384 protein-coding genes, 8 tRNA genes, 53 pseudogenes and 1 riboswitch (2 of these 446 cut by a window edge) are annotated in these 461,373 nt (G+C 65.6%); of the genes and pseudogenes, 209 read left to right on the top strand and 236 right to left on the bottom strand.

Features of this window, described 5'->3' with window-relative positions:
* The 4 genes and pseudogenes from MMSP_RS07595 to MMSP_RS07580 all read right to left on the bottom strand — a co-directional run.
* Nucleotides 1–406: the 5' portion of a bifunctional 2-polyprenyl-6-hydroxyphenol methylase/3-demethylubiquinol 3-O-methyltransferase UbiG gene (locus MMSP_RS07595; RefSeq protein ID WP_235065693.1), read on the bottom strand. Its footprint begins 356 nt before the window's first position; only the first 406 of its 762 coding nucleotides appear in the window; its start codon is at nucleotides 404–406; its stop codon lies beyond the left edge, outside the window.
* Between the two features lie 93 nt (nucleotides 407–499).
* Entirely contained in the window at nucleotides 500–1,621 is a 1,122-nt protein-coding gene (locus MMSP_RS07590; protein WP_020786133.1) for a glycosyltransferase family 4 protein, read from the bottom strand.
* On the bottom strand, nucleotides 1,618–3,093 hold the full coding sequence (locus MMSP_RS07585) for an O-antigen ligase (protein WP_020786132.1): 1,476 nt from the start codon (nucleotides 3,091–3,093) through the stop codon (nucleotides 1,618–1,620). The genes MMSP_RS07590 and MMSP_RS07585 overlap by 4 nt, the downstream gene beginning before the upstream one ends.
* Nucleotides 3,090–4,475 (bottom strand): annotated as a pseudogene (locus MMSP_RS07580) (Wzz/FepE/Etk N-terminal domain-containing protein). Before MMSP_RS07580 ends, MMSP_RS07585 begins: the two are co-directional and overlap by 4 nt.
* A gap of 335 nt (nucleotides 4,476–4,810) precedes the next feature.
* Between MMSP_RS07580 and MMSP_RS07575 the strand changes: the two are divergent.
* A complete protein-coding gene (locus MMSP_RS07575; protein ID WP_036426300.1) occupies nucleotides 4,811–5,593 on the top strand; it encodes an FkbM family methyltransferase in 783 nt (260 codons plus the stop codon).
* A gap of 109 nt (nucleotides 5,594–5,702) precedes the next feature.
* On the opposite strand, the gene MMSP_RS07570 is transcribed toward MMSP_RS07575, so the two are convergent.
* From MMSP_RS07570 to MMSP_RS07550, 5 genes are all read right to left on the bottom strand, one after another.
* Nucleotides 5,703–5,775 (bottom strand) — tRNA-Ala (locus MMSP_RS07570).
* A gap of 52 nt (nucleotides 5,776–5,827) precedes the next feature.
* On the bottom strand, nucleotides 5,828–7,006 hold the full coding sequence (glpR, locus tag MMSP_RS07565; RefSeq protein ID WP_020786128.1) for a gephyrin-like molybdotransferase receptor GlpR: 1,179 nt from the start codon (nucleotides 7,004–7,006) through the stop codon (nucleotides 5,828–5,830).
* Nucleotides 7,007–7,212: 206 nt separating this feature from the next.
* Nucleotides 7,213–7,866, bottom strand: a complete 654-nt coding sequence (locus MMSP_RS07560) for a GNAT family N-acetyltransferase (RefSeq protein ID WP_012396071.1) — start codon at nucleotides 7,864–7,866, stop codon at nucleotides 7,213–7,215.
* Nucleotides 7,867–7,888: 22 nt separating this feature from the next.
* Nucleotides 7,889–9,178, bottom strand: a complete 1,290-nt coding sequence (gene glp / locus MMSP_RS07555) for a gephyrin-like molybdotransferase Glp (RefSeq protein WP_015357011.1) — start codon at nucleotides 9,176–9,178, stop codon at nucleotides 7,889–7,891.
* 51 nt (nucleotides 9,179–9,229) lie between these two features.
* Nucleotides 9,230–10,147, bottom strand: a complete 918-nt coding sequence (locus tag MMSP_RS07550) for a UTP--glucose-1-phosphate uridylyltransferase (protein ID WP_020786127.1) — start codon at nucleotides 10,145–10,147, stop codon at nucleotides 9,230–9,232.
* Between the two features lie 77 nt (nucleotides 10,148–10,224).
* On the opposite strand from MMSP_RS07550, the gene MMSP_RS07545 reads away from it, so the two are divergent.
* The 4 genes from MMSP_RS07545 (at nucleotide 10,225) to mscL (ending at nucleotide 12,502) form a co-directional block, all read left to right on the top strand.
* Nucleotides 10,225–10,818, top strand: coding sequence for a 5-formyltetrahydrofolate cyclo-ligase (locus MMSP_RS07545; RefSeq protein WP_015357012.1), 594 nt, complete (start codon nucleotides 10,225–10,227; stop codon nucleotides 10,816–10,818).
* A gap of 74 nt (nucleotides 10,819–10,892) precedes the next feature.
* Nucleotides 10,893–11,228 (top strand): FmdB family zinc ribbon protein, encoded by a 336-nt coding sequence (locus MMSP_RS25730; RefSeq protein WP_084472536.1) that lies wholly within the window; start codon nucleotides 10,893–10,895, stop codon nucleotides 11,226–11,228.
* Nucleotides 11,229–11,295: 67 nt separating this feature from the next.
* A complete protein-coding gene (locus tag MMSP_RS07540; RefSeq protein WP_015357013.1) occupies nucleotides 11,296–11,970 on the top strand; it encodes an SAF domain-containing protein in 675 nt (224 codons plus the stop codon).
* A 76-nt stretch (nucleotides 11,971–12,046) separates the two neighbouring features.
* The gene (gene mscL / locus MMSP_RS07535) at nucleotides 12,047–12,502 is read left to right on the top strand and encodes a large-conductance mechanosensitive channel protein MscL (RefSeq protein WP_011742224.1); all 456 of its coding nucleotides are present in this window, start codon (nucleotides 12,047–12,049) and stop codon (nucleotides 12,500–12,502) included.
* Between the two features lie 19 nt (nucleotides 12,503–12,521).
* On the opposite strand, the gene MMSP_RS07530 is transcribed toward mscL, so the two are convergent.
* The 5 genes from MMSP_RS07530 to rpmF all read right to left on the bottom strand — a co-directional run bounded on the left by MMSP_RS07530 (nucleotide 12,522) and on the right by rpmF (nucleotide 17,277).
* Nucleotides 12,522–13,019 carry a molybdenum cofactor biosynthesis protein B gene (locus MMSP_RS07530; protein ID WP_020786125.1) on the bottom strand — a complete coding sequence of 166 codons (498 nt, stop codon included), beginning with the start codon at nucleotides 13,017–13,019 and terminating at the stop codon, nucleotides 12,522–12,524.
* Between the two features lie 44 nt (nucleotides 13,020–13,063).
* Complete coding sequence (locus tag MMSP_RS07525; RefSeq protein ID WP_084472534.1) at nucleotides 13,064–14,503, bottom strand: S1C family serine protease; 1,440 nt, start codon at nucleotides 14,501–14,503, stop codon at nucleotides 13,064–13,066.
* 100 nt (nucleotides 14,504–14,603) lie between these two features.
* On the bottom strand, nucleotides 14,604–16,139 hold the full coding sequence (locus MMSP_RS07520) for a HAMP domain-containing sensor histidine kinase (RefSeq protein WP_020786123.1): 1,536 nt from the start codon (nucleotides 16,137–16,139) through the stop codon (nucleotides 14,604–14,606).
* A complete protein-coding gene (gene mprA / locus MMSP_RS07515) occupies nucleotides 16,139–16,831 on the bottom strand; it encodes a two-component system response regulator MprA (RefSeq protein ID WP_020726450.1) in 693 nt (230 codons plus the stop codon). Before mprA ends, MMSP_RS07520 begins: the two co-directional genes overlap by 1 nt.
* A 272-nt stretch (nucleotides 16,832–17,103) precedes the next feature.
* Entirely contained in the window at nucleotides 17,104–17,277 is a 174-nt protein-coding gene (gene rpmF / locus MMSP_RS07510; RefSeq protein WP_011742229.1) for a 50S ribosomal protein L32, read from the bottom strand.
* 265 nt (nucleotides 17,278–17,542) lie between these two features.
* On the opposite strand from rpmF, the gene MMSP_RS07505 reads away from it, so the two are divergent.
* From MMSP_RS07505 to MMSP_RS07475, 7 genes and pseudogenes are all read left to right on the top strand, one after another.
* The gene (locus MMSP_RS07505; protein WP_020786120.1) at nucleotides 17,543–19,255 is read left to right on the top strand and encodes an acyclic terpene utilization AtuA family protein; all 1,713 of its coding nucleotides are present in this window, start codon (nucleotides 17,543–17,545) and stop codon (nucleotides 19,253–19,255) included.
* Nucleotides 19,252–20,400, top strand: a complete 1,149-nt coding sequence (locus MMSP_RS07500) for an acyl-CoA dehydrogenase family protein (RefSeq protein ID WP_020786119.1) — start codon at nucleotides 19,252–19,254, stop codon at nucleotides 20,398–20,400. The genes MMSP_RS07505 and MMSP_RS07500 overlap by 4 nt, the downstream gene beginning before the upstream one ends.
* Nucleotides 20,401–20,449: 49 nt before the next feature.
* On the top strand, nucleotides 20,450–22,045 hold the full coding sequence (locus MMSP_RS07495; RefSeq protein ID WP_012396083.1) for an acyl-CoA carboxylase subunit beta: 1,596 nt from the start codon (nucleotides 20,450–20,452) through the stop codon (nucleotides 22,043–22,045).
* Between the two features lie 5 nt (nucleotides 22,046–22,050).
* Nucleotides 22,051–24,033, top strand: a complete 1,983-nt coding sequence (locus MMSP_RS07490) for a biotin carboxylase N-terminal domain-containing protein (RefSeq protein ID WP_020786118.1) — start codon at nucleotides 22,051–22,053, stop codon at nucleotides 24,031–24,033.
* A pseudogene (locus tag MMSP_RS07485) lies at nucleotides 24,033–25,199 on the top strand (acyl-CoA dehydrogenase family protein). The gene MMSP_RS07490 and the pseudogene MMSP_RS07485 overlap by 1 nt, the downstream one beginning before the upstream one ends.
* 10 nt (nucleotides 25,200–25,209) lie before the next feature.
* On the top strand, nucleotides 25,210–25,983 hold the full coding sequence (locus MMSP_RS07480; RefSeq protein WP_020729674.1) for an enoyl-CoA hydratase family protein: 774 nt from the start codon (nucleotides 25,210–25,212) through the stop codon (nucleotides 25,981–25,983).
* A 462-nt stretch (nucleotides 25,984–26,445) separates the two neighbouring features.
* Nucleotides 26,446–27,048 carry a DUF1707 domain-containing protein gene (locus MMSP_RS07475; protein WP_036426299.1) on the top strand — a complete coding sequence of 201 codons (603 nt, stop codon included), beginning with the start codon at nucleotides 26,446–26,448 and terminating at the stop codon, nucleotides 27,046–27,048.
* A 27-nt stretch (nucleotides 27,049–27,075) separates the two neighbouring features.
* Here the strand turns inward: MMSP_RS07475 and MMSP_RS07470 are convergent, their stop codons facing one another.
* From MMSP_RS07470 to MMSP_RS07445, 6 genes are all read right to left on the bottom strand, one after another.
* Nucleotides 27,076–29,073, bottom strand: a complete 1,998-nt coding sequence (locus MMSP_RS07470; protein ID WP_020786115.1) for a VWA domain-containing protein — start codon at nucleotides 29,071–29,073, stop codon at nucleotides 27,076–27,078.
* The gene (locus MMSP_RS07465) at nucleotides 29,066–30,460 is read right to left on the bottom strand and encodes an ATP-binding protein (RefSeq protein ID WP_036426298.1); all 1,395 of its coding nucleotides are present in this window, start codon (nucleotides 30,458–30,460) and stop codon (nucleotides 29,066–29,068) included. Before MMSP_RS07465 ends, MMSP_RS07470 begins: the two co-directional genes overlap by 8 nt.
* 76 nt (nucleotides 30,461–30,536) lie before the next feature.
* Complete coding sequence (gene purH / locus MMSP_RS07460) at nucleotides 30,537–32,108, bottom strand: bifunctional phosphoribosylaminoimidazolecarboxamide formyltransferase/IMP cyclohydrolase (protein WP_015357024.1); 1,572 nt, start codon at nucleotides 32,106–32,108, stop codon at nucleotides 30,537–30,539.
* Nucleotides 32,105–32,752, bottom strand: coding sequence for a phosphoribosylglycinamide formyltransferase (purN, locus tag MMSP_RS07455; RefSeq protein ID WP_015357025.1), 648 nt, complete (start codon nucleotides 32,750–32,752; stop codon nucleotides 32,105–32,107). The genes purH and purN overlap by 4 nt, the downstream gene beginning before the upstream one ends.
* 52 nt (nucleotides 32,753–32,804) lie before the next feature.
* A complete protein-coding gene (locus MMSP_RS07450; protein ID WP_015357026.1) occupies nucleotides 32,805–34,196 on the bottom strand; it encodes a DUF6350 family protein in 1,392 nt (463 codons plus the stop codon).
* Nucleotides 34,197–34,244: 48 nt separating this feature from the next.
* Nucleotides 34,245–35,150 carry a DUF5336 domain-containing protein gene (locus tag MMSP_RS07445; protein ID WP_015357027.1) on the bottom strand — a complete coding sequence of 302 codons (906 nt, stop codon included), beginning with the start codon at nucleotides 35,148–35,150 and terminating at the stop codon, nucleotides 34,245–34,247.
* A gap of 219 nt (nucleotides 35,151–35,369) precedes the next feature.
* Here MMSP_RS07445 and MMSP_RS07440 point away from each other — a divergent pair, with 219 nt between their 5' ends.
* Nucleotides 35,370–36,218 (top strand): LLM class F420-dependent oxidoreductase, encoded by an 849-nt coding sequence (locus MMSP_RS07440; protein ID WP_036426297.1) that lies wholly within the window; start codon nucleotides 35,370–35,372, stop codon nucleotides 36,216–36,218.
* A 7-nt stretch (nucleotides 36,219–36,225) separates the two neighbouring features.
* Here the strand turns inward: MMSP_RS07440 and MMSP_RS07435 are convergent.
* Nucleotides 36,226–37,747 (bottom strand): annotated as a pseudogene (locus MMSP_RS07435) (acetyl-CoA acetyltransferase).
* A 163-nt stretch (nucleotides 37,748–37,910) separates the two neighbouring features.
* Here MMSP_RS07435 and MMSP_RS07430 point away from each other — a divergent pair.
* A pseudogene (locus tag MMSP_RS07430) lies at nucleotides 37,911–38,607 on the top strand (PE family protein); the annotation flags it as partial.
* Nucleotides 38,608–38,706: 99 nt separating this feature from the next.
* Here the strand turns inward: MMSP_RS07430 and sucD are convergent.
* Together sucD and sucC are read right to left on the bottom strand one after the other, a co-directional pair.
* Nucleotides 38,707–39,609: a succinate--CoA ligase subunit alpha gene (sucD, locus tag MMSP_RS07425; protein WP_015357031.1), complete on the bottom strand. Its 903-nt coding sequence runs from the start codon at nucleotides 39,607–39,609 to the stop codon at nucleotides 38,707–38,709.
* 14 nt (nucleotides 39,610–39,623) lie between these two features.
* Nucleotides 39,624–40,787, bottom strand: a complete 1,164-nt coding sequence (gene sucC, locus MMSP_RS07420) for an ADP-forming succinate--CoA ligase subunit beta (RefSeq protein WP_020786108.1) — start codon at nucleotides 40,785–40,787, stop codon at nucleotides 39,624–39,626.
* A 275-nt stretch (nucleotides 40,788–41,062) separates the two neighbouring features.
* On the opposite strand from sucC, the gene MMSP_RS07415 reads away from it, so the two are divergent.
* A complete protein-coding gene (locus MMSP_RS07415; protein WP_020786107.1) occupies nucleotides 41,063–42,130 on the top strand; it encodes a M23 family metallopeptidase in 1,068 nt (355 codons plus the stop codon).
* 3 nt (nucleotides 42,131–42,133) lie between these two features.
* Nucleotides 42,134–42,718, top strand: a complete 585-nt coding sequence (locus MMSP_RS07410) for a hypothetical protein (RefSeq protein ID WP_200861941.1) — start codon at nucleotides 42,134–42,136, stop codon at nucleotides 42,716–42,718.
* A 78-nt stretch (nucleotides 42,719–42,796) separates the two neighbouring features.
* Here MMSP_RS07410 and pcrA read toward each other — a convergent pair whose 3' ends face one another.
* Entirely contained in the window at nucleotides 42,797–45,106 is a 2,310-nt protein-coding gene (pcrA, locus tag MMSP_RS07405; RefSeq protein WP_020786104.1) for a DNA helicase PcrA, read from the bottom strand.
* An 80-nt stretch (nucleotides 45,107–45,186) separates the two neighbouring features.
* Nucleotides 45,187–47,045 (bottom strand): annotated as a pseudogene (locus MMSP_RS25715) (PPE domain-containing protein); the annotation flags it as partial.
* Nucleotides 47,046–47,356: 311 nt separating this feature from the next.
* Between MMSP_RS25715 and MMSP_RS07390 the strand changes: the two are divergent.
* The 3 genes from MMSP_RS07390 to pgi are packed head-to-tail and all read left to right on the top strand — an operon-like array spanning nucleotide 47,357 to nucleotide 50,412.
* Nucleotides 47,357–47,671 carry a chorismate mutase gene (locus tag MMSP_RS07390; RefSeq protein ID WP_083866496.1) on the top strand — a complete coding sequence of 105 codons (315 nt, stop codon included), beginning with the start codon at nucleotides 47,357–47,359 and terminating at the stop codon, nucleotides 47,669–47,671.
* 38 nt (nucleotides 47,672–47,709) lie between these two features.
* Entirely contained in the window at nucleotides 47,710–48,705 is a 996-nt protein-coding gene (locus MMSP_RS07385; protein WP_051153776.1) for an esterase family protein, read from the top strand.
* A gap of 42 nt (nucleotides 48,706–48,747) precedes the next feature.
* Nucleotides 48,748–50,412, top strand: a complete 1,665-nt coding sequence (gene pgi / locus MMSP_RS07380; protein WP_020786100.1) for a glucose-6-phosphate isomerase — start codon at nucleotides 48,748–48,750, stop codon at nucleotides 50,410–50,412.
* Between the two features lie 64 nt (nucleotides 50,413–50,476).
* Here pgi and MMSP_RS07375 read toward each other — a convergent pair whose 3' ends face one another.
* The 7 genes and pseudogenes from MMSP_RS07375 to cobF form a co-directional block, all read right to left on the bottom strand.
* A complete protein-coding gene (locus MMSP_RS07375) occupies nucleotides 50,477–51,226 on the bottom strand; it encodes an SDR family oxidoreductase (RefSeq protein ID WP_012396107.1) in 750 nt (249 codons plus the stop codon).
* A gap of 88 nt (nucleotides 51,227–51,314) precedes the next feature.
* The gene (locus MMSP_RS28165; RefSeq protein WP_180338886.1) at nucleotides 51,315–51,782 is read right to left on the bottom strand and encodes a zinc finger domain-containing protein; all 468 of its coding nucleotides are present in this window, start codon (nucleotides 51,780–51,782) and stop codon (nucleotides 51,315–51,317) included.
* A gap of 153 nt (nucleotides 51,783–51,935) precedes the next feature.
* Nucleotides 51,936–52,178: pseudogene (locus MMSP_RS28160) on the bottom strand (DNA-formamidopyrimidine glycosylase family protein); the annotation flags it as partial.
* Between the two features lie 47 nt (nucleotides 52,179–52,225).
* On the bottom strand, nucleotides 52,226–53,287 hold the full coding sequence (locus MMSP_RS07365) for a PE family protein (protein WP_020786099.1): 1,062 nt from the start codon (nucleotides 53,285–53,287) through the stop codon (nucleotides 52,226–52,228).
* A gap of 118 nt (nucleotides 53,288–53,405) precedes the next feature.
* A complete protein-coding gene (locus tag MMSP_RS07360; protein ID WP_020786098.1) occupies nucleotides 53,406–55,106 on the bottom strand; it encodes a PE family protein in 1,701 nt (566 codons plus the stop codon).
* A 75-nt stretch (nucleotides 55,107–55,181) separates the two neighbouring features.
* Nucleotides 55,182–56,906 (bottom strand): PE family protein, encoded by a 1,725-nt coding sequence (locus MMSP_RS07355; protein ID WP_020786097.1) that lies wholly within the window; start codon nucleotides 56,904–56,906, stop codon nucleotides 55,182–55,184.
* A 210-nt stretch (nucleotides 56,907–57,116) separates the two neighbouring features.
* Nucleotides 57,117–57,860, bottom strand: a complete 744-nt coding sequence (gene cobF / locus MMSP_RS07350; RefSeq protein WP_036426292.1) for a precorrin-6A synthase (deacetylating) — start codon at nucleotides 57,858–57,860, stop codon at nucleotides 57,117–57,119.
* A 155-nt stretch (nucleotides 57,861–58,015) separates the two neighbouring features.
* On the opposite strand from cobF, the pseudogene MMSP_RS07345 reads away from it, so the two are divergent.
* Nucleotides 58,016–58,922, top strand: a pseudogene (locus tag MMSP_RS07345) (diiron oxygenase).
* Nucleotides 58,923–58,968: 46 nt separating this feature from the next.
* Here MMSP_RS07345 and MMSP_RS27185 read toward each other — a convergent pair.
* Nucleotides 58,969–59,151, bottom strand: a complete 183-nt coding sequence (locus MMSP_RS27185) for a hypothetical protein (RefSeq protein ID WP_036426290.1) — start codon at nucleotides 59,149–59,151, stop codon at nucleotides 58,969–58,971.
* Between the two features lie 120 nt (nucleotides 59,152–59,271).
* Here MMSP_RS27185 and MMSP_RS29520 point away from each other — a divergent pair, with 120 nt between their 5' ends.
* The 3 genes from MMSP_RS29520 (at nucleotide 59,272) to MMSP_RS27420 (ending at nucleotide 62,258) form a co-directional block, all read left to right on the top strand.
* Nucleotides 59,272–60,600, top strand: a complete 1,329-nt coding sequence (locus MMSP_RS29520) for a hypothetical protein (protein ID WP_020786094.1) — start codon at nucleotides 59,272–59,274, stop codon at nucleotides 60,598–60,600.
* A gap of 464 nt (nucleotides 60,601–61,064) precedes the next feature.
* Entirely contained in the window at nucleotides 61,065–61,928 is an 864-nt protein-coding gene (locus tag MMSP_RS07330; RefSeq protein ID WP_020786093.1) for a thioesterase family protein, read from the top strand.
* A 177-nt stretch (nucleotides 61,929–62,105) separates the two neighbouring features.
* On the top strand, nucleotides 62,106–62,258 hold the full coding sequence (locus MMSP_RS27420; protein ID WP_011742030.1) for a hypothetical protein: 153 nt from the start codon (nucleotides 62,106–62,108) through the stop codon (nucleotides 62,256–62,258).
* A gap of 84 nt (nucleotides 62,259–62,342) precedes the next feature.
* On the opposite strand, the gene MMSP_RS07325 is transcribed toward MMSP_RS27420, so the two are convergent.
* The 8 genes and pseudogenes from MMSP_RS07325 to MMSP_RS07290 form a co-directional block, all read right to left on the bottom strand.
* Nucleotides 62,343–62,418 (bottom strand) — tRNA-Arg (locus tag MMSP_RS07325).
* A 28-nt stretch (nucleotides 62,419–62,446) separates the two neighbouring features.
* Nucleotides 62,447–63,271: an LLM class F420-dependent oxidoreductase gene (locus tag MMSP_RS07320; RefSeq protein ID WP_172607307.1), complete on the bottom strand. Its 825-nt coding sequence runs from the start codon at nucleotides 63,269–63,271 to the stop codon at nucleotides 62,447–62,449.
* Between the two features lie 21 nt (nucleotides 63,272–63,292).
* Nucleotides 63,293–64,354, bottom strand: a pseudogene (locus MMSP_RS07315) (poly-gamma-glutamate hydrolase family protein).
* A 116-nt stretch (nucleotides 64,355–64,470) separates the two neighbouring features.
* Entirely contained in the window at nucleotides 64,471–64,800 is a 330-nt protein-coding gene (locus MMSP_RS07310; protein WP_020786090.1) for a hypothetical protein, read from the bottom strand.
* 165 nt (nucleotides 64,801–64,965) lie between these two features.
* A complete protein-coding gene (locus MMSP_RS07305) occupies nucleotides 64,966–66,192 on the bottom strand; it encodes an Nramp family divalent metal transporter (protein WP_012396132.1) in 1,227 nt (408 codons plus the stop codon).
* A gap of 79 nt (nucleotides 66,193–66,271) precedes the next feature.
* Complete coding sequence (locus tag MMSP_RS07300) at nucleotides 66,272–67,006, bottom strand: flavodoxin family protein (protein ID WP_015357060.1); 735 nt, start codon at nucleotides 67,004–67,006, stop codon at nucleotides 66,272–66,274.
* 111 nt (nucleotides 67,007–67,117) lie between these two features.
* A pseudogene (locus tag MMSP_RS07295) lies at nucleotides 67,118–68,206 on the bottom strand (diacylglycerol kinase).
* 25 nt (nucleotides 68,207–68,231) lie between these two features.
* Entirely contained in the window at nucleotides 68,232–69,023 is a 792-nt protein-coding gene (locus MMSP_RS07290) for an SDR family oxidoreductase (RefSeq protein ID WP_020786087.1), read from the bottom strand.
* Nucleotides 69,024–69,356: 333 nt separating this feature from the next.
* Here MMSP_RS07290 and pstS (MMSP_RS07285) point away from each other — a divergent pair, with 333 nt between their 5' ends.
* From pstS (MMSP_RS07285) to pstA (MMSP_RS07275), 3 genes are read left to right on the top strand one after another with little or no spacing between them, the layout of a single operon-like run.
* Entirely contained in the window at nucleotides 69,357–70,469 is a 1,113-nt protein-coding gene (pstS, locus tag MMSP_RS07285) for a phosphate ABC transporter substrate-binding protein PstS (protein WP_012396128.1), read from the top strand.
* Nucleotides 70,470–70,481: 12 nt separating this feature from the next.
* The gene (gene pstC, locus MMSP_RS07280) at nucleotides 70,482–71,456 is read left to right on the top strand and encodes a phosphate ABC transporter permease subunit PstC (RefSeq protein WP_015357057.1); all 975 of its coding nucleotides are present in this window, start codon (nucleotides 70,482–70,484) and stop codon (nucleotides 71,454–71,456) included.
* Nucleotides 71,453–72,355: a phosphate ABC transporter permease PstA gene (gene pstA / locus MMSP_RS07275; RefSeq protein ID WP_015357056.1), complete on the top strand. Its 903-nt coding sequence runs from the start codon at nucleotides 71,453–71,455 to the stop codon at nucleotides 72,353–72,355. The genes pstC (MMSP_RS07280) and pstA (MMSP_RS07275) overlap by 4 nt, the downstream gene beginning before the upstream one ends.
* 7 nt (nucleotides 72,356–72,362) lie before the next feature.
* Here the strand turns inward: pstA (MMSP_RS07275) and MMSP_RS07270 are convergent.
* The 4 genes and pseudogenes from MMSP_RS07270 to MMSP_RS07255 form a co-directional block, all read right to left on the bottom strand.
* Nucleotides 72,363–74,464: pseudogene (locus MMSP_RS07270) on the bottom strand (serine/threonine-protein kinase PknD).
* 320 nt (nucleotides 74,465–74,784) lie between these two features.
* Nucleotides 74,785–75,903, bottom strand: coding sequence for a phosphate ABC transporter substrate-binding protein PstS (pstS, locus tag MMSP_RS07265; RefSeq protein ID WP_020786084.1), 1,119 nt, complete (start codon nucleotides 75,901–75,903; stop codon nucleotides 74,785–74,787).
* A 54-nt stretch (nucleotides 75,904–75,957) separates the two neighbouring features.
* Complete coding sequence (locus MMSP_RS07260) at nucleotides 75,958–76,833, bottom strand: Ku protein (RefSeq protein WP_012396123.1); 876 nt, start codon at nucleotides 76,831–76,833, stop codon at nucleotides 75,958–75,960.
* A gap of 171 nt (nucleotides 76,834–77,004) precedes the next feature.
* A complete protein-coding gene (locus MMSP_RS07255; RefSeq protein WP_036426288.1) occupies nucleotides 77,005–77,916 on the bottom strand; it encodes a carbohydrate kinase in 912 nt (303 codons plus the stop codon).
* Between the two features lie 22 nt (nucleotides 77,917–77,938).
* On the opposite strand from MMSP_RS07255, the gene MMSP_RS07250 reads away from it, so the two are divergent.
* Together MMSP_RS07250 and MMSP_RS07245 are read left to right on the top strand one after the other, a co-directional pair.
* A complete protein-coding gene (locus MMSP_RS07250; protein WP_036426286.1) occupies nucleotides 77,939–80,251 on the top strand; it encodes an ATP-dependent DNA ligase in 2,313 nt (770 codons plus the stop codon).
* Nucleotides 80,248–82,179 (top strand): fumarylacetoacetate hydrolase family protein, encoded by a 1,932-nt coding sequence (locus MMSP_RS07245; RefSeq protein WP_020786081.1) that lies wholly within the window; start codon nucleotides 80,248–80,250, stop codon nucleotides 82,177–82,179. The genes MMSP_RS07250 and MMSP_RS07245 overlap by 4 nt, the downstream gene beginning before the upstream one ends.
* Before the next feature lie 7 nt (nucleotides 82,180–82,186).
* Here the strand turns inward: MMSP_RS07245 and MMSP_RS29315 are convergent.
* Together MMSP_RS29315 and MMSP_RS07235 are read right to left on the bottom strand one after the other, a co-directional pair.
* A pseudogene (locus MMSP_RS29315) lies at nucleotides 82,187–83,473 on the bottom strand (PE family protein); the annotation flags it as partial.
* Nucleotides 83,474–83,592: 119 nt separating this feature from the next.
* On the bottom strand, nucleotides 83,593–84,516 hold the full coding sequence (locus MMSP_RS07235; protein WP_020786080.1) for an SAM-dependent methyltransferase: 924 nt from the start codon (nucleotides 84,514–84,516) through the stop codon (nucleotides 83,593–83,595).
* Between the two features lie 80 nt (nucleotides 84,517–84,596).
* Between MMSP_RS07235 and MMSP_RS07230 the strand changes: the two genes are divergently transcribed.
* Nucleotides 84,597–85,403, top strand: coding sequence for an enoyl-CoA hydratase/isomerase family protein (locus MMSP_RS07230; RefSeq protein ID WP_036427146.1), 807 nt, complete (start codon nucleotides 84,597–84,599; stop codon nucleotides 85,401–85,403).
* A 3-nt stretch (nucleotides 85,404–85,406) separates the two neighbouring features.
* On the opposite strand, the gene MMSP_RS07225 is transcribed toward MMSP_RS07230, so the two are convergent.
* The 4 genes and pseudogenes from MMSP_RS07225 to MMSP_RS28140 all read right to left on the bottom strand — a co-directional run bounded on the left by MMSP_RS07225 (nucleotide 85,407) and on the right by MMSP_RS28140 (nucleotide 90,521).
* Nucleotides 85,407–86,276, bottom strand: a complete 870-nt coding sequence (locus tag MMSP_RS07225; protein ID WP_020786079.1) for an LLM class flavin-dependent oxidoreductase — start codon at nucleotides 86,274–86,276, stop codon at nucleotides 85,407–85,409.
* A gap of 144 nt (nucleotides 86,277–86,420) precedes the next feature.
* A pseudogene (locus tag MMSP_RS07220) lies at nucleotides 86,421–87,186 on the bottom strand (STAS domain-containing protein).
* Between the two features lie 556 nt (nucleotides 87,187–87,742).
* On the bottom strand, nucleotides 87,743–88,756 hold the full coding sequence (locus tag MMSP_RS07210; RefSeq protein WP_235065692.1) for a DUF4873 domain-containing protein: 1,014 nt from the start codon (nucleotides 88,754–88,756) through the stop codon (nucleotides 87,743–87,745).
* The gene (locus tag MMSP_RS28140) at nucleotides 88,719–90,521 is read right to left on the bottom strand and encodes a PE family protein (RefSeq protein ID WP_235065857.1); all 1,803 of its coding nucleotides are present in this window, start codon (nucleotides 90,519–90,521) and stop codon (nucleotides 88,719–88,721) included. Before MMSP_RS28140 ends, MMSP_RS07210 begins: the two co-directional genes overlap by 38 nt.
* Nucleotides 90,522–91,136: 615 nt before the next feature.
* Between MMSP_RS28140 and MMSP_RS29765 the strand changes: the two are divergent.
* Nucleotides 91,137–91,391: pseudogene (locus tag MMSP_RS29765) on the top strand (transposase); the annotation flags it as partial.
* Between the two features lie 127 nt (nucleotides 91,392–91,518).
* Here the strand turns inward: MMSP_RS29765 and MMSP_RS28130 are convergent.
* Together MMSP_RS28130 and MMSP_RS07195 are read right to left on the bottom strand one after the other, a co-directional pair.
* Nucleotides 91,519–92,022 carry a hypothetical protein gene (locus MMSP_RS28130; RefSeq protein WP_036426283.1) on the bottom strand — a complete coding sequence of 168 codons (504 nt, stop codon included), beginning with the start codon at nucleotides 92,020–92,022 and terminating at the stop codon, nucleotides 91,519–91,521.
* Nucleotides 92,023–92,289: 267 nt separating this feature from the next.
* On the bottom strand, nucleotides 92,290–93,621 hold the full coding sequence (locus MMSP_RS07195; protein ID WP_020786074.1) for a PPE family protein: 1,332 nt from the start codon (nucleotides 93,619–93,621) through the stop codon (nucleotides 92,290–92,292).
* A gap of 978 nt (nucleotides 93,622–94,599) precedes the next feature.
* Between MMSP_RS07195 and MMSP_RS29515 the strand changes: the two are divergent.
* The 9 genes and pseudogenes from MMSP_RS29515 (at nucleotide 94,600) to MMSP_RS07145 (ending at nucleotide 103,489) form a co-directional block, all read left to right on the top strand.
* Nucleotides 94,600–95,427: pseudogene (locus tag MMSP_RS29515) on the top strand (class I SAM-dependent methyltransferase).
* A 365-nt stretch (nucleotides 95,428–95,792) separates the two neighbouring features.
* Nucleotides 95,793–95,933 (top strand): hypothetical protein, encoded by a 141-nt coding sequence (locus MMSP_RS29760; protein ID WP_369797346.1) that lies wholly within the window; start codon nucleotides 95,793–95,795, stop codon nucleotides 95,931–95,933.
* Nucleotides 95,934–96,222: 289 nt separating this feature from the next.
* The gene (locus MMSP_RS07175) at nucleotides 96,223–96,693 is read left to right on the top strand and encodes a cupin domain-containing protein (protein ID WP_020786069.1); all 471 of its coding nucleotides are present in this window, start codon (nucleotides 96,223–96,225) and stop codon (nucleotides 96,691–96,693) included.
* Between the two features lie 658 nt (nucleotides 96,694–97,351).
* The gene (locus tag MMSP_RS07170; RefSeq protein WP_020786068.1) at nucleotides 97,352–98,155 is read left to right on the top strand and encodes a DUF3298 domain-containing protein; all 804 of its coding nucleotides are present in this window, start codon (nucleotides 97,352–97,354) and stop codon (nucleotides 98,153–98,155) included.
* Nucleotides 98,156–98,468: 313 nt separating this feature from the next.
* Nucleotides 98,469–98,768 (top strand): PE family protein, encoded by a 300-nt coding sequence (locus tag MMSP_RS07165; protein ID WP_011742041.1) that lies wholly within the window; start codon nucleotides 98,469–98,471, stop codon nucleotides 98,766–98,768.
* 8 nt (nucleotides 98,769–98,776) lie between these two features.
* The gene (locus tag MMSP_RS07160; protein ID WP_084472663.1) at nucleotides 98,777–100,045 is read left to right on the top strand and encodes a PPE family protein; all 1,269 of its coding nucleotides are present in this window, start codon (nucleotides 98,777–98,779) and stop codon (nucleotides 100,043–100,045) included.
* A gap of 253 nt (nucleotides 100,046–100,298) precedes the next feature.
* On the top strand, nucleotides 100,299–101,534 hold the full coding sequence (locus tag MMSP_RS07155) for an acetyl-CoA acetyltransferase (protein WP_020786065.1): 1,236 nt from the start codon (nucleotides 100,299–100,301) through the stop codon (nucleotides 101,532–101,534).
* Between the two features lies 1 nt (nucleotide 101,535).
* Nucleotides 101,536–103,056 carry a carotenoid oxygenase family protein gene (locus MMSP_RS07150; RefSeq protein WP_020786064.1) on the top strand — a complete coding sequence of 507 codons (1,521 nt, stop codon included), beginning with the start codon at nucleotides 101,536–101,538 and terminating at the stop codon, nucleotides 103,054–103,056.
* 16 nt (nucleotides 103,057–103,072) lie between these two features.
* Nucleotides 103,073–103,489 carry a VOC family protein gene (locus MMSP_RS07145; RefSeq protein ID WP_020786063.1) on the top strand — a complete coding sequence of 139 codons (417 nt, stop codon included), beginning with the start codon at nucleotides 103,073–103,075 and terminating at the stop codon, nucleotides 103,487–103,489.
* 62 nt (nucleotides 103,490–103,551) lie between these two features.
* Here the strand turns inward: MMSP_RS07145 and MMSP_RS07140 are convergent, their stop codons facing one another.
* On the bottom strand, nucleotides 103,552–103,986 hold the full coding sequence (locus tag MMSP_RS07140) for a hypothetical protein (RefSeq protein ID WP_020786062.1): 435 nt from the start codon (nucleotides 103,984–103,986) through the stop codon (nucleotides 103,552–103,554).
* Nucleotides 103,987–104,056: 70 nt separating this feature from the next.
* A pseudogene (locus MMSP_RS07135) lies at nucleotides 104,057–104,829 on the bottom strand (VOC family protein).
* A 420-nt stretch (nucleotides 104,830–105,249) separates the two neighbouring features.
* Between MMSP_RS07135 and MMSP_RS28110 the strand changes: the two are divergent.
* Nucleotides 105,250–105,723, top strand: coding sequence for an EspA/EspE family type VII secretion system effector (locus MMSP_RS28110; RefSeq protein WP_232022654.1), 474 nt, complete (start codon nucleotides 105,250–105,252; stop codon nucleotides 105,721–105,723).
* Nucleotides 105,724–105,728: 5 nt separating this feature from the next.
* A complete protein-coding gene (locus MMSP_RS28105; protein WP_232022655.1) occupies nucleotides 105,729–106,247 on the top strand; it encodes a hypothetical protein in 519 nt (172 codons plus the stop codon).
* 111 nt (nucleotides 106,248–106,358) lie between these two features.
* On the opposite strand, the gene MMSP_RS07125 is transcribed toward MMSP_RS28105, so the two are convergent.
* The 8 genes and pseudogenes from MMSP_RS07125 to MMSP_RS07090 form a co-directional block, all read right to left on the bottom strand.
* A complete protein-coding gene (locus MMSP_RS07125) occupies nucleotides 106,359–106,805 on the bottom strand; it encodes an SRPBCC family protein (RefSeq protein WP_015357076.1) in 447 nt (148 codons plus the stop codon).
* Nucleotides 106,806–106,809: 4 nt separating this feature from the next.
* Nucleotides 106,810–106,998: an antitoxin gene (locus MMSP_RS07120; protein WP_011738542.1), complete on the bottom strand. Its 189-nt coding sequence runs from the start codon at nucleotides 106,996–106,998 to the stop codon at nucleotides 106,810–106,812.
* Between the two features lie 101 nt (nucleotides 106,999–107,099).
* Nucleotides 107,100–107,681, bottom strand: a complete 582-nt coding sequence (locus MMSP_RS27415; RefSeq protein WP_036426281.1) for a hypothetical protein — start codon at nucleotides 107,679–107,681, stop codon at nucleotides 107,100–107,102.
* Between the two features lie 180 nt (nucleotides 107,682–107,861).
* A pseudogene (locus MMSP_RS29755) lies at nucleotides 107,862–110,437 on the bottom strand (PPE domain-containing protein); the annotation flags it as partial.
* Between the two features lie 355 nt (nucleotides 110,438–110,792).
* The gene (locus MMSP_RS07105) at nucleotides 110,793–113,168 is read right to left on the bottom strand and encodes a cation-translocating P-type ATPase (RefSeq protein ID WP_020786053.1); all 2,376 of its coding nucleotides are present in this window, start codon (nucleotides 113,166–113,168) and stop codon (nucleotides 110,793–110,795) included.
* The gene (locus MMSP_RS07100; RefSeq protein ID WP_020786052.1) at nucleotides 113,165–114,748 is read right to left on the bottom strand and encodes a serine hydrolase; all 1,584 of its coding nucleotides are present in this window, start codon (nucleotides 114,746–114,748) and stop codon (nucleotides 113,165–113,167) included. Before MMSP_RS07100 ends, MMSP_RS07105 begins: the two co-directional genes overlap by 4 nt.
* Nucleotides 114,749–114,986: 238 nt before the next feature.
* The gene (locus MMSP_RS07095; protein ID WP_020786051.1) at nucleotides 114,987–116,042 is read right to left on the bottom strand and encodes an MBL fold metallo-hydrolase; all 1,056 of its coding nucleotides are present in this window, start codon (nucleotides 116,040–116,042) and stop codon (nucleotides 114,987–114,989) included.
* A gap of 69 nt (nucleotides 116,043–116,111) precedes the next feature.
* Nucleotides 116,112–116,843, bottom strand: a complete 732-nt coding sequence (locus MMSP_RS07090) for an enoyl-CoA hydratase (protein ID WP_015357080.1) — start codon at nucleotides 116,841–116,843, stop codon at nucleotides 116,112–116,114.
* Between the two features lie 26 nt (nucleotides 116,844–116,869).
* On the opposite strand from MMSP_RS07090, the gene MMSP_RS07085 reads away from it, so the two are divergent.
* The 6 genes and pseudogenes from MMSP_RS07085 to MMSP_RS07065 all read left to right on the top strand — a co-directional run bounded on the left by MMSP_RS07085 (nucleotide 116,870) and on the right by MMSP_RS07065 (nucleotide 124,487).
* Nucleotides 116,870–118,351 carry a carboxyl transferase domain-containing protein gene (locus tag MMSP_RS07085; protein WP_020786050.1) on the top strand — a complete coding sequence of 494 codons (1,482 nt, stop codon included), beginning with the start codon at nucleotides 116,870–116,872 and terminating at the stop codon, nucleotides 118,349–118,351.
* 1,046 nt (nucleotides 118,352–119,397) lie between these two features.
* Nucleotides 119,398–119,826 (top strand): annotated as a pseudogene (locus tag MMSP_RS28095) (MFS transporter); the annotation flags it as partial.
* A 103-nt stretch (nucleotides 119,827–119,929) separates the two neighbouring features.
* Entirely contained in the window at nucleotides 119,930–120,844 is a 915-nt protein-coding gene (locus MMSP_RS28090) for an MFS transporter (RefSeq protein ID WP_235065689.1), read from the top strand.
* A gap of 74 nt (nucleotides 120,845–120,918) precedes the next feature.
* Nucleotides 120,919–122,181 (top strand): aminotransferase class I/II-fold pyridoxal phosphate-dependent enzyme, encoded by a 1,263-nt coding sequence (locus MMSP_RS07075; RefSeq protein ID WP_020786047.1) that lies wholly within the window; start codon nucleotides 120,919–120,921, stop codon nucleotides 122,179–122,181.
* A gap of 175 nt (nucleotides 122,182–122,356) precedes the next feature.
* Nucleotides 122,357–123,301: a PLP-dependent cysteine synthase family protein gene (locus tag MMSP_RS07070; RefSeq protein WP_020786046.1), complete on the top strand. Its 945-nt coding sequence runs from the start codon at nucleotides 122,357–122,359 to the stop codon at nucleotides 123,299–123,301.
* A gap of 244 nt (nucleotides 123,302–123,545) precedes the next feature.
* Nucleotides 123,546–124,487, top strand: a pseudogene (locus MMSP_RS07065) (sterol desaturase family protein).
* Nucleotides 124,488–124,545: 58 nt separating this feature from the next.
* Here the strand turns inward: MMSP_RS07065 and MMSP_RS07060 are convergent.
* Nucleotides 124,546–125,157, bottom strand: coding sequence for a TetR/AcrR family transcriptional regulator (locus MMSP_RS07060; RefSeq protein ID WP_012396173.1), 612 nt, complete (start codon nucleotides 125,155–125,157; stop codon nucleotides 124,546–124,548).
* A 98-nt stretch (nucleotides 125,158–125,255) separates the two neighbouring features.
* Here MMSP_RS07060 and MMSP_RS07055 point away from each other — a divergent pair, with 98 nt between their 5' ends.
* The 3 genes from MMSP_RS07055 (at nucleotide 125,256) to prrB (ending at nucleotide 129,142) form a co-directional block, all read left to right on the top strand.
* Nucleotides 125,256–126,926: an FAD-binding dehydrogenase gene (locus MMSP_RS07055; RefSeq protein ID WP_020786043.1), complete on the top strand. Its 1,671-nt coding sequence runs from the start codon at nucleotides 125,256–125,258 to the stop codon at nucleotides 126,924–126,926.
* A 150-nt stretch (nucleotides 126,927–127,076) separates the two neighbouring features.
* The gene (gene prrA, locus MMSP_RS07050) at nucleotides 127,077–127,787 is read left to right on the top strand and encodes a two-component system response regulator PrrA (protein ID WP_012396175.1); all 711 of its coding nucleotides are present in this window, start codon (nucleotides 127,077–127,079) and stop codon (nucleotides 127,785–127,787) included.
* Nucleotides 127,788–127,801: 14 nt separating this feature from the next.
* Nucleotides 127,802–129,142, top strand: coding sequence for a two-component system sensor histidine kinase PrrB (gene prrB, locus MMSP_RS07045; RefSeq protein WP_036426280.1), 1,341 nt, complete (start codon nucleotides 127,802–127,804; stop codon nucleotides 129,140–129,142).
* A 19-nt stretch (nucleotides 129,143–129,161) separates the two neighbouring features.
* On the opposite strand, the gene MMSP_RS07040 is transcribed toward prrB, so the two are convergent.
* Genes MMSP_RS07040 through MMSP_RS07030 form a run of 3 tightly spaced genes read right to left on the bottom strand, consistent with a single transcriptional unit; the run spans nucleotide 129,162 to nucleotide 131,026 of the window.
* Nucleotides 129,162–129,800, bottom strand: a complete 639-nt coding sequence (locus tag MMSP_RS07040; protein WP_020726520.1) for an exported or membrane protein — start codon at nucleotides 129,798–129,800, stop codon at nucleotides 129,162–129,164.
* Nucleotides 129,800–130,015, bottom strand: coding sequence for a hypothetical protein (locus tag MMSP_RS29750; RefSeq protein WP_020786042.1), 216 nt, complete (start codon nucleotides 130,013–130,015; stop codon nucleotides 129,800–129,802). Before MMSP_RS29750 ends, MMSP_RS07040 begins: the two co-directional genes overlap by 1 nt.
* 12 nt (nucleotides 130,016–130,027) lie before the next feature.
* The gene (locus MMSP_RS07030; RefSeq protein WP_020729604.1) at nucleotides 130,028–131,026 is read right to left on the bottom strand and encodes an OmpA family protein; all 999 of its coding nucleotides are present in this window, start codon (nucleotides 131,024–131,026) and stop codon (nucleotides 130,028–130,030) included.
* 112 nt (nucleotides 131,027–131,138) lie between these two features.
* Between MMSP_RS07030 and MMSP_RS07025 the strand changes: the two genes are divergently transcribed.
* Nucleotides 131,139–131,402, top strand: coding sequence for a DUF2630 family protein (locus tag MMSP_RS07025; RefSeq protein WP_020786041.1), 264 nt, complete (start codon nucleotides 131,139–131,141; stop codon nucleotides 131,400–131,402).
* Nucleotides 131,403–131,425: 23 nt separating this feature from the next.
* Nucleotides 131,426–133,000: an NAD(P)/FAD-dependent oxidoreductase gene (locus MMSP_RS07020; RefSeq protein ID WP_015357090.1), complete on the top strand. Its 1,575-nt coding sequence runs from the start codon at nucleotides 131,426–131,428 to the stop codon at nucleotides 132,998–133,000.
* Nucleotides 133,001–133,004: 4 nt separating this feature from the next.
* On the opposite strand, the gene MMSP_RS07015 is transcribed toward MMSP_RS07020, so the two are convergent.
* The 3 genes from MMSP_RS07015 to pdxH form a co-directional block, all read right to left on the bottom strand.
* Nucleotides 133,005–134,300 (bottom strand): citrate synthase, encoded by a 1,296-nt coding sequence (locus tag MMSP_RS07015; protein ID WP_020786040.1) that lies wholly within the window; start codon nucleotides 134,298–134,300, stop codon nucleotides 133,005–133,007.
* A gap of 386 nt (nucleotides 134,301–134,686) precedes the next feature.
* Nucleotides 134,687–136,156 (bottom strand): NAD(P)/FAD-dependent oxidoreductase, encoded by a 1,470-nt coding sequence (locus MMSP_RS07010; RefSeq protein ID WP_036426278.1) that lies wholly within the window; start codon nucleotides 136,154–136,156, stop codon nucleotides 134,687–134,689.
* A gap of 263 nt (nucleotides 136,157–136,419) precedes the next feature.
* On the bottom strand, nucleotides 136,420–137,079 hold the full coding sequence (gene pdxH / locus MMSP_RS07005; RefSeq protein ID WP_015357092.1) for a pyridoxamine 5'-phosphate oxidase: 660 nt from the start codon (nucleotides 137,077–137,079) through the stop codon (nucleotides 136,420–136,422).
* A gap of 70 nt (nucleotides 137,080–137,149) precedes the next feature.
* Between pdxH and MMSP_RS07000 the strand changes: the two genes are divergently transcribed.
* Nucleotides 137,150–138,271 (top strand): citrate synthase 2, encoded by a 1,122-nt coding sequence (locus MMSP_RS07000; protein ID WP_036426277.1) that lies wholly within the window; start codon nucleotides 137,150–137,152, stop codon nucleotides 138,269–138,271.
* Between the two features lie 49 nt (nucleotides 138,272–138,320).
* On the opposite strand, the gene MMSP_RS06995 is transcribed toward MMSP_RS07000, so the two are convergent.
* On the bottom strand, nucleotides 138,321–139,871 hold the full coding sequence (locus tag MMSP_RS06995; protein WP_020786037.1) for an Ig-like domain-containing protein: 1,551 nt from the start codon (nucleotides 139,869–139,871) through the stop codon (nucleotides 138,321–138,323).
* A 1,433-nt stretch (nucleotides 139,872–141,304) separates the two neighbouring features.
* Here MMSP_RS06995 and MMSP_RS06990 point away from each other — a divergent pair.
* Entirely contained in the window at nucleotides 141,305–141,763 is a 459-nt protein-coding gene (locus MMSP_RS06990; protein ID WP_015357094.1) for a VOC family protein, read from the top strand.
* Between the two features lie 76 nt (nucleotides 141,764–141,839).
* Here MMSP_RS06990 and MMSP_RS06985 read toward each other — a convergent pair whose 3' ends face one another.
* The gene (locus MMSP_RS06985; protein WP_036426275.1) at nucleotides 141,840–143,525 is read right to left on the bottom strand and encodes an FAD-dependent oxidoreductase; all 1,686 of its coding nucleotides are present in this window, start codon (nucleotides 143,523–143,525) and stop codon (nucleotides 141,840–141,842) included.
* A gap of 18 nt (nucleotides 143,526–143,543) precedes the next feature.
* Nucleotides 143,544–144,569: a diiron oxygenase gene (locus MMSP_RS06980; RefSeq protein WP_012396188.1), complete on the bottom strand. Its 1,026-nt coding sequence runs from the start codon at nucleotides 144,567–144,569 to the stop codon at nucleotides 143,544–143,546.
* A 206-nt stretch (nucleotides 144,570–144,775) separates the two neighbouring features.
* On the opposite strand from MMSP_RS06980, the gene serC reads away from it, so the two are divergent.
* The gene (gene serC / locus MMSP_RS06975) at nucleotides 144,776–145,906 is read left to right on the top strand and encodes a phosphoserine transaminase (RefSeq protein ID WP_020786035.1); all 1,131 of its coding nucleotides are present in this window, start codon (nucleotides 144,776–144,778) and stop codon (nucleotides 145,904–145,906) included.
* A gap of 121 nt (nucleotides 145,907–146,027) precedes the next feature.
* Nucleotides 146,028–146,819, top strand: coding sequence for a septation protein SepH (gene sepH, locus MMSP_RS06970; RefSeq protein WP_020729594.1), 792 nt, complete (start codon nucleotides 146,028–146,030; stop codon nucleotides 146,817–146,819).
* Here the strand turns inward: sepH and MMSP_RS06965 are convergent.
* The 3 genes from MMSP_RS06965 to MMSP_RS06955 are packed head-to-tail and all read right to left on the bottom strand — an operon-like array spanning nucleotide 146,816 to nucleotide 148,367.
* Nucleotides 146,816–147,103 (bottom strand): DUF2537 domain-containing protein, encoded by a 288-nt coding sequence (locus MMSP_RS06965; protein WP_036426274.1) that lies wholly within the window; start codon nucleotides 147,101–147,103, stop codon nucleotides 146,816–146,818. The two genes, sepH and MMSP_RS06965, sit on opposite strands and share 4 nt — an antisense overlap.
* Entirely contained in the window at nucleotides 147,100–147,939 is an 840-nt protein-coding gene (locus tag MMSP_RS06960; protein ID WP_015357100.1) for an RNA methyltransferase, read from the bottom strand. Before MMSP_RS06960 ends, MMSP_RS06965 begins: the two co-directional genes overlap by 4 nt.
* Entirely contained in the window at nucleotides 147,936–148,367 is a 432-nt protein-coding gene (locus MMSP_RS06955) for a MarR family transcriptional regulator (RefSeq protein ID WP_020786033.1), read from the bottom strand. Before MMSP_RS06955 ends, MMSP_RS06960 begins: the two co-directional genes overlap by 4 nt.
* Nucleotides 148,368–148,625: 258 nt before the next feature.
* Here MMSP_RS06955 and MMSP_RS06950 point away from each other — a divergent pair, with 258 nt between their 5' ends.
* Both MMSP_RS06950 and MMSP_RS06945 read left to right on the top strand, forming a co-directional pair.
* Complete coding sequence (locus MMSP_RS06950) at nucleotides 148,626–148,907, top strand: DUF2530 domain-containing protein (protein ID WP_020786032.1); 282 nt, start codon at nucleotides 148,626–148,628, stop codon at nucleotides 148,905–148,907.
* A 23-nt stretch (nucleotides 148,908–148,930) separates the two neighbouring features.
* A complete protein-coding gene (locus tag MMSP_RS06945; RefSeq protein ID WP_011738632.1) occupies nucleotides 148,931–149,386 on the top strand; it encodes an SRPBCC family protein in 456 nt (151 codons plus the stop codon).
* Here MMSP_RS06945 and MMSP_RS06940 read toward each other — a convergent pair.
* Nucleotides 149,383–150,186, bottom strand: a complete 804-nt coding sequence (locus MMSP_RS06940; RefSeq protein ID WP_011738633.1) for a DUF3027 domain-containing protein — start codon at nucleotides 150,184–150,186, stop codon at nucleotides 149,383–149,385. The genes MMSP_RS06945 and MMSP_RS06940 overlap by 4 nt on opposite strands.
* A 138-nt stretch (nucleotides 150,187–150,324) precedes the next feature.
* On the opposite strand from MMSP_RS06940, the gene MMSP_RS06935 reads away from it, so the two are divergent.
* The 3 genes from MMSP_RS06935 to MMSP_RS06925 all read left to right on the top strand — a co-directional run bounded on the left by MMSP_RS06935 (nucleotide 150,325) and on the right by MMSP_RS06925 (nucleotide 153,448).
* Nucleotides 150,325–152,001 carry an MFS transporter gene (locus MMSP_RS06935; RefSeq protein WP_036427138.1) on the top strand — a complete coding sequence of 559 codons (1,677 nt, stop codon included), beginning with the start codon at nucleotides 150,325–150,327 and terminating at the stop codon, nucleotides 151,999–152,001.
* A gap of 8 nt (nucleotides 152,002–152,009) precedes the next feature.
* Nucleotides 152,010–152,486 (top strand): DUF2771 domain-containing protein, encoded by a 477-nt coding sequence (locus MMSP_RS06930; RefSeq protein ID WP_223161725.1) that lies wholly within the window; start codon nucleotides 152,010–152,012, stop codon nucleotides 152,484–152,486.
* 107 nt (nucleotides 152,487–152,593) lie between these two features.
* Nucleotides 152,594–153,448, top strand: a complete 855-nt coding sequence (locus tag MMSP_RS06925) for a hypothetical protein (protein ID WP_015357106.1) — start codon at nucleotides 152,594–152,596, stop codon at nucleotides 153,446–153,448.
* On the opposite strand, the gene MMSP_RS06920 is transcribed toward MMSP_RS06925, so the two are convergent.
* From MMSP_RS06920 to MMSP_RS06910, 3 genes are all read right to left on the bottom strand, one after another.
* Entirely contained in the window at nucleotides 153,445–154,449 is a 1,005-nt protein-coding gene (locus MMSP_RS06920) for a glutathione S-transferase family protein (protein WP_020786029.1), read from the bottom strand. The genes MMSP_RS06925 and MMSP_RS06920 overlap by 4 nt on opposite strands.
* 12 nt (nucleotides 154,450–154,461) lie before the next feature.
* On the bottom strand, nucleotides 154,462–156,414 hold the full coding sequence (locus MMSP_RS06915) for an acyl-CoA dehydrogenase family protein (RefSeq protein ID WP_020786028.1): 1,953 nt from the start codon (nucleotides 156,412–156,414) through the stop codon (nucleotides 154,462–154,464).
* Between the two features lie 186 nt (nucleotides 156,415–156,600).
* The gene (locus tag MMSP_RS06910; protein ID WP_012396202.1) at nucleotides 156,601–157,005 is read right to left on the bottom strand and encodes a cold-shock protein; all 405 of its coding nucleotides are present in this window, start codon (nucleotides 157,003–157,005) and stop codon (nucleotides 156,601–156,603) included.
* A gap of 163 nt (nucleotides 157,006–157,168) precedes the next feature.
* Between MMSP_RS06910 and MMSP_RS06905 the strand changes: the two genes are divergently transcribed.
* The 4 genes from MMSP_RS06905 to MMSP_RS06890 all read left to right on the top strand — a co-directional run bounded on the left by MMSP_RS06905 (nucleotide 157,169) and on the right by MMSP_RS06890 (nucleotide 160,270).
* Entirely contained in the window at nucleotides 157,169–157,579 is a 411-nt protein-coding gene (locus MMSP_RS06905) for a YccF domain-containing protein (RefSeq protein ID WP_036426272.1), read from the top strand.
* The gene (moaA, locus tag MMSP_RS06900) at nucleotides 157,576–158,658 is read left to right on the top strand and encodes a GTP 3',8-cyclase MoaA (RefSeq protein WP_020786026.1); all 1,083 of its coding nucleotides are present in this window, start codon (nucleotides 157,576–157,578) and stop codon (nucleotides 158,656–158,658) included. The genes MMSP_RS06905 and moaA overlap by 4 nt, the downstream gene beginning before the upstream one ends.
* Nucleotides 158,659–158,671: 13 nt before the next feature.
* Nucleotides 158,672–158,941 (top strand): MoaD/ThiS family protein, encoded by a 270-nt coding sequence (locus tag MMSP_RS06895; protein ID WP_012396204.1) that lies wholly within the window; start codon nucleotides 158,672–158,674, stop codon nucleotides 158,939–158,941.
* A gap of 212 nt (nucleotides 158,942–159,153) precedes the next feature.
* Nucleotides 159,154–159,367: riboswitch (cyclic di-AMP (ydaO/yuaA leader) on the top strand.
* Nucleotides 159,368–159,376: 9 nt separating this feature from the next.
* Nucleotides 159,377–160,270 carry a transglycosylase family protein gene (locus MMSP_RS06890; protein ID WP_020786025.1) on the top strand — a complete coding sequence of 298 codons (894 nt, stop codon included), beginning with the start codon at nucleotides 159,377–159,379 and terminating at the stop codon, nucleotides 160,268–160,270.
* 44 nt (nucleotides 160,271–160,314) lie between these two features.
* Here MMSP_RS06890 and MMSP_RS06885 read toward each other — a convergent pair whose 3' ends face one another.
* Genes MMSP_RS06885 through MMSP_RS06870 form a run of 4 tightly spaced genes read right to left on the bottom strand, consistent with a single transcriptional unit; the run spans nucleotide 160,315 to nucleotide 161,964 of the window.
* Nucleotides 160,315–160,740, bottom strand: a complete 426-nt coding sequence (locus tag MMSP_RS06885) for a molybdenum cofactor biosynthesis protein MoaE (protein ID WP_011738644.1) — start codon at nucleotides 160,738–160,740, stop codon at nucleotides 160,315–160,317.
* Nucleotides 160,737–161,222, bottom strand: coding sequence for a molybdenum cofactor biosynthesis protein B (locus MMSP_RS06880; RefSeq protein ID WP_020786023.1), 486 nt, complete (start codon nucleotides 161,220–161,222; stop codon nucleotides 160,737–160,739). The genes MMSP_RS06885 and MMSP_RS06880 overlap by 4 nt, the downstream gene beginning before the upstream one ends.
* Entirely contained in the window at nucleotides 161,219–161,755 is a 537-nt protein-coding gene (gene moaC, locus MMSP_RS06875; protein ID WP_086084976.1) for a cyclic pyranopterin monophosphate synthase MoaC, read from the bottom strand. Before moaC ends, MMSP_RS06880 begins: the two co-directional genes overlap by 4 nt.
* Nucleotides 161,756–161,763: 8 nt before the next feature.
* Nucleotides 161,764–161,964 (bottom strand): hypothetical protein, encoded by a 201-nt coding sequence (locus MMSP_RS06870; protein WP_172607222.1) that lies wholly within the window; start codon nucleotides 161,962–161,964, stop codon nucleotides 161,764–161,766.
* 71 nt (nucleotides 161,965–162,035) lie between these two features.
* Here MMSP_RS06870 and MMSP_RS06865 point away from each other — a divergent pair, with 71 nt between their 5' ends.
* From MMSP_RS06865 to MMSP_RS06850, 3 genes are all read left to right on the top strand, one after another.
* Entirely contained in the window at nucleotides 162,036–164,294 is a 2,259-nt protein-coding gene (locus tag MMSP_RS06865) for a helicase-associated domain-containing protein (protein ID WP_020786022.1), read from the top strand.
* 82 nt (nucleotides 164,295–164,376) lie between these two features.
* Complete coding sequence (locus MMSP_RS06860; RefSeq protein ID WP_012396210.1) at nucleotides 164,377–166,026, top strand: DNA repair helicase XPB; 1,650 nt, start codon at nucleotides 164,377–164,379, stop codon at nucleotides 166,024–166,026.
* Between the two features lie 795 nt (nucleotides 166,027–166,821).
* Nucleotides 166,822–167,142, top strand: a complete 321-nt coding sequence (locus tag MMSP_RS06850) for a hypothetical protein (RefSeq protein WP_015357116.1) — start codon at nucleotides 166,822–166,824, stop codon at nucleotides 167,140–167,142.
* Between the two features lie 27 nt (nucleotides 167,143–167,169).
* Here MMSP_RS06850 and MMSP_RS06845 read toward each other — a convergent pair whose 3' ends face one another.
* Both MMSP_RS06845 and MMSP_RS06840 read right to left on the bottom strand, forming a co-directional pair.
* Nucleotides 167,170–168,153, bottom strand: a complete 984-nt coding sequence (locus MMSP_RS06845; RefSeq protein ID WP_020786020.1) for an LLM class F420-dependent oxidoreductase — start codon at nucleotides 168,151–168,153, stop codon at nucleotides 167,170–167,172.
* A gap of 69 nt (nucleotides 168,154–168,222) precedes the next feature.
* Nucleotides 168,223–168,759, bottom strand: a complete 537-nt coding sequence (locus MMSP_RS06840) for a TetR/AcrR family transcriptional regulator (protein ID WP_036427133.1) — start codon at nucleotides 168,757–168,759, stop codon at nucleotides 168,223–168,225.
* Between the two features lie 79 nt (nucleotides 168,760–168,838).
* Between MMSP_RS06840 and MMSP_RS06835 the strand changes: the two genes are divergently transcribed.
* Nucleotides 168,839–170,050, top strand: coding sequence for an FAD-dependent monooxygenase (locus MMSP_RS06835; protein ID WP_020786018.1), 1,212 nt, complete (start codon nucleotides 168,839–168,841; stop codon nucleotides 170,048–170,050).
* Nucleotides 170,051–170,124: 74 nt separating this feature from the next.
* On the opposite strand, the gene MMSP_RS06830 is transcribed toward MMSP_RS06835, so the two are convergent.
* A complete protein-coding gene (locus MMSP_RS06830) occupies nucleotides 170,125–172,269 on the bottom strand; it encodes a 3-hydroxyacyl-CoA dehydrogenase NAD-binding domain-containing protein (RefSeq protein ID WP_020786017.1) in 2,145 nt (714 codons plus the stop codon).
* A 4-nt stretch (nucleotides 172,270–172,273) separates the two neighbouring features.
* A complete protein-coding gene (locus tag MMSP_RS06825; RefSeq protein WP_036427131.1) occupies nucleotides 172,274–173,485 on the bottom strand; it encodes an acetyl-CoA C-acetyltransferase in 1,212 nt (403 codons plus the stop codon).
* 204 nt (nucleotides 173,486–173,689) lie between these two features.
* On the opposite strand from MMSP_RS06825, the gene MMSP_RS06820 reads away from it, so the two are divergent.
* Nucleotides 173,690–174,886 (top strand): pyridoxal phosphate-dependent aminotransferase, encoded by a 1,197-nt coding sequence (locus MMSP_RS06820; RefSeq protein ID WP_020786015.1) that lies wholly within the window; start codon nucleotides 173,690–173,692, stop codon nucleotides 174,884–174,886.
* Here the strand turns inward: MMSP_RS06820 and MMSP_RS06815 are convergent.
* The 4 genes and pseudogenes from MMSP_RS06815 to MMSP_RS06800 form a co-directional block, all read right to left on the bottom strand.
* Nucleotides 174,883–175,324 (bottom strand): annotated as a pseudogene (locus tag MMSP_RS06815) (SRPBCC family protein). The gene MMSP_RS06820 and the pseudogene MMSP_RS06815 sit on opposite strands and share 4 nt — an antisense overlap.
* 46 nt (nucleotides 175,325–175,370) lie before the next feature.
* On the bottom strand, nucleotides 175,371–175,826 hold the full coding sequence (locus MMSP_RS06810; protein ID WP_081435805.1) for an SRPBCC family protein: 456 nt from the start codon (nucleotides 175,824–175,826) through the stop codon (nucleotides 175,371–175,373).
* 58 nt (nucleotides 175,827–175,884) lie between these two features.
* Nucleotides 175,885–176,964: a CaiB/BaiF CoA-transferase family protein gene (locus tag MMSP_RS06805; protein ID WP_020786013.1), complete on the bottom strand. Its 1,080-nt coding sequence runs from the start codon at nucleotides 176,962–176,964 to the stop codon at nucleotides 175,885–175,887.
* A 9-nt stretch (nucleotides 176,965–176,973) separates the two neighbouring features.
* Nucleotides 176,974–177,414 (bottom strand): SRPBCC family protein, encoded by a 441-nt coding sequence (locus tag MMSP_RS06800; protein ID WP_011738659.1) that lies wholly within the window; start codon nucleotides 177,412–177,414, stop codon nucleotides 176,974–176,976.
* Between the two features lie 63 nt (nucleotides 177,415–177,477).
* Here MMSP_RS06800 and MMSP_RS06795 point away from each other — a divergent pair, with 63 nt between their 5' ends.
* The gene (locus tag MMSP_RS06795) at nucleotides 177,478–179,178 is read left to right on the top strand and encodes an alpha-keto acid decarboxylase family protein (RefSeq protein ID WP_020726557.1); all 1,701 of its coding nucleotides are present in this window, start codon (nucleotides 177,478–177,480) and stop codon (nucleotides 179,176–179,178) included.
* 14 nt (nucleotides 179,179–179,192) lie between these two features.
* On the opposite strand, the gene MMSP_RS06790 is transcribed toward MMSP_RS06795, so the two are convergent.
* The 7 genes from MMSP_RS06790 to MMSP_RS06760 all read right to left on the bottom strand — a co-directional run bounded on the left by MMSP_RS06790 (nucleotide 179,193) and on the right by MMSP_RS06760 (nucleotide 185,040).
* Nucleotides 179,193–179,378 carry a bacterioferritin-associated ferredoxin gene (locus tag MMSP_RS06790; RefSeq protein ID WP_011738661.1) on the bottom strand — a complete coding sequence of 62 codons (186 nt, stop codon included), beginning with the start codon at nucleotides 179,376–179,378 and terminating at the stop codon, nucleotides 179,193–179,195.
* A gap of 13 nt (nucleotides 179,379–179,391) precedes the next feature.
* Entirely contained in the window at nucleotides 179,392–180,021 is a 630-nt protein-coding gene (locus MMSP_RS06785) for a hypothetical protein (protein WP_015357126.1), read from the bottom strand.
* A 51-nt stretch (nucleotides 180,022–180,072) separates the two neighbouring features.
* Nucleotides 180,073–180,654, bottom strand: a complete 582-nt coding sequence (locus MMSP_RS06780; protein WP_020786010.1) for a hypothetical protein — start codon at nucleotides 180,652–180,654, stop codon at nucleotides 180,073–180,075.
* Nucleotides 180,651–181,634, bottom strand: a complete 984-nt coding sequence (locus tag MMSP_RS06775) for a membrane protein (RefSeq protein WP_020786009.1) — start codon at nucleotides 181,632–181,634, stop codon at nucleotides 180,651–180,653. Before MMSP_RS06775 ends, MMSP_RS06780 begins: the two co-directional genes overlap by 4 nt.
* Before the next feature lie 272 nt (nucleotides 181,635–181,906).
* Nucleotides 181,907–183,346, bottom strand: coding sequence for a FadD3 family acyl-CoA ligase (locus MMSP_RS06770; protein WP_020786008.1), 1,440 nt, complete (start codon nucleotides 183,344–183,346; stop codon nucleotides 181,907–181,909).
* A complete protein-coding gene (locus MMSP_RS06765) occupies nucleotides 183,343–184,524 on the bottom strand; it encodes an amidohydrolase family protein (protein WP_020786007.1) in 1,182 nt (393 codons plus the stop codon). Before MMSP_RS06765 ends, MMSP_RS06770 begins: the two co-directional genes overlap by 4 nt.
* A gap of 93 nt (nucleotides 184,525–184,617) precedes the next feature.
* Entirely contained in the window at nucleotides 184,618–185,040 is a 423-nt protein-coding gene (locus MMSP_RS06760) for a lipoprotein LpqH (RefSeq protein WP_020786006.1), read from the bottom strand.
* A gap of 143 nt (nucleotides 185,041–185,183) precedes the next feature.
* On the opposite strand from MMSP_RS06760, the gene MMSP_RS06755 reads away from it, so the two are divergent.
* Nucleotides 185,184–185,948: an enoyl-CoA hydratase/isomerase family protein gene (locus MMSP_RS06755; protein WP_020786005.1), complete on the top strand. Its 765-nt coding sequence runs from the start codon at nucleotides 185,184–185,186 to the stop codon at nucleotides 185,946–185,948.
* Entirely contained in the window at nucleotides 185,945–186,376 is a 432-nt protein-coding gene (locus MMSP_RS06750; RefSeq protein ID WP_020786004.1) for a hypothetical protein, read from the top strand. The genes MMSP_RS06755 and MMSP_RS06750 overlap by 4 nt, the downstream gene beginning before the upstream one ends.
* Nucleotides 186,377–186,378: 2 nt before the next feature.
* On the opposite strand, the gene MMSP_RS06745 is transcribed toward MMSP_RS06750, so the two are convergent.
* On the bottom strand, nucleotides 186,379–186,963 hold the full coding sequence (locus MMSP_RS06745) for a TetR/AcrR family transcriptional regulator (protein ID WP_015357134.1): 585 nt from the start codon (nucleotides 186,961–186,963) through the stop codon (nucleotides 186,379–186,381).
* 162 nt (nucleotides 186,964–187,125) lie between these two features.
* On the opposite strand from MMSP_RS06745, the gene MMSP_RS06740 reads away from it, so the two are divergent.
* Nucleotides 187,126–188,400: a cytochrome P450 gene (locus MMSP_RS06740; RefSeq protein ID WP_020786003.1), complete on the top strand. Its 1,275-nt coding sequence runs from the start codon at nucleotides 187,126–187,128 to the stop codon at nucleotides 188,398–188,400.
* A gap of 24 nt (nucleotides 188,401–188,424) precedes the next feature.
* Here the strand turns inward: MMSP_RS06740 and MMSP_RS25680 are convergent.
* The 4 genes and pseudogenes from MMSP_RS25680 to MMSP_RS06725 all read right to left on the bottom strand — a co-directional run.
* A pseudogene (locus tag MMSP_RS25680) lies at nucleotides 188,425–188,709 on the bottom strand (cytochrome C oxidase subunit IV family protein); the annotation flags it as partial.
* Nucleotides 188,710–188,712: 3 nt separating this feature from the next.
* Nucleotides 188,713–189,318, bottom strand: coding sequence for a cytochrome c oxidase subunit 3 (locus MMSP_RS06735; RefSeq protein ID WP_020786002.1), 606 nt, complete (start codon nucleotides 189,316–189,318; stop codon nucleotides 188,713–188,715).
* A gap of 2 nt (nucleotides 189,319–189,320) precedes the next feature.
* On the bottom strand, nucleotides 189,321–190,142 hold the full coding sequence (locus MMSP_RS06730; RefSeq protein WP_051153620.1) for a hypothetical protein: 822 nt from the start codon (nucleotides 190,140–190,142) through the stop codon (nucleotides 189,321–189,323).
* Nucleotides 190,130–190,879 carry a hypothetical protein gene (locus tag MMSP_RS06725; RefSeq protein WP_020786000.1) on the bottom strand — a complete coding sequence of 250 codons (750 nt, stop codon included), beginning with the start codon at nucleotides 190,877–190,879 and terminating at the stop codon, nucleotides 190,130–190,132. Before MMSP_RS06725 ends, MMSP_RS06730 begins: the two co-directional genes overlap by 13 nt.
* 84 nt (nucleotides 190,880–190,963) lie before the next feature.
* Between MMSP_RS06725 and MMSP_RS06720 the strand changes: the two genes are divergently transcribed.
* Nucleotides 190,964–191,548 (top strand): TetR/AcrR family transcriptional regulator, encoded by a 585-nt coding sequence (locus tag MMSP_RS06720; RefSeq protein ID WP_015357140.1) that lies wholly within the window; start codon nucleotides 190,964–190,966, stop codon nucleotides 191,546–191,548.
* A 199-nt stretch (nucleotides 191,549–191,747) separates the two neighbouring features.
* Entirely contained in the window at nucleotides 191,748–192,038 is a 291-nt protein-coding gene (locus MMSP_RS06715) for a hypothetical protein (protein ID WP_020726573.1), read from the top strand.
* Between the two features lie 26 nt (nucleotides 192,039–192,064).
* Here the strand turns inward: MMSP_RS06715 and MMSP_RS06710 are convergent, their stop codons facing one another.
* Nucleotides 192,065–192,481: a hypothetical protein gene (locus MMSP_RS06710; RefSeq protein ID WP_012396240.1), complete on the bottom strand. Its 417-nt coding sequence runs from the start codon at nucleotides 192,479–192,481 to the stop codon at nucleotides 192,065–192,067.
* A 151-nt stretch (nucleotides 192,482–192,632) separates the two neighbouring features.
* Here MMSP_RS06710 and MMSP_RS06705 point away from each other — a divergent pair, with 151 nt between their 5' ends.
* The 3 genes from MMSP_RS06705 to MMSP_RS06695 all read left to right on the top strand — a co-directional run bounded on the left by MMSP_RS06705 (nucleotide 192,633) and on the right by MMSP_RS06695 (nucleotide 194,499).
* Complete coding sequence (locus MMSP_RS06705; RefSeq protein WP_020785999.1) at nucleotides 192,633–193,367, top strand: hypothetical protein; 735 nt, start codon at nucleotides 192,633–192,635, stop codon at nucleotides 193,365–193,367.
* Nucleotides 193,364–193,894, top strand: a complete 531-nt coding sequence (locus tag MMSP_RS06700) for a hypothetical protein (protein WP_020785998.1) — start codon at nucleotides 193,364–193,366, stop codon at nucleotides 193,892–193,894. Before MMSP_RS06705 ends, MMSP_RS06700 begins: the two co-directional genes overlap by 4 nt.
* Nucleotides 193,895–193,995: 101 nt before the next feature.
* The gene (locus tag MMSP_RS06695; RefSeq protein WP_020785997.1) at nucleotides 193,996–194,499 is read left to right on the top strand and encodes a hypothetical protein; all 504 of its coding nucleotides are present in this window, start codon (nucleotides 193,996–193,998) and stop codon (nucleotides 194,497–194,499) included.
* A gap of 35 nt (nucleotides 194,500–194,534) precedes the next feature.
* On the opposite strand, the pseudogene MMSP_RS06690 reads toward MMSP_RS06695, so the two are convergent.
* From MMSP_RS06690 to MMSP_RS06640, 10 genes and pseudogenes are all read right to left on the bottom strand, one after another.
* A pseudogene (locus tag MMSP_RS06690) lies at nucleotides 194,535–196,166 on the bottom strand (MCE family protein).
* On the bottom strand, nucleotides 196,167–197,483 hold the full coding sequence (locus MMSP_RS06685) for an MCE family protein (protein WP_020785994.1): 1,317 nt from the start codon (nucleotides 197,481–197,483) through the stop codon (nucleotides 196,167–196,169).
* A pseudogene (locus MMSP_RS06680) lies at nucleotides 197,480–198,906 on the bottom strand (MCE family protein). Before MMSP_RS06680 ends, MMSP_RS06685 begins: the two are co-directional and overlap by 4 nt.
* On the bottom strand, nucleotides 198,903–199,985 hold the full coding sequence (locus tag MMSP_RS06675; RefSeq protein WP_036426268.1) for an MCE family protein: 1,083 nt from the start codon (nucleotides 199,983–199,985) through the stop codon (nucleotides 198,903–198,905). The pseudogene MMSP_RS06680 and the gene MMSP_RS06675 overlap by 4 nt, the downstream one beginning before the upstream one ends.
* On the bottom strand, nucleotides 199,978–201,009 hold the full coding sequence (locus MMSP_RS06670) for an MCE family protein (protein WP_020785990.1): 1,032 nt from the start codon (nucleotides 201,007–201,009) through the stop codon (nucleotides 199,978–199,980). Before MMSP_RS06670 ends, MMSP_RS06675 begins: the two co-directional genes overlap by 8 nt.
* On the bottom strand, nucleotides 201,006–202,187 hold the full coding sequence (locus MMSP_RS06665; RefSeq protein ID WP_020785989.1) for an MCE family protein: 1,182 nt from the start codon (nucleotides 202,185–202,187) through the stop codon (nucleotides 201,006–201,008). The genes MMSP_RS06670 and MMSP_RS06665 overlap by 4 nt, the downstream gene beginning before the upstream one ends.
* Nucleotides 202,188–202,206: 19 nt before the next feature.
* Nucleotides 202,207–203,052 (bottom strand): ABC transporter permease, encoded by an 846-nt coding sequence (locus MMSP_RS06660; protein WP_036426266.1) that lies wholly within the window; start codon nucleotides 203,050–203,052, stop codon nucleotides 202,207–202,209.
* Between the two features lie 42 nt (nucleotides 203,053–203,094).
* Nucleotides 203,095–203,901, bottom strand: coding sequence for an ABC transporter permease (locus tag MMSP_RS06655; protein WP_020785987.1), 807 nt, complete (start codon nucleotides 203,899–203,901; stop codon nucleotides 203,095–203,097).
* 317 nt (nucleotides 203,902–204,218) lie between these two features.
* A pseudogene (locus MMSP_RS25260) lies at nucleotides 204,219–205,423 on the bottom strand (CaiB/BaiF CoA transferase family protein).
* On the bottom strand, nucleotides 205,420–206,964 hold the full coding sequence (locus tag MMSP_RS06640) for an aldehyde dehydrogenase family protein (protein ID WP_051153618.1): 1,545 nt from the start codon (nucleotides 206,962–206,964) through the stop codon (nucleotides 205,420–205,422). Before MMSP_RS06640 ends, MMSP_RS25260 begins: the two are co-directional and overlap by 4 nt.
* A 291-nt stretch (nucleotides 206,965–207,255) precedes the next feature.
* On the opposite strand from MMSP_RS06640, the gene MMSP_RS06635 reads away from it, so the two are divergent.
* The 3 genes from MMSP_RS06635 to MMSP_RS06625 all read left to right on the top strand — a co-directional run bounded on the left by MMSP_RS06635 (nucleotide 207,256) and on the right by MMSP_RS06625 (nucleotide 209,645).
* A complete protein-coding gene (locus tag MMSP_RS06635; protein WP_020785983.1) occupies nucleotides 207,256–207,957 on the top strand; it encodes an SDR family NAD(P)-dependent oxidoreductase in 702 nt (233 codons plus the stop codon).
* A gap of 108 nt (nucleotides 207,958–208,065) precedes the next feature.
* Nucleotides 208,066–208,266 carry a ferredoxin gene (locus tag MMSP_RS06630; RefSeq protein ID WP_011738671.1) on the top strand — a complete coding sequence of 67 codons (201 nt, stop codon included), beginning with the start codon at nucleotides 208,066–208,068 and terminating at the stop codon, nucleotides 208,264–208,266.
* A gap of 14 nt (nucleotides 208,267–208,280) precedes the next feature.
* Nucleotides 208,281–209,645, top strand: coding sequence for a cytochrome P450 (locus MMSP_RS06625; protein ID WP_020785982.1), 1,365 nt, complete (start codon nucleotides 208,281–208,283; stop codon nucleotides 209,643–209,645).
* A 100-nt stretch (nucleotides 209,646–209,745) separates the two neighbouring features.
* Here MMSP_RS06625 and MMSP_RS06620 read toward each other — a convergent pair whose 3' ends face one another.
* On the bottom strand, nucleotides 209,746–210,921 hold the full coding sequence (locus tag MMSP_RS06620; protein WP_020785981.1) for an acyl-CoA dehydrogenase family protein: 1,176 nt from the start codon (nucleotides 210,919–210,921) through the stop codon (nucleotides 209,746–209,748).
* On the bottom strand, nucleotides 210,905–211,903 hold the full coding sequence (locus MMSP_RS06615; protein WP_020785980.1) for an acyl-CoA dehydrogenase family protein: 999 nt from the start codon (nucleotides 211,901–211,903) through the stop codon (nucleotides 210,905–210,907). The genes MMSP_RS06620 and MMSP_RS06615 overlap by 17 nt, the downstream gene beginning before the upstream one ends.
* Before the next feature lie 101 nt (nucleotides 211,904–212,004).
* On the opposite strand from MMSP_RS06615, the gene MMSP_RS06610 reads away from it, so the two are divergent.
* Entirely contained in the window at nucleotides 212,005–212,505 is a 501-nt protein-coding gene (locus tag MMSP_RS06610) for a nuclear transport factor 2 family protein (RefSeq protein WP_015357157.1), read from the top strand.
* 3 nt (nucleotides 212,506–212,508) lie between these two features.
* Nucleotides 212,509–212,631 (top strand): annotated as a pseudogene (locus MMSP_RS28080) (NAD-dependent epimerase/dehydratase family protein); the annotation flags it as partial.
* Between the two features lie 46 nt (nucleotides 212,632–212,677).
* Here MMSP_RS28080 and MMSP_RS06605 read toward each other — a convergent pair.
* Nucleotides 212,678–213,292, bottom strand: coding sequence for a nitroreductase family protein (locus MMSP_RS06605; protein WP_051153771.1), 615 nt, complete (start codon nucleotides 213,290–213,292; stop codon nucleotides 212,678–212,680).
* A gap of 311 nt (nucleotides 213,293–213,603) precedes the next feature.
* On the opposite strand from MMSP_RS06605, the pseudogene MMSP_RS06600 reads away from it, so the two are divergent.
* The 6 genes and pseudogenes from MMSP_RS06600 to MMSP_RS06575 all read left to right on the top strand — a co-directional run bounded on the left by MMSP_RS06600 (nucleotide 213,604) and on the right by MMSP_RS06575 (nucleotide 219,569).
* A pseudogene (locus MMSP_RS06600) lies at nucleotides 213,604–215,061 on the top strand (phospholipase C).
* A 342-nt stretch (nucleotides 215,062–215,403) separates the two neighbouring features.
* Entirely contained in the window at nucleotides 215,404–215,703 is a 300-nt protein-coding gene (locus MMSP_RS28075; RefSeq protein ID WP_232022659.1) for a DUF4189 domain-containing protein, read from the top strand.
* Between the two features lie 295 nt (nucleotides 215,704–215,998).
* Nucleotides 215,999–217,099 carry an amidohydrolase family protein gene (locus tag MMSP_RS06590; protein WP_020785974.1) on the top strand — a complete coding sequence of 367 codons (1,101 nt, stop codon included), beginning with the start codon at nucleotides 215,999–216,001 and terminating at the stop codon, nucleotides 217,097–217,099.
* Between the two features lie 47 nt (nucleotides 217,100–217,146).
* Nucleotides 217,147–218,292 carry an amidohydrolase family protein gene (locus MMSP_RS06585; RefSeq protein ID WP_020785973.1) on the top strand — a complete coding sequence of 382 codons (1,146 nt, stop codon included), beginning with the start codon at nucleotides 217,147–217,149 and terminating at the stop codon, nucleotides 218,290–218,292.
* Nucleotides 218,293–218,353: 61 nt separating this feature from the next.
* A pseudogene (locus tag MMSP_RS06580) lies at nucleotides 218,354–218,685 on the top strand (Rieske (2Fe-2S) protein).
* Complete coding sequence (locus MMSP_RS06575; RefSeq protein ID WP_036426264.1) at nucleotides 218,682–219,569, top strand: alpha/beta fold hydrolase; 888 nt, start codon at nucleotides 218,682–218,684, stop codon at nucleotides 219,567–219,569. The pseudogene MMSP_RS06580 and the gene MMSP_RS06575 overlap by 4 nt, the downstream one beginning before the upstream one ends.
* 14 nt (nucleotides 219,570–219,583) lie before the next feature.
* On the opposite strand, the pseudogene MMSP_RS06570 reads toward MMSP_RS06575, so the two are convergent.
* Nucleotides 219,584–220,056: pseudogene (locus tag MMSP_RS06570) on the bottom strand (hypothetical protein).
* A gap of 52 nt (nucleotides 220,057–220,108) precedes the next feature.
* Here MMSP_RS06570 and MMSP_RS06565 point away from each other — a divergent pair.
* From MMSP_RS06565 to MMSP_RS06535, 7 genes and pseudogenes are all read left to right on the top strand, one after another.
* A complete protein-coding gene (locus MMSP_RS06565) occupies nucleotides 220,109–221,446 on the top strand; it encodes an NADH-ubiquinone oxidoreductase-F iron-sulfur binding region domain-containing protein (RefSeq protein WP_020785968.1) in 1,338 nt (445 codons plus the stop codon).
* Nucleotides 221,443–221,739, top strand: coding sequence for a ferredoxin (locus MMSP_RS06560; RefSeq protein ID WP_020785967.1), 297 nt, complete (start codon nucleotides 221,443–221,445; stop codon nucleotides 221,737–221,739). Before MMSP_RS06565 ends, MMSP_RS06560 begins: the two co-directional genes overlap by 4 nt.
* 135 nt (nucleotides 221,740–221,874) lie before the next feature.
* Nucleotides 221,875–223,530, top strand: a complete 1,656-nt coding sequence (locus tag MMSP_RS06555; RefSeq protein WP_020785966.1) for an OB-fold domain-containing protein — start codon at nucleotides 221,875–221,877, stop codon at nucleotides 223,528–223,530.
* Entirely contained in the window at nucleotides 223,527–224,429 is a 903-nt protein-coding gene (locus MMSP_RS06550; RefSeq protein ID WP_020785965.1) for an alpha/beta hydrolase, read from the top strand. The genes MMSP_RS06555 and MMSP_RS06550 overlap by 4 nt, the downstream gene beginning before the upstream one ends.
* Before the next feature lie 127 nt (nucleotides 224,430–224,556).
* Complete coding sequence (locus MMSP_RS06545; protein ID WP_020785964.1) at nucleotides 224,557–225,759, top strand: cytochrome P450; 1,203 nt, start codon at nucleotides 224,557–224,559, stop codon at nucleotides 225,757–225,759.
* 10 nt (nucleotides 225,760–225,769) lie between these two features.
* Complete coding sequence (locus MMSP_RS06540) at nucleotides 225,770–225,961, top strand: ferredoxin (RefSeq protein WP_020785963.1); 192 nt, start codon at nucleotides 225,770–225,772, stop codon at nucleotides 225,959–225,961.
* 206 nt (nucleotides 225,962–226,167) lie between these two features.
* A pseudogene (locus MMSP_RS06535) lies at nucleotides 226,168–227,654 on the top strand (PE family protein).
* Between the two features lie 47 nt (nucleotides 227,655–227,701).
* Here the strand turns inward: MMSP_RS06535 and MMSP_RS06530 are convergent.
* The 7 genes and pseudogenes from MMSP_RS06530 to MMSP_RS06500 form a co-directional block, all read right to left on the bottom strand.
* Complete coding sequence (locus MMSP_RS06530; RefSeq protein ID WP_012396274.1) at nucleotides 227,702–227,890, bottom strand: ferredoxin; 189 nt, start codon at nucleotides 227,888–227,890, stop codon at nucleotides 227,702–227,704.
* A pseudogene (locus MMSP_RS06525) lies at nucleotides 227,887–229,159 on the bottom strand (cytochrome P450). Before MMSP_RS06525 ends, MMSP_RS06530 begins: the two are co-directional and overlap by 4 nt.
* A 108-nt stretch (nucleotides 229,160–229,267) precedes the next feature.
* The gene (locus MMSP_RS06520) at nucleotides 229,268–229,771 is read right to left on the bottom strand and encodes a hypothetical protein (protein ID WP_012396276.1); all 504 of its coding nucleotides are present in this window, start codon (nucleotides 229,769–229,771) and stop codon (nucleotides 229,268–229,270) included.
* Nucleotides 229,768–230,373, bottom strand: coding sequence for a TetR/AcrR family transcriptional regulator (locus MMSP_RS06515; RefSeq protein WP_012396277.1), 606 nt, complete (start codon nucleotides 230,371–230,373; stop codon nucleotides 229,768–229,770). The genes MMSP_RS06520 and MMSP_RS06515 overlap by 4 nt, the downstream gene beginning before the upstream one ends.
* A 103-nt stretch (nucleotides 230,374–230,476) precedes the next feature.
* The gene (locus tag MMSP_RS06510; protein WP_036426262.1) at nucleotides 230,477–231,637 is read right to left on the bottom strand and encodes a thiolase family protein; all 1,161 of its coding nucleotides are present in this window, start codon (nucleotides 231,635–231,637) and stop codon (nucleotides 230,477–230,479) included.
* A 95-nt stretch (nucleotides 231,638–231,732) separates the two neighbouring features.
* Nucleotides 231,733–232,899 carry an acyl-CoA dehydrogenase family protein gene (locus MMSP_RS06505; protein WP_012396279.1) on the bottom strand — a complete coding sequence of 389 codons (1,167 nt, stop codon included), beginning with the start codon at nucleotides 232,897–232,899 and terminating at the stop codon, nucleotides 231,733–231,735.
* A 110-nt stretch (nucleotides 232,900–233,009) separates the two neighbouring features.
* Nucleotides 233,010–234,308, bottom strand: coding sequence for an amidohydrolase family protein (locus MMSP_RS06500; RefSeq protein ID WP_015357173.1), 1,299 nt, complete (start codon nucleotides 234,306–234,308; stop codon nucleotides 233,010–233,012).
* Between the two features lie 328 nt (nucleotides 234,309–234,636).
* On the opposite strand from MMSP_RS06500, the gene MMSP_RS06495 reads away from it, so the two are divergent.
* From MMSP_RS06495 to MMSP_RS06465, 7 genes and pseudogenes are all read left to right on the top strand, one after another.
* Nucleotides 234,637–235,185, top strand: coding sequence for a carboxymuconolactone decarboxylase family protein (locus tag MMSP_RS06495; protein WP_020785958.1), 549 nt, complete (start codon nucleotides 234,637–234,639; stop codon nucleotides 235,183–235,185).
* A 7-nt stretch (nucleotides 235,186–235,192) separates the two neighbouring features.
* Nucleotides 235,193–236,503: an aromatic ring-hydroxylating dioxygenase subunit alpha gene (locus MMSP_RS06490; protein ID WP_036426261.1), complete on the top strand. Its 1,311-nt coding sequence runs from the start codon at nucleotides 235,193–235,195 to the stop codon at nucleotides 236,501–236,503.
* Nucleotides 236,487–236,822: pseudogene (locus tag MMSP_RS06485) on the top strand (hypothetical protein). Before MMSP_RS06490 ends, MMSP_RS06485 begins: the two are co-directional and overlap by 17 nt.
* 3 nt (nucleotides 236,823–236,825) lie before the next feature.
* On the top strand, nucleotides 236,826–238,055 hold the full coding sequence (locus tag MMSP_RS06480) for an amidohydrolase family protein (RefSeq protein WP_020785955.1): 1,230 nt from the start codon (nucleotides 236,826–236,828) through the stop codon (nucleotides 238,053–238,055).
* Entirely contained in the window at nucleotides 238,039–238,458 is a 420-nt protein-coding gene (locus tag MMSP_RS06475; RefSeq protein ID WP_020785954.1) for a nuclear transport factor 2 family protein, read from the top strand. The genes MMSP_RS06480 and MMSP_RS06475 overlap by 17 nt, the downstream gene beginning before the upstream one ends.
* A gap of 56 nt (nucleotides 238,459–238,514) precedes the next feature.
* Entirely contained in the window at nucleotides 238,515–239,564 is a 1,050-nt protein-coding gene (locus MMSP_RS06470) for an acyl-CoA dehydrogenase family protein (protein ID WP_232022661.1), read from the top strand.
* Between the two features lie 20 nt (nucleotides 239,565–239,584).
* Nucleotides 239,585–240,403, top strand: a pseudogene (locus tag MMSP_RS06465) (acyl-CoA dehydrogenase family protein).
* 130 nt (nucleotides 240,404–240,533) lie between these two features.
* Here MMSP_RS06465 and MMSP_RS06460 read toward each other — a convergent pair.
* Together MMSP_RS06460 and MMSP_RS06455 are read right to left on the bottom strand one after the other, a co-directional pair.
* Nucleotides 240,534–242,069, bottom strand: a pseudogene (locus MMSP_RS06460) (SulP family inorganic anion transporter).
* A gap of 300 nt (nucleotides 242,070–242,369) precedes the next feature.
* Nucleotides 242,370–243,587: an acyl-CoA dehydrogenase family protein gene (locus MMSP_RS06455; RefSeq protein ID WP_036426260.1), complete on the bottom strand. Its 1,218-nt coding sequence runs from the start codon at nucleotides 243,585–243,587 to the stop codon at nucleotides 242,370–242,372.
* 190 nt (nucleotides 243,588–243,777) lie between these two features.
* On the opposite strand from MMSP_RS06455, the gene MMSP_RS06450 reads away from it, so the two are divergent.
* From MMSP_RS06450 to MMSP_RS06435, 4 genes are all read left to right on the top strand, one after another.
* A complete protein-coding gene (locus MMSP_RS06450; RefSeq protein WP_020785947.1) occupies nucleotides 243,778–244,431 on the top strand; it encodes a TetR/AcrR family transcriptional regulator in 654 nt (217 codons plus the stop codon).
* Nucleotides 244,432–244,664: 233 nt separating this feature from the next.
* Nucleotides 244,665–245,867, top strand: a complete 1,203-nt coding sequence (locus tag MMSP_RS06445; protein ID WP_020785946.1) for a cytochrome P450 — start codon at nucleotides 244,665–244,667, stop codon at nucleotides 245,865–245,867.
* A 30-nt stretch (nucleotides 245,868–245,897) separates the two neighbouring features.
* Complete coding sequence (locus tag MMSP_RS06440) at nucleotides 245,898–246,749, top strand: mycofactocin-coupled SDR family oxidoreductase (protein WP_020726606.1); 852 nt, start codon at nucleotides 245,898–245,900, stop codon at nucleotides 246,747–246,749.
* Between the two features lie 11 nt (nucleotides 246,750–246,760).
* Complete coding sequence (locus tag MMSP_RS06435; RefSeq protein ID WP_020785945.1) at nucleotides 246,761–247,591, top strand: SDR family NAD(P)-dependent oxidoreductase; 831 nt, start codon at nucleotides 246,761–246,763, stop codon at nucleotides 247,589–247,591.
* On the opposite strand, the gene MMSP_RS06430 is transcribed toward MMSP_RS06435, so the two are convergent.
* From MMSP_RS06430 to MMSP_RS06385, 10 genes and pseudogenes are all read right to left on the bottom strand, one after another.
* A complete protein-coding gene (locus MMSP_RS06430; RefSeq protein ID WP_020785944.1) occupies nucleotides 247,588–248,394 on the bottom strand; it encodes an SDR family NAD(P)-dependent oxidoreductase in 807 nt (268 codons plus the stop codon). The genes MMSP_RS06435 and MMSP_RS06430 overlap by 4 nt on opposite strands.
* A gap of 8 nt (nucleotides 248,395–248,402) precedes the next feature.
* Nucleotides 248,403–250,841, bottom strand: coding sequence for a CoA transferase (locus MMSP_RS06425; RefSeq protein WP_020785943.1), 2,439 nt, complete (start codon nucleotides 250,839–250,841; stop codon nucleotides 248,403–248,405).
* A complete protein-coding gene (locus MMSP_RS06420) occupies nucleotides 250,841–251,833 on the bottom strand; it encodes an enoyl-CoA hydratase/isomerase family protein (protein WP_036426259.1) in 993 nt (330 codons plus the stop codon). The genes MMSP_RS06425 and MMSP_RS06420 overlap by 1 nt, the downstream gene beginning before the upstream one ends.
* Nucleotides 251,834–251,835: 2 nt before the next feature.
* Nucleotides 251,836–252,954, bottom strand: a complete 1,119-nt coding sequence (locus MMSP_RS06415; protein WP_020785941.1) for a Xaa-Pro peptidase family protein — start codon at nucleotides 252,952–252,954, stop codon at nucleotides 251,836–251,838.
* Nucleotides 252,944–254,179 (bottom strand): Xaa-Pro peptidase family protein, encoded by a 1,236-nt coding sequence (locus tag MMSP_RS06410; protein ID WP_036427125.1) that lies wholly within the window; start codon nucleotides 254,177–254,179, stop codon nucleotides 252,944–252,946. The genes MMSP_RS06415 and MMSP_RS06410 overlap by 11 nt, the downstream gene beginning before the upstream one ends.
* A gap of 12 nt (nucleotides 254,180–254,191) precedes the next feature.
* Nucleotides 254,192–255,250, bottom strand: a pseudogene (locus tag MMSP_RS06405) (amidohydrolase family protein); the annotation flags it as partial.
* A gap of 148 nt (nucleotides 255,251–255,398) precedes the next feature.
* Complete coding sequence (locus MMSP_RS06400; RefSeq protein ID WP_223161692.1) at nucleotides 255,399–256,583, bottom strand: cytochrome P450; 1,185 nt, start codon at nucleotides 256,581–256,583, stop codon at nucleotides 255,399–255,401.
* Nucleotides 256,584–256,645: 62 nt separating this feature from the next.
* Nucleotides 256,646–256,840 carry a ferredoxin gene (locus MMSP_RS06395; protein ID WP_011738685.1) on the bottom strand — a complete coding sequence of 65 codons (195 nt, stop codon included), beginning with the start codon at nucleotides 256,838–256,840 and terminating at the stop codon, nucleotides 256,646–256,648.
* A 12-nt stretch (nucleotides 256,841–256,852) separates the two neighbouring features.
* Nucleotides 256,853–257,518: a TetR/AcrR family transcriptional regulator gene (locus MMSP_RS06390; protein ID WP_020785938.1), complete on the bottom strand. Its 666-nt coding sequence runs from the start codon at nucleotides 257,516–257,518 to the stop codon at nucleotides 256,853–256,855.
* Between the two features lie 89 nt (nucleotides 257,519–257,607).
* On the bottom strand, nucleotides 257,608–258,411 hold the full coding sequence (locus MMSP_RS06385) for an SDR family NAD(P)-dependent oxidoreductase (protein ID WP_020785937.1): 804 nt from the start codon (nucleotides 258,409–258,411) through the stop codon (nucleotides 257,608–257,610).
* 195 nt (nucleotides 258,412–258,606) lie between these two features.
* Between MMSP_RS06385 and MMSP_RS06380 the strand changes: the two genes are divergently transcribed.
* Nucleotides 258,607–259,359, top strand: coding sequence for an SDR family oxidoreductase (locus MMSP_RS06380; protein WP_020785936.1), 753 nt, complete (start codon nucleotides 258,607–258,609; stop codon nucleotides 259,357–259,359).
* Between the two features lie 52 nt (nucleotides 259,360–259,411).
* On the opposite strand, the gene MMSP_RS06375 is transcribed toward MMSP_RS06380, so the two are convergent.
* The 3 genes from MMSP_RS06375 to MMSP_RS06365 all read right to left on the bottom strand — a co-directional run bounded on the left by MMSP_RS06375 (nucleotide 259,412) and on the right by MMSP_RS06365 (nucleotide 262,419).
* A complete protein-coding gene (locus MMSP_RS06375; RefSeq protein WP_020785935.1) occupies nucleotides 259,412–260,689 on the bottom strand; it encodes an MFS transporter in 1,278 nt (425 codons plus the stop codon).
* Complete coding sequence (locus MMSP_RS06370) at nucleotides 260,689–261,810, bottom strand: PLP-dependent cysteine synthase family protein (RefSeq protein WP_086085237.1); 1,122 nt, start codon at nucleotides 261,808–261,810, stop codon at nucleotides 260,689–260,691. The genes MMSP_RS06375 and MMSP_RS06370 overlap by 1 nt, the downstream gene beginning before the upstream one ends.
* A 201-nt stretch (nucleotides 261,811–262,011) precedes the next feature.
* Complete coding sequence (locus tag MMSP_RS06365; RefSeq protein WP_223161693.1) at nucleotides 262,012–262,419, bottom strand: hypothetical protein; 408 nt, start codon at nucleotides 262,417–262,419, stop codon at nucleotides 262,012–262,014.
* 129 nt (nucleotides 262,420–262,548) lie between these two features.
* Between MMSP_RS06365 and MMSP_RS29745 the strand changes: the two are divergent.
* Nucleotides 262,549–264,207: pseudogene (locus MMSP_RS29745) on the top strand (multicopper oxidase family protein).
* Nucleotides 264,208–264,237: 30 nt separating this feature from the next.
* Here the strand turns inward: MMSP_RS29745 and MMSP_RS06355 are convergent.
* The 8 genes and pseudogenes from MMSP_RS06355 to MMSP_RS06320 all read right to left on the bottom strand — a co-directional run bounded on the left by MMSP_RS06355 (nucleotide 264,238) and on the right by MMSP_RS06320 (nucleotide 273,398).
* The gene (locus MMSP_RS06355) at nucleotides 264,238–265,056 is read right to left on the bottom strand and encodes an alpha/beta fold hydrolase (RefSeq protein WP_020785931.1); all 819 of its coding nucleotides are present in this window, start codon (nucleotides 265,054–265,056) and stop codon (nucleotides 264,238–264,240) included.
* Nucleotides 265,056–266,045, bottom strand: a complete 990-nt coding sequence (locus tag MMSP_RS06350; RefSeq protein WP_020726620.1) for a cyclase family protein — start codon at nucleotides 266,043–266,045, stop codon at nucleotides 265,056–265,058. Before MMSP_RS06350 ends, MMSP_RS06355 begins: the two co-directional genes overlap by 1 nt.
* Entirely contained in the window at nucleotides 266,045–266,860 is an 816-nt protein-coding gene (locus tag MMSP_RS06345; protein ID WP_020785929.1) for a coniferyl-alcohol dehydrogenase, read from the bottom strand. The genes MMSP_RS06350 and MMSP_RS06345 overlap by 1 nt, the downstream gene beginning before the upstream one ends.
* Before the next feature lie 34 nt (nucleotides 266,861–266,894).
* Nucleotides 266,895–268,196, bottom strand: coding sequence for an LLM class flavin-dependent oxidoreductase (locus MMSP_RS06340; RefSeq protein WP_020785928.1), 1,302 nt, complete (start codon nucleotides 268,194–268,196; stop codon nucleotides 266,895–266,897).
* Nucleotides 268,197–268,198: 2 nt separating this feature from the next.
* Nucleotides 268,199–269,954: pseudogene (locus MMSP_RS06335) on the bottom strand (FAD-binding protein).
* Nucleotides 269,951–270,891 (bottom strand): annotated as a pseudogene (locus MMSP_RS06330) (3-carboxyethylcatechol 2,3-dioxygenase). Before MMSP_RS06330 ends, MMSP_RS06335 begins: the two co-directional pseudogenes overlap by 4 nt.
* Nucleotides 270,818–272,532 (bottom strand): annotated as a pseudogene (locus MMSP_RS06325) (bifunctional 3-(3-hydroxy-phenyl)propionate/3-hydroxycinnamic acid hydroxylase). The pseudogenes MMSP_RS06330 and MMSP_RS06325 overlap by 74 nt, the downstream one beginning before the upstream one ends.
* Nucleotides 272,532–273,398, bottom strand: coding sequence for an alpha/beta fold hydrolase (locus MMSP_RS06320; RefSeq protein WP_020785921.1), 867 nt, complete (start codon nucleotides 273,396–273,398; stop codon nucleotides 272,532–272,534). The pseudogene MMSP_RS06325 and the gene MMSP_RS06320 overlap by 1 nt, the downstream one beginning before the upstream one ends.
* Before the next feature lie 128 nt (nucleotides 273,399–273,526).
* Here MMSP_RS06320 and MMSP_RS06315 point away from each other — a divergent pair, with 128 nt between their 5' ends.
* A complete protein-coding gene (locus tag MMSP_RS06315) occupies nucleotides 273,527–274,204 on the top strand; it encodes an IclR family transcriptional regulator (RefSeq protein WP_015357205.1) in 678 nt (225 codons plus the stop codon).
* 14 nt (nucleotides 274,205–274,218) lie between these two features.
* Entirely contained in the window at nucleotides 274,219–275,832 is a 1,614-nt protein-coding gene (locus tag MMSP_RS06310; protein ID WP_020785920.1) for an FAD-dependent oxidoreductase, read from the top strand.
* A 6-nt stretch (nucleotides 275,833–275,838) separates the two neighbouring features.
* Here MMSP_RS06310 and MMSP_RS06305 read toward each other — a convergent pair whose 3' ends face one another.
* On the bottom strand, nucleotides 275,839–277,059 hold the full coding sequence (locus MMSP_RS06305) for a sensor histidine kinase (protein WP_036426254.1): 1,221 nt from the start codon (nucleotides 277,057–277,059) through the stop codon (nucleotides 275,839–275,841).
* Nucleotides 277,060–277,280: 221 nt separating this feature from the next.
* On the opposite strand from MMSP_RS06305, the gene MMSP_RS06300 reads away from it, so the two are divergent.
* Nucleotides 277,281–277,931, top strand: coding sequence for a response regulator transcription factor (locus MMSP_RS06300; protein WP_015357207.1), 651 nt, complete (start codon nucleotides 277,281–277,283; stop codon nucleotides 277,929–277,931).
* Here the strand turns inward: MMSP_RS06300 and MMSP_RS06295 are convergent.
* The 6 genes and pseudogenes from MMSP_RS06295 to MMSP_RS06270 form a co-directional block, all read right to left on the bottom strand.
* A complete protein-coding gene (locus tag MMSP_RS06295; protein WP_020785918.1) occupies nucleotides 277,876–279,186 on the bottom strand; it encodes a sensor histidine kinase in 1,311 nt (436 codons plus the stop codon). The two genes, MMSP_RS06300 and MMSP_RS06295, sit on opposite strands and share 56 nt — an antisense overlap.
* Nucleotides 279,187–279,400: 214 nt before the next feature.
* The gene (locus MMSP_RS06290) at nucleotides 279,401–280,315 is read right to left on the bottom strand and encodes a thiamine pyrophosphate-dependent enzyme (protein WP_020785917.1); all 915 of its coding nucleotides are present in this window, start codon (nucleotides 280,313–280,315) and stop codon (nucleotides 279,401–279,403) included.
* Between the two features lie 236 nt (nucleotides 280,316–280,551).
* Nucleotides 280,552–282,103 (bottom strand): annotated as a pseudogene (locus MMSP_RS06285) (MFS transporter).
* A gap of 112 nt (nucleotides 282,104–282,215) precedes the next feature.
* Nucleotides 282,216–282,515: a PE family protein gene (locus MMSP_RS06280; protein WP_036426252.1), complete on the bottom strand. Its 300-nt coding sequence runs from the start codon at nucleotides 282,513–282,515 to the stop codon at nucleotides 282,216–282,218.
* Nucleotides 282,516–282,603: 88 nt separating this feature from the next.
* Nucleotides 282,604–283,482 (bottom strand): ArgK/MeaB family GTPase, encoded by an 879-nt coding sequence (locus tag MMSP_RS06275; protein WP_020785914.1) that lies wholly within the window; start codon nucleotides 283,480–283,482, stop codon nucleotides 282,604–282,606.
* 17 nt (nucleotides 283,483–283,499) lie between these two features.
* Nucleotides 283,500–284,651 (bottom strand): annotated as a pseudogene (locus MMSP_RS06270) (acetyl-CoA C-acyltransferase).
* 126 nt (nucleotides 284,652–284,777) lie between these two features.
* Between MMSP_RS06270 and MMSP_RS06265 the strand changes: the two are divergent.
* Nucleotides 284,778–285,632: a proline iminopeptidase-family hydrolase gene (locus MMSP_RS06265; protein WP_200861968.1), complete on the top strand. Its 855-nt coding sequence runs from the start codon at nucleotides 284,778–284,780 to the stop codon at nucleotides 285,630–285,632.
* A 28-nt stretch (nucleotides 285,633–285,660) separates the two neighbouring features.
* Here the strand turns inward: MMSP_RS06265 and MMSP_RS06260 are convergent, their stop codons facing one another.
* From MMSP_RS06260 to MMSP_RS06245, 4 genes are read right to left on the bottom strand one after another with little or no spacing between them, the layout of a single operon-like run.
* Complete coding sequence (locus MMSP_RS06260) at nucleotides 285,661–286,428, bottom strand: enoyl-CoA hydratase/isomerase family protein (RefSeq protein WP_015357213.1); 768 nt, start codon at nucleotides 286,426–286,428, stop codon at nucleotides 285,661–285,663.
* A 1-nt stretch (nucleotide 286,429) separates the two neighbouring features.
* Nucleotides 286,430–287,527, bottom strand: a complete 1,098-nt coding sequence (locus MMSP_RS06255; protein ID WP_015357214.1) for an acyl-CoA dehydrogenase family protein — start codon at nucleotides 287,525–287,527, stop codon at nucleotides 286,430–286,432.
* Complete coding sequence (locus MMSP_RS06250) at nucleotides 287,514–288,419, bottom strand: acyl-CoA dehydrogenase family protein (RefSeq protein ID WP_015357215.1); 906 nt, start codon at nucleotides 288,417–288,419, stop codon at nucleotides 287,514–287,516. The genes MMSP_RS06255 and MMSP_RS06250 overlap by 14 nt, the downstream gene beginning before the upstream one ends.
* Nucleotides 288,397–289,800 carry a class I adenylate-forming enzyme family protein gene (locus MMSP_RS06245; RefSeq protein ID WP_020785910.1) on the bottom strand — a complete coding sequence of 468 codons (1,404 nt, stop codon included), beginning with the start codon at nucleotides 289,798–289,800 and terminating at the stop codon, nucleotides 288,397–288,399. The genes MMSP_RS06250 and MMSP_RS06245 overlap by 23 nt, the downstream gene beginning before the upstream one ends.
* A 115-nt stretch (nucleotides 289,801–289,915) precedes the next feature.
* Between MMSP_RS06245 and MMSP_RS06240 the strand changes: the two genes are divergently transcribed.
* Nucleotides 289,916–290,197 (top strand): 2Fe-2S iron-sulfur cluster-binding protein, encoded by a 282-nt coding sequence (locus tag MMSP_RS06240; protein ID WP_020785909.1) that lies wholly within the window; start codon nucleotides 289,916–289,918, stop codon nucleotides 290,195–290,197.
* Between the two features lie 29 nt (nucleotides 290,198–290,226).
* On the opposite strand, the gene MMSP_RS06235 is transcribed toward MMSP_RS06240, so the two are convergent.
* The 7 genes from MMSP_RS06235 to MMSP_RS28060 form a co-directional block, all read right to left on the bottom strand.
* Entirely contained in the window at nucleotides 290,227–291,216 is a 990-nt protein-coding gene (locus MMSP_RS06235) for a CaiB/BaiF CoA-transferase family protein (protein WP_051153768.1), read from the bottom strand.
* 47 nt (nucleotides 291,217–291,263) lie between these two features.
* Entirely contained in the window at nucleotides 291,264–292,220 is a 957-nt protein-coding gene (locus tag MMSP_RS06230; protein ID WP_020785907.1) for an LLM class F420-dependent oxidoreductase, read from the bottom strand.
* On the bottom strand, nucleotides 292,205–292,642 hold the full coding sequence (locus MMSP_RS06225; RefSeq protein WP_015357218.1) for a cobalamin B12-binding domain-containing protein: 438 nt from the start codon (nucleotides 292,640–292,642) through the stop codon (nucleotides 292,205–292,207). Before MMSP_RS06225 ends, MMSP_RS06230 begins: the two co-directional genes overlap by 16 nt.
* Complete coding sequence (locus MMSP_RS06220) at nucleotides 292,643–294,220, bottom strand: methylmalonyl-CoA mutase family protein (RefSeq protein WP_020785906.1); 1,578 nt, start codon at nucleotides 294,218–294,220, stop codon at nucleotides 292,643–292,645.
* A gap of 125 nt (nucleotides 294,221–294,345) precedes the next feature.
* Nucleotides 294,346–295,158, bottom strand: coding sequence for a class I SAM-dependent methyltransferase (locus tag MMSP_RS06215; RefSeq protein WP_020785905.1), 813 nt, complete (start codon nucleotides 295,156–295,158; stop codon nucleotides 294,346–294,348).
* Between the two features lie 60 nt (nucleotides 295,159–295,218).
* Nucleotides 295,219–295,992 carry a M15 family metallopeptidase gene (locus MMSP_RS06210; protein WP_369797345.1) on the bottom strand — a complete coding sequence of 258 codons (774 nt, stop codon included), beginning with the start codon at nucleotides 295,990–295,992 and terminating at the stop codon, nucleotides 295,219–295,221.
* Nucleotides 295,993–296,099: 107 nt separating this feature from the next.
* Nucleotides 296,100–296,402 (bottom strand): hypothetical protein, encoded by a 303-nt coding sequence (locus tag MMSP_RS28060; RefSeq protein WP_015357221.1) that lies wholly within the window; start codon nucleotides 296,400–296,402, stop codon nucleotides 296,100–296,102.
* 308 nt (nucleotides 296,403–296,710) lie between these two features.
* Here MMSP_RS28060 and MMSP_RS06200 point away from each other — a divergent pair.
* Nucleotides 296,711–297,304: pseudogene (locus MMSP_RS06200) on the top strand (cellulose binding domain-containing protein); the annotation flags it as partial.
* A gap of 7 nt (nucleotides 297,305–297,311) precedes the next feature.
* Entirely contained in the window at nucleotides 297,312–297,596 is a 285-nt protein-coding gene (locus MMSP_RS28055; RefSeq protein WP_235065852.1) for a cellulose binding domain-containing protein, read from the top strand.
* 18 nt (nucleotides 297,597–297,614) lie between these two features.
* On the opposite strand, the gene MMSP_RS06195 is transcribed toward MMSP_RS28055, so the two are convergent.
* Both MMSP_RS06195 and MMSP_RS06190 read right to left on the bottom strand, forming a co-directional pair.
* A complete protein-coding gene (locus MMSP_RS06195) occupies nucleotides 297,615–297,905 on the bottom strand; it encodes a hypothetical protein (protein WP_012396339.1) in 291 nt (96 codons plus the stop codon).
* On the bottom strand, nucleotides 297,902–298,165 hold the full coding sequence (locus MMSP_RS06190) for a hypothetical protein (protein WP_020785902.1): 264 nt from the start codon (nucleotides 298,163–298,165) through the stop codon (nucleotides 297,902–297,904). The genes MMSP_RS06195 and MMSP_RS06190 overlap by 4 nt, the downstream gene beginning before the upstream one ends.
* 452 nt (nucleotides 298,166–298,617) lie before the next feature.
* Between MMSP_RS06190 and MMSP_RS06185 the strand changes: the two are divergent.
* From MMSP_RS06185 to MMSP_RS06150, 7 genes and pseudogenes are all read left to right on the top strand, one after another.
* A pseudogene (locus MMSP_RS06185) lies at nucleotides 298,618–299,772 on the top strand (polyprenyl synthetase family protein).
* A gap of 24 nt (nucleotides 299,773–299,796) precedes the next feature.
* Nucleotides 299,797–301,326 carry a phytoene desaturase family protein gene (gene crtI / locus MMSP_RS06175; protein ID WP_020785899.1) on the top strand — a complete coding sequence of 510 codons (1,530 nt, stop codon included), beginning with the start codon at nucleotides 299,797–299,799 and terminating at the stop codon, nucleotides 301,324–301,326.
* Nucleotides 301,323–302,282 (top strand): phytoene/squalene synthase family protein, encoded by a 960-nt coding sequence (locus MMSP_RS06170; protein ID WP_020785898.1) that lies wholly within the window; start codon nucleotides 301,323–301,325, stop codon nucleotides 302,280–302,282. Before crtI ends, MMSP_RS06170 begins: the two co-directional genes overlap by 4 nt.
* The gene (locus MMSP_RS06165) at nucleotides 302,279–302,602 is read left to right on the top strand and encodes a lycopene cyclase domain-containing protein (RefSeq protein ID WP_020785897.1); all 324 of its coding nucleotides are present in this window, start codon (nucleotides 302,279–302,281) and stop codon (nucleotides 302,600–302,602) included. The genes MMSP_RS06170 and MMSP_RS06165 overlap by 4 nt, the downstream gene beginning before the upstream one ends.
* Nucleotides 302,599–302,973, top strand: a complete 375-nt coding sequence (locus MMSP_RS06160; protein WP_020785896.1) for a lycopene cyclase domain-containing protein — start codon at nucleotides 302,599–302,601, stop codon at nucleotides 302,971–302,973. The genes MMSP_RS06165 and MMSP_RS06160 overlap by 4 nt, the downstream gene beginning before the upstream one ends.
* Nucleotides 302,967–305,276, top strand: a complete 2,310-nt coding sequence (locus MMSP_RS06155; RefSeq protein ID WP_020785895.1) for an MMPL family transporter — start codon at nucleotides 302,967–302,969, stop codon at nucleotides 305,274–305,276. Before MMSP_RS06160 ends, MMSP_RS06155 begins: the two co-directional genes overlap by 7 nt.
* Nucleotides 305,277–305,321: 45 nt before the next feature.
* Nucleotides 305,322–305,873 carry a MarR family winged helix-turn-helix transcriptional regulator gene (locus tag MMSP_RS06150; RefSeq protein ID WP_015357231.1) on the top strand — a complete coding sequence of 184 codons (552 nt, stop codon included), beginning with the start codon at nucleotides 305,322–305,324 and terminating at the stop codon, nucleotides 305,871–305,873.
* Nucleotides 305,874–305,882: 9 nt separating this feature from the next.
* On the opposite strand, the gene fni is transcribed toward MMSP_RS06150, so the two are convergent.
* The 6 genes from fni to MMSP_RS06120 all read right to left on the bottom strand — a co-directional run bounded on the left by fni (nucleotide 305,883) and on the right by MMSP_RS06120 (nucleotide 310,951).
* On the bottom strand, nucleotides 305,883–306,929 hold the full coding sequence (gene fni / locus MMSP_RS06145; protein WP_020785894.1) for a type 2 isopentenyl-diphosphate Delta-isomerase: 1,047 nt from the start codon (nucleotides 306,927–306,929) through the stop codon (nucleotides 305,883–305,885).
* A 116-nt stretch (nucleotides 306,930–307,045) separates the two neighbouring features.
* Nucleotides 307,046–307,753 (bottom strand): RES family NAD+ phosphorylase, encoded by a 708-nt coding sequence (locus MMSP_RS06140; RefSeq protein WP_015357233.1) that lies wholly within the window; start codon nucleotides 307,751–307,753, stop codon nucleotides 307,046–307,048.
* Nucleotides 307,747–308,349 (bottom strand): helix-turn-helix domain-containing protein, encoded by a 603-nt coding sequence (locus MMSP_RS06135; protein WP_012396350.1) that lies wholly within the window; start codon nucleotides 308,347–308,349, stop codon nucleotides 307,747–307,749. Before MMSP_RS06135 ends, MMSP_RS06140 begins: the two co-directional genes overlap by 7 nt.
* A gap of 81 nt (nucleotides 308,350–308,430) precedes the next feature.
* Nucleotides 308,431–309,915 (bottom strand): amino acid permease, encoded by a 1,485-nt coding sequence (locus MMSP_RS06130; RefSeq protein WP_020785893.1) that lies wholly within the window; start codon nucleotides 309,913–309,915, stop codon nucleotides 308,431–308,433.
* A 43-nt stretch (nucleotides 309,916–309,958) separates the two neighbouring features.
* Complete coding sequence (locus tag MMSP_RS06125; protein ID WP_012396352.1) at nucleotides 309,959–310,201, bottom strand: hypothetical protein; 243 nt, start codon at nucleotides 310,199–310,201, stop codon at nucleotides 309,959–309,961.
* A 189-nt stretch (nucleotides 310,202–310,390) separates the two neighbouring features.
* Nucleotides 310,391–310,951 carry an AAA family ATPase gene (locus MMSP_RS06120; RefSeq protein WP_012396353.1) on the bottom strand — a complete coding sequence of 187 codons (561 nt, stop codon included), beginning with the start codon at nucleotides 310,949–310,951 and terminating at the stop codon, nucleotides 310,391–310,393.
* A gap of 187 nt (nucleotides 310,952–311,138) precedes the next feature.
* On the opposite strand from MMSP_RS06120, the pseudogene MMSP_RS06115 reads away from it, so the two are divergent.
* The 5 genes and pseudogenes from MMSP_RS06115 to MMSP_RS06095 all read left to right on the top strand — a co-directional run bounded on the left by MMSP_RS06115 (nucleotide 311,139) and on the right by MMSP_RS06095 (nucleotide 316,122).
* A pseudogene (locus MMSP_RS06115) lies at nucleotides 311,139–312,076 on the top strand (SDR family oxidoreductase).
* A pseudogene (locus MMSP_RS06110) lies at nucleotides 312,073–312,887 on the top strand (acetoacetate decarboxylase family protein). The pseudogenes MMSP_RS06115 and MMSP_RS06110 overlap by 4 nt, the downstream one beginning before the upstream one ends.
* Nucleotides 312,888–312,889: 2 nt before the next feature.
* The gene (locus tag MMSP_RS06105; RefSeq protein WP_012396356.1) at nucleotides 312,890–314,104 is read left to right on the top strand and encodes an amidohydrolase family protein; all 1,215 of its coding nucleotides are present in this window, start codon (nucleotides 312,890–312,892) and stop codon (nucleotides 314,102–314,104) included.
* A gap of 14 nt (nucleotides 314,105–314,118) precedes the next feature.
* Nucleotides 314,119–315,414, top strand: a complete 1,296-nt coding sequence (locus MMSP_RS06100) for an amidohydrolase family protein (RefSeq protein WP_174524134.1) — start codon at nucleotides 314,119–314,121, stop codon at nucleotides 315,412–315,414.
* An 87-nt stretch (nucleotides 315,415–315,501) separates the two neighbouring features.
* Nucleotides 315,502–316,122 carry a hypothetical protein gene (locus tag MMSP_RS06095; protein ID WP_020785887.1) on the top strand — a complete coding sequence of 207 codons (621 nt, stop codon included), beginning with the start codon at nucleotides 315,502–315,504 and terminating at the stop codon, nucleotides 316,120–316,122.
* Nucleotides 316,123–316,390: 268 nt separating this feature from the next.
* On the opposite strand, the gene MMSP_RS06090 is transcribed toward MMSP_RS06095, so the two are convergent.
* The gene (locus MMSP_RS06090) at nucleotides 316,391–316,594 is read right to left on the bottom strand and encodes a cold-shock protein (protein WP_012396359.1); all 204 of its coding nucleotides are present in this window, start codon (nucleotides 316,592–316,594) and stop codon (nucleotides 316,391–316,393) included.
* A gap of 92 nt (nucleotides 316,595–316,686) precedes the next feature.
* The gene (locus MMSP_RS06085) at nucleotides 316,687–318,048 is read right to left on the bottom strand and encodes a DEAD/DEAH box helicase (protein WP_036427119.1); all 1,362 of its coding nucleotides are present in this window, start codon (nucleotides 318,046–318,048) and stop codon (nucleotides 316,687–316,689) included.
* A 30-nt stretch (nucleotides 318,049–318,078) separates the two neighbouring features.
* Between MMSP_RS06085 and MMSP_RS27395 the strand changes: the two genes are divergently transcribed.
* From MMSP_RS27395 to MMSP_RS06065, 5 genes are all read left to right on the top strand, one after another.
* The gene (locus tag MMSP_RS27395; RefSeq protein WP_020730806.1) at nucleotides 318,079–318,255 is read left to right on the top strand and encodes a hypothetical protein; all 177 of its coding nucleotides are present in this window, start codon (nucleotides 318,079–318,081) and stop codon (nucleotides 318,253–318,255) included.
* 221 nt (nucleotides 318,256–318,476) lie between these two features.
* Nucleotides 318,477–318,611: a hypothetical protein gene (locus MMSP_RS29310; RefSeq protein ID WP_012396361.1), complete on the top strand. Its 135-nt coding sequence runs from the start codon at nucleotides 318,477–318,479 to the stop codon at nucleotides 318,609–318,611.
* A gap of 488 nt (nucleotides 318,612–319,099) precedes the next feature.
* Nucleotides 319,100–322,834, top strand: coding sequence for a methionine synthase (metH, locus tag MMSP_RS06075; protein WP_020785883.1), 3,735 nt, complete (start codon nucleotides 319,100–319,102; stop codon nucleotides 322,832–322,834).
* Nucleotides 322,835–323,240: 406 nt separating this feature from the next.
* On the top strand, nucleotides 323,241–323,909 hold the full coding sequence (locus MMSP_RS06070; protein WP_020785882.1) for a nucleotidyltransferase domain-containing protein: 669 nt from the start codon (nucleotides 323,241–323,243) through the stop codon (nucleotides 323,907–323,909).
* Entirely contained in the window at nucleotides 323,909–324,334 is a 426-nt protein-coding gene (locus MMSP_RS06065) for a hypothetical protein (RefSeq protein ID WP_020726655.1), read from the top strand. Before MMSP_RS06070 ends, MMSP_RS06065 begins: the two co-directional genes overlap by 1 nt.
* Nucleotides 324,335–324,575: 241 nt before the next feature.
* Here MMSP_RS06065 and MMSP_RS06060 read toward each other — a convergent pair.
* Nucleotides 324,576–324,640, bottom strand: a tRNA-Phe gene (locus MMSP_RS06060).
* 174 nt (nucleotides 324,641–324,814) lie between these two features.
* Between MMSP_RS06060 and MMSP_RS06055 the strand changes: the two genes are divergently transcribed.
* The gene (locus tag MMSP_RS06055) at nucleotides 324,815–326,329 is read left to right on the top strand and encodes a hypothetical protein (protein WP_020785881.1); all 1,515 of its coding nucleotides are present in this window, start codon (nucleotides 324,815–324,817) and stop codon (nucleotides 326,327–326,329) included.
* Between the two features lie 29 nt (nucleotides 326,330–326,358).
* Here the strand turns inward: MMSP_RS06055 and MMSP_RS06050 are convergent, their stop codons facing one another.
* A complete protein-coding gene (locus MMSP_RS06050; RefSeq protein WP_020785880.1) occupies nucleotides 326,359–327,618 on the bottom strand; it encodes a hypothetical protein in 1,260 nt (419 codons plus the stop codon).
* A gap of 716 nt (nucleotides 327,619–328,334) precedes the next feature.
* On the opposite strand from MMSP_RS06050, the gene MMSP_RS06045 reads away from it, so the two are divergent.
* The 3 genes from MMSP_RS06045 (at nucleotide 328,335) to MMSP_RS06035 (ending at nucleotide 331,205) form a co-directional block, all read left to right on the top strand.
* Nucleotides 328,335–328,838 carry a helix-turn-helix domain-containing protein gene (locus MMSP_RS06045; RefSeq protein WP_020785879.1) on the top strand — a complete coding sequence of 168 codons (504 nt, stop codon included), beginning with the start codon at nucleotides 328,335–328,337 and terminating at the stop codon, nucleotides 328,836–328,838.
* Between the two features lie 30 nt (nucleotides 328,839–328,868).
* A complete protein-coding gene (locus MMSP_RS06040) occupies nucleotides 328,869–329,468 on the top strand; it encodes a PIN domain-containing protein (protein ID WP_020785878.1) in 600 nt (199 codons plus the stop codon).
* Nucleotides 329,469–329,810: 342 nt separating this feature from the next.
* Nucleotides 329,811–331,205, top strand: a complete 1,395-nt coding sequence (locus tag MMSP_RS06035) for a hypothetical protein (protein WP_235065680.1) — start codon at nucleotides 329,811–329,813, stop codon at nucleotides 331,203–331,205.
* A gap of 6 nt (nucleotides 331,206–331,211) precedes the next feature.
* On the opposite strand, the gene MMSP_RS06030 is transcribed toward MMSP_RS06035, so the two are convergent.
* On the bottom strand, nucleotides 331,212–331,865 hold the full coding sequence (locus MMSP_RS06030) for a hypothetical protein (protein ID WP_020785876.1): 654 nt from the start codon (nucleotides 331,863–331,865) through the stop codon (nucleotides 331,212–331,214).
* Between the two features lie 92 nt (nucleotides 331,866–331,957).
* On the opposite strand from MMSP_RS06030, the pseudogene MMSP_RS06025 reads away from it, so the two are divergent.
* The 6 genes and pseudogenes from MMSP_RS06025 to MMSP_RS06000 all read left to right on the top strand — a co-directional run.
* A pseudogene (locus MMSP_RS06025) lies at nucleotides 331,958–332,578 on the top strand (IS30 family transposase); the annotation flags it as partial.
* Between the two features lie 147 nt (nucleotides 332,579–332,725).
* Nucleotides 332,726–334,363 (top strand): hypothetical protein, encoded by a 1,638-nt coding sequence (locus MMSP_RS06020; protein ID WP_020785873.1) that lies wholly within the window; start codon nucleotides 332,726–332,728, stop codon nucleotides 334,361–334,363.
* A 188-nt stretch (nucleotides 334,364–334,551) separates the two neighbouring features.
* Entirely contained in the window at nucleotides 334,552–335,409 is an 858-nt protein-coding gene (locus tag MMSP_RS06015; protein ID WP_036426240.1) for a nucleotidyltransferase, read from the top strand.
* Between the two features lie 12 nt (nucleotides 335,410–335,421).
* A complete protein-coding gene (locus tag MMSP_RS06010; protein WP_020785871.1) occupies nucleotides 335,422–336,339 on the top strand; it encodes an S-4TM family putative pore-forming effector in 918 nt (305 codons plus the stop codon).
* On the top strand, nucleotides 336,309–338,342 hold the full coding sequence (locus tag MMSP_RS06005) for a type ISP restriction/modification enzyme (RefSeq protein WP_084472526.1): 2,034 nt from the start codon (nucleotides 336,309–336,311) through the stop codon (nucleotides 338,340–338,342). Before MMSP_RS06010 ends, MMSP_RS06005 begins: the two co-directional genes overlap by 31 nt.
* Nucleotides 338,343–338,408: 66 nt before the next feature.
* The gene (locus MMSP_RS06000) at nucleotides 338,409–338,612 is read left to right on the top strand and encodes a hypothetical protein (protein ID WP_011738847.1); all 204 of its coding nucleotides are present in this window, start codon (nucleotides 338,409–338,411) and stop codon (nucleotides 338,610–338,612) included.
* Nucleotides 338,613–338,625: 13 nt separating this feature from the next.
* Here MMSP_RS06000 and MMSP_RS05995 read toward each other — a convergent pair whose 3' ends face one another.
* A complete protein-coding gene (locus MMSP_RS05995; protein WP_015357252.1) occupies nucleotides 338,626–339,054 on the bottom strand; it encodes an NUDIX hydrolase in 429 nt (142 codons plus the stop codon).
* A gap of 93 nt (nucleotides 339,055–339,147) precedes the next feature.
* On the opposite strand from MMSP_RS05995, the gene MMSP_RS05990 reads away from it, so the two are divergent.
* The 5 genes and pseudogenes from MMSP_RS05990 to MMSP_RS05970 all read left to right on the top strand — a co-directional run bounded on the left by MMSP_RS05990 (nucleotide 339,148) and on the right by MMSP_RS05970 (nucleotide 343,210).
* Complete coding sequence (locus MMSP_RS05990; RefSeq protein ID WP_015357253.1) at nucleotides 339,148–339,927, top strand: GntR family transcriptional regulator; 780 nt, start codon at nucleotides 339,148–339,150, stop codon at nucleotides 339,925–339,927.
* 99 nt (nucleotides 339,928–340,026) lie between these two features.
* The gene (locus tag MMSP_RS05985; protein WP_015357254.1) at nucleotides 340,027–340,449 is read left to right on the top strand and encodes a hypothetical protein; all 423 of its coding nucleotides are present in this window, start codon (nucleotides 340,027–340,029) and stop codon (nucleotides 340,447–340,449) included.
* Nucleotides 340,446–341,768, top strand: coding sequence for an FtsK/SpoIIIE domain-containing protein (locus MMSP_RS05980; protein WP_020785868.1), 1,323 nt, complete (start codon nucleotides 340,446–340,448; stop codon nucleotides 341,766–341,768). The genes MMSP_RS05985 and MMSP_RS05980 overlap by 4 nt, the downstream gene beginning before the upstream one ends.
* Nucleotides 341,769–341,803: 35 nt before the next feature.
* Nucleotides 341,804–342,040: an AlpA family transcriptional regulator gene (locus tag MMSP_RS05975; protein ID WP_015357256.1), complete on the top strand. Its 237-nt coding sequence runs from the start codon at nucleotides 341,804–341,806 to the stop codon at nucleotides 342,038–342,040.
* Nucleotides 342,040–343,210: pseudogene (locus tag MMSP_RS05970) on the top strand (tyrosine-type recombinase/integrase). Before MMSP_RS05975 ends, MMSP_RS05970 begins: the two are co-directional and overlap by 1 nt.
* Nucleotides 343,211–343,235: 25 nt before the next feature.
* Here MMSP_RS05970 and MMSP_RS05965 read toward each other — a convergent pair.
* From MMSP_RS05965 to MMSP_RS05955, 3 genes are all read right to left on the bottom strand, one after another.
* Nucleotides 343,236–343,309 (bottom strand) — tRNA-Phe (locus MMSP_RS05965).
* Nucleotides 343,310–343,339: 30 nt separating this feature from the next.
* Nucleotides 343,340–343,413 (bottom strand) — tRNA-Asp (locus MMSP_RS05960).
* Nucleotides 343,414–343,450: 37 nt separating this feature from the next.
* Nucleotides 343,451–343,523: transfer RNA gene (locus MMSP_RS05955), tRNA-Glu, on the bottom strand.
* A gap of 123 nt (nucleotides 343,524–343,646) precedes the next feature.
* On the opposite strand from MMSP_RS05955, the gene MMSP_RS05950 reads away from it, so the two are divergent.
* Together MMSP_RS05950 and MMSP_RS05945 are read left to right on the top strand one after the other, a co-directional pair.
* Nucleotides 343,647–343,719: transfer RNA gene (locus MMSP_RS05950), tRNA-Lys, on the top strand.
* A 204-nt stretch (nucleotides 343,720–343,923) separates the two neighbouring features.
* Nucleotides 343,924–344,736 (top strand): TIGR04255 family protein, encoded by an 813-nt coding sequence (locus MMSP_RS05945; RefSeq protein ID WP_012396383.1) that lies wholly within the window; start codon nucleotides 343,924–343,926, stop codon nucleotides 344,734–344,736.
* A gap of 17 nt (nucleotides 344,737–344,753) precedes the next feature.
* On the opposite strand, the gene MMSP_RS05940 is transcribed toward MMSP_RS05945, so the two are convergent.
* On the bottom strand, nucleotides 344,754–345,659 hold the full coding sequence (locus MMSP_RS05940; protein WP_036426239.1) for an SAM-dependent methyltransferase: 906 nt from the start codon (nucleotides 345,657–345,659) through the stop codon (nucleotides 344,754–344,756).
* Nucleotides 345,660–345,752: 93 nt separating this feature from the next.
* On the opposite strand from MMSP_RS05940, the gene MMSP_RS05935 reads away from it, so the two are divergent.
* Genes MMSP_RS05935 through MMSP_RS05925 form a run of 3 tightly spaced genes read left to right on the top strand, consistent with a single transcriptional unit; the run spans nucleotide 345,753 to nucleotide 346,953 of the window.
* Nucleotides 345,753–346,253, top strand: coding sequence for a nucleoside deaminase (locus MMSP_RS05935; RefSeq protein WP_020785864.1), 501 nt, complete (start codon nucleotides 345,753–345,755; stop codon nucleotides 346,251–346,253).
* A 57-nt stretch (nucleotides 346,254–346,310) separates the two neighbouring features.
* Complete coding sequence (locus MMSP_RS05930; RefSeq protein ID WP_051153614.1) at nucleotides 346,311–346,691, top strand: metalloregulator ArsR/SmtB family transcription factor; 381 nt, start codon at nucleotides 346,311–346,313, stop codon at nucleotides 346,689–346,691.
* A 58-nt stretch (nucleotides 346,692–346,749) separates the two neighbouring features.
* Nucleotides 346,750–346,953, top strand: coding sequence for a hypothetical protein (locus MMSP_RS05925; protein ID WP_012396386.1), 204 nt, complete (start codon nucleotides 346,750–346,752; stop codon nucleotides 346,951–346,953).
* Between the two features lie 12 nt (nucleotides 346,954–346,965).
* Here MMSP_RS05925 and MMSP_RS05920 read toward each other — a convergent pair whose 3' ends face one another.
* Entirely contained in the window at nucleotides 346,966–348,024 is a 1,059-nt protein-coding gene (locus tag MMSP_RS05920) for an oxygenase MpaB family protein (RefSeq protein WP_020785862.1), read from the bottom strand.
* A 73-nt stretch (nucleotides 348,025–348,097) separates the two neighbouring features.
* Here MMSP_RS05920 and MMSP_RS05915 point away from each other — a divergent pair, with 73 nt between their 5' ends.
* The 5 genes and pseudogenes from MMSP_RS05915 (at nucleotide 348,098) to phoU (ending at nucleotide 354,182) form a co-directional block, all read left to right on the top strand.
* Nucleotides 348,098–348,739: a TetR/AcrR family transcriptional regulator gene (locus tag MMSP_RS05915; RefSeq protein WP_020785861.1), complete on the top strand. Its 642-nt coding sequence runs from the start codon at nucleotides 348,098–348,100 to the stop codon at nucleotides 348,737–348,739.
* A gap of 167 nt (nucleotides 348,740–348,906) precedes the next feature.
* Nucleotides 348,907–349,923, top strand: coding sequence for an acyl-ACP desaturase (locus tag MMSP_RS05910; protein ID WP_012396389.1), 1,017 nt, complete (start codon nucleotides 348,907–348,909; stop codon nucleotides 349,921–349,923).
* Between the two features lie 8 nt (nucleotides 349,924–349,931).
* Complete coding sequence (gene dusB, locus MMSP_RS05905) at nucleotides 349,932–351,065, top strand: tRNA dihydrouridine synthase DusB (RefSeq protein WP_020785860.1); 1,134 nt, start codon at nucleotides 349,932–349,934, stop codon at nucleotides 351,063–351,065.
* A 266-nt stretch (nucleotides 351,066–351,331) separates the two neighbouring features.
* A pseudogene (locus MMSP_RS05900) lies at nucleotides 351,332–353,456 on the top strand (LCP family protein).
* Between the two features lie 57 nt (nucleotides 353,457–353,513).
* Entirely contained in the window at nucleotides 353,514–354,182 is a 669-nt protein-coding gene (gene phoU / locus MMSP_RS05895; RefSeq protein ID WP_012396392.1) for a phosphate signaling complex protein PhoU, read from the top strand.
* Between the two features lie 34 nt (nucleotides 354,183–354,216).
* Here the strand turns inward: phoU and pstB are convergent, their stop codons facing one another.
* The 6 genes from pstB to MMSP_RS05865 all read right to left on the bottom strand — a co-directional run bounded on the left by pstB (nucleotide 354,217) and on the right by MMSP_RS05865 (nucleotide 359,945).
* Nucleotides 354,217–354,993 (bottom strand): phosphate ABC transporter ATP-binding protein PstB, encoded by a 777-nt coding sequence (pstB, locus tag MMSP_RS05890; RefSeq protein WP_020785856.1) that lies wholly within the window; start codon nucleotides 354,991–354,993, stop codon nucleotides 354,217–354,219.
* A 19-nt stretch (nucleotides 354,994–355,012) separates the two neighbouring features.
* Nucleotides 355,013–355,903, bottom strand: coding sequence for a phosphate ABC transporter permease PstA (pstA, locus tag MMSP_RS05885; protein ID WP_020785855.1), 891 nt, complete (start codon nucleotides 355,901–355,903; stop codon nucleotides 355,013–355,015).
* Nucleotides 355,900–356,919, bottom strand: a complete 1,020-nt coding sequence (gene pstC, locus MMSP_RS05880) for a phosphate ABC transporter permease subunit PstC (protein ID WP_020785854.1) — start codon at nucleotides 356,917–356,919, stop codon at nucleotides 355,900–355,902. Before pstC (MMSP_RS05880) ends, pstA (MMSP_RS05885) begins: the two co-directional genes overlap by 4 nt.
* A gap of 56 nt (nucleotides 356,920–356,975) precedes the next feature.
* A complete protein-coding gene (gene pstS / locus MMSP_RS05875; protein ID WP_020785853.1) occupies nucleotides 356,976–358,082 on the bottom strand; it encodes a phosphate ABC transporter substrate-binding protein PstS in 1,107 nt (368 codons plus the stop codon).
* A 136-nt stretch (nucleotides 358,083–358,218) separates the two neighbouring features.
* Nucleotides 358,219–359,181 (bottom strand): mycothiol synthase, encoded by a 963-nt coding sequence (gene mshD / locus MMSP_RS05870; protein ID WP_036426238.1) that lies wholly within the window; start codon nucleotides 359,179–359,181, stop codon nucleotides 358,219–358,221.
* A complete protein-coding gene (locus MMSP_RS05865; protein ID WP_086085189.1) occupies nucleotides 359,178–359,945 on the bottom strand; it encodes a response regulator transcription factor in 768 nt (255 codons plus the stop codon). The genes mshD and MMSP_RS05865 overlap by 4 nt, the downstream gene beginning before the upstream one ends.
* A gap of 403 nt (nucleotides 359,946–360,348) precedes the next feature.
* Here MMSP_RS05865 and lmeA point away from each other — a divergent pair, with 403 nt between their 5' ends.
* The 7 genes from lmeA to MMSP_RS05830 all read left to right on the top strand — a co-directional run bounded on the left by lmeA (nucleotide 360,349) and on the right by MMSP_RS05830 (nucleotide 366,431).
* A complete protein-coding gene (lmeA, locus tag MMSP_RS05860) occupies nucleotides 360,349–361,161 on the top strand; it encodes a mannan chain length control protein LmeA (RefSeq protein WP_036427113.1) in 813 nt (270 codons plus the stop codon).
* Complete coding sequence (locus MMSP_RS29740; RefSeq protein ID WP_369688737.1) at nucleotides 361,158–361,322, top strand: Ms5788A family Cys-rich leader peptide; 165 nt, start codon at nucleotides 361,158–361,160, stop codon at nucleotides 361,320–361,322. The genes lmeA and MMSP_RS29740 overlap by 4 nt, the downstream gene beginning before the upstream one ends.
* 138 nt (nucleotides 361,323–361,460) lie before the next feature.
* On the top strand, nucleotides 361,461–361,931 hold the full coding sequence (locus MMSP_RS05855) for a DUF4395 domain-containing protein (RefSeq protein ID WP_015357271.1): 471 nt from the start codon (nucleotides 361,461–361,463) through the stop codon (nucleotides 361,929–361,931).
* Nucleotides 361,932–361,968: 37 nt separating this feature from the next.
* A complete protein-coding gene (locus MMSP_RS05850; RefSeq protein WP_020785849.1) occupies nucleotides 361,969–362,811 on the top strand; it encodes a sulfurtransferase in 843 nt (280 codons plus the stop codon).
* Nucleotide 362,812: 1 nt separating this feature from the next.
* On the top strand, nucleotides 362,813–363,115 hold the full coding sequence (locus MMSP_RS05845; RefSeq protein WP_011738766.1) for a DUF1416 domain-containing protein: 303 nt from the start codon (nucleotides 362,813–362,815) through the stop codon (nucleotides 363,113–363,115).
* Nucleotides 363,116–363,266: 151 nt separating this feature from the next.
* Complete coding sequence (locus MMSP_RS05835) at nucleotides 363,267–363,938, top strand: FABP family protein (RefSeq protein ID WP_012396402.1); 672 nt, start codon at nucleotides 363,267–363,269, stop codon at nucleotides 363,936–363,938.
* Between the two features lie 279 nt (nucleotides 363,939–364,217).
* Nucleotides 364,218–366,431, top strand: coding sequence for a RyR domain-containing protein (locus MMSP_RS05830; protein ID WP_235065679.1), 2,214 nt, complete (start codon nucleotides 364,218–364,220; stop codon nucleotides 366,429–366,431).
* A gap of 260 nt (nucleotides 366,432–366,691) precedes the next feature.
* Here MMSP_RS05830 and MMSP_RS05825 read toward each other — a convergent pair whose 3' ends face one another.
* A complete protein-coding gene (locus MMSP_RS05825; RefSeq protein WP_020785847.1) occupies nucleotides 366,692–367,582 on the bottom strand; it encodes an aminodeoxychorismate lyase in 891 nt (296 codons plus the stop codon).
* Between the two features lie 134 nt (nucleotides 367,583–367,716).
* Between MMSP_RS05825 and csoR the strand changes: the two genes are divergently transcribed.
* From csoR to MMSP_RS05795, 6 genes are all read left to right on the top strand, one after another.
* Nucleotides 367,717–368,070, top strand: coding sequence for a copper-sensing transcriptional repressor CsoR (csoR, locus tag MMSP_RS05820; protein WP_015357274.1), 354 nt, complete (start codon nucleotides 367,717–367,719; stop codon nucleotides 368,068–368,070).
* A gap of 101 nt (nucleotides 368,071–368,171) precedes the next feature.
* Nucleotides 368,172–368,480 carry a DUF1490 family protein gene (locus tag MMSP_RS05815; RefSeq protein WP_015357275.1) on the top strand — a complete coding sequence of 103 codons (309 nt, stop codon included), beginning with the start codon at nucleotides 368,172–368,174 and terminating at the stop codon, nucleotides 368,478–368,480.
* 55 nt (nucleotides 368,481–368,535) lie between these two features.
* On the top strand, nucleotides 368,536–370,899 hold the full coding sequence (locus MMSP_RS05810; RefSeq protein WP_152522482.1) for a copper-translocating P-type ATPase: 2,364 nt from the start codon (nucleotides 368,536–368,538) through the stop codon (nucleotides 370,897–370,899).
* Nucleotides 370,900–370,935: 36 nt separating this feature from the next.
* The gene (locus MMSP_RS05805) at nucleotides 370,936–371,511 is read left to right on the top strand and encodes a DUF5134 domain-containing protein (RefSeq protein ID WP_020785845.1); all 576 of its coding nucleotides are present in this window, start codon (nucleotides 370,936–370,938) and stop codon (nucleotides 371,509–371,511) included.
* 21 nt (nucleotides 371,512–371,532) lie between these two features.
* Nucleotides 371,533–372,624: a folate-binding protein YgfZ gene (locus MMSP_RS05800; protein WP_015357279.1), complete on the top strand. Its 1,092-nt coding sequence runs from the start codon at nucleotides 371,533–371,535 to the stop codon at nucleotides 372,622–372,624.
* 158 nt (nucleotides 372,625–372,782) lie between these two features.
* Nucleotides 372,783–372,962 carry a DUF3073 domain-containing protein gene (locus MMSP_RS05795; RefSeq protein WP_011738758.1) on the top strand — a complete coding sequence of 60 codons (180 nt, stop codon included), beginning with the start codon at nucleotides 372,783–372,785 and terminating at the stop codon, nucleotides 372,960–372,962.
* A 93-nt stretch (nucleotides 372,963–373,055) separates the two neighbouring features.
* On the opposite strand, the gene purM is transcribed toward MMSP_RS05795, so the two are convergent.
* The 3 genes from purM to MMSP_RS05780 form a co-directional block, all read right to left on the bottom strand.
* Entirely contained in the window at nucleotides 373,056–374,159 is a 1,104-nt protein-coding gene (gene purM, locus MMSP_RS05790) for a phosphoribosylformylglycinamidine cyclo-ligase (protein WP_036427112.1), read from the bottom strand.
* 63 nt (nucleotides 374,160–374,222) lie between these two features.
* Nucleotides 374,223–375,749: an amidophosphoribosyltransferase gene (gene purF, locus MMSP_RS05785; protein ID WP_015357281.1), complete on the bottom strand. Its 1,527-nt coding sequence runs from the start codon at nucleotides 375,747–375,749 to the stop codon at nucleotides 374,223–374,225.
* Nucleotides 375,750–375,887: 138 nt separating this feature from the next.
* A complete protein-coding gene (locus MMSP_RS05780; protein WP_012396412.1) occupies nucleotides 375,888–376,277 on the bottom strand; it encodes a sterol carrier family protein in 390 nt (129 codons plus the stop codon).
* Between the two features lie 19 nt (nucleotides 376,278–376,296).
* Here MMSP_RS05780 and MMSP_RS05775 point away from each other — a divergent pair, with 19 nt between their 5' ends.
* The 3 genes from MMSP_RS05775 to MMSP_RS05765 all read left to right on the top strand — a co-directional run bounded on the left by MMSP_RS05775 (nucleotide 376,297) and on the right by MMSP_RS05765 (nucleotide 380,634).
* The gene (locus MMSP_RS05775; protein ID WP_020785843.1) at nucleotides 376,297–377,502 is read left to right on the top strand and encodes an MCE family protein; all 1,206 of its coding nucleotides are present in this window, start codon (nucleotides 376,297–376,299) and stop codon (nucleotides 377,500–377,502) included.
* 54 nt (nucleotides 377,503–377,556) lie between these two features.
* Complete coding sequence (locus tag MMSP_RS05770) at nucleotides 377,557–378,813, top strand: HAD family phosphatase (protein ID WP_020785842.1); 1,257 nt, start codon at nucleotides 377,557–377,559, stop codon at nucleotides 378,811–378,813.
* 222 nt (nucleotides 378,814–379,035) lie between these two features.
* Nucleotides 379,036–380,634, top strand: coding sequence for a stealth family protein (locus tag MMSP_RS05765; RefSeq protein WP_020785841.1), 1,599 nt, complete (start codon nucleotides 379,036–379,038; stop codon nucleotides 380,632–380,634).
* Here the strand turns inward: MMSP_RS05765 and MMSP_RS05760 are convergent.
* From MMSP_RS05760 to purL, 3 genes are read right to left on the bottom strand one after another with little or no spacing between them, the layout of a single operon-like run.
* A complete protein-coding gene (locus tag MMSP_RS05760; RefSeq protein WP_036426235.1) occupies nucleotides 380,579–381,535 on the bottom strand; it encodes a phosphodiesterase in 957 nt (318 codons plus the stop codon). The two genes, MMSP_RS05765 and MMSP_RS05760, sit on opposite strands and share 56 nt — an antisense overlap.
* Nucleotides 381,536–381,586: 51 nt before the next feature.
* A complete protein-coding gene (locus MMSP_RS05755; RefSeq protein ID WP_086084720.1) occupies nucleotides 381,587–382,246 on the bottom strand; it encodes a CPBP family intramembrane glutamic endopeptidase in 660 nt (219 codons plus the stop codon).
* Nucleotides 382,234–384,531 (bottom strand): phosphoribosylformylglycinamidine synthase subunit PurL, encoded by a 2,298-nt coding sequence (gene purL / locus MMSP_RS05750; protein WP_020785839.1) that lies wholly within the window; start codon nucleotides 384,529–384,531, stop codon nucleotides 382,234–382,236. The genes MMSP_RS05755 and purL overlap by 13 nt, the downstream gene beginning before the upstream one ends.
* Before the next feature lie 97 nt (nucleotides 384,532–384,628).
* Here purL and MMSP_RS05745 point away from each other — a divergent pair, with 97 nt between their 5' ends.
* Complete coding sequence (locus MMSP_RS05745) at nucleotides 384,629–385,279, top strand: GNAT family N-acetyltransferase (RefSeq protein WP_020785838.1); 651 nt, start codon at nucleotides 384,629–384,631, stop codon at nucleotides 385,277–385,279.
* Between the two features lie 17 nt (nucleotides 385,280–385,296).
* Here the strand turns inward: MMSP_RS05745 and MMSP_RS05740 are convergent, their stop codons facing one another.
* A complete protein-coding gene (locus MMSP_RS05740; protein ID WP_012396420.1) occupies nucleotides 385,297–385,644 on the bottom strand; it encodes a VOC family protein in 348 nt (115 codons plus the stop codon).
* A gap of 24 nt (nucleotides 385,645–385,668) precedes the next feature.
* The gene (locus MMSP_RS05735; protein ID WP_020785837.1) at nucleotides 385,669–386,961 is read right to left on the bottom strand and encodes a M18 family aminopeptidase; all 1,293 of its coding nucleotides are present in this window, start codon (nucleotides 386,959–386,961) and stop codon (nucleotides 385,669–385,671) included.
* A 52-nt stretch (nucleotides 386,962–387,013) separates the two neighbouring features.
* Here MMSP_RS05735 and MMSP_RS05730 point away from each other — a divergent pair, with 52 nt between their 5' ends.
* The 5 genes and pseudogenes from MMSP_RS05730 to MMSP_RS05710 all read left to right on the top strand — a co-directional run bounded on the left by MMSP_RS05730 (nucleotide 387,014) and on the right by MMSP_RS05710 (nucleotide 391,922).
* Nucleotides 387,014–388,021, top strand: coding sequence for a Dyp-type peroxidase (locus MMSP_RS05730; RefSeq protein WP_036426231.1), 1,008 nt, complete (start codon nucleotides 387,014–387,016; stop codon nucleotides 388,019–388,021).
* Entirely contained in the window at nucleotides 388,018–388,824 is an 807-nt protein-coding gene (locus MMSP_RS05725) for a family 1 encapsulin nanocompartment shell protein (RefSeq protein WP_012396423.1), read from the top strand. Before MMSP_RS05730 ends, MMSP_RS05725 begins: the two co-directional genes overlap by 4 nt.
* A 558-nt stretch (nucleotides 388,825–389,382) precedes the next feature.
* Nucleotides 389,383–390,867, top strand: a pseudogene (locus tag MMSP_RS05720) (NAD(P)/FAD-dependent oxidoreductase).
* A gap of 25 nt (nucleotides 390,868–390,892) precedes the next feature.
* Nucleotides 390,893–391,357, top strand: coding sequence for a cupin domain-containing protein (locus MMSP_RS05715; RefSeq protein WP_020785833.1), 465 nt, complete (start codon nucleotides 390,893–390,895; stop codon nucleotides 391,355–391,357).
* A 100-nt stretch (nucleotides 391,358–391,457) separates the two neighbouring features.
* On the top strand, nucleotides 391,458–391,922 hold the full coding sequence (locus MMSP_RS05710) for a hypothetical protein (protein ID WP_020785832.1): 465 nt from the start codon (nucleotides 391,458–391,460) through the stop codon (nucleotides 391,920–391,922).
* A gap of 11 nt (nucleotides 391,923–391,933) precedes the next feature.
* Here the strand turns inward: MMSP_RS05710 and purQ are convergent, their stop codons facing one another.
* Nucleotides 391,934–392,608: a phosphoribosylformylglycinamidine synthase subunit PurQ gene (purQ, locus tag MMSP_RS05705; protein WP_015357290.1), complete on the bottom strand. Its 675-nt coding sequence runs from the start codon at nucleotides 392,606–392,608 to the stop codon at nucleotides 391,934–391,936.
* Nucleotides 392,605–392,844 (bottom strand): phosphoribosylformylglycinamidine synthase subunit PurS, encoded by a 240-nt coding sequence (gene purS, locus MMSP_RS05700; protein WP_015357291.1) that lies wholly within the window; start codon nucleotides 392,842–392,844, stop codon nucleotides 392,605–392,607. Before purS ends, purQ begins: the two co-directional genes overlap by 4 nt.
* A gap of 328 nt (nucleotides 392,845–393,172) precedes the next feature.
* Here purS and MMSP_RS05695 point away from each other — a divergent pair, with 328 nt between their 5' ends.
* Nucleotides 393,173–394,240 carry a PPE family protein gene (locus MMSP_RS05695; protein WP_020785830.1) on the top strand — a complete coding sequence of 356 codons (1,068 nt, stop codon included), beginning with the start codon at nucleotides 393,173–393,175 and terminating at the stop codon, nucleotides 394,238–394,240.
* 26 nt (nucleotides 394,241–394,266) lie between these two features.
* On the opposite strand, the pseudogene MMSP_RS05690 reads toward MMSP_RS05695, so the two are convergent.
* Nucleotides 394,267–394,994 (bottom strand): annotated as a pseudogene (locus MMSP_RS05690) (ATPase).
* Here MMSP_RS05690 and MMSP_RS05685 point away from each other — a divergent pair.
* Nucleotides 394,971–395,609, top strand: a complete 639-nt coding sequence (locus MMSP_RS05685) for an MBL fold metallo-hydrolase (RefSeq protein ID WP_015357294.1) — start codon at nucleotides 394,971–394,973, stop codon at nucleotides 395,607–395,609. The pseudogene MMSP_RS05690 and the gene MMSP_RS05685 sit on opposite strands and share 24 nt — an antisense overlap.
* A gap of 79 nt (nucleotides 395,610–395,688) precedes the next feature.
* Here the strand turns inward: MMSP_RS05685 and MMSP_RS05680 are convergent, their stop codons facing one another.
* Entirely contained in the window at nucleotides 395,689–396,633 is a 945-nt protein-coding gene (locus tag MMSP_RS05680; RefSeq protein WP_188069354.1) for a LysR family transcriptional regulator, read from the bottom strand.
* 144 nt (nucleotides 396,634–396,777) lie between these two features.
* Between MMSP_RS05680 and MMSP_RS05675 the strand changes: the two are divergent.
* A pseudogene (locus MMSP_RS05675) lies at nucleotides 396,778–397,847 on the top strand (DMT family transporter).
* On the opposite strand, the gene MMSP_RS05670 reads toward MMSP_RS05675, so the two are convergent.
* The gene (locus tag MMSP_RS05670) at nucleotides 397,805–398,509 is read right to left on the bottom strand and encodes a DUF2334 domain-containing protein (protein ID WP_012396434.1); all 705 of its coding nucleotides are present in this window, start codon (nucleotides 398,507–398,509) and stop codon (nucleotides 397,805–397,807) included. The pseudogene MMSP_RS05675 and the gene MMSP_RS05670 sit on opposite strands and share 43 nt — an antisense overlap.
* A 168-nt stretch (nucleotides 398,510–398,677) precedes the next feature.
* Here MMSP_RS05670 and MMSP_RS05665 point away from each other — a divergent pair, with 168 nt between their 5' ends.
* Nucleotides 398,678–400,372, top strand: a complete 1,695-nt coding sequence (locus MMSP_RS05665; RefSeq protein ID WP_020785825.1) for a DHA2 family efflux MFS transporter permease subunit — start codon at nucleotides 398,678–398,680, stop codon at nucleotides 400,370–400,372.
* Here MMSP_RS05665 and MMSP_RS05660 read toward each other — a convergent pair.
* On the bottom strand, nucleotides 400,287–400,850 hold the full coding sequence (locus MMSP_RS05660; protein WP_036426229.1) for a TetR/AcrR family transcriptional regulator: 564 nt from the start codon (nucleotides 400,848–400,850) through the stop codon (nucleotides 400,287–400,289). The two genes, MMSP_RS05665 and MMSP_RS05660, sit on opposite strands and share 86 nt — an antisense overlap.
* 94 nt (nucleotides 400,851–400,944) lie before the next feature.
* On the opposite strand from MMSP_RS05660, the gene MMSP_RS05655 reads away from it, so the two are divergent.
* A complete protein-coding gene (locus MMSP_RS05655; protein WP_011738826.1) occupies nucleotides 400,945–401,394 on the top strand; it encodes a DoxX family protein in 450 nt (149 codons plus the stop codon).
* Here MMSP_RS05655 and MMSP_RS05650 read toward each other — a convergent pair.
* A complete protein-coding gene (locus MMSP_RS05650) occupies nucleotides 401,353–403,470 on the bottom strand; it encodes a S9 family peptidase (protein WP_020785824.1) in 2,118 nt (705 codons plus the stop codon). The genes MMSP_RS05655 and MMSP_RS05650 overlap by 42 nt on opposite strands.
* The gene (locus MMSP_RS05645) at nucleotides 403,467–404,360 is read right to left on the bottom strand and encodes a phosphoribosylaminoimidazolesuccinocarboxamide synthase (RefSeq protein WP_015357298.1); all 894 of its coding nucleotides are present in this window, start codon (nucleotides 404,358–404,360) and stop codon (nucleotides 403,467–403,469) included. Before MMSP_RS05645 ends, MMSP_RS05650 begins: the two co-directional genes overlap by 4 nt.
* A 64-nt stretch (nucleotides 404,361–404,424) precedes the next feature.
* Between MMSP_RS05645 and MMSP_RS05640 the strand changes: the two genes are divergently transcribed.
* On the top strand, nucleotides 404,425–405,045 hold the full coding sequence (locus MMSP_RS05640; protein WP_012396440.1) for a hypothetical protein: 621 nt from the start codon (nucleotides 404,425–404,427) through the stop codon (nucleotides 405,043–405,045).
* On the opposite strand, the gene adhP is transcribed toward MMSP_RS05640, so the two are convergent.
* The 7 genes from adhP to purB all read right to left on the bottom strand — a co-directional run bounded on the left by adhP (nucleotide 405,036) and on the right by purB (nucleotide 413,471).
* Nucleotides 405,036–406,097 carry an alcohol dehydrogenase AdhP gene (gene adhP / locus MMSP_RS05635; protein ID WP_020726699.1) on the bottom strand — a complete coding sequence of 354 codons (1,062 nt, stop codon included), beginning with the start codon at nucleotides 406,095–406,097 and terminating at the stop codon, nucleotides 405,036–405,038. The genes MMSP_RS05640 and adhP overlap by 10 nt on opposite strands.
* Nucleotides 406,098–406,148: 51 nt before the next feature.
* Nucleotides 406,149–407,672: an aldehyde dehydrogenase gene (adh, locus tag MMSP_RS05630; RefSeq protein ID WP_020785823.1), complete on the bottom strand. Its 1,524-nt coding sequence runs from the start codon at nucleotides 407,670–407,672 to the stop codon at nucleotides 406,149–406,151.
* A 131-nt stretch (nucleotides 407,673–407,803) separates the two neighbouring features.
* Nucleotides 407,804–409,039: a GAF domain-containing protein gene (locus tag MMSP_RS05625; protein WP_020785822.1), complete on the bottom strand. Its 1,236-nt coding sequence runs from the start codon at nucleotides 409,037–409,039 to the stop codon at nucleotides 407,804–407,806.
* A gap of 257 nt (nucleotides 409,040–409,296) precedes the next feature.
* Nucleotides 409,297–409,746 (bottom strand): hypothetical protein, encoded by a 450-nt coding sequence (locus tag MMSP_RS29735; protein WP_020785821.1) that lies wholly within the window; start codon nucleotides 409,744–409,746, stop codon nucleotides 409,297–409,299.
* Nucleotides 409,747–409,751: 5 nt separating this feature from the next.
* Nucleotides 409,752–410,504: a PPE family protein gene (locus MMSP_RS29730; protein WP_020785820.1), complete on the bottom strand. Its 753-nt coding sequence runs from the start codon at nucleotides 410,502–410,504 to the stop codon at nucleotides 409,752–409,754.
* A 286-nt stretch (nucleotides 410,505–410,790) separates the two neighbouring features.
* Entirely contained in the window at nucleotides 410,791–412,047 is a 1,257-nt protein-coding gene (locus MMSP_RS05610; RefSeq protein WP_020785819.1) for a cytochrome P450, read from the bottom strand.
* Complete coding sequence (gene purB / locus MMSP_RS05605; RefSeq protein WP_020785818.1) at nucleotides 412,044–413,471, bottom strand: adenylosuccinate lyase; 1,428 nt, start codon at nucleotides 413,469–413,471, stop codon at nucleotides 412,044–412,046. The genes MMSP_RS05610 and purB overlap by 4 nt, the downstream gene beginning before the upstream one ends.
* 118 nt (nucleotides 413,472–413,589) lie before the next feature.
* Between purB and MMSP_RS05600 the strand changes: the two genes are divergently transcribed.
* Nucleotides 413,590–414,351: a DUF429 domain-containing protein gene (locus MMSP_RS05600; protein WP_036427103.1), complete on the top strand. Its 762-nt coding sequence runs from the start codon at nucleotides 413,590–413,592 to the stop codon at nucleotides 414,349–414,351.
* On the opposite strand, the gene MMSP_RS05595 is transcribed toward MMSP_RS05600, so the two are convergent.
* Nucleotides 414,348–414,971: a TetR/AcrR family transcriptional regulator gene (locus tag MMSP_RS05595; protein ID WP_085981880.1), complete on the bottom strand. Its 624-nt coding sequence runs from the start codon at nucleotides 414,969–414,971 to the stop codon at nucleotides 414,348–414,350. The genes MMSP_RS05600 and MMSP_RS05595 overlap by 4 nt on opposite strands.
* A 55-nt stretch (nucleotides 414,972–415,026) precedes the next feature.
* Here MMSP_RS05595 and MMSP_RS05590 point away from each other — a divergent pair, with 55 nt between their 5' ends.
* From MMSP_RS05590 to MMSP_RS05580, 3 genes and pseudogenes are all read left to right on the top strand, one after another.
* Nucleotides 415,027–415,938 (top strand): alpha/beta hydrolase-fold protein, encoded by a 912-nt coding sequence (locus MMSP_RS05590; protein WP_036426226.1) that lies wholly within the window; start codon nucleotides 415,027–415,029, stop codon nucleotides 415,936–415,938.
* Between the two features lie 67 nt (nucleotides 415,939–416,005).
* Nucleotides 416,006–417,607 carry a gamma-glutamyltransferase family protein gene (locus MMSP_RS05585; RefSeq protein WP_020785815.1) on the top strand — a complete coding sequence of 534 codons (1,602 nt, stop codon included), beginning with the start codon at nucleotides 416,006–416,008 and terminating at the stop codon, nucleotides 417,605–417,607.
* A 447-nt stretch (nucleotides 417,608–418,054) separates the two neighbouring features.
* Nucleotides 418,055–420,182 (top strand): annotated as a pseudogene (locus MMSP_RS05580) (Rv1355c family protein).
* A gap of 28 nt (nucleotides 420,183–420,210) precedes the next feature.
* Here MMSP_RS05580 and MMSP_RS05575 read toward each other — a convergent pair.
* Nucleotides 420,211–421,125: a universal stress protein gene (locus tag MMSP_RS05575; protein ID WP_036426224.1), complete on the bottom strand. Its 915-nt coding sequence runs from the start codon at nucleotides 421,123–421,125 to the stop codon at nucleotides 420,211–420,213.
* A 328-nt stretch (nucleotides 421,126–421,453) separates the two neighbouring features.
* Here MMSP_RS05575 and MMSP_RS05570 point away from each other — a divergent pair, with 328 nt between their 5' ends.
* Nucleotides 421,454–422,992 (top strand): serine/threonine-protein kinase, encoded by a 1,539-nt coding sequence (locus MMSP_RS05570; RefSeq protein WP_036427100.1) that lies wholly within the window; start codon nucleotides 421,454–421,456, stop codon nucleotides 422,990–422,992.
* 39 nt (nucleotides 422,993–423,031) lie between these two features.
* Here the strand turns inward: MMSP_RS05570 and purD are convergent, their stop codons facing one another.
* Genes purD through MMSP_RS05545 form a run of 5 tightly spaced genes read right to left on the bottom strand, consistent with a single transcriptional unit; the run spans nucleotide 423,032 to nucleotide 427,921 of the window.
* Nucleotides 423,032–424,300 (bottom strand): phosphoribosylamine--glycine ligase, encoded by a 1,269-nt coding sequence (purD, locus tag MMSP_RS05565; protein ID WP_020785811.1) that lies wholly within the window; start codon nucleotides 424,298–424,300, stop codon nucleotides 423,032–423,034.
* Between the two features lie 38 nt (nucleotides 424,301–424,338).
* A complete protein-coding gene (locus MMSP_RS05560) occupies nucleotides 424,339–424,776 on the bottom strand; it encodes a carboxymuconolactone decarboxylase family protein (RefSeq protein ID WP_020785810.1) in 438 nt (145 codons plus the stop codon).
* On the bottom strand, nucleotides 424,776–425,642 hold the full coding sequence (locus MMSP_RS05555) for an NAD(P)-dependent oxidoreductase (RefSeq protein WP_012396456.1): 867 nt from the start codon (nucleotides 425,640–425,642) through the stop codon (nucleotides 424,776–424,778). Before MMSP_RS05555 ends, MMSP_RS05560 begins: the two co-directional genes overlap by 1 nt.
* Before the next feature lie 46 nt (nucleotides 425,643–425,688).
* Complete coding sequence (locus MMSP_RS05550) at nucleotides 425,689–426,441, bottom strand: SDR family oxidoreductase (protein WP_020785809.1); 753 nt, start codon at nucleotides 426,439–426,441, stop codon at nucleotides 425,689–425,691.
* 10 nt (nucleotides 426,442–426,451) lie between these two features.
* Entirely contained in the window at nucleotides 426,452–427,921 is a 1,470-nt protein-coding gene (locus MMSP_RS05545) for an aldehyde dehydrogenase (RefSeq protein WP_020785808.1), read from the bottom strand.
* A gap of 205 nt (nucleotides 427,922–428,126) precedes the next feature.
* Between MMSP_RS05545 and MMSP_RS05540 the strand changes: the two genes are divergently transcribed.
* The 9 genes and pseudogenes from MMSP_RS05540 (at nucleotide 428,127) to MMSP_RS05500 (ending at nucleotide 434,992) form a co-directional block, all read left to right on the top strand.
* Nucleotides 428,127–428,795 carry a TetR/AcrR family transcriptional regulator gene (locus MMSP_RS05540; protein ID WP_012396459.1) on the top strand — a complete coding sequence of 223 codons (669 nt, stop codon included), beginning with the start codon at nucleotides 428,127–428,129 and terminating at the stop codon, nucleotides 428,793–428,795.
* A complete protein-coding gene (locus MMSP_RS05535) occupies nucleotides 428,792–430,012 on the top strand; it encodes a cytochrome P450 (protein ID WP_020785807.1) in 1,221 nt (406 codons plus the stop codon). Before MMSP_RS05540 ends, MMSP_RS05535 begins: the two co-directional genes overlap by 4 nt.
* Nucleotides 430,012–430,836, top strand: a complete 825-nt coding sequence (locus MMSP_RS05530) for an SDR family oxidoreductase (protein ID WP_020785806.1) — start codon at nucleotides 430,012–430,014, stop codon at nucleotides 430,834–430,836. Before MMSP_RS05535 ends, MMSP_RS05530 begins: the two co-directional genes overlap by 1 nt.
* A pseudogene (locus MMSP_RS05525) lies at nucleotides 430,833–432,203 on the top strand (cytochrome P450). Before MMSP_RS05530 ends, MMSP_RS05525 begins: the two are co-directional and overlap by 4 nt.
* A complete protein-coding gene (locus MMSP_RS05520) occupies nucleotides 432,203–432,415 on the top strand; it encodes a ferredoxin (protein WP_020785803.1) in 213 nt (70 codons plus the stop codon). Before MMSP_RS05525 ends, MMSP_RS05520 begins: the two are co-directional and overlap by 1 nt.
* A gap of 5 nt (nucleotides 432,416–432,420) precedes the next feature.
* A complete protein-coding gene (locus tag MMSP_RS05515; RefSeq protein WP_020785802.1) occupies nucleotides 432,421–432,966 on the top strand; it encodes a hypothetical protein in 546 nt (181 codons plus the stop codon).
* Between the two features lie 162 nt (nucleotides 432,967–433,128).
* Entirely contained in the window at nucleotides 433,129–434,256 is a 1,128-nt protein-coding gene (locus MMSP_RS05510; RefSeq protein WP_015357318.1) for an NDMA-dependent alcohol dehydrogenase, read from the top strand.
* A 29-nt stretch (nucleotides 434,257–434,285) separates the two neighbouring features.
* Nucleotides 434,286–434,570, top strand: coding sequence for a hypothetical protein (locus MMSP_RS05505; RefSeq protein ID WP_020785801.1), 285 nt, complete (start codon nucleotides 434,286–434,288; stop codon nucleotides 434,568–434,570).
* A 2-nt stretch (nucleotides 434,571–434,572) separates the two neighbouring features.
* Complete coding sequence (locus MMSP_RS05500) at nucleotides 434,573–434,992, top strand: ketosteroid isomerase family protein (RefSeq protein ID WP_036426221.1); 420 nt, start codon at nucleotides 434,573–434,575, stop codon at nucleotides 434,990–434,992.
* Between the two features lies 1 nt (nucleotide 434,993).
* Here the strand turns inward: MMSP_RS05500 and MMSP_RS05495 are convergent, their stop codons facing one another.
* The gene (locus MMSP_RS05495; protein WP_020785799.1) at nucleotides 434,994–436,436 is read right to left on the bottom strand and encodes a hypothetical protein; all 1,443 of its coding nucleotides are present in this window, start codon (nucleotides 436,434–436,436) and stop codon (nucleotides 434,994–434,996) included.
* A gap of 427 nt (nucleotides 436,437–436,863) precedes the next feature.
* Here MMSP_RS05495 and MMSP_RS05490 point away from each other — a divergent pair.
* Together MMSP_RS05490 and MMSP_RS05485 are read left to right on the top strand one after the other, a co-directional pair.
* A pseudogene (locus MMSP_RS05490) lies at nucleotides 436,864–438,255 on the top strand (PE-PPE domain-containing protein).
* Between the two features lie 4 nt (nucleotides 438,256–438,259).
* On the top strand, nucleotides 438,260–438,664 hold the full coding sequence (locus MMSP_RS05485; RefSeq protein WP_011738794.1) for an HIT family protein: 405 nt from the start codon (nucleotides 438,260–438,262) through the stop codon (nucleotides 438,662–438,664).
* Nucleotides 438,665–438,670: 6 nt separating this feature from the next.
* Here the strand turns inward: MMSP_RS05485 and MMSP_RS05480 are convergent, their stop codons facing one another.
* Together MMSP_RS05480 and phoP are read right to left on the bottom strand one after the other, a co-directional pair.
* Nucleotides 438,671–440,116 (bottom strand): cell wall metabolism sensor histidine kinase WalK, encoded by a 1,446-nt coding sequence (locus MMSP_RS05480; RefSeq protein ID WP_020785796.1) that lies wholly within the window; start codon nucleotides 440,114–440,116, stop codon nucleotides 438,671–438,673.
* 40 nt (nucleotides 440,117–440,156) lie between these two features.
* Nucleotides 440,157–440,879, bottom strand: a complete 723-nt coding sequence (gene phoP / locus MMSP_RS05475; protein ID WP_020785795.1) for a two-component system response regulator PhoP — start codon at nucleotides 440,877–440,879, stop codon at nucleotides 440,157–440,159.
* 161 nt (nucleotides 440,880–441,040) lie between these two features.
* Between phoP and MMSP_RS05470 the strand changes: the two genes are divergently transcribed.
* The 3 genes from MMSP_RS05470 (at nucleotide 441,041) to hpxO (ending at nucleotide 443,239) form a co-directional block, all read left to right on the top strand.
* Nucleotides 441,041–441,769: a hypothetical protein gene (locus tag MMSP_RS05470; RefSeq protein ID WP_020785794.1), complete on the top strand. Its 729-nt coding sequence runs from the start codon at nucleotides 441,041–441,043 to the stop codon at nucleotides 441,767–441,769.
* A 27-nt stretch (nucleotides 441,770–441,796) separates the two neighbouring features.
* Nucleotides 441,797–441,871 (top strand) — tRNA-Thr (locus tag MMSP_RS05465).
* A 201-nt stretch (nucleotides 441,872–442,072) separates the two neighbouring features.
* Complete coding sequence (gene hpxO, locus MMSP_RS05460; protein WP_020785793.1) at nucleotides 442,073–443,239, top strand: FAD-dependent urate hydroxylase HpxO; 1,167 nt, start codon at nucleotides 442,073–442,075, stop codon at nucleotides 443,237–443,239.
* On the opposite strand, the pseudogene MMSP_RS05455 reads toward hpxO, so the two are convergent.
* From MMSP_RS05455 to MMSP_RS05430, 6 genes and pseudogenes are all read right to left on the bottom strand, one after another.
* Nucleotides 443,223–445,927: pseudogene (locus MMSP_RS05455) on the bottom strand (molybdopterin-dependent oxidoreductase). The gene hpxO and the pseudogene MMSP_RS05455 sit on opposite strands and share 17 nt — an antisense overlap.
* A complete protein-coding gene (locus MMSP_RS05450; RefSeq protein WP_020785790.1) occupies nucleotides 445,924–446,748 on the bottom strand; it encodes an FAD binding domain-containing protein in 825 nt (274 codons plus the stop codon). Before MMSP_RS05450 ends, MMSP_RS05455 begins: the two are co-directional and overlap by 4 nt.
* On the bottom strand, nucleotides 446,748–447,068 hold the full coding sequence (uraH, locus tag MMSP_RS05445; protein WP_020785789.1) for a hydroxyisourate hydrolase: 321 nt from the start codon (nucleotides 447,066–447,068) through the stop codon (nucleotides 446,748–446,750). Before uraH ends, MMSP_RS05450 begins: the two co-directional genes overlap by 1 nt.
* 37 nt (nucleotides 447,069–447,105) lie before the next feature.
* Nucleotides 447,106–447,609, bottom strand: a complete 504-nt coding sequence (gene uraD / locus MMSP_RS05440; RefSeq protein WP_036426219.1) for a 2-oxo-4-hydroxy-4-carboxy-5-ureidoimidazoline decarboxylase — start codon at nucleotides 447,607–447,609, stop codon at nucleotides 447,106–447,108.
* Nucleotides 447,610–449,511 (bottom strand): solute carrier family 23 protein, encoded by a 1,902-nt coding sequence (locus tag MMSP_RS05435; protein WP_012396477.1) that lies wholly within the window; start codon nucleotides 449,509–449,511, stop codon nucleotides 447,610–447,612.
* An 80-nt stretch (nucleotides 449,512–449,591) separates the two neighbouring features.
* A complete protein-coding gene (locus MMSP_RS05430; RefSeq protein ID WP_020785787.1) occupies nucleotides 449,592–452,006 on the bottom strand; it encodes an arylsulfatase in 2,415 nt (804 codons plus the stop codon).
* A gap of 155 nt (nucleotides 452,007–452,161) precedes the next feature.
* Between MMSP_RS05430 and MMSP_RS05425 the strand changes: the two genes are divergently transcribed.
* On the top strand, nucleotides 452,162–453,457 hold the full coding sequence (locus MMSP_RS05425; RefSeq protein WP_015357326.1) for a CdaR family transcriptional regulator: 1,296 nt from the start codon (nucleotides 452,162–452,164) through the stop codon (nucleotides 453,455–453,457).
* 10 nt (nucleotides 453,458–453,467) lie between these two features.
* Here the strand turns inward: MMSP_RS05425 and MMSP_RS05420 are convergent, their stop codons facing one another.
* Both MMSP_RS05420 and MMSP_RS05415 read right to left on the bottom strand, forming a co-directional pair.
* Complete coding sequence (locus tag MMSP_RS05420) at nucleotides 453,468–454,274, bottom strand: enoyl-CoA dehydratase (protein ID WP_015357327.1); 807 nt, start codon at nucleotides 454,272–454,274, stop codon at nucleotides 453,468–453,470.
* A gap of 25 nt (nucleotides 454,275–454,299) precedes the next feature.
* Nucleotides 454,300–456,015 carry a PE domain-containing protein gene (locus tag MMSP_RS05415; protein ID WP_036426217.1) on the bottom strand — a complete coding sequence of 572 codons (1,716 nt, stop codon included), beginning with the start codon at nucleotides 456,013–456,015 and terminating at the stop codon, nucleotides 454,300–454,302.
* A 222-nt stretch (nucleotides 456,016–456,237) separates the two neighbouring features.
* Here MMSP_RS05415 and MMSP_RS05410 point away from each other — a divergent pair, with 222 nt between their 5' ends.
* Entirely contained in the window at nucleotides 456,238–457,731 is a 1,494-nt protein-coding gene (locus MMSP_RS05410; protein ID WP_020785783.1) for an amidase, read from the top strand.
* Between the two features lie 20 nt (nucleotides 457,732–457,751).
* On the opposite strand, the gene MMSP_RS05405 is transcribed toward MMSP_RS05410, so the two are convergent.
* Nucleotides 457,752–459,242, bottom strand: coding sequence for a wax ester/triacylglycerol synthase family O-acyltransferase (locus MMSP_RS05405; protein ID WP_020785782.1), 1,491 nt, complete (start codon nucleotides 459,240–459,242; stop codon nucleotides 457,752–457,754).
* Between the two features lie 210 nt (nucleotides 459,243–459,452).
* On the opposite strand from MMSP_RS05405, the gene MMSP_RS05400 reads away from it, so the two are divergent.
* Nucleotides 459,453–461,090: a DHA2 family efflux MFS transporter permease subunit gene (locus MMSP_RS05400; RefSeq protein WP_020785781.1), complete on the top strand. Its 1,638-nt coding sequence runs from the start codon at nucleotides 459,453–459,455 to the stop codon at nucleotides 461,088–461,090.
* A 41-nt stretch (nucleotides 461,091–461,131) separates the two neighbouring features.
* Here MMSP_RS05400 and MMSP_RS05395 read toward each other — a convergent pair whose 3' ends face one another.
* A protein-coding gene (locus tag MMSP_RS05395) for a hypothetical protein (protein ID WP_231389787.1) crosses the window boundary here: on the bottom strand, nucleotides 461,132–461,373 show its 3' portion. It continues 166 nt past the right edge of the window; 242 of the gene's 408 nt are visible here — the last part of the coding sequence; its start codon lies beyond the right edge, outside the window — the gene reads right to left on this strand; the stop codon is at nucleotides 461,132–461,134.

Below are 461,373 nucleotides of genomic sequence, written 5' to 3'. Positions count from 1 at the left end.
GCCGGGTCAACCGTTCGCCGAGGGCCAAAAGCAACGACGCCACGTCGGCAACATGCTCGAAGGTGTCCTTGGAAACGATCACGTCGAACGGTTCGTCCACCGGAAGCGACCGCACATCGACCGCCCGAAACCTCACCCGATCGGCCAGCTCGGGAAATCGCTGCGCCAGGTTGCGATTGGCGAACGCGACGCGCCCTTCATCCAGATCCACGCCGAGCACGCTGGCGCCGGCTTGGGCGATGTCGATCGACAACGCGCCATGGCCGCAGCCGACGTCGAGGACCCGCTTGCCCGCCCAGTCGGGGACAACCCCGAACCGACGCCAATACTCGTTGTTGGACTCCGCCTGCTCATCGAAGTACTGCCGGGCGTACTCTTCGCTCTCGGTCAACGCCACCCGACCCATCCGTGTGTCGGCATGGCATCGCCGCCGGCCACCGTGCCTGTCGTCATCGTCGTACCTTATGAGAACACCGTCGGGGATGGTTGGTTGACATCGTCATCGCCGGGACGGGTGCGGATCGCTGGCCAGGCTTGCCCACAACCGCGTCAGCTGCTGATACCAGCGGTCGAGCCCGAACTCACCGGCCCGCTCTCGGGCGGCCCCGCCCAGGCGGGCGCGCAGGTTCTCATCGGTCACCAGGGCGCCGAGCGCGTGCGCGAGCTGATCGGCGTGGGCGGGCCCAACGAGCAGGCCGTTGACGCCATCGGTGACCACTTCGCCGATGCTGCCCGCCGTTGTCGTCACCGGGGCCAGCCCGTTCGCCATCGCCTCGAGCAACGCCATGGGCAGGCCCTCGTTGCGGCTGGGCAACACGAAAATTATTGCACGGCACAGCAACTCGTCGCGCGCCATCGGATCGAGCCAGCCCACCACGTCGATCGTCGCGCCCAGACCGGCCTTGGCGACCGCCGCACGCACCTGGGCGACGTCGCCGTCCCCGGCGAGCGTGGCCAGCAGCCGGTTGCGCACCGTCTCATCGAGCGCCGCTACCGCGTCGATCAGGTCATAGCTGCCCTTGCGCACGCCCAGCCGCCCCAGGGCCACCGCATGCACCCGCTGGACCCCCAGCTGATTCACCGGGGTGTTCGGAATTCGAACCGCGTTGGGTAGCACGCTGATCCGGTTGGTGGGCAACCGCAGCCGGCTGGCGTACTCCTGGACATGGCGCTCCCCCAGCACCACCCAGTGATCGGCGGCCAGCATCCGGCGCACCGCCGCCCGAGCTGGCGGCGCGAGCTGATCGAACCAGCCGCCGAAGTCGTAGCTGTGGGCATGCACAATCGCCGGTGTACCGGTCAGTCGCGCCGCTAACAGCGGCAGGGCTTTGCGAATCACGCTGCCGCCGTGGGCCAGATGAACATGCAGGACATCGGTGCGCTTGCGCAGCACCAGCCAGGTGGCGCGCAGCATTCCGCGGACACCGAGCATCAGCCGCGGCCATAGCGGGCCGTCGATGAACGTGGGCACCGCCGTGATGTGGATGTGTGGGTCAGGATGGGCCGCCATCAGCGCGATCACCGTGGCCATACCGCCCCGGCTGGTCGCCGCGGCCGGGGCCGGGCCGACCACCAGCACGCGCAGCCGGCCCTGCGGCGTCGGCACCCCGACCGAGTTCACTCGGGCGTGCCCGCCGACGCCAGCGCCGCGTCGGTATCCGCGGCCTGGGCATCGGCGCCGCCGCGTCGCTGCGTGGCAAATCCCATCGTCAACCCCAAGACCAGACCCAAGCCCAGGGCGTCCACCGGCATCTCCGGCAATGGCCAGACGGCGGAGATGGCCAGCAAGCCGATGCTGGTGGCCGCAGCGATCTTGGCGCGGTCCGACCCGCGGCGCAGCGCCCCGAACAGCGGGGTGAGGGCGAAGATCGCAAACACCGCCATGCCCACCGCCCCGGCCTTGGCCAGCCACCAGAGATAGAAGTTGTGCGAGAAGGTCGGGTAGAGCTTCATCGTGAAGTCGTCGGGGTCGTCTCCGTACGGTTGCTGATAGGCGTAGCCCAGGCCGTGGCCGAACACCGGGGCTTCCGCGATCGCGCGGTCGAGGCTGTCGATTTCGCGCAGCCGATCTTGCGTCGATTCGTCGACGGCGAGCGCGCCGCCCGAAAGGCCATGCAGCACACGCTGGTTGAATGCGGTGAACTGATCGGCGAGCCACGCCCCGGCCCTGGACTGCTGCAGCAGAAACAATGAGGTCGGCACCACAAACGCGACAACCGCGGTGCCGACCAGGAAAAGCGTGGCGGTCCGGCGCGGCGCCGGCCAGCTGAAGGTGGCCAGCAACGCGACGACGGCGGCCACCGCCAGCGAGATCAGCACATGGCGGGCGAAGGCCAGCAACACGATGATCAACGCGGGCAGGCCCAGCGCGAAAAAGAAGGCCGGCCTGACCCGCCCGACGATCACCGCGGCGACCAATGCGCTCAGCACGGCGGTGGCCGGTGTTTGCGCGGACAAGATGATCCGCAGGGCCTGGTCGGCTCCCGTCGTCTCGGCAAGGCTTTCCGCCCGGCCGGCCAGCCGGATCGCATGCACCGAACCGACAATGGCCATGCCCGCCGAGAACCACAGCGTCACGACCATCGTGACAATCGCCATCCGCAGGTAATTGCCGTACACCACCAACAGCGCCAAGACGAACCCGCCGGCCATCTCCAACAGGTTTTGCGCCGACCGCATCACCACCCAGTCGGGGTGTCCAAGCACCAGCCCGACCACCGCATACAGCAGCACCGCCACCGCGAAGATGCCGGGCAGCACGAAATCGGAGACCCGCGGTCGCACCAGTGGAATCAGGTAGCAGATCGCCAGCACCAACGCCACCTGATAGGCGTAGATCACGCCCGGGCCGACGACCTTGCCCACGTGCAGGCTTGCCGGCAGCGCCGCGAACGCCAAGAACAACGCGATCCCTACCATCGCTTCGGGTTTCGCCCAATACACGACCAGGCTGAACATCCCGGCGATCAGCATCACACCTTGGCCGGTGTGACGCACCGACAGCACGCCGAAAACGAAACATCCGAACAAGAACGCCGCGAGCAGTGCCGCACCCATCGCCAAGCGATATCGGCGCGGCAGGTAGAGGATCACGACAGCCCGCTTAGCTTTCCGCGGTAGATCCGGGCGGCGGCGCTGGTGTGGCGCGAAATTCGGGCGTCGGTCAATACGGTGCCGACGACGTTCGCCCCGGCCGCGCGCAGCGCCGACAGCGCGTCGTCGACTTCATCGACGGTGGTGCGTCCCGCGCGCACCACCAGCACCGTGGCTTGCACGGCCCCGGCCAGCAAGCCGGTATCGGCGGTGGCCAGCACCGGCGGGCCGTCGATCACCAATCGGGAAAAGCGTGCCGAAAGATCCATCAGCACGCTGTCAATCACTTCCGGCAGGTAAGCGTTGGCCGACGCGGTCTCGCGGCGGACACTTCGCGACGCCAGAATGAACAGCTTCGAGATCCGGGTGGGGTTGACGACTTCCAGCGCGATCTCGGGGTTGGCCAGCGCGTTGGCCAACCCTTCTCGGGATTCCACCTTCAGCAAGCCGGCAATCACGGGCCGACGGGTGTCACCCTCGACCAAAAGTACGTCTTCACCGAGTTCGGCCAAGGACAGTGAGAGATTCAGCGCGGTGGTCGTGGTTCCCTCGCCGGCGAACGGCGCCGCCACCACCAGGCGCCGGGCCTGCGGCCCCATCGCCCGCAGCAGGCGGGTACGCAGGCCGCGCACCGCGTCGTCGATGGCGACGTCGGTACCGAACTGCGGCACGCCGCCGCGCCGGCCGGGAAGCTCGGCCAACGTCGGCAGACCCGAAAGCTGGTCGAGTTGCCGGCGGCTATGCACGGTGCGATCACTGGCCTCACGGGCCAGCGCCACCTCGATCCCGAGCAGCAACCCGGCCGCAAGCCCCATCACCAAGTTGCGCTTGGGCAGCGGCCGGCTGGGACTAACGGGCACCTCGGCCCGCTTGACCACCGTCACCCTGGCCATCGGGGCGGTGGGCGGCGCCTGCTGCTGCGGTTCGGCGCCGAGTGCGCGCGGGGCCGAACCGAGCGTCCCAACCAGCGTGGCGAACGAATCGGCCATGCCCCCGGCGAGCAACGCGGCACGCTTTGGATCGGTGTCGGAAACCGCGATGGTGAACAGCATTGATTTCGGCGTGTATTTCACCTGGGTCTGCTGCACCAGAGCTTCGGGGCTGATCGGCAGCTGCAGCTGACTGATGGCGCGTTGCGCCACCTCACGGCCCTCGGCGATCTCGGCATATGACGACAACAGGTCTTGTGCGGCCTACCCGCCCCAGTACACGTCGTTGACGTCGGTCTGCCCGGATACCGAGATGAAGATGGTGGCCGAGGATTGATAGACCTTGGTCTGAAATGCGGTGACGGCTGTCGCGCCGGCCAGACACGCGAGCAGCGCGCCGACCACAAGTTTCCAGCGCTTGGCGAGGGTCTGAACAAAGGTGCGGAAATCCATCCATTACCCCCTCTGAGCCGGCGCCACACAAAGAGGGCCGATCGCGTTCCCTGGGCACCCGCACTGGGAATTCCTCTGGAATTATGCAGCATTCTCGCCGTCGCGCAGGAGATACGGCGGTCCTTGCCCCCGGACCCGGCACCGACATCCGGACCAGCCCCGACCAGCCCCGACACCGCGCGGTGGCCCCCAAGCGCGCAGCGCTGACCACGCCGGTTCGCGTAGCGTGTCACCGACAAGCCGCGGCGCAAACGCGTTCTAACCCGGCAATGGCTTGGCCGTAGGAGATGCCGATGCGACGCCAGGCTCACGATCGCGAGGGAAGACTGCCGCCGATGACAGCCGCGGCCCGGATCAAACGGTGGCTCGCTCCGGTGGTCCGAACCGTCGCGCCGGGTCTTTTCTGGCAACGCAAGTACCGGGTGCTGCAACGCCTCGGGGAATCCCGCGCCGATGTCCGGCTGGCCGCGTCGCTGTGCGATCCGGATCGCATCTCGGTGGACATCGGGGCCGACGTCGGCGAGTTCACCATCGCGATGCTGGCCTCGTCACGCTCGGTCGTCGCGTTCGAGCCCCGGCCCGCCCAGGCGCGCGAGCTGGCCTCGATGTTCGACGCGGTCGGCGCCGCGGCGCGGGTGGAAGCGGTGGCGCTATCCGACAAGCCCGGTTGCCTGTCCATGCGCGTCGTGGAGTCCGAACCGGGCCGCAGCACGATAGACACCGGCAACGCCCTGGGCGATGTGGCTGGCCGAATCCGAAGCATCGACGTAGCGGTCAAGCGCCTCGACGATCTGCAATTGAGCGACGTCGGCCTGATCAAGGTCGACGTGGAAGGCCACGAACTGGCGGTGTTGCGGGGCGCCACCGACACTCTCATGCGCAACCGGCCGACGATTCTGGTGGAAGCCGAGGAACGCCATCGCCCCAACGCCGTGGCCGAGATCACCACCCTGTTGGGCGGACTCGGGTACCGGGGCTTCTTCGAACTCGGCGACGAGCGGCGCCCGATCGCCGAGTTCGACGTCGCCCGGCATCAGAACCCGGCGAACATCGGCGGCCAGCGGGATGGCTGGGCGCCCCGGGGCGTCTACGTCAACAATTTCGTCTTCGTCCCCTAGACCGGGCCATCACCCGGCAACCGCCGGCCGAACGAAAAAACCCCAGCCAACGGCCGGGGCATCCGCCACGCGACTCAGCGCTCACTTGTGAACCGAGTCTGCGAATCTGTGGAGCTAGGGAGAATCGAACTCCCGACCTACTCGATGCGAACGAGTCGCGCTACCAACTGCGCCATAGCCCCTGAACGCTATGCAGGCTACCAGCCGCGGCCGCAACGGCCGAACCGCCTGCCCCTACTGGCCCACGGCGCGCGGCAAGTCCCGCGGCCAGCCGTAGCCGCGCACCGGGCCGGCGTAGTCCAGATGCTCGAAGATCGGGTCCTCGTCGTCGATCTCGAGCACCACCGCGCCGGGACGCCGCAGCCGCGACGGCACCACGTCGTAGTCGCGGTCGTGGGTGTTTTCCACCCCGAGCCGCGCCCGGGCCTGTCGTTGCATCCGGTGCCGCCGCACCTTGGCCTCAATGCGGGTCTGGCGGCGCAAATACGCCAGGTAGAGCATCGTCACCACGGTGGCTGCCGAGCAGAGCCACCACGCGGCAGCCGTCACTTCGAAGGCGGCAATGGCCGAGCCGACCAGCACCACTGCCATCGCCACCAGCATGCGTTTACGGAACGCGTACTTGCGAGCGCTGACCGCTGCGGCGGTCTTGGTGTCGTATCGGCGCCGCCGCGAGGCACCGGAGGTGTACCTCGGCGTCGGCTCGTAGCCCTCTTCGTCGTCGGCTTGCGCCTCCAAACCGGAAGTGTCGTCCATGTATTCGTAGTCGTCTTCGGCGTGCTCGTGGTTGGCCGCGCGCGCTGCGAAGAGCTCCGCGGTGTCGAGTTCGGAGTCGTCGGCCAATTCCGGCTCATCACCTAGCTGCGACTCGTCAACGGGCTCTTCTTCACCGTCGAGTTCGGCCTCCGGCACCGCCGTGCCGGCCGCCCGCGCCATCGGCTGCTCCTGCGCCGATCGAGCGCCGGGGCCCAGGCAGAGCACACCCGAGTCTTCCTCGACGACATCGACATCGAGGTAGTCGGGCTCGTCGACCGCGGTGTCGCGAGTGGCCGCCACCTTCATGATGACCGCACCCTGGCTGCCCGTGTCCTGGGCTACCTCGTCATCGCCGTGCGCCAACTCCGGGATTTGGTCGGTTTCCGGCTCGGCGTCGTCCTCGGCGTCTTCATCGTCGTGGGCCTCGTGGTCCCACTCTCGCTGGCGTTTCCAGTCGGGGTCGCTGCGATGACCGGCGGCCGGACCGCCGCGCTTGACCAGTCGCGAGCTCGCGCCCCCGTTGAGCACCCTGGTAGCCAAGGCGACGTCGCTGGTGCGACGGACCGCTTCGCGTTTGCTGATCAGCATGGGTACCAGCACAAACAGCCACAGCACCACCAGCGATATCCACAACAACGACTGCGGGATGCTTGGCATAGTGACCTGCTCTCTTCGGTTCCGATCCCCGCGAGGCACATCAGTGGCCAACGCGGCCGGGTCAAAAGCGCCCAAGGGCAATTACACACCTGTAATTTGCCTCCCACAAGCACCACACGCCACACGTGTCGCGATAGCCCCAATTTTCCCTAGGGCTCCCGCCAGCGGGATTTCGCCATTCGCACCGGCCGGTTTGCCGCCGGCGCTCAGAGCCGGCTGGCTTGCCCCGCACGAACCAGCGTCGAGACCACCGACCCTTCGACCTCTTCGACGGTGAGGCCAACCAGCAGGTGATCGCGCCATGCCCGGTCCACCTCGAGGTAGCGGCGCAACAGCCCCTCCTCGCGGAACCCGACCTTCGCCAGCACCGCTCGGCTGGCCGCGTTCTCCGGGCGCACCGTGGCTTCCACCCGGTGCAGCCCCACCGGCCCGAAGCAGTGGTCCAGCCCCAGTGCCACCGCACCGGTGGCGATTCCCCCACCGGTCTGCGAGCTGGCGACCCAATAGCCGATCCAGGCCGAACGCAGCGCCCCGTGCACCACGTTGCCGACGGTCAGCTGGCCACAGAACCTGCCGTCCAGCTCGATCACATACGGCAGCATCCGGCCCTTACGCGCCTCCGAACGCAGCCCCGAACACACCGCCGGCCAGGCCGCGACCGAATGCCGGATGGTCCAGTCGCCCTCCGCGCTGGGCTCCCACGGTTCCAGGTGAGCGCGGTCGGCCAGCCGGGTCCGGCTCCACTGCGCGCCGTCGCGCATTCGAACCGGGCGCAGCCGGATCACGCCGGCACGAACCCGCAGCGGACCGACATCCATCGGCCAACCGGGATGGCGCTGCCCAGCGCGCATGAGGTTCACGAAGATCTTGCCGTGGGTCGCTCTACCCGTGCTGCGCCAGGAAGGCGACGTCAACGATCTCGCCGGTACGGATCTGTTCGGCTCCGGTGGGTACCACAACCAGACAGTTTGCCTCGGCCAGCGTGGCCAGCAAGTGCGAGGATGCCCCCGGAGCCCCGCCCAGCGCCTGAACCAGGTATTCGCCGCTCTCCTGATCCCGCATGAGCTGGCCGCGCAGGTAGCCCTTGCGGCCGGCCACCGAGGTGATCGGCGACAGCGTGCGGGCCTGCACGATCCTGCGCATCGGTTGGCGTTTGCCCAGGGAGAGCCGGATGAGCGGACGAACCATCACCTCGAACACCACCAAGGCGCTGACCGGGTTGGCGGGCAGCAGAAACGTCGGGACCCGATCGCGGCCGAGTTGGCCGAACCCCTGAACGGATCCCGGATGCATCGCGATGCGAACCACTTCCATATCGCCGAGCTCGGAAAGCACCGAGCGGACCGCCTCGGCGGCCGCGCCGCCCACCCCGCCGGCGATCACCACCACCTCAGCCCGGTTGATCTGGCCCTCGACGATCTCGCCGAGTTGCTTGGGGTCGTTGCTGACGATGCCGACCCGGTTCACCTCGGCGCCGGCGTCCCGGCCGGCGGCCGCCAGCGCGTAGGAGTTGACGTCGTACACCTGCCCATTGCCCGGCGTGCGGGAGATGTCCACCAGCTCCCCGCCCACCGCCATGACCGACAGCCGCGGCCGCGGGTGCACCAGCACCCGTTCGCGCCCCACCGCGGCCAGCAGCCCCACCTGGGCGGCCCCGATGATGGTGCCGGAGCGCACCGCGACGTCACCGGGCTGCACATCGTCACCGGCATGGCGCACATAGGCGCCCGACGGCGCCCCGCGCAGCACCCGAACCCGATTCATTCCGCCATCGGTCCACCGCAGCGGCAGGACCGCGTCGGCCAGCGTCGGTAGCGGGGCCCCGGTCTGCACCCGAACCGCCTGCTTGGGCTGCAACCTGGTGGGTGTGCGAGCACCGGCTTCGATGGTGCCCATCACCGGCAGCGTGACCGCATCACGGCTGGTAGCGCTGCCGTCGTCGACAAAGAACTCGGCGGCGCCGGAGGCGAGGTCTTGCCCGACCCCCACCACGTCGACGCTGCGCACCGCATACCCGTCGATGGCGGCCTGATCAAAACCCGGAAGGGGACGTTCGGTGACCACTTCTTCGGCGCACATCAGGCCCTGCGCCTCGGCGATGGCAACACGGATCGGCCTCGGGGCCACCGCGGCGGCCGATATTCGGGCCTGCTGCTCCTCTACAGAACGCACAGCGCGCCTTTCCGTCGAGCCAAGTGGGCGAGCTGGGCCCAACCCGCTCGGCTACTGCTCGGTCAGGCCCAATCGCGCCACCAACCATCGCCGCAAATCCGGGCCGTAGTCGTCACGATCCAATGCAAAGTCAACCGCAGCCTTGAGGTAGCCGCCGGGATTTCCCAAGTCGTGTCGGGATCCGCGGTGCACCACGACATGGACCGGATGCCCCTCGGCGATCAGCAGCGCGATCGCGTCGGTGAGCTGAACTTCACCCCCGGCGCCGCGCTCGATCCGGCGCAGCGCATCGAAGATGGCGCGGTCGAGCACATAGCGCCCCGCGGCCGCGAACATCGACGGCGCGTCTTGGGTCTTGGGCTTTTCGACCATGCCCTTGACCTTGAGAACATCGGGATTTGCCGCCCATTCCCCGCCCGGCACCGGCTCGACATCGAACACGCCGTAGGCGCTGATCTCGTCGGGGGATACCTCGATGGCACACAACACCGTGCCGCCCAGCCGGGCCCGCACCTTCGACATCGTCTCCAGCACGCCGGTCGGCAGCACCAGGTCGTCGGGCAAGAGCACCGATACGGCGTCCTCATCATCGGACAGCGTCGGCTCGACACAGCTGATGGCATGCCCCAGTCCGAGCGGCTCGGCCTGCACCACGGACTCGACCTTGATCAGTGCCGGGGCCCGGCGAACCTTGGCCAGCATGGCCGTCTTGCCGCGGGCCTCCAACGTGCCCTCGAGCACCAAGTCCTCGACAAAGTGCGCGACAACCCCGTCCTTGCCCTCCGAAGTGACGATCACCAGCCGCTCGGCACCGGCGGTGGCCGCCTCGGCGGCCACCAGCTCGATACCGGGCGTGTCGACGACCGGCAGCAGCTCCTTGGGCACCGTCTTAGTCGCAGGTAGGAACCGCGTACCCAGGCCGGCAGCGGGAACGATCGCCGTAAAGGGGATCGCAACTTCTTGTGACATCGTTCAAACGATAACCTCGCCAGGAATCGCCGAGTCGGTCCGGCCGGTAGAAATCGTGACCTGTCATCGTTGAGGCCATGACGTCGGTGAACAAGGCGGCGATGCGGGCGCGGCTGCGGCAGGCCCGGCGCGTGGTCCCCGACGACGTTCACGCCGCCGAAGCCCTGCTCCTCGATGCGCACTTGGCGCAGGTCATCGACGGTGGCGCCACCGTCTGCGGATACGTTCCGGTCGGCACCGAGCCGGGCTCGATCACCATGCTCGACGTGTTGTTGCAGCATGGGGCGCGGGTGCTGCTGCCGGTCGCCCGCACCACCGACGGCGACGGCCCATTGCCGCTGATGTGGGGCGAGTATCGGCCCGGTGAGCTGGTGCGCGGCCGCTGGGGACTGCTGGAACCGCCGGCGCCCTGGCTGCCGGAGTCAGCCGTGGGCCAGGCCAGCCTGGTGCTGCTGCCCGCCCTGGCCGTCGACCTCGAGGGTGTCCGGCTCGGCAAGGGGCTGGGCTTTTACGACCGGTCCCTGACCAACCGCAACCCGCAAGCCCGCTTGCTGGCGATCGTGCGCGACGAGGAGGTGGTCGACCGGTTGCCCTCGGAGCCGCACGACGTGCGGATGACGCACGCGATTACCCCCCAGCGCGGGATCATTTCCTTTCCACACCGGGAATGATCGAGCTCACGTGGCGGCTCTAGCACTTGAAACGGTAGAGTGCTAACCCAGACTGACCAAATCCGGAGGTTTCTGTGCCGACCTACAGCTACGAGTGCACTGAGTGCAGCAACCGCTTCGACGTTGTGCAGTCGTTCACCGACGACTCGCTCACCACGTGCGAGGAATGCTCCGGTCGGCTGCGCAAGCTGTTCCACGCAGTTGGCGTCCTGTTCAAGGGCAGCGGTTTCTACCGCACCGATAGCCGCGACGCGACAAAGAAATCGAAGAGCTCCAGCGGCGGGTCGTCGTCGAGCGAATCTTCCAGCAGCTCCGGGTCGAGCGACGCCAAGACGTCGAGCACGTCGTCGAGCTCCAAGGAGAAGTCGACAAGCAGCGCCACCCCGGCCGCAGCCAGCACCTCGAGCTAGCGGGTCATCCACAGGGAGCCGTCTGACCGGCACCCGGCCGCCCCGCCACCCGCCTACCGTTTGCACCGTGGCGGATCCCTCGCTGAACCCAACCCTGCTCAGCCGCATAGCGGTGTCGGTGCGTCCCGAGTGGACCCGGACCGTCCTGGCCCGCCGCGTTGTCGCGGGCGTTCTGGTCGTGCTGGCCGCCGTCGCCGCCCTGTGGCCCAGCCCTGACACCAACCTCTGCGAGGTGGTGGTTGCCGCGCGTGACCTGTCGCCGGGCACACCGTTGACCATCGCGGACGTCCGCCTGGAAACGCGTTCGGCCGCAACCCTTCCCGACGGATCCCAAACCGATGTGGGCGCATTGGTCGGGGCGACACTGGCCAGCCCCACCCGGCGCGGCGAGGTGCTCACCGACGTCCGAATCCTGGGCAGCCGGCTGGCCGAGTCCACCGCCGGCCCCGGCGCCCGGGTCGTGCCGCTGCATCTGGCCGACAGTGCGCTGATCGATCTGATCCGGGTCGGCGACGTCGTGGACGTCCTGGCCGCGCCGCCCACCGACGCGCCGGCGGCCAATCAGCCCTCCCCACCGGCCGCGAAGGTCGTGGCCACCGACGCCGTCGTCGTGCTGGTGTCGGCCAAGCAGGAGCTACAAACGCACGCTCACCGCGTAGTGTTGGTTGCGCTGCCGGCTCGCCTGGCGAACATGGTGGCGGGCTCTGCGCTTGGGCAGACTCTCACCCTGACCCTGCACTGAGCAGCTCGCCGCCGTTGGACAGGTGATCGACAGCAAACGCGGTCCAGTCTCGGTCCATTCCTGAAGGGACATCCCAATGCTCAAAGGGTTCAAGGAGTTTCTCTCGCGGGGCAATATCGTCGACCTGGCCGTCGCCGTGGTCATCGGTACGGCATTCACGGCGCTGGTCACCAGGTTCACCGACAGCATCATCACGCCGCTGATCAACCGGGTGGGCGTCAACGAGCAGTCCGATCTGGGCATCTTGAAGATCGGCATCGGCCGCGGCCAGAGCATCGACTTGAACGTATTGCTGTCGGCCACCATCAACTTCATCCTGGTCGCCGGGGTGGTCTATTTCCTGGTGGTGGTGCCCTACAACACGTTGCGCAAGAAGGGTGAGGTCGAGCAGGCCGACGACGCCCAAATCGTCCTGCTCACCGAAATCCGCGACTTGCTCGCACAGACGAACTCCAACTCGTCCGGCCGGCACGAGGCCCCGGGGACAGCCGGGACGCCCCCGCCGAACTACGGACCCCGCGCGGACACCTGACCCGTCACCGGGCCCGGGCCTAGATCTCCAGACTCGACAGTTGGCCGATGATGTGGGCGGCCAACGGATTCAGCGTCGCCATCCCATCCCGCACGGCATAGCGGGACCCGGCCAGGTTGATCACCAACGTGCTCCCGGATACCCCGGCCAAGCCACGTGAGAGCCCGGCGTCGGTGATTCCGGCGGACAATCCCGAGGCCCGGATGGCCTCGGCAATACCCAGAATTTCGCGGTCCAGAATCTCGCGGGTGGCCTCCGGGGTGACGTCACGCGGCGTCACACCGGTGCCGCCCACCGATACCACCAGGTCCACCCCGCCAATCACCGCGGTGTTCAACGCGTTTCGGATGTCGACCTCGTCGGCCTCAACCGCAACCACCCCGTCGACGACGAAACCGGCCTCGGTGAGCAGCTCGGTGACCAGCGGCCCGCTGTGATCCTCATCGCCGTGCGCGGTGCGGTCGTCCACGACGACGACGAGTGCCCGGCCGACTACTAACTCCGCACCCTGTTCCATGGGTGCAACGCTATATCCGAGGTCGGACAGCTGTGCATCGGCGTTCACTGTTCCGCCTTGCCGAGGGTGACTTGCACGGTACGAGTACTGCCGTCGGGATCCTGGAAGGTCAGCGACACCTTGTCACCCGGCGCCTTGGACCGCACCGCGGCGACCAGCGCGTCGGCGCTGGTGATCGCCCGGTCATCGACCTTGGTGACGACAACGCCCTTGGGCAACCCGGCGGTCGCGGCCGCACCGCCCTGCACCACCTCGACAACCTTGGCGCCGGGTACCCCCTTGCCGGTGGTCACCTGCACACCCAGCGAGGCGTGTGATGCCTTGCCGGTGCTGATCAACTCGTCGGCGATGCGCTTGGCCTGGTCGACCGGAATCGCGAAGCCCAGGCCGATGGAACCACTTTGGGCATCGCCGGAGTCCGCGCCCAGCGTGGCGATGGCCGAGTTGATGCCCACCAGTTGAGCGTTCATGTTGACCAGCGCGCCACCGGAGTTACCCGGGTTGATCGCGGCGTCGGTCTGGATGGCATCCAGCACGGTGTTCTGGTTACCCGACTCACCGGTGGTGGACACCGGACGGTTGAGGGCGCTGACGATTCCCGTGGTCACGGTGCCGGCCAGGCCCAGCGGGGATCCGATCGCCAGCAACGGCTGGCCGACCCGCAGGTCCGCCGACGATCCCAGCGCAATCGGGGTCAGGCCACTGACCCCGGACACCCGGACGACGGCGATATCGCTGGTGGGGTCGGCCCCGACCACGGTGAACGACGCGGTACGCCCGTCATAGAGCGTGACCGTGGTCTTGGGCTCCGGCGCACCGGCGGGCGGCTTGGCGGCGGCGGCCACCACGTGGTTGTTGGTCATGACCAATCCGTCGGCCGACAAGATGATGCCCGAACCCTCTTCGGACTGGCGGCCCACGTCGGTTTCCAGCATCACGACGCTGGGCAGCACTTTGGCGGCCACCTGCTCCACCGAACCCGGCGGCATGTTTGCTGCGGGGACACTCGGAGCCCCGCTGGCAACCATTTCACGACCGCTGCTCGTTGCCGGCGAGCGGTTGAGTTCGATGATCGATGCGGCCGCACCGCCGATACCGGCGGACACCACCGCGATCACCACCGCACCCATGACCAACATTCCGGCCCGGGGTCGACGTTCGCGAATTACGTTGGGAGGGGGCGCCATCGGTGGCAGCATGCCGGGAATCGGCCCCGGCCCCGTGCCGCCGGGGATCGGGCCCGGCCCGGTGTCGGGCGGGATCGGTCCCGGACCGGTGGCGGGCGGCAGTAGGCCCGGCCCGATACCGCTCACACCCTCGTAGGGCGGGCGCGGCTGCGGGCGGGACTGGTGATAGCGCCAGTCGAACTGCGGGTTGTAATTTTGCTGCGGCCCCTGGGCATAAGCGGGCGGCACTGGCTGGTTAGGCGCGGTACGATATCCCGGCTGCTGCGGCGGTGGCGAATACCTCGGGTGATTCGTCATGTCGCTAAGTCGCTCTTCCTCTGCTCGGGCTTTGTTTGGCCCTCGATTTTCCAGCCATGCGCTGCTTGCATGGGCTTGATGGTCAACAGTAACTGCACAACTACCTTGCGCGCGCGGACTGAGAATCCACTGAGATAACGTTCGCCGAACCCCGAGAGTTCGCGCCATTGGCGCCGCGGGTGTCTACGGGCTCGGTTTTTTTGTCATCGGGGGCCGCCGGGTAGGCCGAATCCGGCATCGGGCGCCCAGGCAACAGCATGCAGATTGCTGTTCCGGGCGGCTGACCGCCCGGGACGGTGTCTTCGATGCGCAGCGATCCCCCGTGATTGAGCACCACCTGCTTGACGATGGCCAGCCCCAGGCCCGAGCCCGGCATCGCCCGCGCCGAAGTGGACCGGTAGAACCTCTCGAAGACCAGACGACGCTCCTGCGGGGAAATGCCCGGCCCGTTGTCGGACACCACCAGCTCCGCGTGCGATGGATCAAGCTGGCGCAGCCGGATGCCCACCCGGCCGCCCGGCGGACTCCATTTGGCGGCGTTATCCATCAAATTCAGTGCCGCCCGCGACAACCCGGCCGCATCGCCGTAGACCTGCCAACCGACGACATCGACGTCGAAGTGGATGTCGTTGCGACGGCGCCGGACTCGCTCCAGGCTGCGGTCGACCACCTCGGCCATGTCGACGGGTTCGTGCACCACGACACCGGCATCGCCACGGGTCAGGTCGACTAGGTCGCCCACCAGAGTGGACAATTCCTCGATCTGGGCGACCACATCCTCGCGCAAGCCAACCATCTCCTGCTCCGGCAGGCGTGGCGCGCCGGGCTCCATCGACGCCATCAGCAGCTCGACATTGGTGCGCAGCGAAGTCAGCGGGGTACGCAACTCGTGGCCGGCGTCGGAGACCAGCCGCGCCTGCCGTTCCCGGGACTCGGCCAGCGCTCGCAGCATCAAGTTGAATGCCTCGGTAAGCCTGGCCAACTCGTCGCTGCCGAAAACCGGGATGGGCCGCAGGTCGTCGGTGCGGGCGACCCGCTCGGCCGCTTCGGTAAGCCGACCCACCGGGCGCAACCCGGCCCTGGTCACCATTCCACCGGCCACGGCGGCGACCGCGACGCCAACGCCACCAACGATCAGCAGCACGGCGCGCAGCTTTGTCATGACCGCTTCGGTCGGTTTCAAACTCTTGGAGATCAGCAGCGAGCTGCCGTTGGGCAGATGGATCGCAAGCACGCGCTGATCGGACACGGTGCGCCGGGACAAGAACAGATCCCCGTGGATCACCGCTTTCTCCGGCGCCCCGACCGGCAGGGTCTGCCCCGGCTGGTTGGCCGTGTAGATCGACCGGCCCGGGTTCACCAGCATCGCGTTCACATCCGAGTAGGCGGTGCCCTCGATGGCTTTGCCCGGATCGGCGGCCAGCGAGCCGCTGGCGATCAACAACTGCGCCCGGCTCTGCAGCTGGTTGTCGATGTCGCTGTAAAGGGCGGCGGAGATCACCGCATAGACGGCGAAGGACATCAGCACCACGACCATCGCCACCATGGACATCGCCAGCAGCATCACCCGCCAGCGCAGCGACAGCGAGCTGGTGGCACGCAGCGGTGCGCGCGGTCCGCGACGGAATCCCGCCATCAGGGTGGCGTTTCGCGTAGCACGTAACCCACCCCGCGCACGGTGTGGATCAGCCGCGGCTCGCCCTCGGCCTCGGTTTTACGCCGCAGGTAGCCCACGTAGACCTCGAGCGCGTTGCCGGACGTGGGAAAGTCGAAGCCCCACACCTCTTCGAGGATGCGGCTGCGGGTCAGCACCCGTCGCGGGTTGGCGATCAGCATCTCCAGCAGGGCGAACTCGGTTCGGGTGAGGCTGATGCGCCGCGCCCCGCGGGTCACCTCCCGGGTCACCGGGTCCAGGCTCAGGTCGGAGAACGTCATGGCTACCGAATCGGCGGCTTCGTCGTCTTCGGGCTTGGTGCGGCGCAGCAACGCGCGCATCCGCGCCAACAGCTCTTCCAGCGCGAACGGCTTCGGCAGGTAGTCATCCGCGCCGGCATCGAGCCCCGCGACCCGTTCGGAGACGGAATCCCGGGCGGTCAGCACGAGAATGGGCAGATCATCACCGGTGCTGCGAAGTTGACGGCATACCTCCAAGCCATCCAGTCGCGGCATCATGACGTCCAGCACCAACGCGTCAGGCCGATCACTGGCAATCATCTCGAGAGCTTCCACACCATCGTGTGCCAGCTCAACCGTGTAGCCATTGAAGGAAAGCGACCTGCGCAGCGACTCGCGCACCGCGCGATCGTCGTCGACGACAAGTATCCGCACGGACATTAGTTTCGTCCTAACGCCTGAGAGCGGCCTGAGAGGCGCGCCGAAATGACGACAGCGTCACAATTTGATCGGGATCAATAACCAACGGTTTGCCAGCGCCGCCAGGCAGCCGGCATCGATGCACCGCGCGGCCGTCATGCCGCGCCGTATCACAACCGCCACATTGGCCCCACTAGGAAGGGGCCGGGTTGCGCCCACTCAGCAGCGACGGCAGTCGCCGCTAAGAGGACAGAGACACCCAGGCGCGATGGCCCAGGGTAATCGGGCTATCGACGGTCGAGATCGATGAGACCGAGCCGGGCCGCCTTGAGCAGCCGGCGAGGCACCTTGTGCTTCTGACCGCCAACGGTGACGCCGACGAGTTCGGCCTTGGTGGCCTTCCACTGCGAGCGCCGGCTTCGAGTATTCGCGCGCGACATCCTGCGCTTTGGTGTGGCCATGGTCGGACCTAACTCCTCGGTCGGGGTTTCGGGTTCAACATGTCGCACGGCATGACCAATCGGCACAGCGGCGACGAATGACGTCAACGATAGTCGGTGACCTGCTGGTTGCCAAAACCGGGCACCGCCGGATCCGCCGTGTTCGCGCACCGAGTGAGGCGGGTATCACACCGTGGCAGGAGTCCCGCTATGCTGACCCACCGGTTGGTTGGTTCACGCACCGGCAAACCCTGCCCACCGGTAACCCCGATGAAGGAGGACGCGGATGGCGTCTCGTTCTGATGCGTCCGGCGCCGTACGCATCGCGAACTGTTCCGGTTTCTACGGGGACCGTCTCTCGGCGATGCGCGAAATGCTCACCGGCGGCGAGGTGGACTACCTCACCGGCGACTACCTGGCCGAACTGACCATGCTGATCCTGGGCCGCGACCGGATGAAGAACCCCGAGCGCGGCTACGCCAAGACCTTCCTGGCCCAGCTCGAAGACTGCCTGGGACTGGCCCACGATCGCGGAGTGCGCATCGTCGCCAACGCCGGCGGCCTCAATCCCGCCGGGCTGGCCGATGCGATCAGGGCCCTAGCCGAGCGCCTGGGCATCGGCGCCCGCATCGCCCACGTGGAAGGCGACGATCTGGCGCCCCGCGCGGCCGAACTCGGCCTGGGCACACCGCTGACAGCCAACGCCTACCTGGGCGCGTGGGGCATCGTCGATTGCCTCAACAGCGGGGCCGACGTCGTGGTCACCGGCCGGGTCACCGACGCCTCGGTGATCGTCGGATCCGCGGCGGCGCACTTCGGCTGGGGCCGCACCGACTACAACCAGCTGGCCGGCGCCGTGGTGGCCGGCCATGTCATCGAATGCGGGGTCCAGGCCACCGGCGGCAACTACGCCTTCTTCACCGAGGTCCCCGATCTGACCTACGCCGGCTTCCCGCTGGCCGAGGTCAGCGCCGACGGCACCTCGGTGATCACCAAACACCCCGGCACCGGTGGGCTGGTCAGCCCAGACACCGTCACCGCACAACTGCTCTACGAGATATCCGGCGCCCGCTACGCCAATCCGGACGTGACGGCCCGGATGGACACCATCCAGCTGTCCAGCGATGGCCCGGATCGGGTGCGCATCGGCGGCGTGATCGGCGAAGCGCCCCCACAGGCCCTGAAGGTGTCGCTGAACAGCATCGGCGGGTTCCGCAACGCCATGACGTTCGTCTTGACGGGTCTGAACATCGAGGCCAAGGCCGAGCTCGTGCAACGCCAGCTCGAGGCCACCCTGACCGTCAAACCCGCCGAACTGGAATGGACCCTGGCCCGCACCGACCACGTCGACGCCGACACCGAGGAAGCCGCCGGCGCCCTGCTGCACTGCGTGGTCCGTGACCCCGACCCCGCCAATGTGGGCCGCAAATTCTCCTCGGCCGCGGTGGAATTGGCGTTGGCCAGCTACCCCGGATTCACCTCGACCGCGCCCCCGGGCGACGGCCAGGTGTATGGGGTGTTCGTGCCCGGCTACGTGGACGCCAAGCTGGTGCCACACATCGCCGTGCACGCCGACGGCACGCGCACCGATATCCCCTGCGCCACCGAGACCCTGGAACTGGAATCGGTCGATCCCCCGGCCTTGCCCGATCCGCTGCCCACCGGCCCGACCCGACGGGTACCGCTGGGCCTGATTGCCGGCGCCCGCAGCGGGGACAAGGGCGGGTCGGCCAACGTCGGACTATGGGTGCGCACCGACGAGCAGTGGCGCTGGCTGGCCAACACGCTGACCGTGGAACTGCTCAAGGAACTGCTGCCCGAGGCGGCCAATCTGCAAGTCACCCGCTACGCGTTGCCCAACCTGCGGGCGCTGAACTTCGTCATCGAGGGGATTCTCGGTCAAGGCGTGGCCTATCAGGCGCGATTCGACCCGCAAGCCAAAGGGCTGGGCGAATGGCTGCGCAGCCGCCACCTCGATATCCCGGAGAGCCTCCTATGAGCATCTGGAACACCCCCGAGCGCGAAGAGTTGCGCAAGTCGGTGCGCTCATTCGCCGAGCCGGAAGTGCTACCGCACATCGACGAATGGGAACGCACCGGCGAGTTGCCCCGTGACCTGCATCGCCGCGCCGGGGCGGCCGGCCTGTTGGGCGCCGGACTGCCCGAATCCGCTGGCGGGGGCGGCGGCGACGGCGCCGACTCGGTGATCATCTGCGAACAGATGCACCAATCGGGTGCCCCGGGTGGGGTTTTCGCATCGCTGTTCACCTGCGGTATCGCGGTGCCGCACATGATTGCCTCGGGCGATGAGCGACTGATCGAGGAGTTCGTTCGGCCCACGCTGGCCGGGAACAAAATCGGCGCGCTTGCCATCACCGAACCCGGCGGCGGCTCGGATGTGAGGCATCTGCGGACCAGCGCGGTGCGCGAAGGTGACCACTTCATCGTCAACGGCGCCAAGACCTACATCACCTCCGGAGTACGCGCCGACTTCGTGGTCACCGCGGTCCGCACCGGAGGCCCCGGAGCCGGTGGGGTTTCGCTGTTGGTCGTGGAAAAGGGCATCCCGGGGTTCGTTGTCAGCCGCAAGCTGGACAAGATGGGCTGGCGCTCCTCGGACACCGCCGAGCTGTCCTACACCGATGCGCGGGTTCCCGCGGCCAACCTCGTCGGCGCCGAGAACAGCGGCTTCGCCCAGATCGCGCAGGCGTTTGTCTCCGAGCGCATCGCGCTTGCCGCACAGGCGTATTCGAGCGCGCAGCGATGCCTGGACATCACCGTGCAATGGTGCCGCGACCGGGAAACATTCGGCCGCCCACTGATCTCGCGCCAATCGGTGCAGAACACGCTGGCCGAGATGGCCCGCCGCATCGACGTCGCCCGGGTCTACTCGCGCAGCGTGGTGGAGCGCCAACTCGCCGGCGAGCACGACCTGATCCCGCAGGTCTGCTTCGCCAAGAACACCGCCGTCGAGGCCGGCGAATGGGTAGCCAATCAAGCCGTTCAGCTGTTCGGCGGCATGGGCTATATGGCCGAATCCGAAATCGAACGCCAATACCGGGACATGCAAATCCTGGGCATTGGCGGTGGCACCACCGAAATCCTGACCGCACTGGCCGCCAAACTCCTGGGGTATCAATCATGATTGCAACACCAGTTCGCCACCGGTTCGCCCGCCACCGCAGGCGGTGCGCGTGACCGTATTGCGCTCCACACTCGACCCGAACGGGGCCGCCTTCAGCGAGGCGGCTTCGGCCGCAACCACGAAGCTCGATGAGATCGACGCCGAACTCGCCAACGCGCTGGCGGGCGGCGGGCCCAAGTACGTTGACCGCCACCATGCCCGCGGCAAGCTGACTCCCCGGGAACGCATCGAGTTGCTCGTCGACCCGGATTCCCCTTTTCTGGAGCTTAGCCCCCTGGCCGCCTGGGGCAGCGCGTTCAAGGTCGGCGCCAGCACCGTTACCGGCATCGGGGTGGTGGCGGGGGTCGAGTGCATGATCGTCGCCAACGACCCGACGGTCAAAGGCGGCACCAGCAATCCGTGGACGTTGAAGAAGATCCTGCGGGCCAACCAGATCGCCTTCGAGAACCGGCTTCCCGTCGTCTCGCTGGTGGAATCCGGCGGGGCGGACCTGCCCACCCAGAAGGAGATCTTCATCCCCGGCGGGCGGATGTTCCGCGATCTGACCCGGCTGTCCGCGGCCGGGATTCCCACGATTGCACTGGTATTCGGAAACTCGACGGCTGGTGGCGCCTACGTGCCCGGGATGTCCGATCACGTGGTGATGATCAAGGAGCGGTCCAAGGTGTTCTTGGCCGGTCCCCCGCTGGTGAAGATGGCCACCGGCGAGGAGTCCGATGATGAGTCGCTCGGTGGCGCCGAAATGCACGCCCGCATATCTGGTTTGGCCGATTACTTTGCCGTCGACGAGCTCGACGCGATCCGCATTGGGCGCCGCATCGTGGCTCGGCTGAACTGGGTCAAACAGGGCCCAGCCCCCGCGCCGGTGACCGAGCCGCTCTTCGATGCCGAGGAGCTGATCGGCATCGTGCCCTCGGATCTGCGCGTCCCCTTCGATCCCCGTGAAGTGATCGCCCGCATCGTCGACGGCTCCGAATTCGACGAATTCAAGCCGCTGTACGGGTCGTCGCTGGTCACCGGCTGGGCCCGGCTGCACGGCTACCCGGTGGGCATCCTGGCCAACGCCCGCGGCGTGCTGTTCAGCGAGGAGTCACAGAAGGCCACCCAGTTCATCCAGCTGGCCAACCGCGCCGACACGCCACTGCTGTTCTTGCACAACACCACCGGCTACATGGTGGGCAAGGACTACGAAGAAGGCGGCATGATCAAGCACGGCTCGATGATGATCAACGCCGTGTCCAACTCGAAGGTCCCGCACATCTCCCTGCTACTCGGCGCCTCCTACGGTGCCGGTCACTACGGCATGTGTGGGCGCGCCTATGACCCGCGCTTCCTGTTCGCCTGGCCCAGTGCCAAATCCGCGGTCATGGGCGGTGCGCAGCTCTCGGGCGTGCTGTCGATCGTGGCGCGAGCGGCCGCGGAGGCTCGCGGCCAGCAGGTCGACGAGGCCGCCGACGCCGCGATGCGCGCGGCCGTCGAGGGCCAGATCGAAGCGGAGTCGCTGCCGCTAGTGCTGTCCGGAATGCTTTATGACGATGGGGTGATCGACCCGCGCGACACCCGCACCGTACTGGGAATGTGTTTGTCCGCCATTGCCAATGGCCCGATCAAGGGGACGTCGAACTTCGGCGTCTTCCGGATGTGATGCCGATGTCTATCACTCGAGTGCTAGTTGCCAACCGCGGCGAGATCGCTCGGCGGATGTTCGCCACCTGCCGCCGGCTCGGCCTGGGCACCGTCGCCGTCTATACCGACCCGGATGCGGCCGCGCCGCATGTCGCCGAGTCCGACGCCCGGGTGCGGCTGGCGCAGACCAACGACTATCTCAACGCCGAGGCCATCATCGCCGCCGCCCGTGCGGCGGGCGCCGACGCGATCCACCCCGGCTACGGATTCCTTTCGGAGAATCCCGAGTTCGCCGCCGCCGTCACCGCGGCGGGCCTGACCTGGATCGGGCCGCCGGTGGACGCGGTGCGCGCGATGGGCTCCAAGATCGAGTCCAAGAAGCTGATGGCCGCCGCCGGTGTGCCGGTGCTCGACGAACTCGACCCCGAGACCGTCACCGCGGCACAGCTGCCGGTGCTCGTCAAGGCTTCAGCCGGCGGCGGTGGTCGCGGCATGCGTGTGGTCCGCGAATTGTCGGCCCTGCCCGCCGAAGTCGAGGCCGCCCGCCGCGAGGCGCAGTCCGCATTCGGTGACCCGACCGTGTTCTGCGAGCGTTACCTACCCACCGGGCACCACATCGAGGTTCAGGTGATGGCCGACACCCACGGCACCGTGTGGGCCGTCGGGGAACGCGAATGCTCCATTCAGCGTCGCCACCAGAAGATCATCGAAGAGGCACCCTCCCCCTTGGTGCAGCGCATCCCGGGGATGCGGGCCAAGCTGTTCGACGCGGCCCGGCTGGCCGCGGAAGCCATCGGCTACACCGGCGCCGGCACCGTGGAGTTCCTCGCCGACGATGCGGGCGAGTTCTACTTCCTGGAGATGAACACCCGACTGCAGGTCGAGCATCCGGTCACCGAGGAGACCACCGGCCTGGATCTGGTTGAACTGCAGCTCGCGGTGGCCGACGGTGGCCGTCTCGAGGCGGAACCTCCGCCCGCCCATGGTCATTCCATCGAGGCCCGCCTCTACGCCGAGGATCCCGCGCAAGGCTGGCAGCCGCAGGCGGGCGCGATGCACACCATCGAGGTGCCGTCGGTCCGAGCCGAATTCGCCACGCTGGGACAGCGCACCGGAATTCGGCTGGATTCCGGGATTGTCGACGGCTCGGTGGTGTCCATCCATTACGACCCCATGCTGGCCAAGGTCATCTCCTACGCCCCCACGCGCCGGCAGTCCGCACTGGTACTCGCCGATGCGCTGGCCCGCGCCCACCTGCATGGGCTGCGCACCAACCGTGAGCTGTTGGTGAACGTGCTGCGGCATCCGGCGTTTCTCGACAGCGCTACTGACACAGCATTCTTCGACACCCACGGGTTGGCCGAACTGGCCGCGCCGCTGGCCGACGCGGACAACATCCGCTTGTCGGCGATCGCCGCGGCCCTCGCCGACGCCGCCCACAACCGGGCAACCGCGACGGTGTTCGGATCCATTCCCAGCGGCTGGCGCAACGTGGCGTCGGGCTATCAGGTCAAGACCTACCGCGACGGCGGTGACGTCGAGTACCGCATCGAATACCGATTCACCAGAACGGGACTCCAGATTGCCGGTGACGACTCGGTGCGGCTGGTATCGGCGACACCCAACGAGGTGGTGCTGGCCGGCGAAAACGGGGTGGCCCGACGCTTCACGGTCGCGAGCTACGGCCAGGACGTCTTCGTCGATTCCCCCAGCGGCCCGGTGCACCTGGTTGCGCTGCCCCGCTTCCCGGAGCCGGGTTCGGCCGTCGAACAAGGATCGCTGGTGGCACCCATGCCGGGCAACGTCATCCGGTTGGGCGCCGATGTTGGCGATACCGTCACCGCCGGTCAGCCACTGATCTGGTTGGAAGCGATGAAGATGGAGCACACCATCAGCGCCCCGACCGATGGCGTACTTACCCAGCTCAACGTCCAAACCGGCCAACAAGTCGACGTCGGCGCCGTCCTAGCCAGAGTGGAAGCGCCTGAAGCAGAAGGAGATTCGTGATGACCGACACCAGCTTCATCGAGAATGAGGACCGCCGGGCGCTACGCAAGGCGGTATCGGAATGGGCGTCCAACTACGGCCACGAGTACTACCTGAAGAAGGCTCGTGCTCACGAGCACACCACCGAGCTGTGGTCGGAAGCCGGCAAACTCGGCTTCATCGGGGTGAACCTGCCCGAGGAGTACGGCGGCGGCGGCGCCGGCATGTACGAGCTGTCGATGGTGATGGAGGAAATGGCCGCGGCCGGCTCCGCCCTGTTGCTGATGGTGGTCTCGCCGGCCATCAACGGCACCATCATCAGCAAGTTCGGCACCGACGAGCAGAAGCAGCGCTGGCTTCCCGGCATCGCGGACGGGACCCTGACGATGGCCTTCGCCATCACCGAGCCCGAAGCCGGATCCAACTCGCACAAGATCACCACCACCGCCCGCCGTGACGGCAGCGACTGGATCATCAAGGGGCAGAAGGTCTAAATCTCCGGTATTGACCAAGCCCAGGCGGTGCTGGTGGTGGGACGCACCGAGGAAGCCAAGACCGGGAAGCTGCGTCCGGCGCTGTTCGTGGTCCCCACCGACACCCCCGGCTTCACCTACACGGCGATCGACATGGAACTGGTCAGCCCCGAACGGCAGTTCCAGGTTTTCCTCGATGATGTGCGGCTGCCCGCCGACGCGCTGGTCGGAGCCCAGGACGCGGCCATCGCCCAGCTTTTCGCCGGGCTGAATCCCGAGCGTATCATGGGTGCGGCCAGCGCGGTCGGCATGGGACGGTTCGCACTGAACCGGGCCGTCGACTACGTCAAGACGCGCCAGGTGTGGTCCACCCCGATCGGCGCCCACCAGGGGTTGGCGCATCCCTTGGCGCAATGCCACATCGAAGTCGAGCTCGCCAAGCTGATGATGCAAAAGGCCGCGACGCTGTATGACCACGGCGATGACGGCGGAGCGGCCGAGGCCGCCAACATGGCCAAGTACGCGGCGGCGGAGGCGTCGGCCCGCTCGGTCGATCAGGCCGTGCAGTCGATGGGCGGCAACGGGCTGACCCAGGAGTACGGCGTCGCGGCCATGCTGACCTCGTCGCGCTTGGCCCGAATTGCCCCGATCAGCCGTGAAATGGTGCTCAACTTCGTCGCGCAGACGTCGCTGGGCCTGCCCCGAAGCTACTGAGGCCCCACCGATGGCTGATCGTCTCGTCGAGTACGCGCGTGACGGCGTGGTTGCCCGTCTGACGCTGAACTCCCCGCACAACCGCAACGCCCTGTCCACCACCCTGGTCACCCAGCTGCATGAGGGGCTGCGGGATGCCGCGGCCGATCCGGGCGTTCGGGTCGTCGTGCTCGGGCACACCGGCGGCACCTTCTGCGCTGGCGCGGATTTGAGCGAGGCCGGCTCCGGCGACCCCTATGACCTGGCTGTCGCGCGGGCCCGGGAAATGACCACGGTGCTGCGCGCCATTGTGGAGTCGCCACGACCGGTGATCGGCGCCATCAACGGGCACGTGCGCGCCGGAGGCTTCGGCCTGGTCGGTGCCTGCGACATCGTGGTCGCCGGCCCGGCGTGCACCTTTGCGCTGACCGAAGCCCGGATCGGGGTCGCCCCGGCAATCATCTCGCTGACATTGCTGCCGAAGCTGTCGGCGCGGGCGGCCGCCCGCTACTACCTGACCGGAGCGAAGTTCGGCGCCGACGAGGCGGCGGAGATGGGTTTGGTCACCATCGCCGCCGACGACATGGAGGCCGCGGTGGCCGCGCTGATCGCCGATGTCGGGCGCGGTTCGCCGCAGGGCCTTGCGGCGTCGAAGGCACTGACCACCGCGGCCGTCCTGGCCGGTTTCGACCGTGATGCGGAACGCCTCACCGAGGAATCGGCGCGGCTGTTCGTCTCGGAGGAAGCCCGCGAAGGCATGCTCGCGTTCTTGCAGAAACGCCAACCCAGCTGGGCCTCCGACTGAACCTCCGGCAGCCGAAGCCGCCGGACAGGCTGCCGCCCCGGGCCCGGGGCTGGTGACGCACAGCGAACTAACATACATTGACCAAACTCCATGTATGCCCGCTCGAATCTCGATAGCCGGAACCCACCGCGACCGACTCGAGCTGGCCCGCGCTGAGCTCGAACCAGCTTTAGCGGCAGCGGCGGCAACGGTGGAGCCGGCGGCACCGGCGCATCCGCCGGAACCGGTGGTACCCCGGGCAACGGCGGCCTACTCTTCGGCGCATCCGCCACACTGGGGTAGCCGGCGTGCCCCGCCGTTGCCATCACAAATCACCATCCCCGCGCGGCCCGGTCGCCGGATCTCAGGCCCCGTAGAAACGCGCACTTCGCACCGGGTCACCAGAGCCCACCGGCCGCGCGAACGTTGCAGTTTAGCCAACACCTCTTGCAGCAAAATCGCGAAGTCGTAGGCTCGTGGGTGATGAGCAATCCAGCCCGACGTGACGCACAGGACACGCGCGACGATTCGTCGCTCGCTGCGGATACCGATCGGATCCAGATCGCACAGCTGCTGGCATACGCAGCCGAGCAGGGACGACTGCAGCTCAACGAGTATGAAGACCGATTGACCAGGGCCTACGCCGCAACCACGTATCAGGAGCTGGACCAGCTGAGCGCCGATCTGCCCGGCGCCGCGGTAAGTCCGCGCCGCGGCGGCAACTGCAACCCGGCACCTTCGACTCTGCTGCTGGCCTTGCTGAGCGGGTTCGAGCGTCGCGGCCGGTGGAACGTGCCCAAGAAGCTGACTACCTTGACCCTGTGGGGCAGCGGAGTATTGGATCTGCGCTACGCCGACTTCACCTCAACCGAAGTCGAAATTCACGCCTACTCGATCATGGGCGTGCAGACCATCCTGTTGCCGCCCGAGATCAACGTCGAGATCGACGGCCGCGGAATCATGGGCAACTTTGACCGGGAAGTCGCGGGCGAGGGCAGTCGCGGGGCCCCCAACGTCAAGATTCAGGGCTTCTCGTTCTGGGGCGGGGTGGGCATCAAACGCAAACCACGCAAGGCGCGCAAGTAGACCCATCAGTCGGTCAAACGCACGGCCCTAGCGCCTGCGCCGAGACCTCAGGTAGTCGCCGACCACGGCCGCACCGAGTCCGTCGAGATCGGGTTCGACGACACGTCCCTCGACCCGACGCGCGACTTGATCAATGAACCGGGCCAGGCCCCGGTCACTGCCCAACCGGAAGATGGTGATTTGGGCGCCCAGCCGCGCCATGTCATCGAACCCGCGCACGGTGTGGGCAATGGTGCGCGGATGCGGCGGGTAGTCGAAGAACACCGCAGAACCCGCTCCCTCGCCGGAAAAGTCCTCGAGATGGGCGGTGGGTTCCCCATCGGTCACCACCAAGACGACCGGCTGCGCGTTCGGGTGGCGTCTGAGATGTCGCCCGGCCAGCGCCAGCGCGTGGTGCAGGTTGGTGCCCTGCTCGTAGACGCCCTCCAAACCGGTCAGCTCCGCGGCCGTCACGGTCCGCGCATAGCGGCCGAACGCGATGATCTGCAGCGCATCCGAGCGGAACCGCGTGCACACGAGGTGGTTGAGCGCCAGCGCCGTGCGCTTCATCGGCAGCCACCGATTCTCCACCACCATCGAAAACGAAGTGTCCACCAGGAGCGCAACCGCGGCCTGAGTTCGGGTCTCAGTCTCGGAGACTTCGACGTCATCGACGGTGATCCGGATCGGGCCGGCGCCGCCGCCAGGAGGCGCCGTACCGGCCTGGCGCAGCACCGCGTTGGTCAGCGTGCGCGAGATGTGCCACGGTTCGGTGTCACCGAACTGCCAGGGCCGGGTCGCGCCGGTCAGCTCACCGGCCGCCCCCGCACGCCGGTGATCCCGCTCACCGCGGCGTCCGGAAAGTTGTTGCACCACATCGCGCAATGCGGTCTCACCCAGCCTGCGCATGGCCTTGGGTGACAGCCGCCATTGGCCGTCGGATCCTCGGTCGAAGAAACCCTGATTCACCAAGGCCCGTTCCAGTTCGGCGAGCGTGCGGGCATCGATGGCGGCCTGGTCGCCGAGTTGACGGGCCAGCGCGTCGAGGTCGACGTCATCCATGGTGGCGCCCGGATAAGCCTGCGAGAGCTGCTCGGCCAGCTGCTCGAGTTCGGCGATGTCGGCCAGCGCCTGGGTGCCTTCACCCATGCCGAACGGGTTGTCGCCGGAGAACTGCTGCTGGCCGGTCCAGTCCTCGCCCGGACGCGCCTCCTGCAGATGGGCGTCGAGGCGGTTGAGTGCCTGCATCAGCGAAGGCGATCTGAAAGCCTGCTGCGCCAACGCATCCAGCTCATCACGCTGCTCCTGGGACAGGCTGTTGCGGAACCGCTGCGCGGCGGCGGCCCGCTTGGCCAGCGAGTCCAGCAGCTCCTCGACATTGCTCGGGTTCTCCGGGAAGAACTCGCCGTGCTTGTCCATGAAGTCTTGGAAGTCTTGCTGGGTGTCCTGTCCCCTGGCGTGCTTGTCCAGCAGGTTGTTGAGGTCGTCGAGCATCTCGTTCACGCGCTGGCGATCCTCGTCGGTGGCGCCTTCCAACGCCTGCTTCATGCCGGCGAAGCGTTGGTCGAGTAGCTCGCGGCCCAGCAGATCCTTGATCTGGTCGTACTTTTCGCGGGCCTCGCCACTGCGCCAGTCGTACTCGGAGAGTTCCTGTACGGCTTTGGCCGGCGACGGCGGCAATGCCTCCAACTGCAATTCGGAGAATCGAGCGTCATCGTCTAGCGCCCGGGCCAATTCTTTGCGCTCGGCCAGCACCGCCTCGTCCAGCAGCTTCTTGATCTCCTGCAGGGTGCCGTCCAAGTTGTTGCGGCGCAGTAGCTCGCGGCGGCGGCGGTTCGCCTCGGACGCCAACCTGTCGGCGCCGGGCATGGACTTGGTGCCGCGCCGCAGCAGCTCGGACAGTGCCCGGCGCGGTGAGGTGCCCGCCATGACGTCCTGACCGATCTGCTCCAGCGCCTCGCGCAGGTCTACCGGCGGAGCCAGCGGATCAGGTCCGCCGGTGTACGCCGAGTACCGCGTCGAGTGCCCCTTCGCCCGGTCAGCCATAAACGGTTTGGCCCTCCCCGGACACTTTGTCGACTCGCTTGGCCAGGTACAGCGCCTCCAGGGCCAGCTCCAGGGCTGCGGCGCGCTCCCCTTCGGATTCGGCGTTGAGTTTGCGTGCGATGGTCTCCACCACCGGCAGTCCCGGAACGGCCGCCAGCACATCCTTGGCCGATACCCGCTCACCGGTCGTCACCGCCGAACCTCCCTCGACGGCTGACACCAGTGTGCCGACGTCGATGCCACCCAGCGCCCGGGACGCGGTATCCGCGGTGGCCCGGCGCAATAGGTGTTCGAGCACCGCCTGCTCGCGCCCCTCCTCACCGGACTCAAACTCGAGCTTGCCGCGCAGCACGTCGATCACGGTGCCCAGATCGACCACCCGGGCGACCGGGTCGGTCTCGCCCAGCACCGCCCCGCGGTGGCGGGCGGCGGCCGCCGCGGTCTCCGCCGCCGCGATGGCGAAGCGCGCCGACACCCCGGAGCGCTGGTCGACCGAACTGGACTCGCGCAGGTAGCGGGCGAACCGCGCGATCACCTGCAACAGATAATCGGGCACCTGAGCGCTCAGATGCGCCTCCTGCGCGATGACACCCATCTCCGCCTCCAGCTCCAGCGGGTAGTGAGTGCGGATCTCGGCGCCGAACCTGTCTTTGAGCGGGGTGATGATGCGCCCCCGGTTGGTGTAGTCCTCGGGGTTGGCACTGGCGACCACCAACACGTCCAGCGGCAGGCGCAGGGTGTAGCCGCGGACCTGGATGTCGCGCTCCTCCATCACATTGAGCATGGACACTTGGATCCGCTCGGCCAGGTCGGGCAGCTCGTTGACGGCCACGATGCCGCGGTGTGCGCGCGGAATCAGCCCGTAGGCGATGGTTTCGGGGTCTCCGAGACTGCGGCCCTCGGCCACCTTGATCGGGTCGATGTCACCGACCAGGTCGGCAACACTGGTGTCGGGGGTGGCCAGTTTTTCGGTGTAACGCTCGCTGCGATGCTTCCATGCCACCGGCAGATCGTCTTTTAGCTGCGCGGCCCGGCGGATCGACTCCGGCGTGATCGGCCGGTAAGGATGCTCGGGAAGTTCGGCACCGGCGATCACCGGTGTCCACTCGTCGAGCAATCCGGTCAGCGCGCGCAGCAGCCGAGTCTTGCCTTGGCCGCGCTCGCCCAGCAGCACAAAGTCGTGGCCCGCGATCAGGGCCCGCTCGAGCTGGGGAATCACGGTGTCGTCGAAGCCCACGATGCCCGGCCAGACGGCCGCGTTATCCGGCCCATCGGCCAGCGCGGTCAACAGATTCTCCCGGATTTCCTGCTTAACCCCCCGCTCGCGATGACCGGAGGCACGCAGCTCGCCGACGGTGCGAGGCAGATTGCTCGGTGAAGTCACCACTCCACGCTACGACGAGTCAGGGACAGGCGCCTGGGAACGGGGCCTAGCCAGGCACAAATGCACCCACACCGGCCCCCTAATGCGCGAAGTGGCGCGAACCGGTGAGGTACAAGGTGATGCCCGCCTTGGCAGCCGCCGCGGTGACTTCCTCGTCGCGCACCGACCCTCCCGGGTGCACGATCGCCTTGACCCCGGCGGCCGTCAACGTCTCGAGGCCGTCGGGGAACGGGAAGAACGCATCGGAGGCAGCGACGGCGCCGTTGACGCGTTCGCCGCCGCGCTCCACCGCCAACCGTGCGGCATCGACGCGGTTGACTTGGCCCATCCCGACGCCGATGGTGGCGCCGTCGGCCACGATGACGATCGCGTTGGACTTGACCGCACGACAGCTGCGCCAAGCGAAGACCAGGTCGGTCAGCGTCGCCGGATCGGCGGGCGAGCCGGTGGCCAGGGTCCAGTTGGCCGGGTTGTCACCGGCGGCATCGAGCTGGTCACGCTGCTGCATGAGCAGTCCCCCGCTGATCGGACGCAGCTCGGCGCCGCCGTCTTGGGGCTCGGATGCCACCAACACCCGAATGTTCTTCTTCTTCGTCAACTGATCAAGGGCGGCGGGAGCGTAGGCCGGTGCGACGATCACCTCGGTGAAGATGGTGCTGACGTACTCCGCCATCTCTGGGCTGACCTCGGTGTTGCAGGCAATCACGCCGCCGTAGGCACTGAGTGGGTCGCAGGCGTGGGCCTTGCGATGCGCGTCGGCGACCGAAACCTCCGAGATGGCAATGCCGCACGGGTTGGCGTGCTTGATGATTGCCACGCATTTCTGCTCGTGGTCAAAGGCGGCCCGCCAGGCCGCGTCGGCATCGGTGAAGTTGTTGTAGGACATCTCTTTTCCGTGCAGCTGCTCGGCCTGAGCCAATCCCGGCCAAGCGCCGGGGTCGGCGTAGAGCGCGGCCTGCTGATGCGGGTTCTCGCCGTAGCGCAGCATCGCCTGACGCCGCCAATTTCTGCCGAACCAGCGCGGAAAGTCGGTTTCGGGCTGCTCGGGCGCCACCGTGGACTGCATCCAGCTCGCGACCGCGATGTCGTATTCGGCGGTGTGCTGAAAGGCCAGCGAGGCCAGCTTCTTGCGTTCGGCGAAGGTGAATCCGCCGCTACGCACCGCGGCCAGCACGCCGTCGTATCCCTGCGGGTCGGTGACCACGGCCACACTGGGATGGTTCTTGGCCGCCGCCCGCACCATGGAGGGGCCGCCGATGTCGATCTGTTCGACGCATTCGTCGACGCTGGCACCGGATTCCACGGTCTGGCTGAACGGGTACAGGTTGACCACGACCAGCTCGAATGCCTCGACTCCGAGCTCGGCCAGCGCCGCCTCGTGCTCGGGGTTTCGCAGATCGGCCAGCAGGCCGGCATGCACGCGCGGATGCAGCGTCTTGACCCGCCCGTCGAGTACCTCGGGGAATCCCGTCAGCTCCTCCACCCGGGTCACCGGAATCCCTTTGCTGGCAATGGTCTTCGCGGTTGATCCGGTCGAGACGATCTCGACACCGGCCGCGGTCAGCCCCTGCGCCAGGTCAACCAGCCCGGTCTTGTCATACACACTGATCAACGCGCGGCGGATCGGCCGTCTTATGTGGTCGGTGCTCATCCTATGGTCGCCTTTCGTCCAATCATCGCTTTTCGTCCGATCACCGTCACGCCGCCGGTGGCAATCCCGGCCACCACGTCCACCAGAAGCTTGCGCTCCACTACCTTGATCCGTTCGTGCAAGGTTGCTTCGTCGTCGCCGTCGAGCACCGCAATGGCTTGCTGCGCCAGTATCGGTCCCGTGTCCATCCCGGCGTCCACCAGGTGCACCGTACAACCGGTGACCTTCACGCCGTAGGCCAGCGCATCTGCTACCCCATGGGCACCGGGAAACGCCGGCAGGAGTGCCGGATGGGTGTTGAGGATCCGTTGGTGGAATTTCGAAAGGAATTGCGGCCCAAGAATTCTCATGAATCCGGCGGATACCACCAGGTCAGGCGAGTGGGCGGCGGTGGCGGCGGTGATGGCGGCGTCCCAAGCATCGCGGCTGGGGTGATCGGAGACGCGGACGGTGAAGGCGGGCACCGACGCCTGCGCGGCGACCTCAGTGGCCCGGCAATCCCGATCGACCCCAACGGCGACGATTCGCGCCGGGTAGTCGGCCACGGCGGCGTCCAGCAATGAGTTCAGCAATGACCCCGTGCCCGACGCGAGCACCACAAGCCGCGCCGGTGCACTCGGGGGTACCCGGACCGGTTCCTGCACACGGCGAGCCTAGTCGGGCTACCCGGCCGCAGCGGCGGGCGGGCATCCGCTGTCAGGTCAAATGTTCGGGCGGATGGCTGGTGTCAGGCCCGTCCTGCCGGTCTGGCCCATCTGACCAATCGACCTCGTCGGGTGCGGCAGGGGGGACGTCGGCGTCGTCGCCACCGGGCGCAACGGGTTCGCGCGAAGTCACATCATCCAGCGGGGCGTCCTGATCGAAAAGTGGGACAAAGGGCTCATCAACGGGCTCATGAATGGGCTCGTCAACGTCTGCTTCAGCGGGTGGGACCGGCCGCGGTTTGGGCCGCCTGGGACGCCGTCTGATTCCACCCGCCATCACCAGCGTGGCGCCCCCGACCACGGCGAACCAGAAGAACACGCCGACCAGCAGTGCTCCCTCGTCGACGCCAACGGCGCCGAAGTTGCCTAGCTTCCCGCTCCCCCCGTAACCGAGCAGCGCCATCGCCAATGCCCCCAACAGGGCCGCGGCCAACAGTTTGCCCATAGCCGGCAGGGGCGGCAGCGGACGGCGCGCACACTGTTGCCCGACCGCCACTCCGGAGGACGCCCCGATGATCAGCAGGGCTACCCACACCGGCCCCAGCGGCGGGGTGGGAGCCGCGGCCAGGATCGGCACAGCGGGGATGTCGCCGCCAAAGACCGTGAACGCACTGAACGTCGCGAAGCCGATGTGCGCACTGGCCCCGACAGCGATCGCCGCGGCGCCAACGACGACGTTAGGCACATAGAGCACCGACAGCACGGTGAGACTGAACTGGCCGAACGCGGAATCGGTGATGCCGTATAGCTCCTGCATCGTCGCCCAGTGCACGACCAGCGACCCCGCGGTCACCAGGCCGGAGAGCCCGAGCAGTGCCAGCACCCCGGCGGCGGCGGCCCGCAGCGAGTCGCCCAGCCAGTTCGGCAGCGGTGAAACCGCCAGAGCCCGTCTGCCCACCCGCGACCAGACCCCCAGGCCCGCACCGATGGCATGAACCGCCAGCACGCTGACAAACGCACGCAACGCACTGGGCGTCTGCAACTCGGTGATGACCGACGACGCATCGTGGATCACCGCCAGGCAGATCGCCGCGATCAGCAGCGGCCCGCCCAACGCCGATGCGATAACCCACCGAACAACCAGCCACGACGAGTACGGCGAGGTCGCCAGCGCCGTCGTGCGGGCCGTGCCCCACACCATCAACATGGCCGGGAACAGGGGCATTACGCCCAGTTCACGGCCACCGATCGAGATCGGCACCTGGTGCACACCCAGCCACATGCTGGCGATCGCACCCAGCGCGCCCGTCATGTCGCTGTTTGCGATCACCAGCTGAATCAGCGTGACCGCCGCGATGATGACCAGCGCCACCACAGCCGGGGCGAACGCGACCTTGACCAGGTCGCGAGCCTGGCGAGCACCCGCTGCTCGACTGTCCTCCACCCGTGTCACTCTCCGCGCACGTGTCCTACTAGGCGCGAGAGCGCCCGGTTAGACCGGCGCCGACCCGGGTGACGAAGATTGCTGGCCCTGGCCGTAGTTCTGCTGCGCACCGCCGGGATTGGCGTAGTTGACCGGAGCCGAACCACCCTGGGATCCCGTCCCGGCACTAACGGACGGCGGCGGGCTGAAGCTGGGGAATCCAGTGGGCGGAGTGGACGGGGTCTGGTGCATCGGCTGGGGGGCCGACTGTGCTTGCGGGGCGCTGAATCCACCGCTGGACGGGTTGGAACCCTGGCTGGAGGTAAAGCCGCCGTACTGCGACCCGTACCCGGACGGCTGCTGCGGCGACTGCTGCGGATTGGGCGCGGACTGCTGTGCACCCGGTTGACCGTAGTACCCGCCCGGCTGGCCGCCGTACTGCCCGTACTGGCCGTACTGGCCATAGGGATCGAATTTCGGCCTCGGCGCCGGCGCCGACACCACGCCGGTCTCCAGCAACAGCGCGCCGACTGCGGCGACAGCCTGAAACACAATGCACACCAGGACAATCCACAGTGCCCAACCGGTCGAAAAGGCGCTCGGCTTGTTGAAGGTCGACGAAATCATCAGGAATACGCCCAGTATCGAGACGACCGCGACGACGGCCCCGTAGCTCTTGACCTTGGGGAGCAGGCTCACTCCGGCAAGCAGCCCGGCCAGCAACGCCATCCCGACGGCCAGCACGGTGTCGCCGGAAGCTTCGCTGCTGCCGCCGCCGAGTTCCGAGCTGATCGTGAACATCGGCCCGAAGCTGGCGAGATATGCGAGAAAACCGAGCACCGCCACCGCAACGTTCAGGTACATCGGGAGCTTGCTCGCCGCGTCGTCGGCTTGAGCGAAAGACGGTGTGGCGCCTCCGTAGGAGCCGCCCGACTGCGCGGGCGGATATCCGGGGCTACCCGGCGTGTAGGTCATGGCTCCTCCTGTTACTTGCGCGCCGTCGCGGCGCCACTGCTGCATTGCGACGCTTGGTCCCTGCGACGCGATTCGACAACCACGCTAGCGCACGTTCCGGTGCTCGCGCCGCGGCGACCTGCCCCGCTCGACCAGCGCCATCACCTCCGTCGATCCCGCCAAGCCGATTGGCGCGGGGGGCGCTTGCCCGGCCGAGGTAGAACACGTTCTAATTCTGTTATGGACTATGGGCTTGTGCTTTTCACCAGCGACCGCGGCATCGCTCCGGCGGCGGCGGCGAGACTCGCTGACGACCACGGCTTTCACACCTTCTATGTGCCTGAGCACACCCATATCCCAATCAAGCGAGAAGCCGCTCATCCAACGACGGGCGATTCCTCGCTTCCCGACGATCGTTATATGCGCACGCTGGACCCCTGGGTGAGTTTGGGCGCGGCATCGGCGGTGACCTCGCGGGTACGGCTGTCGGCTGCGGTGGCGCTGCCCGTCGAGCATGACCCGATCACCCTGGCCAAGAGCATTGCCACGCTGGATCATCTGTCCGGCGGACGGGTCAGCCTCGGCGTGGGGTTCGGTTGGAACACCGACGAACTCGCCGACCATGGCGTTCCACCCGGACGGCGCCGCACGATGTTGCGTGAATACCTCGAGGCGATGCGGGCGCTGTGGACGCAGGAGGAAGCCGCCTACGACGGCGAGTTCGTCAAGTTCGGCCCCAGCTGGGCCTGGCCCAAGCCGGTGCAGTCCCACATTCCGGTGCTCGTGGGCGCCGCTGGCACCGAGAAGAACTTCAAATGGATAGCGCGTAGCGCCGATGGCTGGATCACCACACCGCGTGACTTCGACATCGACGCGCCGGTCAAGTTGTTACAGGACACCTGGGCGGCCGCCGGCCGCGACGGGGCCCCACAGATCGTGGCGCTGGACTTCAAGCCGGTCCCCGAGAAGCTGGCCCGCTGGGCCGAGCTTGGAGTCACCGAGGTGCTGTTCGGACTACCGGATCGCCCCGAGGATGAGATCGCCGCGTACGTAGAGCGGCTGGCCGGCAAGCTGGCCGCCATGGTCTAGGCGCGAGCTAGAGAACGCAGCGGTTGCCGTAGTCGAACGAGCGCACCCGGATCGCTTGCCCCAGCGGGTCGCCGTCGGTCAGCAACCCGATCAGCTCGTCGTCTTCGGTGCTCGCCAGGAAGCGGCGGCCGTCGGCGGCCAGCCGGCCGATGACGATCCCGGTGAGACGCCCACCGTCATGGCGGACCGTGTACGTCTCGATCGTGGCGGGGCCGTCGGCCTGCTCGGTAACTGGTCGGCTGGCCCCGCTGTCGATTTGTGTTTGCAGCTCGGCGCTGCGGTCCGGCTGCCATTGCGCCGGGGCAGTGGAATAGACCCCGACCGAGTACTTGCTCATGATCCCGCCGTTGGCGCCGACGAGCCCGAACCGTCCCGGCTCGCTACGCATTCGGGCTACGGTCTCGGCCACCGCATGCATCGAGTAGTTGTTTCCCGCCCCGCCGAAGAACGGCAGCCCACCGGTGAGCGTCAGACCGCGCGGGTCATCGGTCGCAATCCCCAGACCGTCGCAGATGTTGAACACCGGCACCGGAAAGCAGCTGTACAGGTCGAAGGTGGCGATGTCGTCGACACCGACACCGGCCACCCGGAGCGCCTCGCGCGCCGCCAGCACGGCTGACGGGGCGTGCCCAAGATCGGGGCGCTGCAGCAGGGCCTGCTCTTGCAGGTCGGCATGCCCGCGAAGGTAGACCCACTTTTTCCTCGGGAACCCCGAGCCGGCGTGCGGCCGCAACCGACATCACCAGCGCGGCCGCGCCCTGGTTCACCTGATCGCGCGCGACCAGCAGCCGGGGGTAGGGCTCGGCGATCATCCGATTACGGTCGGTGACCGTGATCAGCTCCTCGACGGTGCGCTCGATTGGCGCCGCGGCAAAAGGATTGCCGGCCGCGATCTTGGTGAACGGCGCGAACAGCTCGCCCATCCGCCGCAGGTAGTCGGCCGGGCCGAGGCCCGTTGCGGCCCGGCGGGCATTCTCCAGCAAGCCGTATTGGGTGGGCGCATCCACCAGGCCGTGAATGATCGTGTAGCGCGTGATCAGGCCGTCGATGCCAGGGCCGCGGTCTTGCAGCTCCCCGTCGACGATTTCGGTGAAGTCCGGTTTGTCGGCACGCCCAGCGAAGTGACGACTGGTCGACGTCGCATCAGAGCCGAACACCATCGCGACTTCGGAGCTGCCTGCCGCGATCGCGCCGGCCAGCTCGGTGATCAGGTGCTGGGGCCCCTGGCCGCCGACGATCTCGAGGATCGCGCGGGCCGGATCCGCCCCGATCCGCTGGGCCACCGAGCGCGGATAGTTGTTGGACCGGCCTAACGGGGCCTTGGGGACGGGCCCGGAGATCTCGAACTGTCGGACGCCCGCGACGGTGTCGATGGCCGCGGCCACGTCGGCCGCACAGTCTTCGAGAGCGGCCTGGGCAGCGGCGGCGGCCAGCTCAACGGCCGACATCCCCTGGTAGTCGGGGTCATCGATGCGTTCGACAGCCTGTCCGACACCGACAATGACCGGCGTACCCGGATCAAGATCCATAGCATCACTATCTACCTAGCCGAATCACACGTCTGCGCCGGGGCGTCGCGGGGGCACATTCACGCCCGAGATATCGCCCGGAACTGGGATAACACCGCCGGTGGGCGCGTACGATTAGCAGTCCGGAATGCATCTGTCATTCCCTGCGCCGTGGAGGTCGCAGATGTCTTTTCTCACCACAGCGCCCGAGTTTGTCAACGCGGCAGCGTCGGATCTGGCGAGCATCGGCACGGCAGTCAGTCAGGCCAACGCGGCCGCCCTTGCCCCGACGACGGGGGTGCTGGCCGCCGGCGCCGACGAGGTGTCGGCCGCCATCACGGCACTGTTCGGGGCACACGCGCAGACCTATCAGGCCCTGAGCGCTCAGGCGGCGACTTTTCATGCCCAGTTCGCACAGCTCATGGCGGCAAGCGCCGGACGGTATGCGACCGCGGAAGCCGCCGCCGCGTCGCCTCTGCAAACCCTGGAGCAGCAGCTTCTCGGTGTGATCAATGCCCCCACCAACGCCCTGCTGGGACGCCCGCTGATCGGCAACGGGGCTGACGGGGCACCCGGGGCAGACGGCCAAGCGGGCGGGCTGCTGATCGGAAATGGCGGCGGGCGCCGGTGGAGACGGCGGCGGTGCCGGCGGGGCCGGCGGTGACGCGGGCTTGTTGATCGGCGACGGCGGGGCCGGCGGCTCGGGAGGACCCAACGGCGGCACTGATCCCGGCGGCAACGGCGGCAACGGCGGGCGTGCCGCGTTGCTCATCGGTTTCGGCGGGAACGGCGGCAACGGCGGGGTGGGGACGGCGACCACCGGCACCGGCGGCCAGGGCGGCGACGGCGGCCAGCTGATTGGCGTGCCAGGCAACCCCGGCCTGCCGTAGCCGCCGAACACGGGGCGCGACAAGTGCCCGAGCAGACGCAAAATGGCACGCTTCCAGACGGAAGCGTGCCATTTTGCGTCTGCTCGGCGTCTAGAGACCCTTCAGGATCTCCCGGGCCAGCACCGCGGTCTCCGACGGGGTCTTGCCGACCTGTACCCCGGCGGCCTCCAGGGCTTCTTTCTTGGCCGCCGCGGTGCCCGAGGAGCCGGACACGATGGCACCCGCGTGCCCCATGGTCTTGCCCTCCGGCGCGGTGAATCCCGCCACGTAACCGACAACCGGCTTGGACACGTTGGCCTTGATGAAGTCGGCCGCTCGCTCCTCGGCGTCCCCACCGATCTCACCGATCATCACGATCAGCTTGGTGTCGGGATCCTTCTCGAACGCCTCGATGGCATCGATGTGGGTGGTGCCGATCACTGGGTCGCCACCGATACCGATCGAGGTGGTGAAACCGAAATCGCGCAGCTCGAACATCATCTGGTAGGTCAGCGTGCCGGACTTGGAGACCAGCCCGACCGGGCCGGCGCCGGTGATGTTGGCCGGGGTGATGCCAACCAGCGCCTGCCCCGGGGTGATGATGCCCGGGCAGTTGGGCCCGATGATGCGGGTCTTGCCGCCCTTGCCCAGGTTGTAGGCCCAGGCATAGGCGGTGTCTTGCACCGGGATCCCCTCGGTGATGACCACCAGCAGCGGAATCTCGGCGTCAATGGCCTCGATGATCGCGTCCTTGGCGAACTTCGGCGGCACGAAGATGATCGAGACGTCGGCGCCGGTCTTTTCCATCGCCTCGGCGACACCGCCGAATACCGGCAGCTTGATTACCCGGCCACCCTTGTCCTCGTGCGTCACGGTGGTGCCCGCCTTGCGCGCGTTCACCCCGCCGACGATTTGGGTGCCGGCCTTGAGCATGCGCGCAGTGTGGACGGTCGCCTCGCTGCCGGTGATGCCCTGGACGATGACCTTGTTGTCCTTGTTCAAGAAGATCGACATTGTTCAAAGTCCTTTCAGGCGCTGGCCAGCTCAGCGGCCTTGTCGGCAGCCTCGTCCATCGTCGGCACCAGCGTCACCAGCGGGTGGTTGGCGTCGGTCAGGATGCGACGGCCCTCTTCCACGTTGTTGCCGTCGAGCCGGACCACCAGCGGCTTGTTCGCCTCGGCACCGAGGATTTCCAGCGCCTTGACGATCCCGGTGGCCACCGCATCGCATGAGGTGATGCCGCCGAACACGTTCACGAACACGCTCTTGACCTGTGAATCGCCCAGCACGACATCCAGGCCGGCGGCCATCACCTCGGCCGAGGCGCCGCCACCGATGTCGAGGAAGTTGGCGGGCTTGACCCCACCGTGCTTCTCACCGGCGTAGGCAACCACGTCCAGGGTCGACATCACCAGGCCAGCACCGTTACCGATGATGCCGACCTGGCCGTCGAGCTTGACGTAGTTGAGGTCGTGTTCCTTGGCCTTGAGTTCCAGCGGATCGGTGGCCGCACGGTCTTCGAACTCGACGTGATCGGGGTGCCGGAAGTCGGCGTTGGCATCCAGGGTGACCTTGCCGTCCAATGCCAGGATCTGGTCGTCGGGGGTACGCACCAGCGGGTTGACCTCAACCAGGGTGGCGTCCTCGCCGACGAACAGGTCCCACAGCTTGGAGATGGTTACCGCGGCAGCGTCGAGCACCTCGGCCGGCAGGTGGCCCTGTTCGGCGATGGAGCGGGCGAATGCCAGGCCAACCCCCTTGGCCGCATCCACCGGGACCTTGGCCAACCGATCGGGCTTGGTGGCGGCCACCTCCTCGATCTCCATGCCGCCCTCTACCGAGCACATCGCCAGGTAGGTGCGGTTGGCACGATCGAGCAAGAACGAGATGTAGTACTCCTCGGCGATGTCGCTAGCCTCAGCGACCAGCAACTTCTTGACCACGTGGCCCTTGATGTCCAAGCCGAGGATGTTGTTGGCGTGTTCGTAGGCGTCGTCGGGCGTGGCAGCGTACTTGACGCCACCGGCTTTGCCGCGACCACCGATCTTGACCTGCGCTTTGACCATTACTGGATGACCGATTTCGGTGGCAATAGCCCGCGCGCCCTCGGCGGTGTCAGTCACCCGCCCCGGCGTAGTAGGTACATTGTGCTTGGCGAACAGTTCCTTCGCTTGATACTCGAATAGATCCATGGGCTCACTGTCTTCGCTCGACTTGCTAGACCAATAGGGAGGCGATACCAAGATTCGGCAACTCGCACGGTTGCAAACTGTATCTAGGCGCCAAATGAGCCCGGCGATCGCATCCACCGGTGTGGCGCAGGTCACCGAAAATCCGCGGATCTAAACGTGATCCAACTCACATTTTGAGGCAGGTTCCCAAACTGAGGTTGCCAGCTACCTCCGAGAGCGGATACCGTCTCAGGGTCCAGATAACGTTATGGTCACAATACGAGGACATTTCAGCATTGTCCCAGCACCGATACGCCCGCACTGCCGTCGTTGGCGACCCTCGCACATCCCGCCATCGTTGGCTCCAGCACCATCGCAACGAAGTCACCGAGATCATCCCACTGGATGGTTTCGACGAGCTTGACGAGCTAGAGCTCGCCGATCTCGACGACTTGGACTTTGGTTATCCCGAGTTCGACACCGGTCGACAGCTCCTTCAAGCGCCCGAGCTTGACGATCTCGACGAGATCGACAATCTGATTCCGGCGTGGTTGGCAACCCCCAGCCCGGTACTGGTCGGCACGACCAGCGAGGCTCTCCCCGAGCCAAGCGCTGCTGTCCCCCGGGCCGCGAACGTCGCCCCTGCACCCCGCCGTGGTGGCCAGCACCGCAAGCAGTCCACCAGCGCGGCAAAGGGTCGACTCCTGATTGGGTCCATGGCCGCCGGTGCAGCCGCCGCCGCAGCGCATACCGTGACCCACCAATCCGACGTCACCAGCATGGACACCGTGCTGACCGCGAACGCATCGGCCCTTATCGGAGGCTCGGACAGCAACGAGGCCCGCGGGGTTCAGGTCATCGCCGCACAACCGGCGACCAATGTCGAGGCACACAAGGCCGAGTTCGCTCGCGGTGTGGCCTTTGCCCAGGAACGCGCCCAGCGCGAGGCTCGACTGCAACAGCCTCTGTACGTCATGCCCACCAAAGGCATTTTCACCTCCAACTTCGGCTACCGCTGGGGTGTGCTGCACGCCGGGATCGACCTCGCCAACTCCATCGGAACCCCGATCTACGCGGTATCGGACGGCCTGGTGATCGACGCGGGCCCCACCGCCGGCTACGGCATGTGGGTGAAAATCCGCCACGCTGACGGCACCGTGACGCTCTACGGGCACGTCAACACCACGCTGGTCAATGTTGGACAGCGGGTGATGGCCGGCGATCAGATCGCGACGATGGGCAACCGGGGCTTCTCCACGGGCCCGCATCTGCACTTCGAAGTGCTCCAGGGCGGCACTGAGCGGATAGACCCGGTGCCCTGGCTCGCCAAGCGCGGCCTGAATGTCGGCAACTACGCCGGCTGACCGTTGACCGCACCGGGCGACCCCGCTGCGAGCGAGACCCCACCCGATCCGTCCCCGTCCGCCGACGAGCCACGGACCCGCATCATTCGGCGCGCGCCGACGGGACCACAACCGGTGACGACGGACTCCGCGACCGCCAAGATTTCGCACCGCCCAACCTCCCTTGACGAGACTGCGCGGGCAGACCGGCTACCGCCGTTGCCCGACGGGCTGCCCGTCGAGCCAAGTTCGCGGACGGCGGTCGCAACCGCGGCCGTCAGCATCGTCAACGGATGGGCCACCTCGGTGGTTGCCACCGACCTGATCACCGGCTGGTGGCGCAGCGACCGCCTGTTCTGCATCGCGGTGGGATTTCTGGCGCTGGTCTTCGCGAGCTCCACCACCGCCGGGGTGATCATGCTGTTGCTACGCCGCCCTTTCGGGCGCTACCTGATCGTGGTGGGCGCCGTGGTTGCGGTATTGACATACGGTGGCGTGTTCATCGCCGGCGCTCTCGTCGCTTGGATCGTGCACGCCTTTCCGGTGTTGCCGATCGCGAGCGCGGTGCTGGCGCCGCATCCCCAGACCAGGCGCTGGCTTTTCGACTAGCCGGCTCCGGCCGAATGTGTTCTCACTGCGACGATTTCGCAACTTTTTCGCAACGAGTTCAGGTTCGGCGAGTAGCCGCTAAAGCTTGGCGACCGGGGCGTGGTTATGCATCAGCTTCACCCGTCCCGAGCTACCGAAGTCGATCAGCGACATCGCCGATTCGCCGACACCGGATACTTCCTCGACGCGGCCCAGACCGTACTTGTCGTGTGTGACGCGATCGCCGGGCTGCAGCACCAACAGCGGCCGCTTGCTCGTGCTCGTGCGGACGGGTGCTGACCGCGCAGTGCCAAACCGGCCGGCTCCACTCACAGGCGCGCTGAACGACGGCTTGGGCGCAAGGCGGCGCCAGTTGAGGAGTTCCTGAGGTATCTCCCGCAGGAACCGGGATTCGGGGTTGAGCATCGGCTGCCCCCAGGAAGACCGGACGATGGCCCTACTCAGGTAGAGCCGTTGCCGGGCCCGGGTGATGCCGACGTAGGCCAGTCGCCGTTCTTCGGAGAGTTCGGTCGGATCATCCAGTGCCCGCATGTGCGGGAACATCCCGTCCTCCCACCCGGTCACGAACACCACCGGGAACTCCAGACCTTTGGCGGTGTGCAGGGTCATCAGGGTGACCACGCCCGCGCCATGCTCGGGAATATCGTCGGTGTCGGCGACCAGCGACACCCGTTCCAGAAAGGCCGCCAGCATGCCGGTGTCCGGCACATCCTCGGCATCCGGTTCGGGCTCGGCGGCATTTGCCAGGTCGGTGCTGAATTCGTGGGCAACGCTGACGAGTTCGTTGAGGTTGTCCAGCCGGGCCAGCTCCTGCGGATCGGTGGAGGACTCCAGTTCGCGGCGGTATCCGGTGCGTTCCAGCACCGCCTCCACCAACTCACCGAGATCCCCCTCGGATGAGTCGAGGCGTCCTCGCAACTCGTCGAGCAACTCGACAAAGCCCGCGATCGCCTTCTCCGCACGGCTATTGAGCATCGGCACCTTGCCCTCGGCGGCGGCCACCAGAGCGTCGGAGAAGCCGGCGCCGGTGTTCTCCGCGTACACCGCCACACAGGCCTCGGCACGATCGCCGATGCCGCGGCGCGGCGTGTTGAGGATGCGCCGCATGCTGACCGCATCGCCGGGGTTGTCCAGCACCCGCAGGTAGGCGACGATGTCACGAATCTCCTTGCGCTCGTAGAAGCGCACGCCGCCGACGACCTTGTAGGGAATGCCGGCGCGGATGAACACCTCTTCCAGCGACCGCGACGAATTGTTGGTGCGATAGAAGACCGCGACGTCGTTGTAGGTGATCTCGTCCCGCTCGGCCAGTGCGTCGATCTCTTCGGCGACGAACCTCGCCTCGTCGTGTTCGTTGTCGGCGACGTAGCCGACGATCAACTCCCCCGCGCCAGCATCGGTCCACAGCCGCTTCTCGCGACGTCCGGAGTTGCGCGAGATCACCGAGTTGGCCGCCGACAGGATGTTCTGTGTCGAGCGGTAATTCTGTTCCAGCAGCATCGTTGTGGCATCGGGATAGTCGCGTTCGAAGTCTTCGATGTTGCGAATGGTGGCGCCGCGAAACGCATAGATCGACTGATCGGCGTCGCCGACTACGCACAACTGCGCCGGGGGCACGTCCCCGGGCTCGTCTTCGCTGCCGCGACCAACCAGTTCCCGCACCAGGACGTATTGCGCGTGGTTGGTGTCTTGGTATTCGTCGACCAGAACGTGCCGAAACCGGCGCCGATAGTGCCCGGCGATGTCGGGAAAAGCTTGCAGAATGCCCACCGTCTCGCCGATGAGATCGTCAAAGTCCAGCGCATTGGCGGCCCGCAGGCGGCGCTGATATTCCGCGTAGACCGATGCGACGGTGCGCGCCAAGTCATCGGAATCCTCCGACAGATCCGACACCGCCCGATCCGGGTCGATCAATTCGTTTTTCAGATTGGAGATGGCATTGGCCAGCAAGCGCGGCGAGTATCGCTTGATGTCCAAGCCCATATCGCGCCCGATCATCTGCAGCAGCCGCCGTGAATCGTCTGCGTCATAGATCGAGAAGTTCGAGTTGAGGCCCTTGATCAGCGCCGCCTGGTTGCGCAGGATGCGCACGCAGGTCGAGTGGAAGGTGGACACCCACATGTACTTGGCCCGGCCGCCGACCAGGCTCACCACCCGCTCCCGCATCTCGGCGGCGGCCTTGTTGGTGAAGGTGATGGCCAGGATCTGACCGGCCCCAACACCGCGGGCCGCGATCAGGTAGGCGATCCGCCTGGTCAGCACCGCCGTCTTGCCCGAGCCCGCGCCCGCGACAATCAGCAGCGGCGAGCCTTCGTGCACCACGGCCTGGCGCTGTTGTGCGTTGAGACCTTCCAGCAGTTGGTCGGCATCGGTCGCTTGAACAGTCATGTCCGCCCAAACTTACCGCCGCCCGCCGACGACTTGGCGCCGACGGGGTCCAACACCCAGGCGAGCGTCTGGATTCGGGGTCAGTTCCCGAAGCCCGATTGCTGGTCACCCTTGTTGAGGCCGCCGGAGCTGCTGGTGCCCGAGTTGGCGAAGCCCGAGTTGGCGGTTCCGGTCTGGATGAAACCGGAGTTGTCCGTGCCGGTGTTCATGACGCCCACGTTTCCGGCCCCGGTGCTATTCCAGAATCCGATGTTGAGGTTGGCCGAATTCCCGACTCCCACATCATTGGTGCCCGTGTTGAAGAAGCCGGTATTGGTGCCGCCGGTGTTCTGGAAACCCGTTTGGTTATTGCCCACATTTCCGAAACCCTCGCTCGAGGTGCCGGTGTTCTGGAAGCCCGAGTTGTCGTTGCCGTCGTTGTTGAACCCCGAGTTTCCGCTGCCGGTATTCCCGAAGCCGGAGTTGGTCGCACCACTGTCGGTTGCGATACCGAAGCCGGTATTGACCTCACCGGAATTGCCGGCGCCGGTGTTCGTGCTGCCCGAGTTGAGGAACCCGGTGTTGTCCGAACCCGAGTTGCCGAAGCCCACATTGGCACCGCCGGCGTTCTCATAGCCGACGTTTCCGGATCCCGCGTTGCCGAAGCCCATGTTGAAGCTGCCGGCGTTGCCGAGCCCGACATTGTCGTGGCCGGCGTTCATGAAGCCGACGTCGCCGGCGCCGGAGTTGCCGACGCCCAAGCAGGTGTTGGCCGAGTTCGCCATGCCGGTGTTGAGCGAGGCGGCGTTGACGAACCCGGTGTTGAAACTGCCGGAGTTGCCAATGCCGGTGTTGGTGTCACCCGAGTTCCCTATGCCCCAGTTTCCGTCACCGGAGTTGAAGAAGCCGACGTTGTTGTTGCCCGAGTTGAACACGCCGATGTTTCCGCTTCCGCCATTGAGTCCGTTGAAGTTGATGCCAACCTGATCGTTGCCGCTCAGCCCGATCCCAAAGTTGTTGTTGCCGGTGTTTCCGAAGCCCACGTTGCCACTGCCAAGGTTTCCGAAGCCCACGTTGTTGGCGCCCAGGTTGCCGAAACCCACGTTGCCGCTATTGGTGTTGCCGAAACCGAAGTTGTTGCTGCCGCGGTTCCCGTCACCAAAGTTGAAGCTCCCGAAATTTCCGCTACCGATGTTGTAGTTTCCGGTGTTACCGAATCCCTTGTTGCCACTGCCACTGTTCCCGCCGCCGATATTTGCGCCGCCGGTGCTTTGGTAGTTCCCGAAGCCGATATTTCCGTTTCCGCGGTTACCGCTGCCGAAGTTGTTCGACCCGATGTTCCCGCCGCCCAGATTGAAAAGCCGTTATTGCCGTTGCCGAAGTTGACGTTGCCGCCCCGGTTTCCGCTGCCGAAGTTGAAGTTTCCGATGTTGCCGCCGCCGAAGTTGAGGTTGCCCGTGTTCCCGTTGCCCAGGTTCGCGATTCCGATGTTGCCGAATCCGAGATTCCCGGCGCCGAGGTTGCCGATTGCCGCCAGCGGGCTCAGGGCAGGGACATTCTGCAGCAGCTGTTCCCACGGTGACAGCGCCGCCGCCACCGCCGACGCCCCGGAGTGGTAGCCGAACATGGCCGCGACGTCCTGCGCCCACATTTCCTCATAGGCGGCTTCGGCGGCCGCAATGGCCGGCGCGTTTTGACCGAAGATGTTCGACATCACCATCTGCACCAACGCATTTCGATTGGCCACCACCGCGGCCGGCAGCACCGTCGCCGCCCGCGCCGCCTCGAACGCGCTCGCCACCATCTTGGCCGCACCGGCCGCACCGACCGCCTGCGCCGCCGCCGCACTCAGCCAACTCGTGTAGGGCGCGACCGCAGCCGCCATTGCCGCCGATGCCGGGCCCTGCCACGCCTGCCCAACCAGCCCGGAGGTCACCGATGCGAACGAGTCCGCCGCCGACAACGCCGGAGCCCTGCTCCTGGATCCGGGATCCGTGCGCTTTCCAGCAACCGGGCCATGATTCACAGGCGGTTCCCAGCGAGCGCGATCGCCGCAAACCGCGTGCGATTCGGCCACCGCCCCGGGCTCACATCCCATACCCCTTTTGCGCAGGTGCGGCCGTTAATGGCACACTCTCCTGGTGCTCAACACGCAGCGTCGATTTTTCTACGGGTACCAGCCAGCGGTACCCGAGGCGTAGCTGCTTTCGCAGAGCCCCGTGGTCCGCTTCGGCGATCGGGGCTCGTCTCTCGCGTGAGGCCTGATGCCGGATGAGATCAGAACCCCCACCTCACGAGAACGCGGAGTTAGAAATGAACACCGAAACTATCGACACTGAAGATCTCCCCAGCATTGACGAGCTGCGCGAAGAGATCGACCGGTTGGACCGCGAGATCCTGGCCGCGGTCAAGCGGCGCGCCGAGGTGTCTCAGGCGATCGGCAAGGCCCGGATGGCCTCCGGCGGCACCCGACTGGTGCACAACCGCGAGATGAAGGTCATCGAGCGCTACAGCGAGCTGGGACCCGAGGGTAAAGACCTGGCAATTCTGCTTTTGCGGTTGGGTAGAGGTCGACTCGGCCACTAAACGGTCACTAACGCGGCTCTTTGCCGCAGATTGCGGCAATGCTGCGGTACATTTCCGCCGAAATGGATGCAGCAAAGCCGGCTGGGATTTCACGGGCGCGCCGTCTGACGTGGATGTCCGCGGCCGCCCTGCTAGTCCTGCTCGTCGCGCTGTCCTCGACTTCGGCAACCTCATCCGCGTGGTCACGCCACGGCCAACCCATCGAGTATCTGACCGTCCCGTCGCCGGCGATGCACCGCCAGGTGAAGGTGGAGTTCCAGCGCGGCGGCCCACACGCGGTGTACTTGCTCGACGGCATGCTCGCCCGCGACGACTACAACGGCTGGGACATCAACACCCCGGTGTTCGACTGGTTCGATCAGTCGGGATTGTCCGTCGTGATGCCCACGGGTGGAATGGCCAGCTTCTACTCCAACTGGTACCGGCCTGCGGTCGGCAACGGCGGCACCTGGACCTACAAGTGGGAAACGTTCCTCACCGAGGAACTGCCCGCCTGGCTGGAGAACAACAAGGGCGTCAGCCAGATGGCCAACGCGGTGGTGGGCGCGTCGATGGCCGGATCCGCGTCGCTGATCCTGGCGGCCCGCCACCCCAGCAACTTCGTCTACGCCTCGTCCATGTCGGGCTTTCTGAACTTGTCCGCGGGCAAGTGGCCGTCGCTGGTCAGTGTCGCGCAACTGGGTGCGGGTGGCTTTCACTCCGATGCCATGTGGGGCCCTGCGGAGGATCCCGCATGGGCGCAAAACGATCCGACGGTCAATGCCGCAAAGCTGGTCGCCAACAACACCCGCATCTGGGTCTATTCCGGCAACGGCACCCCCTCGGCAGAACTGGGCGGGGACAAGCCCGGGGCCAGTCTGCTGGAAAACGCCACCCGAGTGAGCAACAAGGCATTCCAGAGCAAATACAAAGCGGCCGGCGGCTACAACGGCGTATCCAATTTTCCAGACAACGGGCTACACACGTGGCAGTACTGGGGCGCGCAGTTACAGGCCATGCTACCGGATCTACGACGTGTGCTGGGCGCGGGCTAGACGCCCCTACTAGCGCGAATCCGACCGCATTAGGGTCGAACCATGACCTCCGAGCAATCAATCCCTGACATCACCGCCACCCCGGCGTGGGAAGCCCTGCGCAAGCATCACGATCAGATCGGAGAAACCCACCTTCGGCAGATCTTCGCCGACGATCCCAATCGCGGCCACGATCTCACGGTCACCGTCGGCGACCTCTACATCGACTACAGCAAGCACCGGATCACTCGCGACACAATAAGTTTGCTGGTCGATCTGGCGCGTACGGCAAATCTGGAAGCACACCGTGACCAGATGTTCGCGGGTGCCCACATCAACACCTCAGAGGACCGGGCGGTTCTGCACACGGCGCTGCGGCTGCCCCGCGACGCCGAGTTGATCGTGGATGGCCGCAACGTGGTTGAGGACGTGCACGCGGTGCTGGACGCGATGGGCGACTTCACCGACCGGTTGCGCAGTGGGGAGTGGACCGGCGCCACCGGGAAGCGGATCAGCACCGTCGTCAACATCGGCATCGGCGGATCAGATCTGGGCCCGGTCATGGTCTACCAAGCGCTGCGCCACTACGCCGACGCCGGGATTTCAGCCCGTTTCGTCTCCAACGTAGACCCGGCCGACCTCATCGCCACGCTGGCCGACTTGGACCCGGCCACAACACTTTTCATTGTCGCGTCGAAGACGTTTTCCACCCTCGAGACGCTGACCAACGCGACCGCCGCACGGCGTTGGCTAACCGACGCACTCGGCGATGCGGCGGTGTCGCAACACTTCGTTGCGGTCTCCACCAACCGGCGTCTGGTCGACGACTTCGGGATCAACACCGACAATATGTTCGGATTCTGGGACTGGGTCGGTGGACGCTATTCGGTCGACTCCGCGATCGGACTCTCGGTGATGGCCGCGATCGGCCGGGAGGCCTTCGCCGACTTCCTATCCGGATTCCACATCGTCGACGAGCACTTCAGGACCGCTCCGCCGGAGTCCAACGCGCCTGCGCTGCTTGGGCTTATCGGGCTGTGGTACTCCAACTTCCTGGGTGCGCAGTCGCGCGCCGTGTTGCCCTACTCCAATGACCTGGCGCGATTCGCCGCCTATCTGCAGCAGTTGACCATGGAGTCCAACGGAAAATCGACCGGTGCCGACGGTACAGCAGTCACCACCGATACTGGTGAAATCTATTGGGGCGAGCCAGGAACCAACGGTCAACACGCCTTCTACCAGTTGCTGCATCAAGGCACCCGGCTGGCGCCGGCAGACTTCATCGGTTTCAGTCAGCCCATCGATGACCTGCCGACCGTCGAGGGCACCGGCAGCATGCACGACCTGTTGATGAGCAACTTCTTCGCCCAGACCCAGGTGCTGGCGTTCGGCAAGACCGCCGAGGAGATCGCCGCCGAGGGCACCCCCGCCGCGGTGGTGCCGCACAAGGTGATGCCCGGCAACCGGCCGTCGACTTCCATTCTGGCCAAACGGCTTACGCCGTCGGTGTTGGGACAGCTGATCGCCCTCTACGAACATCAGGTGTTCACCGAAGGCGTGGTGTGGGGTATCGACTCGTTCGATCAGTGGGGCGTGGAACTGGGCAAGACTCAGGCAAAGGCGTTGCTTCCGGTGATCACCAGCGATGGCTCACCGCAGCGGCAGTCGGACAGCTCCACCGACGCGTTGGTACGTCGATACCGAACCCAACGCGGACGCACCGGCTAGAGCGGTGGCGCGAGCGTGCGCAATTGTGCACAAGCGAACGGCGTGTCGCGCACAGACACGCACGCTAGGCGAACTTCTTGGCTAGCGGCGGCGGCAGCACCCGCATCAACTGCACCAGCGGCGCCCACGGCCACCAGGGCACCGCGGCCCGGCCAGGTTCGCGTTCAATGGCGGAGACCAGCGCGTTGACACCGGTTTCGTTGTCCACCATCAACATTGTGCTGCCCGATTTCGCCGTCATCTCGGACTCAATGTAGCCCGGTTCCATCACCGAGACGGTGATCGGGCCCTTGTCGTACTCGGCGCGCAAGGACTCGCCCAACGAGCTCAGGCCGGCTTTGCTCGCTGCGTAGGCGGCTTTCACGCCCGGCACTCCCTTGCTGGCGAGCACCGAGGAGATGAGCACCAGGTGGCCAGAACCGCTCTTGTGAAACATCTCCAGCGCCGTTTCGATCTGCACCAGCGCCGCCACCAGGTTGGTCTCGATCGTCGCCTTGTTCGCCCACAGTTTGCCCGAGCCCAACGGTGCACCCTTGCCGATGCCGGCGTTGACGATGACGCGATCGATGCCGCCCAGTTCATCGCGCAACTCGGCAAATACCTTGGGCACTTGGTCGTGGTCGTTGACGTCCAGCTCGGCTATCGCGATCGTGATTTCTGGATGTTTTTGCGCAAGTTCGCTTTTCAATTCTTCGAGACGATCGGTGCGTCGCGCGCACAACGCTAGGTCGCGGCCTCGGGCAGCGAAAGCGCGGGCCATGCCCGCACCCAGCCCGGAACTGGCGCCGGTGATGAGAATTTTCTGGCGGGTCATTCGCGCAGCATATCGGCTGCCCGCCCAGCGTCGAGTTGTCGGGCCGACGGGCGGTTACCCTGCGCAGCGCCGCGATGCTCGAGCGCCACTACTTGAGTAGCCGCGACATGCGCCGGTCGGCCAGCACTTTGCCGCCGGTCTGGCAGGTCGCGCAATATTGAAATGACTTGTCCGCGAACGAAACCTCTCGCACGGTGTCCCCGCACACCCGGCACGGCAGGCCGGTGCGCGCGTGTACCCGCAGGCCGGAACGCTTCTCCCCTTTGAGCGTGGCGGCGCCCTGGCCGACGGAACGGCTGACCGCGTCGGTGAGAACGGAAACCACCGCGTCGTGCAAGGCGGCAAGTTGTTCTTCGGACAGTTTTGCGGCCGTGGCGAACGGCGAGATCTTCGCGACGTGCAGGATTTCGTCGCTGTAGGCGTTGCCGATGCCCGCGATCACCTTCTGATCGGTGATGACCGTCTTGATCCGGCCGGTGTGGGGGCCCAAGACGCCGGCCAGCTCCTCGGGCCCGAGTTCGAGCGCATCCGGTCCGAGCGTGGCGATGCCGGGCACCTGCCGCGGATCCTCGACCAGCCAGACTGCCAGGCGCTTCTGGGTCCCGGCTTCGGTGAGATCGAAGCCGGGTGCCACCCCGGGGGTGCCGAGATGGACGCGCAACGCGATCGGGCCTTTGCCTGGGCGCAATGGGGCCGCCGCCAGCTTGTCCGACCAGCGCAACCAGCCCGCCCGCGAGAGGTGCGCGATCAACCACAGCGGCCCCGCCTGCACCCCCAGGTATTTTCCCCACCGGCCCGCACCGGTCACGGTCTGGCCGTGCAGGGCATTGATCGGCGGGTCGAAGGTTTTCAGCACCGACAGCGCGGCCACATCGACGCGGCCGATGGTGGTCCCGACGGCGTGCCGGCGCAGGTGGTCGACCAGCGCTTCGATCTCCGGGAGTTCGGGCACCTGTTCAGTGTGCCGATGGTCGCAACGGGGTGTCCATCCGCGCCAGGTTACCTACCCGGACCGTCGGCCCCGGCCTTGCCGAACAGCAATCCACCGTTGCCGCCAAAACCAGGGAAGCCGAATGCGGCCGCGGCACCACCGTTGCCCCCGTTGCCGATCAGAAACGCATTCCCGCCATCGCCGCCATCACCCTCGCCCGCGATGCCGAGCGAGCCGAATGACGACTGACCTGCGCCGGGGCTACCGGCGTCGGCACCGTTGCCACCGTCGCCGTAGAAAAATCCTCCGTTGCCGCCGTCACCACCGCTACCGGCGCCGCCGCCGCTCCCGTCACTACCCACGCCATTTCCGCCGTCGCCACCGAGCGCCCCAGCACCGCCGCCGCCGAACAGCCCCGCGGAGCCGCCGGAACCGCCATCGCCCCCGGCCCCGCCGTTGGTGCTCTGACCCGTACCCACCGTGCCGCCGTTGCCGCCCAACCCTCCAGCCGCGCCGTTTCCGGCAACCCCTTGCAGCAAGCCGGCGTTGCCACCGTTACCGCCGTTACCGCCGGCCTGGCCGGGGTGGCCCGGCCCGCCTTGGACACCTTCACCACCGAGGCCTCCGTTACCGCCGTCGCCCCAGAGGCCGGCGGAGCCGCCATTGCCGCCCTTCTGGCCGACGCCGCCGGAACCGCCCCTGCCGCCGCTGCCGATCAACCAGCCGCCGTCGCCGCCGTTCTGCCCGGTTCCCGCCGCGCCGTCGGCGCCGTTGCCGATCAGCGGACGCCCGGTCAGCGCCTGCGACGGCGCATTCACCGCGTCCAGTACCGGTTGCAGCGGGGAAGCATTTGCCGCCTCGGCGCCGGTGTAGGCGCTGGCGCCGGAGTTCAGCAGCTGCACGAACTGTGCGTGAAACAGGTCCGCCTGGGTGCTCAGCGCCTGATATGCCTGAGCGTGTGCGGCGAACATTCCGGCAATGGCCGTAGACACCTCGTCGCTGCCGGCGGCCAGTATCCTCGTCGTCGGCGCGGCCGCGGCAACGCTGGCCGCATTGATCGACGAACCGATACTGGCCAAATCGGTGGCCGCAGCGGCCACGAAATCGGGTGCGGCGTAGAGAAAGGACACTTAAAGACCTCCTGTGAGATCCCGACATATCCGCGGGATTTTTCGCATTGCAGCCCGAGTCAGACGCTGCGGGCTGGGCCCGACATCGGGCTCGGCAAATACTCGTGTGTGTGGCGGGCTATGCGGGCCCCTCCAACCCGGGCAGGCCCAAGAGCAATCCGCCCGTTCCACCGGTGCCGCCGGTGCCACCCTGGTCGCTACCGGCACCGGCACCGCCGTTGCCACCGTTGCCGATCAGGAAGGCGTCGCCGCCGTCACCACCGATACCGTTGAGCGAAGGCGCCATGAAGCCGGCGGGCACATTCCCGGCCGCACCACCGTTGGCGCCGTTGCCCAAGAAGATGCCTCCCTGACCGCCGTCGCCGCCATTGCTGGTCAGGTACACGGTCCCGGTGCCGCCGCCGCTGAGCGTCCCGGGGGCCCCGGTGTTTCCACCGTTGGCGCCGTTGCCGCCGTTGCCGAACAGCAGCGCGTCGCCGCCATGGCCGCCGAACCCGCCGGGACCGGCGTCGCCGTTTTCGGTGCCGCCGCTCCCGCCGGCACCACCGCTGCCGCCGGCTCCCCCGGTGCCGCCGTTGCCGATCAGACCCGCCTGGCCGCCGGCGCCGCCCCAGCCGCCCATGCCGCCGGCACCGTTGACGGCAGATGACGTGCCGGAGTTGTCTCCGCCATTGGCGCCGTTTCCGCCGAAGCCGCCATTGCCGCCGTTGCCGTAGAAGAAGCCCGCCTTGCCACCGTTGCCGCCCTGCGCGCCATCGCCACCTATGCCGCCCTGGCTATCGTCGCCGCTCGCGGCCTGGCCGAGTCCGCCGTTGCCGCCGTTGCCGCCGCTGCCTCCGTTGCCGAACAGCCCGGAATTGCCGCCGTTACCGGCAGAGGCGGCGAAACCACCGCCTTGCGCGCCGCTGAGGACGGAGCCCCCGGCGCTCTCGAAGGTGCCACCGCTACCGCTGTTTCCGCCGTCCCCACCATTGCCGTACAGCCACCCGCTCTGACCGCCATTGCCGCCGTTGCCACCCGAGCCCGCGAGGCCGCCACTGAATGTGGCGGTGCCGCCGGTGGCGTCGCCACCGTCGCCTCCCTGACCACCAACTCCACCGTTGCCGAAGAGCAGTCCGCCCGCGCCGGCCAGGCCGCCGTTACCACCATTGCCGCCGTCGGTGCCGGTTCCGATGGCCGCGCCGCCGTCGCCGCCGTGGCCACCGATCCCGCCATTGCCGCCGAGGCCGTACAGAAATCCTCCCGCGCCCCCGATTCCCCCGTTGCCGCCGGTCAGGCCACTGTCGCCGGCGGCCCCGGACGCACCGGCGCCACCGGCACCGCCGTTGCCCAACAGCCCGGCCGACCCGCCGTTCCCGCCGGCCTGACCCGCCGCGCCGGACCCGCCGTTGCCGCCGTTGCCGAGTAGCCAGCCGCCATCACCGCCGCTTTGCCCCGTCCCGTTGATCCCGTCGGCGCCGTTGCCGATCAGCGGGCGGCCGGTCAGTTGTTGTACCGGCGCATTGACAGCGTCAAGGGCTTGTTGCAGCGGCGACACATTCGCCGCCTCGGCGCCGGTGTAGGCGCTGGCGCCGGAGTTCAGCAGCTGCACGAACTGTGCGTGAAATGTGTCCGCCTGCTGGCTGAGGGCCTGATAGGCCTGCGCGTGTGCGGCGAACATTCCCGCCACGGCTGCAGAAATCTCATCCGCCCCGGCGGCCAGTACCCCCGTCGTCGGTGCCGCCGCGGCAACGCTGGCCGCGTTGATCGACGAACCGATGCCCGCCAAATCCGTTGCTGCAGAAGCAACTAACTCGGGCGCAGCGAAGAGGTAAGACATCGATGGCTCCTCTGACGGCTACCAAGGGTTTCAATCGCGATCCGGATGGGGCGGCACCCGCCTGGCAATCGGCGGCTACGCCGGTCCGGGCGCCCCAGCCGTGCCGAACAGCTTTCCGCCGGAACCGCCCAAGCCACCGATACCGCCCTGGGCGGCGGGGGCACCGGCCCCTGCGTCCCCACCGTTGCCGATAAGCCCGGCGTCACCGCCAGTACCGCCGATGCCGTTCTCGCTGGGAGCCATGAAGCCTGCCGGGATGCTGCCCGCCGCGCCACCCTTGCCTCCGTTACCGAAGAAGAAGCCGCCGTCACCGCCACCACCGCCGTCACTGGTCTGGTAGACGCTGCCGGTACCGGTGCCATCGCTGTAGGTGCCGGGCGTCCCGGTAGCACCGCCATCTCCGCCGGCGCCGCCGTTGCCGAACAGCAGCGCGCTGCCACCTTGGCCGCCGAGCGCGCCCGGACCGGCATCGGCACCATTGCGCGCACCCCCGCCGCCGTCGCCGCCCTTACCGCCGCTGCCACCGTTACCGCCGTTACCGCCGTTACCGAACAGACCGCCTTGGCCGCCGGTACCGCCGAAGCCGCCGAAGCCGCCAGCGCCGGCATACGACTGGAAGTTGTTGGTGCCCGCTCCGCCGGCCGCACCGTCCCCGGCGTCGCCGCCGACGCCCCCGTTGCCCCAGATGAACCCGCCTTTGCCGCCGTTACCGCCGAAGGCGCCGTCACCACCAGCGCCGGCAAAGGTCAGGTCGCCGGCGGCGGCCTGACCTGCCCCACCGTTGCCGCCGTTACCACCGGCGCCGCCCATGCCGAACAGCCCGGAGTCGCCGCCATTACCGCCGGTTACCGCAAAGTTTCCACCTCCGGCACCGGACAAGATGGTGTCGGCGCTGGCCTGGAATGTCCCACCGTTGCCGGTATTGCCGCCGTTACCGCCGTTGCCGTACAACCATCCGCTGTGGCCGCCGTCGCCGCCGTTGCCGGCGGAGCCCGCGGTGCCGCCGGTACCTGATGCGTTGGTGGAGCCGGTGGCGTCGCCACCGTCGCCGCCCTGACCCCCTAGCCCGCCATCACCAAATAAGAATCCGCCGCGCTCGCCCAGGCCGCCGTCGCCGCCGGCGCCACCATTGGTGCCGGCCGTGGTGGCGGCGCCACCGTTGCCGCCAAGGCCACCCAGACCGCCGGTGCCGCCCAGGCCGTACAGCAACCCACCGCTGCCACCCATACCGCCGCTACCACCGGCCTGGCCGGATACCCCCGAGGCACCCGCGGCGCCCGCTCCGCCGGCGCCGCCGTTTCCGCCATTGCCCAACAGCCCGGCCGACCCACCGTTACCACCGGCCTGGCCCGCCGCGCCCGAGCCGCCGTTGCCGCCGTTGCCGTACAGCCAGCCGCCATCACCCCCGGCCGCCCCGGTGCCCGCGGCTCCGTTGGCACCATTGCCGATCAACGGACGCCCGGTCAGACCCAGCACCGGTGCATTTACCAGTTTCTCGACCTGTTGCATCGGCGTCACGTTGGCCGCCCCGGCGGCGGCATACTCCGTGGCACCGCCGCTCATCAGCTGGACGAACTGCTGGTGGAACGACGCAGCCTGCGCACTGAGCGCCTGGTAGGCCTGGGCGTGCGCACCGAACAAGAACGAAATCGCAGCCGACACCTCGTCGGCGCCTGCGGGCAACACCGTGGTGATCGGTGCCAACGCGGCCGCGTTGGCCTGAGCAAGAGTCGAACCGATACCCCCAAGATCGTTGGCCGCTGCTGCCACATACTCGGGCGCTGCGATCACCCACGACATTGAAAAACCTCCCGACCCCACGACAGCGCAACTGCCAAAACGTGACCTTCGACACAAGTTGAGTAGGACGCCGATGCTAGCGCGATCTAGCGCCCGATACTGGCGCTTAAACCCAGGGGCTAATCAACAACGCCGGAGCCCTGCCCTTAAACCAAATCCTTAATTCATCATTGAGCCAGTGCAGTTCAGCGCGCTCGCCTACGCAAGCCCTTAATAAGTTCGAATTAGATAGGTATCCATGATCCAGCCGTGGCGCGCTCGAGCCTCGGCACGCAATGCCGCGATGCGCTCGCCGACTTCGCCGACCGTGCCCGCAACGAGCAGTTCGTCTTCGGTGCCCAGATAGGCGCCCCACCAAATGCGAGTCTGCGGCGGGCAGGCCCGAAACGAGCAATCGGCGTCGAGCATGACTACCGCCGTGCCGGCGACTTGGCGGGCGCGCAATTGCCGGCCCGTGGTGATGACGACGGGCGCGCCCACGTCGTTGAGCGGAATTCGATGCCGGGCCGTTAACGCCTGAACTGCCGTGATGCCCGGGATGACGTCGTAGCTGAAGTCCACCTCGGCGGACACCGCATCCAGGATGCGCAGGGTGCTGTCATAGAGCGAGGGGTCGCCCCAGGCCAGAAAAGCCCCCACCCCACCGGGCCCCAGTTCGGTGCTGATGGCCCTCGCCCAGATCCGCGCCCGCTGCGCGCGCCACTGCGAAACCGCGTCCTCGTAATGGGCATCCACCGCACGCTTGGGGTCGGGCAACTCGACGAAGCGATATCTCGGCTCGCGGATAAATCGTGCGCATATCGCACGGCGCAACTCCACTAGCTCACTTTTGGCCTCGCCTTTGTCCATCGCGAAAAACACTTGCGTGTCATTGAGCGCGTTGATCGCCTGGACGGTCACATAGTCGGGATCACCGGCGCCGATACCGATGACGTGAATATGCCGACTCACCATGGCCTCCTTCCGGGAGGTCGTCGGGGTCTTGCAACACAACGTAATTGAGATCGCGAAATACCTATCCGTTACCAGCGGTACCCAGTACCATGAGTATTGACTATCGAGTGTGATCTCCCTAACGTCTGAAGCACCTGATGAAGGGACGCCAAGCGATGACCACTGCGGTGAAACCAAGTGGGCCGGGTCGTGAAGAGTTCTCCGAACGCCTACTCAGAGGCTCGGTCAAAAAGTCCTACGAACCCATCGTCGACATCGACTGGGATGCCCCGCTGGACCCGGACAAGTTCTACCTGCCCCCCCAGGCTGGTGTCGCTGTACGGCACCGAGATGTGGGACGAAATGACCCGCGAGCAGCAGATCGAGCTGTCCCGCCAAGAGCTGGTCAATACGCTCTCGGCCGGGATCTGGTTCGAGAACATGCTCAACCAATCGCTGTTGCGCACCATCCTGCACGAGGACCCGACCAGCCGCTCGACGCATTACAAGCTGACCGAGCTGGGCGACGAGACCCGCCACATGGTCATGTTCGGCAAAGCCATCGAGCGCATCGGCGCCAAGCCGGTACGCCCACGGCGATTGCATCGGATGGTCATCAACACCCTTCCGCTGGCCTTTCAGCGGGGTTCGATGCTGTGGGTGGCCGCGCTGATCGGCGAGGAGATCTTCGATTCGCTGCAGCGCCAGATGATGGACGATCCGGAACTGCAGCCAATCATCCAGCGGCTCATGCGGATTCACGTGACCGAGGAGGCGCGCCACATCCAATTCGCGCGGGATGGCGCACGCAAGCGGGTGGGCGAGATGCCTCGGGTTAACCGGTGGTTCATGGCCAACATCAACGGGCTCGGCGGGTACTTCTTCAACTATCTGTTCAGCAATCCGATCCCGTACGCACGGGCGGGCCTGGACCCCAAGCGGGCCCGCCGGATCGCGCGCAGCAGCCCACATCGGCGCGAAATACAGATCGCCGGCTTCGCACCGCTGGCCACTTTTCTGACCGAGGTGGGCCTGCTCGAACCGATCGCGCGGCGCGGCTGGAAGCGCAGCAGGTTCTTGTGACCCACACCCCCGGTGTCGCGCGGGCCCCCCGCGACTGCCACGACTGTCACGACGTAGTCATCATCGGGGCGGGGTTCCGTGGCAGGGAACGCCGGAGCCCTGGGGTATTGCGCCCACCGCGGGTGGCCAGGGTGGCCAGGGCGGCCAGGGCGGCCAGGGCGGTCAAGGCGGTCAGGGCGGTGACGGCGGGTCCGGCATCGGCGGGGTCGGCGGTGGCGCCGGCGGCCACGGTGGTACCGGCGGAGCCGGTGGCGCCGGTAGCAACGGCGGCAACAACACCGGTAGCACCGGCGGGGTCGGCGCTGACGGAGGTAAGGGTGGCACGAGTGGCACCGCGGGTGCGGCCGGTGTGGGGGTCGACGGCGGCGCGGCGGGCAGCATCGGCACCGGCGGCGTCGGCGGCCAGGGCGGCGACGGTGGGTCCGGCGGCACCGGCACCCTCGGCGCCGACGGCACCAACCCGACCGGCGATGGCCGAGGCGGCCAGGGCGGTCAAGGCGGTCAGGGCGGTGACGGCGGGTCCGGCATCGGCGGGGTCGGCGGTGGTGCTGGAGGCCACGGCGGCGTCGGCGGATCCGGTGGCACCGGTGGTAGCAATACCGCCAGCACCGGCGGGGTCGGCGCTGACGGAGGTAAGGGTGGCACGGGTGGCACCGCGGGTGCGGCCGGTGTGGGGGTCGATGGTGGCGCGGCGGGCAGTATCGACACCGGCGGGGTTGGCGGCACCGGAGGCGAGGGTGGGTCCGGCGGCACCGGCGTTGCCGGCGCATCCGGGATAACGCCTGCCGTTGGTGGACCAGGCGGCCAGGGTGGTGCGGGCGGCACCGGTGGCGACGGTGGTGCCGGCATTGGTGGGGTCGGTGGTGGTGCCGGCGGCCAGGGCGGCCAGGGTGGTGCTGGCGGCAACGGAGGCATAGGCGGCGCGTACACCGGTACCGGACCCGGGAGCAGCGCGGCCGGTGGCCTCGGCGGTACCGGCGGAGCTGGCGGCGACGGTGGGACACCCGGTGCCGGCAGCACCACGGGTGGCATGGGAGGTAATGGCGGCAAGGGTGGCAACGGCGGCTCCGGCGGCACGAACAGCTCCGGCACCAGCACGTCACCCGGATTCGGCGGTGGCGGTGGGGGTGGTGGTGCCGGGGGCCACGGCGGCAACGGCGTCGGTGGCGGTGCCTCCGGTGGCCAGGGTGGCACCGGAGGCGACGACGGGTTCGGTGGAACCGCGGTAAGTCCCACCACCGGAAGCATTGGCGGTGGCGGCACCGGCGGCGGTGGCGGTGGTGGTGGTGCCGGCGGCGCCGCCGCTAGTTTCGCAGTAGGCGGTGGTGGTGGTGGCGGTGGTGCCGCCGGCGGCCCAGGCGGTACGGCCGGAAACGGCGGGGTTGGCGGTAACGCCTTCGCCGCGGGCTTCAGCGGGACCGGCGGTGCCGCCGGGGTCGGGGCCGGGGCGCCCGGGGGCGTCGGTGGTGGTGGCGGCGGATTTGCACAACCAAATCTCTCGAACGATGGAACTCCCGGTGAAGATGGCTTCAAAGGCGGCCACGGCGGACTCGGCGGCGACTTCGGATTAGGGGCGAACGGCGGCCCAGGCGGCGATGCTGCCGGCGTGGGTGGGCATGGCGCCACTGCCTACGAATTCAGCGCCACCGCACAAGGCGGCCAGGGCCAGTCCGGTTAGCGCCGAGCCACTCCGCGGCTGCGGCTGTGGGGGGCGATATCCACGGAATGGTGGCGCCCACAACGGCAACCGGGTGTCGTGATCACGGCGGTATCGGTGATACCGCGATGCCGGCGGGGAAGCGTCCGGGACGCGCTGGCCATCCGCGACGTAGTTGTGACGCCGGCTGGGCGGAAGCGAAGGCGACACGCTGCGTAGGTGCTGAGGGATCGGGCGGCTTAGTCTGGACGGCGCGGAGGTAACACGGTGAAATTGGAGTCACGATCGGATCGATCTGCTGAACACCCCTACCGCGTGGCCGGTGGTCCTGGCGGCCCAAATCGCCTGCACCAGAAGCTGTCCCGTCGCCAGCCGGCCACCGGTGGATGGCCTTCGTAGGATTCGATACCGCGCAGGAAAACAGATGACCGATCATGCCCGCCAGCACAGACCCACTCACCCAGAATCGGAATGCAGCCGAAACCATGAGCAGTAGCCGACCCTTCACCGACCTCACCACCGCCCATGACCTCGGTGACGGAGCGTATAGCGCCACCATCGATCCCATCTGGACCATCGGCCCCAAGGTGCACGGTGGCTGCATGATGGCGGTCTGCGCAGCGGCCGCGCATCGGACGATCGGCGATGCGGTCGACCTGGCGCCAGTTGCCCTGAGCGCCAACTACATCAGCGCTCCAAACCCGGGCGAGGTGCAGCTCACCACGAAGGTCCGCCGGCGCGGACGGCAGGTATGTCTCGTCGATGTGGAACTGTCGCAGGACAGCCGCACCGCGGTAACCTGCTCGGTCACCCTGGGGTCCGTCGACACAAAGCCGCCACGACACAGCGCACCACTGCCCGTGTCGCAGATGCCGGTCCAGCCCCCTGCTGATGCCATACCCGTCTCAGCCGAACATCCCCTGGCCCAGATCCTCCATGTGAGCCAAGGATGCGAGCTCGCGATGGATTCCGCCACCACCGGCTTCCTCGTCGGGCAACGCGGAGCACCGATCAGCCGGATGTGGGTCCGCCCGTTCGTCTCTGACGAAGCCGACCCCGCCGCCGCAACGCTGTTTGCGATCATGGCCGGCGACATCGCCCCGCGCGTCACCGTGAACTGCGGCATCTTCGGCTGGACCCCCACCGTCCAACTCACCACCTACCTGCGGCGCCGCCCCGCCCCCGGCTGGATGCGCGTCATGGCCAGCTCGACCGTCATCGGTGATAGCTGGTTCGAGCAGGACCACGTCATCCTCGACGCCACCGGTCAGGTCGTGGTCCAAAGCCGCCAACTAGCCATGCTTCCGGAGGCCGCCGGGGCCTCGCGACGAACCGCCGTTGACGGCTGATCACGCCCGAGAGGCGCGGGCCTCCCCGACACGTGCGCCTGATTCAAATCAGCAGTTGCCATGCCACCGTGCGCGTGGCCGTTTGACGTCAACCGGATGCTGGGTGCCAGCGATTCCGCTGCGTCGGCGCCTTGCTGATTCCGCGAGCAAGTTGCTGCGGCGGCAAGCCACCCGCCGATGAAGCGAGCGCAGCAGCTCGCCATCGAGGTGGACATCGCAGCGCGCACCGGCATGATGGGCGCCTACGCAGACCTGCTGCCAGCCCACACAGACCACATCGGTGGTCGCCACCCGACGGCTAGCTCAGCCATGCTCAACTCCCTCGTCTAGGGAGTGCCAAAGATCAACCGAAACACCGTCAGGCATCAACCGGAACAGAAACGTCAGCAATCACCCGACGCAATACAAACCACATGGTGCCCCCGGCAGGATTCGAACCTGCGACACCGGCTTTAGGAGAGCCGTGCTCTATCCCCTGAGCTACGGGGGCGGCTTCGCTGAGCTTACCGGGGGGCGACTCAGCGCAGCTCGGCGATCACCTTTGCGAAGTTATCCAGGTGATTGTCCTGCACGGTGAACGACGTCACCCCATAGATATCGCGGTAGCCGGCCAAGGTGTCGGCAATCTCGCGCGGTGACCCGCCGAGCACCGAGTGCAGCGCCAGTATCTGTTCGTCGGACAGCTCTGGCGCGTACCGGCGGGTCATCGCCAGGTCGGGCGCGGTTTCGCCTTCGTTGGGCAGGGCGGTGATCGCCAGGTTGAGCTCGAGCGCGTCAAACCGGTCTCCGGCGGCCCGGCGGACAAAGTCCACACGTTCGGCCAGCGGATCGTCTGCCCCGTGGACGTTGGACCCGGTCAGCCCGACGATGTTGGCCTGCTGGGCCGCCAACGTCATCACCCGGTTGCCGTTGCCGGCGATCAGGATCGGCACCGTCGGGTGATGCTGCTTCAGGTAGGCCGTCATGTGTTCGAGATAGTCGACGCGGGCTCCGGCGCTGGGGTAGGGCAGCTCGGCGGCATCGAACTCTTCCCGGACGTAGCCGGTGCCCAGGCCGAGCTCGAGACGACCTTCGCTGAGCAGATCCAGGGCCTCGGCGTCGCGGCTCAGCAGGGCCGGCTTGTAGAAGGCGGCGTTGAGCACATACATGCTCAACCGCATCTTCGTGGTGACCATCGCGGCGGCGGTCAGGGTGGGAAACGGCGCCGCGGCACCGAGATGATCGGGCACACAGAGAATGTCGAACCCGAGATCTTCGGCCCGTTTGGCCAGCTCTTGCAGCGCTGCGCGCGATTTGATGAAGCGGACGCTCAACCCGAAGCGAAAATCTTTGGCCACCAACAATCTCCGTTCCACCATCGACACTTACCAAGCACGCGCGGCAGCCACCAGGCCTTGTACCAGGGAGGCGGTGACCGGCGACAAACCGTCGTCGCCGGGCAGGGGGCTGCGGGGGCTGAGCCCTCGCACCCGGATGGACAGTTCCAATTGCGCCCCACCGCCGCGGACCCGGTTGACCGGGTTGTCCGGATGCAGCCCGCGTAGCTCCGCCGGGATGGCGTCCAGATCGGTGACCACCTGGTAACCAGGCAGTTCAAGGAGGCGCGCCAGGTGGTCGGCCAGCTCGCGGTTGCGGCCGCCGGCCAGCAGCTGGGTGCCACGGCCGATGCGGCCGTAGCCGTGCAGTGAGACCGCGACGTCGACGTGGTCGAGGAACTCCGCGAGCCGCCGCGACTCGCCGGGGTCGAACCGCGACGATGGCAGGTGGTGGGGGTAGCGGTCGGGATGTCGCAGCACGTACACCGATGCGCCAGCGGCATCGGCGGCTCGCTCGGCGATGACGTCGGTCATCTTCTCCAGGCCGCCGCCGTGGATGGCGAGGAAGCCGAAGCGCGACCGTAGCTGGCTGATCTCGCTCAGGCCGGGCTCGCTCAACAATGCCGAAAGCGATTGTGGCCCAGCGCCGGAAGCCGCCGCGGATACAGGCTGGAGTCAATGCACCGGATCCCAGCGGTGCAGAAAGTCGATCCAGCGTTGCGGTAGCCCGTGATGCAGCGCGCCGTCGATGACGCGATTGAGGTATTCCGGCCGGGGCGGACCCGGGGTGATCCGGTGGTCGATGTACACCCAGGCCGTCGTCGGTCCGTCGTGGGTGCGCACGCACAGCAGGTCACGCCGATAGCGGACCGGAACCCCCTCGGCGCTGTCCAGCGTGGCCAGGTCCCGATCGGAGATCTGCCAGAGCACACCGTGCACCTGGCCGCCGGTGAGCGGCTCAACGGTGGCCACCCCACGTTCGTTGATCAACCAGTCGTGATCGGACAGGACCGCCGGACGCGGGTCGCTCGCGTCGGGGCATCGCACCGACATCTGCCGTACGCACAGGTTGGAACCGTATGCGAAGTACAGATGCCGGCCGGTGAGCATTTAGCGGGTCACCATCGGCTCGGCAGATTTCGACGCGGTGTTTTTTGACGCAAACCAACTCCCCGCGGGCCAGCACGGACGACGACGCAATCCATCCTGCCGTATCGTCGCCGCGCTCACAGCCCGGGCAGGCACAGCAGCGGGATACAGCCCAGATCCGACGGGGGCGTGTCGCCTTCATAGACAAATCCGCCGCGATTGGCCTGGAATCCGTAGTCCACCCAATACCAGGTGTGGCAGACGTTCATGTCCCAGTTGACACCGCCCGCCGGCACCGGTTCCCCGGGGCACCATTGGTAGGGGCCTCGCGGCGCTTGCGGCACGGGTCCATGGGCTCCGGGCCCGGCGTGTGCGGTGCCCGCGGTCAACCCGAACCCGGCTACCGCGACACCCCCGGACACCAGCGCGGCGGCGATCATCCGCTTCAGGTTTGCGGTGGTGTTCATGGTGAGCTTCCTCTGGTCATGCCCCGCCTGGCCAGGCGTAGTCGCGGCAAGTACACAAGCTCGGATTCGCTACCGATCCCAACCGGGAGGCCGGGCACCGGCGGTTTGCGAGTCCTGGCCCGTCAAGCACCCATTGTTCGCGGTTTGGCGGGTGTCGGGAAGCCGTCAGCCGGTCAGCGTCAGGTAGATCAGCGCCACGTTGAGCACGCTGATCAGCACCGCCACCCCCCAGCCGATCCAGGTGGTCAAGCGATGGTTGGTGTCGCTACCCATCACCTCGGGATTGCTGGTGAGCCTGACCAGCGGAAGTACCGCGAACGGTATGCCGAAGGACAGCACGACCTGTGAGAGCACCAGGGTGCGGGTCGGGTCCAGGCCCAGCGCCAAGATCGCCACGGCGGGGCACAACGTGACCAAACGCCGCACCGCCATGGGGACCGACCAATGCAGCAATCCCTGCATGATCATGGCGCCGGCGTAGGCGCCCACCGACGTCGACGCCAAACCGGAGGCCAGCAATCCGATCGCGAACAGGACCGCGATGGTCGCGCCCAGCGTGTCGTGCACGGCAGCGTAGGCGCCTTCGATCGAGGCGGTGTCCTCTCGGCCCTGCAAGTTGAGGGCGGCAACCAGCAACATCGCGGCGTTGACCCCGCCCGCGACGATCATTGCCAGACCCACGTCCCAGCGGGTGACGCGCAACAGCCTGCGCCGGTATGGCCCGGGCTCGGGATGGCCGTGGCGGTCACGGGCCAGGCCCGAGTGCAGATACACCGCGTGCGGCATCACCGTGGCCCCCAGGATCGCGGCGGCCAGCAGCACGCTTTCGGTGCCCTGAAAGTGCGGCACCAGTCCGGTGAACATCGCATCAGGGGGAGGTGTTGCGACGAAGAAGCTGGCCGTGAAGCCGACGGCAATGATCAGCAGCAGTCCGGTGATGACTCGCTCGAACAGGAGTTGGCCGCGGCGGTCCTGGATGAGCAGCAGCAGCAGCGAAATCACCCCGGTGATGATCCCGCCGATCGGTAGTGGCAGGCCGAACAGGATGCGCAGGGCGATGGCGCCGCCCACGACTTCGGCCACGTCTGTAGCGATTGCGACGATCTCGGCCTGCACCCAATAGGTCAGCCGGGCCGGGCGCCCCATTCGCTTGCCGATTTGTTCCGGCAGCGAATGTCCGGTGACCAGCCCCAGCTTTGCCGAAAGGTACTGCACCAGGCCGGCCATGACATTGGCCACCACGATGACCCACAACAGCAGGTAGCCGAACTGGGCGCCGGAGCTGACATTGGCCGCGACATTGCCGGGATCGACGTAGGCGATCGCCGCTACGAAAGCCGGTCCGAGCAGATACCAACTCGTCTTGAACGAGGTCTGCGTGTCTTGCGCCAATTCACCGGCCTTCGATCAGTACCACCGAACAACAAAGTGAGGCTAGCCGAAACAACTCGGCGCGCCGCCGGCAGGCCGCTTAGCGGTAATCGGGATTGGCGAAGTCCGGGCGGCACCCGGCGTCCCACTCGGTGCGTTGGTTCCCGTATGCCGGGACACCACCGGCGCGCTGCAACATCTGCGCCAGGTGCATCAAGTTGAAGGTCATAAACGTGGTGTTGCGGTTGGTGAAGTCATTTTGCGGCCCGCCCGAACCGGGGTCGAGATACGACGGACCGGGGCCGGCCTCGCCGATCCAGCCCGCATCGGCCTGCGGGGGGATGGTGTAACCCAGATGCTGCAGGCTGTAAAGTACGTTCATCGCGCAGTGCTTGACCCCGTCCTCGTTGCCCGTGAAGAGACAACCGCCCACCCGGCCGTAGTACGCGTACTGTCCGTTCTCGTTGAGCAGGCCTGAGCACGAGTAGAGACGCTCGATCACCAGCTTCATCACCGAACTGTTGTCGCCCAGCCAGATCGGTCCGCACAGCACCAGGATGTTCGCCCGCAGGACCCGCTGATACAGGTCGGGCCACTCGTCGGCCTCCCAGCCGTGTTCGGTCATGTCCGGCCACACGCCGGTCGCGATGTTGTGGTCGATGGCACGGAAGCTGTCCACCTCGACACCGTGCTCGCGCATGATCTGCGAACTACGCGCGATCAGCCCCTCGGTGTGGCTGAGGTCCGGGGAGCGCTTCAGGGTTGTGTTGATGAACAGGGCGCGCAGGCCGTCGAATCGTGGAACCGCAGCACTGTCCTCGGAAGTCGCCGTCATGCCAACCTGCCTATCGTCGTCGTCGCAGTCCGGCGTCGGTTGTCGCCGACGGCCGTGATCGTAGTCCAGGCAGGAGTCGATTCCGCGGCTTGGCGCGTTGGAAAATGCGGGCTAGGCGGCCCCTGCCGGCGGTAGGTACAGGCCCTTGCCGGTAACCAGCGGCAGCTCGAGGGTCGTGCGGATGCCGGGCGGGGCGGCCACCACCGCAGGGATCGCGTTGACCACCCGCATCGCGGTGGCGACCAATCCGGCATGGTTGTGGTCGCCGCGACGGCTGCTCAGGCAGAGGTCCATGGCGTAGGACGGTTCGCCGGTGATCTCGATCCGGTAGGACCCGCCGGGCTGGGCGGGCTGGGGCCAATCGGGGCACAGATCCTCGCGTAGCCGGGTGACGTGTTCGAGCACCACGACAGGAGCTCCGTCGACCAATCCGAGGACTTCGAAGCGCAGCGCGGCGGCGCTGCCCTGGGGAATGTGACCGGAGGCGATGTCGAAGGCGTGCGGGGCGGGTTCGCGCACGTACATCTCCTCGACCACGTCGAGGGAAAGGCCAAGACCCGCCGCAAGCTGGCGGACCACCGAACCCCAGGCCAAACTGAGCACCCCGGGCTGTAGCAGCATGGGGATCTCGTCGAGCGGCTTGCCGAATCCCATGACGTCGAACATGACGACGGCGCTGTCGTAGGTGGCGTAGTCGACGATCTCCATGCAGCGGATCTACTCGATGCTCTGACAGGTACCCGCGAGTACCATCGGAAGCAGGTCGTTGGCGAAGCCCGGATCGATACCGCTGACATAGAGGCTCGAGTTGCCTTTGCGGGCAGCATCTTCGAGCGGCTTGACGAGTTCGTCGGGCAGTACCTGCCACGGATACTGCAGAAAGACCGGGCCGCTGCCGACGATATTGACGCCGGCCGCCAAGACGCGCCGATAGTCATCGAGTGCCTCGGGCAGCCGGTTGTCGGCCATCGCGTTGTAGACGGCGCACTGCGGCCCGCTGGCCAGTACGGCATCCAGATCGGTGCTGGCCTTCACTCCGGTGGATTCGGCGAATCCGGCCAGCTCGGCGGCGTCTTTGCCGGCTTTGGCGTCCGATGACACCCACACTCCGGTGAGCTCGAACTCGGGGTTGGTGATGAGCGCACGCAGCGAGTGAAGGCCGACGTTGCCGGTGCCGAGCTGCACGACGGGTATTGCCATGGTTGGTTCCTTAAGGAGTGCGGATTCACAGGTCGGGGACTGGTATGTCGAGGTTCGGATGGGTGAGGCCGCCGTCGACCTCCAATGTCTTGCCGGTCAGGAAACTGCCCGCCGGGGACGCCAAATACACTGCGGCGGCGGCAATGTCGACGGGATCGCCGAGGCGGCGCAGCGGTGTCGCCTGCTCCATCGGTGCGCGCAGTTCGTCGTTGGCGGCCACCACTTCCAGTGCGGAGGTGAGGATGGATCCGGGAGCGATCGCATTGACCCGGATCCGTGGGCACAAGTCCAGTGCGGCCAGCCGCGTGTAGTGCGCCAGGGCGGCTTTTGCGGTGCCGTAGGCGGCGAACCCTCGTCCCGTCACCCGGCCCATGGTCGAGGTGATGTTGATGATGCCGCCGCCGCCGGAGTGCTCGAGCATCAACGGAACCGCCGCGACGGTCAACGCGTGGGCGGTTGCCACGTTGAAGGTGAATGCGTCCTTGAGGTCCTTCGTCGAGGTGGTCAGCAGCGTATTGGGCATCGTTCCGCCGACGTTGTTGACAACGATGTCTAGTCTTCCGAACGCCTCGACGGCCTGCCCGGCCAGCTCCGCGGTGGCCTCCGGATGGGCCAGATCGGCGGCGACGACGTGCGCGCGACGCCCGATTGAGCGGACCGTGTCGGCGACCTCGTCCAGTTGGGACTGCGTTCGGGAGGCGATCACCACATCCGCACCAGCCTCGGCAAAGGCCAGCGCAATAGCCGCACCGAGGCCGCGGCCACCCCCGGTGATAACGGCAACTTGGTCGTCGAGACGGAACCTGTCGAGGATCACTGCGGCCTCGCTTCAATTGTCGACCGAGACGGCAGCAACCCTCGCCGTTTCGGGTGGGGCAGTTTCTGGAACAGGTTCTAGTTTGGCATAGCGGCGCCGAATTGTAACGACCCCCGCGAAGTGGAACCTCCGCGACAACCTCGCCTACCGCAGCCCCGGCCGTGGCTGAAATCGCGACGAAATGCTGCCTGCCCAGGGGCGAGTGTTCAACGTCCTGTAATCGAAGGTTCCCTGTTGCTAATGTAGCCTGCAGGCTGCGAAGAAAGCTGGTTGACGTGTCGCGCCCGAGGGTTGCGGCGGGAGTGTGTTTCATCTCTACCGTTAGGAACTGAATTGAAACTCAACCGAGTTGGCGCCGCGCTGAGTGTCCTGGCCTCGGGCGCTTTGGTTTTATCAGCGTGCGGTAGCGACAACAACGCAAGCGGGGGAAGTTCGCCGGCCGGCCAATCGAGCAACGTGAGCTGCGGGGGGAAGAAGACCCTCAAGGCCAGCGGATCGACCGCCCAGGCCAATGCCATGACCCGCTTCGTCAAAGCCTTCGAGGAAGCCTGCCCAGGACAGACCCTCAACTACACGGGCAACGGCTCCGGCGCCGGCATTAGCGAATTCAACGGCAACCAAACCGATTTCGGTGGTTCCGATTCACCGCTTAGCAATGATGAGGCGGCGACGGCCGAGCAGCGCTGCGGCGGTTCGCCGGCGTGGAACCTGCCGGTGGTGTTCGGCCCGATCGCCGTCACCTACAACATCAGCGGCGTCAGTTCGCTCAACCTGGACGGCACCACGCTGGCCAAGATCTTCAACGGCACCATCACCACGTGGAACGATCCCGCGGTCGCCGCGCTCAACTCGGGTACCAGCCTGCCCGACACCCCGATTCACGTGGTGTTCCGCAGCGACGAGTCCGGAACCACCGACAACTTCCAGCGTTACCTTGACGCGGCTTCCGACGGCGCCTGGGGCAAGGGCGCCGGCAAGTCGTTCAAGGGCGGTGTCGGCGAGGGCGCGAAGGGCAACGACGGCACGTCGGCGGCGATCAAGAACACCGAGGGGTCGATCACCTACAACGAATGGTCGTTCGCGCAGGCGCAGCACCTGAACATGGCGAAGGTCATCACCTCTGCCGGCCCGGAACCCGTGGCGATCAGCACCGAATCGGTCGGAAAGACGATCGCCGGCGCTGCGATCATGGGCCAGGGCAACGACCTGGTGCTGGACACGGTTTCGTTCTACAAGCCCACCAAGCCCGGTTCCTACCCCATCGTGCTCGCGACCTACGAGATCGTGTGCTCGAAGTATCCCGATTCTCAAGTGGGTACCGCGGTGCGGGCGTTCCTGCAGTCCACCATCGGTGCTGGGCAGAATGGCTTGGCGGACAACGGGTATATCCCGATTCCGGACGAGTTCAAGTCAAGGTTGTCGACCGCAGTCAACGCCATCGCCTGATCTGAGGTCGACGTGGTCCAAGGCCGGCCGGCCAAGCCTGAGCTAGCGGCGGTCGACGCGAGTTCATCGCGACGAGCCGACCGGCTGTTCAAGCTCTTCGCGTCCACGGCGGGGATGACCATCGTCGTCTCCATCGCGCTGATCGCGGTATTCCTGTTGATCCGCGCCATCCCGTCGTTGCGCGCGAATCACGCCAATTTCTTCACCAGTTCGGTGTTCGACACCTCCGACGACGAGAAGTTGGCGTTCGGCATCCGCGATCTATTCATGGTCACGATGCTGAGTTCGATCTGCGCACTGGCACTGGCGGTGCCGATTGCCGTGGGAATCGCGGTGTTTCTCACCCAGTACGCGCCCAAGCGGCTCTCGCGTCCGTTGGGCGCGATCGTGGACCTGCTGGCCGCGGTGCCGTCGATCATTTTCGGCTTGTGGGGCATCTTCGTGCTGGCCCCCAAGCTCGAGCCCATCGCCGAATTCCTCAATCGCAACCTGGGATGGCTGTTCTTGTTCAAGACGGGCAACGTCTCGTTAGCCGGCGGCGGCACGATCTTCACCGCGGGCATCGTGCTCTCGGTGATGATCCTGCCGATCATCACCTCGGTATCGCGCGAGGTGTTCCGCCAGACCCCACAGATTCAGATCGAAGCAGCCCAAGCGCTCGGGGCGACGAAATGGGAAGTGGTGCGGATGACCGTGCTGCCCTTCGGTCGCAGCGGTGTCATTGCGGCGTCGATGCTGGGCCTGGGGCGTGCCCTGGGTGAAACCGTGGCGGTGTTGATCATCCTGCGTTCGGCGGCCAAACCGGGGAACTGGTCACTGTTCGACGGCGGGTACACGTTCGCCTCCAAAATTGCTTCTGCGGCTTCCGAGTTCAGCGAACCGCTGCCGACCGGTGCCTATATTTCCGCGGGGTTCGCGTTGTTCGTCCTGACCTTCGTGGTCAACGCCCTCGCCCGCGCCGTCGCCGGCGGGAAGGTCAACGGATGACCACCAACGCGCTCGATCAACCGGTCAAAGTGGTGGTGTTTCGGCCACTGAGCCTGGTGCGGCGGATCAAGAACAGCGTGGCGACGGTGCTGCTCTTCGCCTCGTTCGCCGTCGCGTTGGTGCCGCTGGTGTGGCTGCTGTGGGTGGTGATCGAACGCGGCTGGTACGCCGTCGTCCAGCCGGACTGGTGGACGCACTCCCTTCGCGGGGTGTTGCCCGAGGAGTTTGCCGGCGGCGTCTATCACGCGTTGTACGGAACATTGGTGCAGGCCGGAATCGCGGCCCTGCTGGCCGTACCGCTGGGCTTGATGACCGCGATCTATCTGGTCGAATACGGCTCGGGACGATTGGCCCGGCTGACCACGTTCATGGTCGACGTGCTCGCCGGGGTGCCCTCCATCGTGGCGGCGCTGTTCATCTTCAGCCTGTGGATCGCCACCCTGGGATTCCAGCAGAGCGCCCTGGCGGTGTCGTTGGCATTGGTTCTGCTGATGCTGCCGGTAGTGGTGCGCTCCACCGAGGAGATGCTCAGGCTGGTGCCCGACGAACTGCGCGAGGCCAGCTTCGCGTTGGGCGTACCCAAGTGGAAGACGATCGTGCGCATCGTCGTCCCGATCGCCATGCCCGGCATCGTGTCCGGTGTGCTGTTGTCGGTGGCGCGTGTCATCGGCGAAACCGCACCGGTGCTGGTGTTGGTCGGCTACAGCCGTTCGATCAACTTCGACGTGTTGCACGGCAACATGGCGTCCTTGCCGCTGCTGATCTACACCGAGCTCACCAACCCCGAGCATGCCGGTTTCTTGCGCGTGTGGGGAGCGGCGCTGACGTTGATCATCATCGTGGCCGCGATCAACCTCATCGCCGGGGGGATCCGGTTCCTGGCCACTCGAAGGCGATAGCCCCCGCTCAGGATCCTTGGGCCAGTTTCAGCACCCTGCCGTTACCGCGATCGGCGACGTAGACGTTGCCCTTCTTGTCCACCGCCACCGACAGGGGGTGTTGAGGCCGGTGAAGGGTAACTCGGTGGAGGTGGTGGCCCCGGCCGCCAGCTTGGCCACCGCATTGTTGTCGTGTTCGGTGACGTAGACATTGCCGGCGCTGTCCACGGTGATTCCCCACGGCGCGGTCAGGTTGGAGAACGGCAACACCGACTGGTTGCTGGTGCCGGCGTCGAGCTGCAGCACCCGGTTGTTGTCGGTGTCGGTGTCGGTGACGTAGACGTTGCCGTCGCTGTCCACTGCCACCCCGTCGGGGTTCTTGAGCCCGTTGAACGGCAGCACGACCTGGCTGGTGGAGCCGGCCGGCATCTTCACCACCCGGTTGTTGCCCCGGTCAGCGACGTACACATTGCCCTGGGCGTCCACGGCGATTCCCTCGGGGTAATTGAGGCCGTTGAACGGCAGCTCAACCTGGTTGTTCGACCCGGCGGCCAGGGCCACCACCCGGTTGTTGAAGTCGGTGACGTAGATCTTGCCGGAGGTGTCCACGGCCACGCCCTGGGGTTCGTAGAGTCCGTTGAACGGCTTCACCGTCGGCGTGCTGGACCCCGCGGGCAAGGCCACCACCCGCCCGTACATGGTCTGGTTGGTGACATACACGGTGCCGTTGGCGTCCACGGCAACCCCGCCGGGGGCGAAGCGGAAGTTGAGACCGGTAAACGGCAGCACTACTTGCCCTCGCGGCTCGGTTGAGCCTTTGGGTTTGGCGAGCACGAATGCGGTGGCGCCGGCGACGACGAGCAGCACCGCCACCACGGCGGCGCCGATTATCCAGTTCTTCCGGCTCTTTTTCGGGCTCGCCGGCGGCGCGGTGGCCGGCTGACTGGCCGGCGGTGTCGCGCTCGGACTGGATCCGGTGCCGACGGCGGGCCGGATCCCGGACTGGCTGGGCCAGCTTGTGCCGGTGATGACGGGCGCGGCCTGCGTGCGCTGGTCGGATACGTCTGGGCGGGAGCGCCATCCGGTGGTGCTTGCCGGCACCGGCCGAGCCACCGTCTCATCGCCCGTCGGATATTGCGGCGGCGGCGCAACGGGCTGCGGCGCCGGTGGCTGGGCGCCCGATCCGCTGTAGTTGGTCCAGCTTCCTCCCGCGCCAGGGTCAACGGCTGGAGTCATGAGGGCCATGTTGTCGCCCTGACGCAGGATGGTTGCTTCCTGGCGCTGCTCGGGGGTGGTGAGCGCCTCGTGCGCGGCGATGGCCAGGTCCCCGGCGCTCATGTAGCGCTCGTCGGGATTCTTGGCCATGCCTTTGGCGATCACCTCATCCAACGCGGCTGGAACCCGTCCGGGACGGAGCTGACTGGGCCGCGGGGGAGGTTCCATCAGGTGCGCGGCAATCAATCGCTCCACGCTGTCTGCGCGATAGGGCGGTGCACCGGTCAAACATTCCCCCAGCACGCACGCCAGCGCATAGATGTCGGCACGGTAGGTGACGTCGTTGCCGGTGAATCGTTTCGGGGCCATGTAGTTGTAGGTCCCCACGGCCATCCCGCCCTGGGTCAGTCCGGGATCGGCGGCGGCCCTGGCGATACCGAAATCCACCAGATACGCGAAGTCATTGTCGGCGACCAGAATGTTCTCCGGCTTCACGTCGCGGTGGGTGACGCCGTTGGAATGCGCGGCGTCCAGCGCCGCGGCGATCTGGCGCACAATGGCCACCGCCCGGGCCGGGGTCAGTGGGCCGAACTGCGTCAGCATGGCGCGCAGCGAGACACCGTCGATCAGTCTCATCTCCACGAAGAACTGGTCGTCGATCTCGCCGTAGTCGTGGATCGGCACGATGTGGGGCTCGGTCAGCCGTCCCGCGGTGTCGGCTTCGCGTTGCATCCGCGCGCAAAACGTGGGATTGCCGGAGTACTGCGTCGAAATCAGCTTGAGCGCCACCACCCGGCGTTTGCGGGTGTCTTCGGCTTCTTAGACCTCGCCCATGCCGCCACGGCCGATCAACCGCACCAACTCGTAGGGCCCAAAGCGCGACCCAACCCGTGAACCCGGCCCGGTCTCGCTCACGGTCAACGCTCCCTTCGCGTGGGCGCCCATTCCACCGGGGCCGACCCTACATATTCACGCTACCGACGCCCGTGGTGCTGGTGCGCCGAAACCGGTGGTTAACACACGGTAAATCGTCGGAGAGTGAGCAGACAACAAAAACCGGTTACTCACAGCGATTTCTGTATCCTGAGACGAAGATGTGAGCGGACCGATTCGTGCGCGAGAGAGCCCCGCAACGGGCCCGAAACGGCCCGAAGGGGGCTGAGCCAGTAGCGCTGAGGCCGGTGAAACTAGATCGGACTCTTGAGGATTCGAATGGTCCGCGGCGCCGGAGACGGTTACGCGATGGCGTTGACCACCGGGATCAATTTCGAGCGAAACGACTCCGGAAGCGGGATGTATCCGTACTCATCCAAACCAACCTGGCCGTCACCAATTGTCGCTTGCATGAAGGCTTTAACGGCGGTGCCGGTCGGCGCGTCCGGGTACTTCGAGCAGACGATCTCGTAGGTCACCAGCACTATCGGATAGGCGCCGTCCTGGGTGGGCCGGTAGAACGACGAGGTGTCCACCACCAGGTCGTTGCCCTTCCCCTTGAAGGTGGCTCCGGCGATCGTCTTGCCCACCGACTCGGCGGTGATGGTCACCGGCTCCGGGCCCGCTGACGTGATGATCTGGGCCATGTTCAATTGATGACCCACCGCGTACGACCATTCGTTGTAGGTGATCGATCCGTCGGTTCGCTTCAGCGCCTGCGACGTGCCGTCATTGCCGGCAGCACCCTCGCCGACGCCACCGTTGAAGGTCTGGCCGGCCCCCTTGCCCCACGCTCCGTCCGACGCCGCGTCGAGATACTGCTGGAAGTTGGCCGTGGTTCCGGACTGGTCGCTGCGAAAGACCACGTGGATGGGCGTCGGCGGCAGGTTGATGCTGGTGTTGAGCGCCTTGATCGCCGGATCGTCCCACTTGGCGATGGTGCCGTTGAAGATCTTGGCCAGCGTCGGGCCGTCCAGGCTGAGTGCGCTCACGCCTTTGAGGTTGTAGGTGACCGCAATCGGACCGAACACGACCGGCAGGTCCCAGGCTTCCGATCCGCAACGCTCGGAGGCCTTCTGGGGCTCGTTCTTCGCCGGGTTCATCGGCGTGTCCGACCCCGCGAAGTCGGTCTGATTCCCCAGGAACAGCTTCATTCCGGCGCCGGATCCATTTGCGTTGTAGTCCAGCGTGTGGCCCGGGCAGGCATGGATATAGGCGTAGACGAACTGTTCCATCGCATTCTTTTGTGCGGTGGAGCCCGCGGCCAGCAGCTTCTTCTTACCGCCGCAATCCACCGGCACCAATGGCGTGCTGGATCCGGTCGACGACGAGGTATTGCTGGAATGGCCTCCGTATGCCGACAACGCCAATGTGCTGGCGAGCAGCAGGCTGAGCACGACGCCAGATCGGTTGGACTTCACGCAAAAACTCCTCTCGGCGGCACGACGAGCATATGTGAACAAGTCGGGCGCTGGTCAGGACTTGGCAGCTTGTTTGGCCCGGGCCTTCTTGGCCGGCGCCTTTTCGGCGGTGCTCTTCTTCGCCGCTGACTTCCCGTCACCCGAACGCGCTTTCACGCTCGCCTCCAGCTTGGCCAGCAGGTCGGAGACATCTTCGGTCTCGTCCAGCTCTGCGGGTTGTTCTTCGGCGGTAAATGCTTCCCCGCCTTCGAGTTTGGCGTCGATCAGCTCCTGCAGTTGCTCCTGATAGGTGTCGCGGTAGCGGTCCGGGTTGAAGTCGTCTGCCATCGACTCCACCACTTGGCCGGCCATCTTGAGCTCCGCGGGTTTGATCTCCACCTCCTTGTCCAGCACCGGGAAATCCGGGTCGCGGATCTCGTCTGGCCACAACAGGGTATGCACCACCATGACCTCGCGCTTGCCGAAGTCCTTGACCCGCAACGCCGCCAGCCGCGTCTTGCTGCGCAGCGTGAAATGCACGATCGCCATCCGCTCCGTCTCGGCGAGCGTCTTGGCCAGCAGCACATACGATTTAGAGGACTTCGAGTCGGGCTCCAGGAAGTAGCTGCGGTCAATCATCATCGGATCGACTTCTTCGGCTGGGACGAATTCCAGCACCTCGATTTCGCGGCTGCGATCTTCGGGCAACGTGGCGAGGTCGTCGTCGTTGATGATCACCATCTGGCCATCGTCGGATTCGAAGGCGCGGGCCAGGTCGGAGTATTCGACCACCTCGCCACAGACCTCGCATACCCGCTTGTACCGGATGCGTCCGTTGTCCTTGGCGTGCACCTGATGGAACTTGATGTCGTGGTCCTGAGTGGCGCTGTACACCTTGACCGGCACATTCACCAGCCCGAAAGCGATTGAACCCTTCCAGATGGAGCGCATGGAGTCAGTATGCCCAGAACCCGGGTCGGTTAACAGTGCGCCGCGGCACCGGAGTCCTGCTGCCTGCCCCAGCCCCGGTCAGCTCGCGAGCGTGCGTGTCGGCACGGCGACACGCCGCATCACGCGGCATTTCGTGCACCCTCGCCGGGCCCGATTGTGGGCGTGCGGTGGTCATCGCGACTGCCGCAGGTCGGCCCGATAGGGCAGGTCGGCGCCGGCACGGGCAACGGTCAACGCCGAGGTCAGGGCCGCGACTTCGAGTGCAGAGGTCAGCGCCGACACCCCGATCTTGCGCAACTCGGTGCGCCGGTCGGCACCTAACAATCCCTGCTCCCACAGCGTGTCGAGCAGACCGGCCATGAACGCGTCTCCGGCGCCGACGGTATCGACCACGCGAACCGGCTGGGCGGGCATACTTGCCGGGCCGGCCGCGCAGAACGCCACTGCGCCCTGATCGCCCAACGTCAGCGCGACAATCGCCGGGCCGCAGGCCAGCCAGGCCCGCGCGGTCTGCTCCGGAGGCTGGGTGGGGTCGATCCAGTGCAAGTCTTCGGCACTGGCCTTGATGATGTCGCTGCGCTCGACGAGGCGTTGGATGCGTTCCCGAGTCAGGTCCGGGTCAGCCCTCAGCGACGGACGCACATTGGGATCGAAGCTCGCCGTGGCCGCGGCCCGATAGGCGTCGAGCAGCGCCGCGACCGCCAAGCATCCTGGTTCCCGCGCGGCGGCGATGGAACCGGTGTGCACGAGAAGCGGCGGCGCCACGGGGGGTGTGTCGGGTATCTGCCATTCCAGGTCGAACGCGTAGGTGGCCGAGCCGTCGGGGCCGATCCTGGCCGTCGCGGTGGGCGTCCGATCAGCCGTCTGGCTTCCCGAAACAAGTTGTACACCTGAGGATTCAATGTACTCGGCGATCCGTCGTCCGCGGGCGTCGCGGCCGATGTGGGTCAGCAGATCGACGTCGCGGCCCAATCTGGCCAGTCCGACCGCGACGTTGAGGGGGCTGCCCCCGACGTACTCGGCCGGGTCCGGCCCATCGACGATGTCGATCAGGGCTTCACCGATCACCAGCCCACGTGCCATGGCGACAGGTTACGTTGGCCATATGGGTTCGACGCAGGCCTGGCCTCCTGGACAGGCGAATGGTCCGCAGGTGACGCTGACCAACGCGGACAAGGTGCTGTACCCGGCTACCGGAACCACCAAGTCTGACGTCTTCGGTTACTACACCGGCATCGCCGAGGTGATGATCCCGCATATCGCCGGGCGCCCGGCGACTCGCAAGCGCTGGTCCAACGGCGTCGATCAGGCGTCCTTTTTCGAAAAGCAGCTAGCGTCGTCGGCGCCGGACTGGCTGCCGCGTGCCAGCGTGGTGCACCGGTCGGGAACGACGACCTATCCGATCATCGACAGCGCCACCGGGCTGGCCTGGATCGCACAACAGGCCGCCCTCGAGGTGCACGTCCCGCAGTGGCGGTTCGTTGCCGAGTGGACGTCCAAAGGCGAAATCCTCACGCCCGGGCCGGCCACCCGATTGGTGTTCGACCTGGACCCGGGCGAGGGCGTGACGATGGCCCAACTCGCGCAGGTGGCGCGGGCGGTGCGCGATCTGCTCGCCGACATCGGCCTGAGTACCCTCCCGCTCACCAGCGGTAGCAAGGGCCTGCACCTCTACACCCCGCTCGACGAGCCGGTGAGCAGCAAGGGCGCCACGGTGTTGGCCAAACGGGTCGCGCAGCAACTGGAAACGGTGATGCCGGCGTTGGTCACCGCGACCATGACCAAGAGTCTGCGGGCCGGGAAAGTGTTCCTGGACTGGAGCCAAAACAGCGGTTCGAAGACCACCATCGCGCCGTATTCGCTGCGTGGGCGCGAACAACCGACAGTCGCCGCACCACGCAGCTGGGAGGAGCTCGACGACCCGGGGCTGCGCCAACTGACCTACGACGAGGTGCTTGCCCGCCTCACCCGCGATGGCGATCTGATTGCGGCGCTGGACGCGGACCTCCCCGGCGACGACCGGCTGCTCAAATATCGCAGCATGCGCAACGCGTCGAAAACGCCGGAGCCGGTGCCCCGAGCCAGACCCGTTGTCGGGAAGGGTAATACCTTCGTGATCCAAGAGCATCACGCGCGCCGTCTGCATTACGACTTCAGGCTGGAGCGTGATGGGGTACTGGTGTCATGGGCGGTGCCGAAAAACCTGCCGGAAACCACGTCGGTGAACCACCTGGCCGTGCACACCGAAGATCATCCGCTGGAATACGCGACGTTCGAGGGCAACATCCCGAAAGGGGAGTACGGCGCCGGCAAGGTGATCATCTGGGATTCCGGCACCTATGACACCGAGAAGTTCCGCGACGACTCGAGAAACGGTGCGGAAAAGGGGGAGGTGATTGTCAACCTGCACGGCAGTCGAATCTCGGGGCGGTACGCGCTGATTCAGACCAACGGGGACCAATGGCTGGCGCATCGCATGAAGGACCAGACGGCCTTCGATTTCGACACCCTCGCGCCCATGCTCACCTCCCACGGTTCGGTGGCAGGTCTCGAGTCGGGTCAGTGGGCGTTCGAAGGCAAGTGGGACGGCTACCGGCTGCTGGTCGAAGCCGACCATGGCGCGCTGCGACTGCGCTCCCGCAGCGGACGTGACGTCACCGCGGAATACCCCCAATTACGTTCATTGGCCGCCGATCTCGCTGATCACCACGTGGTGCTCGACGGTGAATTGGTGGCCCTCGACTCCTCCGGAGTGCCCAGCTTCAACGAGATGCAGAACCGGGTGCGCGCCACCCGCATCGAGTTCTGGGCGTTCGACTTGCTCTTTCTGGACGGTCGCTCGCTACTGCGGGCCAGATACCGCGACCGGCGCAAGCTACTGGAAACCCTGGGCAGTGCGGGCAATCTGATCGTTCCGGAGTTGTTGCCCGGTGACGGCGCCGAGGCGCTGGCCTACTCGCACAAGCGCGGTTGGGAGGGAGTCATTGCCAAGCGCCGCGACTCCGGCTATCAACCCGGGCGGCGCTCGTCGGCGTGGATCAAGGACAAACACTGGAACACCCAGGAAGTCGTCATCGGCGGTTGGCGAGTTGGGGAGGGTGGGCGCAGCAGCGGGATTGGATCGTTGCCCATGGGCATTCCCGGCCCGAGCGGTTTGCACTTCGCCGGCCGTGTTGGAACCGGCTTCACCGAACGTGACCTGGCCAACCTCAAGAAGACGCTGGCGCCGCTGCATACCGACGAATCCCCATTCGACGCTGCGCTTCCGGCGCGCGAGGCCAAGGGTGTTACGTTCGTCGCGCCGACACTGGTCGGGGAGGTGCGCTATAGCGAGTGGACCCCCGATGACCGATTGCGGCAATCCAGCTGGCGTGGGTTGCGCCCGGACAAAAACCCGAGTGAGGTGGTGCGCGAATGAAATGGGTGACGTATCGAAGTGCGGACGGTGAGCGTGTCGGGGTGTTGTCCGACGGTTCGATCTACGCGATGGCGCCGGGAGTCGCCCTGCTCGATCTGATCAAGCGCGGCGCCGACGGATTACGCGAAGCCGGTGAAAACGTCTTGCGCTCACCGAGTGAGGTGGTGGCTCTCGACGAGGTGACGTTGGCGGCGCCGATACCGCGCCCGCCATCGATCCGCGACTCACTGTGCTTCTTGGACCACATGCGCAACTGTCAGGAAACGGTGGGAGGCGGCCGGGTGCTGATGGATACCTGGTATCGCATCCCGGCGTTCTACTTTGCCTGTCCGGCCACCGTGCTCGGGCCCTACGACGACGCGCCCATGGCCCCCGGAAGCGCCTGGCAGGACTTCGAATTGGAGATCGCGGCGGTGATCGGAACCGGCGGCCAGGATCTGTCCGTCGAGCAGGCCGAGCAGTCCATCATCGGCTACACGATCTTCAACGACTGGTCGGCACGTGACTTGCAGCAACTGGAAGGCCAGCTGCGCATCGGGCAGGCCAAGGGCAAAGACAGCGGAGTCACCTTGGGCCCGTATCTGGTTACCGCCGATGAGCTGCAGGCCTATCGCCGCGACGGGAAGCTGAGTCTGCAGGTGAGCGCGCTGGTCAATGACACGGTCATCGGCTCGGGATCCACCGCGACGATGGATTGGACCTTCGGGGAAGTCATCTCCTATGTCTCGCGCGGGGTGATGCTGGCGCCGGGCGATGTGATCGGCTCCGGCACCGTGCCCACCTGCACCCTCGTCGAGCACCTGACCAACCCCGACTCGTTTCCCGGCTGGCTACATGACGGCGACGTCGTCACCCTCGAGGTCGAGGGGTTGGGGCAGACGCGGCAGCGGGTATGTGCGACCCCGCCACCGCAGCCTTTGGCACCTCGCGTTGATCCCAACGCCGCGCCAGAGGCCGCCCGGGTCAACCCGGCGCCGCCGCTGGTGCCCTACACCCGTGGGCTGCACCAGGTCGCCGATCGGGTGTGGGCGTGGACATTGCCGGACGGCGGATTTGGCTGGAGCAACGCCGGGCTGGTCGCCGGAGACGGTGCCTCGCTGTTGGTCGACACGCTGTTCGATCTGGCGCTCACGCGCGAGATGCTGGACGCGATGCGGCCGATCACCGATGCGGCGCCCATCACCGATGCGCTGATCACCCATTCCAACGGTGACCACACCCATGGCAACCAATTGTTGAGCCCTTCGGTGCGCATCATCGCGGCCAAAGGCACCGCCGAGGAGATTGCCGAAGACACCGGTCCCACCTTGCTGACGGCGATGCAGACCATCGACCTCGGGCCGGTCGCGACGAGATTCATGCGGGATCGCTTCGGGCACTTCGATTTCAGCGGAATAAGGCTGCGCAACGCGGATCAGACATTCGACCACGAGCTGACGATCGATGTTGGTGGCAGGCGGGTCGATCTGATCAACCTCGGTCCCGCGCACACCGCCGCGGACTCGGTGGTGCATGTGCCCGATGCCGGCGTGCTGTTCGCCGGGGATCTGCTGTTCATCGGCTGCACGCCGATCGTCTGGAACGGGCCGATCGCGAACTGGATAGCGGCCTGCGACGCGATGATCGCGCTGGACGCGCCCATCGTGGTCCCCGGCCATGGCCCAGTCACCGACCCGGATGGAATCCGGGCCGTCCGCGGCTATTTCGAGCACGTCAACGAACAGGCCGAGGCTGCCTACCGCAAGGGTCTGTCCTTCGCCGAGGCAATCGAGACCGTCGAGCTTGGAGAGTATGCGGCGTGGCTGGACTCCGAGCGGATCGTGGTCAACATCTATCAGCGCTACCGCGAACTCGATCCCCACACCCCGGAGGTAGAGCGATTGGCGCTGCTGGTCATGCAGGCCGAGTGGGCGGCCAAGCGCGTCTAGCGGGCTAGCCGGGTAACCCGAGTGCGCCGAATATCCGGTCGCCGCCCTGTCCGCCATCGCCGCCGTTGCCGGCGATACCGGAAAACAATCCGGCGTTGCCGCCGTTACCGCCGTTGCCTCCCGAGGCGGAATTATCAGAGCCTTGGGTTCCAGGACCACCGCCGGCCCCGCCGGTGCCGCCGTTGCCCCAGAGCCCGGCGGAGCCCCCGTTGCCGCCGTTGCCGCCCGGCCCGCCATTACTGTTGAAACTTGCCGGCCGACCGGCACCGCCGGCTCCGCCATCACCGCCGTCGCCGCGTAGCAGACCGCCCTGCCCGCCGGCGCCCCCGTTTGCGGCCACACCGCCGTCGCCGCCGATACCGCCGTTGCCGATCAATCCGGCGTTTCCGCCACGACCGCCGACCTGGCTGCCTGTGGGTACTGCGGGGTCGTTGAGGTCGCCGCCAGCCCCGCCGTTACCGCCATTGCCGCTCAGCATGCCGCCGTCACCGCCGGCACCGCCGGCCGCGCCATTGGCGCCGTCGCCACCGGCACCGCCATTGCCGATCAGACCCACGCTCCCGCCGTCTCCGCCGGCCCCACCATTGAAAAAGAACTGCTGTCCCGCGCCGCCGGCACCACCCGCGCCGGCATTGCCGAACAGCCCCGCGCTGCCGCCGTTGCCGCCGGCACCGCCGCCGATCACGAACGACGGGCTATCCCCGCCGCCTCCACCGGCGCCGCCGTCGCCGAACAGCATTCCGCCGTGCCCGCCGGCCCCGCCGGCGCCGCCCGGCCCGCCAAGCCCGCCGGCCCCGCCGTTGCCGATCAGCCCGGCGCTTCCGCCGTTACCGCCGGCCACACCCTGGTTCGTGCCGGGCGCGCCGTTGCCGTCGTTGCCGAACAGCAGCCCGCCGTCGTCGCCGCTTTGCCCAGGCGCGGCACCGTCAGCACCGTTACCGATCAGCGGGCGCCCCAGCAAGGCCGTGCTCTGCTGGTTGATCACGTTCAGCAGTTCCTGCAGCGGGGATGCGTTGGCGGCTTCGGCGCTGGAATAGGAGGCCGCCGCACCGCTCAACGATCGCCAGAACTGCTGGTGAAATGCGTTGGCTTCTAAACTGATTGTTCGATAGTCCTGGGCATGGTCGGCAAATAGCGACGCCACCGCGGTCGATATCTCGTCGGTACCCGCGGCCAGGATCTCGCTGGTCGAGGGCAGTGCCAAAGCATTGGCGGTGCTCAGGGCCGAGCCAATTCCTTCCAGGTCAGCCGCCGCGGAAGCCAACAGTTCCGGCACTGCCATCACATACGACATGTTTGTCCCTTGTGTTCTGGTGAGTAGGCGGGAAAGTGCAGCGTATCGCGATACCGAACTGCGTCGTCGTGTTCTGCGAGTATCGTTGTCGGACTTGCTTTCTGGATGCCGTGCTGTTGCTAGTCGGTGGAGCGGACCGCGGTCACGAAGCCGATCGTGCTGGCCGGGCTCTGCCGGTCGGCCGCGGTCAGTTCCGCAAGCCCGGCGGCCAGGACCAGATCGCCATGGTCGGCGGTGGCCGTCTTCCAGCCGTGTGATCGCAGATAGGCCGCGACGTCGGTGTGCTCACCGGGATAGGTCAAACCGGCGATATCCATGTCGAGTCCATGGGCTCGCCATCCCTCGGTCATCTGCTGCGCCAGTTGCTGGGACTCCGCCGATGACCCATTGATGGTTCCGTAGTCGGCGGCTAGCCGGCTGCCGACGGCGCTGAGCTCAATGACATTGTCCAGCAATCGAATTTCGGCCTCCGGAGGAAGGAAACCGATGAGCACCCCTTCGGCCAGCCAGGCGGTCGGGCGGGCGGCGTCGAAACCCGCTGCCCGCAGCGCGGACGGCCAGTCGTCGCGCAGGTCGATGCCCACCGGATGGTGGTCGGCGGTTGGGGATGCACCGAGTCGAGCCAGCGTGGTGGTCTTGAATTCGATCACCTCCGGCTGGTCGATTTCGTACACCCTCATTCCGGTCGGCCAGGGCAGCCGGTAGGGTCGCGCGTCAAGGCCGGAGGCCACGATCACCACCTGGCGCAGTCCCGCGGCGATCGCATCGGCAAAGAACTTGTCGAAAAACAGTGCACGGGCGGCGAACGTGTCCACCATGCGCGCAAATCCGAGACCGGCTGCAACCTCGTCGAGATCAACCTCGCCGGAGGCCGCCCGGGTGAACAAGTCCAGCCCCACGGCGCGGACCAGCGGCTCGGCAAACGGGTCGGCGATGATCGGCCGTGACCGCCGGGTTGCGGCGGCCCGCGCCGCGGCGACCATGGTGGCGGTGGCGCCCACACTGTTGGCCAGGTCCCAGCTATCGCCCTCGGTTCGTGCCATCTTCTTCTCCTTCGACTTGGGCAGGCGTCAATCCACCGTAGGCCGTGTCGGTAAACGGTCACGTCGCCTACCGTTCGGGTATGGCTGCAGTGGAATTGCAAACTCTTCAGCACAACATTGCTTGCGTCACCTTGAACCGGCCGACCCGGTTGAACGCCATCGACGGATCGCTGCTCGACGCGATGGACGACGCCCTCGACGCGCTGAGCGGGGGCGAGTTTCGGGCCGCGATCCTGACCGGCGCCGGGCGCGGGTTTTGTGCCGGAGCGGATTTGAGCGGCACCGGACAGCCTTGGACGAAGGCCACACCCACCACCCCGCCGTTCAAGGCCACCTACGATGCCCAGGTCAGACTGGCCGACCAATTGACCCGGCTCTACGAGCTGCCCATTCCCGTGATCGCGGCGGTCAACGGCGTCGCGGTCGGTGGCGGGCTGGCCTTTGCGCTGCATTGCGATATCCGGATCGCTGCCGAAGACGCCAGGTTCGGATCGGTGTTCATCAAGGCCGGGTTCTCGTCGATGGACATGGGCACCAGTTATCTGCTGCCCAGAATCGTCGGTGCCGGGGTGGCGCGCGAACTCATGCTGACCGGCCGCATCATCGACGCTGTGGAGGCCTATCGGATCAGGCTGGTGCACGAGGTGGTGGTAGCGGACGAATTGTTGACTGCGGCGCAGAAGCTGGCCGGATCGATCGCCGAGAACAATGCGTATGGCGTGTGGCAGACCAAGATTGGGCTCAACGCGGCGCTGGATGCCCCCAGCCTGCGGCATGCCAAGGAAATCGAGAACCGTACCCAGATTATCAGCGGCTTCACCAACAACCCGGCCGAGGCCGCCCGCGCGCATCAGGAGAAGCGTCCGCCGGCATGGGATTCGCTGTAGCGTCTAAACTTTCGAGATAATCTTCTCGGCGAACTTTTCCAGGTGGGCGATCTTGGTCTGTAGCGGCTCGGTGTCGGGACCCTTGATGTAGGGCATCCGGAAGCCCACGATGACGTCGGTGACTCCTTTGTCCTGCAGCCGCTTGATGCCGTCGACGGTGTAGGCATCCATTGAGATCACATGGATTTCGAACGGGCCGGTGTGCCCCTCTTCCTCGCGAAAGTGCTGAAGTTTGCTGATCAGGCGGTCGAGTTCGTCGGGATCGGTGCCGCCGCCATGCATCCAGCCATCCAGGCGCGCCGCGCGCCGAAGTGCGGCATCGGCATGGCCGCCGACCAGGATCGGGATTGGCGCGGTCGGGGCCGGGCTCATCTTCGTCTTGGGAATGTCGTAGAACTCGCCGTGGAACTCGAAGTATTCACCGGTGGTGAGTCCTTTGACGATTTCGATGCATTCGTCAATCCTCTTGCCGCGCTTGGCAAAGGGCACACCCATCAGCTCGTAGTCTTCCGGCCATGGACTGGTGCCCACGCCCAGCCCTACCCGATTGCCGATCAGCGCGGCCAGTGAACCGGCTTGCTTGGCGACCAGGGCGGGGGGCCGGACGGGGAGTTTGAGGACGAAGAAGTTGAACCGCAGTGTCTTGGTGACCGCGCCCAATGCCGCGGTCAGGACGAAGGTTTCAATGATCTCCTTGCCGTCGAGAAACTCGCGATTGCCGTCGGGTGTGTACGGATACTTCGAGTCGGACTCGTAGGGATAGGCGAGGCTGTCGGCGATCGTCATGCTGTGGTAGCCGGCCGCCTCGGCGGCCTGTGCCAGCGGGACATAAAACGACGGGTCGGTCATCGCCTCGGCGTAGCTGAACCGCACGTCATCCCTCCCTTCTGTGAGCGGGCATCCAGATCGATACTAGAACGTGTTCTAGTGCAATCGCGGCGAGTCCGGACAACCGCGGCTACTCGGCCGGCGCCCAGCAAGCACGCGGGATGAGGGCCCGGCTCACACCGTCGCCGGCTAGAGCTGGTTCTCCGGGCCGATGATCGCCCACACCGTTTTGCCGGTCGCGGTGGGAGTGCTGCCCCACGCGCGGCACAGCGCTTCCACGATGGCCAGGCCGGACACGTCGATGCCTTTTGGCGGAGTCTGCAACCGGATAGCCGGGGCATTGCTGCCGTCGGAGACGGCGATGGTGGCCGCGGTGCCGTCGCACTGGACCTTGATCACTGGGTCGCTTCCGGTGTGCTCCAGCACGTTCTCGACGAACACGTTGACGATCACCAAGGCGACCGGTATCAGCCCGGGTTTCGACCACGACGTGAGCCACTCGCGGACCAGCTTGCGGGACTCGCGAAGGCTGCCCAGGTTGGCGGGCAATTGCACCTTGGGCATACCGCACCTTGCGTCGCGCGAGCCGGCCGACGGCCTTGATGGCGCCTTTCTCGGTGGGGTACACCGGCATGAAACGGGTAACTCCGGTTCGGGTGATCAGTTCCCGGCCGGCGCGACTCGCGCACACCAGCAAGATGGGGACATGCTGCGGGGTATCGACCTGCCAGCGTGCGCTGACAAAGATGGACCAGGACGCTTCGTCGGGTACCTGCAGGGCGCTGACGTTGACGACGACGGCGGACGGCTCGTCGAGCGTGGCCTTGATGATGGCATCGCGCAGCGCCGCGCAGTTGGTGGAGTCGATGGCGCCCTCGACCGAAAGGACCACCAGCGAGTCTTCGCTGCGCGTGTCGATGGCCAAGGCGTTGGGAGACTTCGCCGTCGCGTTCACTGGACCCGCTCCCGCTTCCGCGAGCTGATCATCGCCCCGACCGGCGGCCGGTGCCTGGCTAGCCGATCTGCAGACATCCCGAACCGGTATGCCAGCTGCATCCTGTCCTCCGGTTCCATGTCGTGCTCCTCGAACTCCCGCCCGTGAATCGTTAGAGGACACCGACTACATCGGTGGCGCAAACTTCCATTTTCGGCCAACGCGGACGCTTTGGGTACATCGGGTGCCATCTGTCTCGCCCATGGCCAAGAGACGGGAAATTTTGTCGGCTATCGATGGTTCGTACCCGGACCGGGTAGATCGGCGCGGCCGGCAAATCCGTGCAGCATGCCAAGGGCGGGCCGGGCGGATCCTGCCACCGCGCCCGCCCGAACTGCCGACCGCTATCGCAGACCATGCCGTTCTCGCTTGTGTCGTCGTCCGTCACCGCACGAGCCACCCAGGATGGTTACCCACACACGTGCGCGGCCAACCCAAGGCTGGGATGGGTCAAGCCTATCGGGCTTGGATCGGACAAGCGCGACGACTACGCGCCCGACGGCCGACGCAGCGACGCCTACCGGCCGCTGTCCGCATAGGGGGGTGCGCCCAGTCCCGCGACCGAATGGGTGCCCCGCGGCGTTTGCTCGATGACACGTACCGCGGCGCTTCGTTCACCTACGGTCAGGGTGCCCGCCCTGGCCTGCTTGAGCGTGTCCCGCGGAAGCGGATCAAGGACCGTTCCCTGCCAGTGGTAATTGCCGTCGATCGGGTCGAGGTGGCCGGCAAGGCGCACATGCACCGCATGGCGGACGCCGCCAATCTCCAACGTGGCCGCCCCGTCATAAATGTTGGGGATATTGGGAATGCCAGTGTCTTCGGGCGCCCCGGCGGACAGGTCGAACGCCCGAAGCGGCTGGTATGGCTGCACCGGCCTTAGCTGGGCGCGCTCGTTGAACACTTGCTGGCTGCTGCGCAGCACCTCGATGCGGGTGCTGGCGGTGCGTTGCAGCAGGTCCACGCACTCGGCGACGTAGCTGATCTGCGCGGCGACGTCGGGACCGCAGATGAAGAAATAGTTGGGAAACCCGTGCACGGCAACACCCAGGAAGGCCTCCATGCCCGGGTACCAGGCCTGTTGGATGGTCAGTCCGCGCGTGCCCACCAGTGTCGGTTCAACGGTCTGCTCAGGGATGGTGAATCCGGTGCCGTAGATGACGGCGTCGACGGGGTGCTCGATGCCATCGTTGGTCCGGATGCCCGACGGGGTGAGCGCCGCGATGGCTGATGCTGCGATCGTGGGCGCCCGCCGCGGTCGCTTGGCGCCGATGCGGCCGAGTAGCCATCCCTTGGCCTGGGGTGGGTGGCGTGCCAGGTCAGTGACCACGCGCCGTGGTCCCTGGGCGAACACGGTGACCGATGCCGCGGAGTCCGCCCACTCATCGATCCAATGAGCGACGTTGGAGTCGGTGCCCAGCACCGCAATGCGTTTGCCCGCCGGACGGAAAGCCGGGTCGGGTGCGCCCGCGTGAAACGACTCGCCCCGGAAATCGTTACGCCCGGCAAAGTCGGGTGTCCAGCGGACGTACACCGGCGGACAGGCTGCCACGACCACGCGGCCGCACACGGTGGCGCCATCGGCCGTGCGCAGCGCCCAGGTGTCGGTGTCGTCGTCGAAGGCCGCGCCGATGACCCGGCCGGGTCGCAGCTGCGAGTTGGCGGGCAGGCCGGGGGCGTGGTCGAGGATGACGACGTCGCAGACGCCGGCCGCCAGCAGTGCCGCATGCACACTCCGGCCACGGAACCCAGGGCTCCGGCGTTCCCTGCGCAATACCCGAGGTGCCATTGACGTCATTGTCGGCGCCGGCGCCGCCATTGCCGCCCGTGCCGCCAACTCCGCCGGTGCCGATGCTGCCCGCCGCGCCGCCGTCGACCCCCACACCGGCCGCACCCGCGGTGCCACCCGTGCCGCCCTTACCACCGTCGGCACCGGGCACCCCGGTGGTGCTGGGGACCCCGCCGCCCTGAGCGCCGGCGCCGCTGTCTAGCGCACTGGCGATACCGCCCGTGCCGCCCGGACCACCGCCCTGGCCGCCGGTGCCGCCGGCACCGCCCTTGCCGCCGGTGCCACCACCGACCCCGCCGATGCCCGCCCCGCCGTCACCGCCTTTGCCGCCCATACCGCCCTGCCCACCCTGATGACCCGCGGTCGGACTGACCTGGTCGTCGCCGCCGGCACCACCACCGACCCCGCCGATGCCCGCCCCGCCGTCACCGCCCTTGCCGCCCATACCGCCCTGCCCACCCTGATAGCCCGCGGTCGGACTGACCAGGTCGCCGGTGCCCGCAATGCCGGTTCCGCCGGCACCGCCCGTACCACCGACCCCGCCGGTGCCATTGGCCCCGTGCGCGCCGGCATTCCCCAAATGATTGATTGAGCCAGTCACCGCCCCGCCCGCGCCGCCGGCTCCCGCCTGACCGCCGACCCCGCCGGCACCGCCGTCACCGCCGGTCGCGCCCAAGCCTGCACCAGCGCTGCCGGTGCCGCCCAGACCGCCAGCACCGCCGGATCCACCGACCCCGCCTGCCCCACCTGACCACCCGATCAGCGCCCGGTCGACCCCGCCGACCCCGCCGGCACCACCGGCCCCGCCGTCACCGCCGACCCCGCCGGTGGTGCCGGTCGCACCCTCACCGCCGACCCCGCCGGCACCACCGGCGCCGCCGTTACCGCCGCCGAGAAGCCCATTGGCGCCGCCGGTTCCACCGGCACCGCCTGCCCCACCCGGGGTAGCACCGGCCCCACCGGCGCCCCCTGCCCCACCGGCACCCCAGAGGCCCGCCGAGCCGCCAGCCCCACCGTTCGCCCCGGCGCCACCGGCCCCGCCCGCTTGGCCGACGGCACTTGGCGCCCCGTTACCGCCGTTGCCGATTAGCAGCCCGCCCGCCCCGCCAGCCTGCCCGGGCGCAGTGCCGTTGGCGCCATCGCCGATCAACCCGCGTCCGAACAACACCTGTGTCGGTGCATTCACCGCGCCGAGCAGGTCTTGCTCGATGGTCTGCAATGGCGTGACGTTGGCGGCCTCGGCACTCGCATACGACCCGCTGGCACCCGCCAGGGCGTTCATGAACCGATCGTGAAATGCCGCCATCTGTGCGCTGAGTGCCTGATAGCTCTGCGCGTGTTCCGAGAACAATGTCGCGATCGCGGTGGACACCTCGTCACCGGCCGCCGCAACAAGGCTCGTCGTCGAGGGCGCCGCCGCCGCGGTGGCCGCCCGCAGCGCTTCCCCGATCCCCGTCAAATCTCCCGCCGCGGCGGCCAACGCCTCAGGCGCTGCGGTCACGTAAGACAACATCTGGGACCCCTTAACTCGTAAACGATTTCTTCTCGGAGACCAAGCGGGTGCCCGCAGACGCGCCGCGCGGCCGAGCAAGACGCCCGCACAAACTCTTCGTGGAACACCGGCACCCGCGCACTGAGCGCCGGATATTCAGCCCGTAGCTCCCGAAGGTCCCGGTGATCGCCACGTTGCAGCACAACGACTTTCGCGGCTATTGCGGCCTTCGCGTCATGAACGACGCCCCTTGCCCTCGGCGCCTCAGGTCGCCAGTGGCCATAGCGGTGTTGGTCGCCCATCAGCGCCCCAAAGCCCGGCGTTGCGATGAGAAACGACATGCGCTGTCCCCAATTGGCCATCGAATAGCAGACAGCCCGAGCAGCTTGAAGCAGCTCGCGCCGACGGTAGGTAAAGTCTCGTCGCCGAAACTCCTGCTGGGATGAGTCATATGACCTAACCGGTCCGGCGAGCTCGCGCCAGCTCCCCATCTGCACCAACTGGCCGCCGACAGCCACCCACGGCCACGGCGATCATTGCGTTGCTGGCAAATCTGAACGCGATCCAGGAAGCGGCCGCAGCGCGCGGCGCGTGAATCCGATTAGCGCACTGGATGCGGTACTAATCGAAAACATGGCGGTTGGGCAATTGATTGCATCCGTTGAGCTGCGCGAAGTGGTGTCATTTTCTATTCCACTGCGGTGGATCGGGTCACTCGCAGGTGGCGAGAACACCATGGGGCAGGTCTGCGCCGAGCTCGGTACCGAGTTGATCGAGTTCAACGGCGAAGCCGACCACATGCACCCACTCGTCGGCTACCCACCCAACTTGGCGATCTCCACACCGGTCCAGCGAGTCGAGGGCCGCACCGCCGACGCCGTGCGCCGCGAATACACCGAAGCCGATGTGCCCGCCGCTCGGACGCCTCTGGTCGCCGTCCTACTTCGCCGGCTGCTGCGGAGGCGTACCACTGCACACAGCCCAGCCGAACGACGTGTCGCGTTTGCTCCGCTCGTTATCGTGTATCGAATATCTCTGCCGGTGCCGCGTACCGCACGGCCCAATCGCTCCAGGCCAAAGCAGTCGGCCCAATGGCGCTATCGACACGAGTCCAGCGTTGATTGGCATCGCCGCCGCTGGCCTGGAATAGGCCCGCATAGGTATCGGTCTTGAGCCCGTTGGCGGCCGCATCCGCGAATGGGGTAGCGCTGTAGTCCAGTTTGCCCGCATCGCCAGCGACGATCTGGCCATACAGGAACGCCCACGTTCCGGAAGCGTTCAGGCGCCTGACGTTGAGACCGACTGGAATGCCAAGCTGCGTTGAGATGTCCGAAATTGCAAGCTCAACGATTCGGTGCTCTACGGGAGAGGAAATATCCTGCGCTGGAGAGGTGCTGATTGGCTTGGTGGCGTGTTCATGTCGATCGCACGCTGCTGTGCCGATAGCCAGCGACAATGAGACTGCGACGATGAAGCGAGGTATCCACACATTTGCGTCACGCACCTCCTCACCGTACACGCAACTATGGTCGCGGCGGACAAGGGGATCTGGACGAAAGACGCTACAAGGCAACGGGTTCCAGTAGGAACCTTGGCAGGACGGCCGAGCGATGATGGCTACTGGTTGGACCGTGCCCGAGGTTGTGCCACTGGGGAGTCATTACTAGGTCCAGGACAAGTAGGCGGGTGGGTGCTGGATGGGTCGGCGTTGTGGCCGCGCCAGTCACACTGAGACGGTGACGAAGCAGTGGCCGTAGCACGGCCAACAAGCCGCCATCAAAGCCGATCACTTCGACCAACTCAGATCCCACGACGACGGCAACACCGGCACCCGCAGGCCCCCGGACTCAGCACCCAACATCGACAAGCCCGATGGCTCCCCTCTCACTGAACCCGACGTCCCGACAAACCCCCACGACTGCACATCCCCCACACCCACCGATCCTGCCAACCCATGCCTCACAGAATCTTGATCGATACCCGCCACGGCATCATTCGGCCCAGGCACCGACTGAACACCGGCAAGACCTCCCAGTTGCGTTGGAGTGTCAATGTTTTGCGTTTGCGACGACACACTCACACTCCGCAAACCAGCGTCTGCCACGCCCACACCGAGGTCCGATGAACCCCGGACATACGCGTCAATGCCCAACGGCAATGCGATCGGCAATGCGATTGGCACAGCGATCGCGGCGGCAAGTGGCACGGCAACGGCGCTTAGCACCATCGCGGTCACTGCAAAATCCAGCGCGAGCACGCTGGCGAGAGCTAGCGAGATCGCCACGGCCTCGGACACGCTGTGCGCCACGAGAAGCCCAGCCACCGCGTCAGACACAGCTCCATACGCGAAGCCCCCAAAAAAGCCGATGACCCCCGCTATCAAGAAGCCGATGGGGTCACCCAGGTACTCGCCGATATCCATGCCGAGCAATGCTATGGAATCCCAGGCATAAGTGAAGATATCGAAGAAATTGTACACGAATTCTTCCCAAAAATCCGACCAGCTGCCCAGCACGTTTGCAGCCTGTGGCAACACATTCGGGGCGTCGTCGCCAAGGGAGCGGATCGGTCGTGGAGCAGGGGTCGTTTGTGGCGCTCGCGCCGCAAACACGGTTGAGGCCGCGTCATAAGCGGACATGGTAGTTGCGGCTTGGACCCACATGCGCGCGTAGTCGGCCTCGTTGACGGCGATCGGAACGGTATTGATGCCAAAGAAGTTAGTCCCGAGCAACACACCGTGAGTGAGGTGATTCTCGGCCAACTCGCCCATCGTGGGCATCGCCGCCAGCGCTGCACAGTACGCGGCGGCCATCGCCTCATGCTCGGCGGCCATCGCCTCATGCTCGGCGGCCATCGCCTCGGCTTCGGCTCCGTTTCTCATCAACCATGCCACATACGGCTGGTGCGCAGCCGCATAATTCGCGGCACCCATCCCCTCCCACGTCTCGGTTTCACCAACGACCACCACGGCGGTGAGTTCGTCAGCCGCCGAGGAATACGCGGCGCCGAGCGGCGTCCACGCCGACGCCGACACCTGCAACGACGCCGCACCCGGACCCGAACTCAGCAACGCCGAATGCACCTCTGGCGGTGAACCCATCCATACCGGCGATGTCATGATCGATCACCTGAGAGCTGGACGTCGCGGCCACCACGAGGGACGCCGACCGATCGCAGGCGACCACGTAGACCCACCAGCCGCTGACCAGCCACAACGTCGACCGTTACTCGGCTGGATGTGCGCGCGGGTGGCATGTGACGAAAACTGCTACACAACAGACGCTTACCTTTCTCTCAAGGAAGTCGCGGGCGGCCGAGGCGTCCCACTCGGGAGCTTCGGCGGTGCCGCGGGCGACCATGGTCATGGCGTTCGATTCATGGATGTCGACCGCCGACTGAAAAGCCCAGATGACACGGGCACGTCAACCCGGGGTCACCCTTGTCCAAGCCTTGGACAAGCACGGCCTATGCACTACAAGCTATCATCCACCAACACACTTAGGTGTTTCACCATGCCCGGGACTGGCTGTGCGGCAACCATTGTGGGGCGCCTCACAGCCCTCGATCGCAGCCGGGGCCACGCTCGTTGCGGATCCCGAAATCGAACGCCGATCTGCGCTCGGTGCTCGGCGGGTGAACCTGCAAACCGGCATGGTTTCCCGCGGTACCGATTGGCGCATATCTCCGGTTCAGGACCTCATTCGCGACCAATACCAGGTGAGCTTGCAGGCTCCCCCAAAGCCGGTGTCGCAGGGGTGATCTTTGACACTCCTTAGATGAAGGGGGTGGGCATGGCCGCGCGGCGGTATCAGTCCGTTATTGCCAGTGGTTTGTCGATTCGTTCGAGTCGACCTGAAAAGTTCGACCGTCCGATGCCGGGCACGGGCCCGGCCGGAGACGGACATGGCCCGCTTGTCCGCGGGCAGGCTGGCGTTCCGGTCTGCGATACTGTCGCCGATACGGGGCAGGCCACGACAGCAAACCGATCATCCACTGCATCCATGCCTGGCGAGAGGAACTTGCGGCTGGGTGCGAGTCGGGGAGCAGCTTCCGCGCATGCAATCCTGTCGGCATGGATGACGTGTCACAACGTCCGATGGCCGCCAGTTGGCGCAGCCTGAATCTGGCGAATTGGGAGTCGCGCGTGCCGCTGCACACCGGGCCCAATGGATACGACCTCGACAGCTTCGACGATCCCGATTTTCTGTCTGCAGAAGTTCGATATGACCTGCCGAGGCTCGGACGACTCGATGGCCTCGATATCGCCCATCTGCAGTGTCACATTGGCACCGATACGGTCTCGCTGTCTCGGCTGGGGCCACGATCAACGGTGGGCTTGGACTTCTCCCCTGCCGCGCTGCAAGCCGCCCGGGACCTGGCGATGCGCGCCCGGGCCGATGTCGGTTTCGTCGAGGCCGACGTCTATGACGCGGTCCAAGCACTCGGTGGTTAGCGTTTCGATCTCGTCTACACCGGCCTTGGGGCGTTGTGCTGGATTCCTAGCATCAGCCGCTGGGCCGATGTTGTCGCAAGCCTGCTCCGGCCCGGTGGAAGGCTGTTCATGCGCGAGGGCCATCCGTTCTTGTGGTCGCTCAGCGATCCGCGGCCCGACGGGCTTGTCGTCGTTGAATACCCATACTTTGAAACTAGTGGCATCCCGTTCGTCGAGCATGAAACCTATGCCGGTAACGGAACTGTCGCCTCACCCCAGATCATCCATTTCAATCATGGGCTCGGCGAGATCTTCACCGCGCTCACCGCCGCCGGGCTGATGGTTACCGGCCTCGAAGAGCATCGCGAAGTCCCATGGAATCCGTTGGGAGATGCGATGATCCCCAGCCCAGATTACGACGGCGAATTCATCCTCGCCGAAGATCGCGACCGGATTCCGATGACCTACACCGTTCAAGCAATCAAGCGTTAACCACTTCGACGCAAGACCCTCGGCTCCGCGACGACCTGTCTCAACACCTGCACAATGGGTCATGCACTGCTGCCAGCCGGTTCGCCTTGGCGCTATGTCGACGCCCACGACTGTACTCACGCTTCCAGCGTCGGGGTCGTGACCACAACCCGTACTGGTGGAACCCGCGCCGAAACCGCCGCGATCGGTCAAATCACCGCTGGCCCGACTGCGGCCGCTGCCGGGCTGGACGCAACCGACCACGCCGAGAGCACGCGGACTCGCATGCAACGATGACTGGCGTACCCAATCCCAGCCGCGCCAACGACGACCAGGATGCGCGCGGGACGAGGAAACCCCAGTACAGCGCGACGTTCTACGCAGCGATGTCCGGGCTAGCGCTGGTCCTGTTCGTGATCAATGTGTGCAGTCACGGCTCGGCCCTAGGTCTGATCAGTACCGGAGGACTCGCGGTCTTGATGGTCTGCCGAGCCTGGTCCGCCAAGCGCCACAGGAACCACCAATAGGGCCGGCATTGCAGTCTGGCGCCCGCCTTACCCGGCCCGCGCGACCAACGAACCGTCGACACCCACTCGAACAACCCGCTATAGCCCACCCCTTTAGCGCCGCCCCGGCGGACAGCCCAGCGATTCTCCCCCGCGCTCTCATAACGATTTCGACAATGTCTTGGCGCACTGCCTTTTCGGAGTCCGCGACCTCCAGCATGTGATCTAACGCACAGTTCGTGCCCGTTAGTGGCCAGATCAATGCGGCATACCTAACTTCGAAGGCACGAGGAGCCCACAAACCTTCGACATGATTGACGACCGCGACGAATCAACGGCGGTGCAGACACTGCCGGACTGGGCTCGAAGTCTGGACTTATCCCCCCACCCCGAGGGCGGCTGGTTCCGCGAAACTTGGCGTAGTGCACTGACACTCGGCCAGTCCTCGTTGCCAGCCGAATACGACGGCCCACGCAGCGCCGGCACCGCGATCCTGTTCCTGCTGATGCCAAACCAGCACTCCGCTTGGCACCGCGTGACCAGCGCCGAGCTGTGGTTCTTCCATCGCGGCAGCCCACTGGCGGTGGACATGGGAGACGAAAAATCAACTGCGACAAGACATGTAATTGGCCAAGACATCGGAGCCGGACAACGTCCGCAGCTTCTCATTCCACCCGGACATTGGCAACGCGCCTGGCCCCTCGGCGACGAACCTACCCTGGTCAGTTGTGTGGTGGTGCCGGGCTTTGACTTTGCCGACTTCACGCTAGACCCATCGTGATACGCATCAGCCAGTCCGATCACGACCACTAGAGGACGGAGCCACTGCGAGGTCCGGCTCGATGCCCCGCTCCGCCAGGGGCACCTCCAGTAGGTCGATGAGCTGGACCGACTGGCGGTGGAAAATCTTCGGATGCGGTCGGATACAGGCCACGGCGCCCGTCCACGGCGCGGTCCTGCAATGTTGCCGATAGCGAAAATGCCCACCGACAACTGTCATTCATCCCCATCGATGCCGGAGTCGTGCCAGCTGCCGCAAAAGAGCGCTGAGCAGCGTGATCCACATCTAGAAAGGCAGCCTTTCAACAGTACGCGACGCATGCCACGAATTAGGTTGCAAGCCAGTCAAGTTCAGCCATCACGCACTCCATGCGCGCGCAACCTACCCGGACCGTTCTTGCTTCGCGCCCACGGTACCCGGATTGGTTGCGCTTTGCGGACGCAAGATCCGCCACGTCGCGGCGCTGTTGCCGAAGGAGCATCAGAGCAGGAGCTAGCCATCGCGGCCGCGCGGCCCGGCTCGTCACCCGGAGATTTGCTTGGTCGACGGCGTTGTGTACGATCCAGATGTCGAACGCCCATACGCAAGCGATAACGAATCATTGAATCTTTTTGCAGCGCTTCCGATCCCAGCACGCCTTGCATCTCGGGCTGCCCGAATGTCGCAACTGTTGAGCGCCGCAATCACGATCGCGCTGCCCGCTGCGGGCCTGGTTGGGTGTGCCCCCCAGACCGCCTCACCGCCGACGACAGCCGCCTCCTCCTCGACGAGCGAGACGGCGACGACGTCGCCAACCACCGCCGCGGCCGCCGGCGCGAAGTCCGGGGTGTCCAACGGCGAGACCTACGAGGTGACAATGGTCTCGGTTACCGGCGCCACCCCCGACAATCTGGGCCGATGGGATGTGAACATCGGTCAGCTCGCCGGCGGCGATGCCGGCGTCAGAGACGCCTTCAACCAGGCCAGCGACGCGTCGGGGCATCAGCAACTCGATCAGATGCGCGCCGAGACGGGCCCCGATACCCAGTGGGACTTCGAATCACATTCGGCGGTCACATTCCGCCCCGTCGCCATCGCAGAAGTCATCACCGGCGTTCACTCGGCCAAAGAGGCCGCGCACCCGAACAACTACGTCAACACCATCGTTATCGATAGCCGAAGCGCCAAGCCCATCACCCTTGCCGACCTGTTCGCAAACGAACAGGCGGGATTGGAGCGGCTTTCCGAGCAAACAAGGCTGATCTTTCCGAAGGTGTGGGGCGGCGGCCCGAGCCCAATGCTCGACGAGCCCGGCAACAGGCCCATCGCGGAGAACTTCGCCAACTGGATTCCGACATCGCAGGGCATCGAGCTGCATTTCTTCGACTACCAGTTTGGCCACGGGCTTCCGGTGATCACGGTGCCCTGGTCGGCGCTCACCGATGTGCTGGCGCCCGACATGGTGGCACTGGAGCACGACTAGGGGCCCAATCCACCGCCGCGGGGGCTTTGCTGTGGACGCACCTCGCGTGCCCAACCCAGCGTGCGACGACGCCACATCGACCTGTGCCGGACGCACCGAGAGCAGAATTCTTCGAATCCAATAACGATCGAGGCCAAACCCGGGCCCGGCGCGCACCAGAGCAAGTACCCTGCAGCCAGGGAGTTGCTTTGCTGTCCGGGTTCTCAACCATGGAAGATGGCGTGGCTTCAGACCAGCGGCTTTGGCGCTTCTGATGGGACCGGTGGGAACTGGCGGCTGGTCGGAGATGGGCGATGGGAGTTGGGAGGACCTGGTGAGCTTTGTCGTCACCCAACCGGAGCGGCTAGCGGCGGCGGCTGGGAGTTTGCAGGAGGTCGGTTCGGCGGTCAGCGCGCAGAGCGCGGCCGCCGTCGCTCCCACCACCAGCGTGGCGCCAGCGGCGGCCGACCAGGTGTCCGCGTTGACCGCCGCGCGGTTCAGCGCACATGCCCAGCTCTATCAAATGGTGAGCGCCCAGGCCGTGGCGATTCACGACAGGTTTGTCGCCGCGCTGGCCGCCGGCGCCCAGTCCTACGAGGCCGCCGAGGCCGCGAACGTGATTGCGGCTGGCTAAGGAAGGTGTTGGCAACGGACTTCGGGGCTTTACCACCTGAGGTTAACTCGGGCCTGTTGTATGCGGGCCCGGGGGCAGCGCCCATGCTGACCGCGGCCACCGCCTGGGATGGGCTTGCCACGGTATTGAATTCCGCCGCCGCGTCCTATGCCTCGGTGGTCTCGGGACTCACGCTCGAATCGTGGATGGGTCCGGCATCGGCGTCGATGGCGGCCGCGGCCGCACCGTATGCGACCTGGTTAGCCGTTGCCAACGAGCAGGCTCGCCAAACCGCCGCTCAGGCCCGGGCGGCGGCGACGGCATTTGAGACGGCGTTTGCGGTCGTTGTGCCACCGCCGCTGATCGCGGCCAATCGCAGCCAGGTGGCGTCATTGGTGGTTGCCAACGTCCTCGGACAGAACACTCCGGCAATCGAGACGCTGCAGGCCGAGTACGCCGAGATGTGGGCCCAGGACGCCGCGGTCATGTACCAGTACTCGGCGGCATCGGAGGCCGCGTCGACGTTGGCCGCGTTCACCTCCCCCGTACAGTCGACCGACCCAAGCGGCGCGCAGGCGAGCACGGCAGCGGGCGCCGCGGCCGCCGGCACAACCGCGCAAACCACCGCGAGTCAGCCGACGACCGCGGCTACCGATACGGCCCAGGGACTCGCGGCGGAGGTACCCACAATCCCGGCCGGTTCGGACCTGGCGGCACCGGCCGCGATCTCCATCCCCACCCCGGTCGGCGAACTGGACCTGTTGGCCGCCTACATCGCGGTCGCCGCGACAGCCAGCTTGAGCCTTTCCGCCGTGAACACCGCCAGGCCCTGGAGCTACAGCACCAACAATGACCACGCCCAACCGAACGGCGGTGGGGTGGCACCGACACAGGGCAACACCCTGGGTACGGAGCGGCCCGACGCCGAGGTGTTGGTGTCCGCGCCCAACGTCGTGCCCACCTCGGCGTTCGTGGGACATGCGGCATTGGTCGGTGCCCTGTCGGTGCCGCACAGCTGGGCCATGGCCGCCCCCGAGATCAGGTTGGCCGCCGAGTCGCTGCCCAGCGCGGGCGGGCTGAGCGCGCCTGCCGGTCCCGACATGGGCGGCGTGGCTCCGACCGGCCTGCTCAGTGGGATGGCGTTGGCGAGTCTGGCCGGACGCGGCGCGACCGGCGCGGGCAGTCGTAGCCCCAGCGAGTCGGCGACCAACGAAGACGAACAGCCACAGCGCAAGCCGACGGTGGTGGTTATCCAGAAACCGCCGCCGGCCGGGGGGCCACCGGCCGCCCGCCCCTGACCGATCCCAGCCATCGATTCCCCCCAATCCAAGCCGGGTTCGCCGAACATGTTTGTCATCGGCCGCGGATGGCAATGTTTCCCCGAAGGGGGGCGTATCGGCCGGCCTATACGCCTACCTAGGTCCCGTCGGTTCAGCCCGAGAGCCGACGGGACCGACTTTTTCCGGCCTATTCCCGACGCTTTTGCGGTCCTCGACACGGCTCTCGGGATATGAAGGAGCACGCACGCCGACCAGGAGTACCGTGCCGCTTATGGACGGCACAACGGGTGTGTGGATTCTGGGCGGCTATCAAAGCGACTTCGCCCGCAACCTCACCAAGGAAAACCGCGACTTTGCGGACCTAACCGCTGAGGTGGTCCCGAGCACGCTGGCCGCGGCCCAGATTGAGGCCGCCGACATCGGGGTCGTACATGTCGCCAATGCCTTCGGCGAGATGTTTGCTGGGCAGGGCCATCTGGGTGCGATGCCCGCGACGGAGTCCGATGGCCTCTGGGATACCCCGGCCTCCCGTCATGAAGCGGCATGCGCGTCGGGCAGCGTGGCAACGTTGGCCGCGATCGCCGATCTGCGATCGGGTTTCTACAACAGCGCGCTCGTCGTCGGGCTCGAGCTGGAGAAGACGGTGCCCGGCGATACCGCGGCACAGTATCTGGGCGCGGCGGGCTGGACCGGACACGAGGGTGCCGAGGCGCGTTACCTGTGGCCGTCGGTGTTCACGCAGGTTGCCGACGAATATGACCGACGCTACGGCCTGGACGACACGCACCTGCGCAGCATCGCCCAACTCAACTACGCCAACGCGCGCCGCAACCCCAACGCCCAAACTCGGGGATGGACGATCCCGGATCCAATCACCGACGACGATGCCACCAATCCCATCACCGAAGGCCGGCTGCGGCGGTTGGATTGCAGTCAAATGACCGACGGTGGCGCGGGTTTGGTCCTGGTCAACGATGCCTATCTGCGCGACCATCCGGGTGCGCGCCCGATCGGCCGCATCGACGGCTGGGGGCATTGCACCGTGGGGCTGGGTCTGCAACAGAAACTCGACCGCCCGGCCCAAGGTGAGTCGGGTCAATACGTGCTGCCGCATGTGCGGAAAGCGGCGCTCGACGCCTTGCGCCGCGCACACGTGAGGCTCGATGACCTCAACGGGTTCGAGGTGCATGACTGCTTTACCCCCAGCGAGTACCTCGCCATCGACCACATCGGGCTGACCGGCCCGGGGGAATCGTGGAAGGCCATCGAAAACGGTGAGATCGAGATCGGCGGACGTCTGCCAATCAACCCGAGCGGAGGACTGATCGGTGGCGGCCACCCGGTCGGAGCTTCCGGCGTACGAATGCTGCTCGATGCAGCCAAGCAGGTCAGCGGCGCGGCCGGCGACTATCAGGTTGAGAACGCGACCAAGTTCGGCACGCTGAACTTCGGCGGCAGCACCGCCACCACCGTCAGTTTCGTTGTCAGCACAACCAAGGACACATGACATGGATGTCGAGATCGTCGGTAAGTATCTGTCCACTCTTCCCGAAGACGACGACCACCCATATCGCACCGGGCCGTGGCGGCCGCAAACCACCGAATGGAACGCTGACGACCTGACCGTGGTCGAGGGCGAGATCCCCCATGACCTCGACGGCGTCTACCTGCGCAACACCGAGAATCCACTGCATCCGGCATTCAAGACCTATCACCCGTTTGACGGAGACGGCATGCTGCACGTGGTCGGCTTCCGTGACGGAAAGGCCTTCTACCGCAACCGTTTTATCCAGACGGACGGTTTCCGGGCGGAAAACGAGGCCGGCGAACCGCGGTGGCCCGGACTGGCCGAGCCGATACAACTGGCCAAGCGTGACCAGGGCTGGGGTGCTCGCACGCTGATGAAGGACGCGTCCAGTACCGACGTCATCGTGCACCGGGGCATCGCACTAACCAGCTTCTACCAGTGTGGGGACCTCTACCGGGTGGATCCGTCGTCGGCCACCACGCTGGGCAAAGAGACCTGGAGCGGACACTTCCCGTTCGACTGGGGCGTATCCGCGCATCCCAAGGTCGACGGCAAGACCGGCGAGCTGCTTTTCTTCAACTACAGCAAGCAAGAACCGTACATGCGCTACGGCGTTGTCGACCAGGACAACGAGCTGGCGCACTACGTCGACATCCCGCTGCCCGGGCCCAGGCTGCCGCATGACATGGCCTTCACCGAGAACTACGCCATCCTCAACGACTTCCCCCTTTTCTGGGATCCGCAGCTGCTCGAACACAACCTTCATCTGCCGCGCTTCTACCCGGACATGCCGTCGCGCTTCGCGGTGATCCCCCGCCGGGGCAGCACTGCCGACATCCGGTGGTTCGAGGCGGATCCGACCTTCGTCCTGCATTTCACCAACGCTTACGAGGAAGGCGACGCGATCGTGCTCGACGGCTTCTTCGAGGGCGCGCCCCACCCCCTCGAAACCAGCGCCAGCAGCACCAAGTGGGAAAAGCTCTTCCGCTTCCTGGCGCTGGATCGCCTGCAGACCCGATTGCACCGATGGCGGCTCAACCTGGTCACCGGCGCGGTCAAGGAAGAACGGCTGTCCGAGTCCATCACCGAGTTCGGGACCATCAATTCCGACTATGCCGCCCGCCAATATCGCTACGCCTACGCGGCCACCGGCAAACCGGGCTGGTTCCTGTTCGACGGTTTGGTCAAACATGACCTGTTGACCGGCAATCAGGAAGGCATTTCGTTTGGGGAAGGTGTCTATGGCAGTGAGACCCAGATGGCTCCACGGGTGGGCAGTTCGGCCGAAGATGACGGCTACCTGGTAACCCTGACCACCGACATGAACGACGACGCCTCGTATTGCCTGGTCTTCGACGCCGCCCGAATCGCCGACGGCCCGGTGTGCAAACTGGAATTGCCGGAACGCATTTCCAGCGGAACCCATTCAACATGGGTGCCGGGTAATGAATTGCGCCGCTGGCACCATGCCGACTCGGCGCCCAGCGCTATCGGGCTCTAACCGCCAAGGAACGGACATGAAGCGACGCCGGCACACCCATTGGCCCCATGAACTTGCCTCGATCGGCGCCATGCGGTTTGCTCGCCGCTCGTCGAACTTCGAAGAGACCGTCCGGTTTTACCGCGAACTGGTGGGCCTTCCGCTCTTCGAGACGTTCGGGGACAGTTTCGGCAGCAACGGCGCGATATTCGGGCTACCCAGCTGGAATCTGACGCTCGAGATCGTCGAGTCGGTCGACACCGTCGCGGTCGATCACCACGAACAGCTATGCCTGTACTTCCCCGACCAGCCCGCACAGCAAGCGGCTATCGCACGCCTCAGGGAGGCGGCGATCGAACCAGTCCAGCAGCACCCGTACTGGGAAGCCGTGGGAGCGGTCACCTTCCGTGATCCGGATGGACGCGAGGTGGTGTTCGCGCCCTTCGTGTACTGAGTCAACGAACCCGGTGAAAGCGCCGCGTCGGGAACTCACGAATTCCCTTCCGGCTGAGGCCTTCAGCGCGTCGATCGACCGCCGAACGCGGCGGCGGCCACCGCCCACAGCGAGCATGCCACCGCGCACACCGCACTGCCGATACCAACATAGAGCCCGTACTCCGCCGACACCGGTGGATTGACGTTGAGTTTGTAGTACCACACCGCGAGCGCCACGATGAGCAAGGAAATAACCAGGGCAGCAATCGAAGAGAGCCTGACCGACAGACCGCGGCCCACCATGGCGCCGGCCACCAGTAGCGTCGAGGACAGCAACACGATCAGCTGGCCGGCGCCGAAGCCGGTCGGTAGTTCCAGGTTGCCGTGCGCAACGCCGATGGCATTCGCCCAACCCCCGCCACCAACCGCCGTGGTTAGCCACGGCATCCAGGCGCTGGCTCCCATGACCGCGGCAAACAGGACGACCAGCCAACCAGGGCGCAAGCGGCGAGTCATGATTGCGAGATTAGCCGAATGCCACCCGGGCCCGGGCAACCGACCGCCGGGCCAGCGTGGTGTCGTCGGGCTAGGCCCGCAGTGACGAGAGGTTGAAGTTCGCCCCGGTCGGATCGCTGGCCGCGGCCAGCCGGCCGTAGGGCGTGTCTTCGGCGCCGCGCACCACCGCTCCACCGTTGTCGGCGATCATCTGCAGCGTTTTGTCGACATCCTCGGCACCGAAGAAGATACTCCACTGCGATGGCACCCCCTCGGGCAGCAGCCTGGCGCCGTCCATGAACCCGAGGAGCTGTTCACCGTCGAAGGACGCGGTGGTGTAGCGGAATTCGTCGGTGTCACCGACTTGTTCGGTTTGCCACCCGAAAAGTCGGCGGTAAAAGCCGATCGCGGGGTGGTAGTCACGGGTCGTCAATTGATGCCAGACCGCAGCGCCCGCCTCACCGATGATCTCGAATCCACGGTGCCCAAGCGGCTGCCACAGCCCAAAGAACGCACCGGCCGGGTCGGTCGCCATGCACATGAAGCCCTTGGCGGGTATCTCCATGGGGTCCACGCATCTGGAGCCGCCCGCTGCGGTCACCGCGGCGGCCGCCGCGTTGATGTCAGCGGTGTGGAAGTAGGTGGTCCAATTGTCCGGCGCCTGCCATTCGGGATTGTTGGCCATCAGGCCGGCGACCGGATGGCCGTTGCGGGCGGCATTGACGTAGCCCCGTATTCGGGTCCCGCCGACTCGAACGTCCAGCCGAAAACCGTGCCGTAGAAGTCTTGGGCGCGGTCGATGTCTGATGTCGTCAGGTCGATCCAGCAGGGGGCGCCTAGCGGCGCGGCGTTACGGATGGGCACGATGACCTCCCTAGTGTGTGGGCCCGGATGCGGGTTCACAGATATGGACCACGACCGATCCAGAAACTCATCGGCAGTCGCGAAGTTTAACCCGATCCGCCATCGATGAGGGGCCGTCATCACCCACCCCTGATCACCGAATGACGTTCTAGTACTTACGCATCCGTGCTGACCAGCTTGACCCAGGCCACCCTGACGAGCATTCTCTTCGATAACGCGCCGCGGTGGTCCTATCCCCCTGGCAGGCGACCGGAAGGGCAACCCGTGGACATTTGGCAGATCTTGTGCGATCTGGCGCAGGAAACGTGGCTGGAGCATTCGCGGGAGTTGGCTGAGTGGCTACTCGAACGAGAAAAGTCGGTAGCAAGCTCCGCGGAGGGCCGGCGCGGATCCAGCGTTTGCGGTTGGACTATGCGATTGATGACCGCTCTGGAGCTATCGCTTGGCGACGGGACCCCGGACAACGGCGATCGCTTGGCGGCCAGCGGCGCCAAGTTCGATGAACTCAGTGCCCAAATCGCCGCTCTTGGCCCCGACGACGGCTGGCAGGGCCTGGCGGCGCAGGCCTACCTAGCCCAAAACCTCGCACAGTCACAGCGCGTGAAGCTGATGGGCGATCTCGACCATGAAACCAGCCAGCTGGTTTCCGCCCAAGCCAAAGCGATTGAAAGGGTTCGCGATGTCCTGATCGTAGAGAGAATCGCGCTCATCGGTACGTTCGCGCTTTGCCTTTGGTATGAACTGATGGATGGCCCCGAAGGCCAAGCTCTTTCGATGGAAGTCGCGATAGCCGCATGCGCGGTTGCGTTGATCGTCCTGAGCGGCTTCCTGGTCGATCTGTGCAACACCACATCCCAGGACCACAGTGAATTGCATTCCGCGACAAAAAATTGACCGACATGCTGGCGACCTTGCCAACTCTGTCCGACCCGGGTCCCGGGCTGGCGGGTGCGCCCCTCCCGCCGTCACAATCCGATCCGGAATTCAACGTCGCCGGTCTGTTTGACCGCACCGGGCAGCTCCCCGAGGCAGCTGAGATCTCGGTGGCTTTGGCCGACTTGCCCGGCTCTGTTGAATTCAGCGTGCCCACGCTGCCGGGCCCCGGCTTTCCCGACTTCGGTGCACCCGACTTGCCCGTCCCCGGCTTGGCCGGATTGCCGACACTGCCCGAACCGGCCGCCTTGGCCACGCCACCCGCGATGGCTCAGCTAGCCGCACCCTTGCGCCGGCTCACCGGGCTCTCGGGGACAACCGGAGCGCTCGCCAAACTCACCAACACAGCCAGCCAACAGGCACAGTTGATCGCCGCACTGACCCACGACAAACCCGGCACCGCGGAGGGCCCCACCGACGCACCGCGCGCTCCGGTGGGCGCCAGGGCCGGGCACCCAGGAGGGCCCCAGCAGCGCGTCCAATAACGCACCTGAGCACTCGAAGTTGCCTTCCGCCGGCCCCGACGGAACGGATTTCGGCCTCCGCGTCAACAAGGTGGCTACGAGCCAGCCACGTGCGGCCGGAGCCGCCTCGGGTTAGCCGGCAGCCGGCGGGGCGAATACGGTGACGAAGTTCCGCAGCGATGCGTTGATATCGCTGCGCAGCGCCGCGGCGACGACCATGCCGATCGGACCGAACAGAGCCGGCCCACCAAGGTGCACGTCGAAGCTGACGATCGAGCCTTCTTCTCCGGCTGCAACCTTGGCCATCAGCTTGACCTTGACGCCGCCGACCCCGTCACCGTTGAGGGTCATGCCTTCCGGCGGCTGGTAGCGCACGATGGTCCATTTGATGCGGTTGTGCATGCCCTTGACCTGCACGATTGATTCGACGACCGCACCCTTTTCGAGGGTTTCGGGCAACGTGCTGCGCCACACTCGGTGGATCGTCAGCCACTCCTTGAAGCGGGAGAGATCGGATGCGTGCATCCATGCCTCGTCCGGAGACAGCGGCACGTCGATCGACCCGGAAAGTTTCGCCATGTGATCAGTTCTGCTGCTCGCCCGCGGCGCCGGGACCAGCGACTTTCTTGGCCCCCTCTTGCACCTTGTGGATGGTGTCGGAGTACTTCCCTTCGGTCTTCTCGTCGACGAATTCGCCGGCCTTGTCGATCACCGTCTCGACCTTGTCGGCGTTCTGCGCCAGCAGGTCTTTCGCCTTGTCCAGGATTCCCATGTGCAACCGTCCGTTTCTCTCGGGGATGGTCAGCGTCTGCCCGGAAACCCTACTTGTCAGAGTCAGCGATGTGACCGTTGACTACCGCACTCGACAGCCGGCTAGGGCACGGAGCCCTCGAGGAAAAGACCGGACAGTTGACTGCCGACATTCCCGATACCGGAGATAACGCCTGCTATCGCCAGGCCAAGGTCGCTGGTGTTGCCGACGCCAGAGGTTGCGCCACCCAGGTTGGTGATACCCGAGAGGAGGCTGCCGCCATAGTTCTGCAGTCCGGAGGCATAGGAGCCGAAGTTCCACACTCCGGAGAGGGTGTCGCCGACGTTGCCGAAGCCCGATACACCCCCGGGACCCGAGTTGAAGAATCCCGACGACGGGCTATCGGTCGCGTTGCCGAAGCCAGGCGCCGTCGGCAGATCGAGAATCGGAATGGAGATGGGGCCGATGCCCGCGCCGATCGCGGTATTGAGCGAGGTGGAGTCGCCGCCCAGCGAAAGAACGATGGGGATTCGGCTGATGGGGATGTCCGGAACCACGATGGGACGCACCTCGGAGTCAAGCGGCAGATCCAACGTGATCGGTAGCCCGTCCACGTGGACGTCGAAGCTGACATCCGTATTCGGGATGTGGACGCTGACCGTCGCCCCTCCGGACTCTCCATCGACATTGAGGTGCAAATTCACCGGTATCGGTGTGGCGGCGCTCCCGACCCCGTGCACTGTGAAGGACTACACGGTGAGGCCGGTGATGGCGCCGGTGATGGGGATGTTGAGAATTCCGCCTCCACCGATGGTCAGCGGGATCTGCGGGATGGTGATGGTGTAGTCGGCGCCGAGCAGGCCTTGGCCGGTGCCGCGCCAGAAGAAGCCGTTGTTCATGTCCCCGGAGACAAACGCCCCGGTATTGATGTTGCCGCTGTTACCCAGCCCGGTGTTGGTGTCCCCGGTGTTAAACCAGCCGGTGTTCACATGACCCGGGTTAAACGAACCCGTGTTGTAGGCACCGGCGTTGAACCCACCAGAGTTGTAGGCACCCGCATTACCCCACCCCGTGTTGGCCAGCCCCGAGTTGAACCAGCCCGTGTTGGTCAAACCCGCATTCGCGATCCCGGTGTTGAAACTGCCCGAGTTAGCAATCCCGAAGTTGCCCGACCCAGAGTTGAAGAACCCGATATTGCCGTCACCGGAGTTGAACAACCCCACATTCCCGCTCCCGGAGTTCCACCCACCAAACCCAACCTGATGATCCCCGCTCAGCCCAATCCCAATGTTGCCCGACCCCTGATTCCCAAACCCGAAATTACCCACACCCGTGTTACCCCACCCGATGTTCCCCCCACCGGTATTCCCCCACCCCCAGTTACCATCCCCGGTATTCGCCCCACCCACATTGGCACCACCCACATTGGCGCCACCCACATTGCCATCACCCACATTGGCCACACCCACATTGCCATCACCCACATTGCCGCCACCCACATTGGCGCTACCCACATTCGCACTACCCAGGTTCGCATCACCCACATTGGCGCTACCCACATTCAGCCCACCATGGTTAGCCACACCGAGACCAAACACACTGATCTTGTCGGTCCCCTGCGAGAACAACCCCGCCAAACCATCACCCACATTGCCCACACCCGAACCCATACTCGGAATCGTGTTCACCCACCCCGACACCAAGGTTGAACACCCCCGAACCCAACGCCCCCACATTGCCCACACCCGAATACCCCACACCCCCAGACGCAAAGTTCCACCACCCCGAACCACCACCCACATTCCCAAAACCAGACGAACTACCCGTACCGCTATTGAAGAACCCCGACGACGGCGCACTAGTCGTATTCCCAAACCCCGCCACCGCCGGCACATGCGCCACCGGAATCACCACCGGACCCACACCCGGACCCGACAACGCCAACTGCAACGACTCCCCCGGACCCCCCACCATCAAATCCACCTGCGGACCCGTAATCGTGATCGGATCCACCACAATCGGCCCAATCGTCCCGGTCAGGCTGTTTCCGTCGACCGGATTGAGGTGTATCGGGGGCAGCATGAATTCGCTCAGTCTGATCTCGCCAAGATGGCCGGATAGCGGGATGTCCAGCGGCACTTGGACGTTAAAGCCCACTGCGATCTCGGGGATGGTGATGGTGTAGTCGAAGCCGATTTGGCCTTGAGCGTCCCCGCGCCAGAAGAACCCGTTGTTCTGACTGCCCTGGTTGAACCCGCCGGTATTGAGGTGACCGCTATTGCCGAACCCGGTATTGAGGTTCCCGGTGTTGGCCCACCCCGTGTTGGTATCACCCGCATTGAGATCCCCGGTATTGGAGGCACCCGTGTTGAAACTGCCCGAGTTGTAATCACCCGCATTACCCACCCCGGTGTTCAGCACACCCGAGTTGAACACCCCGGTGTTGTAGCGCCCCGCGTTGAACAACCCCGTATCAAACTCACCCGAGTTACCCACACCCCAGTTACCGGTCCCGGAGTTGAACACCCCCACATTCCCACTCCCGGAGTTCCAGCCCCCAAACCCCACCTGACCACTACCGGTCAGCCCGATCCCCAGATTATTGCTCCCACTATTCCCAAACCCGATATTCCCCAACCCACTATTACCCAAACCAACGTTATAGTCACCCGCATTACCAATGCCCAATATTGTACGAACCCAAGTTCCCCGGCCCGAAATTATACGAACCAATATTCCCCGAACCCAGGTTGAAACCACCCCAATTCCCAGAACCAAAGTTCAGGCCACCAACATTCCCAAACCCAACATTCCCATCACCCACACTCGCAAACCCAACATTCCCCACACCCAAATTCCCCAACCCAGCATTAAAAATGTTGGTCCGCCCGGGGAAATCGATGATGGCCGTCTGCACCGCCGCCGCCGCCGCGGCGGGGCTCTGCAGCACCTGGGTGAACGGTGTCAGCGCCGCCACTGCCGCTGACGCCCCGGTGTGGTAGCCGAACATGGCGGCCACATCCTGGGCCCACATCTGCTCGTATTCGGCCTCGACCGTCGCGATCGCGGGAGCGTTGAAGCCCAGCAGGTTGGATGTCACCAATGACACCAACTGCGTCCGGTTGGCCAACACCGCCACCGGATGCACCGTCGCCGCTACGGTGGCCTCAAAGGCCGCCGCCGCGATCCGGGCCTGGCTGGCCGCCTGCCCTGCTTGCACTCCGGTCGATGCCAGCCAACCCAGATAGCCGCTGGCGACGTTTGCCATCGCGGCAGAGGCCGGCCCCTGCCAGGAAGAACCGGTGAGCGCGGAGGTCACCGAGGAGAAAGCGGCAGCCGCCGATCCCAACTCGCCAGCCAGTCCATCCCAGGCCGCTGCCGCGGACAACAGCGGGCCCGACCCGGCACCGCTGAATATCCGAGCCGAGTTTATTTCTGGTGGCGACACCGAAAAACTCATCGCCGCAGCCCTTCTCAGGCGGCCGCCAAGCCGGAGGCCACCTGCCCCACCCGACAACCCGACGATCCACGGGATCCACCCGGTCGTCGCCCATTGGCTGGTATCGCATCAGCATACGGCGGTTACCACGGGGACACGGGAACTTTAACAAAAAACTGTGACCAGTGGTCATAAACCGGGTTATTCAATCGCAATGTAAACTCTTTGTACAAAATCGTCGCTTTGGCCGCCCGGACACCATTTTGTCCACATCACCAATTTGTCGCACGGCCGCGCGACTCGAGCTAGCGCGAGTCGAGAAGAAGAATCAGATTCGCAGCTACCAGCGAATCGAGGCCGGCGTCGCCCTAGCCAGCTATCGCCATACCCGCGGACGCAACCCCAGGGCTCTGGCCCGCAGCCACCACATGGCCTCGATCAGCGCGGCCCCGAGCAGACCGATCCCCAAAGCGATCGAAGTCGTGGCCAGATTGGAGGGATCCAGAAAGAACTTCCGCTGCGCCAGCGGGAGGCTGAAGATCGCCACATAGGCTAGGCCACAAGCGATTACGAGACCCAGCCGCCACCAGCGATAGGGCCGGGCCACCACCGCCAGTACCCACAACGCGGTTACCAGCAGAGTTATCAGGGCGGCGGTTGAGGCTTGCGTCTGCTCCTGCCACGTCGAATGTCGCCCGGGATAGGCGGTCAGGTAGGAGACGAAGGTCGCGACGCCGACCACCAGTCCAGATGGCAGCGCAGAGGTGAGGACCCGCCGTACGAAGCCTGGATAGGCCCGCTCGTCGTTGGGCGCCAGCGACAAAATAAAGGACGGAATTCCGATCGTGAACCACGCCGCGATCGTGACGTGTATTGGCTGAAACGGATACAGCAATGGATCTGCGCCCAATGGCTTGGCGAACAAGCATTCGATACCCACCAGCAACGCCAACAACGCCGAATACACGGTCTTGGTCAGAAATAGATTAGCGACGCGCTCGATATTGCCGATAACCCGCCGACCCTCGCCGACGACGTAAGGCAACGTGGCAAACCTGTTGTCAAGCAGGACTATCTGCGCCACCGCGCGCGACGCGGGACTACCGGTTCCCATCGCCACGCCGATATCGGCATCCTTGAGGGCCAGTACATCGTTGACCCCGTCGCCGGTCATCGCCACCGTGTGCCCATGGGACTGCAGCGCATGCACTATGGCGCGCTTCTGGTCCGGCCGCACCCGCCCAAAAGTGGTGTAGGTATCCAGGACGTCGGCCAACTCGGGCTGCTCCGATGGCAGCTGTCGCGCATCCATGGTTTGGCCCTGCAACCCGAGCTTGGCGGCGACCGCGCCGACCGATACCGCGTTGTCCCCAGAGATGACCTTCACCGAAACATTCTGAGCGGCAAAGTACTCCATCGTTTCGCGCGCATCGGGCCGTACTTTCTGCTCCAGAATCACCAAGGCGGCCGGAGTTACCTGGCCCGGTGCGCAGGGATCGTCCACCGCCACGTCTGCGACCCCCAGAAGCAGGATTCGCAGCCCCTGTGCCCCAATCCGTTCCGCCTCCCGGGCGGCCTCGGACGCCGAATCCAGCAGCACATCGGGTGCACCGATCACCCAATTTCCGTGGTCGCGAAATGATATGCCGCTCCACTTGGTTGCCGATTTGAACGGCGCCGTTGCGGTGGGGGTCCAGTCCGGTGGTGACGGAAAGGCCTGCGCAATGGCCTGCATGCTGGCGTTGGGCCGAGCATCGGCGGCAGCCAGGAAGGCCAGCACGTCGGCGACGGCCCCATGCTGGTCGGCGATGAGTTCGTCGACATCGGACACGCGCATACCGGTTTCGGTCAGCGTGCCGGTCTTGTCGGCGCACACCACGTCGACCCGGGCCAGTCCTTCGATGGCGGGCAATTCCTGTACCAGGCACTGGCGTTGCCCCAACCTGACGACGCCGACAGCGAACGCTATCGAGGTCATCAGCACCAGGCCCTCTGGGACCATCGGCACCAACGCGCCCACCGTTCGCAGCACCGAGTCTCGCCAACCCGCGTGGGTGGTGAACAGCTGGGTATAGATGGTCAGCAACCCGGCAGGTATCAACAGATAGGTGATGAATTGCAGAATCTTGTTGATGCCGCTGCGCAATTCGGATTTCACCAGGGTGAACTTGCTCGCCTCTGCGGCAAGCTTGGCAGCGTATGCCTCGTGCCCCACCTTGGTCGCACGGCATGCCCCGCTACCTGCAACCACGAAGCTGCCTGACATGACTTGTTCGCCCACGTGTTTGGCGATCGAATCGACCTCACCGGTGAGCAGGGATTCGTCGATCTCGAGGTTGTCCTGCTCGAGGACTTCGCCATCAACGACGACCTGATCGCCAGGTCCGAGTTCGATGACGTCGTCGAGCACCACCTCGCTGGGCGACATTGTGCGGGTGCCGGATTGCCGCCGAACCAACGGTTTCGCCTGGTCGAGGATTGCCAGGTTGTCCAGTGTCTGTTTTGCCCGCAGCTCCTGGATCATTCCGATGATGCTGTTGGCGATGATCAGCAGGCCGAACATCCCGTTGATCACCGAACCGGTCGCCAGGACGATCAGCAGCAGTACGCCCAGAATCGCATTGATCCTGGTGAATACGTTGGCCCGAACGATTTGGGCCACACTGCGAGTCGCCCGCTCGGGAATGTCATTGCTCTTACCTTCGGCTAACCGAGCCGCCACTTCGGCATCGGTCAAGCCGATGGCAGTCATCGCGTGAACGTTCCGAGCTTGTTCGAATCGAAATACTCGAGATTGAGCGTGTCACCGGCGAAGGTCGCCTTCGAAATCAAACCGGGCAAAGCGTTCTCCGTTGACAGGGGGAACGTGAAAGTGTCGCCGTCCCAATGCGTCAGGTCAAACGTCTGGTTCTTTGGCCCCATCGACAACTGCAGCTGGCCATCGCGCTCCGTCACGGTGGCGGGGCCCCAATAGTCGTTGGCGTATACCCCGACGTAGTCGCTTGGCGGCCGGGCCGGTTCAGGGTTGACCGGGGGCTGCTTGCCGACCAGAGATCCTTCCGGGGTATTGATGGGGCTCATTTGCTGTCGGTATAGGTTCGTCCAGTCTTCGCGGACTTCGCCGTATTGCACCAGATCCATGAATTGGGCGGTGAGCGCTTCGGGTATGCCGTAGGGCGCGGCATTGGTCAGCGCGGCGATGGCGATGTCTTCGGAGGGTAGGACCACAAAGTTGGTAGCGGCCCCGAGCCCGAACGCCCCGGAGTGGCCGTACTGGGTGCGGCCCGCGGAACTCACCGACACGGTGAACCCATGGCCGTAGAAGCCGGCGCGAGCTTTCGGTGAGCGCGCCGCCGACGAGATGACCTGCGGTGTGATGGCGGGGAGCAACGCCTCCGGTGACACGATTTGCTGACCGTTGTACTCGCCGTTGGCCAGCACCATGGTCAGCCAGTGGGCCATGTCATTGAGCGACGAACTCACCCCGCCCGCCGGCGTTTGAGCATCCGGGTCCCGTTGGAACCGGGCCTCCCACCGGTCCCCCACCTTGATGTGGTTGACCGCGTGATTGGGCCGGGCCAGGAAGTCGGCGAATCGGGAACTGGTAGAGGTCATCCCCAGCGGGCGATAGAGCACCTCCTCGGACAGGTCCGGCCAGGCCTTGCCGGCTGCTGCCGCGACCGCATCGGCCGCGGCGGTCACACCGAAGTTGGTGTATGCATAGCTGATTCGAAAGGGGTCCAACGGCAGGTATTTCAACCGTTCGAGCACCTGCGTTGTGTCGTAGCCCAGATCTTCGAGCGCATCCCCGGCGTGGTCGGGCAACCCGGACCGGTGCGAATACAGGTCAGCGATCGTGGCGTGGTCGGTGACGTAGGGATCGCTGAGGGCAAACTCCGGTAGCTTCGAAACGACGGGCGTGTCCCAAGAAACGACATTGGTGCTGACCTCGTGCGCGACCACGGTCGCCCCGATGGGCTTGGACATCGAGGCCAGCTGAAAGACCGTGTCAGTGTCGACCTTGTTGTCCTGACCGTCGCCCTTGCTGACGTCCCGCACCCCGAATCCCTTGGCATACAGCGTCTTTCCACCGTGGACAATCGCAACCGCCATGCCGGGTATACCAGTGCTTTTCATCAGCTCGGCCACTAAGCCGTCAACCTTTGCGACCGCTTCGTCGATCCGGCCCGGGGGAATGTCGATACCGGAGACCTCATTGGGCGGGAGCTGCGACGGCGTCGATGGCGGGTTGGAATTTGATTGTTTGGGAGCACATCCCACCAACGCCAGGAACATCATCACCACTGCTGTCGTCGCCGCGCGTTTGGTCATTGCCGCACTCTAGCCGGGCAACGTCGCCCTCCCGGGTAGGCCCCATGCCACGCGCCGCCAGCACCGCTGGTGACCAGCGGGCATGCGGTCATGACAGTTCGCTGCGGCGTTCATGTCCCCGATGTCCGACGAGGATATCCCCTTGCCGTCCCTTACTGCGGTGGGACGCAAACATCACCACCGCCACGGTTGCGGCGCCGATACCGCTGGCATGAAGCCGGTTTCGGCATCGCCTCGATCAGAGCCGCCACCAGGGGTTGAATCGCAACGGCCCGGCAGGATCGACGCGCTGACCGGGCAGCGGCACGGCCACCTGGACCTGGTCTGATTCAGCGGCTTTGAGCAGTCGCTCTACCGGTTCCGCCCACGGGTGCGGCGCCAACCGGAAAGTCCCCCAGTGAATCGGCACCAACAGCCCCGAACCCGTGTCACTGACATCCAGGTGCGCCCGGACCGCCTCCTCGGGATTCATATGGATGTCCGGCCACCCAGTGTTGTAGGCGCCGATGGGCATCAAGGTCAGGTCGAACGGACCATGATCGGCCCCGATCTCGGCAAAACTCTTTGTGTAGCCGGTGTCCCCGCCTAAGTAGGCGCGATGCGTCGGTCCTACGAAGGCCCACGACGCCCACAGGGTGTTGTTGCGGCTCATGAAGCGCCCGGAAAAGTGCCGTGCCGGCATGCAGATCACGCTGAGCTCGCCGACCTGGGCGCTCTGGTGCCAGTCGAGTTCGATGATGCGATCCTCGGGGACGCCCCACGACCGCAGATGTGCCCCCACCCCCAACGGCACAAAAAACGGCGCCCGCTGACTACGGACCAGCGCGATCACGGTGTCGATGTCGAGATGGTCGTAGTGGTCATGGCTGATCACCACCGCGTCTACGGCGGGCAACCCGTCGAGCTGGACCGGCGGCGGATGCAGCCGCTGTGGGCCGACCAGATCCGAGGGCGAGCACCGGTCGCTCCACACCGGGTCGGTCAACACCCGGTAGCCGTCGATCTCGACCATCGCCGTGGAGTGGCCGAACCAGCTCACCGCCAACCGGCTCGCGTCGCCCTGGTACACCTGCGGAGCAGCCAGCGGGATCGGCTTGGCCGGGCGGCTCCCACCTCGATTCGCGAGTAGCTCCCAAGCAAGGAGCCGCATTTCTTCACGATTCAGGGTGAACACCGAGGCGGGGTCGAGGTTGACGAATACACCGTCGCGATAGTTCGGCGATCCATCCGAGGCGGCCTCGATCGCCGCAGGATCGGCACCCAACGCAGCTGGCGCTCCGCGCAGCGCCCGCATCAGCTATCCGCCGGCCGCTAGCGAAGCGGTGCCGGCGGCCAGTCTTAGTGCCCGGCCGACCATGTTGGATTACGCCCCCTGGAACTTCGGTGGCCGCTTCTCCACCCGAGCGACCTGCGCCTCGATGACGTCCTGGCTTCCCCAGGCCTTGTCGAACAGCTCCTTGTGCTCCGGCCACGGTTGCTCGATGGAACCGTCGTCATTGAGCACCCGCTTGGCATGCTGGATCGCCAACGGCGCCAGACCGGCGATCTCGGCGGCCCAGGACTGTGCATCGGCCAACGTGCCGATGCGGTTGGCCATCCCGGTGTGCAGTGCCGTCTCGGCGGTCAACTTCTCCGCGGTCAGCAGCATCGCGCGCGCCCGTCCGTACCCTACCAGCGACGACAGTCGGCGGATGCTCCAGTTATCCAGGGCCAGGCCATATTTAGACGTAGGGAACTGGAAAAACGCTTCGGGAGCCACGACCCGCAGGTCACACTGCATGGCCAGCTGCAAACCGGCGCCGATGGCAGGTCCATTCACGGCACCGATAACCGGCATCGGGGCTGCGTCCATCACGCGGTGTAGCTCGATGAGCCGATCGGGATAGTCAGCGGCAAACGCATCACCGGATAGATCCGCTCCCGCGCAGAACGCGGTGCCCTGGCCCGTGAGTACGACCGCGCGAACCGACCCGTCGCCGGCTTTCTGGATGGCCTCCCGCAGCTCCTCGACCAGCTGCGAGTTCAGGGCGTTGCGACGCTCCGGGCGCTGCAACTCGATGGTCATAACGGCTTCGACCTGGGAGATACCGATCATGGGGCAAGCCTATATAGCCTCATCGAGTGAGTCGTATCACCACCGACCAACTGCGCGACGCCGTCCTGGACGAGGACTCTTTCATCAGCTGGGATACGCCCCCGCTAGAGGTCCCGATATCGGAGTCCTACGCGCGCGATCTGGCCGACGCCCGAGCCGCCACCGGCCGTGACGAATCGGTGCTGACCGGCGAGGGCCGCGTGTTGGGGCGCCGGGTCGTGGTGGTGGTGTGCGAATTCGACTTTCTCGCCGGCTCGATCGGCGTGGCGGCCGCGGAGCGAATCACCGCGGCCGTGGAACGCGCCACCAGCCAGCGGTTGCCGCTGCTGGCCTCGCCCAGCTCCGGGGGCACGCGCATGCAGGAGGGCACGGTCGCGTTCCTGCAGATGGTGAAGATCGCCGCGGCTGTCCGGCTGCACAAGCAGGCCCACCTTCCCTACCTGGTCTATTTGCGCCATCCGACCACGGGCGGGGTGTTCGCGTCATGGGGTTCGCTGGGCCACGTGACGGTGGCCGAACCGGGGGCCCTGATCGGCTTCCTGGGTCCCCGGGTCTACGAGCTGCTCTACGACGAACCGTTTCCCGCTGGCGTCCAGACCGCGGAGAACCTGCAGCGCCATGGTGTCATCGACGGCGTGGTCACGCTAGACGAGCTACGACGCACACTGGATCGCGCATTGACGGTACTCACCGACGCGCCAGCGCCAGCGTCAGCGGCGCCAGCTCCCACTGCGATACCGGATGTTGCGGCGTGGACTTCGGTGCTGGCATCGCGACGACCCGACCGGCCGGGGGTGGAACACCTGCTGCATTACGGGGCCACCGACCGAGTGCTGCTCTCCGGGACCGGTTACGGCGACGCGGCGACCACGCTGCTCGCGCTGGCCCGCATGGCTGGTCAGCCAATGGTGGTGCTTGGCCAGCAAGGGATCGGTGGCGGGATCATCGGACCGGCGTCGCTGCGCGAGGCTCGCCGCGGCATGGCACTGGCCGCCGAGCTGCGGCTGCCGCTGGTCCTGGTCATCGACACCGCCGGCCCCGCATTGTCCGCCGATGCCGAGCAGGGTGGGCTGGCCGGCCAGATCGCCCAATGTCTGGCCGAGTTGGTGACGCTGGGCACCCCGACGGTGTCGGTGCTGTTAGGGCAGGGCAGCGGCGGGCCGGCGCTGGCGATGGTGCCCGCAGACCGGGTATTGGCCGCCCAACACGGCTGGCTAGCTCCACTTCCGCCGGAGGGCGCCAGCGCGATCGTCTTCCGCGACACCACCCACGCCGCCGAGCTCGCCGCAGCGCAAGGCATTCGATCGGCGGACCTGCTGGCCGCCGGGATCGTCGACGTCATAGTTCCCGAACTCCCCGACGCCGCAGCTGAGCCGGTCGAGTTCGCCCAACGACTTTCGATCGCCATCGCGACCGAGGTAGCCGCGCTGCGTGAGATACCCGACGCCCAACGCATGACGGCTCGACTCGCGCGGTACCGCAGCATCGGGCTCCCGCGCGACCGCTGACCTGCGGCGGTGCCGTTTAGCGGTCGGGCTTCGGCCCCACTGGGGCGATTTTGGTGTGGCAGGTTAGCCAGGATCGAATGCGTGGCGGAGGGACGGGAGAATCAGCAAGGCCGGTTCGGTAATGTGATGCTGGGTCTGCGCAGCTCGCTCGATTCTCCCGTCAGCACCGCCTGCCCCGCACGGCAGGAATCATTCTGAGCTGCCGCGAGAGTCCAATTCGAATTCAATTTCTCTTACAACAGCCTCTTTTTACCGACCAGGATCTGGCTAGCACCCGTGAGAGAGCTCGGTGATCGATTTTTAGACCCACGGCCGTTACCGCAGAGATTGCACCATTCCGCCAACGTGCGCAGGTCACTACGGAGGCGCAGCCGCATCGCCGCCGCCCGGCGAGAGACCGGCTCCATGAGACAAACTTGTCCAATCCTGTTCCTTTACATCTCTTTTGAGACATGCATGTTAAATCCCAGACTGAGGATCGTAAGGAAAATTCCCTTTTGAATAAGAAGCGAACGCCTAATATGGACACCGTCAAGTTTCAGCAGTACGGTCAGCTACGTGCCCCACGACCATCCAGCGAGCCCGCTCTCGCATCGGCTTGCCGAAGCGGGATCGGTTGCCGCCGTTGCCAATCGGGGCCGCCACCCAGAACGGCACCGCGTTCACTGCAAGCTGCGCAGCTGGCCACCATCGGATTCCCCACAACGAGCGGATGTCATGACGGCGCGCCGGCAACATTGCGCACACCGGCCCTTACGGATGGCATGGTGCAGCAACACCGTTCACCTCCACACCGCCATCGCCGGCAAACCCATTGGCACCCGCACCCATCCTGAGCTGGTGTTTCATGCAGTTCGATGGCGATCCCATACACCAAATCGCGCTATTGCGACCGTCTCGAGACGAGAGTCGGCGCCGCAGCCCATGGAAGCGGCAACGCGCTCGATCCCGAGAAATTTTTGCGAGTTTGTAGTTAGATCAACTACGCAGGGGTCTGTGATGGCTTCAGCCGGCGGGTGCGGTTGAGGATCGTTGGTTCGGGTTGAATGGGCGCGCGGGTGCGGGGAGTGGTATTGGTTACGGGTAGAGTGCGGGCGTTGGCGGTGGAGCTTACCGCGGGATTTATTGTTTACCTGGATACAACAGTATTACTTGTAGCTTTTGGTGCTATTTCGGCAAGTTTTCCGGAGGCATCCTCGCCCGCCCGGTCGTGGGTGCTTGACGCGTATTTCATTGTGTTTGCCGCGTTGATGGTGCCGGGCGGGCGTTGGGCAGATCAGTTCGGTAGCCGCAACGTCTTCGCCATCGGTGTAAGCACGTTCATTCTGTCGTCTGCGGGTTGCGCGGTCGCGCCCACGTTGGGCGCGCTGGTTGCGGCTCGAGCGGCACAAGCGGTGGGTGCCGCGCTGATGGGGCCGGCTTCGCTTGCGCTGATTCTTCCTTATTTTGGTCAGGGTTCTCGGGCCACTGCGGTGTCGCTATGGGGTGCCTCGGCGGCGTTGGCGGCGGCACTGGGGCCACCCCTCGGGGGGGTTTCTCGCCGATACCGTGGGCTGGCGCGGGATTTTCCTCATCAACGTGCCGATCGGGTTGGCCGTGCTTGCCGGGTTGCGCAATGTCGACAACCGCGGCGATGCCGTGGCGGGGCAGCTGGTGAACACGAGCGCGATCGTGCTGATCGCTTCGGGTGTGGGGGCGCTGACGGCGGGCATCCTTGAAGGCCCGTCCTGGGGCTGGGGCCAGCGCCGGACACTGCTGTTGCTGATTGCGGGTGCCATCCTGCTGGCCGCGGCGATGGTGGGGGTGGCACGCCACCACCGCCGCGCGGAGCCGATACACGATTTCGACAAGGGCCGCTTCTTCGCCGCCAATGCGGCGACCGCGATCTTCGGGGCCGGCTTCTATGGGTTGTTACTTGCCGTCGTGTTCTTTCTGACGTCGCACTGGCACTATTCCACTTTCGAGGCGGGACTGGCCATGATGCCGATCTTTGTTGCGGCCGCGCTTGCGGCTATCCCGGCCGGAAGGATCGCAGATGCGCGGGGACACCGATGGGCGGTGATCCCCGGTTGCTGGGTTTTCGCTCTCGGCGTTTTCCTGTTCTGGTTACTGACAACGAGCCGAGCCGACTATGCGTCACGGTGGCTGCCCGGATCGATCCTCTGCGGGATTGGCATCGGGTGTGTCATGCCGGTTCTCGCAAGCGCTGCGATCGATGCGATGCCCGGCCAGCTCCTCGGCACCGCCAATGCACTCAATCCCATGTTGCGGCAATTCGGCGCGGCCCTGGGCACCGCCGCGGTGGGCACGTTGCTTGTTGAGCGTTCCGGGCACTCGCCCATCGACGTGGGCAGCTTCCGGGTCGTATGGGCATTTCTGGGGACTTTGGCCATCGCCACGATTCCGTTTGCGCTGCGCCTGATACGACCGGCGTGGCAACGACCGGTCGAGGAGCCCCAACCGGCAGCCGCAGAATGCGCATCACCACCCTAGCCGTCTCACGGAGCACTTTCAGGAAGAAACACCTCAGGGCAAACGATCAATGACAGGGATTAGGGGCACAAATCATGGATCTCTTCGATAAATTTGTTGCGGTAGACGAGCCGCTGCTACACATTTCTCGTGCCACACATGGCATAGCGACATATCCCAAGCTGGATGGGCCCGTCGGCGCCCACATGAGGTGGCAAGACCGCGAGCAGATCGTATGGAGCATCAACAACTATCTCGGAATCGCCAATCTTCCTGAAGTACGGGAAGCCGATGTCGAGTTCGCTCGACTCTACGGATTCGCAAGACCCATGGGCTCACGAATGATGTGCGGCGAGACGGACATCCTCGAGCAGTTGGAAGAGGAGCTGGCCAATTATGTGAAGAAGCCGGCGGCGCTCTTTCTCAACTATGGGTATCAAGGCATGGCCTCACTCATCGACTCACTCACCACCTCCTCAGACTGGATCGTCCTGGACTCGCAATGCCACGCGTGCATCATCGACGGGGTCCGGCTGAAGAAGAAGGGCGGCCTCGACCAGACACGTACGTTCTCGCACAACAACATTGACGAACTCCAAGCATGCCTGGCCGAGATCGATCGGGTGCGCAGTGCCGACGCCGGCGTATTGGTGATCACCGAAGGGGTTTTCGGCATGTCCGGCGACCAGGGTGCACTACGTGAGATCGTCGAACTCAAGAAGACCTACGATTTCCGATTGCTCGTTGACGACGCACACGGGTTCGGCGCCCTGGGCGCAACCGGCAGCGGAGCCGGGGAAGAACAGGGCGTCCAAGATGGTATCGACCTATATTTCAGCACCTTCGCCAAAGCGGCCGCCGGCACTGGGGCATTCGTCGCATCAGAGGCCAACGTAATTTGGAAACTGCGCTACACAATGCGCTCGCAGATCTTCAGCAGAGGCCTACCCCTGCCGATCATCGCCGGAAACCTGTTCCGCTTCGAGTTGCTGCGCACCCGCCACGATCTGCGCCAGCGAGCTCATGCCATCGCGCATGAGCTTCAAACATCGTCGACCGACAAGGGATTTGACATCGGCAACACCCAGAGTCTGGTCACACCGGTATTCCTGCAGATGGACCCGTTGCTAACCCTCGAATTTCTGAACCGAATGCGCCACGAGCACAACGTATTCTGCTCGGGCGTGATGTACCCGGTGGTCCCCCCGGGGGTTGTCCAGCTACGACTGGTGTCCACCGCATCACACGACACCGCCGACGTGGAACCGACAGTAAACGCCATCGCGTCGCTCTACGACGAGCTAGTCCCCAACCGGGATCGTGACCTATCACCGGCACCTGAGCTCGGCGCGGTCTAACACCAGAATCCTATTGGGCGGACACGATGACAACTCACAGCCTCGCCGAATCACCATCTCGCCATCACAACCACTGGCCCCCAACCACACGATGTAGTAACGGGCCAGCTGTGATCGTCGACCTTCGCACCCGAAGAAGACCCGCACCCGCAGCGCCGACCAGCGAGCGCACCCGATGACCCGCTACGACTCACTGCTGGCCACCTTGGGCGATACGCCCCTGGTTGGCTTACCACGACTCTCACCAGGCTGGGACAACAGTCCGCACGTGCGGTTGTGGGCCAAACTCGAAGACCGCAACCCCACCGGGTCGATCAAAGATCGCCCAGCGCTGCGGATGATCGAGCAAGCCGAGGCCGACAGTTGGCTGCGGCCGGGCGCGACGATCCTGGAGGCCACCAGCGGCAACACCGGCATCTCCCTGGCGATGGCCGCCAAACTGAAGGGGTATCGGCTCATCTGCGTGATACCGGAAAACACCTCGATCGAGCGCCGTCGGTTGCTCGAGCTCTACGGGACCGAGATCATATTTTCCCCCGCCGAGGGCGGATCCAACACCGCGGTAGCGCTCGCCAAACAACTGGCCGCCGAACACCCCGAATGGGTCCTGCTCTACCAGTACGGCAACCCCGCCAACTCCGACTCCCACTACCGCGGCACCGGCCCGGAACTGCTCGCCGACCTGCCCGAGATCACCCACTTCGTCGCCGGCCTGGGCTCCTCGGGCACTCTGATGGGCGCCGGCCGATTCCTGCGCGAACACGTCGCCAACATCAAGATCGTGGCCGTCGAACCCCGCCACAACGAAAAACTCTGTGGGATGCGCAATCTCGACGAAGGATTTGTGCCCGAACTGTATGACCCCACGCTGGGGGCCGTGCGCTACCCGGTCGCCACCGCCGATGCCGAGCACCGCATCCGCGAACTCGCACACACCGAGGGCGTCCTGGCAGGCCTGTCCACGGGCGCGGCCCTACACGCCGCATTGGAGATCGGCACTCAAGCTCTGCGAGCAGGCGAGCGTGCCGATATCGCGTTCGTCGTCGCCGACGCCGCGTGGAAATACCTCTCCTCCGGCGTCTATGAACACCCGGCACCTAGCAAGTTGCTGGCCCCATGACGCCACGATGCGAGCCCGCAAGTACGACGCGAACACCCAGAACCGCACCATCGGATTTCTTCCTCATATCGAATCAAACGAAATTCGGCAGGAGGGTGAACCCGTCTCCCAAATACTAAAAACAACGCCACGGCTCGCACCGGCCACGATCGGCACAACCCCGGCCGCACAGCATGAACACCGCGAATTAATCCGGAAGTCCGCCAACCCCCGACACCACGCCTACAGCTAAGGCATCACTGACATGACTACTGCGATGAGCGTCTTCGACGCACTGCCAGCCAGACTGCAGGACCCGGTGGTACTGACCGCCCCATTCCTGATACTCCTGATCGTTCTCGAATGGATAGCCGCACGCAAACTGCTAACCACCAGTGCGCCCGCTGCCGACGACTCGAGAAACGCACCCGGGGCCCACTTCGGCCCCGACACCATCGCAAGCCTGTCCACCGGGTTGGTCTCACTGGTCACCGGCGCCACCTGGAAGACCATCGCCGCAATCGGCTACGCCGCCATCTACACCTACGTCGCGCCCTGGCATCTTTCCCCACACCAGTGGTACACGTGGGTTATCGCGGTCCTGGGCCTAGACCTCATCTACTGCGTCGATCACCGCATCGCCCACCGAGTCCGGCTGATCTGGGCCGCACATCAGCCACACCACTCCAGCGAATACTTCAACCTGGCCACCGCGGTACGCGTGGAATGGAACAAGAGTGGCGAGATCATCATGTTCGCCATACTGCCGCTGTTGGGAGTTCCTCCGTGGGTGGTGTTCTTCAGCTGGTCAATAAACCTGACCTACCAGTTCTGGGTCCACACCGAACGGATCGGCAAACTACCGCGCTGGTACGAATACCTCTTCAACACACCGTCACACCACCGGGTGCACCACGGTATGGATCAAATGTATCTAGACAAGAATTTCGGCGGAATTCTCATCATCTAGGATCGCATGCTGGGCACATTCCAGGCCGAAGAATCCCGCCCACACTACGGACTCACAAAACCGGTCCACACCTTCAACATCTGGAAGCTACAAACCAACGAATACGCGGCGATAGTCCGAGACTGGCGCTCAGCAACTCGGCTACGCGATCGACTCGGCTACGTCTTCGGACCGCCGGGCTGGAAACCACAGACACCCGCCAACCAGGAAACCGGCAGGCTGGCCAAGTCCGCTTGACCCCCAAGCCATCGAGTTGGCAATCCGCCTCAGCCGACCCGCGCAGCACCGCCAGGCCTCAGCGGATCAACACCACGCCAAGAAGTTGACTGAGCCAAGCTCGTGCCGCGTCCTGGTCGCCGTCCAGTAGAAGTTGAATGCTGACCCCGTCATAGGCGGCGACCACGGCGCGGGCGGCGTCGGCAACGCTGCCGATCGCTGCGGGTAGTTCGACATCGCTGCCAGCAAGCCGGTCTTCCACTGCGGCACGCAGCTGCGCCCGGTGGGCCGCCAGGCGTTGGGCGAGATCCGGGTGGCGGGCGGCGTGCATCAGGAAGTCAGTCTTGATGAGCAGCCAGTCGCGGTCGAGCAACAAGGTGCTGGCGATCCGATCCACTGTCCCGGGCACGTCGGTGGGATCGTCGACGCTTGCCATGGCGGTGCCGACCTGTTCGGAGATCAAGGTGGCGCGCTGGTCATAGAGGGTGAAGAAGAGTTCCTCAAGGCTGTCGAACTGCGAGTAGAACGCCCCCCGGGTGTAGCCGGCCGCCGCACACACATCCTCGATGCGCACGTGCCCGAACCCTTTGTCTGCGAACACCCTGAACGCCGCATCGACCAGCCGGGCCCGAGTCTCGGCGCGCCGCTTGGTCACGCGCGCCGGCGTGGCAGTGTTGGCTGGCGGTGTCATCTACATCACACTCCGATACATCAACGCATCCGATGCATTAATATATCAGATGCGTGGGCGTAGGGCATACCCACACATAACTCTAGGAAGGCTGTCGGATGGACGCTGATGTCATCGTCGTCGGTGCAGGTTTGGCCGGGCTGGTCGCCACTCACGAACTCACCCGCCGGGGTAAGAAGGTCGCGGTGGTCGATCAGGAGAACGAGAAGAACCTCGGCGGTCAGGCCTTTTGGTCGTTCGGCGGACTCTTCCTGGTAGACAGCCCCGAACAGCGCCACCTCGGAATCAAAGATTCCCTGGAGTTGGCGTGGAACGACTGGTCCGGCAGCGCGGCGTTCGACCGGCCCGAAGATGAAGACTTCTGGGCCACCAAGTGGGCGCGCGCCTACGTGGAGTTCGCCGCCGGCGAGAAGCGCTCTTATCTGACCGACCTCGGAATCCGGTTCATGCCCACCGTGGGATGGGCCGAGCGCGGCGACCTGCGCGCCGAGGGCCACGGCAACTCCGTTCCCCGTTTCCACATCGCCTGGGGCACCGGCACTGGCGTCGTGGAACCGTTTGTCGACTCCGCTCTACAGAGCGCCAAGGCCAAGCTGGTGACCTTCTACCATCGGCACCGCGTTGACGAGTTGGTCATCACCGACGGCGTTGCCACCGGGATCAAAGGCACCGTGTTGGCGCCCGATGACGCGGAGCGCGCCACTCCGTCCAACCGCGACGAGGTAGGCAAGTTCGAACTGTCGGCGCAGGCGGTCATCATCACCACCGGCGGGATCGGCGGCAACCACGACATGGTGCGGCGATACTGGCCGGACCGGATGGGCACCCCGCCGGCCTCGATGATCGCCGGCGTGCCCGCCTATGTCGATGGCCGGATGCTCGACATCGCCAACGACAGCGGGGTACGCCTGGTCAACCGCGACCGGATGTGGCACTACACCGAAGGCGTCAACAACTGGGACCCCATCTGGCCCAAGCACGCCATCCGCATCATCCCCGGCCCGTCGTCGATGTGGTTCGACGCACTGGGGCGCCGGCTACCGGTCCCCTACCTGCCCGGCTACGACACCTTGGGCACCCTGCGCCACCTGCGCACCACCCCCGAGATCGCCAAGTACGACCACTCCTGGTTCATCTTGAACCAGAAGATCATCAAGAAAGAGTTCGCCCTCTCGGGTTCCGAGCAGAACCCCGACATCACCGGCAAGAGCCGCAAAGCCGTTCTGCAAGAACGGTTTTTAAACAAGGACGCGACCGGTCCGGTCGAGGCGTTCAAGCGCCACGGCGCCGACTTCGTGGTCGCCAACAGCCTGGAAGAACTCGTCGAGAAGATGAACGGCTTGACCGACGAACCGCTGCTGGATCCGGCCGCGATCCGCAGGCAGATCGAAGCGCGGGATCTGCAGGTCGCCAACCCATTCTGCAAGGACGTTCAAGTTCAGGGGATCCGCAATGCGCGACGCGCCCTTGGCGACCGGCTCGGCCGCGTCGCGGCGCCACACCGCATCCTCGACCCCAAGGCGGGGCCGCTGATCGCGACGAAACTGCACATCCTGACCCGAAAAACATTGGGCGGCATCCAAACCGATCTGTCGTCGCGGGCGATAGGCGGCAACGGCGAACCGATCGCGGGCCTGTATGCGGCGGGAGAGGTCGCGGGGTTCGGCGGCGGCGGCGTGCACGGTTATAACGCGCTGGAAGGCACGTTCCTGGGCGGCTGCATTTTCTCCGGGCGCGCCGCTGGCCGTGCTGCCGCCGACGCCGTCTGAGCGGGTCGCTGACCCTCGCGAGCAGACGTGGAATCGCACAAGATCTGCGATCTTGATGCGATTCCACGTCTGCTCGCGCCAGTGGCTCCCAAATAGCTAGCCGCGACCCGGTGCCTACCCTCCCACCGCCATAGCCGGCAATCAGGCAAAATGGGCGGCATGGACACTGGTGCGAACTCACCTCGGGTCTTGGTGGTCGACGACGATTCCGATGTGCTCGCCTCGCTGGAGCGCGGTCTGCGGCTGTCCGGATTCGAAGTATCGACCGCCGTCGACGGTGCCGAGGCCTTGCGCAGCGCCACCGAGACCCGGCCGGACGCGATCGTGCTCGACATCAACATGCCCGTGCTGGACGGCGTCAGTGTCGTTACCGCACTGCGTGCCATGGACAACGACGTCCCGGTCTGCGTGCTGTCCGCGCGCAGCTCGGTCGATGACCGAGTGGCCGGTCTGGAGGCCGGCGCCGATGACTATCTGGTCAAGCCATTCGTGCTGGCCGAATTGGTGGCCCGGGTCAAAGCGCTGCTGCGCCGCCGCGGGGCCACCGCGACATCTTCATCGGAAACCATCACGGTGGGCCCGCTGGAAGTAGACATCCCCGGCCGACGGGCCCGGGTCAACGGTGTCGACGTCGACCTCACGAAGCGCGAGTTCGACCTGCTCGCGGTCCTGGCCGAGCACAAGACGGCGGTGCTGTCGCGGGCACAACTACTCGAACTGGTGTGGGGCTATGACTTCGCCGCCGACACCAACGTCGTGGACGTATTCATCGGCTACCTACGCCGCAAGTTGGAGGCCAACGGCGGCCCGCGGCTACTGCACACGGTCCGCGGGGTCGGATTCGTACTCAGGATGCAATGAGTGCAATGACAGTGATGAACATCTTGTCGCGAATTTTCGCCCGTACGCCCTCGCTGCGCACCCGGGTGGTGGTCGCGACGGCCATCGGCGCCGCGATTCCGGTGCTCATCGTCGGAACCGTGGTCTGGGTCGGGATCACCAACGACCGCAAGGAACGGCTGGACCGCCGGCTGGACGAGGCCGCGGGTTTCGCCATCCCGTTCGTGCCGCGTGGCCTCGACGAGATACCGCGCTCCCCCAATGACCAGGACGCACTGATCACGGTCCGCCGCGGCGACCTGGTCAAGTCGAACTCCGACATCACACTGCCCAAGCTGCAAAAGGACTACGCCGACACCTACATCCGGGGGGTGCGTTACCGGGTGCGGACGGTCGAGATCCCCGGACCGGAGCCAACATCGGTCGCGGTGGGCGCGACCTACGACGCGACCATCGCCGAGACCAACAACCTGCACCGCCGGGTGCTGTTGATCTGTACGTTCGCCATCGGCGCGGCAACGGTATTCGCCTGGCTGCTGGCCGTATTCGCGGTGCGGCCCTTCAAACAGCTCGCCGAGCAAACCCGCTCGATCGATGCCGGAGACGAGGCTCCGCGGGTCGAAGTGCACGGCGCCAGCGAGGCCATCGAGATCGCCGAGGCTATGCGAGGCATGCTGCAGCGCATCTGGAATGAGCAGATTCGAACCAAGGAGGCGCTGGCCTCGGCGCGCGACTTCGCCGCGGTGTCCTCCCACGAACTGCGCACTCCCCTGACCGCCATGCGAACAAACCTCGAGGTGCTTTCCACCCTGGATCTTCCCGACGACCAGCGCAAAGAAGTGCTCAACGACGTGATTCGGACGCAATCGCGAATCGAGGCCACCCTGGGTGCCCTGGAGCGGTTGGCCCAGGGCGAACTGTCGACATCCGAAGACCATGTGCCGGTTGACATCACCGAGTTGCTCGACCGTGCCGCCCACGACGCGATGCGCATTTACCCCGACCTCGATGTGTCGCTGGTGCCCTCGCCGACCTGCATCATCGTCGGCTTGCCGGCGGGGTTGCGGCTGGCCGTGGACAACGCCATCGCCAATGCGGTCAAACATGGCGGGTCCACCCGGGTCCAGCTGTCCGCGGTCAGTTCACGGGCCGGGGTCGAGATCGCCGTCGACGACAACGGCAGCGGTGTCCCCGAAGCCGAGCGCCAGATGGTGTTCGAGCGGTTCTCCCGAGGGTCGACGGCGTCGCATTCGGGCTCCGGCCTCGGGTTGGCCCTGGTGGCCCAGCAGGCCCACTTGCATGGCGGGACCGCGTCACTGCAGAACAGCCCACTCGGCGGCGCGCGACTGCTACTGAAACTTCCCGGCCCCAGCTAGTCCGATAGCGCGAACAGCGTCACTTCCGGTGCGTGCTCTTGCTCCACGCGGTGAAGAATGCCCGCGCGGCGGCCGCTTCGTCCTGAAACCAGACCTGAGCACACGTCGTCTCGTACGACGAGTCCTCGGGGGTGTAGTAGTGGCGGGTGTCGGTGCGCCCCTTCACGACCCAGCCCTGGGGCCCAGTGCCGTCGGCATCGGCTCGGGCCGAACCCGGGCCGTACGGGGCAAACCGCCCCGGCGCCAGCTGGGCAGCCGAGGACTCCTCGGTAACAGCGGTCTTTTCGGTCGGTGCCCTCTTGGCCCGCGCAACCTTTTTCTTCGGAACCCGCTTGGCCCCCACCATGCGCTTCACTGGGCGCTTCCTGGCCCCAGCAATCTTGCGCGCGGCGGCCTTTTTCGCGGCGGCGGTCTTCTTCTTCGCACCGGGAACCTTCTTCTTGGGCGCGTCCTCGCCTGCGGCAGCCTTCTTTTCGCGTGGCTCGGCGGTCGCCGTCTTCATCGCCGGGGGCTTGGTCTCGGCGTCTGCGGCGTCGGCTCCGGCCCCCGAAGCAGCGGCTGCCACTTGGTATTTGGTGGATCGGACCATCAGGGCGCAGGTCAATACCAGTCCGAGTAGGAACGACAGGATTATCAACCACCAGTGCACATGGGCCATCACTGCGCCACCTCGGTCTGGTGGGACGCGGCTGGATCCGGCTCCTCGGCCTGCACGGTTTGCTCGGTTTGCTCGGTCTGCTCGGTCTGCTCGGCCTCTACCGCCTCCGCTGTGGTGGCGACCGGTTTGATCGACACCGTGACAATCCCCCAGGCAACGGCCGAGCCCACAACGAAGGCAGCCAGGTAGCACAACCACTGGATCACGAAATCCACGCTGGATTCTCCTTAGCTGACCACGATTTCGACACGGCGGTTCTTGATGCGGCCCTCGGCCGTGTCATTGCTGGCGATCGGGTTCGCCGAGCCGAGACCCTTGGCGGTGATGTGATCGGTGGCAACGCCGTGGGCCACGAGGAAGTCGGCCACCGTCTGGGCACGCTGAGCGCTCAACGGAATGTTGAGGCCTTCGCTGCCGCTGTTGTCCGTGTAGCCGTTGACCGTCACCTTGGCATCCGGACACGCCCTCAACTTGTCCACCACCTGAGTCAGGACCTTATTGCTGTCCGGGGTCAGGCTCACCCCATCGTTCCCGAAGGCGATCGCCCCACCGGTCAGCGCCGTGACGGCCGCCTGCAGGTCGGCACATGCGCCGGTGGCCGCGGGACCCGTCGGAGGGGTGCTGCCAGCAGGCTGCCCCTTGACCTCGATCTGGTTTTCCACGTTCACGTCGGGCCAAACGCTCGTTGCCGCGCTTCCGACCGCATCCTTCTGGTCCGGCGATGCGGCGGTTCCGGTCAAGGTGATGGTGTCCCGTTCCACCTTGAGGGTGAAATCCGGAATCGGCCCGCTGGCGGAGAAAACAGGTTCGGCGTTGGAGAAATCAAGCGCGCGGACCTTGGGATCGATCTGGATCTGATCGACCACGGTGACATTTTGACTCAGCAGACCCTTGAGCGACGTCATCAGCGCCGCTTTGGCATCTTCATTGGGAAAATCGCCGATTAGCGTCAGGGTATTGCCACTGCGGCTCACCGACAGCAATGACAACGACAACTCGGGCCGATCTGGCTTAGCGGAACTCGCCGTAACGGTCGGCAGCTCACCGGTCGGCCCGTTGACCGACGTCGGACGCTGGTAGGCGCCGTAACCGAGCGCCGCCAACAGCAATGGAATAACCACCACGCCGATTAGCCAGGAAACGCCCAGCGGGCGCCGTTCGAATTTCGGTTCCTTCGGCGCCTCGGTGGGTGCGGGCGCCTCGTCCAAGCCCGCGTCGGTACCCACCCGTACTTCTCCTTAACGTCAGTTGGTTGCACAGCCCTCGCGGTGCCCCTGGCGATATGCAGCCTACCGACTCCCCGCCAGAGCAATTACCGATGTCAGGCACACTGGAGCAATGGCTAATGGGAGGAAACCGACGGACAGTGAAACCCTGGCCCATATCCGCGACCTTGTCGCCGAGGAGAAGGCATTGCGTGAGCGGCTTGTGCACCGCGAAATCTCCGAGTCAGAGAAGCATGAACGACTGCGCCTCATCGAAATCGAACTCGACCAGTGCTGGGATCTGCTGCGCCAGCGCCGGGCGCTGCGGGAGACCGGCGGCGACCCGCGGGAGGCAAGCGTGCGTCCCGCCGGCCAGGTCGAGGGATACTCCGGCTGACACGACCCCGCACTGACACCAGAATGAAAGAATTCGATGTCGTCGTTGTCGGCGGCGGCCACAATGGCCTGGTCGCGGCCGCGTACCTGGCACGGGCGGGTCTGCGCGTGCGGGTGCTCGAGCGCCTGGGACACGTCGGCGGGGCAGCAGTCTCGATCCAGGCGTTCGACGGCGTCGAGGTTCGTCTATCCCGGTATTCCTACCTGGTCAGCCTGCTGCCGCCGCAGATCATCAAAGACCTGGGTGCCCCGGTCCGGCTAGCCCGGCGCCAGTTTTCGTCCTATACCCCCCAACCTGACACGCACGGACGCTCCGGCCTGCTGATCGGGACCGCCGGCGACGACACCTTTGCCGCGGTCGGCGCGGCCGGCGATGAGCCCGGGTTTGCCGCGTTCTATCGGCGCTGCCGGCTGGTGACCGAACGCCTGTGGCCGACGCTGCTCGAGCCGCTACGCACCCGCGACCAGGCCCGCCGCACCGTGGTGGACTGTGGCGCCCCCGAGGCACTCGGCGCCTGGCACGCCATGATCGAGGAACCGATCGGACGCGCCATCACCGCCGCGGTGCACGATGACCTGGTTCGTGGCGTGATCGCTACCGACGCGCTGATCGGCACCTTCGCCGGGCTCGACGAGCCGTCTTTGACCCAGAACATCTGCTTCCTCTATCACCTGCTCGGCGGCGGCACCGGTGACTGGGACGTCCCGATCGGTGGCATGGGTTCGGTGACCGCGGGGCTGGCCGCCGCCGCCACCGGATACGGCGCCGAAATAGTGACCGGCGCGGAAGCTGTCGCGGTCACCCCGAACGGTGACGTGCGCTATCGCGCTGGCGACGACGAACACCTGGTTCGCGGGCGCTTTGTGCTGGCCGGCGTCACCCCAGCGGTCCTGGCAAAGCTGCTCGGCGATACCGAACCATCCTTGGCCCCGGGCGCACAGGTCAAGGTGAACATGGTGCTGCGGCGACTACCCCGGTTGCGTGATGCCGTCGTCACACCCGAACAAGCATTCGCCGGGACATTCCACGCCAACGAAACCTGGACCCAGCTGGAAGCCGCGCACCAGCGCGCGGCCGCCGGGCATCTGCCGGATCCGTTGCCGTGCGAGGCGTACTGCCATTCGCTGAGCGATCCGAGCATCCTGTCGCCCGCGTTACGTGACGTCGGCGCGCAGACCATGACGGTGTTCGGCCTGCACACGCCGCACTCGGTGTTCGGAAACGCCGACCCCGACGTGCTGCGCGACCAACTCACCGCAGCGGTGCTGGCCTCACTGAACTCGGTCCTGGCCGAGCCGATTCAGGACGTGCTGCTGACCGACGCGGATGGTCGGCCGTGCATCGAGACCACGACCACCGCAGACCTACAGCACACGCTGCACATGACCGCCGGAAACATTTTCCATGGCGCGCTATCGTGGCCATTCGCCGAAAACGACGACACCCTGGCCACCCCCGCCCAGCAATGGGGGGTGGCCACCAACCACGACCGCATCATGCTGTGCGGCTCGGGCGCCCGGCGGGGCGGCGCGGTGTCGGGTATTGGCGGGCACAACGCCGCTATGGCGGTGTTGGCCTACCTGCGGCAAGACCGCTGACCGACTACCGCCCGTCCATCGCGACGTAGTCGCGCTCGGTGTAACCGGTGTAGATCTGGCGCGGACGCCCGATCTTGCTGTCGCCCTCGTCGTGCATTTCGCGCCAGTGCGCGATCCAGCCCGGCAGCCGGCCCAGCGCAAACAGCACGGTGAACATCCGGGTGGGGAAGCCGAGGGCACGGTAGATCAGGCCGGTGTAGAAGTCGACGTTGGGGTAGAGCTTGCGCTCGATGAAGTAGTCGTCGGTCAACGCCGCCTCTTCGAGCTCCTTCGCGATACCCAGCAGGGAGTCATCGCCGCCGAGCTTGGACAGGATCTTGTCGGCCTGCTCCTTGACGATCCTGGCGCGGGGGTCGTAGTTCTTGTAGACGCGGTGGCCAAAGCCCATCAGCTTGACGCCGGCTTCGCGGTTCTTCACCTTGCGGACGAACTCGCTCACGTCGTCGCCGCTGTCGCGGATCTGCTCGAGCATCTCGAGCACCGCCTGGTTGGCACCGCCGTGCAGCGGGCCCCAGAGGGCGTTGATGCCGCCCGAGATCGAGGTGAACAGGTTGGCCCGGGAGGAACCCACCAGCCGCACCGTGGAGGTCGAGCAGTTCTGCTCGTGGTCGGCGTGCAGGATGAACAGCATGTCCAGCGCCCGCACCACCTCAGGGTCGGGGTGGTAGGGCTCGGCGGGGAAGCCGAACGTCATCCGCAAGAAGTTCTCGACCAGCGTCAGGGAGTTCTCCGGGTAGAGGAACGGCTGGCCAACCGACTTCTTGTAGGCGTAGGCGGCGATGGTCGGCAGCTTGGCCAGCAACCGGATCGCCGAGAGCTCAACCTGCTCGCTGTCCATCGGGTCCAGCGCGTCCTGGTAGTACGCCGAGAGCGCATTGACCACGCTGGACAGCACCGGCATCGGGTGGGCGTTGCGGGGGAAACCGTCGAAGAACCGCTTGAGGTCCTCGTGCAGCATGGTGTGGCGCTGGATCCGGCCGGTGAACTGGGCGAGCTGGTCGGTGTTGGGCAACTCGCCGTAGATCAGCAGGTAGCAGACCTCGATGAAGGTCGACTTCTCCGCCAGCTGGTCGATCGGGTATCCGCGGTAGCGCAGAATGCCGGCGTCACCGTCGATGTAGGTGATTGAGCTTTTGCACGACGCGGTATTGACGAAGCCGTTGTCGAACGTGGTGTGTCCGGTCTTGGACAGCAGCGGGCCGAGCGCAATGCCGTCAGCACCCTCGGTGGCATGGGCGATCTGCAGGTCGATCTCGCCCCCCGGGTACTTCAGAGTTGCGGTGTCGTCGGTGTCGGACACGAGACCCCTTTGCGTTCTGGCTGATATGACTGCCCCACTCGGTGCGTATAGCTGAAGGTAGTCGTTGACACGATGGCGCGCCTGCCCGGGGTCGTATCTGCTGGTCCAGTCGATCTCCGCGACCCTGCTGCCCGGTGGCCATGACGGGCCACCGTGGCATGCCCCGACAAACCCTTTGCATATTCCGTGCGGAAGCCGGATGAACGGTCAGAAAAGCGAATGCGCGCGATCGAGCGGATTGCCGACCGTGCCACACCCCGCTCATCCGCCCCTCGCGAGTCATTGATATTCAGCGACAAATATTTCCGCAGGAACTATTTCACAGACTTAAATCACGCGGTCCACCGGTGCACCGATCGAAGCGCCGGAAATCGCGCGTGACCCGGCTACCAGGCCAGGACCTCGGGCCGGCGACGCAAGTGATACTGATCGAGGTCGGGATTGGCGAGCATGGCCCGATGCTCGGCCGGCGCGAATGGCCACACCTCCGGCACCCAATCATCGTTCAGATACCAGCTGCTGCAACCCGTCGTCCACACCGTCTTGGGCATCGCAGCCCGCAGCTTGGCATTGAATTCATCGGTTGCCCACGACGTCGGCTCGACCGTGTCGAACTCGCCGCTGCGCCACCGCTGTATCCAGCGCAATGTGTGATCGGCCTGCGATTCGGCAATGCCGGTCAACGGGTAATTCCCCACCGGACTATGCGGACCCAGCATCATGAAAAAGTTCGGAAAGCCCGGCATTGCCACCGTCTGATACGCATATGGGCCGCCGCGCCATAGCTCGTCGATCTCGACACCGTCGCGACCGATCAGCTTCATCGGCCGGAAGAACGCGTGCGAGTCGAATCCGGTGGCGAGCACGATGACGTCCACCTCGCGCAGCACCCCGTCGTCGGTCACGATGCCCGCGTTTTCAATGCGGTCGATGCCCGTGGTGACCAGCTCGACATCGTCACGCTGGATGGCACGGTAGAACCCCGAGGACATCACCAGCCGCTTACACATCGGCTGGTAGTCCGGAGTCAAAGCCTGGCGCAGGTGTGGATCCCGGACCAGGCGCAGGCTGGCACGGCACGTCATCCCCGTTACGCGGCGATGCCAGCCCGGCCTGGTCAGCGCCGCGGTGAATTGCTCGAAGGCCCGGCCCCATATCTTGTAGGCCAACGATTCGAGCCACGGCGCCCCGCGGTAGCAGGCACGACTCACCTTTGAGTACTGCCTGTTAGGCCACGGCAGGATCCACTGCGGGGTGCGCTGGAACATGGTGACCTTGGCCGCCACACCCGCCAGGGCGGAGACGAGTTGCACGCCGGTTGATCCGCTACCGATCACCGCCACGCGCCGCCCCTGCACCGCGACCCGTTGATCCCACCGGGCCGAGTGAAAGGCGCTGCCTCCGAAGTCGTCCAAACCTGCGATCGCCGGCACCCGCGGGTGGTGCAGCAAGCCGGTGGCCACGATCAAGAAGTCGACCGCCGTCTCTTCGCCGCTATCCGTCACCACCGACCAGTGATCGTCTTCAAATCGCGCGCTGACGATTTCGGTCCCGAAACGAATCCGGTCCCGCAATCGATAACGGTCGGCAATCCCACAGAAGTAGGATTGAATTTCGCCGCCCGGCGAGAATAAGTTCGACCAATCCGGATTCTTGGCAAACGAGTACTGATAAAGCCGCGAAGGCACATCACAGACCAGGCCCGGATATGTGTTCTCACGCCATGTCCCACCGACCTCGTCGGCCTTCTCGTAGATGGTGACATCGGTAATTCCACTGTTGAGCAACTTAATTGCCATGCAGATTCCGGCCATACCTGCGCCAACGATGGCGACGGAAGGATCACGCCTTGTCATTGATCAGTTGCTCCCAATAGACGCGCACTACCAAAACTTCCTTCTAAAACTTCCTTCTAAAATGCCGTTCGATAATGCGACATGCAAAAAGGCTGCGTTGACACAACAAGATAAGGGCCCAGTACCCGCCGCTGTCAAATTAAGCCGAAAGCGCTACATAGATCAGAATCCGATTCTGATTAATGCAGCGCGCGGAAATTGAATGCACTATGCACCCGGCGCGATAATCACCGGCCGCAATTAGTGCGAAAGGTTTGCCGATCTCAGGGTTGCAGACGTTCGATCTGTGTGCCGCTGACCCGAATCCGATTGTGCACCCGGTTCTCCCGGCCCTGCCAGAACTCGACCACCTCAGCTGCGATGAGATAGCCGCCCCAATTCGGCGGCACCGGGATGCGCTCGACGTCGGCAAAGCGCGCCGTCACCTGCGCCAATTTGTCGAGCAATGCCGCGCGCGACGCGATCGGCTGCGACTGGTGCGACGCCCATGCGCCCAGCTGAGACCCACGCGGCCGCAAAGACCAGTAGTCCTCGGTCACCTGCGCAGCGACCCGGCTCACCGGGCCACGGACGTGAACTTGGCGCCCCAGCTGGTACCACGGAAACGTCACGGACGCGTACGGAGTCTCGGCCAGGTCGGCGCCCTTGGCCGAGTCATAGCTGGTGAAAAACGTAATTCCGGCCTCATCGACCGCCTTGCACAGCACCGACCTGCTAACCGGGCGCCCCTCCGAAACGGTGGCCAGCACCATCGCGTTGGGTTCGGCGATCCCGGCATGTTCCGCGTCGTCTATCCACTTACGAACCAGCGCAAGCCATCCGTGGCCGAGCCAGTCCGCATCCAGGTCGGGACTGGCATCCTTTTCGGGTGACCCATATTCCACCCGCATCGCGGCCAGGCGCTGCTCGTTTGGCCCTGTCATTGCGCCAACGCTACCGGTGGGGCTACTAGGCGGTAGTTTCCGCCCCGAGGTGGAGTGCAAGAATTTGGCTATGACTGTGGTCCCGGAAGATTTTGTCCCTGGCCTCAATGGCGTAGTCGCCTTCACCACCGAGATCGCGAAGCCGGATAAAGACGGTGGCGCGCTGCGCTATCGCGGCGTCGATATCGAAGATCTCGTTAGTCTGCGGGTGACTTTCGGCGATGTGTGGGCGCTGCTGGTCGACGGGGAATTCGGCCGCGGGCTGCCGCCCGCCGAGCCATTCCCGCTGCCGATCCACACCGGCGATGTACGAGTCGATGTTCAGGCTGGGCTGGCGATGCTGGCGCCCATCTGGGGCTACGCCCCACTGCTGGACATCGATGACGCCACGGCCCGCGAACAGTTGGCGCGTGCGTCGGTGATGGCGCTGTCGTACGTCGCTCAATCGGCACGCGGCATCTATCAGCCGGCCGTGCCTCAACGAGTTATCGACGAATGTTCAACGGTAACAGCGCGTTTCATGACCCGATGGCAAGGCGAACCGGACCCCAGGCACATCGAAGCCATTGACGCCTACTGGGTGTCGGCCGCCGAACACGGCATGAACGCCTCGACGTTCACCGCCCGCGTCATCGCCTCTACCGGCGCGGACGTCGCAGCGGCACTCTCGGGCGCGATCGGTGCGATGAGCGGGCCGCTGCACGGCGGTGCACCGGCCCGAGTCCTCCCCATGATCGAGCAGGTCGAGCGCACCGGAGACGCCCGCGGCCTGGTCAAGGGCATTCTGGACCGCGGCGAGAAGCTGATGGGCTTCGGGCATCGGGTCTACCGCGCGGAGGACCCGCGGGCGCGGGTGCTGCGCGCCACCGCCGAGCGGCTGGCGGCACCCCGGTACGAAGTCGCGGCGGCCTTGGAACAGGCGGCCCTGGCCGAGTTGCGTGAGCGCCGTCCCGACCGAGCCATCGAGACTAATGTCGAGTTCTGGGCCGCGGTCATTCTGGACTTCGCCGGCGTCCCGGCCAACATGATGCCGGCGATGTTCACCTGCGGGCGGACCGCCGGCTGGTGTGCCCACATTCTCGAGCAGAAGCGGCTGGGCAAGCTGGTCCGCCCCTCCGCGATCTACGTGGGGCCGGCGCCACGCACCCCGGAGTCGGTCGCGGGCTGGGGCCGGGTGCTGACCACCGCATAGCATGCGCCCGGACAGGTCGAATCGAGCACCAAATGCCAAGCGCTACAAACTAGTTCGGGTAAGAGACGTTGTTGGTCTCGTAGTGGAAGGCAACCGCCGGAGGGCTGGGGTCCGACAACGGTTGCCCGTTGGAATTGTTGAAGTTGGGCGCCTCATTGCTGTAGGCGGTGGCCTGCAGCGTCACTCCCGTGCCACTGCGATAGAAGATCTTGTCGAGCAATTCGCATTCGTTGCCGACCATGCAGTCCGGCGCGAACGGCGGCGTGGTGGGGCCGTGCTCGACCTCCACCCAGGCGTCGGTGAGCCCGGTGGAACCGGCGAAGTCGAGCAGGCCGGCTTGGTCCTCGGAGTACAGCGCGTTGAAGTCACCGGTGACGATCACCGCGCGGCCCGCGGAGTTCTGCAGGATGTAGTTGGCAAGCTGCCTGAGGTTGGCGTTGGTAAGCACCCCACCACCGGTGTTGGCATGCAGGTTGTAGAGGTCCATGGTGTTTCCGCCCGGCAGTTGCAGCTGGGAGTAGCTAAAACCCTTCGGGGTGAGGCAGTTGTCGGCATCGCATTGAAACCACGTCTGCCGGTCGAGTCTTTTCACCTTGAACACGGCGAGGCTATTGAGCCCGTCGGAGAAGGGCACACCGATCGGCCACAGCAAGGTGGGCGGGCTGGGCGGTGTCTGGCTGGGCATCCTGGACTTCTTGATCAGGAATTCGTGGTAGCTGAAATCCTCCTGGACGTTGGACACCGAGAAGTTGTTGAGCCGCTTCCCGATCTCCTTGGTGTAGAGAAAGCGCGGCAGCATCGCGCTGGAGAGCGGGAACGGCAGCCCGGCGATGTTGTACGTCAACATGCTGAAGTCGCCGCTGATCGTGTCGGTCGGGATGTTGCCAACGAAGATCGTCACGGTGGCGACGTCGTCGTGGCCGTGAAACGGGCCCAAGTATCCGGCTAGCCCGTGCACGTGCAGGCTGGTGTCATCGCTGACCGCAACGGTGAACGTGTCGATGCCAACGAAATTCGGCTCGGGTGTGTAGACGAAGGCGGCCCTGCTCTCGTCGATGTTCACCATGCCGTGCTGAGGCCCACCAGGGGTGCCGCGGGGATTGACCTTGAAGGTCATCCTGTTGCCATCCGGGTCGTAGGCCGAAAACGGAACCAGGCCCGTCGAGCCGTTGACGTCGATCTTGAGTTGTTGGGGCGTGGCCACCGGCGTGCGGTTTTCGAGGATCGGCACCACTCCATTGCGGATTGAGGCCAGGAAATTGATCACGGCGTTGAGCAAGTCATCGGGGATGTTGCTGGGATCAAGCTGTGGCGTACCCACCCCTGGCGATGCCGCACCCGGCAGAGCCGTACCGGGCAGTGCCGCTCCCGGCTGCGCCGCACCGGGCACCGCACCCGGCTGTGCCGCCCCCGGCAGCAGAGACGCTGCGGTGTTCTCGCCGCCCGGCGGCGCGGGGACGTCGGCCCACGATTCACCATTGGAGGCGTCCGAATCAGTTGGTGCGGCATGGCCGATCGCCTGATCGGTTGCCACCGCAGCACCCACCACCAGAACGAACACCAGCGCCCCGACCCGGACCGCATGGCTGGCGTAACCCATAAATTCTCCTTGTGCCTCCACCGGGAAAGTGGATTCGTCGGATGACGCTTTGCCGGTCGATGAGCAAGCTCGCGGTGGCTCGCCGGGCAAGCTCGATGCGAGCCAGGCCCAGCAAAGCCAACGGCCCGTCCGACGGCATCGACTGACAAAGTGGCGGTATTGAGGTGTCGCGCTGCTCACCAGGATGTTCGAGGTGTGCAACCGGGAGGTCCGTAACGTGCAGCGAAGTCTGCTGCCCCACCAGAGCTATTGTCAATACCGATCTTTGGAGCCGGAAGCCGCGGTCGAGCCCGCCCGAGTAACCCGCGTCCGGACATGCAGGACCGCCTCACCCAACGCATCATTAGCGCCCGCCCTGGCTCGACCGAATGCTCAAACACCCTGAATTCCAATTAAATTCATCCAGATCACCAGCCCATACCCTGGCCATCCCGATGATCCGCCGAGGGGAGCAAAAAGGCAGCAAGAAGGCACTGCCAGTGGCGACCGTTGCAGCGACGTTCTGTCGTGAGTGAATTGATCTTGCCAGCCGGATAGCGCACAAGAAACGCGATCAAAGTGGCCATAGTCATTGCAAGACAGCACTTATCACCTATACGCAGCCATCTCGAGTCAGCGCAGTTCAAGGTTTCTCCGCTGCTGACCAACGCTTTTCGATGAGACAATCGGTGAGCGATGCCATCAGCATCCTCGTTTCGCCCAGGCTTCTGACTTCGGCGGATTTTCGGGTCGACCTATATGCCAACATATTTCGTACATGACGAACCTGCGCGTCAGTCGCTTTCACCCTCTCGGCCAACATTCGCATCCGACGCCGGAGCTCGGACACCAAAGCGACGCCAGTCCGCGATCGTGGATGTTCGGCCACCAAGGGTTGACATATCGCCAGGAAGTGCTAGAGGGGCACAATTCCCTCGCAAATCCCGTCAAAATCAGCGTGTTTCGTGACGTAATAGTACCCGTGTCGCGATCCAATCGTATTCGCGCCGTTACCGAAAAGTGCTCTCGCAGAATTGAAATCGTAGTCAACGGCGCCGTGTCTAGCGCTTTGGCGTCCACCAGGTCACTTGACGATCACTCGCCCATCACGGTCAGACAGTCACGGTGGACGCATCACAACATCGGCCCGCGGCCGGGAGCCGGCCGCAGCCAGCAACCGGGGGGCGAACCAGGGGCGGTCGGGAACCAAGGCGAACCGCACCGAGCGACGGCCACCGTCCGTCGCCTCATCCGCGCCTCATCCGCGCCTGACCTGCGCCTGACCTGCGCCTGATACAAGAGTCCCGCACAGGCGGCCAGCGCCCGTCCGGCCACAAGCCACCGGGGCTTGTCGGTGCCCCGCGGTTAAATGACGAACGCAGCGATGAGTTTGTGTCGCGGCTTGGGTCAGTACCGGTGAGCCCATTCGGGAAGCCAACAGCAAGGAGACTTTCATGGCAATCAACGTCGAACCCGCCCTGTCCCCCCACCTCGTCGTTCACGACGCCGCGGCCGCCATCGACTTCTACGTCAAGGCCTTCGGGGCCGAGGAGTTGGGCCGAGTGCCCGGTCCGGACGGCAGGCTGGTCCACGCCGCGCTTCGGATCAACGGCTCTACCGTGATGCTCAACGACGACTTTCCCGAGATGTGCGGGGGCAAGTCGATGACACCGGTATCCCTGGACGGAACACCGGTCACTATCCATCTGACCGTCACCGATGTGGACGCGAAGTTCCAGCGGGCACTGGATGCCGGAGCCACGGTTGTGGCGCCGTTGGACGACCAATTCTGGGGAGACCGCTACGGAGTTGTCGCCGATCCTTTTGGCCACCACTGGTCGCTGGGCCAGCCGGTACGCGAGGTCAGCATGGAGGAGATCCAAGCGGCCATGTCCGCACAGGCGAGCAACTAACGCAGATCAACCCTGCCGTTGCGCAGGCGTCGCCGTACCGCGGCGCCTGCGCAACGGCGCGGCCTGACGACTTCGCTTACCTGCCGAGGATCGCCGCGAGCAAGCCACGAGACGGGCGCACCGGTGCCCCCGAGGCGGCGGCACCCAGCATGTCGGCCACATCGGTGAATTTGTTGCGCGGACGCCCCTCGGCGTTACCGCGTGCAATCTCGGCCGCGTCGATGGCAAACCATCCCGCGGAGTCGATGACGTCGGGTTCGCGGGTATGCACCAGCTTGGCCAACGCGGCCGGTTTGCACACCGGATCGCCAAGCTTGCCCGCGTTGAAGTCGGCGACCAGCGCCGCAACCGTCTGCAGCGAGCAGGACTTGTTGGTACCGATGAACCCGGAGGGCCCGCGCTTGATCCAGCCCGCGACATAGACACCTGGCACCGGGGCGCCGCGAACCGGGTCCACGACTCGGCCACCGTCATTGGGGACAACCGCCGCATTGTCGTCAAACGGCAGATCGCCAATCTTCGTGCCGCGATACCCGATCGACGTCAGCACCAGCCCCGCATCGAGGGTGCGCATTTCGTCGGTACCGGTCACCGAAAACTCCACGCCGCTGGCTCGCTGCTCACCACGCACCGATCGGGGGGTGAGTTGGTATGCCAGCCGGATGCGCGGGCCCGATGCCGCCGAGCCCTCCCCCAGCGTTGCCAAGATCTCCAGCTTGCGCTTGGTCAGTTGGTCAGAGACGGTTGCCAAATCGTCAAGGACCCGCTGACGATGGGCCGCGTCGAGAACCACCTCGGCGCAACCCGTGAGCCCGATCAGCTCGGGCAGAGTGAACGCCGAGTGGGCGGGTCCGCGGCGGGCGGCGATCACCACCTCGCGAACCGCCGAGTTGCGCAGTGCGCGCAGCGCCGGGTCAGCGATATCGGTGCGAGCCAGGTCGTCCGGATTCGCGGTGAGCATGCGTGCCACGTCGAGGGCGACATTTCCGTTGCCGATGATCACCGCGCGCTCGTGGCTCAGGTCGACAGGTAGGTCAGTGAAGTCTGGATGCCCGTTTATCCATGCGACCAACTCGGTCGCGGTACCGGTGCCCGGCAAGCCCATCCCATCGATGTGCAGACGACGATCATCGGGCGCGCCGACCGCATACACCACAGCGTGATGGTGGGCCAACAAATCCGCGTGACTCAGCTGCCTGCCGATCTCCACGTTGAGGTAGAACCGAAACCGGCGATGGCGTGCCACCCGGTCGAACAATCGGGTGACCCGCTTGGTGTTCTGATGATCCGGCGCCACACCGGCGCGCACCAAGCCGTAGGGCGTGGGCAGCTTCTCAAAGACGTTGACGCGCACGCCATGCTGAACCAGCAACTCGTCGGCGGCATACATCGCCGCGGGCCCGGACCCGACGATGGCGACGGTGAGGGGCTGGCTGCGCGGCCGAACCTGGGCAGCGGGGATCACCGGTGCCAGCTTTGACGTTGGCGGTAGCTTCTCGCCGCCCTGACGCTGCGGATAGTACGACGCATTGATTTCCACGAACGGCAGTTGCTTGGAGTCCAGCCGCGAGTCGGGCGCAATCGCACCCACCGGGCAGGCGCTCACACATACACCACAGTCCACGCAGGCCACCGGATCGATATAGAGCATTTCCGACGTCGCGAAGCCGGGCTCGTCAGGTGTCGGGTGGATGCAATTGACCGGGCAGGCGAACACACAGGACCCGTCGTTGCAGCACGACTGGGTAATAACGTGCGGCATAGAACAGCTCGTAACGGCCTATGCGGCGGGCGAAGCGGCCAAGTGCTGGCGCTGCGGCTCGCTGCGATACCGAGACGGCTCCCCATCGATCTTGCAGATACGCCACATCAACCGCGCCGAGCGAGTCTGCATCAGACCGGTGTCGTGGGCCAGCATCCGCACGTCGGCGAACATGTCGCGCAACCACTTTCGCGACTCTGGCGATCTGAAGAACAGCTCCTTTTTGACCTCACGCGGGATGTCGAACTCCGCCCAGAACTCCTTCGGCGGCACCAGGATCGCATTGGCCAGCGACCGCATCGTCAGCGGCAAGTACAGCGAGATCCAGAACCGCTGCCGCTTGGTGAGCTTCGGCAAGCGTTTGCGGAGGAATTCGTGCGCAAACGAGATGTGCCGGGCTTCCTCGGCGACATGGATGGCCATCACCCGTTCCATGACCGGATGGAGCAACTTACCTTCGCGCAACACGTTCTTTTGGGTGTGGTCGATGGGCTCCTCGCCGGCGAGCACACCAATGAAGAACGCCACCGGCAGCGGGCCGGCCACCAATGGAACCAACGGCGAAATCCAACGCAACCGCCGGGGCATCCCGGGCACGTCGGCGCCGACACGGTTGACCATCTCCTGGAACATCATGGTGTGGTTGCACTCTTCGACCGATTCGTGCAGGCAGTACCGATACTCCGGTGATCCGTTGGGCATCCAGAAGGTGTAGTTCATCAGGCCCCTGACCAGGATGGACTCAAAATGCAGCCCAACCTTGGCCACGTTGGCCTGCCGCCACATCCCGATCTTGATCTTGCGTTCTTCGGATTGAGCCTGGTACCAGGGATGGCGCCCCAACGGGTCCGTTGCCGGGAGGATCCACCGGGGATCGTTGTCAGTGACAGCGAACTCCGGTGACTCCCAATCGATATCGGTGTACGGGTTGAAATTCCGCCGCACAGACCCCTCGGACAGTGTGGCGAGCATTTCCACGTACTCGGCGTCGTCGCGCACTTCCATATTGCGGCGCCACCGCCGAACCATTCGCGTCCTGGCCATTACAGCCCTCCTCGATGAGGTTTACATTCGGACGTGTGATGAACACGGTACCGCTGGTACCGGGAATTATCCAGACCCTCGAAAGGGAGAGTGGCCCAAGCCCCAGCGGGCGGTCAACTGTGGGCTCGCTCACATCGGATCGCGCTGCCAGGCATTTTTCGGCCCGCTTGGTCCCCACCGCGCCACCTCTCATTACCCTGATTACCATGGCTGACCAGCTCGCGACTTCCCTCGACATTCCCGCCAACCTCAAGCCCAGCGACGGGCGCTTCGGATGCGGCCCGTCCAAGGTCCGGCCCGCCCAATTGCAGGCCCTGACCAGCACCGCAGCCGAGCTGTTCGGCACCTCCCACCGTCAGGCACCGATCAAGAATCTGGTCGGCCAGGTGCGGTCGGGGCTGACCGACCTCTTTTCGTTGCCCGACGGCTACGAGGTCATTCTGGGCAACGGCGGCGCGACGGCGTTCTGGGACGCCGCGGCCTTCGGCTTGATCGACAAACGGTCGTTGCACCTGACCTACGGTGAGTTCAGCTCGAAGTTCGCCTCGGCCGTCGCCAAGAACCCGTTCATCGGCGACCCGATCATCATCAAGGCCGACCCGGGCAGCGCACCCGAACCGCAGGCCGACCCCTCCGTGGATGTCGTTGCCTGGGCCCACAACGAGACATCGACCGGTGTGGCGGTGCCGGTGCATCGTCCGGCCGGCTCAGGCGAAGCGTTGGCTGTCATCGACGCCACCTCGGGCGCCGGCGGCCTGCCGGTGGACATCACCGAGGTCGACGCCTACTACTTCGCGCCACAGAAGAACTTCGCCAGCGACGGCGGCCTCTGGCTGGCCATCATGAGCCCGGCCGCGCTGGCGCGCGTCGAGGCCATCGCCGCGTCCGGCCGGTGGGTCCCCGACTTCTTGTCGCTGCCGATAGCGATCGAGAACAGCCTGAAGAACCAGACCTACAACACTCCGGCGATCGCCACCCTGGTGCTGCTGGCCGAACAGCTCGACTGGCTGCTCGGCAATGGCGGGCTGGACTGGGCCGTCAAGCGCACCGCCGACTCGTCGCAGCGGTTGTACTCGTGGGCGCAGGAACGTCCCTACACCACCCCGTTCGTCAGCGATCCCGCCCTGCGCTCACAGGTGGTGGGCACGATCGACTTCGTTGACGACGTGGATGCCGCCGCCGTGGCCAAGACCCTGCGGGCAAACGGCATCGTCGACACCGAGCCGTACCGCAAGCTGGGCCGCAACCAGCTGCGGGTCGCGATGTTCCCCGCGGTGGAACCCGACGACATCAGCGCACTCACCCAGTGCATCGATTGGGTTGTCGAGCGTCTTTAACCTCGCCGTTATCAACCGGCAACCGTCCAGCGTGTCAGCGCGACGGCAGCCTTTCGCTGCCGTAAAGTTCGCAACGTAACAGGTCCGGTGCCGACCTGCACGGAGCCTGCGAGGAGAAGCCATGCGGGAACTGAGAGTGGTTGGGCTCGACGCCGACGGCAAATACATTCTCTGCGAGGGTGTCGACTCAACCGAGAAATACAAGCTGCCCGCCGATGACCGGCTGCGGGCCGCGTTGAAGCGCCAACCGATACCGCCCGAGCAACCACAACTCGACATAGAAGTCACCAACATGCTCAGTCCCAAGGAAATTCAGGCTCGCATCCGCGCCGGGGCATCTGTCGAACAGGTCGCCACCGCGTCAGGCTCAGACATCGCGCGCATCCAACGCTTCGCCCACCCGGTGTTGCTGGAACGCTCGCGCGCCGCCGAACTGGCGACGGCCGCGCACCCCATGCTCGCCGACGGCCCCGCGGTTCTGACGCTGCTTGAAACCATCACCGCAGCGCTGGTGACCCGTGGCCTCAACCCCGAACGGCTCGACTGGGACGCCTGGCGCAACGAAGACGGCCGCTGGACGGTACAGCTGGCCTGGAAGGCCGGCCGCTCGGACAACCTCGCGCATTTCCGTTTCGCCCCGGGAGCCCACGGCGGCACGGTCACCGCGATCGACGACGCGGCCAGCGAACTAATCGACCCGGAGTACAAGGCACCGCTACGGCCCCTGGCACCGGTCTCGCACCTGGCCTTCGACGAACCCGCAAAGCCGGCCAAGCAGGCAAAGCCCGCCAAACCGGCGAAGCAGACCCCGCCCGCTCCGGCCGAACAACCGGCCAGCAGCCGCCGTGGCAAGCCGGCCATCCCGGCCTGGGAGGACGTGCTGCTCGGGGTGCGTTCGAGCGGCCAGCGCTAGCGGCTGCCCAATCCGGCGAGGCCGATCAGCGCCAACCACGCCACGGCCACACCCACCCCCGCTCCCAGCACAAACCAGCGCAGCACCGGGGTGTTCCGCCAGCCCCAGAGCGACGGTGCCAGCCCGCCGACCGCCACGATGTTGAGACCGACCGCCAGCAGCGGATGCACGCGAATGAGCCCGATGCTGAGCACCGCATCGCCAACCCCTACCACCGCTGCGACAAAGGCGGCCACCGCCAAACCCGCAGCCCAGGGGGCAGATTCACCGCGTTCGTCAGTCACTGGCCGAGCCTAGCCCGCTCATAGAAGGCCAAAGCGGCCGCCGTCGCCACGTTGAGCGAGTCGGTGCCCCGCGACATGGGGATGCGCACCCGCAGGTCGCTGATCCGCAGCGCAGCCGCCGTCAGTCCCAGTCCCTCCGCGCCCACCAGAGAGGCAACCGGTTGATCGCCCACGGCGTCCATCGCCTCGGGCAGCGCACGAGCGTCGCCCTTGGGTGTCAGCGCCAAGAGCCGAAATCCGCGTTCTTTCAGTGCGACAAGCTCCGCGGGCCAATCGGTTGCGCGCGCGTAGGGCACCAGCAACGCGTGCCCCATGGAGACACGCACCGCGCGGCGGTACAGCGGATCGGCGCAGCCGCTGCCGAAAATCACCGCGTGCACGCCCAGGCCGGCCGCGTTGCGAAAGATCGAGCTCAGATTCTCGTGGTCATTGACACCTTCGAGAACAGCGATGGTGCGGGCGCCATCCACGACTTGCCCAACGCTGGGCTCGACCACCCGGCTCGCGGCGGCCAACACGCCACGATTGAGGTGAAACCCGACCACCTGCGCCATGACGTCCGGGGAGACCCGGTAGTAAGGTGCCCCAACGCCGGACAGGTCTTCTTTCAGCTCGAGCAATCTGCGATCGGTCCCCAGCAACGCGCGCGGCGAAAACCGCGACGCCAGCATGCGCTGGACGACCAACACGCCCTCGGCGATCACCAGCCCTTTGCCCGACGGCAGGTCGGGCCGGCGGTCGATGCTGTTGAGGTCGCGGAAATCATCGAGGCACGGGTCGTAGGGATCGCTGACATCTCGCACATCGACGTCGCGAACATGGCTGTGCGCGGTCACGGGCTTTCGTCGACCAGCGCCATCATGATGTCGGCGGCGTTGCGCAGAATGTCGCGCTTGTCGCCGTCCAGCGTCGCCAAGCGCTCGGCCAGCCATTCCTGGCGGGCCCGCCGCGCCGCTTTGACCAGCTCCGCACCCGCTTCGGACACCGAGACCAGCACCTGGCGGCCGTCAACGGGGTGCGGCGTGCGATCCACCAGACCCATGTCGGCCAGGGAAGCGATCACCCGAGTCATCGACGGTGGGCGGACTCGCTCGCGGATCGCCAACGCGCCGGGTGTCATCGCGCCCTCATTGGCCAACGTGGTCAATGCCGACAACTGAGACAACGACACCGGCGACGAGGGGTTCCGAAATCGAAGTTGGCGGGCCAACCGCATAACTGCCAACGACAAGTCGCTAGCCAGCCGCCCATCGCTGTCAGGCACAGCGCGAGGTTACATCGGAACGCAATGGCGCGGGTTCAGAACGGCAAACCCATGCCCGCCGTGTCCGACGGCCAGGATTCGGCGCGACCGCCCGCGACCGCTTTGGCACACCGCTTACCGAAGCCTGGCCGCGCCCGGGGCGGCCTGGGCCGATGGGGCGCTCGCGGACACGAGAACGACCCCGCCGTCGGCGCGAGGGCAAACCCACCTGCATCCGCACGGCCGTCTGGATGGCGACTTGGCTATCTTGGAGACACGATGAGTATCGAGCCCGACCAAAGCCCCGAACCGCCTCCGCTACCGGCGGTCCTGCTCGAGGTGTGGCCGGTCATCTTGGTCGGAGCGCTCGCCTGGTTGGGCGCGGCCATGGCGGCGTTCCTGGTCCCCAGTCTGCAGGGCTGGCGTCCAGTGACGGTTGCCGGACTGGTGGTGGGATTGTTCGGTACCTGCCTTTTCGTCTGGCAGCTTGCCGCTGCCCGCCGCGGTGCGCGCGGCGCTCAGGCCGGACTCGAGACCTACCTCGACCAGCAAATCGACTAGTAATTGCCTACCCGGGAGGACCCATGGCATCTCCGCTGTTGCAAACGCACATTGATATCGACGCGCCACCCTCGAAGGTCTGGGCGTTGATATCCGATCTGCGACGGATGCCCGAGTGGAGCCCGCAGTGCCGCTGGATGCACCAATTCGGCCCGTTGCGCCAGGGCACCCGCACCCTGAACTTCAACCGCCGCAACCGCCTGTTCTGGCCCACCAGCTCCCGAATCGTGGAGGTCATCCCCGAGCAGAAGCTGGCATTCCGGGTCGATACCAACCGCACGATCTGGAGCTATGAGCTGGCGCCGCACGGCGCGGGAACCCGGCTGACCGAGAGCCGTCACGCCGAAAACGGCGTCAGCGCATTCTCGAGCATGTCGGTGAATGCCCTGCTCGGCGGCAACACGAACTTTGAACGTGAGCTGGTCGAAGGCATGAACACCTCGCTGGCCAGGATCAAGGCTGCCGCCGAAGCAGGCTAGTCCGACGACTCGGCCGGCTTCTCCACGACATCGAGCACTCCGTCGTCATACGGCTCGTACATCGGTGAGCCGGTGCCCGCCGGAGCGGGGGTATCCGAGTGCGCGCCGCAACCGTACTGCTTGTCGACAACGCGTCCGTCGGCCGCCAGTTCGTTACCGCATACCCCGAACATCACGCCCAGCGATCCGGCCAGCGGTAGGAAGAACCCACAGTCTCGACACACTCGCTTGGTCGATCGCGCCATCGGCGAGTCGGGGCCGCAGTCTCCGTCGTGCCATCGTTGCGCCGCCTCGGCACGGCCCCAACCGCTCATCACCCAGCGCCGGCCGAGCCCGACCTCTGCCGCGGTCTCATCGACCTGAGCGTCACCGCTGGCGGCGTAACCCGGCACCAGCCGTGGATCGTCCTTCGCCGGCGCCAGCAGGTCTCCCGGGCTTAGATCCCCCGGCCGTACCCGCTGCTCCCACGGCACCCAGGCCGGCGCCAGCAGCGCGGTTGGGCCCGGGACCAGCACCACCTCACTGACGGTGACCCGATCGGCACCGACGTAGCTGGCCACCACTGCGGCCCACTGCCAGCCCTGGTAGCCGGGCAGATGCGCCAGGAATCGGTGGGTGGCGGCATTGGGATCTTCGTAGCTGACGCCCAGGTAATCTCCGACAGCCTCGGCGCCGCTGAACTCCTCGACAGCCTCCCTGGCCAGCGCAACCGCACCCGTGAGCGTCGGCGCCAGCTCTTCGGGCCACTCGGCCACGGCCGTCGCGGAGGATTCCGTCGAGTCCTCAAAGGGTCCGGTCACATTCCCTTTCCTTTCTGCAAGCGACTCCCATACTGCCGGAAGACACGGGAGGCGAGCCACACCCGGTTGCCTACACGGGGCGGCGAGATAGGACAGAATTGACTTGTGTCTGGATGGCGGCGTGATCACCAGGGCCGAATGGCCGCGTCCCCGGGCCGCCGCACCCGAAACGGATCGGTCAGTGAGCACCCGGGGATGGCGAACTACCCCACCGGCGGCCCCGGCAACCGTCGCACGCGCCGTCCACCGCCCATGCCAAGCGCCAACCGCTACCTCCCGCCGCTGGACCGGGAGCCGGAATCCGAAGACGACGCGGAGGGGAACGAGGCGCCCCCACCACCCCCGCGCGGTCTCAGCAGCGGTGAACGGATCACCGTCACCCGCGCCGCGGCAATGCGCAGCCGGGAGATGGGTTCGCGGATGTACTGGATGGTCCAGCGCGCCGCGACCGCCGACGGCGCCGACAAGTCGGGGTTGACCGCGCTGACGTGGCCGACGATGGCTAACTTCGCGGTCGACTCCTCGATGGCTGTGGCACTGGCCAACACCTTGTTCTTCGCGGCGGCCAGCGGCGAGAGCAAATCCAAGGTGGCCCTCTACCTGCTGATCACGATTGCTCCGTTCGCCGTGGTCGCCCCGTTGATCGGTCCCGCGCTGGACAAACTGCAGCACGGCCGGCGCGTCGCGTTGGCGCTCTCGTTCGGACTTCGCACGGTGTTGGCCTTGGTGCTGATCATGAACTACGACGGGGCCAGCGGAAGCTTCCCGTCCTGGGTGCTCTATCCCTGCGCACTGGCCATGATGGTGTTGTCGAAGTCCTTCAGCGTGCTGCGCAGTGCCATGACGCCCCGGGTGATGCCGCCGTCCATCGACTTGGTGCGAGTCAACTCCCGCCTGACGGTATTCGGCCTGCTCGGCGGGACCATGGCCGGCGGTGCCGTCGCGGCGGGGGTCGAGTTCGCCTGCACCCGCCTGTTCGAGTTGCCGGGAGCGCTGTTCGTCGTTGTCGCGGTCACCGTGGCCGGTGCGCTGCTGTCCATGCGCATTCCGCGCTGGGTCGAGGTGACCGCGGGCGAGGTTCCCGCGACACTGAGCTACCACCGCGACCGTGGCAGGCAACGCCGAAGCTGGCCCGAAGAAGTCAAGAATCTCAGCGGAGCATTGCGACAACCCTTGGGCCGCAACATCATTACCTCGCTGTGGGGTAACTGCACCATCAAGGTGATGGTCGGCTTCCTGTTCTTGTACCCGGCGTTTGTCGCCAAGGCCCACGATGCCAACGGGTGGGTTCAGCTGGGGATGCTGGGCTTGATCGGCGCGGCGGCCGCAATCGGCAATTTCGCCGGAAACTTCGCCAGCGCTCGCCTACAGCTGGGTAGGCCGGCGGTGCTGGTAGTGCGCTGCACCGTGGTGGTCACCGCTTTCGCGCTGGCGGCCGCGGTGGCCGGCAACCTCGTGACTGCCGCCATCGCCACCTTGGTCACGTCGGGCTCGAGTGCGATCGCCAAGGCCTCACTGGATGCGTCGTTGCAACACGACCTCCCGGAGGAATCGCGGGCATCGGGCTTTGGCCGCTCGGAGTCGACCCTGCAGCTGGCATGGGTCCTGGGCGGGGCGGTCGGCGTGCTGATCTACACCGACCTGTGGATCGGCTTCACCACGGTCAGCGCGCTGCTGATCCTGGGTCTGGCACAAACAATTGTCAGCTTTCGGGGCGACTCGCTGATACCCGGCCTCGGGGGCAACCGTCCCGTCATGGCCGAGCAGGAGACCACGCGCCGGGGGACCGCAACGGCGGGAGTGGGACCGCAGTGAAACGCTGGATGACTGCGCTGATCGCAGTCGTGGTGCTGGGGTTGTCGGCGAGCGCGGGCGTCGGCGCCTGGCTACTGGCACGCAATTCCGGTCCACAACGGCCCGAGATCAGCCTGTACTCACACGGGCACCTGACCCGGGTAGGTCCATACATGTACTGCGACGTGCTCAGGCTCGACGAGTGCCAGACGCCGCAGACTCAGGGCGAACTGCCGGTGACCGAACGCTATCCGGTCCAGCTGTCGGTCCCGCAGGCCATTTCCCGGGCACCGTGGCGGCTGCTGCAGCTCTACGACGACCCGCCCAATACCACCGCCGTCATCTTCCGGCCGAACAGTCGGTTGGCTGTCACCATCCCCACCGTCGACCCGCAACGCGGGCGGCTCACCGGGGTGGTCGTGCAGTTGCTGACGTTGGTGGTCGATCCCTCCGGTGAACTGCGGGAGGCACCGCACGCGGAATGGTCGGTGCGCGTGGTCTTCTAGCCACCTCATCGGCTCACCGGGCGGCGCGCCGTCGGCAGATCTTCGCGGGACCCCCAACAACTCGACATTCGCTCGGACGTGTCGGTACGGCCAGGCACCGTGTCGGCATGGAGATTTTGGACTGGCCGTTCCGGGGCACTGAAGCACTAGCCGCCGGAGCCGTCACACCACACCGGTTGCGGACCCACTTCGAGATGGTTCACCGCAACGTGTACATCCCCCGCGGGAAGAAGCTGACGGCGGTGACGCGGGCCATCGCCGCGTGGTTGTGGTCGGGGCGGTCCGCAACGGCGGTGGGCCTGTCCGCCGCGGCGCTGCACCGCACGGGATGGATCGACGATTGGCTACCGGCCGAACTCAACCGACGGGGCCGGGACAAGGCGCGCGGCATCATTTCCCACAGCGCCTGCCTCGATGAGGACGAGGTATGCGTGCGCGACGGCATCGCCCTGACCACTCCGGCGCGCACGGCATTCGACCTCGGAAGGCGAAAAGGACTGACCACAGCGGTGATTCGACTCGATGCACTGACGCGTGCCACCGAGCTGAAGGTGGCCGACGTCGAGATGCTCGCCGAGCGACATCGCGGTGCTCGCGGGTTGATCCAGCTACGTCAGGCACTACCGCTGGTCGACGCCGGCGCCGATTCGCCCTATGAGACGCGAATTCGCTTGCTAATCATTCGATCTGGCCTGCCAGCGCCCCAAACCGAGATCAAGGTACTCGACGATTGGGGCGCGGTGGCGGCCCGGATCGGCATGGGCTGGCCGGAATGCAAAGTCGGCGTCGAATTTGACAGCGCAGGTCAGTGGAATAACGCGGCGCGCAGCGACGCTTTCGATCGATCGGCCGAACTCGAAGCGCGCGGGTGGACGATTGTTCGAGTCAACGCGCAGACACTGAAAAACCGGCCTGACATCGTCGTGGCGCAGGTTCGACACGCGCTCGTGCGCAGAACCTAGGCTCCGTGACCGGCCGGGACCCGCTCCCCTGCGACCGGCGGCCCGGGCGGCGTGCCATCACCGAAGGGCCTGCCGCCCAGCGCTTCCCGCCCGTGCGGCGCCAACCAGCCAGCCAGATCGGGGCCTTTGGGAACAATCCCGGGGGGGTTGATGTCGGCGTGCACGATGTAGTAGTGCTGCTTGATTTGGACAAAGTCCACGGTATCGCCGAATCCCGGGGTCTGGAACAGATCACGAGCGTACGCCCACAACACGGGCATCTCGCTGAGCTTGTACCAATTGCACTTGAAATGACCGTGGTACACCGGATCGAAACGGGCCAGCGTGGTGAACAGCCGCACGTCGGCCTCGGTGATGGTGTCCCCCACCAGATAGCGTCGACTCGCCAGACGATCGCTCAACCAGTCCAATGCGCCGAACAGCCGATCGAAAGCGGCCTCGTACGCCTGCTGTGAGCCGGCAAAGCCACAGCGGTACACGCCGTTGTTCACTTCGGTGTAGATCCGCTGACTCACCTCGTCGATCTCGAGTCGCAACCGTGACGGGTACAGCTGCGGGGCGCCGTCGCGATGGTAGGCGGCCCACTGCGTGGACAAGTCCAAGGTCATCTGCGCGAAGTCGTTGGTGACCACCGCGCCGGTCGGTACATCGACGATCGCCGGAACGGTGATGCCCTTGGGGTACTCCGGGAAGCGCTTGAAGTAGGCGTCCTGTAGTCGCGGGATCTGCAACACCGGGTCCAGACCTTCGGGATCAAGGTCGAAGGTCCAGCTGCGCGCGTCATGGGTGGGTCCGCAAAAGCCTATGGAAAGAACGGGTTCCAAACCCAGCAGGCGGCGCACGATGATGGCGCGGTTGGCCCACGGACAAGCCCGGGCAACGATGAGGCGATAGCGACCGGGCTGCACCGCATAGCCGTCGCGCCCGTCGGCGGTGATGCGGGTGGTGATGTAGTTGGTGTCGCGGCTGAATTCACCGGCGCCGGCAACATATGAGCCCATGGGTGGACAGCCTTACGGCTTCGCCTCGGCTGACGTCGAGTCAGGCAGGAAGCGCCGAGCCACATTCGGCTGCGTGGACGGCCCGGGCTCCCAATGCGCAATCCAGGGTCCGGTGCCCTCGGAAGGATCGATGATTCCATCCTCCAGCCAGGCATACCGACCCTCCAACACGTCGTTGGTCAGGCGGACATCGCCGACATCGGTGTTGGTCCACAACCCGTGGAACAGCGCTTCCACCCGCAGAGTCGCCTGCCCGCAGAATGCCTCCGCCAGCTCGTAGGCCTGCCGTCCGACGATCGAATCAGCGACCCGTTGGGCTTCGGCCCGCACGCATACCGCGGACATGGCGAACAATTCCGCACCGATGTCGACGATGCGACCGAGAAAGCCCTGCTTTTGTTCCAGCTTGGCCTGCCAGCGGGCCATCCCGTAGAAGGTGTTTCGGGCCAGCTTGCGAGTCGAGCGTTCGATGAATCGCAGATGAGCGGCCAGCGGGCCGAACTCGTGATACGCCTTGGGCCGCTGTCCCTCACCAAATACCAGCTGCGGCAACCATTTTGCATAGAACCCGCTGGCGCCAACCGCGGCTGCCGCCTTCTTCCGAAGATCGGTGTTGGGTTTGGCCAGATCCCCAGCGGCGGCCAGGTGCGCGTCTACCGCTTCGCGGGCAATGAGCAACCGCATGATCTCGCTGGATCCCTCGAAGATCCGGTTGATCCGAACATCACGCAACGACTGCTCCACCGGTGCCGCACGCTCACCCCGCGCAGCCAGTGACTCGGCGGTCTCATAGCCACGCCCGCCCCGGATCTGCAACAGCTCATCGGCGACCTGGCACGCCATCTCACTGGACCACAGCTTGGCCAGCGCCGCCTCGATGCGGATATCGTTGCGGCCCTCATCAGCCATCTGACCCGATATCTCCACCACCGCTTCAAGCGCGTACGTGGTGGCGGCGATGAACGAGATCTTGCCGGCGACCGCCTCGTGCTTGCCCAGCGGCTTGCCCCATTGCACTCGCTCGCCGGACCACTCACGCGCAATTTTCAGCGACCATTTGGCCGCCCCCGTCACCATCGCGGGTATCGCCAGCCGCCCGGCGTTGAGGGTGGTCAGCGCGATCCGCAGACCGTCCCCCTCCCGACCGATCAGATTCTCCTTGGGCACCCGCACGCGGTGCAGCCTGGTTACGCCGTTCTCGATGCCGCGCAGTCCCATGAATTTGTTGCGCCGTTCGACGGTGATTCCGGGTGAATCGGCCTCGACCACGAATGCGCTGATTCCACCCCGGTGCCCCTCACTCTTGGGCACCCGGGCCATCACCACCAGCAATTCGGCAACCACACCGTTGGTGGTCCACAGTTTGATCCCCTCGAGTTCGTAGGCCTGACCGTCGTCGATCGGTGTGGCCGTCGAGGCCAGCCGGGCCGGATCGGATCCGACGTCGGGCTCGGTGAGCAGGAAGGCCGCGATGGCACCGGCGGCGCACCGCGGCAAGAATTTCTTCTTCTGCTCGGGGCTTCCGGCGAGTTTCAGTGGCTCAGGCACACCGATCGATTGGTGCGCCGACAGCAGCGCGCCCAGGCTGGTGTGGACCGTCCATGCCAGCATCAGCGCGCGGTTGTAGGCAACCTGCGACATGCTCAATCCGCCATATTCGGACGGAATTTTCATGCCGAAGCAACCCAGTTCGGCCAGGCCCTTGACGTATTCATCGGGAATCTGGGCGTCTCGCTCGATGACGCTGCCGTCAATGGTGCCGAGAAACTCCTGCAGCCGGCACAGAAACGCCGCGGTGCGCGCCTCCTCGGCGTCCGACGGCCGGGGGAAGGGATTTATCAGCTCCAGCGGAAAGCGTCCGAGGAATAGCTCCTTCGCGAAAGATGGCTTATTCCAGCCACTTTCACGGGATTCCTCGGCAAGAGCTCGCGCTTGCTCCTCGGTGACCTGCGCCTGCTGTGCCATCGTTGCCTCCGCGCTACGACTTCACCGCGATAGGAAAAACCTGGTGCCGTACGCAGGCAATACTACGGCGCACAACGGCAAGCGGAAGTGCCCGACGATGACGAACGCGGCCAGCGGGCCAGCCACTTTGAAAAAGCCCTGACGTCAACCCGATTCGATGCCCGAGCGGACGTATTGCGCCAACGGTTAAGCGTCGAGCTCCCGCGCCACGGCCTTGACCACCTCGGAGACCCGCCGGGCGGTCTTGCGGTCCGGGTAGCGCCCCTTGCGCAGCTCTGGCTGCACGGTGCTCTCCAGCAGCGTGATCATGTCCTCGACCATGCCGTGTAGCTCGTCGGGGCTGTGCTTGTGCTCAACGGCCTCGCGGCGGGTGCGGGTGAGGCTCGGTGGCGGGTCGAGCAATTTGAGGCTCAACGCCTGCGGTCCGCGCCGCCCGGACGCGATACCGAATTCCACCCGCTGCCCCGCTTTAAGCCCCTCGACGCCTGCCGGCAACGCAGAGGAACGAACGTAGACGTCCTCGCCCTCCTCCTGCGACAGGAAGCCGAACCCCTTGTCGGAGTCGTACCACTTCACCTTGCCGGTCGGCACTGCTCTCACCTGCTTGTCTGACGGATCACTGGGTTTACAACAAAAAGATGCGTCCCGCATGCGCAGGACGCGAGGACGATCACAGATCCTACTCGGATGCTGGCCCGCCAAGCATCCCTGTTTATCCGGCACTCGGTAGGCTGGCACCACTGCTGGAGGAGATATGCGCCTAATACTGAACGTTATCTGGCTGGTGTTCGGCGGCCTTTGGCTGGCCCTGGGTTACCTGGTCGCGGCGCTGATCTGCTTTCTGCTCATCGTGACCATTCCGTTCGGCTTCGCGGCGTTGCGGATCGCGTCCTACGCGTTGTGGCCGTTCGGCAGAACGATCGTCGAAAAGCCCAGCGCTGGAACCGGCGCCCTGATCGGCAACGTCATCTGGATCCTGCTGTTCGGGCTTTGGCTGGCCATCGGGCACCTGGTCAGCGCAGTGGCGATGGCGATGGCGATAACGATCATCGGGATCCCGCTGGCGCTGGCCAACCTCAAGCTGATCCCGGTGTCACTGGTTCCGCTGGGCAAGGAGATTGTTTCCGCCGACTGGCCGACCCGATACGAGCGGGTGGCCCGATGACGGTGACCGCGCTGGGCGTCCCGACGGTGCGTGGCCGGTCGGAAGGCTCGGCGATCGCATCCGACGCACCGGGCGATGGTCCGCTTCTGGATCGCTTTGGCCGGTCCGCCACCGACTTGCGGGTGTCACTAACCGACCGCTGCAATCTGCGCTGCGGTTACTGCATGCCCGCGGAAGGCCTGAACTGGCTGCCCGGCGAGCAGCTGCTTGGACCGGCGGAGCTGGCCAGGCTGCTCCGCATCGCGGTTACCCGGCTCGGGATCACCAGCGTGCGGTTCACCGGCGGCGAGCCGCTGTTGGCCCGGCATCTCGAAGAGGTGGTCGCGGCAGCGGCCCAACTGCGGCCCCGCCCGAAAATCTCGTTGACGACCAATGGTGTGGGTCTGGCGAAGCGGGCAGCGGCATTGGCGGAGGCGGGTTTGGACCGGGTCAACGTGTCGCTGGACACCGTGGACCGCGCCCACTTCGCGGCCGTCACCCGCCGGGACCGGTTGACCGATGTGCTGGACGGCCTGGCCGGCGCCAGGGCTGCCGGTTTGACTCCGGTCAAGGTCAACGCCGTGCTGGACCCCGAGACGGGCCGCCAAGACGTCGTCGAGTTGCTGAGATTCTGTTTGGAGCAGGGCTACCAGCTGCGGGTCATCGAGCAGATGCCACTCGACGCCGGACATCAGTGGCGGCGCAACGCGCTGCTGGGCTCCGACGATGTGTTGGCGGCGCTGCAACCCCATTTCCGGCTTCGGCCTGATCCAGCGCCACGCGGTTCGGCTCCTGCCGAGCTCTGGCTGGTCGACGCCGGTCCTGACACGCCCGCCGGTAAGTTCGGGGTCATCGCCTCGGTTTCGCACGCGTTCTGCTCGACGTGTGACCGCACCCGGCTGACCGCCGACGGTCAGGTCCGCAGCTGCCTGTTCTCCACCGAGGAAACCGACCTTCGCGGGTTGCTGCGCGCCGGCGCCGGCGACGAGGCGATCGAAGCGGCGTGGCGCGGCGCGATGTGGGCCAAACCGGCCGGCCACGGGATCAACAACCCGGATTTCGTCCAGCCCCAGCGCCCCATGAGCGCGATCGGTGGCTAGCCCGAAGGCGCCCGTGCCCGATCAGCCCGCCGGGATCGAGGTCACCGTTCGTTACTTCGCGGCCGCACGGGCGGCGGCGGGGATCGAGTGCGAAACGGTCGGGTTGCGGCCTGACGCCACCGTTGCCGAGTTGGTCGACACGCTGGCCGGCCGGAGCACGCGGCTGGCGACGGTGTTGGGCCGATGCTCTTACCTCAGGGACGGAATTGCTGTCCGAAATGACGCCACCGCGTTATCCACCGGCGACACGGTTGACGTACTCCCGCCATTCGCCGGCGGCTAAGCCCTGTGAATTGCCTCACGTAACGGAACGATAACGACCGGGACACGAGGTGATGTCGGGACGCTATGAGCTGCGGAAACAGTGGTCGTTCCTGGCGTTTTAGCCCACGGTTGCGCGGAAAACACCTCATTACTTCGTGCGTGACGAGAACGCCTGAAACCGCTATCGTCTCTCAGGGCTGGTCAACCGAACCCAACTGACTTGCCTGCCCTCCCTACAACGCGCCGAGCTCCATCCGGTAGGCGGGGGATTCCGACCCACGGATGGAGGCGGGGGACCCGCCAGGTCCACCGAGATCGGACCGGGCCCTTCACGGCCCTTGGGGTGAAGCCGACGTCGTCCCACAGATGTAGTACGACGCTGGCCGGGTAACCTCTCCAACCCGAACCCGACAGCTGACCTCGCAGGCGTGTACCGAGAGGAATTACTGAACGTATGAGTGGACGTCACCGTAAGCCCACTACCTCGAACGTCAGCGTCGCCAAGATCGCCTTCACCGGCGCGGTGCTCGGCGGCGGTGGTATCGCCCTTGCCGGCCACGCGGCCGCGGCCACCGACGGCGAATGGGACCAGGTGGCCCGTTGCGAGTCTGGCGGCAACTGGGCGATCAACACCGGCAACGGCTACTACGGCGGCGTCCAATTCGCGCAGAGCACCTGGGCCTCCCACGGTGGCGGCGAATATGCGCCATCCGCGCAGCTGGCCAGTCGCGAAGAGCAGATCGCGGTCGCCGAGCGCGTCCTGGCCACTCAGGGCCGCGGAGCCTGGCCGGTATGCGGACACGGCCTGTCGGCCGCCACTCCCCGCGACGTCCCCGCTCCGGCCGCGCTGGATGCCCCGCTCGACGCCCCCGGAATCAACGGCGAGCCGGCACCGCTGGCCCCGCCCCCCGGAGATGACGTCCCGCCCCCGGCTGACCCGGCACCCCCGGTAGAGTTGGCGGCCAACGACGTGCCCGCGCCGGCCGACCTGCCGCCGGCCCCCGAAGACCTGGCACCCCCGGCCCCGGCCGACCTGCCCCCCGCCCCAGAAGACCTGCCGCCCGCGCCGCAGGACCTCCCCCCTGCGCCTGAGGATGTGGCCGCGCCCGCGCCGGCCGACTTTCCGCCGGCGCCGGAGGACGTGGCGGCCCCGGTGGAGCTGGTGGGCAACGACGTGCCCGCCCCGGCCGACCTGCCGCCGGCCCCCGAAGACCTGGCACCGCCGGTGGACGTCCACGAGGCTTCGACCGTCGCCTACACTAAGAAGTTGTGGCAGGCGATCGTGGGACAGAACATCAGCGGCAACGACGCGCTCGACGCGCTCGCGCAGCCGGCCGTCTTCGCCTGAGACAGGGTCACCCCTAAACCGACCGGCGCGAAAAGCCGAGCGGGTTAGGCCGAACCCACCCATTCTTCGGAACCATCACCGAAGAACTGGTGCTTCCACACCGGAAGCCGCGCCTTGATCGTGTCGACCAACTTCGCGCACGTGGTGAACGCGGCCTCGCGATGATCGGCAGCCACGGCGGCCACCAAGGCTGCATCGCCCACGTGCAGGACCCCGATTCGGTGGCTGGCCGCGACCGCGCGCACACCGGCGGCGTGTTGGGCGACATCGGCCACCACCTCAGCTAGCACCTGGCCGGCCGACGGGTGCGCGGAGTACTCCAGCCGCAACACTTCCCGGCCACCATCGTGGTTGCGCACCACCCCGACGAAACCGACGACAGCTCCCGCCGACGGCCGGCCCACCAGTTCCTCGTGTTCGGCCAGAGAGATCGGCTGGTCGGTCAGCAGGGCCCGCACAACCTGCGTCATCGCCGGTGGTCTTGGCCAGCGATTTGATCGAGCGCGTGGTGCACGACGTCGGCGAGCACATCCAACCCGTCCCGAACGCCGCCAGGTGAACCAGGCAGGTTGACGATCAAGGTTTGGCCGGCCACACCACACACCCCTCGGGACAACACCGAAGTCGGAACCTTCGGCAGGCCGGCGCGCCGGATGGCGTCGGCCAATCCCGGGATCACAAAGTCCAGCACCGCCACGGTCTGCTCCGGGGTCGAGTCGGTAGGCGAAATCCCCGTGCCGCCCGAGGTGATGATCAGGTCCACCTGGGCCTCGACCGCGTCCTGCAGCGCCTCGCCGACCGGGTTACCGTCGGCGGCCACCTTGGATTCCAGCGGCGAAAAGCCGCGTTGCTCAAGCCATTCAGCGATAATCGGCCCGCATTCATCGGTGTACACACCGGATGCCGCACGCGTTGAAGCGATGATGATTTGGGCCGAGCGAGCCGTGCTCACCTCGACCAGCTTCCGCTGCGCCCGCCCTGTTTGCTGAGCACCCGGACATCGTCGATACGAGCGGCTGGGTCGACCGCTTTGATCATGTCGTAGAGCGTAAGGGCCGCGACGCTGACAGCGGTCAGTGCCTCCATCTCGACACCGGTTCGGTCGGTGCTGCGCACCGTCGCGGTGATCTCGACATCCGCCTCAGCCATGGTGAAATCAACGTCGACACCGGTCAGGGCGAGCTGATGACACAGCGGGATCAAGTCACTGGTGCGTTTGGCCGCCAGAATTCCCGCCACCCGCGCGGTGGCCAGCGCATCCCCCTTGGGCAGGCCGCCGCTCGAGATCAGCGCCACCACCTCCGTCGAGGTGCGCAGAAAGCCCGCAGCAACAGCCGTGCGTCTGGTGGCCCCCTTCTCGGTGACGTCGACCATGTGCGCGGCTCCCCGCTCATCCAGATGCGATAGCCCACCTGAGGGATAAGAGCCTGCCCCGGGTGTCGCCGATGCCGCGGGGGCCTCGGATGCGTTGGGGGGCTCGGCCATCCCAACGACTACCTGTTGACGACTGTCACCGGGTGCAAGTAGGGCAGATCGTCTGCGGCCAGCGGAAACACCACCTCACCGAACGGAGACAGCGCCCCTGTTCGGTCGGTCACCAGCTCGCTCACGGCGTGGTCATCCGGATCCGTGGTCGGCCAGCCGTTGTCCACGTACTTGCTCTTACCCGCCTTGCCTTCAGCAATGTCAGCCACGGCGTCCATTCTGACAGGTTTACCTGCCGTCCGCGGCGCAAGGTCACCGGTCGGGCCTACGCTGATCAGCAATGACCGAACACACCCCGGAAATCCCGCTGGGGTCCTGGCTGGCCGAATTGCCCGACGAGCGGCTGATCACGCTACTCGAGCTGCGGCCGGACCTTGCCCAGCCGCCACCTGGCAGCATCGCCGCGCTGGCCGCGCGGGCCCAGGCCCGTCAATCGGTCAAGGCTGCGACCGAACAACTCGACTTCCTGCGGTTGGCGGTGCTCGATGCGTTGCTGGTGCTGCTGGCCGACACCGAGCCGGTGCCGATCGCAAAGCTGGTGTCGCTGATCGGTGAGCGCGCCACCCAGGCCGAACTGACCGAGGCGCTCACCGACCTCAAGCTGCGCGCCCTGGCCTGGGGCGACACCACCGTTCGGATCGCCGCCGATGCCGGCACCGCGCTGCCCTGGCACCCGGGGCAGGCAACTCTCGAGGACAACTCACGAACCGGCGAGCAAATTGCCGAACTGATCGCCGGGCGGGACCAGCCGCAACGCGACGTGCTGGACAAACTGCGCGAGGGGTCGCCGATGGGCCGCACCCGCGACGCCGCACCCGGTGCCGCCCCGGACCGCCCGGTGCCGCAGCTCTTGACGATGGGACTGCTGCGGCGCATCGACGCCGACACCGTGATCTTGCCCCGCCACGTCGGCCAGGTGCTCCGCGGCGAACGGCCCGGTCCGATGCAGCTCAGTGCACCCGACCCGGTGGTTTCCACCACCACCCCCGAGGACGTCGACGCGACGGCCGCCGGAGCGGTGATCGACCTGCTGCGTGAGGTGGAAGCACTGCTGGAGAACCTCGGCACCATGCCGGTTGTCGAGCTGCGCAGCGGTGGACTCGGGGTGCGTGAGATCAAGCGGATCGCCAAGGCGGTCGGAATCGACGAGGCGCGCCTAGGCCTGATCCTCGAGGTGGCGGCGGCGGCCGGACTGATCGCCAGCGGCATGCCCGATCCGCTGCCCGACCACGGTGACGGACCGTACTGGGCGCCGACGGCCACCGCCGACCGGTTCACCACGATGTCACCGGCCGAGCGGTGGCAGCTACTGGCCACCGCGTGGCTCGATCTGCCCGGCCGCCCGGCGTTGATCGGCAGCCGGGGCCCCGACGCCAAGCCCTATAGCGCCTTGTCTGATTCGCTGTTCTCGACTGCAGCGCCATTGGATCGCCGGCTGCTGCTGGGCATGCTCGCTGAGCTACCCGCCGGCGCCGGTGTCGATCCGGTGACGGCTTCGGCCGCTTTGATCTGGCAGCGCCCGCGATGGAGCCGAAGACTGCAGCCGGAGCCGATCTCGGATCTGTTGGCCGAGAGCGAGGCCCTGGGGCTGGTCGGGCGCGGCGCGATCAGCAAGCCCGGGCGCACCCTGCTGGAACACGGCGGCGACCCCGCCGCCGTGATTGCCGCAATGGCCGCGGCGCTGCCGAAGCCGATCGACCATTTTCTCGTCCAAGCGGACCTGACCGTCGTGGTACCCGGTCCGCTGCAGCGCGACCTCGCCGATGAACTGGCAACCGTGGCGACCATCGAATCGGCCGGTGCGGCGATGGTGTACCGGCTCAGCGAACAATCCATCCGGCATGCGCTCGACATCGGCAAGACCCGCGGCTGGATGCACACGTTTTTCGCGGACCACTCCAAGACACCGGCCCCGCAGGGGCTCACCTACCTCATCGACGACGTGGCGCGCCGGCACGGCCAACTCCGCATCGGCATGGCCACCTCGTTCGTGCGCTGCGAAGACCCCGCGTTGCTAGCCCAAGCCGTAGCGGCACCCGCCGCCGAGGCGGTGCAGCTGCGCGCCCTGGCCCCGACCGTGGCGGTCTCACCCGCCCCGATCGGCGAGGTCCTCGTCGCCCTGCGCAGTGCGGGCTTCGCCCCCGCTGCCGAGGACTCCACCGGCGCGATTGTCGACGTCCGGCCCCGCGGCGCCCGGGTTCCCGCGCCCAACCAACGCCGGCCCTATCGGCCCCCGGCGCGGCCCAGCGGTGAGACGCTGAACGGCATCATCGAGGTGCTGCGCACGGTGACCTCGGCACCGTTCGGCAATATCCGCATCGATCCGGCCGTCGCGATGTCGCTGCTGCAGCGCGCCGCAAAGGACCAGGCCACCCTGGTAATCGGCTACCTCGACGCCGCGGGCGTGGCCACCCAGCGAGTGGTGTCCCCCATCGTCATCCGGGGCGGTCAGTTGACCGCCATCGATTCCACCTCGGGAAAGCTGCGTGACTTCGCTGTGCACCGCATCACGTCGGTCGTCTCGGCCGACGGCCAATAATGGATCCCATGATCCACTTCGGTGACCACCCAGATGGCGATGCGGTGCGGCTAGCACCCTGCTGTGACGAAGGGCGGCACGCATGACCGACGGACCCCTGATCGTGCAATCCGACAAGACGGTTCTGCTCGAGGTCGACCACGAGCAGGCCGGCGCCGCACGCGCGGCCATCGCGCCGTTCGCCGAGCTCGAGCGCGCACCGGAACACGTGCACACCTACCGGATCACACCGCTGGCCCTATGGAACGCCCGGGCGGCCGGCCACGACGCCGAGCAGGTGGTCGACGCGCTGGTCACCCACTCGCGCTACGCGGTACCCCAGCCACTACTCGTCGACATCGTCGACACCATGGCCCGCTATGGCCGGCTGCAACTGGTCAAGCACCCCGCGCATGGGTTGACGCTGATCAGCCTGGATCGGGCCGTGCTCGAAGAAGTGCTGCGCAACAAGAAGATTGCGCCGATGCTGGGCGCCCGCATCGACGACGACACCGTAATCGTCCACCCCAGCGAGCGAGGCCGGGTCAAGCAGCTGCTGCTCAAGATCGGTTGGCCCGCAGAAGATCTCGCCGGCTACGTGAACGGCGAGGCACATCCGATCAGCCTGCAGCCCGACGGGTGGGAGCTGCGCGACTACCAACAGCTGGCCACCGACTCCTTCTGGGCCGGCGGCTCCGGCGTGGTGGTGCTGCCGTGTGGGGCGGGCAAGACACTGGTCGGCGCGGCCGCAATGGCCAAGGCCCAGGCGACCACGCTGATCCTGGTCACCAACATCGTCGCCGCGCGGCAGTGGAAACGCGAACTGGTGGCCCGCACTTCGCTCACCGAGGAAGAGATCGGCGAGTACTCCGGAGAACGCAAGGAAATTCGGCCGGTCACCATCTCGACCTACCAGATGATCACCCGCCGCTCCAAGGGCGAGTACCGCCACCTCGAGCTCTTCGACAGCCGCGACTGGGGCCTGATCATCTACGACGAGGTGCATCTGCTGCCGGCACCGGTGTTCCGGATGACCGCCGACCTGCAGTCCAAGCGGCGACTGGGCCTGACCGCGACGCTGATCCGCGAAGATGGCCGCGAGGGCGACGTCTTCTCCCTCATCGGCCCCAAGCGCTACGACGCGCCATGGAAGGACATCGAAGCGCAGGGCTGGATCGCCCCGGCGGAGTGTGTCGAAGTCCGGGTCACCATGACCGACAGCGAACGCATGACGTACGCCACCGCCGAGCCCGAGGAACGCTACCGGCTGTGCTCGACGGTGCACACCAAGATCGCTGTGGTGAAGTCGATTCTGCAGAGGCACCCCGGCGAGCAGACCCTGGTGATCGGGGCCTACCTGGATCAACTCGAAGAGCTGGGCACCGAACTTGATGCTCCGGTCATCCAGGGAGCGACAAAAACTCGGGAAAGAGAGGCGCTGTTCGACGCCTTCCGGCGTGGCGAGATAGCCACCCTGGTGGTGTCGAAGGTGGCCAACTTCTCCATCGACTTGCCGGAGGCCTCTGTGGCGGTGCAGGTTTCGGGGACCTTTGGCTCGCGTCAGGAGGAAGCACAGCGGTTGGGCCGGTTGCTGCGCCCCAAGTCCGACGGCGGTGGCGCAATGTTTTATTCGGTGGTTGCCCGCGACAGCCTGGACGCCGAATACGCCGCACACCGGCAACGATTCCTGGCCGAACAGGGCTATGGCTACATCATCCGCGACGCCGACGACCTGCTGGGCCCGGCGATCTAGCCTGGCGAGCAGACGGGGTAGGTAGAACACACACCTGACTTTGCTCGTTTTCACAGCTCAGGGCATTGGCCGCCCAAGAGTCGTGTTGTACATTCGGGCGTTTATGAGCACCCGCAGCGATCGGCGCATCCAGCGATGGCAGTCAGCCATCGTGGTTGCCGCGGCGCCGAGTGTGTTTGTTGCGTTGATCGCAGGTTGGGCGTTGCGCCCCAAGTTCTCTGCGGCCTCGCTGCCCGAACCGGTGACATGGTCACACGGGATTTCAGTCCACAGCCCGCATTCCGGGGCCCTCGGGTCAACACAACTACATGCCGATTCCCCGGCCGTGAGCCATGTTGACAACGCCACGGCATCAGGCTCGGTACCAACCCACACCAAGCCGTTCCACAGCATGTGGATGACGTGTGGTCGGCCGCCGAACTGGATTCCTCTATCACCGAACTTGGTCTGGTCGCCGCAGCCGGCATCGCTTTTCGCAATGGAATTGGCGCCCAACCTCACCCATACCGCCAAGCCCGCCAATGCTGCGGGCGGTCAAGATTCGCTAATGCGGCTCTGCGTGGCCCGTTGCTGATGGCGCAGCGCTAATCGCGCCGCTGTGACGTAGCACCGCATACCCACCGCCGCTCAGGCCCGCCGCTTCGGCGCGTCCATCGCACCTCTGTCCCCCTGGCCGCCCGGCACCGTTCGCCGGGACCGCCCTCACAACCACCAGCGCCATCTCGCCCGTAGGCAGTTCTGGCGTTTCCCACACCAACTCGCCCGGGCCGCGCCGGCCCCGAAAGGAGAGTCTTCATGTCCTTCCCGAATGCGCGCGCTCTGCCCCTGGGATCACTCAACCAAAAGTCCACCGCCCTGGTCGCGAAACTACTTGTCGGCGCTGCCATCGCTGTCGGTTTCGGTGTGAGCGCAGCGGCATCGGCCAGCGCGGCTGACTGCGTTGCCGGAACCGCGCCTGCCGGCGCCGACGCCAGCCCGTTGCAGAGCCTGAGCAACGGCTGTACCGAACTGCCAGTTCACATTCCGAGCGCGACGGAACGAGAGATCGATCGCGGACTGCACGACGGCTATGTCGAGGGCACGGTGCGCGGCCCGGCTTCGATCCCGAATCAGTAGACCGGGGCCCAGCAGCCGCGGTGGCCGCTAGCTCAGCGCGGGAATCACTTCACGCTCGAACAACTCGATGCCGGAGCGGTCATACGCGGCTTCCGGGAAATAGCAGATCGCGTATTCGCACCCAAGGTCACGAATCTGCGCCAGTCGCTCGATGACCTGTTCGGGCGTGCCCGTCGCCGAATCCGGCAGGCCGCCAACCATCGAATCGGCCACGGCCTCGGGCACGTAGCCGACCAGACGGTCACGGACTCGCCCCAGCCGATCTTTGACGTCGGCTTCCGAGGTACCCAAGACGGCGGTGAAGTTGGCCGATCGCACTATGGCGTCGAATTCGGTGCCCAGTTTGCGGCAATGCTCCGCCAACACCTGCGACTTGTGCGCGAACTGTTCGGGCTGGGGCGTGAAGTTGGTGTACTGCGCGTACTGTGCGGCGATACGTAACGTCACCTTCTCCCCGCCACCGGCAACCCACAATGGAATTCCATTGTTCTGCAACGGCTTCGGCGCGACGATCGCGCCGTCGACCTGATAGTGCTTGCCGTCAAAACTGACCTTGCCGTCGCGCCAGGCGTCCCGCATGATCTGCACGCCTTCGTCCAGCCGGCCCAACCGCACCCCGGCCGAAGGGAATCCGTAGCCGTAGGCACGCCACTCGTGTTCGTACCAGCCACCGCTGATCCCCATCTGGATGCGCCCGCCGGAGATGATGTCGGCGGTGGCCGCCACCTTGGCGAGATATACCGGATTGCGGTAGCTCATCGCGGTGCACATTTGGCCGAGCTTGATCCTCGAGGTCACCGCCGCGTAGGCCGCCATCAGCGACCAGGCCTCATGGGTGGCCTCGTCACTGGGCAATGGCACGGTATGGAAGTGGTCATAGACCCACAGTGAGTCCCAGGCGCTGGCATCGGCGTAGGTAGCCAGGTCACGCATCACCGCCCAGTGCTGCTCGGGCGCGATGCCGACGAGATCCATTCGCCAGCCTTGCGGAATGAAGAGACCAAAGCGCATAGCTCGGACTATATGCCCGGCGGCCTCCGAATTTGGAGCGGGCACCAAGCACCCGCCCCGAGCCCGGCGTCAAACACCAAGCGCGGCCAACGCCGCCTCCACCGAGTACTGCCGCAGTTGCGCATAGGGCTCGTCCGGAAACTGCATGCAACAGTCCTGCAATCCACCAAATGCCAGCACCGCCCGGGTCGCCTGACCGAGCGTCGGCGCCGCGCCGAACACCAGCCGACCGAGCCGCTCCCGCCAGGCCAGCACGGTGTCGATCAGACCGAGGTCGGACAGCAACGTCAGTTCGACCACCACCAGCATCAGGTCCTGACGATGCCGGTAGTGGAAATCGAAGTACCCCTCGAGCAGGCCGCGGACATTGCCGTCGGCAAGCCGCTCACGCTCCGCGACAAATCGCTCACCCTCTTCGATCAACGGCACCACGATGCTGCGCACCAGGTCTTCGCGTGACGCGAAGTGGTAGTACAGCGCCGGCTTGGTGATCCCCAGCCGGTCTGCGATGTCCTGCAAGCGGGTGCCCCGCACACCTTGGCGCAGAAATAGTTCGCGAGCGACTTCCTGGATCCGCCGCCTGGTGTCCGACCTGGGCTTGGTCACCACACGAGGCTATCTGACCTACCGTTAGGTAAGCACCCCATGTTGGCCTTACCGAACGTTAAGTAAGTAGGAGGCCGACGTGCGGATCTTGATTTCGGGCGCCAGCATCTCCGGTTCGGTACTGGCATTTTGGCTGAGCCGCTACGGATTCGATGTCACCGTCGTCGAGCGGGCGCCACAATTGCGCAAGGCCGGCGGCCATGCCGTTGACCTGTTCCGGCCGTCCATGGAGATCTCGGCGAAGATGGGCGTGCTATCGAAGATCGAAGCGCTGGCCACCGGGACCGAAACCCTGACCTGGTATCGCGAGGGCGCGCGGCGGCCAGTTCGCGTCAATCTCGCCAAGATCTTCGGCGCCACGTCCGACCAGCATGTCGAGATCATGCGCGACGATCTCAGTGAGATCTACTACGAGGCCAGCCGCCATGACACCGAATACCTGTTCGGCGACTCGATCACAGCCATCTCGCCGGACGGACGGGTGAGCTTCGAGCAGGCCGCGCCACGCTGCTTCGACATCGTGGTCGGTGCCGACGGGCTGCACTCCAACGTGCGGCGCCTGGTCTTCGGCGAAGACGCCGGACACACTCAATTCCTCGGCGGGTACCTCGCGGTGGTGTCGGTGCCGAAAGGACTGGCACACGACGGCGAGATGGTCGGTCACGTCGGGCCCGGCCGGATGGCAGCGGTCTACACCGCAGCGCCCCTCGACGACGCGCGCCTGCTGTTCCTGTTCCGCACCCAGGAGGAACTGCGATACCACTACCGAGATGTCTTGCGGCAAAAGGAATTATTGCGTGAAGCGATCGCCGGAATGCATCCGCAGGTGGACCTTTGGCTCGAAGAGCTGGACCGCACACCAGCGTTCTACTTCGACTCGATCACCCAGTTGCAGCTCGACACCTGGTCGCGCGGGCGGGTAACACTGGTCGGCGACGCCGGCTACTGCCCGGAGCCCGCGGTCGGCGGCAGCACCAGCCTGTCGGTGCTCGGCGCCTACATACTGGCCGGGGAACCGGCCCAAGCGGGCGGCGACTACGCGCGAGCGTTCGCCGCCTACGAGCGAGAGATGGCCGACCCGGTAAGTCGCAGCCGCACCTTTGCCAGCGGGGTCGCCGTGAGCCTCATTCCGCGATCGAAAGCCGGAGTGTGGGCGCTGACCCACGGTGCGCAGCTGGTTTCAATGCTGCCCGGTGGCCTCACCAAAGCGGTCGCGAAGCTGAACACCAAGGGTGTGCGGCTCTACGACTCAATGCGGTTCAAGGAATACGCCCCACCACGGCCCGGATAGGCACGAGCAGACGCGGAATCGCATTGCGACCGTGGGTCGCACGCGATTCCGCGTCTGCTCGCCAAGCCTGACGCTTAGGTCAGCGAGTCCGGCGGCAGGAAGCGGTCGCCGTACTTGGCGGCCAGCTCGCGGGCGCGGGCTACGAAGGCCTCTTTGCCCCGGCCGAGCGCACCCTCGTAGCCGACGATGTACTGCGCGCTACCACCGGTCCACGGCGGGAAGCCGATACCCATGATGGATCCGATGTTAGCGTCGGCCGTCGACATCAGCACGTTCTCGTCGAGGCACTTCTGGGTTTCCAGCGCCTCGGCGAACAACATCCGGTCGATCATGTCCTGCAGCGGCGGCTCCGAGGTGCCCGACTTGAACGTCTCCCGCAGGCCCGGCCACAGGCCGGCACGCTTGCCCTCGGGGTACTCGTAGAAGCCCGCGCCCTTGAGCCGACCGGACCGACCAACCTCGATCATCTTCTCGACAACCGCTTCGGCCGGGTGCGGCTCGTAGGTGCCACCGGCGTCCTCGACACCCTTGCGGGTAGCGGTAGCGATCTTGTGCATCAGCTCCAGGTTGAGCTCGTCGGACAGCTGCAGCGGCGGGGCCGGGTAGCCGGCCTGCGATCCCGCCTGCTCGATCGACGACGGCTCGACACCCTCACCGAGCATCGCCAGCGCCTCGTTGACGAAGGTGCCGATGACCCGGGAGGTGAAGAAGCCGCGGCTGTCGTTCACCACGATCGGGGTCTTGCCGATTGCCAGGGTGTAGTCGAACACCCGGGCCAGGGCCTCGTCGGAGGTCTTCTCACCCTTGATGATCTCGACCAGCGGCATCTTGTCGACCGGGGAGAAGAAGTGGACACCGATGAAGTCCTCTTGGCGCTTGACCCCGGTGGCCAGACCGGTGATCGGCAACGTGGAGGTGTTCGATCCCAGCACCGCGTTGGGCTCGACGATGTCCTCGATCTCCTGGAACACCTTGTGCTTGAGTTCCTGGTTTTCGAACACGGCCTCGATGACGAAGTCCACGCCCTTGAGGTCGGCCGGGTCCGAGGTCGGGGTGATGCGAGCCAGCAGCGCGTCGCCCTTCTCCTGGGTGGTGCGACCGCGCTCGAGTGCCTTGGCCACCAGCTTCTCGGAGTAGCCCTTGCCCTTGGCGGCGGCCTCCGCGCTGACGTCCTTGAGCACCACGTCGTAGCCGGCCTTGGCCGAGACGTAGGCGATGCCCGCGCCCATCATGCCGGCACCGAGCACACCGATCTTGGCGATCGGGGTCTTGCCGATGCCGTCCGGCCGCGACTTGCCGGCGTTGATGGCCTGCAGGTCGAAGAAGAACGCCTGAATCATGTTCTTGGCGACCTGGCCGGTGACCAGCGAGGCGAAGTAGCGGCTCTCGATGCGGCTGGCGGTGTCGAAATCGACCTGCGCACCCTCGACCGCGGCGGCCAGAATGGCCTTCGGGGCCGGCATCGGAGCGCCCTTGAGCTGCTTGCGCAGCAAGGCCGGGAACGACGGCAGGATGGAAGCCAACCCCGGCGACGACGGAGTGCCGCCCGGGATCTTGTAACCCTTCTTGTCCCAGGGCTGCTCGTGGGAATCCGGGTTGGCCTTGATCCACGCCTTGGCGGCGGGCACCAGCTCCTCGACCGTCGGCAGCACCTCGTCGACCAGCCCGATCTCCTTGGCCTTGGCCGGCTTGAACCGGGTGCCCTGGGACAGGATGCTCACGAAGGCGTTCTGGATACCGAACATGCGCACGGTGCGGGTCACCCCGCCGCCACCGGGCAGCAGGCCCAGGGTCATCTCGGGCAGACCCAGCTGGCTGCCCTTGGCGTCGGCCGCGATGCGGTGATGGCAGGCCAGCGCAATCTCGAGGCCACCGCCGAGTGCCGCGCCGTTGATCGCGGCGACGACGGGCTTGCCCAGCGTCTCCAGGGTTCGCAGCTGCCGCTTGACCGTCTCGACCGTGTCGAAGGACTGCCCGGCGTCTTCCGGACCGGCCTGGATCATGGATGTGAGGTCACCACCGGCGAAGAAGGTCTTCTTGGCGCTGGTGATCACCACTCCGGTAATCGAATCCTTTTCGGCAACAAGGCGATCCACCGCCTTACCCATCGACTCGATGTAGGCCTCGTTCATGACGTTGGCCGACCCCGACGGGTCGTCCATGGTCAGCGTGACGATGCCGTCGGCATCCTTGTCCCACTGAATTGTGTTGTCGGCCATTTACTTAAACCCTCTCGATGATCGTCGCGACACCCATGCCGCCACCAATACAAAGCGTGACCAATGCGCGCCGGGCGTTGCGGCGCTCCAGCTCGTCGACCATGGTGCCCAGGATCATCGCGCCGGTCGCCCCCAGCGGGTGACCCATCGCGATGGCCCCACCGTTGACGTTGAGCTTCTCGTCGGGGATGTTGAGGTCCTTCTGGAACTTCAGCACCACCGACGCGAACGCCTCGTTCAGCTCGAACAGATCGATGTCATCAACCGTCAGGCCGGCGCGGTCGAGCACCTTGCGGGCGGCAGGGGTCGGGCCGGTCAGCATGATGACCGGGTCGGCGCCACTGGTCGCGGTGGCGACGATGCGGGCGCGCGGGGTCGCGTTGATCGCTGCCCCCGCCTTTTCGCTGCCGACCATCGCGATCGCGGCGCCATCGACGATGCCGGAGCTGTTGCCGCCGGTGTGCACGTGGTTGATCTTTTCCACCCAGTGGTACTTCTGCAGCGCGACGTCGTCGAAACCGCCCATCGCCGCCAGGCCCTCGAAGGCCGACTTGAGCTTGCCCAGGCCTTCCTTGGTGGTCTCGGGCCGCATGTGCTCATCGTGGTCGAGGATCAGCAGACCGTTTTGGTCGCGGACCGGCACCACGGACTTGGCGAAGTAGCCGCCCGACCACGCCTCGGCGGCCTTCTCCTGGCTACGCAGCGCATAGGCGTCGACGTCGTCGCGGGAGAAGCCCTCGATGGTGGCAATCAGGTCGGCGCCGATGCCCTGCGGAACAAACATGACGTCGTAGTTGGTGACCGGGTCAAGCCCCATGGCGCCGCCGTCGGCACCCATCGGCACCCGGCTCATCGACTCCACACCACCGGCCAGCACCAGGTCATCCCAGCCGGAACGCACCTTCTGGGCGGCCATGTTCACCGCTTCCAGACCCGATGCGCAGAACCGGTTGAGCTGCACGCCACCGGAGGTGACCGGCATCCCGGAGGCCAGCACCGCAGCGCGGGCGATGTCGCCGCCCTGGTCACCGACGGGCGACACGCAGCCCAGGATGACGTCGCTGATCAGGTTCTCGTCGAGGTCAGGGTTGCGCTTGCGCAGCTCCTCGATCAGGCCAACGACCAGGCTTATCGGCTTGACCTCGTTTAGCGATCCGTTCTTTTGCTTGCCACGCGGCGTGCGGATGGCCTCATAAATGAAGGCTTCTTCGGACATGTCGACTTCCTGTTCACAAAAATTGGGGTTCAGATCCGTCATCAAGACTAGGTCCAGTACAGGCACACTAACAGGGGCCTCGGCCAACCTGTTGGTTGGGCCGAGGTTGCTGGAGCGGTCCGCGCCGCTGATCACCGCCCGCGGCAGCGTGCGCCCCACGCCGCGCGACGGCGCGCATCGCCGCTCGGGCTAGGCTCGACCGACATGACGGTGTCGCGGCTACAGCCCTACGCGACGACGGTGTTCGCCGAAATGTCGGCATTGGCCGCGCGCATTGGTGCGGTCAATCTTGGCCAAGGCTTTCCCGACGAGGACGGACCGCCGGCGATGTTGAAGGCCGCCCAAGAGGCCATCGCCGCGGGCGCCAACCAGTATCCGCCGGGAATGGGCATCCCGGCCCTGCGCCAGGCCATCGCCGCCCAGCGTCGACGACGCTTCGGTGTCGAATACGACCCGGATACCGAGGTGCTGGTCACGGTCGGCGCCACCGAGGCCATCGCGGCCGCGGTCCGGGGACTGGTCGAACCCGGCTCGGAAGTGCTGTTGATCGAACCGTTCTATGACTCCTATGCACCGGTGATAGCAATGGCCGGCGCGAAGCGAGTTGCCGTGCCGCTGGTACCCGACGGCCGCGGCTTCGCGCTGGATGCCGATGCGCTGCGACGCGCCGTGACACCCAAGACCCGCGCACTGATCGTCAACTCCCCGCACAATCCCACCGGCGCGGTGCTCAGCCGTGCCGAGCTCGCGGCAATAGCAGAGATTGCGGTGGCCGCAGACCTATTGGTGATCACCGATGAGGTGTACGAGCATCTGGTGTTCACCTCGCCAACCGGGCACCAACACCTGCCCCTGGCCGGGTTTGACGGGATGGCGCAGCGCACGGTCACGATCTCGAGCGCGGCCAAGATGTTCAACTGCACCGGATGGAAGATCGGATGGGCTTGCGGCCCAAAAGAACTCATCGCCGGGGTGCGCGCGGCAAAGCAGTACATGAGCTATGTCGGCGGGGCGCCGCTGCAGCCCGCGGTGGCGCTGGCACTGGATTCCGAGGATGCCTGGGTCGTAGCGCTGCGGACTTCGTTACAGGCCAGACGCGATCGGCTGGCCGCGGGCCTGAGTGAGATCGGATTCGGGGTACACGACAGCCACGGCACCTACTTCTTGTGCGCCGACCCGCGGCCGCTCGGCTACGACGACAGCACGGCGTTTTGCGCCGCGCTGCCCGAGAGGGTGGGGGTTGCCGCCATCCCGATGTCGGCCTTCTGCGATCCGGTGGCCGAGCATGCTTCAACCCAAGCCGATATCTGGAATCATTTGGTGCGCTTTACCTTCTGCAAACGCGAAGACACCCTGGACGAGGCGATCAAGCGGCTGGCCGCACTGCGTGACGCGGCCTAGTCAGCCGTACCCATCACACGCTTGCGCAATCCCTCCAGCGCGGAGTGCAGGATCTTTCGGCGCGCACGATTAACCCAGAACTCGGGTAGCGGAGCTGAGGGTTCCACCGTGATGCTGAAGCGCACTCGCGTCTTGTTGTCCGCTTCGCGGCGCAGGTTGTACTCGCCGTGCTGACCGTGTTGCTGGACGGTCCTCTGGGCATCCCAGGCCATCCAGTCCGGCCCCCAGTGATATTCGAGCAGTTCGGTGTCGGCGATCCCAGTGACCTTGATGGTGACCCGCACGTGGTGAGGTCGGCCGTCCGGATAATGGTCAACGACCTCGACACGCTTGTGCACCACCGACCACGACGGCACCGCGCCCATGTCGGCTAGCGCCTCCATGATCACCTCAGGGGGCCGCATCAATGACGATCTCACCCGACGCTTGTATGGCCACTGCCACCAAACTAGCAACCAAAATCTAGGTTTCAGGTGAGACGAAGCTACTTGGCCTGATCCGTTGCGTCGCGATTGGCGACCAGCTCACTGAGCCCCTTCGCCGCGGCGTCGAGCACGTGCTCGCTAGCCCGCTTGACGATGAATCCCGGGATCGGCCCTGACGGTTCGACGGTGATGTCAAACCGCACCCGCGATTTGTCGAGTCCCTCGGGCCGGACCGTGTACTCGACGTGCTGACCGCGCTGCTGGAAGGTCTGATCCGCGTCCCAGCACACCCAATCCGGGCCCCAGTGGTACTCCAGGATCTCTTTGTCCACGAGCCCGAGAATCTTGATGGTGGCCTTCACGTGATGCGGACGGCCATCCGGGTAGTAGTCGATGACTTCCACACTCTTGTGCAGGGGTGACCAGGAGACCAAGACGCCGACGTCTGTCAGCGCCTCCATGACCACTTCCGGGGGCGCATCAATAACGAATTCCCGCGCTGCTTTTACGGCCACCAAGTTCAAGCTAGCAACGCTGCCCGGGCCACGAACCGGGTTCGGTGCAAATAACTAGTTACCAGTTGATTTCGCCGATCGGCGTGGTCGTGGCGGGCGGTGGCCCCACCGGCCCGGCCGGCGTTCGGGAGAACCGCGGCGCCGGCGCGGCCTGCTCCACGCCGTGCGCGGAAATCACCGTCGAGCGCGCCCGCAGATGATCACTAGCTGCCGCTTCACTCCACGTCAGCACCGGGGTCACGCATGCGTCGGTGCCGGCGAAGACCGCGGCCCATTCGTCACGGGTTCGGCTGGCGAACCGCTCCGAAAACATTTCGCGCATCTTGGGGTAGGCGGCGATGTCGAGCTGAGACGGCACCTCGGCGGCCGACAGACCAAGTCCGGCCAGCAACGCCGCGAAGAATTGCGGCTCGATGGCCCCCACTGCCATGTGTTTGCCATCAGAAGTCTCGTAACAGCGGTAGAACGGGGCACCCCCATCAAGGAGAAAGGACTCGCGCTCGTCGCGCAGACTGCCAATTCCCTTCATGGTCCACATCATCTGAGCCAGCACGCTGACCCCGTCGACCATCGCGGCGTCGATGACCTGCCCCTTGCCCGACCGCTCCCGCTCGTAGAGCGCGGCCATGATGCCAAGCAGCGCCAGCATCGAACCGCCGCCGAAGTCGGCAACCAGATTCAGCGGGGGCGTGGGTGGCCGGTCCCGATAGCCCAGCGCCGACAACGCACCGGTCTGCGACAGATAGTTGATGTCGTGGCCGGCCGTCGGCGCCAGCGGGCCGTCCTGCCCCCAGCCGGTGATGCGCGCGAAGATCAATCGCGGGTTTACCGCGGCGCAGTCATCGGGCCCGATTCCCAGGCGTTCACAGGTGCCCGGCCGAAAACAATCCAGCAGCACGTCGGCCTTGGCGGCCAACTCCAACAAGGCCTGCGGCTGGCTTTTGACGTCCAGGTCGACGATCCGTTTTCCGCGATGCAGCAGATCGCGGTCCTCGGCCGGCATCTGCAGACCCCCGGGCCGGCGCACCCGCACCACGTCAGCACCCAGGTCGGCGAGCACCATCCCGGCATGTGGGCCGGGGCCGATGCCCCCCAACTCGATGACCTTCACCCCCGCCAGGGGTCCCCCACCCGCCACCGTGGCTACTCAGCCCTTCTTCACCTTCAGCACCTGCTTGCGCAGCTCATCGAGGCCGGACTCCACCGTGCCCTTCACCGCACGCTTGAGCACGAATCCCGGCAGCGGCACCACCGCGTCGACGGCCAGCTCGAGCTTTACCCGGGTCTTGTCGCCCTCCGGCGTCAAGAGGTAGCTCCCCTCCTGGGAACGCTGCTGGCCCGAACTGACGAGCGACCAGTTCACCTTGTTGTCGCCCCAGCTGTAGGCCACCACTTGCTCGTCGGTGATACCCGCGGTCTTGACCTTCATCTTCACCTGGCTGGGCCGACCATCGGCTCCGGTCTCGAAAATTTCGGCGCTCTGATGCGGCGAAGACCATTCGGGCATCGCTTCGAAGTCAGCAATGACGTCCAAGATCTCCTGGGGGCTGGCTTCGATGACGATGTCGCGGGTTTCTTTGATTGCCATGGCCCGCACGATAGCGAAGCGGCGGCCCAACCGGAATAGTTTCAACGGCGTAGCGTCGTCGTCGTGACCCTGCTCGAAAATGATGCCGCCACTGACCCCGTCTACACCGTCGGCGACTACCTGCTCGACCGTCTGGCCGAACTCGGTGTCTCGGAGATCTTCGGGGTTCCCGGCGACTACAACCTGGAATTCCTGGACCACATCGTCGCCCATCCGATCATCCGCTGGGTGGGCAGCGCCAATGAGCTCAACGCCGGCTACGCCGCCGACGGATACGGACGGCTACGTGGAATGTCGGCGGTGGTAACGACTTTCGGAGTCGGCGAGCTTTCCGCGACCAACGCCATCGCGGGCAGCTACGCCGAACACGTACCGGTGGTGCACATCGTGGGCGGACCCTCCAAGGACGCCCAGGGCGCCCGCCGGGCGTTGCACCACTCGCTCGGCGATGGCGACTTCGAGCACTTCTTCCGAATCAGCCGCGAAATCACCTGCGCGCAAGCCAATCTCATGCCAGCGACGGCATGCCGGGAGATCGACCGAGTGCTCTGCGAGGTGCGCGAGCAAAAACGGCCCGGGTATCTACTACTGTCCACCGACGTGGCGCGGTTCCCCACCGAACCGCCCGGCGCCCCGTTGCCTCCGCTGGCCGGCGGAACCAGCCCACGCGCGCTGTCGCTGTTCACCCGCGCTGCCGCCGACCTGATCGGTGACCACCAGCTGACCGTCCTGGCCGACCTGTTGGTCCATCGCCTGCAAGCGATCAAGGAGCTAGAGGCATTGCTGTCCGCCGACGTGGTACCCCACGCGACCTTGATGTGGGGAAAGAGCCTGCTCGACGAGAGTTCAGCCAACTTCCTCGGCATCTACGCCGGGGCCGCCAGCGCCGAGCCGGTGCGCAAGGCCATCGAGCAGGCGCCCGTGCTGGTCACGGCCGGGGTGGTATTCACCGACATGGTGAGCGGATTCTTCAGCCAGCGGATTGACCCGGCCCGCACCATCGATATCGGGCAGTACCAAAGCAGCGTGGCGGACCAGGTGTTCGCACCACTGGAGATGGGCGCCGCGCTGCAGGCCGTGGCCACAATCCTGACCAAGCGCGGGATCAGCTCTCCCCCGGTGGCGGTACCCCCGGCCGAGCCGGGCCCGCCCACCCCGGGGCGCGACGAGCCACTCAACCAAGAGATGCTGTGGAACCGGCTCTGCGAAGCCCTGACACCGGGCAACGTGGTGCTGGCAGATCAGGGCACGTCGTTCTACGGCATGGCCGACCACCGATTGCCGCAGGGCGTCACCTTCATCGGTCAACCCCTCTGGGGCTCAATCGGTTACACGCTGCCCGCGGCGCTGGGAGCGGCGGTGGCCCATCCCGATCGCCGGACGGTGTTATTGATCGGCGACGGGGCCGCACAGTTGACCGTGCAGGAACTCGGGATTTTCTCCCGGGAGGGCCTGTCGCCGGTCATCGTGGTGGTCAACAATGACGGCTACACCGTCGAACGGGCGATTCACGGCGAGACCGCTACGTACAACGACATTGTCAGCTGGAGATGGACCGATGTCCCCGGTGCGCTGGGAGTCACCAACCACCTGGCGATGCGGGCCGAAAACTACGGCGAGCTCGACGATGCACTCACCGCGGCCGCCGAGCAGCAGGACCGCATGGTCGTCGTCGAGGCGGTATTGCCTCGGCTCGACGTTCCACCGCTGCTCGACGAACTCGTCGGATCGCTATCACCGCCCGAGTGCGGCGGACGCAGCTGACGAGCACCGACAGGTTAGGCCGGGTGGGCCGCCCGATCGCCACTTGACGAGGCGATGATCGCCCGAACGGTGCGACGGCAGCGCCCACAGTCCGCGCCCGCTCCGCAGGCTCGCGCGACCTCCCGGGTAGTCGTGGCGCCGGCGACAACGGCATCGGCCACCATCTGACTGGTGACGCCGTTGCACAGGCACACGAACATTGCGGCGATCAACTCACTGCGGATCGATCCGCATCATCTCGGAGAGCCGGCCCACGAACAGCGGTGGGTATGCGCCTATCCCGGCACCCCGAAGCCATTGGGCCGCGGCGTCGGGGTGATCGATCCACTCGCGGGCCCGCTGCTCGTCGGGAAACTCCTGCAGGATCAGCACTTCGTGGCTGTCGTCGAAAGCCTGAAAGACCCAGGTCTTTCGGATACCGGCGGCAACAAAGCGCTCCATCGCCGGGGCGACTTCGGCGATCAGCGTCGCCACGTCGTCGACCGAGGCGATCGCGGCCACCACGACTCCCGGGGCCGCCGCTGCCCCGGACCCCGACGCCCCGACGACAAACCTGTCCACGATCTCACCGGCAAAGACCGCCGGAATGTCGTCGACGCCTACCGCGTCGAACCAGTCGAAGAAGACCCGCGAACGAAGTAGCTCGACGACGGGCTCGCGGCTGTGCACCCCGATCATCACCAGGACGCGGCCGTAGTCATGTGTTGAGGCGTACACGAGAACGTGGTGTGCACCGATATCGGCGAGCGCGGACTTGTTGCGTTCCAGCAGCGGCCACACCCTGGTTGGATCGGGCACGCGATAGTCCGATGCGATCACCATCGAGTGGATGTCGTTCGTCATCGCCGAGTTCCCGTCACCAGCAGCATCCCCTACACCGGTTCCAGACCTAACCTAGACCGGATCAAACGATGAGATAAGCCATTTTCCATTAGCTTTCGTCAGCTTGACCAGGACGCTGCTGGAAGTCAATGCCGGTTCGGGACGATCTGCGCTCTGGGTGGTTTGGTTGACGAACAGCAGTACCACCGCCGAGTCCGGGTGCAACTCGGAAATGGCGGCGCGAAGCACCACCGCACTGGTCCTCACCGACTTCCGCTTGGCCGCCGGTGCGACGATCTGCTGCGTGAATTGGTCGTAGTAGGACAAGAATTCGCCGGTGAAGTGCGACCTGGCCGAGGAGAAATCGCGGTCGAGGGTGTCCGGAGAATAGGACAGGATGGCGATCGCCCCGTCGCTGGCGGCCGAGACGGCGGCCCCGGCGGCCTGGGCATCGACTTCGCGATCTGGCCGGTAGGAGAACACGAACAGCGCCGCCAGCAACCCCAGTGCGGCCGCCACCAGCAGCCCCACCACGGCAACGACGACTTTGCCCGGCGTCAGCTTGTGCAACCAGGCCCGACGGCGCTCGAGCGGCTCCGGCCCCGGATCCTCGTCAGGCTTCTGTTGTTCGCCCGAGGTCTGCTCTGCGGTCACGGCACAAACTCGACTTTCGACATCTTGAGCTGATCACCGTCTCGGGTGATGGTCACGATCAGCCGGTACCTGCGGGGATCCTTCTTGGCCCCGGCGGCATTGGTGACTTCCGATGTCGAGGCGACCAGCACCACCGCCGAGTCATCGGTCATGGAGTTTCTGTCGACGGCGACGGCTTGGACCGTTCCCTGCTCGACCACCTGCGCCTGTTGCACCACCTGGATGAAGTCGTCGGAGGACTTGAGGAGTTCGTCTTTGAACGAGCCGGTGGAGTTGTCGAGGATGCGCCCTATCCCCTGCTTGGCGTCCTGGAAGTCCAGCGATGTCAGGGTGATAACGCCCTGCCTGGCCGCTGCGGCAAATTCGGCCACTCGTTCACGCTGCCGGGTCGCATCGCGATGCTGCAGCACCATGTACGCGCTGCCGGCCAGCGCGGCGAGAATGACGAGCACGGCGAGCGCAGCGGTGAGGGTGGACAGTTTGGGGCGCCTCAGCAGACCTCGCCGTGACCGCTCGGACTCATCGGCAAGCTCGTCGGCCTCGGACTCATCGGCCTTGGCCGAGCCGGCGGCTACCGGCTCGTCGTCATCGGCGCGCAGCTCTTCGGTTTCGGCGACGTCGTCGGACTCGAGGACATCGGCCGAATTCCCAGTCGGCTCTTCGGCACCGTTGCGCGAAGCGGTCGCCTGCCCATCCGCCGCGCCTTCATGGGTGGCTTCACAAGCAGCGTCAACTTCCGCTGCGGCCTCGGCGCGTTCGGCGCGACGTCTTAGTTGCAGGGCGCGCGCACGGGCACCGGCGGCGGCCGCCAGGGCCTCCGCTTCTGCGGCTTCGGCCTCAGCCTCGTCGGCCAACGCCCGCATTTCGGCAGCGGTGCCGCCGATTTCGTCCTCGTCCACCGGGGCGGATCTCGGATCAGCCGCGCCGTTTCCGATGCCGGTGCTCACACCACACCCGGCCGACAGCAGCGCTGTGTGCATCGCTGGATGCGCAACTGCGCCACCCCGAATCGGTCATCGGCAGAGTCGAGCCCGGCCCCCGGATTCGATACCGCCGGCGCGCAACGACGGATTCCGCTGCTGCGCAACTTCACATCTCGCGGCATCGACCCCTCGTCTCGACGAACCTTGGAGAGCCACGTTGTCGTTTGGCCCCCAAGGCGGCTCCTAGTCCAAAGCTACACCAAAGACAAAAGTAGCTTTTACTTGCGGAAATATGCTTCTCGACGCGCAGCATATCGCGAAGCCACGCCCTAGCGGAGCAGGTCCTTGACCACCTTTCCGGTCGCATTCAGCGGCAACGCATCGACAAAGCGCACCGAACGCGGGACCTTGAATCCCGCCATCCGTTCCCGGCACCAACCCAGCAAATCCTCAGCGCTGAGCGCACTTTTGCCGCTCTGGCGAACCACGAACGCCTTACCGACCTGTCCGAGCCGCTCGTCGGGAACGCCGATGACGGCCACCTGTGCGACCGCCTCGTGCTCCATCAGAAAGCCCTCGATCTCGGCCGGGTAGGCATTGAAGCCGCCGACGATGAACATGTCCTTCTTGCGGCCGACCACGCGCAGCCGGCCGGTTTCGTCGATGGTGCCGAGGTCTCCGGTATGTAGCCAGCCCTCGCCGTCGATGGCTTCGGCGGTGGCAACCGGATCGTCGAGGTAGCCCTTCATGACGTTGTATCCGCGCACCAAGATCTCGCCGTCGTCGGCGGTCGCCAGCTCGATGCCGTCGCACGCGAGACCCGCGGTGGTGGCGATGTCCTCGAACGAATCCTCCGGCTTGGACAGGGTGACCGTTCCGGCCTCGGTAAGGCCGTAGCCGGTCATGATGGTCTGGAACGGCAACTCGGTGCGCACCCGCCGAATCAGTTCCACCGGGATATCCGCGGCGCCGGTCACCCCCGCCCGCAGTGACGACAGGTCCCGCCGACCTCGAGCGGACAGTAGCGAGTGGTACAGCGTCGGAGGCCCAGGAAGCATCGTAATTCGCTCGTGTTCAATCAATTCCAGCACGTTGTCGAGGACGAAGACACGTACCGGAATGATGGTGGCGCCCCTGATCAGCGACGCGATGCAGCCGGCCTTGTACCCGAAGATGTGGAAGAACGGGTTGACGATCAGGTAGCGGTCGCCGGTGCGCAGATCCGCGCGATCACACCAATGGGCGTAGTGGCGCAATGTTTGCGCGTGATCCATCATCACGCCCTTGGGCCGCCCGGTGGTACCCGATGTGTAGACGATGTCCGCGATGTCGGATCCACTGACCGCACGCTCGAACGGCTTGCCACACTCCAGGAAGCCGGAGCGCAGATCGATCGCCGGGATGCCGTCTGGAACGGTGAAATCCATTCCCAAGAATCCTTTTTCGAAAAGCACCGCCCTGGCCCCGCTGCGCCGGATGATGTCGGCGGCCTCGTCCGTCTTGAAGCGCGTGTTGACCGGGACCAGCACCGCTCCAGCGGTCAGCAGCCCGAAGGCGGCGATGATCCACTCGGCCGAATTGGGCGCCCAGACGGCAACGCGGTCCCCCCTGTCGATGCCCATCGCCGCGAACGCACCTGCGGCGCGGCGCACCCGATCGGTCAGCTCGGTGAAGGTGATCCGCAACGACCCGTCGACGATGGCTTCTGCATCGCCGAAACGCTCACCCGCGCTCAAGACCATCTCGGGGATGGTCTGCCATTCGTTCACACCGACATCAGCCGAGCGAGGTTGCCTCCCATGATCTTTGCCTGGTCATCGACGCTGAGGTCCTGCAGCGCGTCGGCGTAGTGCCGAGGTTGCGCGAGCCCCTCCGGGTGCGGATAGTCCGAGCCGTAGAGCACCCGGTCGGTACCGATCAGCTTGATCAGATCCGCGATGCCGTCCTCGTAGAACGGGCTGATGTGGATGCGGTTCTTGATCTCTTCGACCGGGTCGCCGCCGGGGAAGCTTTCCGGAGTCTTCTTGTAAACATCAGCCAGCTGATCGAGCAACGGGAACAGCCATTTGGAGCCAGCCTCGATGACCGCGACCTTGAGCCGCGGAACGCGGTACAACGCGCCGTGAATCACCCACGACGCGACGGCGTCTTGGACCGGGCGCCACTCGTTGAGCATGGAGAACGCATTGGTCTGGAAGGGCAGCATCTCCTTGTCGCCGCCATCCCACTCGGCGGTGTAGCGGGCGTACCCGGAGTCCGAGGAATGCATGGCGACCAGCACGTCGTGCTCGACGCAGCGGTGCCAGAACGGATCGAACTCCGGCAACGCAAACGACCGCGGGCCGCGATATCCGGGCACCGGAGCCGGGCGCACCAAGACCGCGCGGGCACCCCGCTCGACCACCCAGTCCAGTTCTTCGATGGCCTTCTCCACGATCGGCAGGCTGACCACCGGCACGGTGAAGATCCGGTCCTGGTAGCGAAAGCCCCATTCCTCGTGCAGCCATTCGTTGAGTGCGTGCACCACTATGTGGATGAGCAGCGGATCGTCGCGCATCCGCTCCTCGATGAGGCTGGCCAGGGTGGGGAACATCAACGATCGGTCGACGCCCAGTTCGTTCATCAGCTCCAACCGCGGGCCGGGTTCGCGGAACGCCGGAATCGAGCGCATCGGCTCGCCGAAGATCTCCCGCCGGCTCTTCCCATCCGGGTTGCCGATCCGGAAGTACTCCTCCATCGCCCCGGGCCTGGCCACCACCTCGAAGGTGAGGTTGGGGATGTAATCGCTTATCTGGCCGCGTATGGCGATCTTCGTGCGCCCGTTGACCTGGACGTACTGGATCACGCCCCGGTACTGCTTGGGCAGGTACTTGGTCAGCGACTCCTCGGTTTCGTAGAGGTGGTTGTCCGCGTCGAAGAGCGGATCTGACAGAGCAGCCGATGACATGGGATCCTCCTTCGCGATTCAGGAGAATACTATTTTCATATCTTGGCGGCCGCAACGGGCGTCACTGCGCGTGCTACCCGCAATTGCGCCCGGTCAGCAGTTGACGCTGATCCGAAATGCGGCCGTCGTGGGCTCGGCGGGCTTGTCCGTGTTGTACCCGTCGGCGTTCCCGGTGATGGTGAATCGGCCATCGCTGAAGTGCAGGCCCGCGTCGCCGCCGTCGCCCTGGGCGTACATCCCGGTGAAGCCCCCCAGATTGGTGATGCGAACCGACTTCGCGATCATCGGCCGCGCCCCCTGGTCGATCAGGACCCTGACCCCGGAGGCTTGGTCTCCGATCTGGATGGTCCGGTACCACTCGATCTGGATGCACCGCACCACGCGTGGCTGCACGTCGGCGCCGTTGACGGTCATCGACGCCGTGCTGGCCAGCTGCGAGCCCGACGACGAGCCGCAGCCGGTCAGACCGGCTGACGCGAGCAGACACACGAACGCCAGCTTGATCGGATTGCGCACCCGGCCACCTCGATTCCGCGCGACGCGCCTTCTGGACCTGCAGCGATGATGCTATTCTCCGTTGAAGAGAATGCCTATACCGGCGGGCAGTTATCCGAGCACTGATTTTGCTCTTTGATGGCGCGTTCAGGAGCATTGACCACATGGTGGACTTGGAATTTGATGAGCTCGACACCGGGCTAGCCGTACTGACCATCGATCGCCCCCACGCACGCAATGCCATCGGTTTGGAGACCATGGCACAGCTGCAGGATGCACTCGACGCGGCAGCGGGAGCACAGGCCCTGGTGATCAAGGGCGCCGGCGATCGAGCTTTCGTCTCCGGCGGCGACCTCAAGGAATTGAGCGCGCTGCGCACCCTGGAAGACGCCTCGGCAATGGCGAAGCGGATGCGGTCCATCTGCGATCAGATCGCCACGTTTCCGGCACCGGTGATCGCCGCCCTCAACGGACACGCATTCGGGGGTGGAGCCGAGGTCGCCGTCGCGGCCGATATCCGGGTGGCCGCCGACGATATCAAGATCGCCTTCAATCAGGTGCTGCTGGAGATCATGCCGGCGTGGGGCGGCGCCGAGCGGTTGGCCGCGGTGGTCGGCAAGAGCAAGGCGCTGCTGTTGGCGGGCAGTGGGATTGCACTCGATGCCGTTGAGGCCGAGCGAATTGGCTTGGTGGATCTGGTGTTCCCGCGTGCGTCCTTCGACTCGACCGACGGCGGCTGGCGGTCGCTGGCCAGATCGCTGGCACGGCGTCCGGCGGCCGAGGTCAAACGCGTAATCAACGGAACTTCACCAGATGAGGCGATAGCGTCCTTTGCCCGGCTATGGGTTAAGGATGCGCACTGGCAAGCCGCAGAGCGGGTGATGAACCGTACCCCCAACCGTGGACCGGGAGCCGAAGGAGCGACATGACCAGCAACAGGCAACCGGTCCTGCGATCGGTTACGGTCGCCGCGATTGCAACCATGACTGGTGCACTTGCCGGCGCGCCCAAGTCATACGCGGACGACCCGCCCATGCATCAGGTCACCTACACCGTCTCCGCCAAGAGCCCCATCTACGCCGACATCTATTACGGGGACCAAGACCCCGCAGTCTTCTCCGACTACAGCCACAACAACTATCAGTTCACCCCGAACATCCAGGCCGATATCGCACCAGGGAAGCCGTGGACCATGCAGGTCATGCTGGCCAACCCCGACCAATGGGCGGTGGTCACCGCGAGCACCGGCAGGCAACAGGGCGCGCCGCAGTTTCACTGCGACCTGGCGGTGGACGGGGTGGTCAAGGTGTCCAAAGACGGACCCCGCGGCGTCCTCTGTTCGCTACGAATCTGGTGAACCTAGGGCTCGCCCTCTAACCGGCGCAGGTAGCTTTCCACCAACTCGATCGTTTCGGCGTGACCACCAGACATGCCAAGTGCCTTCTCCAGCACCAGAAAGCGCGACAGGCTGGCCATCAGAACCGTCCACACCACCGGCGGAACGTCCTGGCTGTCCACGCCGTAGCGCTGCAGTGCCGCGGTGATCACCCGTCGCTGTTCATCACGGAACCGCTCCGCGTAGTGGGCGATTTCGGCCCGCAACGCCTTGCGGTGATTGGCCAAGGCCATGAACTCCATCGAAATACGCGCAAAAGCCGGATCGCTGCCCAGTCTCCACAACGCCCACAGCGGTTTCGGTGACTGCAGCGCTTGGGCCTGCGCACGCAGACCCGCTTCGGCGCGGCGGCGGAACAGCTCGAGGAACAGCTCCTCCATCGTGCGGAAGTAATAGTGCACCAGCTGGGGCTTGAGTCCGGCCTCACTCGCCACCCGGCGCGACGTCACCGCCGCGTAGCCCTCTTCGATCATGAGTTGTTCGGCCGTGTCGAGGAGCACGCCACGATTCTTCGCGTCAGGCGCCCCGATCCGACGGGCCGATGTCATGCCTTTGCTCCGTACTCTCCACAAGAAACCGGACGGCTCGCCACGATCGTATCGCCGCGCGCACCCTTGACCGTGACATTACCGCCATGCTAAGCAGGTGCTCAGCGCAGCGGAAATGGGATTCTCCGGCGGCGCCAGCCGGCCATGGGAGGCACGCACGCAATGAGCAGCTACGAATCCATCGACTTCTTCACTGACCCGTCCCTGATCCCGGACCCACATCCCTACTTCGACTACCTGCGACGCCAAAGCCCGGTACTGCGGCTACCTCAGTACGGCGTCGTCGCGGTCACCGGTTACGAGGAGGCGACCGCGGTATACAAGGACACCGACTCCTTTTCCAACTGCGTCGCGCTCGGTGGCCCGTTCCCGCCGCTGCCCTTCACACCCAACGGTGACGACGTCAACGCCCAGATCGACGCCCATCGCGAACAGTTTCCGATGTACGAGCACATGGTCACCATGGACCCACCGGAGCACAGTCGGGCGCGGTCGATTCTGAGCCGGCTACTGACCCCCAGCCGGCTCAAACAGAACGAGGAGTTCATGTGGAGGCTCGCCGATCGCCAGCTTGATGAGTTTCTCGGCGCCGGCGAATGCGAGTTCATCAGTGAATACGCCAAGCCCTTTGCCACTTTGGTGATCGCCGACCTGCTCGGCGTACCCGAGGACGACCGCAAGGACTTCCGTGTTGTGCTGGGCGCCGACCGGATGGGTCGAGTCGGCGCACTCGACCATGAATCGGTGGGCGTCAACCCACTGCAGTGGCTCGACGACAAGTTCAGTGCCTACATCGAGGACCGGCGGCGCCAACCGCGCAACGACGTATTGACAGCGTTGGCCACCGCGACCTACCCGGACGGTTCGACGCCGGAGATCATCGACGTGGTCCGATGGGCCACCTTCCTGTTCGCGGCCGGTCAGGAAACCACCGCCAAGCTGCTGACCGCCGCCATGCGCGTACTCGGCGACCGGCCGGACATCCAGCGCCAGCTACGCGAAAACCGCAGCCTCATACCAAACTTCATCGAGGAATCACTGCGGATGGATAGCCCCGTCAAGAGCGACTCCCGGCTGGCTCGCAAGAGAACCACAGTGGGTGGGCTCGATATCGCCGCCGGCACCGTCGTGATGGTATTGCCCGGCGCTGCCAACCGCGACCCACGCCGGTTCGAGGACCCCCATGAATTTCGTTTGGATCGCCCGAATGTTCGCGAGCACATGGCTTTCGCCCGCGGAGTGCACTCCTGCCCGGGAGGGCCACTGGCACGCGTGGAGGGTCGCGTCTCGCTGGAGCGCATTCTGGACCGGATGCACGACATCGTCATCAACGAAGACCGGCACGGCCCCGCCGACGACCGTCGGTATACCTACGAGCCGACCTACATACTGCGTGGACTCACCGAACTCCACATCACTTTCACTCCCGCGGGCTAGCGCTCGATTCCGTCCGGGCCACCCGAGCGCCAGCCCTACGGCGTAGCTCCCGAACAGGCTGATGCCGATCAGAATCACCCACGCGTCGGTTAGCCGACGCAGCAGTTTCGGGGCCTGACGCACCTCCATGAACTCCCGAAAAATGATGCGCACCTTGACAAGGGCGATCACGATCACGCTTGCCGTGAGCACCCTGCTGGGACTTGGCGATCCGGGGTCGATGTAGCGGTCCATCCACAGATAGGTTAGCGTGAGCGACGCCAGAATCACCCAGACGACCAACAGCCTGGTATTGAATTTCTGCCCCACCGATCACCTCACCACGTACAGCAGCGCAAAAATGAGCACCCAGAGGTAGTCCACGGTGTGCCAGTAGGTGGCACAGGTTTCCACCAGCTCCTGGGTTCGCCGCGATCTCGTTGCCGGACCACGTAGTTCAAACACGATGATGCCCAGGACTACGAAGCCGATCAATAGGTGGACAAAGTGGATTCCAGTGAGAAAGTAGTAGTACGTGAAGAAATCGCTACCGGCCAGTCCGTTTCCCAGCGGGGCCGCTTTGGCCCACTCGGCCACCTTGGACACCATGAACACCAGACCGAGACACGCCGTGAGCAAGGCGTCCCGCAACCCCCGTCGGTATGCGCCGGCCCGAGCCGCCTGAACGCATCGCGCTACCGACCACGAACTGAGCAACAACACCAGGGTGTTGAAGGTGCCGATGCGCAGGTCCAGCTGCGCCTGGGCGCTCGAGAACAGTTCAGGACTTCGCCCCCGATAGAACAGGTAGAACCCGAAATACGCCGTGAATAACAGCGTTTCGAACAGTACAAACGCCCACATGTCGGGCTGGCCCGGCACGAACGTGGGTTGCCTGTCCGCATCCTGCCGCGTGCCGGTACCGGAAAGCTCGGTCATCGCTACGCCGGCTCTCGCACCGGGAGATCCGGCAGCGGCCCGGTGCCGAAGTCCTCACGCTGGATCATCCGCCTCAGCAGAACGATGAAAACCCCGGTATAGATGCCGAATACCACCATGTCGAGCCACCAGGCGATCTGACCGTTCCACGCCAATACGCCGCCGCGGAAGATCCACGCCGGCGACACGACGATCTCGGTGAGTGCGTTGCACAGGTTGAGATATCCGAACCACTTTGGGAACACCCGGTTGCGGTCGATGAGAATCGCCAGCATCCACACCAGCGAGCCGATCAGGAACACGCCCATGGTGCCGACGAACGACAGGAAGGCGAAGTCGTAGATCCAGTGGGTCAGCCTCGGGTCACGGCCGGGGCGCATCGCTGCGACCGTCAGCGCGATGCACATCAGCAGCATGCCCGGGATCGCGCTGAGCGAGTATAGGATCAGGTAGGAATACGCGAACGCCCGGCTGATGGACATCCGGCGCATCGAATAGGCGATCAGGGCGTTGCTCATCGTCGTCATGGCGGTGATGACGAACATCACGGCAAACCCGGCCAGGATCCCAAAGTGGTTGTCCTGGAACCACTGCGCGACCCGGGAGTCATCCCACCCGGGATCCGGCGGCGGCTGGGTTCGGGTGGCGAGGAAGAACACCACGAAAAAGATGTTGTAGAAGACAACCAGTGTCCCCCAGGCCAGCCACAGCTCGCGCTTCGGGTTGTGCCGACACTGCCAGACGATCCGGCGTGGCAGTGGCCCCGCGGGACCCCCGGCTGGCGCCCCCAGCCGGTCACCGGTTGACACCCTCACTGCCGGCATTGCGCTTGTTCCCGGTAGAGGCACCGGCCCAACACCACGCCCATCACCACGCTCCACACCACGATGGCAATGTTCTTCAGCCAGAACGACAACGCCCCGTCCCACGCCAGCGGACCGGTCAATGCCAGCCCAACGAATGCCGCCGGGGTCAGCGCGGCCGCGACAACGATGTTGAAATGCGCCACCCAGCGCCCCAACACCGGATGCGCGGGGTCATCGAAGTAGATCGCCAGGGCCAGGATCACGCTCTGTCCGATGAGGAAAGGGACCACGGTGGTGAAGGTGATCCAGGCAAAATCGTTGAGCAGCTGCGTCAGCTGCGGTTCCCGTTCCGGACGAAAGGCGGCCAGCAGCCAACAGACGTTGGCGATGAGGAAAAGTGTTGGGCCGCCGGCCACGCAGCCGAGCATGCAGTAGGAGAAGATCGGCGTGCGATGAGCCATCCTGCGGATCTGCAACACGAGCAGGATCAGGATCGGGATGAGGCAGACGCCGAACCAGTTGAACAGGATCATGCTGTAGCGGATGCGTGGCAGGTTCGCCGGATCGCGGTAGAACGCGGCCACCCGCTCCGCGGGCATCATCGGCGACATGGGTGGGAGGAACCCCGGAAACAAGAGGAACGCGGCCACCCAGATGACCGACGCGGCGGGCAAGGTCCACAACAGAATCAGCTCGCCGTCGGTGCGTCTGCGCACCCCCCGCGCATCTACCTGGCTTTCGCCGACCTCGCCCACCGGTGACTCCTTCCCGGCCCGCTAGTCAGCGAAACTAGCCGATCGGCTACTTTCGGTCAATAGCCGATCGGCTAGGCTCCCGGTGTGGTGTCCTCCCAGTCCCGCAACCAGTTTCGTGTCATCACACGCAGCGCCGCGCAGGTGCGCATATTGGACGCCGCGCTGGGCTTGATCGCCGAGCACGGCGTGGGCGGGACCTCGCTGCAAATGATCGCCGACGCCGTCGGCGTCACCAAGGCGGCCGTCTATCACCAGTTCAAGACGAAGGAACAGATCGTCATCGCGCTCACCGAACGCGAACTCGGCGGCTTGGAAGAGACCTTGGAAGCCGCCGAGGCGCACGACCATCCTTCCCAGGCGCGTGAGTTGCTGCTGGATCGCGTCATCGAGCTGGCCGTCGAGCGTCGCGGCGCCGCCAGCACCCTGCAGTTCGATCCGGTCATCGTCCGGCTGCTGGCCGAGCAACAGCCGTTTCAGCGGTTCATCGAGCGGCTCTATGGCGTCCTGATTGGCGATGCGGGCCAAGACACCCGCGTGCTGGCGGCCATGTTGTCCGGCGCCATAGCCGTCGGCGTGTTGCACCCGTTGGTCGCCGATGTCGACGACGCGACGCTGCGTACCCAGCTACGGCGCATCACAAGTCGGCTGATGGATACCGGCGAAGGCTAGTCCGCGCCCTACGGATCGCCGTCCCCCTCACCGTCCCCGTTACCCAGCAGCGCCCCGGGGTGATGAGTCCCACTGCCGCCCCGAATCGCCTACACCACAGCGCTACAGGTGAATTCGAATCCAGCTAGTCCCGGTCATCAACCGGAGTCAACCGACAACGGCCCCCAACGGGAACGCCTTTTCCGGTAACGTTTCCACCATGAGCAAAGTCGCTCGCTCGGTCGCCGCGACGACCATGGTGCTCACCGGGTTCGGGCTCATCGGTGTGGGCGCTGCAGCCAGGGCCCACGCGGACGATCCGCCCTGGCCGTTTGTGGGATACCACTGGTGTCCGGGCCAGCCGTTCGACCCGGCCTGGGGACCGCAATGGGATCCCACCACTTGCCATGACGCTCATCACCGCGACATGGACGGCACGCTGCACGACCGCGACTACTTCGGGCCGAGCCCCTTCCAAGATTGGCCCGAGATCCCGAACATGCTGCCCTAGCTTCGGCCGTGCACCGCTCGCACGGATTAGGTGTCGCCGCGCTCCCAGGCTTGTCTGCCGTCGTGGGCAACACACACCAGGAACAGCCCATCTGGCGCTTGCGCAACGTAATACTCCGGGAAATCGGTACACGAGGAGTTCTCGTCCTTGATGCCGGCCATTGGCGGCGACCGGAACCACCGGGGCTCATATCTTCTGGGCGAGCCGCAAAACATCAGCCGCCCCGGCTGTGTGGCGAACGACACGTAATAGTCGGCAGTCCCGAATACGTAGTAGGTGGTGCTGTCACACGGCGCACCGAGCACAACGTGCGGCCTAATACCTGGTGTGCAATCCGGGTAGTCGCACGTGCTCGGCTCGGCGACGGCCAACGGCGCCACCGGCAGGCCCGCCCACATTGCTGAACCCAGCACTGCGGCGACCGATGCCACAATGAATCGCACAAAATCACTTTGCCACAGCGGCGACTGAAATTGGGAAGGAAATTCTGTTTCACGGAGAGACACTGATTCACCGGCGGTAGCAATCGCTCCAGACCTCTTATTTGCCAGTGATAATGTGGCTCTCCGATAGGTGCGGACCAGGAGGTGATCCATGCCGCCGCGCGAGCTTCCAGCACAGACGCTCGATACCGAGGATCCGGAGGCAGGGGTCACCGGCGCAGCCGACGCGGCTGCCGAAGCAGACCTACCCGCGCGGGCACAGGCCCGCGCCGATTCCGCTCGTGCCCGCGCCACCCGGCTTCGCGAACTCGCCGAAGCGGCCTCAACCGATCCCGATGCCAGCGCCGCCCCCGACGAACAGGAACCCACGAGAACACCAACGCGCCGCGGGCGAGGACGTCGCCACAGCCGAAAGGCCTTGGCGGCCGCGGGCGCGCTTGTGGTCATCTGCGCCTCGTTGAGTGCCAGCGGGTTTCTACTGTGGCACCACCACAACGCCGTCGCGCAACGCGAGCGCGCCGCAGCGTATTCGGCTGCGGCCCGGAACGCGGTCCTGACAATGATGTCGATTGACTCGAGCAAGGCCAGAGACGACGTGCAGCGCTTCGTCGACAGCACTACCGGGATATTCAAGGCCGGCATATTGATGAGCGCCGAGGACTTCGTCAAGGCGGTCGAGCAGTCCAAAGTCCATATCAAAGGCGCCGTCCAAGCTGTCGCCGTCGAGTCCATGACCGGCGACTCGGCAATCGTGCTGATTGCGGCTAAGTCTGACATCGTCAAGCCCGATCAGACGAAGCCCGAAACACGGTCTTGGCGCATCGTCGTCAACGTCGAACGCGACGGCACCCAGCTCAAGATCTCCAAAGTTGAATTCGTCCCGTGAAAGTCGCCGGTGCCGCAGCAGTTAAGCGCTGGACGCGTCGTTGCCTGCGGCGTTGGCGCGCAATCCTGCTGACAACATCACTGGTGGCGGCAGTCGCTTTCGGCGCCGGCTACTTCTACTTCGTCTACCGAGTGGATCTACAGACCGATGATGCGGCGGCACAACAGGTTGTCACCGCGGCCAGCGACGGCGCTGTGGCTCTGTTGTCCTACTCCCCCGACACCCTCGACCATGATTTCGCCAACGCCAGATCCCGCCTCACCGACAACTATTTGACGTATTACCGACAGTTCGCAGATCAGGTCGTCGGCCCCGCCGCGCAGCGCGGCCGAGTCACCACCACGGCCAGCGTGGTCCGGGCGGCGGTGGCTGAGCTGCAACCGAATTCGGCTGTCGTGCTGGTATTTGTCAAACAGAAGACCGCCAGCAAGCAGAAGCCGGAACCGATTGTGACGTCGAGCAGCATTCGGGTAACGCTGACAAAGGCCAATAGTTCTTGGCTTATCGAGAGATTCGATCCCATGTGATTGCCATGTCTGGATGCTCTGCCATACCGTCGGATGCACGTACGGTGTTAGTCTTTGAATCTCACTCGAAATCGGCGAAATAGCGCATCGAGGAGCAAGTGATGCGTTCCATGGGCGTAGCGATAAGCGCAACACTGATACTCGGCGGCGTGGGTTCGGCACCTTCGGCATGGGCCTACGATCCCGCCATCAATGGCACTTATACCGCCACGGTGATCGGTGACTGGGCCAGAACCAATACCGTCTATCACGACGAGCCGGTGGTACGCAGCACCTGGACCATCACCTATTCATGCAGCACCGCCCAGGATTGCAGTGGCCAGGTCACCAGCGATCAGGGCTGGACCGCACCGCTGACCATGCATGACGGCCAATTGTGGACCGTCAAACAAGACCTGCCGAATTGGGAAACGTGTCCCGACGGAACAAGTTTCACCGGCCACGATGTCATCTACTTCTATCCCGCCAACCCCGACACCGGTGAAACCCAACTTGGTTCGCCGGTTCTGGCCGGTCGCGAGAAGACCACCGGCCCCAGCGGCGCGTGCGGCAATAACGCCCCGCTGTATGTCGAACAGCCGTTCCGCCTGGACAAGATCGGCTGACCGGCGTGCCCGGCGGCTAAGCCGCGCAACGGACTTCAGGTGGGAAGCATGTCCTTCCACGTTCTGGGCGCTTTGGGCGTGTCGGGAACAATCAGATCCGTCTGGCGGTACACCTGACCATCGGGGGCGACGTAACTACCGGTGTGCGGGTCGTATTGGGCAAAAGCCACGGATGGGCCGGGCCGTGCCGCAGCCCGGCCGAGTCCGCTCGGTGCAGCCGACGGCACGTCGATGGGTGCGGGAGGCGGGGTGGACGGCACGTCGATGGGCGCAATCGGCGAAACCTCCCCCATCGGTGATGGCGGGCCCAGCGGTCCCGGCGGCATCACCGTTTCCTCCGGCGGGCCCACGCCCGGAGGCAGCGGCGTGCCCTCCACGGGACCGAAGATTCTCTCGCGGTTCCAGTTGGCCCGGTCGTCGGGCGGGATCCCCTGCGCGATCAGGTTGGGATCCAACGGCTAGGTACCGAAGATGTGCTGGCGCATCGCCAGTGGCTCGAATGGTTGGTCGCTCTCGCAGATTTCGACGGTCGGCGCCCGCTTTCCGGGCTGACCCATACACGGGTAGTTGCGGGCGCCGCGCACTCCGATGGGGGAGTCCTGCGGCAATTTGCAGTACAGCCCGTCCGGGGTGTCAACGATGGTGGTGTCGGCCGGGTTACGCCACTGACTCGGCGGCAGGAAGCCGACCGTGCACGCGGGCGGATCGCTGATGATGAGGTTGAACGCACCAGTGGCCAAGCCGACCGGGCTCTTGGTGCCCAGGAAAGACTGAATCGCGGCGGTGAACGGCGGCAGCAGCACCAGGATCTGTTCGACCGAGGCATGGTAGGTCACCGCGATCTGACCGACAGTGGTCAGATTGGCAAGTAGCACCGGCAGCGTCGGCTTAATCTGATCCAGCAATTTTGATGCCTCGTTGAAGGCACCCGGGCCGCGCTCCAACAGGGTGCGTATCTGCGGGTCGTTGGTGGCCAGCTGGCCGCTGACCCCGGCAAGGCTGCGTGCCCACAACCGAATTGAATCGGTGGTTTGCGCCTGCGCGTCCAGAAATGGCCCGCTGTCTTCGGTGAGGGTCCGGGTACGATCGGCGATGCCATTGAGGTCACCCGACAGCTGTGCTGAAGAGTCGAACAGCGATCCGAAATCGTAACCGGCCCCGTTGAATGCGTTGAACGACTCGTCGAGCAACGTGCTGAGCTTACCCTTGGGAATGCTGTTGATCAGGGCGCTGGTCTGATCGAGCACCGGGCCAATCGGCTGGCCAATCACGGCGCGGTCCCTGGCGATCACCGAGCCATCATGCAAGTAGGGCGGGGAGTCGGTTCGGGGACGCAGATCCACGTAGTACTCGCCCACCGCCGAGATGCTGCGCACCTCGGCTTTCAGATCCGCCGGGATCTTCGGCGAAGCATCCAGAGCCAGAGTGGCTTTCGCGCCGCTGGAGGTCAGGCCAAGCGCGGTGACCTTGCCGATCTGCACGCCACGGTAGGTCACGTTGCTGAAGCGATAGAGGCCACCGGTGGCCGGCAGTTCCAGCGTCACAGTCATTTTGCCGATACCGAGCAGCGTCGGGGCCTGGATGTACCAGACCGCCATCACCACCACACCTACCATTCCCGCAATCGCGAAGATCGCCAACTGGATGCGCACGAACCGGGTCAACATCTAGGGACCCCCGTCCGTCGGCGCGGCCTCGGCCGGAGTCGCGCCCGGAATCGGAACCGCCGAATCGGGCGGGGGGCCGGGCGCGGGGTCCCCGGGCGGTGGCGCGTCCGCCGGTGGCGGGCCAGGCGGTATCGGAGCTCCGAACTTGAACTGCAGGTATTCCGGATCCCCCGGAGCCGGTACGCCCTCGGCGCCCAACCGGCCCCAGTGCGTACCCAGCAGGATGCTCTTGCGCAGCCCCGCATTCGTCAAGTCGATGATGAAGTAGCCGTTGACGTAGTCGCCCCGGATATAGCGATCGATGAAGCCCTGGGTGAACGGGAACGTCGGCGCGTAGGCGATGGCGGCGTCGAGGTCCGGTCCGATGTCGGCAAGAGCACTTATCGTCGGCCCCAGGTTCTGCAGGTTCTGCACCAAGTCGGATCCGGCGTCGTTGACCAGTCTGGTGGCGGTGTCGCTGAACGTCCCGAGCTTGTCGAGCGCCGCCGTGATCCGCGGCCGCTCCCGGATGAGAACATCCAGCGCCGGCGGAATCTTCTGCAGCGCCTGGGTGATCACCTCGCGCTGGCCGGCCAGCGTACCGGCGAGCCGATTCAGTGCCTGGATCGACGCCACCAGGTTGTCGCGCTGCTCGTCGAATGTGCCGACGAATCTGTCCAGACGCACCAGCAGATCACGAATATCACTGGTACGCCCGGATAGCGCCGCGGTGAAATTGTGAATGATGTCCCCGATTTGCCCCAGCCCACCGGCGTTGAGGATCACCGACAGCGAGGACAACGTCTGCTCGGTCGACGGATAGGTCGACGACCGACTCAGCGGGATGGTGGAGCCCGGTAGCAGCCGTTGGTCAGACACCTGGCCTAACGGCGAATTCAAGGCCAGGTGCATGGATCCCAGTAGGCTGGTCTGGCCGACGCTAGCCACCGCATTGTCCGGGATCACCGCTCCGCGCCGTACCGAGATCTCCACGTCGGCGTGCCAACCCCGCACCGTCATCTTGCTGATGCTGCCGACGATGACGTCGTTGAGCATCACCGGCGAATTTGCTTCCAGGGTGCCCACGTTGGCGATCTCAACGTGGTAGACGCTGGCTCCCGGCCCACGCCCCACCGCACCCGGCAACGGCAACGGCAACGGCAACGGCAACGGCAACGGCAACGGCAACGGCAACGGCAACGGCAACGGCAACGGCAACGGCAACGGCAACGGCAACGAGTTGAGCCCGTTGAACGCGCATCCGGTCACCGCCAGCATGACGCAGCATCCGATGACGAACAGCCGCCGTAGCGCCGGCGTCGCGGTTGACGCCGTCATGGCTGCGGCCCTTCCGCCGGAAGCAGCATGTCCGATAAGTTCGCCGGGGGCGGCGACGGTTCGGCCGGCACGCTCGGCGGCGGCGGCTCCGGCATCGCGGCCCCCGGTATCCGCGCCGGCGGCGGCGGGGGCGGTGGCGCCTCCGGAGTGTCGCCCGGCAGCCCGGTGTAGGCCGACACCGCGGGCGGCAACTCGGGCGCTATGGGCTTCGGCCCCTCGCCGCCGGGGGCCAGCCGCTACTCGGTGTACACGACGTTTTGCAGGTCGAAGGCCGGGGCCAGGATCGGGTTGATCGGAATCGGGAAATAGTTGAAGTTGAAGTACATCAACGGGTTGAACACCTTCAACGCCGGGCTCAGATACAGGCCGCACAGCTTGCCCGACTCGACCGACGTGACGTTCTCCATGGCGCCGAGTTGTGAGCAGATGGAGAACACCGGGTTGGTGAGGTTCTGGATCCCGACCCCGCCTCGCACATTCCCGACATCCGGGTCGTAGTCGTTGTAGGCGTTGGCAAGCGCGTTCGGCGTGACGTGCAGACGTTTTTCAGCGCCATCTTGTTATCGACCAGAATCTGCGTGAGGTCGGCCAACCGCGTGATCTGCTCGGCGGTCGCATCACGACTGCCCGCGATGAATCGCTGCACCTCGCCGACCGCGCTGGACAGGTCGGTCAACGCCGCGTCCAAGTCGGACTTGTTGTCGTCGAGCACGCTGGTGAGCGAGGCCAGCCGATCGTTGAATTGGACAATCTGAACGTTGCTGTCCCGCAGGGCCCCAATAAACGTCTGCAGGTTCTTGATGATGTCGACGATGTTTCCGCTGCCGTTGGCCAGGATGCGCCCCACCCCGGACAGTTCGGCCAGCGTCTGGCGTAGCTTGTCGCCGTTGCCGTTGCCCAGCGCGTCGGCGGCGCTGTCGATGAACCGCGATATCGATGGGCTGGAAACCTTGCTGTTGGGCCCCAACTCGGTGGCCAGGCGCATCAGTTGGTCTTTCACCTCGTCCCATTCGACGGGTACCGCCGTGCGCTCGAGCGGTATCAGGGCGCCGTCAGCCATGACGGGGCCGCTCGACCGGTAGGCCGGGGTGAGCTGGACATAGCGGGCAGCCACCAGGTTCTGGGCGACGATCACCGCTTTCGCGTCCGCCGGAATCTGCACGTTGTGGTCGACGTGCAGAATCATCTTCGCTTTGGTCCCGTCGGGGCGGATAGCGGCGACGGTGCCGACCTTCATGCCCGAGACGCGCACATCATCGCCGGGATAGATCGCGGTGGCGGTGGGGAAATAGGCGGTGATCGTGGTGGGACGAAAGAAGTTGTTGCGCAGCGCAACTCCGGTACCAACGACGACTAGCCCGACCAGGGCCACCGCAAGCACAGCTTTGACCTTGCTGCGCGCAGCGCCTTCGAGCCGCATCATCGCGACCCACCCGGGTTTTGGTTGAAGGGGAAGGGGAACAAGGCACGCGGCCCGGCATTGTCCGGCGGCTGACCGGGGGCACCGTGGGCACGGAAGCCGAACGCATAGTCGATGAACCACTGGAAGAATTGAATTGTGAACAAGTTTGGGATGAACGGGTTGTAGTAGAAGCCGCTGGAGACGGTCTCCCCTTGGGTCAGCTCGTACTTTGCCAGTCCCGGCAACGCCTTGGCGAGGTTGTCCCGGTTCTTCTCCAGCATCGCGGTCACGGCGTTCAGCCGCTCCAGTGTCGGTGCGAGCTTGCTTTCGTTGTCGTGGACCAACCCCGACAGCTGTTTGGCCACCGCAGATGTGCTGGCCAGCAGCCGCACAATCGCTTGCCGCCGGGCCACCAGCATGGACAGCAGGTCATCGGCGTTGAGGATCAGCGTGTTGAGCTGCTGACTGCGTTGCGACAGGATGCCGGTGACGTCAGCGGCTCCTTTGAGCAGCTCGCCCAGCGTCTGGTTGCGGCCGTTGAGGGCTTGCGACAGTCTGGTCAGCCCGTCGAACGAGGGGCCCAGCTGCGGCGCAATCTGATTCAGCGTCTCCGACAAGGTGTCAAGGGACTGGTTGAGCGCATCGGTGTTGGTGCCGGCGATGTCGGTCGCCGCGTCGCTGACGGCTTCCGACAGCGAATAGGGCGATGATGTGCGCGATACCGGGATCACAGCCATCGGACGCAGCGTGTGGCCGCCCGCGGATTCAACGGTGAGCACCCGCCGGCCTAGCAGCGAGCCCGTCCTGATGTGCGCGGTGCTGTCTGCCCCGAGCTCAACACCGCCGTTGACGATGAATGTCACCAGAACATCGCCACGCTGCAACGACATTCCCGACACGGTGCCAACCTTGATACCCGATACCGTCACATCGTTGCCGACGGCGAGGCCGCCGGCATCAGAAAACAGCGCCTGGTAGCGCACGGCGGTGGCTCGTTGTAGCAGCTGTTCGGGGTTCAGCCCGACGGCGATGACCAGCACTATCAGCACCGCGCCGATGAATCCGGCCCGGATGAGACCTGCTCCGCGATACTTAAGCAGCCGGTTCCGCGCACCTCCCGGTGACCTGGTGGGTGATGCCCACTTCCACCGTCCGGTACTGCAGATCGGAGACCCGCAGCGCTAGTCCGCACAAGTAGTACGGGAACCAGGCGCCGTAGGAACCGAGCCTCGTCAGCTTTCGGTAGTTGTCCGGCAACTTCTGCAGCGAAATATCAATGAGGTTCTTGTCTTTATCCAGCAAGGGGGCCAACCGATTCAGTTGATCCACGGTGCCGGCCAACGGCGCGCGGGCGCGGCCAAGCAAATCGGCGATCGATGTGGTGCCGTTGTCCAGCGCGGTGATCGCGGCACCGATGGTGTCGCGGTCCTGCGACAGCGCGCTGATCAACCGCTCCAGGCGGTCGATAGCGCCGGAGAACTTGGTGCCTTCCCTGTTGACGGTGTCTACCACGACGTTGAGATTGTCGATCAGCGCCTGCACCGTTTCGTTGTTGTCCGCCAGCGCGTTGGTGAACGAAGACGTCTTGGACAGCAGTGATTCCAGTGTTGAGCCCTCGCCCTGGAAAATCTGAATCAGTGACGCGCTGAGCGCATTGACGTCTTGCGGATTGAGTCCCTGGGTAACGGGTTTCAGTCCGCCCAAGAGCAGATCGAGATCGAGGGCACCGGCGGTGCGCTCAATCGGGATCTGTGATCCGGCGGGCAGCGTTTTCGTGGAGCCAGGGCCATCGACCAGTTCGAGATAGCGGTCACCGACCAGGTTCAGATAGCGCACCACGGCGCGGGTGCCGGTGGTGAGCACGATGTTGCGGTCAGCATCGAATTTCACCAGGACCTTCTTGTCTGTCCGCAGCGAGACGCTGTTGACCGTGCCCACCCGGACTCCGGCGATCCGCACGGTTTCGCCGGGCTTGAGCCGTGAAACGTCGTTGAACAGGGCCGAATAACCGTTTGTCGAGCCGGTTCGGTACTGCCCGAAGATGAAGAACAGAAAGACCGTCAGCACGATCATCACCGCGGCGAACGCCCCGAACTTGATGATCATCGCGCGTGAGCCGGTCATCCGGGTTGCCCGATCTGCATGGTGTTGCGTGGTGGACCATCGATCGGGCCGTACAACAGTTGCTTGAGCGCGTCGGAGTTCAGGAGCAGTTGCGGGTTGCCGTACTGCATCGGGTTGGCGCCGACATCGGCCACCACGAACGGTGGCGCCTTGTCGAAGGGCACCAAGGGCAGGTCATAACACTGAGGCCCACCGGTGGCGGCCACCTTGGGCAGGTTCGACGGGTACCGGTAGCGTTCGGCGCCGAAGCCCAGGTAGACCAAGACCTTGATCATGGGCTCGGGTAGTGGCGGGGCATGAAGATTCACCAGGGAACCGGAAATGCCGCACCACAACGCTTGGCGGTATTCGTAGAGCAGATCGCTGGTCGGCACCAATAGATCGAGGACATCGGTCAGCGCCTGCCGGTTGCCGCCCACCACGTCGTTGCCCACGTCAGCCAAACCGATCGAGCTGATCAGGAACGCGTCCAAGTTCTGCTGCTCGTCGACGATCGACTTGCTGATCCTGATCGCGTTCTCGGCCGTGTTGACAAGATCCTGTGCCGCGTCCGCGTAGGCGTTGCTCACCACGGGCAGGACTGCGAGGTCGTGGCTCAGTGCGGGAAGACTCGGATCTTGCTTGGCCGGATCGATCGCCGACAACAGCGATGTGAGTTGTTGGAATACCGTGTTGACTTCCACGGTGACGTGCTTGCCTTCGAGCACCTGGTGAGGTTGCAGGCTCTCCGATGAAGGCTGCTCGGGCGGAACCAGTTCGACGAACTTGGCGCCGAAGACGCTTGTCGAAGCGATATCGACGAGCACATTGCTCGGAATGAGCCTGATCTGCGATGGGTCCATCGCCAGGTGCAAGACCGCGTCACCGTTGGACCGCACATCGATGGCGGCAACCTTGCCCACTTCCACACCGCGCATCTTCACCTTGGCGTCCGGGTTCATCACCAGCCCGGCACGGGGCGAGACCACGGTCACCGGCACGCTCTGGGTGAAGTCACCGCGGAACAAGCCCACCGCGACGGCCACGATCAAAGCGATCACCAATACCGTCGCCAACCCGGCCAAGGGGCGTGCGTAGGAGCTGACGCCAAAGTGCCGACCGGGCGACGCCGCGACAGGGGTTGCAGCGCTGGCGGTTTCCGAACGGTGCATCGGGTTGGGACCGAGGTTGCGCGACATTGTCTTTTGTTCGCCTCCCCTAACCCGACAAGTGGAAGTTGCCGTTGAAGCCGTACACCGACAGCGACACCAGCAGCGTCACCGATACCACCACGATCAGCGAGGTACGCACCGCGTTGCCGGTCGCGACCCCGACACCCGCGGGACCACCCGAAGCGAAGTAACCGAAATAGGTATGGATCAGCAAGATCGTGATCGCCATCAACACGGCCTGCAAAAAGGACCACAACAGATCGATCGGGTTGAGAAAGGTTGTGAAGTAGTGCTGATACAGTCCCCCCGACTGGCCGAACAGGATCACCGTGGTGAACTGGCTGGCCAGAAACGACAGGATGACGGCGATGGAATACAGCGGGGTGATCGCCATCATCCCCGCGACGATCCTGGTGCTGACCAGATACGAAACCGGCCGGATCGCCATCGATTCCAGTGCGTCGATCTCTTCGTTGATCCGCATCGCACCCAGCTGCGCGGTGACACCGGCGCCGAAGGTCGCGGCCAAACCGATCCCGGCGACTATGGGCGCGGCAATCCGGACATTGATGAATGCGGCCAGGAAGCCGGTGAGCGCCTCGATGCCGATATTGCCCAACGAGCTATAGCCCTGAACGGCCAGGGTTCCACCGGCGGCCAGGGTCAGGAAGCCGACGATCACCAGTGTCCCGCCGATCATCGCCAGAGTCCCCGCACCCATGCTGATTTCGGCGACCAGGCGAATGATCTCCCGCCGGTAGTGGGTGGCCGCAAAAGGAGCGCCAGCAATCGCCTTGCCGTAGAACAGTGTGTGGTCACCGATGCGGCTCAGCGTGCCGACCGGCTTTTCGAGTTGTCGCGTCATACGCGGATAGACCGCTCTAAGCGCCACAGGGTGTCTTTGCGCCTCCTTTGGGATCCTTGGCCTTCGCAGCTACTTCGCCAACATTCGGATGCCGATCGCGGTGACGACCACATTGACGACGAAGAGCGACATGAATGCATAGACCACCGTTTCGTTAACCGCATTTCCGACGGCCTTGGCTCCGCCGCCGGATATGGTCAGGCCGCGGTAGCAGGCGACCAGTCCGGCGATCAGACCGAAAAGCGCCGCCTTGACGCAGGAGATGATGACTTCGGGCACACCGGTCAGCAGCGTGATGCCGGCGGCGAATGCGCCGGGGTTCACATCCTGGACGAATACCGAGAAGACGTAGCCGCCCACGATGCCGATGATCACCACCAGACTGTTCAGCAGCAGCGCGACCAGCCCGGAGGCCAGCATCCGCGGCGTCACCAGGCGCTGCACCGGATTGATGCCCAAAACCTCCATCGCATCGATCTCTTCGCGGATCGTTCGTGAACCCAGATCGGCGCACATCGCCGTGGCACCGGCACCCGCCACGATCAGCACCGTCACCAGCGGGCCGACCTGAGTGACCGCTCCGAACGCGGCACCGGCGCCGGACAGATCCGCTGCACCCAACTCCCGCAACAAAATGTTGAGGGTGAAGCTGACCAAGACGGTGAATGGGATGGCCACCAACAGCGTCGGCAGCATGGCCACGCGCGCGACAAACCATGACTGCTCCAGGAACTCACGCCACTGGAACGGACGGCGGAAGGCGAATTTGATGGCGTCGGCCGACATCGCGAACAGCCCGCCGACGGCTTGCATTGGTTTGGAGCCGCGCCCGAACGTGATGCCCGGGGTCCAACGGTCGGCCGCCCTATTCGCCATGGGTCCACGGCCCTTCGCCGAGCGGACAGCCAAATACGCTGCGTACCAAGTTGATATGGGCGACCCGTAGCTGCGATCGCCCCGGAGGGCATGCCGTTTCGCCGTGTACAGCGGCTACCACCCTCACGCCAGTCCTCCGTTCTGTTGCGTGAGTTGGCGCTTGCAAGCGATGCGGACCCGACCCAGTCCCATGTCTTGCCGCGTTCGGCGATTATTGCTCATCGCGCGCCCACGTGGAACCGAAAACGCACAACCGTTATCCGACAAGACGGGTAGACCGGCGGCGTTGGCGGCGTTGGGCATGTGGGCTCCGGATTCTAGGTGACGGCACCGGCCGTCTTGAGTTCGATGATGCGGTCCCAGTCGAATCCGAGTTCCAGCAAGATGTCGTCGGTCTGCTCGGCGAACCCGGGCGCCGGTCCGGTCTGCGGCGCGGTCACGTCGAATTGCACTGGGTTGGCGACGAGTTCGAGTTCGCCTGCGCGAACCACATACTCGTTGGCCCGGACTTGCGCGACGTCGGCCGCTTGCAGGGTGTCCTGCACCGGCGCCCAAGGTCCCGCGAGCGTCGCAAAGCGTTCGCTCCACTCGGCAAGCGTGCGGGCTGAGATGGCTTTGGTCAAGATCTCCACCGCATCCGCCGTGTGGGCGGCGATCTTCTCGACGGTGGCAAAGCGCGGATCCTCGGCTAGGTCCGGTCGGTCGATATGGCGACACACATCGACCCAGAACTTGGTCGGCTGCATCATCACCAACGAAATGTGGCGACCGTCCGATGTCGCGTACACCCCGACCAGAGGGTTGATCGGCGATCCGTGGATCCCTGGTGGTGGCGCTTCCAGTCGCTGCCCCAGATGGCGGGTCAGCGCCACCGTGTGTCCCAACGACCACAGCCCACTGCCCAGCAGCGATACGTCGACAACCGACGGTTCACCGGTCCGTTCCCGTTTGAGCAGGGCTGCCGCGATACCACCGGCCAGGTTGGTGCCGGAGATGGTGTCGCCGTACGCCGGCCCCGGCGGATTGATCTCCCCTGGTAGCCCATCGGTGTGATGGTGGCGGCCGTTCCGGCCCGGCACCAGAAGGCCGTCATGTCGTAGCCGCCCTTGGTCGCTTCCTCCCCGCGCGGCCCCAGCGCGCTGCCGCGGGCATAGATGATGGACGGATTCACGGCCCGAATGTCTTCGAGATCGATGCCGAACTTGCGCCGCGCGCCCGGCAGAAAACTCGTCAGGAAAACATCTGACCGACGCGCTAACTCGTGCAGCACCTCCTTGCCCTCGGATATCGACATGTCCAGCCCGAGACTGCGCTTCCCGCGGTTGGCATGCTCGATATTGGGGTTGGGATCGCCTTCCACCCGCAACATGCCGGTCTGCCGAAGCCCCCGCTGCGGGTCACCGGTCACCGCGTGTTCGACCTTGATCACGTCGGCGCCCCACTCGGCGAGTACCGCGCCCGCCGACGGGACGAAGCCGTACATGGCGACTTCCAGAACCCGGATGCCTTCCAACGGCTTCATGCCCGGGCCTCCCCGGCCGGTACGGCCGGCATCACGGGCACCGCGAAAGTCTTGCGCTCCAGAAACTCTTCGAGGCCGGCGACGCCCATCTCCCGGCCGACACCCGACTGCTTGAAGCCGCCGAAGGGACTGTCTGCGCCGAAGTAGTTGCCACCGTTGATCGAGAACGATCCGGTGCGGATGCGGCGGGCGAGGGCCAGGGCGCGCTCCTGGTCGCGACTGAAAACGGCGCCGGCCAGTCCGTAGATCGAGTTATTGGCGATGCGCACCGCGTCGTCGTCATCGTCGAACGCAATCACCACGAGCACCGGCCCGAACACCTCGTCTTGAGCGATCTCGCTGTCCGGGTCGACATTGGTGAGCAGCGTGGGCGCATAGAAGAAGCCCGGATCCAGGCGTTTGCCGCCGGTGACCAGCGTCGCGCCCGCGGCGACGGCCCGACCCACCATCGCGTCGACCTTGTCGCGCTGGCGTTCGTTGATCAGCGGGCCCATATAGGTTTTCGGATCAGCCGGGTCACCGTGGCGCACTCTGGCAAAGTTCTGCGCGATCAACTCCACGATCTCGTCGTGGAGGGCCCTGGGCACCAGCAGCCGCGATGTCAGCGCGCAGCCCTGACCCGCGTGGGTGACCATGCTGAAGGCCGCGAACATCGCGGCGCCGGCAAAGTCGGCGTCGTCGAGCATGATCACCGCCGACTTGCCACCTAGCTCCAGGAAGACCCGCTTGACCGTCTGACTTGCCGCGGCCATGATTCGCCGGCCGGTCGCGGTGGACCCGGTGAAGGTCACGACATCGACGTCGGGGCTGGTGGTGAGCACCTCCCCCACCGCGGGATCTGACGAGCTGAGCACGTTGACCACACCGGCCGGAATATCGGTGTGGTTGGCGATCAGTTCACCCAGCGCCAACGTGACCAGTGGGGTGTCCGGCGCGCCTTTGAGCACCACCGTGCAGCCCGCGGCCAGGGCGGGAGCCAGCTTGGCCAACGCGAGCTGGTTCGGATAGTTGTAGGCGATGATGGCCGCCACCACGCCCGCTGCTTCCTTCTGCACCCAGCGGTGGTGGCGCATCCCCCTCGATTCCTTCTCGCCAAGGTCTTCGGAGAACTCGTAGCGCGACAACAAGTCGGCGTAAAAGCGCACGATGCCGATCGGTTCGTCGAGCTGGGCGTCCTGGGTCAGCGCGCTGGTCGCCCCCACTTCGGCGATAGTGAGCTCCCGTAGTTCCTCGGCATGGTCGACCAGGGCCCGGTGCAGCTGGTCCAGGCACCGGATGCGCAACTCGACGTCGGTCGACCACTCGGTCGTGTCAAAGGCGCGCCGGGCCGCCGCAACCGCCGCCTCGGCTTCGGGGACGCCGGCATCCGGGGCATACCCCAGCACCGCACCGGTGGCGGGATTGACAGACGGGAACGTCCGATCGGTGCTGATGAGCCGCCCGCCAATCAACAGTCGGCGCTGCGCCCGCGAGGCGGCCGGGGCCTCGGCAACCCCTGATCGCGCATCCGCGATGGTCTGCCCCGTGTCCTGCGATGACATTCTGCGGCCCCCTGGTGTGGTGACAGTCACGAAAATTTGATTCTCATCTCAGGCGAATCTTACATTCGCCCCCCGAGAGTTCAAAAAAAGTCGCCCGACCGGCTTGCACCGTTTATCGGCTAAGCGATCGCTCAGCGTCCACCGCCGAGTGGCCATTGCCGCTGGCCACACCCCGTTTCGCGGCTAGCTTGCGAGCCGCTTTCGTCCGAGAGTATGGTTCTCATAATTGCAAGGGCGATTCTTTATGATTGAGATTGCGACGGCCCCACCAGCGCCTCGGATATTGGCGGAATGAAAACCGCGGTCGTTACCGGTGGCGCATCCGGGATTGGGCTGGCCATCGCACGGCGGCTGCGCGCCGACGGTATCGATGTCGCCACCCTCGACCTCAAAACCCCCGACGGTGGGCTTGCCTTCTCCGCCGATGTCACCAACCGCTCGCAGGTCGATGCCGCGTTGGCGGCGATTCGCCAGCGGCTGGGCCCGGTCACAATTCTGGTCAACGCCGCGGGTTTGGACGGGTTCAAGCGGTTCAGCAACATCACCTTCGAGGACTGGCAGCGAGTGATCGACGTCAACCTCAATGGGGTTTTCCACACGATCCAGGCGGTGCTGCCCGACATGGTGGCGGCGGGATGGGGCCGAATCGTCAACATCTCATCGTCGAGCACGCATTCGGGCACTCCGTATATGACCCACTATGTGGCGGCGAAGTCCGCCGTCAACGGACTCACCAAGGCATTGGCGCTCGAGTACGGGCCCAGCGGTATCACCGTCAATGCGGTGCCGCCGGGGTTCATCGACACCCCCATGCTGCGCAACGCCGCCGCGCAGGGGCACCTCGGTGACATCGAACAGAACATCGCCCGCACCCCGGTGCGCCGGATCGGCAAGCCGGAAGACATCACGGCGGCATGCGCCTTTCTGGTGTCCGAGGAAGCCGGCTACATCACGGGTCAGATCCTCGGTGTCAACGGCGGCCGGAACACCTGAGCGTGGAGGTGGGAAGCGTGGAAGGTCAGGCACCGCGCCGTCCGGTGCCCCAGGCGCTACGACAACAAGAGCAACAAGAGGTGCAGTCCCATGATGGGAGGAGGCACGGTGAAGGTCTGGGTTGATCCACAACGATGCCAGGGGCACACCCTGTGCGCGATGATCGCTCCGGATTCGTTCCAGCTCAGCGATATCGACGGCAGTTCGTCGGCAATCAGCGAGACGGTTCCTGCCGATCAGTGGGACCTGGTCCGGGAGGCCGCTCATTCCTGCCCTGAGCAGGCCATCGTCATCACCGACGAAACATAAAGGGAGACAGCACGTTGAGTGTCGACGATGTAGTGAGCGACAGCGATCACCAGAAGAACCGGTACCAATTCGACCGGCACTCTCCCGAGTACCGATCGCAGTTCAAGGCAATTACCGAGGAGATGCACACCACCTGCCCCATGGCGTGGAGCGATACCTATGGCGGCCACTGGGTAGCCGCTGGCAGCCATGAGGTATTCGAGCTGGCCCGCTGCCCGGCGGTGTCCAACGATCACGACGTCAACAACCAACGTCGCGGCTACAAGGGAATCTCGATCCCAGCGGCGAGCCGCATCAACGGCGTGCGGGGCGGCATCTTGGAGATGGACGACCCCGAGCATCGCATTTATCGCAGCGTGCTGAACCCATATCTATCGCCGGCCGCGGTCAAACGCTGGGAGCCGTTCATCGACGAAGTGACGCGCGCCTGCCTGGACGAGAGGATCGAACAGGGCAGCATCGACTTCGTCGACGATCTGGCCAACATCGTTCCGGCCGTGCTGACCCTGGCCATCTTGGGCATCCCGCTCGAGAAGTGGAACCTCTACAGTGAGCCAGTCCATGCGGCGGTGTACACGCCGGAACATTCCCCTGACATTCAGCGGGTGACCGAGATGCACCGACAGATGGGGCTCGACATGGTGACCAACATGATCGAGATTCGCGATAACCCCCGGCCCGGTCTGGTGAATGCCCTGGTCCAGATGCGTATTGACGGCCAACCCGCACCCGATTTGGAGATCCTCGGCAATCTCGGCCTGGTCATCGGCGGCGGATTCGACACCACCACCACGCTGACCGCCCATGCGCTGGAATGGCTTTCCGAGCATCACGACGAGCGCGAGCGACTGTGGCGCAACCGCGATACCCTGATCGATTCCGCCACCGAGGAGTTCCTCCGCTACTTCACCCCCGCCCCCGGCGATGGCAGAACCTTTTCCGATGACGTCGAATTTGACGGCATCCATTTCAAAGAGGTTGAACGGCTGTGGATTTCGTGGGCGATGGCCAACCGCGACCCGCAGGTCTTCCCAGACCCGGACGAGCTCGTCTTGGACCGTAGGGGAAACCGGCACTTCAGTTTCGGCATCGGCGTACACCGCTGCATCGGATCCAACGTGGCGCGCACGGTGTTCAAGTCGATGCTGAGCGCCGTCGCCGACCGGATGCCCGACTACCGGTGTGACCCCGACGGGGCGGTCCACTACGAGACCATCGGCGTCATCCAGGGCATGCGCAAGCTGCCCGCAACGTTCACCCCGGGCCGCAAGGTCGGCGCGGGCCTGGACGAGACTCTCGCGAAGCTGCAACGCATCTGCGACGAACAGGAACTCGCGCGGCCCGTCACCGAGCGCAAACAAGCCGCGGTCATCGACTGACGCCCCTCCGGCGAGCAGACACAAAATCGCATCAGGTAGCGGGCGATGATGCGATTTCGCGTCTGCTCGCCAGGAAAAGGGGGCCGCGCGGCACGGGGGATCAGCCGCGGGGTAGCCCCAGTACCCGCTGGGCGATGATGTTGCGCTGAATCTCCGAGGTGCCCCCGGCAATGATGCCGGAAAAGCTGCGGGCGTATCGCTCGAACCAGCTGGCGAAGTAGTGATCCAAATTCATCGGCGCATACGGCCCGGTCAGTGCGGGGTGAATCAGCCCGTCGGATCCGGCGGCAGCCAAAGCATGTTCACTGGCCCGCAGTTCGGCTTCCGAACCGAGCAGCTTGAGCACCGAGATTGCGGACGTGTCGTCCTCACCTCGGGAAGCGCGCGCCAGCGCCACCGAACCCAAGAGCCGCAGGGCCTGCTTGTCCATCACCATGGTGGCGTATCGGTCATGGTCGAGTTCGGTGACCGGATGCAAGTCTGCGATCAGATTGTCCAACCGGTCGGCGAATCCCAGCCACATCATGGTGCGCTCGTGCCCCAGCGATCCATTGGCCACCCGCCATCCCCCGTTGAGCGCCCCAACCAGATTCGCGGCGGGCACCCTCACGTCGCTGAAAAACACCTCGTTGAAGTCCAGGTCATCGGCGGAGCAGATGGACGGGAAGGGCCGGCGCACCACACCGGCGGTATCGGTGGGTATCAGTAATGCACTGATCCCCTTGTGCTTTGGCGCGTCGGGGTCGGTGCGCACGAAGGTCAGTAGGACGTCCGCGTCATGGGCCCCCGAGGTCCATACCTTCTGGCCGTTGACCACGAAGTGATCGCCGTCGAGCACGGCGCGAGTGCGCAGCGACGCCAGGTCGGAGCCGGCGCTGGGCTCGCTCATGCCTAGCGACGCGGTGATCTGCGCCCGCAGTATCGGCACCGCCCACCGCAGCTTCTGCTCGTCGGTTCCAAACGACAGTATCGACGCGGCAACGATATTCACGCCCTGCGGGTTGAGGCTGTGATAGATCCGCCGGCGGCACAGTTCCTCGAGATGTACGAACTGCTGAACCACCGTCGCGTTGCGCCCGCCGAACTCTGGGGGCTGGCCCGGCAGCAGCCAGCCGTTGTCGAACAGCAGTCGCTGCCAGCGACGTGCCCACTGGGGCAGATGCGAAACCGACCTGGGGCGCTCTACCGTTTCACTCGCCGGCGGAAGGTGTTCGTCGAGGAAGGTGGCAAACTCGGTCCGGAACGCCTCGACGTCGGGATCAAAAGTCAGCTGCACGGTATTCCTCAGCGATCTGGGCTCGATGCTGCGCCGCACCACCGAGCATGAGTTCGCCCGCTTTGGCCCGTTTGAGCGCAAACTGTAGGTCGTTCTCCCAGGTGAATCCCATTGCGCCAAAAAGCTGTAGCCCATGGCGGAACGCCAGTGACTGGCACTCGCCCGCCGATGCCTTGGCCATCGCCGCGGCCAGGCGCCGGCGCGGATCATCGGCGGAGATGGTCAGCGCGGCAAAATACGCCAGGGCCCGGGCCCGCTGCACCGCGACATGCATGTCCGCCGCCTTGTGCTGGACGGCCTGGAAGGAGCCGATCGGCACACCGAATTGGTGACGGCTGCGCACATGTTCGAGCACCAGATCGAGAATGCGCTGGCAGGCGCCGACCATCGTGATGGCCATGCCAGTCAGGGCGATGTGGCGAGCCCGCTCGGCGTCGACGCCCACTCGGGCGTTCTCCGGCACCCTGACCTCGCGAAAGGACAGGTCCGCGACGTGTAGCACCGGGTCAAAGACGGATTCACGTCGAGCCGAAACCTGGCTGGCCGCCACGATGAACACCCCAGCGTCGGTCACCACCGCCAACCGGTCTGCGCGGTCCCCTTCCAGGACATGGCGTGCCGTCCCGTCCAACAGCCACCCCTGCGCGTCCCGGCGCACCGTTATCCCGTTGTACACGGCGGTGCCCGATTGATGAGGGTCGAAGCAACCGGCGGCCAGCGGCGCGAACTGACTCATCGTCGCCAAGAAGGGAGTGGGATCGGTCGCGTGGCCCAACTCCTCGAGCACAATCGCCAACTCCACCGCGCTAGCCGGATCGTTCAACTCGGTCCAGCCGAGGTCTACGTACACCTTCCACAGCGGATCGGAGTCGGCACCATTCTCGGCGACGCTGCGGACCAGCGACGGCGGGCATTGCTTGGTGACCACGTCGCGCACCGTCGCCTGCCAGAGCCGCTGATCAGCATCGAACTCCAACAGCATGCGGACCGCCTCCCCTCGTGCGCTCTCTGGCGAGAATAGCATTCTCAGTATCGGACGCGATAATCTCACTACAGGGCTGTGGGGTGCAGGAAGGGACGGTAATGCTGGACGCCGCAACGACACTGTGGGAGATCGAGGCGATCAAGCAGCTCAAGGCCCGATACTGCCGCTACCTGGACACCAAACGATGGGACGACTGGCGGACGCTGTTCACCGACGATTTCCTCAGCGACACCTCACGCTGCGGCGGGAAGGTAATCCACGGCGCCGACGAGTTCGTGGCCTACGTTCGCGCCACCTTGGGAAGGCCCTCGCGCCCCACCGTGCATCAGGTGCACGCGCCGGAAATCACGCTGAGCTCGCCGACGACGGCGACCGGTGTCTGGGCGCTGCAGGATGTGGTGCGGTTGGGCCCCGGGGTCAACCTCGACGGGCGTGGTCACTACCACGAAACCTACGAGAAGCTCGATGGCGCGTGGCTCATCAAGAGTTCCACCTTGACCAGGTTGCGCGAGGACGTCTTCAATCCCCCTTTTTCCGTGCCGATCTCACCTCGGCTCCGCGACGCGGCGGCGGCGCTGCTGCACCGACTGGGCCGGTAACCGATGACGTCGGAGACCGTGCTCGTTACCGGCGCCTTCGGACAGATCGGCAAGCGCTGCACCGAGATCCTTTTGCGCCGTGGGCACACCGTGGTCGCAATGGACCTCCGTGGCGGCTCATCGGCTCCAAGTACGGCGATGAAGCGCTGGCCACCACCGCACACTTGGTCGATTAACTCCCAAGCCCCGGAAAGGCCGGCCGGTCCCAGCGATCCAGATTGACAACGTCGGAAAGCGGCCGCCGACGCAGTGGCCCGTGTTTGCCCTGGGGCCAACCGATGACGATATGACCGGCCAACAGCCAATCCTCGGGTACGCCGACGGCCTCGCGCAGCAACCGTTCCCCGCCGTAGGAAGTCCAGCTGGTCATACAGGCGCCCAAGCCCTGAGCCCGGACGGCCAGCAGGAAGTTCTGCATGGCGGGAAAGATCGATCCGCCGAGCAGAAGTTCGGACGCCGTCGGGTAATGCTGCTGGGCGAACAAGACTGACGTGAATTCGCCTGCCCGATCGTGCAACTCGTAGGTGGCCCGGTAGGTGCGAGCACGCCGGCTGTCATCGTCGGCCGCCGGCCTGCGCATTCCGTTGACCGGCTCGATCACCGCCAGCGCGCGCGCCGCCGCCGCGGCCACCACCGCCCGTTGTTCGGGCGATCGCAGCACCACGAAGCGCCAGCCTTGAGCATTGGCCCCGGACGGCGCCCACGTGGCCGCCTCCAGACACCGGGCAAGGGTGGCGTCGTCGACCGGCCGGTCGGTGAAGCGGCGGACCGTCCGGGCGGTCGACATCACCTCCCAGATGTCACCGGTCGCGCCGCCGCTGGGGCTGGCTGCCTCGGGCACCTCAACGTCATATCAGTATTGCCACCAAACCGATAGCGTTCGAGTTTGATTTCGAGGGGCGGGCGCTTTCCGAACCGGATCAACTCCGCGGAGCGTGGACGAATTCGGCTCTGCGCCAAGGAACGAATTTGCTTTACGCCAGCAAAGTCCCCAAGCGACACACCCGTTGACATTTCGGGGCAGGTCGGCATCCGAAAGATACAGTTTCCACCTGTGCAGAAGGATGCGTGATGACATGGGCTGACGCGGTCGACAAGATGTCGCGGCGTGAGTTTTTGGCCAAGTTGGCCGCCGCCACCAGTACCGGAGCACTCATGTCATTGGCCGGGCCGGTGATCGAAAAAGCCTACGGCGCGGGGCCGTGCTCCGGACATTTGACCGACATCGAGCACATCGTGCTGTTAATGCAGGAAAATCGGTCGTTCGATCACTACTTCGGCACGCTGTCGGACGTCGAGGGCTTCGACACCCCGACGCCATTGTTTGCGCAAAAGGGCTGGAACCCACGGACGCAGGCGCCGGACCCGGCTAGCACCACCCCGCCGTTCCGCCTCGACACCACCAGACCCCCGTTGCTCAATGGCGCGTGTGTCAATGACCCCGACCATGGTTGGGCCACCTTGCACGATTCGTGGAACGGCGGAGCCAACGACAACTGGCTACCGGCGCAGGCACGGACCCGTTCGGCGGCCAACATCCCCGCGACGCTGGGCTATCACACCCGCGATGATCTCCCGATTCATTTTCTGCTGGCCGACACATTCACGGTCTGCGACCACTACTTTTGCTCGGTGATCGGGCCCACGTTTCCCAACCGGCTGTAATGGGTGAGCGCCTGGCTCGATCCCGACGGCGCCAACGGCGGGCCCCTGGTTGAGACCATCCCGACCCCGCCGATCGGCAAGTTCAGCTGGCCCATCATGCCGCAGCATCTCAGCGATGCGGGAGTCAGCTGGAAAATGTACTACGACAAGCGATTAGGGCCCGCGGTGAACAGCTACGTGGGTTACGGCGAGATTGTGCGATGGTTCACCCAAGCCCAAGACCCAAGGTCGGATCTGGTTCGCTTCGGGGCCACGCCCCGCTACCCCCGGGACTTCGCCACCGACGTCAAAGCCAATCGCCTGCCCCAGGTTTCCTGGTTGATTCCGAACTTTTTGGAGTCCGAACACCCCGCGATGCCGAACGCGGGCGGGGCCATCGCGTTCATGGACGTGCTGCGGATTCTGCTGTCGAATCCGGCGGTGTGGGAAAAGACAGCGCTGATCGTCAGCTACGACGAAAACGGCGGGTTCTTCGACCACGTGGTGCCGCCCACCCCACCGGACGGGACGCCGGGCGAATATCTGACCGTCCCTGACATCGACAAGGTCCGCGGGTCCGGCGGTATACGCGGCCCGATCGGTTTGGGCTATCGCGTTCCCGGCCTGGTTATCTCCCCATTCAGCCGCGGCGGGCTGGTGGCCCACGACGTGTTCGACCACACGTCACAGTTGCGATTGATCGAGACACGCTTCGGCGTGCCGCCGAACCCGTCGCGCCCCAACCTGAACCAGTCCAAACGCGTCCTGCCTCAACTGGCGCAATGCGGGCTCGGGGTCGAAGCGGTGGCGGGAATATTTGAGCTGAATCCGCCCTACCGGGTTCCCTACCCGCAAGCGATGCCCGCCCAGGAGACCACGCCCGCCAGGGGGATTCCCAGCGGCCTGTGCTGAGCCGCCGGCCACCGTTGAGCCATCGTTGGCCGCACCGGCCGCAACTATTGACCGGGACCGGGCGCCACGCCGGACAGGGTTGCGCCGTAACCGATTTCAGAACATCAGGCGGGTGCACTCGGCGCATGTACCCTGGAAAGAAGTTGTTACAAACACGTAAACTGGGAGGAGATCGTGAAGCCGGACCGGAGGCAGAGGATAGCTGCGATACGGCGCCGTTGGATCGCGGTTGCGATCGCCGGCGCGGTTGCTGTGGCCGCGCTGATCGTGACGATGGTTCAGCCATTTGGCCCACCTCCACACCGGGCCCTCGCGCATAGCGACAAGAGTTCGCCCGTTGCCATGCCACCCATCCCGCCCATCCCTCCGATTGCCCCCCGGTACGGCGCGATCGCCGTTGCCGACAACGGCGCGGTGGGCAAAACGTGGGGCCACCGCAAGCGCGCACAGGCCGAGATTCACGCACTGACCACCTGCGGACACCCCAGCTGCAACGTGCTCAGCGTCTTCACTCGGTGCGGCGCCATAGCCCATGACGGCCAGAATTTCCACGGCGGACTCGGCCGGTCCCACCAGGCGGCCGGACACGATGCCAAGGCCAGGCTTGGCGGCGGCTGGGTCTTAACCTCGGCGTGCAACTGAGGCCATGGCCGCCGCGGCCGCGATCACGCGAAAGGCCGGCGACAGAAGTCGGTAGCGCACCGCAGCAACGCCCGCCACGGAGATTGTGCTCCACAACCAGCTAATGAGAATGTTATTCTCTCCAGTACAGAACATGACTTGTGTCGGCGTCCATAATTACATCTTCTAGCAGGACAAACGATTAACCGAAATGCTTACCGCAAAGACGTTGATCGGCGGGAGCGAAGAATGTTAGCTTCGCTAGCAGATACCCCGGCCGCGCTTGTGATGTTCGCCGGAGCTGGAGGGTGCCTTGGTGATTGAACATGCCGACGGGACGCGCATGCCAGTGATCGATGCCAGCGTGCACATCTTCTTTCCGTCCAACAAAGATCTGCGCAGCTTCCTGCGTGAGCCCTTCAAGAGCCGGGGTTTCCCCGACTACGAGATGGACTGGTACGGAGCCCCCGGTAGTGAATACGCGCCGAATACCGAGGGGCCGGACCGCCAATATCCCGGTTCAGACCCGAAATTCGTTGCCGATGAGTTGTTTTCACGGCGTGGTGTCGATGTGGCGGTACTGCATCCGATGGGCCGCGGGATCATGCCGGATCGGCACCTCGGCAGCGCGCTACACGCCGCGCACAACGAGATGATGGTGTCGCGCTGGCTGGAACACGACGAATTCGGCGATCGCTTCCGCGGCACCATCCGGGTGAACCCCGACGACATCGCCGGCGCCGTACGAGAAGTCGCGAAGTGGCGTGCTCACCCGCGCGTGGTACAGATCGGTGTGCCGCTGCAGTCCCGCGAGCTATACGGCAAGCCACAGTTCTGGCCGTTGTGGGAAGCCGCGGTCGAGGCAGGTCTTCCGGTAGCCGTGCACATCGAATCGGGCGAGGGCATCGGATTTCCGCCAACGCCGTCCGGGCACACGCGCACCTACGAGCAGTACGTCAGCTTCATGGCGCTGAACTACCTGTATCACCTGATGAACATGATCGCCGAAGGGGTGTTCGAACGCTTCGCGGAGCTGAAGTTCGTCTGGGCCGACGGCGCAGCGGACTTCGTCACGCCATTTATCTGGCGGATGGATACCTTCGGCCGGCCGCATCTTGAACAGACCCCGTGGGCCCCACGGATACCCAGCGACTATTTGCCGGGCCACGTCTACTTCATCCAGGGCGGTCTGGACGGTCCCGGTGACGTCGAGTTCGCCGATGAGTGGCTGAGCTTCACCGGCAAGGAAGACATGGTGATGTTCGGCTCCAGCTATCCCCATTGGCAGTGCTACGACGTCCGCGATGTCCGCAACCTACCCACCGCGCTGACGGCCGATCAGCGCGAGAAATTGTGCTGGCGCAACGCGGCCGAGCTGTACGGGATCGATATTTCTGCCGAGCTCACTAGTGGCTAGCCGGAGGCCGTCGCAGAATAGAGACGAGGGACGTTGAGGAGATCGACATGACGCTGACTCATATGCACGAACGGGTTCCCGCAGCCGAGCGCATCGCCGTCCGGTGTGTCGACTCCGACATTCATCCGGTGCCCAAGCGCGGTGAGATCAGCCCGTACATCCCCGAGCCTTGGCGCAGCAAATTTTTCCTCGACCACAAGGTCGGTGAGCTGATCTACTACGACGCGCCCGACTACGCACACAGCTTCGCGATGCGGGTGGATACCTTCCCGGCCGATGGCGAGTTCCCCGGCAGCGATCCGGACATGGCGTTTCGCCAGCTGATCATGGCAGCCGGCTCCGACATCGCGATCCTCGAACCCGGTGGGCGCACACCGCGCCTGCCCGAGGCGCATCAGGCGTACTCGACCGCGCTGAATCGCTGGCAGGCCAATCACTGGCTCGACAGCCACAACAACTGGCACCAACGCTGGCGAGGTTCCATCTGCGCGGCGGTCGAGGATCCGGAAGGGGCCGCGCGTGAGATCGAGGAGTGGGCCGGACACCCTTACATGGCACAGGTTTTGATCAAGGCCGAACCCCGCCCCTGCTGGGGCCACCCGATGTACAACCCCATCTGGGCGGCCGCGACCAAGCATGACATCACGGTGAGCTGTCACCTTTCCCGCAGCAATTTCGAGATGCTGCCAACGCCACCGGTGGGCTACCCCAGCTACAACCACGACTTCATGGTCACCTACTCGCTACTGGCGGCCAACCAGGTGATGAGTTTGATCTTCGACGGTGTCTTCGACCGATTCCCGACACTGCGGATCGTGCTCGTCGAGCATGCGTTCACCTGGATCCTGCCGCTGATGTGGCGCATGGACGCGCTCTATGACGCCCGCAAGTCTCGGATGGACATCAAGCGCAAGCCGTCGGAGTACGTCAAGGAGCACATCAAGTTCACCACGCAGCCCCTGGACTACCCGGAAGACAAGACGGAGCTGACCCGGGCGATCGACTGGATGGAGGGTGACAAGATCTTGCTCTACTCCTCGGACTACCCACATTGGACCTTCGACGACCCCCGCTGGCTGGTGAAACATCTGCCCAAAGCGGCCCGGGACGCGGTGATGTACAAGAACGGCATCGCGACCTACCACCTGCCGGACACGGTGCCGGTTCTCGAAGGCCAGACCCGGGTGTTCTGAATTGGGCGAGAAGATAACGCGGCCACGGCTGGCTCAGGGGCGCGAACACATCGTTGCGACGGTGGACGAGATTCCGCCGGGAACCCACAAACTGGTGCCGATCGGCCGGCACGGTGTGGGTGTCTACAACGTCAACGGGACCTTCTACGCGATAGCCAATTATTGCCCGCACCAGGCGGTCCGCTGTGTTCGGGCCGCTCCCGGGGACGCACCATGGTCGACGAGAGCGCACCCGGTGACGCCGTGATGGTGCGCGATCTCGAGTTCATCTACTGCCCTTGGCATCAGTGGGGTTTCGAACTGGCAACCGGGACCACCGCGGTCAAACCGGAGTGGAGCATTCGCACCTACCCGGTCCGGGTTATCGGTAGAGATGTGCTGGTGATGGCATGACATTGCAGGACAATCGCGTATCCTCCGTCGAGGTTAACGGCGGTCGGGTGGTTTACGAAATCCTTGGCGATTCAGGAGATCTCATTGTTCTGACCCCGGGCGGTCGATTCGGCAAGGACATCCCCGGCCTGCGGCCGCTCGCCCTGGCTTTGGTCGACGGCGGCTATCGGGTGCTGCTGTGGGATCGTCCGAACTGCGGCGCGTCCGATGTGCAGTTCTACGGGCAAAGCGAATCGCACATGCGCGCCGAGACGTTGCACGGCTTGTTGGCCGCCCTCGGAGTCCAGCAGTGCATCATCGCCGGCGGCTCCGGCGGGGCGCGGGATTCCATCCTGGCCACCATTCTCTTTCCCGAGCTGGTCAGCAAACTAGTGGTGTGGAATATCGTCGGTGGCATCTACGGCACCTTCGTGCTGGGTTCCTACTACCTGGTCCCCAGCATTTTGGCGGCGCGCGGCACCGGAATTGAGGCGCTGCTCAAGGTGCCCGAGTGGCGCGAGCGCATCGAAGCAAACCCCACCAACAGACAACGGTTCCTCGACCTGGACCGCGACGAGTTCTTGAAAGTCATGTTGCGCTGGCTCAACGCCTTCGTGTCCAAACCGGGGCAGACCATTCCCGGCGTCGAGGACGAAATATTCGATCGCATCAAGGTTCCCACGCTGATCATCCGCGGCGGCGAGAACGATTGGGATCATCCCAAACGGACCTCATTGGAGGTCAGCTGCCTGATCAAGGGATCCGAGCTGATCGACCCACCCTGGCCGGAAGACGCTTGGGAGCGTGCCGCCGAGGATCGCGCGGCAGGAAGGGTGAAGCACTTCAACATGTTTGACACCTGGGTGCTGGCAGCACCCGCGATCCTGAAGTTCTTGGACTCGTGACTGCTCACAATGGGCTACCCGGTGCGGATATGGACCTCGCAATTGAGCGACGCTTCCAGCGCGTGTGAATTCGGCTTTCCGGGACACGTTCGAGGTCGGCTTCGCGCAGCGTGACGTAGACAATGTCATAGCCGTCGTCCCCGGGTTCGCGAAGGATCTCGCCGACGAGCCCAAAGGCCGACAGCACACCGTGGGCATCGTCGTCGGTTCCCCTGCTGATGAAGGTGACCACGCCGACCACCGGTCGTACCCTGAAAGCGCCGGCGCACAACTCAATTGCCGCCGCCTTGGCCTCATCAACGTCGTCACCGGCGATAAGCAATTCCACCTCCCGACGGCCGACCGGCCGCGACTCGAGGTCGTTGTCGACCACACCGGCGCCAGCCTCGTCGGCACGCGTGCGGAGCGCAGCCATGCCCGCGCGTAACTGGGCCGCGGTCAACGACCCGGCCGGGTCGACATTGACCCGCACCACCGCAGTCCGCATGCGGGCTACCCTAGCGCGCAATCACCGACCGGCGACGATAGCGGGCTGATTGATGGAAGCACTCGACATCGCATTCAAGGCGACCGCCTGGCCGGGCTGCCCGCCGCGGTTACTGCGCGTGGCGGGCGGCCACGCGGACCAACAGGACCACGAAGACGTTGCGGCGTACCGGGCCCAAGGCGGGTACCGCCCGCTTGGCGACGCCGACAAGTTGCTGCGCGAGATCGACGCGAGCGGACTCCTCGGCCGCGGTGGGGCCGCATTCCCGCTCGCGGTGAAAATGCTTGCGGTGCGCGACAACTGCCGCCGTGCCGGGCCGGCGGGCGGCGCTGTGGTCATCGCCAACGGCGAGGAGGGAGAGCCGGCCTCTTTCAAAGACCGATGGCTGCTGCGCAACCGCCCGCACCTGGTTCTGGATGGGCTGCGCCTGGCCGCGGCGCTGGTGGCCGCCACGCGCGCCTATGTCTATGTGTCCGACCCGGAATCCGCGCGCAGCGTCGAACGCGCCCTGACACAGCTGGATCCCGACGCATTCGGTGGTATCGCCGTCAGTGTCTGGGCCGTACCACCCGGGTACGTGGCCGGCGAGGAGACCGCCGCGGTCCGCGCGATCAACGGCGGCCCGGTCAAACCAACCGACAAGCCGCCGCGCCCCTTCGAATACGGCGTCAGCGGCCGGCCCACCCTGGTCAGCAACGTCGAGACGCTGGCCAATCTGCCGTACCTGCACCGCCACGGGGCGAGCGAGTATCGCGCGCTGGGTACGCCATCGTCGCCGGGGACATTTCTGGCCACCATCACCGGAGCCGGCCGAGCACCCGTGCTCTACGAACTCCCCTACGGTTTACCGTTTTCCGAACTGCTGGCACTGCATGCGGTTGCGCCCACAAAGATCCGTGGAGTCTTGATGGGCGGCTACTTCGCCGGCTTGCTCAACCGTGGGGTGCTCGGCACCACACTCGATCACGAGACGATGCGACGGCTGGGCAGCGGTCTGGGCTGCGGCGCAATCTCGGTGATCACCGACGACTGCCCGGTCGCGGTCGCGGCTTCGGTGTTGTCTTACTTCGACCGCGAAAACGCCGGGCAGTGCGGGTCCTGTTTCAACGGAACCGCAGCCATGGCCGCCGTTGGCGGCGCACTTCGGGATTTCGCTGCAACCAGCGAAGACATCGATCGACTGCGCCGCTGGTCGGTGGTGTTACGCGGGCGCGGCGCCTGCGCGACCCTGGACGCGGCGACCAATGCGGCCGCCACCCTGCTGAGCCAATTTCCCGACGAGGTGGCAAGCCATCTCGAAGGCGCCTGCCAAGACTGCTCGAGCAGAACCGGCGGAGCGTTTCGCGCCGAACGCCCCTACCAGGCCACGGCACCGGTGAGGCAACCATGAGAATTCGTCTCGATTGCACCGTTTGCGACGGCTTCGGCCTGTGCGCCAAGCAAGCGCCCGGCTACTTCACGCTCGACGATTGGGGATACGCCTGCCTGAGCGGGGACGGCACGGTGCGGGAGGAAGACCGCGATGCGGTGCTGCGGGCGCTGATGGACTGCCCGGCGCATGCCATCACCGAAATCGGAGAACGCCAGCCAGATGTGGTGCAGCACTCCCCGGCCAGCGCCGAAGATCCCGCTGAGCACCTCAAAACCGAGTCGAACGAGGCGCAGTGGGGTTTTACCCGGTGACCGGCTGGGCTCGGTGCCCGCGCAAGTCCGTGGCAAGACGTCTCGAAACTGCCCAGCCCAAGCTGATAACGTAATTCTCGTATTCGCATAATGCTCCTTCCGCTCACGCCGGGGCGCTCAACTTGCGGAGGTGAAGTGTCAGCAGCACCGGGACGTCCGCTGCCCCTGATCACCGACGAGAACGAGTTCTTCTGGACTTCGGGCGCCGACGGCAAGCTACGCCTGCAGGAATGCGCCGCCTGCGCATCGTTGATCCATCCGCCCGCACCGGTGTGCCGATACTGCCGATCCCGCGATATGGGTGTGCGGACCGTCTCCGGTGCGGCAACACTCACCGGATTCACCGTCAACCACCGGTTCAGCCTGCCCGGCCTGCCTGCCCCCTATGTGATCGCCCAAGTGGCAATCGCCGAGGACCCCAGGGTCCGGCTGACCACCAACATCGTGGAGTGCGACCCGGATCGGATCGAACTCGGCCAGACCGTGGAGGTGGTGTTCGAGCGCATCGAGGACGTGTGGCTACCGCTGTTTCGTCCGCGCACCGACGCGCAACCGCGCCCGCTGCCCGTCGATGAGATCGCGCCGCAGCGCTTCGGTGAACATGTGCGCCCCATGCTCACCACGCAGAAATTCGAGGACAAGGTGGCGCTCACCGGGATCGGCATGTCCACCATTGGCCGCCGGCTGATGGTGGCGCCGCTGTCGCTGACGGTAGACGCCTGCGAGGCGGCAGTCGCCGATGCCGGGCTGACGTTCGACGACATCGACGGTCTGTCCACCTACCCCGGTGGCGGCAATCTCGGCGGTTTCGGTGAGGGTGGCGTCACCGCGCTGGAGGCAGCGCTGGGCATCCGGCCGGTCTGGCACAACGGCGGCATCGAGACGTTCGGGCTGGGCGGATCGGTGATCGCCGCGATGCTCGCCGTCGCCGGCGGGCTGGCGCGTCACGTGTTGTGTTTCCGCACGCTCTGGGAAGCCACCTACAACAAGCTGATGAAGCGGGGCAAGATCGCCCCGCCCGGCGGCCGGACCACCAGCTGGCAATACCCATTCGGCGCGACGTCGGCGGCACACACCCTGGCGATCAACGCGCAGCGCCACTTTCACCGCTACGGCACCACCAAAGAGACGCTGGGGTGGATCGCGCTGAACCAACGCGCGAACGCCGAGTTGAACCCCACCGCCGTCTATCGCTCACCGATGACGATGGACGACTACCTGAACGCCCGGCCCATCACCACCCCGTTCGGTCTTTTCGACTGCGACGTGCCCTGCGACGCAGCGATAGCCGTCATCGTCTCCGCCGTCGACGCCGCGCGCGATCTGGCCAAACCACCCGCCCTGGTGGAGGCCGTGGGCACGCAGATCATCGAGCGGATCGACTGGGACCAAAGCACGCTCACCCATGAACCGCAGGTGCTAGGCCAAGCGGCACACGTGTGGACCCGCACCACGCTGCGCCCCGCCGACGTCGACGTCGCCGAACTCTATGACGGATTCACGATGAATTGCCTGTCCTGGATCGAGGCACTGGGGTTCTGCGGGATCGGCGAGGCGAAGGAATTTCTCGACGGCGGTAAGAACATCGCCCGCGACGGCCTGATACCGCTCAATACGCACGGCGGTCAACTGTCACACGGGCGCACGCACGGCATGGGTCTGCTGCACGAAGCCGTAACCCAGCTCCGCGGTGAGGCGGACGCACGCCAGGTCGCCGGCGCCCGGGTCGGCGTGGTCAGCAGCGGCGGCCTGACTCCCAGCGGCGTGATCCTGCTGCGGGCCGACACATGAACCAAGCCCTGGTCCGGCCGCGGGTGGTGATCGTCGACGGCGTGCCGATGTCGGGCCTGCTCGCCGAGGCCGCAGACCCCACGGGTCCCAAAGCCACCGTCGTGGCACTGCACGGCGGCGGCACCTCATCGTCGTACTTCGACTGTCCCGGACACCCGCAACTGTCGCTGCTGCGACTCGGCGCGACTCTGGGCTTCACCGTCGTCGCCCTCGACCGGCCCGGCCACGGCAGTTCCGCACCCTATCCGGAGGCGATGCAACACCCCGAGCAGCGCGTCGATCTCGCATTCGGCGCCATCGATCGCATGCTCGACCAGCGGCCCCGCGGGGCGGGCCTATTCCTGATGGGCCATTCGGGCGGCTGCGAGTTGGTGCTGCGGATGGCAACCAGCCCGCGCGCCGCCGATCTGCTGGGCGTCGAACTGGGGGGCACCGGACGGCGCTACCACCCTGCCGCCAAGGAAGTCATGCGGTTGGCCGCGCTACAGGATCGCCCACCCGGGGTGCGCGAGCTGTTGTGGGAGCCGATGCACCTGTACCCGGACGACATTCGGCGGGGTATCACGAACTCCTCGACAGCTCCCCGTTACGAACGCACGGTGGCCCTCAATTGGCCGAACCAGGACTTTCCGGCGCTCGCACCGGGCGTGCGGGTGCCGGTGCGGTTCACCCTCGGCGAGCACGACAATGTATTCCGGGCCGACCCGAGCGCACTGGCCGAAATTGCCGATATGTTCTCGGCCACGGAGCATTTCGTTAACAGTCGACACCCTGGGGCCTGGCACAATCTCAGCCTCGGACACACCGCCGCCGACTACCACCGCCGGGTGTTGTCCTTCGTCGAGGACTGTGCGTCCGCACGCCCCCCGGATGGCGACGCTGCCGCGGCGGCCGGTTGATGCGGATCGGATCCGCCGGGCCGGTCCGGTCCTTTTCGACGCGCGACGAAAGCGCTACCGTTAGCGTTACAGTCGAGAATTCCGGCGTAACGCCCGCAGCCCGCACTTCGCCGTCGAGGAGTATGCAATGACCACATCGAAGGTCGTCTTCGATCCGTTCTCCGAGGAGTTTTTCAACGGACCATGGGAGACCTACCGGCGGATGCAAGCCGAAGCCCCGGTGTACTACAGCGAGCAGTACGACTTCTACGCGTTGACGCGCCATGCGGATGTGGCGGCGGGGCTGAAGAACTTCGAGAGGTATTCGTCCGCCTACGGCATTGACTTGTCGATGGTGCGCTCCGGCCAGAAGCCGCCGCAGTCGATCATCTTCATGGATCCGCCCGACCACCGACACATGCGCAGCCTGCTCAACAAGGTCTTCACGCCGCGCGCGATTCAGGCCCAACGCCAGACGGTCATCGACAAGATCGACAAGTACCTCGGCGCGCTGGACCCCGAGTGCTTCGATGCGGTGCAGGAGTTTTCCGGCCCATTCCCGGTTGAGGTGATCACCACCCTGCTGGGCGTGCCCGAACGGCACGCCCAGCAGGTGCGCCATTGGATCGACGAATCACTGACCCGCGAGCCCGGCCAGGTCGAAGTCGGTGAACAGGGCATGCAAGCCAACATCAACACCGCGATGCGCTACTACGACCTGGTCAAGCAGCGGCGCGACGACCCGCGTGATGATCTGTTCACCAAGTTGATCAACGCCGAGATCGAGCGCGAAGACGGGCAGGTGACCAACCTTGACGATCTCGAAATCGCCGGATTCGCCACCCTTTTGGGCGGAGCCGGCGCCGAGACGGTGACCAAGCTGGTCGGCAATGCGGCCGTGGTGTTCGCTCGAAATCCCGAGCAGTGGCAAAAGCTGCTCGACGATCGCAGCAAGGTCCCCGCCGCGGTCGAAGAACTGCTGCGCTATGAGGCACCATCGCAATATCAGGTCCGGCGCGCCATGGAAGATGTTGAGCTGCGGGGCCTCACGATTCCGGCCGGCAAGCCGGTGTTTCTCATCAATGGTGCGACCAACCGCGACCCGCACGCCTGGACCGATCCGGACAAGTTCGACATCGACCGCGACCCGCACGAAGCCACCAACCTCGGTTTCGGCTACGGGATTCACAGCTGCCTGGGCGCGGCGTTGGCCCGGATGGAAAGTGCGATCGCGCTGGAGAAGTTGCTCGATTTCATGCCTGCCTTCGAGGTGGACTGGGCGGGCTGCAAACGTGTTCACATGCAAAATGTCGCCGGCTGGCAAAGCGTGCCGGTGCGGGTACTGCGGTAGGGGTGCTGCCATGAGGATCGAAGTCGACTGGGACCTGTGCGAAAGCAACGGCATATGCATGGGCGTCGTCGCGGAGGTGTTCCAACTCGGCGACGACGACATGTTGACCGCTCTGCAGCCAGAAGTCACGCCCGAGAACGAGGAGCTGGTGCGCGAAGCGGTGCGCCAGTGCCCGCGGCAGGCCATCTCGATCACGCGGTAATACCGGCGCGCCCTCCCGATGCCCACCATCCTCCATGGGCACCGGAGGCGACGTCGATCGGCCAGCAGCGCAGTAGCTAGCGGCGGCGAATAACTGCAGGTCGAAAACCGAATGCGGCGCACAACACGGGTGCTAGCGTGAGCTACTCGCTTGGCCATGGGCGGGTCGCCGCCGGGGCCATCAGTCTCCGATCGAAGGATGCGAACATGTCGTTTGTCGCGGTCGCGACGGACCTATTAGTCACGGCAACAATGGATTTGGATCGTATCGGGATGGCTATCAATGCCGGCAGCACCGCGGCCGCAGCCTCGACCACCGAGGTAGCCGCCGCGGCTGCCGATGAGATCTCGACAGCGGTTGCGGAGCTCTTCGGCGCCTACGCGCGCGGCTATCAGATCATCGGCGCCCAAGCCGCGATGTTTCATGCCGAGTTCGTCAGGGCCTTGGACATCGGCGCGGGCGCCTATTGGGCCACCGAAGTCGCCAACGCCTCGCCGCTGCAAAGCCTTGAACAACAGCTACTCGCGACGATCAACGCCCCCACCCAAACGCTGCTGGGGCGCCCGCTGATCGGCAACGGCGCCGACGGCGCGGCCGGCACCGGCGCAGACGGCGGCGCCGGAGGGCTGCTCTACGGCAACGGCGGGGCCGGCGGATCCGGCGGCACCGCCCACCCCACCGGCGGGCGCGGTGGGAATGCCGGCCTGTTCGGCAGCGGCGGCATCGGCGGGTCCGGTGCCGCTGGCGCGGCCGGCGGCACCGGCGGTAACGGCGGGTTGCTCTACGGTGCCGGCGGCAACGGCGGCGCCGGCGGCAATGCCGTCATTCCCGGCGGCGACGGCGGTATGGGCGGAGCCGGCGGGGCCGCCGGCGTCAACCCCAGCCCGCTACCCGCCGGCACACCGGCTGCCGCCGGAACCCCCGGCGGCTCCGATCTCGGCCAGCCCGGCGCACCCGGCGGGCCCGGGGACTACGGAGTCAGCACCGCGACCGTCGGCCAGCCCGGCGGTGAGGGCGGTGCCCGCGGCGACGGCAACTACGTGGGAGGTGTCGGCGGCACCGGGGGCGCCGGCGGGGTGGGTGCCGTGGGCGGCGACGGCGGCCGCGGCGGTGACAGCACCACCGGCACGGTGGCAAAGCTTGGCGTCGGCGGCACCGGGGGTACCGGAGGAGCCGGAGGCGCCGGCGCCGCGGGGGGGTAACGGCGGAGACGGCGGGTCGGCCATTGCGGACAGCAATGAAGGCGGGACCGGGGGCACCGGAGGAACCGGCGGAACCGGCGCCGTCGGCGGAAACGGCGGTACCGGCGGCAATGGGTTCGTCGGCGGCGCGGGCGGCAGGCGGCGCCATGGGCGGTGCCGGCGCCGCCGGCGGTCAGGGCGGTACCGGCGGCACTGGTGGAGATAGCAGTGCCATCGATGACCGGCTTGCCGGCAATGGTGGAAACGGGGGCACCGGGGGAGACGGCGGTGCGGGCGGCGACGGCGGCAACGGCGGCGCCGGCGGTGCCGGCGGGCTCTTCGGCCACACCGGGGCCAGCGGTGCGGGCGGGTCCGCGGGAACCGGCGGGGCAGGTGGCACCCCCGGCGCCGGAGGCGACGGCGGATCTGCTGTCATCATGCCGGGCATTTCCAGCGCTGACGGGCGCCTCGGTGACGCCGGCGCGGACGGCGTCGCCGGTCTTTCCGGCTGAACCGGGGACAAACTACCGGGGCGCGGGCTCTTCGCCGCTGGGCACCATCAACTCTCGCTGATCGCCTGCTCCGGGCAGCATTGGATGGCCTCGCGGACCGCTTCCTCCAATTCCATTGGGACATCGGATGTTATCGCCACCGCGTAACCGTCATCGGTCAGGCTGAACACCTCCGGGCACAAGGTCAGGCACATGCCGTGGCCCCGACAGCGTTGATCGTCCACCCGGACCTTCATGCGGGCGTGAAATCCAAATGCAGCTCGGTCAGGCCGCGCAGGATGTAGGTCGGAACATATTGGTAGCGAAGGTCATTCGCCGGTCCGCGCACCCGCTCGCTGATCGTGATGTCAGCCGTTCGGTCCAGCAGGCGCTCGATGGCGACCCGGGTTTCGGCGCGCGCCAAGGACGCACCCGGGCAGCTGTGGATCCCCCGCCCGAACGAGAGGTGCTGGCGGGCATTCTTGCGCGCGGGATCGAACGTCGCGGGCTCGACGAATCGTCGGGGATCCCGATTGGCCGCGGCTTGCAGCACCATCACCGTGGTGCCCGCGGGCAGGTCGACTTCGCCCACGGTGGTCGGGACCCGGGACAACCGGAAGTCTCCCTTGACCGGGCTCTCGATGCGCAGGGCCTCTTCGATGAAGTTCGGGATCAAGCTGCGGTCCCTGCGCAGCTGCTGCTGAATGTCCGCACGCTCACCGATGATCTGCAGGGCGGCGCCCAGTAGCCGCACGGTGGTCTCCTGGCCCGCCGAAAAGACGTTGCAGGCAACGCGAGCCACGTCCTCGACATCGGGGACGGTGCCGTCCGGGAAGGTCGCGGTGGCCAGGCCGGTCAGCACGTCCTCGCGTGGTTCGCGTCGACGGTCGCGCACGTAGTCGGCGAAGGCTCCGTAAAGGAATTCCAGCGGGTTGTGCGCCAAGGCCTCTTTGCCGGTGCCCCCGACACCGCCACCGGCGTGGTGGTGGATGTTGTTGACAAAGGTTTGCCGATCTTCGGGCGGCACGCCCAAGAGATCGGCAATCACCAGCAGCGTGAACGGGCTCGCAAAGCCTTTGATGAACTCGCCCTCCCCCCGCGGCCAGATAGTCGTCGAGCACCCGGTCGGCGAGCACCCACATGGCGTCTTCGTTTTCCTTGAGCCGCTTCGGGGTGATCAGCCGCATCAACAGGGCGCGATGGTTGGTGTGGGTCGGCGGGTCCAACGTCGGCAACTGGTCGCTGAACGGCAACTCGCTGCGGTGCCGCTCGATCAGCTCGGTGACATCGTCGCCTTCCAGCGGTACCGGGAAACCGGGAAACGGCCCGGTCACCGAGATGCACGAGGAAAACGTCTCGGCGTCGTTCAAGACGCTGACGGCTTCGTCCCAGCCGGTCACCATGGTCACCCCGTGGTGGCCCTCGCCGGTGACCGGGCAACGCTGGCGGAGAGTCTCGTAATAGGGGTAGGGGTTCTCGACGAGCCCGCTGTCGCGGAAGAAATCCGGCTCGGCACAATCATTCATGAGAACCTTCCTCTCAAAGATGATTATGACATTTCCATAGCGGGTCCGTCGGCGTCAATGCACCCAACCACCGAGCGCGCGGTGACTACACCGGCACGAACTCGCAGCTCAGGCCGGAACCAAATCGGCGGCGACCGAGTCCCGCGCCACCAGTCCGCTGCGGAATATCTCGCTGCCGTCGACCGCACCCGGTGCCGCCGCGGCGGCGGCCAGCGCGGCGGCCTTGAAGGTCCGGGCGGCCGCGCTCAGCGGATGCAGCACGCGGCTAACGCTGGCCTCCAGTTCGGCCGGCCAGGATTCCCCCCACAGCGTCACCTCGGTGACGCCATGATCGATGGCTTGCAGCACACCGCGCCGCACTCGTGGGTCGCAACCAAATAGATCCGCCCCGGCCGCCAATGCCTGCGGACGCGGCCGGGTTGCCACCGACGCCAGCGCACATTCGAGGTCCAGCGTCTGGGCTCCGAGAATGTGCAGCGGCCGATCATCGAGGTGGTCGGCGACCAGCACGGTGACATCCCACCCGGCCATGGCCCGGTCGAAAAGCCAGCCGCCGGCATATCGCACCACGTCGATGACCGTGGAGGCGACGACGTCGAGTCGATATCTCATGTCGTGCTCGGCAGGGAAAAGTCGCGCGCGAGTGCCTCGGCGTACTCCTTGAACACCTCGGTCAGCGGTATCGAAGGATCGAGCAACCATGTCATTTCCATTCCGTGGATGAAGGCAAGGATCTCCACTGCTTTGACGGTCGGATCTAGGTCGGCGCGATATCGGCCAGCCTCCTGACCACGACGGATGGCCTCGGCGACGATCTCGCACGCGTCACGCTGGCGGGACACCAGGCGGTCATGTAGCGGGGCATCGGGGTCGATGTTCTCGGCCAGCAGCACGGTGAAGGTACCGACCAGTTCGGGCGCCCGGGTGAAGCGATCGGCGACCTGGGCAATCTCGCCGATCAGGTCACCCAAGCGATCGGCATGCGCGTCGTCATCGAGGTCACGCGCATCCAGCACCGCATGCAACAGCTGTTCTTTGGACTCGAAGTGATGCAGCAGACCCGCAGGGGTCACGCCCGCTTCCCCGGCGATCTGAGCCAAGGTCGTGTTGCGCCAGCCGTTGCGCGATAGCAGTCGCTGCGCGACGCCCAGGATGCGCTGTTTGCGATCCTCGCCTTTGGCGAGAAGCGTGTCGTACGGCCGTACTTCAGGCACTGGATTCCCTCTGAACCGCGTGGGCTAACCAACCTAGTGAATACATAGTAGGTTGGTTTGCGCCGCGATGGCAAGGGCGTCATTTTTGCCTTGTCGGCTGCGCCTAGCTGAGTAGCTCGACCAGGGTGGCGTTGGCGGTACCCCCGCCTTCACACGTGGTCTGTAGCCCATAACGAATGCCGTTGTCGCGCATGTGATGCACCATCCGCGTCATCAGCACCGCGCCCGAGGCACCCAGCGGGTGTCCGAGCGCGATGGCGCCACCCAGCGGATTCAGCCGCCCCGGGTCCGCCCCGGTTTCCGCGAGCCAAGCCAGCGGTACCGGCGCAAAGGCTTCGTTCACCTCGAAAACCCCGACCTCATCCAGCGAGACTCCGGACTTGCCGAGCACCTTCTCGGTCGCCGGAATCGGGCCGGTCAGCATCAGCACCGGGTCGGCGCCGGTGACCGCGCCGGCGCGGTACCGCACGATCGGCGTCAAGCCGAGCTCCAGCGCCATTTCCGAGGTGGTCACCAGTAGCGCCGCGCAACCATCGGAGATCTGTGAGGAGTTGCCGGCGTGGATCAACCCATCCTCGACGAACGCCGGCTTGAGGCCGGCCAGCTTCTCCACGGTGGTCCCCCGTCGAACCCTCTCGTCGGTATCGACAACGGTGGCGGCTGCGGGAAACACGGGCACAATTTGGTCGGTGAAGGCGCCGCGATCCTGGGCGGCGGCGGCCCGTTGGTGCGACAGGGCGGAGTACTCGTCGAGCCGATCCCGGGAAAATCCCCACTTCTTGGCGATCAGCTCGGCCGACAAACCCTGGTTGAACGAGAAATTGTCATACCGAGCCAATACTTTCGGGCCATAGGGCATCCCGGTCGCCCTGGCCGCTCCAAGAGGAACCCGGCTCATCACCTCGACGCCGCCGGCAACCACGACGTCTTGCTGGCCCGACATCACCGCCTGCACCGCGAAATCGAGGGCCTGCTGGCTTGATCCGCAGGCCCGGTTGACGGTGGTACCGGGAATGGTCTCCGGCCAGCCCGCGGCCAAGACCGCGTAGCGGCCGATGTTGCTGGACTGGTCGCCGACCTGCGAGACGCAGCCCCAAATCACGTCATCGACGATCTCCGGACCGACACCAGCGCGTTCCAGTAATTCGTTGAGGACGACGGCCGACAAATCGGCGGCGTGCATGCCGGACAGTCCTCCGTTGCGCTTCCCCACCGCCGTGCGCACGGCCTCGACAATGACTGGCTCACGGCCTGTTCCACCCATGTCCGGCTCCCATCACCCGTTGATCGCCGAGCGTGCCCTCAGCGCGAAAAAGTCGCGGTACGTGCACGTTCGACGCGCAGCAAGCCTAGTTGGTCTCAGTAGCTGCGCGGCAGCTTCAACACATGTGAACCAAGGAAGTTCAAGATCATCTCCTGACTGACCGGCGCGATCTTCATCAACCTCGCCTCCCGGAAGTACCGCGCAACGTGATACTCCTCCGCGTAGCCCATGCCGCCGTGGGTCTGCAGGGCTCGGTCCGCGGCGGCGAACCCCGCATCCGCGCACAGGTACTTGGCCGTATTGGCCTCACGTCCACAGGGTTTGCCGTTGTCGTAGAGCCAGGTGGCCTTGCGCAGCATCAGCTCGGCAGCGTCCAGACGGGCCAGCGAGTCCGCGAGCGGGAACTGCAGGCCCTGGTTCATGCCGATCGGCCGGCCGAATACCTCCCGCTCGTTGCCGTATTTGACCGCCTTGTCCAGCGCCACCCGGCCGATTCCGAGCGCCTCGGCCGCGATCAGCATCCGCTCGGGGTTCAGCCCGTCCAGGATGTACTGAAACCCGTTGCCTTCCTCACCAATTCGATCCTCGACGGGGATCTCCAGGTTGTCAATGAACAGTTCGTTGGAGCTCACGGCATTGCGGCCCATCTTGCGGATCGGCCGCACCTCCACCCGGCTGCGGTCGAGGTCGGTGATGAACAGGGTCATCCCGTCGGTCTTCTTCTTGACCTCGTCATAGCTTTGGGTACGAGTCAGCAGCAGAATCTTGTCGGACTCCACCGCCTTGGAGATCCACACCTTTCGCCCGTTGACCACGTAGCGGTCGCCGTCCCGCTTGGCGAAGGTGGTGATGCGCGACGTGTCCAGCCCCGCACCGGGCTCGGTCACCCCGAAGCAGACGTGGGTTTCCCCGGTCGCCACCGACGGCAGGGTGCGCGCCTTGAGTTCGTCTGAACCGTGCACGACGACCGGCTGCATGCCGAAGATCGACAGGTGAATCGAGCTGGCGGCGTTCATCGCGCCACCGGACTTGGCGACCTCCTCGAGCAGGATCGTGGCCTCGGTGATGCCCAGCCCGTGGCCGCCGTACTCGGTCGGGATCGTCATGCCCAGCCAACCGCCGTCGGCGATGGCACGGTAGAACTCGGCCGGAAATTCGTGCGCCTGATCTTTTTCCATCCAGTAATGGTCGTCGAACCTCGACGCCAACTCGGCGACCGATCGCCGGATCAGCTCCTGGTCCTCGGTCAGCTCGAAATCCATTCCACCGCTCCCTATCCACTGCTCCCTATCCACCGCGAGCAGACGCAAAATCACGCACTCACCACCCAAAGTATGCGATTTTGTGTCTGCTCGCCGGGCAGTGGCGGGCCTCAGTCCTTGTTTCCGGTCAACGCCTTCGCGTTGGCGGTGAACTCGGCCACCGACGAGCCCGACCGCGCATCCTTGTGATGACTCAGCGCCCGCACGGACACGTCGTGCCCTTCGGCGGCCTTGCGCAATGCGCCCACCGTCGCCTGCTCGCGAGTGATGTGGCTGAACGGGTCGAACGAGTACCAGCGCATCGCGTTCTCGTAGGTCATCTTGTTGATCTCGCCATCGGGGACATCGTTCACCGACAGGACATCCCACAGTTCCTCCGGCGCGCCCGGCCACATCGAGTCGCTGTGCGGGTAGTCGGCCTCCCAGGCGATGTTGTCGATGCCGATCATGTTGCGTAGCGCCACGCCCACCTTGTCGCTGATGAAGCAGGTGAGGAAGTGCTCACGGAACACCTCGCTAGGGATCTTGCCGCCGAAGTTCTGGTGCGTCCACGTCGAGTGCATCTCGAAAGTCCGGTCCGCGCGCTCCAGGAAGTACGGGATCCACCCGGTGCCACCTTCGGAGAGCGCGATCTTGAGGTCCGGGTACTCCTTGATCGGCCGCGACCACAACAGGTCCGCGGCGGCCTGCACGATGTTCATCGGCTGCAGCGTGATCATCACATCCATCGGCGCGTCGGGCGCGGTGATCGCCAGCCGGCCCGAGGACCCGATGTGGATATTCATCACCGTGTTGGTGTCGCACAATGCTTTCCACAGCGGGTTCCAGTACTCATTGTGAAAACTCGGGTACCCCATCGCGGCGGGGTTCTCGGTGAAGGTCAGCGCGTGCACACCCTTCTTCGCGACGCGGCGCACCTCGGCGGCGCACGCCTCGGCGTCCCAGATCACCGGAATGGCCATCGGGATGAATCGCGCCGGGTAGGCCCCACACCACTCGTCGATGTGCCAGTCGTTGTAGGCCTGCACCAGCGCGACCGAGAAGTCCGGGTCTTCGGTGGCGAACAGCCGCCCGGCAAAGCCCGGAAACGACGGGAAGCAAATCGACGCCAGGATGCCCCCGGCGTTCATGTCCTTGATTCGTTCGTCGACGTTGTAGCAACCGGGCCGAATCTCGTCGAGGCCCTGCGGTTCCAGCCCGTACTCCTCCTTGGGCCGGCCAGCTACCGCATTGAGCGCCACATTCGGGATGACGGTGTCGCGGAACTTCCACATGTCCGAACCGTCGGGGTTGTGCACCAGCCGGGGAGCATCGTCGAGGTACTTGGCCGACAGGTGGTTCTTGAACATGTTCGGCGGCTCCACGGTGTGGTCGTCGACACTGATCAAGATCATGTCCTCTTTGTTCATAGCCGTACCTCTTTCCGCAGTCTTCCTGCCGTCTCCCTGAAGCTCCCGAATATCGGATGCGCGGCCACCGAACAGGCATCGGCGAGCTGCCACCTGCCTCCAGGCCCTCTGTCTGAAAACTATCTTCTCGCGATTCGAGAATCAACATTCAGCAGTTCGCCGCAAGACCCGACCTGCCGCGCCAGACCCGGGGCGGCGACGGCAGGCAGCGGCGCCCGCGTGAGCATTGACCGGTAAGACGAATTGTGCAAGTCTATTACTAATGAATGCGAATGTATTTCTCATAATTCGAGAGGGCACTGGGACAACGCCGAGAGGAGCCGCCCGGATGCGCCTGCCGCCGCTGCCCGCCGATCAGTGGGACGAGGCTGTCCAGCGCTCACTGTCGGTGATCTTGCCCGCGCAACGCTGCAATCCGCGCGACGCCGGAAACGCGCTGTCGACGTTTGCCAACCACCCCGCGCTGGCCAAGGCGTTTCTGCGGTTCAACACCCACTTGCTGTTCGCCTCCACCCTGCCCGCCCGGGTTCGCGAACTCGCCATCCTGCGGGTCGCGCATCGCCGCGCTTGCGCCTATGAGTGGACCCACCATCTGGCCCTGACCGAACAGGCCGGCATCAGCGGTGACGAGATAGCCGCGGTTCGCCGGGGCGAGGCCACCGACGACTTCGAACGCGCCGTCTTGACCGGGGTCGACGAACTCGACGAGAACTCCGAACTGTCCGACCAAACCTGGGCGGCACTCGGCAAACACCTCGATGACCGCCAACGCATGGACTACGTCTTCACGGTCGGCTGCTACGCGCTACTGGCCATGGCTTTCAACACTTTTGGCGTGCAGCTCGAAGAGCTGGAACAAGATCGCGCAGAGAGGTAGCAGGACCTTGCCGCACTTCACCAAACCGGCTGCCGGGAGCTGGACGCAAAACTATCCGGAGCTGGGCACCGCGCCGGTCGACTACACGGACTCCATCGACCCGCAGTACTTTGCCGACGAACAGCGGGCGATCTTTCGGCGCACCTGGCTCAACGTCGGCCGCATCGAACGCCTCCCCCGCACCGGTAGCTACTTCACCAAGGAGCTGCCGTCCACCGGAGCCGGCATGTCGGTGATCGTCGTCAAGGGCAAGGACGGCGTGATACGGGCCTTCCACAACATCTGCCGGCATCGGGGCAACAAGTTGGTGTGGAACGACTTTCCGCATGAGGAGACCGCCGGCACCTGCCGGCAGTTCACCTGCAAATACCACGCTTGGCGCTACGGTCTCGACGGCGAACTGACCTTCATTCAGCAGGAGGACGAGTTCTTCGACGTCGACAAGAGCCAATACGGCCTCAAGTCGGTACGTTGCGAGGTATGGGAAGGCTTCATCTTCATCAACCTCGACCCAGCCGCAGCACCGCTGTCCGAATACCTGGGTTCGATAGCCAAGGGCCTGCAGGGCTATCCCTTCCACGAAATGACCGAGGTCTATTCCTACCGAGCCGAAGTCGGCAGCAACTGGAAGCTGTTCATCGACGCGTTCGCCGAGTTCTACCACGCCCCGGTGCTGCATCAGGGGCAGTACACCAAAGAGGAAGCCGCCAAGATCATGAAGTACGGGTTCGAGGCCCTGCATTACGAGCTGGCGGGCCCGCACGCGATGATCTCGGTTTGGGGCGGCCAGTCGCCGCCCGCGGACCTGAAGATGGTCAAGCCGATGGACCGGGTGCTGCGCAGCGGCTTGTTCGGTCCGTGGGACCGCCCCGCCCCGATCACCGAGCTCGAGGAATTGCCGCCCGGCATCAACCCGACCAAAGCCAAGCAGTGGGGCATCGATTCGTTCCTGTTCTTTCCGAACTTCATGCTGCTGATCTGGGAGCCGGGCTGGTATCTGACCTATCACTACTGGCCGACGACGGTTGACAAACACATCTTCGAGACCACGCTGTATTTCGCGCCCCCCAGAAACGCGCGCGAACGATTGGCCCAGGAGTTGGCGGCGGTGACGTTCAAGGAATACGCGCTGCAGGACTCCAACACCTTGGAGGCCACCCAAACGATGATCGGTACCGGGGCAGGGAACGCCGGAGCCCTGGGTACCGGGGTCGTCAAGGACTTTCCACTGTGCGATCAGGAAATCCTGCTCCGACATCTACACAAGATGACCGGCGACTACGTAAAGGAATACCGCAACAATGGCCGCGCCAAATAAGCTGCCCGCCCAGTTCGCCGACCTCGAGCCGTACCTGGATTGGGACCTGGCCACCGAGCCGCAACGTTATGCCAAGCGCCTGGCCTCATCCATGTCGCAGATGCAGGGCTTCTACGACACCGCCTTTCCCCGGCTGGAAGACGTGATCGCCTACTGAGACCAGTTCCCGTTGGACGAATTGCCGGAGGACGCGCGAACACTCATGCACATGATGCAGTCGCTGGTCATGGTGTCGTTTCCGGTAGAGGCGTGGAAGCAGCCCCGGGTCCCCGACAGCGGCACCGCCTGGGTCGAGCTGATCAGGGAACCGGTGGTTTGACCGGTGCTCACGCTCAAGGCTGCCGGACTGCTTGACGTCGACGCCGGCGAAATCCTGGCGCCGGCCGTCGTGCGCGTCGAAGGCGACCGGATTGCCGGTGTCGGCGGGGACCCCGAGGGCGACGTAATCGACCTCGGCGACCAGATCCTGTTACCCGGGCTGATGGACATGGAGGTCAACCTGCTGATGGGCGGGCGCGGCGAGAAGCCCGGCCTGTCCCAGGTCCAGGATGACCCGCCGACTCGGATGCTGCGCGCCGTCGGAAACGCCCGCCGCACGCTACGCGCCGGGTTCACCACGGTGCGCAACCTGGGGCTATTCCTCAAGACCGGCGGCTACCTCCTCGATGTCGCGCTGGGCAAGGCCATCGATGCCGGCTGGATCGACGGCCCACGAATCGTGCCGGCCGGACACGCCATCACCCCTACCGGCGGGCATCTGGACCCCACCATGTTCGCCGCGTTCGCCCCACATGTGCTGGAGCTGACGATCGAGGAAGGCATCGCCAACGGCGTTGACGAGATCCGCAAGGCGGTGCGATACCAGATCAAACACGGCGCCCAGCTGATCAAGGTGTGCTGTTCGGGCGGGGTGATGCCGCTAACGGGACCGCCAGGTGCACAACACTATTCCGATGAAGAACTACGCGCCATCGTCGACGAGGCACACCGGCGGGGGTTGCGCGTCGCCGCGCACACGCACGGCGCCGACGCCGTCAAGCACGCGGTCATCGCCGGCATCGACTGCATCGACTGCATCGAGCACGGATTCCTGGTCGACGACGAGGCGATCGCGATGATGGTCGAGCACGGCACGTTCCTGGTGAGCACCAGGCGCCTGGCCGATGCCGATGCGATGGACATCTCGCACGCTCCACCCGAGCTGCAGGCCAAGGCGGCCGAGATGTTCCCGAGGTCGCGTGAGTCGATACTGGCCGCCTATCAAGCCGGCGTGAAGATCGCGATCGGTACCGATGCTCCGGCAATACCGCACGGGCGCAACGCCGATGAGCTCGTCACGCTTGTGCATTGGGGGATGTCGCCGCTGGCCGTGCTGCGGGCGGGCACAGTGACCGCGGCAGAGCTGATCAACGTCACCGATCGCGGTCGGCTCGCGGCGGGCCAGCTCGCCGACATCATCGCCGTTGCGGGAAATCCGTTGGATGACATCACAGTTACCCGCAACGTCGGCTTTGTCATGAAAGGCGGCAAGGTTTATGTCCACCAAGACTGACGACCTGGTCGAGATTCAACAGTTGTTGGCCCGGTACGCGGTGACCATCACCCAGAACGATATCGAGGGCCTGGTAGCCGTTTTCACCCCGGACGGAACCTACAGCGCCTTCGGCGACACCTATGGCCTCGATCGGTTCCCGGACCTGGTGGTCGCCGCGCCAAAAGGCTTGTTTCTCACGGCAACCGCGGTCATCGAGCTAGCCGGTGATTCGGCCACCGGCACCCAACCACTTTGCTTCATCGAACATGCCACCCATGACATGCGTATCGGTTACTACCGCGACACGTATGCCCGCACCGCCGATGGCTGGCGGCTGAAAACCCGGGCAATGACCTTCATTCGCCGCAGCGGCGTGCACGATTCGGGACGTCCGCATGCCGTCGGCCGTCCGCAACCGTGACCGTCGATATCGGGCGGTTCCGGGCGGATCTGCGCACCTGACTCGACGATAATGACTTGACCCCCGGACCCGACCATTCGTTGCGGGGCCACATGCAGCAATTGGCCCGAGTGCACGGCGCGCTGTATGAAGCCGGCTGGATGCGTTACGGCTGGCCCACCGAAGTCGGCGGGCTCGGTGGACCGGCGCTGCTGCGCGCGATCGTCGGTGAGGAGGTGGTCGGGCGCCGGCTGGCCGAACCCGGCCCCTACTCCATGGCCGAGGTGCTGGCACCGACGCTGATCGACTACGCACCCAAAGGGTTGGCGGCGGACATGGTGCCGCGGCTGCTCAGCGGTCGCGAGCAATGGTGTCAGGGATTCTCCGAACCGGGGTCGGGCAGCGACCTGGCATCGCTGTCCACCCGCGCGACCCCTCGCGGCGACGATTGGATCATCAACGGGCAGAAGGTGTCGACCAGCTTCGCGCAGTTCTGCACGCGTTGCATTCTGCTCACCCGTACCGCGCCTGGGCATGACGGGATCACCGCGTTCTTTGTCGATCTGGACACGCCGGGGATCACCGTACGGCCGTTGCGCACCATGCACGGGGTCGACGAATTCTGCGAGGTGTACTACGACGACGTGGTGATCCCGTCCGGCCGGATGCTCGGCCGGCCCGGTGATGGCTGGCGGCTGGCAATGGACCTGCTCCCCTATGAACGCTCCACCTGCTTTTGGCAGCGCATCGCCTATCTGTATTCCCGGCTCGACGAACTCATCACCGACACCGCTGCCACCTGCTCTGCACTCGACGAGTTCGACCTTGGTGCGGCATATCTGGGACTGCATACCCTGCGCTGCCGTTCCCGTGACACACAGCACCGCCTGGCCGGCGGCTCGCGACTCGGGCCGGATACTTCGATAGACAAGGTGCTCTTGGCGACCGCCGAGCAACGCCTCTACGACACCGTCCGCGACCTGCTGCCGGCAACGCTGGAACTCGACGACACCCCGTGGCGCCCGGAATACCTCTATTCACGTGCGGCCACCATCTATGGCGGGACCGCCGAAATCCAGCGCAACATCATCGCGCGCCGGCTGCTCGGATTGGGCAGCGAGAGATGAGCGCGAGATAGCGAGGACCAGTGGATCTCACCGACCCCGAATCGCTGCGACTGCTGGCGGACTCGCTGAAAACCGTAGTCACACAGAACCCGCCGCCGTCGGGCGCCGGGCTGGATGCGGCGTTGCAGGCCCTCGGCTGGCTCGACATGCTCGACGAGATTCCCGGCACTGCCGTTCCCTTGGTGTTCGCCATGCTCGGCGAGAATGGTGTGCATGCGCCGCTCGTCAATGACGTCGTGGCGCGCGCCGCCGGCTGCCCGGGTGGCGGCACCGTGCCGCTACCGTTTGCGGGCGGATCCTGGGTGATCTGGTCGCGCGGCGATCAGGCCGGTTCCGTGTTGGATGCCGAACTACCGATACTCCGGGTGTAACCGGCCGATCCGCTGCCACCCGCCGCACTGGCCGCGGGCCGAAGCGCGGTGGGCTGGTGGCTGGCCGGCGCCAGCCGGGCCATGCTGGAGCTGGCCCGCCGGCATGCACTGGACCGAAACCAGTTCGGGCACCCCATCGCCGCGTTTCAGGCGGTCCGGCACCGGCTGGCCGAGGCGCTGGTCGCGATCGAAGGCGCCGAAGCGACCCTTCGGGCCGCCACGGACCAGCCTGACGAATTGGCCTGTCTGCTGGCCAGAGCCGCGGCCGGCCAGGCCGCACTGACCACCGCCCGCCATTGCCAGCAGGTGCTTGCCGGCATCGGCTTCACCGCGGAACATCAGCTGCATCACCACGTCAAGCGGTCCCTGGTGCTCGATGGGCTGCTCGGCAGTTCGCGCGAGCTCACCCGCGAGGCGGGTGCGGTCTTGCGGACCAAGGGATTTGCTCCCCGGCTAGCTCAACTCTGATTTCTCCGACAGCAACCGCGATGCCGAGCTACCAACGTTACGGCTGGTCAGTGGAATCGGCTTAGGTGGCAGCAGCGGCGATCACCGGCTGTGGCCCGACCCCGGGCCCACCCCACGACTGGCCCCGCCCCTAGTGTTCTGCGCCAAACTGTCCAGACAGCCGGCCGTGGCGCTCTGCCGAATCCTGTTTCAGGCCAATGATTTCGACGCATCGGCCCTTGGCGTGGTATTTGGTGATGATGGCGTCGAGTGCGGCCACGGTGGAGGCATCCCAGATGTGGGACTGCGACATGTCGATCACCACGTTGTCCGGGTCGTCGACGTAATTGAATTGGTAAACCAAGTCGTTGCTCGAGGCGAAGAACAATTCGCCGCTGACTCGGTAGACCACCGTCTCAGCGGCACTGCCGGTGTCTGATTCGACGATTCTTTACACCGTCATGAAGTGAGCAACACGCCGCGCAAAGAGCACCATCGCGGTCAAGACACCGGCAACGACGCCGTAAGCGAGGTTCTGGGTTGCCACGGTGACCACCACGGTGGCGAGCATGACCAGCGTTTCGCTGCGCGGCATCCGCCGTAGCGCCGCGGGGGCAATGCTGTGCCAGTCCATCGTGCCGACCGAGACCATGATCATCACCGCGACCAGTGCCGCCATCGGAATGAGCGCGACCACGTCGCCGAGGCCGACGACAAGGCCCAACAGGAACAGGCCGGCGAGGAAGGTGGAGATCCGGGTGCGAACACCGGAGACCTTCACGTTGATCATGGTCTGGCCGATCATTGCGCAGCCGCCCATTCCGCCGAAGAAGCCCGTGACAACGTTGGCAACGCCCTGCCCCCAGGCCTCCCGGGTCTTGTTGCTGTGGGTGTCGGTGATGTCGTCAACGAGCTTGGCCGTCAGCAACGATTCCAGCAACCCGACCAATGCCATTGCCAGCGCATACGGGCCGATGATGGACAGGGTTTCCAGTGCGAACGGGACGTGGGGCACCAATAGGGTCGGCAGGCTGGACGGCAACTGGCCTTCGTCGCCGACGTTGAGAATCTCGACGGAGAACGCGACCGCGGCGGCCGTCAAGACCACGATCGCGACCAAAGAAGCTGGGACAACGGTGGTCAGTTTTGGCAGGAACACCATCAACAGCAAACCAACGATGACAAATGGATAGACCACCGCCGGCACCCCCAGTAGGTGGGGAACCTGTGAGAGGAATATCAAGATCGCGAGCGCATTGACGAAGCCGACCATCACGCTGCGTGGGATGAACCGCATCAACCGAGCGACCCCCAGCAAGCTGAGCGTGATCTGCACAAGGCCCGCCAAGATCACCGCGGCGATGAAGTAGTCGGCCCCGTGTTCACGCGCCAGCGGCGCGATCACCAACGCAATGGCGCCGGTGGCCGCGGAAATCATGGCCGGGCGCCCGCCCACCACAGCGATGGTCACCGCCATGGTGAAAGAGGCGAAAAGCCCCACCCGAGGGTCCACCCCGGCGATGATCGAAAAGGAGATTGCTTCAGGGATCAGCGCCAGCGCAACCACCAAACCGGCGAGCACCTCGGTCCGCAGACGAGTCGGCGAACGCAGTGCGGCCAGCACCGCGGTACTGGGATCGCCCGCCTCGCGAATCGTTGGGACAGCCGAAACCTGTTGGGAAGACAAAGCACTCCGTTCAGCTCGCGCGTAGCCAAGGGCCCGGCGCGGCGCGAAGATCGATTTAGGCGGCAGACGCGTCGACGCACCAATGCGGACGACCAGCCGAGAGGACTCGGATCGGCCCACTGCCGGACTGGATCCTACCCTTTCCCGAGGGGAGAGTTGGAATTTCGTGGGCTAGATCACGGCGCCACCAGATCGGGCCCAGCCACCGGGTCGGCGGCTAAATCGGTTCATACACAGCCATTTTCGGGACAAACGTAGCCATGAATTCCGGCATGCCGATGTGAGGCGAGCCGATACCGCCTAACCGCGCGGCAGCCCGAGTATCCGTTCAGCGATGATGTTGCGCTGAATTTCAGAGGTGCCTCCGGCGATGGCGCCGGCGAAGCTACGCGCGTAGCGGTCGAACCACCTGCCATAGTGGTTGTCCAGGTTCAACGCAGCGATGGGTGCCGTGATCGAGGGGTGCACCAGACCGTCGCCGCCTGCCGAGTCGAGCGCATCTTCGCAGGCACGCTGCAAAGCCTCCGAGCCCAGCAGCTTGAGCACCGACTGCGCGGGCACATCCTCCTGTCCACGCGCCGCCGAGGCCAGTGTCGCGGACCCGAGCAGTCGCATCGCCTGGGTATCCATCACCAACGTGGCGTAGTGATCCCGTTGCGGCACGCCCGCTGGAGTGAAATCGGTTGCCAATTCGCCCAACAGGTTGGCATATCCCAGCCACAGCATCGTCCGTTCGTGCCCAAGGGAGCCGGTCGCCACCCAGGGCTCCGGCGTTCCCTGGGTCGCCACCCGCCACCCGCCGTTGAGCTCACCCACCAGGTTCTCGGCCGGCACCGCTGCGTCGGTGAAAAACACCTCATTGAAGTCGACATCGTCGTGGTCGCACACCGACGCGAATGGCCGCCGCACCACGCCGGGAGTGTCCGTCGGAATCAGCAAAGCGCTGATTCCCTTGTGCTTTGGGGCGTCAGGATCGGTACGCACGAACGTCAGCAGCACATCGGTGTCATGGGCACCTGATGTCCACACCTTCTGCCCATTGACCACAAAACGGTCACCCTCGCCGTCGCGGTAGCGCACTGCCCGCGTCTTCAACGACGCCAGATCCGAGCCCGCACCCGGCTCGCTCATACCCAACGACGCGGTCATCTCCGCCCGCAGGATCGGCACTGCCCAGCGCCGCTTCTGCTCCGGCGTTCCGAACGACAGCAGCGACTCCGCAATGATGCCCACGCCTTGTGGGTTGAAACTGCGATAAAGGCGGCGCCGGGCCAACTCCTGCAGATGCACGTACTGCTGCAGCAGTGAGGCATTGCGACCACCGAACTCCGGCGGATTGCCCGGGATCAACCACCCGTTGTCGAACAACAAGCGTTGCCACCGCCGCGCCCACTCCGGCACGTGCGAGCAGGACCGCGGCCGCTCCATCCCGGCCGCCTGATCGGGCAAATTCCGGTCCAGAAACGAGATGAATTCGTCGCGGAAGGCCTCGACGTCGGCATCAAAGGTCAGCTGCACAGAACTCCTCGCCGCCCACTGAAGTTGATTCTGCTTCCCAAACACGTGCGCAAGAGAATAGTGTTCTCGTTCGCAGGAAGTTGCAATCTCCTGTACACCGTCCGGGGGGAGGTCGAGCGCAGCGATGGCACGGCGTTCTCCGGTACAGTCCAACCATGTTTTCTTCTCGCGGCAATCATCTGAGCCGCCCGTGACGAACCCGAGCGAAGAACCCGCGTGGAAGCAGCGCGCCGTCGAGCGGTCGATCAAGACCGCGAAACTGCGAGCGGCGCAGCGCGTTCAGCGTTTCCTGGACGCCGCACAGGCCATCATCATCGAAAAGGGCAGCACAGACTTCACCGTGCAGGAAGTCGTGGACCGGTCACGGCAGTCACTGCGCAGCTTCTACCTGCAGTTCGACGGCAAACACGAGCTATTGCTGGCGCTCTTCGAGGACGCACTGAGCCGGTCCGCCGACCAGATCCGCGCCGCCACCGAAACCCACGCGGATCCGCTGGAGCGACTGAAAGTGGCGGTCGAGCTCTTGCATGAGGCGTCGCGCCCCGACCCGACAGCCAAGCGACCGCTGTTTACCGACTTCGCGCCGCGCCTGTTGGTAAGCCACCCGACCGAGGTCAAAGTCGCGCACGCACCGCTGGTGGCGTTGCTCACCGAGCTGATGGAGGCCGCGGCTGAGGCCGGCGAACTGCGAGAAGACCTCAACCCGAGACGGATAGCCGCCATGACCATGCAGACGGTCATGTTCATCGCACAGTCCAGCGGCGGCACCGACGACGCGACGACCCACCCCATCACCGCAGATGAGGTATGGGATTTCTGTTCACGCGGATTCGCCGCCTCTTAACACCACCCGAACAGACCTGCCCGAGTCACCGGCCCGCTTCGTCCGCCGGTGATAATGCCCGCGCGCGTTGAATCAGCCTAACGAGAACGCTATTCGCTTCATATAAGAACTGCGATTAGCTAAAACGGATTCCTCGTTGACACTCGTTGGCGGGTGATGACAGAGTTCAGGTGCCGCACGACTCGTGTTGCACGGGCGAACGGGCAAGCACGTTCCTTCGGGAGGCGACATGGGTGACAGTGACCGCAGCGAGTGACGTCTACTTCGACCCGTACGACGTAGAGCTCAACGCGGACCCCTACCCAATGTTCCGCCGGCTCCGCGAAGAGGCGCCGCTGTACTACAACGCGCAGCACGGCTTCTACGCGCTGAGCAGGTTCGCCGATGTCGACCGGGCCATCGTCGACTATCAAACGTTCAGTTCGGCCAGGGGGGCAATCCTCGAGATCATCAAGGCCAACATCGACATCCCCGCGGGCGTACTCGTCTTCGAGGATCCGCCGGTCCACGACGTTCACCGTAAGTTGTTGTCGCGCATGTTCACCCCGCGCAAGATCAATGATCTAGAACCCAAAATCCGCGAATTCTGCGCGCGCAGTTTGGATCCCCTGATCGGCAGCGGCAGGTTCGACTTCGTCGCCGATCTCGGCGCCCAGATGCCGATGCGCGTCATCGGCATGCTGCTGGGCGTCCCGGAGGAGGACCAGGAAGCCGCCCGCGATTTCGCCACTGCCCAGCTACGCACCGAGGCCGGAAAACCGATGAAGGCCTCCGCCGACGGCATGGTCAGCGGCGACTTCTTCGCCCACTACATCGATTGGCGCGCCGAGCATCCCTCCAGCGACATCATGACCGAACTTCTCAACGCCGAATTCGAGGACGAGACCGGGACCGTGCGTCGACTCAGACGCGATGAACTTCTCACCTATGTCAGTGTGGTGTCCGGAGCGGGCAACGAGACCACCACCCGGCTGATCGGTTGGGCCGGCAAGGTATTGGCTGAGCATCCAGATCAGCGCCGAGCACTGGTCGAGGACCCGTCGCTGATTCCGCAGGCGGTTGAGGAACTGCTGCGCTACGAGGCACCCGCACCACACGTGGCCCGGTACGTGACCCGCGATCTACGGTACTACGGCCAATCGGTGCCCAAAGGCAGCATCATGATGATGCTGATCGGGGCGGCCAACCGCGATCATCGCCAATTCCGTCCGGACGGTGATGTTTTCAATATCCGGCGCGAGCCACACCAACACTTGACCTTCAGCGTCGGAACCCAGTACTGCCTGGGCTCGGCGCTGGCACGGCTGGAAGGCCGGATCGCGCTCGAGGAGATCCTCAAGCGCTTCCCCGAATGGGATGTCGACCTTGGTAACGCCAAGCTCTCCCCGACCTCCACCGTACGAGGCTGGGAGAGCATGCCGGCCGTCTTCGATTGAGCCACCCCCACCTGAGGAAGTGAGGTATCCATGACTGAGCAGCTTGGCGGGCGGGTCGCGGGAAAAGTCGCGTTCATCACCGGAGCGGCTCGCGGCCAGGGCCGCAGCCACGCGGTACGTCTGGCGCAGGAGGGTGCCGACATCATCGCTGTCGACGTGTGTAAACCCATCGTGGAGAACACCACCATCCCGGCGTCCACCCCGGAGGACCTGGCCGAGACGGCCGATCTGGTCAAGGGACACAACCGCCGGATCTTCACCGCCGAGGCCGATGTGCGTGACTACGACGCGCTGAAAGCCGCGGTGGACGCCGGAGTGGACCAACTGGGCCGGCTGGACATCATCGTGGCCAACGCGGGCATCGGCAACGGTGGCGCCACGCTGGACAAGACCAGTGAACACGACTGGCAGGAGATGATCGACGTCAACCTGTCCGGGGTCTGGAAATCAGTCAAAGCCGCAGTGCCGCATCTGATTGCCGGGGGCAACGGGGGCTCGATCGTCTTGACCAGTTCGGTCGGCGGAATGAAGGCGTACCCGCACTGCGGCAATTACGTGGCGGCCAAACACGGCGTCGTGGGCCTGATGCGGTCCTTTGCAGTTGAGTTGGGGCAACACATGATTCGAGTCAATTCGGTACACCCAACGCATGTCCGGACCCCCATGCTGCACAACGAGGGCACCTTCAAGATGTTTCGCCCGGACCTGGAGAATCCCGGTCCCGACGACATGGCACCGATCTGCCAGCTCTTCCACACCCTGCCGATTCCGTGGGTCGAGGCCGAAGACATCAGCAACGCCGTGCTGTTCCTGGCCTCCGACGAGTCCCGCTACATAACCGGTGTCACCCTACCCGTCGACGCAGGTGGCTGCCTGAAATAGGGTTCCGTCACATGGACGGATTTGCGGGACGCGGGGCGGTCATAACGGGTGGGGCGAGCGGCATCGGCTTGGCCACGGCTACCGAGTTCGCTCGGCGCGGGGCCAAGGTGGTGCTGGCCGACATCGACAAGCCGGGACTGGAGCGGTCCGTCGAACATCTGCGCGGGAAGGGTTTCGATGCGCACGGCGTGATGTGTGACGTCCGCCATCTGAGCGAAGTCAACCATCTCGCGGCCGAATCCGCCCGCCTGCTGGGGCAAATCGGCGTGGTGTTCAGCAATGCCGGCATTGTCGTGGCGGGTCCGATCGCCGACATGACCCACGACGACTGGCGGTGGGTGATCGACATCGATCTGTGGGGCTCAATTCATACCGTCGAGGCGTTCCTGCCGAAGCTGCTGGAACACGGTGGACACATCGCGTTCACCGCGTCCTTTGCCGGACTGGTGCCCAACGCCGGGCTCGGCGCCTACGGCGTAGCCAAATACGGCGTCGTCGGCCTGGCCGAAACCCTCTCCCGCGAAATGAAAGACCGCGTAGTCGGGGTAACGGTGTTGTGCCCGATGGTCGTCGAGACCCGGCTGGTCTCCAACTCGGAGCGGATCCGCGGCGCGGACTACGGACTGTCATCCGCGCCGCAGGTAACCGGGGATATGGGCTCCCTGCCGGCCCAGGACGATAGCCTCAGCGTCGACGAGCTGGCACGCCTGACGGCCGACGCCATCCTGGCCAACCGCCTCTACGTGCTGCCACACGAGGGCGCCCGCACCTCGATTCAACGCAGGTTTGCCCGTATTGACCGCACATTCGACGAGCAGGCCGCCGAAGGCTGGCGGCACTAGCCCGGACCCAGCCGGTATTCGCCAGTCTGCGGATCGCGGTACCAGCCCGCCGCGGCGTGGGTGCCACCGTCGACGTGAATTGTCTGGCCGGTGACGTAGCGCGCCATGTCAGACGCGAGAAACACCGCGACACTTGCTATCTCATCGACATCACCGGGGCGCCCCAACGGGACCAGACTTCCGATGCGCTCCAGTGCCGCGGCGCCGCCCAGCTGCGCCAGCCCCTCGGTCATCGTGATATCGGGTGCGATCGCATTCACCCGAATGCCGTGGTGCGCCAGCTCCAGTGCCGTGGTCTTGGTGTAGTTGACAACGCCCGCCTTGGCGGCGGCGTACGCCGCGTAACCAGGCGCGGCCCGCACTCCCTCGATCGAGGTGATCGCCATGATGCTGCCCGGTAGCCCCGCGGCAACCAGCCGCCGGGCCACCCGCTGGGTACACAGCAGCACATGACCTAAGTTGCTGCGGTAGAGCGCATCCCAGCCCTTCTCACTGGTCTGCAGCAGCGGCGACCAGAACACCCCGCCCACGTTGTTGACCAGGATGGTTACCTCGCCCAGTTCGGCCTGGGTTCGCTGCAGGGCGGCGTCCACCTGGTCGCCGCTGCGTACGTCGGTGGCGATGCCCAGGCCGCCAAGCTCGGCTGCGGCCTGCGCGCAGGTTTGCGGGTCCCGCTCCCATATCGCCACCGAGGCGCCGAACGCCGCAAGGCCAGCGGCGACGCCACGACCGATCCCCGATCCCGCGCCGGTCACCACCGCCACCCGGCCGTTGAGCAGGACATCCGCGGGATCAATTGCCATGGTGCTGCTCAGGTTGCCGAGTACATTGCCGGGGCCGCCCCGATAACACCGTCAGATTCCAGCTCGGATATCTCCGCCGCGGTCAGGCCCAGCTCGGTCAGCAACTCACGATTGTGCTGACCCAACAGGGGCGCTGGTTCGGTGTGAAATCGTCCTGGCCAACCGGACAGCCGCATCGGCACAGTGCTGAGCCTGACCGGGCCGTTCACCGGATGGTCCACCACCTCGAAGAAGCCGCGCGAAGCCAACTGGGCCAACTCCGACTGCCGATGCGGTTGCATCACCTTGGCCACCGGTACACCGGCTTGCCATAGGGTGGCCACGATCTCGTCGCTGCCCCGCTGCCCGCACCACGCCGTCAAGTGGTCGTCAATGACGTCTTCGTGGGTGCGCCGGCCGGCCGCTGTGGCCAGGCGTGGTTCGGCCGCCCAAGAGGGTGATCCGAGCGCAGCACCCAGCTGCTGCCAGTGCTGGTCAGTCGAGACCGCAATGGCAACCCAGCTGTCCAGGCGGCCGAACTCGTCGATGTCAGAGCTGCGGTAGAGGTTTTGCGGCACAGCGGCGGGGCCGCGGTTGCCCGCGCGCTCCAGCAGCCGCCCGTACGCGCTGTATTCGATGACCTGCTCCGCAGCGATGTTCAGCGCGGCGTCCACCATCGCCGCTTCCACCAGCACACCCCGACCGGTGCGCCGCCGGTGCTCGAGCGCCAGCAGCAGCGCATTGGCCGCATGCACACCCGCATTGGGGTCGCCAACCGAATACGGCTCATACGGTGTGAGGTCGGGATAGCCCGTCATCCAGCTTCTTCCGGCCGCGGACTCGATGACATAAGCAAACGCCGGATTGTCGCGCCACGGTCCGTCCAGGCCGAATCCAGGCATGCGTAGCAGGATGGCATCAGACCGAATCGACTGCACCGTGGTGAAATCCAGACCCAGCTGGTCCATGACGCGCGGAGTGAAGTTCTCGGCTATCACGTCACAGGTTGCGATCAACCGGTGCAATACTTCCCGACCCCGCGAATCCCCCAGGTCCAGCGTCACACCCTTCTTGTTGGTGTTCAGCGCCACGAAAATGGGCGACTTCTCCCACCATTGGTCTTCGGTCACGGGTACGCCGGCAATCAGCCGGGTACCGTCGGGACGGCGGGTCGATTCGACGTGGATCACCTCGGCGCCGAGCATGGCCAACAGGTGCGTGCACGACGGGCCCGCCCAGAATGTGGTCAGGTCGAGCACGCGAATGCCACTCAGCGGCAGCCGCGTCAGAACCTTCGGCGTCGGTACCGGCCTGGGCTTCAGTTCGGCCGTCCGGTAGTGGTCGCCATGTTCCCCGAGCCGCGGCGCCGGACCGGGGCGGCGCAGGTGCACCGAACTGATCCGGTACGGATGGGCCGGTTGCAGGAACCCGTCGCGGGGGTTGCGGACAAAGGAACCTCGCGCCTGAAAATGGTCGAGCGAGGCGATGTTGGCCCCATTGGCCACCGGCGCGTTGGGAATCCGGAACGCCGTCGCGAGTTCCCGGATCTCGTCGGACGGATGGCTGCGCAGCCAGTCGTAGATCTCCTCGGCATGGAGGTTGGCTTGTTCGGTGATCGACAACGGCGATTGCTCGTCGATCCACTCCGGGTGACCGACCATCGCGCACAGGTCGAACCACTGCTGCGCGGTTCCACATCCCAGATCGACCAGCCCGTCTTGGGCACAAGCCACCCCCGGTACGGTCAACCGCCGAGCGTCACGCCATGGTCGGCCGAGCATTTCGAAATAGGTGACGGGATAGTAAGTCTGGCTGAGAATTTGGGTTTCCAGCATGGATAGGTCGATCAGTTCTCCCCATCCGTCGCTGATCCGGCGGTGCCGGGAGGCCAAGGTGGCCACGCTGGCATATGCTCCGGCCAGGTCTTCGCCGACTCGCCCGCCGACGAAGACCGGCGCGCGATCGGCGAGGCCACGTCCGAGCCCGATGATTGCGCCTGACCACGCCTGCAGGGTGAACTCGGTCGCGGGCCGGTCGTGCCAGGGCCCCTCCAGCCCGAACGGGGTTATCGACGTGACCGTGAGCTGCGGATGGCGCCGGTGCAGCTCTTGCGGCCCAAGGCGCGGGTGCTCAGCGACTCTGGAACCTGGCGACCACACCACCGCGTCGGCGGCGGCCAGTAGCGCCTCGACCAACGCCAGGTCGCGATCGGATTCGGGTGCCGCGACGACGCTGTGCTGGCTACCGGCCAGGAAGTTGAACAGGGCGCCGTCGTTGCCCTCGGGGATGGCGGTGCCCGAAGCCGAGCACCAGCGCAACGGATCACCCTCTGGTGGCTCGACTTTGACAACGTCAGCACCGCCGTCGGCGAGCAGTTTGGTGCAATATGCGCCCGCGATACCGGTGGACAGATCCACCACCCGGTAACCGGCCAGGGGCGGCTGAACTGGCGGCGGTGTGGCCTCCACTAACCTTTTTTCTTCTTCTGCTTGGCAGGCTTGCCGGTGCCGTCTTTGGCCCGCGATTTCATGCTCAGGCGCCACCCCGGTGGGAACCGGCTGTCATTGTCCTTGACCGCATCGCCCAGACCCTGCTCGATGGCGTCATCGAGCATGAGGTCATCGGTGTCGGCCCGCACACCGCTGCCCATCGACTCGAAGAAGCCACTAAGCAGGCTGCCCATGTACTCGCCCTGGAACTGCTTCATGATTTCGAAGAAGACCTTCTGCATGAACACCGTGTCGTTAGGCCGGTTGCGCGCACAGGCCAACGCATACTTGGCCACCTCGGCTTCGAGTTCCTCGCGCGGTACCACGCTGTTGAGAAAGTTGCAGTCCTGCATCTCCGCGGCGGTGAAAGCCCTTCCGGTGAACACCATTTCCTGAAACTTGCGGATGCCCATGGTCTGCGCCCACCACCACATCCGCGGACCCCAGCCGTAGTAGCGAAATGACGGATGCCCGAAGAGCGCATCATCGCTGGAGATCACCAGATCAGCGTCGGCCGCCTGATAGAAGTGCCAGCCATAGCAGTAACCCTTGACCTCCAGGATGGAGATCTTCTTGAAATCCTGCAGGCCACGAATCCCGGCGTTCGGATTGGCATACCACTGACTGACCGATGCGCCATGACGAAAAGAGCCCAACGGCGGATACTTGACCTCCTCAGGGCCGATCCGGAATTCGGCAAGCCGCGGGCCCTGATCCGGAGAGTTCATCACCTCCATGAACTCTTCGAGATCCGCACCCGAGCCCAGATCCTCTCCCTCGCCGCGAATCACCAGTACCTTGACCTCGTCATCGATGCTGGCCCGGTGCAGCAGATCGGCGTAGCGCAGTCGCGCGGCTATCGTCGGCGCATTCAGATGGCCTGGGCGATCGAAGGTGATGGCGGCGATTCGGGTCTCGGGGTCCTTGTCATACCGGATCACCTTGTCCACCGGCGGCTCCGATTTTGGCATGGCTAGGCCTGCCACATCGGGCTGGCGGTCAACACCTCGGGTCCATCGGCGTTGACCAACACCGCTTCGCGGCCAAACACTGCGCCCACCCCCGCCTCCCACACGTAACCCGTCACGGCAAGAACCATTCCCGGCTCCAATCGGTCATTGGCCGCCGTCGCGGGCAGCTGGGCGGAGATGACGGGCGGGTCAAAGCCCATTCCCAGGCCCCGCGCTACCGGCATCGGCGGCGCCGGTTCTCCGGCCTGCCGGTAGGCATTCAGCAATTCGCCGGCCCCCGCACCCGGCTGGCGCGCTAAAAGCAGCCCATCCCACAGCTTCGCCCATCGTTGGTACAGCGGCGCGGCGCCCGCAACACCGTCTGCGGGCCAGGTTCGGCCCACCTCGCCGATGTATCCGCCGGCCAGGACCCCCGCGGAGAAGGCCACCAAGTCCCCGGACCGGACGCGACGATCGCCGCTGGCCCGCTGCCACGGGTGCTCGCGCGAAGTCACCCACGCCACATCCTGATTGGAGGGAGTGCTGACGCCGCCGGCCAACACCGCTTCCACCAGCACGCCGGCCAGCAGCTGTTCACTGACCCCGGTTCGCAGCTCGGCTACCGCCGCGGCCAGCCCGGACTCGGCGACCGCGATGGCTGCCCGCAGCGCGACCACCTCCTCGTCCGTCTTGATCCGCCGGGCGGCGCGCATCGCGAGCTCGCCGTCGACTAGCTCCGCGTTGGGAAATGCCTGCGGCAGCAGCTGGGCGAAGACCGTTGACAGCGCGTCGGCCCCCACCCGCCGGGCGGTGGCGGCACCGTCGATGCGCTCGAGCACCGAAATGGTGTTCATCGGGTTCCACGAGATGCCATAGAGGTTCTCGTGCGGGATGTCATCGGGAACGCCTTCATCCCAGGTGCTGAGCAGATGAATGGCACCTGTCGCGCGGACCAGGACGCAGGTGGGGCCGAAGGGCCTAGTCCCAGCGACCCAAAGTTGTGGAGTGCCCGAGACATAGCGGACGTTGGCCTGCCTACCGAGAACCAGGACATCGAGATCGTGGGCCGCCATCTGCTCGAGCGCACGTTGCCGGCGCCCGCAACGCAGCGCCCGATTGTCGGGCAGTACTTCAGTCGACATAAGGGTCATACGGGTAGTCGGTCAAGCGCGTCGAGCCTTCCTCGGTGATCACCAGCACCTCTTCACTGCGGTAGCCTCCGGTACCGTCTTCCCACACAACTGGCTCGAGCACCAGCACCATGCCCGGCTCCAGCACGAAGTTCTCATCGAACTCGTCACCGAGATCGGTTCCGATCATCGGCATTTCGGCCGCGTTTACACCGATTCCGTGGCCCAGATAGAAGTGCGGCAACCAGGGCCGAGCACCGCCGTTGGCCGCCGTTGCGGCCCTGGCCAACTCGGCTGCCGTCGCGCCGGCGCGGGCCACGCCGACCACGGCGCTCATGATCTCGCGCCACCTGTCGAACTGTTGCTGCTGCCGTGGCTGCGGGTCACGCCCCACGATCCAGGTCCGCCCGAAGTCTGAGCAGTAGCCCTGGTAGGTGATGCTCACGTCGGTCCACAGCACGTCGCCTGCGGCGAGTTCTCGCTCGGTGCTCAGCAGCGGCAGCGCCAAGTCGCCGTGGGTGGTCCACACACCCTCGGCCCTGCTTGCCGGCATGACCTGCCAGATCGGTTCGAGCATGCTGGCGGTGGCACCCAGTTCGAAGGCCCGGCGCAGAAAACGCGCGGATAGCTCGATCTGCCGAATCCCGGGCGCCAGCGCCTCGTGCACTTGCACCATCGCCTCATCGGTGATTCGGACGGCGTTGCGGATGCACGCGAGTTCATCTGAGGTCTTGATCACCTTGGCGGCACTCACGACGGCGCTCGCATCGACGGGGGCACCGCTGGGGAACAGCAGCTTTGCGGCTCGTGCCATGGCACCGGTCAACTCGTCGACCGCGATGGTGGCTGCCGGTGGGATCAGCTCCGACAGCAGGCGCGCGAAATTCTCTACTCCTTCGTCGAATTCGAGGTAGACCGGACCGTGCAGGTGATCGGAGGGCAACTCCGACTCCTGGGATGCGCCCTCCCGAAACGGCAGGAACAGGTGCGGCCACGGGTGGCCGGCCAGCACCACCGCCACCGGGCGCTCAACGTAGGACAGCCCGGCATCTCCCAGCGGCCAACTGGCGCCGGTGGCGTAGACGACGGCGCTGTTACCCAACAAGATCATCGCGTCGACGCCGCGATCGGCCGTCGCGCGGCGGAGCCTGGCCCCCGTCTCGCGCCGCATCCGGGTCAGGTCCGGCCGCTCCGGAATCTGCATCTCAGGCGAGGGCGGCCGCGCGAACGTCGTCATCAGAAATCCGCAGAGTCCTAGGAATTCGGTGATGTTGCCGCTGACTATCCGGGCGGCATGCTGCGGCCCGACCGCGTCGACGACAGCGGCCAGCGACTTCTCCGAATAGCCGTAGGTGCTCTCATTGTGCGGATAGTCCGAGGACCACATGACCTTGCCGACCCCGATGCGATCGATCAGTTCCAGTCCCAGCGGGTCAACCATGAACGATGCGCTCATGTGCTTGTCCCAGTAGTAGCGAACGTCATGCTCGAGCGGCCGATTGAACATGTGCTGATAGGACGCCACCAAATGCTCAGCGTCCTGTAGTGCCCAGGGCACCCAGGCGATGCCGCCTTCGAACCAGCCGACCCGCAAACCCGGATGCTGGTCGAGGATGCCGCCGAAGATGTACTTGGAGAACGTCTCCCGGAATCCGTCGATATTGATCATCATCCCGACGACGACGCTGTTGAACTCACAGGGGCTCTTGGGCGGGGTCTCGCCGATGTGGTGGGTGATCGGCATGCCGGAAGCCTCGATCTCGTCCCAGACTGGCCGCATGGTCGTGCTCGCGTAGTCGATAGGGTTGCCGTCGTCGTCCTTGCCCGGGTTTAGCGGCATCAAAAAAGTCTTGAGTCCAAGCGATTTCAGCTCCTCTAGGGTGCGGCGGGTTCCGTCGGGGTCCCACCAGTTGATCAGCCCGGCACTGTAGAAGTGACCGGCGGAGCGCTCCTGTAGTTCGGCGATGTACTCGTTGTAGATGCGGAATGCGAGTTCCCGAAGCATCTTGTCCGGGTAGTGAAAGAGGGCGAGCACCGCGTTGGGAAACGCGAGCTCCTTGTCGACCCCGTCCTCACGAAGTTCCTGGATCCTCGCCTCGATGTTGGTGCTGGCGGCCCCGGGCAGGTCGTCGTATTGCATGAGGACCGCGCTGAAGTCGCCCGGAAGGAACGACTGGCCCTTGCGCCCGACCTGAAAAGCACCGTCTTCGTACTAGATACGCGGTGCCTTGTCCTTCAGATCGTCCGGGAAGCGCTCATAGAAGATGTCGGCGGCCAGCGATATGTGATTGTCGGCCGAGAACACCACCGTGCCCTCGGGCAGCCCCACATTGATGCCGCTGGCATGTCCCCGGCGATTCTTGGGTGCTCCAAAGCCTTCCGGCGGGTAGAGCGAGACGGAGCTGGTTGGGGCCGACATCATTGATCCTCCATTCGGATCCGGGTTAAGACAGTGGTCACCAGGTCACGGGTAGTTCATAGACCCCATAGGCCAGGCGGTCGTCTTTGAACGGGACGTCTTCGAGCGCAGTGGCCAGCGTCAACGTGGGGATGCGCTGCAAGAGAGTGCGGTAGACAATCTGCAACTCGGCGCGGGCGAGCTGTTGGCCGACGCACTGGTGCCTGCCGTAGCCGAAGGCGACGTTGCGCTCGGCGCCCGCGCGGTGCAGATATAGCCGATCCGGTTCGGTGAACGCGTGCGCATCCCAGTTCGCCGGAGCGAGATCGATGATGATGCCTTCGCCGGCGCGGATGGTTTCTCCGCCAATGTGAATGTCTTCGTGGGCGACCCGGCGCTGGCCGTTTTGAATGATGCTGAGGTAGCGCAGCAGTTCCTCGACCGCATTCGCGACGATCTTGGGGTCGTGGGCATCCCGCAGAATCCCAGCCTGGTCGGGGTTCACCAGCAACGCGAGCACGCCAAGACCGATCATGTTTGCGGTGGTCTCGTGTCCGGCGATCAGCAAGCCGGTGCCCAACTGGGCGGCCTCCTTGACGCTGAGCTCACCGGCCTTGACCCGCTCGGCCAGATCGGAGACCGCGTCTTCGGCCGGGTTCGCCATTTTGGCTTCGACCAGCTCAGCCAGATACTTGTGCAGGCTCATCGCGCCTTTGACGGTGTCCGCACCGGTCGCGTACCGGGCCAGCCCGACATTGGCGTGGTGCTGAAACATCTCGGCGTCCTCGTAGGGCACCCCCAGCAGTTGGCTGATCACCAACGACGGCACCGGCAGGGCCAGTTTGGCGACAAGGTCGGCTGGCTGCGGGCCGGCCAGCATCGCATCGATGTGCTCGTCGGTGATCTGCTGGATGGTGGGGCGCAGTGCTTCCACCCTCTTGAAGGTGAACGGTTTCGACAGCATCCGCCGAAATCGGGTGTGCTCCTCGCCGTCGGCGGTGAACACCGACCGGGGACGCTTGTGAACGGTCGACAACATGCCCGCATTCCAGTGCGGGAAGCCCGGCAGCCGATCATCAACGCTTACCCGTGAGTCGGAAAACAGCTCGCGCACTTGCTCATATCCCGTGATGAGCCACGGTGTGCTGCCGTCCCAGATGCGCACCCTGGTTAGCGGCTTAGCTGCCGCCAGGGACATGACTCCTGGCGGCGGGGCGAACGGACAGCCCGCGGACCGCGACATCGGATAGTCCGGGATTCCCGCCGCCGTCTCGGGGCTGGGGCTTGCGAGCGTGTCGGACACGGTCACTCCTCGATCTTGATTGCCATCGCCGGGCAGGACGCGGCCGCCCTGCGGGCACCTTCGGCGAGCTCAGCGGGCGGATTCGCGTTGAGCAGGACGACCACACCGTCCTCGTCCCGCTGGTCGAATATCTCGGGTGCATTCATCACGCAGTTGCCCGACGATGCGCAGATGTTTTCATCGACAATCACTTTCATCTGCGCCCCTTCTCACTCGCGCGCTGTCACAGGCGCCAGCCATAGGCCAGTTATCGCGTCGATCAGTCCGGTCGCGGCCTCGCGCCAGGAGGGTCGCGGCACCGAGGTGCCCGCGGCAAGCGCACGTTCGAGATCGGCACAGGTGTGCATCAAGAGGTTGCGCGCCATCAGGTTGCGTTCGTAGCGCACGTCGACCGGCAGATCCGGTAGACAGCTGTTGATGCCGTCGATGACCTGAACCAGCGACGGCGAACTCAGCGCATCTTTGACGATGATGTTGTGGTAGGCGGGATCGGTCATCGCCTGCGCGGCAAACCGTGCGTACCAAGTCGGATTACCCAGGACCGCAAGGTGTTCGGTGAGCGGGCGGACCAAACACGCCACCCAATCCCACATCGTCGCGGCCGCCCCCTTGGCGGCGGCCGCTGCCACCATTTGCTCGCGAAGCCGCTCGATCGGTACGCGATGCTTCTGCTCGATAGCGCGAACCAGATCGGTCTTGGTGCCGAAGTGATACCCCACCGCGGCGTTGTTGCCCTGCCCCGCCGCCTCGCTGACCTGGCGGTTGGAGACCGCGAACACACCGTGCTCGGCGAACAGCCGCTCGGCCGCGACCAGGATCGCCTCTTGTGTGGAGCTGGCCCGTTCACCGCGAACGGCCCTGCCAACGGCGGTCATGATGCCTAGTCAACCGCGCATCGAGGCATTAAGTCAAGCGATTGATTTAAATTGCTGGCGCCGGTCGACCCGGGAATCGTCCCGCCGCCCTACCTGCTGCGGCGAATCACCTTGCCCGCCACCGTCCCACCATCCACGGGAAGAACGGTCCCGGTGACATATCGCGACCGTTCACCGGCGAAGTACAACGCCGCTTCGGCGATGTCCTCGGGCGTGCCCTCCCGCTTCAGCGGCCGGTCCTCACGCATGGTCTGGCGAATCTGCGCGGTGAACCGCTCGACTTGCTCTTGATCCAGTCCCGCCGCCGACGAGGCCAACAGCGGGGTGGGGATGTTGCCGGGCGCGATCGCATTGACCCGAATCTCGTAGTGCGCCAGCTCGATCGCCGCCGACTTGGTGAATTGAATCACCGCCGCCTTCGACGCCCGATACGTCATCACTCCCCCGCCTGCCTGAATCCCGCCGATGGAGGTGAGATTGACGATCGATCCTCCGCCGTGGGCGGCCATGTGCCGGGCGGCATCACGGGTGCCAGCCATCACTCCCAGCACGTTGACGGCCATCACGCGGTGGAAATCGGCCAGGTCATCATCGAGGAATCTGCGGTGCATGGCGCCGGAGACACCGGCATTGTTCACCATCACGTGCAAGCCGCCGAAGTTGTCGACGGCGGCGGCCACCACCGCCGCGACCTGTTCGGGTTGGGAGACGTCGGTCCGACAGAACATGGCATCGGCGCCCAGCGCGGCCGCCAAGGACCCCCCACGCTCCTCTTCGACGTCGGCGATCACAACCCGCGCCCCCTCGGCGATAAACCGCGCCACCGTGGCGCGCCCGATCCCGGAGGCCCCGCCGGTGACAATGGCTATTTTGCCGGCCAATTCGTCGACCACAGAACGAGTTAATCCGCGCGAGCCAGGTTAAGTCAAGCAGTTGATTTAGTTCCCATTGCTGTCACCCGGAGCCGTCATCACCCTGACGCCCCCCGGCGACCCGCCAAAACCACGGACTTTCCCTGTTTCATCGGCCCGAAAACGGAGGATGCTGGATTGAGCAGTTCCATCACGCGGACCGGGAGGGGCTTGACCATGAAGATTCTGGTTATCGGTCGCAGCGGGCTGATCGGATCGCAAGTCGTCGCCCAGTTGACCGGGCTAGCACACCAGGCCGTCGCTGCGTCGCCGCGCTCGGGCGTCAACGCGCTCACCGGCGAGGGGCTGGCCGATGCCGTTGCCGGAGCCGACGCGGTGGTCGACGTCTCCAATTCCCCCTCCTTTGCCGACGACGACGTACTGCATTTCTTCACCACATCGACCAAGAACCTGCTCGCGGCGGAGCAAACAGCGGGCGTGCGCCACCACGTCGCGCTGTCCATCGTGGGCACCGACCGGGTGCCCAACAGCGGCTACTTGCGGGCCAAGTGCGCCCAGGTGAAGCTGATCAAGGAATCGGATCTGCCGTATTCCATTGTGCGGGCCACCCAGTTCTTCGAATTCGTGCTCGGAATTGCCGATTCGGCCACCAATGGTGACACCGTGCGCCTGTCACACACCGCGGCCATCCAGCCGATCGCGGCCAGCGATGTGGCAACCGGCGTCACTCGAGCTGCGATCAGCGATCCGCTCAACGGGACCACCAACATCGCCGGCCCGAACAAGTTCGGCATGGACGACTTCGTCCGCATGGGGCTTGCCGCACATGGCGATTCCCGCCAGGTACGCACCGATCCCAACGCCCGCTACTTCGGCGCGGTGCTCGATGGGCACAGCATCGTCCCCACCGACGGCGAGGATGTGACCATCTACCCCACCCACTTCAGTGACTGGCTGGCCGCTGGCTAGACCTGCACACTAGGCCACTGCGGCGGGGCCGACTCGGGGTTCCTGCGCGCGACTAGGCCGCCTGTTGGCAGAGCTGCGCCGGTGGATGACGCCGGCTCAGTCGCTCGGCGCGCGTCGCCTGCCGGTCCAGCTGATACAGGCCGGCCACCGTCGCGAGACCGATCAGAATCAATCCACCCCAGACGATTTCATCGGCGCCAAAACGGTGTGCCACGCTCATCAGCGAGCCCACCGCAAGGTTGCCGACCAGGATTCCGACGCCGACTATCGTGCTGTAGAAGCCATAGTTCGTCGCCACGAGTTTGTCTTCGGCCAGCACCACCACGGTGCGCATTTCGAAGGGAAACAACGCCGCCGAAGCGACAGCGAGCAAACTCGCAGATACCAACAGCGCCGCGACCGCGGCACCGGTGCCGAAACGTTGCGCGTTAGGCACCATCGCAAGCGGCACGAACGCCATGGCCAAGATCGCAGCCCCGACCACCAGGCTGCGACTTACCCTCCAGTGCGCCGCGAACCAGCGGGTGATGCGTAGCTGGCCGGCGATCGCGATCAGCCCGGATACCGCGAACATGGCCGCAACCAAAACAGATTGGTGGCCAGGCGCCAGTAACGATGCCTGTATCGGCAGGGCGAGGTAGACCTGGAACGACAGCACGTAGGCACCCGTCATGGCGGCCGCGAAGCCCAGGAACGAGCGGTTGCGCACAATCGCTTTCCAGCCCTGCAGAATCGACTCGTTCCTGGTGTCAGGGTCGGCCAGGTACTGGGGCAACGCCATCAGCTGAGCGGCCGTCAAGACCGCAAAGACGGCCGAGGCCCCCAGCACCGTCATCCGGAAATCTAGCGTCAGCAAGGCCAGCCCCACCAGCGGGCCCAGCAGGATCCCGGCCTGATAGAAGATGTTGAACGTCGCAAACGCTTCGAGCTTGCGATCACCGGAGTCCGCGGCCACATAGGCACGCACCGCGGGGTTGAACAGCGCTCCGGCGAAACCCGTTGCCGCCGCGGCAATCAGCACACTAGGCAGCGACCGTGCGACCACCAGTAGCGCAAACCCACCGGTACGGATCAAACAACCGGCAACGATCAGCGGTTTGTAGCCGAACCGGTCGGCCAGCGTCCCACCCACAAAGAACATGCCCTGTTGGGAGAAGTTGCGCACGCCCATCACCAAACCCACCGCCCATGCGGCCAGACCGAGCGGTCCCGCCAGGTAGTCGGCCAGGTATGGCATCAACATATAGAAGCCGACGTTGATGCCGAACTGGTTGATCATCAGCACCCGGCTGGGCCGGTTGAAGCTGCGGAACTGCGCCAGGAAGCCCATCACGCCGCTACCTGGGTCGGGTCGATCACCGTCGCGCTACGCGTCCAACGTTGCACCACCGCGGCCGAGGGAGAGGCGATCACCTCCGGCTCGGTCGCGGGTCGCTGACCAAGCAGCCCGTGCTCGTTGCAGTAGTCGTCGCTGTAGACCGTGTCGAAGTAGCGCTGGGCACCGTCGGGAAACACCGCGGCGATAGTGATGTCCGACGGCAAGGTGCGCGCGGCCCATCCGGCGACCACAGCGACCGCTCCGACGCTCCATCCGCCGCTGGCGTAGTGGGTAGCCGCCATGGACCGGCACGCCCAGACGGCTTCGGCGGGGGCAACCCAGTGCACTTCATTGAAGGCGCTGTAATCGACGTTGCGTGGAAAGACGCTCGACCCCAGCCCGCGCATCAGCCTGCTCGACGCGGGCTGACCAAAGATTGTGGAGCCGATGGTGTCCACACCGATCAGCCGCATGGCGGGATTGAACTCTCGGAGCACCCGCGCAACACCCGATGAATGGCCGCCAGTTCCCACCGAGCACACCAGCACGTCGACTCGGCCGAGTTGAGCCGCCATCTCGAGCGCCAGCGGCCGGTAGGCGGCGACGTTGTCGGGGTTGCTGGATTGGTTGGGATTCCAGGCACTGGGGTCAGCGGCCAACAACTGCGCAACTCGGTCCTTGCGAGCTTGTTGCCAGCCCCCGACCGGGTGCGGTTCGGTCACCATGTCGACGCGGGCGCCATAGGCGGTCATCATGCGCGTGACGATCAGTTCCTGTCCCGGATCGATGAGCAGCGTGACCGGATGGCCGTAGACGGAACCGGCCAGCGCCAGGCCCAACCCCAGCGTGCCGCTCGTTGACTCGACGATGGCCGCTCCGGGGGCCAGATCACCGCGGGCGCGGGCCCGTTCCACCATGTGCATGGCTGGGCGGTCTTTCATGCCGCCGGGGTTGAAGCCTTCCAGCTTGGCCCAGAATCCACGATCGGCGCTGCCGACTGGACTCGCGTCCCCCGACACCCACAGCACCGGGGTGTTGCCGACCATGGCGCCCGGGTGCCGGTTACGACCGGGAATGGGGTGGTATCCCTCGGGAACAACACGGTACCGCTCCCGAGTCGGCCGCGGCCGCATCGAGGTCGGGTGTGAGCGGCCGGGAAGCGCTGTGGGTGAAACGTTCAGATTGTCGCCAGCGGAATTTGCTGCGTTTACCAAGGGCAAATTGGGGTTCATTGTCTCGTCGCTTCTGCATTTGGCCGCGATGGCGCTGCGGCAATTTGATGTGGGTCAGCGGTCCCCGGTCCGGGTTTGTCCCCATGACCTGGCGCTGACCAGTCAGCGACGAGCGCGGCAGTACCGGGTCAGCAGATCTTGACCCGCGCGAACATAGACTGGCACCGATGGCGGGCCACGCCCGGCCGGCACCACGAGATAGGTGAGAATGCCCGGAATCCCCGCCGCGGCGGCCACCGGAGCGGATTCGAACGACATCGTGGCCGTCCGGGGCAACACCGCCGTCGCGAATTGTTCCGGGCATGGAGGGGTCGAATTGTCCACGAGGTGCGCGTGGTCGGCGCTGAGCACAAACTCACTACCCACCGATGTTGCCAAGGGGTGATCGGAATGCGCCGGCTGCAAGTGCACCTGCGGCAACCAGCACTGCGCCGCGACCACCGCGGCGGCCCACGCCAAGGCCAGCGCGACGATCGCGGATCGCGTCCACACCACGCGGCGGCCTTTCATGCGGCTCACTATATACCCCCTACCGGTATAGCGTAAAGGGTGGGCTCCGGGTTGCGGGATGCCTGATGTCCTAGCAGGGTAAACAGGGTATATGCGCACTGCCGAATCGATCGAGACGAGGAGCGGTTAATGCCGGTACTGCCAACGGGCGGCCACCCATTCGGGAGCGCACAGCTCAGTAGGCGCGGCTTCATCGGCGCCGGCATCGCCGGCGGGCTGGCGTTGGCCGGTTGCGACCACTCGCAGACCACGCAGACCGGCGAAACGGCCATGGCCGATGCGATCGCGGCCGCCGAGCGAGCCCGTCCGCACACCGGGCGAACGGTTACCGCCAGCCTCACCCCGCAACAGGCACAGATCGATCTGGGCGGGCCGGTGGTGCAAACGTTGGCCTTCGGCAACACGGTTCCGGGACCGCTGATCCGGGCCAGCGTCGGCGACGAGGTGGTGGTCGCGGTGTCCAACCGGCTCGACCGCGCCACCTCCGTGCACTGGCACGGCATCGCGCTACGCAACGACATGGATGGCGCCGAGCCCGCGAACCCCAACATCGGCGCAGACCAGGACTTCACCTATCGGTTCTCGGTCCCGAATGCGGGCACCTACTGAGCACACCCGCATGTCGGCCTCGAGGACGACCACGGCCTGTACCTGCCGTTCATCGTCGACGATCCGACCGAACCCAACCGCTACGACTCCGAATGGATTATTGTCCTCGACGACTGGACCGACGGTGTCGGCAAGAGCCCGCAACAGCTTTTCGACGCCTTGGTGGATCCGAACAAGCCCCGCATGCGAGAACTCCCGGGGTCATCGACCGCTCCAAGCACGTCCACCAGTACGACGACCACCACGACAACTCCGACCACCAAAACCAGCACGACAACGACAACCACCGGAACCAGTAAGACATCTCCCACCACAACCACATCGGCGACGGGCAAGCCGGATGAAGAAAGCGGCGAAGTCGGGTCGAGCGACCTGCTCGGCGGAGATGCCGGGGACATCGCCTACCCGTACTACCTGGTCAACGGGCGAATTCCCGCGGCACCCACGTCGTTTAAGGCCAAGCCTGGCCAGCGAATCCGGATCCGCATCATCAACGTCGCCTCCGACACCGCGTTCCGTGTCGCATTGGCCGGGCATACGATGACCGTCACCCACACCGACGGCTACCCGGTGATTCCGGCCCAGGTCGACGCGCTGCTGATTGGAATGGCCGAACGCTATGACGTGATCGTCACCGCCGCCGACGGCGTCTTTCCGCTGGTTGCCTCCGCGGAGGGAAAGAACGCGCTGGCGCGTGCCCTGCTGTCCACCGGCTCCGGCACCGCACCGGACCCACAGTTTCGGCCCGCCGAACTCAACAAGCGGGTGGGAACGGTGGAAATGTTCACCGCCACAACGGCTGTCAACCTGGGCCGGCCCGACCCCCAGATGAGCCTGCCGATCACGCTGGGCGGCACGATGGCGAAATACGACTGGACCATCAACGGGGAGCCTTACAGCAAGACGCATCCACTGACCGTGCGCCTCGGCGAACGGCCAACCCTGATGTTCGACAACCCCACGATGATGTACCACCCGATCCACCTGCACGGCCACACATTTCAGATGATCAAACCCGACGGCACGCCCGGGGCACGCAAGGACACCGTTATCGTGCTGCCGGGGCAACAACTGCGGGCGGTGCTGGTTGCGGACAACCCCGGATATTGGGTTCTGCACTGCCACAACAGCTACCACCGTGAGGCCGGCATGATGACGCTGCTGGACTACATCTTCTAAAAGCAGGCCCCGACGCGGCACCCGGCGGGTTCAACGACTGAGAAAATCCAACATCAGCTCGTTGACGGTACCGGCCTGTTCGATCTCTGGACAGTGCCCGGCACGGTCGACAACCTGCGAGTGTCCGTTCCGGATCTGCCCGGCGATCTGCTCGCCCCAGCCGCTGGGAAGCAGCTTGTCGTTGCGCCCCTCCACCAGCATCGTGGGTACCGTGATGCGGTCATACCGGCGACTGCTGGACGGCGTAGCCGAGGGGGGTGCGCCGGGGCGACGAAAGCGGGCTGCTGCCAAGGCTTCCCACGCCCCCGGCGCGATACTCGAATCGTATCGGCGCTGCACATAGTCCATGTCGGCCGGATAGCGGGCGTCGTGAAATAGCGCTGCCACGATGCGCCGCATTGCCGGCAGGGTCGCGTCGTAGCTCTGTAGTGCGTCAAAGTGGCTGTTCTGCTGGATCTGCCCGCCGCCGCAGATGAGCGCCATGGTCCGCACAGGCAGCATCGGCGCGTCCGAGGTCGTGTCGGTCAGCAGCATGATGGCCCCCATCGAATTGCCCACGAAGTGCGCGGAGTCAACGCCGAGCACATCGCAGAACCTCGCCACATGGCGAATGCGCATTCCGCGGCCGTCGACGAAATCAACCACCTTGGCCGACTGCCCGAAGCCCAGGAGGTCGGGCGCCAGCACCCGAAACCGGCCGCCGAGCACGCCGATGTTGTGTTCCCAGGCAATTTCGGCGTTGGCCCCGAACTCGCCGCCGTGCAGCAAGACCACCGGGTCCCCGTCACCGGCCTCCAGATAGCTGGTAGGCAAGCCGTCGACCGCGACCGCGCGACGATGAATCCGCACTACTTTATTGCGATCGGGTTGACCGGCGAGCCTACCGCGCCGACAAATCGCAGCGGCGGCGCAACGAGCTGGAATTCATAAACCCCGTCGGCGGCGCAATCGGCGGCCAGCGCGGTCAGGTCCCAGTACTCGCCGAGCATCAGTCCCATGTCACGCAGGCACAACAGATGCAACGGCAGAAACAGACCATCGACGCCGGATACCGGATCTTCGACTTGCAGATTGTCGGAAGCGACCGCGGCAACCTCGTGATCGTGCAGCCACTGCGCGCATCGCCAATCCAAACCCGAGTAAGGCTCGGTCTTGTTTGCGGTCATGAGAAATCTCGTCCACCAACCAGTCCGGATGAGCACGATGTCGCCGGACTCGATGGTGACGCCCTGAGAGCGCGCCACGTCGTCGAGTTCTTCGGGAGTGATCGGGTTTCCGTGCTCCAAAAAGACCTCGGCTCCGCGATGACGCACCAGGTCGAGCAACACTCCGCGCGAGGTGATGCCTTTGACATCGACCTTGTCGATACCGCAGTGATAGGCGCCCAGGCTGGTCACCGAGTCGGCGGGGAAGCCGTTGTAGAGCTGGTCGTCGTAGTACACGTGGGACAGCGCATCCCACTGGGTGGCCGCCTGTAGCGGCATGATGATCATGTCATCGTTGAAGCGGAATGGGTTGTCGACCAGATACTTGCCCATCTCCCTCGCGGTCGGGTTCTGCTCCCACCCCGGCCCGTACTGTGCCAACGAACTGGCGTCGCCGCCGTCGATCGTCATCAGATGTATTGGATTGTGCCGGAAGCCGAAAGCACCCTGAGGCCCCGATGACCCGAAGTCGACGCCGAGCGCAAACACCTTTCCGTGCCGGACCAAGCTCGCCGCCCGCTGGACCTTCTCGGCGGTGATGAAGTTCAGCGTGCCCAACTCGTCAGCGTCGCCCCACCTCCCCCAGTTGCTGAGCTCCCGTGCCACACGTCGGAACTCAGTCATATCTGCCATCAGGCCCGTCCTTCCCCGAGTTCTCCAGCGATCGATGCCGCCACGTTTCCACCGTCAACCCATACGACCTGACCCGAAATATAGCTGGCTGCATGACCATTCAGGAACACCAAAACCGAAGCCTGTTCACCCGGAGTTGCGACCCGGCCCAGTGGCTTGGCGATATCGTCGAGAAACTCGGCTCCGTAGGCGGTTGTGAGCTGATCCAGGATCGGCGTCTCGGTCACCCCCGGCCCGGTGCAGTTGATGCGGATGCCCCGCGCACCGAGACCGACCGCACTTCGCATCGTGTAGAGGATCACCGCTTCTTTGGAGAGTTGATAGCCGGCGCCCAGCACCTCCAGGTGGCGTTTGCACCAGTCGATACCCTCGACCATCGTCGTGGTGTTCAACAACGGCGCCACGGCGCGATGGTGTTCGCGGTAGCCGGCGGCTGCCAGTGACGACACGCTCACAATCGCCGAACCCGGGCCCATCATCGGCAGCAGTGCCTCGGTGAGATGGCGTAACCCCAGGAAGTTGATCGTGAGGACCAGCAGCGGGTCACCAATTCCGGACGAAACACCGGCGATGTTGAACAACGCATCGACGGGCCCGCCGATGGCCTCGACGGCTCGATCGATGGACCCGGGGTCGGCGAGATCGATCTGGTGAAACTCGCTGATCTCATATCCGGGTTGGCGCTGGTCGAGTCCGACGACTTGCGCCCCGAGTCCGGTCAGCTGATGCACGGCCCGCTCGCCGATGCCCGATGCGCATCCGGTGACCACGGCACGACGGCCGTCATAGCGCCATAGCTGCTCGATCTGGGCCACCGGCCTTTCCCGATCCGCGTACCGTGCTGGTCGGCTACTTGCGTTGTTCCTTCAGGCGCTGCGCCGCTTGCACCCGGCCTTCGTTGATCTCCGCCATGGCCTCGGGAATCTCGCTGGCAGTGAACTTGCCACCGCGACCGGTGGGCAACCCGCCGAACGAGTAGGCCTCGTCGAACTGTGGCGCATTCGATTCCTGGCGCCGCGCCTGCACCTTCTCGATGGCAGGAGCCAGTCTCACGGCCTTGTCCGCCACCGTCTTCGCGTCGCGCTCGATGAACTCGGGCAGCACCTCCTTGCCCATCAACTCGATGGATTCCATGGTTCCCTCATGACTGCGCGGGTTGAGCAGCAGGATGATTTCGTCTACGCCGCTTTCCTCATAGCCACGCAGGAATTCGCGCACGGTGGCCGGACAGCCAATGGCGCCGCGTCCCGGGCCGTAAGCCAATGTCGGGTCCTTCTCGATCTCTTCGAGATACCGGGTCCACACTCCGGTACGCCCGGGCGTGTGAATCCCGGTCATGTAGTAGTGCATGATCCCGAAGGAGAAGAATCCGCCGCCCTGCCCCAGCCGTTGCAGTGCCTGCTCATCGGTCTTGGCCACCATCATCGACAGGTCACCGCCGATGGCCAGGATGTTGGGGTTGATCGCGGGGGTCACCGGCGTGCCGTTCTCTTCGAACTCCTTGTAGTACCCGTTGACTCGTTCGGTGAGCGGACCCGGTCCGGTGTAAGCGAAACTCATTGCACCGATGCACTTTTGGGCGGCCATCTGCACGGTGGCCGGGCGTGTGCACGCGACCCACACTGGTGGGTGCGGCTTTTGCATCGGCTTGGGGATCACATTGCGAGCCGGCATCTGGATGTGGTCGCCGGTGAATCCGGCGAACGGCTCCTCGATCATGCACCGGATCGCCACCTCGAGGGCCTCTTCCCATTGCCCACGCTTGTCGGCCGGATCGATGTTGAATCCGCCGAGTTCCCCAATCGAGGACGACTCTCCGGTGCCGAACTCGACTCGTCCGTTGGACAGCAGATCCAGGGTCGCGATGCGTTCGGCCACCCGGGCCGGGTGATTGACCGCGGGCGGCAGGTGCATGATCCCAAATCCCAGCCGGATGTTCTTGGTTCGCTGGCTGGCCGCGGCCAAGAAGATCTCCGGCGCGGTGGAATGACAGTATTCCTCGAGGAAGTGATGTTCGGTGAGCCAGACGGTGGAGAATCCGGCCTTGTCCGCGGCTTCGACCTCATCGAGGCAGTCCTGCAACATGATCCGCTCGTCGTTGGGCGCCCAAGGACGCGGTAGAGCGAATTCGTAGAACAGTGAGATTTTCATTGCTACCTTCCGTGGAAATGGGTGGTCGGTGTCGCGCGCCGCGCATCTAGCCGCGCGGCAAGGTGTTTGGCCGCCACAAAGCCAAAGGTCATTGCCGGCCCGATGGTTGCCCCCGCGCCGGCGTAGCTGCGGCCCATCACCGGGGCGGAGGTGTTACCCACCGCATAGAGTCCGCCCACCGTGGTGTCATCGGGCCGCAGCACTCGGGCATACTCGTCGGTGCGCAGACCGCCCGAGGTCCCCAGATCCCCGAGAACGATGCGAAATGCGTAGTAGGGCGGATCTCCGAGCGGATACAGGTTGGGGTTGGGCAGCGTCGGATCGCCGTAATAGTTGTCATAGACGCTGTCGCCGCGGTTGAAGTCGTCATCGTGGCCGTAGACGGCGAGTTCGTTGAACCGCTCGGCAGTCGCCTGCAGCTGCCCGCCCGGAACACCGATCTTGGTCGCCAACTCTGCCCAACTCGTTGCGGCTTTGACCACACCCGACTCCAGCCAGGCGGTTGGGATCTTGCGGCCGGTGGGTACCGGGGCCCCGGGAATCTTCGGTATCGGTAGATGACCGGCCACGACGTAGCGATTGAAGGAGCGGTGATCGGTGACCAGCCAGCACGGTATATGGGTGACACCGGATTTCTGGCCCGCGATCATGGCGTGACCGAAGTCCATGTATGGCGCCGCCTCATTGATGAAGCGCTTGCCCGCTCCGTTGACGATGAACTGAGCCGGCATCATTCGTTCGTTGAGCATGAATTGCATTCGGCCATCCGGCCATTGGATCGCCGGGAACCACCACGCCTCGTCCAGGAGGTCGGCGGCCGCACCCACCCGTTGGCCCGCGCGGATACCGCCTCCGAGTGCCGCGGGGTTGCCGAAACTCCAGTCCTGCTCCACCAGGGGTTGATGCTCTTTGCGCCAGGCCAGGTCGTGGTCAAAGCCGCCGGACGCCAGGATCACGCCGCCGCGCACTCCGATCCGTTCTCGGCCGCCCTCCGTTTGCACCACCGCACCGGTCACCGCTCCCCCGGCGTCGGTGAGCAGCTCCACCAGCGGCGCATCGAGCCACAGCGCGACACCTAGCTCCTTCATCGCCAGCCGCAGCCGTGCCGCCAGCGACTGTCCGATCGCCGCTATCTGCTCACCGAAGACTCTGGCCCGGATCATCCGGGTCACCAGTTTGAGTAGGACGGCCTTGCCTGCCCAGGACTGCCGGATGCGATAGAAGGACCGCAGTTCCTTGGGGCCCAGCCAGATTCCCCTGGGGGCCAGCGCCAGCGGTGTGAGCAGGCGAGGTTGGTCGTCGCCCAGCTTGCAGCAGATCGATGGGTGGCACGTTGATCGTGCTGCCCAGCACCGAGCCTCCCGGCAGTTCCGGATAGTAGTCGGCGTAGCCGGGCTTCCAGACGAACTCCAGCCAGGCAGACAGGCCTTCCAAGAACTCCAACATTTGTGGGGCCGAGTAGACATACTGCCGAATGCGCGCCTCGCTCACCAAGCCATCGGTGATCCGTCGCAGATAGCCGACCACGTCATCGGGGTTGGGCGAGTAGCCCGCCCGGCGTTGCGCGGGAGCCCCGGGAACCCAGATGCCACCCCCCGACAGCGCCGTGGAACCGCCAAAGCATGAGGATTTTTCGATGACCAGGGTGTCGAGTCCGCTCGACGCCGCGGTCAGCGCGGCGGTCATGCCCCCACCACCGGATCCGACCACGAGCACGTCGACCATGCGGTCGACGTCACCCCAAGGTCCGACAGTCATGGGATCGGTACCGCCGTCCGGATGGCGAATCCGGCGATCAGGTCGGCCGCCTGCTTGTAGTAGCGGACTTTCGTCTGATACGGCCCGGCCACCGCCATGGCGGCGAACGCCGAGATCCAGGTGCGTATTTCATGCGCCGAGCTGCCGCCTTCGTGGGTGACGAACGAGTTCGACCAGCGATCGAGGTCGCTGAGGTGTCCGTTGTCGATGATTTCCAGGAAGCGCTGGTCCCAAGCCGGATTGAGCGGCTGTAGGTCACTGTTTCCCGCCGCGAAGCTCTTGGCCGCTTCCATCACGACGGTCTGCCGGGCTTGCCGCTGTGCGGGAGTCAGAGGCTGGCCGTGCACGATGCGCTCCCGGACCTGCGGATCTGCGCTGTGCAACGTCGGCACCGGCGGACTATGGGAGAGCCCGCCCGATCCGATCACCAACACCCGCAGGTCCAGGGTTGACAAGAAAGTTCCTACCGCGGTGCCCAGCGCTCGGCACCGCCGCAGTGGGCCCAGCGGGGCGGCTATCGCGTTGATGAAGATCGGTATCACCGGGCGGGCGGTCGCGGTTCCGAACAACTTTTCCAGCGGCTGCACGGTCCCGTGGTCCACGTCCATGCTGGCCATACGGCCACGTCGACATCCGCGCCGAGCACCGCCTTGGCGCAGTCCGCTGCCAGGTCGGTAGGAACATCAAGCGCACCGATGTGGGTGCCGTAGTCCCCAACCGCACTGGCGTACATACCAATACAAAACGGGGGCATCGCTCGGTAGAAGAAGCCGTTGTAGTGATCCGGGGAGAAGATGACCACCAGGTCCGGGTCGTAGGCACGCACGAACTCGGCGGCCTCGGCAATGGCGGCATGGACCTCGTCAAGTAGGTCGAGCCGCGGCCCCGGTAGATTCAGCAGCGGGCTGTGGGACGTACAGCACAGAGCCAGAGCCATTTTCGGCGTCACCCCCTCCCGAAGCAAGCGAGAGGGCTGTGACCAGCGATCGGCTCAGGTCTGGGGCCAGCTGGGCAATGCAGGCGCCGGCGATGCAGCGGTCGGGACGCACGAACAACACCGATTCGTCGTGCGAGTCGAACCAGGCCTTGATTTCACCCGTACGGTCGCCGACGATCACCACGTCTGGGTCATCGTCGCCGGTCCAGTGCAGCTGGACCGCCGGGCGCGCGGCAACAAATTTGGCGCCCAACGCTTTCCACGTAGCAAATGCGGTATCCCCGAGAATCTTTCGCGGGTTGTTGTTGCAGCACAGCACGGCGAACCAGCCACCCAGCACGTCGTCCAGCAGGATGTTCTGCTGGCCGCAAGTGTCGACTCGAGGCTGGATGAACAACGTGCCGACCGGCGACCGAGGGCGCCGAGGCCGGTCATGCACGACGGCCCCAACCTCGTATCGCGGCATCGGCTTGAACCGCATCTCGAGTACGTAGCGCTTGAGCGAGGGCAGCACCGATGCGGAGCGCACCACCGCGTTGCGCACGGCCGCGATTCTGCGGTCGGTCGGCGAAATCACCCGACCCACCATGGTGGACAGGTCGATCATCGCCCGCGCGTGCTTGCGCCGCTCCAAATCGTAACTGTCGAGCAGCGCTTCGCCGGCCTGGCCCCGAACCACCGCGGCCAGTTTCCACCCCAGATTTGCCGCGTCGCGGATGGCGCTGTTGTAGCCCTGCCCTTGCCAGACCGGCATCAGATGTGCCGCGTCGCCGGCCAGCAGCAGACGCCCACTGCGGAAGGCACCGGCGATTCGCGAATGATGGGTGTAGACGCGGCGCCGGATCACCTCGACCCGTTCGGGGTGCGGTACCAGCCGGGCCAGCATTCTGGTCAGGAAGGCCGGATCGTCGGCCTGCTCGTCAGACTCATCGGCGTGAATCTGAACTCGAACCGTCGTATCCCGTGAGCGATCGAGATCGAGGCATACGGGCGGCTCGGGTCCGCACCCGCCTCGCTGTTCGGATGTCCCAGCGGGTCGTTGGCGATATCAACCACCAGCCATCGGGTAGGCGAGGTCGTGCCGTCGAAAGACACACCCATCATCCGGCGGGTGATGCTGCGGCCGCCGTCGCAGCTAACGACATAGCCGGCCCGCACCCGCCGCGATTTGCCAGAGTCGTCTGCTGCGGTACCGCACTCGACCGCTACCGCGGTTTCGGTCTGCACACATGAGGTCACCGGCCGACCCCACCACACCTCGACGTGGTCGAACCTGTCCAGACCACGGAGCAATTCCGCATCGACCAGCGGCTGCACGAATCCGTTGCGCTTCGGCCAGCCGAAACGCGCGTCCGGCGGGGCCATCTCGGCAAGGATCCGGCGCTTGGCATCGAAGCACCGCAGAATCTGGTTGGGCACCGTGTGCGGCAGGATGCCCTCGACCAGGCCGATCGACTGGAAGGTACGCAACGCCTCGTCCTCGAGCCCGACGCCGCGCGGATAGTCGATCAGCGTCGCGCGCTCCTCGATGACCAGCGTCCGGACACCCTGCAAGCCAAGGATATTGGCCAGGGTAAGGCCAACCGGTCCGGCACCGACCAGCAGAACATCAAAGTCGTTCTGTCGTCGCTTCCTAGACATCAGTGCCCCATCAGGAAGTCGAGATGGCGGTGATTGAAGGACTTGGCGTCTTCGTACTGCGGCCAATGGCCGCAACCCGACATCACCTCAAAGCGTGCGCCGGGAATCATCGATGCGATCCGGCGCCCCTCTGTCACGTCGGCCGTCGGGTCATGGCTGTTCCAGAGCACCAGCGTCGGCGCTTTGATGGCCCCGTACTCGGCCGGTCCCAGCAGGTTGCGGGCCCGGATCTGCGGATCCTGCAAGGCCATGATGTCGCGCATCGCGGCAACGAATCCCGGCTGGCGGTATATCCGTTGGCGGCTGGCCACCAGATCGTCGTAGTCCTTGGACTTGTCCGCCATCAGCCACTTGATCCGCGCCTGCACGGTCTCCCAGGTCGGATTCTCGGCGGCGGCCATCGAAAACGTAACGATGCGCGCCATCACCTCGGGATCCGCCTGAGAACCACCAGCGGTATTGAGTACGAGGCGTTCAACCGCTTCGGGATGATCGACGGCCGCGCGGGCCGCTACCCAGCCGCCCAGCGACTCACCGCTGATGCTTGCGCGTTGAGCACCGATGGCACGCAGCACCGCCATCAGATGCTCGACGTAGTGGCGGATTTCCAGTGGGTGACCCGGCTTGTCGGTGTAGCCATGGCCCAGCATGTCGATTGCCCAGGTCCAGAAGTGCTCGGCGTGCGCGGCTAGATTTCGGACGTATGCCTCGGCGTGACCACCAGATCCGTGCAACAGCATCAGTAGCGGCCGGTCCGGTTCGCCGGCACGCAGGTAGCGAGTCCGAACTCCCTGCGCGGTGGTGAGGTAGCCCTGCTCGAACATGACGCCCTGCAGGTCGCTCCACACGCTCTCGAAGTCCGTCACGGTTCCTCTCCGGGCCTGCCACTAGCGGAAATATTGTTCTTGTTTTTCAGAATCTTATTGTGCTAATATCGCATATTGATCTGCGATATATATAGAGCTTCGCTCTCGCATAGGGATGTGTCAAGACTGTGACGGGCTCGGGAGCGGGGTCGCAGACGTTGGCGCGGGGGCTCACCGCGCTGCAGTTGGTCGCCGCGTCTCCGGCGGGCCTGTCGATGCAGGAAGTTGCCGATCGGGTCGGGGTGCACCGGACCATCGCCTACCGATTGCTGCTGACGTTGACCCAGTTCCGGCTGGTGGCCAAGGGCGAAGATGGGCGCTTCCGGCCGGCAGCCGGCCTCGCGGTGCTCGGCGCGTCCTTCGACCACAACGTGCGCCAGCTCAGTCTGCCAACGCTGCGCGCACTGGCCGATGATCTGGGCACCACCGTTTCATTGCTGGTTGCCGAGGGCGACGAACAGGTCGCCCTCGCGGTGATCGTCCCCACCCAGGTCGCCTATCAACTCGCCTTCCACGAGGGCAGCAGATATCCCCTGGACCGCGGCGCGGCCGGCATCGCGCTGCTAGCCAGCATGGCCGCGCGCCCCGGGGAGCGGGAGCTGGTCGCCGCGACGCGCCGGCGTGGCTGGGTGACCACCTTCGGCGAGATCGAACCGAATACCTATGGGCTGGCCGTGCCGGTCAGGCGGCCGGCACCAGCCCCACCAACCTGCATCAACCTCATCTCGCATCGAGAAGACGTGGTGATGCGCGCGAAGGGCGCCGTCATCGACGCCGCGCGGCAGCTGTCCACGCAGCTGAGCTGAAGGGATACCCAATCATGTTGTGGAGTCAGACATTCGATGTCGTCGTGCTCGGTAGCGGCGGCGCCGGACTCACGGCAGCCCTGAGCGCGGCAGTCGCCGGCGCCACGGTGGCGGTGTTCGAGAAGGCGCCGACCGTCGGCGGGACCACCGCCGTCTCGGGCGGGATCGCTTGGATCCCCGCCCATCAGCGATCCCCCGACCGGGACCTCGCGGTCGACGATGCGTTGCGCTACCTGCGCGCACAGTCCTTGCACTCGATGGACGACGCCCTGGTCGAAACGTTTGTCCGAACCGGGGCGGCAATGCTCGATTTCGTCGAAAAGCACAGCGGCGTGCGTTTCGAGATCGCCGCCGGCTTCCCCGACTACCGGCCCGAGTTGCCGGGCGGACAACCGGCGGGCGGCCGGTCGCTCGGCCCGGCGGCCTTTGAACCAAGCCGCCTCGGCGAATGGGCCAGCCGAATCACCTCTTTCCCCCCGGATTGGTCCAATGTCGGCTTCGACGCCGAAACCCGGGCTCGGCTGCACGCCGGCGTCGAGGAATCCGAAGACCTGTGCGTGGCCGGTACCGCTCTGGTGGCCGGGCTATTACAGGGATTGCTGGACGTCGGGGTGACACCGCGCACCGACGCCGCGGCCGAGGAACTGGTGGTCGAAGACGGGGCGGTCGTCGGGGTCCGGATTGCCCAGTCCGGCCGCAGCATCAGCGTCCGTGCCCGCCGCGGTGTTGTCCTGGCAACCGGTGGATTCGAATGGGATCCCGTCCTGGTGCGGGCCTTCCTGCGAGGCCCCATGCACGGTGCGGTCTCACCGCCCAACAACACCGGCGACGGGCTGCGGATGGCGATGGCACGCGGCGCCGAGCTGGCCAACATGGGTGAAGCCTGGTGGGTTCCCATCGTGCAGATCCCCAACGACACCATCGATGGCAAGCAGCGCAGCCGCAGCGTGCGGCTGGAGCGAACCCGCCCGCGCAGCATCATCGTGAACCCGGCCGGGCAACGCTTTGTCAACGAGGCGTGTGACTACAACTCGATGGCCGGCGCCTTCCACTACCTCGATCCCAGGGGTGGCTACGTGAACGATCACGCCTGGATCGTGTTCGACTCGGCCCATCTGCAGCGCTACGGGTTCCTCGGGATCGAACCCGGCCAACCGGTTCCGGACTGGTTCTGTGAGTCGACCGACCTCACCGAGCTGGCCACTAAGACCGGTATCGACGCCGACGGCTTGGGGCGCACGATAGCGCGATGGAACCATAACGTCGCCTCCGGTACCGATCCCGACTTCGGTCGCGGCGCCAGCGCATACGACCGCTATTGGGGTGACGACCAGGCAACCACCCTTGCCGGCAAGACACTTGGCCCCATCGACAGCGCGCCCTTCTACGCGGTGCCGATCCGGGTGGGCGCCATGGGCACCAAGGGCGGACCGCGCACCGATCGCGACGGACGTGTCCGGCACGTCAGCGGAGGATCCGTACCGGGACTGTTCGCCGCCGGCAACGCTATGGCGGGAGTGACCGGGCGGGCATACGGCGGGGCGGGTGGAACAATTGGTCCGGCAATGGTTTTCGGCTATCGGGCCGGCCGCACGGCCGCCACCGGCGAATCGGCCGATGCGCCCTAGCGCCGTTTAGCCCTTCAGCGGAATGCGTACACAAACGTGGGTGCCGGTCGGTGTATTGAGGAAGACCAGCGATCCACCGGCGGCATCGACACGGGCCCGATGCGAGGCCAGACCGATATGCCCCTGGCCGAGGCGGCGCGCCATCGTTTCTCCGCTGACGCCGACGCCGTCGTCGGCCACATCCAGCACGCACACGCCGTCGGAGATGCCCAGAGCCACCGAAGCATTACGCGCCCGCGAATGCTGCACCACATTGGACAGCAACTCCCGGGCCACACCGAAGACGATGGGATCGATCTCGTCACGTATCGGATAGTCGACATCGTCGGTGATCCTGATGCCCGAACGTTGGGCGTGAAAGGAGGCCAACTGTTCGACCGCCGCACCCAGGCCGACCTGTTCGAGAACGGCCGGATGCAGCTCGAAGGTTGCCTGCCGCAGCAGATCCGACGCACTCTGCAGACCTGCCAGTGCGGTGCTCACTCGTTGGTCGTGGGGGGCGGCGGCCCGCAATTCGATCAGTTCCTGGCGCGCGGCCAGCACGTCCTGCAGCGGCCCATCGTGAATGGATTCCGAAATCCGGCGTTGCAGCACTTCCGAAGCTGTCATGGTCTGTGCGAGCAACTCTTCACGTATCACGCTCAACGTCGCTACCGAACGGGCGTGCCGTTCCTCGCTGCGGACCACCATCAATGCGGTGGCACAGAGGAATGCGTAGAGCCCGAACCGAAAGATCGCCTCGGGCCAGCCATTCATCCGAATCACCACCGGATCCTGAGCCAACGCCAGGGCGAATCCAACCAGCGTCAATGCCAGCACCACCGCGGCCCGCCGCGACGAAATGTCGAGGGCAACCAGCACCGGCAACAGCGTCATGATCAGCAGCGAATAGATGCCGTCGGTGGACAGCAACTGAAAGCCGGTCAGCGCCAACACATCGACGGCGGTGAAGGCGAGCGGTTCGTATCTGGCGATGTTGGCAAATCGGTCCAGGCTGACCATCGGCCGCGACCGTCGAAACGCCAACGCCAGCGCCCACAGTGCGGCAAACGCGTAGACACAGATCAAGGCCGTCTGCGCGCCCCATTCCCGGCGCGGCGTACCGACCAACATGGCGGCAACCATGAACAACACAACCCCGATCCGAAGCACGGAGCCGATGCGGTAAGCGCGCAGCTGGTGTGTTCGGCGCACCCGAGCCAGTTCTGCGTCGCTGGTGACCACCACAGGAACACCGTACAGACGGCACGAACCGACCAGCTGGCCATAATTTGCACACGACGGGTTCGGCGACCTTTCTGTGCGCCGCTGCCCGAGGCTCTGACCAGCAGATTCGTCCTGGCGCCGGCAGCTAGGAGCAAACTGTCGGCGGTCGGCTTGGCGTTGCCTGGAATTCGTCATCGATCCTGCTGAACCACCCGCTAAACTCAGGCCATGGTCGGCGCGCCATGGATGTGACTAAAACCGAGAAAGTGCGAGTGGTAGTCGGTGACGACCACCCGCTCTTTCGTGAGGGTGTGGTACGCGCGCTGTCGTTGAGCGGTTCGGTCAACGTTGTCGGCGAGGCCGATGATGGCGCGGCGGCGCTGGAACTGATCAAGACGCACTTACCCGACGTGGCCTTGCTCGACTACCGGATGCCGCGGATGGACGGCGCGCAGGTCGCTGCGGCGGTGCGCAGCAATGAGCTGCCCACTCGGGTGTTGCTGATCTCGGCGCACGACGAATCGGCGATCGTGTACCAGGCGCTGCAGCAGGGTGCCGCCGGTTTCTTGCTGAAAGACTCGACGCGTACCGAGATCGTCAAGGCGGTACTCGACTGCGCGAAGGGCCGCGATGTGGTGGCGCCGTCGCTGGTCGGCGGGCTTGCCGGAGAGATCCGCCAGCGTGCGGCACCCATGGCTGCGGTGCTCAGCGCCCGGGAGCGCGAGGTGCTTCATCGCATCGCCAAGGGCCAGAGCATCCCCGCGATCGCCGGCGAACTCTACGTCGCGCCGTCGACGGTCAAGACCCACGTGCAACGGCTATACGAGAAGCTCGGCGTCAGTGACCGAGCGGCCGCCGTCGCCGAGGCGATGCGGCAAGGGCTTCTCGACTAGTTGCGCCGGCGGGCGGGTGCCGATCCGGCGCCGGCGAAGGCACCGACTTCAAGGGCAGTTCGACGCACACATGGGTGCCCGCCGGGGCATCGAGAAAGACGAACGTTCCGCCAGCCGCGTCGACCCGCGCCCGATGCGAAGCCAGGCCGATATGTCCCTCACCGAGACGGCGCGCCGCGGTACCGCCCGCGATGCCCACCCCGTCGTCAGCCACGTCCAAAACGCAAGCTCCGTCGGTGATCCCAAGGCTGACCGACACATGTTTGGCCTGTGCATGGTGCACCACGTTGGACAGCAACTCGCGTGCCACACCGAACATGATCGGGTCGATCTCGTTGCGGATGGGGTAGTCGACGTCGGTGCTGACCTCGATGCCCGATCGGCGCGCAGTGAAGGTCGCCAACTGTTCCACGGCCGCACCCAGGCCAACCTGTTCGAGGACGGCCGGGTGCAGCTCAAAGGTGGCCTGCCGCAACCGTTCGGAGGCACTTTGCAGGCCGGCCAGTGCGCGCTCCACCCGATCGTCGCCGGGCCAGACGCTCTGCAAGTCGACGAGTTCCTGGCGCGCGACCAGCACGTCCTGCAGCGGGCCGTCGTGAATGGACTCCGAGATCCGGCGCTGCAACACCTCCGAGGCCGTCATCGTCTGGGCCAGCAATGCCTCTCGCAACGCGCTCAAACCCGCGACCGAGCGAACACGGCGCTCCTCGGTACGGACCACCACCAATGCGGTGGCGCACAAAAACGCGTAGAGCGAGAACACAAACACGGAATCGGGCCACCCCGCGTCGCCGAGCAGCACATTGTCATGAACCCCGGCGATGGTGAACCCGACAATGGTGAATGCCAGCACCACCATCGCCCGTCGTGACGAAACGTCGACGCCCACCAAAATCGGCAGCAAGGTCATCATCAATAGCGGATAGATCCCATCGGCCGACAAGAGCTGAAACGCGGTCAGCACCGCTATGTCGACGGCAGTGAAGGCCAGCGGTTCCCAGGACCGGATGGTGACCGCTCCGCTGGCCGCCACTCGCCGCGGTGAAAACGCGAGCAGCAGGGCGCCCGCCGCGGCCAGCACGTACACCACGACCAACGTGATTTGCTGGGCCCATTCGTGCTGGGGAGTGCCGATGAGCATTGCGCCGATCAGGAACACCAAGACCCCGAGGCGAAGCACCGAGACAAGCCGGTAGGAGCGCAGTTGATGCAGCTTGTGCACCCGCTCCAGCTCAAAATCGCCGGTCATCCCCACCGGAACACCGTACTCACAGCGGCAGACACCTGCCAGACTCGGAGTCGCCCAGCGCACCCCGGCTCTGCCAAGCCAGGCACGCACCGGTCCACCTCCGGACCAAAATGCGAGTCGTGCGGGCTGCGACCAGCACAGGCGGGGCCGGCGCGCCAACTGGCACTGCTGCCAGGTTTCAGCGGCGACGTCCGGTCTGCCCAGCTGGTCTGCGCGCTGCTTAACTACGCCCATCATGACCGGGACAGGTCCCCGACTTGGCCAAGGCAACGGCGTCGGCGACCAGTTTGCGTGCCGTGCGCTCCACATCGCAGAGCTGCGCCGCATCGGCTCCACCGGCCTTCAGCCGGCCGCCGGTGAATACCAGCGGATCCAGGAAAGGTTCGGTAGCGGCCGCGTCGTAATCACCATCGAATGAGGGAAAATCGCTGCTCCGGTAGGTGATGGCGCGTACCACGGTGGGGCCGGCGCCAGCACGCGCCCGCTGCACCGCTGTGGCCACACAGCGTCGAACCGCCTGGACGTCGTGACCATCCACGGTGACGCTGGGAATCCGCTGGCACGCATCTCCGCCATGGCCGGGGGCGCCGCGCAAACGGCCGGCAACACCGACACCGGGAACGCTTTCAACCACGATCACCACCGGAAGGTGCCACAGCACCGCCATGTTTGCGGCCTGGACAAACGCGCCGGAATTGACATCGTCAGGACCGGTGATGCAGAGCGTGACCCGGTCGCTGTTGTCCAGCCACTGCGAGTATGCGTGCCCGACCGCCAGCAGCGGGCACTGGTCGGCAGCACCCGATCGCTCCGGCGAGTTCAGCTGGTCAGCGTGGTCGCAGGTGCTGTCTTGGCCAATCAGCTCGGCGATCATCGGCCCCAGCGGAAGATCCACACCGACGTGCAGGGCATGTGCGCGACGGCTGGCCAGCACCAGATCACCCTCGGTCAGTGCCGCCGTCGCACCGATACTCACGGCCTCCTGGCCCAACGCGGTCGATACCGGTGACTCCATCAGACCGTCGGCACGCATTTCCTCCAGCGCCATGTCGAGCAGCCGCAGCACCCGCATCCGCCGATACATTTCGAGGTGGTCGGGCAGGAGCGCGGCCGGGCGTGCACTGGCATGAGTCATCTGTCGGCTCCTCATTTCATTCGTCAGCGGAGGCGTCGGCGGGTCAGCGCCGAGCTCTTCGGCGCCAGCCCCGGATACGTCGCGGGCTTGGGGATGGCGGTTCGACGGCACCTCAGCGCAAGTTTGAAGCTAGCCGGGCCGGCCCGGCCGTGGTACCGCCGATCGGCCGGACAAACTGACGAACGCCGTTCCCCGGATCGGGGGAAGTCGCAACGCGGTGCCTCGCGCGTAGCGGCTCAAGCGGCTGCAGCCACAGCGGTGTATTGCGAGTCCCGGACCCCGACGTCACCGGACCTGTTCAGCGCCCGGGCCAGCGGCAGGCACAGCGCGGCCCCGGCCAAACCCACTGTCACGGTGACCAGCGCGACCAAGCGATGGCCGCCGTGCGTCAGACTGCAGGAGGACACGATGGGGGGCCACGACCGACGCGATGGCCAGGGTCATCGACCAGATTCCGTGGTAGCGCCCGCCACTGGCGGGCGGAGCAATTCGGTGAACTATCCCAGCCGCGATCACGAACCAGGCGATTTCCCCGGGAGCGGACGCGGCCACGGCGATGGCGAAGCCGAAAGTCGTGTGCGCGAGCGCCGCACCGGCCATGGTCAACGCCGTCCATCCGCCGGCAATCGCCAGGATGTCCAATCGCGGGTTGATGCGGGCCGCGACTTTTCGGCCCAGCCAGGGCGTTATCACCGGGGTTAGGCCGATTCCGGCGGCGGCATTGGCCACCTGGGTCCAGCCGAATTCACCCGCGCCCAGACCGCTGTCGGCCATGAGCATGGGCACGGTGGCGTATAGCCCCCGCACTGCGGTCAGCGTCGCAAGGCTGGACGCGAACAACAGCACCAGCCGACCATCCGAAAATGCCCGGCGGTAGCTGATGCGTGCGGCCCTGACATGCACAGCCGGTGCCACCGGCGGCCGATGCGCCGTTGCCGGGATGCAGCGGGCCGCCACCAGCGCAAGCAGCGCGCACGCCACGGCGTTGATCCAGAACAGCACCGGCACGCCGGACCAGGCGGCGAGCAGTCCGCCCACACCGCCGGTGATCGCTCGGCCGATGCTGACGATCCAGCCAAAACGCCAAGCATCGAGCTTGGCCCGCCGGCTCGGCTCTGGGATCAGCTCGGCGATCGCGGCACCCATCACCGGACGGGGCGCGTCGTAGACCACGCCGGTGATCATGGCGCCGACCAGCAACGCTGCCACGCTGCGCGCTTCGGCCATTCCCACCAGCACACCCGCCGCGATGGTCATGGTCCAAGCCAGCGTCGCGCGGGGGCCCAGAGAGTCCACCAGCCATCCGCAGACCAGCTGCCCCACGGCCCAGCCCACGCCGAACGCGGCCAGCACCGCGCCCACCGCGGCAGCGGCAAATCCTCGCCCTGCCACGTGAAACGCCATGAACGGATAGGCGAATCCGGCGGCACGCACCACCAGGTTTCCGCCCAGTAGCAGCCAAATGACCGCCGGGTAGCCCTCCCTGGCCGGCCGGTGCCGTCCACCAGCGCGTTCGCCCAACGGGCGGGCACCGCCAAGTGGAGCCGCCACCGCGCGAGCGCAGAGCGCCCTTGCCGACCGGGGCTTTGTGTTGGTCTTTGTGTTGGCCATGCGGGCAGCCGATCGGCTGCTGCCACGGGCTTTGGAGCGCAAAGCGGCGTTGCGGGGCCGCAGGAATTTCGTGGTGTCCCCAGCATCGGGGAGATCCGGGGAAGAACTAGAAGAGACACGCATCGCCTCGCCGGCGGCGATGGTCGCGGTAGTCGTCATCGATCCAGAGGTAAGCATGATCGCACCTGGGAGGCTCCTCCGATCAACTCACCACGCGGCAAGAATCTTGTCCGCTGATCGGGGGACACCGCCGATCGACTACAGCGGGCGAATAACCGCCCGTGGGCCGCTACTGAGCGGCGACAGCGTTGGCCGCTTCGGTCTCGGCGTAGGAACCGCCGCTGGCCTGCAAGGTGGTCACGAACATCTCGTAAATCGCCTGCGCCTGCGCGCTCAGCGTTTGGTACATCGCCCCGTGGGCGGCAAAGTGGGCCGCGGTCAGCGCCGACACCTTGTCGGCGGCAGCTGGGACCACCCCGGTGATGGGGGCCATGGCGGCGGCATTGCCCGCGCTCATCCCGGCCCCAACCGAATGTAGGTTCAAAGCCGCGGCGGTCAACGCTTCGGGTGCACTGGTCACAAATGCCATGGCACAAGATTGACACTCCGCCAGGCCGTTGTCTGTCGACCGGAAAGCTATTCGTCAAGAGGAACTGCGTGTCCCCCAATTGGCGGACCTAGGGCGGCGGCGGGGCCAACAGCCGGTCCGCCGCAGCATAAGGATCCTCGAGGCCGTCGACCACCGCTTCGGCGAGCCGGTCCAGGTCGGTACGGCCGCGCAGCCGAGTCTGCGCCAGCGACATAATCTGTGCCCGGGCGCGGGCCAACCGGCGATCGCGACTATCGCCGCGCTGATGCGCGTCGATCAGGGCCAACAGCTCACCAATGCCCTCCGACTTGACCGCGACCAGGCTGAGGATCGGGGCATTGGTTTCGGCCCGCAAGTCTCGCACGGTCTGTTCGGCACCGACGCGGTCGGCCTTGTTGACCGCCACAATGTCGGCGACTTCCAGCAGACCCGCCTTTGCCGCCTGGACCGCATCGCCGGTTCCCGGATTGAGCACGACGACGGTCGGGTCTGCCACCGCCGCCACCTCGATCTCGGACTGTCCCACCCCGACCGTTTCCAGCAGAACGACGTCGTAACGCAGCGCCCCCAGCAGCCGGATGGCGGCGGGCACCGAGGCGGCCAGACCGCCAAGATGGCCCCGACTGGCCATCGAGCGGATCAGCACCTCGGAGTCGTTGACATGCGCGGTCATTCGGATGCGATCGCCGAGCAACGCACCACCACTGAACGGGGACGACGGGTCCACGGCTAGCACCGCCACCCGGGTTCCGCGCTCCCGGTAGGCGCCGACCAGCCCGGTGATCGTCGTCGATTTGCCCGCCCCTGGCGGCCCGGTGATGCCGATGACTCGCGCGGGCCGCTGCGACCAGTCCTCGATACCCGCCAGCACTTCATCGCGGCGGCCCCCCTCGATCAGACTGAGGAGCCGGCCCGCGGCGCGTTGAGATCCGTTGCGCGCAGCGGCAATCAGATCATCGATGCTCATTGCGTCCTATTTTGCAGCTATGGCGCCGCAACCTCGATGACCGTCGCCGATCCCATGCCGCCACCGGCGCACATCGCCGCCAGCCCAATCCCGCCGCCGCGTCGGCGCAGTTCGTGCACCAGCGTCACCAGCATCCTGGCCCCGGTCGCGGCCACCGGATGCCCCAACGAGCATCCGCTGCCGCTCACGTTGACCCGATCGGCGTCCAGTTCCAGCAGTTTGACGGTCGCCACGCACATTGACGCGAACGCTTCGTTGATCTCGAACAGATCAACGTCGAGATTGATAGATGGCCCCGTGCAAGCGCTTTCGGAATAGCTTCGACCGGGGCCAGGCCGGTGGCGGCCGGATCGACACCCACCGACGCCCAGCTGAGCACCCGCGCCAGCGCCGGCATGCCCAACCCCTGGGCCATCCGGTCGCTTGCGATGGTCAGCACCGCGGCGCCGTCATTGGCGCCGCAGGCGTTGCCGGCGGTGATCGAGAAGCCGTCGATCTCGGGATGCAGCGGCTTGAGCGCGGCCAGTTTCTCCATCGTCGTGTCCCGGCGCGGATGTTCGTCGACACAGAACAGGCCGTGCGGCGTCGGGATCGGAACAATCTCCTCCTTGAACCGGCCCTCGTCGATCGCGGCGATCGCGTTGCGATGCGAGCGCAGGGCCCAGGCGTCCATCTCGGCGCGACTCACTCCGGCGGCCACCGCCGCATTCCAGCCGACCGTGATCGACATGTCCATGTTCGGCGCATCCGGCCGGTCCGGGGTGAGTCGGCGGGAACCAGTCGACCCACTCGCCATCGATCTGCATCCGGGGCCGCGGCGAGGTGGAGGCCGAGTTCACGCCCCCGGCGATGATGAGCTGGTCCATCCCCGCCCGTACGCTTGCGGCCGCGCCCTGCACCGCCGCCTGTCCGGCGGCACAGTGCCGATTCTGGGCAAGACCGGGCACATGACCAAGCCCCGCCGTGATGGCCGCGTGGCGGGCGATGACGCCGCCGCCGTAGAGACCTTCGCCCAGGATTACGTCGTCGATCTGCCCCGGATCCAGATCCGCGGTGGCCTCACTGACCACATGGTGGGCCAGGTCGAATGCGTTGGTGTCGCGCAAGGTTCCCTTGCGGGCGGTTCCGATCGGGGTGCACAGGGCAGCGACGATGACGGCTTCAGGCACGGGCTTTCTCCACTTCGGCGGCGCGGAGGCCAGAAGCCGACCGCACATTCACGAGAACCTGATTATCTCAGTTTGAGAGCACCAGTTACAATCAGGACTCCTTACACTGCTGGTGTGACACAACCGGTGGCGACAATCGCGGTCCCGGGCGGCAAGGTGTGGAGCAAGCGCGTCGGCGGCGGCTCCGGCCTTCCCCTGCTCGTGGCGCATGGCGGCCCGGGCCTGCCGCACTACTACCTGTCAGCGCTGCAACGACTGGCCGGCGAACGGGAAGTCATCTTCTGGGATCAACTTGGCTGCGGAAACTCCGAACGCCCGTCCGACGTGGATCTGTGGACAATGGGGCGCTCGGTGGCCGAGATGGGCGCCGTGGTGCGCGCACTCGGGCTGGAAGCCTTTCACATCTTCGGCAATTCCTGGGGCGGAATGCTCGCCCAGCAGTATGTCCTGGACGTGCCATCGGGAGCCGTCAGCCTGACCATCTCCAACAGCACCGCGTCCATTCCCCGGTTCGCCGACAGCGTGATCCGGCTCAAGGCGGAGCTGGATCCTGGCACCCAAGCCACCATTGACCGCCACGAAGCCGCCGGCACCACACATTCGGCCGAATATCAGTCCGCAATCACGACCTGGAACGAAACGTATCTGTGCCGCACTCTCCCCTGGCCTGCCTACCTCACTGAAGCATTCCAGAATCTGGGTCCCGAGATCTTCGAAACGATGTTCGGGCCCAGCGACTTTCGGATCGTCGGGACCATTCGCGATTGGGATGTGGTCGATCGGTTGGCCGAAATCGCCCTGCCGACACTGCTGCTCGCGGGCAAGTACGACGAATGCTCGCCGGAAGACATGCGCGAGATGCATCAACGGATTGCCGGCTCACGATTCGAGTTCTTCGAGTGCAGCGCGCACATGCCCTTCATCGAAGAACCAGACCGGTTTGACCGGGTGATGCGCGACTTCCTGCGCAGCAACGACTGATTGGGTTGGCCAAGCTGGGCGGGTCCGGCTAGTTCTTCGGAGCGGTCAACCTGGTCACGATTGAGCGAAAGTCCTCGGTGGTGAACGACTGGTGCTCGGCCGACAGCGCGTAGTCCAGACTGGCGAGCACGGCCCGCTCGAGGTGAATATTGAGCACCCGTTTGGTGCTTTCGACCGCCTGCTGAGGCAATTTCATGATCCGCTGGGCGCACGCCACCGCCTCGGCCACCGGATCGGCGGCCACATGGTTGGCCAGGCCGAGCTCGACGGCGCGCTGCGCGGCAATCCGCTGACCGGTCAACGCGTATTCCTTGGCCAGCATCAGGCTGATGTGCAATGGCCAGGTCAACGGACCGCCGTCGGCGGCGACCAGACCCACTTGCACATGTGGGTCGGCAAGATAGGCATCCGGCGCGATGTAGACGATGTCACTCAGGGCGACCAGGCTGCAGCCGAGCCCCACCGCCGGGCCGTTGACCGCCGCCACCACCGGCACCCGGCAGCGGGCCATGCCCAGCACGATGTCTCGGCCATGCGCGATGGTCTTCGCCCGCAAGTCGGCGTCTTGGGCGAGTTCGGCCAGATATGCGAAATCGCCGCCGGCCGAGAAGGCTCGCCCGGCGCCCGTGAGCACCGCGGCGCGCGCGCTGCGATCCTCGCTCAACCGCCGCCACAGCCCTGCGAGCCCAACATGCAGATTGTCGTTGACCGCATTGAGCGCATCGGGCCGGTTCAGGGTGATGATGCGCAGCGCCCCCTCGGCGCGAACGTCGATTTCTGTTGGCATGTCATACATGTCAGACTCCCAATCCCAAAATGCGCGATGCGATGATGTTCTTCTGTATCTGTGAAGTGCCTCCCATCACGCTTTGCGCACGGCTGTACAGGTAGGCGCCGAACAGCTCGGGATCATGCGTGCCACCAATGCCGAGCGCGGCATGCCCAACAGACTGTTCCACCCAGGTCATCAGCAATTTGTCCAGCGAGCCTTCGGGTCCGTGCGACACCCCGTCGAGCTGTTCGGACAACCGGCGCCGCACGTGATGAGTCAGCATCTCGGCTTGGACCGCGGCCCAGGCAAGCTCGTCGCTGACCGGATGCCCCTGGGCATGGTTGCGCGCCAACAGCTCTGCGACGAGCTTGTTGTAGCGGGCGGCGTAACCGAGGGTGGACGGTTCACGTTCGTGCCCGACCACGGTCATCGCCACCGCCCAGCCATCCCCTGGGGCGCCGACCATCCGGTCGGCCGCCACCGTGGCGCCGTCGAAGAACACCTGGCCGAACTCCTTGGTGACTCCGTTCATCATCCGCAATGGACGTTGCTGCACACCAGGCTGTTTCATGGCGACCACAAATGCCGACAAGCCTCGGTGCCGGCTAGCGCCGGGTTCGGTTCGGGCCAGCAGCAGACACCAGTCGGCCACGTCGGAGTAACTGGTCCAGATCTTGTGACCATGCACCACATAATCGTCACCGACACGAGTGGCGGTGGTGGTCAGCGCGGCCAGGTCCGAACCCGCACCGGGCTCACTGAACCCCTGACACCAGCGCTCGGTCCCGTCGATGATGCCGGGCAGAAACCGTTGCCGCAGTGCGTCGCTGCCGTGTCGGCCGATGCCGAAGACCAGGTAACCGACGCTGGGGCGCGGTGGCGCACCGGCACGGGCCAACTCTTCGTCGACGATCACGTCATAGACCGGTGCCAGCTCCCTGCCCCCGTATTCGCGTGGCCACGACAGCCCGAAGAATCCCTCGCGGTAGAGGGCCTGGTGCCAGTGCGCCTGCCGGGCCCAATATTGGTCCCCCGATCCGCGAAAGTCATCGGCGTTTACCGAAAGCCAGTTTCGCAGGCGTTGCCGGAAGACCGCCTCCTGCGGTGAATCACGAAAGTCCACGACCGACCTCCTGCAAGCTCACCGGCCACAACTCGGTTGATGTCAACGCCCGGCGCAGGTAAACGTGCACCAGGCAGTCCCAGGTATTGCCGATGCCACCGTGCACCTGTACCGCGGTTTCGCAGACGGTTCGACTGGCACGCGCGCAGTACACCTTTGCCATCCGGGCGGCCTGCACGGCTTGCGCCGGCTCGAGTTCGTCCACCGCCCAAGCGGCATGGCGCAGCACGCTCACCGAACCCTCGATCAACGCCAGGTTCTCCGCCAGCAGATGAGCGATCGCTTGATGGGACCCGATCGCTTTGCCGTACTGCTCGCGAATCTTCGCGTAGTCACAGGCGAGGGCGTGCGCGCCGCGGGCGTCTCCGACCAGGTCTGCGGTGGTGGCGACCAAAGCCAGCGCATACCAGCGCTGCGCGGCATCGGCGGATACCTCACCGACCGCCACCGGCTGTCCCAGCAACCCCGCGTCCAGTCGCGTCAGGTCCGCGCCCGCTCCCGCAACATCGAGATCTGCGGACAGCACGGCGGTACCCGAGAGCACCAGTGCGCGCCGATGTCCGCGCGCATCTATCGCCCGGCCGCCGACGCCCGTCGTCGCGCGCCCGGAGTCTGAGTTCAGTTGCCGGGCCAGGTCATCGGCGAGCACGGGTCCCAGGAATGGCGCATCGGCGAGCCCGCGCCCGAATTCTTCTGCCACAATCGCGACCTCGACACCGGAGGCGCCGTCGGAACGTAACGCTCTCCACCCGGACGCCTCGATCTGCCTATCCAGCTTGGCGATTCGGGCTTCGTCAGCCAGATCCTGCACAGATGCCGGACCGAGATCGTCGGCCATTTTCGCCGCCGCGTCACACAGTTGCCGTTGTTCAGCTGTCAGACGTACATCCATAGAGCTCCTTGAGCGCTCGGCGCAACACCTTTCCGGAGGGCAGTCGAGGGATATCCGGCACGAACACGATCCGCGAGAGCCGCTTGTAAGACGCGAGCGAGGCAGCCACCCGGGCACGCAACTCGGCGGCGTCGACGGGTGTTCGGGCCGCGACAGCGGCAACTACCGCTTCGCCGTTGGCTCCGTCCGGCACCCCGAATACCGCACAATCCCGGACCGCGGGATGGCCGTGCAGAACCGCCTCGATCTCGGCGGGGGCAACCTGGAAACCGCGAACCTTGATCATCTCCTTGAGCCGGTCGGTGACGCGCAGCCAGCCGGCGGCATCCAGCGAGCCGATGTCTCCGGTCCGATACCAACCCTGCGACATGACCTCGGCCGTGGCGGCCGCCGGCAGATAGCCCGCCATCAGTGAATGCGATCGCGCCTGGATTTCGCCGACCTCACCGGGGCCCACCCGCTCACCGGTTTCAGTCGACACCACCCGCAGGTCCACGCCCGGCAGCACACGTCCGACGGTGTCGAGCCGGGCGCCCCGCAGCGGGCTGCAGGCGATCACGGGTAGCTCGGTGGTGCCGTAGGCGGGCACCCAGCCAATGCCGGTCCGGTTCGTCACCGTCTCGGCGATGCCCGCACTCACGGGCGTGGCGCCCCACATGATGAACCTCAGCGACGACAAATCGTAGGACTCGAGGTTGGGATGCGACGCCATCGCCAAAGCTATAGGGGCGACCGCCATTTCCACGGTAATCCGGTCGCTTTCGATGTGTGCCAGCATCTGGTCGATGTCGAACCGGCGATGCAGACGCACCCGAACGGCGGTCCGCAACGCGGTGACGATGTTGAGCAAGCCGAGGATGTGCGAGGGCGGCGTGACGATCTGAATGCGGTCGCGCTCGGTCAGCCCCAGCGCGTCACGCCAGTGGCCAATGGCCGCGTTCAGCGACGCGTGGGTGTGCCGGACCGCCTTGGGCAGGCCGGTGGTGCCCGAGCTGAACACCAACAGCGCATCGCCAGCACGGCGCGGCGCGCCCGGTAGCGGTGCCGCGGGGGTGATCGGCTCATCCAGGTGCAGCATCGGCATCAGACCGGCCAGCACCGGGTGATCCCCGGCGGCATGGGCGGGGCCGGTCAGGGCGAGGGCATGATCCACCTCGGCGCGCTTCCAGGCGGGGCTGATGAGCACCGCCGAGGCGCCCAGACACCAGATGGCGTTCAGCACGGCGACAAACTCCGGCCGGTTGGACGACATCACCGCCACCCGATCGCCCGCGACGACGCCTTGCTTGCGTAGCGCCGCGGCCAGGCCGTCGGCCATCGCCCCCAGCCCGGGCAGGCTAAAGCCCCGATCCTCGAACACGAGCGCGGCCGGCTCGGTCACGTCTCGTCCTTCCCGACGGTCACGACAGTCTGAGAATATCCTATTTCCTGATGAGAATAGTATTCTCAATAGAGACGGACGCAAGTACATCAGTGGGGGCGCAGGAAGGGCGGTCATGGCGGAACCGGGCATGGTGACGATCTGCCTCGACCGTAGGCGGGCATCGGTGCCGCTGGTGCCTGGCGAGACCCTGCTGGAAAGCGCACGACGAGCGGGGCTGGACCCGCCTTTCAACTGCGAGGCCGGCAACTGCGGGACCTGCCTGGCCCGCCTCACGGAGGGCAGCGCGACAATGCTGGTCAACGACGCTCTTGACGACAGCGAGGTGGCCGACGGCTACATCTTGACCTGTCAGGGCATACCCGATATCGCACCGATCACGGTGCGCTACGAGTAGACCCGCGCAGCACCAGGATCGGCGTGCCGCTATCGGCAGTGTTCGCCCAGGAGCGGCGCCGGCCGGTATTCGGGCCGATAACCGGACACCCGAATCGGATTACCGACGAGGCGCAATTCGCCCGCGCGCACGATCACTTGGGGATTCTCCGCGAGGGCCTCGGGCAGCGTCCGAACGGCTGCCGCGGGCACCCCCAGCGGCCGCAGCCGTCGCCCCCAACCGGCGGCGGTGTCGGTCGCCAACGCCGAGGCGACCACGGTGAGCACCTCCGCACGCCGGGACGCTCGCTCCGCCATGGTCTCGAAGCCATGGATGCCGGCCTCGGCCGCAAAGGCCTTCCAGAACCCGTCATGTGTGACGAACAGCCCGAGGTAGCCGTCGGCAGTCGGAAATAGCTGCGCGGGAACGTAATACGGGTGAGCGCCATGAGGCCTGCGCTGCGGCTCGGTGCCTTCGTTAAGGTACGCGGCGGCGTGGTAGTTCAGCTGGGAGACCATGACGTCGAACAGCGACACGTCCACCTGCCCGCCACGGCCCGAGATGATCGCCGCCAACAACCCAAGCGCTGCACACATCCCGGTGGAGTTGTCCGCCGAGGAATACCCGGGCAGGGTCGGCGGACCGCCGGGTTCACCGGTCAGCGCGGCACTTCCGACGGCGGCCTGGATCACGTAGTCGAAGGCCGGATCGTCGCCGCCATGCAACCCATAACCGGTGATAGCCACGCAAACGATGCGTTCGTTGAACCGCCGCAGCGCTTCGTAGGTCAACCCCAGTCGGCGGATCGACGACGGTCGCAGGTTGACCACCAGCGCATCGGAGTCGGCCGCCAGCTCGGCGAGTCGGTGCTGTCCCACTTCGGAATTCAGATCCAGACAGAGGCCGGACTTGTTGCGGTTGAGGCTGGCGAAGTAGCTCTCACCGACCGTGCGTGAGATCTCACCGCCGGGCGGTTCGATCTTGACGACCTTGGCGCCGAGGTCGGCGAGCAGCAATGTGGCGTAAGGGCCGGCCAGCATGGTGCCGACCTCGATGACCCGAATGCCGGTCAGCGGGCCCGCGGCGGTCACCGCACCTCCGTCGCCAGCATGGCAATCATGTCTCGGGTGCGACGCTTGGAGGCAACCAGCTCTTCACGATTGTCGCCGATCGGCAGCAGCCGCACCGACAGGTCGGTCACACCGGCCTCGGCGAAGCGACGGAATCGAGCCAGGATCGCGTCCTCGTCGCCGGCCGCACAGATATCACCGACGTCTTTGGCATCGCCGTATCCGAGCAGTCTTTGATAGTTCGGCGAAACCTCGGCCTCCCCCAGAATCCGGTTGGCGCGATCACGCGCTACCTCGACTTCACTCGAGCCGCAAAGGCAAACGGGGATGCCGGCGACGATGCGCGGAGCCGGGCGGCCGGCATTGTCAGCGGCCTTGGAGATTCTGGGCACCACATGCTCGGCCACCGCACGTTCGTCGGCCATCCACAGCACGGTGCCGTCCGCCCGCTCGCCGGCCAGGGTCAACATCACCGGCCCGAGCGCTGCGACCAGCACCGGCAGGGGCGCCACCGCGGCCAGATCCAGCGGGTTGTGCACCCGGAAGCTGTCGTTCTCCACGTCGACGGGCCCGGGGTTGGCCAAGGCCGCGGCCAGGACCTCGAGGTAGTCCCGGGTGTAGGCGGCGGGCCGCTGGTAGGGCAGCCCGAGCATGTCGTCGACGATCCAATGGTGCGACGGTCCGACGCCCAGCACCAGGCGACCACCGGTGGCCGCATGCACCGACAGAGCTTGCCGGGCCAACGCAATAGGGTGCTGCGTCTGCAGGGGCACTACGGCGGTACCCAGCTCGATGCGGCTGCTCCGCGTTCCCATCAGGGTCACGGCGACCAGTGCGTCAAAGTCATTGGGAATCTGGGGAATCCACGCGCTATCCAGGCCGGCTGTTTCCGCCCAGTCGATATCGGCCAGCATCCGGCCCACCTTGCGGCCCGAATCCCCGCGCTCGGGGCCGATCATCACTCCGACACGCACGGTTCCTCCATGGACGGTTGCGGTGCGGTTTGCGCGTCGCCGGTCAGCGCGCGGATGTCGCGCACCAGGTCATCCAGCGGTGTTCCGGTGGGAAACACCGCCGCCGCACCGGCGGCCAGCAGCTTGGGCACGTCGGAGTGCGGGATGGTCCCGCCGACGACGACGGCGATGTCGGCGGCATCGGCGTCGCGCAGGGCCTCGATGGTGCGTGCCGTCAGGGCCAGATGGGCACCCGACAAGATGCTCAAGCCGACCACGGCCACATCTTCTTGAACGGCGATCGAGGCGATGTCTTCGATACGTTGCCGGATGCCGGTGTAGATCACCTCGAAGCCGGCGTCGCGCAGCGTGCGGGCGACGATCTTGGCGCCGCGGTCATGACCGTCGAGACCGGGCTTGGCGACCAGGATCCGGGCGGCCATCTAGAACACCACCGGTTGCTGGAATTCGCCCCACACCGCCTTGAGGGCGCAGACCATCTCACCGACCGTGCAGTATGCGTTGGCGCAGTCGATCAGCCTGTGCATCAGATTGTCGGCTCCTTCGGCGCCTCGCGCGAGCGCGGCGAGGGTGGACTGCACTGCGTCGCTGTCTCTTTCAGCCTTGACCTTGGCGAGCCGCTTGAGCTGAAGGTCACGGCCTTCGGCGTCGAGTTCGTAGGTGACGATGTCGGGTTCGGCGTCCCCGGAGACAAACCTGTTGACCCCCACGACGGGTCGAACACCCGCTTCGATGTCCTTGTGCGTTCGGAAGGCCTCGTCGGCGATCAGGCCCTGCAGATATCCATCCTCGATGGCGCTGACCATCCCGCCGTGGCGCCGCAGGTCGTCCATGATCTCGATGATCCGAGCCTCGGTGGCATCGGTGAGCGCCTCTACGAAGTAGGAACCGCCAAGCGGGTCGGCGACGCGGGTCACGCCGCTTTCATAGGCCAGGATCTGCTGGGTGCGCAGCGCCAAAGTGGTGGACTCCTCGGTCGGCAGGGCAAACGGCTCGTCCCAGGCCGCAGTGAACATCGACTGCACCCCGCCCAACACCGCGGCCATCGCCTCGTAGGCGACGCGGATCAGGTTGTTCTGCGCTTGCGGTGCATACAGCGACGCGCCGCCGCACACGCAGCCGAACCGGAACATCGCCGCTTTGTCCGTCTTGGCGCCGTATCGCTCGCGCACCAGCGTCGCCCAGCGCCGTCGTCCCGCACGGTATTTGGCGATCTCCTCGAAAAAGTCGCCGTGGGTGTAGAAGAAGAACGAGATCTGTGGGGCGAACTGATCGATGGTCATCCGACCGCGTGCAACGACGGTGTCGCAGTGGGTGATTCCGTCGGCGAGGGTGAATGCCATCTCCTGTACCGCGGTGGCCCCGGCGTCACGAAAATGGGCTCCCGCCACCGATATGGCGTTGAATTTCGGGACCTCGGCCGCACAGAACTCGATCGTGTCGGCGATCAGCCGCAGCGAGGGCTCCGGCGGCCAGATCCAGGTCCCGCGCGACGCGTACTCCTTGAGGATGTCGTTCTGGATCGTCCCGGTGAGCTTGGCGCGCGGAACTCCCTTTCGCTCGGCGGCGGCCACGTAGAACGCCAGCAGAATCGCCGCCGTGCCATTGATGGTGAAACTGGTGCTGATCTTGTCCAGCGGGATGTCCTCGAACAGGATTTCGGCGTCGGCCAGGGTGTCGACCGCGACGCCAACACGGCCGACTTCCTCGGCGACGTCTGGGTCGTCGGAGTCGAATCCACATTGGGTGGGCAGGTCGAGCGCCACCGATAACCCGGTCCCGCCCTGGTCCAGCAGATAGCGGTAGCGGCGGTTGGACTCCTCGGCGGTGCCGAACCCGGAGTACTGCCGAAACGTCCACAACTTGCCTCGGTATCCCGACGCGAAGTTGCCGCGGGTGAAGGGGTACTCCCCCGGAGGCGGCGGCTCCGCCGTGCGGTCCCCAGGGCCGTAGACCGGCGCAACTGGGATGCCCGATGCAGTCTGGGTCACATCATCCATCTATGAATAACGTACTTGCAAAAAACGCGAATGCCAATACCACTCGGTTGACCAGCATAAACGGGCTCAGAGCGAGGGGGGTTCCAGAGCCGGCCGGGGTGCGCGGCTTCGACGGGGCGCGGCGGCTACACCCGGCAGAGAATTTCGCCGTTGGGAATCCCCAGCCAACCATCCGGTGCCGCGGCCCAGTCGCGCCAAGCCTGCGAAATCGCCTCCAGATCTGCGGCGCTGGCCATCCCGGAGCCCAGCAGTTGGGCAGACAGATCCGAACGCAGAATCCGATCGGCCCACATTCCGCCCCACCAGGCACGCATCTCGTCGGTCGCGTAGCACCACATGCTGCCGGTCGGCGTGATGTCAGCAAAGCCCGCCTGACGAGCCCACGACAGCAGCCGCCGGCCGGCATCGGGCTCACCGCCGTTGGCACGCGCCGCCCGCTGATAGAGCTGTAGCCAATGGTCCAGGGCCGGAAGTTGCGGGTACCAGATGAACCCCGCGTAGTCGGCGTCACGCGCGGCGACCAACCCGCCGGGCGCACAGACGCGCTTCATCTCCCGCAGCGCCTGCACCGGATCGGCCACGTGCTGCAGCACCTGGTGGGCATGGACTACGTCGAACACGTCATCGGGAAAGTCCAGGGCATGCACATCGGAGGTCACGAACGCGACATTGGACACGTCGCATCGCTGCGCCTCGGCACGGGCCAGGTTCAGCGCCGCATCGGTGGGCTCCACCGCCGTCACCGTAGCGGGCGCCACGCGCGCCGCGAGGTCGACGGTGATAGTCCCGGGGCCGCAACCGATGTCGAGCACGGACAACCCCGCACGAAGATGCGGCGATAGGTAGCCGGCGGAGTTGGCCACCGTGCGCTGACGGTGCCCACGCAGCACCGACTCGTGATGCCCATGGGTATAGACGGCTCGGCGTTCGTCGTTCATGAACCGGAGCCTACCCGCCTAAATCAAAAAGTGAGACAGCCATCTCATTACATGAGACAGTCAGTCGACCGGAGCATTGAGGATCGGCCGGTCGACCCCCGCCCCCGGGCCATCGAAGTGCCACCACTCACCGGAGTACACGCTCAACCCGCCGTAGTTCATCGCGTCGCGCAGCCGTTTACGGCCGGCTTGGGCCGCCTCACTAACCCCTTCGGTGGCGAATGCCTTGGCCCGCGCCGAGAAGTCATCGAAGTCGGTGCCCATGTCGGCCAGGCAGATTCCGCTGATCTGCCGCTGGGGCGGGCATTGTGGCGACACGCTGGCATAGGTCACGTCAACCGAGCGGCCCGCCTCGTGGCTGCGGGCGTATTGACCCGGACGCGCCACCCAGGCCGGGTTCGGGACCACCTGGAACATCTTGACCTGGACATCGTACGGTCGGTAGCAGTCCCAGAACACCAGCGCCTGCCCTTGCGGGCGCAGCGCCGCCGCGGCGGCCGTCAACCCCGGCGCCATCGATTCGTGCACCAGACATCGGGCATCGGCGGGATACAGCTGCGTGCGGGTGAAGTTATTGGTGGTCGCGTAGCGCAGGTCGATGATGGCGTCGGGAACGACACTGCGCACATCGACAAGGCCGCCCGCAGCCGCGGCGGCACTGACCGGTGGGACGGACCCGGCCGGCACGCTGGCCGTTGTCGCGACGGCTCGCACGGCCGAGGTGACCACCGGAGGCGATGGGATCGATGACCCGCCGGGACTCGTCCACACACCCGACGGCGCGGCGGTGATACCGCAGGCGACGAGGGCAGCGGCGGCGCCAACCCTTCGCAATGGGCCGCTATGGAGTGCATCGGCAATACTGCTCACCGCACCGAGGCTACGTCGGGTCAGCCCGTTCTCACGTTTATCGCCGACGGTGTTCGGCGATCAGCGGCCGATCAATGTTCGTCGTAGTGCCCATCGTGGGCGGCATGCCGGCATCCGTCATGGATGTAGTCGACGTGATCGCCGTGGGGAACGGCGACGTGGCCGCAGCCATCGCCGTGAGTGTGATCGTGCCCGTCATGCACGCAGTGGCCGTCGCCGGATTCACATTCGTCAAAGTGATCGCCGTGGCGCCGGTGCAGATGACCGTCGTGCAGATAGTCGACGTGATCACCATGCGGAATCGCGACATGTCCGCAACCGTCGCCATGCGAATGGTCGTGCCCCGCGTGCTGCCGGTGCGCTATCGCGTTAATCTCTTTCTCCTTGTGATTGTTGAGCGGGCCGGGAATGTCGACATGTCGGGCGCGTCTGCGGACTTGTCGGTCGCGGTCGAGCTGTCGACACCACCATTCAATCCTCAACCAGCCATCACGGGGGACAAGAGCAGAAAGTCACCGAAAACTCTTGGATCCAGTGTCTTCGAGCCAACGGACATCGCACGCCGCCAGCCAGCCAGCAACAAAGGCGCAAGATTTCGCCGGGGTTTCGGTTGGGCGAAGATACCGCAGCTTTCAAACACCGCCATTACATATGTTGCTAATCGAACTATACCGTTGGCGCGATGTCCGACGAGAATCGCAACGAGCGCCACCGGCGCCCCGCGCTTCACGCTGTCGTCGCGGCATTTGTCCTGGTCTGCTCCGCTTTTCTCGCCGCCCCCACCGCACACGCGGCAGCGATAACCGCAACGCTGGCGGTGACGTCACAATGGGACACCGGCTTCGTCGCCAACTACCGGATCGCCAATCCCGGCGCGACCGAGTTGGCGGACTGGAAGCTCGAATTCGACCTGCCCGCCGAGGAATCTGTGACAAATTCGTGGAGCAGCAAGCTGGCCCAATCGGGAACGCATTACGTCCTAACACCCGAAGAGTACAACCGCACCATCGCGCCGGAGCACTCCATCAGTATTGGCTTTCAGGCCACGCTAGACGGCGAATTCTCGGCCCCACAGAACTGTGTGCTCAACGGCGAGTCCTGCACCAGTGCGCCGGACCTAGCGCCGGCCACAGCCAACGCGCCCACACCGACCACCGCGCCGGCCAGCGCGCCGCCACCCCCGTCCGCCGACGATGCGGCGGCAACACTGGCGGTGATCTCACAATGGAATACCGGCTTTGTCGCCAACTACGAAATCGCCAATACCGGGTCCACAGCCCTGGATGGCTGGAAGCTCGAATTCGATCTGCCCGCAGACGAATCCGTCACCCGAGCAGGGCAACGCCGGAGCCCTGGTCACCCGAGCGTGGAACAGCAAACTCTCCAAGACCGGCACGCACTACGTCCTGACACCGGAGTCCTACAACACCACCATCGCCCCCGGCAGCTCGGTCACCGTCGGTTTCCAGGCCGCCCAGACCAGCACGTATTCGGCGCCTGCGAATTGTCAGCTCAACGGCGAATCTTGCGGCGACGGTCCGGCCCCTACCGCCAGCGTGCGCCACTGACGACGCCGGTCGCGGGCGCTAACCGGCCGGGAAGAGACGAGCCACCAGAATGGCCGCGATAAGGATCGCAAGCGACAGCGGCGCCGCTACGGTGCCAATCAGCATCCCCCGCCCAACCTGACCGAGTTTGCCCGGGCTCTTGGCAACAACGGAGGAAATCGACAGGTAAATCAGCGACACGAGGAGTACGAAGACCGCCAGCGGCGGAACTGAGAGAACACAAAGCCAGGTCGCGAACTCCACCACCAGGATGTGGGCCAGCGCCACCGCGAAGCTGATCGGTCCATAACGGCCGGTCGCCCCGGTCAACGCAACACCAAGAAGGCGAAGGCGATGCCGCCGATCAGGACAACCGCGGCGGCGCCGGTGACGCCTAAGCCAATACCGCGCCGCTGCGAGGAACTCGAGTTGAGCAACACCGCACCGGCCCCCAGCGAAACAAGCGTCGCCAGGGCCGTCGCGGTCAGCAACAGCGTGCGTTCGCTTCGCCCGCTTTCCGTCGGAAATGCCCACTTCCCCAACAGCCACATGGCGGCAAGCAACAGCAGCAAACAGAATTGAATGACCACCGGCGCCTACCAGGTGGCCGACCGCCACGCGGTGGCATCCATGTCACGAATACGAGCTAGAAACGACATCGGCACCCCCCCTGACGCATCGCGTCACTCTCCTCGATCGGCATGCGACACCACTGTCGGCAACCCCGCCCTGGCCGGCATCCGTGCGCTGGCAACCTAACCCGCCGGCACCAGCTCGAACCTGGCGCATCGCGCCGCGACTACCGGCATACCTGTCTATCAGACGTTCGGTTCATGCCGAGGGCCAACTCCGCGCCGTCAGCGCCGCCAAACCTCAGAAGACCTTCATATAATTAATCATTAAGTTTATGAAGCCCATCGGGTAGCCTGGGTGCAGCAACATCGCCAATCAGGGATGAACCCGAGACTCTCTGCACCTACGAGAGGGGTGTGCTCCGGTGTCTTCTATCGCCCACGGCCAACGGCTGAGCGAACCTGACGAAATGGTGTCGACCAGACAGCGACCAACCCTGTCCTTGGCCACAGCCGTCGATTCACCCGATTCCGGCCGAATGGCGTCCACCGGCGACGCGGTCTCCCTCGGCGACGCAGATTGGCGCTCCCGGCTGCGCACCGCGGCACTGGCCCAGATCGCCGACTTCGTCTCTGACCGCAGCGCCAGCGCGCTTGGCGGGTCGGGGTGGGAGGTCGCCGGCGACATACTTCTGCGGTTTGTTTCCGAGGGCAAATGCCTGAGATCGACCTTCATGTACCTGGGCTGGTTGTGCGGCGCCGGTCCCAACAATGCGGCATTATCGGCCGCGGCAAGCCCGGAGCTGCTGCACGCCTTTGCGCTCCTCCAAGACGACGTGATGGACCAATCCCCGCAACGACGAGGCAGTCCAGCCGTCCATGTCCAGCAGGCCCGGTGCCACCAGCGGCGCGGGCTATCCGGTGCCGCAGCACGTTTCGGCGAATCGGCGGCCGTACTACTCGGAGACATCTGCCTGGTCTGGGCCGAGCAGATGCTGCGCGAAAGCGGGGTCGAGGACCGCCGTCTGCGGCAGGTATGGCCCCGCTACGACGCCATGCGCATCGAACTCGCGGTGGGCCAGCTTTGCGACCTGTCCAACGATATCCGCAACCTGCCGACACTGGATGCCGTCTTGGACGTGGCGCGGCGCAAGTCGGGTAACTACACGGTGCGCCGGCCGCTCGAGATGGGAGCCGCGATGGCCGATTGCGATGAGCGCACGCTGGAACAGCTCGCGCGATACGGCGACGCCGTTGGAGAAGCGTTTCAACTGCGCGACGACATGCTGGGAGTATTTGGTACACCGGCGATCACCGGCAAACCCAGTGGCGACGATCTCCGCGAACGCAAGGCAACCAGCGTCGTGGTCGCCGCCTACGAGATGGCCGATCCGCCGACGCGTCGGTAGCTTCACGAGCTGATGCATCGGGCTGAGCTCGACGACGCTGCGGTTGATCACTGCAAACGACTGATCACCGCGACGGGAGCTGTGCAGCGAATCGAGGACATGATTGACCGCCGTGTCGATCGCGTTCGAACACTATTGGTCGACATGACGATCGGGCAGCAAACCCGAGCCGCGCTGGGCGACCTGGCAGCAGCCTGCGTGCAGCGCAGCACGTGAGATCACGCGAATTAGGGAGCCGCGATGCGAACCATTGAAGGCACTGCCGATCACGTGGTGGTGATCGGTGCGGGACTAGCGGGGTTGGCCACGGCGCTACACCTGGCGGGCCGCGGCCGCAGCGTCACGGTCGTCGAACGCGAGGCTTGGCCGGGTGGACGTGCCGGCCGACTCGACATCGATGGATACCGAATCGATACCGGTCCAACTGTTCTCACCATGCCAGACCTGATCGACGAGGTCTTTGCGGCCGTGGGTGAGACGATCTCGGATCGGCTGGAGTTGCTTCCCGTCGATCCGGCCTACACCGCCATGTTCGCCGACGGAAGTTCGATCGATGTGCACTGCGACGCGGATCGGATGGTCGCGGCGATCGAGAACTTCGCCGGTCCCGAGCAAGCTACCGGTTATCTTCGGCTGCGCGAGTGGTTGACCCGCCTGTACCGCATCGAATTCGCCGGCTTCATTGGCTCGAACTTCGATTCGCCCCTATCACTGCTCACCCCGCAGCTGGCGCGACTGGCGGCTGCCGGCGGATTTCGCAACTGGGACAGCATGGTCAAGCGCCAGATCACCGACCCGAGGCTGCGTCGGGTGTTCACCTTCCAGTCCCTCTACGCCGGGGTGGCGCCGCAAGATGCACTGGCGGCCTATGCCGTTATCGCCTATATGGACACCATATCGGGGGTGTTCTTTCCGCGCGGCGGGGTTCGTGCCCTGCCTGACGCGCTGGCGGCCGCCGCGGCCTGCGCGGGCGTGCAGTTTCATTACGGTTCGCAGGTAAGCGAACTCGAGCGCGACGACGCGCGGATAACCGCTGTCCGCACCGACAGGGGCGAGCGCATTGCCTGCGATGCAGTGGTGTTGACCACCGAGTTGCCCACCACATACCGCCTACTGGGCCGAACCCCCCGCCGGCTTCGCCGGCTACGCGCGGCACCGTCGGCGGTCGTCGTGCACGCCGGCTGCCGCAGCGCCTCGACCGCGAGTGAGCCGGCGGCCCATCACACGATTCTTTTCGGACAGGCATGGGAGCAGACGTTCACCGACATCATTCGCGACGGCCGGCTGATGCGAGATCCATCGTTGTTGGTCACCCGACCGACCGCGGGCGATCCCGCCCTCGCACCGCCGGGCCGAGATCTGCTCTATCTACTCGCGCCGGCACCCAACCTGACCGCGGGCCGGGTCGATTGGGGCAGCGCCGGTGGTAGCTACGCGCAATCCATGATCGACACCGTCGCCTCCCGGCTGCTTCCGGACTTTCGCGACAGCGTGGAACTACTCGACGTCGTCACTCCCCTGGACTGGGCCCGGCAGGGCATGGCGGCAGGTACTCCGTTCGCGCTGGCGCATACGTTCGGCCAAACCGGTCCCTTCCGCCCGGCGAACACGGTGCGCGGCATCGACAACGCGGTGCTGGCGGGTTCGTCGACGGTACCTGGCGTGGGCGTTCCGACGACGTTGATCTCCGGGCGGCTGGCCGCCGACCGCATCACGGGAAACACCACCCGATCAATCCGACACCTCGACCTGAAAGCACAGTTGTCATGATTCGCAGTGAATTGGACGCCGCCGGGATCGGTGATCCCCGGTTGCGCGAGGCCTATCAGCAAAGCCGCCGAATCAACGCCGCCAGCGGGCGCACCTTCTTTTTGGCCACCAGACTGCTGGCACCGGATCAGCGACCACCCGTACACGCCCTGTACGGGTTCGCCCGGTACGCCGACGACATTCTGGACTCCTTCGATCCGCGGCTGGACCCCGACACTCGCGCCCAGCGACTGCAGCAGCTGGCGCAGCAGTTCTTTTCCGGCGCCGGCCATCCTGATAACCCGGTACTTGCCGCGGTCAGCCACACCGCACGCCGCTACGGCATCGGCGCCGATCTTTTCGAAGATTTCCTGGAGTCGATGCGCATGGACCTCAGCATCACCGACTACCCCGACCGGGATGCGCTCAACACCTACATGCGCGGTTCAGCGGAAGCCATTGGCCTACAGTTACTCCCGATCTTGGGCACCGTCGTTCCGGCACGAGAGGCCATGCCCTACGCGGCCGCCCTGGGACGCGCATTTCAGCTCACCAACTTCATTCGCGACGTCGACGAGGACCTGGCCCGCAACCGCATCTATCTGCCCGCCGACGAACTCGCCGCATATGGCGTTGATCGGGATGTGCTGATGTGGTGTCACCACAACCAGCGCAGCGATGGCCGGGTACGCGAAGCTCTGGCCGCCCAACACGAGATCACCAGAGAGACCTACCGGTTCGCCGCCGCCGGGATCCAACTGCTGGCGCCGCGGTCGCGGCCCTGTGTCGCGACGGCTTTGACGCTGTATTCGGAAATCCTGGACCGCATCGAAGGCGACGACTTTGCGGTGTTCGGCCGGCGCGCCACCGTCGGGACCGCCCGCCGTCTGCGGGTGGCCGGTGCCGGGCTGATACGAGCATGGCGCGCCCGAACCAGCGACGCCATCCCCGATCGCTCCGAGTACGGTGCCGCATGAGCGATCGCTGGCAATACCTGCTGGTGCTGCTCGCATGCCTGGCAATCACCGCGCCGCTGGAAGTGTTCGGCGCCGGCGTATATCGGCGCCCGCGAAGGCTGCTGCGGTCGGTACTACCGGTGGCCGCGGCATTCCTGGTCTGGGACGAGTTGGCCGTTGCCGCACGGGTGTGGACTTACGATCCGCGCTACATCAGCGGGCTGAACGTCCCGTTTCAGGTCCCGATCGAAGAGGTCCTGTTCTTTCTGGTGATCCCCATCTGCGCCCTGTTGACCCTCAACGCGGTCAGCATCATCCTCGACCGGCTCCGCCGACGATGACCGGGTTGGGGTACACCCTGCCGGCCGTGCTGGCCGTGGCCGGCGTTGGCGCCCTGGAGCTGTTGGTACTACGGACCGGGTTGTTCCGGCGTCCCGCTTACTGGCTATCGATGGTGATAGTGCTGGGCTTTCAGGTTCCGGTCGACGGCTGGCTTACCAAGCTCAGTGCTCCCATCGTCAGCTACGACGAGCGGCAGATCACCGGCCTGCGGTTCCCGTTCGACATCCCGATTGAAGACTTCCTGTTCGGCTTCGCAATGGTCACTGCCGTTCTGCTGCTGTGGGAGCGACAACGGGAACCCGGTGAGCCCGTACCGCCGAGTCAGGCGGGCTGCCACGAGAAGCACAGCCTCGAGGACAAGACATGTTGACCAGAATGGCCCGACTCTCCCTCTCCGCGCCACGGCGGGTCATCACGGTGGTAATCCTGGTCATGATCGGCACCGCCATCTTCGGCATCCCGGCGGCAAATAGCCTGGCCGCCGGGGGGTTTCTGGATCCATCGTCGGAATCCGCGCGTGCCGCGGCGGTGCTCGCCGACAAGTTCCATCGAGGCGACATGGAGATGGTGCTGCTGGTGAGTTCGGATGACGGTGTCCGCGATGGCCCGGCGCGCATCGTCGGCACCGATATCGCGCGCCAACTCGCGCAATCACCCTTCGTGGCGCAGGTGGCATCGCCTTGGGACACACCGCAACCGCCGCCGGACATGCCCAGCGCCGACGGGAAATCGGCGCTGATTCTGGTCGCGCTCAAGGGCGACGAAAACAGCGCACCCCGGCACGCGCAGGCGCAGGCGCAGCGGTTGGCGCACGACCGCGGTGGGGTGACGGTGCAGGCCGGTGGGTCCGCGATGGTCTATGCACAGGTCAACCATCAGACCGAAAAGGACTTGCTGCGAATGGAGTTCATCGCGGTCCCGGTCAGTTTCGCCGCGCTGGTGTGGGTGTTCGGGGGCTTGCTGGCCGCGGCCCTACCGGTGGCCGTGGGCGGCTTCGCCATTCTGGGGTCCCTGGCGGTGCTGCGCGGTGTCGCGATGGTGACCGATGTGTCGATCTTCGCGCTAAATGTTACGGTTGCCCTGGGCATGGCCCTCGCGATCGACTACACCTTGCTGATCATCAGCCGGTACCGTGACGAGCTCGGCGAGGGGCGCAGCCACGAGGACGCCCTGGTTCGCACCATGACAACCGCCGGCCGCACCGTCCTGTTCTCGGCGGTGACGGTTGGGCTCTCGCTCGTCGCGATGGCGCTGTTCCCGATGTACTTCCTGAAGTCCTTCGCCTACGCCGGGGTTGCGGTCGTGGCGTTTTCGGCCCTGGCCGCGATGGTGGTCGCACCAACGGTGATCGTGCTGCTCGGCGACCGGCTCGACGCGCTCAACGTCTGGAAACTGGGCCGGCGGCTGCTTGGGCGTCCGGAACCGCCGCCGCGGCCCGTTGCGCAGAGTTTCTGGTACCGCACGGCCAAACTGGTCACCCGCCACGCGATTCCGGTGGGCCTGGCCATCATCGTGTTGTTGATCGCGCTGGGAATCCCGTTCCTCAACATCAAGTGGGGCTATCCGGACGACCGCGTGCTGCCGCCGTCCGCGTCGGCGCGCATGGTCAGTGACCGAATCCGCAGCGATTTCGGCTCGAACTCGGCGAGCAGAGTCACCGTCGTCATCACCGACACCGCCGGGCTGACCAAACCGGATCTCAATCACTACGCCGCCCAATTGTCCGAGGTATCCGATGTGTCGGCGGTCTCGGCGCCGACGGGCACCTTCGTTGCCGGCGAGTTGCGGGGCCCGCCCTCCGCACCGACCGCGATGGCCGCCGGCAGCGCGTACCTGACCGTGGAGAGCACCGCGCCGCTGTACACCAAGGCCTCGGCGAACCAGCTGGATCGTCTGCACGCCGTGGCGCTGCCCGGCGACACCGCGGTGCAAATGACCGGCGTCGCACAGATGAACCGCGACTCCGTCAATGGGATTACCTCGCGGCTACCCATGGTGTTCGGCTTCATCGCGATCGTGACACTGGTGCTGCTGTTCCTGCTCACCGGCAGTGTGCTGCTACCGATCAAGGCGGTGGTGCTCAACATGCTCTCGCTTACAGCGGCTTTCGGCGCCCTGGTCTGGATCTTTCAGGACGGCCATCTGGGCGCGCTGGGTACCACACCAACCGGCACGTTGGTCGCCAATATCCCGGTGCTGATGTTCTGCATCGCCTTCGGCTTGTCGATGGATTACGAAGTCTTCCTGCTGTCCCGCATCCGCGAGTTCTGGCTTGGATCACCTCAACAAAGCGCCGACAACGATGAGAGCATCGCTCTGGGCCTGGCCCACACCGGCCGGGTCATCACCGCCGCGGCGTTGCTGATGTCGATCTCGTTTGCCGGCCTGATTTCCGCAGAGGTGTCTTTCATGCGGATGTTCGGGGTGGGTCTGACCATTGCGGTGCTGGTCGACGCCACATTGGTGCGGGTGCTGCTGGTGCCCGCGTTCATGCATGTGTTTGGCGGATTGAACTGGTGGGCACCCAAACCACTGGAACGGTGGCACAGCCGCAGCGGTGCCGACCGATCCGCGGGCCAAACCGGCCCCAGCGACGGTGCCGTCGGCGGCAACTCCAGCAAATTCGACAGCAATCGCCGCGTCGACGACCACGTGCACCGGTCGCCGCGATAGGGGCGATAAGCTAGTCGCTCTATCGCCCGAAAAGGATGCAGGCAGGTGACCAAGCGCGTCGCTGTGAATCGACAGCCGAGTCGAGCCGAGCTGGAGCGGCTGTTATCGGCTGATCTGCGCTCAATCACCGCTCATTCTGACCGTGTCGGCCGCTACTACGCCCGACACAACGATCTCAGCCACGGCGACTTCCAGGCGTTGCTGCACATCATGGTCGCCGAGACCGCGGGGACACCCGTGACACCGGCCCAGCTCAGCCAGCGATTGGACGTCTCGGCCGCTGCGATCACCTATCTTGCCGATCGGATGATCCATGCCGGGCACATCCGCCGCGAAGCCGATCCGGACGACCGGCGCAAATCACACCTTCGCTTCGAGCAAAGCAGCCTGGAGCTCGCACACAAGTTTTTCATGCCGCTCGGCGACCACATGCGCGAGGCGATGGCTGATCTGTCCGACCGCGATCTGCGGGCCGCACACCGGGTGTTGACGGCGATGATGGACGGGATGGAGACCTTCGAAAAGGAGCTCTACGAGTCGCCCGCGCCGACATCGGGGCGCCCCCGCAAAACGCCGGCGCAGGCGGAAAGCCCCTAAACCGCTCGGCTACCGGATGGCTGTCACACCGATGTCGCGCAGCGACGTGAGATCCGGCGCACCGCAACAGTGCAGGCAGACTCGGAGTTCGTCGAGGAACAGCTGCAACCAATCCTGCACCGCCGTGGCGGATTCGATCGCCGGCGCAAGCAACGGGCGGGCAATCGCGACCACATCGGCGCCCAGGGCGATCGCTTTGGCCGCATCCATTCCCGTGCGGATGCCACCGGAGGCGACCAGCGGGACAGCCGGCAACGCTTGGCGCACCTCGACAATCGCCTCAGCGGTGGGGATACCCCAGTCAGCCAATTCCGGATAGCGCAGCTCGCCGTAGCGAACCAACTGCTCCACCCGCGACCATGAGGTTCCTCCGGCGCCGGCCACGTCGATACCCGATACCGGCAGCCCGCCGGGCAGCCGCAGCAGCTGCGCGACGGCCGCGGCCCCGATACCGTGGCCAACCTCCTTGAGCAGCACCGGATAGTCCAGCAGGTCGGCCGCGTCGCGCAGCCGGCCCAGCGACCCGGAGAAGTCGGTATCACCACCGTGCTGCATCGCTTCCTGCAGTGAGTTAGCGTGCACCGCAAGTGCATTCGCGCCAACCCGGCGCAGCGCGGCGGCCACCGCGGGAACCGCGGCCTTGGTCAACTGAGCCAGACCGATGTTGCCGATCAACAACACGTCGGGTGCCACCTCGCGCACCGCGAAACTCGACGCCGCCCGCTGCCCGCGGGCATCGTCGAGCATGATCCGCTGCGAGCCCAGCATCATTCCGATACCGAGGCGCTGCGCGGCGGTGGCCAAATTTCGGTTGATCATCGCGGACAGCTCGGCACCGCCGGTCATCGCGCCGATCAGGACCGGGGCACGCAATGGCGCGCCAAAAAACTCGGCCGACAAGTCGATGTCGGCGAGGCTGGTTTGGGTCAGTGCGTTGAAGGGCAGGCGGTAGCGTTCGAGCCCGGTCGTCACGCCGACGTAGTTGACCTCGTCGTTGAGGCACACGTCGATGTGCCGGCGCTTACGGCTGGAGATCTCGGCCGGGTCGTTGGTCATCGGGCAGCACCGGCCGTCGCCATCATGATCCTCGTCGCGGCAAGCAATGCGAGTCCTTCTTGGGGTTCAACGACGCCGTCACTGATGTCACAGAGCCTACCGCGCGCGCGGTTTGGTCAAGTTGCCGAAATGTCACACAACGGGCAGGAATCGACCCGTGCGGCGGTCATCGCGAGCTCGGCGGCGGCCACCAGAACCCGAGGCCAGATAGCCGCGTCGGCCAGCGCGAAGTCCTGGCGCTGGCGCGCGCGAGTCCGCACATGGTCGACAGCACCATCGGTGTCCCACAACGCCAGCGCGCGACCGTTGCTGTGCGCGGCGTGGTAGTAGACACCGTGTACCGGGCGGCGCGCCGGCTGATCTTCGTAGATGGCCCGTGCCCAGGCCTGAGTGCGAACCCGTGGATAGGCGCCGGTGGCCAGCGACGGCAACGCGCCAATGCGCATCGCGGCGCCCTCGGATCGCAGATCCAGCACCACGATCTCGGTGCGCGGACGCAACAGCCCGACGCGAAACCGGGGACAGACGGCGGCCTCGCCCAGGTCACCAAAGACCTCGCCCAGCGCGGTGGCCAGGGTGCCGGCAACGTAGAGCACAGATCTTCCCTCGGGACAGATCGCCGGATGAGCTGCCGGCGGCGTGTGGTGGTCGAGGCGGTGCAGCGGCCCGAAGGCGCGATGGGTGATGGCGTCCGGGGTGTGCGCGGACAGGTGATAGACCCGGCACCACTGCCAGCCGCGGGCGCTCAGCGTTTCCGGCCACTTCCACGTCCAGACCCGACCACCTGAGAGCGGACGATTCGGTTCGCCGAGGTCGGCTACCACGCCGCCGCGGTCGACTTCGCCACCACCGCGATCACATCGTCGACGCGACCGGCGGCCAGGGCATCGGCCGGTGTGATGTCACCCAGTTCCGGGTTCGGCGTGGCGGCCCACTTGCTCAAGGCGACGATTCCCCCCGGAAAGGCCTGTCGCAGTTCGGCGATTCCCGACAGAAAGCCGCGTTGTGCCCCGGCGTTGAGCTGCCACATGGGTATTCGCCACTGGCGCCCGTCCTTGAGACCGATCAGGTCGCCACCGGTGATCCGGTCAAGCACGGCCTGGCTGGAGATGTCGAGCAACTCGGCAACCTCCGCCGTCGACAGCGACATGGTCAGCAATTCTCGGCGGGCAACGAAGTCGTCCTGCAATGCCTGCAGCGCAGCGCTGCTCATCTCCTTGGCGGTTGGCGCACTACCCCACAACGATTCGTCCAGACCGCCCGTGTCCCGTGCCGCGACGGCTTCTACAAAGCCCGCTTTGACCGACGCGGGCGCCGCGTCCAACACCGCGTGCACCGCGGAACTCAGCTGTGCGGCCGACGCGCTGGCCCGCTGACGCCGTCGCGGCGCCGCCTTACGCGTCGGGGTGCGGGTGACCATACCTCGAGGTTATACCAAGATAACCAAGCAAACACGGCCTCATCGCGCCCGATCGGGCCCGGCAGTCACCGCCGGATTCCGCTATTTCTTGTCCATCGGCCCCGGGTTGGCAACCACGGGAAATTCACCGGTATAGCCGATACGTCTGCGCGCAATCTCCAGCACGCGGTCGCGGACCAGGAACCAACCGCCGATCAGCATCGGAATGATCAGTCCCAGGGTCGCCACCGTCCAGGTGCCGATTGGGTAGGAGAACCCCATCAGAACCAGCACCGCGAACAGGAACACCAAGGTGAGATAACCGGTGTAGGGCGCGCCCCACATCCGAAACGACGGCCGGTACACGATGCCCTGCTTCGACCAGCGGAACAGCTGGATCTGGCAGCACACGATGGTTGCCCAGGACGCGAGGATGCCCAGCGCCGCGATATTGAGGACGATCTCGAAAGCCATCTCGGGCACGACGCCGTTGAGCAGCACCCCGATCAGGCCGATGGCAGCCGTCAGACAGATCCCGCCGTAGGGAACTCCTCGTTGCGACATCCGTGCGGTGAAACTCGGGGCACTGCCGTTCATCGCCATCGACCGCAGGATGCGCCCGGTCGAATACAAACCCGCGTTGAGGCTGGAGAACGCCGCGGTCATCACCACCACGTTCATGATCGAGCCGGCGCCGGTGACCCCGATCTTGTCGAAGAAGGTGACAAACGGGCTCTCACCGGCCTTGTAGTCGGCGTAGGGCAGCAGCAGGCCGAGCAAGAACAGCGATCCAACGTAGAACAGGGCAATACGCGCGATCACCGAGTTGATGGCACGCGGCATCACCTTCTCCGGCTCCGCCGTCTCCCCCGCTGCCGTGCCGACCAGCTCGACCGCCGCATAGGCGAAGACCACGCCCGAGGTGACGACGACCAGCGGCAGCAGGCCGTACGGGAAGAGTCCGCCGCCGTGGGCGAGCAGGCCGAGACCGGTGGAATGACCATCGACGGGGTAACGGCCGGCCAGGAATATGGTGCCCACGACCAGGAAAGTCAGCAGCGACACCACCTTGATCAGGGCCGCCCAGAACTCGATCTCACCGAACAGGGTCACCGAGATCAGGTTCATGCTCAACGCGATACCCAGCGCGAACAACGCCAGCACCCACTGCGGGATGCCCTCGAACACCCGCCAGAAATGGAAGTAGGTGGCGATCGCTGTCGAGTCGACAATCGAGGTCATCGCCCAGTTCAGGAAATACATCCAGCCGGCGACATAGGCCGCCTTTTCGCCGAAGAATTCGCGCGCATAGGAGACAAACGAGCCCGACGACGGCCGGTGCAGCACGAGTTCACCCAACGCCCGCAAGATCAGGAAGGCGAACACTCCACAGACCGCGTAGACCAGAAACAGTGCCGGACCGGCGCTGGCCAGCCGTCCACCGGCGCCAAGGAACAGGCCGGTGCCAATCGCACCGCCGATCGCGATCATCTGTAGCTGGCGCGGCTTAAGGCTCTTGTGATAGCCGGCATCTTCGCTCGCGAGAGCGATGTCATCGGGATGGGTCGGGCTCGACGGGGTTCTCAACGCTCAGATGCCTCTTTCCCAGTTCGGTCGCTGGCTGTGGGGATCAGCCGCCGGGGGCAGGTTCCGAGCCCGCGGGATCGTCCGGGCCCGGAGTGTGTGGTGGTGTCGGAATATCACGAAACGTAAAGATGAAGCCGAACGCCGCCACCGCGGCGGCGATCGCATAGCCGATGATCGAATACCAACCTGCGTGCAGGTATGCGGTAACCGCGACAAGTGCCATGGCACCAAAGACCATCGACATTCCGATAAGCGGCGTCTTGGCCTTGAAATCAACAAAGCGCATGGATAAAAACCTCGTCGGGTGGCGAACGAATGTGGACTAAGTAAACACGGTGTGGACGATCATGTCCTGTTGGGCAACCGACCCGCCAACCCACCCCTTGTGCTATACGACCAATCCGCTGCGCCTTTGCCGCGACAATGGCCACCGATCAGTTGCGTCGTGTCCCGGCCCGCCGCGGTCGCGGGGTGGTCACGGCGCGAGCGGCGAGATCATCCGGCTGATCGTCGCGACCCGACGGTCGAGCCGGTCGGCCGGAATATCGATGAGTTGATAACCGAATTCGCGGTAGCTGTCTTCGTGGATTCGTTCGAACCTCAACGCCTCCGCCATGTCGATTCGGCGGGTCGTGGTGGGTTGGCAGAAGCCCAAGTTCCGGACGAAAAAGACCTGCCGCTGATAGGTGTGCTCGGCGGCAATCCGGTCAAGCTCGGCCGTCAGCGCCGCGCAAACGGGCAGCCCGAGATAGACGGCGAGCGCGTGGGTGCACACCGGCGAGCGGTCAAAGAAGCAAACGCCGGGGCCCGTCGGGTCGGCCGCAACTTGGCGCCGGCGCTGTGTCTCGACAACCTCGTCGATAAACGACGCTTTGGTCGCACCCGTCCAGGGTGCGTCTTCGCCGCGCGCCTGCCGACCGAGGATGACATCGGTGGCGGCCTCCGCCACGACGGCGTGTCCGAGCTGTGCGAGCCGCCGCAAGATCGACGTCTTACCCGCTCCAGGCGTGCCGGTGAGAATGTATCGGCGGGTCAATTTCGTTGGTTTCCTCGGTGTCGGTAGACGGTAATCGCCGCGGGCGCGGCTCGACGCGACCCGATGGGGTGGTGGCGTGGACGGGAGACCCCGCGGCCGGAGCCGGAATCCTTCCCGATTCAACCCCTTGAGGCAACATCTGCAAGATGTGACGATTGCCTCAATGGATGCCTCAGTGGATGCCTCGATGCAGGACCTTCAAGGCAAGGTGGCCGTGGTGACCGGCGGGGCCGGAGGCATAGGCCGAGCCCTGGGGAAGCGCTTCGGCATGGAAGGCATGAAGGTGGTGCTCGCCGACGTCCTCGCCGAACCGCTGGACCGGGCGACCCGCGCACTCACGGACGAGGGCATCGAGGCGGTCGGCGTGGTTACCGACGTTACCGACTATTCCTCGGTCGAGGCGTTGGCCAAGGAGACGTTGCACCGATTCGGCGCGGTGCACGTGGTGTGCAACAACGCCGGCACCGGCGGGGTCTCCGAGGGCTACATGTGGGAACACGACCTAGCCGACTGGCACTGGGGGATAGATGTCAACGTCGTGGGCGTCATCCACGGCATCAAAGCCTTCGTGCCCATCCTGCTCGAGCGCGGCGAGGGACACGTGGTGAACACCTGCTCGGGCAACGGCGGGTTCGCGCCGATCGCCCGGGGGCCATGGGCGGGCCGGCCATGGCGGTCTATCCGATGACCAAGGCCGCCGTGCTCTGCCTGACCGAGAGCCTCTACACCCACCTGGAGATGACCGGGACGCGGGTGCGGGCGCATGCCCTTTTCCCCGGCGGTTTCCTCAACACCGGCATCTGGGAGTCATGGCGGCACCGGCCACAGCGCTACGCCGCGACCCAGACGCGCCGCACCCCCGAGCACACCCTGGCCGACGTCGTGGGTCGCTTCGAGGCCGCCGGCGCCCGCGTCGAGTTCACCCCGCTCGCCGCGGTCGCCGACCAAGTGGTGGAGGGAATACGAGCCGACCGGTTCTGGATGATGGGCCCGCCCACACCGGCCGATGAGGTGGTCACCCGCAAGGCGGCATCGATCGTGGCCCGCGCCGACCCCGACTACCTGGTGGATGTGCTCGGCCGCAACGCCGCCAAGGAGCCGGAAACCGAAGGAGGAAAGCGTTGATTACCAACGCAGTTCGCTATGGTCCCCGCCCACCCGAAGCGCAAGTCGACCATGAGATCGATGCCACCAAGGCACCCATCGCCACCGAGGCGGTGACCGTCACCTACCTCACCGATCCGCAGATCGTCGCGGCCGTGCTGCCCAAACCGCTGCAGCCGGCCGACGAACCGCTGGTGCGGGTCCAGCTGCAGCGGGTCCAGATAGCGGGCCGCCCGCCATTCGGGTCGGCGGTGTTTGCGGTGACCGCCCGGCACGGCGACCTGCAGGGCGATTACCCCTTTTCATGCCCCAGTCCACCGAACAGTCGGTCACCGGTGGGCGCGAAACATTCGGTGAACCAAAGAAATTGGCCCACATCGAGGTCGACCATGCCGGTAGCCGCGTCAGCGCCACCGTTGACCGGATGGGCTATCGGCTGATCACCGTCAGCGGTCAGGTGAGCGGCGGCGCGCCGTTGCCGCCCGACCAGGTGAACACCGAGTTCTACTTCAAGTTCCTGCGCTCCCCCGACGGCAACGGCATCACCGACCCGCACTTGGTCTACGGCGAATATCACCGCCACTACGAGCTGCTGGAGAACATCGACGGCAGCCTCGAGCTCGGCGAGTCTCCGCTGGACCCCGTGGCCGACATCGTGATTCGCCAGATCAGGTCGATCACCTGGTGCCGCCGGCGCACCATCCAGGTGGGTCGGATCGCCACCCGGGTACCCCAGGAGTGGCTGCTGCCCTATGTGCACCAGCGCTATGACGAACCCCATGACGCCCCAGCCCCGGCCACGCCCCCCAGCCCTGAGCCGGCCCAGGCATAGCCATGGACCGATACACGGTTATTTCGGCTGACTGCCACGCCGGGGCGGACCTGCTCGACTACCGCGAGTATCTCGAGGCGAAGTACCAAGACGAGTTCGACGACTGGGCCAAGACGTTTGTGAATCCGTTCGGCGACCTCAGCGAGCCGGACGCCGAACACAACTGGGACAGCGATCGTCGCAACGCGGAACTGGACTCCGATGGCGTTGCGGGAGAGGTCATCTTCCCCAATACGGTGCCGCCGTTCTTCCCGCAGGGCAGCTTGGCCGCTCCCCCACCGAGTACCGCCCGGGACCTCGAACTGCGGTGGGCCGGCCTGCGTGCGCACAATCGCTGGCTGGCGGACTTCTGCTCGTTGTCCCCCGAACGGCGCGCCGGGGTGGGCCAGATCCTGCTCGGGGACGTCGACGAGGCCGTCGCCGAAGTGGCACAGATCGCCAAGCTGGGGCTGCGCGGCGGCGTGTTGCTGCCCGGGGTTGCCCCCGGCACCGGCATCCCCGCGCTGTATGCCGAGCACTGGGAGCCGCTCTGGGCGGCGTGCGCGCAGGCGGGCCTGGTGATCAACCACCACGGCGGCAATGCCGGACCCAGCCCGATCGACGGATGGGGTAGCTCGCTGGCGGTGTGGGTGTACGAGTCGCACTGGTGGGCACATCGCGCGCTCTGGCACCTGATCTTCAGCGGCGTGCTCGATCGCTATCCGGATCTCACCGTGGTCCTGACCGAGCAAGGCACCGGGTGGATACCGGCGACCCTCGACTCACTGGACGTGGCGGCAGCCCGTTACCGGCGGCCCAATTCGGCCATCGCCCGCTTCGCCGGGCCCACCGCCGGCTCGCTGCCGCTGCAGCCCAGCCAGTACTGGGCCCGCCAGTGCTACGTCGGCGCCAGCTTCCTGCGCCCGGTCGAATGTGCACAGCGCCACCGAATCGGTGTCGACCGCATCATGTGGGGCAGCGACTACCCACACATGGAAGGGACCGCTCCCTACAGCCGGGAAGCGCTGCGCCACACCTTCAGCGACGTCGACCCCGACGAGGTGGCGGCCATGGTGGGCGGGAATGCGGCGGCCGTCTACGGCTTCGATCTGCAGGCCCTCGCGCCGCTGGCCGCCCGCATCGGCCCAACCGTCACCGAAGTCGCCGAGCCACTGGCAGCCATCCCCGCCGACGCGAGCAGCACCGCGTTCGAGCCCGACCCCATCCGCGCCTGGTAGCGAGAGGACTCTCCATGGAAGCCCGTAAGGCCCCGAACCCCCTGGAACCGTATGTGGTCATCTCCGCGGACTGCCACGCCGAGCTGCCGACCGAGCAGTACCGCGAGTACGTCGACCCCGACTACCGCGAGGACTTCGAGGTCTACCTGGCCGAGAAGGCCGCCGCGTCGCAGGTCGGTGGGTTCATCGACGAACAGTTCGCGCAGGACTGGTTCTCCGAGCACGGCGAGGGCATCGCCGGTGGCTGGGATGTGGGCCTGCGGGACAAGGAGCTCGACAGCGACGGGGTGGTCGGCGAGGTCATCTTCCCCGACGCCGACGCCGTTTCCGGGGTCGCCGGCGCGCCCTTCGGCGCCGGTCTGGCCCAGTCGGGCTCGCTCGACCCGGGGCGGGCCATGGCCGGGGCGCGGGCCCACAACCGCTGGTTGGCCGAGCTGTTCAGCCACAGCCCCGAGCGCCGCGCGGGCGTCGCGGTGGTGCCGATCCTGGCCGACGTCGACGCGGCGGTCGCCGAGATCACCCGGGCGGCGGAGTCGGGGCTGCGGGGCGGGATCATGATTCCCGCCCTGTGGGCCAGCTACCCGCCTTACCACGACCGTCGCTATGACAAGGTCTGGGCCGCCTGCCAGGACCTGCAGATGCCGGTACACACCCACGTCGGCGCCGCCCCGCAGCAGGAGTACGGCGAGCACCTGGGCATCTATGTCACCGAGGTGCGCTGGTGGGGAGTCCGCCCGCTGTGGTTCGCGTTGTGGTCGGGGGTGTTCGAGCGCTTCCCCGGGCTGCGCTGGGGCGCCACCGAGTGTGGCGCGTTTTGGGCCAACGACCTGCTGTGGCTGATGGACACGCGGTACCTGCGGGAGCACTCGGCCAAGAAGATGAGCCATCTGCTGGAGGGCGACCTGACGATGCCCCCCTCGGCCTACTTCGACCGCAACTGTTTTATCGGGGCCACCACCACCGAGCGCCGGGAGCTGGCGCGGCGCTACGAGATCGGGGTGTCCAACATGCTGTGGGGCAGCGACTTTCCGCATCCGGAAGGGACCTGGCCGCACACCCGGGAATGGCTGCGGCGATCGTTTTGGGACATCCCCATCGACGAGACCCGCCAGATCCTGGGCCTGGCGGCGGCCGAGGTGTACAACTTCGATCTGGACGCACTGGCTCCGCTGGCCGGGCGCATCGGTCCTACCCCGGCGGACCTGGGCCAAGACGATGCGGTGAGCGTCCCCAAGTGGGAGGCGGCCCGCCAGGCGCGCCGGCACTGGCTTACCGGCGCGGAGCCGCTGGCTGACCTGGTGCAGAACTAGGGCCCCTCACGGGACACCGGTTTCCGCGGTGTCGTCCAGCCATTAGTCGCCGCGCGCTGACCGGGCGCGCCTCATCGAGCGCACAGTATGGGCGGCAACGGCGCCGATGGAGGTGACGGCCATTCCGGTGACCCGTCGTGGCGCTCCGGAGGGGATGGCGGTAACGGTGGGAACGGCGCCTACGGGGGCAGTGGCGGGCAGGGCGGCCTCAGCGGTGACGGCGCCACCAGGGCCGCCCACGGTGTCCAGGGAACCATGGGCGACGGCGGTGACGGCGGCGATGGCGGCAACGGCTCCACCACCAGCGATCAACCCGACATCGACGGCGGCAACGGCGGGTATGGCGGCTGGGGTTTCAACGGCGGCAACGGCGGCGACGGCGGCACCCGCCCGAAGGGCGCGCTTTTCTTCAGATCCGGTGGTGACGGCGGTTTCGGCGGCTGGGGCGGCAACGGATACGGCGGCGTCGGCGGCGACGGCGGTAACGGCGGCTGGGGCGGTAACGGCGTGAACGGATACGGCGTGCTCAACCCCGGATGGGGCGGCGACGGCGGCAACGGTGGAGCCGGCGGTACCGCTTACACCAGCGGCGGCGTATACGCCGGTGGGCCCGTCCAACCCGGCACCGAAGGCACCGGGCCGTCCGGCGATCATGGCGGTTTCGGCGGTTCGGGCGGCATCGGCGGGCACGGCGGCCAAGCCCCGTAGATCCTGCCGGGCCGAGGTGATCTTGCTGGGGGTTTGTGCGCGCGCTCCCCTGGTTCAACGACCAGATCGAGCACGGCCGACTTCCCCCGGCGGTACCGCTACCGAAGCCCTGTTGGGCGCACAGCGAAACAGCCGGGGGAAGTGCTACAGCTTCCGTTCGGGGAACCCAGCGAACCGTCACCGACCCGATCCGGGCCGGTCACACGGCACACCCATCGAGTGGATGAGCCGCTAAGGCTGGATTTCCCCGAAGATTTGCGAGGGGTTCCTAGACGGCGCTGACTCCTACCGCCTGGGGCCCCTTGGTACCTTGCTCAACCTCGAACTGAACCCGCTGGTTCTCCTCGAGCGAGCGATAGCCACTGCCCTGGATCTCCGAGTAGTGGACGAAGAGGTCCTTCGTGCCGTCGTCAGGAGTGATGAAGCCGAAGCCCTTTTCTCCGTTGAACCATTTCACAGTTCCCTGTGCCATTCACTTACTTCTTTCATTTAACTACCGGACGTACCAACAACGACCGGACAACTAGCGTAGCGCAAGCCGCAATCATTGAAACTGATTGCGTCCTATGACGTTTCCTGACGCATACGACCAGGCCGGGGACCCCGTCGGCGGCTGCCGGAACCCGCGGACCTCGGCCGCGGCGAACCATGCGGCGCCGCACCATTCCTCGGCGCGGCCCCCTTCTTCGGCGCGGCCCCCTTTTTCGGTGCGCCCGCCTTCTTCAGTGCCGCCACCTGCTTCGGCGCGGGAGCTTGATAGGGCGCAATGTCACCGACCAGCTCATGTACGGCGGCCGAGTCGGCGGTGACCTCTTGCGGAGTGACCCGGATTCCGGCACGACGCATCAGCGCATGAGTGTCCTTGCGCTGCTCGGGCAGCACGACGGTCACGACGTCACCCGCGTTCCCGGCCCGCGCCGTGCGGCCGGACCGGTGCAGGTAAGCCTTGTGCTCGGCGGGTGGGTCGATGTGCACCACCAATTCGATGCCGTCGACATGCACGCCGCGGGCGGCGATGTCGGTGGCGACCAGCACCCGCGCCTCACCCTTGCTGAAGGCGGCGAGGTTTCGATCGCGGGCGGGTTGGGAAAGGTTGCCGTGCAGATCGACGGCCGGGACACCGGATTCGGTGAGCTGCTTGGCAAGCTTGCGCGCTTGATGTTTGGTGCGCATGAACAGGATTCGGCGGCCGGTACCCGAGGCAAGGCGGTGCACCAGGTCCTTCTTGGCTGCCGCGCCCGAGACGTGGAACACGTGGTGGACCATCTGGGGCACCGGCGAATCGGAGCTATCGACCGAGTGCAGCACGGCGTCATGCAGGAATCGGTTGACCAGCTTGTCGACCCCGTTGTCCAGGGTCGCCGAGAACAGCAGTCGCTGCCCGCCGCTCGGGGTGGCCGCAAGAATGCGGGTGACCCCGGGCAGGAAACCGAGATCGGCCATGTGATCGGCTTCGTCGATCACCGTGATCTCGATCGAGTCGAGGCTGATCAATCGTTGCTTCATCAGGTCTTCCAGCCGGCCCGGGCAGGCCACGACGATGTCGACGCCGGAATTGAGCGCCGTCACCTGCCTGCCTTCCGGCACCCCACCGAAGATCGTGGTCACCCGCAGGCCATTGACCGCGGCCAAAGGTTGCAGCGTCGCGGTGATCTGGCTGGCCAACTCCCGGGTGGGGGCAAGAACCAGACCCGTGGGCCGGGCTGGGCGGCGCGGGCGCCCGGCCAGCCTGCTGACCATCGGAAGGGAGAAGGCCAGCGTCTTGCCACTGCCGGTCTTGCCGCGGCCGAGGACGTCTCGGCCGCCGAGCGTGTCGGGCAGCGTTTCGATCTGGATAGGGAAGGGATGGCTGATCCCGCGGGCGGCGAGCACCTCGATGAGCGATTCGCCCACGCCGAGATCAGCAAAGGTCGTACCAGTAGTCAATTTGATGTCTTTCAGGATCGGTTCCGCCGAGTGGGCAGCGAGATACGCGCGTTCGGTCAGTACAAGGTGGCGAAATTGCCGGTGGGCAAAATCGATCGCCGAGATACGAACTGCGCCGGCATCAGCCCCGAAAGCAGGGCGAGCACGGGGGGTGAAGAAGCGTTTCACGACGTGCTGACCATCGAATGCAACGGTCAACGTTGTTAGCAGCATAACAGCACAGCGACCTCGGACGTGCCCACCACCGCCGCCGGGTGGGCGTGAGTGCCCAACATCACTGCCCGTACAGTTATGTATGAACCGCGCTCTAGCGGTGATCGCAACTCTTCAACGCACCACCAGGAAGACCTGCGCGCGATACGATCGTCGTCGTTCGTCCTTCTGTCGACAGTGCTAACCAGCCGACCCCTTCATTGGAAGGACACCAAGTGGACAACTCGAACCTGTTCTCCCACCCGGAGACACCGGAATACATCGCCCCGGGCGAAACCTCTGGCCAACCGGTCAGCTACCCGACGTTTTCAGACCGGCCCGACAACGGATCTGCCACCTCGGCGACGTAATCATTCGAGACGACTGGCCGCGCGCCAAGGTCACCTCGATCAAACCTATTGGCCGCCAACCGATGTAGTGATCGTTCGTGCACCGCTACCTGGTGCCACTTGTGTTTCGGGCCAGCGTGGCACCAGAAGCGTTGGCAGCGACACCTTCTGAGGTATCGGCGGCGGGATCACGCATCAGCGCAGTCTCGGCGACGATTGTGTCACTGTCCGGCGCCCAAGCTCGGGCCCGGCAAACCATGCCCCAGGAGTTGAACCGAACCGGGCCAGCGACGCGCTCGTTTGGCACCGGTGATGGTGTCCGAGCCTGGGCGGCCTCGGTGGTGATAACCGCCCGCCGAAGCTCGGACACTTAGCACAAGCAACGAACCGCCGCGTGACGACGTAGACTTTTGTGGGTCGAGAGGCGTTGCAACGGTTCGCCGGTTCCCCGCCGGTATCCGCCACGCTCGGCAGAGTCAAGGACGCCTTCCGCTACGGAGGGAATAAACGTGAGCGCCTTTGAGCCGAATATCCGCCCTGACTGCACCGACGCACTGACGGCCACCCTCGGCCAGCGGATCATGGTGATCGACGGGGCGATGGGCACGGCGATCCAGCGGGACCGCCCGGATGAGGCCGGCTATCGAGGCGAGCGGTTCAAGGACTGGCCGAGCGATCTGGTGGGCAACAACGACCTGCTCAGCCTGACGCAGCCGCAGATCATCGAGGGAATCCACCGCGAGTACCTGCAGGCGGGCGCCGACATTCTGGAGACCAACACGTTCAACGCGAACGCGGTCTCGCTCTCCGACTACGACATGGCCGAGCTGGCCTACGAACTCAACTACGCCGGCGCGGCCCTGGCGCGGGCGGCCGCCGACGAGTTCAGCACCCCGGAGAAGCCCCGTTACGTGGCCGGGGCGCTGGGGCCGACGACGCGGACCGCATCGATCTCGCCAGACGTCAACGACCCCGGAGCCCGCAACGTCTCCTACGACCAACTGGTCGCCGCCTACCTGGAAGCCGCCAACGGCCTGGTCGACGGCGGCGCCGACATAATCATCATCGAGACCATCTTCGACTCCCTGAACGCCAAGGCGGCGGTGTTCGCCGTCGAAACGCTGTTCGAGGACCGCGGACGCCGCTGGCCGGTGATCATCTCGGGCACCATCACCGACGCTTCCGGGCGAACGCTGTCCGGTCAGGTGACCGAAGCATTCTGGAACGCGATCAGGCACGCGAAGCCGATCGCGGTGGGCCTCAACTGCGCCCTGGGTGCGCCGGAGATGCGGCCCTACATCGCCGAGATGGCCCGGATCGCGGACACCTTTGTCTCCTGCTACCCGAACGCCGGTCTGCCCAATGCCTTCGGCGAGTACGACGAGACCCCCGAGCATCAGGCCGGCTACATCGCCGAGTTTGCCGACGCCGGCCTGGTCAACCTGGTCGGTGGGTGCTGCGGGACGGCGCCGCCGCACATCGCCGAGATCGCCAAGGTCGTGGAGGGCAAGGCACCCCGCGAGCTGCCGGAGATCCCGGTGGCCACCCGGCTCTCGGGCCTGGAGCCACTGAACATCACCGACGACTCCCTGTTCGTGAACATCGGCGAGCGCACCAACATCACCGGATCCGCCCGGTTCCGCAACCTGATCAAGGCCGAGGACTACGACACCGCCCTGTCGGTCGCCCTGCAGCAGGTCGAGGTCGGTGCGCAGGTCATCGACATCAACATGGACGAGGGCATGATCGACGGCGTCGCCGCGATGGATCGGTTCACCAAGCTGATCGCGGCCGAGCCGGACATCAGCCGGGTCCCGGTGATGATCGACTCCTCCAAGTGGGAGGTCATCGAGGCGGGCCTGAAGAACGTGCAGGGTAAGCCGATCGTCAACTCGATCTCGATGAAGGAGGGCGAGGAGAAGTTCGTCCGCGAGGCGCGGCTGTGCCGCAAGTACGGCGCCGCCGTGGTCGTGATGGCCTTCGACGAAAAGGGCCAGGCCGACAACCTGGAGCGGCGCAAGGAGATCTGCGAGCGCGCCTACCGGATTCTGACCGAAGAGGTCGGCTTCCCGGCCGAGGACATCATCTTCGACCCGAACTGCTTCGCGCTGGCGACCGGCATCGAGGAGCACGCGACCTACGGCATCGACTTCATCGAGGCCTGCGCCTGGATCAAGGAGAACCTTCCCGGGGTACACATCTCCGGCGGTATCTCGAACGTGTCGTTCTCGTTCAGGGGAAACAACCCCGTTCGCGAGGCGATCCACGCGGTGTTCCTGTTCCACGCCATCAAGGCCGGCCTGGATATGGGCATCGTCAACGCCGGCGCGCTGGTGCCCTACGACTCGATCGACCCCGAGCTGCGGGAACGCATCGAGGACGTCGTCCTGAACCGTCGCGAGGACGCGGCCGAACGGCTGTTGGAGATCGCCGAACGGTTCAACACCAAGGGCAAGCCCGAAGACCCGGCCGCGGCCGAGTGGCGCAGCCTTCCCGTCCGCGAGCGGATCACGCACGCCCTGGTCAAGGGCATCGACGCGCACGTCGACGCCGATACCGAGGAACTGCGGGCCGAGATCGCCGCCGCGGGTGGCCGCCCGATCGAGGTGATCGAGGGTCCGCTGATGGACGGCATGAACGTGGTCGGCGACCTGTTCGGCGCGGGCAAGATGTTCCTGCCCCAAGTGGTGAAGTCGGCCCGGGTGATGAAGAAGGCGGTGGCCTACCTGCTGCCGTTCATCGAGGCGGAGAAGGCGCAGTCCGGCTCCACGGAGCAGGACAAGACCAACGGCATCATCATCATGGCGACCGTCAAGGGCGACGTCCACGACATCGGCAAGAACATCGTCGGGGTGGTGCTGCAGTGCAACAACTACACCGTGGTCGACCTCGGAGTGATGGTGCCCGCCGAGAAGATCCTGGCCGCGGCCCGGGAGTACGACGCCGACATCATTGGGCTGTCCGGCCTGATCACCCCGTCCCTGGACGAGATGGTCAACTTCGCCGCCGCAATGGAACGCGAGGGAATGCAGATCCCGCTGCTGATCGGCGGCGCGACCACCTCACGCGCGCACACGGCGGTGAAGGTGGCGCCGCGTCGCAGCGGCCCGGTGGTGTGGGTCAAGGACGCCTCCCGCTCGGTGCCCGTCGCCGCCGCGTTGCTCGACGACAAGCAGCGCCCGGGCCTGCTGGAGGCCACCGCGGCCGACTACGCGGCCCTGCGCGAGCGGCACTCGCAGAAGAACGAGCGGCCGATGCTGACGCTGGAGAAGGCCCGCGCCAACCGGACGCCGATCGACTGGGACGGCTACACGCCGCCGCTGCCCGCGCAAGGTCTCGGGGTGCGCGAGTTTCATGACTACGACCTGGCCGAGTTGCGCGAGTACATCGACTGGCAGCCGTTCTTCAACGCCTGGGAGATGAAGGGCCGATTCCCCGACATCCTCAACAATCCGGCCACCGGCGAGGCCGCCCGCAAGCTGTACAACGACGCTCAAGAAATGCTCGACACCCTGATCCGGGAGAAGTGGCTCACCGCCAACGGGGTGATCGGGTTCTTCCCGGCAAACGCGGTCGGTGACGACATCGAGGTGTACACCGACGAGACCCGTGCCGAGGTGCTGACCACGTTGCACAACCTGCGCCAGCAGGGTGAGCACCGGGCCGGCATTCCGAACCGGTCGCTGGGCGACTTCATCGCGCCCAAGGACACCGGTCTTGCCGACTACGTCGGCGCCTTCGCCGTCACCGCGGGGCTGGGCAGCCAGACCAAGATCGTGGAGTTCAAGGAGGCGCTCGACGACTACAGCGCGATTCTGCTGGAGTCGATCGCCGACCGGCTGGCCGAGGCGTTTGCCGAGCGGATGCACCAGCGGGTCCGCGAGGAGTTCTGGGGATACCAGCCCGACGAGCAACTGGACAACGAGGCGCTCATCGGTGAGAGGTACGTCGGCATCCGCCCGGCGCCGGGCTACCCGGCCTGCCCGGAGCACACCGAGAAGACGACGCTGTTCGAGTTGATGGACGTGACCAAGCGGACCGGCATCGAGCTGACCGAGTCGATGGCGATGTGGCCCGGTGCCGCCGTCAGCGGCTGGTATTTCTCGCACCCGCAGTCGCAGTACTTCGTGGTCGGCCGGATGGCCCAGGACCAGGTCGCCGACTACGCCAAGCGCAAGGGCTGGACCCTGCCGGAGGCCGAGCGCTGGCTGGGCCCCAACCTCGGCTACAACCCGGAGGACTGAGGGCTCCACCGAGAAGCCGCCGCTGCGCGGCCCGAGCGGCCTGGCAAGGGCGACAGATTCATTGGGAGTTTGAGCCGGACGGGAGATGGCCGGACCGGTAGAGCGGGTGTGGTGGCGGCGCGGCGCTTGAGAGCGCCCTAATGCGGCCAGAGCGCCGCGCTACCGAGTCCGCCATCTGATCCCGCGGTCCTGACGCACGATCGGGCCGGGTCGAAATGTCAGCCACTTTTGCGGCGCCGCGCGAGGTGAAGTCCGAACGCGACGATGTATGCCGCCCTTCCAACCGTCGCATTGTAGACCCAAAAGCATTTCAACTTTAGTTGTATATCTCTAACTATAGTTGCAGCACCGCTCTAACTATAGTTGAATTGCTCTAACTTTAGTTACAAGCAAGGGAGCGCCCTCGGTGCAGCTGAACCGGCCATTCGCTACGGTGACGCCGACGTTGGACGGCGACGTTCTCGGCGTTCTGGCGACCAGCGAGGTGACGTTCACGATCACCCAGATCCAGCGCATCCTGACCACCGCGTCAGGGGAAGGCATCCGCAAAGTCCTCACCCGCCTCACCACCCAAGGTGTGGTACTCAATGATCAGGTCGGTAGAACCAACACCTACCGACTCAACACCGAACATCTTGCGGCAGAGCCGATCCTGGCGCTGTCGCGGCTGACCGCAACGTTCCTGGACCGCCTCGAAGCGCACCTCAAAGGGTGGGGAAAGACGCTCAAGTACGCCGCCGTGTTCGGCTCAGCGGCAACGGGCCGGATGACTCTCCACAGCGACATCGACCTGTTACTGGTGCGTGCCTCCGACCCCGAACACGATAGCCATCCAGAGGAACCGGAGGTGTGGGAACAACGGGTGGCCGAACTAGTACGGTCGGTCACCGCCTGGACTGGTAACGATGGCCGCGTCGTCGAGTACACCGAAGATGAGCTTCGCGCCGCAGCCGCCGCCGGTGAGCCGCTGCTAAGTGACGTGGCTAGGCAAGGCCTGACCGTCTCCGGGACACGTGCATGGCTCAATAGGCAGCTGCGTCCCATAGGCAAGGCCAAGGCGGCGAGGAGGGCCTGATGGCAGGGACGCGCGAGTGCAATTCCGTTGTCACCGCGGGGCGCCTGTCCAAGGCAGTTGAGTTCTTCGACGCCGCTGAGCATCTCGAAGATGAAATGCCCAACGCGGCGGGTGATCTGTTCGTGGACGCCGGTATCGCCGCGTCCGACGTCATCTGCTGCGTCCGACTCGGCGTGCATTCGTCAGGCGGGACTCACAGCGAAGCCATAACACTGCTTAGAACGGCCGACAGCGGATCCGAAAAATACCTGAGCACCCTCCTCGGCCTCAAGAATAAGGCGGCCTACACACACCAGGATCTATCCACCGCCGAGTGCAAGAAGATGAACCGCGCTGCTTCCCATCTAGTCGAGACAGCCAAACGGGTCACCGCGTCAGCAAGCCACAAACCTGACACAGAAAAACAGCGGCAACCCGATCGGTGACCCCCACTGGAACAAGGCCATCAAGAAGACCGGCCTGGCGCCGCTCACGATCCACGACCTGCGCCATACCAACGCCAGCCGGCGAATGTATACAGCGATCTCTCTCAGATGAACTCGACCACGTAGCCACCAACCTCGATCGGCTCCACGACGTCGCACGAAACCAGGCGAACCGACAGGAACCGGACAAGACCACCCATCCATAGGGTGCAGTCATCGTGTCCATACAGGTCAAAGAGTGTGGCCAGGGGCGGGATCGAACCGCCGACCTTCCGCTTTTCAGGCGGACGGATTAGCCGCTGACCTGCGGTTTATTCGATGCTGCGCGTCAAATGCGCCGCATTGAGCTGCGCTGACGTATTCAGTCTGTCCGGCGAACGGACATAGACCGGACAAGGTGCTTGCACTCCTGACCAGGAGCTTCGGCGCTGCCGCCTGCGTTGTGGGCAGCCTTTGGGGCTCCAAGGAGCAGGCACCCCGATGCCCAGCATCGAATCATCAGCCGCCGTATCGACACCCTCGACGCGGGACTCGACATCGGCATCACAACACTCGTCTTCGCGGCATGGTGTCGCTGCCGCCTCGGTTGACGGGAGGTCGCGAGCGCCCGAGGCCGCCCAGGCCGCAGGGCGCGAGAACCACAGCGGTCGGCCGGACGTCGACCGAGGCACCGGCTTCAACCCGGCCCGGGCCGGCGGGCTTGTTATATGTGCCGAAAATGTCCGCGAGTCGCTCGCCGACGGGGTCGCGACTGGCGATCTGCGGGCGATCGACGCATTGGGGCTGCGGTTCCCAAGTCCCGAGATGGTCACCGCGGCTGCGGCACTGTTCGAGCCGGCAGCACCGTGGGCTTGCGGTCCTGGCCGTCGAGGCGCCGAACCTGAATCGGGTCGTTTTCGCATCACCGTCGGTCCCGGCGTCGTGCGACTCGGGTGGACCAATCCCGTCCGGGTCGAGAAAGCCGCCGAGCGGGGCGTCGGTTGTCACCAACGTGACGTTGACGATGCGAAGTTCCATTTCCGAAGTGACCTCGAAGGCGATGTCGGGCACGGTGATCGGGCCGTCGGGTCTTCGACACGACGGAGCCTTACGGCACCCGACCAGTGCAACACCGGCGGTGTCATCACTGAGTGGTCCCGCAAATCACGCTCGTCGATGTGCCGGACCTTCGCCGAGCTGGATTACACCCCTCTTGTGGAGTCTGGCCGCGTCCCGGCCATGGTCACTCTCACCTATCCCGGCGACTGGGAAGTCGTCGCCCCGGACGGCGCCAGCGTGAAGCGGCACATGGTGTTGTGGCGCAAACGATTTGAGCGCGAATACGGCGAGCCGGTTCGGCACATCTGGAAACTCGAGTTTCAGCGGCGCGGCGCACCGCACATTCACCTGTGGATGGCTCCGCCGACATCACCGGGTCGCTCCAGACGGGGCTTCGCTCACTGGTTGTCCGAGACGTGGGCTGAGGTTGTCGACCATCCCAACGCCGAGCAGAAGGCCCGGCACCGGCTCGCCGGGACCGCAATCGACGTGCGCAATGGCTTGCGGGCGTGCGATCCGAAGCGGCTGGCCATCTACTTCACCAAGCATTCATCACCAAACGTGCACGGCGACAAGGAGTATCAGCACATCGTGCCAGAACTATGGCGGGAGCCCGGCCGCGGGCCGGGCCGGTTCTGGGGTGTTTACGGACTCAAGAGAGCCATTGTCGTCGTCGAGGTGACCCAGGACGCGTACATCGCTGCCCGCCGGATCGTGCGGCGGTGGTCGCGGAACCAGGCGGTGTACGGCGATTCGGGTAGTCACTTCCCCACTTCCGTGGTCCCGCGCACGGCCACGCGCCTGGTCCCGCGCATCAACCGCGATACCGGCACTTTGACGTACCGGCGGGTCCGCCGACGACGAACGCTCTGCAATCAAGGCGGCCTGGCCGACGGATATGCCCTCGTGAATGACGGTCCAGCGTTCGTCGTCAAGCTTGCGCTCGCAATCACGTAGGCGCCGACCGCTTATTGGCCGCGCGATACTCACCTTCGGCGTAAGAATGCCTGGAAGACGCCTTTCAGTTCGGCGGTCTTGTCCTTGGCAGCACCGGTTAGATCGATTGCTCTGTCCTTGGCCGCGTCGGCCAAATCCGTGGCCTTGTCTTTGGCTGTCGCGACACCCTCTGTTCCCGTTGCCCGCGCTTTGTCCAAGGCTTCGCCGACGGCCTGGCGCCACCGCCTCGCATCGGTCGCCGCGTCGCCCGACTCGATGCCAAGGCGGTCGCGAAAAGCCACCACATCCGTCGCAATCTCGTTGCTCGACCGCACGGCCGCAGGCGCGTCGCGTGGATTGAGCAGTACTTTGGAGTTCGCGCCGCGGACCGTCTCGTTCATTTGGGTCAGTAAGCGGGCGGTGCTGCTCGAGATGAGACCCAGCCGCTTCTGACGGGCCTCAATCAGGCCCAGGCGGTGACTGTTGAGATCCTCGGGAGCGGAATCGAGCACCCGATCGAGTTCCAGCACGGCTAACCCGTCGTGGAGCTGGAAGCAGCGCGCGATGACCGCCAGCCACTCGCGCACCTTCGGCTCCGCCTCCTTGGTGGCCTTGGCAATCTTGCCGAGGTCGGCCTTCTTCTCCAGAGTCTCGGCGATGGCTTCAAATTGGCGTATGGCATATGCCTGCGTCCGCGCGAGCACGAATGAGCCCGACTGGATCTTCGACCAAGTGATCTCCGAAACCCGCCCAACCTGGTCGCGCACGGCGAGCGCTTCCTCTATGGCTAGGTCGACGCCGATCATCTCCGCCAAAGCCGCGTCCTTCTGTGTACGCAGGATGTCATCGACCTTCTCGTTGATCTCTTGGAGATACTCCACGATCTGGTCCATCTGCTGTTGCATCGCCTGTTGTTGTATCATCGTTGACACCGCCGACAAGGCCAACGGACCACTAAGCAGCTTCGTCGGGGCCTGAGCGATCTGAAGCCACTGCTTGATCTCACCGGGCTTGCCGATCATCGCGTGACTGACACCGGGGGTCTCGGTCGCCATCAGCCCGTATTGCTTGACGGCCTGCGCGGACTCAGCAGTCAGCTTGACCCAGCGTCCCGAGTTTGTGGCAACTTCCGAGCCGACTTGCATCGCCGTCCCACCCGTGCCCACGAACGACGAAAGACGGCGAGCATCCAGAACCTTCGAGGGCGCCCGGTCGAGGCCATGGTCAAGCAAGAAGCGCTCAACATCGGCTGAGTTACCGATCACGGCCAAACCATCGCCGTCGGTAACCAATTCGATCTCGTTGCCCATCTTTTCTCCGTTGAATCGAGACCATTGGGCAGCCACTCGGCTTGCCTTGCCGATAGACGCTACCGGCGCGCCCTGACGGGACGCGAACGATCAAGAAGCTACCCGCGCCGGTGTCGCTGGACGGCACTCTAATAACGTCGCGGCTCGCTGGCGTTGGAATTCAGCTCAGCGCCCGTCAAACCTAATTCGTTCGGGTGTAGCGATACGGCGAGTACGGATCTTAGGGTTTGAACATGGCCTCTCCATCACCACATTCCCGTTCACTGCAACGACGGCCGCCAGCCTGGCAACGTTGGGTGCTCAACGCACTGCACGGCTTCGATAGGCGCATCATTGACGACTGGAGAGCGCTCATGAGTAACCACCTCCAACGGTCAGGTGGTGCCACCCCAATGCGGACCGCTCAATACACCGTCGATGCGCTGCTCTATGTGGACAGACTCCGCTCAGCGACCGCACTGCTTGCTTCACACGGTAATCCTGCGGGGCGCCACCAACTGGCCGATGCCGCTCTCGACTTGAAGTCCGCTATCGACAGCTTATGTGAAGCACGAGACCAGCTACTGAAAGCTGCTGGCGCCGAACGAGTTACCTACGATTAGCCTCGGGAAATCAACATTGCGATGCAGAGCCCAGCCTGCCACCCTTTTCGTAACTTTCGTAACTATGCTACGCTTAGCTTCGTTCCGATGGTGAGATGAAAGGAAGTGAGACCCATGAGCAGCGCCTCCGCGGAGATTGTTAACCCGGTTCCGGCTGATGCCAATGGGCTTGCCGATGTACTCAGCTTCATCGAGGCGCACGAGGCCCGTCACGGGACCTCTCCTGAGCCTGCCTTTTTCCTGTCCGGTGCGAGCGAACATGACCGCGTCGAACTGACCGAACAGCTTCACGAGGTCCTCAAGCGTGCCGCCCACGCCCTCAGCCACGGCCAGTCGATCAGCATCCTGACTCGCGACCAGGAAATCTCCACCCAGCAGGCCGCCGAGATCCTCGGCCTCAGCCGCCCCACGGTGGTTCGCCTCATCCAGAACGGCGAATTAGACGCGCACGTGCCTGGCGCGGTGCGACGCAAGCTGCGGCTTGCCGATGTCCTTGCCTACCGCGAGGAGCTTCACGCCCGGCGCAACCGGTTCATCAGCGAAAGCTCGGCGGAGTTCGCGGATGCCAATGCCTACGAAGTCGCCGAGTTACTCGCCGAGGCGAAACGCAAGCGTTGACTTTCTGCGGCGTTTGAAAGACTCGCCCACGTGTATCGCGCTGTCCTCGACACCTGTGCCCTCGTGCCGAGCCTTCAGCGTGACTTCTTGCTGCAGTTGGCCGCCGAGGAGGCGTACGCGCCTGTCTGGGGATCTGGGATTCTCTTCGAGCTGAACTACGTACTGGCCGGCCTGCGCGACAAGGGGGGAATCACCGATAGCGCTAGTCGCCGTCAGCACCTTTTCGACCAGCTGAAGGCTGCATTTCCTGGCTCAGAGGTTCACGCATCCAAAGACCGCGACTACAGCTACGGCCTCAATGATCCCGATGACGGCCACGTCGCCCACGCCGCGATCATCGGCAAAGCCGACGCCATCGTCACCGACGATGGCCGGGCCGGGTTCAGCACAGCACGCGTGCTCGTGGAGGCCGATATCGAGACCGTGCACCCACATCAGTTCGCCGCGAACACAGTGTCAGCACACCCGCATGCAGGAGTACGGGCGTTGCGAGAGATGTCGAATCGCCGAACCAACCCGCGGCAGACCCCGGAACAGATCCTTGAGCTGCTGGTGACACGGCACATCATGACCGAGGTCGCCGAAATTCTGCTGCCGCTGCTGGCGGAAGACATCCGGTGCCCGGGCTGACCAAACCTCAATCAACTTCACGCGACTGAAATTCACACACCGAAGACCGGACAAAAACCAGACGAATCAAACTATCCACCGAGTGCATGACCCGTATTTATGCAATTAGAACGTGGGGCCGCCCAGCAGACGGTTCGCCGCGGAGCCAATCGAACCGCTGCTGGCGGCGGCCAACCACGCCGAGGACCCCGTCGCACGGGTCGAGGACGTAGTGCTCATCGGAGTCCGCGCGGCTGGCCCTTGCGCGATCAACGCACCGGTACCCACCCGGTTGCCTACACCCCGGCGAGATCATGCCGCGTGCCGCCCAGAGCTGTCGCCACCGAGCAATACGCTAATCCGGTGGATCCGCGGCCGATCACGCTGAGCGACATCGACACGACCCGTGCGCTTCGCACCGACGACGAGCTTCTTCGCCTCGTCGCGGCGATCCACGGCTCCCGGCCCGAGGCCCAGGAGACGAACTGGCTGGAGTGGAAGAGCACCCTCGACCTCAGCGTCGCTGCGGGCAAGTTCGCGGTAGCCAAGGCGGTCCTCGGGTTCGCCAACCGGTCCGTCGACGATGCTAGGCCCCAATACGGCGGCGTCGCCTACATGGTCGTGGGCGTGGAACCCGGCGCCGCGGCTGGAATCCCTGCCGTCGACCACGCCGACCTCACGCCGGGGATCAAGACGTACGCATCCACCCCTCGGTTCACGCCGCGCACGGTCCGATTCGAAGGCGTCGAGGTGCTCGTCGTGGTCGTCGAAGCGCCTGAGCCCGGCGACCCGCAGCACACCCTGCAGAAGCAGTACGACAAGTACCACGCCGGGATCGTCTTCCACCGCGGGGCAGGGCGCACGGCGCCGGCGGGTCCCAAGGAGATTGAGATGCTCGGCCGCCGTCTCCTGCAGGGCGCGCAGCGGCCAGAACTGGACCTGACGCTGACGGCCACCGCGGACCCGCTCATCCGCCTCAGCATCGAGCGGGAGGACCTTGAGGACTGGCTGCGTCGGCATGAGACGTACGTCCGGGCCAACAGCGGCAAGCCCCCGGATCGGCCACCTCCACGCCCCAAGCCACAGCCCAATCCGGCTCGTCCGGCCTGGACCGCGTACGACACGTTCAGCTCCCTCGGTGACATCACCGGGCCGCTGGGGATGCTCCGGTACGCCGACCCAAAGGACGCCGGGGAGTTCGACCGCCGGGTCGGCGACTACCTCACCAGGCTGCGCAGCCGGCTGATGGACCACGTGCTCCGCCAGATCGTCAACGACGATGAAGCGAACACAGCGTGCTTCCAGGTCGGCAACGATACCGACGACCCGGTCTCCGGTGTGCAGTTGACGGTCCGCATCCGCAAGGGCGGGGTTCTGGTCCGCACCTGCCCGCCGAATGTCCGTGACCTTCCCCCGCTGCCGAAGTGGCCGGACCCGCTGGACCAGATGCGTGAGAACGCTCTCGCCGGGATGACCAGGGCGCAGGTCCCCGACTTCTTCCCGCATGCCGGGTCCGTCTCCGACAAGGGTGGCGTTTTCGAGGTCACGTGGAACGTCGGTGACCTCCGGCCGCGCGAGCAGTCTGGCGACTTCACACTGACCATCGTCGCCGGTAGAAACGCACCCGAGGAGATCGCCGTGGAGATGACCTCCAGTGCGATGGACCGCCGTGGCACCCGAACGAAAACCGAGCAGCTGACGGTCGCAGCGGAAGTGTGGACCCTCGACGACTTCTACAACGCCGAGCCGGAGGACTGACCGACTCTAGATGAGGGTGAACAGGTTCTTCAGATCGCCACCCGACGCGAGGTTCTGGCTGCGCTGGCGGTACTCATCCCGCTGCTTGCTGGCGTAGACGTCGACCGCCTGCCCGGCGACCGTCGCACGCACCGCTGTGTACAGCGCTTTCTGCGCAATGACTGTGGCGAAGTCGGCGATGCTGTCGCAGGCAGCCGACGACAACGGCCCTCCGTGAATCGCCGCGTTGCGCGACCGCGTGAGCCTGGCTACCCGGTTCTCAAGGCGCTGCTGCTCGATCGCGAACGCTCCACCGAGAGAAGCGCCCGAGGACAAGATGTCGTCGGTCTCGTTGAGCTGGCGGGATAGCCAGTGATCGGCGTATATCCGTTTCAGCACGGCCACGTGGTCCAAAGTCTTCTGCCGGTTGATGCGGAAGCCCCAGCTACCATCCGTGATGTCTTCGCGGATAGTCAGCAACTCCGCGGGGATCCGAGCACCCGGTGAACGATCGGGAACGTGCTGCACGACCGCGGCGAATACGTCGCGAACTGCGCGGTTGGCGAACGAAGTGACGGTGTACTCGTCGAAGAAGTACTCGGCGACGAACGCGTACCACTTGTGGCCCGCGAGAGGAGCCGCCCACCTGTTGCAGTGCTCAATGGCGCGAACCGCGGCCATGATCACGGCTTCGGGGTCGGACCGCGGAGCATCCGCGAGTGCTGCTTGGAGGCGCAGGACGGGTTGAAGCAGAGGTACGGCCTCAGCGGTGATCACGTGACCGCGGCCCATTGCGCACCGGCAGGACCCATCGCCGCGCGCACCAGCGGCCGGGCCGGCGTCGCCCATGGTTCGCCCAGCCGATGTTGTCGATCCACCAGCGGCCATTCGCCCCCGCCGACCGCAGTCAGCCAGGACACTGGGAAGGCGACCTCATCCTCGGCAAGAACCAGCGCTCGGCGATCGGCACCCTCGTCGAGCGCCAGACCCGGCTGATTCGACTGATGCACCTTCCCGCCCGTGACGCCAACTCCCTGCGCATCGCAATCGCCGCGACCTTGGGTGACCTGCCATCAAACCTGATCCGATCGATCACCTGGGATCAGGGCATCGAAATGGCCCGGCACACCGACATCACCGCGGACCTCGGCGTACCGGTCTACTTTTGCGACTCCCGCTCGCCGTGGCAGCGCGGCAGCAACGAAAACGCCAACGGGCTGCTACGCCAATATTTTCCCAAGGGCACCAGCCTAAGCACCCACACACCCGACCATCTGCGCGCTGTCGAATATGAGATCAATAACCGCCCCCGCCACACCCTCGAAGACCGCAGTCCCGCCAAACTTTTCACCGCGCTGCTAAGCTCACCAGACCATCAACTGTTGCGACGTTGACTGGAAGCCACCTTGCCGCGCCGGGGTCAGAATTCACGTGCCGCTGACATGGGGAACCTCGTGTGGGCGTGAAGTCTGATTGCAGGTGCGACAGCCTGACCGACAATGCTGGGTTGAGTTGTCATACTGCGGTGCGACGATGCTGGAATGACGATCAGGATCCCTCAGGGCCGTCCCAACAAGCGGTTCATGCGTTACGTGCGGCCGCCGGTCACGGAGAAGACCACTCCCTTGTTTCCAATACGGCCCGAGACGCGGCCAATGAGGCTCGGCATCGACGTCGAGTCGATCCCGCAGCCTCCTGCGGATGGCTACCTCACTGGCTTCCTCACCCGCGACGAGATCCAAGTCCACCTGCTGATGCCGAAGGGGATGGATCAGCCTCCAGATGCATGGTCGACGCTTCTGGATAAGCCGATGCTACACACTGTTGACTTCACCACGGTCACCGACGCCGGCCGATTCATGGACGCGGCGGAGTTCCACATCACGACGAATACCGAATCGGAGGAAGGCTGGTCGGTTGCGCGGTTCTTCCCGATTTTCCAGCAGTTCGACGAGCAGACCGCTCCTGCCGACGCGCCTGTTCTATGCCTCGATGAACGCCACACCGCCGCTGCCTACGCCGCCGGCGCCGGAGCCGTAGAGATCGACGTGATCGTCACCAATCGGGCCGTCGCCGGGCGCACAGATGTCGGAGACAACGACATCGTCGTCACGGTAACTCCCGACGACGCGGTTGCCCTCATCGGGCACTATTTGCGAGTCACCTCGAACCCGGTCGTGGCCATAGAGCGCGGTCAACTCCTGGGTGGCGGCGCGTGGGAGACGACCGAGTCGACGGGAACCATCGTGAACTCGTACCTGTGGGGCGTTACCAGCGCGATGACGTTCTTCGACTTCGCCGCGGCACATGCCGCGGCCGCGCAAGGTGGTCCCGTGTGCGCCGAGGCTTTCAATTCGATCCTCATCCGGTTGGCCCGCGCAGCATGTGCGCTGGACCACATGCTCGCCGCCTTGTCCAACCCTTTGGACAAACGCAGGAGCGACGTAGTCGAGACAGCCGCTGAGGCGTTCGATCGTCAACTCCTCTACCTTGCAGCAGCATTCGACATCTACGGACGCCTGTACGCATGGCTGCTCGACACGTCGAAGGATCACAAAACCATTCGAAACCGGTCACTGGACTCACGCGACTTCGTTAACAAGCTGGTCCAGAAGCAGTATGACGAAACGTTGCTCGACGATGTGATCCGCTTACAGAAATACGCTTGGGTCTGCAAACACCTGCGCAACCACATCCACGACGGCATCCTCCAGGTCGTGCCGCAGCCCGGACGGCAATATGGGAACGCCACTAATGCCGCGCTGATGCTAGGCAGGATACAGCATTTCGCACCTGAAGCTGGGAATCTGGACCAGTCCCACTACGACGACCTCGGAGTGTGGATGGCAGAACCCATTTCGCCCTTCGGCCCCCAAGTAATGTCCGCCGATTTGGCCACTGCTGGGTTCACTCTGATGGGAGCAGCTTTGGAGTACGTCGAAGCGTTCACGCGACTGATCCTCTGCAACAAACCCAACACCATGATCGCCGCCGAGCAAGCTGCCGCAGCGAAAGAGTCGACCGATGAAACCGTGACCGACGAGGAGGATCGCGCTCCAGCTCCGAGCCGATTCCTGGGGTGCGTTGAAGTGCCGCTGGGACACGTTGATCCTGAGCCACCCGAACGAGCGAAGTTTCACCGGGCGATGTTCGGGTGGCACCCAGCGAGCATGGTGTAGCCGTCCAAGGAACAAGCGGCCGGTTCGACGATTCAGATCGACCACGACGACGCGTGCCAACCGGCGCGACGGGGTGCCGTCGACCAACATCAGCGTGTCGGTGGGGGCCACTAGGGTTTGTTCCAGCCGTCATCCGTTGACCGCCAGGGCAGCGATGGGTCGGCCGTCGGCACTGACGATGGAGTGATATGGCTTGGACTACTGAAGCGGCGTTCGCCCGCTTCTACGAGGAAGTTAATCTACCTGGAGACCATCGCACAACGGCGAATGCGCGTCGAGACTGGGTGTTAGACCGGTTGCGCAACAACGGCATCGAGGTACTGGAGGCGATAGCCTTCGGTTCAATCCCGCGGTACACCGCGCTAAAGGAGCATGCGGACGTCGACGTGATGGCGGTGCTCCACTACGGCAAACACATCAAGGACCGCCGACCGTCGCAGGTGCTGCTCGCGGTGAAAAATGCTTTGGGGACCGGGCAGGCAGGGGCAGGACGGCGTAACGGACAAGCCGTCACGGTTAGCTTCCAGTCCTGGCCCAACATCGATGTTGTCCCAGCGTTACGAGTGAACGATAACAATGGGAAGGTCACAGGGTACGAAATTCCCGACATGAAACGCGAGATCTGGTTGCCGACCAACCCTCCCCAGCACAGCAGCGACATCGCCGCGGCGGTTACGGCTCGGGGGTCCCGCTTCCGGCGAGTGATCACGATGCTGAAACACTGGAATCGGCGTCAGCCGGTTAAGCTGCAGAGCTATCACCTCGAAGTGATCGCGCTTAAACTATCGACATCGTGGGACGATTATAGTTGGCCTATCTTCAAGTGGTTCGAGCTTGCGCAGTCGGAGATCCACTGGTGCTGGCACGCAGGTCAAGACGTCTCTGGGTATCTCAACTACGAACAAAGGCAGGCGATCACGGCCCAGCTCGCAAGCGCCACCAACACCGCGCGTAGCGCGTGGCTGAAGGCATGTACGGACAAGCACAGTGAGGCGATTTCACTGTGGCGCAATGTTTTCGGTATGAAATTTCCGACCTACGGATAACAGGGTGCGCAGATGGACACCGAAGACCACGACTATACGGCCCCTGCCGCCGCCGATATAGCCGAGGGGGCGCTGCGACTGTTGATTGCCCAGCGAGCCCTGTATGCAAAGGCGAAGCGCTGGACTTACCTGCGGTGGATCGGGTTTAGCGTGATGGGCATAGTGGCACCGCCGTTGGCAGTTTTCTTTCCCAAAGCCGCGGTTGTGGTGGGAGCGGTCGCTGGCGTCTGGATCTTCCTGTCGCGCACCATCTTCAAAGCTTTCGAGGGGAAACTCGCCGCTCAGGGCGCGGCGGTCCAGGAAGATTTCGACAGGCTCGTCTTCGACATGCCGCCGCTGGCTACGAGAGTACCGCGCCCCACCCCTGAAGATGTCGCCGAGCTCGCTGGCTCGGATACAGAGGTGCTGGACCGCGCCAAGCAGGGCGGTCTCCTGGGCTGGTACCCGCTGGATCGCGGCGCCGCAGGAACGGTGTGCGTGGCTATAGCGCAGCGGGCAAACGCGGCCTATTCCGAACGGCTGCAGCGCCTCAACGCTCGTTACTGGCTGACAGTGTTGGTCGTCTGGACGGTTGTCATTGTGATGACCAGCATGATTATCGGTACCAGCCTGACGACGTTTCTGCTTGGTGTGGCAGCACCGCTGCTGCCGGCCTGCCTAGACATCGGTGAGCAGTTGCGGTCGTCTACGCAGGCGTGCGCCGACCGGCGCTCGATGGCCGATGACATTGAACACGCCGTACGCGGTACCAGAGACAACCCGCTCAACGACGAGGATCTGCTCGTCTGGCAGGAACGCCTCTACAGCCTGCGACGCTCAGCACCGTTGGTGCCCGACCTCATCTACGCACGGACTCGACGGAAGAACGAGGAGGCGATGAACTCCGCGGCAGCGGAGCTATGGGCGGCTGTCAGGCCAGTACGAGAATAATTGAGATCGGGTTTGCCCAGTCACGCTCGTCCACACACCAGGTGGTGGAACGTTGTGGGCGACTGGCTGGTACGGCAAGACCAAGTTCCGATCGCTGTGCGGGGGAGCTTCGACAGTCCGCTGCGCGTGGAAAACGCGCCGCGGTCTGCAACACGCCGAAACCATGTACGGAACCGCCGTACTCGGGAGGGCAGGACCGTGCCAATGACTTGAATGCCAACCTGAAGTATCCGACACTTGATGCGCGGATCGAGTCGACTTACGCTGCGCGGTCGACAGCTCAGTTCAATACAAGCCTCTATGACTCCTGCCTGCGAGCATTCCGCTGGGCAACCGACCGCGTGGGCGACCACGGGATCGTTGCGTACGTCTCCAACGGCGGTTGGATCGACAGCAATACCGCGGACGGTATCCGCTTGACATTGGCAGACGAGTACAGCCGGATCTACGTCTACAACATGCGGGGGAACCAGCGAACCGCCGGGGATCAGTCACGGCGCGAGGGCGGCAAGGTATTCGGTTCAGGTAGTCGCAGCACCGTGGCCGTCTTCATCGGGGTTCGCAATCCCGAACACGTCGGATCGTGCGAAGTCTTCTATCGATACATCGGCGACTACCTGACCCGCGAGCGGAAACTGGAGATCGTCGCGGTTGGCGATCTCGAATCCGTTGACTGGCAAGCCATCACGCCCAACGCTGACGGAGATTGGGTCAACCAGCGCAGCGACGATTTCAGCGCCTGGCCAGTGATTGGCGGCAAGAACGGTGAGTCGTCCGTTTTCGCGAAGTTCTCAGGCGGGCTCAAAACTAACCGAGATGCGTGGGTTGATAGCTTCTCGGCCGAGGCAGTCAACGCAAACGTCCGTCGCATGGTCAACTCCTATAACAGTCAGGCTGACCATTTCGACGGATACTGCGCGCAGCGGTCAATCACCGATCGTAGGCAGAATATTGATGCGTTCATCGACACTGACTCCTTCAACATCAGCTGGAGTGACGGCCTGAAATCGAGGCTCGCACGGGGAACTCGGCTGGCATTCAACCCGGAATCGCATCGTGACGCCATCTACCGACCGTTCCACCACCAGACCGTCTATTTCGACTCTTCAGTTATTGAACGCCCCGGCGGGCTTACGTCCATGTTTCCAACACGCCATCACGCAAACATCGGAATGTATGCACCAAACCCCGGCAGCATGGCGCTTCCGTTCATGTGTTTGATGACCGATCGAATCATCGATCTCGGAGCGGGTGCCGCCAATTTCTATCCCCGCTGGACCTACGAGAAGGCCGAGCCCGACGACAGCACCCTTGATCTGGCAGCTGGCTCAGCTGAGGTAGACGAGTACGGCTACAGTCGCGTCGACAACATCACCGACGGCATCCTCCGCCTATATCGGGAGGCGGTCGGCGACCAGGTCACCAAAGACGACATCTTCTTCTACGTCTACGGCCTGCTGCATGACCCGGCCTACCGATCGACGTACGCGGCGGACCTGAAGAAGATGCTGCCGCACATTCCGACTCCGGAGACGCTGGAGCGATTCGAGCAGCTAGCGATTGCCGGCCGGGCTCTGTCTGGCCTCCACGTCGGGTACGAAGACGTTGAACCCTATCCGGTCGACGTGCAGCTCAAGCCCGGCGCTGATTTGGCTGATCGCGAGACGTGGCGGGTCACAAAGCTGAAGTGGGCCAAGAAGAAGGACCCCGATACCAGCAAGAACGTGGATGACCACACGAAGCTGATATACAACCCGAAGGTCACCATCACCGGCATCCCCGAGGACGCCGAGAGGTACATGCTCGGCTCCCGCTCCGCGCTGGCCTGGGTCATCGACCGCTACCAGGTCAAGACCGACAAGGCGTCCGGGATCGTGAATGACCCGAACGACTGGTGCGACGAGCACGACGACCCGCGGTACATCGTCGACCTCATCGCGAAGGTCACTACTGTCGCGGTCGAGACGATGAAGATTGTCGACGGGCTCGCCGAAATCGGATAGGACTCGGCGACTGGGCCATGTGTCGGACTACGACTTGTTGTCGGTCCAACGCGATAGCTTCCAGCCATGGTGACTTACATGTTGAGCGAGTCCACCGAAGGCTGGGCGCTCTACGACGACGAGGCCAGGACCGCGGTCTTGCGTGGCGGTCTCAATACCGTGCTGCTCGTCGCAGCGAAAGCGATGCGCGAGAACGGCGATCCCGTACATGGCGGCTGGACCCTAGTGCCCGAGACCGGAGTGCGGACACTGCGATTCCTACCGAGGTAGAGCCCCCGAGCTGTCACACGCGCACGAGATTCACTCCATCATGCGCCCGCGACTGAGGCGCTTCCTCGAAGGCATCCAGCACACGCACACCAAACGCCGGGACCATCGCCGACTGCACTTCTTCTTTTGTCATCCAACGAATTTCGCACGCCTCCTCAGTGGCGTGCGCTTCATCTCCGAGCGGCCGACAGCGGTACACCAACGCGACGATTCCGTGAGCCAGATTCTTGTAGACACCAGTCAGCCGTTCGACGGCGACCTCAACCCCTGTCTCTTCCAACACCTCGCGCTGAACACCGGCCTCAAAAGATTCATCCAGTTCCAGGACCCCCCCGGGCGCCTCCCAGTGGCCATTGTCGTCCCGCTTGATGACTAGAACGCGACCGTCGTCGCGGACCACAATGCCGGCGACGCTGACCGAATGTTTCGGTGTGGCTGCCATGCGCAAGACTCCTCTGCGGCCGACTCCCTTAGTGACAGGGGACGTGTCGTTTCCCTAGACTAGTCGCCTAGACATGTAGTGGAAGGCTCTCAGGTGCTGCAACTTGGCCAGATCGACCGGGCGGACGATAAGCCGCCGTATCGGCAGATCGCCAGCATGTTGCGTGGCGCCATCATCTCTGGCGAGCTAGAAGCTGGCGGACGCCTGCCCTCCGAGGCCGAGTTAATCGAGTATTTCGGGGTCGCGCGGATGACAGTCCGCCAGGCAGTGCAAGAACTGCGCACCGAAGGCCTGGTGATCTCCGAGCACGGTCGCGGGGTGTTTGTGCGCCCCGCCCCCCCAATTAGGCGGCTCGCATCCGATCGCTTCGCCCGGCAACATCGCGCCAACGGCAAAGCGGCATTCACCGTCGAAGCGGAGAGGTCCGGCCACACACCTCAAGTCGACAACATCACCGTTTCCCGCGAGAGGCCGGATTCGGTTGTGGCCGAACGGCTTCGACTGACTGCAGATGACGAAGTGGTGGTTCGGTCCCGACGTTACCTCGCCGACGGCAAGCCGGTCGAAACGGCAACCTCATACATTCCTGTCGCATTCGCGCAGGGCACCAAGATCGAACAGACCGACACGGGGCCAGGTGGCATCTACGCGCGCTTTGAAGAGGCTGGTCACACCCTCGCGCGGTTCACCGAGGAGGTCGGCGCCCGAATGCCCACTCCCGAAGAACGCCGTGCCTTGCAGCTCCCGCCAGGGGCGCCTGTTCTAACAGTGGTGCGGACTGCCTATGACACCAAGGACGTGGCCGTTGAAGTGTGCGACACAGTGAAGGTGGCATCGGCCTACCTGCTGGAATACGACTTCTCCGCGCGCTGAAACGTCGCGAAACGACCAAGCGCGCCCGAACACTTGACTTACTCCTCTAGACGACTGGGCTGAGTAGTCATCTAGTCAATTCCCTCGAAAGGCTCAGCAATGTCCATCCCCAAATGGCTCCAAATCGGCCACGACCAGGTGTTCGCCCTCGGCGCGTTCCTCGTATCCGAGATAACGCCGATGATCGACTTCGACAAGTCCTCCGGCGACAACCGCGTGCAGGCAAGGGATCGCGATACCGGCTTGCCGATGTGGCAGGTCGAAGTACTCGACGGTGATCCCGCAGCACCGAAGCGCAGCCGAACGGTGACGGTCAAGTTCGCCTCGCCGACGCAGCCCTCCGCGCCCGCCAATTCCAGCGGAACACCCTTTACCCCAGTGGTTTTCGACGGTCTCATGGCGCTGCCCTACGTTGAGAAATCGGGTGACTTCTCCCGGATCGCCTGGTCGTTTCGAGCCTCCGACATGAGGGCACCGGGCAAGCCGTCCACGAGCGCAGCGACAAGTCGGGAGTCGGCATGAATCCCGATCCCTACGCACAGCTCGATCCCGACACCCCGTTCCGGCTCGACCACGTCGTGAATTTCCTCGCCACTCTCGGCCTGTGGGTGGCGATCATCGTGGCACTCGCCGGCGTTGCACTCGTCTCCTGGCGACTGCACTCACCCGAGACGTTCGAAGAACGGTTCGCAACACCGGCCACACTCCTGAGCTGGCGACTGTGGGCGTGCATCTCCTGGCGCAGGCTCTGCAAGCGCTGCGGCTTGTCCGCCTCCGAACAGGTGACGCGTCGCGACAAAGAAGGGCGCCAGGTCACTTCGACCCGCTGGCTTCATCCAAAGCTGTTGGGAACAGAGGTGTCTCAGACCACCCTGCGGCTCACGGTGCGGGCAAGGATGGGACAAACCGTGGAAGACCTGGAGCGCGCAGTCCCTGCGATCCGTGATGCTACCGGCGCACATTCGGCGCGGGCGGTTGTCGTCTCGCCGGGGACGATGCGCATCGAGCTGGTCAAGCGGGAGCAGTTGTCGACGGTACGTCACGCAGCGCCGCCAATGGCGGTGACAACAACACGGGTGACACTCGGTCGGCGCGAGGACGGTTCCGATTGGATCCTTCCCTTGAGCGGCCGACACACCCTCACCGTGGGCTGCTCGGGTGCAGGCAAAGGTTCCGTCTTCTGGGGCATCGCCTGCGGGCTTGGTCCTGCCGTCGGCGCCGGAGTAGTTCATCTGATCGGAATTGACCTGAAGTACGGCATCGAGTTGTCAGTCGGCGCAGGTCTATTCACCAAGATCGCCACCACCGAGACCGACGCCGTGGCAACCCTTGCCGGGCTAGAGATGCTGATGGACAAGCGCGGCAACGAGATGGCCAGCCTCACCCGCGAGCACCGTCCGACCAAGGCCTCACCGCTGGTCGTGCTGCTGATCGACGAGCTGGCAGGGCTGACCGCCTACATGAGCGACCCAGCTCTTCGAAAGGAAGCCGCCGCCTTGTTGTCACGGATTCTCACCAAGGGTCGAGCACTGGGCATCGTGGTCGCCGCGTTCCTGCAAGACCCTCGCAAGGAAGTCCTGCCGATGCGAGGCCTGTTTACCCAGACCATTGCGCTTCGACTGCGATCCCGCGAGGAAGTCACGATGGTCCTCGGTGACGGCATGGCCGAGAAAGCGGCAGCACACCGAATCAGCCCCGACAGACCGGGTACCGGCTACGTGATCGCCGAGGACGGCCATACGACCAAGGTCCGATCCGACTACTGGTCTGACGATCAGATCCGCTCCACTGCAAGGCAGTACGGAAGATCGACAACCGCCGGAGGGCAGCGCAGTGAATAACGGGTCCGATGCAATCCGAGCAGCGAGGTGATGCCATGGTGATTCACGGTCTCCGGGAAACGCTCGTGTCCACCGGCGGCTTTCCTGAGCTGCTGACTGCAGATCAGGTGTCAGCGCTGCTCGGCGTCTCTGCCGCGACGCTCAACCGGTGGGCAGCGCTCCGCGAAACGACCGGCGAGCAGATCGGGCCGCCCTGCTACACGTTGTCGGAGCGGGTACGGCGCTGGGATGCGACCGAAGTCCGGTCCTGGCTCAAGCAGGTGCGTCGGTAATGGCCGGCAACACTCCGCGCGGCATCCGTAAACGGCTGAACGCCGCCGGTGAGCCCCGCTACCAAGTCCGCTACCTGATCCGTGACCCGGACGCCCCATCCGGCTGGGTGGAAACGTCCGCGACGTTCCCGACGCTGCGCGAGGCGAAGGCCTTCAAGTCCGAACGGGACAACGAGGCCGCGCTGGGCGCACGTCGGTTCGACCCCCGCCTTGGTCGGACGCCGCTCAGCAGGATCTGGACGCAGTTCTCCGACTCCAAGAAGCCGGCGGTGTCGCCGAAGACCTGGAGCGGCTACAACCAGCACTGGGAATTGCGCATCAAGCCGCGGTTCGGGCATGTGCCGGTCGACGAGATCACCCGCGCTGACGTCCAGGCGTTCGTTGACGGCCTGACGGTCGGCCCGTGGGCGGAAGGTGTCGACGCTGCGTCTCCTGCGGTCGATTCTCGATGTCGCACACCAGGACGGCCGCATCCACCGCAACCCCGCGCTCGGCGTCTCGGCGGGCCGCATTCCTGAGCGGGAGCGTCACCGATACTTGACTGCTCAGGAGGTCCGGATGCTCGCTACCGCGTGCGACGATCAGGGCGACGTGGTGACGATCCTGGCCTACACCGGCCTGCGCTGGTCCGAACTCGTCGGCCTCCGGGTCAAGGACATCGACCTGACTGCTCGTCGGCTCTATGTGCGACGGGCCGCACCGGAAGTTGAGGGCCACATTGTTATCGGGCCACCCAAGACCCGAGCCGGCATTAGAACCGTCCCGCTCCCCCAAGTCGTCGTCGACATCTTCAAGGGGCGTATCACCGGGCGGGCACCGGACCAACCCGCCGTCACTTCAGCCAACGGAGCGATGTTGCGCTCCAACAACAGGCGTCGCCACACCCACTGGAACAAAGCCCTCAAAAGCACCGACCTAGCGCCACTAACCATCCACGATCTACGCCATACCTACGCCAGCCTGGCCCGCAAATCCGGCGCCGACCTCAGATATGTCCAGAAGACCATGGGCCACTCGACGCCGACCGTGACCGCGAACATCTATAGCGATCTCTACGCCGACGAACTAGACCAAGTGGCAACCAACCTCGATCAGCTTCACGCGACTGAGATTCAGACACCGACGACCGGACAAGAACCGGACGAACCAAACCAACCATCGAGTGCATAATCCGTGTCTATGCAGGTCAGAAGAGTGGCCAGGGGCGGGATCGAACCGCCGACCTTCCGCTTTTCAGGCGGACGCTCGTACCGACTGAGCTACCTGGCCCCAAGGCAGCATGTGCCTCGCCATAATCGGCGACCCTGACGGGACTCGAACCCGCGACCTCCGCCGTGACAGGGCGGCGCGCTAACCAACTGCGCCACAGGGCCTTGCTGTACTACTTGCTCCGCGTTACCGCGTCGCGTGTACCCCCAACGGGATTCGAACCCGTGCTACCGCCGTGAAAGGGCGGCGTCCTAGGCCACTAGACGATGGGGGCCCGATCCGAATCACTCCGGGGCACTCGCAACGTGGTTCGTTGGAAGCCTCGCTAGCTTAGGTCACCACAGGGCCAATCCTCAAACGAGCCCCCATTTCGGACCCAGTATCCTTGACCTCCGCAGCCCCTATAGCTCAGTTGGTAGAGCTACGGACTTTTAATCCGCAGGTCCTAGGTTCGAGTCCTAGTGGGGGCACTCAAACGGGCCGTGAACTCGGCCGATTCCCCGCGCGGGATCGGTCGTTTCACGGAGCCGGCCGATCCCGAGGCGGGCCGCAGGCGCGAATCGGCCGGGTGCGATCCGCGGCCGATGAGAGTGGGCACGATCACTTCACGGTTTCGGCCACATCCAGCCTTGGGCGGCGTTTAGAACCCGCCAGCGCTTGGTTATGCTCCGGCTATGCTTCCCGAGATGAATCCCGATGGAGTCCAACCCAACGCACCCGTTGCTCTGGTGACCGCGGAAATTCGGCACCCGGCAACGGATTCGCTCACCGAATCAAGCAGCCGCGAGCTCAAGCACCTTCTCATCAACGACTTGCCCATCGAACGTCAAGCCCAAGACGTGAGTTGGGGCATGACGGCTCCCGGCGCCGCCCCCACGCCCGTGGCGGACCGTTTCGTGCGCTACGGCAATCGGGACAACACGGTTTCCGCGTCGCTGAAGAACCAGGCGATCGTCGTCGAGACCAGCGCTTACAGCAGTTTCGATAATTTTTGCGACATCCTGCTGCGGGTCGCGGACGCGCGGGCGCAGGTGTCGTCCATCGTCGGGGTGGAGCGCATCGGCCTGCGGTACGTCCTCGAAATCCGGGTTCCCGCCGGTGTCGATGGCCGCATCGCGTGGAGCAACTGGATCGATGAGCAGCTTCTCGGTCCGCAACGCATCGCTCCGGGCGGGCTGTCCATGGCCGAGTGGCAGGGCGCCGCGGTCTACCGCGAGGCACAGCCCGGCAAGTCGCTCATCCTGCGTTACGGCCCGGGCATGGGCCAGGCCCTCGATGCGAACTACCACCTGCGTCGCGTCACCGCGGCCCAGACCGGACCGTTCTTCCTGATGGACATCGACAGCTTCTGGACGCCGCTCGGCTCGATTCCCGAGTTCAACCGGGATGCGCTCGTTTCGACCCTGCAGGACCTCTACGGTCCCGCGCGGGAGGTCTTCCAAGACCTGATCACCCCGCGCCTCAGGGATGAACTGCTGCGCTCCTAGCGCCGGCTACGCAGCCTTTAGCGCCCGAGCACCGCGCTGGTGTAGGTGATGTCGGCGAACACGGCGGCGATGTCATCGTCGGGATAGTCCAAGCCATTGGCCGCGTGTAGCTCCTTGGCGGTGTGGGACGCACTCTGCCAGCCGTCGCGGGCTAGATGGTCGATGACGTGGCTGCGCTGACCGTGGTAGACGAGGTCGTTGAAGTCGATCTCGAACCCCAGTTCGCTCATCCGGGCATGGTGCGAACGCCACCGCTCGTCGTTGAACACCGCCGTGTCGGGGACAAACTCGAAGGCCAGCCGGCTGCCCGTAGCACTGAGCGCGGTGACGTTGTCGAACAACGCGCCTTGGGCGTCATCGGGTAGGTAGACGAGCAGGCCTTCGGCGCTCCATGCCGAGGGCACGTCCTTGTCGAATCCGGCGGCCTGCAGCACGGCCGCCCAATCGTCACGCAGGTCGACCGCAACGGTGCGGCGTTCGGCGGTCGGCTCGGCCCCAAGATCGGCCAGCGTGAGGGTCTTGAACTCGATCACCTGTGGCATGTCGACCTCATAGACGACGGTGCCCGCCGGCCAGCCCAGCCGATAGGCGCGCGCATCCAGGCCGGACGCCAGGATCACCACCTGGGAAATCCCGCTTCGGGTGGCGTCCACGAAGAACTGGTCGTAGAACCTGGTCCGGCAGGCCATCGCCTCGGCCATCCGGGCCGGATCGAATCCAGACTCCACATCAACCGGAATCTGTCCATTCACCAGCCGGGTGTAGACGTCGATGCCGACCGCACGCACCAGCGGGGCCGCGTACGGGTCATCGATCAGCGCGTACTGCGGGTCGGCAGCCAGCGCGCGCTGGGCGGCGACCATCGTCGCCGTCGCACCGACACTTGTCGCAAGGTCCCAACGATCCCGGTCGGTACGCACCATGCCGCTCCTTCGTCCCCAAACCCGGAAAAGACTATAGATAATCTAGTTAGTATCACAGGCTGCGCCGATTGCGCCCGGTCTAGGCTGACAAGTGTGACCGACTTCGCTCAGCGCGCCATCGATCTCGCCCGCCTAAACGTGGCCGAAGGCGGCCGACCATTCGCGACGGTCATCGTCAAAGACGGCCAGGTGCTCGCTGAGAGCGCCAACAAGGTGGCCCAGACCAACGACCCCACCGCCCACGCCGAGATCCTCGCCATCCGCGCAGCGTGCACCAAGCTGGGAACCGAGCAGCTGTTCGGGACCACCTTCTACGTGCTGGCGCACCCATGCCCGATGTGCCTGGGTTCGCTCTACTACTGCTCCCCCGACGAAGTCATCTTTTTGACCACCCGCGACATCTACGAGCAGTACTACGTCGACGACCGCAAGTACTTCGAGCTCGCGACCTTCTACGACGAGTTCGCCAAGGCCTGGCAGGACCGTCGCCTGCCGATGCGCTACGGCCCGCGCCCCTCAGCCGTGAACGTCTACCGGTTCTGGCAGGAGCTCAACGGCGGGAAGCGCGCGGCGGCCCCCAACTCGGCCGACTAGACGTCCAACAACCGGTGATCTTGACACCACACTACCAATCTGAACTGTTATCTGCGTATGCATGCAGATAACAGATCACAGCCCTTGCCGGACGATCAGGTGGGCTTGGTGGTTGAGGTGTTTCGGATGCTTGCCGACGCCACTCGCGTGCAGGTCCTATGGTCGCTGGCCGATCGCGAGATGTCGGTGAATGAACTCGCCGAACACATCCACAAGCCCGCGCCCTCGGTCTCCCAGCACCTGGCGAAGCTGCGGATGGCTCGGCTGGTGCGCACCCGCCGGGACAAGACGACGATTTTCTACAGCCTGGAAAACGAGCACGTGCGGCAGTTGGTGATCGATGCGGTCTTCAACGCCGAGCACGCCGAGCACGCCGGCCCCGGCGTCCCCCGCCATCACCGATCCGACGGCGGGCTGCAGGCCGTAACCGACGCCTAACCGAGCCCCTCAGAACCACAACATGTTTCACACAAGAAGAAAAAGGAGAGATGAATCCATGTCCGATGAGCATACCCACCACGGGCCGCATGCGCACGAACACCGGCACGGCGAGGTGACCCACAGCCACGCCCACACCACCCATCAGCACGAACACGTCGAGCACGCACACCCGCACTCACACGATGACGGGACCGAGCACACCCATCAGCACGTGCATGAATCGGGCCTGGAAAGCGTGCACAGCCACGCGCACAGCTGACACCGCGCCGGATCAGACCTCAGGGCAGTAGTGCATGGGGTTGTCACGCTCGTCCAGCGGCGGCAGGTTGCGCGCCGGAGTCTGCACCAATGGCGCGTCGGCTGGGATACGCCCCATGGCCCGATCCCAGCCGGCGCGCCCGCGCGGATGCTTGCGCATTCGACGCGGCACCAGCGCAAAGATCAGGCGCACGAGGTCCCCGAAGCGCCGGTGTAGCCACTCATCGCGCCGCGACCACTGATAGCCCATCAGGGTTCGCACCGGTGGGTCATAAAGACCGACGGTGACCCACACAAAAAACGGGGCCAACAACTTTCGCTGCAACGCCCACAGCCGGTCCGGAACCCGTTGCGCAAATGGCGGTTTAGGCAGTTCGGTCAGATCGAGCACGGCGCGCGCGGCGAAGTTGTTCTCCAGCACGTTGCAGCACATGTGGTCCCAGTAGACCTGAAATTCCTCCCAGGACGCCGGAACGGGCCGCATGCTCATGCCATACATCCGGTACCACTGCACGTGTTCGTCGAACAGCTGGCGCTTCTGCGCTTCGGTCAACCCCCCACAGAACCGTTCGGCCACGTGAATTGTGCCGACAAAGAACGTGGCGTGCGCCCAGTAGAAGACGTCCGGATTCAGGGCGTGGTATCGGCGACCCGCCGCGTCCACCCCTTTGATGTTGACGTGATAGTCGCGGACTTCGGCGCCGGTGACCGGGGCACGGTCGCCGTCGAACACCACGCCGCCGATCGGATAGAGCGACCGCAACAGCCTGGGCCAGCGCTCGCGGAAAAACGTCGAGTGATCCTCGACGGCCGCGCCAAGTTGAGGGTGCATGTTCTGCATGGATCCCGCCCATGGCCCCTGCAACATGCCGCGCCAGTCACCGAAGTACCGCCACGTCAACGAGTCCGGCCCCAGCGGGATCGGCGGCGCCTCATAGCCCAGCGGCGAAACCGGACAACCGGTTGCTGCGGGTTGCGAATCGCCGGGCGCGGCAACCTGGCCGGCAGAGTTCGTCGACGACTTCGGCTCGGCGCTGGTCAGTGGGCAGGCCGCGGACGTATCTTGGGTCACTGGTGTCCCCCAGGCGGTTGGGTGATGTCAGCAATTTTGACTACACGCGTTGTCACTTGATTCTAGGAGGGATGTGCAGGCGGGTCAAAGACGGGGTCGCTGGACGGGCGTCACGCTGGAAGATCGCCACGCCGTACGCCGCGACACCCTCATCGCCGCCGGCGTTCAATTGCTCGGCGAGGAAGCGGGACCGGCGCTGACCGTTCGCGCGGTCTGCCGCCAAGCGGCACTCACCGAGCGTTATTTCTATGAAAGCTTTAGCGACCGTGACCATTTCGTACGCGCAGTCTACGACGACGTTTGCACCCGAGCGATGGCGACGCTTATGTCGGCAAATACCCCCCGAGACGCCGTGGAGCGATTCGTTGCACTGATGGTCGATGATCCGGTACGCGGTCGCGTCCTGCTTTTGGCGCCGGCCGTCGAACCGGTGCTGACGCGCTCCGGCGCGGACTGGATGCCCAACTTCATCGATTTACTGCAACGCAAACTCTCTCAAATCGCCGACCCCGTTTTGCAGAAACTGGTCGCCACCAGCCTGATCGGTGCCCTTACCGGCCTTTTCACCGCATATTTGAATGGACAATTGGGAGCCACCCGCCAGCAATTTATTGACTACTGCGTGGATTTGTTGCTCGGCACCGCCGCCGCCTACGCTCCACACCGTGACCGAGGTGAAGCCGAGCACCCAGTCGCTGCCCGACAGCACGACTAAGCCGATTAATATCGCAGGGCCTGCGACTCGATATTTGCGCGAAATGCGACGCCACTAGTGGCGCGGCCGATAGTGCGCAAACTTGATGCTACCGATCGACACAGATATATTGACTGCAACCCACAGACACAGATAAATCCGCAAAACCACAGATACTGGAGGGCGCCATGTCGGCCCCGCTGACCGACCTACACCTGCTGCACGAGCTTGAACCGGTCGTTGAGAAGTACCTCAACCGGCACCTCAGCATGCACAAGAACTGGAACCCGCACGACTACATCCCGTGGTCGGACGGCAAGAACTACTACGCCCTGGGCGGCCAGGAGTGGGACCCGGAGCAGAGCAAGCTTTCCGATGTCGCACAGATCGCGATGGTGCAGAACCTGGTCACCGAGGACAACCTGCCCTCCTATCACCGCGAGATCGCGATGAACATGGGCATGGACGGCGCCTGGGGTCAGTGGGTCAACCGGTGGACCGCCGAGGAGAACCGACACGGCATCGCGCTGCGTGACTACCTGGTGGTGACCCGCTCCGTCGACCCGGTCGAGCTGGAGAAGCTACGGCTCGAGGTGGTCAACCGCGGCTTCAGCCCGGGCCAGAACCACCAGGGCGACTATTTCGCCGAGAGCGTCACCGACTCGGTCATCTACGTGAGTTTCCAGGAGCTGGCCACCCGCGTTTCGCACCGCAATACCGGCAAGGCCTGCAACGACCCCATCGCCGACCAGCTGATGGCCAAGATCTCGGCCGACGAGAACCTGCACATGATCTTCTACCGCGACGTCAGCGAGGCCGCGTTCGACCTGGCCCCCAACCAGGCGATGAAGTCGCTGCACCTGATCCTGCACAACTTCAAGATGCCCGGGTTCCAGGTGCCCGAGTTCCGGCGCAAAGCGGTGATCATCGCCGTCGGGGGCGTCTACGACCCGCGCATCCACCTCGACGAGGTCGTCATGCCGGTGCTGAAGAAGTGGCGCATCTTCGAGCGCGAGGACTTCACCGGCGAGGGCGCCAAGATGCGCGACGAACTTGCCCTGCTGGTCAAGGAACTCGAGATGTCCTGCGACAAGTTCGAGGAGTCCAAGCAGCGCCAGCTCGATCGGGAAGCTCGTACCGGCAAGCGGGTGTCGGCCTTCGAACTGCACAAGACGGCCGGCAAGCTGCCGATGAGCCGGCGGTAGTTCCGGCATTGCGCATCGGCCCGATCGAGCTGGCCAGCCCGGTTGTATTGGCGCCGATGGCTGGTGTGACCAATGTCGCATTTCGCACGCTGTGTCGTGAACTAGAGCAGGCCAAGGTCGGCACGGTCAGTGGACTGTATGTCTGTGAGATGGTGACCGCGCGCGCTCTGGTCGAGCGCCATCCGGTCACCATGCACATGACCACGTTCGCCCCGGACGAATCGCCGCGGTCGCTGCAGCTCTACACCGTCGACCCCGACACCACCTACGCTGCGGCCCGCATGATCGCCGAGGAAGGCTTGGCCGATCACATCGACATGAACTTCGGCTGCCCGGTCCCCAAGGTGACCAAGCGTGGCGGTGGGGCCGCCCTGCCGTTCAAGCGACGGTTGTTCGGCCAGATCGTCGCCGCCGCGGTGCGCGGGGTCGAGGGCACCGACATACCGGTGACGGTCAAGTTCCGCATCGGCATCGACGACGCGCACCACACGCACCTCGATGCCGGCCGCATCGCCGAGGCCGAGGGCGCCGCCGCGGTCGCACTGCACGCCCGGACCGCGGCACAGCGCTACTCGGGCACGGCCGATTGGGAGCAGATCGCGCTGCTCAAGCAGCACGTGCGGACGGTCCCGGTGCTCGGCAACGGAGACATCTACGACGCCAGCGATGCGCTGGCGATGATCGCCGCCACCGGTTGCGACGGCGTTGTCATCGGCCGCGGCTGCCTGGGCCGGCCGTGGCTGTTCGCCGAATTGTCGGCGGCTTTCACCGGTAACCCGGGACCCACGCCCCCCACCCTGGACGAGGTGACCGACATCATCCGCCGGCACGGCGAACTACTGGCCGCGCACTTCGGCGAGGACAAGGGCATGCGCGACATCCGCAAGCATGTCGCCTGGTACCTGCACGAATTTCCGGCCGGATCCGACCTGCGCCGAGCATTGGCGCTGGTCAAGACCCTAGACGAACTCGACTCTCTGCTGACGCGGTTGGACCCCGGCGTCGCTTTCCCCGAAGCCGCCAACGGCCCCAGGGGCCGGCAGGGTTCACCCTCCCGAGTCGCCCTTCCCGAGGGTTGGCTGGATGACCCCGATGACTGCCGGGTGCCCGACGGCGCGGACGTCATGCACTCCGGCGGCTAGCCCCATCGACTTCGGCAGTCGAACTGAGACGCTCTCGAAATCGCGTGTGCGCCGATATGTCAGTACGATGTGGGCTTTATTGCATTGCGCGGCGCCATCACCTTGGCGCTGCGCTGTGGTATGCGCACGGACAACGCTGATGTCTTCATCCGATTTTCGGAGGCCGGTAGGACATGGGTGATGGCAAGAGGGACGCCACTCCTGGCCATCGGCGCGCGTCCGGCACCCACCGCGGTGATGAATTGATTACCCCAAACCGACAGGAAATGCGAGACGCCGCGCCGTGGGAGCGGTTCTCGGCCGCACCTGTCGATGACGACCTCGTTCGATGGTCGAGTACACGATCCGCCGACGTGGCGCAGGCCGCCGCGGCGGTCGACACCCGCGGTGGCGCGAAACCGCGCCAAGCCCACGACGACGTCGAGCGCACCCCGAAGGTCGGCTCTCACATCGACGGCGGTGTCAGCGTCGCCGAGTTGATCGCCAAACTCGGGGCCCCCGTTCCCGCCCATCCGGCCCACCACCACAGCGCACCGGAATCCGAGCCCGACCCAGTCCCCGCGGATGCCGCCCCCGATATCGCCGACCAGGTCCACGAGCCGGCTGACGAGCAGCTGGACACCGAGGTCATCGCCATCCCGGCCTACTCGCTGCAACTGCTCTCCGAACTCCCCGACCTCGGTTCTGCCAACTATCCGCACGACGAGTCCGACCCCGAATCGCCCGGCGAGCAGCCGGCCGCACCGGCGCGGGCCCGGCGGCCGCGGTTGCGTCGCAGGTCGACCGCAAAGACTCCCCGGCCCGGCAAGGACGAGCCGAAGCCGCGCCGGCGCCCGATACTGCTGGCCGGGCGGTCGCTGGCGGCGCTGTTCGCCGTGCTGGCGCTGGTGCTCACCGGCGGGGCGTGGGAATGGAGTTCGTCGAAAAACAACCGGCTCAACACGGTGAGCGCGCTCGACCCGCACTCGGGCGACATCGTCAACCCCAGCGGGCAATACGGCGACGAGAATTTCCTGATCGTCGGCATGGACACCCGTGCCGGCGCCAATTCGAATGTCGGCGCCGGTGACACCGAGGACGCCGGCGGGGCGCGGTCGGACACCGTGATGCTGGTCAACATCCCGGCGAACCGCAAACGAGTAGTGGCGGTCTCGTTCCCCCGCGACCTGGCGATCACCCCCGTCAAGTGCGAGGCCTGGAACCCCGACACCGGCAAGTACGGGCCGATCTATGACGAGACGACGGGACAGATGGGTCCCCGGATGGTCTACACCGAGACCAAACTGAACTCGTCGTTCTCCTTCGGCGGGCCCAAGTGTCTGGTGAAGGTGATCCAAAAACTCTCCGGGTTGAGCATCAACCGGTTCATCGCCATCGACTTCGTCGGCTTCGCCAAGATGGTCCAAGCGCTCGGTGGTGTCGAGGTGTGCAGCACCACGCCGCTGCGCGACTACGAAATCGACACGGTGCTCGAACACGCTGGACGCCAGGTGATCGACGGGACGACCGCCCTGAACTATGTGCGAGCCCGCCAGGTGACCACCGAGAGCAACGGCGACTACGGCCGCATCAAACGTCAGCAGCTGTTCTTGTCGTCGCTGCTGCGTTCGCTGATTTCCGAAGACACCCTGTTCAACCTCAACAAGCTCAACAACGTGGTCGACATGTTCATCGGCGACAGCTACGTCGACAACGTCAAGACCAAGGATCTGGTTGAGCTGGGTCAGTCGCTGCAGGGCATGGCGGCCGGACACATCACGTTCGTCACCGTGCCCACCGGTATCACCGATGAGAACGGCGACGAGCCCCCGCGAACGGCCGACATGAAGGCGCTGTTCAGCGCCATCATCGACGATGAGCCGCTGCCGCTGGAAAACGATCACAACGCCCAGACGTTGGGAAACCGGCCGACCACGACGGCACCGACCACGGCCCCCACAGCGCCAGCCGGCAAGTCCTGCCGACGAGGTTCAGCACCAACAGGTGACAACCACCTCGCCGCAAGAAGTCACCGTGCAGGTCTCCAACGGAACCGGGACCACGGGTCTGGCCGCCACCGCCGCCAGCCAGCTCAAGCGCAACGGCTTCAACGTGATGGCACCCGACGACTACCCGAATTCGTTGCAGACCACGACGGTGCTTTTTGCCCCCGGCAACGAGCAAGCCGCCGCGACGGTGGCCGCCGCGTTCGGCAACAGCAAGGTTGAGCGGGTCACCGGGATCGGCGAGGTGGTGCAGGTGGTGCTCGGCGCCGACTTCAAGGCGGTGACCGCTCCCCCGCCGAGCGGCTCGTCGGTCAGCGTGCAGATCAGCCGCAATTCCACCAGCCCACCGATTAAGCTGCCGGAAGACCTAACGGTGACCAACGCCGCCGACACCACCTGCGAGTAGGCGCCCTTCGGGCGGCGCTTCGCGGCGTTTAGGCGGTCGAGAACGTAGGCTTAGCACATGCGGACGGCCTACCATGAGCAGCTCTCGGAGTTATCCGAGCGGCTCGGTGAGATGTGTGGGCTGGCAGGCATCGCGATGGAGCGGGCGACTCAGGCCCTGTTACAAGCCGATCTGCTGCTGGCCGAACAGGTGATCTCTGACCACGAGAAGATCGCGACGCTGAGCGCAAGGGCCGAGGAGAGCGCCTTCGTGCTGCTGGCCTTGCAGGCACCGGTTGCCGGTGACCTCCGGGCGATCGTGAGCGCAATCCAGATGGTGGCCGACATCGACCGGATGGGGGCCCTGGCCCTGCACGTGGCCAAGATCGCCCGCCGGCGCCATCCCCAACACGCGCTACCCGAAGAGGTCAACGGCTACTTCGCCGAAATGGGCAGGGTCGCAGTCGAATTGGGGAGCAGTGCGCAAGAAGTGGTGTTGTCCCGCGACCCGGAGAAGGCGGCCCGGATCCGCGAAGAAGACGACGCGATGGACGATCTGCACCGGCATCTGTTCACCGTGCTGATGGACCGAGAATGGAAGTACGGCGTGGCGGCCGCCGTCGACGTGACGCTGCTGGGCCGCTTCTACGAACGTTTCGCCGACCACGCCGTGGAAGTGGCGCGGCGAGTGATCTTTCAGGCCACCGGGAGATTCCCCGAAGACGAATCGCCAACCCACTCGCGCTGACCGCGATCGGCCGTGGCGGCCGGGGCCACCCGGGTCAGCCGAAACGGCCCGAGATGTAGTCCTCGGTGGACTTCTCCCGCGGGTTCGAGAAGATCTTTTCGGTGTCGTCGATTTCGATCAGGCAGCCCGGTTTGCCCACGGCTTCCAGGTTGAAAAACGCTGTCTGATCGCTCACCCGGGCGGCCTGTTGCATGTTGTGGGTGACGATCACGATGGTGTATTCCTGTTTCAATTCGCTGATCAGATCCTCGATCGCCATCGTGGAGATGGGATCCAGCGCCGAACACGGCTCGTCCATCAGCAACACGTCGGGTTGTACCGCGATGGCCCGCGCGATACACAACCGCTGCTGCTGCCCACCGGACAGCCCGCCGCCGGGCCTGTCCATCCTGTCTTTGACCTCATCCCACAAGTTGGCCCCACGCAGGGAATACTCGGCCGTTTCGTCGAGCACCTTTCGATTGCGCACGCCCTGCAGCTTGAGGCCGGCAACCACGTTGTCGCGAATCGACATCGCGGGAAAGGGGTTGGGGCGCTGAAAGACCATCCCGATCGCCCGTCGCACCCCCACCGGGTCGATACCGGGACCGTAGATGTTTTCGTCGTCAAGCAGCACCGAGCCCTCGACGCGGGCACCCGGGATGACCTCGTGCATCCGGTTCAGCGTGCGCAGCACCGTCGTCTTGCCGCAGCCGGAGGGGCCGATGAACGCCGTCACACTGCGGGGAAGAATCGACAGCGACACCTCAGCGACGGCGTGAAACGACCCGTAGTAGATGTTGACGTCCTTGAGGTCTAGCCTCTTGGCCACTTAGCGCTCCTGCCCTTGACTACTTGGCGACGAGGATTCTTGTGAGCACCCTGGCCCCGATATTGATGATGGCAATCACCAAGATCAGCGTCAGCGCGGCGCCCCACAACCGGTCCGTGGGTACCGGGTTCATTCCGGCACCCATCGTGGTCTGGTCATACATCATGCCGGGCAACGAGCCCATGTACCCGCTGAAGATGTCAAAGTTCATCGTCCGTGCATATCCGACCAGGATCAGCAACGGCGCCGTCTCACCCATCACCCTGGCCAATGCCAACAGGATCCCGGTGATGATGCCGGACAACCCGGTGGGAATGACGATGCGGACGATGGTCTTCCACTTCGGTAGCCCCAGCGCATAGCCGGCCTCGCGCAGGTCCACCGGAACGATACGCAGCATCTCCTCGGTCGCCCGCACGATCACCGGAAGCATCAACAAGACCAGCGCCAAGGACACCGCGAACTCGGAACGGGGAAAACCCAACACCCCGACCCACAATGCGTAGAGGAACAGCGCGGCCACGATCGACGGCACGCCCGTCAGGATGTCGACGGTGAAGGACACCAGCCTGCCCATCAGCCCGCCACCGTCGTATTCGACCAGGTAGATCGCCACCATAATGCCGATCGGAATGGACAGCGCCGCACACACCAAGCCCTGCAGCACGGTGCCGACGATCGCGTGATAGGCGCCGCCCCCGGCCACGAATGCCGTCATCCCCGCCTGCGAATGAGTCCACCACGCGCTGGAAGTCACCGCCTTGAAGCCTTTGGCGATCACCGAACCCAGTACCCAGATCAACGGCGTCAGTGCCACCAGCACGGTCGCCAGGCTGTTCACCAGCCGACGGCGGCGCGCCAGTCCCGAGAACGTGCGCGCCTTGACCGGCCGGTCCAACATCGAGGTCATCGGTGCACCCTTCTGGTACCGATGAGCGCGGTGCGGGCGATGGCGTTGACCACGAGGGTGAGCAGAAAAAGCATCAGTCCCGCGGCCAGGTAGGCCCCGGCCTGATACTGGTCGTCGAGATCCGAGGCCGCGCCGGCAATCTTGGTGGCGAAGGTGGAGCCACCGTCGAACAACGACCATCCGAACGCCTGCTCGGTGCCGCGCAGGATGATCAGCAGCGCGACCGTCTCACCCAAGGCCCGGCCCAGACCCAGGATCGCGCCGCTGACGTATCCCGAGCGCCCGAACGGCAGCACGGTGGTCTTGACCGCCTCCCACCGGGTGGCGCCGAGCGCCAGCGCGGCCTCGATCTGGTCCTGGGAAGTTTGAGCGAAGACTTCCCGGGTGTTGGCGGTGATCATCACCGCCAACACGATCCCCCCGGTGAAGACGGTGCCGCCCTCGTCGACCGGGCCATCACCGCTGGCGAACAGGAAACACCAGCCCAGGGTGCGATTGAGCCAGGCAGCGGCCGGTTGCAGTTGCGGCGCCAGCACGTATAGACCCCATACGCCATAGACGATCGACGGCACCGCGGCCAGCAGATCCACCAGGTAGGCCAACGGGCCGGCAACCCGCCGCGGCGCGTACTGAGTCAGGAAGATCGCCACGCCCAGCGCGACCGGCATCGCCAACATCAGCGCAAACAGCGAGATGAAGACCGTGACCTCGAGCAGGTCGAGGATTCCGAAGTGCATCGCCGACGTATCGGAGGTCACCCAATTCCCGCCGTAGGTCAAGAAGTTTTCTTTGTTGCGGGCCAGTGCGGGAATCGCGCGCCACGCCAGGAATACGCCGATCGCGATGATCAGGGCGACGACCAGGACTCCGGCGCCCTGAGCCAGCCAACGAAATATCCGGTCCGCCAAACCCGGTTTGCCGCTGCCCCACGGATTGATGGAGATGACCGGCGATTCCGGCAGGGGTGCCGCGATGACCTTCCCCGCACCCACGTCGGCCGGGTCAGGTGCTATCACTGCGGTCCCATCGATGCCATCACCCTTGTGCCTACCGAGCGCTGATCCTCAGGCGGTCATTGCAGAGCGTTGATCGCGGTCACTAGGCGCTGTTTGACATTATCGGGCACCGGAACGTAACCGGCCGAGGCAAGGCCGCTCTGACCGCTGTTGACGGCGGTCGCGAGGAACGCCTTCACCGCGGCCCCGGTTTCCGCGTCATATCCGTTCGAGCACACGATCTCGTAGCTGGCCAGCATGATCGGGTAGGCGCCCGGGTCGCGCAGCCCGTAGATCGAATTCAGCTCCAGCACCAGGTCATTGCCGCTGGAGGCAAACGTCACCGCATCGACGGCACTGCGGGCCGTTTCGTTGGTCAGCGGTACGACGCTGATGCCGTTGTTGATTTGCGCGAACGGCAGGCCGGCGCTGTCGGCGAAACCCTTCTCGACATATCCGATCGAGTTCGGGGTGGACTGCACCGCGGTGATCACCCCCGCCGAGCCGCGTGCGCCCTGGCCGACACCACCGCGAAACTCCCCGCCGACCCCGTTGGTCCAGCCCTGCGGCGCCGCGGCGGTCAGATATTTCTGGAAGTTGTCGGTGGTCCCCGACGATTCCTGTCGATAGACGGGTGCGATCGGGGCGTTGGGCAGCGCCACACCGGGGTTGAGCCCAAGCAGGATCGGATCATCCCAGGTCCGAATCAGACCGCTGAAGGTCTTGGCCAGTGCATCGGCATCCACGATCAACGTCTTGACGCCAGGCAAGTTGTACACCAACGCGATGGGACCGAAAACCAGTGGCAGGTCCCAGGCCGGATTGCCGCCGCAACGGTCGGCGGCCGGCCCAATCTGGTCGGCGACCAGCGGTGAGTCCGATCCCGCGAAATCGACACGCCCCGCGATGAACTGTTCGCGGCCGGCACCGGACCCGGTGGCCTTGTAGGACACGCTCTTACCCTGACAAAGCTCGCCCCACACCTGGTTGAACAGCGCCATGGCGTCCTCCTGAGCGGTGGACCCCTCGGCGGTCAAGGTATTCCTGCCGCCGCACTCCACCCGTCGCGAAACCGCTCCGGAGTTCGCCGACGAGCCCCGGCGGTCATCGCCACCGCACGCGGTCAACACCCCGGCGCAAAACGTCGTTGCGGCCATCACCGTCGCCAAGGCTCTGCCCACCATGCCGAGTCTCACAAATCTCGCTTCCTGCACGCGTTCTCGACGGTTTCCGGCGGCGCTCGCCGTCTCCCAGACGGATTGCCGACCCACCCGGCCAGTATGCCCTTCGGCGCACACGCAACCGGGCCGACCACCGACGCTAGGCCAACGCCGCGTCCGGTGCCGCCAGGGCGTAGGCCGTGTCGACGCTATGGGTGGAAAAGCCCAACCCCTGATAGGTCCGCACGGCGGCGATATTGTCCGACTCCACGTAGAGCATGACCGTGGATTCGTGGCCGAGATCGCGATCCCCCAACCGCTGAGCCAACGAGCGAAGACCGATCATCGTCAACGTGCGGCCCAGCCCGCGCCCCTGCGCGGCTGGATCGACACCCAGGACATAGACCTCGCCGAGGCCGGGATCATCGAGGTGAATCTTGGTCCAGTGAAAGCCGAGCAGCCTGGGCTGGCCGCTTGGGGAGTCCTCGGCGCCTTCGGAGCCTTCCAAGGCCAGAAACAGGCCAGCGGGATCGAACCATGGCTCACCTCGGCGCTCGGCCAAGTCTGCTTCGGTCCATCCGCCCTGTTCGGGGTGATAGGCGAAGGCGGCGTTGTTGACCCGCAATAACTCGGCGTCGTCTTCCGTTCCGGCATACGTGCGGATCTGCAGTCCGTTCGGGATCACCGGTTCGGGAAGCTGGCGCAGCGACCGCCGCATCTGTCCCAGTTCGCGGACCGGGGTCAGCCCCAGCGCGGACGCCGTGGCCCGAGCGGGTGCCAGGGTGCCGTGCGCCCAGAACTGGTTTCGTCCGCCCGTCTTCGCCAGGGCCGCACGCACCATTGCGGTCGCGATCCCGCGCCGCCGCGCCTGCGGATGCACCACCAGCTCGGCCATCGCGGCATCGGCCCCATGGGCGGGACTGAGATTCAGATAGCCGATGGCGGATTTCCCTGGTGATTGATCCTCGACCAACAGGTGCTCGGCGCGCTGCTGGGCCAATTCCCGCAGCACCTGCTCGCCCACGGGAGCCACCCCGTCGACTTGTGTTGCCACCGTGACGAGATCACGCACCTGCCGCTGTTGATCGTCGGTCAGATGCGAGCGCCATTGCCCCGCCGTCACGGACTGCGTAACGGGTCAACCCTTGGCTCTTCGTAACCGTCGTGATCCGACTCGGCCTCTTCGTCGTCGGCATCGACGGCCACTGACCGTCCGCGCGCCGGTCGAACCGCTTTGTAACCCACGTTACGTACCGTGCCGATCAACGCCTCGTGCTCGGGGCCGAGTTTGGCCCGCAAGCGCCGCACGTGCACATCGACGGTGCGGGTGCCACCGAAGAAGTCGTACCCCCATACCTCGTGTAGCAGCTGCGCGCGGGTGAACACGCGACCGGCATGTTGCGCGAGGTATTTCAGTAGTTCGAACTCCTTATAGGTGAGGTCGAGGGGCCGGCCGCGCAGCCGGGCGGTGTAGGTGCCTTCGTCGATGACCAGCTCGCCCAGGCTGACCTTGCCGACGCTCTCCTGATCGGCCTGACCTCCGCGGCGGCCGACCACCAGACGCAGTCGGGCGTCGATCTCAGCGGGTCCGGTGCTGGGCAGCAGGATCTCGTCCAAACCCCAGTCGGCGCTAACCGCCACCAGGCCGCCCTCGTTCACCACCGCCAACACCGGCACCGACCTGCCGGCCGTGCTCAATAGACGACAAAGACCACGAGCCGCCGATAGATCGTTGCGAGCGTCAACAAGCACCGCATCCGCGTTGCCCGCTTCCAGTAGCGAAGAAGCCTCCGCTGAGGCCGTCCGTACATTGTGAGGAAGCAACGACAGTGACGGCAACACAGGGTCGGGATACAGCTCCGAGGTTAGTAGTAATAACTCCAACAAGCCCCTCCAGCGTCGTGGGAAAGGCATCTCCCAGATTCATCGCGACATGTGACGTTAGCGCCCAGCACATCTAACGATAACTTGCCACCTGGTCTTTGGCCCGACGATAAGGCGTTGCGCAAGGCAGAAACGGGTGGCCGGAGGGCCCCGCGGCGCGTCGCGCCGGCCGCCCGGGGCTGCGCCGCCCAGGATCTGCCCAGGGCACGCTCTTTGCCCGCCGTGCAGCGACAACCGCCAGCTAGCGGTCGTGCTAGCGCCCTGGCGGTTCGACTGACCGGCGGCCGCATCCTGGGCCGACCCACCCAGGTCCGTCCCGGTAACTGTGACCAAGCTGACAGTTCATGACCGGGGCGCGGCCCAGCACGACGATCCGATCGGATCAATCCGGCCGGTAGGCCACAATATGCGGATGCGCAAGGTGCTGGTCGGACTCACTGCAACCGCGATCGTCCTGGGCATCGTCATCCTCGGTGCCGTCGGCATCGACTTCGGGGCCAGCATCTACGCGGAATACCGGCTGTCGACCAGCGTACGCAAGGCTGCGCACCTGGGGTCGGACCCGTTTGTCGCCATCCTCGGCTTCCCGTTCATTCCGCAAGCGATGAGGCATCGGTACTTCGAGCTGGAGATCAAGGCCATTGCCGTCGAGCACGCCGTGGTCGGCGTGGCCACGCTCGAAGCCACCATGCATTCGATCGACCTCTCCCAGGCTTCCTGGCTGATCGAGCCGAATTCGCGGATGACGGTGCACAAGCTGGAAAGCCGCATCATCATCGACTCGATGCACCTGGGCCGCCACCTCCGCATCAGCGATCTGATGGTGCAGGCGCCCCCGCAGGAGAGCAACGACGCCACCGGAGGCACGACCGAGTCAGGGATATCGGACGGTCACGGGTTGGTGCTCAGCGGAACGCCGACATCGGCCGACTTTGATCAACGGGTCAGCGTCTCGGTGGACGTGTCCATCGCCCCCGAGGACCAGTCGACCCTGGTCATCACCCCAACCCGCGTCGTCACCGGCCCCGATACCGCCGACCAAACCGTTCCGGACGACAAACTCGGTGCGGTGCTGCGCGCCTTCAGCAGCCGGCTGCCGAACCAGAAGCTGCCGTTCGCCGTGGCCCCCAACACGGTAGGGGCCCGGGGTTCGGACATCATCATCGAAGGCATCACCAACGACGTGACGATTTCCCTCGAGGGGTTCAAGCAGTCGTGACCGCGGCGGCGTGCGCGCCGCTCTGGTGGCTCGATCACGATGTCGTTGGGTTATTGGGTAAGCTGACCGGCGTGTCAGCCCGCCTTGAGCCTCTGCTCACCAAGCGTCGCGCAGTAGATCTGTGCCGCATCGCGGGTTGTTGCTGTTGCTGTAGCTGCTGAGTAGCTGCGTCGTCTACGCAGTTCACTCGGGGCAGCCGCGGAATCTGACCGTGGCCTATCTCCCCACTTCGCCCTATATCGCTATATCGCCCGAAGTGCCCTGCATCGCCGCGCAACAGCCATTTCTAGGAGCAGTCCGTGTCCAGCACCAACACCCGCACCGCAGTCGAGCTGGTAGACGTTCGAGGACCCCGGTTCGCCGCATGGGTCACCACCGCGGTTCTGCTGGTGGTCCTGATCATCTCGGCCCTCAACCCCGCCGCCGCCGCGGTCGTGTTGGGCCTGCAGGCCACCGCGTTCGCCGTCGGTGCCTTCGCCGGACCGCGCCGGCACCCATATGGAGTGCTGTTTTCGGCATTCGTGGCACCTCGCATCGCGGCGGTTCGGGAGCGTGAGCCGGTCCCCCCGCTGAAGTTCGCCCAGCTCGTCGGGCTGGTGTTCGCGGTCTGCGGCGTCGCCGGCTTTGCCCTCGGCCCGTTCCTGGTCGGCGCGGTCGCGACCGCGCTGGCACTGGTGGCTGCCTTCCTGAATGCGGCCTTCGGCATCTGTTTGGGCTGTGAGCTCTACCCGCTGGCCGCACGCCTGCGACGCGATCCCCACCCCGCCTAACTGCTGTTCACCAGAATAACCTGAAAGGACCGACACCATGGCACGCACCGACGTCCTGGTCTCCGCCGACTGGGCTAAGAGCAATCTTGGAAACTCCGGGGCCGCCAACGTTGTCTTCGTCGAAGTCGACGAGGACGCCAGCGCATACGATGACGGCCACATCGCCGGTGCCATCAAGCTGGACTGGCGCACCGATCTGCAGGATCCGATCAAGCGCGACTTCGTCGACGCCCAGCAGTTCTCCAAACTGCTCTCCGACCGCGGCATCTCCAACGACGACACCGTGGTCCTCTACGGCGGCAACAACAACTGGTTCGCCGCGTACGCCTACTGGTACTTCAAGCTGTACGGACACCAGAACGTCAAGCTCCTCGACGGCGGCCGCAAGAAGTGGGAGCTCGATGGGCGCCCCTTGTCCACCGCCGCCGTGAGCCGGCCGGCAACCTCCTACACCGCGGTGGCACCGGACAATTCGATCCGGGCGTTCCGCGACGAGGTGATCGCGGCCATCCACGTCAAGAACCTGGTGGACGTGCGATCCCCCGACGAATTCTCCGGCAAGATTCTCGCGCCCGCGCACCTGCCCCAGGAGCAGAGTCAGCGGCCCGGCCACGTTCCCGGCGCCATCAACGTGCCCTGGAGCAGGACCGCCAACGAGGACGGCACCTTCAGAACCGATGAGCAGCTGGCCAAGCTCTACGCCGATGCCGGTCTCGACGGCGCCAAGGAAACCATTGCGTACTGCCGCATCGGGGAACGGTCCTCACACACCTGGTTCGTCTTACACGAACTGCTCGGGCATAAGAAGGTAAAGAACTACGACGGCAGTTGGACGGAATACGGCTCCCTGGTGGGCGCCCCGATCGAGTTGGGAAATTGATATGTGCACTGCGCCCAAGCAAGGACTGACGTTGCCCGCCAGCGTCGACCTGGAAAAGGAAACGGTGATCACCGGTCGCGTCGTGGACCGCGACGGGCAGACCATCGGCGGCGCGTTCGTGCGGCTGCTGGACTCCTCCGACGAGTTCACCGCCGAGGTCGTGGCATCGGCGACCGGCGACTTCCGGTTTTTCGCCGCGCCGGGATCGTGGACCGTGCGCGCACTGTCCAAGGCCGGAAACGGTGACGCCGTGGTCAGACCGTCGGGGGCGGGCATCCACGAGGTGGATGTCAAGATCGCCTGAGGGTCCCCGGACCCTCCTACACTCGCCGACCCGCATGGCCGAATAGAATCATCGGCGTGGTGCTGTTCTACGAGATCTTGCTGGTCCTTGCGACCGTGGTCATCTCCTGGTTCGCGCTTTATGCGCTGTATCGGCTTATCACTGACGAGTCGTGACGTCTGACGCGAGCCAGGACGGACCGGATGCAGTAGCGGGCTCGGGTGATCGCGCCGTCGCCGCTGCGGCGGAACGCGCCAAGTTGACCGCCGCCCGCAATATCCCCACGTTCGACGACCTACCGCTACCCGCCGACACCGCAAACCTGCGCCACGGCGCCAACCTGCACGACGCGCTGCTGGCGCTGCTGCCGCTGGTCGGAGTGTGGCGTGGTGAGGGCGAGGGTCGCGGACCCCACGGCGACTACCGGTTCGGCCAGCAGATCGTGGTTTCCCACGATGGTGGCGACTATCTGAATTGGGAAGCCCGGTCATGGCGCCTCGACGAGGACGGGCAGTACGAGGAGCCGGGCCTGCGTGAGACCGGCTTCTGGCGCTTCGTCAGCGACCCCGAGGACGATCCGAGCGAATCGCAGGCCATCGAGCTGCTGTTGGCGCATTCGGCCGGTTACGTGGAACTGTTCTACGGCCGCCCGCTCACCCAGTCATCTTGGGAGCTGGTCACCGACGCGCTCGCCCGAAGCCGGTCCGGAGTGCTGGTCGGCGGCGCCAAGCGGCTCTACGGCATCATCGAAGGCGGCGACCTCGCCTATGTCGAGGAACGAGTGGACGCCGACGGCGGCTTGGTGCCGCACCTTTCGGCCCGCCTGTCGCGCTACGCCGGCTAGTAGCGCCCGGCGCCGGCCCGGCAAAACCAACCCCCACCTCTAGTTTCTTATTGCCTTTCGCCGACGGTTCTGCGTGTACTTGTTCCACGTTTCAAGCAGCCGCTCAGCCGCGAAGGGAGCCGGCCGATGTTGCGCAGCAGGAAAGCCGCGCCGCTGGCACGTTAGGTCCTCTCGCTGGTCGGTCTGCTCCTGATCGGCTATCTGGCCGCCGTCGCGTTACAGCCCGCCATCCTGGACCAGCTGCCGAGTCCGGTGAGCTGGTTCGGCCGGCCGGGATCGATGGCGACCATCGCAATCGTGGTGGGTGTGCTGGGCGCGGTCAGCGTGCTGACCTTCCGGTCCAGTGCCAGCCACCGGCTGGTGGGGGTGTCGTTCACCGTCATCGCGCTGCTCGTTTCGGCAAGCGCCGTGCTGGGACTCAGCGCGTATTGGAGCTGCCACGACGACAACCATCCGGCCGTCTTCACCCCGCTGATGTGGACCGCCCAATTGGTCAAAGGCGGTGTCGGTGATACCTCGCTGAGCGGACGCACCTGCCCCAATCCCACCCCGGTCGCACTCGAATTGGCCCGGTTCGCCGCACTCTCGGCGATCTTTACCGGCCTGGGCGGTGTGGTGGTCGGCATCTTCCGTTCCCGGGTGGACCGGTTGCGGGCCAAGCTCGCCGATTCGGTCACCGTGATCGTGGGGGGCGACGACGACACCCAACCCATGCTCAGCGGTGTGGCGCGGGCGCTGGACCGTCACGGCACCCTGGTGCTGATCACCAACGCCGACAACGAACACGTGCAACGGGCTCGCCGGCAGGGCGCCCGCGTCGTGCTGGTGGACTTCAACGCGCCGTCCTCGCTGGCTTCGTTGCGCCTGTGGCGCCACCTGGGGCGGCTTTGTCTGATGTCGCCCGACCCGTCGACCAACCTGCTCTGGCTCGATGTGATCGGTCGCCGAGTCGCCCAGCTTGGCAACAAGCAACGGTTGCCGCTCATCGTGCGTATCGATGACCCGTGGCTGGCCGAATCCTGGCGCGCCAAGCAATTCGGCGGATCCGACACCCGTTGGGCGGCCGATGTGGTCGGCAAGTACGAGGTGACGGCCAGCCGGCTGCTCGACGGGGTCATGGCGACCGGCCGGATCACGCGCGTATTCGTCTGCGGCTCTTCACAGTTGACCCTGGCGCTGTGCGCCGAGCTGACCCGCCGCGCCCTGGAGCGTGACTTCTACACCGCACCCGGCGCGCCCCCGCTGCCAGCGCTTACCCTGGTCGAGACGGACGCCGAAGATTACGTGCGCGATCACGAGTTTTACCGTCAGCAAGCCGGATTCGGGTCATCGACCGGACCGGCAGTCACTGCGGTTTCGGAGGCGCCGACGGTGCCGACCATGTGGCGGTTGATCTCCGACGCCGACCCCACCAACTGCGGGGTGATTCTGGCCGGTCCCGACGCCGCGACCCGCGGGACCAGGCTGGCCGCCCGCTTTCCCGAGATGCCCGTGTACGCCTCGGACCTCGGCACCAACATCACCGACGACTCGATCCAGGTGGTCGGATTGCCGCAGTCCTACTCCCTGGTGCTCGACACCCGGGAGGGAAGGATCCAAGACGTTTGGGACCGGGCGGCACGGCTGATCCATGAACGCAAGGTCGCGGGGATCGGCCCGACGAAATCGCGCTCACCCGCCACGATGCCGTGGGCCGAGCTCAACGAGTTCTATCGTGGGTCCACCCGGCGCCGGGTACGCAACGCGTTGTGGATGGTCAAACAGATCGCCGGACATACCTGGAACACCTGGGGCAACCCGGCCAAACCACTGTCCAGCCAAGAGATGGCCGAATCACCGCCACTGGAACAGCTTTCGCTGATGGGCTTTGACCGCCATGCGGCGCTGAGCATGGCGCGGGCAGAGCACGAAGACTGGTGTCGTTACTACCGCCGCAACGGCTGGAGCTACGGCCCCACCCGCGACGACGCCCGCAAGCTCCACGACAGGCTCGTCGACTGGGCGGTCGTCGAAGGCGATCGGGATCTGCTCAACGCCGCGTTGGGCAGCTTGGCGGACACCCTGTGGAGCCTGCGCCGGCTCGGCTACCGGTCGCGTCCGCTGTGGCGACCGTTTATCCGGGTCGGAACCGTCAGCGCGCAACAACGAAACGCGCCCTGGGCATGGACGTCGGATTCGGGGCGCACCAGGCACGCCGACCCCGGCGACTGGGCCGTTGCGGCGGATGGGAAGACGTGGTCGGTGCGAGACGATGTTTTCCGGGCCAGCTACGAACAAAATGGCGACGGACAGTGGCGTCGCAAGGGGCCGGTGCAAGCCCGCCCGGCGCACGCCGGGGAGGCGATCAGCACCCCGGAAGGTCCGGCTACCGCGGCCGACGGCGACTGGGTGGTGCGCGACGGCGACGGCGAACAGTGGCCGGTTCCCGGCGACGAGTTCGCACGTCGGTACCGCGAGTTCGATCCGGCGGCGCGGGCCGGCGAGCGCGGATAGCTCGGCAACTCGAGGGGTTGGGTTTCCGCGGAAATGGAGCGGCCCCCGAGCGAAGTTCCGGTTGGACAGACCGAAAGCCCGGGGGTCGGGTGGCTACGGGGGATTCGCCAGCGCGCGTAACGCCAGCTCTTCCGAGCCAATGCAGCTAGCGCGTAGCCACCTCACATGTCCATGAAGTACTCAATTCGCGGACCACCTCCTTCCCTGTGTACGGCCGACCGTACCCCCGCATCGGCGTGCCCACAACAGATTTTCTGGGTTCAGCGGTCGCTGACGACGGCGGCGTCAACCAGTTCGGAGAATGCCTCGGAGATCGGGGAACGGGGCAACCGCCGACCGTTGAGGGTGTGCACGCGGGCGGCCAGGGTCATGCTCGACACCAACCAAATTCCGTGTGCGTCAGCGAGATCGTTGACGCGTAGTGCCCGATAGTCGCAGTCGTAGCCCTTGGCGCGGGCGACTTCAAACAGCGCCTGTTGCGTGGTGCCGCGCAGGATCGGGTACCACGGCGGGGGTGTGAGCAGGCACGGATTTGCACCGGCCCCGCCGTCGCAGTCGGTGGCGATGACCACCGTCGAGCGCGGCCCCTCCAGGACGTAACCGTCCGAACTGACGAAGATGACGTCTCCGGCGCCCTGGTTGGCCGCATGACGCAGCGCAGCCATGTTGACCGCGTAGGACAGCGTCTTCGCCCCGGCCAGCAGCCAGGGCATCGCGTCGGCGCCGACGGCCGGCAGTCCGCGGTCAAGCGTGATCGCGGCGACGCCGGCGCGCCGGACCGCCGCAACGCGCTCGGGTACGGGGTTGACCATCACGTACGCGGTGGGCGCCGAACCGCTCTCCCGGCCGCGGCTGTAGATCAGGCGCAGCGATCCCTCGGCACCGGTGGATGCCACCCAGCGCCGGGCCGCCACGTCGATCGCGTGCCGCCAGCGCGCGAGATCGGGTGCGGGCAGATCCATCAATCGAGCCGAGGTGGTCAGGCGTTGTAGATGCGGCTCGACCAGACACGGCGCACCGTCGCGCACCAGCAGGGTCTCGAACACGCCGTCGCCCCGGACCGCCGCAAGATCATAGGCGTGCAGTAACGGGGTCCCGGGCTCGGGAATCTCCCCATCAAGCGTGACGACAACACCGGTCTGCCCTGTCATGTCCCAGCAGCCTAGTGGCCCGCGGCGGGCGTACTCGCGGCAGTGCCTGACGCCAGCGGACGGCCCGCCAATCGCGTCTACCCCACCCCGGGTGGGGTGGAGTACGCTGGAATCGTGCGGAACTGGTACCGGCCATGAGCCACGAGCTGACCGACAAGAAACGTGCGGCGCTGAACCGGCTGAAGACGGCTCGAGGGCACCTCGACGGGATCATTCGGATGCTGGAATCCGATGCCTACTGCGTGGACGTCATGAAGCAGCTCTCCGCGGTTCAGTCCTCGCTGGAGCGGGCAAATCGGGTGATGCTGCACAACCACCTGGAGACCTGCTTTTCCGCGGCGGTGCTTGATGGGCGCGGCCAGGCGGCCATTGACGAACTGATCGACGCGGTGAAGTTCACGCCCGCCCTGACTGGCCCACAGGCGCAGCTGGGCGGCGCCGTGGTCTGCGAACCCCCTGGCGACCAACCGGCACAGAGCCCGGCATGACGATCCGCGAAGGGATCGCCGCGGTTCGCACCTAGCTGTGGCGGCCAGGCCCGGCGCCTGTCCGCAACTTGTGACGAGGCAAGAAGTGAAGGGAGCGCGAGATGACACTGTGGCATGGACTGTGGACGAAGGCGGTGCCCTCGGTGGTGACCGGCGTGGTGGGTGTCGCGACCTACGAAGCGCTGGCGAAAGCTCCGTGGCGGTCGGCAACGGTGACGGCGACGGCCTGGGGCCTGCGGACCGCGCGTACCACCGAACGCAGGACCAAACAGGCAACCGAGCGGGTTCGCCTGGCGGCTGCCGATGTGCTGGCCGAAGCGGTCGAGCGGGTGGGCGCCGAAGTTGCGCCACCACCGGCCAAGGACACGCCGCCGAGCATCGTCACCAAGGCCAACAATGCTTGCCACTGAGCTGGCCTGCGCCGCCGATGCCACGGTCACCGTGGTGTCCGCGGCGGCCGGACGGATGCGGGTGCATGCCAATGGGTTTGCGATCGACGCCACCCGGGCTGCCGCGATCGAGGAGTCGGTGGGCAGGGTCGGCGGTGTGCGTGCGGTGCGCGCCTATCCGCGAACGGCATCGGTGGTGATCTGGTACTCACCCGCCCACTGCGACACCGCCGCCATCGTGTCGGCGATCGCCGAGGCCGAGCACGCGGGTGACGCATCGGCGCCCGCGCCCGCCGCCCGTGCGGCCGGCATCGCCGACGGCGGCGTCGTGGGCAGGGTCATCGGCGGGCTGGCACGAGCGCTGCTGGGCATGCGCACCGACGACAACGACGACGACCCCCCGCCGGAGATCGCGCGACTGCGCGCGGCGTTGGATCGCATCGGCTACTCGCCGGAGCAGGACACCGCGACTCAGCTGTCGCCGAGCGAGCAGGCCCGGAGCAGAATTCGCTTCTGGTCGCGGCGGGCCTGGTTGGCGTGGCCGTTGGGTCTGCTGGCCTCTGGCTTGACGATGTTCTTCGGCGCATACCCGTGGGCGGGATGGCTGGCGTTCGCCGCGACCATACCCGTGCAATTCATCGCCGGGTGGCCGTTACTGGTGGGGGCGGTGCAGCAACCGCGGGCCCGCTCGGCGAACATGAACACGCTGATTTCGTTGGGCACGCTGACCGCGTTCATCTACTCCACCTATCAGCTGTTCGCCGGTGGCCCGCTGTTCTTTGACACCGCGGCGCTGATCATCGCGTTCGTCGTGTTGGGCCGCTATTTCGAGGCCACCGCCCACGGGAAGACCCGGGAGGCGATCAGCAAGCTCCTCGAGATGGGCGCCAAAGAGGCCCGGCTGATCGTGGACGGCGAGGAACACCTCGTGCCGGTTGACCGGGTGCAAGTCGGAGGCCTGGTGCGGGTCCGGCCCGGGGAGAAGATCCCGGTCGACGGAGAGGTGATCGACGGGCGGGCAGCCGTCGACGAGTCGATGCTGACCGGCGAATCCGTTCCGGTCGAAAAGGGAGTCGGCGACCGGGTTGCCGGCGCCACCGTCAACACCGATGGGCTGCTGACCGTGCGCGCCACCGCTGTCGGCGCCGATACCGCGCTCGCGCAGATTGTGCGCTTGGTCGAGGAGGCGCAAGGCGGCAAGGCCCCCGTGCAGCGGTTGGCCGATCGGGTCTCGGCGGTGTTCGTGCCGGTGGTCGTCGGCAATGCCGCCGCAACCTTTGCCGGGTGGACGCTGCTCGCCGCCAACCCGGTGGCCGGCATGACCGCGGCCGTCTCGGTGCTGATCATCGCCTGTCCGTGCGCACTGGGCCTGGCCACGCCCACGGCGATCATTGTCGGCACCGGCCGGGGTGCGGACATGGGGATCCTGGTCAAAGGCGGCGAGGTCCTGGAGGCTTCGAAGAAGATCGACACCGTCGTGTTCGACAAGACCGGCACCCTCACCCGGGCCCAGATGGAGCTCACCGATGTCATCGCCGGAAAGCGGCGCCAACCGGATGCGGTGTTGCGCATCGCCGCCACGGTGGAGTCGGGTTCCGAACACCCCATCGGGGCCGCGATCGTCGCCGGCGCACGTGAGCGGGAGTTGGAGGTTCCGCCCGCCACCGAGTTCACCAACCTGGCCGGGCATGGGGTCCGAGGCGAGGTTGGCGGTAAGTCCGTGCTGGTCGGGCGGCGCAAGCTGGTCGACGAGCAACACCTGCGGCTGCCCGAGCAGCTGGCCGCGGCGGCCGCGGACCTGGAAGAGCGCGGCCGCACCGCGGTGTATGTCGGCCAGGATGGCCAGGTTGTGGGTGTGCTCGCGGTGGCCGACACGGTCAAGGACGACGCCGCCGACGTGGTCAGCCAGCTGCACGCCATGGGCCTGCAGGTCGCGCTGATCACCGGCGACAACGCCCGCACGGCCGCCGCGATCGCGGCTCAGGTGGGCATTGACCGGGTGCTCGCCGAGGTGTTGCCGGCGGACAAAGTCAACGAGGTTCGGCGACTGCAGGACGAGGGCCGCATTGTCGCGATGGTCGGTGACGGCGTCAACGACGCCCCCGCCCTGGTGCAGGCCGACCTGGGCATTGCCATCGGCACCGGCACCGATGTGGCCATTGAAGCCTCCGACATCACCCTGATGTCGGGGCGCCTCGACGGTGTCGTTTCAGCGATTGAGCTGTCGCGGCGCACACTGCGCACGATCTACCAGAACCTGGGCTGGGCTTTCGGCTACAACACCGCCGCGATCCCACTTGCCGCACTCGGCGTACTGAATCCCGTCGTGGCCCAGGGCTCCGGCGTTCCCTGCGTCGTGGCCGGCGCCGCAATGGGGTTGTCCTCGGTCAGCGTGGTGACTAATTCGCTGCGGTTGCGCCGCTTCGGCCGCGACGTGTGACGGCGACTTGCATCCCCACCGATCCCGAATCAACGCATGATTCACGACCTGCCCCTGCGTTGGGTGGTGACCGTGTTGTTCGCGCTGTCCGCGGCCGAATGCGGCCTGCCGATCATCACCGTGCGCCGGCCGTGGACGCTGGTCGTCGGTCATGGGCTGCACTTCGCGATGGCCGTTGCGATGGCAACCATGGCCTGGCCCTGGGCCACCCGGCTGCCGACCACGGGGCCTGTCGCGTTTTTCCTGCTGGCAACCGTGTGGTTCGCGGTGATGGCACTGCGCGCAGCCCCAACGACTGCGGTACGGGTGCGGTATGGCTATCACGCGATCATGATGCTGGCGACAGCCTGGATGTATGCCGTCATGTCAATGCCGGGCACAGCCATGACCGCGATAAACATGCCGGCTACCAGCGGGGCACCGCTCTGGTTCAGCGCGGCCAATTGGCTGGGCACCGTCGGCTTCGCGGGCGCGGGGGCGTTCTGGATATTGCGGCGCCTGTTCGACCGGCGGCAATGCGCGCCACGGTACAGCTGGCTGGGCGACTCGGTTCAGGCGATGATGGCCGGCGGGATGGCTGTCTTGTTCTTGGCCATGCTTTTTCCGATCTAGGCCGCTCCGTAGAGTTGTGGTGTGTCCGCAGTTCCCGCTCCTGATCCTGGTCCCGACGCCGGCGCAATCTGGCACTACGGCGATCCGCTCGGCGAACAGCGCGCCGCCGAAACCGGCGCCGTGCTGGTGGACCGCTCGCATCGAGCCGTGCTCACCCTCACCGGAAAAGACCGCCAGAGCTGGCTGCACAACATCTCCACGCAGCACGTCAGAGAGCTACCCGAGGGGGCCAGCACCCAGAATCTGAGCCTGGACGGGCAGGGCCGAGTCGAAGACCACTGGGTCCAGACCGAGTTGGGCGCAACCACCTATCTGGATACCGAACCCTGGCGCGGCGAACCACTGTTGAACTACCTGCGCAAGATGGTGTTCTGGGCGGAGGTGACCCCCGACACCGCAGACCTGGCGGTGCTGTCGTTGATCGGGCCGCAGTTGTCCGACCAAGCGGTGCTCGACGCACTCGGTCTCGATGCGCTGCCCGCGGACCTGATGGCGGTCCCGTTGCCGGGCGGCGGCTTCGCCCGCCGGATGCCGTCGAGCGCCGGCCAGATCGAACTGGATCTGCTGGTACCGCGTGACGGCACCGCCGACTGGAAGCACCGCCTGACGCAGGCGGGGGTCCGACCGGCCGGCATCTGGACCTACGAGGCGCATCGGGTGGCGGCCAAGCGCCCGCGGCTGGGCGTCGACACCGATGAACGCACGATTCCCCATGAGGTCGGCTGGATCGGTGGCCCCGGCATCGGGGCCGTGCACCTGGACAAGGGCTGCTATCGGGGCCAGGAGACGGTCGCGCGGGTACACAACCTGGGTAAACCGCCCAGGATGCTGGTCCTGCTCCATCTGGACGGTTCCACGGACCGACCGTCCACCGGCGACTCGGTGTTAGCCGGCGGGCGTTCGGTAGGACGGGTGGGAACGGTGGTCGATCACGTGGACCTCGGCCCGGTTGCCTTGGCCTTGGCCAAGCGGGGGCTGCCCGCCGACACCGCGCTGATGACCGGCGCCGAAGCCACCATCCCGGCATTGATCGATGCGCAGTCTCTGCCACCGGCGGACGAAGTGGGCGCCGGAAGGCTGGCTCTGGACCGATTACGGGGCAGTGCGCGATGATTCCCTGTGACGTCCGCCATTCTGGCCGGGCCCGCTGGCAGGGTGCCCCACGCGCGCTCGCGCGGCACGGTAAGCTGTCCGCAGGACAATAACGACACTAAGAGATCGGAGCCGCCTACTTGTTAGGCCGCTCCGTTATTTCGCGAGGGGGTTCCCCCATGGGCCGCGGCCGGGCTAAGGCAAAGCAGACCAAGGTTGCTCGAGAACTGAAATACAGCTCCCCGCAGACCGACTTCCAGCGGCTTCAGCGCGAGCTGTCGGGTGCAAGTCCCGACACATCCGACCAAGTGGACGACACCGAAGACTCGTGGGACGACGAGGAGAGCTGGCGCCGCTAGGCGCACAGGTCGGTTTCCCGCTGACATTCCAACCCTAGGGTTCGGTCGCCACCGGCTACGCCGGTGGCGACTCCGCCCTAGGGCTTGTGGTTTCTAGAATCGCGGGTGCTGGCCCACCAGCGTGGCACGTGGACCCTCTTTGCCACCCTTGCAGACGGTGCCCAGCACCCAGCAGTCCAGGTGGCGCGCGGTCAGTATGGCCAGCGCCCGGTCGGTGTCTTCAGGGGCTACCACGGCGATCATGCCGACGCCCATGTTGAAGGTCTTTTCCATCTCCTCGCGCACCACCCGGCCGCGCTGGGCAATCATCGCGAACACCGGCGCGGGTGTCCAGGTGCCGCGGTCGATCTCGGCGACCAGCCCATGCGGGATTACCCGCTCCAGGTTGCCGGCCAACCCGCCACCCGTGACGTGACAGAACGTTCGGACATGCGTCTCAGCGGTGAGCGCCAGACAGTCCTTGGCATAGATCCGGGTGGGCTCCAATAGCTCTTCACCCAACGTGCGGCCGAACTCCTCCACATAACCGGCCAGATTCATCCGGTCGATCTCCAGCAGGACGTTGCGGGCCAGCGAGTAACCGTTGGAATGCAGCCCCGACGAGCCCATCGCGATGATGACGTCGCCGGGTTTGACGCGTTCCGGCCCCAGCACATTGTCGGCTTCGACCACACCCACCCCGGTGGCCGAGATGTCGTAATGGTCGGGTGCCATCAGCCCGGGATGTTCAGCGGTCTCACCCCCCAGCAGGGCGCAGCCAGCGCGCACACAACCCTCAGCGATGCCGCTGACGATCGCGCTGACCCGTTCCGGCACGGTCCGGCCGACCGCGATGTAGTCCTGCAGGAACAGTGGCTCCGCGCCACACACCACCAGGTCGTCGACCACCATCGCGACCAGGTCAAGACCGACAGTGTCGTGCTTGTCCATCGCCTGCGCGACCGCCAGCTTGGTGCCGACCCCGTCGGTGGAGGCGGCCAGCACCGGTTCGCGGTAGTCGTTGCGCAGGGTGAACAATCCGGCAAATCCGCCGAGCCCGCCACGCACCTCGGGTCTGGTGGCCCGGGTTGCCAACGGCTTGAACAACTCCACGGCTCGGTCGCCGGCTTCGATGTCCACACCTGCCGCCGCGTACGTGACGCCTTGGCTGGCTGGGCCTCTTCCGGAGCTTTCTGGACTTTTTTCGGGATCCGTCATCGCGATAAAGGCTACCGGGCGGCGCTCACCGCCGGTATCGGCAACTCTCGCGCCGCGCACATCTCAGTGCCCGATGGGTACTTCGTCGGTCGCAACGTCGCCCAGCTCGGCTCCGCGCGCCGCGTTGGCGAGCATGTGCTCGATGACGTTCTTGCCCAGGGCGGTCTCGCCGGGCAGCTCGATCGGGTACTTGCCATCGAAACAGGCGGTGCACAGCCGGGAGATCGGTTGCTCGGTGGCCGCTACCAATCCCCGCAGCGAGATGTAGCCCAGCGTGTCGGCGTTGATCACGTGACGCACGGCTTCGAGCATCTCGTTTTCGTCCTCGACGGCGTTGGCGATCAGTTCGGCCGGCGAGGGGAAGTCGATGCCGTAGAAACAGGGCCACTTCACCGGCGGCGAGGCGATTCGCACATGCACTTCGACGGCACCGGCCTCACGCAACATCCGCACCAGGGCGCGCTGCGTGTTTCCCCGCACGATGGAGTCGTCCACGACGATCAGGCGCTTGCCGCGGATCACCTCCTTGAGCGGGTTGAGCTTCAACCGGATACCGAGCTGGCGGATCGTCTGTGACGGTTGGATGAACGTGCGCCCGACGTAGGCGTTCTTCATCAGCCCTTGTCCATAGGGGATGCCGGATTCCTGCGCATAGCCAACCGCGGCAGGGGTACCCGACTCCGGCACGCCGATCACCAAATCGGCCTCGACCCCGCGCTCCTGGGCCAGCCGACGACCGATCGCCACCCGGGCGGCGTGCACGGACCGGCCGTTGAGCATGCTGTCCGGGCGTGCCAGGTAGACGTACTCGAAGACGCAACCCTTGGGGGTGGGGTTGGCGAAGCGGGTGGACCGCACCCCGTCGGCATCGATTGCCAGCAGCTCGCCCGGTTCAATGTCACGCACGAACGACGCACCGACGATGTCGAGCGCGGCCGTTTCCGATGCCACCACCCAGCCGCGATCGAGCCGGCCCAGCGACAACGGCCGCACCCCGTGCGGGTCGCGGCAGGCATACAGCGTGTTTTCGTCCATGAAGGTCAGGCAGAAGGCACCACGCACCGTCGGCAACAGCTCCAAGGCGGCCTGTTCCAGACTGGAATCGGCGGCGCCGTGGGCCAGCAGTGCGCCCAGGATGTCCGAGTCCGTCGTGGCGGGCGCCGAGGATCGGTTTCCGATCAGTCCCTCGTCCCGGGCGCGCGCCGCAAGGGCGGCCGCGTTGACGAGATTGCCGTTGTGACCCAATGCAACTCCGGTGCCCGCAGCGGTATTGCGGAAGACGGGCTGGGCGTTTTCCCAGGTCGTGTCGCCGGTGGTCGAGTACCGGCAGTGCCCGATGGCGACATGCCCTTGCATGGCTGCCAGCGTCTGCTCGTCGAACACCTGACTGACCAGGCCGAGGTCCTTGAAGACCAGCACTTGCGAGCCGTCGGCGACGGCAATGCCTGCCGCCTCCTGGCCGCGATGCTGCAGCGCGTAAAGGCCGTAGTAGCTGAGTTTGGCAACATCTTCGCCCGGGGCCCAGACCCCAAATACACCGCATTCTTCACGAGGCGCGTTGAAGTCTTCTTCGGACTGCTGTGCGGTCACGGTTTGGCGACTCCCTGGGGCGCGGTTGGTGACGAGTAAGAGTCTACGGCCACCATGGCCGTGGGGCCGAATCAAACCTGCGTTTTCCTTTTGGTCATCTTCCGCGTTGAACAATAATCACAGGCCAGGACATAAAATTCAGCCGAGATCAATCAGCGGTAGCCAGTGTCCGATTTCATCTGCCCGTGAGCCGGACAACGTCAACGCGCCGGTCGCCGTCGCCTCGGACAACCTCAACAGCCCCGTGGCCACCAATAACCACGTGCGCGGATCGGTTTCGACGACATTGGGCGGAGTGCCGCGGGTGTGTCTGGGCCCGGGAATGCACTGCACGGCGACAAAAGGTGGGATCCGGACTTCGACGGCCGCGCCGGGTGCCACCGCACCCAGCGTGCGCGCGGTGAGCCGAACCGCCGTTGCCAGCGCGGTGCGGCCCGGCGCTGGATGGGATTCGTCGCGCAGCCAGTCCGCAATCTCCAAGACAATCTGGCGGGTCTTTGCCGGATCGGTTCTATCGCGGGCGGCCATACCTTAGGGTCTCAGAATCATGGACCCGCGATCGCGGCCGCCCTACAAGATCATCGGTCTAGCGGCCCTGATGGTCTTGGTGTTCTTCGGTGCGATGTTGTACTGGCAGTTTCGTGGGACGTTCATCCCCAAGACCCGATTGACCATGATTGCTCCGCGGGCCGGTTTGGTGACCGATCCGGGCGCGAAGGTCACGTTCAACGGTGTGCAGATCGGCCGGGTGTCCAGCATCACCGAGGTCACCCATGACGGCGCGCCAGCGGCCAGATTCGCGTTAGACGTCACGCCGAAGTACATCGGGTCAATTCCGGCCAATGTGTCGGCAACCATCAAGGCGACGACCGTTTTCGGCAACAAATATGTGTCCCTGACCTCGCCAACAGACCCGGCACCGCAACACATCACGCCGGCCAGCGTGATCTACGCGACCTCGGTGACCACGGAATTCAACACGCTGTTCGAGAATGTGACGGCGATCAGCGAGAAGGTCGACCCGGTCAAGCTCAACCTGACGCTGAGCGCGGCCGCGCAGGCCCTGAGCGGCCTGGGCGATCGGTTGGGCACCGCACTGGTCAACGGCAACGCCATCCTCGATGACGTGAACCCCCTGATGCCGCAGGTGCACCGCGACATCAGGGGGCTGGCGGCGCTGGGTGACATCTATGCCGACGCCTCGGCGGACCTATGGGATGCCGTCAACTCCACGGTGACCGTCGCGCGCAAGGTCAACCAGCGACGTAGCGATTTGGATGCGGCGTTACTGGCATCGGTCGGTTTGGCCAACAACGGCTCGGAGGTGTTCGAGCGGGGCGGCCCCTACCTGACCCGCGGCGCCGCCGATCTGGTGCCCACCGGCCAGCTGCTCGACGAGTACAGCCCGGAGATCTTCTGCACCATCCGCAACTACGACGAGGTCGCCCCCCGGATCCGCAACGCGCTGGGCTTCAACGGCTACTCGCTGGGAGCAGCCTCATCGGGCGCCATATCGGGTGCGCCGAATCCGTATATCTATCCGGAGAATCTGCCGCGGGTGAATGCGCGGGGCGGCCCCGGCGGGCGACCGGGGTGCTGGCAGACGATCACCCGCGACTTGTGGCCCGCTCCGTATCTGGTGATGGACGTCGGCGCGAACATGGCGCCCTACAACCATCTCGAGATCGGACAACCCCTGCTCAACGAATATGTCTGGGGACGTCAGTTCGGTGAGAACACCATTAACCCCTAATGTTGCGATCACCGAAACCCACCGTGCGAGAGACGAGCGATGAGACTTTGGCCTGTGCGGGTACTTGCTGCTGCGGCGATGCTGGGGCTGGCCGGTTGTAGCGGCGGCGGCGATCATTCGGGCACCGCTTCGACCAGCTCGACCGGGACTGCCTGCCGGACGATGGCCGCCGATCCCGGATGGTACGGCGACAATCGGGACCGGATCAACGAGATGATCGGCCGGCTCGGCAGCTGCGGCAAGTCCGGTTCGGTGGCAGACGGGGCTCCGGTGGCGTTGTTCGACTGGGACAACACCATGGTGCGAAACGACATCGGCAACGCGACATTGTTCTGGATGATCCGCAATTCCAAGGTGCGCCAGCCCGCGGCCGGCGACTGGACCAGCACCAGCCCGTATCTGACCCCGCCGGCGGCCGCGGCCCTGGCCGCGGCCTGTGGCGACCTCGCGGCGCCCGGCCAGCCCTTGCCGACCGGCTCCGAAACCGGATGCGCCGACGAGCTGATTTCGGTGTACACGAACGAAAAAACACGATCCGGGGCGGCCGCATTCGCCGGGTTCAACCATCGGCGCATGCAACCCGCCGATGCCTGGGCCGCGCAGTTATTGGCCGGCTGGACCGAGGCAGAGGTCACCGGATTTGTCACCGCGGCCCGGCAGGAGAACCTGGACGCGGCCGAGAATGCCGAACAGACGGTGGGCAGCACTCAACAGATCGCCTGGGTGCGTTACTACTCGCAGATGCGGGACCTGGTGGCGACCTTGCAGGCCAACGGATTCGATGTGCGGATCATCTCCGCATCGGCCGAGCCGGTGGTGCGGGTGTGGGCCGCGGACGTGGGTATCGCCGCCGACCATGTGATGGGTGTCCGCACCGAACACGACGGCGAGGTGCTCACGACGCGTCTGGCCCAGTGCGGCGGGGAGCCGTCAATCCCCTTCAACGAAGGCAAACGGTGCCGGGTCAACGAGCAGGTTTTCGGGGTTTCGGGGCCGGCCGCGTTCGACCAACTCCCCGAAGGGCGCCGCCAATCGTTCGCGGCCGGAGACTCCAACGGGGACGCCACGTTCCTCACCGACGCCACCGCGTTGCGCCTGGTGATCAACCGCAACAAGATCGAGCTGATGTGTCGCGCCTACGCGGACGCCGACGGGCGCTGGCTGGTCAATCCCATGTTCATCGACCCGCTCCCGGCACACCCGCCGTATCCCTGCGCGACCCAGGGGTTCGATGACCCGGACGGCAGCCCGGCGCCGCTGCGGCAACCCGACGGCAGCATCGTCGCCGACCAGCCGGACCGGGTGCACTGAAACAACGCCTCAACGAACCCGACATCATAGGTCATGCCGGAAACGGCGAGGTGTCCTGCAGATGTCGGCAAAGTGCTAAATCGTCTGCGGCGCAGTATTTGTCGACGTAGCTAAGGGGACCCGGAGCCCCCCGCTGCCGCCGGGCTCTCTCGCACTGCGGGGGCGCCGGAAGTGTGAGATCCTCGCGGTGCCGAAATCACTCTTACCTAAGGCGGTGTTCCGATGCCCAAGATCCCTTCACGTGACGGCAGTCGGCCCGCCGCGCGCGGCCTGGCTCCCATCATCGTTACCCGGGGCGGCAAGATTGCCCGCCTGGAATCGAGCCTCACCCCCCAAGAGGCACAGATCGAGGACCTCGTCTTCCTGCGAAAGACGTTGAACCGGGCTGGCATTCCCTTCCTGCTGATTCGCAACCACAGCGGCCGCCCGATTCTTGCGGTCGACATACAGTTGCGTCCCGCCCTCGAACGCGCTCTCGCCGCGGCGTGTGCCACCGAACCGATGTACGCCAAAACGATTGATGAGAAAGGAATTTCTCCCGTTTTGCTGGCTAATGGCCACCTTTCCAGGGTGGCCGATCCGCAAATTCTGCGTTTGTATCGCCGGCGGATTGCGCCGGGCGGATTTCGTTATGGCGCAATGTTTGGTGTCGAGATCCAATTCTGGGTCTTCGAGGAAACGCTCATCCGGTGCCCCATAGAAAACTCCCTCACCCGCAAGGTATTGCCGCGCGACGAACTTTCGCCTTCGTCGGTCAAGCTATATGGATACAAATGGCCAACGCTGGATGGGATGTTCACACCTCACGCCAGCGATGTGACGTTCGACATCGATCTGGTGTTTTCCTGGGTGGACGGCAGCGACCCGGAGTTCCGGGCCCGACGCGCCACACAGATGTCGCAGCATGTGGTGGGAGAAGGCGACGACGCCGAGGCGCGGATCCGTCAGATCGACGAGCTGAAATACGCGCTGCGATCGGTAAACATGTTCGCGCCGTGGATCCGTCGCATTTTCATCGCGACGGATTCAACCCCGCCCCCGTGGCTGGCTGAGCACCCGAACGTCACGGTGGTGCGCGCCGAGGACCACTTTTCCGACCGGGCCGCATTGCCGACCTACAACTCGCATGCGGTGGAGAGTCAGCTGCACCATATCCCCGAGCTCAGCGAGCACTTTCTGTATTCCAATGACGACATGTTCTTTGGCCGGCCACTCAAGGCCAGCATGTTCTTCTCCCCTGGCGGCGTCACCCGGTTCATCGAGGCCAATACGAGGATCGGGCTCGGGGCAAACGATCCGGCCCGCAGTGGCTTTGAAAACGCGGCCCGGGTGAACCGCCAGCTGCTGTTCGCCCGATTCGGTCAGATGATCACCCGTCACCTCGAACACACCGCCGTGCCGCTGCGCAAGAGCGTGCTCATCGAGTTGGAGCGGGAGTTTCCGGAGGAATTCGCGCGGACCCAGGCCAGCGCCTTCCGGTCCGGCACCGACATCTCGGTGACGAATTCGCTGTACCACTACTACGCGCTGATGACCGGCAAGGCCGTCCAGCAAGAGAAAGCCAAGGTCCTCTACGTGGACACCACCACCCGCGCCGGGCTCGGCCTACTTCCCGAATTACGCAGGCGCCGCAACTATGACTTCTTCTGCCTCAATGACGGCAGCTTCCCCGAAGTCGGCGGCACCGAGCGGGCGGAGCGCGTGGTCAATTTCCTGGAGCGCTACTTCCCCATCCCCGCGCCATGGGAAAAGGTTGCCGCGGATATCAATCCGCAGGATTTGACCGAACCGATGGCGTCACCACCATCGGAGGGTGGCTGAACAGCGAGTCCCGCCGTGACGGCTCGATGAACATCCCGCTTTCGGCAATCTGACGCTTCGCCTGCGCGGGCGAGACGAAGGTGCCCACGGTTTTGCCGGTACCGATGGGAATCACCGAGTGCACCACGGTGTCGGGGTACACGTGCACCAGGTTGCAGGCTTGCGCCGCGTCTCGGCCCCGGGTTCCCCCGACCTCAACGGTGAGATCCTGGGTGTAGCAGGTGGCCGAGGCCACCGAGACCGGGATCCCCACGAAGGTGGCGTTGGTCGAGTAATGCAGGTGGCCGGCCAGAATGGCCCGGACATCGCTGCCCTCGAGCACCCGCCCCAGCCGGGCTTGGTCGCGCAGTTCCACCGTTGCGGCCAGGTCCAGGACGCTGGGAATCGGCGGATGATGCAGCGCCAGGATGGTGCCGTGCGGGGCGGGGGTCTTCAGCTCTTCGGCGAGCCATCTCAATTGGGAATCCCGGACCTCGCCGTAGTGATGCCCGGGCACCGAGGTGTCCAGCGTGATGATTCGCAGGCCGTCGATCATGTTTACCCGGTCCAGCGGCGCCATCGACGGGGCCTCGTCCAGCAGGAACGTGCGCAGGGCGGCCCTGTTGTCGTGGTTGCCCATCACCCAGATCAGTTCGGCGTCCAACTCGGCGGCGAAAGGTTCGACCACCGCGCGCAGCTTACGATAGGCCGCCGCTTCACCGGTATCGGCCAAGTCGCCGGTGAAAATCACCGCATCGGGGCTCACCCCCGAGTGCTTGAGCTGTTCAAGGAGTTCAGCCAGCCTGCTGTCGGCGTCTACTGCACCATAGAGAGGGTCATCCCCTCCGACAAGATGGGTGTCGCTGATGTGAAGAAGAACGTAGTCCGGCCGCGGATGCTCCGCGGCCCTAAGTCTGTGCACCTGGGGTGCCAAGCCTCTCGGTCGAGTCGTTTGCTGCGAAAAGCCAGCGTGTCAAGTATAGCGGCGCCGCGGCGTGATTTCGGCACCGTTAATCCAGCGACGCTGGACCGTCAGCGCCGCAACCGCCCCCGCCTCGTTGATTGCCAGGTACAGCACCATCGGTGCGGCCAGGCTGCCGCTGCGCTCTGCCAGCCACCCGAATAGCCAGCCGGCCAGGCCGGTGACCAGCACCGTAGGCACCGGCGGCGCACCGGTCGCGCGCGCATCGGCGACGTGGGACAGACCGAAGGTGACCGCCTGCAGCAACCGCCCACCGACGTGACCAAAACCTCTGGTGCCCATGGTGGCCAGTGCCGCACGAAACGCCGCCTCCTCGGCCCAGACCGTCCCGAACGGAATCTGCAGCCCGAGCCAGCCCGGCACCGATGCGGGCAGGTCGCGTTCGGACATCGACAGGCGCACCATCGGCACCGGAGTCGTCGCCGCGATCGCGGTGGCCACCGGGGCGGCGGCCACCGCGCCCAGTCGCAGCCCGGCCCACAACCGGGGCGGCGTAAGCCCCAGTGGTGCGCGGGTCACCAGCACAAGTAAGCCACCCAAAACGGCCTGCAGCGCCACCCGCCACCGCGCCGGCAGCCGCGGACTGGCCAGGCTCCAGCCGACCAAGCCGGCGGCCAGAGCCAGCGCGCGCAGCCGACTTACCCGAAAAATCTCGGCAACACCGCCTCAGACGTCGCGCGCAGTTCGGCCAGCGAGACCGTGAACAAGCCCTGCACCTCGATGTCATCGGATGCCTGGTCGACAACCCCGATACGCACCGCGGGCAATCCTCGCGCTTCACACATGGCCCGTAGCCGGCTCTCTTCGGTGCGCGGCACCGCCACCAGCACCCGGCCGGCCGATTCGGAAAAGAGCATGACGAACGGGTCGGCGTCGTCGGGAAGCACAATGCGGCAGCCGGTTTCACCCGCCAATGCCAATTCGACGATGGCTTGGGCCAGTCCGCCCTCGGACAGGTCGTGCGCCGCGGAGACCAGCCCGTCCCGCGATGCCGCGCGCAGCACGTCAGCCAGCAGCTTCTCCCGCGCCAGATCGACCGCGGGGGGCGTGCCGCCCAGGTGCTCGCCGGTGACTTGTGCCCAGATCGAGCCGTCCAGCTCGTCTCGGGTATCGCCCAGCAGCATCAGGGTTTCGCTGGGCTCAGCGCCCATCGCGGTGGGGATGCGACGAGTGACATCGTCGATCACGCCGAGCACCCCGACCACCGGGGTGGGCATGATCGCCGTCGACCCGGTTTGGTTATAGAAGCTGACGTTGCCGCCGGTCACCGGAATTCCCAGCGCCACACAACCATCGGCCAAGCCGCGCACTGCCTGGGCAAACTGCCACATCACGCCGGGATCCTCGGGCGAGCCGAAGTTGAGGCAGTTGGTCACCGCCACCGGGGTCGCGCCGGTCGCGGCGACGTTGCGGTAGGCCTCGGCCAGTGCCAGCTGGGCACCCGTGTAGGGGTCAAGCAGGGTGTAGCGCCCCGACGCATCGGTCGACAACGCGATACCGCGACCGGTGGCCTCGTCGATACGCAGCACGCCGCCGTCCGCATGTTCGGCGAGCACCGTGTTGCCGCGCACGTAGCGGTCGTACTGCTCGGTGATGAACGCGCGACTGCACAGGTGCGGACTGCCAAGCAGCGCAAGCAAAGTCGCGCGCAGCTCGTCGCCGGTAGCCGGGCGGGGCAGGCTCTTCGACGAATCGGCGTTGAGCGCATCCTGGGTGTCGGGGCGGGCGACCGGACGCTGGTACACCGGGCCCTCGTGGGCCACCGTGCGCGGTGGCACGTCCACGACCGTCTCCCCGTGCCAGGTGATGCGCAACCGGTCGCCCTCGGTGACCTCGCCGATAACCGTGGCCAGCGCGTCCCACTTGCGGCACACCGCCATGAACGCATCCACGTTCTCCGGCGACACCACCGCGCACATCCGTTCCTGCGACTCGCTGCAGAGCACCTCGGCGGGCGTCATTTCCTTGGCGCGCAGCGGGACGGCTTCCAGGTTGATCGCCATGCCGCCATCCCCGGCGGAGGCCAACTCCGATGTGGCGCACGACAACCCTGCGCCGCCGAGGTCCTGGATGCCGATCACCAGTCCGCCCGAGTAGAGCTCGAGACAGCACTCGATGAGCACCTTTTCCATGAACGGGTCGCCCACCTGGACCGACGGCAACTTCTTGCGCGCGCCCTCGCCCTCGCCATCGGAGCTGAAGGTGTCCGAGGCCAGCACCGACACCCCGCCGATGCCGTCCAGGCCGGTCCGCGCGCCGAACAGGATGATCTTGTTTCCGGCGCCGGAGGCGAACGCCAAGTGCAAGTCCTCTTGACGCAAGACGCCCACGCACAGCGCATTGACCAAGGGGTTACCGGCATAGCACGCGTCGAAGACCGTCTCGCCGCCGATGTTCGGCAACCCCAGCGAGTTGCCGTAACCGCCGACACCGCGGACCACACCGTCGAGCACCCGGCGAGTGTCGGGGGCATCGGCGGCGCCGAAGCGCAGTTGGTCCATCACCGCGATCGGCCGCGCACCCATCGCCATGATGTCGCGGACGATGCCGCCGACACCCGTGGCCGCACCCTGGTAGGGCTCGACGTAGGAGGGGTGGTTGTGCGATTCCACCTTGAACGTGACGGCCCACCCGTCACCGATGTCGACGACGCCGGCGTTCTCGCCGATTCCGGCCAGCATCCCGGCGCGCATTTCATCGGTGGTGGTCTCGCCGAAATAGCGCAAATGGACTTTGGAGGACTTGTAGGAGCAGTGCTCGCTCCACATCACCGAGTACATGGCGAGCTCGGTGTCGGTGGGCCGACGGCCCAGGATGTCACGAATCCGCTGATATTCGTCGTCTTTGAGGCCCAGCTCGTGAAACGGTTGCGGCTGGTCGGGAGTGGTGGCGGCATGTGCGACTGTGTCAGTCTGGTGGCTGCGAGCGCTCGTCACGCAGACAGTCTAGAGTCCCGGGCCGCATCGCTCCCGCCGGAGACCCGCGGCAAGAAAACCGGCTGACAGCGGTCGGCCCGGTCAATATAATGGGGCGATGTCTCGTCACTGGCCGCTGTTCGATCTGCGGATCACTACCTCGCGCCTACAGCTGCGACTGCCCACCGAAGAGCTGTGCGACCAGCTGATCGACACAATTCTGGACGGCGTGCACGAGCCGGACCGGATGCCGTTTTCCGTCCCCTGGACCCGAGCCCCTCGGGCGGAGCTGCCGTACAACACCTTGTCCTTCCTGTGGCGGGAGCTGGCGGGATTCAGCCGCGATGACTGGGCCCTGCCACTGGCCGTCGTGGTCGAGGGTCGGGCCGTCGGTGTGCAGGGCTTGCGCGCCAGCAACTTCCCGATCGCCGGCGAAGTCGAATCCGGATCCTGGCTGGGACTGCGGTACCAAGGCAACGGCCTTGGCACCGAGATGCGGGTGGCAGCATTGCATTTCGTGTTCTGTGAGCTTGGAGCCCAGGCCGCTACCTCGGCAGCGTTCGCCGACAATCCGGCCTCGATCGCGATATCCCGACGTCAGGGCTACCGGGAAAACGGCGTCGACCGAGTGGCGCGAGAGGGCGCCGCGGCACAGCAGGTGCGCTTCCGGTTGACTCGTGACGACTGGCTGCGCCAGCGCAACGTCGAGGTTCGGGTTGAGGGGTTTGACCGCTGTCGTGAGCTGTTCGGCGTTTCGCGCGCGGCCTGACCGTCGATGGCGGTGCGCTACTGGCCGACGACGCAGAAGACGTTGCCCTCGGGATCGGCCATCACCACCCACCGGAAGTTCTCCCCGAATTGGTGCCGCTGTACCTCGGTCGCTCCGGCGGCCGCCAGCCGTGACACTTCACCGTCCACGTCGGCGGCCGAAAAGTCCAGGTGCACCCGGTTTTTTCCGGGTGTTGGATCGGGCACCTTCTGAAATCCGAGCCGCGGCCCCGCCGGACGCGTCACCGCGATGAACTCGCCGGGCAGCAATTCGTGCGCCGTCCCGCCGAAGTGCTCGGCCCACCAGCCGGCCAGCCGGGCGGGATCACTGCAGTCGAAGGTGACCATCTCGACACTGAGCGTCATGCCAACCGAGTCTATTGCCGCCCACTATTCGGGCGCGTAGAACGCCCGTAGCGCTGCCGAATACGCCGCCACGTCTGCGGCGCCCATCAGCTCGCGCGCGGAGTGCATCGCCAGCTGCGCGGCACCCACGTCCACGGTGGGGATACCGGTGCGGGCCGAGGTCATCGGCCCGATCGTCGACCCGCACGGCAGGTCGGCCCGATGCTCGTAACGTTGCAGATTCACACCGGCCTGCTGACAGGCCAGCGCAAAGGCCGCGGCTGTCCGCCCCTCGGTGGCGTAGCGCAGATTGGGGTGCACCTTGAGCACCGGCCCCGCGTTGACCGCGATCTGGTGGCTGGGCTCATGGCGCTCGGGGTAGTTGGGATGAGTGGCATGCGCCATGTCCGCGGACGCCAGCAGTGAAGCCGGTAACAGCCGCAACAGGTCTTCCCGGACCCCGCCACCGGCCAGCACGATCCTTTCCAGCACCGTGTTCAGCAGGTTGGACTGCGCGCCGTGGTCCGAGGTCGAGCCGACCTCCTCGTGGTCGAAGATCGCCAGCACGGGCAGCACCTGGTCCGATTCGGCGGCCAGTAGCGCTTCTAGTCCCGCGTAGCAACTGGCCTGGTTGTCCAGCCGCGGCGCGCTGAGCAGGTCGGCGTTGGCGCCGATGACCGCGGCCGGGGTCAGGTCATGGGTCATCAGATCGGCCGCCAGCACATCACCCTCCGCCAGGCCGGCGCGCTGGGCGACGTAGCCGAGAAAGGAACCCCGCTGCGCACCGACGCCCCATACCGCGTTGACGTGCCGCTGGGGATCCAGCGTGAGCGACTTGCGATCCTCGGCCAGGTGGATGGCCAGCTGGGGTACCCGCAGGATCGGCTCATCGATCCGGACCAGCCGGTGACTGATGCCGCCGCGAACACCGGGCGCGCGCACCGAGAGCCGCCCGCTGACGCCCAGGTCGCGGTCCAGCCAGGAGTTCAGCCACGCTCCCCCGTACGGTTCGAGCGCCACCACCTGCCAGCCGGCGACCAGCCGATCCGGGTGCTGTTTGACCCGCAGGTTCGGGCTGTCCGAGTGCGCCCCGACAATCCGAAACGGTGCCTGCGCGGTCCCGACGCCGCCGCTGTCCCAGGCGACCAGCGAACCGGCTCGAACGGTGAAGTAGCGGCCCGGTTGCTGCGGCCAGCGGTCTATCTCACTCAGTTCGGTGTACCCGGCATTGAGCAGACGCCGGGCCACCGTGGCGCACAGATGAAACGGGGAGGGCGACGCGTCGATGAACTCGCCGAGGCCTCGAGCGGTGGCTGAAGTTGTGGGCGCATCGGACATGCTCAACATCATGGCTGTTGGGGACTGCGGGATTCACGCTAGGGTCGGCAGGGTGCCTTCGGTTCAGCCGCAACCCATCCTCGCGCCCCTGACGCCAGCCGCAATCTTTTTGGTGGCCACCATCGACGCCGGCGGCGAGCAGACCGTGCATGACGCGCTGACCGAGATATCCGGATTGGTGCGGGCCATCGGATTCCGCGACCCCACCAAGCACCTGTCGGTGGTGGCCTCGATCGGCGCCGACGCGTGGGATCGGTTGTTCTCCGGCCCAAAGCCGGCCGAACTGCATCCGTTCGTCCCGTTGACGGGACCACGCCACAACGCGCCGGCCACACCGGGGGACCTGCTGTTGCACATCCGGGCCGAAACCATGGACGTGTGCTTCGAGCTGGCCGGCCGAATCCACAAGGCGATGGCCCCAGCGGTCACCGTCGTCGACGAGGTGCACGGCTTCCGCTTTTTCGACAATCGCGATCTGCTGGGCTTCGTCGACGGCACCGAAAACCCCGGTGGCGCAATCGCGATCGGCGCGACCACCGTCGGCGACGAGGATCCCGACTTTGCCGGCTCCTGCTATGTGCACGTGCAGAAATATGTGCATGACATGGGGTCATGGGACTCGCTGTCGGTCACCGAGCAGGAGCGGGTGATCGGCCGGACCAAGCTGGAAGACATCGAACTCGACGAGAGCACCAAGCCGGCTAACTCGCACATCGCGCTCAACGTCATCACCGACGAGGATGGAGTCGAACTGAAGATCGTTCGACACAACATGCCGTTCGGTGAGGTCGGCAAGGGCGAATACGGCACCTATTTCATCGGGTATTCGCGCACTCCCACCGTCACCGAACGGCTGCTGCGCAACATGTTTCTCGGCGATCCGCCCGGAAATACCGATCGCGTGCTCGACTTTTCCACGGCGACAACCGGCGGGTTGTTCTTCTCGCCGACCATCGACTTCCTCGACGATCCACCGCCCTTGCCGCTGGCACCGGCGGCCGTCCCAACCGCGGACGACGGCTCACTCTCGATCGGCAGCCTGAAAGGAACCTCCGAATGAACAACCTCTACCGCGATCTGGCACCGGTCACCGAAGCCGCTTGGGCCGAAATCGAATTGGAGGCCACCCGGACATTCAAGCGCCACATCGCGGGCCGTCGGGTGGTCGACGTGAGCGACCCCGGAGGTCCGGTCACCGCGGCAGTGAGCACGGGCCGGCTGATCGATGTGAAGGCTCCTACCGACGGGGTCATCGCCCACCTGCGGGCGAGCAAGCCCCTGGTGCGCCTGCGGGTCCCATTCACCTTGTCACGCAACGAGATCGATGATGTCGAACGCGGTTCCCAGGACTCGGATTGGGACCCGGTCAAGGCGGCCGCCAAGCAGCTGGCGTTCGTGGAGGACCGCACCATCTTCGAGGGTTACGGCGCCGCATCGATCGAGGGCATCCGCAGCTCCAGCTCCAACCCGCCGCTCACGCTGCCCGAGGACCCGCGCGAAATCCCGGACGTCATCACCCAGGCACTGTCGGAACTGCGGCTGGCCGGCGTCGACGGACCCTACTCGGTGCTGCTGGCCGCCGACGTCTACACCAAGGTCAGCGAGACCACCGAGCACGGCTATCCCATTCGTGAGCATCTGAACCGGCTGGTCGACGGTGACATCATCTGGGCGCCGGCCATCGACGGTGCGTTCGTGCTGACCACTCGCGGCGGGGACTTCGACCTGCAGTTGGGCACCGATGTCGCGATCGGGTACACCAGCCACGACGCCGACACCGTGCAGTTGTACCTGCAGGAGACGCTGACCTTCCTGTGCTACACCGCCGAAGCCTCGGTCGCGCTGAGTCCGCACTCGGGATAGCCGACGGACCGACGGCGGACCACGGGACCGCCGTCGCCTGGGGTTTCCCAGCCAACTTGCAGCCGGCGAACAGCGCCAGCTGCGACTGACTGACTATCACTGGATACAACCGCGCGGCCCGAAAACCTCCGTGGCCGGGCGCCACACCCACTACGGCTCGCCACCGATCGAGCAAGACGCTGGAAGGTAGCCAAACAGTCGTGCACCACCAACGAGAGGTACGAAGCTGACGTGCTAGGCCCGGACCAAATACCTTCGGAGAAATGGGACTTGCCGCCGACCGTCACACCCAGCGGCGAGCGCCTCGGCCCGAGACGCCGCCCGCGGCCCGGTCGTATGGACCCCGCGGGCTGGCACCCCGGCATGTCCTACGGCCGCCAGGCGTGGGATCAGTACCGGCTGGAGTCCCACCGCACCAGGGCATTGGTGGGAGCGGGCCAGTAGCAACGCGGCTGAGTCGTCGAGAAGAACAGGACGAACTCAGCCCACACTCGCCGGTAGCGCACCAGCGTGCGGGGCGTAGCGTCGCAGAGAGAGTCGACGGAAGGATCTGCGGCCGTGACCGAAGACGAACGCGCCCGGATACCGGCCGGCGAACCCGATCTTTCGTTCGACGTGATAGTGCCCGGGGCCGGACCAGTCGGGCAGAATGCCGCTGACCGCTGCCAGGCTGCGGGGCTGCACGTTGCGGTGATCGAGCGTGACCTCGTCGGCGGTGAATGCTCGTACTGGGCATGTGTACCGGGTAAGGCGCTGCTACGTCCGGTGATCGCCGTTGCCGATGCCCGCCTGGTGGACGGTGCGCGCGAGGCAATCAGCGGCTCAATCAGCGCCGCAGCAGTTTTCGATCGCCGGGACCGGTACGTGAGCAACTGAGATGACGGCGGCCAGGCCGACTGGGTCAGTGGTATCGGCGCGACGCTGATCCGCGGCCATGGGCGGCTGGCGGGTCCGCGTCGAGTCAGTGTGTCCGATCACGACGGCCAGACGCTGATGATCGCGGCGCGGCATGCGGTTGTCGTCTGCACCGGAAGTCGCCCCACCTTGCCCGACCTGCCTGGCATCACCGAGGCCTGGCCGTGGACCAATCGCCAAGCCACCGAGGCCAGTTCGGCGCCCCGCCGGCTCGCGATCGTCGGCGCGGGCGGTGTGGGTGTCGAAATGGCGACCGCCTGGCAAGGATTGGGGTCGTCGGTGACCCTGCTGGCGCGATCCCGATTGCTGAGCCGGATGGAACCGTTTGTCGGCGACTTCGTCGGCCGCGGTCTCACCCGCGCGGGCGTCGATGTGCGCGTGGGGATCTCAGTGCGCGCGCTGCACCGGCCGCATCCCGATGCACCGGTTACCCTCGAACTCGATGACGATACGCGGCTCGAGGTCGACGAGGTGTTGTTCGCTACCGGCCGCGCACCACGCACCGACGACATCGGCCTGCAGACGGTCGGGCTGGCGCCGGGCAACTGGCTCGATGTCGACGACACCTGCCGCGTGAACGCCGTCGATGGCGGTTGGCTTTATGCGGCAGGCGATGTCAATCACCGCGCACTGCTCACCCATCAGGGCAAGTACCAAGCCCGCATCGCCGGTAGCGCTATCGGTGCCCGCGCCGCCGGAGACTCGCTGGACACCGCACCGTGGGGTGCGCATGCGACCACCGCCGATCATCACGCGGTGCCACAGGTTTTCTTCACCGACCCCGAAGCCGCCGCGGTGGGGCTGACGGCCGAGCAGGCGGCGCGGGCCGGTCATCGGATCAAGACGATCGACGTCGAAATCGGCGATGTCGTCACCGGGGCCAAGCTCTTCGCCGACGGCTACGCCGGCCGGGCCCGCATGGTCGTCGACGTCGACCGAGGTTGCCTCCTCGGTGTCACCATCGTCGGCCCGGGCGCCGCGGAGTTGCTGCACGCGGCCACCATCGCCATCGCCGGCCAAGTGCCCATCGACCGGCTGTGGCACGCCGTACCATGCTTTCCAACGATCAGCGAACTGTGGCTGCGACTTCTCGAGGCCTACCGCGATTCGTTTTTCGTCCTTGTCTAGCACTCACCCAACAATCGGAGCAGCCATGGCAACCTCGGACGGATTCCATCCCGACTTCCCAGCCAAAACAGCCGCCCCGGACCGCCGTCGCGCGCAGGTACACCACATCAAGGCCTCCGAAATCAGTTCCGATACCGCGCAGTCGGAGGGATTGCGCCGGTTTGCCGCGCTTAGCGGAAGGTCGGTGGGCGCGGAGAAGATCTGGATGGGCGAGACGCATGTCCTGCCCCGGACGGTCTCGGCCAACCATCACCACGGCGACTCCGAAACCGCAATCTATGTGCGAAGCGGACGCCCGGAGTTTGTGTTTCACGACGGCGAGCAAGAGGTGCGTATCGCCACCGAACCCGGCGACTACATCTTCGTTCCGCCCTATCTGCCGCACCGGGAAGAAAATCCCGACCCGACCATGCCCGCCGAAGTGGTCATCGCGCGCAGCACCCAGGAGGCGATCGTGGTCAACCTGCCGAGGCTGTATCCGCTCTCGTAACCGACAAGCAGCAGCCACTCAGGAAATTCTCAACTGATTCTTTGGATCCGCTTTCCCTGGCTCCAAGGATCTGCATAGCCGCAGCGCGGAGCATGGATTCATGACCGAGCCACTGTGCGCAACCCTGATCGAACGCTACTTGTGCACCCGTGGAAGGCGGTATTTCCGCGGCCAGCACGACGGCGAGTTCTTCTTCGTCACCGACGCCCATCCCCAGCGGCTGCACGTCCACCTGGAGATCTCACCGGCGCATCCGGAAGTGTTCGCGATTCGGGTCGCTCCCGCATGCTTTTTCCCCGCGGGCGACCGTGCGCTGCTGGCGCGGTTCGCCGACCGCTGGAACACCCAGCGTCGCGGAGTCACCGCGATAGTGCACAACTCGTCTGACCCACAGCGCATCGGCGTCACCGCCTACAAGTCCCAATGGATCGCCGGTCCGGTGGACTTCAGCGAATTCGCCGTATTCGTGGACCGCGCCATCGGCGCATCGATCGAGCTGTTTGGCGAGTTGAACCGGGTCGCCGAGCTGCCGCAGACGCCGCCGCTGATGCGCGACGTCGGCTGATCCGGCCGACCTCAGGCGGCCAGCACCGCGTCTAGCGCCGAATAGAACAGCCCGAGCCCGTCATCGGAGGGGCCGGTCAGCGCCTCTATCGCGTGTTCGGGGTGGGGCATGAGCCCGACCACCCGGCCATTGGCGGAGCTGATCCCGGCGATGTCACGCAGCGAGCCGTTGACATTGTCGTGGTAGCGGAACACCACCCGGTCTTCGGCTTCCAGCTCGTCGAGCACCTGTTCTGAGGCCACATAGCGGCCCTCCCCGGACTTGAGCGGCACCAACAAGTCCGCGGCCGGTTCGAAACGCGATGTCCAGGCGGTCGACGTCGACGCCACCCGTAGCCATGCGTCGCGGCAGACGAAGTGCAGCCCCACATTGCGGGTCAGCGCGCCGGGCAGCAGGCCGGCCTCGCACAACACCTGGAAACCATTGCATATCCCCAGGACCGGCATGCCTCGCCGCGCGGCGCTCACCACTTCGCCCATCACCGGGGCAAACCTGGCGATCGCACCCGCCCGCAGGTAGTCGCCGTAGGAGAAGCCGCCGGGCACCACCAAGGCCTCGACGCCTTTCAGATCCGCGTCGGCATGCCAGAGATTCACCGCCTCGGCGCCCACCAGCCGGATCGCGCGGGCGGCGTCCACGTCGTCGAGCGTTCCGGGAAATGTGATGACCCCGATCCGAGCTGTCACTGCGGGTCCCGGCTTATCGTCCAATCCTCGATCACCGTGTTCGCTAACAGCGATTCCGCGATTTCAGCCAGCGTGGCATCGTCCACGCTGTCGTCGATCTCTAGCTCAAATCTCTTGCCCTGGCGGACATCCGAGATTCCGGGATGCCCGAGACGCCCCAGGGCGCCGACGATTGCCTGGCCCTGCGGGTCCAGAATCTCCGCTTTGGGCATCACATTGACGACCACCCGGGCCACCGGCATTCCTCCTCAGCTCCGATTGCTCGGCGCCAACTCTACCGGCGATGGCCTCCGGGGCGCGTCACGGGCGCGAGTCCGCTGCTGCCGGCCCGTGAGAACAACCGACCGAAGACGCGCTGTTCGCCGATCCGGTGACGGCATACCCATCGAGATCGGTGTGCGATCGCACCGGAGCCACCCGACGGTTTCGCTGCGTTGTGTCGCTTCGCCGGCGCCGGTTCACCGACGCGACGCCCGCACCCCGATGCCGGCAACCAGCTAACCCCGTTTGTTCACCAAGCGTCCGTACTGTGGCGGCGACTTGTCGGATTTCGGGAGGACTTTTATGACGGCGTCTGTTTGGATGGCCTCGCCGCCGGAAGTGCATTCGGCTTTGCCGAGCGCGGGCCCGGGCCCGGGCCCACTGCACGAGGCCGCCGCGGCATGGACGGCGCTGGCCGCGGAACACGCCTCGGCCGCAGAGGAACTCACCACCATGCTGGGTGAGTCGGCCGTGGCGTGGGAGGGGCCGAGCGCGCAGAGTTATGTCGATGCCCATGTCCCGTATCTGACGTGGTTGACCAAGACCAGCGCCGACTACGCGGTGACTGCGGCCGAGCACGAGGCGGCGGCGGGGGCCTACGCCAGTGCGCTGGCAGCAATGCCGACACTGGCGGCGTTGACCGCCAACCGCACCACCCATGCGGCGCTCGTCGCGACCAATTTTTTTGGACTCAACACCATCCCCATCACGCTCAACGAAGTCGACTACGCGCGGATGTGGATCCAAGCGGCCACCACCATGAGCGCCTATCAGGCGGTCTCAGGCACGACGCTGGCCTCGATGCCCCACACCACACCGGCCCCGCTCATACTCAAGGCCGAAATCAGCACGCCCGCCACCGCCCAGAAAATCGACATCATCGATTTAATCATGTGGCTGATCATGAATATTCTGTACTATTCGATCATCTTGGGCGTGTATTTATATGTAATCGTCTATTTGTCGATGATCATTCTGCTGGTGTTCTGGCACACATTTCTCATGGTGGATTTGTACGAAATTGCCTTGGCGGTGGGCGTCCTGGCGGCACCGGCCTTGGCCCTGGCCGGCCCAACGCTGCTGCTCATCGCAACGGCATGCGCGTTGTCCGGGACTTTGCGCGGGTTATCGGACGCGTTCAATATCGATATTGGCCCGAACCTCCCGTTTTTGCTGAGCTTGTACGCACCGCCCGCCGAGGCTGAATCTGAAATTGCGGGCGCTAAACCTGTTGCCGCGCCTTCCGCAATAGCGTCGGCGATAGCGCCCGAAGTGGAGCTGGTGTCGCCTGCGGCTTCTGTTTCCGCAAGGGCGGCCGCCTTGGCGGCGGCACGTGCACAGCATGTGGAAGCACTTGGCATGACCGCCTAGATCCCCGGTGGAACGGCGCGGTCAGCTCAGCTGCACGAGGCGATATAGGCCTCACACAGCGGCGCAACCATGGCGTCCAGGACGGTGGAATCGTTGATCACCGACCATTCCACCTGCGCCGGTCCGGAAGTCCACAGCGTGAGCTCGCTGATGGTGCTACTCGCCGGGTGCGCAACCAGGTAGGTGTGCATGATGACCGGACCGCTGATCACCGCGGACATCCGGGTGGGTTCGTCGTCGGTCACCGACGGGGATTGCTTGGGCGCCCCCAGCTGACACGCGCGCAGCGCGGTGACCGCGGCGCCGAAGACGGTCGCGGCGATGGCTCCACCGCGGGCCGTGTCGCCCCGCCAGTGCAGTATTTGGGCCTGCAATTGCCACTGACCGTCCGGGTGAGTCACCGACGCGCGGCCCGCAACGGCCGATTTGCGGATGTCGTCCGGAAAGGCCGGTGTGGCACAGATTTCCTCGAACCGGAACCGGGGTGTCGTCCTGTCAGGGCGGTCGCGACCGCGCCCAGCGCGGGCCAGCGATAGACCGCGTTCATGGGCACGGCGCGTCGCTGGATCCACGCGGCACCGGGAATCTGGTCGCAGACCGGTGGGCAGGTTTCGGGCTCCGCCGCTGCCGGCGTGGCCACCCCTACCGTGATCACCAAGCTGCCGGCGACCAGCATTGTCGCCAGCAACAGTCGCATCGGCAGGGCTGCCATCAGGGCACAATCGTAGACATGCAACTGACGCATTTTGGGCATTCCTGTCTTCTCGCGGATTTCGGTCAAACCCGAGTGCTGTTTGATCCCGGGACCTTTGCGCACGGGTTCGAGGGGATCACTGGCCTGGCGGCGATCCTGATCACCCACCAGCACCCTGATCACGTCGACGTGAGCCGGCTGCCCGCGCTGCTAGCGGCCAACCCCGATGCCGCCCTGTATGCCGACGCGCAGACCGCAGCCGTACTTGGCACCGAATGCCGGGAGGTCCACGTCGGCGACGAACTGGCGGTCGGTGAGCTGACGATCCGGGCCGTCGGCGGACGTCACGCGGTGATTCATCCGGAAATCCCAGTCATAGAAAATATTTCGTACCTGGTCGGCGACGGCGATCATCGCGCCAGGCTGATGCATCCCGGCAACGCCCTGTTCGTCCCGGACGAACCGGTGGACGTCTTGGCCACGCCGGCGGCCGCCCCGTGGATGAAGATCTCCGAGGCCGTCGACTACCTGCGATCGGTCGCGCCGGCCCGCGCCGTACCCATCCATCAGGGGATCATCGCCACCGAGGCACGTGGCATTTATTACGGCCGGCTCGCCGAGATGACCGATACCGACTTTCAGGTGTTGCCCGAAGAAAGCGCGGTCACCTTCTAACCTCGAGACACCTTGCAGCCATATCATTTTCGACTTCACCCAAGGTCTTTCGGGTCAAGATGTGCGACCCAAGCCCAGATCAGGCCAGTGCCCCCACCGCCGGTCCGTGCGTCCGCACCGCCTGTTGATGGATGAGTTCGAGTACGCGGTCGGCGATCACATTGTTACGTGCGCGGTGGTGCCGGCGAACCACGATGGTGCGCCGCGGCGTCGGTTCGGAGATGGCGACGGTGCGTACCCCGGCAGGTAGGTCGATGAGGGCAAGCCTGGGTACCACGGTGAGACCGACACCTGCGGCAACGAATCGCACCGCGGTCACGTAGTCGTGTGTTTCGACACGAAAGCACGGCGTGAATCCCGCGGCAGTGCAGGCACGCAGGAGATTCTCCCGGCAGTTGCCGCGCGCAACGTCGTTGTCGATCCACGGTTCGCCTGCGAGCTCACGCAGGGTCACCGAATCCCGTTCAGCGAGAGAGTCTCCGGCGCCGACCACGACCACGTAATCCTCGGTGACCAGGGCAGCGGTGTCGTAGTTCGATAGCTCGGTGCCGGGCATGCCGGCGACATTGATCTCGACGTCGGGCGCCGCGTCGTCGGCGTCGGCGAGTTCGACCAGCCGTAGATCCAGCCGGACAGCGGGATATTCCGAGCTGATGGTCGCGATGACCGCCGGCATCCAGGCCGCCCCCGCCGACGCGAAGTAGCTCACCCGCAGGGTGCCGGCGCGGCCATGTCGAAGATCAGCGACCAGACCGTCGAGACGCGACAGCCCGTCGAAGACCGCCGCCGACTCCGCCACGAGGGTTGCGCCTGCATCCGTGGGGGCGATTCCACGCCCGACCTTCTCCACCAGGGTGAGTCCGATCTCACGTTGCAGCACAGCGATGTGCTGACTCACCGCGGACGGTGTGCACCCCAGCGCGGCGGCAGCACCACCGATCGATCCCTCCGCGACGACGGCACGCAGGATGCGCAGGATGCGCAGGATGCGCAGGATGCGCAGGATGCGCAGGATGCGCAGGATGCGCAGGATGCGCAGGATGCGCAGGATGCGCAGGATGCGCAGGCGATGAGGATCGATCACGCGCAACGCCTATACGGTACTGCTAATCATTAGTTTAGAAATATTCAATTGTGCTGAAGTGTTTTTCCGGGGACGATACCCGCCATGGCCTCCTCGACGACCTCCTCGCAACGCACCGTGAACATGCCCGCGTTGGCCATGGGGGTCACGGTCACGCTGTGGGCGTTCGCGTTTGTCGGAGTCCGGTCGGCCGGGCGCGTGTTTTCCCCCGGCGTCCTGGCGCTGAGCCGGCTCTTCATCGCGGTGATGGTGATGGCGGTGATCGCTACCATCGCGGCGACGTACACCGCCTATGCCGGTCACGCCACGACCAGGCGTCTGCGTCCGCCGTCGGCCGCCGCGCTCACCCTTGTGATCGCCTACGGGGTGGCATGGTTCGGCGCCTATTCGATCGTGATCAGCTGGGCCGAGCAACACATCGATGCCGGAACGACGGCGCTGCTGGTCAACTTGGCCCCGATTCTGGTGGCCGTCTTCGCAGGTTTCTTTCTCGGCGAGGGCTACTCGGCGCGGCTGTTGACTGGCATTGCAATCGCTTTCGCCGGCGTTGTGCTCATCAGCGCCGGCGGGGGCGGGTCGCAGACCGACTGGCTGGGCGTCGGTCTGGGGTTGCTCGCCGCGGTGCTGTACGCCGCTGGGGTGCTGTTGCAGAAGGTGGCACTGCGGACCGTCGACGCGCTGAGTGCCACCCTCTGGGGAACGCTGGTGGGCTTCATCGTGACGCTGCCATTTCTGCCGGCAGCGGCCCGGGAACTGAGCCTGGCCTCCGCCGCCGATCTCTGGTGGCTTGTGTTTCTCGGGGCGGGCCCCAGCGCCATCGCGTTCACCACGTGGGCGTATGCCTTGGCGCGCACCAACGCGGGAGTGACGGCCGCGACCACGCTCATGGTTCCCGCGTTGGTGATCGCGTTGGTGATCGCGTTGGTGATCGCGTTGTCGGGACTGTTGCTCGCCGAGGTTCCCAACCCGCTAGGGCTCGCTGCGGGGGAGCATGTTTGATCGGGGTCGCGTTGGCTCACGGACTGCTGCGGCTGCCAGCGCGTAGTCGGCGGCGCACCGGTACAGGTGATCAATTGCAGGGCGTTGAGAGCTTGCCGGTGGGCCTGAGCGACTATGCGGCGTCGAGCACCGCACCATCTGGGCGCCAGTTGTAAACCATCGGCGTGCAGCGGTACATCAGCGCCAGATCGATGGCATCCAACATGGCTTGGCGCGGTCCCGGCTTGCGCAGCTGACGGGCTGACACCGCGATGCGCACGACACCGCCCCGCCGAGCGACTCGGTCGGCTGACAACACCACCATCCGGCACCACCACGGTTCGGAGAGGAAACCCTCCCCGATGCCCAGTACGCGGGTCCGCACAGTCGTCTTGCGGACCAGATCCGAAATCCCGTGATAATCGGCGAGCAAGCGGAATCCGTTGCCCGGCAATGCCTTGACCACACCCGGCGAAACAACCCAGCCCGGCGCCGCGAACAAGCGAGTACGTAGCCCGAGATGTTCGAGCACCCGGTCGGCGGCCATCACCCGCAGGTTGGCCTCATGGGCATGAAGTGTCGCGAACTCGCCCCGGCGCTTCTTGGTCGCCGCTTCGTCATACCCGTGCAGCACCAGGGCATCGCCACCATTGCGACGCCCGGCCAGCCAGTCGACGGTGTGCGGATCGCGATCGAGCCGGTAGCCCCCCTTGAGCCGCGGCGCGACCAACAGCGACAACGGCACCGAGCGCTCGTCCATCTGCGCACAGAACGACTCGACGTCGGCCAGGGTGCGCTCGCCTATCCCCGAAACCGAGACGATCAGTTTTCCAGCCACGCTTGCAGTTTGCCGAATGCAGGTTTCGAGACGGTGAAGGACATACAGACTTAAAACGTCTAACTAGCATGCCTGACGTGCGGATATTCCGATTACGGCCGGGTTAACCGGCAAGCCGGCGGGCCAATGGCGCATCGCCGCCGATGACATGGCGAGATATGCCTAGATATGCTCAGTACCGCCATGGACGAGGCGCATTGCACACCGGCGGAGGTAGCACCGCCCGATACCCGCACGGGGACAAGCAGCCCCGGCGAACACGTCTACCCCGACCGGCTCGACGCGGGACTGCTGCGCATTGCCGGCGTTTGCGTGCTCGCCTCGTTGATGTCGGTACTGGACGCCACCGTCGTCGGCGTCGCACAGCGCACGTTCATCATCGAATTCGACTCCACCCAGGCTGTCGTGGCATGGACCATGACCGGCTACACGCTGGCACTGGCGACCGTGATCCCGGTGGCTGGCTGGGCAGCCGACAGGTTCGGCACCAAGCGACTGTGGATGGGCTCGGTCCTGGCCTTCGCCCTGGGTTCGCTGCTGTGCGCGCTGGCACCGAACATCCTGTCGCTCATCTTTTTTCGGGTGCTTCAGGGTGTCGGCGGTGGCATGTTGATGCCGCTGGGGTTCATCATCCTAACTCGGGCCGCGGGCCCAAAACGGCTGGGGCGCTTGATGGCAGCCATCGGCATACCGATGTTGCTAGGCCCGATCGGTGGCCCCATCCTGGGCGGCTGGTTGATCAGTTCCTTCGGCTGGCACTGGATCTTCTTGGTGAACCTGCCCATCGGCCTGGCAGCGTTCGCCTTGGCGGCGATTACCTTTCCGGCGGATCGTCCGGTGCCCTCGGAAAGTTTCGATGTCATCGGCGTGCTGCTGCTCTCGCCAGGCCTGGCGGCATTTCTGTTGGCCCTGTCATTGATTCCCGACCGGGGCACCGTGGCCGATCGCTACGTGTTGATACCGGTCATTGCCGGCTTGTCACTGATCGGCGGGTTCGCCTGGCATGCGTGGCACCGTGCCGATCACCCGCTCATCGACCTGCATCTGTTCAACAACAGCGTGGTCACCCAGGCCAATCTGACGCTGCTGGCCTTCGCCGCGGCGTATTTCGGCTCTTCGCTGTTGATCCCCATCTACCTGCAACAAGTGCTGCACCAGACGCCGATGCAATCGGGGCTCTATCTGATCCCCCAGGGCCTGGGCGCCATGCTGACCATGCCCATCGCCAGTGCCTTCATGGACCGGCGCGGGCCAGGAAAGAGCGTGCTGCTCGGCATCGTCCTGATCGCCGTGGGCCTGGCCATGTTCACCTTCGGAGTCGCCACCCGGGCGCAGTACCTACCCACGCTGCTGGTCGGGCTCGCGATCATGGGCATGGGCACGGGATGCACGCTGATGCCGCTCGCCGGAGCAGCGGTGCTGACCCTGAAGCCGCGGGAGATCGCGCGTGGTTCGACCCTGATCAGCGTGACCCAGCAAGTGGGCGGATCGATCGGCACCGCATTGATGGCGACGATACTGACCAACCAGTTCAATCGCAGCGACAACATCTGGGTCGCAAACAAGGTGGCCACTTTGGAACAGAACGCGGCCGCACGGGGAGTCACGGTTGACCCCTCCGGGTTACCGCCCCAGGCCCTCACCCCCGACTTCGCCGACAACGTGATGCATGATCTCTCCCACGCCTACACGGTGGTTTTCGGGGTTGCCGTGGTGCTGGTGGTGTCGACCCTCATCCCGGCGGCATTCCTGCCCAAAACGCCGGCAGCCGCTCCGGCTAGCTTTTTAACAGCATCATTGCGATACGCAATACGGTGTCCATCGGGTCTAGCGCTCGCACTTGCGCATCGAGTGCGTCGTTGAGCCACAAGGTCGAGAAGCCGTGCACCAAGGACCAGGCGGCCAACTGCGCGCCCTCCGGATCGAACCGCGCGCCCGGGTCACGCAAGGTCGCTACCCCGGCGGCCAATTCGGCAGCGGCAGCGGCCTGCGCCGCGGCCAGGTCGGCGTCATCGGCGTCATGCAACGACCGGTTGAACATGACCTGGTAGTGGCCGGGATGCTCGATCGCGAAGCGTACGTAGGCCAGGGCAGCATCGGCGAAGTGACCACGGGCCGCCACGAGGGCGGCCGCCAGCAGTTGAAATCCCTGCGTTGCCAGCGCGGTGAACAGGCCTCGCCGATCGGTGAAGTGGTGCGCGGGGGCCGCATGTGACACGCCGGCGTCGCGCGCCAGCTCCCGCATCGACACCCGGTCCGCGCCCCGCTGTGCCACCAATCGCGCCGCCTCGTCCAGGATTACGGCCCGCAGGTCACCGTGGTGATACGCCGGACGATTCATCCCGCCAGCATACAAGCCAATCTTGACAGTGAATAGTTCCGCGGGTTAGCCTGACGGTCAATCTTGTCATCGACTAGATTGTTGGGAGGCTCAGATGGCACCGATGATCACCCTGGTGCTGGGCAGCATCGTGGCCCGCATCATCGGCCAGCTCGGCGTCGCTTACCTGGACAGCTGGTCCGCCGCGATCGCGGTCGGACTGGCGGCAATGTTCACCCTGACCGGCATCGCGCATTTCGCGCCGCCGCTACGCGGCGACCTTGTCGCGATCGTGCCGCCCCGGCTGCCGGCGCCCGGGCTATTGGTCTCCATCACCGGAGCGCTGGAACTGCTGGGCGCCGCCGGCCTGCTGCTGCCGGTCACCCGGGTGGCAGCGGCACTGTGCTTGCTGATCCTGATGCTGGCGATGTTCCCCGCCAACATCTATGCCGCCCGGATGCCCAGCCCACCCAAGTCGATGACGACGCGGCTATCTGTGCGCAGCGCCGAGGAGCTCGTATTCCTAGCCGCCGCCGCTATCGTCGCAACCGGCGGCTGCCAGTAACCACGCGTATTGGAAGGCGGTTTCCTTCCAGCGTTCGTATCGCCCGCTGATACCGCCGTGCCCGGCGTTCATCTGCGTCTTCAGCAGCACCTGATTGCCGTCACCGTTGGCATGACGAAGCGCGGCAACCCATTTGGCCGGCTCCACGAAGTACACCCGGGTATCGTTGAGCGAAGTCATCGCCAAGATGGCCGGATACCGCCGGTCCGCGACGTTCTCATACGGCGAGTATGACTTCATGTAGGCATAGACTTCGCTGTCGCTCAACGGGTTTCCCCACTCGTCCCATTCGGTGACGGTAAGCGGTAGCGACGGATCCAGAATCGTGGTCAGCGGATCCACGAAGGGCACCTGGGCAAGAATTCCGGCGAAAAGTTCCGGAGCCATGTTGGCCACCGCACCCATCAGCAGCCCTCCCGCGCTGCCCCCCAATGCCACCAGACGTTCCGGCTGGGTCAGGCCCGATTCCACCAGATGCTCCGCCACCGCGATGAAGTCGGTAAAGGTGTTCTTCTTCTGCAACAACTTTCCGTGTTCGTACCACAACCGACCCATCTCGCCACCGCCACGAACGTGGGCGATGACGAACACCATTCCCCGATCCAGCAGTGACAATCGCGCGATGGAAAAGCGTGGGTCTTCACATATCTCGTAAGCGCCGTAGCCGTAGATCATTGCCGGCGCCGGAAGCTGGATGCCGCCGCGATACACGATCGAGATCGGGATACGGGTGCCGTCTTCGGCATGAGCCCAGTCACGGCGCTCGACATAGTCTTCGCGACGATAGCCACCCAGCACCGGCTGCTCTCGCAGCAAGGTGCGCTCACCGGTGCAAAAGTCGATGTCGTAGATGCGCACCGAGGTGATGAAAGATCCTGCGCCTACTCGCAATTTGGGGCAATCCCAATTGGGATTGGCGCCCAGGCCGGCCGACATCAGCTCGGAGTCGAACACGACGTCTTCGACCTCGCCGTAATCACCGTCGGCGGTCAGCGGCCACAGCTGGATGCGGGGCAACGCCTCGATGCGGTAGCTGACCACCAGGTGGGCGGCAAAGGCGTCCACGCCGTCCAGGCGCACGTCCTCGCGATGTGGGATGAGGGTGCGTTGCCGGGTCGGGTCGTCGACCGGTGCCTCCACCAGGGTGAAGTTCACCGCGCCGTCGTTGTGCAGGATGAGGAACCTGTCCTGCCCACCGATCACGGCGTGTTCCACCGAATACTCGACGCCCTCGCGGCGCGGCAGCACGATGGTGAATTGGGCGCTGGGGTCGGCCGAATCCGCGTAGCGCATCTCGGAGGTCACCGAGGAGCCCGCCGCGATGAAAATGTATTTGTTGCTGCGGGTACGTCCGACGCCCAGCCAGAATCGTTCGTCGGGTTCGTGGTAGACCCGTTCCGACGATCCGGGTGAGCCGAGTCGGTAGCGCCACACCGTGTCCGGGCGCCAGGCGGCGTCAACGGTGATGTAGTAGACGGTGCGGTGGTCGGCGGCCCATGTCGCGCCCGCGCCGATGTCTGCGATTTCATCCGGGTAGCGCTGGCCGGTGCGTAAGTCCTTGAACCGCAAGGTGTAACGCTCGTCGCCGACCACATCTACCGAATAGGCCAGCACGTTGTCGTCCAGGCTGACACTGGCCGCGCCCAAGGCGAAGAAATCGTGGCCTTCGGCTTCCTCGTTCTCGTCGAGCAGAACCTGTTCGCCCGGTATCTCGGTGTGCTCGTCGAATTGCGGCGGATTCCAGTCGTCCGGGTCTGCGGCCGGGCAACGACAGTGCACGCCGTACTGTCTTCCCTCGAACGTGCGGGCGTAGTACCACCAGTTGCCGCGTCGCGTCGGAACCGAGAGATCCGTTTCCTTGGTGCGGGCTTTGATCTCATCGAAGATCTTCTGCCGCAACGGCTCGAGATGCGCGGTGGTCTGATCGGTATAGGTGTTTTCGGCCTCGAGATGTGCGATGACTTCGACGCTGTCCTTGTCGCGCAGCCACTCGTAGGGGTCTACAAAGACGTCGCCGTGGTGCTCCCGGCGAATCTCCACGCGCTTGGCGACGGGGGGAAGGGTGGGATCGGTCATGCGCCCGGCCCGATCCATTCACCGAAACTGAGACCCGAAATTCGTTCGTAGGCTTCGATGTAGCGCTCCCGTGTGGCTTCGATGATGTGATCCGGCAACGAGGGTGGCGGCTGATCACCGCCGCGGTCCCAACCGGATTCCGCACTGGTAAGCCAGTTGCGGACGAATTGCTTGTCGAAGCTGTTCTGGACCACCCCGGCCCGGTACTCATCGGCGGGCCAGTACCGCGACGAATCGGGGGTGAAGATCTCATCGGCCAGCAGCAGGTTACCGTCGCGGTCGGCGCCGAATTCGAACTTGGTGTCGGCGATGATGATTCCTCTGGTCAGGGCGTGGTCGGCGGCCTTGACGTAGATCTGCAGGGTGCGGTCGCGCAGCTGGTTGGCGCGTACCCCGCCAACCGTCTCGATCACTTGGGCGAAGGAAATGTTTTCATCGTGGTCACCCAGCTCGGCCTTGGTGGCCGGGGTGAACAGTGGCTCGGCGAACTTGCTGGCCTCGACCAGGCCAGGCGGCAGGGCGATACCGCAGACCTTCCCACTCGCCTGGTAGTCCAGCAGCCCTGACCCGGTCAGGTAGCCGCGGGCCACGCATTCCACCGGAAGCATCTCCAGCTGGCGTACCACCAGCGCGCGACCAAGCACCTCGTCGGGGATCCGCGGGTCGTCCGGGGGGCCGGCCAGGTGGTTGGGGGCGTCGACCAGGCCGAAGAAAAACACGCTCATCGCGGTCAGGATGCGGCCCTTGTCCGGGATCATGCTGTCGAGCACGTAGTCGTAGGCCGAGATCCGGTCGGAGGCGACCAGCAGCAGATGCTCGTCGTCCACGCGGTATAGCTCGCGAACCTTGCCGCTGGCCAGGTGCTGGTAGTCGGACAATTGGGGGCGCATCGGGCCAGCCTATCGGGCAACCAGACCGCCCCATTCTGCCGGGAGCTGTGCTGGTATCAGTGGTATGAAATCGCGGTTCTTGCCCTACTCCACCAGGCCGCTCCGGTTGGCGATCCAATTGTTCAGCGATATCACCGTGGCCGTCTGGACCACGCTGTGGGTATTCGTCGGCATCGCCGTGCACCGCGCCATCTCGGCGATCGCCGAAGCGGGGCACCAGATCGAGACCGGCTCGCAAGGGGTCGCGGGCAACTTGGCCTCGGCGGGGCACGGCGCCCAGCACATCCCGTTGGTGGGCGATGCGGTCAGCAAGCCGATTGCCGCCGCGGCCGACGCCGCACTCGGCATCGCCGAGGCCGGACACAATCTGGATTCCACGGCGAGCTGGCTGGCGATCGTGCTCGCACTCGCGGTGGCCGCCACGCCGATCCTGGCCGTGGCCATGCCGTGGTTGTTCCTACGGTTGCGGTTCTTCCGGCGCAAGTGGACCGTGACGGCCCTGGCCGCCACGGCGGCGGGCCAGCAGCTGCTGGCCCTTCGGGCGTTGACCAACCGTCCAGCGGCCAAGCTGGCGGCCGTCAGCGCGGATCCGGTTGGTGGCTGGCGCCGCGAGGATCCGGCCATCATCCGCGGCCTGGCCGCACTTGAATTGCGGGCGGCCGGGGTCAGGCTTCGCTACCGGTAGTCGATGACGACGCGGCCGTCGATCTGTCCGCGCTCCATGCGCTCGAAGACGTGGTTGATGTCTTCGAGCGCGGCGCCTTCCACCGTGGGGTGAATCAAACCGCGGGCGTAGAAGTCCAGCGCCTCGGCCATGTCCTGGCGGGTGCCGACAATCGAACCGCGAATCGTCAGGCCCTTGAGCACGATGTCGAAGATCGGCGCCGGGAAGTCCCCCGGGGGTAGCCCGTTGAACACGATCGTTCCGCCGCGCCGCGCCAGCCCGATGGCCTGCCCAAACGCCTGCGGATGCACGGCGGTGACCAGGACGCCGTGCACCCCGCCGGTGGCTTCTTGCACCTGCGCGACGACATCGCTGGTACGGGCATTGACCACCAGTTCGGCACCCAGCCGGGCGGCCAGCGCGAGCTTGTCGTCATCGATGTCGATGGCCACCACCCGCAAGCCCATCGCGCGGGCGTACTGCACGGCAACATGGCCGAGCCCGCCGATTCCTGAAATGGCGACCCACTGGCCCGGCCGGGTGTCGGTCACCTTGAGCCCCTTGTAGACGGTGACACCGGCGCACAGGATCGGCGCGACCTCGAGCGGGTCGGCACCGTCGGGGATGCGTGCCGCGTAGTCGGCGTTGACCAGCATGTAGGTGCCGAAGCTGCCGTTGACGGTGTAACCGCCATTGCGCTGGTTTTCGCACAGCGTTTCCCATCCGGTACGGCACTGTTCGCAGCTGCCGCACGCCGACCACAGCCAGGCATTGCCCACCTTGTCGCCGACCTTCAGGTCGGTGACGCCGTCCCCGAGCGCGACCACGGTGCCGCAGCCTTCATGCCCGGGAACGAACGGCGGGGCCGGCTTGACCGGCCAATCTCCATGTGCCGCATGCAGATCGGTGTGGCACACACCCGAGGTCTCGAGTTTGACAAGTGCCTCACCGTAGCCCGGGGTGGGCAACGCGAGTTCCTTGATCTGCAACGGCTCGCCGAATCCGGTGACGACCGCCGCGCGCAGGGTTTCGGTCGCCTGCGTTGCACCTGGGTTAGCCAGTGTCTGGGTCATGACGGTTCCAATCGTTGACGGTCTTATTGGTGGGTCTTTTTCGAAACGCGATCAGAAGAAGCCCTGGGCCTTGCTGCCGTAGGACACCAGCAGGTTCTTGGTCTGCTGGTAGTGGTCGAGCATCATCTTGTGGTTCTCGCGTCCGATGCCGGACTGCTTGTAGCCGCCGAACGCCGCGTGGGCGGGATAGGCGTGGTAGCAGTTCGTCCAGACGCGGCCGGCCTTGATGTCACGCCCGGCCCGATACGCGGTGTTGCCGTCACGGCTCCACACACCCGCGCCCAGCCCGTAGAGGGTGTCGTTGGCGATGCGGATCGCGTCGTCGTAATCGGTGAACGAGGTGACCGAGACCACCGGGCCGAAGATCTCCTCTTGGAAGATGCGCATGTTGTTGGTGCCTTCGAAGATGGTGGGCTGCACGTAGTAGCCGCCGTTGAGGTCGCCGCCCAGTTCGCAGCGCTCACCCCCGGTGACCACCCGCGCACCCTCCTCTTTGCCGATCTCGATGTAGGACAAGATCTTTTGCAGCTGGTCGTTGGAGGCCTGCGCGCCGATCATGGTCTCGGTGTCGAGTGGATCCCCCTGGCGCACGGTCTTGGTGCGGATCGCCGCCAGTTCCAGGAACCGGTCGTAGATGTCGGCCTGAATCAGGCCGCGGGACGGGCAGGTGCACACCTCGCCCTGGTTGAGGGCGAACATGGTGAAGCCCTCCAGCGCCTTGTCCTGGTAGTCGTCGTGGGCGGCCAGCACGTCGGAGAAGAAGATGTTGGGGCTCTTGCCGCCCAGCTCCAGCGTCACCGGGATCAGGTTCTGGCTGGCATATTGCATGATCAGCCGTCCGGTGGTGGTCTCTCCGGTGAAGGCGATCTTGGCGATTCGGTTGCTCGATGCCAGCGGCTTGCCGGCCTCGACCCCAAATCCGTTGACCACGTTGACCACACCGGCGGGTAGCAGGTCACCGATCAGACTCATCAGGTACAGGATCGAGGCCGGGGTCTGCTCGGCGGGCTTGAGCACAACGGCGTTGCCGGCGGCCAGGGCGGGGGCCAGCTTCCAGGTGGCCATCAACAGCGGGAAGTTCCACGGGATGATCTGACCCACCACGCCCAGCGGTTCATGGAAGTGATAGGCCACGGTGTCGGAGTCGATTTGGCTCAGCGAGCCTTCCTGGGCGCGGATGGCCCCGGCGAAGTACCGGAAGTGGTCGATCGCCAGCGGAATGTCGGCGTTGAGCGTCTCGCGGATCGGCTTGCCGTTGTCCCAGGACTCGGCCAGCGCGAGCGCTTCGAGGTTCGCCTCCATCCGATCGGCGATCTTGTGCAGAATCGCTGCCCGCTCGGCGGGTGCGGCCTTGCCCCAGGCGGGCGCCGCGGCGTGGGCCGCGTCGAGTGCCTTTTCGACATCGACATCGGTGGAGCGTGGCACCTCGCAGAACGGTGCGCCGGTTACCGGGGTTAGGTCCTCGAAGTACTCGCCTGCGGCCGGCGCGACCCACTCGCCGCCGATGAAGTTGCCGTAGCGGGACTCGAAAGTCATCAATGAACTGTGCGCGCCCGGACGTGCGAACACGGTCATGGTTTCACCTGCCTTAACCTGGCTTGATGGGGCTGTATGAAGTTTGTGCCACCCCGAAAATGTGTCGGTCATCACAAATCTAGGAACGTGAGGGTTGCAGCACCGTTGCACGCCCCCGCAACGGCGAAACCTCAGGCCAGATCGAAGTCCAGGCCAGCCAGGTGGCCCTGGGCCTGCGCCCGCCGTGGCGAGCCGGCCGGCGAGCGGTCGTAGAGCATTCGCCAGCCTTGCCGGTCATCGCGCGCCTCCGGCAGCCTGAGCCAATTCGCCAGGAGATCGGCATCATTGGATGCGACAACGGCGGCCCGCAAGGTGTTGCTGAGTTCGGTGCGCACCCGCGCGATGCCCGGGGACACCGATTGCGGCAGCAACGCACCGGCGTAGTGGCGCAGCGCCTCGGCCAGGTCGCCGCGACGCACGGCGTCGAAGACATCGCCGACATCGGTGGCGATGGGTTCGGTGAGCCGGTAGGGACGCGAGGCGATCAGGTGCTCCCCCACCACGCGACGCAGCCGGGACATCTCCGCGCGAATAGTCACGACATCGAGTTCGCGGTCATCGAGCAGCACGGCGAGGTGATCGGCACTGAGCCCCTCGGGGTGCCGGTCGAGCAGGACCAGGATGTCGGCGTGACGACCGGCCAACATTGTCGGGCCCATCCCCGCGACCCGCCAGGAGGGTCGCTGCGTACCCAGCACCGACAGTTGCGCCTGTCGCGACGGCTGCGGCTGCACAGCGCCGCTGCGCAGCAGGGCCAGCTGGCTTTCCACGGCGACGCCGGTGGCCCGCAACAACGCCAACGTCTGGGGTGAGGCGACGCTTTCGCCGCCGGTGAGGTCGATGGCCCCGATCAGCACACCGGTCGACGGGTCGTGCACCGGCACCGCGGTGCAGTTCCACGGTTGCACCAAGCGGGAGAAGTGTTCTGATCCGCGAATCTGAAGCTCTCGATCCAGCGCCAGCGCGGTTCCGGGAGCGTTGGTGCCGGCGCCGCGCTCACTCCAGTCGGCCCCGGGCACGAAGTCCATCGACTCGGCTTTTCGACAGGCGCGGCGGTCACCGTCCACCCACAGCAAGGTGCCGTCGGCGGACGTCACCGCAACAATGACGCCCGAGTCGGCAGCATCATCGATCAGCAGGCGGCGAATGAGGGGAAGCACCGGCGCCAGTGGGTGCGCACTGCGCAGCCGCTCCACGGTGTCGGAGAGCTGCGCGATCTGCCCGCCACCGCGGTCCGGGTCCACGCCGGTCGCCAGGCTGCGCCGCCAGCTGTCGGCGACGATACGCCGCACCGGAGTGGAATCCAGATATGTCGAATCGACCCGACCGGCAACGAACCGGTCCCGCAGGGCACGCAGCGCCGGCATCGAAAGCCGTGCTGCGGCTATCTCATTCGCAGTCCTCATCGTTGCCACCAGCAATACCTTCGCGGTGCGCTCACCTGCGACTCAGTGAGCGCGCATGACTCACGATAACCGAATCCGCGCCCACCAGGCAGGGGCCTTTGGCCCCGCCACCGAAGGCGCCGACCAGCAACGCCGACCGCCCAACCGCACCGCTTCGTCCCTACCGGGATGCGACCCTGGCCAACCCAAGTCGCGAGCGCCCTCGCACCCGCCGCGCCTCAGCCCGCGACGGTAGCCAATGCCGGCCCCCAAGTGGCCGGCAGCATCGGCATTGCCGGGCCATCGCCAACCTCGGCGCCAGCCAACGTGGTAAGCCCGCTCGGCTGCGCCACGATCCCCTTGCTGGCGGTGCTGACAAATCCCCACGGGCCGGCACCCTGATCACTTGGCGCCACCGCCGGCACATCCACCGAAGCCACCGTCGATACCGAATCGGACAGCGGCTGGGGCGCTATCGCGTGATGTGCGCTGACCAGCACCTCCCTGGATCTCTCCGCAACCCGTTCGACCTCGGCGAGGTCGGCATTCGCCATCTGCACGTCATAGAGGTGGCGCCCCACACCGAGCGGCACGCTCACCGGCACCGCAATCTCGGCGCCAGAAGTGAGCACCGGCGCTGCCGCGAGAAATCCGACAAAGTACCCGATGATGATTTGGGCATACGACAACGAAATTACGGGAATCCACGAAAAGAATTGACCAAGAAGGGTGCTGAAAAAAATACGACCGCTTGCACTGGAAATGCAACAATGGCCACCAGCGCCGCAAGTACGGTGGCAATGCTGGGAGTCTCTATCGCAGCAACGATCAATGCGATCAGCGCTGCAAGCGGTGGTGTCGCGGCAGCTGCCGAGGCCGCGGGGCCGACGACCGCGGCTGCTTCACCGCCGGGTACGAGTATCCACGGGGCTGGGGCAATGTTTGGCGCCGCTAGCAACTCCCCCTGCGTAATCATTTGGTAGGTGCCCATCACGGCGGCCGCTTGGACCCACATCCGCACATAGTCCATCTCGTTCACGGCAATCGGGATCGTATTGACCCCGGAGAAATTCGTCGCCGACAGCACCGCGTGAACGGTGTGGTTTGCCGCCAGTTCGACCAAACTCGGCATCGCCGCCACCGCAGCGCCGTACGCGGCCACCACCACGTCGACCAGGGCGGCCTGGCGCGCGTAATCCGCGCTGACCTGGGTCAACCACGCAAGATAGCGCTCATTGGCAGCCGCATAACTCTGCTCGGCTGGGCCCCACCACACCTGGGGCACCGCACCCACCAAGCCAGCGAGCTCCGCTGCGGCAGAGGCGTACTCGCCGCTCAACGACTTCCATGCGGCAGCAGACGCCAGCATCGGACCGGCGCCCGGGCCACTGCTGAGCAAGCCCGAGTGCACCTCCGGCGGCGAGGCCATCCACATAATCGCCGTCATCGAGTCTTCTCCCCTCAGCGGCCCATCCCAAGAGCCGCGTCGCACACTACCTACCGCGAACTATAGGTACCCAAAGCAACCTTAGGTACCCGAAGCGACTTGTCTCACTTGGGGTTTGACCTGTGACGGTGGACACCCGGCAGATGAGAATAGTAGCCGATATCGGACACTATAGCGGATGGGTAGGCCATCGCGCGAAGATGCACCACCACACATCGATGGCCGCCCGGGTAGCTCCAGGACGAGCGCGACCCATGGCGTCAGCCGGGCCGGCTACCCGATAGCGCTACCCACCAAACAGTTCTACGACCAGGTGTCGGATCCCGGTGTGCCGGTTACTGCGGGTCCATTCGACCGGCTGGCCAACCAGCACGACACCAAACCGGCCGAGCAGCTCCTCGAATAGCACGCGCAGCTCCAGCCGGGCCAGATTGGCCCCCAGACAATAGTGAACGCCTTGCCCGAATCCCAAGTGCGGGTTTGGCTTTCGCGTGATATCGAACTCGTCAGCGTGGTCGAATATCCGGGCATCGCGGTTGGCAGAGCCTTCCCAGATCTGCACCTTCTGCCCGGCCTCGATCGAGCACCCGGCCAAGGTGACGTCACGGGTGGCGGTACGCCGTTTAGACGGAGACGGCGACGTCCAGCGCACCATCTCCTCGACCGCCGTCGGTAACAAGTCGAGATCGCCACGCAGCGCGCGCAGTTGTTCTGGATGCTCGGCCAGCGCCAGCAGCCCGCCCGCCACCGCGTTGCGTGTCGTCTCCGCCCCAGCGCTGAACAGCAGGCTGAAGAACAGGTACAGCTCGAGATCGGACAGGGCCGGCTCATCTCCCCCGTCCACCATTGCGTTGGCCACCACGGACAACATGTCGCCGGTGGGCGCGGCACGCTTGGATGCGATCAGCTCCTGGCCGTAGGAGTACATCCGCGACGCGGCCTCCTCGGCCGTCTGCGCGACCGACAGCTGCGAAACCGCCGCCTTGCGCGAGCCACCGAAATCGAACTGGGGTTCAATGGCCTCGAATAGCCAATGCCGTTCAGATTCAGGCACTCCCAGCAGGATGCAGATCATCTGCATCGGCAGTTCCGCGGCCACGTCCACCAGGAAGTCGAAAGGTTCACCCGGCACCACCGCGTCCAGGAGCCGCCGGGTCCGGGCACGCAGGTCGTCCTCCACCCGGCGGATCATCCGCGGTGTCAACCCGGAGCTGACCAGCCGCCGGATCTGCGCATGCCGCGGGTCATCCATCATGTTGAGCACCTGTCCCGCAATGGCCAGGTCCTGCAACAAGGTGCCACCAAAGGGACGCTGGCCGCCGGTAACCGATGAGTAGGTCACCGGATCACGAAGCACCTCGAGAGTTTCCGGGTACGTGGCCACCGACCAGAAGCCTTCTCCGTCGGGGGTGTTGTCGGTCGGCTCGTGCCAGTACACCGGTGCTTCGCGGCGATGGATCGCGAACAGCGCGTGCGGGAAACCGTCGGCGAAGTTGTCCAGATCGGTGAAGTCGATCTTGGAGAGCACGCCGGCGGATGTCACAGAATTGCCCCCGGAGCGTATTTGGCCGCCTCCGGGTAGCGACCCACCAGAGCGTCGACCTGCGCGGCCACCTGGTCAACCTGGTCGGCCGCGGCACCGGTGAATGCCGCCTTGTCGGCCAGCGCCGCGTCCAGTGCCGCGCGATCCAGCGGCAACCGCGGATCGGCGGCCAACCGGTCCAGCAAGTCGGGTTCGGACCCGTGTTCACGCATCGCCAGTGCCGTGGCCACCGCGTGTTCGCGGATCACGTGATGGGCCGACTCCCGCCCCATACCGGCGCGCACCGCCGCCATCAGCACCTTGGTGGTGGCCAGGAACGGCAAGTAGCGGTCCAGCTCACGCGCGATCACCGCCGGATAGGCTCCGAACTCGTCCAGCACCGTCAGGAATGTCTCGGTCTGACCGTCAATGGCAAAGAAGCTGTCCGGCAACACGACTCGACGCACCACCGAGCAGAACACGTCGCCCTCGTTCCACTGCGCACCGGCGAGCTCGGCGGCCATGGAGGCGTATCCGCGCAGCACCACCTGAAGCCCATTGACGCGTTCGCAACTGCGGGTGTTCATCTTGTGCGGCATCGCCGACGAACCGACCTGCCCCGGCGCGAAACCTTCGGTGACCAGCTCGTGGCCGGCCATCAGCCTGATGGTGTGTGCCAACGAGGAAGGACCCGCGCCCAGCTGCACCAGCGCGGAGACCACGTCGTGGTCCAGTGAACGCGGGTAGACCTGCCCGACACTGGTCAACACCGTCGAGAAGCCCAGGAAGTCGGCCACCCGCTGTTCGAGGTCGGTCAACTTGGCCGAGTCACCGTCCAGCAGATCGAGCATGTCCTGGGCGGTGCCCATCGGGCCCTTGATCCCGCGCAACGGGTAGCGGTCGATCAACTCCCGCAACCGGACCAGGGCAATCAGTGTCTCTTGGGCCGCCGAGGCGAATCTTTTGCCCAGCGTGGTGGCCTGCGCTGCGACGTTGTGGCTGCGCCCGGCCATCACCAGATCGCGGTAGGCCACCGCCCGCTCGGCCAGCCGCGCCGCCACCGCCACCCCGTGAGCGAAGGTCAGGTCCAGCGACTGCCGGATCTGCAGCTGCTCCACGTTCTCGGTCAAGTCCCGGCTGGTCATCCCCTTGTGCACGTGCTCGTGGCCGGCCAGGGCGTTGAATTCCTCGATGCGGGCCTTCACGTCGTGGCGCAGCACCCGCTCGCGGGACGCGATCGAGTCCAGGTCCACGTCATCGATCACCCGCTCGTAGTCGGCGATCGCGTCGGCAGGAACATCGGTGCCCTTTGCGCCTAACTCCCGCTGCGCCCGCAGCACCGCCAGCCAGAGCCGCCGCTCGGCCACCACCTTGGCCTGCGGCGACCAGATCGCAACCATCTCGGCGCTGGCATAGCGGGCGGCCAGGACGTTGGGAACGCTCACTTGGTCCTCACGAAGACACAGCTTACGGTCGAGCACTCCGGGCAGGTCCAGATCCCGGATGCGGGCGACCGGTCGGCAAGGTAGGGGCACCCGGATGAGGCCGCCCTACCCTGGCCAGGTGTACTTCGCCGGCGTGGATCTGGCCTGGGCCGGTCGCAATCCGACCGGCGTCGCGGTGCTCGACTCGGACGGTCACCTGGTCTGCGCCGGCGCGGTCCGCGAGGATGCCGCGGTGCTCGCGGCGCTAGGGCCCTATCTGCGGGGTGCTTGCCGGGTCGCCTTCGACGCGCCGCTGGTGGTGGCCAATGCCACCGGCCAGCGGCCGGCCGAGACCGCACTCAACCGGGACTTTCGCAAGTTCGAGGCGGGCGCACATCCAGTCAACACTGGAAAGCCCGAGTTTGCCCGCGGTCCGCGGGCCGCACGCCTGGCCGACTCCCTGAGCCTTGATATCGACCCCTTCTCCCCCGCTTCCCGGCGCGCCATCGAGGTCTATCCACACGCGGCCACGGTGGCCCTGTTTCGGCTGCCACGCACCTTGAAATACAAGGCCAAACCTGGCCGCAGCGTCGATCGGCTCAGATCGGAGCTGCTGCGACTGATGGACGAGGTCGAAGCACTGCGCACCGCGCCGGTGCCGCTGCAGGTGACCGGGAACCAGGACTGGCTCTCGTTGCGCCGGCAGGTGGTGACCGCGCAGCGCAAGTGCGAGCTGCGCCGCGCCGAAGACCCGGTCGATGCCGTCGTGTGCGCCTATGTGGCGTTGTACGCCGAACGATGCCCCGCCGACATCACCGTCTACGGAGACCTCACCAGCGGTTACATCCTGACGCCGACCCTGCCGGCCGGCCTGACCCCGGCGCCTACAGCCAGGCGCTAGACCTGGACCGGCCGCTGATCGACCGGCGCCAGCACGTCGATCAGATCGACCACCGTCGCCAGCGCCGCGGCACGCGGATCCCGCCCCTCTACCAGGGCGGACACCACCGAGCCGTCGACCGCGCAGATCAATGTGCACACCAGTTCGATGCGCACGGAACGCCCGGATCGTTCGATGGCCTCGGCGACCGCCTCAGCACGCTGACGCAAGCTGCGACGCATGCTTTCGCGCAACGCCGGCAGGCGGGTACAAGCGATATTGCGCTCATATCGCGATATCAGCTGCTCAGCGAGCCCAGGACTGGAGACATCCCCCACCAGGAGGTCAACAAGCACGTCAGCGGTGGTTTCAGGGCCCCGACGCCGCCGCGACAGCGCGTTGACCCTGGCCCGTAATTGCGCCACCTCGATCATCCCGACGTGTTCGACCGCCCGGGCGATCAAATCGTCTAGGGAAGAGAAGTAGTAAGTGGTCGACGCCAGCGGCAGTCCAGCCCGCCGCGCGACCGCCCGGTGGCGCACCGCTTCGAACCCACCCTCGCCAAGCAGCTCGGCGGCGGCACTTACCAACGCATACCGCCGACGTTCTCCTTTTCGAGTAACAGCTGCCGTCACGCCCACACATGCTGCCAGCAAAAGTGGTACTGCATTGCCATTTTCGCCAAACGTCCATGGCATGATGGCCCGCATGCCAGACCTCAGCCGCCGCGCCGTGCTCGGTCTCGGCGCCAGCGCCACCCTTGGCGCGGTCGGCGCATATGCACTCGACATGGCGCTTTTGCCGCGGACTTCGCGTGCCGCGCCCGCGCCGGCGATTGGCACAAACGTTCCATTGGCTCCGGCACGGCCGCTCGATCCGCCCCCGCCCGCGCAGGCAGCTCCGACGATGACCACCGGCTCGTTTGTGTCAGCGGCTCGAGGCGGGATCACGACGAACTGGGCGATCGCCCGCCCGCCCGGCCAGACCCAGCCGCTGCGGCCGGTGATCGCGCTCCACGGTAAGGGCAGTGACGCGGCCACCGTGATGGCCGGCGGGGTCGAGCAGGGCCTCGCCCAGGCCGTCAACGCCGGGTTGCCGCCGTTCGCGGTGGTGGCCGTCGACGGCGAGGGTAGCTACTGGCACAAGCGAGCGTCCGGGGAGGACTCCGGGGCCATGGTGCTCGACGAACTCATCCCGATGCTGGATTCCCAGCGCCTGGACACCTCACGGGTGGCCTTCCTCGGCTGGTCCATGGGCGGCTACGGCGCATTGCTGCTGGGCGGACGGCTCGGCCCGGCCCGCACCGCGGCGATCTGTGCGGTGAGCCCGGCGCTGTGGACCTCGGCCGGCGCGGCCGCACCGGGAGCCTTCGACGGGGCCGCCGACTATGCGGCCAACTCGGTATGGGGCATGCCGGCACTCGGCTCGATCCCGATCCGAGTGGATTGTGGCGACAGCGATCCGTTCTACAGCGCGACCAAGCAGTTCATCGCTCAACTTCCGAATCCGCCCGCGGGCGGATTCTCCCCCGGCGGGCACAACGGCGGATTCTGGAGCTCGCAACTGCCCGCGGAGCTGACCTGGATGGCGCCACTGCTGGTGGCGTAGCCCCGGCGCCCGCCGGGAGCCGGCCACCTCAATTGAGCCCGCCGCAGCTACGTGCAACGATCCGGCGGTGACCTCATCTGCCGGATCCGCCTCGCCCTTCGGCTGGACCTTTCCGTACGCATGGCCGCACACGCCCATCCTGGCCGCCAACGCCGTGTGCACCTCACAGCCGCTGGCCGCCCAAGCGGGTCTTCGGATGCTTGCCGAAGGCGGGAACGCCGTCGACGCCGCTATCGCCACCGCCATCACCCTCACCCTGGTGGAACCGGTGTCCAACGGCATCGGCTCGGACGCCTTCGCCATCGTCTGGGACGGCCAACAGCTGCATGGGCTCAACGCATCCGGCCGCTCGCCTGCGGCGTGGACGCCGGAATACTTCTGCGGCAAGGGCGTTCCGATGCTCGGCTGGAATTCGGTGACCGTGCCGGGCGCCGTATCGGCATGGGTGGACCTGCACGCCAAGTTCGGCAAGCTGCCCTTTGAACGGCTCTTCGGTCCCGCTATCACGTACGGCCGCAACGGCTTTCTGGTATCACCAAAGGTATCCGCACAATGGCAGGCTCAAGTGGCCCTGGACGCGGACCAGCCCGGATTCGCTGAGGCGTTCCTGCCCGGCGGTCGGGCGCCGAAGCCCGGCGAGCTGTTCACCTTTCCCGACCACGCGGACACACTCGAGAAGATCGCCGCCAGCACGGGGGCAGCGTTTTACCGAGGCGAGCTGGCCGACAAGCTGGAAGCGCACGCGAGGGCCAATGACGCAGCGCTGCGCGCCAGCGATCTGGCCGCGCACCGCACCGACTGGGTCGGCACCATCAGCACAAACTACCGCGACTACACCATCCACGAGATTCCGCCCAACGGCCAGGGCATCGTGGCGCTGATCGCGCTCGGGATCCTCGACCAGTTCGACATGTCCTGTTATCCAGTCGATTCCGCCGACAGCGTGCACCTGCAGATCGAGGCGCTGAAGCTGGCTTTCAGCGATGCCCAGCACCAGCTGGCCGATATCGACCACATGACGGTGGGGCCCGACCAACTCCTCGACAAGGAATACCTCAGAGGGCGGGCGGCACTGATCGACCTCAAACAGGCAAAGCCAGCTTCGGCCGGGACCCCCAAAGGGGGGACCATCTATCTCACGGCAGCCGATGCCGACGGCTTGATGGTATCGATGATCCAGTCGAACTATATGGGGTTCGGTTCCGGCGTGGTGGTGCCCGGAACAGGGATATCACTGCAAAACAGGGGATCGGGTTTTGTTGCAACACCAGGACACCCGAACCAGGTCGGACCCCGAAAACGCCCCTACCACACCATCATTCCCGGTTTTGTCACCAAGGACGGCGCCCCGGTACTCAGTTTCGGCGTGATGGGCGCCCAGATGCAGCCCCAAGGACATGTACAGATGATGGTCCGCATCGCCGACTACGGCCAGAATCCGCAAGCGGCATGTGACGGTCCCCGATTCCGATGGGTCCAGGGATTGAAAGTCAGCTGTGAGAAGGGCTTTCCACCGTCGACGCTGGACGAGTTGCGCCGCCGTGGCCACGATCTGGTTACCGTCGAGGACTACAACGAGTTCGGTAGCTGCCAAGCGATTTGGCGGCTCGAGCATGGCTACCTGGCCGCCAGTGACCCACGCCGAGACGGTCAGGCCGCCGCCTTCTGACCACGGCCGTCGATTTGCATCGTCATTCCAAATTCACTGCCGCACGTCCAATCGAAATGTCATCCGATGATGATTTGGTCCGAGCAACTCGCACCAAGAATTAGAAACCACGATCTCGCCCTAAACCAATCTTGCTGACGGCAAATGTCGTTAGCTGGGATGATTTTTTGGGCCAAGACGGAGGCCGGATTGGCGCGATCCCCAAACCGAATGCCGATTCTTTCCATCCCAACCAGCAATCGGTCCGCGGACAAGCCGCATGCGGGCGGTCAACCGGGCCCGGACCAGGCGCGCAGCATGATCGCGGTCGATTCGCGGCGACGGGGCCGACGCATCTGGTCGACGACTGGCAAACATCCGGCGGCGAGCGACCAGCCGCCATTTGCCGCGATTCCAACACCACCAGTCAAGCGCGCCCCAAAAGATGACCGTTGCTACTCTGAGCCGGTGAATCGCCCGGTGATCCTCGATGAGTCCGATGTTAGCGATCGGCGTACGTTGGCGGAGTTGCGCGCCGATCCACATATCGAGGTGATCGACAGATGGGACGAGCAGAAGGCCAATGCCCAAAGTGTGCTGCCCCCGCTGGCCCCGGAAATTATGGCCGAATCCAAGCGATGGGCGTTTTATCCCTGGCGCAAGACGGTGGTCAGCATCCTCGGCCCCAGATCTTTTCGGGCGCTGCGGCTGGATCGCAACCGGAACCTGATCACCGGCTCCGAACAGGATCGACTCGGATCGGCTCAAGATCGGCGTGGTGGGCCTGAGCGTGGGGCATGCCGTCGCGCACATGCTGGCCACCCAAGGACTGTGCGGCACGCTGCGGCTCGCCGACTTCGATACCCTCGAGGTTTCCAACCTCAACCGGGTACCGGCAACGGTTTTCGACCTGGGAGTGAACAAGGCGACGGTGGCGGCTCGGCGCATCGCCGAACTCGATCCCTACCTCCCCGTGGAGGTCAACACGTCCGGGCTGTCCGCCGCGGCCATGGACGCGTTCCTGGACGGCCTCGACATACTCGTCGAGGAATGCGACTCGCTCGACATGAAGGTTGGGGTCCGCCTCGCCGCCCGGGCACGACACATTCCGGTGCTGATGGCAACCAGCGACCGGGGCCTGGTGGACATCGAACGGTTCGACATGGATCCGTCGCGCCCCATCCTGCACGGACTGTTGGGCGATATCGACCTCGACGAGCTGTCGGGCTTGTCCAATCGAGAGAAGCTCCCCTATATCCTCCGGTTGTTCGACATCCAGGGACTATCCACCCGGTCCGCGGCCTCGCTGGTCGAGATCGAGCAAACCCTGGCAACCTGGCCGCAGTTGGCCAGCGAGGTCTCGCTCGGGGCGACCGCGGTCTGTGAAGCCGTGCGCCGCATCGGGTTGAACGAGCCGCTTGCATCGGGCCGGGTGCGCATCGACGTCGGGCAGGCGCTCGATCGGGTTGCCGAACCCGCCCCGCATGACGAATCCAGCCCGTCGGGCGCGGACTGTGCGATGGCCGCCGAACCACCGGAGTCAGCCGCGCACCTCATCGTCGCGGCCGCGGCCAATCGGGCGCCGTCGGCCGCCAATAATCAGCCTTGGCATATCGAGACCGACCCGAATTCGGTGACCATCGAGCTCTCGACCGAGCACGTCGCGACGTTGGACGTCGACTACCGCGCTAGCGCCGTCGCCGTCGGCGCCGCATGGTTCAACGCCCGAGTTGCCGCGGCCAAACACGGAGTACTTGGACCTGCCGACATCGCCGGGCACGGGCATCGACTGTCGGCCGTGGTCAAGCTTGCCGACGGCGGGGACCCCAACCTGGCCCGCCTCTATGAGCCGATGTGGCTGCGGGAAACCAATCGTCATCGGGGTGCCGCTGTCGCACTCGAGGACGGGGTTGCCGCGTCCCTGGAAGCGGTGGCCGCGGCCGAGGGCGCTCGGCTGCAGTTGTTGACCGGTGCAGACAAGATCGCGGACGTGGCGTCGATTTTCGCCGCCTCAGACCGCGTTCGGTACCTGACCCAGCACATGCACGCCGAGATGTTGTCGGAGATCCGTTGGCCAACCACCGATTCCATGGAGTCGGGCATCGACATGCGCAGCCTGGAGATGGACCGCTGGGAGCTGACCGGCTTCAACATCGCCAGACGCCCGGACGTGATACGTAAGCTCGCCGAGTGGGAGGCCGGTGCGGGGCTCGGCAACTACACGCGCGCCCGCATCTGTGCCAGCTCGGGCTTCGGCGTGGTGTCCATTCAAGGCGATACTCTGGCCGACTACGCGCGCGGCGGCTCGGCCATGGAGGCGGTGTGGATCACCGCGCAACACCTCGGATTGGCGGTGCAGCCCCTGGCTCCGGTGTTCCTCTACGCGCGCAACGACGACGAACTACGTGGGTTGTCACCCGATTTCGCCGCGCACCTGGGTTCCCTCCAAGAGCGGCTGCGGGCGCTGACGCACACCAGAGCCGACGAGTCACACGTGCTGTTGTTCAGGTTCTCGCATGCCCCGAAAACATCGGTGCGTAGTCTGCGGCGCAGCCTGGGCACCGTTTCGGCCGCAGCGATGACGGGCTCGGGCTAGTTTCGACCAGCGATTCTTGCGCCGGGTGCTAGCCCTGCCTGGCGACGATCACGGGTGCGCGGACCGCATGTACCACCGCGGTGCTGACCGACCCGAGCAACATCCCGGAGAATCCTCCGCGCCCATGGCTGCCGACAACCACAAGCTGGGCGGACTCCGCGTGCTCGATCAGGTGCTGGGTGGCACGGTTGACCACGACGACTCGACGGACCACCACGTCTGGATAGCGTTCCCGCCAGCCGACCAATCGCTCGGCCAGCGTTTCGTCGGCCGCCGCTTGCAGCCCCGACCACGACGTCCTGGTGGTGCCGGTCCAGTCCCGATTCGCCGCCGCGGGGATCTCGGCATCGGTCCAGGCGTGTAGCGCGACCAGTTCCGCACCCCGCCAGGAGGCCTCGTCGAAAGCGATGGCGGTGGCAAGCTCCGACGCCGGCGAGCCATCGATGCCGACCACAACCGGCCCCTCAACCGGTGGCGGGACTTCGCTGGGTACCACCGCGACCGGGCAGTGGGCGTGATGGACCAGCCCGGTGCTGACCGAGCCCAGCAGCATGCGCTTCACCAACCCCTGACCGCGACTGCCCACCACCACCAGGTGGGCTTTCCTGGACAGCTCGACGAGCGCGGGAACGGGTGACTGCGAACTGAGCTCATGGATGATGCGCAGACGATGATCGCCGGTGGCGTCCTTGACGATCTGCACCGCGTCGGCCAGAACCTGCTGGGCCCGCGTGTCCAGTTGCTGCAGAAGTTCATCGGGAGCCGGGTCGCCGAACCATTCGACCTTGGGCGCAGCGTCCGGCACGTAGGCCGCAGCATGCACCACGGTCAGTGCCACGTTGCGCATCGTGGCCTCCTGGACGGCCCATTTCAGCGCCGCATCGGAGCCGGGCGAGCCGTCGATGCCGATGACGATTCCCGGATCCACTACCTCGCCGCCCATTCCGCCGCCTATCCCTTGAAAGCTCCGCTGCCTAGGTTCGACGCTAGAACCCGGTGGCGCGGTCGTCAGGAGGCATTCGTCCCAACCCTTAGGGACCAAACGACCTTTCACTTCGGCCCCGCGATGCCGGCACACCGCGTGACAACGGTGCCGCGAACCAGCGCCACGATGTTGCTCGCTGGTCGTCCGGCTAGCGGCGGCACCCGGCCATCAGGTAAGACTTTTCAATGAACCGGTGATGGCGTCATGGTAAACGGAACGTGAACTACCTAGACTAATCCCAGGCCAGCGCTGAGCCGGCGCCGGCAACACTGCAATGGACGGCGTGATGGTTGGGCTAGTTCATCAAGACCCCGGCATCGGGTTGACTGCCGGAGAAATATTCGCCGGATACACCATCCTCCGGTTGCTGGGTTCCGGCGGCATGGGCGAGGTCTACCTCGCCAAGCACCCACGGTTGCCCCGCCACGAAGCGCTCAAGGTCCTCGGCGCCGGCGTCTGTGCCGACGACGACTATCGTCGTCGCTTCATCAGGGAGGCCGACGTTGCCGCCGCGCTGTGGCATCCGAACATCGTCCGGGTGAACGACCGGGGCGAACATGCCGGCGCTCTCTGGATCTCGATGGACTACGTCGAGGGAACCGACGCGGCGAGCCTGCTACGGGACCACTACCCGGTCGGCATGCCGGCAGATCAGGTGTCGACAATCATCGCGGCGATCGCCAACGCGCTCGACTACGCGCATCAGCACCATGATCTGCTGCACCGCGACGTCAGCCCGGCGAACATCTTGCTCAGCGACCCCGGCGAAGACGGCCAGAGAATCCTGTTGGGCGACTTCGGAATAGCGCGCAACATCGGCGACGCCAGTGGTCTGACCGCCACCAACATGACCATCGGAACGTTCCCCTACGCCGCGCCCGAACAGCTGATGGACGAACCGATCGACGGACGTGCCGATCAGTACGCGCTCGCCGCCACCGTCTACCACCTGCTGACCGGGACAACATTGTTCCCGCACACCAACCCGGCCGTGGTGATCAGTCGCCACCTGTCCACCCCGCCACCGGCGCTGGCCCAGACCCGCCCCAAACTCGCGGCCTTCGACCCGGTGCTGGCCGTGGCTCTGGCGAAGAATCCCGCCGATCGATACGCCCGATGCATAGATTTCGCGCACGCGTTCGCGCGGGCCGCCCGCTGTGGCCGGCACCCGAAGTCCTCGGCTTCGACCATGCCGGCACCTCTGGCGAGCAGGCCGGCCAAGGCCACCCCGGCGCCTCGAACCTTGGCTGACCGCGAAACGCCGCAACGGCGCGGTAGGTGGCGCATCTTCGCGGCAGCATCGACGGTGCTAGCGCTCACTGCCGTCGGCGCCAGTGGCTACTCGATCTCCAATGACACCACTGCCTCTGCGCACAGGACGCTGGCCGCATCCCCGGAACAAGGCCCTCCGCCGTCGCCGACCCAACCGGTGGCACAGCACCCGCCACCGCCGCGGCCCATGCCACCCGTGCCGGCCCCGCACCGAGTCGCGCCGCCACCACAGCGACCGGCCGAAACCCAGATCATTTCCGCGCCAACGGTTTCCAGAATTCCCGCGCCCGTTGTGGCGCCGCCGGCACCACCACATCCCCCCAGCCCCGACCAGAGTTTCCTGTCCCTGATGTCAGAGATTCCCGGTATCACCGTCACCGACCCCGCAACCGCGGCCGCCACCGGCCGTGCCGTATGCACCAGCCTGCAAAACGGGGGAACCCCCCATGATGCCGCCGCCGCGACCGTGAACAACACCGGAATCACGCCCGTACAGGCGTCCGCCGGCATCAACGCGGCGATCACCGCCTACTGCCCGCAGTACCAGGGATAGGAAAGCCGCCAAAGGGGCATCGCCCGCTCGGGAGGTGGGTTAGCCGCCGACCCTGCCCTGCGCGGCGAGCAGCCCAATGTCATTGCGGAAATGACTGCCCGGCAGACGAATCGACCCCAGAATGCGGTACGCGTCCGCGCGCGCCGCGGCCAGGTCAGCACCGGTTCCCACCGCCGAGAGCACCCTGCCCCCGGATGACACGATCGCCCCGTCGTCGCGGCGTGCCGTGCCCGCATGCAAGATCCCGTCAGCGTCGGCGCCGACGATGACGTCGCCAAGGCGGGGCCGTCCGGGATAGTTCTCCGCGGCCAGTACCACCGCCACCGCGGCACCCTCGCGCCAGCGCAGTTCGCCGAATTCGGCCAGCTTTCCGCTACCGGCGGCGTGCAGCAACTGACCGAGCGGTGAGTCCAGCAACGCCAGCACTGCCTGGGTCTCCGGATCACCGAAACGGCAATTGAATTCGACCACCGCCGGCCCCTTCGCGGTGATCGCCAGGCCGGCGTAGAGCAATCCGGAGAACGGGCAACCACGCCGAACTAGCTCGGCCGCAACGGGTTCGATGATCTCGGTGACGACTTGCCGGTAGCTGTCGTCGGGCAGCCAGGGCAGCGGCGCGTAGGCGCCCATTCCTCCGGTGTTGGGGCCGGTATCACCTTCTCCGGCCCGCTTGAAGTCCTGCGCCGGTAGCAGCGGCACCACGGTCTCACAGTCGATCACGCAGAACAGCGATACCTCGGGGCCGTCCAGATACGACTCCAGCAGCACCGGGTGCCCCGCTTCCAGCAGCCCGGCAGCGTGTGCCCGGGCGGCATCACGCTCCGGTGTGACCACCACACCCTTGCCCGCGGCCAGGTGGTCGTCTTTCACCACCCAGGCCGGGTCACCGGCGGGCGGCCCGAATCGATCGAGAGCGGCGTCCAAGCGCGCGGGGTTATCGACGATCTCGCTGCTGGCGGTGCGTACCCCGGCCGCGGCCATCACCTCTTTGGCGAACGCCTTGGATCCCTCGATGCACGCCGCGTCCTTGCTGGGGCCGAAACACACGATTCCGGCCGCGCGAACGGCGTCGGCCACCCCGAGGACCAGTGGCACCTCCGGGCCGATAACCACCAGGTCGGCGCGCACCTCGCGGGCCAGCGCGACGACGTCGTCACCGGAGGTGACATCGACATCGTGTTGCTCGGCCAGCCGGGCGGTGCCCGCGTTCCCGGGAGCGACAACTAGCCCGCTGACCTGCGGGTCGCGGGCGAGTGCCAGCAGTAGAGCATGTTCACGGGCACCGGAGCCGATCACCAGGACGCGCACGGGGCAAGCCTAGCGGGCTCACCCGGCCCGGTACCGTCTCAGTCCAGCTTGCCGCCCGAGTGCATCTTCAACGCGTCGTCGACGTTGCCCTTCTTGTCCTCGCCGGCGCCCTTCGCCGCGGCCTTCTTACGCCGCGCCACCACGGTGTCGACCGCACCATTGAGCCCCGAACCCAGCGGAAACCCGAGGTAGTGGGTGAGGAAGACCGCCATTTCCTTCAGTTCGGCCTCGGTGAGTTCCCCGTTGAGCAGCGCGGCGTTGATCTGGATCTCGGCCAGGTCGCGATTTCCGATCGCCGTCACCGCCGTCAGCGTCATGAGACGTCTGTCGCGCATCGACAGCCCCGGCCGGGTCCAGATCGTGCCGAAGAGGTGATCAACGGTCGGGTCGAAGTACGCGTCACCCTCGATGTTGGGCATCTCCCAGCCGTAGACCTCGTTCATCTTGTCCAGGCCCTTGCGGCGCAGTTCGTCCATTACGCGTCCTTCTGTGTGTGCGGTACCCCAAGACCGGGCGCAAGCCGCTCCAGCGCGAGCCTAGCCAGCGGCAGATCGACCGACAGCGCCTCACCCAACGCCAGCGCCAGCCCCAGATCCTTCTCACCAAGATCGCGGGCGTGCACAAATCCGTCGTACAGGAAATGGCCAGGCTCAAGGTCTTTCGTGTTATCACGGAACATGATCGACCCGGCGCCGCTGGTCAGTTTGTCCGTGTGGCGCACCACGTTGCCCAGATCCTGCAGGTTCACCCCACTTGCCTCGGCCAGCTTCCAGGCCTCGCCGACGGCCGCATAAATGGTGAAGGTCAGCATGTTGCGGGCCAGCTTCATTCGGGTGCCCGCACCGGGCGGGCCGGCATGTACCACCAGCGATGCCCAGCACGAGAACGGCTCTTTGACCCGGGCAAAGACGTCGTCGCCGGCCCCCACCATGGTGGCCAGTTGGCCCTTGCTAGCGGCTCCCGCACCACCGCTGACCGGCGCGTCAATGACGTGAATCCCGCGCGGGCGCAGTTCCCGCGCGAGTTCTTCGGCGGTGGTGTCGCTGATCGTGGAGTGAATCGCAATGATGGTGCCCGCGCGCGCGTGTGCCGCCAGACCGTTCGCACCGGTGATCACCTCACGCACCTGGGCGTCGTTGAGCACGGTCACGCTGATGATGTCGGCGCCGGCGACCTCGGCGACGCTGGCGGCGGCGCTGGCGCCGGCTTCGGCCAACGGCGTCATCGCCTCGGCCCGGACGTCGTAAACCACTAGGCCGCCGGGCCAGTCGAGCAGGCGTTTGGCCATCGGGGCACCCTGGTTGCCCAGACCGATGTACCCGAGTTTCGGGTGCTCAGACATGTGCGCCGCTCCTTGTCATCGCTTGGCTTTGCATCGTCTCCGGTGGCTACGAGCGGATGATCTGGCCGCCATCGACATTGAAGATCTGCCCGGTAATCCAGGAGGCCTGGTCGCCGAGCAAGAACAGGCACATCCCCACCAGGTCCTCGGGAGTCCCCATCCGGCTCAACGGGATCTGCTTGACCATGTCCCTGACGAACTCGCCGGGCGTGACGGTTCTGGTGGCTTCGGTGTCGATCGGTCCCGGCGCGATCGCATTGATCCGGATCTTCATTCCGCCAAGCTCACGGGAAAGCTGTTGGGTAAGCCCGTTGACCCCGACTTTGGCCAAACCATAGAAGTTCGAGTACAGCCACGCCGCCGTCGACGACTGGTTCACGATTGCCCCGCCACCGCGTTTGGCCATGTGCTTGTACACGGCGCGCGTGCACACCAGCACCCCGTCGTGGTTGACGCTCATGAACTTCTTGTAGTAATCCAACGGCACCGTCAGCAGTAGGTCGAGCTTCATGCCGCCGTAGATCGCGGCGTTGTTCACCAGGTAGTCGATGCCGCCGAACTCGCTGACCGTACGATCGGCCATCGCCCTGGCCGACTCCTCATCGGAAACATCCACGGGCACATGAATTGCCGTGCCACCGTCGGCGACAATCTGCTTTGCGGTCTTCTCGGCGGCCTCGGCATTGATGTCGGCGACGACCACGCGCGCACCCTCGCGAGCCAGGGCGTCCGCATACGCCTGGCCAATACCCTGCGCCGCCCCGGTGACGATCGCCACCTTGTTCTCGAACTGTCCCACGCGTTCTCCTCTAGTTCGCCGCAGTCGCAATCAGCTTGGTTTCCAGGTACTCCTCGAATCCGGCGAGGCCCATCTCACGCCCGATCCCGGATTGCTTGTATCCCCCGAACGGCGCATCAGCGCAATACCAAACCCCGCCGTTGACGTTCACGGTGCCCACCCGCAGCCGCGCGGCGACGTCGGCGGCTCGCTGCGGGTCACCGCCATAAACGATGCCCGACAAGCCATACGGTGAATCGTTGGCGATGCGCACGGCGTCATCGTCACCGTCGTGGGCAAGCACCGTGAGCACCGGACCGAAGATCTCTTCGCGCGCGGGCCGGGCATCGTTGGTCAGACCCGCGATCACCGTGGGCTCGATGAAGTAACCGACCTGCCGGCCGGCCGGCCTCCCGCCGCCGCAAGCGAAGGTTCCGCCTTCGGCGATCGCCAAGTCGAGATAACCCTGTACCCGGTCCCGCTGCCGTTGCGAAATCAAAGGACCACAAACCGTTCTGGCATCATCAGGATCGCCGGGCCTGATCGACGACATGGTCCCCGCAGCTATTGCGACGGCCTCGTCGTAGCGGGCACGCGGCACCACCAGCCTGGTGGTGATCGCACACCCCTGCCCGGCATGCATGCTTGCGGTGAAGGCCGATACCGAGCTCGCCGCGGCCAGGTCGGCGTCATCGAGCACGATGAAGGCCGATTTGCCACCCAGCTCCAAGAACATTCTCTTGATGGTGGCCGCCCCATCGGCCATCACACTGCGGCCGGTCGCGGTGGATCCGGTGAACGAAACCATGTCCACGCGAGGGTCTTTGGCCAACAGAGCGCCCAGGCCGTGTTCGCTGGAGGTGACGATGTTGACGACGCCGGGTGGGATGTCGGTGCAATCGGCGATCAGTTCGCCGAGCACCGCCGCGCACCACGGTGTGTCCGGTGCCGGTTTCAGCACGACGGTATTGCCCGCGGCTAGCGCGGGGCCCAGCTTGGCGAGGTTGATCTGGTGCGGGAAGTTCCACGGCGTGATGGCGCCGACGACGCCCACCGCCTCGCGAACGACGGTGCGCCGCGTCGGGATGCCCATGGGCGCCGCCGCACCGAGATCCTGCTTCCAGGAATAGGATTCGGCGGTGTCGGCAGAAAAGGCCAGGTCATTGACCGGACCCTCCAATTGAGCGGCGGCGGTGAGCATCCGCGGCGCCCCGACTTCGGAGATGGTCAGCGCGCGCAGCTCCTCGATGTGTTCACGCATCGCGTCACGCAGCTGCCGCACGCATCGCACCCGCAATTCGGTGTTGCGCGACCAATCGGTGTCGTCGAATGCGCGGCGCGCAGCCTCGATCGCCCGGTCCATGTCACCCGCATCGGCATCGGCCGCCACGCCGAGCGTTTCCTCGGTGGCCGGGTTGACGGTCGCAAAAGTACCCGCCGCACCCTCGCAGCGCTTGCCATCGATGAACAGTGAGCTGACTCCGTCGGCCAACAGGGCCATCTACCGCTCCCGCCTCCGTGCTGATGAAGGACCAATCTAATGAACAACTGTCCGATATCGATGGGCCAACCATAGCTTCAAGCGCGGCGACGGTGCAAGGTCCGGCCCCGCCGGCGACCGCCAATCCCCCCGGTTATAGGTGTTAGGACCGCATTTTCAGGCACAGGGGTTGCCTCGCCTCGTAACCATCCTCTAGCTTGGACATGTGTCCAGCGATGCACTGGTTACGGTCACCGACCAGCAACAGCACGAGTCCGGAGATCGGCGGCGCAACCGTCGCCAGGAGGAGACCTTTCGCCGGGTGCTGGCAGCTGGCATGGACACCTTGCGGGCGAGCTCCTACCCGGACCTGACAGTCCGGATGGTGGCGGCCCGCGCCGGGGTGTCCCCGGCCACCGCATATACCTACTTTTCGTCGAAGAACCACCTGATCGCCGAGGTCTATCTCGACCTGGTGCGCAAGGTCCCCTTCTTCACCGACGTCAACGTCGCGATGCGCGATCGGGTGGTACAGGCGCTGCGGCACCTGGCCCTGGTGGTAGCGGATGAACCCGAGGTGGGGGCCGCGTGCACGGCGGCGCTACTGGGCGGCGGCGCCGACCCCGCGGTGCGCGCCGTGCGCGATCAGATCGGCGCCGAGATCCATCGCCGGATCGCCTCGGCCATCGGTCCTGGGGCGCAACCCGGCACCATCGCGGCGCTCGAAATGGCATTTTTCGGCGCGCTGGTACACGCCGGCAGTGGGGAGTTCACCTATCACGAAGTTGCCGACCGGCTGGCCGACGTCGCGGTACTGATCCTGGTCGGCGCGGGGCAGGCGGCCCCCGGCGACGATTTGGCAGAGCCAGCCGCCGAGGCGGGCGAGGACGCATGAGCGTGCACGTGGGGGGACCCGAGCTGGTCCTTGATCCCTATGACTACGACTTCCACGAGGATCCGTATCCGTACTATCGGCGGCTGCGCGACGAGGCCCCGCTCTATCACAACCAGGAGCTCGGGTTCTGGGCGCTGTCCCGGCACCGCGACGTGCACCAGGGATTCCGCAACAGCACCACGCTTTCCAACCGCGACGGAGTTTCGCTGGATCCGGTGTCACGCGGGCCCCATGCCACCAAGACGATGTCATTCTTGGCGATGGACGACCCGGCCCATCTACGGCTGCGCACGCTGGTCTCGAAAGGCTTTACGCCAAGGCGGATTCGCGAGCTGGAGCCGCGGGTGACCGAGCTGGCCGTGGCGCACCTGGACACCATGCTGGACATGGCCGGCGGCTCCCAGACGGTCGACTATGTGGCCGAATTCGCCGGCAAGCTGCCGATGGATGTGATCTCCGAGCTGATGGGCGTTCCGGTCGCCGATCGTGATCAGATCCGGGCGATGGCAGACGGGGTGATGCACCGCGAGGACGGTGTCACGGATGTGCCGGCGTCGGCCATCGAGGCATCGATCAACCTCATCGTCTACTACCAGCAGATGATCGCCGAGCGGCGTAAGAAGCCCTCCGACGATCTGACCTCCGCGCTGCTGGCCGCCGACGTCGACGGCGACCGCCTCACCGACGAAGAAGTGCTCGGTTTCATGTTCTTGATGGTGATCGCCGGAAATGAGACGACGACCAAACTTATCGCCAATGCCGCGTTTTGGGGCCACAAGAACACCGATCAACTGACACCGATCTACGCCGATCTTTCTCGAGTGCCGCTGTGGGTCGAGGAAACCCTGCGCTATGACACCTCGAGCCAGATCCTGGCCCGCACCGTCGTCGGTGAACTCACCCTCTACGACACCACGATCCCCGAGGGGGACGTGGTGCTCCTGTTGCCGGGCTCGGCCCACCGTGACGAGCGGGCATTCCGGGATCCCGACGAGTACCTGATCGGGCGCGAGATCGGCTCGAAGTTGCTGAGTTTCGGTAGTGGCGCGCACTTCTGTCTGGGAGCACATCTGGCTCGGATGGAAGCCCGGGTGGCACTGACCGAACTGTTCAAACGAATCCGTGGCTACCAGGTCGACGAGGGCAACGCCGTGCGGGTCCACTCCAGCAACGTCCGCGGATTCGCTCACCTGCCGATCACCGTGGAGGTCGCCTGATGCCTCGCTTCCAGCCCCACCCGGATCGCCGGCCCGCGATCGTCGCCGGCGCGTCATCGGGAATCGGCGCCGCCACCGCGGTCGAGCTGGCCGCCCATGGCTTTCCGGTTGCGCTGGGCGCGCGGCGGGTGCAGAAGTGTGAAGAGATCGTCGAGAAGATTCGCGCCGATGGCGGCGATGCCGTCGCGCTGGCCCTCGATGTCACTGACGCAGATTCGGTCAAGGATTTCGTGCATCAGGCCACCGAGCGGCTCGGCGACATCGAGGTGCTGGTCGCCGGCGCCGGCGACACCTACTTCGGTCGACTCTACGAAATCGACACCGAGACTTTCGAATCGCAGGTCCAGATCCATTTGATCGGGGCGAACCGGCTGGCCACCGCGGTTCTTCCGGGCATGCTCGAACGCCAACGCGGGGACCTGATCTTCGTGGGTTCGGATGTGGCGCTGCGCCAGCGCCCGCACTTGGGCGCCTACGGCGCGGCCAAGGCCGCGCTGGTGGCAATGGTCACCAACCTGCAGATGGAATTGGAGGGCACCGGCCTGCGTGCGTCGATCGTGCATCCCGGCCCGACCAAGACGGCGATGGGCTGGAGCCTGCCGGTCGAGTCGATCGGCCCGGCACTCGAGGACTGGGCCAAATGGGGTCAGGCGCGCCACGATTACTTCCTGCGAGCATCCGATATCGCCCGGGCCATCACATTCGTGGCGGAAACACCCAGGGGTGGGTTCGTGGCCAACATGGAGTTGCAGCCGGAAGCCCCGTTGGCCGCCACCACGAACCGTCAGCAACTCAAAGTCGATGAGAAGGCCAAGGATTCATGACGACAGCGATCGTGCCGCGAGTGTCCGGCGGCGAAGAGGAACACGGACATCTCGAGGAGTTCCGCACCGATCCGATCGGGTTGATGCAGCGGGTGCGCGACGAATGTGGCGACGTGGGCTGGTTCCAGTTGGCCAACAAGCACGTTGTCCTGCTCTCTGGCGCTAAGGCCAATGAGTTCTTTTTCCGCTCCAGCGATGAATAACTCGACCAGGCCGAGGCCTACCCCTTCATGACCCCGATCTTCGGCAAAGGGGTGGTGTTCGACGCCAGCCCCGAGCGGCGCAAGGAGATGCTGCACAACTCGGCATTGCGTGGCGAGCACATGAAAGGGCATGCCACGGCCATCGAACGCGAAGTGCATCGGATGATCGAGAATTGGGGCCAGGAAGGCGAAATCGACCTGCTGGAGTTCTTTGCCGAACTGACCATCTACACCTCGACCTCGTGTCTGATCGGCACGAAGTTCCGCAACCAGCTCGACTCCCGGTTCGCGCACTTCTATCACGAGCTCGAGCGCGGCACCGACCCGCTGTGCTACGTGGATCCGTATCTGCCGATCGAAAGTTTCCGTCGGCGAGACGAGGCCCGAAAAGGCTTGGTGGCGTTGGTCCAGGACATCATGCACCAGCGGGTCGCCAACCCGCCGACCGACAAGCGTGACCGCGACATGCTCGACGTGCTGGTGTCGATCACCGATGAGCAAGGCAATCCGCGGTTCTGCGCCGATGAGGTGACCGGCATGTTCATCTCGTTGATGTTCGCCGGGCACCACACCAGTTCGGGCACCTCGGCCTGGACGCTGATCGAGCTGCTGCGCCACCCCGACGCGTATGCCGCCGTGATCGATGAGCTCGACGAGCTCTACGCCGACGGCCAGCCGGTGAGTTTCCACGCGCTGCGCCAGATTCCACGGCTGGAGAACGTGTTGAAGGAGACGCTGCGGCTACACCCGCCGTTGATCATCCTGATGCGGGTGGCCAAGGGCGAATTCCAGGTCGAGGGTTACCCGATTCACGAAGGTGAACTGGTTGCGGCTTCACCGGCGATCTCCAACCGGATTGCCGAGGACTTCCCCGATCCGGATGAGTTTGTGCCCGAGCGCTACCAGGAGCCGCGGCAAGAGGATTTGATCAACCGCTGGACCTGGATCCCGTTCGGCGCCGGACGGCATCGCTGCGTGGGTGCGGCATTCGCCACCATGCAAATCAAGACGATCTTCTCGGTATTGCTGCGCGAGTACGAGTTCGAGATGGCGCAGCCCGCCGACAGCTATCGCAACGACCACTCCAAGATGGTGGTTCAGTTGGCGCGCCCCGCCAGGGTGCGCTACCGCCGCAGAAAATTGAGCGACAACCGGGGCCACTGATGAGCTACCGGATTGAGGCCGACCTGGATCTGTGCCAGGGCCACGCCATGTGCGAATTGGAGGCACCGGACTACTTCCGGGTGCCCAAGCGAGGCAAGGTCGAGATCATCGATCCCGAGCCCCCCCCCCCCGAGCAAGCCCGCCCAGAGATAGAGCAGGCGGTGCGAATGTGTCCAACCCAAGCACTATCGATCAAAGCGAAAGAAGACTGAGGACGATGGCGTCGTTCGAACGTAGCGAACTTGAACAGTGGGTGCAGTCCTGGCTTGAGGCCAACAGGGACTGCGAGGCTGCGGGCGACTGGAAGCCACTGGCCGACTTCTACGCCCCCGATGCCACCTACGGATGGAACATCGGCCCGAAGGAAGACGTGATGTGCGTCGGGATCGACGAGATCCGCGACGTCGCGCTCGGGTACGAGATGGAGGGCCTTCAGAACTGGCAGTACCCCTATCAGAAGGTCATCATCGATGACCGGCAGGGCGAGATCGTCGGCTTCTGGAAGCAGGTCGTCACCGACGGCGACGGCGGCCGACAGGAGATCTACGGCATCGGCGGCAGCTGGTTCCGGCTCAACGCGGACAAACTCATCGAGTGGCAGCGCGACTTCTTCGACTTCGGACACGTGCAGGCGCTGTACCTGGATCTGATGAAGGCCGGGAAGCTGTCCGCGGGCATGCAGCGGCGCATCGAGCGCAGCCTCGCCGGTGAGCGGCTTCCCGGCTACTACCCGCTGGGTAAGACGCCCGTCCCGATCTGGTGACCCGGGTACGGCCAGCCGCTCCATGCACCCAACCAAGCATTTGTTTTGTTGCGCGCGCTATGCTGGCCGAAAAGAGTGTCCTGTGGCACTCGTCACTACTGCCTGGGCGTCCGCGTCCGGCAGTTCTGATCAATTCAATGGCGAAATGAGGTCAGGTCCAACGTGAAGACAAAAGGCGCTCTGATCTGGGAGTTCAACCAGCCGTGGTCGGTCGAGGACATCGAAATCGGCGATCCGGTCAAAGACGAGGTCAAGATTCAGATGGAAGCGGCGGGCATGTGCCGCTCCGACAACCACCTGGTCACCGGCGGCATTCCGATGGCGGGTTTCCCGGTCCTGGGCGGACATGAGGGCGCCGGTGTCGTGACCGAGGTCGGCCCCGGTGTGGACGACATCACCCCCGGCGACCACGTGGTGTTGTCCTTCATCCCGTCCTGCGGCAGATGCCCGACCTGTCAGGCCGGCCTGCGCAATCTCTGCGACCTGGGGGCGGGGTTGCTGGCCGGCGCCGCGGTGTCCGACGGCACCTTCCGCATCCAGGCCCGCGGCCAGAACGTCTACCCCATGACCCTGTTGGGCACCTTCTCACCGTACATGGTGGTACACCGCAGCTCAGTGGTGAAGATCGACCCGGCCATTCCTTTCGAGGTCGCCGCCCTGGTGGGTTGCGGCGTCACCACCGGCTATGGCTCGGCAGTTCGTACCGCCGACGTCCGCCCCGGCGACGACGTCGCCATCGTCGGTCTTGGCGGGGTCGGCATGGCGGCGCTGCAGGGCGCGGTGACCGCCGGCGCCCGCTACATCTTCGCCGTCGAGCCGGTGGAGTGGAAACGCGACCAGGCGCTCAAGTTCGGCGCCACCCATGTCTATCCCGACATGGAGGCGGCGCTCATGGGGATCGCCGAAGTCACCTACGGGCTGATGGCCAAGAAAGTGGTGATCACCGTCGGCGAGTTGCAGGGCTCCGACATCGACACCTACTTGGCGATCACCTCAAAGGGCGGTACCTGCGTGGTCACCGCGATCGGCAGCCTGCTGGACACTCAGGTCAACCTGAACCTGGCAATGCTGACCCTGATGCAGAAGAACTTGCAGGGCACCATCTTCGGCGGCGGTAACCCGCAATACGACATTCCGCAACTGCTGTCGATGTACAAGGCGCGCAAGCTCAACCTCGACGACATGATCACCCGCCAGTACCGGCTGGAACAGATCAACGAGGGCTACCAGGACATGATTGACGGCAAGAACATTCGCGGCGTCATCCGCTTCACCGACGCCGACCGGTAGGCCGCTCGGCACGAGGCGCGTGGGCCTGGGTGACCCGCTTTCCGCACCTGTTGGCGCCGGGGCGAATCGGCACCATGGCGCCGCGCAACCGGCCGGTGAGGTCTGCGATGGAGACGAGGTTCGACACCACCGACGGGCGGCCAGCCCAGCGCACCCGTGACTGTTTCGCGGCTCGCGCCAGAGGTGGCGTGGGTCTGATCACGGTGGGTGCCAACGGGGTTGATCACCGGCACCCCGACACTCCCGGTGGCCTGCATCTGGCCACCGACGCGGCGGTGCACGCGCCGCGCGCGCCATTTGACGACAGGAGATAGCGATGACCCAAACCGCCCAGTCCCCCGCATTGGCGGCCTCGCAGGCGTCATGGCGCTGCGTTCAAGCCCACGACCGCCAGGGGTGGCTCGCCTTGATGGCCGACGACATCGTCATCGAGGATCCGATCGGCAAGTCCGTGACCAACCCGGACGGCACCGGGGTGCGGGGCAAAGATGGTGTGGCGAACTTCTATGACACCAACATTGCGGCCAACCAGCTGTCGATCACCTGCGAGGAGACCTTTCCGTCGAGTTCACCCAACGAGATCGCCCATATCCTGGTGCTGCGCAGCAGGTTTGACGACGGCTTCACCAGCGAGGTCCGCGGCGTGTTCACCTATCGCGTCAACGACGAGGGGCTCATGACCAACATGCGCGGATACTGGAACCTGGAGATGATGAAGTTCGGCAACCAGGAATAACTCATCCGATACGGCCGATTCCGGTGATGTTGCCCTGCATGATCTTGTTGTCCATCAGGACCATGCAGGCCGTTTGGATCGGATCACTGAGGATGGTGGCCGATTTCGGTTGCTGTAGCAGCACTCGACCGTTGTTCGGATCGATGACGGCAAACGCGAAGACGTCCAGCGGGGTGGTGTTGTCCAGGCCGATCCGCGTGATGGTGTAGATCAGGCCGTCGGCAATAGACAGGTGGGGCAACGCCGCACTGCGAGTACTGCTGTCCCACACGGTGCGACATCCGGTGGGCTCGACGTCGACCCGAGTCATTCCCCCGACGAACGGCGCGGTCGGGGGCACCGCGGGGCCCGCGCCCGCCGGCACCGCCGGATACGGGTAGCCGTAGGTGCTGGCGATGAACATGGACGTCCCGGCGCCGATGGGCGAGTTCTCACTGCCCGGCCCGCCTTGAGTCAGCACCGGCTGCTGGCAGATCAGGTTGCCCGTTCCGGACTCGTAGATCAACGCGTGCACCAGCGGGTCAGCGTTGTCGACGATGGTCAGGTAGTCCGCACCGGTGGGCCCGAAATAGGTTGGGGTGGAACCGGTGCCCCAGCTGAGTTGTCCCGGCTTGCGAGCCGGGCCGCGATCGTAGGGCTGCCGCCACAGCACCTGCGGATTGCCGACGCCGTCCAGGTTGAGCTCGTAGAGAGCGGCGGTGGTGGCCACGCCGACGCGGTTGGCCGGCGAGGCCGAGATGCTGTTGGCGACTTGCTCACCGGGGTCCAACTGAACGCTGGCGACACCACCGCCCACCTTGGCCACTCCGACCACGCCGCTGCCGGTGGCGAACCACACATTTCCCAGGTAGTCGGGGACCACACCCACGGACTGATCGCCGGCCGGGATGGCACTGGACACGTCGGTGGACTCGGTGATGCTCAATTGCCAGCAGCCCTTGCTGTCCTTGGCATGAGCGATACGCAGTAGGTGGTTGGTCCCGTCGATCATCACCAGCTGGTTGTTGTTGTCCAGGTAGGCATACACGCCGCCGAGCAGACCTCCTTTGGCGATGCCGAGGCTCGCCAGCGGTATGACATGTGGAACCAGGCCGCCGGGATCGATCAGATAGACGATGGGGGCCTGGGTGATGTCGTTGGTGCACAGGGCCAACACCAATCCGTCAGTCCCCTGGGTGATGCTCGGACAGGCGGCCAGCAGCGGGTAGGCAAAGATCGGCGCCAGCCGCGCACCGGGGCCGGGGAGCGGGCCCGCGTCTGCCGATCCGGCGTCATTGTGCATGGACGCCAATCCATTCGGCGCGATGAACGGGCTGGGCGGGGCCAGCGGACCGAATGCGGCGGCGGCGTGCGTGGCGGGCGGGAAGACGGCGGGCAGCGCCGAAATGGCACACGCGGTAAGCAATGCCGTGGGTATGGCGAGCACTGCCGCAGGAAACCGCACGTAGGTCCCCTCCCGTGTATTGGGTCACCGAGGATCTTGACGAACGCGGAAAACGACACGGCCACATCGGGTTAACGATTTTGTCTCGAAAAGACTTGTGGCCAGTAACATGATGGTTGAGTTGTCCGAAAATCACTGTGCGACTGTAATTTCGGATATTTCGACCGGGCAGGTTCGGCGCTCCGAATGCCGCGCGCCACGGCAATCCCATCAGGCCAGAACGAATGAGATGTGCCCCTTGGCGCCCTGGATCCGGCCGGGAGAGCCGATGACGCACCGACCCGATGACGGACTACAAGGCTATGAAGTCCCGGCAGTCCTGCCCAAAAGTCGGCGCCAGGGTCCGGCCTGCGAGTAACCTCATGGCCACAGATTGCGCGAGGGCCGACGATCGGCACGCCTCCCTCGTGCTCTCGAGGAGAGACCCGTGTCGTATGTCGTTGCAGCGCCCGATTTTCTGAGCACCGCGGCCGAGGATTTGGCCGCGATGGGGTCGGCGGTCAGCACGGCCACCGCAGCGGCCGCCCGATCCACGACTCTGCTGCTGGCCGCGGGCGCCGACGAAGTCTCCACCCACATTGCGGCGTTGTTCAGCACGCACGGCCTGCAGTATCAGCTGGCCAGCGCCCAAGCGGCGGAGTTTCACGAGCGGTTCGTGCTCACCTTGGCGGCCGACGCCAACACGTATCTGACCACCGAGATCGCCAACGCGCAGCGATGTCTGGCCGGCGCGATCAACGCCCCCGCCACGGCGCTGCTCGGGCACCCGCTGCTCGGCGCCGACCCGACGGCCTCGGCCAGCACCGCAGCCACGCCCGCCGGGGGTGCCTCGATGGCGCCCGCGGCGGCAGGCACCAGGATTACGGTCCCGGGGGCCGGACCGCTTTACTATCCGAGATTCCTCACCGAGCTGCCCTATCTGGGACAGGCACTCCTGCTGGGCATTCCGGGGCCGAGTTCGGCGTCGATCCTGCAGGGATATGACTTGATCAACCATGCGATCGGAGAAAACTGGTTCCCCGACACCATCGCTTCGGTCATCAACTATCCGGCCAGCATCGGCATCCTCAGCGGCAGTCTAGCCGCCCCCGACACCAACACGGCCGTCGCCATCGGAACGCGGATGCTCCATGAGCAGATCATGAGCGCGGTGACCAATGGCAGCGGGTTGCCGGTGCACGTGGCCGCACTGTCACAAGGCACCATCGTCGCCAACCGCGAGTTGGCTTACCTGGCAACCGACCCCAACGCGCCACCGGCCCATGCCCTGGAGTTCGCCTTGTTCGGCAGCCCTGAGCTCGGTTTGGCGCACATCTACTTGCCCGATGGCCTGACCGTGCCGTTGATCAACTACACGGTGCACGGCCTGTCCAACACCCAATACGACGTCAGCGTGGTCAATGGCCAATACGACTTCTGGGGCAATCCGCCCGACCGGCCATGGAATCTCCCGGCCTGGGTGAACTCCCTGTTCGGGGCCGCCTAGTACCACAACACGTCATCGTTCGCCTCGCTGTCGGACGCGGTCGAAGTGTCCAGCGTGACCACCTCGCTGGGAGGCACGATCACGACGTACCTGATCCCGTCCCCGACGTTGCCGATGCTGTTACCGCTCGAGCAGATCGGTGTCCCGGCGCCGATCGTCGCGGGCCTCAACTCGGTGCTGGCACCGATCGTCAACGACGGATACTCCTCGCTGACTCCCAACGCCGGCCCCTACTTCTCGCAAGGAGCGCTGGTCGGTCTGCCCAGCGCGGCCGATGTGCTGGGGTCCTGGCCATGGCCAGCGCTGGGGTCAGTGACGGCACACATATGCTGAACCAATGGCGTCGATCTTCACCAAGATCATCAACCGTGAACTGCCCGGCCGCTTTGTCTACGAGGACGACGACGTCGTCGCGTTCTTGACGATTGAGCCGATGACCCAGGGCCACACGTTGGTGGTCCCGCGCGCCGAAATCGATCAGTGGCAGACCGTGGACGGCGCGGTATTCGGCCGGGTGATGGAAGTCAGTCAGCTGATCGGCAAGGCGGTGTGCAAGGCGTTTGGCACCGAACGCGCCGGCGTCATCATCGCCGGGTTAGAGGTCCCACACCTGCACATCCACGTCTTCCCCACCCGCCACTTGAGCGACTTCGGTTTCGCCACCGTCGACCGCAATCCGTCACCGGAATCACTGGACGAAGCGCAAGCCAAAATCAAAAAGGCGCTATCGGAGCTGACCTGAATCGGTCTAACTGACCGGCTCGGTGAGTTCCACCGCCGCCTCGCTGACGCGCGGCAGCGTGACGCGAAAGCAACAGCCCTCCCCCGGCGCGGTCGTCAGCGTGACATCGCCGCCGTGCGCCTTCACCAGGGAGTGGACGATCGACAGACCAAGCCCGGTCCCACCACTGGCGCGGGCGCGCGAAGAGTCGGTCCGGTAGAACCGCTCGAATACCCTGGCCGCGTCCTCCGCGGGCATCCCGGGACCTTTGTCGGCCACTTCCAGGACCGCGTTCTCGCCAGCCGTGCCGACCCGCACGGTGACGTCGGCGCTGTCGGGCGTGTGCTGCAGCGCGTTGCCGACGAGGTTGCTGAGCACCTGGCGCAACCGGGGCTCGTCGCCGAGCACCTCCGGTGTGCCCGGGCCCTCCAGGACTTCGACGGTGATGGCGCGCTTCCGGTCGATCGCCCGCGCATCGTGCACCGCATCGGCGGCAAGAACCAGCAGGTCCACCCGGTTGCGCTCCAGCGGCCGTTGCACGTCCAGGCGGGCCAGCGTCAGTAAATCGTCCACCAGCAGGCCCATCCGGCTGGCTTCGCTCTCGATCCGCGACAGCAACATGGCCACATCGCGCGCCGCGCCCTGGCGATACAGCTCGGCGAAGCCGCGGATCGTGGTCAGCGGGGTACGTAGTTCGTGGCTGGCATCGGTGATGAAACGCCGCATCCGTTCTTCGGAACTGCGTGCCTTTTCCGCCGAATCCTCCGACGCCGCCAGCGCTACTTGGATCTGGGACAGCATTCCATTCATGGCGAGCGAAAGCTGGCCCACCTCGGTTCGGGGATCACGTTCTGGCACACGGCGATCCAGCTGACCCGAAGCGATGGCCGCGGCGGTCTGCTCGACTTCGGACAGCGGCCGCAGGCTGCGTTGCACCACCGCGAAGCCGGCCAGGCCGACCACCACAAGTACCCCGGCCCCAATGCCGGTCTGCAGCCAGACCAGCGACCGCACCGTGTGCTGAACGTCGGACAGATCGATGGCCACCGTCGTCAGGCCGCCCTGCGGCCCGTGCACCGAGACCGCCCGCCACTCGATGTTCGAGCCGTTCACCGAGGGCAGCGTCGTCGGATCCGAACCCACGTCGTTGTCGGCGGGCAGCGCCGGCTCGGCGTTGCGGTCGTTGATGGCCGTCATGGCCCGACCGTCGGGACTGATGCTGCGCACGTAGAACTTCGACGGAGGCCGGGCCGGGTCGGGGCCTTCAACGCTGGGCATCGAATGCCGCCAGGAGGCTTGCGCCCAGGTGCGCGAGGCTTCCAGCAGCGTCGAGTCGATCCTGCTGACCAGGCTGTGTCGCAGGATCGAGGTGACCGCCACGCCCGAGGCCAGCAGGCCACACAACACCAGGGCGAGGGTGGCCGCGACCAGACCCACCCGGAGCGGCACTGCGCACGGAAGACGTTCGGCCATCGCGGCGCTCCTCCCTAACCTGCCGGGCTAGGGAGCACGCTCATCGCGGCTCCCGCAGCACATAGCCGACCCCACGCAAGGTGTGCAGCAGCCGCTTGTCGCCGGTATCGATCTTGCGCCGCAGATACGACACGTAGGACTCGACGACGTTGACGTCGCCACCGAAGTCGTAGCGCCACACATGGTCGAGAATTTTCGGCTTGCTCAGCACCGTGCCCGCATTGATCACGAAATAGCGCAACAAGGTGAACTCGGTGGGCGATAGCGACACCGGCTGGCCGGCCTTCCACACTTCGTGGGTTTCCTCATCGAGCTCGATATCGGCGAACGTAAGGCGGGAATTGCGCGGCTCTGCGCTGCCCTTGCCGGCGCGGCGCAGAATTACCCGCAACCGGGCAACGACCTCTTCCAGGCTGAAGGGCTTTGTCACGTAGTCATCGCCGCCCAGGGCCAGCCCCGCGATCTTGTCCTGCAGCGAGTCCCGGGCGGTCAAGAACAGTGCGGGTGCATCGATGCCGTCGGCCCGCAGCCGCCGCAGCACACCGAAGCCGTCCATCCCGGGCATCATCACATCGAGAATCACCGCGTCCGGGCGGGTTTCCCTGGCCCGATCCAACGCCTGCGCGCCGTTGGTCGCCGTGTGCACCTCGAATCCCTGAAACTTCAGACTGACCGAGAGCAGCTCGACGATGTTGTCCTCGTCGTCGACAACGAGAATGCGCGCTTCTGGTGTGGTGGCCTCGCCCGGGGTTGTGGCTGTCATGACATTAATTCCTGCAACATGCAGCTGAAAGCTTGCTTAACGTTCATTGTGTACTTCCTGAAAGCTCGTTGACAGTCACCTGCTAATAGTCTGCCAGGAATAATCGTGCCTGCCCGAACCCGGACGCAATTATTGCGGCGCGTCGTGAATAGACTCACAGAATGAACGTCGGCCAAAGCCTGGTGGCCTTTGCCACCGCCCCCGCCCGCGCCGGTCTCGCCGCCGCTGAGGCCAGCCTCAACCTCGCGGGAGCCGCCGTCGGCCTGGCCAAGCAAGCGCTCGGCGAAACCAGCACCGATGCCGGCAACAACGCCATGGCCAGCGTGCTCGGCATCGAGGACGCGATCGTGCGCGCCAACCGGCTGGCCAAGCTGCTCGACGAGGATGCGCCGTTGGGGCGGGCGATCGCGCCCAACGGCCCGATGGACCGGATGCTGCGCCCGGGCGGGGTGGTCGACCTGCTGACCGCGCCCGGTGGTTTGCTCGACCGCGTGACCGCCGAGGGCGGCGCGATGCATCGCGCGCTGCAGCCGGGCGGGCTGGCCGATCAACTGGTCGCCGAGGACGGCTTGATCGAGCGGGTCCTTTCCGAGGACGGGCTGGCCGATCGGTTGCTGTCCGAAGGTGGTCTGGTCGACAAGCTCACCGCCAAGAACGGGCCCCTCGAACAGCTCGCCGATGTGGCCGACACCCTAGCCCGGCTGGCCCCCGGCATGGAGGCGCTGGAGCCGGCGATCGAGACCCTGCAAGACGCCGTCGTCGCGCTCACCATGGTGGTCAACCCGCTGAGCAGCATCGCCGAGCGCATCCCGCTGCCGGGCCGGCGTCCCGCGCGCCGTTCGTCCTCACGCCCGGTGCACTCCCAGCGAGTGGTCGACGCCGACGAGTGAGGGGTTAGGCTGGCAGCGGTCTTACCGGCCTCCTTAGCTCAGTGGTAGAGCACTCGCCTTGTAAGCGAGCGGTCGTCAGTTCAATCCTGACAGGGGGCTCCACCTGGCGCCCGGCAGCAACCGCCTTGGGGGCAGCACCAGCCTCGATGGCCGGGTAGGGTCCATTGGCGAGCGCGCCATGGCGATCCAACCCATTGCCCAGTTGTCGGCACCCAGCCGCCCGGCACCGCTTCGACGCGCGAAACGGGGCCAGCCGTCATACGGTCGACGCACGGCACCCGGAGAGCAAAGGAGGTAACACCGGTGAAAGCGGTGATCATCGGCGCGGGCATCGGCGGCATGAGTGCCGCGATTGCCCTGCGCCAGATCGGCATTGACACCGAGGTCTATGAGCGTGTCACCGAGAACAAGCCGGTCGGCGCCGCCATCTCGGTGTGGCCCAACGGGGTGAAATGCCTCAACTACCTGGGACTCGAGCAGCAGACGGCACGGCTGGGCGGGATCGTCGAGACGATGAGCTACGCCGAGGCCCACTCCGGCGAGACCATGTGCCGGATCTCGATGCAGCCGCTCATCGAGCAGGTCGGTCAGCGCCCGTACCCAATCGCCCGCGCCGAGCTGCAGCAAATGCTGATGGAGGCCTACGGGATCGACGAGATCCATTTCGGCATGAAGATGGTCGAGGTCGCCAACCAGGACGGCGCCGCCACCGCGACGTTCGCCGACGGCACCATCGCGAGTGCCGACATCCTCATCGGCGCCGACGGCGCAAACTCGATCACCCGGGAATACGTACTGGGCGGGCCGGTCACCCGGCGCTACGCCGGCTACGTCAACTACAACGGGCTGGTGGAGGTCGACGAAGCCATCAGCCCCGCCAACGAGTGGACCATGTATGTCGGCGACGGCAAGCGGGTGTCGGCGATGCCGGTCACCGATGACAGGTTCTACTTCTTCTTCGACGTGGTCGAGCCCGAGGGCCTGCCCTTCGAGAAAGACACCGCGCGAGAGGTGCTGCGCGAGCAGTTCGCCGGCTGGGCACCGGGCGTGCAGGCCTTGATCGACAAGCTCGACCTGACGACCACCAACCGCGTCGAGATCCTCGACCTGGACCCGTTCCACACCTGGGTCAAGGGGCGCGTCGCCGTGCTTGGCGATGCCGCCCACAACACCACGCCCGACATCGGGCAGGGCGGATGCTCGGCGATGGAAGACGCGGTGGCACTGCAATGGGCGCTCAAGGACAACCCCACCGACGTTGCGGCCGCGCTGGCCGCCTATCAGGCCAGCCGCACCGAACGGGCCGGCGATCTGGTATTGCGGGCCCGTAAGCGCTGCGACGTCATCCACGCCAAGGACCCCGATACCACCGCAGCCTGGTATGAGGAGCTGCGAAACGAAGACGGCACCAACATCATTCGCGGGCTCGTCGCCAACATCATGGGTGGGCCGCTCACTCCGCTGAGTTGATCGCCCGCCACACTCGGGCCGCGGTCATCGGCAGCCGGGTGACCCGCGCACCGCAGGCCCGGGCGATCGCGTTGGCCAGAGCCGGCGCCACCGGGTTGTAGGGCGATTCGGCCATCGATTTCGCGCCCAGCGGACCGAGTTCGTCGAAGGTGTCGGCGAAGTACACCTCGGTGAGGGGCACGTCGACGAACTGCGGAATGTGATAGTCGCGCAGCGTCTGGGTGAGCACCCTGCCGTCGGGGCCGATCTGCAGGTCCTCATACAGCGCGGAACCGATCGCCTGCGCCACGCTGCCCTCCACCTGCCCGCGGCACTGCTCCGGGTTCAGCACCACCCCGGCGTCGGCGGCCTGAACCGACTGCAAGATCTCCACCTGGCCGGTGTCGGTGTTGACCGCGACCCGGAAGGCGTGCACGTTGAACGACACCGACCGCGGTGTCCCGTCCTGGCTTCCCTGCCCGGTCAACGGCGTCGGCAATTGCCCGAATCCGACCAGCTGCTGCCCGCACTGCACGCCGTGCGGGCCCAGCACGCAGTCGGTTGGCGACGCGCCGGCCACCTCGGCCGCGGCGGCGATGATCCGGCTGCGCAACTGTTGGGCCGCGCCCAGCGCCGCACGTCCGGCGATCACGGTTCCGGCCGAGCCGAACGCCCCGGTGTCGTGCTCGACCACGTCGGTGTCGGACTGGCGGATCACGATCCGGTCGCTGGTGGTGCCCAACGCCGTGGCGGTCAGCTGCGCGTGCACGGTGGTGGTGCCGTTGCCGAACTCCGAGGTGCCGACGCACAGCGTGTAGACGCCGGCGTCGTCGACCGAGATGTCGGCGGACGCGAAATGCCCGCCCGGGGGCAGCGTCGCGATCATCGCCAGGGCCATGCCCTCTCCGACTCGCCAGCCCGCGCCGTCGGGAGCCGGTCTCCCACCGCGGCGCAACGCGTCCGGGGCCAGGTCCAGGCATTGATCCAGCCCGTAGCTGCCGAACGTCAGATCGTTCTCGCCGGCATGGGCATCGACGAACGGGTCGCCGGGCACCTCCACGTTTCGGCGCCGGAACTCGAACGCGTCGATGCCCAGTCGTTGTGCCAGGTCGTCGAGTGCCGACTCCACCGCGAAGACCATCTGGCCCACGCCGTAGCCGCGGAACGCCCCCGACGGCACGTTATTGGTGTACACGGCCTCGGCGTCGATGCGCTTGTTCGCACAGCGGTACACCGACACCGACTCGCCGCAACCGTGAAACAGCACACCCCGAGTGTGGTTTCCGTACGCCCCGGCATCCATCAGGGCATCGACCGCCAGCGCGGTCAGCACCCCATCCCCGTCGGCGGCCACGGTGACGTCGATGCGGTAGGGGTGGCGGCACGTCGCCCGGACGAACTCGTCGACACGGGTGAACTCGTAGCGCACCGGCCGGCCCAGTCTCAGCACGGCCAACGTCACCAGGTCCTCGGTGAGCATCTCCTGTTTGCCGCCGAATCCGCCGCCGACCCGCTTGGTGAAAACGTGCACCTGGTCGCGGTCCAGCCCGAAGACGTGGCACAGTTCGTCGCGGACCAGAAACGGTGTCTGGGGGAGCTGGTGCGGATCACCAATCGCCCGCGGCTGTCCCGCCACCCGGTGCGGCCATGGGTTTCGAGGTGGGCCGGCTGCACTCGGGCGGTCTGCCACCGTCCGCGCACCACCGCTCCGCCGGAGGCCTCCGCGGCGGCAACGCCGGCTTCGACATCGCCGGTGCCGCCATGTAATTCGGCGACCACGTTGCGCGCCGGGTCGGCGATGCGGGCCTGGCCGCCCTTGTCGGCGTGCAAGAGCACCGCGCCGGGCGCCCGGGCCTGCTCCGGATCGAACACGGCCGACAGTTCCTCGTACTCGATCTGGATCGCCCGGCAAGCTTTTTCGGCGACCGCCACGCTGTCGGCGACCACCGCCGCAACCCGCTGTCCGATGAAGCGCACGGTGCGGTCCAACACATAGGTGTCGTCGGGGTCGTCGGTGCGCATCTCGTGGCGCGCGGTGGAGAACGCAACGGCTGAGCTGTCGTGGTGGGTGAGGATCAGGTGGACACCGGGTATCGTCGCGGCCGCCGTGGTGTCGATCGAGGTGATACGGGCGTGCGCGAGCGGGCTGCCGAGCACGGCCAGGTGCAGCAGGCCGGCCGGCGCGTGGTCTGTGGTGTAGGGCTCGGTGCCGGTCACCACCCGCAGTGCCGCCGGTGCGCCGATCGAGCGCCCGGCGTCGGATCCGCTGGGCTTCTCGACGTTGACCTTGCCCTCCAGCGCGTCCAGGATCGCCCGGTAGCCGGTGCACCGGCACAGGTTGCCCTTGAGATGCTGTGGCAGATTGGCCAATTCGTCATCGCCGAAGGTCGACGCGGTGACCACCAGACCGGCCGTGCAAAACCCGCACTGGAAGGCGGCCGCCTCGGCGAAACGGCGCTGCATCGGGTGCAGGTCATCGGGGGTGCCCAGCCCGGCCACCGTCGTGACGGTGCGGCCCGCCGCGCGAAATGCCGGGAACACGCACGAGTGCACCGCGGCGCCGTCGACCAAGACCGAGCAAGCGCCGCAGTCACCGGCATCGCAGCCCATCTTGACTTCGAAGTGGCCGTGCTCGCGCAGGAAGGTGCGCAGGCATTGCCCGGCCGCCGGGGTGGCGTCCAGGTCGGCTGCGTTGACGGTGAACCTCATGCCAGCTCGGCCAGGATCTGCTCGGCCAGCACCAGCCTCACCGCTGCCCGCCAATCGGGATCGCCGTGTGCGTCGCGGGTCCAGGCGCCATCGGGTATGCCGGCGTGGGCGGCGCGCAGCTCGTCGGTGCCGGGCAGGGTGGGGAACTCGAACACGAAGGGGCGCACGGTGGCCGCCGTGATCGACAGCACGAAGCCGCCGCCGTCGGACTCGGCGCCACGGCGGCCGATCACCACGATGCCGGAGCGCCCCAGCGCGGACGGGGCGAGCTTGCGGAAGGCGGTCCGGGCCCGCAGCGCGGCGGCCGGCAGGTGAAAGGAGCGCAGCACGTCGCCGGGCACGAGCACGTTGGCGGCCTGTCCGGTGACGAACTCGGCGACCGGCAGCGTGTAGTCGTTGCCATCGGCGCACCACACCGTCACGCGCGCATCCAACGCGGACAGCAGCGAAATCATGGCGCCGGCCGGAAAGGACAGGCACACATTGCCGCCGATGGTGGCGGTGCGCCAGATCTTGGCCGACGCCAGCATTGCGGTGCAGCACTGATACAGCAGCGCACCGGCCGTCCAGTCGGCGGGCAGCCGCCCCGACAGCGTCGAGATCTCGGCAAGTGTGCACGTTGCGGCCAGGTCAATACCGTTGTCGCCGAACGCTATCGGCTGCCAGCCCAGGCCGGTGATGTCGACCAGGCGGCGGATGTGTGAGTTCGGTTCGGAGAACAGCCAGGTCCCGCCGGCGAGAATGGCGTCGGTGGGCTCCAGCGGCCAGAGTTCGTCGCGGCGGCTGGGGGTATTGACGATTTCTACGGAGTTGAGATCCATTAACTCCCCCGGTATGTCGAATACGCGTACGGCGACAACAACAGCGGCACGTGGTATTGGGCGTCGACGTCAGTGAGGTCGAAGGCGATGACGACCTCGGGGTAGAACCCGGCGGTGCCGCTCGCGGCGAAATATTCGCCGGTATCGAAGCGCAGCCGGTAGATCCCGGCGGCCAGTGTCGCACCGAGCGACTTGATCCGGCCGTCATCGTCGGTGCGGCCGCTGGCAAGAGGTGTTCCGGCAGCGTCGGTGAGTTCCACGGCGACTCCGGCCGCGGGTCGACCGCTCACGGCGTCCAGCACATGTGTCGAAAGGCTCATGGGTTCACCATGCCAGGCCGGTAGCCACGCGCGGCGCTCACGCGGGCTCACGCAGGAGCCGCTGCAGCCGCAGCCGGTTGATCTTGGCCAGTTCGCTGCGCATCACCCGGCGTTCGGTTTCCGGGTCGTTGTCGAGCCGGTCGGTGAGCGTCTCGAGCAAGTCCTCGGCGGATCGTCCGGTGGCGCACACCAAGTAGACGTAACCGAACTTGTCCTCGTACTTGCGATTTTTTTCGGCGAGTTCGGCGCGCACGGCCTCGCCGGCTCCGGCGACTAGGGCCTGCTCACGCGCCGAGGACGCGTTGTCGGCCCTGGCACCGATGCCCGGGTGGCCGTCCAGCGCGGCGTCGATCTCGGCCTCGGGCAGCTGGGCCAGTACCCGGTCCGCGCGGTCCAGCAGCGCATCGACATCATCGAACGGCGCGCCGGCCAGCACCCGGCGCGCCCAGATCGTCGTCGAACACACGCCGAACAGCAGGTGCATGCGTTGGCGATCCGTGAGGCGATTGAAGCCATCAAGGCCCAGGGCAGGCTTGGTCATCTAGTGCAGCTCGTTGAGTCGGCTGAGCCTGGCCGACGCAATCGGGTTCGCGTCGGCGACCAGATCGCTGAACCGGTAGTTGGCGATCTTGGCCGCCTCGATGAGGGCGTACGCCCTCTCGGTGGCGGGGGAATTGTCCATCCGCGACCAGCCGTTCTTGAGCACTCGGTCGAAGCGCTCGGTCTCGCGGGCGCAGATGATCAGCGGGAAGCCGAAGTGTTCGCGGTAGGCGCTGGCAAGCTCCACCACTACGTTGTGATCCCGCTCGTCGAGATTGGATAGCGACACGTGGTCGACGGCCAGGGCGCGTCCGGTCTCGTCCTCGGCACCCAGATCGTGAAACGCATTGAGTAGCTCCATCTGCTGCTCGGAGGACCCGGTGAGCACCGCGTCCTGGAACGCCTCGCGAAGCGCGGCGGTGTCGGCGAACGGCCGGTGCTCGTAGGCACGGTCGATCACCCAGGGGACGTCCTGCACGACATGGCCGAACACTTCGGTGAATCGCTCGCGGGTCATCGCGTTGACCTCATGGAGGGTAATCGAGCCGCCGCCGGCCACCCGTGGCCCATGCGAGCCGGTGTGAAAGAACACGATGTTGAGCACGATCGCGGCGACGGCACCGATGCTGATGCCGCTGCCGAAGATCAGGTCCACGCCCGACGGCATCGACTCGGCGACGTCGGGATAGGACGTCACCCACAACGCCAGCGCCAGGCTGGTGGTCACGATGATGAGGTTTCGGTGGTCGGTGAAGTCGACCTTGCCCAGCGTCTGGATGCCCACCACGGCGACGGTGGCAAACAGCGTCAACGCCGCCCCGCCGAGGACCGGGCTGGGGACCGCCGAGACGACCGCGGCGACCTTGGGCAGGAACCCGAGCACGATCATCACCACCCCGGCGGCGGCGACCACCCAGCGACTCTTGACCCGAGTGAGCCGCACCAGCCCGACGTTCTCGGAGAACGCGGTGTAGGGAAAGGAGTTGAAGATTCCGCCGATCACGGTGGCCAGTCCGTCGGCGCGCAGCACGTTGCCGATTTGGGCGGCCTTGATGCGCTTGCCGACGATCTCGCCGGTGGCCAGGGTCGAGCCGGTCGACTCCACCGAGGTGATCATCAGCACGATGATCATCGTCAGGCATGCAACGAAGTCGAATTTCGGCATACCGAACACGAACGGCTCGGTGAATCCGATAACCGACGCCTCGTCCACCTTGGCGAAGCTCATGTCGCCCAGGCCGTAGGCGACCACGCAGCCCACGACCAAGCCGATCAACACCGCGATGGTGGCCATGAAACCACTGAACACCCGCTGGATCGCCACGATGATCGCGATCGTTCCCAGCGCGTAGAGCAGCCAGCGAATGTTGGTCGGGTCGTGCTCGCCGGTGCGCGGATTGGTCACCGCGTCGCCGGCGCCCACCGGCACCAGGCACAGCCCGATGATGGTGATCAGCGTGCCGGTGACCACCGGGGGAAAAAATCGCAGCAGCTTGGTGAAGATCGGGGCGATCAGGATGGTGAACAAACCGGCGACGATCACCGCGCCGTAGACGTAGAGCAGGCTGGGCGTTCCGCCGCCATGGGAAAGTCCGATGGCGATAACCGGCGACACCCCGGCGAACGCCACGCCCTGCAGCAGGGGCAGCCGCACCCCGATCTTCCAGAAGCCGACGGACTGGATGATCGAGGCGACGCCACAGGTGAACAGGTCCGCGGTGATCAGCTTGACCAGGTCCTGGTGGGGCAGGTCGATCGCGTTGGCAATGATGATCGGCACCACGACCGCCCCGGCGTAGAACGCGACGACGTGCTGAAAGCCGTAGGTCGCCAATTTGGGGATCGGCAGTACCTCGTCGACCGGATGAACACGTCTGACCGGGCTTGTGGGGGGAGCCGACATGCCTAAGACAATCCTTGAGATCCGTCGCTCGCGCACGTCGAAATGCCGGAAACCGTGCTAATTGGGGCGTCTGCGGCAGGTCACTGCTTGGCCATGGCAATGTTGAACCGGTCTTCGGCGGTGATCAGATGGTCATGGCTGTCTGCACCGAGATCGATCTGCACCCAGGCGATGGTGCCGCTGAAGGCGTTGCCGGTAGGGCCGTAGCCGGGCGAGGCGGGCGATCCGGTATCGCACCCGACGTCACAGGCCTCATCGGCGGAAAACGCCATGGGTTGGGTGCGCTCGACCCGTCCCTGGCCCACCGCTTTGCCGTCGTAGAAAAGCGTGACATCGCCGCCCCTGCCCAACCCGCCGCCGTCGTAGCCGAATTCCATCCGGACCTGGTGCTTGCCGGTGGGGATCGGCTTGGTCGCGGCCACCATGTAGTGGTCGATGCCGAGGAAGTTGTAGCAGTACTTGAGCCCGCCCTCGTGGGCGTACAGCGTCCAGCCCCCGGCGCTGCCGCCCTGGGTGATGAGCACTCCGCTGGCCCCGCCCGTTGGCACCTCGACTTCGGCGGTCACCGAGTGCGATTTGTTCTTGATCGTCAAGACGCACCATTCGCTGACGCGCATCCCGTCGAACAGCAGCTGGCTGTTGCCCCGCACCAATTGCGGACGGCCGGCGATGTCGGGGTTGATCCGCTCGAAGCCGCGGTCATCGAGCGGCACAACGTTGTACTTGGTGGCCTCGATGAGCCAAAGCCGCTGCAGCTCGGCGAGCTTGGCCGGGTTCTGCGTGGCCAGATTGTGCGCCTGGGTCCAGTCACCGGGGGCATACAGTTCCCATACGTCGTCGTCGAACGGCGGTGGGGCGTCGGCTTTCCACGGGGTGCGGTGTTTGGTCACCGCGGTCCAGCCCTGGAAGTAGATGCCGCGGTTGCCCATCATCTCGAAATATTGGACCTCGTGGGTTTCGGGCGCCGCGGCATCGCGCAGCGTCGACATCATGCTGACGCCTTCGAGGGGCGCCTGGGCTATTCCGTTGACCGAATGCGGTGCCGGCAAACCGGCCGCCTCCAGGATGGTCGGCGCCACGTCGATCACGTGGTGGAACTGGTCGCGCATTCCCCCTTGCTCGGTGAGGCCGTTGGGCCAGTGCACGACGGTGCCGTTGCGGGTGCCGCCCCAGTGCGAGGCGACCTGCTTGGTCCACTGGTAGGGCGCACAGAGGGCATGCGCCCAGCCGACGGCGTAGTGGTTGTAGGCGTCCGGGGTGCCGAAATCGTCGGTCTTGGACAGCAGGAACTCCGTCGTCTCGATCCCGGGCAACCCGTTGAGCGTGGTCATCTCGTTGAAGCAGCCGTTGATGGTGCCCTCGGCCGAGGCTCCGTTGTCGCCGATGATGTAGTAGATCAGCGTGTCGTCGAGGACACCGAGGTCATCGATGGCACCGACGAGGCGCCCCACCTCATGGTCGGTCTGCTCGAGGAACCCGGCGTAGATCTCCATCTGCCTGGCCAGCACCGGCTTGAGTTCGTCGGGCATGTCGTCCCAGGCCGGGATCTCGTCATGGCGCTTGGTCAGCTCGGCGCCATCGGATACCACCCCGAGTTCCTTCTGCCGGTTGAGGGTCTTCTCCCGCAGCGCGTCCCAGCCGTCGTCGAACTTGCCCCGGTACTTGTCCGACCACACTTTGGGCACGTGATGCGGGGCGTGGGTCGCACCGGGTGCGAAATACATGAAGAACGGCTTGTCGGGCATCAGCGCCTTTTGCTGGCGTACCCAGGTGATCGCCCGATCCGCCAGATCCTCGGTCAGCGTGTAGCCCTGCTCCGGGGTCTTCGGCGGTTCTACCGCCGTGGTGCCCTCGTACAGACCCGGGTAGTACTGATTGGCCTCGCCGCCGACGAAGCCGTAGAAGTACTCGAACCCCGAACCCGTCGGCCACTGGTGGAACGGGCCCATCGGGGTGACCTCCCACCCCGGCACCTCGTGACACTTACCGAACTGTGCGGTGGAGTAGCCGTTGAGCTTCAAGGTCTCGGCCAGCGGTGCCTTCTCCTTGGGCCTGATGCTGTTGTTGCCGGGCGCCGAGGTGGCCATCTCGGTGATCGCGCCCATGCCCACCGAGTGGTGGTTGCGCCCGGTCAACAGCGCTTGCCGGGTGGGTGAGCACAAGGCGGTGGTGTGGAAGCGGTTGAGTTTGAGCCCGCCGGCCGCCAGCTGCTCGGCCACCGGGGTGCGACACGGTCCGCCGAACGCCGACGACGCGCCGAACCCGACATCGTCGATCAAGACGATGAGCACGTTCGGCGCCCCCTGTGGCGGGCGCAGTTGTTTGATCGGTGGGTATTTGGTGTTGGGGTCCTTGGCGTCGTAGGTGGTCAATCCCACGTGCTTGGGGTCGGGGATGGGCAGGTGCTCACGGGCCAGATGCGGCTCGCGGTGCGCGTCTGAGGCGGCCCCGGTCGACGATTTCTTGGCTGGGGTCTTCTTCGCCGCCTTGGCCATCATGACCTCCTTGTCAATTGGCTTTACTGGCTTGCTAACTCGCGCAGCCGCTGCCTCACTACCCTGCCACGCCCCCATCGAGCGGGGACTGTTATCGCCAGTTCGGTTTGCTGGGCCGTTGTGCCGGGAGCACGACGAGATTAGATTTCGTCGACATGGAGCCCAGGTGGCCACCGTTTCAAGAGCCGAGCGCTCGCCGGGTATGGCAGCAGGTGCTCAGGCCGCTAGCCGCCGAAATGCAAACGTGCGCAACCCAGCTGGCGCGTGACATCGTTGACCGATACCAGTCCGAGTTGCCGAGCATCGTTCCTGATCCGCCCGCGGTGGCCGACCAACTTGCCAGCGTCGAAGCCAGTGTCCGCCAAATCGCCGAGTGCATCGACTCCGGGGAGGGGCCGCGGCTGCTCGATCTGACGCCGGCCACCGCCGCCATCGGTCGCTCTGGAGTGCAGCGAAACATTGCGCTCAATGACCTCTTCCGCTCGGTACGGATGGCCCAGGAGCGAACGTGGCAATGGCTGTTCGACCGGATCACCGCGAGTTCGGCGGCTACCGATCACGACCGGGCGCTCGACCTGGCCACCAACTGGCTGTTCGGTTATGTCGACGTCGTCCTGATTCGGGCCGAACGGCTCTATGAAGTTGAACGCGAGGCCTGGTTGACCGGTGCGGCCGCCGCACGCGCGGCGGCGGTCGAGGACATCCTCACCGAACGTGAAGACGATGCGCAGCGGGCTTCCACCCGGCTGCGTTACGACGTCAACCGTCACCATGTCGGCGTCAGCGTGTGGCGCGACGTGACCCAGGACGCCTGCGCCGGCCCGGTGACGCTCACCGAGGCACTGACGCAGCTGACCCGTGCCATCGCGGCCCAAAGCGTCCTGGCCCATCCGGCCGGTTCGAAGGCCATTGCCGGCTGGCTGAGCCGACCGCAGGCATTCACCGCTGCGGAGCTGGATGTGGCCAACATCTGTAGCGGCATCCACCTACCGCAGGACGTCCGGGTCGCCATCGGTGAACCGGGTTGGGGGATAAGCGGTTTCCGTCGCACCCATGTCGAGGCGTCGCACGCGCAACGGTTCGTCTCATTGCTCGGGGATCGCGCTGAGGTGGTGACCTGCTACCGCAACGTTGCGGTAGCAGCCCTGGCCGGCACGGACCGCGGGCACGCGGTGGCATTCGTCAGACGCGTCCTGGGCCCTTTGGCCGCCAACGATGAGGGGACGTATCGGATTGCCGCCACGCTTGCGGTGTATCTCGAGGAAAACCGCAGCCCGGCCAAAGCCGCGCAACGACTTGGGGTGCATCCCAACACGGTCAGCTATCGAGTCCACCAGGCCGAGGAATTGCTTGGCCGCACGATCGACATCGGCGCCCTTGATCTGTCGGTCGCGCTCGCACTATTGCCCGCAATGCGCGCCATGACCCAGCGCAGCGGTGGCGAACTGTGATCCTGGCCGGCTACTCCTCCGGGGCTTGCGGGCCGCTTCCTGCTTTACGGCCCTTGCGAGAGAGGAACGCCTGCATGTGCTGTTGCGGCTCACCGGTCTGGAACGCAAGGCCGAATTGCTCGATGCTGTCCTCGATCGCCGCCGGCACCGTCATGTCGGGCCACTTGGCCAGTAGGCGTTTTTGCTGACGGAGGGCCTGCGGGCCGAATCCGGCAAGTTTTGTTGCGAGTGCGGCGATCCGCAGGTCCAGCGCGGCGGGCGCGACGACCTCATGCACCAGAGCCCAGCTTGCGGCCGTGTCGGCGTCGATGGTTTCGCCCGTCAGCAGCAGCCAAGTTGTCCGCGAGGCCCCGACCAGCGCCGGCAACAACGCCGAATGGATCACCGACGGGATTCCCACCGCCACTTCGGGCATCCCGAATCGGGCGCCGGATTCGGCGATCCGCAGATCGCAGCACGCCGCGATTTCCAGGCCGCCGCCCAGACACCAACCCGCGATTCGGGCGATGACCGGGACGGGGCACTGTCGAATCGACTCGCACAGGCCCGCGAGTCGGCGGATGAAGGCCTGGGCGCTGATGCGGTCCAGGGTGACCATTTCCTTGATGTCGGCGCCACCGATGAACGCCTTCTCGCCCGCGGCGCGCAGTACGACGACCCGCACGCCGCTGTCTTGGTTGATGCTGCGAAATGCGTTGGTAAGGGCCGTGATAGCCGCGGTGCCGACAATGTTCAGCGGTCCCGAGTCGATCAGCTCGACGGTGGCCACGCCACCGTCACGACCGAGGTTGACGAACCGGCTCTCCGTCGTTTCCATGCGCTGTGGTTGTCGCGGCCCACACTCATCCGACCAGGCTGGGCACGCCGGCCGTCAGGCCGTCGGTCGCACCGCAAATGGCGTTGACGACGTCCTCGGTCACCTCGATCGGGAAGTTGATCACCGCGCTGCCGACCTCCTCGATGCCGTCGCGAACCGCGGTCAGGATGGTCGTCGGATTGCCGGTGAACAATGAATAGAAAATGTCCCAGCCCGCGTATTGCGGCGCGGTGATCAGGTTCCGCACGTCGACGAATAGCTGGGTCGGCAATGTCGCTGGTGCGACAGGAATCCCGTCCCAACTGACCATCGTCCAGCCGTTGGCGGGACTGCCCTGCACCTCGACCACGCCGGTGTTGGGCAGCGGGTGGGTGAGCAGCAGCAGTGGATCGAGGTTGTCGACGTTCATCATTGTCCCGACACCGATGGTGAATGCGCTGGAGTAGGCGACGTCGGTGATCTTGCCGTTGGCGGCTAGGACCGGGTTCGCCAGGGCGGCGCTGTACATGGTGTCCATGGCGTGGGTGAAGTCCTGGTTGAAGACCACGCCGTTGAAGTCCAGCGAGCCCGGGGTCAGCATCGGCACGATCGGGTATCCCAGCGTCCACGCCATCGGGCCGATCAGATACAGCAGGCCCGCGGGCGTGATCTGCTGTAGGCCATCGAATATGCCGGCACTGATCTCGTTGAGTCCGGACAGCGCCGGAACGTCGGTTATCCCATACAGGGCAGCCAACGGCGCGGCGGTTTGCTGTGTACGGAGCAATTCCGAGTCGAAGATCCCCGCGTAGGGGCCCTTCGCGAAAAGCTGGCCGGCAATGATGTCCACCTGCAGGTGCCCCTCGGCTGTCAGTGGTGGGCCGGGCACGTTGGTGTCGATCAGCTCCGCCACGTTGCTCGCCGTCTGCCCGTGCCGGACGAAGTCGATCACGATCGACTGGCCGTTGCCGGGGTCAGCAACCCAGCCGGTGCCCGGCTCCCCGATGAACAGCCCGGCACGGCCACCCAGCGCGCTGCCTCCACCGGCGCCGCCGTTGCCGAAGAACAAGGCTTGGCCACCAACACCGCCGACCCCGCCGCCGCCGCCGTTGCCCATCAGCCAGCCGCCGGTACCGCCGGTGCCGCCGCCGAAGCCGTTACCGCCGAGGCCACCGTTGCCGATCAGCCCGGCATCTCCGCCGATGCCGCCCGCGACCGCGCCGATCCCGCCGGTCGGGGTGTAGCCGGGGCCGCCGTCGCCGAACAGGATCCCGCCGGCGCCACCATTGGGGTGTGCGGCCGTTCCGGCGGCACCATTGCTGATCAGGCCACGCCCGAACAGGGCTTCGGTGGGCGCATTGATGACCGGATCAACAACCTCGCCGGCCGGGCTGCTGATCCACGCCTGCCCAGCCGCGCGTATCGGACCGTAGACCGCGGTCTGAAACCCGTCCGCGACCGCCGAGCTCAAGCCGGTGACGATGGTCGCCTCGGCGCTGGCATACGACGCCCCCGCCTCACTCAGGGCACGGACAAACTGCTCGTGGAACGTCGCGGCCTGGGCCGCCGCCGCCTGATACTCCTGGGCATTCGCGCCGAACAGCGCCGCTATCGCCCCAGATACTTCATCGGCGGCCGCCGCCATCACCTCAGTAGTCGGAATCGCCGCCGCCAGATTGCCGGCACTAACGGCTGATCCGATTTGCACCACATCCGCCGCTGCCGTCGCCAACATGTCTGGCGCCACGAGCACAAAAGACATCGCCTACCCCTCGTGTTGTCGCGTACTAGACATCATGGTGGGCAACGCCGAAAAAGATACGCACATCGAGGAAAAAATTGCGAGTGCGGATCCGGGTTTGCGGTCCACCCGCACTGAGATCGGCGCAACCCCGGCGAACAACGCGAGCAAGACCGGTAAGAACCGGTAAGAAATTGACTGCCTTTCCCCGCCGGCCAATCGCCGCAATCATAAGATCGGCCAATGCATCTTGACGAGTACATGTCGCTGGATGCGACTGGCCTGGCCGAGCTGGTGGCGACCAAGCAAGTCCGCGCTACCGAGCTACTTGCTTTGGCGCGTCAGCGCGCCGACGCGGTCAACCCGAGGTTGAACGCGATCATCCGTCGTATCGATGCCCTGGCTGAGGGACGGGCCGCGGATCCGGAGCTACGTGGACCGCTTGCCGGCGTCCCCTTCCTGATCAAGGACCTCGATCAGGAATATCGCGGCTTTCCCAGCTCGTGTGGATCTCGGTCGCTGGCCAACGACGTCGCCAAACAACACGCCCTGGTCACCCAACGATTCCTGGACGCGGGCCTGGTCGTCTTCGGCATGACCAATACACCCGAGTTCGGGGACAAGGGCATCACCGAACCCGATTACTGGGGGCCGGCCCGCAACCCGTGGAATCCGCAGCACACCCCGGGCGGCTCCTCAGGCGGATCGGGGGCCGCGGTTGCCGCCGGGATCGTTCCGCTGGCCGGCGCCAACGACGGCGGCGGATCCATCCGCATTCCCGCGGCCTGCAACGGGCTGGTCGGGCTCAAGCTCAGCCGGGGATTGTCGCCCTATGGCCCGCAGACCGGCGAGCCGCTGTTCGGCATGGAAACCCAGGGGGTGGTTTCGCGCACCGTTCGCGACAGCGCCGCCATCTACGATCTGATCGTCGGGCCCAACCCACGCGCCGCCTACCAGGTCGCCCTTCTCGACACCACCTTCGTCGAACACATCAAGAACCGTCCGGGCGCGCTCAAGATCGGGTACTCGGCGTCGTCTGCGATCAACGCCGCGCCTGACCGCGAGGCCGTCGCGGCAGTCGAGGCCGCGGCGAGCCTGCTCGAGGACCTGGGCCACCGGGTGGAGCAAGTCGATCCTCCCTACGATGACGCCGCGCTGGCCCGCGATTTCCTGACCATCTGGTTCGCGCAGCTGCACAGCCAAGTCGCCGAGATCAGAAAGCGAATCGGCGCCCGCGACAGCGACTTTGAAGCCGACACCTTGGCCATGGCCGAACTCGGCCGATCCACCGGTGTGCTGGCTCCGCTGCTTGCGCTGGACAACCGCAACAACTACATCCAGTCCCTGGCGAGTTTCCATGAGAGTTACGACTACTTCCTGACTCCCAGCCTGGCGACTCCGCCACTGACCGTTGGTGACACGACGACGTCACCACGCCTGCAGACGGCGGCGCGGCTGCTGAGCAAGTTGCGTGCCGGAAAGGTGCTCTCGCTCAGCGGGATCATGGACGATCTCATTCAAGAGAGCCTGGGCTGGGTGCCCTACACCCAGCTGGCCAATCTGACCGGACGACCCGCCATCAGCGTGCCGCTGCACTGGACACCGGCCGGCCTGCCGTTGGGTGTGCAGTTCGTCGGAGGCCTGGGCAGCGATGGCGACCTCTTGGCGCTGGCAGCCCAACTCGAAGAGGCCCGTCCCTGGGCGCACCGGCATCCGGCGACACCGCCCGCCGGCTAGGTGTCGGCGCGCCGGGCGCGTCAGTTCACCGCGGACGACGCCGCGGGTTCATCCAGCTCGTCGAGCGCTTCCCCGGTATAGACGGCAAGCCGCTGCAAATGTGGCAACGTGTCGCGGCAACCGATGAACCCGAAGTTCAGTGTCCCGGCATAACTCTGCAAGGTGACATTGAGCGCTTGGCTGTGTGCCTCCAGGGAGACCGGATAGGACGCCTCCATCCGGCTACCCCGCAGGTAGAGCACTTCCTGCGGCCCGGGAACGTTGCTGACACAAAGGTTGAAGGTGTAGGGCAACGGCGGCTTCACCCCGGTGAGGGTGCTGGCCAGCTGGATGCCATAGGGCACCATCAGGGCCGCGCTGTAGGCCAGGATCGCGTCGCGGTCCATGTTCTTCAGCTGAGCCTTTGCCATCCGGGTGGACGCGGTGACCGCTCGCAGCCGCTCCACGGGATCGGCGATGTCGGTGCCCAGCGTGGCCAGGATGGTCGCGACAGCGTTGCCGCCCCCCTCGTCGTCCTTGGGCCGCACGTTGACCGGTAACACGGCGATCAGCGACTTGTCGGGCAGCTCACCAAGTTCGTCGAGGAAGCGCCGCAAGCCGCCCCCGATGATCGCCATCGCGACATCGTTGACCGTCGCATCATATTGAGCCCCAATCGCTTTCATCCGCGCCAGCGGGTATTGCTGGGTGGCGAACCGGCGGTTGCGGCTGATCCGGGTGTTGAGAATGCAGTGCGGAGCCTGCACCGAGCTGACCAGGTCGCGGTACTCGTTGTCGCTGCGCAGCTGGGAGTTGACCAGCGCCCTGGTGAGGTCGAGCGAGGATCGTCCCGCGCTGGCCACCGAACCGAGCACGCTACCCACCCCGCTGACCATGCCTCCCAGGCCCTTGACCACGTCGCCCAACCCGCTGAGCACATTGCCCGCCCCACCGATCAGGCCGCCGCCGGCGGACTCTTCGGTGTCGGCGGGCGCCGGGCCGGGGGTGGGGATGTTGAAGAACAACGGGTGCGTGGTGTCGTGTGGGTCGGCGGACAAACTGCGGGCCAGCATTTTCTGGCCGGTGTAGCCGTCGATCAACGAGTGATGCATCTTGATGTAGATCGCGAACCGACCGCCTTCGAGGCGTTCGATGAAGTGCATCTCCCACGGTGGACGCCTCAGGTCCAGCGCGTGACTGTGCAACCGCGACACCAGGATTCCGAGTTCACGCTCGTCGCCCGGGCTGGCCAGGGCGGAGCGCCGCACGTGGTAGTCCAGGTCAAAGTTTTCGTCGTAAACCCACGATTGGGTGGGGCTGTAGAGCAAGTCCGGGTGGCTCAGCTTCAGGTTCCACGGTTCCACAACCTCGTTGGCCTTGCTCTCATCGACGAGTTGTCGCAAGAAATCCGCGGGCGCGTCATCCGGTGGTGTGAAGGGCATCAGGGCACCGACGTGCATCATGGTGCTCGGCGACTCGGAGTAGAGAAAAAACATGTCTTGCGGGCCCAGCCGCTTGGCGGTCTTGCTCACCGATTACTCCTCGCTTGGTTGGCGCTCCGGCAAGGCGAGCTGCCGAGGGCCGTCGTGATGTGTGGGCCGGTCGGATGGTCTGGCGGCGACACACAGCCTTTCCAGATTTCGACCGTAGCCCACCTGGGCGGCACAAATCATCGGTGTCAGCGCACTGGCGACCAGATAATTTCGACGTTGGGTCGGCAGTTCGGCGGATACAGTGAACCGATGCGCCGCCGGGTGGGTCGGTTGCCGCGCGAGCCAGAGATCGGTGACAGCACGCACGCCGCGGGCGAGTCGCGTCTGGGCGATGACGGTCGCCCCGACGCCCATCCCGTCAGGCTGGACGCCGAACTTCTGATGACCACGGCGACGTGCCTGATGCTCCCGGTGATGGTCACCCTGGATACCACGGTCGTCAACGTGGCTCAGCGAACGTTCATCGAAGAGTTCTCGTCCACCCAGGCGGTGGTCGCGTGGACATCGACCGGCTACACCTTGTCGCTGGCCTCGGTGATCCCGCTGACCGGCTGGGCGGCGAATCGGCTCGGCACCAAACGCCTGGTCATGGGTTCGGTGCTGCTGTTCACGCTGGGATCGTTGCTGTGCGCGATGGCATCGAGCATTACCCTGCTGGTGGCCTTCCGCGCGGCGCAGGGCCTTGGCGGCGGAATACTCATACCGCTGCAGCTCATCATTCTGGCGCGCGCGGCGGGTCCGGCCCGCTTGGGCCGGGTACTGACGATCAGCATGATCTCGGTGTTGATGGCCCCGATCGCCGGGCCCATTCTGGGCGGCTGGTTGATCGACGCGTTTGGCTGGCAGTGGATCTTCTTGATCAACCTGCCGATCGGAGCCCTGACCTTGATACTGGCCGGGTTGGTGCTGCCCGGTGACGATTCTCTGCCCGCGGAGTCGCTGGACCTCGTGGGCATGGCGCTGCTGTCCCCGGCGCTGGTGCTGCTGCTCTACGGGCTATCAGCGCTGCCGGCGCGCGGCACCATCGGCGACCCGCAAGTCTGGCTGCCGACAACGGTCGGCTTGATCCTGATCGGCGGTTTCGCGCTGCACGCCCTGCACCGTGGCGACCACGCGCTGATCGATCTGCGACTGCTCAAGAACCGGGCCGTCGCGGCGGCCAACGCCACCCGATTCATGTTCGCCGTCACCTTTTTCGGCAGCTGCCTGTTGTTTCCGGCGTACTTCCAGCAGGTGCTCGGAAAAACACCGCTGCAGTCCGGGCTGCTGCTCATCCCCCAGACGCTGGCCGCTGCCGCGGTGATGCCGATCGTGGGGCGGCTGATGGAGAAGCGGGGCCCGCGCGATGTGGTGTTGATGGGGACCGCGTTGACCGTGGTCGGCATGGGCATCTTTATCTATGGCATGAGCCGTGAGCACGTGCATCTTCCGGCGCTGCTGATCGGGCTCGGCACGTTCGGGGTGGGTACCGCCGCCATGATGGTTCCGGTGTCCTGGTCGACGGTGCACATGCTGAATTCCAGCGAAGTCGCGCACGGCTCAACGCTATTCAACGTCAACCACAACGTCGCGGCGTCGGTGGGCGCGGCGCTGATGTCGGTCGTACTCACCAGCCGATTCAACGGCAGCGCTGACATCGCGGCGGCCAACCGCGCGGATGAGATCCGCGAACAGGCGCTCCGGCAGCATCTGCCACTGGATGTGTCCAACCTGCCGCCGCGGATTCGAACCCCGGGGTTTGCCGAGCACCTCACCAAAGACTTGTCGCTGGCCTACGCCGGGGTCTTCTTGCTCGGAATGATCGTGGTCGCGACAACAGCCATTCCGGCGTGGTTCCTACCCAAGCGCCCCGCCCCGCGGATCGAGTTGTTGCAGGTTGAGCCATAGCGCACCACCGTGGGGCCGGCGCGGCCCGAGGGCCGGGGGAATCAGCTAGCCCCGGACTCCGGGGGCTCCGTCATTTTCAGGATTGCCGCGGCCAACGGGTAGTCAGCGCCCTCGCGCTCCTCGATGTAGCGACGTATTCGTTCATTACCGAAAAACGAGGCCCCCGCCTGTTCCATGTACTGGCGCATCTCTTCGATGTCGAGCAGGATCAACTCATCCTGCCCGCGCCAGCCGAACGCAATCTGTAGCACGCGCGAGGAGACGTCGAAGTACTCCCCCACCG

It is taken from the genome of Mycobacterium sp. 012931 (assembly GCF_000419295.1).
Classification (GTDB): domain Bacteria; phylum Actinomycetota; class Actinomycetes; order Mycobacteriales; family Mycobacteriaceae; genus Mycobacterium; species Mycobacterium marinum.
The sequence above is the reverse complement of the archived record's forward strand: the minus strand, read 5'-3'. Positions and strand labels throughout refer to the sequence as shown.

Excerpts from the sequence above, each read along its gene's own strand:
- MMSP_RS07575 (WP_036426300.1), top strand. The coding sequence starts at position 4,811 with ATGACAGCCGCGGCCCGGATCAAACGGTGGCTCGCTCCGGTGGTCCGA.
- glpR (WP_020786128.1), bottom strand. The coding sequence starts at position 7,006 with ATGCCAAGCATCCCGCAGTCGTTGTTGTGGATATCGCTGGTGGTGCTG.
- MMSP_RS07550 (WP_020786127.1), bottom strand. The coding sequence starts at position 10,147 with ATGTCACAAGAAGTTGCGATCCCCTTTACGGCGATCGTTCCCGCTGCC.
- MMSP_RS07545 (WP_015357012.1), top strand. The coding sequence starts at position 10,225 with ATGACGTCGGTGAACAAGGCGGCGATGCGGGCGCGGCTGCGGCAGGCC.
- mscL (WP_011742224.1), top strand. The coding sequence starts at position 12,047 with ATGCTCAAAGGGTTCAAGGAGTTTCTCTCGCGGGGCAATATCGTCGAC.
- MMSP_RS07530 (WP_020786125.1), bottom strand. The coding sequence starts at position 13,019 with ATGGAACAGGGTGCGGAGTTAGTAGTCGGCCGGGCACTCGTCGTCGTC.
- MMSP_RS07525 (WP_084472534.1), bottom strand. The coding sequence starts at position 14,503 with ATGACGAATCACCCGAGGTATTCGCCACCGCCGCAGCAGCCGGGATAT.
- MMSP_RS07520 (WP_020786123.1), bottom strand. The coding sequence starts at position 16,139 with ATGGCGGGATTCCGTCGCGGACCGCGCGCACCGCTGCGTGCCACCAGC.
- rpmF (WP_011742229.1), bottom strand. The coding sequence starts at position 17,277 with ATGGCCACACCAAAGCGCAGGATGTCGCGCGCGAATACTCGAAGCCGG.
- MMSP_RS07505 (WP_020786120.1), top strand. The coding sequence starts at position 17,543 with ATGGCGTCTCGTTCTGATGCGTCCGGCGCCGTACGCATCGCGAACTGT.
- MMSP_RS07500 (WP_020786119.1), top strand. The coding sequence starts at position 19,252 with ATGAGCATCTGGAACACCCCCGAGCGCGAAGAGTTGCGCAAGTCGGTG.
- MMSP_RS07490 (WP_020786118.1), top strand. The coding sequence starts at position 22,051 with ATGTCTATCACTCGAGTGCTAGTTGCCAACCGCGGCGAGATCGCTCGG.
- MMSP_RS07480 (WP_020729674.1), top strand. The coding sequence starts at position 25,210 with ATGGCTGATCGTCTCGTCGAGTACGCGCGTGACGGCGTGGTTGCCCGT.
- MMSP_RS07475 (WP_036426299.1), top strand. The coding sequence starts at position 26,446 with ATGAGCAATCCAGCCCGACGTGACGCACAGGACACGCGCGACGATTCG.
- MMSP_RS07470 (WP_020786115.1), bottom strand. The coding sequence starts at position 29,073 with ATGGCTGACCGGGCGAAGGGGCACTCGACGCGGTACTCGGCGTACACC.
- purH (WP_015357024.1), bottom strand. The coding sequence starts at position 32,108 with ATGAGCACCGACCACATAAGACGGCCGATCCGCCGCGCGTTGATCAGT.
- MMSP_RS07445 (WP_015357027.1), bottom strand. The coding sequence starts at position 35,150 with ATGACCTACACGCCGGGTAGCCCCGGATATCCGCCCGCGCAGTCGGGC.
- MMSP_RS07440 (WP_036426297.1), top strand. The coding sequence starts at position 35,370 with ATGGACTATGGGCTTGTGCTTTTCACCAGCGACCGCGGCATCGCTCCG.
- sucD (WP_015357031.1), bottom strand. The coding sequence starts at position 39,609 with ATGTCGATCTTCTTGAACAAGGACAACAAGGTCATCGTCCAGGGCATC.
- sucC (WP_020786108.1), bottom strand. The coding sequence starts at position 40,787 with ATGGATCTATTCGAGTATCAAGCGAAGGAACTGTTCGCCAAGCACAAT.
- pcrA (WP_020786104.1), bottom strand. The coding sequence starts at position 45,106 with ATGACTGTTCAAGCGACCGATGCCGACCAACTGCTGGAAGGTCTCAAC.
- MMSP_RS07390 (WP_083866496.1), top strand. The coding sequence starts at position 47,357 with ATGAGATCAGAACCCCCACCTCACGAGAACGCGGAGTTAGAAATGAAC.
- MMSP_RS07385 (WP_051153776.1), top strand. The coding sequence starts at position 47,710 with ATGCTGCGGTACATTTCCGCCGAAATGGATGCAGCAAAGCCGGCTGGG.
- pgi (WP_020786100.1), top strand. The coding sequence starts at position 48,748 with ATGACCTCCGAGCAATCAATCCCTGACATCACCGCCACCCCGGCGTGG.
- MMSP_RS07375 (WP_012396107.1), bottom strand. The coding sequence starts at position 51,226 with ATGACCCGCCAGAAAATTCTCATCACCGGCGCCAGTTCCGGGCTGGGT.
- MMSP_RS07360 (WP_020786098.1), bottom strand. The coding sequence starts at position 55,106 with ATGTCTTACCTCTTCGCTGCGCCCGAGTTAGTTGCTTCTGCAGCAACG.
- MMSP_RS07355 (WP_020786097.1), bottom strand. The coding sequence starts at position 56,906 with ATGTCGTGGGTGATCGCAGCGCCCGAGTATGTGGCAGCAGCGGCCAAC.
- cobF (WP_036426292.1), bottom strand. The coding sequence starts at position 57,860 with ATGGTGAGTCGGCATATTCACGTCATCGGTATCGGCGCCGGTGATCCC.
- MMSP_RS07330 (WP_020786093.1), top strand. The coding sequence starts at position 61,065 with ATGAGCAGTAGCCGACCCTTCACCGACCTCACCACCGCCCATGACCTC.
- MMSP_RS27420 (WP_011742030.1), top strand. The coding sequence starts at position 62,106 with ATGAAGCGAGCGCAGCAGCTCGCCATCGAGGTGGACATCGCAGCGCGC.
- MMSP_RS07310 (WP_020786090.1), bottom strand. The coding sequence starts at position 64,800 with ATGAACACCACCGCAAACCTGAAGCGGATGATCGCCGCCGCGCTGGTG.
- MMSP_RS07300 (WP_015357060.1), bottom strand. The coding sequence starts at position 67,006 with ATGACGGCGACTTCCGAGGACAGTGCTGCGGTTCCACGATTCGACGGC.
- pstA (WP_015357056.1), top strand. The coding sequence starts at position 71,453 with ATGACCACCAACGCGCTCGATCAACCGGTCAAAGTGGTGGTGTTTCGG.
- MMSP_RS07260 (WP_012396123.1), bottom strand. The coding sequence starts at position 76,833 with ATGCGCTCCATCTGGAAGGGTTCAATCGCTTTCGGGCTGGTGAATGTG.
- MMSP_RS07255 (WP_036426288.1), bottom strand. The coding sequence starts at position 77,916 with ATGGCACGTGGGCTGGTGATCGGTGAAGCCCTGATCGACATCGTCGAT.
- MMSP_RS07250 (WP_036426286.1), top strand. The coding sequence starts at position 77,939 with ATGGGTTCGACGCAGGCCTGGCCTCCTGGACAGGCGAATGGTCCGCAG.
- MMSP_RS07245 (WP_020786081.1), top strand. The coding sequence starts at position 80,248 with ATGAAATGGGTGACGTATCGAAGTGCGGACGGTGAGCGTGTCGGGGTG.
- MMSP_RS07235 (WP_020786080.1), bottom strand. The coding sequence starts at position 84,516 with ATGGCACGAACCGAGGGCGATAGCTGGGACCTGGCCAACAGTGTGGGC.
- MMSP_RS07230 (WP_036427146.1), top strand. The coding sequence starts at position 84,597 with ATGGCTGCAGTGGAATTGCAAACTCTTCAGCACAACATTGCTTGCGTC.
- MMSP_RS07195 (WP_020786074.1), bottom strand. The coding sequence starts at position 93,621 with ATGACATCGCCGGTATGGATGGGTTCACCGCCAGAGGTGCATTCGGCG.
- MMSP_RS29760 (WP_369797346.1), top strand. The coding sequence starts at position 95,793 with ATGTCCGGGCTAGCGCTGGTCCTGTTCGTGATCAATGTGTGCAGTCAC.
- MMSP_RS07175 (WP_020786069.1), top strand. The coding sequence starts at position 96,223 with ATGATTGACGACCGCGACGAATCAACGGCGGTGCAGACACTGCCGGAC.
- MMSP_RS07170 (WP_020786068.1), top strand. The coding sequence starts at position 97,352 with ATGTCGCAACTGTTGAGCGCCGCAATCACGATCGCGCTGCCCGCTGCG.
- MMSP_RS07155 (WP_020786065.1), top strand. The coding sequence starts at position 100,299 with ATGGACGGCACAACGGGTGTGTGGATTCTGGGCGGCTATCAAAGCGAC.
- MMSP_RS07150 (WP_020786064.1), top strand. The coding sequence starts at position 101,536 with ATGGATGTCGAGATCGTCGGTAAGTATCTGTCCACTCTTCCCGAAGAC.
- MMSP_RS07145 (WP_020786063.1), top strand. The coding sequence starts at position 103,073 with ATGAAGCGACGCCGGCACACCCATTGGCCCCATGAACTTGCCTCGATC.
- MMSP_RS07140 (WP_020786062.1), bottom strand. The coding sequence starts at position 103,986 with ATGACTCGCCGCTTGCGCCCTGGTTGGCTGGTCGTCCTGTTTGCCGCG.
- MMSP_RS28110 (WP_232022654.1), top strand. The coding sequence starts at position 105,250 with ATGACCGCTCTGGAGCTATCGCTTGGCGACGGGACCCCGGACAACGGC.
- MMSP_RS28105 (WP_232022655.1), top strand. The coding sequence starts at position 105,729 with ATGCTGGCGACCTTGCCAACTCTGTCCGACCCGGGTCCCGGGCTGGCG.
- MMSP_RS07125 (WP_015357076.1), bottom strand. The coding sequence starts at position 106,805 with ATGGCGAAACTTTCCGGGTCGATCGACGTGCCGCTGTCTCCGGACGAG.
- MMSP_RS07120 (WP_011738542.1), bottom strand. The coding sequence starts at position 106,998 with ATGGGAATCCTGGACAAGGCGAAAGACCTGCTGGCGCAGAACGCCGAC.
- MMSP_RS07105 (WP_020786053.1), bottom strand. The coding sequence starts at position 113,168 with ATGACTGCCATCGGCTTGACCGATGCCGAAGTGGCGGCTCGGTTAGCC.
- MMSP_RS07100 (WP_020786052.1), bottom strand. The coding sequence starts at position 114,748 with ATGACCAAACGCGCGGCGACGACAGCAGTGGTGATGATGTTCCTGGCG.
- MMSP_RS07095 (WP_020786051.1), bottom strand. The coding sequence starts at position 116,042 with ATGCGGGCGCTGCGCGGAGCGCCAGCTGCGTTGGGTGCCGATCCTGCG.
- MMSP_RS07090 (WP_015357080.1), bottom strand. The coding sequence starts at position 116,843 with ATGATCGGTATCTCCCAGGTCGAAGCCGTTATGACCATCGAGTTGCAG.
- MMSP_RS07075 (WP_020786047.1), top strand. The coding sequence starts at position 120,919 with ATGGATCTCTTCGATAAATTTGTTGCGGTAGACGAGCCGCTGCTACAC.
- MMSP_RS07070 (WP_020786046.1), top strand. The coding sequence starts at position 122,357 with ATGACCCGCTACGACTCACTGCTGGCCACCTTGGGCGATACGCCCCTG.
- MMSP_RS07060 (WP_012396173.1), bottom strand. The coding sequence starts at position 125,157 with ATGACACCGCCAGCCAACACTGCCACGCCGGCGCGCGTGACCAAGCGG.
- MMSP_RS07055 (WP_020786043.1), top strand. The coding sequence starts at position 125,256 with ATGGACGCTGATGTCATCGTCGTCGGTGCAGGTTTGGCCGGGCTGGTC.
- prrA (WP_012396175.1), top strand. The coding sequence starts at position 127,077 with ATGGGCGGCATGGACACTGGTGCGAACTCACCTCGGGTCTTGGTGGTC.
- prrB (WP_036426280.1), top strand. The coding sequence starts at position 127,802 with ATGAACATCTTGTCGCGAATTTTCGCCCGTACGCCCTCGCTGCGCACC.
- MMSP_RS07040 (WP_020726520.1), bottom strand. The coding sequence starts at position 129,800 with ATGGCCCATGTGCACTGGTGGTTGATAATCCTGTCGTTCCTACTCGGA.
- MMSP_RS07025 (WP_020786041.1), top strand. The coding sequence starts at position 131,139 with ATGGCTAATGGGAGGAAACCGACGGACAGTGAAACCCTGGCCCATATC.
- MMSP_RS07020 (WP_015357090.1), top strand. The coding sequence starts at position 131,426 with ATGAAAGAATTCGATGTCGTCGTTGTCGGCGGCGGCCACAATGGCCTG.
- MMSP_RS07010 (WP_036426278.1), bottom strand. The coding sequence starts at position 136,156 with ATGACAAGGCGTGATCCTTCCGTCGCCATCGTTGGCGCAGGTATGGCC.
- pdxH (WP_015357092.1), bottom strand. The coding sequence starts at position 137,079 with ATGACAGGGCCAAACGAGCAGCGCCTGGCCGCGATGCGGGTGGAATAT.
- MMSP_RS07000 (WP_036426277.1), top strand. The coding sequence starts at position 137,150 with ATGACTGTGGTCCCGGAAGATTTTGTCCCTGGCCTCAATGGCGTAGTC.
- MMSP_RS06995 (WP_020786037.1), bottom strand. The coding sequence starts at position 139,871 with ATGGGTTACGCCAGCCATGCGGTCCGGGTCGGGGCGCTGGTGTTCGTT.
- MMSP_RS06990 (WP_015357094.1), top strand. The coding sequence starts at position 141,305 with ATGGCAATCAACGTCGAACCCGCCCTGTCCCCCCACCTCGTCGTTCAC.
- MMSP_RS06985 (WP_036426275.1), bottom strand. The coding sequence starts at position 143,525 with ATGCCGCACGTTATTACCCAGTCGTGCTGCAACGACGGGTCCTGTGTG.
- MMSP_RS06980 (WP_012396188.1), bottom strand. The coding sequence starts at position 144,569 with ATGGCCAGGACGCGAATGGTTCGGCGGTGGCGCCGCAATATGGAAGTG.
- serC (WP_020786035.1), top strand. The coding sequence starts at position 144,776 with ATGGCTGACCAGCTCGCGACTTCCCTCGACATTCCCGCCAACCTCAAG.
- sepH (WP_020729594.1), top strand. The coding sequence starts at position 146,028 with ATGCGGGAACTGAGAGTGGTTGGGCTCGACGCCGACGGCAAATACATT.
- MMSP_RS06950 (WP_020786032.1), top strand. The coding sequence starts at position 148,626 with ATGAGTATCGAGCCCGACCAAAGCCCCGAACCGCCTCCGCTACCGGCG.
- MMSP_RS06945 (WP_011738632.1), top strand. The coding sequence starts at position 148,931 with ATGGCATCTCCGCTGTTGCAAACGCACATTGATATCGACGCGCCACCC.
- MMSP_RS06935 (WP_036427138.1), top strand. The coding sequence starts at position 150,325 with ATGGCCGCGTCCCCGGGCCGCCGCACCCGAAACGGATCGGTCAGTGAG.
- MMSP_RS06930 (WP_223161725.1), top strand. The coding sequence starts at position 152,010 with ATGACTGCGCTGATCGCAGTCGTGGTGCTGGGGTTGTCGGCGAGCGCG.
- MMSP_RS06925 (WP_015357106.1), top strand. The coding sequence starts at position 152,594 with ATGGAGATTTTGGACTGGCCGTTCCGGGGCACTGAAGCACTAGCCGCC.
- MMSP_RS06920 (WP_020786029.1), bottom strand. The coding sequence starts at position 154,449 with ATGGGCTCATATGTTGCCGGCGCCGGTGAATTCAGCCGCGACACCAAC.
- MMSP_RS06915 (WP_020786028.1), bottom strand. The coding sequence starts at position 156,414 with ATGGCACAGCAGGCGCAGGTCACCGAGGAGCAAGCGCGAGCTCTTGCC.
- MMSP_RS06905 (WP_036426272.1), top strand. The coding sequence starts at position 157,169 with ATGCGCCTAATACTGAACGTTATCTGGCTGGTGTTCGGCGGCCTTTGG.
- moaA (WP_020786026.1), top strand. The coding sequence starts at position 157,576 with ATGACGGTGACCGCGCTGGGCGTCCCGACGGTGCGTGGCCGGTCGGAA.
- MMSP_RS06890 (WP_020786025.1), top strand. The coding sequence starts at position 159,377 with ATGAGTGGACGTCACCGTAAGCCCACTACCTCGAACGTCAGCGTCGCC.
- MMSP_RS06885 (WP_011738644.1), bottom strand. The coding sequence starts at position 160,740 with ATGACGCAGGTTGTGCGGGCCCTGCTGACCGACCAGCCGATCTCTCTG.
- moaC (WP_086084976.1), bottom strand. The coding sequence starts at position 161,755 with ATGGCCGAGCCCCCCAACGCATCCGAGGCCCCCGCGGCATCGGCGACA.
- MMSP_RS06865 (WP_020786022.1), top strand. The coding sequence starts at position 162,036 with ATGACCGAACACACCCCGGAAATCCCGCTGGGGTCCTGGCTGGCCGAA.
- MMSP_RS06860 (WP_012396210.1), top strand. The coding sequence starts at position 164,377 with ATGACCGACGGACCCCTGATCGTGCAATCCGACAAGACGGTTCTGCTC.
- MMSP_RS06850 (WP_015357116.1), top strand. The coding sequence starts at position 166,822 with ATGTCCTTCCCGAATGCGCGCGCTCTGCCCCTGGGATCACTCAACCAA.
- MMSP_RS06845 (WP_020786020.1), bottom strand. The coding sequence starts at position 168,153 with ATGCGCTTTGGTCTCTTCATTCCGCAAGGCTGGCGAATGGATCTCGTC.
- MMSP_RS06830 (WP_020786017.1), bottom strand. The coding sequence starts at position 172,269 with ATGGCCGACAACACAATTCAGTGGGACAAGGATGCCGACGGCATCGTC.
- MMSP_RS06825 (WP_036427131.1), bottom strand. The coding sequence starts at position 173,485 with ATGTCCGAAGAAGCCTTCATTTATGAGGCCATCCGCACGCCGCGTGGC.
- MMSP_RS06820 (WP_020786015.1), top strand. The coding sequence starts at position 173,690 with ATGACGGTGTCGCGGCTACAGCCCTACGCGACGACGGTGTTCGCCGAA.
- MMSP_RS06800 (WP_011738659.1), bottom strand. The coding sequence starts at position 177,414 with ATGGCAATCAAAGAAACCCGCGACATCGTCATCGAAGCCAGCCCCCAG.
- MMSP_RS06790 (WP_011738661.1), bottom strand. The coding sequence starts at position 179,378 with ATGTTCGTGTGCCTGTGCAACGGCGTCACCAGTCAGATGGTGGCCGAT.
- MMSP_RS06785 (WP_015357126.1), bottom strand. The coding sequence starts at position 180,021 with ATGACGAACGACATCCACTCGATGGTGATCGCATCGGACTATCGCGTG.
- MMSP_RS06775 (WP_020786009.1), bottom strand. The coding sequence starts at position 181,634 with ATGCACACAGCGCTGCTGTCGGCCGGGTGTGGTGTGAGCACCGGCATC.
- MMSP_RS06765 (WP_020786007.1), bottom strand. The coding sequence starts at position 184,524 with ATGTCATCGGCTGCTCTGTCAGATCCGCTCTTCGACGCGGACAACCAC.
- MMSP_RS06755 (WP_020786005.1), top strand. The coding sequence starts at position 185,184 with ATGGTGGACTTGGAATTTGATGAGCTCGACACCGGGCTAGCCGTACTG.
- MMSP_RS06750 (WP_020786004.1), top strand. The coding sequence starts at position 185,945 with ATGACCAGCAACAGGCAACCGGTCCTGCGATCGGTTACGGTCGCCGCG.
- MMSP_RS06745 (WP_015357134.1), bottom strand. The coding sequence starts at position 186,963 with ATGACATCGGCCCGTCGGATCGGGGCGCCTGACGCGAAGAATCGTGGC.
- MMSP_RS06740 (WP_020786003.1), top strand. The coding sequence starts at position 187,126 with ATGAGCAGCTACGAATCCATCGACTTCTTCACTGACCCGTCCCTGATC.
- MMSP_RS06735 (WP_020786002.1), bottom strand. The coding sequence starts at position 189,318 with ATGACCGAGCTTTCCGGTACCGGCACGCGGCAGGATGCGGACAGGCAA.
- MMSP_RS06730 (WP_051153620.1), bottom strand. The coding sequence starts at position 190,142 with ATGCCGGCAGTGAGGGTGTCAACCGGTGACCGGCTGGGGGCGCCAGCC.
- MMSP_RS06715 (WP_020726573.1), top strand. The coding sequence starts at position 191,748 with ATGAGCAAAGTCGCTCGCTCGGTCGCCGCGACGACCATGGTGCTCACC.
- MMSP_RS06705 (WP_020785999.1), top strand. The coding sequence starts at position 192,633 with ATGCCGCCGCGCGAGCTTCCAGCACAGACGCTCGATACCGAGGATCCG.
- MMSP_RS06695 (WP_020785997.1), top strand. The coding sequence starts at position 193,996 with ATGCGTTCCATGGGCGTAGCGATAAGCGCAACACTGATACTCGGCGGC.
- MMSP_RS06685 (WP_020785994.1), bottom strand. The coding sequence starts at position 197,483 with ATGACGGCGTCAACCGCGACGCCGGCGCTACGGCGGCTGTTCGTCATC.
- MMSP_RS06670 (WP_020785990.1), bottom strand. The coding sequence starts at position 201,009 with ATGACCGGCTCACGCGCGATGATCATCAAGTTCGGGGCGTTCGCCGCG.
- MMSP_RS06665 (WP_020785989.1), bottom strand. The coding sequence starts at position 202,187 with ATGTCGCGCAACCTCGGTCCCAACCCGATGCACCGTTCGGAAACCGCC.
- MMSP_RS06655 (WP_020785987.1), bottom strand. The coding sequence starts at position 203,901 with ATGGCGAATAGGGCGGCCGACCGTTGGACCCCGGGCATCACGTTCGGG.
- MMSP_RS06640 (WP_051153618.1), bottom strand. The coding sequence starts at position 206,964 with ATGTCATCGCAGGACACGGGGCAGACCATCGCGGATGCGCGATCAGGG.
- MMSP_RS06635 (WP_020785983.1), top strand. The coding sequence starts at position 207,256 with ATGAAAACCGCGGTCGTTACCGGTGGCGCATCCGGGATTGGGCTGGCC.
- MMSP_RS06615 (WP_020785980.1), bottom strand. The coding sequence starts at position 211,903 with ATGCTGTTGGAGTTCGATGCTGATCAGCGGCTCTGGCAGGCGACGGTG.
- MMSP_RS06610 (WP_015357157.1), top strand. The coding sequence starts at position 212,005 with ATGCTGGACGCCGCAACGACACTGTGGGAGATCGAGGCGATCAAGCAG.
- MMSP_RS06605 (WP_051153771.1), bottom strand. The coding sequence starts at position 213,292 with ATGTCGACCGCCCGGACGGTCCGCCGCTTCACCGACCGGCCGGTCGAC.
- MMSP_RS28075 (WP_232022659.1), top strand. The coding sequence starts at position 215,404 with ATGCCACCCATCCCGCCCATCCCTCCGATTGCCCCCCGGTACGGCGCG.
- MMSP_RS06585 (WP_020785973.1), top strand. The coding sequence starts at position 217,147 with ATGACGCTGACTCATATGCACGAACGGGTTCCCGCAGCCGAGCGCATC.
- MMSP_RS06575 (WP_036426264.1), top strand. The coding sequence starts at position 218,682 with ATGACATTGCAGGACAATCGCGTATCCTCCGTCGAGGTTAACGGCGGT.
- MMSP_RS06565 (WP_020785968.1), top strand. The coding sequence starts at position 220,109 with ATGGAAGCACTCGACATCGCATTCAAGGCGACCGCCTGGCCGGGCTGC.
- MMSP_RS06560 (WP_020785967.1), top strand. The coding sequence starts at position 221,443 with ATGAGAATTCGTCTCGATTGCACCGTTTGCGACGGCTTCGGCCTGTGC.
- MMSP_RS06550 (WP_020785965.1), top strand. The coding sequence starts at position 223,527 with ATGAACCAAGCCCTGGTCCGGCCGCGGGTGGTGATCGTCGACGGCGTG.
- MMSP_RS06545 (WP_020785964.1), top strand. The coding sequence starts at position 224,557 with ATGACCACATCGAAGGTCGTCTTCGATCCGTTCTCCGAGGAGTTTTTC.
- MMSP_RS06540 (WP_020785963.1), top strand. The coding sequence starts at position 225,770 with ATGAGGATCGAAGTCGACTGGGACCTGTGCGAAAGCAACGGCATATGC.
- MMSP_RS06530 (WP_012396274.1), bottom strand. The coding sequence starts at position 227,890 with ATGAAGGTCCGGGTGGACGATCAACGCTGTCGGGGCCACGGCATGTGC.
- MMSP_RS06520 (WP_012396276.1), bottom strand. The coding sequence starts at position 229,771 with ATGAGATATCGACTCGACGTCGTCGCCTCCACGGTCATCGACGTGGTG.
- MMSP_RS06510 (WP_036426262.1), bottom strand. The coding sequence starts at position 231,637 with ATGGGTGGAACAGGCCGTGAGCCAGTCATTGTCGAGGCCGTGCGCACG.
- MMSP_RS06505 (WP_012396279.1), bottom strand. The coding sequence starts at position 232,899 with ATGGATTTCGAGCTGACCGAGGACCAGGAGCTGATCCGGCGATCGGTC.
- MMSP_RS06500 (WP_015357173.1), bottom strand. The coding sequence starts at position 234,308 with ATGAACAAAGAGGACATGATCTTGATCAGTGTCGACGACCACACCGTG.
- MMSP_RS06495 (WP_020785958.1), top strand. The coding sequence starts at position 234,637 with ATGCGCCTGCCGCCGCTGCCCGCCGATCAGTGGGACGAGGCTGTCCAG.
- MMSP_RS06475 (WP_020785954.1), top strand. The coding sequence starts at position 238,039 with ATGTCCACCAAGACTGACGACCTGGTCGAGATTCAACAGTTGTTGGCC.
- MMSP_RS06440 (WP_020726606.1), top strand. The coding sequence starts at position 245,898 with ATGACTGAGCAGCTTGGCGGGCGGGTCGCGGGAAAAGTCGCGTTCATC.
- MMSP_RS06435 (WP_020785945.1), top strand. The coding sequence starts at position 246,761 with ATGGACGGATTTGCGGGACGCGGGGCGGTCATAACGGGTGGGGCGAGC.
- MMSP_RS06430 (WP_020785944.1), bottom strand. The coding sequence starts at position 248,394 with ATGGCAATTGATCCCGCGGATGTCCTGCTCAACGGCCGGGTGGCGGTG.
- MMSP_RS06420 (WP_036426259.1), bottom strand. The coding sequence starts at position 251,833 with ATGCCAAAATCGGAGCCGCCGGTGGACAAGGTGATCCGGTATGACAAG.
- MMSP_RS06415 (WP_020785941.1), bottom strand. The coding sequence starts at position 252,954 with ATGTCGACTGAAGTACTGCCCGACAATCGGGCGCTGCGTTGCGGGCGC.
- MMSP_RS06410 (WP_036427125.1), bottom strand. The coding sequence starts at position 254,179 with ATGACGACGTTCGCGCGGCCGCCCTCGCCTGAGATGCAGATTCCGGAG.
- MMSP_RS06400 (WP_223161692.1), bottom strand. The coding sequence starts at position 256,583 with ATGTCGCGGTCCGCGGGCTGTCCGTTCGCCCCGCCGCCAGGAGTCATG.
- MMSP_RS06395 (WP_011738685.1), bottom strand. The coding sequence starts at position 256,840 with ATGAAAGTGATTGTCGATGAAAACATCTGCGCATCGTCGGGCAACTGC.
- MMSP_RS06390 (WP_020785938.1), bottom strand. The coding sequence starts at position 257,518 with ATGACCGCCGTTGGCAGGGCCGTTCGCGGTGAACGGGCCAGCTCCACA.
- MMSP_RS06380 (WP_020785936.1), top strand. The coding sequence starts at position 258,607 with ATGAAGATTCTGGTTATCGGTCGCAGCGGGCTGATCGGATCGCAAGTC.
- MMSP_RS06375 (WP_020785935.1), bottom strand. The coding sequence starts at position 260,689 with ATGGGCTTCCTGGCGCAGTTCCGCAGCTTCAACCGGCCCAGCCGGGTG.
- MMSP_RS06370 (WP_086085237.1), bottom strand. The coding sequence starts at position 261,810 with ATGCGGCCGCGGCCGACTCGGGAGCGGTACCGTGTTGTTCCCGAGGGA.
- MMSP_RS06365 (WP_223161693.1), bottom strand. The coding sequence starts at position 262,419 with ATGAAAGGCCGCCGCGTGGTGTGGACGCGATCCGCGATCGTCGCGCTG.
- MMSP_RS06350 (WP_020726620.1), bottom strand. The coding sequence starts at position 266,045 with ATGGCAGATATGACTGAGTTCCGACGTGTGGCACGGGAGCTCAGCAAC.
- MMSP_RS06340 (WP_020785928.1), bottom strand. The coding sequence starts at position 268,196 with ATGAAAATCTCACTGTTCTACGAATTCGCTCTACCGCGTCCTTGGGCG.
- MMSP_RS06310 (WP_020785920.1), top strand. The coding sequence starts at position 274,219 with ATGTTGTGGAGTCAGACATTCGATGTCGTCGTGCTCGGTAGCGGCGGC.
- MMSP_RS06300 (WP_015357207.1), top strand. The coding sequence starts at position 277,281 with ATGGATGTGACTAAAACCGAGAAAGTGCGAGTGGTAGTCGGTGACGAC.
- MMSP_RS06290 (WP_020785917.1), bottom strand. The coding sequence starts at position 280,315 with ATGACTCATGCCAGTGCACGCCCGGCCGCGCTCCTGCCCGACCACCTC.
- MMSP_RS06280 (WP_036426252.1), bottom strand. The coding sequence starts at position 282,515 with ATGGCATTTGTGACCAGTGCACCCGAAGCGTTGACCGCCGCGGCTTTG.
- MMSP_RS06275 (WP_020785914.1), bottom strand. The coding sequence starts at position 283,482 with ATGAGCATCGATGATCTGATTGCCGCTGCGCGCAACGGATCTCAACGC.
- MMSP_RS06260 (WP_015357213.1), bottom strand. The coding sequence starts at position 286,428 with ATGTATGACATGCCAACAGAAATCGACGTTCGCGCCGAGGGGGCGCTG.
- MMSP_RS06250 (WP_015357215.1), bottom strand. The coding sequence starts at position 288,419 with ATGGATGTACGTCTGACAGCTGAACAACGGCAACTGTGTGACGCGGCG.
- MMSP_RS06240 (WP_020785909.1), top strand. The coding sequence starts at position 289,916 with ATGGCGGAACCGGGCATGGTGACGATCTGCCTCGACCGTAGGCGGGCA.
- MMSP_RS06235 (WP_051153768.1), bottom strand. The coding sequence starts at position 291,216 with ATGCTGGCCGGCCCTTACGCCACATTGCTGCTCGCCGACCTCGGCGCC.
- MMSP_RS06225 (WP_015357218.1), bottom strand. The coding sequence starts at position 292,642 with ATGGCCGCCCGGATCCTGGTCGCCAAGCCCGGTCTCGACGGTCATGAC.
- MMSP_RS06220 (WP_020785906.1), bottom strand. The coding sequence starts at position 294,220 with ATGGATGATGTGACCCAGACTGCATCGGGCATCCCAGTTGCGCCGGTC.
- MMSP_RS06215 (WP_020785905.1), bottom strand. The coding sequence starts at position 295,158 with ATGAACGACGAACGCCGAGCCGTCTATACCCATGGGCATCACGAGTCG.
- MMSP_RS28055 (WP_235065852.1), top strand. The coding sequence starts at position 297,312 with ATGGCTGGAAGCTCGAATTCGATCTGCCCGCAGACGAATCCGTCACCC.
- crtI (WP_020785899.1), top strand. The coding sequence starts at position 299,797 with ATGCGAACCATTGAAGGCACTGCCGATCACGTGGTGGTGATCGGTGCG.
- MMSP_RS06170 (WP_020785898.1), top strand. The coding sequence starts at position 301,323 with ATGATTCGCAGTGAATTGGACGCCGCCGGGATCGGTGATCCCCGGTTG.
- MMSP_RS06165 (WP_020785897.1), top strand. The coding sequence starts at position 302,279 with ATGAGCGATCGCTGGCAATACCTGCTGGTGCTGCTCGCATGCCTGGCA.
- MMSP_RS06160 (WP_020785896.1), top strand. The coding sequence starts at position 302,599 with ATGACCGGGTTGGGGTACACCCTGCCGGCCGTGCTGGCCGTGGCCGGC.
- MMSP_RS06155 (WP_020785895.1), top strand. The coding sequence starts at position 302,967 with ATGTTGACCAGAATGGCCCGACTCTCCCTCTCCGCGCCACGGCGGGTC.
- fni (WP_020785894.1), bottom strand. The coding sequence starts at position 306,929 with ATGACCAACGACCCGGCCGAGATCTCCAGCCGTAAGCGCCGGCACATC.
- MMSP_RS06135 (WP_012396350.1), bottom strand. The coding sequence starts at position 308,349 with ATGGTCACCCGCACCCCGACGCGTAAGGCGGCGCCGCGACGGCGTCAG.
- MMSP_RS06125 (WP_012396352.1), bottom strand. The coding sequence starts at position 310,201 with ATGCGCTTTGTTGATTTCAAGGCCAAGACGCCGCTTATCGGAATGTCG.
- MMSP_RS06105 (WP_012396356.1), top strand. The coding sequence starts at position 312,890 with ATGGACCGATACACGGTTATTTCGGCTGACTGCCACGCCGGGGCGGAC.
- MMSP_RS06100 (WP_174524134.1), top strand. The coding sequence starts at position 314,119 with ATGGAAGCCCGTAAGGCCCCGAACCCCCTGGAACCGTATGTGGTCATC.
- MMSP_RS06095 (WP_020785887.1), top strand. The coding sequence starts at position 315,502 with ATGGGCGGCAACGGCGCCGATGGAGGTGACGGCCATTCCGGTGACCCG.
- MMSP_RS06090 (WP_012396359.1), bottom strand. The coding sequence starts at position 316,594 with ATGGCACAGGGAACTGTGAAATGGTTCAACGGAGAAAAGGGCTTCGGC.
- MMSP_RS06065 (WP_020726655.1), top strand. The coding sequence starts at position 323,909 with ATGGCAGGGACGCGCGAGTGCAATTCCGTTGTCACCGCGGGGCGCCTG.
- MMSP_RS06055 (WP_020785881.1), top strand. The coding sequence starts at position 324,815 with ATGCCCAGCATCGAATCATCAGCCGCCGTATCGACACCCTCGACGCGG.
- MMSP_RS06050 (WP_020785880.1), bottom strand. The coding sequence starts at position 327,618 with ATGGGCAACGAGATCGAATTGGTTACCGACGGCGATGGTTTGGCCGTG.
- MMSP_RS06045 (WP_020785879.1), top strand. The coding sequence starts at position 328,335 with ATGAGCAGCGCCTCCGCGGAGATTGTTAACCCGGTTCCGGCTGATGCC.
- MMSP_RS06030 (WP_020785876.1), bottom strand. The coding sequence starts at position 331,865 with ATGGCCGCGGTTCGCGCCATTGAGCACTGCAACAGGTGGGCGGCTCCT.
- MMSP_RS06020 (WP_020785873.1), top strand. The coding sequence starts at position 332,726 with ATGACGATCAGGATCCCTCAGGGCCGTCCCAACAAGCGGTTCATGCGT.
- MMSP_RS06015 (WP_036426240.1), top strand. The coding sequence starts at position 334,552 with ATGGCTTGGACTACTGAAGCGGCGTTCGCCCGCTTCTACGAGGAAGTT.
- MMSP_RS06010 (WP_020785871.1), top strand. The coding sequence starts at position 335,422 with ATGGACACCGAAGACCACGACTATACGGCCCCTGCCGCCGCCGATATA.
- MMSP_RS06005 (WP_084472526.1), top strand. The coding sequence starts at position 336,309 with ATGGGCGGCTGTCAGGCCAGTACGAGAATAATTGAGATCGGGTTTGCC.
- MMSP_RS06000 (WP_011738847.1), top strand. The coding sequence starts at position 338,409 with ATGGTGACTTACATGTTGAGCGAGTCCACCGAAGGCTGGGCGCTCTAC.
- MMSP_RS05995 (WP_015357252.1), bottom strand. The coding sequence starts at position 339,054 with ATGGCAGCCACACCGAAACATTCGGTCAGCGTCGCCGGCATTGTGGTC.
- MMSP_RS05985 (WP_015357254.1), top strand. The coding sequence starts at position 340,027 with ATGTCCATCCCCAAATGGCTCCAAATCGGCCACGACCAGGTGTTCGCC.
- MMSP_RS05980 (WP_020785868.1), top strand. The coding sequence starts at position 340,446 with ATGAATCCCGATCCCTACGCACAGCTCGATCCCGACACCCCGTTCCGG.
- MMSP_RS05975 (WP_015357256.1), top strand. The coding sequence starts at position 341,804 with ATGGTGATTCACGGTCTCCGGGAAACGCTCGTGTCCACCGGCGGCTTT.
- MMSP_RS05945 (WP_012396383.1), top strand. The coding sequence starts at position 343,924 with ATGCTTCCCGAGATGAATCCCGATGGAGTCCAACCCAACGCACCCGTT.
- MMSP_RS05940 (WP_036426239.1), bottom strand. The coding sequence starts at position 345,659 with ATGGTGCGTACCGACCGGGATCGTTGGGACCTTGCGACAAGTGTCGGT.
- MMSP_RS05930 (WP_051153614.1), top strand. The coding sequence starts at position 346,311 with ATGCATGCAGATAACAGATCACAGCCCTTGCCGGACGATCAGGTGGGC.
- MMSP_RS05925 (WP_012396386.1), top strand. The coding sequence starts at position 346,750 with ATGTCCGATGAGCATACCCACCACGGGCCGCATGCGCACGAACACCGG.
- MMSP_RS05910 (WP_012396389.1), top strand. The coding sequence starts at position 348,907 with ATGTCGGCCCCGCTGACCGACCTACACCTGCTGCACGAGCTTGAACCG.
- phoU (WP_012396392.1), top strand. The coding sequence starts at position 353,514 with ATGCGGACGGCCTACCATGAGCAGCTCTCGGAGTTATCCGAGCGGCTC.
- pstA (WP_020785855.1), bottom strand. The coding sequence starts at position 355,903 with ATGACCTCGATGTTGGACCGGCCGGTCAAGGCGCGCACGTTCTCGGGA.
- pstS (WP_020785853.1), bottom strand. The coding sequence starts at position 358,082 with ATGGTGGGCAGAGCCTTGGCGACGGTGATGGCCGCAACGACGTTTTGC.
- lmeA (WP_036427113.1), top strand. The coding sequence starts at position 360,349 with ATGCGGATGCGCAAGGTGCTGGTCGGACTCACTGCAACCGCGATCGTC.
- MMSP_RS05850 (WP_020785849.1), top strand. The coding sequence starts at position 361,969 with ATGGCACGCACCGACGTCCTGGTCTCCGCCGACTGGGCTAAGAGCAAT.
- MMSP_RS05845 (WP_011738766.1), top strand. The coding sequence starts at position 362,813 with ATGTGCACTGCGCCCAAGCAAGGACTGACGTTGCCCGCCAGCGTCGAC.
- MMSP_RS05830 (WP_235065679.1), top strand. The coding sequence starts at position 364,218 with ATGGCGACCATCGCAATCGTGGTGGGTGTGCTGGGCGCGGTCAGCGTG.
- MMSP_RS05825 (WP_020785847.1), bottom strand. The coding sequence starts at position 367,582 with ATGACAGGGCAGACCGGTGTTGTCGTCACGCTTGATGGGGAGATTCCC.
- csoR (WP_015357274.1), top strand. The coding sequence starts at position 367,717 with ATGAGCCACGAGCTGACCGACAAGAAACGTGCGGCGCTGAACCGGCTG.
- MMSP_RS05815 (WP_015357275.1), top strand. The coding sequence starts at position 368,172 with ATGACACTGTGGCATGGACTGTGGACGAAGGCGGTGCCCTCGGTGGTG.
- MMSP_RS05810 (WP_152522482.1), top strand. The coding sequence starts at position 368,536 with ATGCGGGTGCATGCCAATGGGTTTGCGATCGACGCCACCCGGGCTGCC.
- MMSP_RS05805 (WP_020785845.1), top strand. The coding sequence starts at position 370,936 with ATGATTCACGACCTGCCCCTGCGTTGGGTGGTGACCGTGTTGTTCGCG.
- MMSP_RS05795 (WP_011738758.1), top strand. The coding sequence starts at position 372,783 with ATGGGCCGCGGCCGGGCTAAGGCAAAGCAGACCAAGGTTGCTCGAGAA.
- purM (WP_036427112.1), bottom strand. The coding sequence starts at position 374,159 with ATGACGGATCCCGAAAAAAGTCCAGAAAGCTCCGGAAGAGGCCCAGCC.
- MMSP_RS05780 (WP_012396412.1), bottom strand. The coding sequence starts at position 376,277 with ATGGCCGCCCGCGATAGAACCGATCCGGCAAAGACCCGCCAGATTGTC.
- MMSP_RS05775 (WP_020785843.1), top strand. The coding sequence starts at position 376,297 with ATGGACCCGCGATCGCGGCCGCCCTACAAGATCATCGGTCTAGCGGCC.
- MMSP_RS05765 (WP_020785841.1), top strand. The coding sequence starts at position 379,036 with ATGCCCAAGATCCCTTCACGTGACGGCAGTCGGCCCGCCGCGCGCGGC.
- MMSP_RS05745 (WP_020785838.1), top strand. The coding sequence starts at position 384,629 with ATGTCTCGTCACTGGCCGCTGTTCGATCTGCGGATCACTACCTCGCGC.
- MMSP_RS05740 (WP_012396420.1), bottom strand. The coding sequence starts at position 385,644 with ATGACGCTCAGTGTCGAGATGGTCACCTTCGACTGCAGTGATCCCGCC.
- MMSP_RS05735 (WP_020785837.1), bottom strand. The coding sequence starts at position 386,961 with ATGTCCGATGCGCCCACAACTTCAGCCACCGCTCGAGGCCTCGGCGAG.
- MMSP_RS05725 (WP_012396423.1), top strand. The coding sequence starts at position 388,018 with ATGAACAACCTCTACCGCGATCTGGCACCGGTCACCGAAGCCGCTTGG.
- MMSP_RS05715 (WP_020785833.1), top strand. The coding sequence starts at position 390,893 with ATGGCAACCTCGGACGGATTCCATCCCGACTTCCCAGCCAAAACAGCC.
- MMSP_RS05710 (WP_020785832.1), top strand. The coding sequence starts at position 391,458 with ATGACCGAGCCACTGTGCGCAACCCTGATCGAACGCTACTTGTGCACC.
- MMSP_RS05695 (WP_020785830.1), top strand. The coding sequence starts at position 393,173 with ATGACGGCGTCTGTTTGGATGGCCTCGCCGCCGGAAGTGCATTCGGCT.
- MMSP_RS05685 (WP_015357294.1), top strand. The coding sequence starts at position 394,971 with ATGCAACTGACGCATTTTGGGCATTCCTGTCTTCTCGCGGATTTCGGT.
- MMSP_RS05665 (WP_020785825.1), top strand. The coding sequence starts at position 398,678 with ATGCTCAGTACCGCCATGGACGAGGCGCATTGCACACCGGCGGAGGTA.
- MMSP_RS05660 (WP_036426229.1), bottom strand. The coding sequence starts at position 400,850 with ATGAATCGTCCGGCGTATCACCACGGTGACCTGCGGGCCGTAATCCTG.
- MMSP_RS05655 (WP_011738826.1), top strand. The coding sequence starts at position 400,945 with ATGGCACCGATGATCACCCTGGTGCTGGGCAGCATCGTGGCCCGCATC.
- MMSP_RS05650 (WP_020785824.1), bottom strand. The coding sequence starts at position 403,470 with ATGACCGATCCCACCCTTCCCCCCGTCGCCAAGCGCGTGGAGATTCGC.
- MMSP_RS05645 (WP_015357298.1), bottom strand. The coding sequence starts at position 404,360 with ATGCGCCCCCAATTGTCCGACTACCAGCACCTGGCCAGCGGCAAGGTT.
- MMSP_RS05640 (WP_012396440.1), top strand. The coding sequence starts at position 404,425 with ATGAAATCGCGGTTCTTGCCCTACTCCACCAGGCCGCTCCGGTTGGCG.
- adhP (WP_020726699.1), bottom strand. The coding sequence starts at position 406,097 with ATGACCCAGACACTGGCTAACCCAGGTGCAACGCAGGCGACCGAAACC.
- adh (WP_020785823.1), bottom strand. The coding sequence starts at position 407,672 with ATGACCGTGTTCGCACGTCCGGGCGCGCACAGTTCATTGATGACTTTC.
- MMSP_RS05625 (WP_020785822.1), bottom strand. The coding sequence starts at position 409,039 with ATGCCGGCGCTGCGTGCCCTGCGGGACCGGTTCGTTGCCGGTCGGGTC.
- MMSP_RS29730 (WP_020785820.1), bottom strand. The coding sequence starts at position 410,504 with ATGACGGCGATTATGTGGATGGCCTCGCCGCCGGAGGTGCACTCGGGC.
- MMSP_RS05590 (WP_036426226.1), top strand. The coding sequence starts at position 415,027 with ATGATGGCCCGCATGCCAGACCTCAGCCGCCGCGCCGTGCTCGGTCTC.
- MMSP_RS05575 (WP_036426224.1), bottom strand. The coding sequence starts at position 421,125 with ATGGGCGGCGAGGTAGTGGATCCGGGAATCGTCATCGGCATCGACGGC.
- MMSP_RS05570 (WP_036427100.1), top strand. The coding sequence starts at position 421,454 with ATGGTTGGGCTAGTTCATCAAGACCCCGGCATCGGGTTGACTGCCGGA.
- MMSP_RS05560 (WP_020785810.1), bottom strand. The coding sequence starts at position 424,776 with ATGGACGAACTGCGCCGCAAGGGCCTGGACAAGATGAACGAGGTCTAC.
- MMSP_RS05555 (WP_012396456.1), bottom strand. The coding sequence starts at position 425,642 with ATGTCTGAGCACCCGAAACTCGGGTACATCGGTCTGGGCAACCAGGGT.
- MMSP_RS05545 (WP_020785808.1), bottom strand. The coding sequence starts at position 427,921 with ATGGCCCTGTTGGCCGACGGAGTCAGCTCACTGTTCATCGATGGCAAG.
- MMSP_RS05535 (WP_020785807.1), top strand. The coding sequence starts at position 428,792 with ATGAGCGTGCACGTGGGGGGACCCGAGCTGGTCCTTGATCCCTATGAC.
- MMSP_RS05530 (WP_020785806.1), top strand. The coding sequence starts at position 430,012 with ATGCCTCGCTTCCAGCCCCACCCGGATCGCCGGCCCGCGATCGTCGCC.
- MMSP_RS05520 (WP_020785803.1), top strand. The coding sequence starts at position 432,203 with ATGAGCTACCGGATTGAGGCCGACCTGGATCTGTGCCAGGGCCACGCC.
- MMSP_RS05515 (WP_020785802.1), top strand. The coding sequence starts at position 432,421 with ATGGCGTCGTTCGAACGTAGCGAACTTGAACAGTGGGTGCAGTCCTGG.
- MMSP_RS05500 (WP_036426221.1), top strand. The coding sequence starts at position 434,573 with ATGACCCAAACCGCCCAGTCCCCCGCATTGGCGGCCTCGCAGGCGTCA.
- MMSP_RS05485 (WP_011738794.1), top strand. The coding sequence starts at position 438,260 with ATGGCGTCGATCTTCACCAAGATCATCAACCGTGAACTGCCCGGCCGC.
- MMSP_RS05480 (WP_020785796.1), bottom strand. The coding sequence starts at position 440,116 with ATGGCCGAACGTCTTCCGTGCGCAGTGCCGCTCCGGGTGGGTCTGGTC.
- phoP (WP_020785795.1), bottom strand. The coding sequence starts at position 440,879 with ATGACAGCCACAACCCCGGGCGAGGCCACCACACCAGAAGCGCGCATT.
- MMSP_RS05470 (WP_020785794.1), top strand. The coding sequence starts at position 441,041 with ATGAACGTCGGCCAAAGCCTGGTGGCCTTTGCCACCGCCCCCGCCCGC.
- MMSP_RS05450 (WP_020785790.1), bottom strand. The coding sequence starts at position 446,748 with ATGGATCTCAACTCCGTAGAAATCGTCAATACCCCCAGCCGCCGCGAC.
- uraH (WP_020785789.1), bottom strand. The coding sequence starts at position 447,068 with ATGAGCCTTTCGACACATGTGCTGGACGCCGTGAGCGGTCGACCCGCG.
- uraD (WP_036426219.1), bottom strand. The coding sequence starts at position 447,609 with ATGACCAAGCCTGCCCTGGGCCTTGATGGCTTCAATCGCCTCACGGAT.
- MMSP_RS05435 (WP_012396477.1), bottom strand. The coding sequence starts at position 449,511 with ATGTCGGCTCCCCCCACAAGCCCGGTCAGACGTGTTCATCCGGTCGAC.
- MMSP_RS05430 (WP_020785787.1), bottom strand. The coding sequence starts at position 452,006 with ATGGCCAAGGCGGCGAAGAAGACCCCAGCCAAGAAATCGTCGACCGGG.
- MMSP_RS05425 (WP_015357326.1), top strand. The coding sequence starts at position 452,162 with ATGGAGCCCAGGTGGCCACCGTTTCAAGAGCCGAGCGCTCGCCGGGTA.
- MMSP_RS05420 (WP_015357327.1), bottom strand. The coding sequence starts at position 454,274 with ATGGAAACGACGGAGAGCCGGTTCGTCAACCTCGGTCGTGACGGTGGC.
- MMSP_RS05415 (WP_036426217.1), bottom strand. The coding sequence starts at position 456,015 with ATGTCTTTTGTGCTCGTGGCGCCAGACATGTTGGCGACGGCAGCGGCG.
- MMSP_RS05410 (WP_020785783.1), top strand. The coding sequence starts at position 456,238 with ATGCATCTTGACGAGTACATGTCGCTGGATGCGACTGGCCTGGCCGAG.
- MMSP_RS05400 (WP_020785781.1), top strand. The coding sequence starts at position 459,453 with ATGCGCCGCCGGGTGGGTCGGTTGCCGCGCGAGCCAGAGATCGGTGAC.